445 protein-coding genes, 11 tRNA genes and 10 pseudogenes (2 of these 466 only partly in view) are annotated in these 454622 nt (G+C 62.5%); 203 read left to right on the forward strand and 263 right to left on the reverse strand.

Translation table 11 applies throughout. From position 1 onward, the window contains the following. The 9 genes from K5H97_RS20560 to flgB form a co-directional block, all read right to left on the reverse strand. A protein-coding gene (locus K5H97_RS20560; protein WP_028691033.1) for a flagellar basal body P-ring protein FlgI crosses the window boundary here: on the reverse strand, positions 1-32 show its 5' portion. Its footprint begins 1078 nt before the window's first position; 32 of the gene's 1110 nt are visible here — the first part of the coding sequence; the start codon lies at positions 30-32; its stop codon lies beyond the left edge, outside the window. Between the two features lie 12 nt (positions 33-44). Beyond that, positions 45-740 carry a flagellar basal body L-ring protein FlgH gene (flgH, locus tag K5H97_RS20565; RefSeq protein ID WP_028691034.1) on the reverse strand — a complete coding sequence of 232 codons (696 nt, stop codon included), beginning with the start codon at positions 738-740 and terminating at the stop codon, positions 45-47. 79 nt (positions 741-819) lie between these two features. Beyond that, positions 820-1605 (reverse strand): flagellar basal-body rod protein FlgG, encoded by a 786-nt coding sequence (gene flgG / locus K5H97_RS20570; RefSeq protein WP_028691035.1) that lies wholly within the window; start codon positions 1603-1605, stop codon positions 820-822. A gap of 48 nt (positions 1606-1653) precedes the next feature. Beyond that, the gene (locus tag K5H97_RS20575) at positions 1654-2394 is read right to left on the reverse strand and encodes a flagellar basal body rod protein FlgF (RefSeq protein WP_028691036.1); all 741 of its coding nucleotides are present in this window, start codon (positions 2392-2394) and stop codon (positions 1654-1656) included. Positions 2395-2556: 162 nt separating this feature from the next. Next, complete coding sequence (locus K5H97_RS20580) at positions 2557-2751, reverse strand: hypothetical protein (RefSeq protein WP_028691037.1); 195 nt, start codon at positions 2749-2751, stop codon at positions 2557-2559. A 69-nt stretch (positions 2752-2820) separates the two neighbouring features. Then, positions 2821-4143: a flagellar hook protein FlgE gene (gene flgE, locus K5H97_RS20585; protein WP_028691038.1), complete on the reverse strand. Its 1323-nt coding sequence runs from the start codon at positions 4141-4143 to the stop codon at positions 2821-2823. Between the two features lie 30 nt (positions 4144-4173). Next, positions 4174-4866: a flagellar hook assembly protein FlgD gene (flgD, locus tag K5H97_RS20590; RefSeq protein ID WP_028691039.1), complete on the reverse strand. Its 693-nt coding sequence runs from the start codon at positions 4864-4866 to the stop codon at positions 4174-4176. A 13-nt stretch (positions 4867-4879) separates the two neighbouring features. Beyond that, the gene (gene flgC / locus K5H97_RS20595; RefSeq protein ID WP_028691040.1) at positions 4880-5323 is read right to left on the reverse strand and encodes a flagellar basal body rod protein FlgC; all 444 of its coding nucleotides are present in this window, start codon (positions 5321-5323) and stop codon (positions 4880-4882) included. A gap of 2 nt (positions 5324-5325) precedes the next feature. Next, positions 5326-5733 (reverse strand): flagellar basal body rod protein FlgB, encoded by a 408-nt coding sequence (gene flgB / locus K5H97_RS20600; protein WP_028691041.1) that lies wholly within the window; start codon positions 5731-5733, stop codon positions 5326-5328. A gap of 111 nt (positions 5734-5844) precedes the next feature. Between flgB and K5H97_RS20605 the strand changes: the two genes are divergently transcribed. Continuing rightward, the gene (locus tag K5H97_RS20605) at positions 5845-5991 is read left to right on the forward strand and encodes a hypothetical protein (RefSeq protein WP_155952689.1); all 147 of its coding nucleotides are present in this window, start codon (positions 5845-5847) and stop codon (positions 5989-5991) included. A 54-nt stretch (positions 5992-6045) separates the two neighbouring features. On the opposite strand, the gene cheR is transcribed toward K5H97_RS20605, so the two are convergent. After that, entirely contained in the window at positions 6046-6873 is an 828-nt protein-coding gene (cheR, locus tag K5H97_RS20610; protein ID WP_028691042.1) for a protein-glutamate O-methyltransferase CheR, read from the reverse strand. A gap of 51 nt (positions 6874-6924) precedes the next feature. Continuing rightward, positions 6925-7854 carry a chemotaxis protein CheV gene (locus tag K5H97_RS20615; RefSeq protein WP_028691043.1) on the reverse strand — a complete coding sequence of 310 codons (930 nt, stop codon included), beginning with the start codon at positions 7852-7854 and terminating at the stop codon, positions 6925-6927. A 63-nt stretch (positions 7855-7917) separates the two neighbouring features. Here K5H97_RS20615 and flgA point away from each other — a divergent pair, with 63 nt between their 5' ends. From flgA to K5H97_RS20635, 4 genes are all read left to right on the forward strand, one after another. Further along, positions 7918-8667 (forward strand): flagellar basal body P-ring formation chaperone FlgA, encoded by a 750-nt coding sequence (gene flgA / locus K5H97_RS20620; RefSeq protein ID WP_028691044.1) that lies wholly within the window; start codon positions 7918-7920, stop codon positions 8665-8667. Positions 8668-8841: 174 nt separating this feature from the next. Beyond that, positions 8842-9156, forward strand: a complete 315-nt coding sequence (gene flgM / locus K5H97_RS20625) for a flagellar biosynthesis anti-sigma factor FlgM (RefSeq protein WP_028691045.1) — start codon at positions 8842-8844, stop codon at positions 9154-9156. A 47-nt stretch (positions 9157-9203) separates the two neighbouring features. After that, positions 9204-9671, forward strand: a complete 468-nt coding sequence (locus tag K5H97_RS20630) for a flagella synthesis protein FlgN (protein WP_028691046.1) — start codon at positions 9204-9206, stop codon at positions 9669-9671. A 90-nt stretch (positions 9672-9761) separates the two neighbouring features. Next, entirely contained in the window at positions 9762-10505 is a 744-nt protein-coding gene (locus tag K5H97_RS20635; RefSeq protein WP_028691047.1) for a flagellar brake protein, read from the forward strand. A 48-nt stretch (positions 10506-10553) separates the two neighbouring features. Here the strand turns inward: K5H97_RS20635 and K5H97_RS20640 are convergent, their stop codons facing one another. The 3 genes from K5H97_RS20640 to bkdR all read right to left on the reverse strand — a co-directional run bounded on the left by K5H97_RS20640 (position 10554) and on the right by bkdR (position 13950). Continuing rightward, a complete protein-coding gene (locus K5H97_RS20640; RefSeq protein WP_028691048.1) occupies positions 10554-11885 on the reverse strand; it encodes an MFS transporter in 1332 nt (443 codons plus the stop codon). Positions 11886-12015: 130 nt separating this feature from the next. Next, the gene (locus K5H97_RS20645; protein ID WP_169740502.1) at positions 12016-13257 is read right to left on the reverse strand and encodes a glutamine synthetase family protein; all 1242 of its coding nucleotides are present in this window, start codon (positions 13255-13257) and stop codon (positions 12016-12018) included. A 204-nt stretch (positions 13258-13461) separates the two neighbouring features. Further along, positions 13462-13950, reverse strand: a complete 489-nt coding sequence (bkdR, locus tag K5H97_RS20650) for a Bkd operon transcriptional regulator BkdR (RefSeq protein ID WP_028691050.1) — start codon at positions 13948-13950, stop codon at positions 13462-13464. A 198-nt stretch (positions 13951-14148) separates the two neighbouring features. Between bkdR and K5H97_RS20655 the strand changes: the two genes are divergently transcribed. From K5H97_RS20655 to lpdA, 4 genes are read left to right on the forward strand one after another with little or no spacing between them, the layout of a single operon-like run. Then, positions 14149-15381, forward strand: coding sequence for a 3-methyl-2-oxobutanoate dehydrogenase (2-methylpropanoyl-transferring) subunit alpha (locus K5H97_RS20655; protein ID WP_028691051.1), 1233 nt, complete (start codon positions 14149-14151; stop codon positions 15379-15381). 1 nt (position 15382) lies between these two features. Next, a complete protein-coding gene (locus K5H97_RS20660) occupies positions 15383-16441 on the forward strand; it encodes an alpha-ketoacid dehydrogenase subunit beta (RefSeq protein WP_028691052.1) in 1059 nt (352 codons plus the stop codon). After that, entirely contained in the window at positions 16442-17710 is a 1269-nt protein-coding gene (locus tag K5H97_RS20665; RefSeq protein ID WP_028691053.1) for a dihydrolipoamide acetyltransferase family protein, read from the forward strand. It begins immediately after the preceding gene. A gap of 2 nt (positions 17711-17712) precedes the next feature. Further along, the gene (lpdA, locus tag K5H97_RS20670; protein ID WP_028691054.1) at positions 17713-19092 is read left to right on the forward strand and encodes a dihydrolipoyl dehydrogenase; all 1380 of its coding nucleotides are present in this window, start codon (positions 17713-17715) and stop codon (positions 19090-19092) included. A gap of 63 nt (positions 19093-19155) precedes the next feature. Here the strand turns inward: lpdA and K5H97_RS20675 are convergent, their stop codons facing one another. Further along, entirely contained in the window at positions 19156-20154 is a 999-nt protein-coding gene (locus tag K5H97_RS20675; protein ID WP_028691055.1) for a diguanylate cyclase domain-containing protein, read from the reverse strand. Between the two features lie 220 nt (positions 20155-20374). Between K5H97_RS20675 and K5H97_RS20680 the strand changes: the two genes are divergently transcribed. Continuing rightward, on the forward strand, positions 20375-20923 hold the full coding sequence (locus K5H97_RS20680) for a hypothetical protein (RefSeq protein WP_036986135.1): 549 nt from the start codon (positions 20375-20377) through the stop codon (positions 20921-20923). 1 nt (position 20924) lies between these two features. Here the strand turns inward: K5H97_RS20680 and K5H97_RS20685 are convergent, their stop codons facing one another. Continuing rightward, entirely contained in the window at positions 20925-22316 is a 1392-nt protein-coding gene (locus tag K5H97_RS20685) for an aminotransferase-like domain-containing protein (protein WP_028691056.1), read from the reverse strand. A gap of 187 nt (positions 22317-22503) precedes the next feature. Here K5H97_RS20685 and K5H97_RS20690 point away from each other — a divergent pair, with 187 nt between their 5' ends. Further along, a complete protein-coding gene (locus K5H97_RS20690; protein WP_028691057.1) occupies positions 22504-23706 on the forward strand; it encodes a benzoate/H(+) symporter BenE family transporter in 1203 nt (400 codons plus the stop codon). Positions 23707-23733: 27 nt separating this feature from the next. On the opposite strand, the gene K5H97_RS20695 is transcribed toward K5H97_RS20690, so the two are convergent. Together K5H97_RS20695 and phnN are read right to left on the reverse strand one after the other, a co-directional pair. Next, positions 23734-23810: transfer RNA gene (locus tag K5H97_RS20695), tRNA-Arg, on the reverse strand. A 74-nt stretch (positions 23811-23884) separates the two neighbouring features. Beyond that, entirely contained in the window at positions 23885-24508 is a 624-nt protein-coding gene (phnN, locus tag K5H97_RS20700) for a phosphonate metabolism protein/1,5-bisphosphokinase (PRPP-forming) PhnN (protein ID WP_028691058.1), read from the reverse strand. Positions 24509-24617: 109 nt separating this feature from the next. Here phnN and K5H97_RS20705 point away from each other — a divergent pair, with 109 nt between their 5' ends. Further along, on the forward strand, positions 24618-24767 hold the full coding sequence (locus tag K5H97_RS20705; RefSeq protein ID WP_155952690.1) for a hypothetical protein: 150 nt from the start codon (positions 24618-24620) through the stop codon (positions 24765-24767). Between the two features lie 87 nt (positions 24768-24854). Then, positions 24855-25181, forward strand: coding sequence for an Arc family DNA-binding protein (locus K5H97_RS20710; protein WP_003254499.1), 327 nt, complete (start codon positions 24855-24857; stop codon positions 25179-25181). Positions 25182-25343: 162 nt separating this feature from the next. Here the strand turns inward: K5H97_RS20710 and mgtE are convergent, their stop codons facing one another. The 22 genes from mgtE to acs form a co-directional block, all read right to left on the reverse strand. After that, positions 25344-26786 carry a magnesium transporter gene (mgtE, locus tag K5H97_RS20715; RefSeq protein WP_028691059.1) on the reverse strand — a complete coding sequence of 481 codons (1443 nt, stop codon included), beginning with the start codon at positions 26784-26786 and terminating at the stop codon, positions 25344-25346. Positions 26787-27184: 398 nt separating this feature from the next. After that, positions 27185-27261, reverse strand: a tRNA-Arg gene (locus tag K5H97_RS20720). A gap of 71 nt (positions 27262-27332) precedes the next feature. After that, a tRNA-Arg gene (locus K5H97_RS20725) sits at positions 27333-27409 on the reverse strand. Between the two features lie 72 nt (positions 27410-27481). Then, a tRNA-Arg gene (locus K5H97_RS20730) sits at positions 27482-27558 on the reverse strand. A gap of 70 nt (positions 27559-27628) precedes the next feature. Next, positions 27629-27705: transfer RNA gene (locus tag K5H97_RS20735), tRNA-Arg, on the reverse strand. Between the two features lie 48 nt (positions 27706-27753). Continuing rightward, positions 27754-27844 (reverse strand) — tRNA-Ser (locus K5H97_RS20740). Positions 27845-27916: 72 nt separating this feature from the next. Then, positions 27917-28105, reverse strand: a complete 189-nt coding sequence (gene csrA, locus K5H97_RS20745) for a carbon storage regulator CsrA (RefSeq protein WP_003254503.1) — start codon at positions 28103-28105, stop codon at positions 27917-27919. Between the two features lie 168 nt (positions 28106-28273). Continuing rightward, positions 28274-29509 carry an aspartate kinase gene (locus tag K5H97_RS20750; RefSeq protein ID WP_028691060.1) on the reverse strand — a complete coding sequence of 412 codons (1236 nt, stop codon included), beginning with the start codon at positions 29507-29509 and terminating at the stop codon, positions 28274-28276. 83 nt (positions 29510-29592) lie between these two features. Next, entirely contained in the window at positions 29593-32217 is a 2625-nt protein-coding gene (gene alaS / locus K5H97_RS20755) for an alanine--tRNA ligase (RefSeq protein ID WP_028691061.1), read from the reverse strand. Between the two features lie 380 nt (positions 32218-32597). Then, positions 32598-33605: a succinylglutamate desuccinylase gene (astE, locus tag K5H97_RS20760; protein ID WP_028691062.1), complete on the reverse strand. Its 1008-nt coding sequence runs from the start codon at positions 33603-33605 to the stop codon at positions 32598-32600. Between the two features lie 10 nt (positions 33606-33615). Beyond that, on the reverse strand, positions 33616-33906 hold the full coding sequence (locus tag K5H97_RS20765; protein WP_011534960.1) for a hypothetical protein: 291 nt from the start codon (positions 33904-33906) through the stop codon (positions 33616-33618). A gap of 15 nt (positions 33907-33921) precedes the next feature. Next, on the reverse strand, positions 33922-35271 hold the full coding sequence (astB, locus tag K5H97_RS20770) for an N-succinylarginine dihydrolase (protein WP_028691063.1): 1350 nt from the start codon (positions 35269-35271) through the stop codon (positions 33922-33924). A 23-nt stretch (positions 35272-35294) separates the two neighbouring features. Continuing rightward, positions 35295-36758 carry a succinylglutamate-semialdehyde dehydrogenase gene (gene astD, locus K5H97_RS20775; RefSeq protein WP_028691064.1) on the reverse strand — a complete coding sequence of 488 codons (1464 nt, stop codon included), beginning with the start codon at positions 36756-36758 and terminating at the stop codon, positions 35295-35297. Beyond that, positions 36759-37787: an arginine N-succinyltransferase gene (astA, locus tag K5H97_RS20780; RefSeq protein ID WP_028691065.1), complete on the reverse strand. Its 1029-nt coding sequence runs from the start codon at positions 37785-37787 to the stop codon at positions 36759-36761. It abuts the gene before it with no gap. 55 nt (positions 37788-37842) lie between these two features. After that, complete coding sequence (aruF, locus tag K5H97_RS20785) at positions 37843-38862, reverse strand: arginine/ornithine succinyltransferase subunit alpha (RefSeq protein ID WP_028691066.1); 1020 nt, start codon at positions 38860-38862, stop codon at positions 37843-37845. A gap of 136 nt (positions 38863-38998) precedes the next feature. After that, the gene (locus K5H97_RS20790; RefSeq protein ID WP_028691067.1) at positions 38999-40219 is read right to left on the reverse strand and encodes an aspartate aminotransferase family protein; all 1221 of its coding nucleotides are present in this window, start codon (positions 40217-40219) and stop codon (positions 38999-39001) included. Between the two features lie 328 nt (positions 40220-40547). After that, the gene (gene argR / locus K5H97_RS20795) at positions 40548-41528 is read right to left on the reverse strand and encodes a transcriptional regulator ArgR (RefSeq protein WP_028691068.1); all 981 of its coding nucleotides are present in this window, start codon (positions 41526-41528) and stop codon (positions 40548-40550) included. 103 nt (positions 41529-41631) lie between these two features. Then, on the reverse strand, positions 41632-42396 hold the full coding sequence (locus tag K5H97_RS20800) for an ABC transporter ATP-binding protein (protein WP_023630946.1): 765 nt from the start codon (positions 42394-42396) through the stop codon (positions 41632-41634). A gap of 22 nt (positions 42397-42418) precedes the next feature. After that, entirely contained in the window at positions 42419-43117 is a 699-nt protein-coding gene (locus K5H97_RS20805; protein ID WP_028691069.1) for an ABC transporter permease, read from the reverse strand. Continuing rightward, on the reverse strand, positions 43114-43803 hold the full coding sequence (locus tag K5H97_RS20810; protein WP_028691070.1) for an ABC transporter permease: 690 nt from the start codon (positions 43801-43803) through the stop codon (positions 43114-43116). The genes K5H97_RS20805 and K5H97_RS20810 overlap by 4 nt, the downstream gene beginning before the upstream one ends. A gap of 91 nt (positions 43804-43894) precedes the next feature. Then, entirely contained in the window at positions 43895-44680 is a 786-nt protein-coding gene (locus tag K5H97_RS20815) for an ABC transporter substrate-binding protein (protein WP_028691071.1), read from the reverse strand. Between the two features lie 531 nt (positions 44681-45211). Next, positions 45212-47173, reverse strand: a complete 1962-nt coding sequence (acs, locus tag K5H97_RS20820) for an acetate--CoA ligase (protein ID WP_028691072.1) — start codon at positions 47171-47173, stop codon at positions 45212-45214. 407 nt (positions 47174-47580) lie between these two features. Here acs and K5H97_RS20825 point away from each other — a divergent pair, with 407 nt between their 5' ends. Next, the gene (locus K5H97_RS20825; protein WP_023630669.1) at positions 47581-47835 is read left to right on the forward strand and encodes a DUF2790 domain-containing protein; all 255 of its coding nucleotides are present in this window, start codon (positions 47581-47583) and stop codon (positions 47833-47835) included. Positions 47836-48021: 186 nt separating this feature from the next. Here K5H97_RS20825 and K5H97_RS20830 read toward each other — a convergent pair whose 3' ends face one another. Beyond that, entirely contained in the window at positions 48022-49581 is a 1560-nt protein-coding gene (locus tag K5H97_RS20830; RefSeq protein WP_028691073.1) for a sigma-54-dependent phenylalanine hydroxylase transcriptional regulator PhhR, read from the reverse strand. A 256-nt stretch (positions 49582-49837) separates the two neighbouring features. Between K5H97_RS20830 and phhA the strand changes: the two genes are divergently transcribed. The 6 genes from phhA to K5H97_RS20855 all read left to right on the forward strand — a co-directional run bounded on the left by phhA (position 49838) and on the right by K5H97_RS20855 (position 58342). Next, positions 49838-50626 carry a phenylalanine 4-monooxygenase gene (gene phhA / locus K5H97_RS20835; protein ID WP_028691074.1) on the forward strand — a complete coding sequence of 263 codons (789 nt, stop codon included), beginning with the start codon at positions 49838-49840 and terminating at the stop codon, positions 50624-50626. 38 nt (positions 50627-50664) lie between these two features. Continuing rightward, positions 50665-51021, forward strand: a complete 357-nt coding sequence (locus K5H97_RS20840) for a 4a-hydroxytetrahydrobiopterin dehydratase (protein WP_028691075.1) — start codon at positions 50665-50667, stop codon at positions 51019-51021. Then, on the forward strand, positions 51018-52214 hold the full coding sequence (locus K5H97_RS20845; protein WP_162175262.1) for an amino acid aminotransferase: 1197 nt from the start codon (positions 51018-51020) through the stop codon (positions 52212-52214). Before K5H97_RS20840 ends, K5H97_RS20845 begins: the two co-directional genes overlap by 4 nt. A gap of 238 nt (positions 52215-52452) precedes the next feature. Continuing rightward, positions 52453-52581 (forward strand): hypothetical protein, encoded by a 129-nt coding sequence (locus tag K5H97_RS29770; protein WP_256582346.1) that lies wholly within the window; start codon positions 52453-52455, stop codon positions 52579-52581. Between the two features lie 163 nt (positions 52582-52744). Continuing rightward, entirely contained in the window at positions 52745-57025 is a 4281-nt protein-coding gene (locus tag K5H97_RS20850; protein ID WP_028691077.1) for a deaminase domain-containing protein, read from the forward strand. Between the two features lie 126 nt (positions 57026-57151). Further along, complete coding sequence (locus K5H97_RS20855; protein WP_028691078.1) at positions 57152-58342, forward strand: MFS transporter; 1191 nt, start codon at positions 57152-57154, stop codon at positions 58340-58342. Between the two features lie 31 nt (positions 58343-58373). On the opposite strand, the gene ydiJ is transcribed toward K5H97_RS20855, so the two are convergent. Further along, the gene (gene ydiJ / locus K5H97_RS20860) at positions 58374-61391 is read right to left on the reverse strand and encodes a D-2-hydroxyglutarate dehydrogenase YdiJ (protein WP_028691079.1); all 3018 of its coding nucleotides are present in this window, start codon (positions 61389-61391) and stop codon (positions 58374-58376) included. A gap of 152 nt (positions 61392-61543) precedes the next feature. Here ydiJ and K5H97_RS20865 point away from each other — a divergent pair, with 152 nt between their 5' ends. Then, entirely contained in the window at positions 61544-62425 is an 882-nt protein-coding gene (locus K5H97_RS20865; RefSeq protein ID WP_028691080.1) for a LysR substrate-binding domain-containing protein, read from the forward strand. A 72-nt stretch (positions 62426-62497) separates the two neighbouring features. Here K5H97_RS20865 and K5H97_RS20870 read toward each other — a convergent pair whose 3' ends face one another. The 6 genes from K5H97_RS20870 to K5H97_RS20895 all read right to left on the reverse strand — a co-directional run bounded on the left by K5H97_RS20870 (position 62498) and on the right by K5H97_RS20895 (position 68913). Next, entirely contained in the window at positions 62498-63916 is a 1419-nt protein-coding gene (locus K5H97_RS20870; protein WP_028691081.1) for an amino acid permease, read from the reverse strand. A 654-nt stretch (positions 63917-64570) separates the two neighbouring features. Then, entirely contained in the window at positions 64571-65635 is a 1065-nt protein-coding gene (gene rluB, locus K5H97_RS20875) for a 23S rRNA pseudouridine(2605) synthase RluB (protein WP_028691082.1), read from the reverse strand. A gap of 174 nt (positions 65636-65809) precedes the next feature. Then, positions 65810-66571 carry an SMC-Scp complex subunit ScpB gene (gene scpB, locus K5H97_RS20880; RefSeq protein ID WP_028691083.1) on the reverse strand — a complete coding sequence of 254 codons (762 nt, stop codon included), beginning with the start codon at positions 66569-66571 and terminating at the stop codon, positions 65810-65812. A gap of 14 nt (positions 66572-66585) precedes the next feature. Beyond that, complete coding sequence (locus K5H97_RS20885) at positions 66586-67284, reverse strand: segregation and condensation protein A (RefSeq protein ID WP_162175263.1); 699 nt, start codon at positions 67282-67284, stop codon at positions 66586-66588. A gap of 125 nt (positions 67285-67409) precedes the next feature. Next, positions 67410-68039, reverse strand: a complete 630-nt coding sequence (locus K5H97_RS20890; protein ID WP_036986145.1) for an L-threonylcarbamoyladenylate synthase — start codon at positions 68037-68039, stop codon at positions 67410-67412. Between the two features lie 13 nt (positions 68040-68052). Continuing rightward, on the reverse strand, positions 68053-68913 hold the full coding sequence (locus K5H97_RS20895) for a PHP domain-containing protein (RefSeq protein ID WP_028691086.1): 861 nt from the start codon (positions 68911-68913) through the stop codon (positions 68053-68055). Positions 68914-68980: 67 nt separating this feature from the next. Between K5H97_RS20895 and K5H97_RS20900 the strand changes: the two genes are divergently transcribed. From K5H97_RS20900 to K5H97_RS20925, 6 genes are all read left to right on the forward strand, one after another. Next, a complete protein-coding gene (locus tag K5H97_RS20900) occupies positions 68981-69577 on the forward strand; it encodes a septation protein A (RefSeq protein WP_028691087.1) in 597 nt (198 codons plus the stop codon). A gap of 1 nt (position 69578) precedes the next feature. Further along, positions 69579-69878, forward strand: coding sequence for a YciI family protein (locus K5H97_RS20905; RefSeq protein ID WP_028691088.1), 300 nt, complete (start codon positions 69579-69581; stop codon positions 69876-69878). A 159-nt stretch (positions 69879-70037) separates the two neighbouring features. Beyond that, a complete protein-coding gene (locus tag K5H97_RS20910; RefSeq protein ID WP_371349942.1) occupies positions 70038-70415 on the forward strand; it encodes a translation initiation factor 2 in 378 nt (125 codons plus the stop codon). A 7-nt stretch (positions 70416-70422) separates the two neighbouring features. Further along, complete coding sequence (locus tag K5H97_RS20915; protein ID WP_028691090.1) at positions 70423-71100, forward strand: response regulator transcription factor; 678 nt, start codon at positions 70423-70425, stop codon at positions 71098-71100. Positions 71101-71229: 129 nt separating this feature from the next. After that, a complete protein-coding gene (locus K5H97_RS20920; protein ID WP_028691091.1) occupies positions 71230-71646 on the forward strand; it encodes a Spy/CpxP family protein refolding chaperone in 417 nt (138 codons plus the stop codon). A 68-nt stretch (positions 71647-71714) separates the two neighbouring features. Next, a complete protein-coding gene (locus K5H97_RS20925) occupies positions 71715-73046 on the forward strand; it encodes a sensor histidine kinase (RefSeq protein ID WP_028691092.1) in 1332 nt (443 codons plus the stop codon). 32 nt (positions 73047-73078) lie between these two features. Here K5H97_RS20925 and K5H97_RS20930 read toward each other — a convergent pair whose 3' ends face one another. Beyond that, entirely contained in the window at positions 73079-73636 is a 558-nt protein-coding gene (locus tag K5H97_RS20930) for a nitroreductase family protein (protein ID WP_028691093.1), read from the reverse strand. A gap of 181 nt (positions 73637-73817) precedes the next feature. Between K5H97_RS20930 and K5H97_RS20935 the strand changes: the two genes are divergently transcribed. Then, entirely contained in the window at positions 73818-75272 is a 1455-nt protein-coding gene (locus tag K5H97_RS20935; protein ID WP_028691094.1) for a TrkH family potassium uptake protein, read from the forward strand. On the opposite strand, the gene K5H97_RS20940 is transcribed toward K5H97_RS20935, so the two are convergent. Further along, positions 75229-76275: an AraC family transcriptional regulator gene (locus K5H97_RS20940; protein WP_028691095.1), complete on the reverse strand. Its 1047-nt coding sequence runs from the start codon at positions 76273-76275 to the stop codon at positions 75229-75231. The two genes, K5H97_RS20935 and K5H97_RS20940, sit on opposite strands and share 44 nt — an antisense overlap. 154 nt (positions 76276-76429) lie before the next feature. Between K5H97_RS20940 and K5H97_RS20945 the strand changes: the two genes are divergently transcribed. Together K5H97_RS20945 and K5H97_RS20950 are read left to right on the forward strand one after the other, a co-directional pair. Next, positions 76430-76741 (forward strand): DUF962 domain-containing protein, encoded by a 312-nt coding sequence (locus K5H97_RS20945; protein ID WP_028691096.1) that lies wholly within the window; start codon positions 76430-76432, stop codon positions 76739-76741. Positions 76742-76843: 102 nt separating this feature from the next. Next, positions 76844-77428 carry an HD domain-containing protein gene (locus K5H97_RS20950; protein ID WP_028691097.1) on the forward strand — a complete coding sequence of 195 codons (585 nt, stop codon included), beginning with the start codon at positions 76844-76846 and terminating at the stop codon, positions 77426-77428. Positions 77429-77444: 16 nt separating this feature from the next. On the opposite strand, the gene K5H97_RS20955 is transcribed toward K5H97_RS20950, so the two are convergent. Next, on the reverse strand, positions 77445-78260 hold the full coding sequence (locus K5H97_RS20955) for a UDP-2,3-diacylglucosamine diphosphatase (RefSeq protein WP_028691098.1): 816 nt from the start codon (positions 78258-78260) through the stop codon (positions 77445-77447). A gap of 124 nt (positions 78261-78384) precedes the next feature. Between K5H97_RS20955 and K5H97_RS20960 the strand changes: the two genes are divergently transcribed. Together K5H97_RS20960 and K5H97_RS20965 are read left to right on the forward strand one after the other, a co-directional pair. After that, positions 78385-79179, forward strand: a complete 795-nt coding sequence (locus K5H97_RS20960; protein WP_028691099.1) for a helix-turn-helix transcriptional regulator — start codon at positions 78385-78387, stop codon at positions 79177-79179. Positions 79180-79237: 58 nt separating this feature from the next. Next, positions 79238-80125 carry a DMT family transporter gene (locus tag K5H97_RS20965; RefSeq protein WP_028691100.1) on the forward strand — a complete coding sequence of 296 codons (888 nt, stop codon included), beginning with the start codon at positions 79238-79240 and terminating at the stop codon, positions 80123-80125. Here K5H97_RS20965 and K5H97_RS20970 read toward each other — a convergent pair whose 3' ends face one another. After that, positions 80126-80407, reverse strand: a complete 282-nt coding sequence (locus tag K5H97_RS20970; RefSeq protein WP_028691101.1) for a SelT/SelW/SelH family protein — start codon at positions 80405-80407, stop codon at positions 80126-80128. A gap of 66 nt (positions 80408-80473) precedes the next feature. On the opposite strand from K5H97_RS20970, the gene K5H97_RS20975 reads away from it, so the two are divergent. After that, positions 80474-82660: a patatin-like phospholipase family protein gene (locus tag K5H97_RS20975; RefSeq protein WP_028691102.1), complete on the forward strand. Its 2187-nt coding sequence runs from the start codon at positions 80474-80476 to the stop codon at positions 82658-82660. Positions 82661-82754: 94 nt separating this feature from the next. Here the strand turns inward: K5H97_RS20975 and K5H97_RS20980 are convergent, their stop codons facing one another. Both K5H97_RS20980 and recQ read right to left on the reverse strand, forming a co-directional pair. Then, positions 82755-83192, reverse strand: coding sequence for a MarR family transcriptional regulator (locus K5H97_RS20980; RefSeq protein ID WP_028691103.1), 438 nt, complete (start codon positions 83190-83192; stop codon positions 82755-82757). Between the two features lie 138 nt (positions 83193-83330). After that, on the reverse strand, positions 83331-85478 hold the full coding sequence (gene recQ, locus K5H97_RS20985; RefSeq protein ID WP_028691104.1) for a DNA helicase RecQ: 2148 nt from the start codon (positions 85476-85478) through the stop codon (positions 83331-83333). Between the two features lie 244 nt (positions 85479-85722). Between recQ and K5H97_RS20990 the strand changes: the two genes are divergently transcribed. Next, entirely contained in the window at positions 85723-86310 is a 588-nt protein-coding gene (locus tag K5H97_RS20990) for a YecA/YgfB family protein (protein WP_028691105.1), read from the forward strand. An 8-nt stretch (positions 86311-86318) separates the two neighbouring features. Then, positions 86319-86681 (forward strand): YbaN family protein, encoded by a 363-nt coding sequence (locus K5H97_RS20995; protein WP_028691106.1) that lies wholly within the window; start codon positions 86319-86321, stop codon positions 86679-86681. Between the two features lie 174 nt (positions 86682-86855). Here the strand turns inward: K5H97_RS20995 and K5H97_RS21000 are convergent, their stop codons facing one another. Continuing rightward, positions 86856-93227 (reverse strand): retention module-containing protein, encoded by a 6372-nt coding sequence (locus K5H97_RS21000; protein ID WP_028691107.1) that lies wholly within the window; start codon positions 93225-93227, stop codon positions 86856-86858. Positions 93228-93715: 488 nt separating this feature from the next. Here K5H97_RS21000 and K5H97_RS21005 point away from each other — a divergent pair, with 488 nt between their 5' ends. The 3 genes from K5H97_RS21005 (at position 93716) to K5H97_RS21015 (ending at position 98709) form a co-directional block, all read left to right on the forward strand. After that, on the forward strand, positions 93716-95089 hold the full coding sequence (locus K5H97_RS21005) for a TolC family outer membrane protein (protein ID WP_028691108.1): 1374 nt from the start codon (positions 93716-93718) through the stop codon (positions 95087-95089). Positions 95090-95166: 77 nt separating this feature from the next. After that, a complete protein-coding gene (locus K5H97_RS21010) occupies positions 95167-97302 on the forward strand; it encodes a type I secretion system permease/ATPase (protein WP_088852701.1) in 2136 nt (711 codons plus the stop codon). 51 nt (positions 97303-97353) lie between these two features. Then, complete coding sequence (locus tag K5H97_RS21015) at positions 97354-98709, forward strand: HlyD family type I secretion periplasmic adaptor subunit (protein ID WP_028691110.1); 1356 nt, start codon at positions 97354-97356, stop codon at positions 98707-98709. Between the two features lie 94 nt (positions 98710-98803). Here K5H97_RS21015 and K5H97_RS21020 read toward each other — a convergent pair whose 3' ends face one another. The 8 genes and pseudogenes from K5H97_RS21020 to K5H97_RS21050 form a co-directional block, all read right to left on the reverse strand. After that, on the reverse strand, positions 98804-99535 hold the full coding sequence (locus K5H97_RS21020; RefSeq protein WP_028691111.1) for a peptidase: 732 nt from the start codon (positions 99533-99535) through the stop codon (positions 98804-98806). Positions 99536-99567: 32 nt separating this feature from the next. After that, entirely contained in the window at positions 99568-100365 is a 798-nt protein-coding gene (locus K5H97_RS21025) for a transglutaminase family protein (RefSeq protein ID WP_028691112.1), read from the reverse strand. Continuing rightward, positions 100362-101312, reverse strand: a complete 951-nt coding sequence (locus K5H97_RS21030; RefSeq protein WP_028691113.1) for an alpha-E domain-containing protein — start codon at positions 101310-101312, stop codon at positions 100362-100364. The genes K5H97_RS21025 and K5H97_RS21030 overlap by 4 nt, the downstream gene beginning before the upstream one ends. Before the next feature lie 3 nt (positions 101313-101315). Continuing rightward, on the reverse strand, positions 101316-102725 hold the full coding sequence (locus K5H97_RS21035; RefSeq protein WP_028691114.1) for a circularly permuted type 2 ATP-grasp protein: 1410 nt from the start codon (positions 102723-102725) through the stop codon (positions 101316-101318). Between the two features lie 203 nt (positions 102726-102928). Further along, positions 102929-103528: a tRNA-uridine aminocarboxypropyltransferase gene (locus K5H97_RS21040; protein WP_028691115.1), complete on the reverse strand. Its 600-nt coding sequence runs from the start codon at positions 103526-103528 to the stop codon at positions 102929-102931. Positions 103529-103678: 150 nt separating this feature from the next. After that, a complete protein-coding gene (locus K5H97_RS21045) occupies positions 103679-104707 on the reverse strand; it encodes a methyl-accepting chemotaxis protein (RefSeq protein WP_371263157.1) in 1029 nt (342 codons plus the stop codon). A 234-nt stretch (positions 104708-104941) separates the two neighbouring features. Continuing rightward, positions 104942-105286 (reverse strand): annotated as a pseudogene (locus tag K5H97_RS30090) (PAS domain-containing protein); the annotation flags it as partial. Positions 105287-105384: 98 nt separating this feature from the next. After that, positions 105385-106278, reverse strand: a complete 894-nt coding sequence (locus tag K5H97_RS21050) for a LysR family transcriptional regulator (RefSeq protein ID WP_028691117.1) — start codon at positions 106276-106278, stop codon at positions 105385-105387. A gap of 226 nt (positions 106279-106504) precedes the next feature. Here K5H97_RS21050 and speB point away from each other — a divergent pair, with 226 nt between their 5' ends. Together speB and K5H97_RS21060 are read left to right on the forward strand one after the other, a co-directional pair. Further along, complete coding sequence (gene speB, locus K5H97_RS21055) at positions 106505-107455, forward strand: agmatinase (protein WP_028691118.1); 951 nt, start codon at positions 106505-106507, stop codon at positions 107453-107455. 157 nt (positions 107456-107612) lie between these two features. Next, positions 107613-108992 carry a sodium:solute symporter gene (locus K5H97_RS21060; protein ID WP_028691119.1) on the forward strand — a complete coding sequence of 460 codons (1380 nt, stop codon included), beginning with the start codon at positions 107613-107615 and terminating at the stop codon, positions 108990-108992. A gap of 70 nt (positions 108993-109062) precedes the next feature. Here the strand turns inward: K5H97_RS21060 and K5H97_RS29775 are convergent, their stop codons facing one another. Together K5H97_RS29775 and ptrR are read right to left on the reverse strand one after the other, a co-directional pair. Beyond that, positions 109063-109191, reverse strand: a complete 129-nt coding sequence (locus K5H97_RS29775) for a PA1414 family protein (RefSeq protein ID WP_256206021.1) — start codon at positions 109189-109191, stop codon at positions 109063-109065. 124 nt (positions 109192-109315) lie between these two features. Further along, positions 109316-110209 carry a putrescine utilization regulator PtrR gene (ptrR, locus tag K5H97_RS21065; protein WP_028691120.1) on the reverse strand — a complete coding sequence of 298 codons (894 nt, stop codon included), beginning with the start codon at positions 110207-110209 and terminating at the stop codon, positions 109316-109318. 106 nt (positions 110210-110315) lie between these two features. Between ptrR and K5H97_RS21070 the strand changes: the two genes are divergently transcribed. Next, the gene (locus K5H97_RS21070; protein ID WP_028691121.1) at positions 110316-111479 is read left to right on the forward strand and encodes an MFS transporter; all 1164 of its coding nucleotides are present in this window, start codon (positions 110316-110318) and stop codon (positions 111477-111479) included. Between the two features lie 87 nt (positions 111480-111566). Here the strand turns inward: K5H97_RS21070 and K5H97_RS21075 are convergent, their stop codons facing one another. From K5H97_RS21075 to K5H97_RS21125, 11 genes and pseudogenes are all read right to left on the reverse strand, one after another. Further along, on the reverse strand, positions 111567-112493 hold the full coding sequence (locus tag K5H97_RS21075) for a DMT family transporter (protein WP_028691122.1): 927 nt from the start codon (positions 112491-112493) through the stop codon (positions 111567-111569). 91 nt (positions 112494-112584) lie between these two features. Beyond that, a complete protein-coding gene (locus K5H97_RS21080) occupies positions 112585-112989 on the reverse strand; it encodes a hypothetical protein (protein ID WP_028691123.1) in 405 nt (134 codons plus the stop codon). A 104-nt stretch (positions 112990-113093) separates the two neighbouring features. Next, entirely contained in the window at positions 113094-113492 is a 399-nt protein-coding gene (locus K5H97_RS21085; RefSeq protein ID WP_051555688.1) for an SMI1/KNR4 family protein, read from the reverse strand. 331 nt (positions 113493-113823) lie between these two features. Next, the gene (locus K5H97_RS21090; protein ID WP_081791576.1) at positions 113824-114777 is read right to left on the reverse strand and encodes an IS5 family transposase; all 954 of its coding nucleotides are present in this window, start codon (positions 114775-114777) and stop codon (positions 113824-113826) included. 104 nt (positions 114778-114881) lie between these two features. Beyond that, positions 114882-115181 (reverse strand): hypothetical protein, encoded by a 300-nt coding sequence (locus tag K5H97_RS21095; RefSeq protein ID WP_230962685.1) that lies wholly within the window; start codon positions 115179-115181, stop codon positions 114882-114884. A gap of 1 nt (position 115182) precedes the next feature. After that, positions 115183-115755 carry a hypothetical protein gene (locus K5H97_RS29780; RefSeq protein WP_232108963.1) on the reverse strand — a complete coding sequence of 191 codons (573 nt, stop codon included), beginning with the start codon at positions 115753-115755 and terminating at the stop codon, positions 115183-115185. A 138-nt stretch (positions 115756-115893) separates the two neighbouring features. After that, a pseudogene (locus tag K5H97_RS21105) lies at positions 115894-116619 on the reverse strand (hemagglutinin repeat-containing protein); the annotation flags it as partial. 128 nt (positions 116620-116747) lie between these two features. Continuing rightward, on the reverse strand, positions 116748-117260 hold the full coding sequence (locus K5H97_RS21110) for a hypothetical protein (protein ID WP_081791578.1): 513 nt from the start codon (positions 117258-117260) through the stop codon (positions 116748-116750). Positions 117261-117528: 268 nt separating this feature from the next. Continuing rightward, positions 117529-117987: a hypothetical protein gene (locus tag K5H97_RS21115; protein ID WP_051555689.1), complete on the reverse strand. Its 459-nt coding sequence runs from the start codon at positions 117985-117987 to the stop codon at positions 117529-117531. A 236-nt stretch (positions 117988-118223) separates the two neighbouring features. After that, on the reverse strand, positions 118224-118541 hold the full coding sequence (locus K5H97_RS21120; protein ID WP_155952691.1) for a hypothetical protein: 318 nt from the start codon (positions 118539-118541) through the stop codon (positions 118224-118226). Between the two features lie 144 nt (positions 118542-118685). Further along, positions 118686-119540 (reverse strand): annotated as a pseudogene (locus tag K5H97_RS21125) (IS256 family transposase); the annotation flags it as partial. A 350-nt stretch (positions 119541-119890) separates the two neighbouring features. Here K5H97_RS21125 and K5H97_RS21130 point away from each other — a divergent pair. Beyond that, positions 119891-120160, forward strand: coding sequence for a hypothetical protein (locus tag K5H97_RS21130; protein WP_028693087.1), 270 nt, complete (start codon positions 119891-119893; stop codon positions 120158-120160). An 11-nt stretch (positions 120161-120171) separates the two neighbouring features. On the opposite strand, the gene K5H97_RS21135 is transcribed toward K5H97_RS21130, so the two are convergent. From K5H97_RS21135 to K5H97_RS21145, 3 genes are all read right to left on the reverse strand, one after another. Beyond that, positions 120172-120408, reverse strand: a complete 237-nt coding sequence (locus K5H97_RS21135) for a BrnA antitoxin family protein (RefSeq protein WP_028693086.1) — start codon at positions 120406-120408, stop codon at positions 120172-120174. Further along, complete coding sequence (locus K5H97_RS21140; RefSeq protein ID WP_028693085.1) at positions 120383-120691, reverse strand: BrnT family toxin; 309 nt, start codon at positions 120689-120691, stop codon at positions 120383-120385. Before K5H97_RS21140 ends, K5H97_RS21135 begins: the two co-directional genes overlap by 26 nt. Positions 120692-120849: 158 nt before the next feature. Further along, entirely contained in the window at positions 120850-122175 is a 1326-nt protein-coding gene (locus K5H97_RS21145; protein ID WP_028693084.1) for a DEAD/DEAH box helicase, read from the reverse strand. Between the two features lie 142 nt (positions 122176-122317). Between K5H97_RS21145 and K5H97_RS21150 the strand changes: the two genes are divergently transcribed. The 5 genes from K5H97_RS21150 (at position 122318) to aepX (ending at position 128151) form a co-directional block, all read left to right on the forward strand. Beyond that, complete coding sequence (locus tag K5H97_RS21150) at positions 122318-123610, forward strand: mechanosensitive ion channel family protein (protein ID WP_028693083.1); 1293 nt, start codon at positions 122318-122320, stop codon at positions 123608-123610. Between the two features lie 294 nt (positions 123611-123904). Beyond that, the gene (locus K5H97_RS21155; RefSeq protein ID WP_050706791.1) at positions 123905-125125 is read left to right on the forward strand and encodes an MFS transporter; all 1221 of its coding nucleotides are present in this window, start codon (positions 123905-123907) and stop codon (positions 125123-125125) included. A 43-nt stretch (positions 125126-125168) separates the two neighbouring features. Continuing rightward, complete coding sequence (locus tag K5H97_RS21160) at positions 125169-126371, forward strand: pyridoxal phosphate-dependent aminotransferase (protein ID WP_028693081.1); 1203 nt, start codon at positions 125169-125171, stop codon at positions 126369-126371. 33 nt (positions 126372-126404) lie between these two features. Further along, entirely contained in the window at positions 126405-127232 is an 828-nt protein-coding gene (locus K5H97_RS21165) for a hypothetical protein (RefSeq protein ID WP_028693080.1), read from the forward strand. 28 nt (positions 127233-127260) lie between these two features. Further along, positions 127261-128151: a phosphoenolpyruvate mutase gene (aepX, locus tag K5H97_RS21170; protein WP_155952737.1), complete on the forward strand. Its 891-nt coding sequence runs from the start codon at positions 127261-127263 to the stop codon at positions 128149-128151. Positions 128152-128194: 43 nt separating this feature from the next. On the opposite strand, the gene K5H97_RS21175 is transcribed toward aepX, so the two are convergent. From K5H97_RS21175 to K5H97_RS21190, 4 genes are all read right to left on the reverse strand, one after another. Next, positions 128195-129079 (reverse strand): LysR family transcriptional regulator, encoded by an 885-nt coding sequence (locus K5H97_RS21175; protein WP_028693078.1) that lies wholly within the window; start codon positions 129077-129079, stop codon positions 128195-128197. Between the two features lie 160 nt (positions 129080-129239). Continuing rightward, positions 129240-130121, reverse strand: a complete 882-nt coding sequence (locus K5H97_RS21180) for a carboxylate/amino acid/amine transporter (RefSeq protein ID WP_028693077.1) — start codon at positions 130119-130121, stop codon at positions 129240-129242. Positions 130122-130412: 291 nt separating this feature from the next. Continuing rightward, on the reverse strand, positions 130413-131012 hold the full coding sequence (locus tag K5H97_RS21185; RefSeq protein ID WP_028693076.1) for an FMN-dependent NADH-azoreductase: 600 nt from the start codon (positions 131010-131012) through the stop codon (positions 130413-130415). A 110-nt stretch (positions 131013-131122) separates the two neighbouring features. Next, positions 131123-131437, reverse strand: a complete 315-nt coding sequence (locus K5H97_RS21190) for a hypothetical protein (RefSeq protein WP_028693075.1) — start codon at positions 131435-131437, stop codon at positions 131123-131125. Positions 131438-131487: 50 nt separating this feature from the next. Here K5H97_RS21190 and K5H97_RS21195 point away from each other — a divergent pair, with 50 nt between their 5' ends. The 4 genes from K5H97_RS21195 to K5H97_RS21210 are packed head-to-tail and all read left to right on the forward strand — an operon-like array spanning position 131488 to position 135672. After that, positions 131488-132411 carry a LysR family transcriptional regulator gene (locus K5H97_RS21195; RefSeq protein ID WP_028693074.1) on the forward strand — a complete coding sequence of 308 codons (924 nt, stop codon included), beginning with the start codon at positions 131488-131490 and terminating at the stop codon, positions 132409-132411. A 13-nt stretch (positions 132412-132424) separates the two neighbouring features. Then, positions 132425-133237, forward strand: coding sequence for an alpha/beta fold hydrolase (locus K5H97_RS21200; protein WP_028693073.1), 813 nt, complete (start codon positions 132425-132427; stop codon positions 133235-133237). Then, entirely contained in the window at positions 133231-133788 is a 558-nt protein-coding gene (locus K5H97_RS21205) for a peptidylprolyl isomerase (RefSeq protein ID WP_028693072.1), read from the forward strand. Before K5H97_RS21200 ends, K5H97_RS21205 begins: the two co-directional genes overlap by 7 nt. Before the next feature lie 51 nt (positions 133789-133839). Beyond that, the gene (locus K5H97_RS21210; protein WP_028693071.1) at positions 133840-135672 is read left to right on the forward strand and encodes an ABC transporter ATP-binding protein; all 1833 of its coding nucleotides are present in this window, start codon (positions 133840-133842) and stop codon (positions 135670-135672) included. Between the two features lie 155 nt (positions 135673-135827). On the opposite strand, the gene K5H97_RS21215 is transcribed toward K5H97_RS21210, so the two are convergent. Next, entirely contained in the window at positions 135828-136955 is a 1128-nt protein-coding gene (locus K5H97_RS21215) for a GNAT family N-acetyltransferase (RefSeq protein ID WP_028693070.1), read from the reverse strand. Positions 136956-137194: 239 nt separating this feature from the next. Here K5H97_RS21215 and K5H97_RS21220 point away from each other — a divergent pair, with 239 nt between their 5' ends. Continuing rightward, the gene (locus K5H97_RS21220) at positions 137195-138439 is read left to right on the forward strand and encodes a putative porin (RefSeq protein WP_028693069.1); all 1245 of its coding nucleotides are present in this window, start codon (positions 137195-137197) and stop codon (positions 138437-138439) included. A gap of 125 nt (positions 138440-138564) precedes the next feature. Here K5H97_RS21220 and K5H97_RS21225 read toward each other — a convergent pair whose 3' ends face one another. Next, positions 138565-139686, reverse strand: coding sequence for a beta-ketoacyl-ACP synthase III (locus K5H97_RS21225; RefSeq protein ID WP_028693068.1), 1122 nt, complete (start codon positions 139684-139686; stop codon positions 138565-138567). 219 nt (positions 139687-139905) lie between these two features. Beyond that, positions 139906-143811, reverse strand: a complete 3906-nt coding sequence (gene hrpA / locus K5H97_RS21230; RefSeq protein WP_028693067.1) for an ATP-dependent RNA helicase HrpA — start codon at positions 143809-143811, stop codon at positions 139906-139908. Between the two features lie 581 nt (positions 143812-144392). Between hrpA and K5H97_RS21235 the strand changes: the two genes are divergently transcribed. Continuing rightward, complete coding sequence (locus K5H97_RS21235) at positions 144393-145757, forward strand: glutamine synthetase family protein (protein ID WP_028693066.1); 1365 nt, start codon at positions 144393-144395, stop codon at positions 145755-145757. 29 nt (positions 145758-145786) lie between these two features. Then, positions 145787-147094, forward strand: a complete 1308-nt coding sequence (locus tag K5H97_RS21240) for an NAD(P)/FAD-dependent oxidoreductase (protein ID WP_028693065.1) — start codon at positions 145787-145789, stop codon at positions 147092-147094. A 131-nt stretch (positions 147095-147225) separates the two neighbouring features. On the opposite strand, the gene fadD1 is transcribed toward K5H97_RS21240, so the two are convergent. Together fadD1 and fadD2 are read right to left on the reverse strand one after the other, a co-directional pair. Then, a complete protein-coding gene (gene fadD1, locus K5H97_RS21245) occupies positions 147226-148923 on the reverse strand; it encodes a long-chain-fatty-acid--CoA ligase FadD1 (RefSeq protein ID WP_028693064.1) in 1698 nt (565 codons plus the stop codon). 311 nt (positions 148924-149234) lie between these two features. Beyond that, positions 149235-150923 (reverse strand): long-chain-fatty-acid--CoA ligase FadD2, encoded by a 1689-nt coding sequence (gene fadD2 / locus K5H97_RS21250; protein ID WP_028693063.1) that lies wholly within the window; start codon positions 150921-150923, stop codon positions 149235-149237. 201 nt (positions 150924-151124) lie between these two features. Between fadD2 and K5H97_RS21255 the strand changes: the two genes are divergently transcribed. Together K5H97_RS21255 and K5H97_RS21260 are read left to right on the forward strand one after the other, a co-directional pair. Continuing rightward, complete coding sequence (locus K5H97_RS21255; protein WP_028693062.1) at positions 151125-152069, forward strand: alpha/beta hydrolase; 945 nt, start codon at positions 151125-151127, stop codon at positions 152067-152069. 33 nt (positions 152070-152102) lie between these two features. Beyond that, positions 152103-152573, forward strand: coding sequence for a MaoC family dehydratase (locus tag K5H97_RS21260; RefSeq protein ID WP_028693061.1), 471 nt, complete (start codon positions 152103-152105; stop codon positions 152571-152573). Positions 152574-152615: 42 nt separating this feature from the next. Here K5H97_RS21260 and K5H97_RS21265 read toward each other — a convergent pair whose 3' ends face one another. The 6 genes from K5H97_RS21265 to K5H97_RS21290 all read right to left on the reverse strand — a co-directional run bounded on the left by K5H97_RS21265 (position 152616) and on the right by K5H97_RS21290 (position 156958). Further along, entirely contained in the window at positions 152616-153854 is a 1239-nt protein-coding gene (locus K5H97_RS21265) for an RNA polymerase sigma factor (protein WP_028693060.1), read from the reverse strand. A 41-nt stretch (positions 153855-153895) separates the two neighbouring features. After that, the gene (locus K5H97_RS21270; RefSeq protein ID WP_028693059.1) at positions 153896-154240 is read right to left on the reverse strand and encodes a YciI family protein; all 345 of its coding nucleotides are present in this window, start codon (positions 154238-154240) and stop codon (positions 153896-153898) included. 42 nt (positions 154241-154282) lie between these two features. Beyond that, positions 154283-154708, reverse strand: a complete 426-nt coding sequence (locus K5H97_RS21275) for a YybH family protein (protein ID WP_028693058.1) — start codon at positions 154706-154708, stop codon at positions 154283-154285. Between the two features lie 94 nt (positions 154709-154802). Continuing rightward, positions 154803-155255, reverse strand: coding sequence for an aminoglycoside 6'-N-acetyltransferase (gene aac(6') / locus K5H97_RS21280; protein WP_051555778.1), 453 nt, complete (start codon positions 155253-155255; stop codon positions 154803-154805). Positions 155256-155279: 24 nt separating this feature from the next. Then, positions 155280-155921 (reverse strand): LysE family translocator, encoded by a 642-nt coding sequence (locus K5H97_RS21285; RefSeq protein WP_028693056.1) that lies wholly within the window; start codon positions 155919-155921, stop codon positions 155280-155282. Positions 155922-155998: 77 nt separating this feature from the next. Then, entirely contained in the window at positions 155999-156958 is a 960-nt protein-coding gene (locus K5H97_RS21290; RefSeq protein WP_028693055.1) for a threonine dehydratase, read from the reverse strand. Between the two features lie 75 nt (positions 156959-157033). On the opposite strand from K5H97_RS21290, the gene K5H97_RS21295 reads away from it, so the two are divergent. Next, the gene (locus K5H97_RS21295; protein ID WP_155952736.1) at positions 157034-158401 is read left to right on the forward strand and encodes an aminotransferase-like domain-containing protein; all 1368 of its coding nucleotides are present in this window, start codon (positions 157034-157036) and stop codon (positions 158399-158401) included. A gap of 52 nt (positions 158402-158453) precedes the next feature. Here K5H97_RS21295 and K5H97_RS21300 read toward each other — a convergent pair whose 3' ends face one another. Continuing rightward, entirely contained in the window at positions 158454-158711 is a 258-nt protein-coding gene (locus K5H97_RS21300; RefSeq protein WP_028693053.1) for a DUF2790 domain-containing protein, read from the reverse strand. A gap of 261 nt (positions 158712-158972) precedes the next feature. Between K5H97_RS21300 and K5H97_RS21305 the strand changes: the two genes are divergently transcribed. Continuing rightward, positions 158973-159422: a GNAT family N-acetyltransferase gene (locus tag K5H97_RS21305; RefSeq protein ID WP_028693052.1), complete on the forward strand. Its 450-nt coding sequence runs from the start codon at positions 158973-158975 to the stop codon at positions 159420-159422. On the opposite strand, the gene def is transcribed toward K5H97_RS21305, so the two are convergent. The 3 genes from def to K5H97_RS21320 form a co-directional block, all read right to left on the reverse strand. After that, a complete protein-coding gene (def, locus tag K5H97_RS21310) occupies positions 159377-159913 on the reverse strand; it encodes a peptide deformylase (RefSeq protein ID WP_028693051.1) in 537 nt (178 codons plus the stop codon). The two genes, K5H97_RS21305 and def, sit on opposite strands and share 46 nt — an antisense overlap. Further along, a complete protein-coding gene (locus K5H97_RS21315; RefSeq protein ID WP_028693050.1) occupies positions 159913-160869 on the reverse strand; it encodes a YihY/virulence factor BrkB family protein in 957 nt (318 codons plus the stop codon). Before K5H97_RS21315 ends, def begins: the two co-directional genes overlap by 1 nt. Positions 160870-161034: 165 nt before the next feature. Then, complete coding sequence (locus K5H97_RS21320; protein WP_023629533.1) at positions 161035-161214, reverse strand: CsbD family protein; 180 nt, start codon at positions 161212-161214, stop codon at positions 161035-161037. Between the two features lie 212 nt (positions 161215-161426). Here K5H97_RS21320 and K5H97_RS21325 point away from each other — a divergent pair, with 212 nt between their 5' ends. Next, on the forward strand, positions 161427-161807 hold the full coding sequence (locus tag K5H97_RS21325; protein WP_028693049.1) for a hypothetical protein: 381 nt from the start codon (positions 161427-161429) through the stop codon (positions 161805-161807). Here K5H97_RS21325 and K5H97_RS21330 read toward each other — a convergent pair whose 3' ends face one another. Next, positions 161808-162644: a CvfB family protein gene (locus K5H97_RS21330; protein ID WP_028693048.1), complete on the reverse strand. Its 837-nt coding sequence runs from the start codon at positions 162642-162644 to the stop codon at positions 161808-161810. It abuts the gene before it with no gap. 130 nt (positions 162645-162774) lie between these two features. On the opposite strand from K5H97_RS21330, the gene K5H97_RS21335 reads away from it, so the two are divergent. Next, positions 162775-163635 carry a DUF6279 family lipoprotein gene (locus K5H97_RS21335; RefSeq protein ID WP_028693047.1) on the forward strand — a complete coding sequence of 287 codons (861 nt, stop codon included), beginning with the start codon at positions 162775-162777 and terminating at the stop codon, positions 163633-163635. Positions 163636-163685: 50 nt separating this feature from the next. Here the strand turns inward: K5H97_RS21335 and aceK are convergent, their stop codons facing one another. Next, positions 163686-165401, reverse strand: a complete 1716-nt coding sequence (gene aceK / locus K5H97_RS21340; protein WP_028693046.1) for a bifunctional isocitrate dehydrogenase kinase/phosphatase — start codon at positions 165399-165401, stop codon at positions 163686-163688. A 133-nt stretch (positions 165402-165534) separates the two neighbouring features. Here aceK and K5H97_RS21345 point away from each other — a divergent pair, with 133 nt between their 5' ends. Further along, the gene (locus K5H97_RS21345; RefSeq protein WP_028693045.1) at positions 165535-166434 is read left to right on the forward strand and encodes a DMT family transporter; all 900 of its coding nucleotides are present in this window, start codon (positions 165535-165537) and stop codon (positions 166432-166434) included. A 15-nt stretch (positions 166435-166449) separates the two neighbouring features. On the opposite strand, the gene K5H97_RS21350 is transcribed toward K5H97_RS21345, so the two are convergent. The 3 genes from K5H97_RS21350 to cysK all read right to left on the reverse strand — a co-directional run bounded on the left by K5H97_RS21350 (position 166450) and on the right by cysK (position 169886). Further along, complete coding sequence (locus K5H97_RS21350) at positions 166450-167331, reverse strand: DMT family transporter (protein ID WP_028693044.1); 882 nt, start codon at positions 167329-167331, stop codon at positions 166450-166452. A 376-nt stretch (positions 167332-167707) separates the two neighbouring features. Then, the gene (locus K5H97_RS21355) at positions 167708-168643 is read right to left on the reverse strand and encodes an aspartyl/asparaginyl beta-hydroxylase domain-containing protein (RefSeq protein ID WP_028693043.1); all 936 of its coding nucleotides are present in this window, start codon (positions 168641-168643) and stop codon (positions 167708-167710) included. A 268-nt stretch (positions 168644-168911) separates the two neighbouring features. Further along, positions 168912-169886 carry a cysteine synthase A gene (gene cysK, locus K5H97_RS21360; protein WP_028693042.1) on the reverse strand — a complete coding sequence of 325 codons (975 nt, stop codon included), beginning with the start codon at positions 169884-169886 and terminating at the stop codon, positions 168912-168914. Positions 169887-170017: 131 nt separating this feature from the next. Between cysK and K5H97_RS21365 the strand changes: the two genes are divergently transcribed. From K5H97_RS21365 to K5H97_RS21375, 3 genes are all read left to right on the forward strand, one after another. Further along, positions 170018-171091 (forward strand): AsmA family protein, encoded by a 1074-nt coding sequence (locus K5H97_RS21365; protein ID WP_028693041.1) that lies wholly within the window; start codon positions 170018-170020, stop codon positions 171089-171091. Between the two features lie 145 nt (positions 171092-171236). After that, positions 171237-172082 carry an AAA family ATPase gene (locus K5H97_RS21370; protein WP_011535085.1) on the forward strand — a complete coding sequence of 282 codons (846 nt, stop codon included), beginning with the start codon at positions 171237-171239 and terminating at the stop codon, positions 172080-172082. A 13-nt stretch (positions 172083-172095) separates the two neighbouring features. Continuing rightward, positions 172096-173274, forward strand: a complete 1179-nt coding sequence (locus K5H97_RS21375; protein ID WP_028693040.1) for a vWA domain-containing protein — start codon at positions 172096-172098, stop codon at positions 173272-173274. A gap of 37 nt (positions 173275-173311) precedes the next feature. Here K5H97_RS21375 and K5H97_RS21380 read toward each other — a convergent pair whose 3' ends face one another. The 4 genes from K5H97_RS21380 to K5H97_RS21395 are packed head-to-tail and all read right to left on the reverse strand — an operon-like array spanning position 173312 to position 177015. Further along, complete coding sequence (locus K5H97_RS21380; RefSeq protein WP_028693039.1) at positions 173312-174250, reverse strand: 5-oxoprolinase subunit C family protein; 939 nt, start codon at positions 174248-174250, stop codon at positions 173312-173314. Next, positions 174247-174942 (reverse strand): 5-oxoprolinase subunit PxpB, encoded by a 696-nt coding sequence (pxpB, locus tag K5H97_RS21385; protein WP_028693038.1) that lies wholly within the window; start codon positions 174940-174942, stop codon positions 174247-174249. Before pxpB ends, K5H97_RS21380 begins: the two co-directional genes overlap by 4 nt. Beyond that, positions 174939-175718 (reverse strand): 5-oxoprolinase subunit PxpA, encoded by a 780-nt coding sequence (locus K5H97_RS21390; protein WP_028693037.1) that lies wholly within the window; start codon positions 175716-175718, stop codon positions 174939-174941. The genes pxpB and K5H97_RS21390 overlap by 4 nt, the downstream gene beginning before the upstream one ends. A gap of 10 nt (positions 175719-175728) precedes the next feature. After that, entirely contained in the window at positions 175729-177015 is a 1287-nt protein-coding gene (locus K5H97_RS21395; RefSeq protein WP_028693036.1) for an MFS transporter, read from the reverse strand. Positions 177016-177144: 129 nt separating this feature from the next. Between K5H97_RS21395 and K5H97_RS21400 the strand changes: the two genes are divergently transcribed. Further along, positions 177145-178056 carry a LysR family transcriptional regulator gene (locus K5H97_RS21400; protein WP_028693035.1) on the forward strand — a complete coding sequence of 304 codons (912 nt, stop codon included), beginning with the start codon at positions 177145-177147 and terminating at the stop codon, positions 178054-178056. Between the two features lie 21 nt (positions 178057-178077). Here K5H97_RS21400 and K5H97_RS21405 read toward each other — a convergent pair whose 3' ends face one another. From K5H97_RS21405 to K5H97_RS21415, 3 genes are read right to left on the reverse strand one after another with little or no spacing between them, the layout of a single operon-like run. Further along, positions 178078-178599, reverse strand: coding sequence for a DUF2937 family protein (locus tag K5H97_RS21405; RefSeq protein ID WP_028693034.1), 522 nt, complete (start codon positions 178597-178599; stop codon positions 178078-178080). A gap of 9 nt (positions 178600-178608) precedes the next feature. Continuing rightward, a complete protein-coding gene (locus K5H97_RS21410) occupies positions 178609-179382 on the reverse strand; it encodes a class II glutamine amidotransferase (RefSeq protein ID WP_028693033.1) in 774 nt (257 codons plus the stop codon). A gap of 15 nt (positions 179383-179397) precedes the next feature. Next, positions 179398-179907 carry a hypothetical protein gene (locus K5H97_RS21415; protein ID WP_028693032.1) on the reverse strand — a complete coding sequence of 170 codons (510 nt, stop codon included), beginning with the start codon at positions 179905-179907 and terminating at the stop codon, positions 179398-179400. Between the two features lie 185 nt (positions 179908-180092). Here K5H97_RS21415 and K5H97_RS21420 point away from each other — a divergent pair, with 185 nt between their 5' ends. After that, a complete protein-coding gene (locus K5H97_RS21420; protein WP_028693031.1) occupies positions 180093-182135 on the forward strand; it encodes a S9 family peptidase in 2043 nt (680 codons plus the stop codon). A 183-nt stretch (positions 182136-182318) separates the two neighbouring features. Continuing rightward, positions 182319-182792 carry a cyclic nucleotide-binding domain-containing protein gene (locus K5H97_RS21425; protein WP_028693030.1) on the forward strand — a complete coding sequence of 158 codons (474 nt, stop codon included), beginning with the start codon at positions 182319-182321 and terminating at the stop codon, positions 182790-182792. On the opposite strand, the gene K5H97_RS21430 is transcribed toward K5H97_RS21425, so the two are convergent. Then, positions 182789-183064, reverse strand: coding sequence for a hypothetical protein (locus K5H97_RS21430; protein ID WP_028693029.1), 276 nt, complete (start codon positions 183062-183064; stop codon positions 182789-182791). The genes K5H97_RS21425 and K5H97_RS21430 overlap by 4 nt on opposite strands. Before the next feature lie 132 nt (positions 183065-183196). Between K5H97_RS21430 and K5H97_RS21435 the strand changes: the two genes are divergently transcribed. The 3 genes from K5H97_RS21435 (at position 183197) to K5H97_RS21445 (ending at position 184766) form a co-directional block, all read left to right on the forward strand. Continuing rightward, positions 183197-183562, forward strand: coding sequence for a YajD family HNH nuclease (locus tag K5H97_RS21435; protein WP_023632486.1), 366 nt, complete (start codon positions 183197-183199; stop codon positions 183560-183562). 73 nt (positions 183563-183635) lie between these two features. Next, positions 183636-184106, forward strand: a complete 471-nt coding sequence (locus tag K5H97_RS21440; RefSeq protein WP_028693028.1) for an RNA methyltransferase — start codon at positions 183636-183638, stop codon at positions 184104-184106. 336 nt (positions 184107-184442) lie between these two features. After that, positions 184443-184766 (forward strand): YgaP-like transmembrane domain, encoded by a 324-nt coding sequence (locus tag K5H97_RS21445; RefSeq protein WP_028693027.1) that lies wholly within the window; start codon positions 184443-184445, stop codon positions 184764-184766. 90 nt (positions 184767-184856) lie between these two features. On the opposite strand, the gene K5H97_RS21450 is transcribed toward K5H97_RS21445, so the two are convergent. Then, positions 184857-186065 (reverse strand): M61 metallopeptidase family protein, encoded by a 1209-nt coding sequence (locus K5H97_RS21450; RefSeq protein ID WP_028693026.1) that lies wholly within the window; start codon positions 186063-186065, stop codon positions 184857-184859. Between the two features lie 24 nt (positions 186066-186089). Next, positions 186090-186539: a YcgN family cysteine cluster protein gene (locus K5H97_RS21455; RefSeq protein ID WP_028693025.1), complete on the reverse strand. Its 450-nt coding sequence runs from the start codon at positions 186537-186539 to the stop codon at positions 186090-186092. 145 nt (positions 186540-186684) lie between these two features. On the opposite strand from K5H97_RS21455, the gene K5H97_RS21460 reads away from it, so the two are divergent. Beyond that, complete coding sequence (locus K5H97_RS21460; RefSeq protein WP_028693024.1) at positions 186685-187278, forward strand: nitroreductase family protein; 594 nt, start codon at positions 186685-186687, stop codon at positions 187276-187278. 81 nt (positions 187279-187359) lie between these two features. Here the strand turns inward: K5H97_RS21460 and K5H97_RS21465 are convergent, their stop codons facing one another. The 5 genes from K5H97_RS21465 to K5H97_RS21485 form a co-directional block, all read right to left on the reverse strand. After that, positions 187360-188292 carry a D-2-hydroxyacid dehydrogenase gene (locus tag K5H97_RS21465; protein WP_028693023.1) on the reverse strand — a complete coding sequence of 311 codons (933 nt, stop codon included), beginning with the start codon at positions 188290-188292 and terminating at the stop codon, positions 187360-187362. A 75-nt stretch (positions 188293-188367) separates the two neighbouring features. Beyond that, a complete protein-coding gene (locus tag K5H97_RS21470) occupies positions 188368-188661 on the reverse strand; it encodes a YcgL domain-containing protein (protein WP_028693022.1) in 294 nt (97 codons plus the stop codon). After that, entirely contained in the window at positions 188658-189791 is a 1134-nt protein-coding gene (gene rnd / locus K5H97_RS21475) for a ribonuclease D (RefSeq protein ID WP_028693021.1), read from the reverse strand. The genes K5H97_RS21470 and rnd overlap by 4 nt, the downstream gene beginning before the upstream one ends. Positions 189792-189884: 93 nt before the next feature. Next, positions 189885-191522, reverse strand: coding sequence for a phosphoethanolamine transferase (locus K5H97_RS21480; RefSeq protein WP_028693020.1), 1638 nt, complete (start codon positions 191520-191522; stop codon positions 189885-189887). 164 nt (positions 191523-191686) lie between these two features. Next, positions 191687-192052: a 5-carboxymethyl-2-hydroxymuconate Delta-isomerase gene (locus tag K5H97_RS21485; protein WP_028693019.1), complete on the reverse strand. Its 366-nt coding sequence runs from the start codon at positions 192050-192052 to the stop codon at positions 191687-191689. 116 nt (positions 192053-192168) lie between these two features. On the opposite strand from K5H97_RS21485, the gene K5H97_RS21490 reads away from it, so the two are divergent. After that, a complete protein-coding gene (locus tag K5H97_RS21490; RefSeq protein WP_028693018.1) occupies positions 192169-192405 on the forward strand; it encodes a DUF465 domain-containing protein in 237 nt (78 codons plus the stop codon). Between the two features lie 52 nt (positions 192406-192457). Here K5H97_RS21490 and K5H97_RS21495 read toward each other — a convergent pair whose 3' ends face one another. Then, on the reverse strand, positions 192458-193633 hold the full coding sequence (locus K5H97_RS21495) for a trans-sulfuration enzyme family protein (protein ID WP_028693017.1): 1176 nt from the start codon (positions 193631-193633) through the stop codon (positions 192458-192460). A gap of 151 nt (positions 193634-193784) precedes the next feature. Between K5H97_RS21495 and K5H97_RS21500 the strand changes: the two genes are divergently transcribed. Next, on the forward strand, positions 193785-194243 hold the full coding sequence (locus tag K5H97_RS21500; protein WP_028693016.1) for an Lrp/AsnC family transcriptional regulator: 459 nt from the start codon (positions 193785-193787) through the stop codon (positions 194241-194243). Between the two features lie 43 nt (positions 194244-194286). Here the strand turns inward: K5H97_RS21500 and K5H97_RS21505 are convergent, their stop codons facing one another. Continuing rightward, entirely contained in the window at positions 194287-196617 is a 2331-nt protein-coding gene (locus K5H97_RS21505) for an FdhF/YdeP family oxidoreductase (RefSeq protein WP_028693015.1), read from the reverse strand. A gap of 255 nt (positions 196618-196872) precedes the next feature. On the opposite strand from K5H97_RS21505, the gene moaA reads away from it, so the two are divergent. Next, positions 196873-197877, forward strand: a complete 1005-nt coding sequence (gene moaA / locus K5H97_RS21510) for a GTP 3',8-cyclase MoaA (RefSeq protein ID WP_028693014.1) — start codon at positions 196873-196875, stop codon at positions 197875-197877. Positions 197878-197898: 21 nt separating this feature from the next. Further along, positions 197899-198798, forward strand: coding sequence for a bestrophin family protein (locus K5H97_RS21515; RefSeq protein ID WP_028693013.1), 900 nt, complete (start codon positions 197899-197901; stop codon positions 198796-198798). A 20-nt stretch (positions 198799-198818) separates the two neighbouring features. Here the strand turns inward: K5H97_RS21515 and moaB are convergent, their stop codons facing one another. Continuing rightward, a complete protein-coding gene (gene moaB, locus K5H97_RS21520; RefSeq protein ID WP_028693012.1) occupies positions 198819-199358 on the reverse strand; it encodes a molybdenum cofactor biosynthesis protein B in 540 nt (179 codons plus the stop codon). 189 nt (positions 199359-199547) lie between these two features. Here moaB and K5H97_RS21525 point away from each other — a divergent pair, with 189 nt between their 5' ends. Then, positions 199548-200435: a LysR family transcriptional regulator gene (locus K5H97_RS21525; RefSeq protein ID WP_028693011.1), complete on the forward strand. Its 888-nt coding sequence runs from the start codon at positions 199548-199550 to the stop codon at positions 200433-200435. Here K5H97_RS21525 and K5H97_RS21530 read toward each other — a convergent pair. Next, complete coding sequence (locus K5H97_RS21530; RefSeq protein ID WP_028693010.1) at positions 200423-201202, reverse strand: AraC family transcriptional regulator; 780 nt, start codon at positions 201200-201202, stop codon at positions 200423-200425. The genes K5H97_RS21525 and K5H97_RS21530 overlap by 13 nt on opposite strands. Before the next feature lie 245 nt (positions 201203-201447). Between K5H97_RS21530 and K5H97_RS21535 the strand changes: the two genes are divergently transcribed. The 5 genes from K5H97_RS21535 (at position 201448) to K5H97_RS21555 (ending at position 207919) form a co-directional block, all read left to right on the forward strand. Beyond that, the gene (locus tag K5H97_RS21535; protein ID WP_028693009.1) at positions 201448-203064 is read left to right on the forward strand and encodes an APC family permease; all 1617 of its coding nucleotides are present in this window, start codon (positions 201448-201450) and stop codon (positions 203062-203064) included. A 23-nt stretch (positions 203065-203087) separates the two neighbouring features. Further along, on the forward strand, positions 203088-204014 hold the full coding sequence (locus tag K5H97_RS21540) for a 4-hydroxyproline epimerase (protein ID WP_028693008.1): 927 nt from the start codon (positions 203088-203090) through the stop codon (positions 204012-204014). A 41-nt stretch (positions 204015-204055) separates the two neighbouring features. Continuing rightward, a complete protein-coding gene (locus tag K5H97_RS21545; RefSeq protein WP_028693007.1) occupies positions 204056-205003 on the forward strand; it encodes a dihydrodipicolinate synthase family protein in 948 nt (315 codons plus the stop codon). A 96-nt stretch (positions 205004-205099) separates the two neighbouring features. After that, entirely contained in the window at positions 205100-206677 is a 1578-nt protein-coding gene (locus K5H97_RS21550) for an aldehyde dehydrogenase (NADP(+)) (RefSeq protein WP_028693006.1), read from the forward strand. 3 nt (positions 206678-206680) lie between these two features. Beyond that, positions 206681-207919: an NAD(P)/FAD-dependent oxidoreductase gene (locus K5H97_RS21555; RefSeq protein ID WP_028693005.1), complete on the forward strand. Its 1239-nt coding sequence runs from the start codon at positions 206681-206683 to the stop codon at positions 207917-207919. Positions 207920-208021: 102 nt separating this feature from the next. Here the strand turns inward: K5H97_RS21555 and K5H97_RS21560 are convergent, their stop codons facing one another. Further along, positions 208022-209113, reverse strand: a complete 1092-nt coding sequence (locus K5H97_RS21560) for an NADH:flavin oxidoreductase/NADH oxidase (protein WP_028693004.1) — start codon at positions 209111-209113, stop codon at positions 208022-208024. A gap of 53 nt (positions 209114-209166) precedes the next feature. Here K5H97_RS21560 and K5H97_RS21565 point away from each other — a divergent pair, with 53 nt between their 5' ends. Then, positions 209167-209502 carry an ArsR/SmtB family transcription factor gene (locus K5H97_RS21565; RefSeq protein ID WP_028693003.1) on the forward strand — a complete coding sequence of 112 codons (336 nt, stop codon included), beginning with the start codon at positions 209167-209169 and terminating at the stop codon, positions 209500-209502. 303 nt (positions 209503-209805) lie between these two features. Here K5H97_RS21565 and mqo read toward each other — a convergent pair whose 3' ends face one another. The 7 genes from mqo to K5H97_RS21600 all read right to left on the reverse strand — a co-directional run bounded on the left by mqo (position 209806) and on the right by K5H97_RS21600 (position 220138). Further along, complete coding sequence (gene mqo, locus K5H97_RS21570) at positions 209806-211443, reverse strand: malate dehydrogenase (quinone) (RefSeq protein WP_028693002.1); 1638 nt, start codon at positions 211441-211443, stop codon at positions 209806-209808. A gap of 253 nt (positions 211444-211696) precedes the next feature. Next, positions 211697-213385: a hypothetical protein gene (locus K5H97_RS21575; RefSeq protein ID WP_028693001.1), complete on the reverse strand. Its 1689-nt coding sequence runs from the start codon at positions 213383-213385 to the stop codon at positions 211697-211699. A gap of 34 nt (positions 213386-213419) precedes the next feature. Then, complete coding sequence (locus tag K5H97_RS21580; protein WP_036986870.1) at positions 213420-214586, reverse strand: hypothetical protein; 1167 nt, start codon at positions 214584-214586, stop codon at positions 213420-213422. Further along, positions 214583-215326 (reverse strand): phytanoyl-CoA dioxygenase family protein, encoded by a 744-nt coding sequence (locus K5H97_RS21585; RefSeq protein ID WP_051555777.1) that lies wholly within the window; start codon positions 215324-215326, stop codon positions 214583-214585. The genes K5H97_RS21580 and K5H97_RS21585 overlap by 4 nt, the downstream gene beginning before the upstream one ends. After that, the gene (locus tag K5H97_RS21590) at positions 215323-217743 is read right to left on the reverse strand and encodes an SAM-dependent methyltransferase (protein ID WP_051555776.1); all 2421 of its coding nucleotides are present in this window, start codon (positions 217741-217743) and stop codon (positions 215323-215325) included. Before K5H97_RS21590 ends, K5H97_RS21585 begins: the two co-directional genes overlap by 4 nt. Positions 217744-217755: 12 nt before the next feature. Next, positions 217756-219573, reverse strand: a complete 1818-nt coding sequence (locus tag K5H97_RS21595; RefSeq protein WP_028693000.1) for a hypothetical protein — start codon at positions 219571-219573, stop codon at positions 217756-217758. 373 nt (positions 219574-219946) lie between these two features. After that, entirely contained in the window at positions 219947-220138 is a 192-nt protein-coding gene (locus tag K5H97_RS21600) for a DUF4223 family protein (RefSeq protein WP_023630554.1), read from the reverse strand. A gap of 444 nt (positions 220139-220582) precedes the next feature. Between K5H97_RS21600 and K5H97_RS21605 the strand changes: the two genes are divergently transcribed. Continuing rightward, entirely contained in the window at positions 220583-220816 is a 234-nt protein-coding gene (locus tag K5H97_RS21605; protein ID WP_232108779.1) for a hypothetical protein, read from the forward strand. Between the two features lie 209 nt (positions 220817-221025). On the opposite strand, the gene K5H97_RS21610 is transcribed toward K5H97_RS21605, so the two are convergent. The 7 genes from K5H97_RS21610 to dapA all read right to left on the reverse strand — a co-directional run bounded on the left by K5H97_RS21610 (position 221026) and on the right by dapA (position 225688). Further along, positions 221026-221268 carry a hypothetical protein gene (locus tag K5H97_RS21610; RefSeq protein ID WP_028692999.1) on the reverse strand — a complete coding sequence of 81 codons (243 nt, stop codon included), beginning with the start codon at positions 221266-221268 and terminating at the stop codon, positions 221026-221028. A gap of 11 nt (positions 221269-221279) precedes the next feature. Further along, a complete protein-coding gene (locus K5H97_RS21615; protein ID WP_028692998.1) occupies positions 221280-221759 on the reverse strand; it encodes a hypothetical protein in 480 nt (159 codons plus the stop codon). 228 nt (positions 221760-221987) lie between these two features. Then, positions 221988-222077, reverse strand: a tRNA-Ser gene (locus K5H97_RS21620). Between the two features lie 91 nt (positions 222078-222168). After that, entirely contained in the window at positions 222169-222879 is a 711-nt protein-coding gene (gene purC / locus K5H97_RS21625; RefSeq protein WP_004375217.1) for a phosphoribosylaminoimidazolesuccinocarboxamide synthase, read from the reverse strand. Positions 222880-222908: 29 nt separating this feature from the next. Beyond that, the gene (locus K5H97_RS21630) at positions 222909-223667 is read right to left on the reverse strand and encodes an MBL fold metallo-hydrolase (protein ID WP_028692997.1); all 759 of its coding nucleotides are present in this window, start codon (positions 223665-223667) and stop codon (positions 222909-222911) included. Then, complete coding sequence (gene bamC / locus K5H97_RS21635) at positions 223668-224783, reverse strand: outer membrane protein assembly factor BamC (RefSeq protein ID WP_028692996.1); 1116 nt, start codon at positions 224781-224783, stop codon at positions 223668-223670. Between the two features lie 17 nt (positions 224784-224800). Continuing rightward, positions 224801-225688, reverse strand: a complete 888-nt coding sequence (gene dapA / locus K5H97_RS21640; protein ID WP_028692995.1) for a 4-hydroxy-tetrahydrodipicolinate synthase — start codon at positions 225686-225688, stop codon at positions 224801-224803. 260 nt (positions 225689-225948) lie between these two features. Here dapA and K5H97_RS21645 point away from each other — a divergent pair, with 260 nt between their 5' ends. Then, positions 225949-226509: a glycine cleavage system protein R gene (locus K5H97_RS21645; protein ID WP_028692994.1), complete on the forward strand. Its 561-nt coding sequence runs from the start codon at positions 225949-225951 to the stop codon at positions 226507-226509. A gap of 10 nt (positions 226510-226519) precedes the next feature. After that, positions 226520-226993, forward strand: coding sequence for a peroxiredoxin (locus K5H97_RS21650; protein WP_028692993.1), 474 nt, complete (start codon positions 226520-226522; stop codon positions 226991-226993). Between the two features lie 30 nt (positions 226994-227023). Here K5H97_RS21650 and K5H97_RS21655 read toward each other — a convergent pair whose 3' ends face one another. Then, complete coding sequence (locus K5H97_RS21655) at positions 227024-228094, reverse strand: AI-2E family transporter (RefSeq protein ID WP_028692992.1); 1071 nt, start codon at positions 228092-228094, stop codon at positions 227024-227026. A gap of 20 nt (positions 228095-228114) precedes the next feature. Continuing rightward, positions 228115-228354, reverse strand: coding sequence for a sulfurtransferase TusA family protein (locus tag K5H97_RS21660; RefSeq protein ID WP_028692991.1), 240 nt, complete (start codon positions 228352-228354; stop codon positions 228115-228117). Between the two features lie 107 nt (positions 228355-228461). Here K5H97_RS21660 and K5H97_RS21665 point away from each other — a divergent pair, with 107 nt between their 5' ends. Beyond that, the gene (locus K5H97_RS21665; RefSeq protein ID WP_028692990.1) at positions 228462-229898 is read left to right on the forward strand and encodes a M48 family metalloprotease; all 1437 of its coding nucleotides are present in this window, start codon (positions 228462-228464) and stop codon (positions 229896-229898) included. Between the two features lie 152 nt (positions 229899-230050). On the opposite strand, the gene nadA is transcribed toward K5H97_RS21665, so the two are convergent. Continuing rightward, positions 230051-231109: a quinolinate synthase NadA gene (nadA, locus tag K5H97_RS21670; RefSeq protein WP_028692989.1), complete on the reverse strand. Its 1059-nt coding sequence runs from the start codon at positions 231107-231109 to the stop codon at positions 230051-230053. Between the two features lie 235 nt (positions 231110-231344). Then, entirely contained in the window at positions 231345-232856 is a 1512-nt protein-coding gene (locus K5H97_RS21675; protein ID WP_028692988.1) for a YdgA family protein, read from the reverse strand. Between the two features lie 429 nt (positions 232857-233285). Here K5H97_RS21675 and K5H97_RS21680 point away from each other — a divergent pair, with 429 nt between their 5' ends. From K5H97_RS21680 to K5H97_RS21705, 7 genes and pseudogenes are all read left to right on the forward strand, one after another. After that, positions 233286-234638, forward strand: coding sequence for an APC family permease (locus K5H97_RS21680; RefSeq protein ID WP_028692987.1), 1353 nt, complete (start codon positions 233286-233288; stop codon positions 234636-234638). Between the two features lie 275 nt (positions 234639-234913). Then, positions 234914-235963, forward strand: a pseudogene (locus K5H97_RS30095) (PDC sensor domain-containing protein); the annotation flags it as partial. A gap of 348 nt (positions 235964-236311) precedes the next feature. After that, positions 236312-236821: pseudogene (locus K5H97_RS30100) on the forward strand (methyl-accepting chemotaxis protein); the annotation flags it as partial. 1238 nt (positions 236822-238059) lie between these two features. Continuing rightward, a complete protein-coding gene (locus tag K5H97_RS21690) occupies positions 238060-239829 on the forward strand; it encodes a phosphoethanolamine transferase CptA (RefSeq protein WP_081791657.1) in 1770 nt (589 codons plus the stop codon). Between the two features lie 215 nt (positions 239830-240044). Continuing rightward, positions 240045-240317, forward strand: coding sequence for a hypothetical protein (locus K5H97_RS21695; protein WP_139121060.1), 273 nt, complete (start codon positions 240045-240047; stop codon positions 240315-240317). Then, the gene (locus K5H97_RS21700) at positions 240314-241867 is read left to right on the forward strand and encodes an amino acid permease (RefSeq protein ID WP_051555775.1); all 1554 of its coding nucleotides are present in this window, start codon (positions 240314-240316) and stop codon (positions 241865-241867) included. Before K5H97_RS21695 ends, K5H97_RS21700 begins: the two co-directional genes overlap by 4 nt. 53 nt (positions 241868-241920) lie before the next feature. Then, positions 241921-243207: an NAD(P)/FAD-dependent oxidoreductase gene (locus tag K5H97_RS21705; protein ID WP_028692984.1), complete on the forward strand. Its 1287-nt coding sequence runs from the start codon at positions 241921-241923 to the stop codon at positions 243205-243207. 84 nt (positions 243208-243291) lie between these two features. Here K5H97_RS21705 and K5H97_RS21710 read toward each other — a convergent pair whose 3' ends face one another. Genes K5H97_RS21710 through K5H97_RS21735 form a run of 6 tightly spaced genes read right to left on the reverse strand, consistent with a single transcriptional unit; the run spans position 243292 to position 248710 of the window. Next, complete coding sequence (locus K5H97_RS21710; protein ID WP_028692983.1) at positions 243292-245238, reverse strand: response regulator; 1947 nt, start codon at positions 245236-245238, stop codon at positions 243292-243294. Continuing rightward, positions 245228-246091, reverse strand: a complete 864-nt coding sequence (locus K5H97_RS21715) for a sensor histidine kinase (protein ID WP_028692982.1) — start codon at positions 246089-246091, stop codon at positions 245228-245230. Before K5H97_RS21715 ends, K5H97_RS21710 begins: the two co-directional genes overlap by 11 nt. Then, complete coding sequence (locus K5H97_RS21720; RefSeq protein WP_028692981.1) at positions 246084-247094, reverse strand: ATP-binding protein; 1011 nt, start codon at positions 247092-247094, stop codon at positions 246084-246086. The genes K5H97_RS21715 and K5H97_RS21720 overlap by 8 nt, the downstream gene beginning before the upstream one ends. Then, a complete protein-coding gene (locus tag K5H97_RS21725; RefSeq protein WP_028692980.1) occupies positions 247091-247495 on the reverse strand; it encodes an anti-sigma regulatory factor in 405 nt (134 codons plus the stop codon). Before K5H97_RS21725 ends, K5H97_RS21720 begins: the two co-directional genes overlap by 4 nt. Then, the gene (locus K5H97_RS21730; protein ID WP_028692979.1) at positions 247492-247854 is read right to left on the reverse strand and encodes an STAS domain-containing protein; all 363 of its coding nucleotides are present in this window, start codon (positions 247852-247854) and stop codon (positions 247492-247494) included. The genes K5H97_RS21725 and K5H97_RS21730 overlap by 4 nt, the downstream gene beginning before the upstream one ends. A 4-nt stretch (positions 247855-247858) precedes the next feature. After that, positions 247859-248710, reverse strand: coding sequence for an STAS domain-containing protein (locus K5H97_RS21735; protein ID WP_028692978.1), 852 nt, complete (start codon positions 248708-248710; stop codon positions 247859-247861). A 450-nt stretch (positions 248711-249160) separates the two neighbouring features. On the opposite strand from K5H97_RS21735, the gene K5H97_RS21740 reads away from it, so the two are divergent. The 13 genes from K5H97_RS21740 to K5H97_RS30105 all read left to right on the forward strand — a co-directional run bounded on the left by K5H97_RS21740 (position 249161) and on the right by K5H97_RS30105 (position 260346). Beyond that, positions 249161-250039, forward strand: a complete 879-nt coding sequence (locus tag K5H97_RS21740; RefSeq protein WP_023628762.1) for a ParA family protein — start codon at positions 249161-249163, stop codon at positions 250037-250039. A 1-nt stretch (position 250040) separates the two neighbouring features. Beyond that, positions 250041-250799, forward strand: a complete 759-nt coding sequence (locus tag K5H97_RS21745) for a hypothetical protein (protein ID WP_023628763.1) — start codon at positions 250041-250043, stop codon at positions 250797-250799. Next, positions 250796-251323: a hypothetical protein gene (locus K5H97_RS21750; RefSeq protein WP_023628764.1), complete on the forward strand. Its 528-nt coding sequence runs from the start codon at positions 250796-250798 to the stop codon at positions 251321-251323. Before K5H97_RS21745 ends, K5H97_RS21750 begins: the two co-directional genes overlap by 4 nt. Then, complete coding sequence (locus tag K5H97_RS21755) at positions 251320-251565, forward strand: hypothetical protein (RefSeq protein ID WP_023628765.1); 246 nt, start codon at positions 251320-251322, stop codon at positions 251563-251565. The genes K5H97_RS21750 and K5H97_RS21755 overlap by 4 nt, the downstream gene beginning before the upstream one ends. Further along, positions 251565-252263, forward strand: a complete 699-nt coding sequence (locus tag K5H97_RS21760; protein WP_023628766.1) for a DUF2786 domain-containing protein — start codon at positions 251565-251567, stop codon at positions 252261-252263. The genes K5H97_RS21755 and K5H97_RS21760 overlap by 1 nt, the downstream gene beginning before the upstream one ends. Then, on the forward strand, positions 252260-253606 hold the full coding sequence (gene dnaB, locus K5H97_RS21765) for a replicative DNA helicase (protein WP_028692976.1): 1347 nt from the start codon (positions 252260-252262) through the stop codon (positions 253604-253606). Before K5H97_RS21760 ends, dnaB begins: the two co-directional genes overlap by 4 nt. A 174-nt stretch (positions 253607-253780) precedes the next feature. Further along, on the forward strand, positions 253781-254308 hold the full coding sequence (locus K5H97_RS21770; protein ID WP_028692975.1) for a hypothetical protein: 528 nt from the start codon (positions 253781-253783) through the stop codon (positions 254306-254308). Between the two features lie 225 nt (positions 254309-254533). Beyond that, positions 254534-255538: a nucleoid-associated protein YejK gene (gene yejK / locus K5H97_RS21775; RefSeq protein WP_023628769.1), complete on the forward strand. Its 1005-nt coding sequence runs from the start codon at positions 254534-254536 to the stop codon at positions 255536-255538. 11 nt (positions 255539-255549) lie between these two features. Further along, complete coding sequence (locus tag K5H97_RS21780) at positions 255550-255897, forward strand: Arc family DNA-binding protein (protein WP_023628770.1); 348 nt, start codon at positions 255550-255552, stop codon at positions 255895-255897. A 1-nt stretch (position 255898) separates the two neighbouring features. Then, positions 255899-257611 (forward strand): ParB family protein, encoded by a 1713-nt coding sequence (locus K5H97_RS21785; RefSeq protein WP_023628771.1) that lies wholly within the window; start codon positions 255899-255901, stop codon positions 257609-257611. Between the two features lie 32 nt (positions 257612-257643). Beyond that, positions 257644-258339, forward strand: a complete 696-nt coding sequence (locus tag K5H97_RS21790; RefSeq protein ID WP_023628772.1) for a DUF2857 domain-containing protein — start codon at positions 257644-257646, stop codon at positions 258337-258339. Next, a complete protein-coding gene (locus tag K5H97_RS21795) occupies positions 258336-259634 on the forward strand; it encodes an STY4528 family pathogenicity island replication protein (protein ID WP_023628773.1) in 1299 nt (432 codons plus the stop codon). The genes K5H97_RS21790 and K5H97_RS21795 overlap by 4 nt, the downstream gene beginning before the upstream one ends. Positions 259635-259929: 295 nt before the next feature. Beyond that, the gene (locus K5H97_RS30105; protein WP_372340171.1) at positions 259930-260346 is read left to right on the forward strand and encodes a prepilin peptidase; all 417 of its coding nucleotides are present in this window, start codon (positions 259930-259932) and stop codon (positions 260344-260346) included. On the opposite strand, the gene K5H97_RS21805 is transcribed toward K5H97_RS30105, so the two are convergent. Further along, positions 260300-260668, reverse strand: coding sequence for a hypothetical protein (locus tag K5H97_RS21805; RefSeq protein WP_143524245.1), 369 nt, complete (start codon positions 260666-260668; stop codon positions 260300-260302). The two genes, K5H97_RS30105 and K5H97_RS21805, sit on opposite strands and share 47 nt — an antisense overlap. A gap of 314 nt (positions 260669-260982) precedes the next feature. Between K5H97_RS21805 and K5H97_RS21810 the strand changes: the two genes are divergently transcribed. From K5H97_RS21810 to K5H97_RS21845, 8 genes are all read left to right on the forward strand, one after another. Further along, complete coding sequence (locus tag K5H97_RS21810; protein ID WP_023628776.1) at positions 260983-261708, forward strand: PFL_4669 family integrating conjugative element protein; 726 nt, start codon at positions 260983-260985, stop codon at positions 261706-261708. A 26-nt stretch (positions 261709-261734) separates the two neighbouring features. After that, positions 261735-262250 (forward strand): DUF3158 family protein, encoded by a 516-nt coding sequence (locus K5H97_RS21815; protein ID WP_230852995.1) that lies wholly within the window; start codon positions 261735-261737, stop codon positions 262248-262250. A gap of 13 nt (positions 262251-262263) precedes the next feature. Further along, the gene (locus K5H97_RS21820) at positions 262264-262776 is read left to right on the forward strand and encodes a single-stranded DNA-binding protein (protein ID WP_028692973.1); all 513 of its coding nucleotides are present in this window, start codon (positions 262264-262266) and stop codon (positions 262774-262776) included. Between the two features lie 197 nt (positions 262777-262973). Further along, entirely contained in the window at positions 262974-263360 is a 387-nt protein-coding gene (locus K5H97_RS21825; protein WP_028692972.1) for a hypothetical protein, read from the forward strand. A 421-nt stretch (positions 263361-263781) separates the two neighbouring features. Next, entirely contained in the window at positions 263782-263979 is a 198-nt protein-coding gene (locus K5H97_RS21830) for a CrpP family ICE-associated protein (RefSeq protein ID WP_023628780.1), read from the forward strand. Between the two features lie 169 nt (positions 263980-264148). After that, positions 264149-265144 carry an Abi family protein gene (locus K5H97_RS21835; protein WP_023628781.1) on the forward strand — a complete coding sequence of 332 codons (996 nt, stop codon included), beginning with the start codon at positions 264149-264151 and terminating at the stop codon, positions 265142-265144. A 149-nt stretch (positions 265145-265293) separates the two neighbouring features. Then, positions 265294-267204 carry a type I DNA topoisomerase gene (gene topA, locus K5H97_RS21840; protein WP_023628782.1) on the forward strand — a complete coding sequence of 637 codons (1911 nt, stop codon included), beginning with the start codon at positions 265294-265296 and terminating at the stop codon, positions 267202-267204. Positions 267205-267640: 436 nt separating this feature from the next. Next, on the forward strand, positions 267641-269605 hold the full coding sequence (locus K5H97_RS21845) for a DEAD/DEAH box helicase (RefSeq protein ID WP_023628784.1): 1965 nt from the start codon (positions 267641-267643) through the stop codon (positions 269603-269605). Positions 269606-269745: 140 nt separating this feature from the next. Here the strand turns inward: K5H97_RS21845 and K5H97_RS21850 are convergent, their stop codons facing one another. Further along, the gene (locus tag K5H97_RS21850; protein WP_023628785.1) at positions 269746-270396 is read right to left on the reverse strand and encodes a hypothetical protein; all 651 of its coding nucleotides are present in this window, start codon (positions 270394-270396) and stop codon (positions 269746-269748) included. Positions 270397-270672: 276 nt separating this feature from the next. On the opposite strand from K5H97_RS21850, the gene pilL2 reads away from it, so the two are divergent. From pilL2 to pilV, 9 genes are read left to right on the forward strand one after another with little or no spacing between them, the layout of a single operon-like run. After that, complete coding sequence (gene pilL2, locus K5H97_RS21855) at positions 270673-271812, forward strand: PFGI-1 class ICE element type IV pilus protein PilL2 (RefSeq protein WP_028692970.1); 1140 nt, start codon at positions 270673-270675, stop codon at positions 271810-271812. Continuing rightward, positions 271809-273524: a PilN family type IVB pilus formation outer membrane protein gene (gene pilN, locus K5H97_RS21860; RefSeq protein WP_023628786.1), complete on the forward strand. Its 1716-nt coding sequence runs from the start codon at positions 271809-271811 to the stop codon at positions 273522-273524. The genes pilL2 and pilN overlap by 4 nt, the downstream gene beginning before the upstream one ends. Positions 273525-273536: 12 nt before the next feature. Continuing rightward, the gene (pilO2, locus tag K5H97_RS21865; RefSeq protein ID WP_028692969.1) at positions 273537-274862 is read left to right on the forward strand and encodes a type 4b pilus protein PilO2; all 1326 of its coding nucleotides are present in this window, start codon (positions 273537-273539) and stop codon (positions 274860-274862) included. Beyond that, positions 274852-275367, forward strand: a complete 516-nt coding sequence (gene pilP / locus K5H97_RS21870; protein ID WP_023628942.1) for a type IV pilus biogenesis protein PilP — start codon at positions 274852-274854, stop codon at positions 275365-275367. Before pilO2 ends, pilP begins: the two co-directional genes overlap by 11 nt. Positions 275368-275379: 12 nt before the next feature. Beyond that, a complete protein-coding gene (locus tag K5H97_RS21875) occupies positions 275380-276918 on the forward strand; it encodes a GspE/PulE family protein (RefSeq protein WP_023628941.1) in 1539 nt (512 codons plus the stop codon). Then, entirely contained in the window at positions 276911-278077 is a 1167-nt protein-coding gene (locus K5H97_RS21880; protein ID WP_023628940.1) for a type II secretion system F family protein, read from the forward strand. Before K5H97_RS21875 ends, K5H97_RS21880 begins: the two co-directional genes overlap by 8 nt. A gap of 22 nt (positions 278078-278099) precedes the next feature. Next, on the forward strand, positions 278100-278615 hold the full coding sequence (locus tag K5H97_RS21885; RefSeq protein ID WP_023628939.1) for a type 4 pilus major pilin: 516 nt from the start codon (positions 278100-278102) through the stop codon (positions 278613-278615). Between the two features lie 11 nt (positions 278616-278626). Beyond that, the gene (locus tag K5H97_RS21890) at positions 278627-279571 is read left to right on the forward strand and encodes an ATPase, T2SS/T4P/T4SS family (protein ID WP_023628938.1); all 945 of its coding nucleotides are present in this window, start codon (positions 278627-278629) and stop codon (positions 279569-279571) included. Next, positions 279561-280757, forward strand: coding sequence for a shufflon system plasmid conjugative transfer pilus tip adhesin PilV (gene pilV, locus K5H97_RS21895; RefSeq protein WP_222577997.1), 1197 nt, complete (start codon positions 279561-279563; stop codon positions 280755-280757). The genes K5H97_RS21890 and pilV overlap by 11 nt, the downstream gene beginning before the upstream one ends. Before the next feature lie 570 nt (positions 280758-281327). On the opposite strand, the gene K5H97_RS21900 is transcribed toward pilV, so the two are convergent. From K5H97_RS21900 to K5H97_RS21910, 3 genes are all read right to left on the reverse strand, one after another. Next, positions 281328-281570 carry a hypothetical protein gene (locus tag K5H97_RS21900; protein WP_038705588.1) on the reverse strand — a complete coding sequence of 81 codons (243 nt, stop codon included), beginning with the start codon at positions 281568-281570 and terminating at the stop codon, positions 281328-281330. 1054 nt (positions 281571-282624) lie between these two features. Beyond that, complete coding sequence (locus K5H97_RS21905; protein WP_028692968.1) at positions 282625-283785, reverse strand: tyrosine-type recombinase/integrase; 1161 nt, start codon at positions 283783-283785, stop codon at positions 282625-282627. Next, positions 283760-284038, reverse strand: coding sequence for a helix-turn-helix domain-containing protein (locus K5H97_RS21910; RefSeq protein ID WP_230852927.1), 279 nt, complete (start codon positions 284036-284038; stop codon positions 283760-283762). The genes K5H97_RS21905 and K5H97_RS21910 overlap by 26 nt, the downstream gene beginning before the upstream one ends. A gap of 104 nt (positions 284039-284142) precedes the next feature. Here K5H97_RS21910 and pilM point away from each other — a divergent pair, with 104 nt between their 5' ends. From pilM to K5H97_RS21980, 15 genes are all read left to right on the forward strand, one after another. After that, positions 284143-284583 (forward strand): type IV pilus biogenesis protein PilM, encoded by a 441-nt coding sequence (gene pilM / locus K5H97_RS21915; RefSeq protein ID WP_023629574.1) that lies wholly within the window; start codon positions 284143-284145, stop codon positions 284581-284583. Between the two features lie 457 nt (positions 284584-285040). After that, a complete protein-coding gene (locus tag K5H97_RS21920) occupies positions 285041-285229 on the forward strand; it encodes a hypothetical protein (protein ID WP_023629573.1) in 189 nt (62 codons plus the stop codon). A 252-nt stretch (positions 285230-285481) separates the two neighbouring features. Then, positions 285482-285832 (forward strand): hypothetical protein, encoded by a 351-nt coding sequence (locus K5H97_RS21925; RefSeq protein ID WP_023629572.1) that lies wholly within the window; start codon positions 285482-285484, stop codon positions 285830-285832. A 249-nt stretch (positions 285833-286081) separates the two neighbouring features. Next, a complete protein-coding gene (locus tag K5H97_RS29790; protein ID WP_023629570.1) occupies positions 286082-286207 on the forward strand; it encodes a hypothetical protein in 126 nt (41 codons plus the stop codon). A 324-nt stretch (positions 286208-286531) separates the two neighbouring features. Beyond that, on the forward strand, positions 286532-287104 hold the full coding sequence (locus K5H97_RS21930) for an STY4534 family ICE replication protein (protein ID WP_028692967.1): 573 nt from the start codon (positions 286532-286534) through the stop codon (positions 287102-287104). A gap of 53 nt (positions 287105-287157) precedes the next feature. After that, entirely contained in the window at positions 287158-287316 is a 159-nt protein-coding gene (locus tag K5H97_RS21935; protein ID WP_023629568.1) for a hypothetical protein, read from the forward strand. A gap of 76 nt (positions 287317-287392) precedes the next feature. Then, complete coding sequence (locus tag K5H97_RS21940; protein ID WP_023629567.1) at positions 287393-287818, forward strand: hypothetical protein; 426 nt, start codon at positions 287393-287395, stop codon at positions 287816-287818. Positions 287819-288049: 231 nt separating this feature from the next. Further along, positions 288050-288400: a hypothetical protein gene (locus tag K5H97_RS21945; RefSeq protein ID WP_023629565.1), complete on the forward strand. Its 351-nt coding sequence runs from the start codon at positions 288050-288052 to the stop codon at positions 288398-288400. Positions 288401-288707: 307 nt separating this feature from the next. Next, positions 288708-289028 (forward strand): hypothetical protein, encoded by a 321-nt coding sequence (locus tag K5H97_RS21950; protein WP_028692966.1) that lies wholly within the window; start codon positions 288708-288710, stop codon positions 289026-289028. A gap of 69 nt (positions 289029-289097) precedes the next feature. After that, a complete protein-coding gene (locus tag K5H97_RS21955; protein ID WP_023629564.1) occupies positions 289098-289508 on the forward strand; it encodes a DUF5983 family protein in 411 nt (136 codons plus the stop codon). A 60-nt stretch (positions 289509-289568) separates the two neighbouring features. Further along, positions 289569-290174, forward strand: a complete 606-nt coding sequence (locus K5H97_RS21960) for a DUF3275 family protein (RefSeq protein WP_023629563.1) — start codon at positions 289569-289571, stop codon at positions 290172-290174. Positions 290175-290266: 92 nt separating this feature from the next. Next, positions 290267-290521 (forward strand): hypothetical protein, encoded by a 255-nt coding sequence (locus K5H97_RS21965; RefSeq protein WP_023629562.1) that lies wholly within the window; start codon positions 290267-290269, stop codon positions 290519-290521. Between the two features lie 63 nt (positions 290522-290584). Next, entirely contained in the window at positions 290585-291181 is a 597-nt protein-coding gene (locus tag K5H97_RS21970; RefSeq protein WP_023629561.1) for a hypothetical protein, read from the forward strand. Positions 291182-291213: 32 nt separating this feature from the next. Then, a complete protein-coding gene (locus tag K5H97_RS21975) occupies positions 291214-292653 on the forward strand; it encodes a DUF6094 domain-containing protein (RefSeq protein WP_023629560.1) in 1440 nt (479 codons plus the stop codon). 98 nt (positions 292654-292751) lie between these two features. Continuing rightward, entirely contained in the window at positions 292752-295001 is a 2250-nt protein-coding gene (locus K5H97_RS21980; RefSeq protein ID WP_028692964.1) for an SNF2-related protein, read from the forward strand. 41 nt (positions 295002-295042) lie between these two features. Here the strand turns inward: K5H97_RS21980 and K5H97_RS21985 are convergent, their stop codons facing one another. Genes K5H97_RS21985 through K5H97_RS21995 form a run of 3 tightly spaced genes read right to left on the reverse strand, consistent with a single transcriptional unit; the run spans position 295043 to position 297860 of the window. Next, the gene (locus K5H97_RS21985; protein WP_028692963.1) at positions 295043-296383 is read right to left on the reverse strand and encodes a hypothetical protein; all 1341 of its coding nucleotides are present in this window, start codon (positions 296381-296383) and stop codon (positions 295043-295045) included. Further along, complete coding sequence (locus K5H97_RS21990) at positions 296328-297116, reverse strand: hypothetical protein (RefSeq protein WP_081011201.1); 789 nt, start codon at positions 297114-297116, stop codon at positions 296328-296330. The genes K5H97_RS21985 and K5H97_RS21990 overlap by 56 nt, the downstream gene beginning before the upstream one ends. Before the next feature lie 57 nt (positions 297117-297173). Further along, entirely contained in the window at positions 297174-297860 is a 687-nt protein-coding gene (locus K5H97_RS21995) for an SOS response-associated peptidase family protein (RefSeq protein ID WP_028692962.1), read from the reverse strand. Positions 297861-297966: 106 nt separating this feature from the next. Here K5H97_RS21995 and K5H97_RS22000 point away from each other — a divergent pair, with 106 nt between their 5' ends. From K5H97_RS22000 to K5H97_RS22020, 5 genes and pseudogenes are all read left to right on the forward strand, one after another. After that, positions 297967-298395 (forward strand): LexA family protein, encoded by a 429-nt coding sequence (locus K5H97_RS22000; protein WP_028692961.1) that lies wholly within the window; start codon positions 297967-297969, stop codon positions 298393-298395. Continuing rightward, positions 298385-298504: pseudogene (locus tag K5H97_RS22005) on the forward strand (Y-family DNA polymerase); the annotation flags it as partial. The gene K5H97_RS22000 and the pseudogene K5H97_RS22005, both read left to right, overlap by 11 nt. Before the next feature lie 119 nt (positions 298505-298623). Beyond that, positions 298624-299781 carry a tyrosine-type recombinase/integrase gene (locus K5H97_RS22010; RefSeq protein WP_028692960.1) on the forward strand — a complete coding sequence of 386 codons (1158 nt, stop codon included), beginning with the start codon at positions 298624-298626 and terminating at the stop codon, positions 299779-299781. Between the two features lie 10 nt (positions 299782-299791). Beyond that, positions 299792-301399: a hypothetical protein gene (locus tag K5H97_RS22015; RefSeq protein ID WP_032904191.1), complete on the forward strand. Its 1608-nt coding sequence runs from the start codon at positions 299792-299794 to the stop codon at positions 301397-301399. Between the two features lie 98 nt (positions 301400-301497). Further along, positions 301498-303264 (forward strand): tyrosine-type recombinase/integrase, encoded by a 1767-nt coding sequence (locus K5H97_RS22020; RefSeq protein ID WP_248691168.1) that lies wholly within the window; start codon positions 301498-301500, stop codon positions 303262-303264. Between the two features lie 8 nt (positions 303265-303272). Here K5H97_RS22020 and cadR read toward each other — a convergent pair whose 3' ends face one another. Further along, positions 303273-303680: a Cd(II)/Pb(II)-responsive transcriptional regulator gene (gene cadR, locus K5H97_RS22025; RefSeq protein ID WP_004364961.1), complete on the reverse strand. Its 408-nt coding sequence runs from the start codon at positions 303678-303680 to the stop codon at positions 303273-303275. 95 nt (positions 303681-303775) lie between these two features. Here cadR and K5H97_RS22030 point away from each other — a divergent pair. Beyond that, positions 303776-304126, forward strand: a pseudogene (locus K5H97_RS22030) (cation transporter); the annotation flags it as partial. A 124-nt stretch (positions 304127-304250) separates the two neighbouring features. Here K5H97_RS22030 and K5H97_RS22035 read toward each other — a convergent pair. After that, the gene (locus K5H97_RS22035) at positions 304251-305231 is read right to left on the reverse strand and encodes an IS5-like element ISPa41 family transposase (protein ID WP_028692956.1); all 981 of its coding nucleotides are present in this window, start codon (positions 305229-305231) and stop codon (positions 304251-304253) included. 64 nt (positions 305232-305295) lie between these two features. On the opposite strand from K5H97_RS22035, the pseudogene K5H97_RS22040 reads away from it, so the two are divergent. From K5H97_RS22040 to K5H97_RS22055, 4 genes and pseudogenes are all read left to right on the forward strand, one after another. Further along, positions 305296-305844, forward strand: a pseudogene (locus K5H97_RS22040) (cation transporter); the annotation flags it as partial. A 3-nt stretch (positions 305845-305847) separates the two neighbouring features. Beyond that, on the forward strand, positions 305848-306360 hold the full coding sequence (gene lspA / locus K5H97_RS22045) for a signal peptidase II (RefSeq protein WP_004574638.1): 513 nt from the start codon (positions 305848-305850) through the stop codon (positions 306358-306360). Between the two features lie 21 nt (positions 306361-306381). After that, complete coding sequence (locus K5H97_RS22050; RefSeq protein WP_004574636.1) at positions 306382-307671, forward strand: ISL3-like element ISPpu12 family transposase; 1290 nt, start codon at positions 306382-306384, stop codon at positions 307669-307671. A 110-nt stretch (positions 307672-307781) separates the two neighbouring features. Continuing rightward, on the forward strand, positions 307782-308204 hold the full coding sequence (locus K5H97_RS22055) for a hypothetical protein (RefSeq protein WP_028692955.1): 423 nt from the start codon (positions 307782-307784) through the stop codon (positions 308202-308204). A gap of 82 nt (positions 308205-308286) precedes the next feature. On the opposite strand, the gene K5H97_RS22060 is transcribed toward K5H97_RS22055, so the two are convergent. Genes K5H97_RS22060 through K5H97_RS22075 form a run of 4 tightly spaced genes read right to left on the reverse strand, consistent with a single transcriptional unit; the run spans position 308287 to position 312007 of the window. After that, the gene (locus tag K5H97_RS22060) at positions 308287-309249 is read right to left on the reverse strand and encodes an SdiA-regulated domain-containing protein (RefSeq protein WP_028692954.1); all 963 of its coding nucleotides are present in this window, start codon (positions 309247-309249) and stop codon (positions 308287-308289) included. Between the two features lie 45 nt (positions 309250-309294). Continuing rightward, positions 309295-309648, reverse strand: a complete 354-nt coding sequence (locus K5H97_RS22065) for a TraR/DksA family transcriptional regulator (protein WP_028692953.1) — start codon at positions 309646-309648, stop codon at positions 309295-309297. Positions 309649-309653: 5 nt separating this feature from the next. Continuing rightward, positions 309654-310505, reverse strand: a complete 852-nt coding sequence (locus K5H97_RS22070; protein WP_028692952.1) for a universal stress protein — start codon at positions 310503-310505, stop codon at positions 309654-309656. A 14-nt stretch (positions 310506-310519) separates the two neighbouring features. Continuing rightward, on the reverse strand, positions 310520-312007 hold the full coding sequence (locus K5H97_RS22075) for a SulP family inorganic anion transporter (protein ID WP_028692951.1): 1488 nt from the start codon (positions 312005-312007) through the stop codon (positions 310520-310522). Positions 312008-312455: 448 nt separating this feature from the next. On the opposite strand from K5H97_RS22075, the pseudogene umuC reads away from it, so the two are divergent. Continuing rightward, positions 312456-313622, forward strand: a pseudogene (gene umuC, locus K5H97_RS22080) (translesion error-prone DNA polymerase V subunit UmuC); the annotation flags it as partial. Between the two features lie 133 nt (positions 313623-313755). Then, positions 313756-314862, forward strand: a complete 1107-nt coding sequence (locus K5H97_RS30200; RefSeq protein WP_162175276.1) for an SEC-C domain-containing protein — start codon at positions 313756-313758, stop codon at positions 314860-314862. 145 nt (positions 314863-315007) lie between these two features. On the opposite strand, the gene K5H97_RS22090 is transcribed toward K5H97_RS30200, so the two are convergent. Beyond that, entirely contained in the window at positions 315008-315988 is a 981-nt protein-coding gene (locus K5H97_RS22090; protein ID WP_024086516.1) for an IS5-like element ISPa26 family transposase, read from the reverse strand. 334 nt (positions 315989-316322) lie between these two features. Between K5H97_RS22090 and K5H97_RS22095 the strand changes: the two genes are divergently transcribed. The 21 genes from K5H97_RS22095 (at position 316323) to K5H97_RS22195 (ending at position 333442) form a co-directional block, all read left to right on the forward strand. Beyond that, complete coding sequence (locus tag K5H97_RS22095) at positions 316323-317018, forward strand: hypothetical protein (protein WP_028690565.1); 696 nt, start codon at positions 316323-316325, stop codon at positions 317016-317018. Between the two features lie 10 nt (positions 317019-317028). Next, positions 317029-317787 (forward strand): TIGR03759 family integrating conjugative element protein, encoded by a 759-nt coding sequence (locus tag K5H97_RS22100; protein ID WP_028690566.1) that lies wholly within the window; start codon positions 317029-317031, stop codon positions 317785-317787. Beyond that, on the forward strand, positions 317772-318332 hold the full coding sequence (locus tag K5H97_RS22105; RefSeq protein WP_023628658.1) for a lysozyme family protein: 561 nt from the start codon (positions 317772-317774) through the stop codon (positions 318330-318332). The genes K5H97_RS22100 and K5H97_RS22105 overlap by 16 nt, the downstream gene beginning before the upstream one ends. Then, positions 318329-318859 carry an integrating conjugative element protein gene (locus K5H97_RS22110; RefSeq protein ID WP_051555665.1) on the forward strand — a complete coding sequence of 177 codons (531 nt, stop codon included), beginning with the start codon at positions 318329-318331 and terminating at the stop codon, positions 318857-318859. Before K5H97_RS22105 ends, K5H97_RS22110 begins: the two co-directional genes overlap by 4 nt. A gap of 32 nt (positions 318860-318891) precedes the next feature. Next, a complete protein-coding gene (locus tag K5H97_RS22115; protein WP_023628660.1) occupies positions 318892-319113 on the forward strand; it encodes a hypothetical protein in 222 nt (73 codons plus the stop codon). A gap of 1 nt (position 319114) precedes the next feature. After that, on the forward strand, positions 319115-321331 hold the full coding sequence (gene traD, locus K5H97_RS22120) for a type IV conjugative transfer system coupling protein TraD (protein ID WP_028690567.1): 2217 nt from the start codon (positions 319115-319117) through the stop codon (positions 321329-321331). A gap of 10 nt (positions 321332-321341) precedes the next feature. Next, positions 321342-322091, forward strand: a complete 750-nt coding sequence (locus K5H97_RS22125) for a TIGR03747 family integrating conjugative element membrane protein (protein ID WP_023628661.1) — start codon at positions 321342-321344, stop codon at positions 322089-322091. 11 nt (positions 322092-322102) lie between these two features. Beyond that, entirely contained in the window at positions 322103-323572 is a 1470-nt protein-coding gene (locus tag K5H97_RS22130) for a UvrD-helicase domain-containing protein (protein ID WP_028690568.1), read from the forward strand. Positions 323573-323590: 18 nt separating this feature from the next. Continuing rightward, complete coding sequence (locus K5H97_RS22135; RefSeq protein WP_023628663.1) at positions 323591-323899, forward strand: hypothetical protein; 309 nt, start codon at positions 323591-323593, stop codon at positions 323897-323899. A 503-nt stretch (positions 323900-324402) separates the two neighbouring features. Continuing rightward, positions 324403-324720: an integrative conjugative element protein, RAQPRD family gene (locus tag K5H97_RS22140; RefSeq protein ID WP_028690570.1), complete on the forward strand. Its 318-nt coding sequence runs from the start codon at positions 324403-324405 to the stop codon at positions 324718-324720. Between the two features lie 2 nt (positions 324721-324722). After that, positions 324723-324956, forward strand: a complete 234-nt coding sequence (locus K5H97_RS22145; protein ID WP_371040110.1) for a TIGR03758 family integrating conjugative element protein — start codon at positions 324723-324725, stop codon at positions 324954-324956. 66 nt (positions 324957-325022) lie between these two features. Continuing rightward, the gene (locus tag K5H97_RS22150) at positions 325023-325322 is read left to right on the forward strand and encodes a TIGR03745 family integrating conjugative element membrane protein (protein WP_230852930.1); all 300 of its coding nucleotides are present in this window, start codon (positions 325023-325025) and stop codon (positions 325320-325322) included. Positions 325323-325335: 13 nt separating this feature from the next. After that, positions 325336-325719 carry a TIGR03750 family conjugal transfer protein gene (locus tag K5H97_RS22155; RefSeq protein ID WP_023628668.1) on the forward strand — a complete coding sequence of 128 codons (384 nt, stop codon included), beginning with the start codon at positions 325336-325338 and terminating at the stop codon, positions 325717-325719. A gap of 8 nt (positions 325720-325727) precedes the next feature. Next, on the forward strand, positions 325728-326378 hold the full coding sequence (locus K5H97_RS22160) for a PFL_4703 family integrating conjugative element protein (protein ID WP_023628669.1): 651 nt from the start codon (positions 325728-325730) through the stop codon (positions 326376-326378). Continuing rightward, positions 326375-327271 carry a TIGR03749 family integrating conjugative element protein gene (locus tag K5H97_RS22165; protein WP_023628670.1) on the forward strand — a complete coding sequence of 299 codons (897 nt, stop codon included), beginning with the start codon at positions 326375-326377 and terminating at the stop codon, positions 327269-327271. The genes K5H97_RS22160 and K5H97_RS22165 overlap by 4 nt, the downstream gene beginning before the upstream one ends. Beyond that, a complete protein-coding gene (locus K5H97_RS22170) occupies positions 327252-328751 on the forward strand; it encodes a TIGR03752 family integrating conjugative element protein (protein ID WP_023628671.1) in 1500 nt (499 codons plus the stop codon). Before K5H97_RS22165 ends, K5H97_RS22170 begins: the two co-directional genes overlap by 20 nt. Further along, entirely contained in the window at positions 328729-329178 is a 450-nt protein-coding gene (locus K5H97_RS22175) for a TIGR03751 family conjugal transfer lipoprotein (protein ID WP_023628672.1), read from the forward strand. The genes K5H97_RS22170 and K5H97_RS22175 overlap by 23 nt, the downstream gene beginning before the upstream one ends. After that, positions 329178-332171: a conjugative transfer ATPase gene (locus tag K5H97_RS22180; protein WP_371858383.1), complete on the forward strand. Its 2994-nt coding sequence runs from the start codon at positions 329178-329180 to the stop codon at positions 332169-332171. The genes K5H97_RS22175 and K5H97_RS22180 overlap by 1 nt, the downstream gene beginning before the upstream one ends. Beyond that, the gene (locus K5H97_RS22185; protein ID WP_023628673.1) at positions 332168-332473 is read left to right on the forward strand and encodes a hypothetical protein; all 306 of its coding nucleotides are present in this window, start codon (positions 332168-332170) and stop codon (positions 332471-332473) included. Before K5H97_RS22180 ends, K5H97_RS22185 begins: the two co-directional genes overlap by 4 nt. Next, positions 332466-333110: a DsbA family protein gene (locus tag K5H97_RS22190; protein ID WP_051555672.1), complete on the forward strand. Its 645-nt coding sequence runs from the start codon at positions 332466-332468 to the stop codon at positions 333108-333110. The genes K5H97_RS22185 and K5H97_RS22190 overlap by 8 nt, the downstream gene beginning before the upstream one ends. Before the next feature lie 8 nt (positions 333111-333118). Next, on the forward strand, positions 333119-333442 hold the full coding sequence (locus K5H97_RS22195) for a hypothetical protein (protein WP_051555666.1): 324 nt from the start codon (positions 333119-333121) through the stop codon (positions 333440-333442). Between the two features lie 316 nt (positions 333443-333758). On the opposite strand, the gene K5H97_RS22200 is transcribed toward K5H97_RS22195, so the two are convergent. Together K5H97_RS22200 and K5H97_RS22205 are read right to left on the reverse strand one after the other, a co-directional pair. Next, entirely contained in the window at positions 333759-333983 is a 225-nt protein-coding gene (locus tag K5H97_RS22200) for a hypothetical protein (protein WP_038705586.1), read from the reverse strand. Between the two features lie 67 nt (positions 333984-334050). Then, positions 334051-334332: a hypothetical protein gene (locus K5H97_RS22205; protein WP_023628677.1), complete on the reverse strand. Its 282-nt coding sequence runs from the start codon at positions 334330-334332 to the stop codon at positions 334051-334053. A gap of 192 nt (positions 334333-334524) precedes the next feature. On the opposite strand from K5H97_RS22205, the gene K5H97_RS22210 reads away from it, so the two are divergent. The 5 genes from K5H97_RS22210 to K5H97_RS22230 are packed head-to-tail and all read left to right on the forward strand — an operon-like array spanning position 334525 to position 339146. After that, a complete protein-coding gene (locus K5H97_RS22210; RefSeq protein WP_023628678.1) occupies positions 334525-334944 on the forward strand; it encodes a TIGR03757 family integrating conjugative element protein in 420 nt (139 codons plus the stop codon). After that, a complete protein-coding gene (locus tag K5H97_RS22215) occupies positions 334944-335879 on the forward strand; it encodes a TIGR03756 family integrating conjugative element protein (protein ID WP_036986096.1) in 936 nt (311 codons plus the stop codon). Before K5H97_RS22210 ends, K5H97_RS22215 begins: the two co-directional genes overlap by 1 nt. 20 nt (positions 335880-335899) lie before the next feature. Then, positions 335900-337261 carry an integrating conjugative element protein gene (locus K5H97_RS22220; RefSeq protein ID WP_023628680.1) on the forward strand — a complete coding sequence of 454 codons (1362 nt, stop codon included), beginning with the start codon at positions 335900-335902 and terminating at the stop codon, positions 337259-337261. A 2-nt stretch (positions 337262-337263) separates the two neighbouring features. Then, complete coding sequence (locus K5H97_RS22225; protein ID WP_023628681.1) at positions 337264-337620, forward strand: hypothetical protein; 357 nt, start codon at positions 337264-337266, stop codon at positions 337618-337620. Beyond that, the gene (locus tag K5H97_RS22230; protein ID WP_023628682.1) at positions 337617-339146 is read left to right on the forward strand and encodes a conjugal transfer protein TraG N-terminal domain-containing protein; all 1530 of its coding nucleotides are present in this window, start codon (positions 337617-337619) and stop codon (positions 339144-339146) included. The genes K5H97_RS22225 and K5H97_RS22230 overlap by 4 nt, the downstream gene beginning before the upstream one ends. A gap of 39 nt (positions 339147-339185) precedes the next feature. Here the strand turns inward: K5H97_RS22230 and K5H97_RS22235 are convergent, their stop codons facing one another. Next, the gene (locus K5H97_RS22235; protein WP_023628683.1) at positions 339186-339536 is read right to left on the reverse strand and encodes a hypothetical protein; all 351 of its coding nucleotides are present in this window, start codon (positions 339534-339536) and stop codon (positions 339186-339188) included. 113 nt (positions 339537-339649) lie between these two features. Between K5H97_RS22235 and K5H97_RS22240 the strand changes: the two genes are divergently transcribed. The 5 genes from K5H97_RS22240 (at position 339650) to K5H97_RS22260 (ending at position 344590) form a co-directional block, all read left to right on the forward strand. Further along, on the forward strand, positions 339650-339931 hold the full coding sequence (locus tag K5H97_RS22240) for a type II toxin-antitoxin system ParD family antitoxin (RefSeq protein ID WP_023628684.1): 282 nt from the start codon (positions 339650-339652) through the stop codon (positions 339929-339931). A gap of 13 nt (positions 339932-339944) precedes the next feature. Continuing rightward, positions 339945-340289: a type II toxin-antitoxin system RelE/ParE family toxin gene (locus tag K5H97_RS22245; RefSeq protein ID WP_232244444.1), complete on the forward strand. Its 345-nt coding sequence runs from the start codon at positions 339945-339947 to the stop codon at positions 340287-340289. Between the two features lie 113 nt (positions 340290-340402). After that, on the forward strand, positions 340403-341350 hold the full coding sequence (locus K5H97_RS22250; RefSeq protein ID WP_023628686.1) for a hypothetical protein: 948 nt from the start codon (positions 340403-340405) through the stop codon (positions 341348-341350). Between the two features lie 94 nt (positions 341351-341444). Then, on the forward strand, positions 341445-343340 hold the full coding sequence (mobH, locus tag K5H97_RS22255; protein ID WP_028690576.1) for a MobH family relaxase: 1896 nt from the start codon (positions 341445-341447) through the stop codon (positions 343338-343340). Next, complete coding sequence (locus tag K5H97_RS22260; protein ID WP_028690577.1) at positions 343337-344590, forward strand: site-specific integrase; 1254 nt, start codon at positions 343337-343339, stop codon at positions 344588-344590. The genes mobH and K5H97_RS22260 overlap by 4 nt, the downstream gene beginning before the upstream one ends. 338 nt (positions 344591-344928) lie before the next feature. Here the strand turns inward: K5H97_RS22260 and K5H97_RS22265 are convergent. The 18 genes from K5H97_RS22265 to K5H97_RS22350 form a co-directional block, all read right to left on the reverse strand. Then, positions 344929-345004, reverse strand: a tRNA-Lys gene (locus tag K5H97_RS22265). A gap of 61 nt (positions 345005-345065) precedes the next feature. Next, positions 345066-345740 carry a 7-cyano-7-deazaguanine synthase QueC gene (gene queC / locus K5H97_RS22270; protein ID WP_028690578.1) on the reverse strand — a complete coding sequence of 225 codons (675 nt, stop codon included), beginning with the start codon at positions 345738-345740 and terminating at the stop codon, positions 345066-345068. A gap of 10 nt (positions 345741-345750) precedes the next feature. Beyond that, positions 345751-346398 carry a 7-carboxy-7-deazaguanine synthase QueE gene (gene queE, locus K5H97_RS22275; protein ID WP_028690579.1) on the reverse strand — a complete coding sequence of 216 codons (648 nt, stop codon included), beginning with the start codon at positions 346396-346398 and terminating at the stop codon, positions 345751-345753. Between the two features lie 160 nt (positions 346399-346558). Next, entirely contained in the window at positions 346559-347368 is an 810-nt protein-coding gene (gene ybgF / locus K5H97_RS22280) for a tol-pal system protein YbgF (RefSeq protein ID WP_028690580.1), read from the reverse strand. A gap of 6 nt (positions 347369-347374) precedes the next feature. Next, positions 347375-347872 carry a peptidoglycan-associated lipoprotein Pal gene (pal, locus tag K5H97_RS22285; RefSeq protein ID WP_028690581.1) on the reverse strand — a complete coding sequence of 166 codons (498 nt, stop codon included), beginning with the start codon at positions 347870-347872 and terminating at the stop codon, positions 347375-347377. Between the two features lie 54 nt (positions 347873-347926). Continuing rightward, positions 347927-349177 (reverse strand): Tol-Pal system beta propeller repeat protein TolB, encoded by a 1251-nt coding sequence (gene tolB, locus K5H97_RS22290; protein WP_051555667.1) that lies wholly within the window; start codon positions 349175-349177, stop codon positions 347927-347929. Between the two features lie 47 nt (positions 349178-349224). Further along, a complete protein-coding gene (tolA, locus tag K5H97_RS22295; RefSeq protein ID WP_036986087.1) occupies positions 349225-350301 on the reverse strand; it encodes a cell envelope integrity protein TolA in 1077 nt (358 codons plus the stop codon). Further along, the gene (gene tolR / locus K5H97_RS22300; RefSeq protein ID WP_011535155.1) at positions 350301-350753 is read right to left on the reverse strand and encodes a protein TolR; all 453 of its coding nucleotides are present in this window, start codon (positions 350751-350753) and stop codon (positions 350301-350303) included. The genes tolA and tolR overlap by 1 nt, the downstream gene beginning before the upstream one ends. A gap of 14 nt (positions 350754-350767) precedes the next feature. Then, a complete protein-coding gene (tolQ, locus tag K5H97_RS22305; RefSeq protein ID WP_028690584.1) occupies positions 350768-351463 on the reverse strand; it encodes a protein TolQ in 696 nt (231 codons plus the stop codon). A 2-nt stretch (positions 351464-351465) separates the two neighbouring features. Next, positions 351466-351918 carry a tol-pal system-associated acyl-CoA thioesterase gene (ybgC, locus tag K5H97_RS22310; RefSeq protein ID WP_028690585.1) on the reverse strand — a complete coding sequence of 151 codons (453 nt, stop codon included), beginning with the start codon at positions 351916-351918 and terminating at the stop codon, positions 351466-351468. Between the two features lie 125 nt (positions 351919-352043). Further along, a complete protein-coding gene (gene ruvB / locus K5H97_RS22315) occupies positions 352044-353090 on the reverse strand; it encodes a Holliday junction branch migration DNA helicase RuvB (protein ID WP_028690586.1) in 1047 nt (348 codons plus the stop codon). Continuing rightward, the gene (gene ruvA / locus K5H97_RS22320; RefSeq protein ID WP_011535159.1) at positions 353087-353704 is read right to left on the reverse strand and encodes a Holliday junction branch migration protein RuvA; all 618 of its coding nucleotides are present in this window, start codon (positions 353702-353704) and stop codon (positions 353087-353089) included. Before ruvA ends, ruvB begins: the two co-directional genes overlap by 4 nt. A 108-nt stretch (positions 353705-353812) precedes the next feature. Beyond that, positions 353813-354337: a crossover junction endodeoxyribonuclease RuvC gene (ruvC, locus tag K5H97_RS22325; RefSeq protein ID WP_028690587.1), complete on the reverse strand. Its 525-nt coding sequence runs from the start codon at positions 354335-354337 to the stop codon at positions 353813-353815. A 133-nt stretch (positions 354338-354470) separates the two neighbouring features. Then, positions 354471-355223: a YebC/PmpR family DNA-binding transcriptional regulator gene (locus K5H97_RS22330; protein ID WP_028690588.1), complete on the reverse strand. Its 753-nt coding sequence runs from the start codon at positions 355221-355223 to the stop codon at positions 354471-354473. 110 nt (positions 355224-355333) lie between these two features. Further along, positions 355334-357109, reverse strand: coding sequence for an aspartate--tRNA ligase (gene aspS, locus K5H97_RS22335; RefSeq protein WP_028690589.1), 1776 nt, complete (start codon positions 357107-357109; stop codon positions 355334-355336). Positions 357110-357203: 94 nt separating this feature from the next. Further along, positions 357204-357425 carry an FmdB family zinc ribbon protein gene (locus tag K5H97_RS22340; RefSeq protein WP_003254776.1) on the reverse strand — a complete coding sequence of 74 codons (222 nt, stop codon included), beginning with the start codon at positions 357423-357425 and terminating at the stop codon, positions 357204-357206. A gap of 89 nt (positions 357426-357514) precedes the next feature. Further along, on the reverse strand, positions 357515-357835 hold the full coding sequence (locus K5H97_RS22345) for a ribbon-helix-helix domain-containing protein (protein ID WP_051555674.1): 321 nt from the start codon (positions 357833-357835) through the stop codon (positions 357515-357517). Positions 357836-358028: 193 nt separating this feature from the next. Continuing rightward, positions 358029-358502: a Dps family protein gene (locus K5H97_RS22350; RefSeq protein WP_028690591.1), complete on the reverse strand. Its 474-nt coding sequence runs from the start codon at positions 358500-358502 to the stop codon at positions 358029-358031. Positions 358503-358769: 267 nt separating this feature from the next. Here K5H97_RS22350 and K5H97_RS29875 point away from each other — a divergent pair, with 267 nt between their 5' ends. Next, on the forward strand, positions 358770-359363 hold the full coding sequence (locus K5H97_RS29875; RefSeq protein WP_028690592.1) for a cold-shock protein: 594 nt from the start codon (positions 358770-358772) through the stop codon (positions 359361-359363). A gap of 19 nt (positions 359364-359382) precedes the next feature. On the opposite strand, the gene K5H97_RS22360 is transcribed toward K5H97_RS29875, so the two are convergent. Together K5H97_RS22360 and K5H97_RS22365 are read right to left on the reverse strand one after the other, a co-directional pair. After that, complete coding sequence (locus K5H97_RS22360) at positions 359383-359595, reverse strand: SlyX family protein (protein ID WP_036986089.1); 213 nt, start codon at positions 359593-359595, stop codon at positions 359383-359385. Positions 359596-359597: 2 nt separating this feature from the next. Further along, entirely contained in the window at positions 359598-360017 is a 420-nt protein-coding gene (locus tag K5H97_RS22365) for an HIT family protein (protein WP_028690594.1), read from the reverse strand. A gap of 761 nt (positions 360018-360778) precedes the next feature. Between K5H97_RS22365 and K5H97_RS22370 the strand changes: the two genes are divergently transcribed. The 3 genes from K5H97_RS22370 (at position 360779) to K5H97_RS22380 (ending at position 364943) form a co-directional block, all read left to right on the forward strand. Next, positions 360779-362095, forward strand: a complete 1317-nt coding sequence (locus tag K5H97_RS22370) for an OprD family porin (RefSeq protein ID WP_028690595.1) — start codon at positions 360779-360781, stop codon at positions 362093-362095. Between the two features lie 157 nt (positions 362096-362252). After that, positions 362253-363968 (forward strand): proline--tRNA ligase, encoded by a 1716-nt coding sequence (locus tag K5H97_RS22375; protein WP_028690596.1) that lies wholly within the window; start codon positions 362253-362255, stop codon positions 363966-363968. Between the two features lie 21 nt (positions 363969-363989). Then, positions 363990-364943, forward strand: a complete 954-nt coding sequence (locus K5H97_RS22380) for a hypothetical protein (RefSeq protein WP_028690597.1) — start codon at positions 363990-363992, stop codon at positions 364941-364943. Between the two features lie 31 nt (positions 364944-364974). Here K5H97_RS22380 and dinB read toward each other — a convergent pair whose 3' ends face one another. Next, positions 364975-366033: a DNA polymerase IV gene (dinB, locus tag K5H97_RS22385; protein WP_162175258.1), complete on the reverse strand. Its 1059-nt coding sequence runs from the start codon at positions 366031-366033 to the stop codon at positions 364975-364977. Between the two features lie 210 nt (positions 366034-366243). Here dinB and K5H97_RS22390 point away from each other — a divergent pair. The 5 genes from K5H97_RS22390 (at position 366244) to K5H97_RS22410 (ending at position 370914) form a co-directional block, all read left to right on the forward strand. Next, positions 366244-366320 (forward strand) — tRNA-Met (locus K5H97_RS22390). A 134-nt stretch (positions 366321-366454) separates the two neighbouring features. After that, positions 366455-366531: transfer RNA gene (locus tag K5H97_RS22395), tRNA-Met, on the forward strand. A 124-nt stretch (positions 366532-366655) separates the two neighbouring features. Further along, a tRNA-Met gene (locus tag K5H97_RS22400) sits at positions 366656-366732 on the forward strand. A 247-nt stretch (positions 366733-366979) separates the two neighbouring features. Then, entirely contained in the window at positions 366980-369622 is a 2643-nt protein-coding gene (gene mprF / locus K5H97_RS22405; RefSeq protein WP_028690599.1) for a bifunctional lysylphosphatidylglycerol flippase/synthetase MprF, read from the forward strand. Further along, positions 369622-370914, forward strand: a complete 1293-nt coding sequence (locus K5H97_RS22410) for a virulence factor family protein (RefSeq protein WP_028690600.1) — start codon at positions 369622-369624, stop codon at positions 370912-370914. Before mprF ends, K5H97_RS22410 begins: the two co-directional genes overlap by 1 nt. Positions 370915-370949: 35 nt before the next feature. Here K5H97_RS22410 and K5H97_RS22415 read toward each other — a convergent pair whose 3' ends face one another. Beyond that, entirely contained in the window at positions 370950-372848 is a 1899-nt protein-coding gene (locus K5H97_RS22415; protein WP_028690601.1) for a potassium transporter Kup, read from the reverse strand. Positions 372849-373083: 235 nt separating this feature from the next. Here K5H97_RS22415 and rimO point away from each other — a divergent pair, with 235 nt between their 5' ends. The 5 genes from rimO (at position 373084) to tsaA (ending at position 377141) form a co-directional block, all read left to right on the forward strand. Next, positions 373084-374415, forward strand: coding sequence for a 30S ribosomal protein S12 methylthiotransferase RimO (gene rimO, locus K5H97_RS22420; protein ID WP_028690602.1), 1332 nt, complete (start codon positions 373084-373086; stop codon positions 374413-374415). An 85-nt stretch (positions 374416-374500) separates the two neighbouring features. Next, positions 374501-374959 carry a GNAT family N-acetyltransferase gene (locus K5H97_RS22425; protein ID WP_028690603.1) on the forward strand — a complete coding sequence of 153 codons (459 nt, stop codon included), beginning with the start codon at positions 374501-374503 and terminating at the stop codon, positions 374957-374959. A 121-nt stretch (positions 374960-375080) separates the two neighbouring features. Continuing rightward, on the forward strand, positions 375081-375791 hold the full coding sequence (locus K5H97_RS22430) for an rRNA pseudouridine synthase (protein WP_028690604.1): 711 nt from the start codon (positions 375081-375083) through the stop codon (positions 375789-375791). 189 nt (positions 375792-375980) lie between these two features. Further along, on the forward strand, positions 375981-376442 hold the full coding sequence (locus K5H97_RS22435; protein ID WP_028690605.1) for a YehS family protein: 462 nt from the start codon (positions 375981-375983) through the stop codon (positions 376440-376442). A gap of 6 nt (positions 376443-376448) precedes the next feature. Then, positions 376449-377141, forward strand: a complete 693-nt coding sequence (tsaA, locus tag K5H97_RS22440; RefSeq protein ID WP_028690606.1) for a tRNA (N6-threonylcarbamoyladenosine(37)-N6)-methyltransferase TrmO — start codon at positions 376449-376451, stop codon at positions 377139-377141. 78 nt (positions 377142-377219) lie between these two features. Here the strand turns inward: tsaA and fpr are convergent, their stop codons facing one another. After that, the gene (fpr, locus tag K5H97_RS22445; RefSeq protein WP_028690607.1) at positions 377220-377999 is read right to left on the reverse strand and encodes a ferredoxin-NADP reductase; all 780 of its coding nucleotides are present in this window, start codon (positions 377997-377999) and stop codon (positions 377220-377222) included. A 120-nt stretch (positions 378000-378119) separates the two neighbouring features. Here fpr and finR point away from each other — a divergent pair, with 120 nt between their 5' ends. After that, the gene (gene finR, locus K5H97_RS22450) at positions 378120-379046 is read left to right on the forward strand and encodes a LysR family transcriptional regulator FinR (protein WP_028690608.1); all 927 of its coding nucleotides are present in this window, start codon (positions 378120-378122) and stop codon (positions 379044-379046) included. 4 nt (positions 379047-379050) lie between these two features. Here the strand turns inward: finR and K5H97_RS22455 are convergent, their stop codons facing one another. From K5H97_RS22455 to K5H97_RS22465, 3 genes are all read right to left on the reverse strand, one after another. Then, positions 379051-379416, reverse strand: coding sequence for a diacylglycerol kinase (locus K5H97_RS22455; protein WP_028690609.1), 366 nt, complete (start codon positions 379414-379416; stop codon positions 379051-379053). A gap of 77 nt (positions 379417-379493) precedes the next feature. After that, positions 379494-380144, reverse strand: coding sequence for a response regulator transcription factor ErdR (gene erdR, locus K5H97_RS22460; protein ID WP_028690610.1), 651 nt, complete (start codon positions 380142-380144; stop codon positions 379494-379496). Between the two features lie 257 nt (positions 380145-380401). Continuing rightward, positions 380402-381112: a tRNA-uridine aminocarboxypropyltransferase gene (locus tag K5H97_RS22465; protein WP_028690611.1), complete on the reverse strand. Its 711-nt coding sequence runs from the start codon at positions 381110-381112 to the stop codon at positions 380402-380404. A gap of 214 nt (positions 381113-381326) precedes the next feature. Between K5H97_RS22465 and K5H97_RS22470 the strand changes: the two genes are divergently transcribed. Further along, on the forward strand, positions 381327-381746 hold the full coding sequence (locus K5H97_RS22470) for a quorum-sensing-regulated virulence factor family protein (protein ID WP_028690612.1): 420 nt from the start codon (positions 381327-381329) through the stop codon (positions 381744-381746). A gap of 1 nt (position 381747) precedes the next feature. Here K5H97_RS22470 and K5H97_RS22475 read toward each other — a convergent pair whose 3' ends face one another. Further along, positions 381748-381954 carry a hypothetical protein gene (locus tag K5H97_RS22475; protein WP_028690613.1) on the reverse strand — a complete coding sequence of 69 codons (207 nt, stop codon included), beginning with the start codon at positions 381952-381954 and terminating at the stop codon, positions 381748-381750. 302 nt (positions 381955-382256) lie between these two features. Here K5H97_RS22475 and K5H97_RS22480 point away from each other — a divergent pair, with 302 nt between their 5' ends. Continuing rightward, the gene (locus K5H97_RS22480; protein ID WP_028690614.1) at positions 382257-383375 is read left to right on the forward strand and encodes an LOG family protein; all 1119 of its coding nucleotides are present in this window, start codon (positions 382257-382259) and stop codon (positions 383373-383375) included. Between the two features lie 52 nt (positions 383376-383427). Here the strand turns inward: K5H97_RS22480 and recX are convergent, their stop codons facing one another. The 40 genes and pseudogenes from recX to K5H97_RS22675 form a co-directional block, all read right to left on the reverse strand. Next, complete coding sequence (gene recX, locus K5H97_RS22485) at positions 383428-383898, reverse strand: recombination regulator RecX (RefSeq protein ID WP_028690615.1); 471 nt, start codon at positions 383896-383898, stop codon at positions 383428-383430. 8 nt (positions 383899-383906) lie between these two features. Beyond that, positions 383907-384983, reverse strand: a complete 1077-nt coding sequence (recA, locus tag K5H97_RS22490) for a recombinase RecA (protein ID WP_028690616.1) — start codon at positions 384981-384983, stop codon at positions 383907-383909. Between the two features lie 104 nt (positions 384984-385087). Beyond that, the gene (locus K5H97_RS22495) at positions 385088-385570 is read right to left on the reverse strand and encodes a CinA family protein (protein ID WP_028690617.1); all 483 of its coding nucleotides are present in this window, start codon (positions 385568-385570) and stop codon (positions 385088-385090) included. A gap of 59 nt (positions 385571-385629) precedes the next feature. Beyond that, positions 385630-386091, reverse strand: coding sequence for a lysis system i-spanin subunit Rz (locus K5H97_RS22500; RefSeq protein ID WP_051555675.1), 462 nt, complete (start codon positions 386089-386091; stop codon positions 385630-385632). 32 nt (positions 386092-386123) lie between these two features. Then, a complete protein-coding gene (locus K5H97_RS22505) occupies positions 386124-386675 on the reverse strand; it encodes a glycoside hydrolase family 19 protein (RefSeq protein ID WP_028690619.1) in 552 nt (183 codons plus the stop codon). Then, the gene (locus K5H97_RS22510; RefSeq protein WP_036986090.1) at positions 386662-386871 is read right to left on the reverse strand and encodes a Com family DNA-binding transcriptional regulator; all 210 of its coding nucleotides are present in this window, start codon (positions 386869-386871) and stop codon (positions 386662-386664) included. The genes K5H97_RS22505 and K5H97_RS22510 overlap by 14 nt, the downstream gene beginning before the upstream one ends. A 207-nt stretch (positions 386872-387078) precedes the next feature. Beyond that, positions 387079-387462: a phage tail assembly chaperone gene (locus K5H97_RS22515; RefSeq protein WP_028690620.1), complete on the reverse strand. Its 384-nt coding sequence runs from the start codon at positions 387460-387462 to the stop codon at positions 387079-387081. Positions 387463-387471: 9 nt separating this feature from the next. Further along, entirely contained in the window at positions 387472-388689 is a 1218-nt protein-coding gene (locus K5H97_RS22520; RefSeq protein ID WP_028690621.1) for a hypothetical protein, read from the reverse strand. Positions 388690-388700: 11 nt separating this feature from the next. Further along, positions 388701-389300, reverse strand: a complete 600-nt coding sequence (locus tag K5H97_RS22525) for a YmfQ family protein (RefSeq protein WP_028690622.1) — start codon at positions 389298-389300, stop codon at positions 388701-388703. Further along, positions 389288-390328 carry a baseplate J/gp47 family protein gene (locus K5H97_RS22530; protein ID WP_028690623.1) on the reverse strand — a complete coding sequence of 347 codons (1041 nt, stop codon included), beginning with the start codon at positions 390326-390328 and terminating at the stop codon, positions 389288-389290. The genes K5H97_RS22525 and K5H97_RS22530 overlap by 13 nt, the downstream gene beginning before the upstream one ends. Next, the gene (locus K5H97_RS22535) at positions 390318-390716 is read right to left on the reverse strand and encodes a phage GP46 family protein (protein ID WP_028690624.1); all 399 of its coding nucleotides are present in this window, start codon (positions 390714-390716) and stop codon (positions 390318-390320) included. The genes K5H97_RS22530 and K5H97_RS22535 overlap by 11 nt, the downstream gene beginning before the upstream one ends. After that, a complete protein-coding gene (locus tag K5H97_RS22540) occupies positions 390713-391213 on the reverse strand; it encodes a phage baseplate assembly protein V (RefSeq protein ID WP_028690625.1) in 501 nt (166 codons plus the stop codon). Before K5H97_RS22540 ends, K5H97_RS22535 begins: the two co-directional genes overlap by 4 nt. Positions 391214-391237: 24 nt before the next feature. Further along, complete coding sequence (locus tag K5H97_RS22545) at positions 391238-392293, reverse strand: phage baseplate assembly protein (RefSeq protein WP_028690626.1); 1056 nt, start codon at positions 392291-392293, stop codon at positions 391238-391240. A 3-nt stretch (positions 392294-392296) separates the two neighbouring features. Continuing rightward, on the reverse strand, positions 392297-393598 hold the full coding sequence (locus tag K5H97_RS22550) for a DNA circularization protein (RefSeq protein ID WP_028690627.1): 1302 nt from the start codon (positions 393596-393598) through the stop codon (positions 392297-392299). After that, positions 393588-395222: a phage tail tape measure protein gene (locus tag K5H97_RS22555; RefSeq protein WP_028690628.1), complete on the reverse strand. Its 1635-nt coding sequence runs from the start codon at positions 395220-395222 to the stop codon at positions 393588-393590. The genes K5H97_RS22550 and K5H97_RS22555 overlap by 11 nt, the downstream gene beginning before the upstream one ends. Positions 395223-395352: 130 nt before the next feature. After that, positions 395353-395649, reverse strand: a complete 297-nt coding sequence (locus K5H97_RS22560; RefSeq protein ID WP_028690629.1) for a phage tail assembly protein — start codon at positions 395647-395649, stop codon at positions 395353-395355. Next, the gene (locus tag K5H97_RS22565; RefSeq protein ID WP_011535205.1) at positions 395646-395993 is read right to left on the reverse strand and encodes a phage tail tube protein; all 348 of its coding nucleotides are present in this window, start codon (positions 395991-395993) and stop codon (positions 395646-395648) included. The genes K5H97_RS22560 and K5H97_RS22565 overlap by 4 nt, the downstream gene beginning before the upstream one ends. Positions 395994-396056: 63 nt before the next feature. Continuing rightward, positions 396057-397553 (reverse strand): phage tail sheath subtilisin-like domain-containing protein, encoded by a 1497-nt coding sequence (locus tag K5H97_RS22570; RefSeq protein WP_028690630.1) that lies wholly within the window; start codon positions 397551-397553, stop codon positions 396057-396059. Next, on the reverse strand, positions 397553-397735 hold the full coding sequence (locus K5H97_RS22575) for a DUF2635 domain-containing protein (RefSeq protein WP_028690631.1): 183 nt from the start codon (positions 397733-397735) through the stop codon (positions 397553-397555). The genes K5H97_RS22570 and K5H97_RS22575 overlap by 1 nt, the downstream gene beginning before the upstream one ends. After that, complete coding sequence (locus tag K5H97_RS22580) at positions 397732-398319, reverse strand: phage tail terminator protein (protein ID WP_028690632.1); 588 nt, start codon at positions 398317-398319, stop codon at positions 397732-397734. Before K5H97_RS22580 ends, K5H97_RS22575 begins: the two co-directional genes overlap by 4 nt. A 173-nt stretch (positions 398320-398492) precedes the next feature. Then, complete coding sequence (locus tag K5H97_RS22585) at positions 398493-399527, reverse strand: phage late control D family protein (protein ID WP_028690633.1); 1035 nt, start codon at positions 399525-399527, stop codon at positions 398493-398495. A 15-nt stretch (positions 399528-399542) separates the two neighbouring features. Then, a complete protein-coding gene (locus K5H97_RS22590; protein WP_028690634.1) occupies positions 399543-399749 on the reverse strand; it encodes a tail protein X in 207 nt (68 codons plus the stop codon). After that, positions 399724-400569 carry a phage tail protein gene (locus K5H97_RS22595; RefSeq protein WP_028690635.1) on the reverse strand — a complete coding sequence of 282 codons (846 nt, stop codon included), beginning with the start codon at positions 400567-400569 and terminating at the stop codon, positions 399724-399726. Before K5H97_RS22595 ends, K5H97_RS22590 begins: the two co-directional genes overlap by 26 nt. 9 nt (positions 400570-400578) lie before the next feature. Next, a complete protein-coding gene (locus tag K5H97_RS22600; protein WP_028690636.1) occupies positions 400579-402867 on the reverse strand; it encodes a hypothetical protein in 2289 nt (762 codons plus the stop codon). A 125-nt stretch (positions 402868-402992) separates the two neighbouring features. Beyond that, the gene (locus K5H97_RS22605) at positions 402993-403295 is read right to left on the reverse strand and encodes a phage tail assembly protein (protein ID WP_028690637.1); all 303 of its coding nucleotides are present in this window, start codon (positions 403293-403295) and stop codon (positions 402993-402995) included. A gap of 12 nt (positions 403296-403307) precedes the next feature. Then, positions 403308-403817 carry a phage major tail tube protein gene (locus tag K5H97_RS22610; protein ID WP_023628885.1) on the reverse strand — a complete coding sequence of 170 codons (510 nt, stop codon included), beginning with the start codon at positions 403815-403817 and terminating at the stop codon, positions 403308-403310. A 13-nt stretch (positions 403818-403830) separates the two neighbouring features. Then, positions 403831-404997 carry a phage tail sheath subtilisin-like domain-containing protein gene (locus tag K5H97_RS22615; RefSeq protein WP_028690638.1) on the reverse strand — a complete coding sequence of 389 codons (1167 nt, stop codon included), beginning with the start codon at positions 404995-404997 and terminating at the stop codon, positions 403831-403833. Positions 404998-405106: 109 nt separating this feature from the next. Continuing rightward, positions 405107-405658 (reverse strand): hypothetical protein, encoded by a 552-nt coding sequence (locus tag K5H97_RS22620; protein ID WP_051555668.1) that lies wholly within the window; start codon positions 405656-405658, stop codon positions 405107-405109. Between the two features lie 10 nt (positions 405659-405668). Beyond that, complete coding sequence (locus K5H97_RS30205; protein WP_428829790.1) at positions 405669-407090, reverse strand: pyocin knob domain-containing protein; 1422 nt, start codon at positions 407088-407090, stop codon at positions 405669-405671. Next, positions 407085-408152: pseudogene (locus K5H97_RS22625) on the reverse strand (phage tail protein); the annotation flags it as partial. The gene K5H97_RS30205 and the pseudogene K5H97_RS22625, both read right to left, overlap by 6 nt. Beyond that, positions 408145-408753, reverse strand: coding sequence for a phage tail protein I (locus K5H97_RS22630; protein ID WP_028690639.1), 609 nt, complete (start codon positions 408751-408753; stop codon positions 408145-408147). The pseudogene K5H97_RS22625 and the gene K5H97_RS22630, both read right to left, overlap by 8 nt. 1 nt (position 408754) lies before the next feature. Next, positions 408755-409636: a baseplate assembly protein gene (locus tag K5H97_RS22635; protein ID WP_028690640.1), complete on the reverse strand. Its 882-nt coding sequence runs from the start codon at positions 409634-409636 to the stop codon at positions 408755-408757. Further along, positions 409633-409959 carry a GPW/gp25 family protein gene (locus K5H97_RS22640; RefSeq protein ID WP_028690641.1) on the reverse strand — a complete coding sequence of 109 codons (327 nt, stop codon included), beginning with the start codon at positions 409957-409959 and terminating at the stop codon, positions 409633-409635. Before K5H97_RS22640 ends, K5H97_RS22635 begins: the two co-directional genes overlap by 4 nt. Before the next feature lie 103 nt (positions 409960-410062). Continuing rightward, positions 410063-410395 carry a hypothetical protein gene (locus tag K5H97_RS22645; RefSeq protein ID WP_028690642.1) on the reverse strand — a complete coding sequence of 111 codons (333 nt, stop codon included), beginning with the start codon at positions 410393-410395 and terminating at the stop codon, positions 410063-410065. A gap of 248 nt (positions 410396-410643) precedes the next feature. After that, complete coding sequence (locus K5H97_RS22650) at positions 410644-411204, reverse strand: phage baseplate assembly protein V (RefSeq protein ID WP_028690643.1); 561 nt, start codon at positions 411202-411204, stop codon at positions 410644-410646. Further along, entirely contained in the window at positions 411201-411698 is a 498-nt protein-coding gene (locus K5H97_RS22655; protein WP_028690644.1) for a hypothetical protein, read from the reverse strand. The genes K5H97_RS22650 and K5H97_RS22655 overlap by 4 nt, the downstream gene beginning before the upstream one ends. Positions 411699-411760: 62 nt before the next feature. Then, positions 411761-412591 (reverse strand): putidacin L1 family lectin-like bacteriocin, encoded by an 831-nt coding sequence (locus K5H97_RS22660; RefSeq protein WP_051555670.1) that lies wholly within the window; start codon positions 412589-412591, stop codon positions 411761-411763. A gap of 10 nt (positions 412592-412601) precedes the next feature. Next, positions 412602-412790 carry a zinc finger domain-containing protein gene (locus K5H97_RS22665; RefSeq protein WP_028690646.1) on the reverse strand — a complete coding sequence of 63 codons (189 nt, stop codon included), beginning with the start codon at positions 412788-412790 and terminating at the stop codon, positions 412602-412604. Between the two features lie 25 nt (positions 412791-412815). After that, positions 412816-413163 (reverse strand): phage holin family protein, encoded by a 348-nt coding sequence (locus tag K5H97_RS22670; RefSeq protein ID WP_028690647.1) that lies wholly within the window; start codon positions 413161-413163, stop codon positions 412816-412818. Between the two features lie 463 nt (positions 413164-413626). After that, complete coding sequence (locus K5H97_RS22675) at positions 413627-414373, reverse strand: LexA family transcriptional regulator (protein ID WP_081791564.1); 747 nt, start codon at positions 414371-414373, stop codon at positions 413627-413629. A gap of 152 nt (positions 414374-414525) precedes the next feature. On the opposite strand from K5H97_RS22675, the gene mutS reads away from it, so the two are divergent. Further along, a complete protein-coding gene (mutS, locus tag K5H97_RS22680) occupies positions 414526-417099 on the forward strand; it encodes a DNA mismatch repair protein MutS (protein WP_028690649.1) in 2574 nt (857 codons plus the stop codon). A 140-nt stretch (positions 417100-417239) separates the two neighbouring features. Beyond that, positions 417240-417563, forward strand: coding sequence for a ferredoxin FdxA (fdxA, locus tag K5H97_RS22685; protein WP_028690650.1), 324 nt, complete (start codon positions 417240-417242; stop codon positions 417561-417563). 546 nt (positions 417564-418109) lie between these two features. Here the strand turns inward: fdxA and rpoS are convergent. The 8 genes from rpoS to K5H97_RS22725 form a co-directional block, all read right to left on the reverse strand. Then, positions 418110-419117: an RNA polymerase sigma factor RpoS gene (gene rpoS, locus K5H97_RS22690; protein ID WP_011535249.1), complete on the reverse strand. Its 1008-nt coding sequence runs from the start codon at positions 419115-419117 to the stop codon at positions 418110-418112. 105 nt (positions 419118-419222) lie between these two features. After that, entirely contained in the window at positions 419223-420077 is an 855-nt protein-coding gene (locus K5H97_RS22695; RefSeq protein WP_028690651.1) for a peptidoglycan DD-metalloendopeptidase family protein, read from the reverse strand. 184 nt (positions 420078-420261) lie between these two features. Beyond that, positions 420262-420900, reverse strand: a complete 639-nt coding sequence (locus K5H97_RS22700) for a protein-L-isoaspartate(D-aspartate) O-methyltransferase (protein ID WP_162175259.1) — start codon at positions 420898-420900, stop codon at positions 420262-420264. Positions 420901-420938: 38 nt separating this feature from the next. Next, entirely contained in the window at positions 420939-421688 is a 750-nt protein-coding gene (surE, locus tag K5H97_RS22705) for a 5'/3'-nucleotidase SurE (RefSeq protein ID WP_028690653.1), read from the reverse strand. Next, positions 421676-422734, reverse strand: a complete 1059-nt coding sequence (gene truD / locus K5H97_RS22710) for a tRNA pseudouridine(13) synthase TruD (RefSeq protein WP_028690654.1) — start codon at positions 422732-422734, stop codon at positions 421676-421678. The genes surE and truD overlap by 13 nt, the downstream gene beginning before the upstream one ends. Further along, positions 422731-423204 (reverse strand): 2-C-methyl-D-erythritol 2,4-cyclodiphosphate synthase, encoded by a 474-nt coding sequence (gene ispF, locus K5H97_RS22715; protein WP_028690655.1) that lies wholly within the window; start codon positions 423202-423204, stop codon positions 422731-422733. Before ispF ends, truD begins: the two co-directional genes overlap by 4 nt. A 111-nt stretch (positions 423205-423315) precedes the next feature. Then, the gene (gene fghA, locus K5H97_RS22720) at positions 423316-424164 is read right to left on the reverse strand and encodes an S-formylglutathione hydrolase (protein ID WP_028690656.1); all 849 of its coding nucleotides are present in this window, start codon (positions 424162-424164) and stop codon (positions 423316-423318) included. A 10-nt stretch (positions 424165-424174) separates the two neighbouring features. Next, the gene (locus K5H97_RS22725; protein ID WP_016712915.1) at positions 424175-425287 is read right to left on the reverse strand and encodes an S-(hydroxymethyl)glutathione dehydrogenase/class III alcohol dehydrogenase; all 1113 of its coding nucleotides are present in this window, start codon (positions 425285-425287) and stop codon (positions 424175-424177) included. Between the two features lie 108 nt (positions 425288-425395). On the opposite strand from K5H97_RS22725, the gene K5H97_RS22730 reads away from it, so the two are divergent. Further along, complete coding sequence (locus K5H97_RS22730) at positions 425396-426364, forward strand: LysR substrate-binding domain-containing protein (protein WP_028690657.1); 969 nt, start codon at positions 425396-425398, stop codon at positions 426362-426364. Here K5H97_RS22730 and ispD read toward each other — a convergent pair. From ispD to rpsB, 23 genes are all read right to left on the reverse strand, one after another. After that, positions 426303-427010, reverse strand: a complete 708-nt coding sequence (ispD, locus tag K5H97_RS22735; RefSeq protein ID WP_028690658.1) for a 2-C-methyl-D-erythritol 4-phosphate cytidylyltransferase — start codon at positions 427008-427010, stop codon at positions 426303-426305. The genes K5H97_RS22730 and ispD overlap by 62 nt on opposite strands. Further along, a complete protein-coding gene (gene ftsB, locus K5H97_RS22740; protein ID WP_011535259.1) occupies positions 427007-427288 on the reverse strand; it encodes a cell division protein FtsB in 282 nt (93 codons plus the stop codon). Before ftsB ends, ispD begins: the two co-directional genes overlap by 4 nt. A gap of 157 nt (positions 427289-427445) precedes the next feature. Next, positions 427446-428735, reverse strand: a complete 1290-nt coding sequence (eno, locus tag K5H97_RS22745; RefSeq protein WP_028690659.1) for a phosphopyruvate hydratase — start codon at positions 428733-428735, stop codon at positions 427446-427448. Positions 428736-428887: 152 nt separating this feature from the next. Continuing rightward, positions 428888-429733 (reverse strand): 3-deoxy-8-phosphooctulonate synthase, encoded by an 846-nt coding sequence (gene kdsA / locus K5H97_RS22750; RefSeq protein WP_028690660.1) that lies wholly within the window; start codon positions 429731-429733, stop codon positions 428888-428890. 3 nt (positions 429734-429736) lie between these two features. After that, positions 429737-431365, reverse strand: a complete 1629-nt coding sequence (locus K5H97_RS22755; RefSeq protein WP_028690661.1) for a CTP synthase — start codon at positions 431363-431365, stop codon at positions 429737-429739. Positions 431366-431635: 270 nt separating this feature from the next. Next, entirely contained in the window at positions 431636-432919 is a 1284-nt protein-coding gene (tilS, locus tag K5H97_RS22760) for a tRNA lysidine(34) synthetase TilS (protein ID WP_028690662.1), read from the reverse strand. A gap of 157 nt (positions 432920-433076) precedes the next feature. Continuing rightward, on the reverse strand, positions 433077-434024 hold the full coding sequence (locus tag K5H97_RS22765; RefSeq protein ID WP_028690663.1) for an acetyl-CoA carboxylase carboxyltransferase subunit alpha: 948 nt from the start codon (positions 434022-434024) through the stop codon (positions 433077-433079). 105 nt (positions 434025-434129) lie between these two features. Continuing rightward, positions 434130-437654, reverse strand: coding sequence for a DNA polymerase III subunit alpha (gene dnaE / locus K5H97_RS22770; protein ID WP_028690664.1), 3525 nt, complete (start codon positions 437652-437654; stop codon positions 434130-434132). Between the two features lie 183 nt (positions 437655-437837). After that, complete coding sequence (gene rnhB / locus K5H97_RS22775; protein WP_028690665.1) at positions 437838-438461, reverse strand: ribonuclease HII; 624 nt, start codon at positions 438459-438461, stop codon at positions 437838-437840. Between the two features lies 1 nt (position 438462). Beyond that, positions 438463-439590, reverse strand: coding sequence for a lipid-A-disaccharide synthase (lpxB, locus tag K5H97_RS22780; RefSeq protein ID WP_028690666.1), 1128 nt, complete (start codon positions 439588-439590; stop codon positions 438463-438465). Position 439591: 1 nt separating this feature from the next. After that, the gene (gene lpxA, locus K5H97_RS22785; RefSeq protein WP_028690667.1) at positions 439592-440368 is read right to left on the reverse strand and encodes an acyl-ACP--UDP-N-acetylglucosamine O-acyltransferase; all 777 of its coding nucleotides are present in this window, start codon (positions 440366-440368) and stop codon (positions 439592-439594) included. Continuing rightward, positions 440365-440805, reverse strand: coding sequence for a 3-hydroxyacyl-ACP dehydratase FabZ (fabZ, locus tag K5H97_RS22790; RefSeq protein ID WP_003252314.1), 441 nt, complete (start codon positions 440803-440805; stop codon positions 440365-440367). Before fabZ ends, lpxA begins: the two co-directional genes overlap by 4 nt. A gap of 112 nt (positions 440806-440917) precedes the next feature. After that, positions 440918-441973: a UDP-3-O-(3-hydroxymyristoyl)glucosamine N-acyltransferase gene (gene lpxD / locus K5H97_RS22795; protein WP_028690668.1), complete on the reverse strand. Its 1056-nt coding sequence runs from the start codon at positions 441971-441973 to the stop codon at positions 440918-440920. A gap of 1 nt (position 441974) precedes the next feature. Beyond that, positions 441975-442478 carry an OmpH family outer membrane protein gene (locus tag K5H97_RS22800; RefSeq protein WP_028690669.1) on the reverse strand — a complete coding sequence of 168 codons (504 nt, stop codon included), beginning with the start codon at positions 442476-442478 and terminating at the stop codon, positions 441975-441977. A 44-nt stretch (positions 442479-442522) separates the two neighbouring features. After that, a complete protein-coding gene (bamA, locus tag K5H97_RS22805; protein WP_028690670.1) occupies positions 442523-444883 on the reverse strand; it encodes an outer membrane protein assembly factor BamA in 2361 nt (786 codons plus the stop codon). 76 nt (positions 444884-444959) lie between these two features. Then, positions 444960-446312: an RIP metalloprotease RseP gene (gene rseP, locus K5H97_RS22810; protein WP_028690671.1), complete on the reverse strand. Its 1353-nt coding sequence runs from the start codon at positions 446310-446312 to the stop codon at positions 444960-444962. Between the two features lie 42 nt (positions 446313-446354). Further along, the gene (gene ispC / locus K5H97_RS22815; protein ID WP_028690672.1) at positions 446355-447545 is read right to left on the reverse strand and encodes a 1-deoxy-D-xylulose-5-phosphate reductoisomerase; all 1191 of its coding nucleotides are present in this window, start codon (positions 447543-447545) and stop codon (positions 446355-446357) included. Further along, positions 447542-448357, reverse strand: coding sequence for a phosphatidate cytidylyltransferase (locus K5H97_RS22820; RefSeq protein ID WP_028690673.1), 816 nt, complete (start codon positions 448355-448357; stop codon positions 447542-447544). Before K5H97_RS22820 ends, ispC begins: the two co-directional genes overlap by 4 nt. Continuing rightward, positions 448357-449112 (reverse strand): polyprenyl diphosphate synthase, encoded by a 756-nt coding sequence (uppS, locus tag K5H97_RS22825; RefSeq protein WP_028690674.1) that lies wholly within the window; start codon positions 449110-449112, stop codon positions 448357-448359. Before uppS ends, K5H97_RS22820 begins: the two co-directional genes overlap by 1 nt. Before the next feature lie 19 nt (positions 449113-449131). After that, positions 449132-449689 (reverse strand): ribosome recycling factor, encoded by a 558-nt coding sequence (gene frr, locus K5H97_RS22830; protein WP_028690675.1) that lies wholly within the window; start codon positions 449687-449689, stop codon positions 449132-449134. After that, positions 449686-450429, reverse strand: coding sequence for a UMP kinase (gene pyrH / locus K5H97_RS22835; protein ID WP_028690676.1), 744 nt, complete (start codon positions 450427-450429; stop codon positions 449686-449688). The genes frr and pyrH overlap by 4 nt, the downstream gene beginning before the upstream one ends. 177 nt (positions 450430-450606) lie before the next feature. Next, a complete protein-coding gene (gene tsf, locus K5H97_RS22840) occupies positions 450607-451470 on the reverse strand; it encodes a translation elongation factor Ts (RefSeq protein ID WP_028690677.1) in 864 nt (287 codons plus the stop codon). Positions 451471-451655: 185 nt separating this feature from the next. Further along, entirely contained in the window at positions 451656-452393 is a 738-nt protein-coding gene (gene rpsB / locus K5H97_RS22845) for a 30S ribosomal protein S2 (protein ID WP_028690678.1), read from the reverse strand. A 348-nt stretch (positions 452394-452741) separates the two neighbouring features. Here rpsB and map point away from each other — a divergent pair, with 348 nt between their 5' ends. Both map and K5H97_RS22855 read left to right on the forward strand, forming a co-directional pair. Next, entirely contained in the window at positions 452742-453524 is a 783-nt protein-coding gene (map, locus tag K5H97_RS22850; protein WP_028690679.1) for a type I methionyl aminopeptidase, read from the forward strand. 25 nt (positions 453525-453549) lie between these two features. Beyond that, on the forward strand, positions 453550-454622 hold the 5' portion of the coding sequence (locus K5H97_RS22855) for a [protein-PII] uridylyltransferase (RefSeq protein WP_028690680.1). Its footprint extends 1630 nt past the window's final position; only the first 1073 of its 2703 coding nucleotides appear in the window; it begins with the start codon at positions 453550-453552; its stop codon lies off the right edge, out of view.

Below are 454622 nucleotides of genomic sequence, written 5' to 3' on the forward strand. Positions count from 1 at the left end.
GTCGCGGCAATCAACCGCCTAGCGTTGAACATGGTCATCCGTACTCAGAAAGGCCAGAGCGGGCTGATGAAGAAGCGGTCCAGCCAACCGGGCTGGCTGGCATCGGCAAACGAGCCGGTGCCCGAATAGGTGATGCGCGCGTCGGCCACGCGGGTGGACGGCACGGTGTTGTCGGTGGCGATGTCGTCGGCACGCACCAGGCCAGCAATGCGCACCAGCTCTTCGCCGGTGTTCAGGGTCATCCACTTCTCGCCACGCACGGCGATAATGCCGTTGGGCAGCACCTCGGCCACGGTGACGGTGATCGAGCCGGTCAGGGTGTTGCCCTGGGTGGCCTTGCTGTCACCTTTGGTGGAACGGTCACCGCTGTAGCCGGCCTCCAGGGTGAGGTCGCCACTGCCCAACGGGTTGTTGGTGTTCGGCACGGTACCGAACAGCGAGGTCAGACCGAGGTTGGCCTTGCTGTTCTTCTGGATCTGGGAACCTGCGTTCTTGCTCGCCGAGGTGCGCTCGTTGAGGGTGATGGTGATGATGTCACCGACCCGAAACGCCTTGCGATCGGTATACAGGCCCTGCTCGAAACCGGCCTGGTAGATCGAGCCGTTGTTGGCCGCTGCCGGCAACGGGGTGCGCGGCAGGACCGGCGCGTAGTACGGATCGTTGGGCTTGGGCGTCGGCGCGACGCAACCGGCCAACGATACCGCCCCCCCCAGGGCGAACACGGACAACAGACGTTTCATGACGCTTACCTCTAGGCAAAACAGGCGCTGCAACAGCGAGCGAATGGTCAGCGGCCCGCACCCGGCGGGCCGCCAGGGGTTACAGCTGCTGGGTGACGAACGACAGCATCTTGTCGGCGGCGGAGATGACCTTGGAGTTCATCTCGTAGGCGCGCTGGGTGGTGATCATGTTCACCAGCTCTTCGACGGTGCTGACGTTGGACGCTTCCAGGGTCTGCTGCTCGGTGGTGCCGAAGCCGTTCAGGCCTGGGGTGCCGACCTGCGGCGCGCCGCTGGCAGCGGTCTCCAGGAACAGGTTGCCACCGATCGCCTGCAGACCGGCCGGGTTGATGAAGTCGGCGGTCTGGATGTTGCCGATGACCTGCGCGGCCGGGTTGCCGACGGTGGTGATCGACACGGTGCCGTCCTTGCCGACGGTGAACGTCTGCGCGTCTGGCGGCACGACGATGGCCGGTTCCAGGGCAAAGCCGTTGGCGGTGACGATCTGGCCGTCGGAGTTCAGGTGGAAGGTACCGTCGCGCGTGTACGACACGGTGCCGTCGGGCTGCAGGATCTGGAAGAAACCGCGACCGTTGACCGCCATGTCCAGCGGGTTTTCAGTGGTCTGCAGGCTGCCGGCATTGAAGCTCTTCTGGGTGCCGACGATGCGCACACCGGTACCGACCTGCAGGCCCGAAGGCAGCTCGCTGTCCTGGGTGGACTGCGCGCCAGGCTGGCGCTTGATCTGGTAGAGCAGGTCCTGGAACTCGGCACGATCACGCTTGAAGCCGGTGGTCGAGACGTTGGCCAAGTTGTTGGAGATGACCGCGAGGTTGGTGTCCTGGGCGGACAGGCCGGTTTTAGCGACCCAAAGAGCCGGAAGCATTTAATGTTCTCCTCGTGCGCCTGTTTTACGGCACCCGTTCAAATGTAATTAGCCGATTTGCAAAACCCGAGCCATGGCTTCATCGCCTTCCTTGGCCGCGTTCATCATCTTGACGTGCAGTTCGAACTGACGGGACAGCGCCAGCACCGAGGTCATTTCCTCGACGGCATTGACGTTGCTCGACTCCAGGAAACCCGAGACCACCCGCACGTTGACATCGGCGTCAGCCGGCTGGCCACTGGTGGTGTGGATCATGCCGTCCAGGCCCTTGGTAAGCCCCTTGATATCCGGATTGACCAGCTTGATCCGGTCGACCTCGGCCATCACCCGCGGATCCTCGCCCATGGCGCGGATGCTGATGGTGCCGTCGTCGCCGACCTCGACCTTCTGCTCCGGCGGAATGGCGATGGGACCGCCATTGCCGATCACCGGCATGCCGTTGCCAGCACGCAGCACGCCCAGGGCGTCGATGTTCAGGCTGCCGGTGCGCACGTAGGCTTCGCTACCGTCTGGTGCCTGCACGGCGATGAAACCCTTGCCGGCAACCGCCACATCCAGCTCCCGACCGGTCTCGACCAGCGCACCCTCGCTGAAATCGGTGGCCGGGCGCTCGGTCATGGCGAAGGCGCGTGCCGGAAAGCTGTCGCCGAACACCGGCATCGAACGCGCCTGCTCCAGGTCACGCTGGAAGCCGTTGGTGGAAACGTTCGCCAGGTTGTTGGCATGGGCCTTCTGCGCCAGCGCGTTCTGGCTGGCGCCGGTCATGGCCACGTAAAGCATCTTGTCCACAGCATCTCCTCTACGCGAACCTCGCCGCGCTATCGTTGGCAAGGGTAAAGCAAATATCGAACCAAGCTGACGCAACCCTTTGAGTACGGGGCATTCAGGGCCACGCCAAGACAAAAAGCGTCAGTTTGTCGGCGAATGTTTGCCGCAGGCGGCAACACCCCGTCAGTTGTTCCGACACGCGCCATTGTTGTAGGGCCCGGAATGACGCTTCCAGCCCTCGCCAGGATCGGTGGCCGAGCACATGTAGCGCCCGGTCGCCAGGCTTTGCCACTGATACCAGGGCGCCGGCGCGGCGCGCAGCGAGAGCGCGATCAACAGTGCGCCCGTCACCGCCACGAGCATCGACAGTTTCTTCATGGCTATGCCCTCCGCTGTGCCAGACGTGAAAAAGCCCCCGCAAGCAGGGGCTTTTTCACGCCACGATCATCAGGTCATCTGGATGATGGTCTGCATGATGGTGCTTTCGGTGGAAATGGTCTTGGCGTTGGCCTGGTAGTTGCTCTGCGCCTTGATCAGGCTGACCAACTCGCCGGTCAGGTCGACGTTGGAGTCTTCCAGGGAACTGCCCGCGATACGACCCAGGGTACCGGTGTCCGGCTCGCCGATGATCGGCACGCCCGAAGCGTAGGACTCTTTCCAGGCGGTGGCGCCGACCGGGGTCAGCCCCTGCAGGTTGGCGAAGTTGGCGATCACCACCTGACCGATGACCTTGTTCTGGCCGTTGGTGAAGTTGGCGAACAGGTTGCCGCTCTGATCCACGGTCAGGCCGGCGAGCTCACCGGTGGCATAGCCATCCTGGTCCTTGGCAGTGGTGGCCGAGGCCGCGTTGTACTGAGTGGTGGCCAGCATGTCCAGGGTCACACCACCGGTGCGTGCGGTGGCACCATTGCCTACCCAGGCGCCTGCGGCGTTCTTCTCGGCCGGCACCCAGTTGGCCAGCTGGAAGGTCTTGTCGGCAGCGACGGTCAAGCCACCTGCGACCGGCCCGGCAGCCATTGCGGCGGTATCCAGCTTGCCTGCCGAGGTGAACGGCAGCTTGTTGACCAGCGGAGTGGACAAGGTGGGGTCGGCCGGATTGCGACCATCGATGGTGGTGTACATGGTCCAGGAGTTGGTACCGGCATCCTTGACGAAATACTGGTTCATCTGGTGTTCGTTGCCCTGGCTGTCGTAGACCGGGGTATTGAAGGTGTAGTTGTAGCTTTTGACATTGGTCGGATCGAACGGCGCAACTGTCGGCGCTGCGTCGCTGGAGTTCAGGTTGACCGTTTCGGAAATGCGACCCGTCGGCTTCGGCGACAGGTTCGAGGTATCGATCTTCAGGTTGGTCAGCGACCCCTGGATGACCTTGCCGTTTTCATCCACCGGATAACCCTGCAGGTTGGCGCCGTTGGCGTTGACCACGTAGCCTTCCTTGTCGCTGTAGAAGGCGCCGGAGCGGGTGTAAATCCGCGAGCCGTTGTCATTCAGGGCAAAGAAGCCGTTGCCGTCGATGGCCATGTCCAGCGCCTGGCCGGTGCCATTGATGTTGCCCGGGTTGAACATCTGCGAGACCGCCATGGTCTTCACGCCGCTGCCCACCTGGGTCTTGCCGCCGGCGGTGCCACGGATGGACTGCGAATACTGGTCGCCGAACTCGGCGCGCGACGATTTGAAACCGGTGGTGGCGACGTTGGCAATGTTGTTGCCGGTAACGTTCAGAGCCTTGTTCGCCGCGTAGAGACCGCTAAGGCCGATATTGAAAGACATTTACTCGCTCCTTGTGCCGATGCTGCGGCGTTAGATTCCGATGGTGGTTACTTTGGAGATGCCGACTTTGCCGATACCGGCCAGGTCGAGCATCATCTCGCTGCCGTTCTGGAAGCTGACACTGTTGACCTTGGCCGGCAGCAGCGTGGCCAGCGTCTTGGCCTTGCCGTCGACCTTGGTCTCGGCACTGAAGGTATAGGTGCCCGGCTCGACCGCCTCGCCCTTCTCGTTCTTGCCGTCCCAGATGAAGTCTGCGGTACCGGCCTTGCGCGCCCCCAGGTCGATGGTCTTGACCACGTTGCCATCCTTGTCCTTGATGCTGACCTTGCCCTCGGTGATGTTCGACGGCACCACGACCTGGCCATTGAAGCTCTTGGTGGTGTCGACCACCGCCTTGTCGCTCGCCACGATCACCGAGCGACCGACCAGCGAAGTGGCCTGCAGCGCCTGGGACGAACCAATGCCGGTGAGGATGCCGTCGACCGACTCCTTCAGCGACTGGATGCCCTCGAGGCTGCTGAACTGGGCCAACTGCGCGACGAATTCGCCGTTGTCCTGGGGATCCAGCGGGTTCTGGTTCTTCATCTGCGTCACCAGCAACTGCAGGAACGCATCCTTGCCCAGCGCGCTGCCGGCCTGCCCGGTGTTGCTCTTGCTGGCAGGCTTCTGCAGCGAATCCAGATAGCCGCTGCCGACCTTGGTATCGGTATTGGTGGTAGTCATTACGGCTCCCTGCTTACTGACCCAGGGTCAGCACTTTCTGCATCATGTTCTTGGCGGTGTTCATCAGTTCGGCGTTGGTCTGGAACGCGCGACTGGCGGAGATCATGTCGGCCATCTCCTCGACCACGTTGACGTTCGGGTAGTAGACGTAGCCGTCCTTGTTCGCCGCCGGGTGGTTCGGCTCGTAGCGGGCCTCGAGGTTGCTCTGGTCCTCGATGATGCCCTTGACCTGAACGCCCTGCCCCGCCTCGCCCTGATCCTCGAACAGCGACTGGCCCGCGCCGCTCTGGGCCTGCTGGAAGGTGGTGGCGAATACCGGGTGGCGAGCGCGGTAGGTCTGGTCGATGCTCGAGGACACCGTCTCGGCGTTGGCGATGTTCGAAGCGACGGTGTTCAGGCGCGTATTCTGCGCGCTCATGCCGCTACCGGCGATGTTGAAGACACTGGCAAGGGACATGGTCACTCTCCGCGCAGGGCCGATACCAGCCCTTTGAATTTACTGTTGAGCAGGGTGAAGCTGGCCTGGAAGCCAACGGCGTTTTCGGTGTAGTTCGATTGCTCGATCTGCGCGTCCACGGTGTTCTGGTCGATCGACGGCTGCATCGGGGTGCGGTACTGCAACGTGTCGTCCATCATCGCCAGGCCTTCGGCCTCGATGTGACGGCTGTTGGTGCGGTCCAGGGCGATACGTCCGTTCTGCTGTTTGTCGGCCTCGGCGGCGAGCACCGAAGAGAAGTCCATGTCACGCGCCTTGTAGTTGGGCGTGTCGGCGTTGGCGATGTTGTTGGCCAGCACCTCGGCACGCTGGGCGCGAAAGCCCAGCGCCTTTTCGTGGATGCCGAGCGCTTTGTCGAAGCTGATGCTCATATCGGGGAAACCTTCGGAGGTTGACCAGAGTTTCGTTGGCTTAGGCTTTAGCAAGGGCTGTGCCAACCATCAAAACCCTCGTAAATAGGGGGCCAGCCGATCAAATAGGCGATGGCGCTGCCAGAAAAGCGGCAAGGCGCTTCCGCTTTGCGCGCATCAAGCGGCAATTGCCAGGCGGCAAAAGCGGCAAAACAAAAAATTGACGTCAAGGGCTATCCCCCGCCGACCGGCAACCTCAAACTCAAGACCACGCCCTGACAACAGGAACAAAAAAGGCCGCTGTCGCAAGACACCGGCCTTTTTTGCCCGACCTTACTTGGCCTGGTAAATGATCCCTGGACTGCACTGGACCATCTGATAGTGGTCCGGCAACCCGTTGAGCGCCTCGGACGCGCCAAGGAACAGGTAGCCACCAGGCTTGAGCGTGCTGTGAATGCGCATGAGGATGTCCTTCTTGACCTGAGCCGAGAAGTAGATCAGCACGTTGCGACAGAACACGATGTCGAATTTGCCCAGCGGCGCATAGCTGTCGAGCAGGTTGTACGAACGGAACTCAACGCGACTGCGGATCGGCGGCTTGACCGCCCAGCGCCCCGGCCCCTTGGGGTCGAAGTAGCGCTGCAGGCGCTCCTGGGACAGGCCACGGGCAATGGCCAGACTGTCGTACTCGCCAGTCTTGCAGTTGTTGAGCATGGCGCCGGACAGGTCGGTGGCAACAATCTGCGCGCCCATCTTCAACTGGCCGAGGTTGGTGCGCTCGAACTCGTCGATCGACATCGAGATCGAATACGGCTCCTGCCCCGACGAACAGGCCGCCGACCAGATGCGCAGCCGCTGGCCCGGATTGTTCTTGATGAACTCCGGGATCACCTTGCTCTTGAGCACTTCGAACGGGTAGGTGTCGCGAAACCACAGCGTCTCGTTGGTGGTCATGGCATCGACCACCTGCTCGCGCAAACCACTGCGTGGCTGGGTCTGGATGCGCTGCACCAATTCGCCCAGCGACTTGATGCCCTGTTGCTCCATCAGCTTGTTGAGACGGCTGGAGACCAGGTACTGCTTATTCTCGCCCAGCAGGATGCCACAGGCTTTCTCCAGGAAGACCCGGAACTGTTCGAAATCCAAATTACCCGTAGACAATGCTGCCGCCTCTTCTTAAATCGCTAGCGCCGGGGACGAGCCCCGGCCGTTTCAATGACTCGCCTTGATCCGATCGACCACGCGCTGGGCAAGATCGTCCGGCCTGAACTTGGCCAGGAAGTCATCAGCACCGACCTTCTTGACCATCGCCTGGTTGAATACCCCGGACAGCGAAGTATGCAGGCAGATGTGCAGCTTTTGCATACGCGGATCGCTGCGGATCTCCGCCGTGAGGGTATAGCCGTCCATTTCCGGCATTTCAATATCCGAGATCATCATGAGGAACTCTTCCTCCGGACGCTTGCCCTCGTCCACCAGCTTACGCAGGTAGTCCAGGGCCTGGCGACCGTCGTTGAGCGCCACCACCTCGACCCCCACGGTCTGCAGGCAACGGCTCACCTGCTTGCGCGCCACCGACGAATCATCGACCGTCAGCACCCGCAACATCACCGCCTTGTCCTGCACCTCGGCATCGATCACCCCCTCGGACACCGACTCGGACGACGGCGCCACTTCGGCCAGCACCTTCTCGACATCGATGATCTCGACCATGCGATTGTCGACCCGGGTCACGGCGGTCAGGTAGTGATCGCGCCCGGTGCCCTTGGGTGGCGGATGGATCTCTTCCCAGTTCATGTTGACGATGCGCTCGACCGAGTGCACCAGGAAGCCCTGGGTCTTGGTGTTGTACTCGGTGATGATCACGAAACTGTTGCGCGTTTCTTCCTTCAACTGCGGAAGGCCAGTGGCCATCGACAGGTCAAGGATCGGGATGGTCGCCCCCCGAATGTTGGCCACACCGCGCACCACCGGATGGGATCTGGGCAGAAGCGTCAGGTCCGGGCACTGCAGCACCTCCCGCACCTTGAACACATTGATGCCGTAGAGCTGATCGCCATTGAGGCGAAACAAAAGCAGCTCCAGGCGGTTCTGCCCCACCAGTTGCGTGCGCTGGTTGACCGAATCCATCACTCCAGCCATGCCAGACTCCTTCAACGATTGCCTAAGTACCGAATCGGCACGGGCTTTGCTTTTTTGAACGCCATGTACACGAAAACGACAAATTTCCGACGACTGACGCGCCTGCTGACCGGCTCACTGGCCGCCCTGTGCCTGCTGGCACCCGGCATTCGTACGCTGGCGGACTCTTTTACCTTGCCTGAACAGCTTATCGGTGTCACTCAGGGGTTTCTTGAGTTCACCGTAGAGGATTATCTGGCGACGACCCAAACCCCGGGCCGCTACGAAATCCAGGTCAATACCCTGGACCCGCGCCTGCGCATGCCCCAATGCAGCCAGCAATTGGATGCCTCGCTGGAAAGTTCGACGCCGCTCGGGCGGGTCACGGTACGGGTACGCTGCGACAGTGCCGCGCCCTGGACGGTGTTCGTCCCGGCACAGGTCCGCCTGCTGCGCGATGTGGTGGTCATGACGCGCCCCCTGAAGCGCGAAAGCGTGGTGACCGAAGGCGATGTGGCCATGCGCGAGCGCGATGTCGGCAGCCTCGGCCCAGGCTACCTGACCCAGCTCGACCAGGCCGTGGGCATGAAGCTGCTGCGCCCCACTGTGCTCGACCAGGTACTGACGCAACAGCACCTGGAACAGGCCGAGGTGGTTCGCAAGGGCGACCATGTGGTGATCATCGCCCGCAGCGGCAGCCTGAGCGTGCGCATGCCGGGCGAGGCACTGGACAAGGGCGGCCTGCAGACGCAGATCCGCGTGCGCAACCTGAATTCCAGGCGCGTGGTCAAGGCGCGGGTCACAGGCCCCGGCCAGGTCGAGGTGGCCATGTAACACACCGTGTCGGGATAATGACAGAACGCTGGCGATGTGGAACCGCGCGCCCTAAACTGTGTCACAAATCGGGTTGCGCACCTGTACCTGGAGGCACTGATGCATTCACACCTAAAGTTTTGCTCAGGCTGGCCGAAAACCAGGCATGCGTCCTAATTCCCAGGGGTTCTGAACATGGTCATCGACTTCAGTCGTCTCAACAACTCTCCGTCCGTCACGGGCGGCGTTCGCGGCAATGCCGCGCCAGGCAACGCCGAAAAAGCCGGCGAAGCCAGTGAAGCGCCAAAGCGCGCCAATGCCAGCGGAGAAGCGGTACACCTGAGCCCAGAGGCCCAGCAATTGCAGAAGATCAGCGACAAGCTGCGCGATCAGCCGACCGTCAACAGCGCCCGCGTGGCCGAGTTGAAGCAGGCCATCGCAGACGGCAGCTACAAGGTCGATGCCGACCGGGTCGCCAGCAAACTGCTTGATTTCGAAGCCCAGCGCTGACCTTCAGGCGCGCTGACTTCAAGGACGCAACACGCCAAGAGTTAGCCATGCACGACACTACCCTGCTGCAACTGATTGAAAACGACATAGCGCCGACGCAGGAACTGCTCGAGCTTCTGCAGAACGAAGCGATAGCCCTGCACGGTCGGGACATGATGGCCCTGGAGCAAATCCTGGCCCGCAAGCAGTCGTTGATCATCTTGCTCGAGCAGCAGGGCAAGCGGCGCAGTCAGCTGCTCCTCGAACTCGGCCTGAGTGCCGACCGCGAGGGGGCCCAGGCACTGGCCGCACAGTCGAGCAATGGCGAGGCCATCATGAGCCGGCTCGATGCACTGGGCGAGCTGATGGATGCCTGCCGGCAGGTCAACGAGACCAATGGCCGGATCATCCAGGTGCAACAACAGACCACGGCGAACCAGATCAGAATCCTTCAGGGTGGCGATTCCCCGTCGCTCTACGACAGCCGTGGCGGCACCTCGCCAATGGCCAAGCCCCGCGCACTCAGCCAAGTGTGATTAGTTCTATCTTATTTGTACCAAGACACGGAACATACTGGCAAAATGCCGTAACTTGCGTGTGCCGTTTTGCCTGGAGATTGATAACCCGTGTTCAATGAATCCGATGCGCCCCAGCCACCAAAGGTGCTCACCACCCCTTTGGAGATCACGGCCAACTTGCGCCAGTTGCTGGATAGCCACGACCCGCTGATCATCAGCTTCCACGAGCGCAGCCAGCGATTCCAGAGCTATGTGGTGCACGTCGACCGGGACAACGGCGTCCTGGCACTGGATGAAATGATCCCCCGCGATGGCGAAAAGTACATCGAGAACGGCGAGTCGTTCCGCGTCGAAGGCTTCCATGACGGCGTGCGCATCGCCTGGGAGTCCAGCACACCACTGACCATCACCGAGATCGACGGCCATCGCTGCTACCGCGGCCCACTGCCTGAGGAAGTGACCTATCACCAGCGTCGCAACGCCTTCCGCGCCGCGCTGAAGCTATCGCAACTGGTCGACATCACCCTCGACGGCGCCCACCTCAAGGGCAACGGCGCCCTGCGCGGCAAACTGCTGGACATCTCCGCCACCGGCTGCAAGCTGCGCTTCGACGGCAACGTCGAGGACCGCCTGCAACTGGGCCAGGTCTACGAGCGCTTCAAGGCCGGCAACCCGCTGGGCCTGACCGACACCCTGGTAGAACTGCGTCACCTGCACTTCGAGGAACGCATCAACACCACCTTCGCCGGGGTGCGCTTCCATAACCTCAACGGTCAGGCTCAGCGCAAGATCGAGAGTTTCGTCTATCAACTGCAGCGCGAGGCACGGCGGTTCGACAAAGACGACTATTGAGCGTCGCCAGGACATGATAAACGCCACCCCATGGGTGGCGTTTTGCATTCAGCGAGTAGCTGATTTGCTCGTCTCGCTTTCCCGCTCCATGCCGGCCTCCTCTTCGGTATCTTCCGCCGCCACCGGCGCCTGCATAACCTCCTGCACGGTCTGCTCATCGACCCGAGGGTCAAGGGCTGCCGACAAGGGCGAGCCGGCCGCCGGCATGGCCACGTGCCCAAGCGGCGCATCCTGGACCTGGTGCAGCCCGGTGACTGCCTTGGGCCGGATACGCCAGACCAGTACCAGGGCGAAGAATACGAAGAAGGCATACAGCATCTGCGCGCCCAGCAGCTTCATCAGCACCCCGGCCGCCAGCGGCCCGATGCAGGCGCCCACGCCATAAGTGACCAGCAGCATGGCGGTCAACGAGACCCGCCGCTCGCTTTCCACATGGTCGTTGGAGAACGCCACCGCCAGCGGATACAGGCAGAACTGCAGCAGCGATATGACGAAACCGATGCCGAACAACAGCGCCAACGGCACGCCTGGCAGGATCGCCAGCGGCGCCGAGGCCAGGGCCAGGCCGATCGCCACGCCACGTATCAGCACGGCGCGATCATAGCGGTCGGACAACCAGCCCAACGGCCACTGCACGAGCAGGCCGGCGAAAATACAACTGCCCATGAACAGGCCGATCTGCTCGGTGGTAAGCCCCTGGCTGGACGCATACAACGGCGCCAAGCCATAGAACGAACCGACGATCAGACCCGAGCCAAGTACCGTGGACAGCGACTGGGGCACACGCTTGATGAAAAACTTCGGCTCCATCGGCGCCGGCCGCAATGGCGCGGGGTGGATACGTCGGGTCATGGCCACGGGCACCAGGCACAGGGCAAAGCACATCGCCACGAGCATCAGCAACTCAGGCCCAAGCTGCGGATGCACCACCAGGATCAACTGGCCAAGCACCAGCCCCAAATAGGAAGCGATCATGTAGCCGCTGAACACCGCGCCGCGATGCTTGGCATCGGCCTGCTCGTTGAGCCAGCTCTCGATGACCATGTACTGGCACATCATCCCCAGGCCGACGATCATGCGCAGCCCGACCCAGGCCGGCAGCCAGCTGGTCAGCCCGTGCCCGAGCACCGCCGCGCCGACAATGCCGGCACAGGTGGCGTAGGCGCGGATATGCCCGACCCGGCCAATCAGCCGGTGCCCGACCTTGCCGCCTACCGCCAGGCCGAAGTAGTTGGCCGCCATCAGCGCACCGATCCACAGGCTGTCGACATGGTCGGCGGCCAGACGCAGGGCCAGGTAGGTACTGAGCAGACCCGAACCGATCAGCATCATCAGGGCGGCGAAGTACAACGACTGAAACGGCTTCCAGATATTTCGCATACGTCCCGTCAAGCTCCTTGATCTGGTGGCGCGAGGTTGCCGCCAAGCATAAAAGCAAATTCACTGCAGCGCAGGCCCCCGGCGGCTAAATCGGCCGCCGGGGGCGCATCCAGTAGCGGTCGTGTCGCGCTCAGGCTTGCGCGGCCAGCACGCGGCGCTCCCAGGGCGTGATCTCATCGAAGAAATCGCTCAGCTCCAGGGTCTTGGTGGCGATGTAGCCTTCGATGAACTCCCTGCCGAACAGTTCCCGCGCCAGGTTGCTGCGCTTGAGGCGTTCCAGCGCGGCGTGCAGCGTACAGGGCAGGCTCAGGTGCTCGGGCACCTCGAACTCGCCCTGGATCGCCGGCGTTGGCGCGATCTGGCGCTCGATGCCATGCAGGCCGGCGGCAAGGCTCGCGGCGATGGCCAGGTAGGGGTTGGCGTCGGCGCCCGGCAGGCGGTTCTCCACCCGCCGGGCCGCAGGTGAGCTGGCCGGGATGCGCAGGCCCGCGGCGCGATTGTCCTCGGACCAGCAGGCGTTGTTCGGCGACGCATAGGGGTGGCACAGCCGCTGGTAGGAATTGACGTTAGGCGCGAACAGCAGGGTGAAGTCAGCCAGGCAAGCCTGCAGGCCACCGATGAAATGGTGGAAGGTGTCGGTCGCCCTGCCCTGCTCGTCGCTAAATACATTGCGCCCGCTGGCGCTGTCGACCAGGCTCTGGTGGATATGCATCGAGCTACCGGGCGTGTGCGCCAGTGGTTTGGCCATGCACACCACGGTCAGGCCGTGCTTGAGCGCGACCTCCTTGAGCAGGTGCTTGAACAGGAAGGTCTGGTCGGCCAGCAGCAACGGGTCACCGTGCAGCAGGTTGATCTCGAACTGGCTTACGCCCATCTCGTGCATGAAGGTGTCACGCGGCAGGCCCAACGCCGCCATGCAGCGGTACACCTCGTTGAAGAACGGACGCAGACCGTTGTTGGAGCTGACGCTGAAGGCCGAGTGCCCCATTTCCCGACGCCCGTCCTTGCCCAGCGGCGGCTGGAACGGCAGGGTCGGGTCGCTGTTGGCGGCAAACACGAAAAACTCAAGCTCTGTCGCCACCACCGGCGCCAGCCCGCGCTCGGCATAGCGGGCAATCACCGCCTTGAGCTGGCCACGACTGGACAGCCCCGAGGGCGTGCCATCGAGTTCCACCGCGTCGCAGATCGCCAGGGCCCGAGGCTCGTCGCTCCAGGGCAGACGGTGGATCTGCGAAGGCGCCGCCACCAGCGCCAGATCGCCGTCGTCGCTGCCATAGTATTTGGCCGCCGGGTAACCGCCCATGATGCACTGCAGCAGGACCCCACGGGCCATCTGCAGGCGGCGGCCTTCGAGGAAACCCTCTGCGGTCATCACCTTGCCGCGAGGCACGCCGTTAAGGTCGGGGGTGACGCATTCGATTTCATCGATGCCCTTGAAGTGCGCTGCCTGGGCGCGCGGGCCTTCGGTCGTCATGACGCTGTCCTTCTTGTTGTGTTCGCATGCCGGGAATGGCGACACACACAACATAGGCCGGGGGTGTTTAAAATATCAAGCACCCCAGGCAACTTGCCCGGATCATTGCTCGCGCAGGGTCATGCCATTGGCCGGCAACGGCAGCGCGGTCTTGTAGCGCACCTGCTTCAGCGCAAAGCTGGAGCGAATGTTCGCCACTCCGGGCAAGCGCGTGAGGTAATCGAGGAAGCGCTCCAGCGCCTGGATGCTCGGCAGCAGCACCCGCAGCAGGTAATCCGGATCCCCGGTCATCAGGTAGCACTCCATGACCTCAGGCCGTTCGGCAATCTCCTCCTCGAAACGGTGCAGCGACTGCTCCACCTGCTTCTCCAGGCTGACGTGGATGAACACATTCACATCCAGCCCCAGCGCCTCGGGCGATAGCAACGTGACCTGCTGGCGGATCACCCCCAACTCCTCCATGGCCTTGACCCGGTTGAAGCACGGCGTGGGCGACAGGTTGACCGAGCGCGCAAGCTCGGCGTTGGTGATGCGGGCATTTTCCTGCAGGCTGTTGAGGATGCCGATATCCGTTCGATCCAGTTTACGCATGAGAGAAATTGACCTGGTTTTTGTGTTTGTACGGAATGTTTATCTGCGCCGCCGGACAAAGGCAATGAACTTGAGAGAAAAATTCTTTTGCCGTCCCCCTATGATGTAAAAAGACGCTGACCTGCCAGTCACAAGCAGGCAGTCAGCAGCGGCCGCTTCAAAGCTCACAAAAACAACATTCGAGCGAGCGTAAAAAGCATGAACGAGTACGCCCCCCTGCGTCTGCATGTGCCCGAGCCTACAGGCCGGCCAGGCTGCCAGACCGATTTCTCCTACCTGCGCCTGAATGACGCCGGTCAAGTCCGTAAACCCCCTATCGATGTGGAGCCTGCCGACACGGCAGACCTCTCCTACAGCCTCGTGCGCGTGCTCAACGAGCATGGCGACGCCGTCGGCCCCTGGGCCGAGGGTATCGACCCGAAGGTGCTGCGCCAGGGCATGCGCGCCATGCTCAAGACCCGCATCTTCGACAGCCGCATGGTGGTCGCCCAGCGCCAGAAGAAGATGTCGTTCTACATGCAGAGCCTGGGCGAGGAAGCCATCGGCAGCGGCCAGGCCCTGGCCCTCAACCGCACCGACATGTGCTTCCCCACCTACCGCCAGCAGAGCATCCTGATGGCCCGCGAGGTGTCGCTGGTGGACATGATCTGCCAGCTGCTGTCCAACACCCGCGACCCGCTCAAGGGTCGCCAGCTGCCGATCATGTACTCGGTGCGCGAAGCCGGCTTCTTCACCATCAGCGGCAACCTGGCCACCCAGTTCGTCCAGGCAGTCGGCTGGGCCATGGCCTCGGCGATCAAGGGCGATACCAAGATCGCCTCGGCATGGATCGGCGACGGCGCCACCGCCGAATCGGACTTCCACACCGCCCTGACCTTCGCCCACGTCTACCGCGCCCCGGTGATCCTCAACGTGGTCAACAACCAATGGGCGATCTCGACCTTCCAGGCCATCGCCGGCGGCGAGTCGACCACCTTCGCCGGTCGTGGCGTAGGTTGCGGCATCGCCTCGCTGCGGGTCGACGGCAACGACTTCATCGCCGTCTACGCCGCCTCGCGCTGGGCCGCCGAACGCGCGCGCCGCGGCATGGGCCCAACGCTGATCGAATGGGTCACCTACCGCGCCGGCCCGCACTCGACCTCGGACGACCCGTCCAAGTATCGCCCGGCTGACGACTGGAGCCATTTCCCGCTGGGCGACCCGATCGCTCGCCTCAAGCAGCACCTGATCAAGCTCGGCCAGTGGTCCGAGCAAGAGCACCAAGCGGTCACCGCGGAGCTTGAGGCCGAGGTGATCAAGGCGCAGAAGGATGCCGAGCAGTTCGGCACCCTGAGCAATGGCCATATCCCCAGCGCCGCCTCGATGTTCGAGGACGTGTACAAGGAAATGCCCGACCACCTGCGCCGTCAGCGCCAGGAACTGGGGGTCTGAGATGAACGATCACAACAACAGCATCCATCTGGAAAACGCCATGTCCACCACCACCATGACCATGATCCAGGCCCTGCGCTCGGCCATGGATGTCATGCTCGAGCGCGATGACAACGTGGTGGTCTACGGCCAGGACGTTGGCTACTTCGGCGGCGTGTTCCGCTGCACCGAAGGACTGCAGACCAAGTACGGCAAGTCCCGCGTGTTCGACGCGCCGATCTCCGAGAGCGGCATCGTCGGCACCGCCGTGGGCATGGGCGCCTATGGTCTGCGTCCGGTGGTCGAAATCCAGTTCGCAGACTACTTCTACCCCGCCTCCGACCAGATCGTCTCGGAGATGGCCCGCCTGCGCTATCGTTCGGCCGGCGAGTTCATCTCGCCGCTGACCCTGCGCATGCCCTGCGGCGGTGGCATCTACGGCGGCCAGACCCACAGCCAGAGCCCCGAGGCGATGTTCACCCAAGTCTGCGGTCTGCGCACCGTGATGCCATCCAATCCCTACGACGCCAAGGGCCTGCTGATCGCCTCGATCGAATGCGACGACCCGGTGATCTTCCTCGAGCCCAAGCGCCTGTACAACGGCCCGTTCGACGGCCACCACGACCGCCCTGTAACCCCGTGGTCCAAGCACCCGCACAGCGCGGTGCCGGATGGCTACTACACGGTGCCGTTGGACAAGGCGGTGATCACCCGCCCGGGCAACGACGTCACCGTGCTGACCTACGGCACCACCGTGTATGTCTCGCAGGTGGCCGCCGAGGAGAGCGGCGTCGACGCTGAGGTCATTGATCTGCGCAGCCTGTGGCCGCTGGACCTGGAAACCATCGTCGCGTCGGTGAAGAAGACCGGTCGCTGCGTGGTCGTGCACGAGGCCACCCGTACCTGCGGCTTCGGCGCCGAACTGGTGTCGCTGGTCCAGGAGCATTGCTTCCATCACCTCGAGGCGCCGATCGAGCGCGTCACCGGCTGGGACACCCCCTACCCCCACGCACAGGAATGGGCCTACTTCCCCGGCCCTTCGCGGGTAGGCGCGGCACTGAAACGGGTCATGGAGGTCTGAATGGGCACGCACGTCATCAAGATGCCGGACATTGGCGAAGGCATCGCGCAGGTCGAGTTGGTGGAATGGTTCGTCAAGGTCGGCGACATGATCGCCGAGGACCAGGTGGTGGCCGATGTCATGACCGACAAGGCCACCGTGGAAATCCCCTCGCCGGTCAGCGGCAAGGTATTGGCCCTGGGTGGCCAGCCGGGTGAAGTGATGGCGGTCGGCAGCGAGCTGATCCGCATCGAGGTCGAAGGCAGCGGCAACCATGTCGACGCGCCCCAGGCCAAGCCGGCGGAACCGGAACCGGCGCAGGTCAAGGCCGCGGCCCAACCCGAGCCACGCATCGAAGCACAACCCCAGGTTGCCGCGACCCACGCCGCCGCGCCTATCGTGCCGCGCGAAGCCCACGACAAGCCACTGGCCTCCCCGGCCGTGCGCAAACGCGCCCTGGACGCCGGGATCGAGCTGCGCTACGTGCATGGCAGCGGCCCGGCCGGGCGCATCTTGCATGAAGACCTCGACGCCTTCATCAGTAAACCGCAGAGCAGCGCCGGCCAGGCGCCGAGCGGCTACGGCAAGCGCACTGACAGCGAGCAGGTGCCGGTTATCGGCCTGCGCCGCAAGATCGCCCAACGCATGCAGGACGCCAAGCGCCGTGTCGCCCACTTCAGCTACGTCGAGGAAATCGACGTCACCAACCTGGAAGCCTTGCGCCAGCAGCTCAACGCCAAGTACGGCGACAGCCGCGGCAAGCTGACCCTGCTGCCGTTCCTGGTGCGCGCCATGGTCGTCGCCCTGCGCGACTTCCCGCAGATCAACGCCACCTACGACGACGAGGCCCAGGTCATCACCCGCCACGGCGCGGTGCATGTCGGCATCGCCACCCAGGGCGACAACGGCCTGATGGTGCCGGTACTGCGCCACGCCGAGGCCGGCAACCTGTGGAGCAACGCCGGCGAAATCGCCCGCGTGGCCCACGCCGCGCGCAACAACAAGGCCAGCCGCGAGGAGCTGTCCGGCTCGACCATCACCCTGACCAGCCTCGGCGCCTTGGGCGGCATCGTCAGCACCCCGGTGGTCAACACCCCGGAAGTGGCGATCGTCGGCGTCAACCGCATGGTCGAACGGCCGGTGGTGATCGATGGCCAGATCGTTGTGCGCAAGATGATGAACCTGTCCAGCTCGTTCGACCACCGCGTGGTCGACGGCATGGATGCCGCCCTGTTCATCCAGGCCGTGCGCGGCCTGCTGGAACAGCCCGCCTGCCTGTTTGTGGAGTGATCATGCAAGCGCTCATCAATACCACCCTGCTGATCATCGGCGGCGGCCCCGGCGGCTATGTGGCCGCCATCCGCGCCGGGCAACTGGGCATCCCCACCGTGCTGGTCGAAGGCCAGGCCCTGGGCGGTACCTGCTTGAACATCGGCTGCATTCCCTCGAAGGCGCTGATTCACGTGGCCGAGCAGTTCCACCAGGCCAGCCGTTACACCGAGCCTTCGCCGCTGGGCATCAGCGTGGCCTCGCCGCGGCTGGACATCACGCGCAGCGTCGAGTGGAAGGACGGCATCGTTGATCGCCTCACCAGCGGCGTCGCCGCCCTGCTGAAAAAGCACGGCGTGAAGGTGATCCATGGCTGGGCGAAGATCCTCGACGGCAAGAATGTCGAGGTCGATGGCCAGCGCATCCAGTGCGAGCACCTGCTGCTGGCCACCGGCTCGAACAGCGTCGAACTGCCGATGCTGCCGGTCGGCGGGCCAATCATCTCGTCCACCGAGGCCCTGGCGCCCAAGGCGCTGCCCCAGCACCTGGTGGTGGTCGGCGGCGGCTACATTGGCCTGGAACTGGGCATCGCCTACCGCAAGCTTGGCGCCAAGGTCAGCGTGGTGGAGGCCCGCGAACGCATCCTGCCGACCTACGACGCCGAACTCACCGCGCCGGTGGCCGACTCGATCAGGAAACTCGGCATCGCCCTGTACCTGGGCCACAGTGTCGAAGGCTATGCCGACGGCTGCCTGCTGGCCAGCGACGGCCAGGGTGGCCAGCTGCGCCTTGAGGCTGACCAGGTGCTGGTGGCCGTGGGCCGTCGCCCTCGTATCAAGGGCTTCGGCCTGGAAAGCCTGGACCTGAAGATGAACGGCGCGGCCATCGCCATCGACGAACGCTGCCAGACCAGCATGCGCAACGTCTGGGCCATCGGCGACGTGGCCGGCGAGCCGATGCTGGCGCACCGGGCCATGGCCCAGGGCGAGATGGTCGCCGAGATCATCGCCGGCAACAGCCGACGCTTCGAGCCGAGCGCGATCGCCGCGGTGTGCTTCACCGATCCGGAAGTGGTGGTGGTCGGCCAGACCCCGGAACACGCCAGCCAGCAGGGCGTAGACTGCATCGTCGCGCAGTTCCCCTTCGCCGCCAACGGCCGGGCCATGAGCCTGGAATCGAAGACCGGCTTCGTGCGCGTGGTGGCCCGTCGCGACAACCACCTGATCCTCGGCTGGCAGGCCGTGGGCGCGGCGGTGTCGGAACTGTCGACCGCCTTCGCCCAGTCGCTGGAGATGGGCGCTCGCCTGGAAGACATCGCCGGCACCATCCACGCCCACCCAACCCTGGGCGAGGCGGTGCAGGAAGCGGCGCTGCGCGCCCTGGGGCACGCCCTGCACATCTGACCTGACACTGAAGCGGCAATCGCCGATTTGGCCCGCTGCGCCCCTGGCGCCGCGGGTCTTTTTTCATTCGGCGACAACGTTCTTGCCGGCCGCCTTGGCCCGGTACAGCGCCTTGTCGGCACGGGCCAGCAGATCATGCCAGTCCTCCCCTTCCCGCCACTGCACCACGCCATAGCTCATGGTCAGCTGGCACTGACCAATTGGCGCCACCTTGGCCAGTGCCTCGCGGATTCGCTGGGCCGCTTCGCGCGCCTGCGCCAGTGAAGTCCGCGGCAAGACCACGACGAACTCATCACCGCCCCAGCGCGCCAGCAGGTCCTGCTCTTCCAGACACTGGCGGATCCGCTCGGTGACCTCGACCAGCGCCGCATCGCCACGGGCATGGCCGTGCAGGTCGTTGATCGGCTTGAAGTCGTCCAGATCCATGGCGATCAACGCCAGCGGTTCGCGGAAGCGCCGGGCACGCTCGCACGCCTGCTCCAAGGTCTTTTCCAGGCGATAACGATTGGCGGTGCGGGTCAGGGCGTCACGCTCGGCCAACTCACGATTTTCGTCGAGCTGGCGCTGCAACTGCTGGTTGACCCAGGACAGTTCGCGGGTGCGCTCGGCCACCTGGCTTTCCAGGGACAGGTTACGCTGCTCAAGTTCCGCCACCAACCGCTTGCCCGGGTCGATATTGCGGTGAGCACCCAGCATGCGCGCCACCGAACCATCGGCGTTGCGGGCGATGATATGGCCACTGTCCTCGATCCACAGGTAGCTGCCGTCCTGGCAGCGGCAACGGTACTCGATGCGATAGCGCTCATTGCGTTGGTTGATATATGCCTCGAAATGCGCCATCACCCGCGGGTAATCCTCGGGGTGGATCACGCTTTCCCAGGTCAACACGGAATTGTCCAGCGAATGGCTGGCGTAGCCGAGCATCGCGTACCAGCCAGGATTGCGGTAAACGTAGCCGTTGTTGGCATCCCAATCCCAGATGCCGTCGCTGATCAAATCGAACAAGGTGTGCAATTGCTGCTCGGTGAAGCCAGCCGGTAGTGGCTTTGCTGCCTGACTCATGGACGCGCTCCCTGTTGTCCAGCAACTGCGCCCCGTACCCGGTGCTGCCGACACATGATTGTGTTTGCCGCAAGCGGCAATCCTGTTCCTCTGCCGGGCAAGCATATTCCGAGGAACAGGCTGTCGGAATAGTCCTAACAGCCTATTTCGCCCCGGTCTCACTGCTGGCACAGCTTTTGCCACTTTCGTCGCGTTCTCACGATCCATTCATGGAGGAAACATGCTTATTACAGCGAACGGCCTGGGTTGGCAGGCCGTGCAACAGCAGCGCAGCGGTAACGAACAGTCCGCGGTTCAACCGTTCCCGTTCCAACTGGTCTCAGCCAGCGGCAAAGCTTCGGCGCAGCAGAACAGCCAGGGCAGCACCTCGCAACAGCATGCCGAGGACAACCGCAAGGAAGCTTTCTCCAAGCTCATGGTCATGCTGCACAACCCCGACGCGGCGAAGCAGGAGCAGACCAGCGTGGGCAAACAGGAAGCATCCGGCGCCCTGCAGGAGTTTCGCGACTACATGAGCAAGTCACCGGCGCAGAAGATCAAGGAAAAGCTGCTCGCGGAGCTTGGCCTGACCAAGGAAGAATACGACGCGCTGCCGCCCGAAAGGAAAATGATGATCGACCAACAGATCGCCCAACGCATGCAGGAAGAGGCCGAGATGAAGGTCCAGGCCAAACTTGAGCAGCAGGCACAGGCCGCCAGCCAGCCGCATGGCAGCCTGAGTTCGACAGATGCCCGCGACATCGAAAAACGTTACAGCACCCAGCTCTGACTCAGTAGAAGCGCTTCGGATCCCCTGACTCGAGCAGGCTGGCCAGCTGGGTCAGGGCGAAGCGCAGCTCCTCCCGGCTGGTCGGCGACATCAGCACGACCCGCACGCCACGCGGATCGCCCGTGCGCTCCACCTGGAACTGGCTGGCGCTCATCACCACCACGCCATTGGCCCGCGCCAGCAGGGCAAACTCGTCACTGCGCCATGGCTCGGGCAGGTTGAGCCAGAGGTGATAGCTGTGCGGTTGGCTTTGCAGCGATGCCTCGGTGAAGACTTCGCGGGCGATGGCCTGGCGCGCCGCCGCCTCGGCCCGATGCATTCGAATCAGTTGGCTGTCCAACCCTTCGCCGATCACATGGCTGGCCAGTTGCGCGGTCAACGGCGAAGGCATCCACACCGTGCTGCGCACCATGGCGGTCAGGCGCGACAGCAATTTCGGCGGGCTGTACAGGTAGCCGATGCGCAGCGCCGGCATGACTGACTTGGACAGGCTGGTGAGGTAGATCGAACGCTCCGGGGCAAAAGTCGCCAGCGGCCGGGTCTGTGGGTCGGTGGCGAGGAAGCCGTAGATGTCATCGTCCAGCAGCAGGAAGTCGAACTCCTCCGCCAGCGCCGCGATCTGGGCACGGCGCTGGTTGGACATGATTGCCGTGGTTGGGTTCTGGCAGGTCGCCACGCACACCAGCATCGTGGGCCGCTCGCGCTGGCAGATCTCGCGCAAGGCCTCGGGAATGATGCCCTGCTCGTCCATCGGCACGCCCCGCAGGCGGCGGCCCAGGCCGTGGGCCACGGAAATGATGCCCGGATAGCACAGCGACTCGCATAGCACCAGGTCGCCCGCCCCGGTCAGGGCGCTGATCGCCACCATCAGCCCGTGCTGTGCACCACTGGTGATGACCACCTGCTGCCACTGCGCGCCTGGCAGCCACTGGCGCAACCATTGCGCGCCCGCCTCGCGATGCGCCGGGTGGCCCCCGTCGGGGGCGTAGTCCAGCACCTGCTCCAGTCGCGTGGTATTGGCCAGTTCGGTCAACGCGTTGCGCAACCAGTACTGCAGGGTTTCGCCGTAGGGCTTGATGATCGACAGGTCGAGTGCTTCGCCGCGGGCAGCGGGCGCCGCGCGGGTAACGACAGGGGCCTCGCCGGTGTCGGCGATCCGGTCGAGGACGTAGGTGCCACGCCCCACCTCGCCCTGGGTCAGGCCACGCCGTGACGCCTCGGTGTAGGCGCGGCTGATGGTGCCCGGGGTGACATCCAGCGCCTGTGCCAGTTCGCGCAGCGTCGGCAAGCGCTCGCCACGGCGCAGCGCGCCGCTGGCGATGTCATGCGCCAAGGCATCGGCAATGGACAGGTAGACAGGCTGATTGCTTTCGCTGATCCGTGGAACCCACATGAGACGGCTACCGGGCTGAAAATGATTGAAATTTGAACATACAGGTCGACTTGAGTCGATCCTTCGAGCGATTCAAGTTGTTAGCAGCATCCGCGTGAGAGTCGCCCCACTTGAATTCAGGTCTCGTTACCGTATAGATTCAATTTGAATCGAATCAATCGAATCAATTAACTCAAATGGACTCGCCATGGATAACCTCAGAAAGGATTTTTCCGTCTCCGCCCTGGTCGCCGGCCTGATCGCCGTGATCATTTCCTACGCCGGCCCCTTGATTATCGTGTTCCAGGCCGCTGACCAGGCGGGCCTCGGCAACGAAGCGACTGCTTCGTGGATCTGGGCCATCTCCATCGGCAGCGGCCTGACCGGCCTGCTGCTGAGCTGGAAACTGCGGGTGCCGGTGATCACTGCCTGGTCCACGCCTGGCGCGGCGTTATTGGTGTCGATGCTGCCGGGCGTGTCACTGGCCCAGGCGGTGGGCGCCTACATCGTCGCCTCGCTGCTGATTGGCGTGATCGCCCTGAGCGGAGCCTTCGACAAGCTGATGAATCGCCTGCCCAAGGCCATTGCCGCAGCGATGCTGGCCGGCATCCTGTTCCGCTTCGGCGCCGAGCTGTTCAGCTCGATCCGCCTGCAGCCCGTGCTGGTGCTGTCGATGCTGGCGAGCTATCTGCTGTTCAAGCGCCTGTCGCCGCGCTACGCGATTCTTTCGGTGCTGATCGTCGGTTGCGGCCTCGCCGCCGGCCTGGGCCAATTGGACACCCAGGCCCTGGTGCTGGAAATGACCATGCCGACCTGGACCAGCCCACAGTGGAGTTGGCAGGCCATCGTCAATATCGGCCTGCCTCTGGCCCTGGTGTCGCTCACCGGCCAGTCGGTGCCCGGCATTGCCGTGCTGCGCACCTCCGGCTACCAGGTACCGGCACGCCCGATCGTCTCGGTCACCGCCCTGGGTTCGCTGCTGCTGGCGCCATTCGGCTGCCACGGCGTCAACCTGGCGGCGATCACCGCTGCCATCTGCACCGGCCGCGAGGCCCACGAGAATCCGGACAAACGCTACATCGCCGGCATGGCCTGCGGCGCCTTCTACCTGCTGATGGGCAGCTTCGGCGCGACCTTGGCCTCGGTGTTCGCCGCCTTGCCGAGGGAACTGATCGCCGCCCTCGCCGGCCTCGCGCTGTTCGGCGCCATCGCCAACGGCCTGGCCGGCGCCATGAATGACGAGAAACAGCGGGAGCCGGCGCTGATCACCTTCCTGGTCACCGCATCCGGCATGAGCCTGCTCGGCCTTGGCGCCGCGTTCTGGGGGCTGATCTTCGGGCTGGCGGCACACTTCGCCCTGAGCTACAGCCGTACGACGCGACAGCCGCAGACAAGCGTTCAGGTTCGTTGAACGAAGACAAGGGGAATGGGGGATAAATGGCGTCCCAGGGCAGGTTCGAACTGCCAACCTTCCCCTTAGGAGGGGGATGCTCTATCCAATTGAGCTACTGAGACACTGGAGCCGACAACAGACGCTGTGCGGCGGGGACGGCGAGCATGTTAACCAGCGTGTGGGCATTTGTCATGTATCAATCGGGCATTTTGCACGTCGGCTTTTTCCCCGCCGCGTCGGCGATCACGCCTTCGCAGCGCAACAGCGCAAGCAACGCCTCGACCGCGCTGACCAGAGAAGCAGAGTTGTCCACGACATGCACGCTGGGATCATAGGCCTGCAACCTGAAGTTGCGGGCCAGGCGCTGCTCGATCTCTTCGTTGCTCTCCCGCCCCCTGGCCAGCAATCGCTGCCGTAGCGCCTGCTGGGAAACCGTCAGCCCCACGGCCACCAGGTCGGGATAACGCTGCCGGGCGTTGGTCAGGTAGGCACGAGAGCCATTGACCAGCACCGACCGCCCTGCGGCGAGCCACGCGTCCAGCTGTACGGGAATGCCATAGCTCAGGCCGTTCGCCTGCCAATTCAGGGCAAACGCCCCCGCCTCGCGCATCGTCTCGAAGCGCTCGACACTCACCCCCAGCGCGTCTTCACCCTTGGCCTCGGCCGAGCGCGTGATGACCCGGCGGGCGATTTCGATGCCGTGGGCAATCAATCGCTGACGCGCCGCTTCGATCAGGGAATCTTTTCCCGAACCAGACGGTCCCATGAGGAATATCAAGCGCCCTCTTGAGGCCGCACCACCGCTTGCGTCATATTGCATAGCCACTATGCTCAATGTGTGGGAAACCAGCGAATTCCTGGATTTTCCCTAGGCCTTTGCCGTCTTTTACCAGATTTTGACGGCATTTGTCTGACGCCGGTGCAATTCGATGAATGTGAAACTTTTCAAACCAGTGCTCATTTCTGATAATTGGTACTGGCAAAAAGCCTTTATCGAGATCACTATTTGTCACAGAATTGACGCCAAGGAAACGGCGACCATGAGGCAAGATGAAGAACCAAAATCACATCACGGTTGAACATTTTGTCGTCGCCGCGGTCGTACTTCCACCGTGCGGCCAATTTGCGAACCGCTCCCCCTGAACCAGAACAACCGGTCAATTTATATGCGCCCAATGAAACAGGCTATCTATTCGAGCCGCACCGCCGACAAGTTTGTCGTCCGCCTGCCAGACGGGATGCGCGAGCGCATTGCCGAGGTAGCGCGCAACCATCACCGCAGCATGAACTCCGAAATCATCGCACGTCTGGAGCAGAGCCTTATCCAGGAAGGTGCCTTGGGTGACGAACTGAGCATGCGCCTGGACAGCCCAGAGCTCAGCCTCCATGAACGTGAACTGCTGCAGCGCTTCCGCCAGTTGTCCCATCGCCAGCAGAATGCGCTGGTCGCCCTCATCGCTCACGATGTGGAAATGGCCGCCGACGCGTCCTGATCCAGGCAAGCGACAACCGCACACAAAAAAGCCAGCGCAAGCTGGCTTTTTTGCATCTGATGATTGCAGAGTTGCGACGGGGTCACGCACGCCCCTGTAGGAGCGGCCCTATCGCGACACAAGGCCGCTCCTACAGGGGTTGGCATGGCCTGAGCACCACGCTTACAGCAGGAACAGCGTGGCCAGGCCGAGGAAGATGAAGAAACCGCCGCTGTCGGTGACCGCCGTGATCATCACGCTCGACCCCATCGCCGGATCTCGCCCCAGGCGCGTCAACGTCATCGGGATCAGCACGCCCATCAAGGCGGCCAGCAACAGGTTCAGGGTCATCGCAGCGGTCATTACCAGGCCCAGCGACCAACTGCCATAGAGCCAGAACGCCACGGCACCGATCACGCCCCCCCAGATCAGGCCATTGAGCAGCGACACCGCCAGCTCCTTGCGCATCAGACGGCTGGTATTGCCCGGCGACACTTGGTCGAGGGCCATGGCGCGCACGATCATGGTGATGGTCTGGTTACCCGAGTTGCCGCCGATACCCGCCACGATCGGCATCAGCGCCGCCAGCGCCACCAGCTTCTCGATGGAGCCTTCGAACAGGCCGATCACCCGCGAGGCGACAAATGCGGTGATCAGGTTGATGGCCAACCACGCCCAACGGTTGCGCAACGAGCGCCAGACCGAAGCGAAGATGTCTTCTTCCTCGCGCAGACCGGCCATGTTGAGCACTTCGCTCTCGCTCTCTTCACGAATCAGGTCGACCATTTCATCGATGGTCAGACGACCAATCAGACGCTCGTTCTTGTCCACCACAGGGGCGGACACCAGGTCGTAGCGTTCGAAGGCCAGGGCGGCGTCGTAGGCATCTTCCTCGGGATGGAAGCTCACCGGGTCATTGGCCATGACCTCCGCGACTTTCTTGTCCGGGTCGTTGACCAGCAACCGCTTGATCGGCAGCACACCCTTGAGAATGCCATCGTAATCGACGACGAAGAGCTTGTCGGTGTGCCCCGGCAGCTCCTTGAGCCGGCGCAGGTAGCGCAACACCACCTCGAGGCTGACGTCTTCGCGAATGGTGACCATCTCGAAGTCCATCAGCGCGCCGACCTGCTCTTCGTCGTAGCTCAGGGCCGAGCGCACACGCTCGCGCTGCTGGGCATCAAGGCTTTCCATGAGCTCGTGAACGACGTCGCGGGGCAGTTCCGGCGCCAGGTCGGCGAGTTCGTCGGCGTCCATTTCCTTGGCGGCAGCCAGCAGCTCGTGATCGTCCATGTCGGCGATCAGGGTCTGGCGTACGGCGTCGGAGACTTCGAGCAGAATGTCGCCGTCGCGATCCGAGCGCACCAGTTGCCAGACCGTCAGGCGGTCGTCCAGCGGCAAGGCTTCAAGGATGTAGGCGATGTCGGCGGGGTGCAGGTCGTCGAGCTTGCGCTGCAACTCGACAAGGTTCTGACGGTGGACGAGGTTTTCCACCAGGTCATGGTGATGACCTTCCTGACGGTGCGTCAGGTCCTCGACCACCCGCTGGCGCTGCAGCAGTTCGATCACCTGGGCCAGGCGATCCTGCAGGCTGTCTTGGGCTTTCTTTACTTCGATTTCGGTCATAGGCGAACTCCACTCCCAGCAGCGGAGCACGCCGGGAGAATCAATCGGTCAGATCTGGCTGCATGAAGCGTGTTAGCGAGTAACTACTGGGTAAGTCCATGGTGGGATTCCACAAGCCCCGGCGGGGCTGACGGGCGCAATCATACACTGTGTAAGCTGTCGGATCGCTTAAATTTTTGGCCAGAACAATCGTTTGCGCGCTAAAGCTGTGACAACGCTCGAAGCCATCAGTGCGACGGTCACTCTGGCGTGAAAAGCACATTCGTCGTGTGCCAACTCGATGTGCATCGCCGATCCCTGCAGGGACCTCCTACAGAACAGCGTAGATGGACATCCATGACAATTCAGCGCGCCAGAAAAACAAAAAGCCCGCTCTAATGAGCGGGCTTCTTGATGTATGGCGGACTCAGGAGGATTCGAACCTCCGACCGCTCGGTTCGTAGCCGAGTACTCTATCCAGCTGAGCTATGAGTCCGTGGTGGTAGTTTTAGGCCAGATTACCACTGGCTTGTTGAAGCGTCTTTGCAAGCAGAGCCACTTCAAAAGTGGCGGACTCAGCAGGATTCGAACCTGCGACCGCTCGGTTCGTAGCCGAGTACTCTATCCAGCTGAGCTATGAGTCCGTCGTTGGTAGTTTTAGGCCAGATTACCACTGGCTTGTTGAAGCGTCTTTGCAAGCGAAGCCACTTCAAAAATGGCGGACTCAGCAGGATTCGAACCTGCGACCGCTCGGTTCGTAGCCGAGTACTCTATCCAGCTGAGCTATGAGTCCGTGGGGTAGTTTTAGACCAGATTACCACTGGTGGATTGAAGCAGCCTTGCAGGCAAAGCCACTTCAAAAGTGGCGGACTCAGGAGGATTCGAACCTCCGACCGCTCGGTTCGTAGCCGAGTACTCTATCCAGCTGAGCTATGAGTCCGTGTCTTGCTGCGCCATTCGGATCGCTTTAAGCGCTCCAGGCAAATAATGGCGGTGAAGGGGGGATTCGAACCCCCGATACCCTTATGAGGTATACTCCCTTAGCAGGGGAGCGCCTTCGGCCACTCGGCCACCTCACCGCAACACGAGGCGAATATTAAACACACCCTTCCTCGTTTGCAACCCTTTTTTTGAAAAAAACTTCAAAAAAATTAAAGGCTTGGCTCCTCGTCCTTCTCTTTCTTGATCCGCAGGTAGATTTCCTCGCGGTGAACAGCCACTTCCTTGGGCGCGCTAACGCCAATACGCACCTGGTTGCCTTTGACACCCAGGACCGTCACGGTGATCTCACCGTCACCAATGATCAGGCTCTCGGCGCACCGACGAGTCAGAATCAGCATAGTTTTCTCCTCACATGAATCTTCAGGGACAACAGTCTTTGAAAAGCAGGGCCTGGCCGGGGACAACGGCACTGGCCCGGATCGACCGCCACGACTGCCTGGACAGGGACAGCCGCAGCGACCAGAAACGCGAAGGGCGCGGCAAGCCGCGCCCCTCCAAGCAGCGTGTCACTCACCCTGTCGGGCAGGCGCGTCAAGCTCGAACGCGGTGTGCAGCGCGCGCACGGCCAGCTCCAGGTACTTCTCTTCGATCACTACCGAGACCTTGATCTCGGAGGTGGAGATCATCTGGATGTTGATGCTCTCCTTGGCCAGGGCCTCGAACATGCGACTGGCAACGCCCGCGTGGGAGCGCATGCCGACGCCGACGATCGACACCTTGGCGATCTTGGTATCGCCGATCACTTCACGCGCGCCAATTTCGCGGGCGGTATTCTCCAGCACGCTCAACGCCTTCTCGTACTCGTTGCGGTGCACAGTGAAGGTGAAGTCGGTGGTGTTATCGTGCGAGACGTTCTGCACGATCATGTCGACTTCGATGTTGGCAGCGCTGATCGGACCGAGGATCTTGAAGGCAACGCCCGGGGTATCCGGGACGCCACGAATGGTCAGCTTGGCCTCATCACGGTTGAAGGCGATACCGGAAATGATCGGCTGTTCCATGGATTCCTCTTCATCGATGGTAATGAGGGTACCCGGACCCTCCTTGAAGCTGTGCAGCACGCGCAGCGGGACGTTGTACTTGCCGGCGAACTCCACCGAGCGGATCTGCAGCACCTTGGAGCCGAGGCTGGCCATTTCCAGCATCTCCTCGAAGGTGATCTTCTCCAGGCGCTGGGCCTGGGGCACGACACGCGGGTCGGTGGTATAGACGCCATCGACATCGGTGTAGATCTGGCACTCGTCGGCCTTCAGCGCCGCCGCCAGGGCCACGCCGGTGGTATCGGAGCCGCCACGACCGAGGGTGGTGATGTTGCCGTGCTCGTCGACACCTTGGAAACCGGCGACCACCACGACACGGCCGGCCTTGAGGTCGGCGCGGATCTTCTGGTCGTCGATCTGCAGGATGCGCGCCTTGTTGTGCGCACTGTCGGTGAGGATGCGCACCTGGTTGCCGGTGTAGGACACCGCCGGCACGCCGCGCTTCATCAGGGCCATGGACAACAGGGCGATGGTGACCTGCTCGCCGGTCGAGACGATCACATCCAGCTCCCGGGGTTCGGGCTTGTCGGTGATCTGCTTCGCCAAGTCGATCAGGCGATTGGTTTCCCCGCTCATCGCCGACAGCACAACCACCAGGTCGGTGCCTTGCTCGCGGAATTTCTTGACCTTGTCGGCAACCTGCTCGATCCGCTCGATGGAACCGACAGAGGTACCGCCAAATTTCTGTACGATCAACGCCATTTCAAAGGTGCCTCAGCCCTCAAGGGCCCCAAAAAACAATCCAACATGGCGGAGACGCCGACCAGACCGACGCCCCCGCCATCTCAAAGTCCCTGCTCGGCGAACGGCACGGCCAGGGCCAGCGCCTGGTCCAGCGCGGCGACGTCGACGCCACCGCCCTGGGCCATGTCAGGACGACCGCCGCCCTTGCCACCGACCGCTGCAGCAGCTTGTTTCATCAGGTCGCCAGCCTTGAGTTGGCTGGAGAGGTCCTTGGTCACGCCAGCCACCAGCACGACCTTGCCCTCATGCTCGCTGCCCAGCAGGATCACTGCGTGGCCGAGCTTGTTTTTCAGTTGATCGACGAGCGCCAGCAGCGCCTTGCCATCCTGCCCATCCAGGCGGGCGGCGAGGACCTTGGCACCCTTGACCTCAACGGCCGCGTTGGAGAGATCATCCCCGGCGGCGCTGGCGGCCTTGGCCTGCAGCTGCTCAAGCTGCTTTTCCAGCTGGCGGTTGCGCTCGAGCACAGCCGACAGCTTGTCGATCAGGTTGTCGCGATTGCCCTTGACCAGTTGCGCGGCTTCCTTGACCTGCTCTTCGGCAGTGTTCAGGTAGGCCAGCGCAGCAGCGCCGGTGATCGCTTCGATACGGCGCACGCCAGAGGCCACGCCGCCTTCGCTGATGATCTTGAACAGGCTGATGTCGCCAGTGCGTTTGGCGTGGATGCCGCCGCACAGCTCGACGGAGAAGTCACCGCCCATGCTCAGCACGCGCACGGTGTCGCCGTACTTCTCACCGAACAGCGCCATGGCGCCCTTGGCCTTGGCGGTCTCGATGTCGGTCAGCTCGGTCTGCACCTCGGTGTTGCGACGCACCTCGCGGTTGACAATGTCTTCCAGGGCCTTGATCTGCTCCGGTTTGACCGCCTCGAAGTGGCTGAAGTCGAAACGCAGGCGCTGGCTGTCTACCAGCGAGCCTTTCTGCTGCACGTGTTCACCCAGCACCTGGCGCAGGGCTTCGTGCAGCAGGTGAGTGGCGGAGTGGTTCAACGAGGTGGCGTGCTGCACTTCGGCATCGACGCGAGCATCAACCACGGCGCCGACAGTCAGCGCACCACTGGCGACCACGCCGTGGTGCAGGAAGGCACCGCCGGTCTTGGTGGTGTCGCGCACGTCGAAGCGCACGGCGCCGGCCTGCAGATAGCCGCTGTCACCGACCTGACCACCGGACTCTGCGTAGAACGGGGTGCGATCAAGGACAACAACGCCCTCCTCGCCTTCTGCCAGTTGCTCAACGGCCTGGCCGTCCTTGTACAGAGCGATGACCTTGCCCTGACCTTCGGTAGCGTCGTAGCCGAGGAAGTCGGTGGCAGTGTCGACCTTGACCAGGCTGTTGTAGTCCATGCCGAAGGCGCTGGCGGAGCGGGCACGCTCACGCTGGGCCTCCATCTCGCGCTCGAAGCCGGCTTCGTCGATGGTCAGCTCGCGCTCGCGGGCGATGTCGGCGGTCAGGTCCATGGGGAAGCCGTAGGTGTCGTACAGCTTGAACACCACGTCGCCCGGCACGACCTTGCCCTGCAGTTGTGCCAGGTCCTGCTCGAGGATGCGCAGGCCCTGCTCGAGGGTCTTGGCGAACTGCTCTTCCTCGGTCTTGAGCACGCGCTCGATGTGTGCCTGCTGGCTCTTGAGCTCAGGGAATGCTTCGCCCATCTCGGCCACCAGCGCGGCGACGATCTTGTGGAAGAAGCTACCCTTGGCGCCCAGCTTGTTGCCGTGGCGGCAGGCACGACGAATGATGCGGCGCAGCACGTAGCCGCGGCCTTCGTTGGACGGCAACACGCCGTCGGCGATCAGGAAGCCGCAGGAACGGATGTGGTCGGCGACCACTTTCAGCGACGGCTGATCGTCATTGGCGCAACCGATGGCTTTGGCGGCAGCAGCCAGCAGGCTCTGGAACAGGTCGATCTCGTAATTCGAGTGCACGTGCTGCATGACCGCACTGATGCGCTCCAGGCCCATGCCGGTGTCCACCGACGGGGCGGGCAACGGGTGCAGGACACCGTCGGCGGTGCGGTTGAACTGCATGAAGACGTTGTTCCAGATCTCGATGTAGCGGTCGCCGTCTTCTTCCGGCGAGCCGGGTGGGCCGCCCCAGATGTCGGCGCCGTGGTCGTAGAAGATCTCGGTGCATGGGCCGCACGGGCCGGTGTCGCCCATGGTCCAGAAGTTGTCGGAAGCGTACGGGGCGCCCTTGTTGTCACCGATGCGCACCATGCGCTCGGCCGGCACGCCGACTTCCTTGGTCCAGATATCGTAGGCTTCGTCGTCACTGGCGTAGACGGTGACCCACAGTTTTTCCTTCGGCAGGTTCAGCCACTTGTCCGAAGTCAGGAAGGTCCAGGCGAAGGTGATGGCATCGCGCTTGAAATAGTCGCCGAAGCTGAAGTTGCCCAGCATCTCGAAGAAGGTGTGATGACGGGCGGTGTAGCCGACGTTTTCCAGGTCGTTGTGCTTGCCGCCGGCGCGTACGCACTTCTGGCTGCTCACGGCGCGGGTATAGGCGCGCTTTTCCTGGCCGAGGAAGCAGTCCTTGAACTGGTTCATGCCGGCGTTGGTGAACAGCAGGGTCGGGTCATTGCCCGGGATCAGGGAGCTGGAGGCAACGCGAGTATGTCCCTGCTCTTCGAAGAAGCGGAGGAAGGCTTCACGGATTTCTGCGCTTTTCATAGGTTCTTCCACGGAAACGGCGGCCACGCGTCGAATCGACGAAACGACGGCAAAGGGCCGCATTATATCGGTCCTGCAGTCTCGGTGCAGTGTGTTTATGCGATAGAAACCGTCGAATGGACGGTTTGTCGGACTACAGCAATTGAAAACGGCATGACCGCGATGCTAAAGCCAGCGTTTCGCTACTGGCAAGCCAATTACGGTCCCGGGGCGGGGAAAATTAACAGCTTGGTGAATTAAAAGAATTTCATCACCGAAAGGATCCAAAACCAGCCAGGCGCGCAGCACTCCTGCAGGAGCGGCCTTGTGTCGCGAAAGGGCTGCGTAGCAGCCCCGGGGATCTCAGTAGCGAAGCTGATATTGCCGGGGTCGCGCAAGGCTTAAGCCAGCCGCTGCCCCGAATCCGGCACGATGAGGATGCCGGCGCGCAGCCCGTTTTTCACCTTGGGGTTGGGGAAGATGATCCGCGCGCCCTCCTCCTCCACCACCCAGCGCGTCTCTGCCAGGTCCTCGGCCAGCAGGTAACCCTTGCTCAGCTCGGAGAAGTTCTCGATGTCCGCCGGCAGGTGCAGGTGGAAGCTGTCGCTGTGCTTGATGATCTCGCGGGCGACGCTGAACAGCTTGAGGCCATCCAGGGACTGCTCGGTTTGCGGCTCGGTATCCTCGATGAGCTGGATCAGGCGCGCCTCGAGCCGGTCGAGGTTGACCTCTTCGTTCTGCCCGAACGGGCGGGCCTTGCCGAGTTCCAGGGTGAAGGCCTCGGCGTCGAGCTGCTCGTAGGTGAATGCGCTGAAGGTGATCGACGACTTGCTCTGCAGCAGCACCGCCTCCATGCCGGCCGCAGCCAGACGGGCCAGCTCGCGTCGGGAATGCCGGCGACCTTCCTTGTAGGGATACAGGGCAAACTGCTCGATCTTCGACCCGCGAATGGCAGTATGCAGGTCGTAATGCAGGCGGGTGCGCTCGGGCTTGCTGAAGAACACCCGGGCGAACTGTTCGAGCTCGGCGGCACGCAGCGCCTCGAAGCCACTGGAGAGTTCATGACGGCCATTGAACAGGCGGTTGATGTCCTGTTCGATGAAGCGCTCGCCCTTGCGGATCGCCGCTGGGTTGCCGAACAGGAACAGCACCCGCGCGCGCGGCTTGATCTTGCCGTTTGCAACACCGTGCAGCAGCCTTTCGAGCAGCTCGATCGGCGCCGTCTCGTTGCCATGGATACCGGCCGACAACAGCAGGTCGAGACCGCAATCCTCACCTTCGGGCGGACGCACTTCCAGCGCACCCTCCCCCAGCCAGCGCAAACGCACGCCCCGGGTGGTCACTTGGGTCTTCTCGGCCGGTTCGTGATCGGTCAGGGTCAGCTCAAGCAGTTTGCCAAGGGCGAGCATAGGCGCTTCCTTAGTGGTGGTGGCCGCAGTCCGGGCCGTGGACGTGGTCGTCGTCACCGGCGACATCGGCCGGTTCCATTTCCAGTTGCAGGCTGACCAGGTTGGTGGCCATCGGGCGCAGCAGCAGATTGGCGTACTCGGTGTCGTCTTCCTCGACATCGACGCCGATCAGCAGCTGGCCGCGGCCGTCCTGCTGGATCCACACTTCCTTGCCTTGCCAGACCACGGCAAAACGGGTGCAGGAGGTTTCCAGCTGGGTGCCGTCTTCATCTTCCAGGATCAGGCGCAGGGCGTCGGACATTGCAATTTCTCTCTATCAAGGTTGGCGTTGGAACGGATACACCGAACCCAGCTTGAGGATCTGGGTCAGTTCATCCAGGGCCGTGCGGCATTCCACCAGCAACTGCGGGTCGGCCAGGTCCGCTTCGCCGAGGCGATCGCGGTAATGCTTGTCGATCCACTGCACCAGGGTGTCGTACAGCGAGGCGGTCATGATAACGCCTGGATTGACCGCCGCCAGTTCGTTTTCCTTCAGTGCCACACGCAGACGCAGGCAAGCCGGGCCGCCACCGTTCTGCATGCTCTGCTTGAGGTCGAACACCTTGACCTCCTTCACCGGACCGCCCCGGCTGGTCAATTGACTCAGGTAAGCCCAGACGCGCTCGTTGTTGCGGCACTCTTCCGGCACCACCAGCAGCATCGAACCGTCCTCGCGGCTGAGCAACTGGCTGTTGAACAGGTAGGAACGCACCGCGTCCTCCACCGTCACTGCCGCGCGCGGCACGCAGATACCCTGGAAGTTGCCACCCTTGCTGGCCAGTTTAGCCTGCAACTGGCCGAGCACCGCGTGGGTCTCGAGGAAGGCGTCTTCGTGGTAGAACAGCACCTCGCCGTTGCCCACCGAGATCACGTCGTTGTGGAACACGCCCTGGTCGATCACCGCCGGATTCTGTTGAGCGTAGACCACGCCATCATCGCTCAGCCCGTGCAGGCGAGCGACAGCCTGGGAGGCTTCCAGGGTCTGGCGCGCCGGATACTTCTGCGGCGCGGGATAGCGGCTGTCGAAGGCGCTGCGGCCATAGACGAAGAACTCGACGCCGGCCTCGCCATAGGCGCGGCAGAAGCGGGTGTGGTTGGCCGCGCCCTCGTCACCGAACTGGGCCACCGCTGGCAGCGCCTCATGGTGGGCGAAGACCTTGTCATCGCTGAACATGGCGCCCAGCACACGGCTGGTGGTCGGGTGCTCGATGCTGCGGTGGTACTTGCAGTTGAGGTTGGCGGCGGTGAAGTGCACGCGGCCATCGGCAGTGTCGGCGCTGGGGCTGACGGTGGCGGCGTTGGCCACCCACATGCTCGAGGCCGAGCAACTGGCGACCAGCAGCGGCATGGCTTCCTTCGCGGCGCGCTGGATCACTTCGCCGTCGCTGCCGGTGAAGCCCAGGCGGCGCAAGGCGGCCACGTCCGGGCGCTCCTGCGGGGCCAGCACGCCCTGCTTGAAGCCCATTTCCATCAGCGCCTTCATCTTCGCCAGGCCCTGGCGCGCCGCCTCGCGCGGGTTGGAACCCTGCTGGCTGTTGCTCTGCGAGGCCACGTTGCCGTAGGACAGGCCGCCGTAGTTGTGGGTCGGCCCCACCAGGCCATCAAAATTCACTTCAAAGGATTTCATCGGCAAGGCTCCGAGACCGGTTGTTATAGGGTGACGCCCGGCGTCAGGGTCGCCGGCAGTGCAAGGCTCGCGGTCTCCAGCGAAGCCACGGGGTAGGCGCAGTAGTCCGCCGCGTAGTAGGCGCTGGCGCGGTGGTTGCCACTGGCGCCGACGCCACCGAACGGCGCGCTGCTGGCGGCGCCGGTCAGCTGCTTGTTCCAGTTGACGATGCCGGCGCGGCTGCGCAGCCAGAAGTGCTGGTAGCGGGCATTGGAGTCCGACAGCAGGCCGGCGGCCAGGCCGTACTGGGTGTTGTTGGCCTCCTCGATCGCCGCATCGAAGTCGGCGTAGCGGATCACCTGCAGCAGCGGGCCGAAGAACTCTTCGTCCGGGCGCTCGGCCACGGCGCTGACATCGATGATGCCCGGCGTGAGCAAGGCCGCGTCGGCCTGCGGCTGGGTCATCTCCAGCAGCGTCACCGCGCCCTTGGCGAGCAGGTCGGCCTGGGCCGCCAGCAGCGCGCGGGCCGCCTGCAGCGATATCACCGAGCCCATGAATGGCGCGGGTTGCTGATCGAAGGCACCCACACTGATGTTGCGGCTCACTTCGACCAGGCGCTGGATCAGCGCGTCACCCCAGGCGCCCTGCGGCACCAGCAGGCGGCGGGCGCAGGTGCAGCGCTGGCCGGCGGAGATGAACGCCGACTGGATGATGGTGTACACCGCAGCGTCCAGGTCCTTGACCTCATCGACAACCAGCGGGTTGTTGCCGCCCATTTCCAGGGCGAGGATCTTGTCCGGGCGGCCGGCGAACTGCTGGTGCAGCAGGTTGCCGGTGCGACTGGAACCGGTGAAGAACAAGCCATCGATACCCGGGTTAGCGGCCAGCGCGACGCCGGTATCGCGAGCGCCCTGGACCAGGTTGAGCACGCCGGCCGGCAAGCCAGCCTCGATCCAGCACTGCACCGTCAGCTCGGCGACCTTCGGGGTCAGCTCGCTGGGCTTGAACACCACGCAGTTGCCGGCCAGCAGCGCCGGAACAATGTGCCCGTTGGGCAAATGGCCGGGGAAGTTGTACGGGCCGAACACCGCCACCACGCCATGGGGCTTGTGCCGCAGCACGGCGGTGGCGTCGGCCAGCGGGCCGCTCTTCTCGCCGGTGCGCTCGCGATAGCTTTGCACCGAGATGGCGACCTTGTTGACCATGCTGGTCACTTCGGTAGCCGACTCCCACAGAGGCTTGCCGGTTTCCTCACCAATGCAGCGCGACAACGCCTCGGCATTGGCCTTGAGCTTGTCGGCGAAGGCCTCCAGCACGCTGATACGCGCTTCCAGGCTCAGCGAAGCCCAGGCCGGGAACGCCTGGCGGGCGGCCTGCACGGCAGCTTCGACCTGGGTGGCGTCGGCGCCCTGCCCTTGCCATATCACCGCCTGGGTGACGGGATTGAGCGACTGCAGGGTTTCACCCTGGCCGGCCAGCCAGTGGCCGGCGATGTAATGCGTGTTCATTTACTGGGCCTCCCGACCGGCGGACAGCGGCACGGCGCGGACATTGTCGCCGGCGCCCAGGCGCAGGCGCTTGGCAGTCTGCGGATCGACCACCAGGGTGCCTGCCGCCAGGCGCGCCGGTGCGGCGGTGATGCGGCAATCTTCGCGCTTGCGGTTGTGAATGATGTAAGGGGTGGCGTCGTCACCCGGGGTGCCGACGGCCAGTACCAGGGTCTCGCTGTCACGCACAGCGCGGATCTTCGAGGTCTCGCACTCGATGGCGGGACCTGCGTCGAAGATGTCGACGTAACCCTGGTAGTTGAAGCCTTCGCGCTTGAGCATGGCCAGCGCCGGCTCCGTGTCGGTGTGCACGCGACCGATGACGTTGCGCGCCGCTTCCGAGAGGAAGCAGGTGTACAGTGGGAACTTGGGCATCAGCTCGGCGATGAACGACTTGTTGCCCACGCCGGTCAGGTAGTCGGCCTGGCTGAACTCCATCCTGAAGAAGTGCCGGCCCAGGCTCTCCCAGAAGGGCGAACGGCCTGCCTCGTCGGACATGCCGCGCATCTCGGCGATGATCTTGTTGCCGAACAGCTGCGGGAACTCGGCGATGAACAGCATCCGCGCCTTGGACAGCAGACGACCATTGAGACCGCTGCGGTAGTCGCTGCGCAGGAACAGCGAGCACAGCTCGGAGTTGCCGGTCAGGTCGTTGGCCAGGAACAGCGTGGGAATCTCGCGGTAGATGTTCAGTTCCTGCGAGGCGCTGACGGTCAGCCCGACCCGATAGTTGTACCAGGGCTCACGCAGGCCGACGGCACCGGCGATGGCGCTGATGCCGACCACCAGGCCTTCATCGTTCTCCAGCACGAACAGGTAGTCGGTGTCGCCGCGCTCGGCTTCGCCGCGAAAGCTCTTCTCGGCCCAGCCGACGCGCTGGCCGAGGCGCTCCTCGTTGGCGGGCAGCGTGGTCAGCCCGGTGGTGCCGGTGCTGCGGGCCAATTCGATCAGCGCGGGTAAATCGCTGCTGCGTACAGGACGAACGATCATGCTATCTCCTTGTGCGGCGGTCTGTGCCTGCCGCGAAACTCTCTGTTGCGGCGGTTCAGACCGCGACCAGGCGCACGCTGGCGCCTTCGCCGACCCCCAGGGCCTCGGCGGCTTCGCCGCTCAGGCTGACCGGCTTGCCCGGCACCCAGTCCAACTCGAGCAGCACGGCGCGGTAATCCTGCAACTGGCCATTGCACACCAGGTACGGACGGCCACCCTTGACCGGCGTCTGGTCGAGCTTGACCGGCACCACCCGGCTCTGGGCGATGGAGCGGATACCCGAGGCGCGGGCGTGCAGGGTCGGGCCGCCGTCGAAGATGTCGATGTAGTGCTCGGTCTCGAAGCCTTCGCGCATGAGGATGTCGAAGGTGATCTGCGCCCGCGGGTGCACCTGGCCCATGGCTTCCTGTGCCTGGTCGGCCAACAGCGGCACATAGATCGGGTAGTGCGGCATCAGTTCGGCGAGGAAAGTGCGGCTCTTGAGGCCGCAGAGGCGCTCGGCGTCGGCGTAGTTGAGGTCGAAGAAGTTGCGGCCGATGGCGTCCCAGAACGGCGACTCGCCCTGCTCGTCGCTGTAGCCGACAATCTCGGTCACCACCGAGTCGGCGAAGCGCTCAGGGTGCGCGGCCATGAACAGCAGGCGGCCGCGGGAGTTGAGCTCGGCGAAGGCGCTGCTCACCAGCTCCGGCACCACGTAGAAACTGGTCAGCAAGCTGTTGCCGGTGAGGTCGTGGCACAGCGACAGGACGTGGATCTTGTTGTGGATCTTCAGCTCGCGGGAGGCGTGCACGAAGGTCTCGTTGCGAAAGCTGTAGAACGGCTCGGAGTAGCCGGCCGAGGCGACAATGGCCGAGCAGCCGACCAGTTTGCCGGTGGCGCTGTCCTCGAGCACGAAGAAGTAGCTCTCCTCGCCATTGAAGCTGACCTCGGCGGCGAAGGAGGTTTCCGAGGCGGCGATCTTGTCGCCCAGGCGGCCGGCGTCATCCGGCAGCGAGGTGACACCAATGGGGCTGTCGGCAGCCATGCGCTGCACTTCGTTCAGATCAGCCATTTGCGCGGGGCGCATCACCAGCATGGTGTCACTCCTTTCGGGAAAGCGCGCCGATCACATCGACACGGAAAAACGGCGGGCACGCGCCACCACCTGCAAGCAGGTGCCCGCACTGGAATTCAGGTATCGCCGGCCCCGTCTGGAGGCCGGCGAAGGGCGATCAGCCCTTGGTCAGTTTTGCCACGGCACGTTCGAAACGATCCAGGCCTTCGTCGATGTCGGCATCCTCGACCACAAGGCTCGGGGCGAAGCGCACCACGTCGGGACCGGCCTGCAGAACCATCACGCCCTCCTTCTCGGCGGCGTTTAGAATGTCCTTGGCCTTGCCTTTCCAGGCCTCGCTCAACACGCAGCCGATCAGCAGGCCGACGCCACGCACCAGGGTGAACAAGCCGGTTTCCTGGCCGATCTTCTCCAGACGGGCCTTGAAGCGCTCATGCTTGGCCTTGATGCCTGCCAGGGTTTGCGGGGTGTTGACCACATCCAGCACGGCGCAGGCGACGGCACAGGCCAGCGGGTTGCCGCCGTAGGTAGTGCCGTGGGTGCCGACGGCCAGGTGCTTGGCCAGGTCACTGGTGGTCAGCATAGCGCCGATCGGGAAGCCGCCACCCAGGCTCTTGGCGCTGGTCAGGATGTCCGGGGTCACGCCGTAGTGCTGGTAGGCATACAGCGAGCCGGTACGGCCAACGCCGGTCTGCACTTCGTCGAAGATCAGCAATGCGTTGTGCTCATCGCACAGCTTGCGCGCGCCTTCCAGGTAGGCCTTGTCGGCCGGGACCACGCCGCTCTCGCCCTGGATCGGCTCGATGACCACAGCGCAGGTCTTGTCGGAAATCTGTGCCTTCAGCGCTTCCAGGTCGTTGTATGGCACATGGCTGATGCCGGTGATCTTCGGACCGAAGCCGTCGGAGTACTTGGGCTGGCCACCGACGCTGACGGTGAACAGGGTACGACCGTGGAAGCTGTTCACGGTCGCGATGATCTCGTGCTTCTCCGGGCCAAAGCGGTCGTGGGCGACGCGACGGGCCAGCTTGAAGGCGGCCTCGTTGGACTCGGCGCCGGAGTTGCAGAAGAACGCGCGCTCGGCAAAGGTCGCGTCCACCAGCTTGTGCGCCAGGCGCAGGGCCGGCTCGTTGGTGAACACGTTGGAGACGTGCCAGAGGGTGTTGGCCTGCTCGGTGAGCGCCTTGACCAGCGCCGGGTGGCAGTGGCCCAGGGCATTCACGGCGATGCCGCCGGCGAAGTCGATCAGCTCGCGACCGGTCTGGTCCCAGACTCGGGAACCCTCGCCTCGTACAGGAATGAACGCCGCCGGGGAGTAGTTGGGAACCATGACCTGGTCGAAATCGGCACGTTGCACCGGGGCTTGCTCAACGGACATCTGAGTCTCCTGAAGAGGAACGCTGGCCTGGAAGTGGCGAGCGATGAGGGGATTGTAAGGACTGATTGGCGCCTGTCCTTGCTGCCAGGCGACAACTTGTTACAGCGCCAAACCGTGTTTTCACGCGGTTTTCGGCAATGCGACAAACAGTGTCGCAATCGCGCAGTGTAACGGGAGGACGGGGTGTCGGGGAGATGCCCGGCGAGAATTGGGTGAACGGGTGTTCACATATATAAACCCCATCGCGGGGCAAACCCTCTCCCACACACAGCGCAAGCCGTGGGAGCGGGCCTGCCCCGCGATAGCGCCTTCGCAGGAAGGAAGGTCTTCAGCCCCGCTCGGCCGGCGCCGAACTCAGCTCGAATGGGCTGCTGCTGCGCCGCTGGTTACGGTCTTCACGCGGCGTGGCGCCAAAGAAGTTGCGGTACGCACTGGAGAAATGCGGCCCCGAGGAGAACCCGCAGGACAGCCCGATCTGGATGATCGACTTGCTGGTCTGCATCAGCATCTGCCGTGCCTTGTTCAGGCGCAGCTCCAGGTAATACTGACTGGGCACTCGATTGAGGTACTGCTTGAAAATCCGCTCCAGCTGGCGACGGGACACGCACACATGCTGGGCGATCTCGTCGGTGGTCAGCGGCTCCTCGATATTGGCCTCCATCAGCAGCACCGCCTGGGTGAGCTTGGGATGACTGGAGCCCAGGCGATTCTGCAGCGGAATGCGCTGGCGCTCGCCGCCTTCACGGATACGCTCGACCACCAGCTCTTCGGACACCGCGCCCGCCAGCTCCGCGCCATGATCGCGCGCCAGCACCGCCAGCAACAGGTCGGTCACTGCCATGCCACCGCAGGCCGTCAGGCGGTCACGGTCCCAGTCGAACAGATGACTGGTGGCGATCACCTTGGGGTAGCGCTCGGCGAAATCATCCTGCCAACGCCAGTGCACCGCGGCGCGGTAGCCATCGAGCAGGCCCAGCGCCGCCAGTGGGTACACGCCGGCGGACAGGCCACCGATCATGCAGCCGCTGCGCGCCAGTTGCTTGAGCGCGGCGGACAGCGACGATCCGATTGTCACCGGCGGCTCATCGGCCAGCAGGAACAGTTTGTGGCAACCCTCGAGACGACCGTTCCATGCCTCGCCCGGCAAGCGCCAGGGGCCCTCCTGCCCGGCTTCGGCCTGCAGATAGCTCAACTCGTAGACCACGTCCGGATGCACCCGCTGGGCCACCTGCAGCACCTCTTCAGCCAACGCCAGGGTCAGCGGCTTGGTACTTGGCCAGATGAGAAATCCGATTCGCTGGGTGGTCATAGGGCGTGGTCCGAAACCTGGAAGGAAGGGTTCGCGCTTGTGGCGCCAGGGCATGCCGCGCGGATGGCGCAGCATGCCCCATTAGGGTGCAAATGTGCAGCGATTACTTCAAGCTGCCGGAAAGGAACTGCTTGAGGCGCTCGGACTGCGGATTGACCAGCACCTCGCGCGGGCAGCCGCGCTCCTCCACCAACCCCTTGTGCAGGAACACCAGCTGGTTGGACACCTCGCGGGCAAAGCCCATCTCGTGAGTGACCACGACCATGGTGCGGCCTTCCTGGGCCAGCGACTGCATGACCTTGAGCACATCGCCCACCAGCTCCGGGTCGAGCGCCGAGGTCGGTTCGTCAAACAGCATCACCTCAGGCTCCATGGCCAGGGCGCGGGCGATGGCCACGCGCTGCTGCTCGCCGCCGGACATGTGGCCAGGGAAGGCATCCTTGCGATGGGACACGCCGACCTTCGCCAGGTAGTGCTCGGCCTTCTCCAGCGCTTCCTTCTTGTTCACCCCCAGCACGTGCACCGGCGCTTCGATGACGTTCTCAAGCGCGGTCATGTGCGACCAGAGGTTGAAATGCTGAAACACCATCGACAGCCGGGAGCGCATGCGCTGCAGTTGTTTCGGGTCGGCGGCCTTGAGCGCGCCGTCCTTGCCGGCCACCAGCTTGAGCTCTTCGTTGTTGAGCAGGATCTTGCCCGCGTGCGGCTGCTCCAGCAGGTTGATGCAGCGCAGGAAGGTCGATTTGCCCGAACCGCTGGAGCCGATGATGCTGATGACGTCGCCTGCCTTGGCTTCGAGGGAGACGCCCTTGAGCACCTCATGGCTGCCGTAGCGCTTGTGCAGGTCTTGGATTTGGAGTTTGTACATGCTGTCGGATCTCACAGAGCGGTCAGTGCTTGCGCGGCGCCAGGTAGCCGAGCCAGCGGCGTTCGGCCATCTTGAACAGGCGCACGAGGATGAAGGTCAGGCACAGGTAGAACACGCCCGCCGTGATGTAGGCCTCGAAAGGCAGGTAGTACTGGGCGTTGACCGTGCGCGCGGCACCGGTGATGTCGATCAGGGTGACGATCGACGCCAGGCTGGTGGTCTGCAGCATCATGATCACTTCGTTGCTGTACTGCGGCAGCGCCCGGCGCAGCGCCGAAGGCAGGAGGATGCGGCGGTACATCTTCATGCGCGACATGCCGATGGCCTTGGCCGCCTCGATCTCGCCGTGAGGCGTGGCCTTGAGGCTGCCAGCGATGATCTCGGCGGTGTAGGCGCTGGTGTTGATGGCAAAAGCCAGGCAGGCGCAGAAGGTCGCGCTGGACAGCCACGGCCACAGGAAGCTTTCGCGCACCGCCTCGAACTGGGCCAGGCCGTAGTAGATCAAAAACAGCTGCACCAGCATCGGCGTGCCGCGGATCACGTAGGTGTACAGCCAGGCGCTCATGTTCACCAGCGGCTGCCTGGAGACGCGCATCAGGCCCAGCGGAACAGCCGCCAGCAGACCGAACAGCAGCGACAGCGCCAGCAGCTTGAGGGTGGTCAGCAGGCCGCCCAGATAAAGCGGCATGGCCTCCCAGATGACGTTGTAGTCGAAGATCATAGTTCAGCCGCCTTGACGCCCACCGAGTAGCGCTTCTCGAGATACTTCAGCGCCAGCAGCGAGACACTGGTCAGCACCAGGTACAACGCCGCCACCGCGAGGAAGAAGGTGAAGGGTTCGCGGGTGGCGTCCGCCGCCTGCTTGGCCTTGAACATCATGTCCTGCAGGCCGACCACCGAAATCAGCGCGGTCGCCTTGGTCAGCACCAGCCAGTTGTTGGTGAAGCCAGGGATCGCCAGACGGATCATCTGCGGCACCATGATGCGGAAGAACACCTGGACACCGCTCATGCCATAGGCCGCGCCCGCCTCGGCCTGCCCCTTGGGAATACCCAGGAAAGCGCCGCGGAAGGTTTCCGAGAGGTAGGCACCAAAGATGAAGCCCAGGGTGCCGATGCCGGCGACCAGCGGGTTCAGGTCGATGTAGTCGTCATAGCCGAGCAGCGGCGCCACCCGGTTGATGATGTCCTGGCCGCCATAGAAGATCAGCAGGATCAGGACCAGGTCAGGGATGCCACGGATCACCGTGGAATACAGATCCCCCAGCCAGGCCAGCCAGCGCACCGGCGACAAGCGCAGCGCCACGCCGATCAGGCCGAGGACGATGGCCAGGGCCATCGACGACAGGGCGAGCTGCAGCGTCAGCCACGCCCCATCGAGGATGACTGCCCCATAGCCTTTCAACATGATTCGAATTCCTCAGGGCTTGGGAATGAAAAATGGTGCAAACCTCAGAGATTCTGCTGTTTGCACCATTGCACAGGTGAAACTCGAGGGCTTACTTCGAGTCTGGACCGTAGATATCGAAGTTGAAGTACTTCTTCTCGATTTCTTTGTATTTGCCGTTGGCGCGGATAGCGTCGATGGCCGCGTTAATGCGCTCGGCGTTGGCGGTGTCGCCCTTGCGCACGGCAATGCCGACACCGTCACCGAAGTACTTGGTATCGGTGAAGGCCGGGCCTACGAAGGCGAAGCCCTTGCCGGCGTCGGTTTTCAGGAAACCGTCTTCGAGCAGGGTGGCGTCGGCCACGGTACCGTCCAGGCGACCGGCGGCGACGTCCAGGTAGATTTCGTTCTGGGTGCCGTAAGGCACGACGGTAGCGCCTTGCGCGCCCAGGACTTCCTTGGCGAAGCGATCATGGATGGAGCCGCGCTGCACGCCGATCTTCTTCCCCTTGAGCTCAACCAGGCTGTCGCTGACGGCAGTGCCTTCCTTCATGACCAGACGCGCCGGGGTGAGGTAGTAGCGCTTGGTGAAGTCGACCGACTTCTTGCGATCATCAGTGATCGACATGGACGAGAGGATGGCGTCGATCTTGCGCACTTTCAGCGCAGGAATCAGGCCGTCGAACTCCTGCTCGACCCAGGTGCACTTGGCTTTCATCTGTTCGCACAGGGCGTTGCCGATGTCGTAGTCGAAGCCGGCGAGGCTGCCATCGGGTTGCTTGAAGGCGAAGGGTGGGTAGGCGGCCTCGATACCGATCTTCAACGGCTTCTCATCGGCCTGCGATACCAGGGAAAACACGGAAAGCGCCAGGGCGCCAAGCAGTGCGAGCTTCTTCATCAGGTAACTCCATCGGTACGGGGCAATACAAGGCAGTTGTAACGGCTGCCCGATATGCGAATGGGTACAGCGCGAGCCGCGCAGGTTTCGACCAAGGTCGCAGACCACGAGCGAGTGAGTGGCATTCTAGCGACAGCCCGGTGGTCGATATTTCTTCAAAGCGACAACTAATTACAGAAGCGCCAGGAACCGCGGCGGGCGATATTGACAGCTCCTGCGAGATATGCAAGAGCAAAAGAGAAATAACCTATACCCAAAGCAATAAGCGGGCCCATTATTGGCAAAGCCTTGTATTCCGGCAAGTGCAGCGTGCGACCCCGCACAAAATGCTCGCAGCAATGCACTCAAATGGCACGCGAATGTTTCCACAAGCCCCGCATTTGGGCGAAATCGGTGACAGCCAGGGTTACCGATGGATGTCGGAGTAACAGTCGGTATCAGTAAAGCAAAAACCCCGCCGGGCATGGGCGGGGTTTTTGCTGATGACCGTATCGCGGGAAAGGTCCACCCCCACGATTGCGATGCTTCAACTCAAGCGGTGGCCAGGCTCATCGCCTTGTGGGTGTCGATCAGGTGCTGCACCACCCCTGGGTCGGCCAGGGTGGAGATATCACCCAGCGCATCGTACTCGCCGGTGGCGATCTTGCGCAGGATGCGGCGCATGATCTTGCCCGAGCGGGTCTTCGGCAGCCCCGGCGCCCACTGAATCACATCCGGCGAGGCGATCGGGCCGATCTCCTTGCGCACCCAGTTCTTCAGCTCCTGGCGCAGTTGCTCGCTCGACTCCTCGCCGGCGTTGAGGGTGACATAGACGTAGATACCCTGCCCCTTGATGTCGTGCGGCACGCCCACCACGGCCGCCTCGGCGACCTTCGGATGCGCCACCATCGCGCTCTCGATCTCGGCAGTGCCCATGCGGTGCCCGGAGACGTTGAGCACGTCGTCGACGCGACCGGTGATCCAGTAATAGCCGTCCTCATCGCGACGGGCACCGTCACCGGTGAAGTACATGCCGCGGAAGGTCTTGAAGTAGGTGTCGACGAAACGGTCGTGGTCGCCGTACAGCGAACGCGACTGACCCGGCCAGGAGTCGAGGATCACCAGGTTGCCCTCGGCGGCGCCTTCGATCAGGTTGCCCAGGTTATCCACCAGCGCTGGCACCACGCCGAAGAACGGACGCGTCGCCGAGCCCGGCTTCAGCGCGGTGGCGCCCGGCAGCGGGCTGATCAGTACACCGCCGGTCTCGGTCTGCCACCAGGTATCGACAATCGGGCAACGTTCCTTGCCGACGGTCTTGTAGTACCAGTTCCAGGCCTCGGGGTTGATCGGCTCACCCACCGAGCCCAGCAGGCGCAGACTGGAGCCATCAGCACCGGCCACCGCCGCCTCGCCCTCGGCCATCATGGCGCGAATGGCGGTCGGCGCGGTGTAGAGGATATTGACCTTGTGCTTGTCGACGATCTTCGACACCCGGGTGATGTCCGGGTAGTTCGGCACGCCCTCGAACAGCAGTGTGGTGGCGCCATTGGCCAGCGGGCCGTAGACGATGTAGCTGTGGCCGGTGACCCAGCCCACATCGGCGGTGCACCAGTAGACCTCGCCCGGACGGTAGTCGAACACGCGCTCGTGGGTCAGCGCGGCATACACCAGGTAACCGCCGGTGGTGTGCAGCACGCCCTTGGGCTTGCCGGTGGAGCCGGAGGTATAGAGGATGAACAGCGCCTCCTCGGCGCCCATCTCTTTCGGCGCGCAGTGGCTGGAAGCAACCTTCATCAGGTCTTCGTACCAGATGTCGCGGTGCTGGTGCCAAGCGATGTCGCCACCGGTGCGCTTGCACACGATGATCTTCTGTACGCTGTTGGTTTCAGGGTTGGTCAGGGCCAGGTCGACATTGGCCTTGAGCGGGGTGCGACGGCCACCGCGCAGGCCTTCGTCGGCGGTGATCACCACTTTCGACTTGCAGTCGATGATGCGCCCGGCCAGCGCCTCCGGCGAGAAGCCGCCGAACACCACCGAGTGGATCGCGCCAATGCGGGCACAGGCCAGCATGGCGACCACGGCCTCGGGGATCATCGGCATGTAGATGGTCACCACGTCACCACGGTGCACGTCCTGGCCACGCAGGGCGTTGGCGAACTTGCAGACCTGCTCGTGGAGCTCGCGATAGGTAATGTTGCGGTGTTCGGAAGGGTCGTCGCCTTCCCAGATGATCGCCAGCTGGTCGCCGCGCTCGGCGAGATGGCGGTCCAGGCAATTGTAGGAAACGTTCAGAGTGCCGTCGGCGAACCACTTGATGTCGACATGGTGGTCGTCGAACGAGGTCTGCTTGACCTTGGTGAAAGGCTTGATCCAGTCCAGACGCTGGGCCTGCTCGCGCCAGAAGCCGTCCGGGTTGATCACCGATTGCTGGTACATGGCCTTGTAGGTGGCCTCGTCGGTCAGGGTACTGGCCGCAACCTCGGGACGAACGGGATACAGTGGAGCCGCACTCATCTGTGTTACCTCGGTGTAATAGTTGTTTTTGTATGGAACCGTTTGTAACTGTACCAGAGCGGCCAAGACCATTCGACGTTGGTAGTAACACGACGGGTCGTCGACCTACCGATCGGGCGCGACCGCTCTAGTACATGGCATGCAGCCATCGTCGAGAGGAAAAGACAGGGTTTCGACGGGGATTGTTACAGATTCTGTCAAAAGACTTTATCAAAACCCCCTCTGTTTCAGCCGTGGGCGCCCCCCCTAAAATTCATCTCGCCAGCAACGGCAACGCGATTAACTTGGTAACAGCCCCCACGCAGGCAGCGTTAATCCGTATCTCATCCCGATAGTTGAAACTTGCTGTACTCGCGGCGCCATAAGCGCCGCGTGCCCCCTCACGACCTTAGACAGGTAACTTGAAAATGAAAGCTTTACTGGTATTGGTACTTGGCGGTTTTTGCGGCGCGGCATTGGCCGGCGAAGCAAAAGATGTCGAGCAGATTCCGGTTGAACAGTACAGTTATTCGCAGCACCTGGACATCGCCCGCGTCATCTCCATGAGCGAAGTGCCAAATGTCTGCGAAGTGGTGCCGGCCCGTATGACCTACGAGGACTCCCAGGGCCAGAAGCATATTCTCGAATACCGCGTGATGGGGAACGGTTGTTCCAACGGCTGAGGCGACCGCGCCAATCTCAAGCCTTGCGCGATCCCTGTAGGAGCGGCCTTTTGTCGCGAAAGGGCCGCAAAGCGGCCCCGGCGATCTTTGCATGCTGCTAAAACCCCGGGGCTGCTACGCAGCCCTTTCGCGACACAAGTCCGCGCCCACAAGACCAAGTGTAACTTTCAAGGCAATTAGCCACGCTCACTCCCCTGACTTGCTCAACGAATAATCCCGCAACTTGTTGGCAATGGTCGTATGGGAAACCCCCAATCTTTTCCCCAGCGCCCGGCTACTTGGAAATTCACTCATCAAACTTTCCAATACCGCCTTTTCAAACCGCCCGACAATTTGCGAAAGATCGCCATCCAGGGAAAACTCGCCCAATGGCTGGCGTGCGCCATAATCCGGCAAACGGATATGTTCGCTCTTCACCACCCCGCCCTCGCACAACGACACCGCCTGGAACAGCACGTTCTCCAACTGGCGCACGTTGCCCGGCCAATGATATTGAGCAAGCTTGTCCATCGCCGCCGGTGCCAAGCGCGGCATCGGGCAACCGATCTGCCGGCTGGCCTGGTCAAGGAAGTGCTGCACCAGCCCCTCCAGGCCATCCATGCATTCGCGCAGCGGCGGAATATGCAGCGACAGCACGTTGAGGCGATGGTAGAGGTCCTGGCGGAACTCGCCCCGGGCACATAGCTCGGACAGGTCGACCTGGGTCGCGCAGATCACCCGCACATCCAGGTACACCTCTTCGTCACTGCCGACCCGGCGGAAACAGCCATCCTGCAGAAAGCGCAGCAGCTTGACCTGCAAGCGCGGGCTCATCTCCCCGACGCCATCGAGGAACAGCGTGCCACCGGCGGTAAGCTCCAGCAGCCCCAGCTTGCCTTCGGCACGCGCGCCTTCGAACGCCCCCGGGCCGTAGCCGAACAGCTCGGTTTCGGCCATCGACTCCGGCAGGCCGGCGCAGTTGAGCGCCATCAGCGGCGCCTGGCCACGGGGGCTGGCCAAGTGGCAGGCGCGCGCCAGCAATTCCTTGCCGGTACCGGTCTCGCCCTCGATCAGCAGCGGCGCATCCAGCGGCGCCATGCGCCGCGCCTCGCGCACCACCGCAGCCATCACCCGCGAGCTCTGGAAGATGCTGTCGAAGCCTCGCAGCTCCTGCTTGCGCACGTTGTAGATACGCTCGCCGATGCGATCGGCGCGATGCAGGGTGATCACCGCACCCGCCAGGGCCTCGCTGTCATCGTGCTCCGACTGCAATGGCGCGATATCAGCGAGGAACACATCGCCCTTGACCTTGATGCGCAGGCCGTTGATGCGCGACTTGTTGGCGCGGATCAGCTCCGGCAGGTCGAAGTCCTCGACATAGCGCGACAACGGAATGCCCGGCACCTCGTCCACCCGCACCCCGAGCAACTGTGCCGCGCCACGGTTGGCGGCAACGATGCTGCCACCCATGTCGATCGACAGCACCGGGAAATCCAGCGCGCCCAGCAAAGCGTTCAGTTCCATGTGTCGGCGCTCGCTGGGCATCAGGCCGACGCGCTTGACCCCGAACACCCCGGCGATCGACTCGAACTTCGGCCGCAGCGCCTGGAACTGCAAGTTGATCAGGTTTGGGCAGTGCAGGTAGATGGCGTTGCCATGATCGCCGCCCACCTCGCCGCGCAACACGTTGATGCCGTACTCCACCAGCAGGTTGAGGATATCCCGCAGGATGCCGATGCGGTTCTGGCAGTGCACTTTGATACGCATGAAAGGTCTCGAAGCGGCCAAGGTTTTTACTCGGCACGCGGAAAATTCGTAAAGATAAACTGACAGAATTACCCTTCTGCCCAGCTCGATACCCGTGATTTTCCGGCACAAGGGCATTTTTGTAAAATTATCGTTACGATTTCAGGACCAGCGGATAGCCATAACTGGCCTCAACCCCGGTGCAAAGCCGCGTTTGTAGGGATATTCCTAAGGTATGTCCTGTACATAACAAGAACGCCCTCACCAGGAGAGCCACATGAAACAGACGCAATACGTGGCACGCGAGCCCGATGCGCATGGTTTTATCGACTACCCGCAGCAAGAGCATGCGGTGTGGAACACCCTGATCACTCGCCAACTGAAAGTGATCGAAGGCCGGGCATGCCAGGAATACCTGGACGGCATCGAGCAGCTCAAGCTGCCCCATGACCGCATCCCCCAACTCGGCGAAATCAACAAGGTGCTGGGCGCCACCACCGGCTGGCAGGTTGCCCGCGTGCCGGCGCTGATCCCTTTCCAGACCTTCTTCGAGCTGCTGGCCAGCAAGCGCTTCCCGGTCGCCACCTTCATCCGCACACCCGAAGAGCTGGACTACCTGCAGGAGCCCGACATCTTCCACGAGATCTTCGGTCACTGCCCGCTGCTGACCAACCCCTTCTTCGCCGAATTCACCCACACCTACGGCAAACTCGGCCTGGCGGCGACCAAGGAACAGCGTGTGTACCTGGCGCGCCTTTACTGGATGACCATCGAGTTCGGCCTGATGGAAACCGCGCAGGGTCGCAAGATCTACGGCGGCGGTATCCTCTCCTCGCCGAAGGAGACCGTCTACAGCCTGTCAGGCGAGCCGGAGCACCAGACCTTCGACCCGATCGAGGCCATGCGCACGCCGTATCGCATCGATATCCTGCAGCCCCTGTACTTCGTCCTGCCGAACATGAAGCGCCTGTTCGACCTGGCCCACGAAGACATCATGGCCATGGTCCACCAAGCCATGCAGCTGGGCCTGCACGCACCGAAGTTTCCACCCAAGGTCGCCGCCTGAGCGCCCCTGTCGATAACAACTCAAACCGGAAAACACCCATGAATGCCTTGAACCAAGCCCACTGCGAAGCCTGCCGCGCCGATGCGCCGAAAGTCACCGACGAGGAACTGGCGGAACTGATCCGCGAGATCCCGGACTGGAACATCGAAGTCCGCGACGGCCACATGGAGCTCGAGCGCGTGTTCCTGTTCAAGAACTTCAAGCACGCCCTGGCTTTCACCAATGCCATTGGCGAAATCGCTGAAGCCGAAGGCCATCACCCGGGCCTGCTGACCGAATGGGGCAAGGTCACCGTGACCTGGTGGAGCCACTCGATCAAGGGCCTGCACCGCAACGACTTCATCATGTGCGCGCGCACCGACGAAGTCGCCAAGACCGCCGAAGGGCGCAAGTGATGCACTTCGCAGCCATCGGCCGGGTCCCTGGCGACCCGATCCTCGGGCTGATGGAGGCCTACGCCCGCGACGCCAACCCGGCCAAGTTTGACCTGGGAGTCGGCGTGTTCAAGGACGCCCAGGGTCTGACGCCGATTCCCGCGGCGGTCAAACAGGCCGAGCAGCGCCTGGTCGAACGCCAGGCCACCAAAAGCTACATCGGCGGCCATGGCGACGCGGCGTTTGGCCGCCTGGTCAGCGAACTGGTGCTGGGCAGCGACTCGCCGCTGCTGGCCAGCCAGCGCGTCGGCGCGACCCAAACCCCGGGCGGCACCGGTGCCCTGCGCCTGGCCGCGGAGTTCATCGCCCATTGCCTGCCGGGGCGTGGTATCTGGCTAAGCGACCCGACCTGGCCGATCCACGAGACGATCTTCGCCGGCGCCGGGCTCACGGTGTCACACTACCCCTACGTGGGCAAGGACAACCGCCTGAACGTCGACGGCATGCTCGCCGCGCTGGAACAGGCAGCGCAAGGCGATGTGGTGCTGCTGCACGCCTGCTGCCACAACCCGACCGGCTTCGACCTGGGCCAGGACGACTGGCGCGCGGTGCTCGACATCGTCAAGCGCCGCAACCTGCTGCCGTTGATCGACTTCGCCTACCAAGGCTTCGGTGACGGCCTGGAAGAAGACGCATGGGCGGTGCGCCTATTCGCCGCCGAACTGCCAGAACTGCTGGTCACCAGCTCCTGCTCGAAGAACTTCGGCCTGTACCGCGATCGCACCGGCGCCCTGCTGGTGTGCAGCCACGATGCCGAGAAACTGCTGGATGTGCGCAGCCAATTGGCGTTCATTGCGCGCAACCTGTGGTCGACGCCACCGGACCATGGCGCCGCGGTGGTCGCCGAGATCCTCGGTGATCCAGCGCTCAAGGCGCTGTGGGTCGAGGAAGTGAACGCCATGCGCCAGCGCATCGCCGAGCTTCGTCTAGGCCTGGTGCAGGCGCTGGCCCCACATGGCCTGGCCGAGCGTTTCGCGCACATCGCCGCGCAACGCGGGATGTTCTCTTACACCGGGCTGAACCCCGAGCAAGTGCGCCTGCTGCGTGAGCGGCACAGTGTGTACATGGTCGGTACCGGCCGGGCGAACATCGCCGGGGCGGATGCACGACGCCTGGAGCAATTGGCGGCGGCCATCGCCGACGTCTGTCGCTGATATCTGGCCGATGTGGCGTGGGAGCGGGCTTGCCCCGCGATAGTGCTATCGCGGGGCAAGCCCGCTCCCACGCGCCCTCCTGAAGCTCCCCTTGACCGATAGCCGACCGCTTGAACCGACCAGCGCCCGGCAAAAATCTCAAACTGTCACCCAGACTGCTGTATCCTGCCCCAGCTTTTCGAAGCCACACATGCGCCCTGGCGCCGCCTTTTCACTCACACTTGCGAGGAACGACGAGATGCATGAAATCCCGAATCTTCCCTTCCCAAGCCTGAACCCCGAAGAGCAATCCGTTGCCGCCCACGCCGAACCGACGCCCGCCGTCGACCAGGACGGCGATGATCAATCCAGCGCCGACCAGGAATAACCCGCGCACCGTTCGACAGTGTGAAAACGGCTGACCTGCGGGAGCTTCCCCATCATCACGTTTTCACACCGTCAAGACACCTTTCACGCCACGCCATATCCTCTTACCGCACCGACCTGCCCCACTCCGACAAACTGCGGCCTTCCAAAACGGAGGCTCCCGCATGTTTCGCCGCTCTCATCTCAACGCCGCCGAAAAGGCAAAAATCCTCGCCCTGACTCCCGCCGATGTCATCGTCGTAAGCGAGCTCTCCGGACCTCAGGACATCGCCACCTCGCTTAACGACCATTTCGACCAAGCCTTCGGCGTGGACGCTCTCTATCCGAGAATGCTCATGGATCTGGAGCTCGAGACAGCCCTGGAGACAGCGCTGGGTAGCGAGCACGCCAGGCTGTACCTTAATCGCTTTCTGGGACGCGAGCGCTCTCAGCCAGCGAACCACAACGACTGTGCACTCTTCTACGGCACCTTGGCCGGGCAACTGATCAAGGTTGCCGACACCGGCAGATTTCCTGAGCTGCTACCTGACTCACACCTTGACACACCTTACGCAGTCGCCAGCTTCGCCCAGGCGCTCTGGCACACCTATCCACGCCTGACACGCGCCGTCACCTACCTTGCGGCAACGCTGTTACTCCGCGGCAAACTGAGCGTGAAGCCCCTGCGCCCGCAGCAGCCCAGACTGGAACTCGACGAGCACCTTGACCTTCCCATCCTGGCCACTCACCTGTTCAAAGCGACACCCGGTCAGCATCTCTTCGAGAAACTGCTCAATGAACTGCAGGCCGCATTCTTTTACCAAGGCTTGCACTATCGTTTCGCCACTGCGCGGGAGCGCAAGACAGACAAGCCGGTCAACCAGTATGGGCGCATCACGCTGGATGGCTCCGCCCTGAACGCCCCGGCAGGCCAGGTACTGGATGCCTTGCTGGGCGCTATCACCTTCGACCGCCTGGGCCAACGCCTGGCGGCAGCAGTGCAGTGGGACAGCACGCCGGCAAACGCCCCCGCGTACCGCGCCCTGGTCGAACAGACCTTGATCGATGCACTCTATCCTGCGACCAAGTACCGTCCAGGCCATATCCTCGATTTCGCGCTGTTCAACGCACACAACAAATACCAGCATTTGAGCGAAATTCGCCTCGACCTGATCAACAGCCTGCACAGTCATCTTGGCGGCGTGCCCGCCATGGCAGAACTGGCTGCCGAACTGCTGTTACGCCGCTTCGCACCTGAGCTGCTTATCGACGACGCTCCCGACGACTATCTCTACGATCACGATGTGCGCTGGGCCAACCTGCGCCAAGGTGCCTATCTGCTGCTGGCCCAGCGCAAGCCCGTGACCTTCGCCGCTGCAGAACAAGCTACCGACCTGCCCGACAAGCAGGCTACCCCGGCGTTCGAGGGGGCCTTGGCAGCGACCGTCGCCGAGTGGGTTCAGTTGCAGGGCCTGCTCAAGCAACCTCCACCCTGGTCTAAAGCACAATGGCAACTGGCCTATGACCATTACCTCACCGCCTGGGACCGGGAGAGCCTTCGCGATGTCCCTGATCGCTTCGAGCTGGCTCGGCATGAGCTGCGCCAGGCAGGCATCGATCCGCAGGGCAGCAACGTGGACAACCAACTGCACGTCAATGCCTACCTGGATCACGGAGCAGGCTATCGGCACAGCCAACTGCCGGACGCCACGGCACGTTACGACCACGAGTTCCAGGCATGGCGCCAACGTGCCCGGATGATCTACGCCGATGCAATGCAGCGCTTATTGCGCCATCTGCCCCAAACAGACCAGGACCGACTGAAGAACAGTGATTGGCATTGCCATGCCGTCACATGGCCGACGTACATAGGCCCTATCAAAGGCAGCGTTCCCAGCTACGGAGACTCACCCATCGCGGACTGGAGAATGGAAATCGGCACCCAAGGCATCATCGTCCATCTCTACGGCGACACTGTCGACACCTTCTATGAGCTGTTTCCAGAGAAGCTGACCTGGCGTCGCCATGTCGTTACCAGGACACAACGCGAACGATGGATCGAGACCCTGCCTCTGGACTACACCGACTACAACGAAACCACTATTCCCTGGCAGGTCGCGCCATGGCCAACAATTGTGGAATTGGGCAAAGCGCCGATTGAACATCGCCTGGAAGTATTGATCCGCTATTACGCAGAATCCATCGCTTTGGGCAACTGCGACGCACTGTATGGCATCTGCAAAGGTACGACATCACACGAACAGTTCCTCGCCGAACAGCGCAAGGACAGTATCGGACGCTACCTGTTCAAGCTGCTGTCCAACCTGGTGCCCGGGCTAAGCTGCTTCGGCGTGCGCAATGGTACAGAAGCATTGGGCTGCGGCCTGGACGTACTTGGCACCGCGGGCAGTGCCTTCGTCTTGGGCGGACGCCTCATCAAACCCCTGGCGCGGCTCCATGGCGCAGCTGGCAAAAACGCCAAGGCCCTGCGCCTTGGCATGTTGCGAGCCGCCAGGCACTGGAAGGGCCAGCCACTGCCCACCAGGCTGCATCGCCGCGGCGCAGGCCCCAGCGACTGGCCGGGCGGCACCGACGCACGCACACGGGCCAGCCTCGCCGCAGCGATTCCCCAGCAAAAGCTGCTGCCCGGCCACAAGCCCAATGCCATCAGACTGCTGCTGGGCGAGGGCGACGATATCACCAGAGCGTGGGAAAAAGCCTCCAACCCGGTCGTCTACCCGGTGTTCATCATCCGCGACCCAGACCATGTCGACGCGATCATCAACGGAGTCCCCTATCGCCACCGCATCGGTCAGCCTGCCGGCGTGGCCGAGCGTGTGCGCAATACGCCCCTGCTGTGGGCACAAGACCCTGTACGCCAAGCACCGCCCTATCCGGATGCTCCCGCACAGGGTATCGCGCTTCAGCTGGCGCCACCCGCCAACCAGGCCGGCACGCCCGCCTACGGCCAACAAGTGAGCCACGCCTTCGAGACCATCCGTATCGAACCGCAGCCGATCACCTACCGCGCCAACGGCGCACACGGCGACAGCGTGGCGCAGGTCATGGTGCGCGAGAATCGCCTGGTGCAATACACGCAGGAAATCATTCCCGGCAGAGGACGCCAACCTGCCAGCAGTCGAAGGGCCCTCACCCCCCTGAGCGACGACGAGGCCGATGCCATGGGCCTGCTTAATCCGCCGCACTACTACGAGGACGGCGTACTGGGTTACCCGGTAAGCGAACACTGGTTCGGCCTGCCGGCCGACATGACAGTCGATCAGGTCGCGCTGTTCAGCGGCCACTGCCCACCGGTCCGGCTAGGCCGGTTGATCCGAGGCCTTGCCGACCGTCGCACCTTGCGCGGTGCGCGCGTGCAGTACCTGGACAGCGACTGGTTGTTGGTCGAAGCCGATACCGGCGTATTCTACGGCGCCCCGTTCGACTTCGAAGCCTGGCAGCGCAGCCAGACCGCCGCCTTGCGCCAGGGCACGCTGACCCCCAGCCAGTACCCCATCCCGGCACAGGACACCCGCCTGACCTTTACCCGAGTCACCGACTTGAACGCCATCGCCCAATACCTCGATGTCAGCGAAACCTATCGCATCGTGGCCACCAGGCCGAACCTGCAACAGGACATCGACAACCTCGCCGGCCTGCTGCGCGACTGGGTACGCCACAATCGACGCAGCAATCCACCCAGCGCACCGACCGCCCTGCAGAGCGCACTCGACCAGCTGGAAGAGGCGCAATACCCGGAATTTGCCCGCAACATCCTGACCTCGTCCCGGGCGCAGGATCAACTGGCCGGTTTTTCGCTGAACGATGTAACGGGACTGAACAAAATGATCATCCCCGAATTTCATAACCTGGCCAGCTTCGATGCCGTGGAGCAATTGCATGTCAACGGCGTGCTCAACCTGCTGCTACCCGCCTCGGGCGCACGCAGCGCCTACACCCCACTGAGCGTTGCCCAGATGCTGACCGACGGTGGCATGAGGCAATTGCGCCAACACCTGTCGGGGGCCAATTTCGCTTTTGCCACCGTCACCTTGAGGGACGGCAGCCGCCGCGTGTACTTCGCGTTGTCCGGTGGCCGGGCGAAACGGGGGATCGGTCTCCATCCTCCCGCGCCGGGCCAACAGCCGCCCATCGACTACATTGACGCCCGCGCCCGCATGCAGGGACTGGACCCGGATCCACGCTTCACCCACCTCCCCGTCCTGCGCCGCGCCAACTGGCTGATCATCAAGAACCACTGGCGCCATCTGGATTCCGAGCGCCTGGTCGCCTCGACGATCAACCAGGACTTGCTCGCCCGCAGTGACGAGATCGCCAGCATCAAGGTCTTCACCCTGATGGATACCTGCCGCTCGTGCGGCGGCTTCGTACTGCCGCGCCTGCGTCTTGACTATCCGAACGCTGATTTCAGCGTCAGTTGGCTGTTGCCATACAGCAACTACTGACGCTCCCCACCACCGCGACAGTGGCCCCGCTGGCCACCGTCACCTGCCCCTGCAACCTTAATCCACAGCCCTGCGCCACCAGGCTATGATGACCGCGCCTTGGTCTTATCGTTTCCGGAATCCTTCATGCTTGAGCAGCGCCCCTCCTCCCTCAGGACCACCGCCCAGGTCGTCGCCATTGTCATCTTCACCTTCATCGGCTACCTGAACATCGGCATCCCGCTGGCTGTACTGCCCAGCTACGTGCACAACGACCTTGGCTTCAGCGCCGTGGTTGCCGGCCTGGTCATCAGCGTGCAGTACCTGGCCACCCTGCTCAGCCGCCCCACTGCGAGCCGCATCATCGACAACCTGGGTAGCAAGCGGGCCGTGATGTGGGGCCTGGCCGGCTGTGGCCTGAGCGGAGTGTTCATGCTGGCCTGCCACTTCCTCACACCCTGGCCCTGGCTGAGCCTTGCCTGCTTGCTGGTCGGACGCCTGGTGCTGGGTAGCGCCGAAAGCCTGGTGGGCTCGGGCTCGATCGGCTGGGGCATCGGCCGGGTCGGCTCGCAGAATACCGCCAAGGTGATTTCCTGGAACGGCATCGCCAGCTATGGCGCCCTGGCGATCGGTGCACCCCTGGGAGTCCTGATGGCCAAGAGCCTTGGCCTGTGGAGTATCGGCGCCAGCATCATCCTGCTCGGCGTGCTCGGCCTGCTGCTGGCCTGGCCCAAGCGCGCCGCGCCGGTGGTCGCCGGCGTGCGCCTGCCGTTCATGCGAGTGCTGGGCAAGGTGTTCCCCCATGGTTCGGGGCTGGCCCTGGGTTCGATCGGCTTCGGCACCATCGCCACCTTCATCACGCTGTTCTATGCCAGCCGTGACTGGCCCAATGCCGCGCTGACCCTGAGCCTGTTCGGTGCCAGCTTCATCTGCGCGCGCCTGCTTTTCGGCAACCTGATCAATCGCATCGGCGGCTTCCGCGTGGCGATCGCCTGCCTGTCGATTGAGACCCTGGGGTTGCTGATGCTGTGGCTCGCCTCCAGCGCCGAGATGGCCCTGGCCGGTGCGGCGCTGAGCGGTTTCGGATTCTCACTGGTATTTCCCGCGTTAGGGGTGGAAGCCGTGAACCAGGTGTCGCCAGCCAACCGCGGCGCGGCGGTGGGGGCCTATTCCCTGTTCATCGACCTGTCGCTGGGGATCACCGGGCCGCTGGTGGGCGCAGTGGCGGCGGGGTTCGGATTTGCCTCGATGTTCCTGTTCGCGGCGGCAGCAGCGGGATGCGGGTTGTTGTTGAGTTGTTATCTGTACCGACAAGCTCGACTGCAACGGGAGCGATAAACCGGGGGCGCTATGCGCCCCCAGCAATTGACTAGCGCTGCGCGTACTGCAACACCACCTCCAATGGATGACGCAACTGCTTCTCGGTCATGCGCTTGACCTGGCTGCGGCACGAGTAGCCGGTCGCCAATGCCTCACCCTGCTTGTCCAGCTTGGTCGCCCAGGACTGCTCGAAGATGGTCTTCGAGGTTTCCTGGTTGCGCGCTTCATGCCCATAGGTACCGGACATGCCGCAGCAACCGGTGACCTCGGTGACCAGCTTCAGCCCCAGGCGGGCGAACACCTGCTCCCACTGCTTGGTACTGGCTGGCACATTGGTTTTCTCGGTGCAGTGGGCCATCAGGCGGAAGCTGTCGCCCTTGGCCGGCGCCTGCTCGGGCAGCACGTTCATCAGCCACTCCTGGGGCAGCAGCACCGACGGGCACTCCACGCCATCGACCTTCTGGTACTCCTGGCGGTAGACCAGGGTCATCGCCGGATCCAGCCCCACCAACGGCACGCCGCAGTCGGCCAGGGCCTTGAGCTGGGTGGCGTTGCGCAACGCCGCCTTGGCGAAGGCACCGAGGAAACCCTGCACGTGCAACGGCTTGCCGTTGGCGCTATAGGGCGCGAGGAACACCTTGTGCCCCAGGCGGTGGGCCAGCTCGATGAACGAGGCCAACAGTGGCGTCTCGAAATAGCGGGTGAAGGCATCCTGCACCAGCACGATGCTGCGCTCGCGCTGGGCCGGGGTCAGCTCACGCAGGGCCGGCACGCTCGCCACCTGGACCCGGCAACGGGTCAGGGTGGCCTGGAAGTTGAAACGGCTGATCAGCGGGCTGTCGACCATGCCGACCTTGTCCGCCAGCAGCCTGCTCACCCACTTCGAGCCCATCACCGCGTTGTACAGGCCCGGCGCATGGGCCAGGTACGGGATGGTGAACTCCAGCGAGCCGATCAGGTAATCGCGCAACGGGCGCTGGTAGCGGCCGTGGTACAGCTCGAGGAAGCGCGAGCGGAAGTCCGGCACGTTGACCTTGATCGGGCACTGCCCGGCGCAGGACTTGCACGCCAGGCAGCCGGCCATGGCGTCGTATACCTCGTGGGAGAAGTCTTCCTGTCCCTGCTGGCGCGCACGGCTGTTGCGCAGGCGCGCCGGCAGCCCCATGAACCAGGCCCCCTTGCGTTGGGCGGCGGCGAGCACATCGATGTTCGCCTCGCCCTGCAGACGCAGCCATTCGCGAATCAGCGAAGCACGCCCCTTGGGTGAGTGCTGGCGTTCACGGGTGGCCTTCCACGACGGGCACATGGCGTCGTTGGGGTCGTAGTTGTAGCAGGCGCCGTTGCCGTTGCAGTGCACGGCGCTGCCGAAGCTTTGCCAGACGCGCTCGTCGATACTGCGGTCCAGGTCACCGCGCAGGGTCACGCCATCCACGGGGGTCAGGCCTTCGGCGCTGTCAGGCGGGGTGCAGATCTTGCCTGGGTTGAGCTGGTTGTGCGGGTCGAAGGCGCCCTTGAGACGCTGCAGCGCCGGGTACAGTTCGCCGAAGTATTCCGGTACGTACTCCGAGCGCAGGCCTTTGCCATGCTCGCCCCAGAGCAGGCCGCCATAGCGCTGGGTCAGCGCCGCCACGGCATCGGAGATCGGCTTGACCAGCGCGGCCTGGGCCGGGTCCTTCATGTCCAGCGCCGGACGCACGTGCAGCACGCCGGCATCGACATGGCCAAACATGCCGTAGGCAAGGCCGTAACCGTCAAGCAGCGCGCGGAAGTCGGCGATGTAGTCAGCCAGCTGCTCCGGCGGCACGGCGGTGTCCTCGACGAACGGCTGTGGCCGCACTTCGCCCTCGACGTTGCCCAGCAGCCCCACCGAACGCTTGCGCATGGTGTAGACCCGGGTGACCGCCTCGGCGCCCTCCGCCAGGGTATGCCCCAGGCGCTCGACGCTGGTGTCGCGCTGCAGGTGGGCAACGAACGCCTCGACCCGGGCATTGACCTCGGCCGGCTCGTCGCCACAGAACTCCACCAGGTTGATACCCAGCGTCGGGCGCTCGGCGTCGGCCGGGAAATACTCGGCGACGCTGTGCCAGACGATGTCCTTCATCGCCAGCATCAGCACCTTGGAGTCAACGGTCTCGATCGACAGCGGCTTGTGCGCCATCAGCGCATTGGCGTCGCGCAGGGCGTCCATGAAGCTGGTGTAGCGCACGTTGACCAGCACCGCGTACTTCGGGATCGGCAGCACATTGAGCTTGGCCTCGACCACATAGCCCAGCGAGCCTTCGGCGCCGCACAGTACGCTGTTGAGGTTGAAGCGACCCTGCTCGTCGCGCAGGTGCGCCAGGTCGTAGCCGGTCAGGCAGCGGTTGAGCTTGGGGAAGGTGCTTTCGATCAGCCCGGCCTGGGTTTGCTGGATCTCGCGGGCCATGCGGTACACCTCGCCGACCCGGCCGGGCGCGGCGCAGGCCTGCTCCAGCGTCGCGTCGTCGATCGGCAGGCTGTGCAGACGCTCGCCACCGAGCAGCACACTGTGCAGCTCGAGCACGTGGTCGCGGGTCTTGCCATAGGTGCAACTGCCCTGGCCGCTGGCGTCGGTGTTGATCATGCCGCCGACGGTGGCGCGGTTGGAGGTCGACAACTCTGGCGCGAAGAACAGCCCATGGGGCTTGAGCGCGGCGTTGAGCTGGTCCTTGACGACGCCCGCCTGGACCCGCACCCAGCGCTGCTCGACGTTGATCTCGAGAATGCTGTTCATGTGCCGCGACAGGTCGACGACGATGCCGTCGGTCAGCGACTGGCCGTTGGTGCCGGTGCCACCGCCACGCGGGGTCAGCTTGATATCGCGAAAGCGCGGCTCGGCCATGAGCGTGGCGACCCGCGCCACATCGTCGGCATCCAATGGGAACACCGCCGCCTGGGGCAGGCGCTGGTAGATGGAGTTGTCGGTGGCCAGCACGGTGCGGGTGCCGTAGTCGGCACTGATCTGGCCACGGAAGCCACTGCTCTTGAGGGCTTCGAGAAACTCGGGATAGTGGGCGGCGGGCGCACGGGGCGGCAGCTGGGCGATCATCGAAGGATGCCTCTTTGATATCGGGCTAATTCACGGAAATCTTGTCACTCCTGCATGAATGACTCATGGGAGGATATCGAACAGGCCAATGTTCCTGTAGTTTCGCGCCAGGGGCAAATGGATATTCCTGCCGCTATCAATGAGCTTTATGAATGAATTACCGCCACCTCACGCCGTCCATGTCGCTGCTGCTGGCCTTTGAGGCGGCCGCGCGGCATGAAAGCTATACCCGCGCCGCCGCCGAGCTTTCGCTGACCCAGAGCGCGGTGAGCCGCCAGGTGCAGGCGCTGGAGCAACAGTTGGGGCTCACCCTGTTCCGTCGCGAGGGGCGCCAGGTGCAGCTGACCGATGTCGGCCGCCTGTACCAGCGCGAGCTCAGCGAGGCCCTCGGCCGAATCCGCAGCGCCACCTTGCAGGCCCTGGCCTACCAGTCCGGGGTCGGCACCCTGCGCCTGGCGACCCTGCCGACCTTCGGCTCGAAATGGCTGCTGCCGCGCCTGCATGCGTTCTACAGCGCCCACCCCGGCATGCTGGTACACATTCATTCCCGTATCGAAGCCATCAACTTCGACACCAGCGAGATCGACGCGGCCATCGGCGTGGCCACCCACGACCTGCCCGGACTGGTCTGCCATCGCCTGCACGCCGAGGAACTGGTGGTGATCCTGCCACCCGAAGCCAAGGTGGACGGGCATTGGAACCCGCAAAGGATGAGCGAGGAGGTACTGCTCAACGTCGCCAACAACCCCCATGCCTGGGGAGAGTGGTTTTCCCACCATGCCCTGCCCCACCGGACGATGCGCCTTGGGCCAAGTTTCGAGCTGACCTCGCATTTGATTCAAGCGGTTCGGGCAGGCATAGGCATTGGCCTGGTGCCCAGAATCCTGGTGCAGGAGGAACTGGCCAGCGGCGAACTTTTCAGCCCGGGCACACCGTTTGCCAGCCAACGCAGCTACTACCTGATCTATCCGCCCAGGAATGAGGCATTGCCTTCGCTGCGGGCGTTTCGCGGCTGGTTGCTCGAACAAATCTGAGGCCGGCACAGGCAACAAAAAACCCGATGCCCGTTACCCGGCATCGGGTTCTTTGTTGGTGCGCCTCAGTGCTTACTTGGCGATGCTGCCAGCAGCGCCATTGGCCTGGGAGCCACGCTTGCTCTTCAGTTGGTAGGCCACATACATCACCACCAGCCATACCGGCATGGCGTACACCGATACCTGGATGCCCGGGATCTGCAGCATGATGCCGAGGATCAGCACCACGAAGGCCAGCACCAGGTAGTTGCCGTACGGGTACCACAGCGCCTTGAACAGCGGCTTCTGGCCGGTGCGGTTGAGGTGCTGGCGGAACTTCAGGTGCGAGTAGCTGATCATCGCCCAGTTGATCACCAGGGTCGCCACCACCAGCGACATCAGCAGCTCCAGGGCATTCTGCGGCATCAGGTAGTTGAGCAGCACCGCGATCAGGGTCACGGCCGCCGACACCAGGATCGAGCGTACCGGCACGCCGCGACGGTCGACCTTGGCCAGCGCCGCCGGGGCATCGCCCTGCTCGGCCATGCCCAGCAGCATGCGGGCATTGCAGTAGGTGCCGCTGTTGTACACCGACAGCGCCGCGGTCAGGACCACGAAGTTCAGCAGGTGCGCGGCCACGTCGCTACCCAGCAGCGAGAAGACCTGGACGAACGGGCTGCTGCCGTAGCTGCCGCCGGAAGCGTCGATGCTCGCCACCAGGCTGTCCCACGGGGTCAGCGACAGCAGCACCACCAGGGCGCCCACGTAGAAAATCAGGATGCGGTAGATGACCTGGTTGATCGCCTTGGGGATCACGGTCTTCGGCTTGTCGGCCTCGGCTGCGGTGAAGCCGAGCATTTCCAGGCCACCGAAGGAGAACATGATGAAGGCCAGGGCCATCACCAGGCCGCTGACGCCATGCGGGAAGAAGCCGCCATGGGCCCACAGGTTGGTCACCGACGCTTCCGGGCCGCCACTGCCACTGGTCAGCAGGTAGGCGCCGAGGCCGATCATGCCGACGATAGCGGCGACCTTGATGATCGCGAACCAGAACTCGGCCTCGCCGAAGAACTTCACGTTCATCAGGTTGATGGCGTTGATCAGCAGGAAGAACGCCGCCGCGGTCACCCAGGTCGGGATCTCCGGCCACCAGTAATGGACGTACTTGCCCACTGCCGACAGCTCCGACATGCCCACCAGGATGTACAGCACCCAGCAGTTCCAGCCCGACAAGAAGCCGGCGAAACCACCCCAGTACTTGTGTGCAAAGTGGCTGAACGAGCCGGCCACCGGCTCTTCGACGATCATCTCGCCGAGCTGGCGCATGATCATGAAGGCGATGAAGCCGCAGATCGCATAGCCGAGGATCATCGACGGACCGGCGGACTTCATCACGCCGGCCGAGCCCAGGAACAATCCGGTGCCGATCGCGCCACCCAGGGCGATCAGTTGGATATGGCGGTTCTTCAAGCCACGCTTGAGCTCGCCAGACTGTGAATTATGTCCACTCATGAACGAAGTCACCTGCTTGTTTTTATCTGTGACGGAATCGGACCCACCGCACTCGTGGCGCAGCGGAATGGGCAAGGTGGTTACCTTGGGTTCTTGGACGGGACTGTCCTGACGGGCGAGGTGCCCGGACGGATCAACCGGGTGTCAGCAAGAGTGCGCGGTACGCAAGGGGGTCACAGGTAAAACGCGGCGCATTGTATACCCCTGCAAACGCGCAGGCGTCAACGCGTTGCATCGTTTCCTGTGGAAAAAACGCACCGGTCCTGGGGTGAAGGCCTGAAAAGGCGGAGTGATCGGCGTACATGGCGCCTCCATTTTGTTGTTTTCGATGCCTGGCTATCCTGCCTGGCTCTGCACACGGCAATGGCGCTATCTCAGCGTTTGGGCAGGGGTTTGGGAAGGGGGGAAAGGGTGTCGGGGAGGCTCTGGCGCGCAAGTCTTGGAAAGATTTTGTGACGAAGAGCGGTAAATCACTGGCAAGCCGAGGAAAAGGCCTCGAATCGTATAATTTTCTTTACATAGTGGTTTGAAAATTTGCCACTGGCCGGGAAAATTTCTGTCTGTTCAGGTACTTGGGGCCGATTTGCCCCGTGCCATAAACCGCAGCCACAAAAAAGCCAGCCCGAAGGCTGGCTCTTTCGCTACCGAGGCGAATCAGCCACGCGGCTTGCCGCGGCCACGGCCGGCAGGCTTGTCGCCCTCGGGACGGGCCGGACGCTTGCGCATCTCGCTCGGGCGCTCGGCCACCGTGCTGCCACGACCACTCTTGCGCGGCGCAGACTCTTCACGCGGCGCGCGCGCCGGGCGCTCGGCCTTACCTTCGGCAGCCGGACGCAAAGTGCGCACACGCTCGCCACGCCCCAGCGGACGGGTCGACTTGCGCTGCAGACGCTCGAGCTTGTCCTTGGCCTTGAGCTTCATCTCCGGCAGCGCCACTGGCTGCAGGCCGACTTCGGCGGCCAGGATGTCGATCTCGCCCTGGCTCATTTCGCGCCAGCGGCCCATCGGCAGGTCGGAGTTGAGGAACACCGGGCCGAAACGCACACGCTTCAGGCGGCTGACCACCACGCCCTGGGATTCCCACAGGCGGCGCACTTCACGGTTGCGGCCTTCCATCACCACGCAGTGGTACCAGTGGTTGAAGCCTTCGCCGCCCGGTGCCTTCTGGATGTCAGTGAACTTGGCCGGGCCGTCCTCGAGCACCACGCCGGCCTTGAGGCGATCGATCATGTCGTCGTCGACCTCACCGCGCACACGCACGGCGTACTCGCGGTCCATTTCATAGGACGGGTGCATCAGGCGGTTGGCCAGCTCGCCGTCGGTGGTGAACAGCAGCAGGCCGGTGGTGTTGATGTCCAAACGGCCGATATTGATCCAGCGGCCCTCTTTCGGGCGCGGCAGGCGGTCGAACACGGTCGGGCGGCCTTCCGGGTCGTCACGGGTGCAGATTTCGCCGTCGGGCTTGTTGTACATGATCACGCGGCGGGTCGCCTCGGCGGCCTCGACACGCTTGATCAGCTTGCCGTCTACGGTGATGGCGTCGTGCAGGTCGACGCGCAGGCCCAGGGTGGCCTCGACGCCGTTGACCTTGATACGGCCCTGGCCGATCCAGGCCTCGACGTCACGACGCGAGCCGACGCCGATGCGCGCCAGCACTTTCTGCAGCTTTTCGCCGGACGGCGGGGTAGGTTGTTGGTCTTGCAGGTCTTTGTCACTCATCTGGGCACCTCCCGGTGTAGTAGTGAAAGCGGGCGCGCATCATACGCGGTTCGGCGGGGGAACGCACTGGAGGGTAGAAGGTTTTTGATGATAGCTCTGTAGGTTCCGCCCAAAGGTATGCGTTGGCGATGCCAGCCTCATCGCGGGGCAAGCCCGCTCCCACAAAGCCGGCAGTCAGGCCTTTGGTTCATCCTCGGGCTCGATGGACGCCTCATCGCGCAAATCATCGAAATCGGTCTTGAGCCCCTCTTCCATCGCATCCAGCTCAACCAGCAGCGAGCGAAAACTGGTCTCCTCCTTGGACTCCACCTCTTCGCCCTCCTCGTCCAGGCTGGCATCGGCCATGGCTTGCAGATGCGCTGGCACCGGCGCCTCGTCCGGATCGAGCATCGGTTCAGGCTCCAACTCGCGCAACTCGGCCAATGCCGGCAGCTCGTCGAGGCTCTTGAGGTTGAAGTGATCGAGAAACGCCTTGGTGGTGGCGAACATCGCCGGCCGGCCAGGCACCTCGCGGTAGCCGACGATACGGATCCACTCGCGCTCCATCAGGGTCTTGATGATGTTGCTGTTGACCGCCACGCCGCGCACGTCCTCGATCTCGCCACGGGTGATGGGCTGGCGATAGGCGATCAGCGCCATGGTTTCCAGCAGCGCGCGGGAATAGCGCTGCGGGCGCTCCTCCCACAGGCGACCGACCCAGGGCGCATAGTCTTCGCGAATCTGCAGGCGATAGCCGCTGGCCACCTCCTTGAGCTCGAAGGCACGGCCGCTGCAGGACTTGCCCAGCACCTCCAGGGCCTTCTTGAAAACAGCGGGGGCCGGGCGCTCGGCCTCCTCGAACAACTCGTGAAGGCGTTCGAGGGATTGCGGCTTGCCCGAGGCAAGCAGGAAGGCCTCGATCAGCGACGCCAGTTCGCGGGGTTCGTTCAGGTTCATCGGTAGTCGTCAGGTCACTCTGCCCGGGCACGGACGTGGATCGGGGCGAAAGGCTCATTTTGCACGAGTTCGATCAGCGATTCCTTCACCAGTTCGAGAATCGCCATGAAGGTCACCACCACGCCGAGCTTGCCCTCCTCGCGGGTGAACAGTTCGACGAAAGGCACGAAGCCACCGCCCTTGAGGCGTTCGAGCACCTCGCTCATGCGCTCGCGGGTCGACAAGGTCTCGCGGGTGATCTGGTGGCTCTCGAACAGGTCGTTGCGGCGCATGACCTCGGCCATGGACAGCAGGATCTCCTCCAGCGCCACCTCCGGCAGCAGCTTGCGCACCTTGGCCTGGGGCGCCTCGAGGCGCGGCACGACGACGTCGCGGCCAACCCGCGGCAGTTCATCGATGCCTTCGGCGGCAGCCTTGAAGCGCTCGTACTCCTGCAGGCGGCGGATCAGTTCGGCGCGCGGGTCGCCCTCCTCTTCCTCGATCTCGCTGGAGCGCGGCAGCAACATGCGCGACTTGATCTCGGCGAGCATGGCGGCCATCACCAGGTACTCGGCGGCCAGTTCCAGGCGCACGCTCTTCATCAGTTCGACATAGCCCATGTACTGGCGAGTGATCTCGGCCACCGGAATGTCGAGGATGTCGATGTTCTGCTTGCGGATCAGGTACAGCAGCAGATCCAGCGGGCCTTCGAAGGCCTCAAGGATCACTTCCAGCGCGTCCGGCGGGATGTACAGGTCAACCGGCAGCTCGGTCAGGGCTTCGCCGTAGACCAGGGCCAATTGCAACTGCTGCGGCGCTTCAGCCTCCAGGGCCGGCGCCTCGGGCGCTTCCAGCTGGCTCACACGTTGACCAGGAACGGCGTGGGGTCGCCGCAGCCTTCACGGATCAGCTCCGGCTCGTCACCGGACAGGTCGATGACGGTCGAAGCCTTCAGGTCGCCGAAGCCACCGTCGATGATCAGGTCGACATGGTGCTCCAGGCGCTGGCGGATCTCGTAGGGATCGGTCATCGGCTCATCGTCACCCGGCAGGATGAGGCTGACGCTCATCAGCGGCTCGCCAAGCTCTTCGAGCAGGGCCAGGACGATGGGGTTGGACGGCACGCGCAAGCCGATGGTACGGCGCTTGTCGTGCAACAACAGGCGCGGCACTTCACGGGTGGCGTTGAGGATGAAGGTATAGGGCCCCGGAATGTGCGCCTTGAGCAGGCGGAACGTCGCCGTGTCGATCTTGGCGAAAGTGCCCATCTCGGACAGGTCGCAGCACAGCAGGGTGAAGTTGTGGTTCTTGTCCAACTGGCGCAGGCGGCGCACCCGCTCGATGGCACCTTTGTCGCCGATCTGGCAGCCCATCGCATAGGCCGAGTCGGTCGGGTAGACCACGACCCCACCCTTGCGGATAATCTCGACCGCCTGCTTGATCAGGCGCGCCTGCGGATTTTCCGCGTGGATCTGGAAAAATTGGCTCACGTAGTCGTCCTGTTCATACCGCCATAGGCTGTTCATGTCGGAATCGGCGCCACAGGGGTGGCAGGTCCTCGGGCAATGGCCGGTAGGCACCGATCTCGCCCCAGGTGCCAGGGCCGTGGAAGTCACTGCCGGCGCTTGCCAGCAAGCCGAACTCACGGGTAAGGATCGACATGGTCCCCACCTGCTCGGGCGGCATCATCCCATTGACCACCTCCAGCGCCTGCCCTCCTGCCTGAATATAGTCGGCAATCAGCCGTCTGCGCTTGCTGCGGGTCAGTTCGTAGTGCATGGGATGGGCCAGGCTCACCCAGGCATTGGACTGGCGCAACGTGGCGACAGTTTCCTCCAGCGTCGGCCAGTGCAGCTTGACGTCCCCCAACTTGCCGGCGCCCAGCCACTTGCGAAAGGCCTCGCCACGGTCCTTGACGAAACCTGCGCGCACCAGGAATTCGGCGAAGTGCGGGCGCGCCGGAGCGTTGCCGCTGTCACCCAGCTCCTGCTGCACGGCGCGCGCGCCGTCCAGCGCGCCGGGCATGCCCTTGGCCGCCAGCTTGCGGTCGATTTCCTCGGCGCGCAGCCAGCGGCCACGGTGCAGGTTGTCGATGGCCTCGAGCAAGGGCGGGGCACCGAGCGGAAAATCGTAACCCAGCACATGGATGGTGGCGCCGCCCCAGGTGCACGACAACTCCACCCCGCTGATCCACTGCATGCCGTTGTCCAGGCAGGCCTGGCGGGCCTCGGGCAGGCCTTCGAGGGTGTCGTGGTCGGTGAGAGACAGCATCCGCACCCCGTGCTCATGGGCCCGGGCGACCAGTGCCGTGGGCGACATGGCGCCGTCGGAGGCCGTGCTGTGACAGTGCAGATCAACATTCATGGAGGAGCGCTTTCGCAGGAATCGATGTTTGTTATTATGCCGTCACATCCCGCTTCTGGCTGCCACTGTGAAACAATTCATCGATTTCATCCCGCTGCTGCTGTTCTTCATTGTCTACAAACTGGACCCGCGCCCGGTCGAATTCGCCGGCCACGGCTTCGAGTTTGGCGGGATCTACAGCGCCACCGCCATGCTGATCGCCAGCTCCGTGGTGGTCTACGGCGCGCTGTTCCTGCGCCACGGCAAGCTGGAAAAGGGCCAGTTGCTGACCCTGGTTGCCTGCCTGGTGTTCGGCGGCCTGACCCTGGCCTTCCACAGCGAGACCTTCCTCAAATGGAAGGCGCCGGTGGTCAACTGGCTGTTCGCCCTGGCCTTCGCCGGCAGCCACTTCATCGGTGACCGGGTGCTGATCAAGCGCATCATGGGCCACGCCCTGACACTCCCTGAAACAGTCTGGACCCGCCTGAACCTGGCGTGGATCGGCTTCTTCCTGGTGTGCGGCGCCGCCAACCTGTTCGTCGCCTTCACCTTCCAGGACATCTGGGTCGACTTCAAGGTGTTCGGCAGCCTGGGCATGACCGTGCTGTTCCTGGTGGCCCAGGGTGTCTACCTGTCGCGTCACCTGCACGATACCGACCCTTCCACCTCCAAACCCAAGGACTGACATGCTCTACGCCATCATCGCCAGCGACGTCGAAAACTCCCTGGAAAAACGCCTGGCCGCACGCCCCGCCCATATTGAGCGCCTGCAACAGCTCAAGGCCGAGGGCCGTGTAGTGCTTGCCGGCCCGCACCCTGCCATCGACAGCAACGACCCGGGAGCCGCCGGTTTCAGCGGCAGCCTGATCGTCGCCGAGTTCGATTCGCTGGCGTCGGCCCAGGCCTGGGCCGACGCCGACCCGTACATCGCCGCGGGCGTCTACGACAAGGTCGTGGTCAAGCCATTCAAGCAAGTCCTGCCATAAACGGGCTGTTGAGCACAGGCCTTGTGGTAGCAGGCCAAGGCCGCGCCGACAAAGCCTGCTTCTTGCCACACCCCGCGCTGCGCTATTCATAAATTCCGACAACCGGCCGACAACCTCCTGAATCGATACGAATCAGGAGTTCCAATGCGTCAAGGTCCGATGTCCCTGCTGCTTTGCCTGTTGCTGTCGTCCCCTTTCGCCGCGGCCGAACAGCCGCTGTCGCTGGAAGCCGGGGCGCGGATCACCGAGCTGCAGCAGCGCCTGGAAGAAAGCGAGAAACAGCGCGACGCGCTGACCCTGCAACTGCAGAACCAGGACAACGCGCGCGAAAGCGCCCAACTCTCGCGCCTGCGCCAGGACAACCAGCGTCTGAAGCTGGCGGTCAAGGAGCTGCAGGCCGCCAGCAGCGCGCCCCAGCGCCTGCTCACCGACCAGCAGCAGTGGTTCCTGATCGGTTCGGTCGTTGCACTGTTGTCGGCAGTCTGCGGTATCTTAGCCAGCGGCGGACACAGAAGACGCCGGCAATGGTTGAATTGAGTGAGACATGAGCGAGCTGTTACTGATTGATGATGACCAGGAACTGTGCGAGCTGCTCGGCAGCTGGCTGACCCAGGAAGGGTTTGCGGTGCGCGCCTGCCACGATGGCCAGAGTGCGCGCCAGGCCTTGGCCACCCACGCCCCGGCGGCGGTGGTGCTGGATGTCATGCTGCCCGATGGCAGCGGCCTGGAACTGCTCAAACAGTTGCGCAGCGAGCACACCGACCTGCCGGTGCTGATGCTCTCGGCCCGGGGCGAGCCGCTGGACCGCATCCTCGGCCTGGAGCTGGGCGCCGACGACTACCTGGCCAAGCCCTGCGACCCCCGCGAGCTCACCGCCCGCCTGCGCGCCGTGCTGCGCCGCAGCCACCCCAGCGCGCCCAGCAGCCAGGTCGAGATCGGCGACCTGACCTTCAGCCCGGTGCGTGGCGTGGTCAGCATCGACGAGCGCGAGATGACCCTTACGCTGTCCGAGAGCCGCATCCTCGAGGCGCTGCTGCGCCAGCCCGGCGAGCCGCTGGACAAGCAGGAACTGGCGCAGATCGGCCTGGGTCGCAAGCTCACGCTTTATGACCGCAGCCTGGACATGCACGTCAGCAACCTGCGCAAGAAGATCGGCCCGCACCCGGATGGCCGCCCGCGCATCGTTGCCCTGCGCAGCCGCGGCTACTACTACAGCTTGTAGGCGTTGGGGGGCCGCTTCGCGCCCCCGCTCATCTTTACCCAGCCTTTACCCTCGCCTGACCGCCCTTGACCTTGATCTCCCTAGACTGGGCTCATCCGGTAACCGCCGGCCCCTGAAAGGAGAGACACCATGCGCAAGACCCTGATCGCCCTGATGTTCGCCGCCGCCCTGCCGACCGTGGCCATGGCCATGCCTGACGGCGGCCCGCGCCACGACGGCCCCCATCATCGCGGTGACGCGCCTTTCGCCCAGCTGGACCTGAGCCGCGACCAGCGCCAGCAGATCGGCAAGCTGATGGGCGAGCAGATGCAGCAGCGCCGCGACATCACCGAGCGCTACATGGCCAAGCTGCCGGCCGCCGAGCAGAAAGCGATGAAGGACGAACTCAAGGCCAGCCACGACAAGACCGACGGCCAGATTCGCGCCCTGCTCAAGCCCGAGCAGCAGAAGAAGTTCGACGAATTGCAGAAGGAACGCGCCGCGCGCAAGGCCGAATGGAAGGAGTTCCAGGCCTGGAAGGCTGAAAAAGCCGGCAAGGCCCAGTAAGCTGTCAGCCCGATGCCCGGCCCGCGCCCCGCGGGCCGGGCTTTCGCCCTTTCTCGGAGGTGCTCGTCTTGCGTTCACTGTTCTGGCGCATCCTGGCCAGCTTCTGGCTGGCCATCGCCCTGGTCGCCGGGCTGTCGATCCTGCTCGGGCACATGCTCAACCAGGACACCTGGATCCTCAGCCGCCATCCGGGCCTGAACAACTTGGCCAGTCACTGGGCCCAACACTATGAACAGGACGGCCTGGAGTCGTCACAGCGCTTCCTGGAGCGACGCAAGCAGCGCTACAAGATCGACGTGCAGGTGCTCGACGACAGCGGCGATGCCGTGGTGCCCGGTACCTTCCCGCGCCGCGCCGCCGCCTTCGAGGCGCGCCAGCACAACGACGAGCGCCGCCTGCCCTGGCGCCGCCTGACCGAGGAATACACCAGCCCCACCAGCGGCGAGACCTATCTGCTGATCTACCGCATTCCCCACCCCGAACTGGCCGCCTGGCACCGCGAGAGCCTGATCTGGCCGCTCAGCGCCCTGGGGATCGCCCTGGTGGTACTGACCCTGTTCAGCCTGCTGGTCACCCTGTCGATCACCCGACCGCTCAGCCGCCTGCGCGGCGCGGTGCACGACCTTGGACAAACCAGTTACCAGCAGAACAGCCTGGCGCGGCTGGCAGTGCGCCGCGACGAGTTCGGCGTGCTGGCCAACGATTTCAACAAGATGGGCGCGCGCCTGCAGAGCCTGATCGGCAGCCAGCGCCAGCTGCTGCGCGATGTATCCCACGAATTGCGCTCGCCGCTGGCGCGGCTGCGCATCGCCCTGGCCCTGGCCGAACGCGCCGAACCGCAGCAGCGCCAGGCCCTGTGGCCGCGGCTGACCCGCGAGTGCGATCGTCTGGAAGACCTGATCAGCGAGATCCTGGTGCTGGCCCGGGTCGATGCCGACCAGGCCCATGCCGAGCCCGTTGACCTCAATGCCTTGCTGGGCGGCGTGCGCAAGGACGCCCAACTGTCAGCGCCGGAACAGGACGTGCGACTGGAGGCGCAGGCAGGCCTGACCTTGCACGGCTGGCCGACCTTGATCGAACGGGCGGTGGACAATTTATTGCGCAATGCCCTGCGCTTCAATCCGGCCGGGCAGCCAATCGAGGTGCATGCCCGCCGCGAACAGGATCGCATCGTGCTGAGCGTGCGCGATCATGGGCCGGGGGTGGCGGCAGAGCACCTGGCGCAGTTGGGCGAGCCGTTCTTCCGGGCGCCGGGGCAGGAGGCGCCGGGGCATGGCCTGGGGCTGGCGATTGCGCGCAAGGCGGCTGAGCGCCATGGCGGAAGCCTGGTGCTGGGCAATCATCCGCAGGGTGGGTTCATTGCGACGCTGGCGCTTCCCTGCAACCTCAGTGCTGGCTGACAAATCGCGGGGCCGCAGAGCGGCCCCAATGCTCACTCGCCCCAGGCGCTGACGTACCGCGCCGTCTCCAGGACCGGCGCCGTGCGCGGCTCGCCCATCGGCGTGCCGACATACAGGTAGCCGACCACCTCTTCACTCGCCTCAAGGCCCAAGCCCTCGTGCACATGGGCGTCGTACGCCATGTCGCCGGTGCGCCACACGGCGCCGATACCCTGGGCGTGGGCGGAAACGAGGATGCCGTGGGCGGCGCAGCCGGCGGCCAGGCGCTGCTCGATCTTCGGCACCTTGAAATGATCCTGCAAGCGGGCGATCACCACGATCAGCAACGGCGCCCGCAGCGGCATCGCCCGGGCCTTGTCCAGCGCGGCCGGAGTGGCATCGCCCTTGGCCTGCACCGCCTCGGCGAACAGCTCGCCGAGCTTCTCGCGGCCCTGCCCCTCGATAGTCAGGAAGCGCCAGGGACGCAACTGGCCATGGTCCGGCGCACGTAGCGCGGCCTGGAACAGGGCCTCGCGCTGGGCGGCATTGGGCGCCGGTTCAGTCAGGCGTGGCACGGAAACACGGTTGAGCAATGCGTCGAGAGCCTCCACGGGCTACCCTCCTGGCAGATTGGAAGTGCGGCCATTCTGCACCATAGCGCCGCCCTTGTGGGAGCGGGATTGCCCTGTCGCAGGAGCAGCAGCGCTTCCACGACACGCTCAATCGTACGTTTACATCACCTCCCCCACAGGTAGAATGACGCCCTTTCCGTAGCGAGTCAGAGCAGATCACATGGCGTTGCCGACCTTAAGGATCATTGGTTTCATCATCGGCATCTTCCTGATCACCCTGGCAGTGAGCATGGTGGTGCCCATGGCGACCCTGGTGGTCTTCGAGCGCACCGGCGACATGCCGTCGTTCCTCTGGTCGAGCCTGATCACCTTCCTCGCCGGGCTCGGCCTGGTCATCCCCGGCCGCCCCGAGCACGTGCACCTGCGTCCCCGCGACATGTACCTGCTGACCGTCAGCAGCTGGCTGGTGGTCTGCGTGTTCGCCGCCCTGCCGTTCCTGCTGACGCAACACATCAGCTACACCGACGCCTTCTTCGAAAGCATGTCTGGCATCACCGCCACCGGCGCCACCGTGCTCAGCGGCCTGGACACCATGTCGCCGGGTATCCTGATGTGGCGCTCGATGCTGCACTGGCTGGGCGGCATCGGCTTCATCGGCATGGCGGTGGCGATCCTGCCGCTGCTGCGCATCGGTGGCATGCGCCTGTTCCAGACCGAGTCCTCGGACCGTTCGGAAAAGGTCATGCCGCGCTCGCACATGGTCGCCAAGTCGATCGTCGCGGTGTATGTCGGCATCACCGTGCTCGGCAGCCTGGCGTTCTGGTGGGCGGGGATGAGCCCATTCGACGCGATCAACCACGCCATGTCGGCGATCTCCACCGGCGGGTTCTCCACCTCCGACCAGTCCCTGGCCAAATGGGACATCCCTGCGGTGCACTGGGTCGCGGTGGTGGTGATGATTCTCGGCAGCGTGCCGTTCACCCTGTACGTGGCCACCCTGCGCGGCCACCGCAAGGCACTGATCAAGGACCAGCAGGTGCAGGGCCTGCTGGCCATGCTGGTGGCCACCTGGCTGGTGCTCGGCACCTGGTACTGGGCCACCACCGACCTGCACTGGCTCGACGCCCTGCGTCACGTGGCGCTGAACGTCACCTCGGTGGTCACCACCACCGGCTTCGCCCTGGGCGACTACAGCATGTGGGGCAACTTCTCGCTGATGCTGTTCTTCTACCTGGGCTTCGTCGGCGGTTGCTCGGGCTCCACCGCCGGCGGCATCAAGATCTTCCGCTTCCAGGTCGCCTACATCCTGCTCAAGGCCAACCTCAACCAGCTGATCCACCCGCGGGCGGTGATCAAGCAGAAGTACAATGGCCATCGCCTCGACGAAGAGATCGTGCGTTCGATCCTGACCTTCTCGTTCTTCTTCGCCATCACCATCTGCATCATCGCCCTGCTGCTGTCACTGCTGGGCGTGGACTGGATGACCGCGCTGACCGGCGCCGCCGGCACGGTGTCGGGTGTAGGCCCCGGGTTGGGCGAGGTGATCGGCCCGGCCGGCAACTACGCCAGCCTGCCGGACGCGGCCAAGTGGATCCTCTCCGGCGGCATGCTGCTGGGCCGCCTGGAGATCATCACGGTGCTGGTGTTGTGCATGCCGGCGTTCTGGCGTCACTGACCGACAACCGCGTGCGGTACTCGCTCGGGGTGGTGTCGAACCAGCGGCGGAACGCCCGGTAGAAGTTGCTCGGATCGGCGAAACCCAGCAGGTAGGCGGTCTCCAGCAAGGTGGTGCCGGGCTGGGCCAGGTACTGCTCGGCCAGTTCGCGGCGGGTGTCGTCGAGCAGGGTCTGGAAGCTGGTGCCCTCGTCCTGCAGACGTCTTTGCAAGGTGCGCTGCGACAGGTGCAGGGCCTGGGCCACGGTCTCGCGCTTGGGCTCGCCCTGGGGCAGGATGCGGCACAGCACCTGGCGCACGCGGTGGGTCACGCGGCTTTCCGAGAAGCGCGCCAGGTATTCCCCGGCAAAGCGATCATGCAGCACCGCCATCGCCTCGTTGGCGGTCGGCAGCGGCGCCTCCATGTCGGCACGCTCGAGCACCAGCGCGTCATGGGGCGCGCCAAACACCAGCGGTGCATGGAACGCCACCTTGTACGGCTCGACATTCTTCGGCTGGCCGCCCTGGATCAGCACCCGCCGCGGCTGGATCGGCCGCCCGCTGAGCCAGGTGCACAGGGCCAGGGCACAGGCCAGGGAGGCCTCGGCGCTGTGCCGGGTCGGTGGCAGGTGATCGCCATGCACGGTCAGCACCAGGGCGTAGCCGTCCGGCTCGAGGCGAAAGCTCAGGTCCGAGCTCTCGGCGATGATCCGCTGGTAGCGCACCAGGCGCTCGAAACCCTCGGCCAGGGTGCGGCTGGACATCAGCGCATAACCCACCACATGGAACGAGGCCGGTCGCACCACCCGGGCCATGTTCAGGCCGATGGCCTCATTGCCCGACAACTCGACCGCCAGCTGCCACAGCCGGGTCATCGAATCCTGGGTGAATCGCGCATCGGGGTCGTCGAGGGCGGAAAAGTCGAGCCCTAGTTGCTTGAACATGGCCGGACAATCGAGCCCTTCCAGCTCGAGTGCCTTGACGATCCCTGATGCCCAGCTGGCTGACGTGGTTCTCTCACTCATGACAGGCTCTTGTGCTGACCGCTCCTGCGGTGAACCGAAAGGATACTCAATTGGCGCCTATTGTCACTGGCCACTGCCCCCAATGACTCTAGACTCGATTCAGGCTCCACGCCGTGTATCCTGTAAGCACGACCCGCAGATCCGGAAACCCGCCATGACCCGCACAGCGCAGTTCCGCAGTTTTGCCGAGTTCTATCCCTACTACCTGGGCGAGCACAGCAACGCCACCTGCCGTCGCCTGCACTTCGTCGGCACCAGCCTGGTGATCGCCCTGCTCGCCTACAGCATCGGCAGCGGCCAGTGGCTGTTGCTGCTGACCGTGCCGCTGGCCGGCTACGGCTTCGCCTGGGCCGGGCATTTCTTCTTCGAGAAGAACCGGCCGGCCACCTTCACCCATCCCTGGTATAGCCTGGTCGGCGACTTCGCCATGTTCCGCGACATCCTGCTGGGCCGGCTCAGCCTCTGAATCGGCCCGCAAGGCCAGGTTCGCGTCCCGGCCGGCCACTGCCAAAGCCCGCGCCCTGGCCAACACTGCCAGGCATGCCCCCGACACGAGTGGCCCGCGGCGATGAACAAGCAAGCGAATTTCAGCCACATGCGCGACGGCACCGCCCAGGACTGGGCAATCATTGCCGACGACTTTCGCGCCTATGCCCAGCAGTTGCCCCAGCGCATCCTCGCCCACCTGCGCCTGCTCGATGGCGACTTCGGCGGTTTTCCCATCGATCGCCTGAGCCACTCGCTGCAGACCGCCACCCGCGCCTACCGTGACGGCCGCGACGAGGAGTACGTGGTCTGCGCCCTGCTGCATGACATTGGCGACACCCTCGGCAGCTACAATCACCCGGATATCGCCGCAGCGATTCTCAAGCCCTTTGTCAGCGCCGAGAACCTGTGGATGGTCGAGAAGCACGGGATCTTCCAGGGCTACTATTTCTTTCACCACCTAGGCATGGATCGCCACCTGCGCGAGCAGTTCAGCGATCACCCGCAATACCAACGGACCATCGAGTTCTGCGCGCGCTACGACGCGGCGGCATTCGACCCCGAGTACCCGAGCCTGCCGCTGTCGTTCTTCGAGCCGATGATGGAGCGGCTGTTCGCCCGGCCCAGGCAGTCGATCTACAAGACAGCCCTGAAAGCGTCGGCCTGACCGGCAGGGACGGCGATCAAGCCGGTTCACCAAGCTCCGCCAGGCGCGACGCGGCTTCCCGCGCCTGCGCCTCGGCGAACCGGTACAGCTCGATCCGCCCGTCCCAGTGCTCGATCAGCGCCGTGCACGACTCCACCCAATCACCGCAGTTGAGGTACTCCACCTCGCCCACCCGACGAATCTCGGCATGGTGGATATGCCCGCACACCACGCCCTGGAAGCCACGCCGGGTGCACTCGTGGGCGATGGCGTCTTCAAAATCGCTGATGAAGTTCACCGCCCCCTTGACCTTGTGCTTGAGGTACGCCGACAACGACCAATAACCGTAGCCATAACGGGCGCGCCAGTGGTTGAGCCAGCGGTTGAGCACCAGGGTGAATTCGTAGGCCCGGTCGCCGAGAAACGCCAGCCAGCGGTGGTAGCGGGTGATCACGTCGAACTGGTCGCCGTGGATCACCAACAGCCGCCGGCCATCGACGGTGAGGTGCTCGGCCTCGTCCACCAGCTGGATATTGCCCAGGATCAGTTTCGAGTAGCGGCGCAGGAACTCGTCATGGTTACCGGTGACGTAGATCACTTCGGTACCGCGCTTGCTCAGGGTCAGCAGGCGGCGGATGACGTTGGTGTGAGCCTGGGGCCAGTAGATGCCGCCGCGCAGTTTCCAGCCGTCGATGATATCGCCGACCAGGTAGATGCGCTCGGCCTGGTAGCCCTTGAGAAAATGCGCGAGGTGTTCGGCCTGGCAATCCCGGGTGCCCAGGTGCACATCGGAAATCCACAGGGTGCGGACACGCAGCTTGCGTGACGGGCGAAGGGGTTCGGCGTGGGTCATGGGCAGGCTCCGGCGCTGTTTGCTGGAGACTGGCAGGCACCGGTGACAGATTGGTGGCAGGTGCATGACCATCCTGCGTCCGCCTTGAGGTGTACACTCTTCACCTGCTTCGTGAGGACTCACCATGACCGCCGCCCCCCTGCTTTCGCTGCGCCATTATCGCCACGACCTGATCGCCCACAGCCACGACCACTCGCAACTGGTGTTCGGCCTGGGCGGACGCCTGGATTTCGAGGTGGATGGCCGCGGCGGCAGGGTCGGTCGCCAGGACCTGATGGTGGTGCCTGCCGGTGCCCACCACACCTGCGGCAGCCCCGAGGGTAGCCACTGCCTGGTGCTGGACGTGCCAGGCGGGCACTGGCTTGGCGAGCACCTGGGCGAGCACGCCGACAACAGCCGCCGCCTGCTCGACCGCCCCGGCCCCCTGGGCCTGGACAGCCGCCAGCAGCAGTTGGTGGACTGGCTGGCGGCAAGCCCGGTGGACGACCCGCTGATTGCCCGCCAAGGCGCGGTGCTGTTGCTGGCCAGCCTCAACCCGCAGGTCGGTGCCCCGGTACTGGCCAGCAGGCGCCTGCCCTATGCCGCCTTCGACCGGCATATCGAGCAGCACGCCGCCTATCCATTGCAGGTCGCCGATCTGGCGCGGCTGGCCGGGCTTTCCAGCGCGCGACTGCATGCGCGTTTTGCCAGCGAGCGCGGTATGACGCCGATGGACTATATCCGTGAGCGGCGGTTGGCGATGGCCCGGCGACTGTTGCGTGAAACGCTGTTGCCGGTGGGCGAGGTCGCGGCGCGGGTGGGGTATGGCTCGCAGAGTGCCTTCAGCGCGGCGGTGATGCGGGCGTTCGGCTGCACGCCGCTGGCGTTGCGGCGCGAGTCTGGCGACAACGGGCGCGAGGTGGGCGACAGACACAGCTAGACCGGGCTCTTACACTGAGCGCCAGGATCTTCTCTCCCTGCGAATGCAAAGGACCACCATGAACCACCGCACCGCCCTCGGCGCCCTGCATATCGGCGCGCTGTTCTTCGGCCTGACCGGCGTCTTCGGCAAGCTGGCCGCCAGCGCCAGCCCCTCGATCATCGTCTTCGGCCGCGCCCTGTTCGCGGTGCTGGCCCTGACCCTGTTCGCCGGCCTGGCGCGCCAGGCCTGGCAGCCGCTGCGCGGCCAGGACCTGCGCCGCCTGCTACTGGGCGGCGCGCTGCTGGCCGGGCACTGGGTGAGCTTCTTCATCGCGGTCAAGGTCGGCGGCGTGGCCATCGCCACTCTCGGTTTCGCCAGCTTCCCGGCCTTCACCGTGATCCTTGAGGGCCTGCTGTTCCGTGAACGCATCCGCCGCAACGAAGCGCTGCTGGTGCTGCTGGTGAGCATTGGCCTGGTGCTGGTCACCCCGGCCTTCGACCTGGCCAGCGAAGCCACCGGCGGGCTGCTCTGGGCGCTGCTCTCGGGCCTGCTGTTCTCGCTGCTGTCGCTGACCAACCGCGCCGGTTCCGGGCGCCTGCCCGCCGTGCAGGCAGCGCTGTGGCAGAACCTGGTGGTGAGCCTGTGCCTGCTGCCGTTCGCCGCGCCCGGCCTGGACGCGGTGACGCCGCTGGACTGGCTGTGGATCGCCCTGCTCGGCGTTTTCTGCACCGGCGTCGCCCACAGCCTGTTCGTCGCCAGCTTGGCGGTGATCAAGGCGCGCACAGCCGCGGTAGTGTTCGGCATGGAGCCGGTGTACGGCATCGCCGTGGCCTGGGTGGTGTTCGCCGAACAGCCGACCCTGCGCATGCTCGCCGGCGGCGCCTTGATCATCTTCGCCATCGTGCTGTCCAGCCGCCTGGCCGCCGAGCAACCCGCCCGCCAGCCACAGCCCGAAAGCGCCTGATCAGCGATCGTTGTGGCCCAGGTCGCGCTGCGGATCGATCTGGTCGCGCACCCGCTGCTTGAGCACCTTGGCCTCGGGGAAGCCGCCGTCGGCCTTGCGTTCCCAGATCTGCACGCCGTCGCAGGTGATGCGGAACACCCCGCCGGTTCCAGGCTCCAGCGCCACCCGGCCGAGGTCGTCGGCAAAGGTGCTGAGCAGTTCCTGGGCCAGCCAGGCGGCGCGCAGCAGCCACTGGCACTGGGTGCAATAGGTAATGACGATTTGTGGCTTGCTGTCTGCCATGTAGGGAAACTCAGTAGGAAGGGCCGCTTATACTAGCGGTCTTTATCCTCTGGTTTGAGACTCACGATGCGCCGCCTGCTGTACTGCCTCCTGCTGATGCTCACCTCCTTCGCTGTGCTTGCCGCCGAGACGGCACGGCCGAAGATCGGCCTGGTACTGTCGGGCGGCGCCGCCCGCGGCCTGGCCCATATCGGCGTGCTCAAGGCCCTGGAGGAACAGGGCGTGCGCATCGACGCCATCGCCGGCACCAGCATGGGCGCGGTGGTCGGCGGGTTGTACGCCTCGGGCTACAGCATCGCCGAGCTGGAAAACCTGGCCACCACGCTGGACTGGCAGCAGGCACTGTCCGATGCGCCGCCGCGCAAGGATGTGCCGTTCCGACGCAAGCAGGACGACCGCGACTTCCTGGTCAAGCAGAAGCTGAGCTTTCGCGACGATGGCAGCCTGGGCCTGCCGCTGGGGGTGATCCAGGGCCAGAACCTGGCCCTGCTGCTGGAAAGCAAGCTGGCCCACACCGCCGACATTCGCGACTTCGACAAGCTGCCAATCCCCTTCCGCGCCGTGGCCACCGACATCACCAGCGGCGAGAAGGTGATCTTCCGCCGCGGCCACCTGCCCCAGGTGATCCGTGCCAGCATGTCGATCCCGGCGGTGTTCGCCCCGGTGGAGTTGGACGGCCGGCTGCTGGTGGATGGCGGCATGACCGACAACATCCCGGTGGATGTGGTGCGCGAAATGGGCGTGGACCTGGCCATCGTCGTCGACATCGGCACCCCGCTGCGCAACCGCAAGCAACTGGCCACGGTGGTGGACGTGCTCAACCAGTCGATCACCCTGATGACCCGGCGCAACTCCGAGGAACAACTGGCCAGCCTGCGCCGCGAAGACATCCTGGTACAGCCACCGCTGTCGGCCTTCGGCGTTACCGATTTCGGCCGCGCCCGGGACATGATCGACGCCGGCTACCGCGCCACCCGTGCCCTCGACCCGCGCCTGGCGGCGCTGCGCCAGCCCGAGGGCGACAGCAACCTGGCGGTGGCGCGCTCGCCGAAACAGCGCACGCCGATCATCACCGCCATCCGCGTGGAGAACGACTCCAAGGTCAGCGACGACGTGATCCGCTACTACATTCGCCAGCCCGTCGGCGAGCCGCTGGATCTCGGCCGCCTGCAGACCGACATGGGCACCCTCTACGGCCTGGACTACTTCGACCAGGTGCAATACCGCGTGGCGCACAAGGGCGACGAGCATACCCTGGTGATCAACGCCCGTGGCCGGCGTGGCGGCACCGACTACCTGCGCCTGGGCCTGAACCTGTCGGACGACTTGCGTGGCGACAGTGCCTTCAACCTCGGCGCCAGCTACCGGGTCAATGGCATCAACCGGCTCGGCGGCGAATGGCTGACCCGCGCGCAGATCGGCGACGAGCAGGAACTGTACAGCGAGTTCTACCAGCCCCTGGACGTGGGCTCGCGCTACTTCGTCGCCCCTTACCTGGCCTTGGGCTCGCAGAACGTCGAGGCGACCCTGGACAACGACCCGGTGGCCGAGTACCGCCTGGAACGCTATGGCTTCGGGCTCAATCTCGGCCGGCAGATCGGCACTTACGGCGAGGTGCGCCTGGGCGTGGGCAAGGCCTGGGGCAACGCCGAGGTGCGCATCGGCGACCAGGACCTGCCCAAGGTCAGCTTCAACGAGGGGTTCTACGAGCTCAAGTACTCGTTCGACACCTTCGACAACGTCTACTTCCCCCACAGTGGCGAGGACATCGGCCTGACCGTGCGCAAGTACGACAAGTCACTGGACTCGGACCAGAACTACCGGCAGTGGCTGTTCAACCTGGACAAGGCCTTCAGCAGCGGGCCGAACACCCTGGTGCTGGGCGGCAGGTATGGACGTACGCTGGATGACGCCGAGGTGGTCACTTCAAGCTTCGTGTTCGGCGGCGCCCGACAGCTGTCGGGCTTTCGCCAGGACTCGATCTCGGGGCAGAACATGAGCCTGCTGCGCATGGTCTATTACCGCCGCCTGACGCCACGGGCCTACCTGCCCCTGGACTTCCCGTTGTACCTGGGTGGCTCGCTGGAGCGTGGGCGGGCGTGGAACAACGACAATGAGTTCGACAGTGGCTATATCAATGCGGCGAGCATCTTCCTGGGGCTGGAAACGCCGCTGGGGCCGTTGAACCTGAGTTATGGGGCCAACGATGCCCATGAGAAGGCGGTGTACCTGAACCTGGGGCACACCTTCTAGAACGATCGCGGGGCAAGCCCGCTCCCACAAGTCATGCAGACAATTGCGCAAGCAGACTCGTGGGAGCGGGCTTGCCCCGCGATTGATGAAGGGTTCAGGACTTCTCGAGATTATCGAGAATCTTCGCATGCACGCGCATGCACACTTCCATGTCGGCCTCGTCTATGCCGGTGAACAGCTCGAGGCGCAAGGCGTTGGCGATGGTCTCGATCTGATCGATCAGCGGCTTGGCCGGCGGGCACAGCAGGATCTTCTTGGCCCGGCGGTCTTCCATCACCGCCTGGCGGCGTACCAGCCCCTGGCTCTCGAGGCTGTCGAGCAAGCGCGCCAGGGTCGGGCCTTCGACGCCCACGCTCTGGGCCAGCTCACGCTGGGTCGGCGCCTCGTCGAACCTGGCCAGGTGCAACAGCACCAGCCAACGGGCTTGCGACAGGTTGAGCCCGGCCAGGCGTCGGTCCAGTTCGGCACGCCAGCCCCGAGACATCTGGGCCAGCTGCATGCCGAAGCGGTGTTGGTTGTCGGTCAGGGGCATAAGCAACTCAATGAATAGAACTAATTATTAGCCAGCTAATCATGGCCCGGCCAATCAGGCAAGGTTCGATGCCTCGGAAATTGCTGATAATCATGTAAGGGTATGACAAAGGTCAGCAATTGGCGCAAATGCCGGCAATCACAAGCCGAACTCCACCGCCAGCGCCGCCCGTACGCAATGCAGGACGCCTTCCGGCACCCGCTGGCCAAACAGCGGCGCCACGCCGGACACCGGCGGCAACTCGCCCTCGCCGTCGAGGAAGGCGTCCTGCACCTCCATCATCAGCTCCTCCGGCAGGTCCAGGGCCTGCTCCAGGCTCAGTTCCTGGCGGCCGATGGCCTCGGCCAGCAAGCTGTAGACGTTCTTCTCGGTGCAGTTCAGTTGCCCGGCGATCTGCGCCGGGGTCATGCCGGCGCGGGCCAGGCTGACCAGTTCGTGGCGCAGGTCGAGCACCACCTTCGGCGCCTCCTCGGTGCCGCCGGCGCCGTTGAGCACCTCGAGGAAGGCCTGGCCGTAGCGCTCCAGCTTGCGCGCGCCGACACCGCTGACCTGGGCCATGTCGCTGAGGCTGGTGGGCATGCTGCGCAGCATCTCCAGCAGCGTCGAGTCGGGGAAGATGACGTAGGGCGGCACGCTGTGCTCTTCGGCCAACTTGCGCCGCAAGGTACGCAGCGCTTCCCATAGTTCGCGCTCCTCGGCGCGCACCAGTTGGCTGGCCGGGCTGCCGCCACTGCCGCCGGAGGCCTTGGCCGCGATCTGCGGCTTGAGGTCGCGGCGCAGTTGCAGGTTCACCTCGCCGCGCAGCAACGGCCGGCAGCTGTCGGACAGGCGCAGGCCGCCATAGCCTTCCAGGTCGATATCCACCAGGCCACGGGCCACCAGCTGGCGGAACAGCGAGCGCCATTCGGCCTCGGCCAAGGCCTTGCCGACGCCGAACACCGAGAGTTTCTCGTGGCCGAAATTACGTACTTTTTCGGTGTCCTTGCCCAGCAGCACATCGACCAGGTGGCCGACGCCGTAGCGCTGGCCGGTGCGGAACACCGCCGACAGCGCCTGACGGGCAGGTTCGGTGGCGTCCCAGGTCTGCACATTGTCGACACAGTTGTCGCAATGCCCGCACGGCTGATCGAGCACTTCGTCGAAGTAGGCCAGCAACGACTGGCGACGGCAGCGGGTCTCCTCGCACAGCGCCAGCATGGCGTCGAGCTTGTGCTGCTCGATACGCTTGTGGCGCTCGTCGCCCTCGGAGTTCTGCAGCATCTGCTTGAGCATCACCATGTCCTGCAGGCCGTAGGCCATCCAGGCATCCGAGGGCAGACCGTCACGGCCAGCGCGGCCGGTCTCCTGGTAATAGGCCTCGAGTGACTTGGGCAGGTCAAGGTGGGCGACGAAGCGCACGTTGGGCTTGTCGATGCCCATGCCGAAGGCGATGGTCGCGACCATGATCAGCCCTTCCTCGTTGAGGAAGCGGTGCTGGTTGGCGGCGCGGGTCTCGGCGGCCAGGCCTGCGTGGTACGGCAGCGCCGGGAAGCCCTGGTCGCACAGGAAGGCGGCGGTCTCGTCGACCTTCTTGCGCGACAGGCAATAGACAATGCCGGCGTTGCCGCGGCGCTCGCCGAGGAACGCCATCAACTGCTTGCGCGGCGATTCCTTGGGCACGATGCGGTAGAAGATGTTCGGCCGGTCGAAGCTCGACAGGAAGCGCTCGGCGCCCTGCAGGTGCAGGCGCTGGACGATCTCCTCGCGGGTGCGCATGTCGGCGGTGGCGGTCAAGGCGATGCGCGGTACATGCGGGAATAGCTCGGCGAGCTGGCCCAGTTGCAGGTACTCGGGACGGAAGTCATGACCCCACTGCGACACGCAGTGAGCCTCGTCGATGGCGAACAGGGCAATATCCAGGCCGCGCAGGAAATCCAGCATGCGCGGCTGGACCAGACGCTCAGGGGCCAGGTAGAGCATCTTCACCTCGCCACGGCGCAGGCGCCCGGCCAGGTCGCGCTGCTGCTCGGCGCTGAGGGTGGAGTTCAGCGCCGCGGCGGCCACGCCCAGCTCGTCGAGGGTGGCGACCTGATCGTCCATCAGCGCGATCAGCGGCGACACCACCACGGTCAGGCCCGGGCGCAGCAGGCCAGGTACCTGGAAGCACAACGACTTGCCACCACCGGTGGGCATCAGCACCAGGGCGTCGCCGCCGCCTGCCACACATTCGATGATCGCTGCCTGGCGCCCGCGGAAACTGTCGTAACCGAAGACATCCTTGAGGACGCGCTGAGCCTGTTCGAGCATTTGCCACTCCAAAATCGCCGTACCATCCTGGACTCAGGCTGGACGATAAATCCGCCGCGCACACATCGAATGCGTAAGCGGTTTTTGCCAGATGGCAGGAAAACGCCACCAGAGCACGAAAAACTGCGGAGTATACCCGACTGCCCCCCCCCAGGCATGCCCCGCGGACAGACGTTCCCTTTGCCCCGCAGCCGCCGCAAGGTGCTAGAATTCACTATCGTTTATTCCCCAAGGTAGCCCTGTAATGTCCTTCGCCGAGCAACTGACCCGCCTGCAAGCCTTCCTCGACGCCGATGAGCTGCACGAAGAAGCGCTGGACTACGTCGCCGCCCACGGCTACCTGACCGCGCTGTCGATCTGCTCCGAGGAAGTTCCAGAACGCGAATGGATCGACGCGCTGTTCGCCGAAGAACCGCACTATGCCAGCGATGCCCAGCGCACCGAGATCGAGGCCACCCTGGTCGCGCTCAAGGCGCACATCGCCCGCCAACTGGCCAGCGACGAAGAATTCGACCTGCCCTGCGAGCTGGACCTGACCGACGAGCCGGACGATTCCGACCTGCGCGGCTGGTGCATCGGTTTCATGGAGGGCGTGTTCCTGCGTGAAGAGGCCTGGTTCGAGAACGCCGAGGAAGAAGTCAGCGAAATGCTGCTGCCGATCATGGTCGGCTCGGGCCTGTTCGACGAGCAGCCGGAGTTCGCCGACATCGCCGGTAACGCCAACCTGCAGGACGACATGATCGTGCAGATCCCCGAGGCGCTGAGCGCCCTGTTCCTGCTGCTGCACGCCCCCGAAGAGAAACCTGCCCTGCTCAAGCCGCGCCACCACTGATCGACGTGGTGCGCTACCTGCTGCTGGCCGCCGGCTGGCTCAGTGTCGCGCTCGGGGTGGCGGGGATCTTCCTGCCGGTACTGCCCACCACCCCGTTCCTGCTGCTGGCGGCGGCCTGTTTCGCCCGCAGCTCGCCGCGCTTTCACCACTGGCTGGTGAATCATCCGAAACTCGGGCCATGGATCCGCGACTACCTCAGCGGCGAGGGAATTCCGCTGCGGGGCAAGGTTTATGCGATCGGCCTGATGTGGGCCAGCATCGGACTGTCCTGCTACCTGGTGCCGTTGTTCTGGGCACGGGTGTTCATGCTGACCAGCGCGGTGCTGGTCAGTACCTGGATCCTCAGGCAGAAGACCCTGCAGCGACCGTAGCGAGCACAATACTCACCCTGTGGGAGCGGCCTTGCGTCGCGATAGGGCCGCGAAACGGCCCCACCGAACTTTGCATCAACGCTGAAATCCTGGGGCCGCTCTGCGGCCCTTTCGCTACGCAAGGCCGCTCCCACAGGGAAACGCGCAACGCCCTATCGTCAGCAAGACAGCCGCTTACACCGTATCCACCTTCAACGAATGGTCATTAAGCATGCCGGTGATGATGGTCGCCGTGTCATGCCCCGCCGCGATCACCCCGCCTGCTCCGGCCGCGACCCCGTAGTGCTGCGCCAGGTCCACCCCGGCCAGGTCGATGGTCTGGGTCGGCGCCGCGCCGGCAACGCTGCTGACTTCGATGGTCGACACCACGTTGACGCCGCTGCCACTGACCTTGAAGTGCAGGTAGTCATCCAGCGACGCGCTGGTGGCGTTCTCGCCCTGCAGCAGTTGCGACAGGTCCAGCCGATCGCTGCCCGGGGTGAAGTCGGTCACGGTGTCGTGCCCGGTATCGCCCTTCTGCCAGACGAAGGTATCGTTGCCGCTGCCACCGGTGAGGGTGTCATCGCCGCGCCCGCCGATCAGGATGTCATTGCCGGCACCGCCCCTGAGCACATCGTTGCCCGCACCACCGTTGAGCAGGTTGTCGCCGTCGTTGCCGGTCAGGGTGTCGTTGTAGTCCGAACCGATCAGGTTCTCGATGCCGTTAAGGGTATCCAGCCCCGCGCCGACGGTGTTCTGCTGGCCGACATGGCTCAGGTCGACGGTCACGCCACTGGTTGCCCTGGCATAGCTGGCGGTGTCGTTGCCGGCGCCGCCGTCGAGCAGATCATTGCCCGGACCGCCGATCAGCAGGTCGTCGCCATCGCCGCCATACAGGCTGTTGTTGCCTGCGCCGGCCACCAGCACATCGTTGCCGGCGCCGCCGTGCAGGATGGTGTCACCCGCCCCGGCCAGCAGCACATCGTCCCCTGAGGTACCGGTGAGGGTATTGCCGGCCTGGTAGGTGATATCCACCGCTCCAGTGGCCGTGCCGCCATGGTTGTCACTGACGGTGTAACTGCCGTGGTAGTCGTCGTTGCTGGCGTTGCTGTAGTCCACCACCAGGCTCAGCTTGTAGTTCTCGGCGGCCTTGCTGTTGCCCGAGGTGTTCTCGGTGTTGATCACATGGATGCTGTACACCCCGTCATGGCTAGCCGTGAAGCTGCCGCCATCGGCAATGGTCTGGTAACTGCCGCCGGCGTCCTTCCACTCCATCAGCAGGTTGCCGGCGGGCCGGTCATGGTCGAGGGTCAGGGTCTCGCCCTTGCGCAGGGTGACCGTCAGGGTGTCCTCGTCGTTGGCGTTGGCGCTGCTGATCGAGCCCAGGTAACCGGCCACCACCAGGGCGGCGGTCATGCTGCCATTGAGGCTGGTGAACTCGCTGCGGGCCAGGTCGCGCAACTGGTTCTCGGCCTTGTTGGCGGTGGCGTTGAAGGTGATGGTCTGGGCCTGCGTGCCCGCCGTGAAGCCCGCGCCCTTGTCGGCGAAGTTGGTGTTGAACGTAGTTGGCGCGGCACTCAGGGTATCGTGGTCCGGATCGCTGTCATTGGCCAGCAAGGCCTCGGCCGGCACGCTCAGGGTGGCGCCCTTGATGTTGGTGATGATGTGGTCGGCGCCGGCGACCGGCGCGCCATTGCCATTGATGTTCACCGTCAGGCTAGCGCTGCGGGTATCGCCGTCGTTGTCGCTGGCGGTAAAGCCGAACTTCTCTACCTGGCCGCTGCCGTTGTCCTTCGGCGGTGTGTAGGTGAACTCGCCGCTGTCCATGTTCACCACCAGGGTACCGCCCAGGCCGGTCTTGATATTCAGGCTGTTGCTCACGGTGTCGAACGAGGCCTTGTCCACCCCGCCACTGACCGCATAGCCGCCCTGCCCGCCATTGGCCTTCGGATCATAGGTGTAGGTAGTGCCGTCCACCAGCAGCGCCTTGATGAAGCCGCCGTCGGCCCCGAAGTCGCCGCCGCTCATCAGGCTGCCGGTGATCGGCGCGCCCTGCACCGTGCCGGAGAGCACCGCACTCAGCTGGCTGAGGTCGGTGACCACCACCGAGTTGGTGTCGGTATGGCTGCTGCCGTCGTAGGCCAGCGGATTGAGGTTGCCTTCGTTGACGCCGCTGCCCATGCCGATGGCGTAGGACTTGATGCCGTTGTTGTCGAGGAAGGTTTCCCAGGCAGCCTCGCGCGGCGCTGTCATGGCGTGGCCGTTGGTGGGCTCGCCGTCGGAGAAGAAGTAGCTGATGTTCTGCGCACCCACCAGCTTGCCGGTGGTGGCGAAGGCTTCCTGGGCCTTGGTGGCCGCCGAGTCGTAGTAGGTCGAGCCGCCGGGATTGAGCCCGGCGATCAGGCTCTTGGCCCCGCTGATGGAGACCCACACGGGTGTCTTGATCTCGGCGCCGGTGCCGAAAGTGACGATCTGCACCTTGATGTCGCCCATCTCGTCGTACTTGTCGAGCAAGGCGTTGATGGCCTGCTTGGCCAGCTCCAGGCGGGTCAGCCCCGGCACGCCGGAGCTTGCGGCCATGCTGCTGGAAACGTCCACCACCAGCAGGATGTTGGAGTCCACCTGGCCGGGCGTGATACTGCGCACCGCGAACTGCACCGTCGGCACATCGTCGACGATGTTGATGGCGATGGTGCTGGTGACAGTATTGCCCAGTGCGTCGGTGGCCTTGTAGGTGAAGTACTCGTTGACGGTGTTGGCCCCGTCGTTGGCGCCACCCGGGGTCTTCGGCGCCGAGGTCAGGGTGTAGGTATAGGAGCCGTCGCCGTTGAGCTGGATCTGGCCGTACTGGCCCACGGCATTGCCGACCAGGCTGTAGGTCAGGGCGCCGACGCCACCATGCACCGAGCCGACCAGGCTGCCGGAGGCCGTCTCGCCGGTGGAGTTCGGATCGCTGCCGGTCACGCTGCCGGCGGCCAGGTCGTTGCCATCCTTGTGCAGGTCCAGGGCTTTTTCGTAGACGGTGACGTCGTTGTCCTCGCACGCCACCAGCTTGCTGTCCTGGACATTGATGCGGATGGTCGTGGTGCTCTCGTCGCCATCGGCGTCGCGGATGGTGTAGACGAAGCTGTCGGTTGCCCCGGTGGGCGGCACGCTATTGGGATTGGCGTGGTAGGTGGCGTTGCCCTGGCTGTCCAGGGTCAGGTAGCCATACTGGCCGACGATCGTATCGCCGACATGGCCGATGGCTGACGTCGAGGTGTCGGAGCCTGCTCGCACGCCGACCACGTATTGTCCGTCGGCACGTACATCGGCGCCGACCACATCGTTATCCAGCACGTTGCCGCTGACACTGGCGCCTTCCGTGACCGAAGCCACATCGCAATGGGCCTTGGGCACATCGTCGACGATGCTGACCACGATGGTGCTGGTGGTGGTGTTGCCGAGCGAGTCCTTGACTTGGTAGGTGAAGCTCTCGGTGACCACATTCGGGCCGTCGTTGGCATGGTTGGGCGAGTTCGGCGCCGAGGTCAGGGTGTACGTGTAAGTGCCATCGCCGTTCAGCTGGATCTGGCCGTACTGCCCGGTGGCGTTGCCCACCAGGGTGAAGGTCAGGGCGCCGATGCCGCCACTGACCGAGCCGGCCAGCGAGCCGCTGGTGGTTTCCGTGGTGGCATGCGGATCGCTGCCGGTGACCGTGCCGGCGGCCAAGTCGTTGCCATCCTTGGTCAGGTCCAGGGCTTTCTCGTAGACCTTGGCCGTGTCGTCCGGGCAGGCGACCAGCGAGATATCGTGCACGTCGATGGTGATGGTCGTCGTGCTCTCGTCGCCATCGGCATCGCGGATGGTATAGACAAATACATCGGTGGCACCGGGCGGCGCCACGCTGTCGGGGTTGGCGTGGTAGGTGGCGTTGCCCTGGGCGTCGAGGGTCAGGTAGCCGTACTGCCCAACCACATTGCTGCCCAGCTGGCCGATGGCCGAGGTCGAGGTGTCGGCGCCTGCGCGCACGCCGACCACGTACTTGCCATCGGCCGGCACATCCGCGCCGATCACATCGTTGACCAGCACGTTGCCGCTGACCGTGCCGCCTTCATAGACGTTGGCGAAGTCGCTGTGGGCCTTGGGTACGTCGTCGACGATGCTGATCACGATGGTACTGGTGGTGGTGTTGCCCAGCGAATCCTTCACCTGGTAGGTGAAGGTTTCCGTCAGCACGTTCGGCCCATCGTTGACATGATTCGGCGAATTTGGCGCCGAGGTCAGGGTGTAGGTGTAGGAGCCATCGGCGTTCAGAAGGATCTGGCCGTACTGGCCGGTGGCGTTGCCGACCAGGGAAAAGGTCAAGGCGCCCACTCCGCCACTGATGGAGCCGGCCAGCGATCCGCTGGCCGTCTCGCCTGTGGCGCCAGGATCGCTGCCGGTGACATTGCCACCGGCCAGGTCATGGCCGTCCTTGATGAGATCGAGCGCCTTCTCATAGACGGTCACGCCGCTGTTGGGACCCGCAATGAGCGAACAGTCGTGCACGCTGATGGTGATGGTGGTGGTGCTCTCATCGCCATCGGCATCGCGGATGGTGTAGACAAACACATCCGTGGCACCGGCCGGCGCCACGCTGTCGGGGTTGGCGTGGTAGGTGGCATTGCCTTGGGCGTCGAGGGTCAGGTAGCCATACTGCCCAACCACATTGCTGCCCAACTGGCCGATGGCCGATGAGGACGTGTCGCTGCCCGCGCGCACGCCCACCACATACTTGCCGTCGGCCACCGTATCGGCACCACTCACATCGTTGACCAGCACGTTGCCACTGACCGTACCGCCTTCATAGACGTTGGCGAAGTCGCTGTCGGCCTTGGGCAGGTCATCGACGATATTGACGTCCAGCGAGCCACTGGCCGTGCTGCCGTCGGTATCCGTGGCCGTGACGGTGAAGTGCTCCGTGAGGCTGTTGGCGCCGTCGCCGTTGGCGTGGCTCTCGTTGTCCAGCAAGGTGTAGCTGTAGCTGATCACGCCCGTGGTGGGGTTGTAGCCGGTGATGGTCAGGGTATTGCCCAGGGCCGTGGTGATCGACTGCGGGAAGCTCGCCGCCACGCCACCGCTGACCACGCTGATGCCGCCGACGCTCAAGGATTGCAGGCCATCCGGCGCGCTGACCGTGAAAGTGCCGCTCTGGGTCAGGGCGCCCGGGTTCGGCGCGCTGCCATCGGCCAGGTTCTTCTCGTAGACGGTCAGTTCGCCACCGTTCACGTCCAGCCCGCCCAGGGTCACCGGGTCGTTGAGGTTGCTGACATTGAGGGTCAGGGTCGCGGTGCTGGTGTCGCCGTCGGCATCCTTCAGGGTGTAGGTGAAGGTCTCCACCCCATTGCCACCGCCGTGCAGGTTCTTGAAGTCCGGGTCGTTGGTGTTGAGGGTGTAGGTGTAGGAACCGTCCGCCGCCAGCACCAGGGTGCCGTAGGTGCCAACGAAGGTACCGGCCACCACCGGACCGCTTGGGATACGGTCCGCTCCCTGGATGTCATTGCTCAGCACATTGCCGCTGAGTTCCACCTGCTGCTCGGTGGCGGCGGTGGGATTGCTGTCGTTTACGGCCCGTGGCACATCGTCGCGGATGATCACGTCCAGGGACCCGCTGGCCACGTCGCCATCCGTATCGCTGACCAGCACCGGGAAATGCTCGCCCAGCGTGTTGGTACCCGTGCCGTCAGGGTGATGCTCGGCGCCGGTCAGGGTGTAGCTGTAGCTCACCACGCCGGTGGCCGGGTTGTAGCCGGTAATGGTCAGCACATTGCCGAGCCCGGTGACGATGGACTGCCCGACGCCCGTGACCACGCCCGCCGTGACCACATTGATGCCACCGACACTGAGGTTGAACACGCCGTCGGCAGCCACCACCGTGAAACTGCCGGCCTGTGTCAGCGCCGCAGGGTTGCTGGCCGAGCCCTGTGGCAGGTTGGCCTCGTCCAGGGTCAATTCGGCCGGGCTGACCTCCAGGCCAGTGAGGCTGACCGGATTGTCGACCACCGGCGTATTGGCTGGGAGCGGCCCGTCATCGTTGCCATCGAGGCCGCCAAGCTCGAGGTTGGCCAGCAGGGGGAAGCCATTGAATCCCGCGGTGGGGAAACCGATGGTGGGATCCACACGGGCGCCCACTTCAGTCAGTATCACGAAACTGTGGCCTCCGCCGAGCGCCCCCGAAACGCCTGAGGGGTTGCCACCCGCCGCCGTCGCTTCAGCGTCCTGCGTGGGGTCGGCACCTGCGGCAATGGCTTTTTGCAACTGCTCGACATCGCTGAGTTGGGCCTCGCTGGGCTGAGCATCAGGCGCCTGCACATGGGGAGCGCGATTGGCCAGCAGGTCGGTGGTCATCTCCAGGCTGCTGCCGCGCCCCAGGGTCAGCTCCGCGCCATTGTGCAAACGGACCGCCACGGCGCCCTCGCTGCCGGTCTCGAGTTGTTCGCCGGCGAACAAGCGGTCGCCTTCCACCAACAGGCGGCGATGACCATCGTCGCCCACCGCGAATACCTGGCCGATCACCTTGCCGACTACACCGACTAATTTAGCCATGAGCGTACGCCTCCCCTGCCGATGGGCTTTTCGCAGATCAAGGCGTGCCGGGTAATGTGCGCAACGTTCCGAGTGCCATGGCTGGTGGATCGCTGCTGTCACGTTCGTGAGAAACCACGCTCCTTGTGACGACTGCCGCGATAGCGAAGAGGGCGAATGGCCATTATTAAGTGCCATTTTTTTGTCGCCAAATTCCGCTTTCGCCTTCCTCCCCTGTCTCCTTAGCTGCAAAAAATCTGGAACTTTCACAAAGGCCCGAAAATCGCCTGTCCCAGCCAATTCCCGTAACCACCTGAATGAAACAATGTCCCGGATTCCTTAGACCGCATAAGTTTTTTTTCGCATATATCTTATGAAAAAATCTTCTTAGCTCGCCCGATAAATGTTCTTAGCTCTGTTGTTACAAACCTGAAACGGTTTGATTCTAATTTTTCGTCATTTTTTTGGCGAACAGCAGGACATTATTCAAGACCAGGGAGATGTACCCCATGCGCGCTTTAACCCCCATCACCAGTGCGATTTTGTTGGCCATGGCGTGTGCCAACAGTCAGGCGATGTCGATCACCGAGGCTGTCCAGAACGCCGTGGACCAGCATCCCGAGATCAGCGCCAGCCGCAACAGCAGGCTGTCGGCCGACGAGGATGTGAAGTTCGCCCGCGGGGGGTACTACCCAACCGTCGATCTGGTCGCAGGCTACGGCCGGCAACGCTCGGACAACACCAACACCCGCGGCTTCAACCCCGACGGCACGCGTAACCACAACAAGGAAACCCTCAACTACACCCAGTCCGAACTGCGCCTGAGGCAGATGCTGTTCGACGGCTTCAACACCTCCAACGAGGTCGCCCGCACCGAAGCGGTGGCCACCTCGCGCGCCTACTACACCCAGGCCACCGCCGAGACCGTCGCCCTGCGCGCCATCGAGGTCTACCTCGAAGTGCTCAAGCGCCGCGAGCTGGTGACACTGGCCAAGAACAACCTGCAGGCGCACCTGCGGGTCAACGACCAGATCGGCCTGCGCAGCGAGCGTGGCGTGGGCAGCACCGCCGACCTCGACCAGTCCCGCGCCCGTCGCGCCCTGGCCGAGAACAACCTGGACACCGCCGAGGTCGACCTGGCCGACGCCGAGGCCAACTTCTACAGCGTAGTCGGGCGCATGCCGGACGAGCTGGAAACACCGGTCACGATCAAGGGCGAAGTACCGGCCGACCTGCTCAACGCCCGCCAGGGCATGCTGGAGAACAACCCCTACCTGAAGTCGGCCCAGGCTGACGTACGCTCCGCCGAGCAGCAATACGAAGTGGCCAAGTCGCCCTTCTACCCGCGCCTGGACGCGGTGCTGGCCACCGGCGCCAACAACAACATCGGCGGCCAGAAGGGCCACGACAACAACGACTGGCAGGCCGGCGTCGAGCTCAGCTACAACCTGTTCCGCGGCGGCAGCGACAAGGCCCGCCTGCAGTCCGACGCGCACAAGATCAACCAGGCGATGGACATCCGCAACAACGCCCTGCGCGAGCTGAATGAAAACCTCAGCCTGGCCTGGAACGCGATGAACAACGCCCGCAAGCAGACCCCGAGCGCCCGCGAGTACGCCGAAACCACCCAGCGCGTACGCGCCGCCTACCAGGACCAGTTCGGCCTGGGCCAGCGTACCCTGCTCGACGTGCTCGATAGCGAGAACGAGCTGTACAACGCCAACCGACGCTATACCGAAGTGCGCTACACCGAAGAGTTCTCCATGTACCGAGTCCTGGCGACCATGGGTGAGTTGCTGAGCAAGCAGCACATCTCGCTGCCGCCCGAGGCCATCGCCAAGACCGAAGTACGCAACGAGGCGAAACTGCCAGACATGCGCTAGGTTCTGACGAGACAAGAGATTTTTCGCCAGCGCCCGTTTCCCGTCCACCGCGGCAGGAGTAGGCCATCGTGACCAGTATGCAAAGCGCGCAACCGCGCCTGGATGTTGATGATCCGTTGCTCGATGGCCTGTTGATCCTGTGCAAGTTGCACGGCTGCCCTGCCAGCCGCGCCAGCCTGTGCAGCGGCCTGCCGCTGGCCGCGCAGCGCCTGCCCCTGGCCCTGCTGCCCCGCGCCGCCGCGCGGGCGGGGTTGCAGGCGCGGGTGCTGCAGCGTGAGCTGGACGCCATCTCGGCACTCAACCTGCCGGTCTTGCTGATCCTCAACGACGGCCGCAGCGCCGTGCTGCAGCGCTGGGGGGACAACGGCCGGGGCCTGCTGCTGCCGTGCGAAGCCGAAGGCGGCGAGCAGTGGGTCGAACGCGATGCCTTGGCCGAAGCCTACAGCGGCCAGGCCCTGTTCGCCCGTCCCCGTCATACCTTGGAAGAGGTGCGCGCCCCACTGATCCCGCGGGTCAACGCCTGGTTCCGCGACACCCTGCGCCACTCCCGATGGCTGTATGGCGATGCCCTGCTGGCCAGCCTGCTGATCAACCTGCTGGGGTTGATGGTGCCGCTGTTCGTCATGCAGACCTACGACCGCGTGGTGCCCAACCAGGCGCTGTCCACCCTCTGGGTGCTGGTGGCCGGCCTGTTCATCGGCACAGCCTTCGAGCTGGTGCTGCGCATGGTTCGTGCGCACCTGCTGGACCAGGCTGGCAAGAAGACCGACCTGATTCTCTCGGCCACTTTGTTCGAACGCATTACCGGCATGAGCATGAAGGCGCGGCCGGCCACCATCGGCGGCTTCGCCCAGAGCATCCATGACTTCCAGGGACTGCGTGAATTCCTCACCGCGGTCACCCTGACCAGCATCATCGACCTGCCATTCGTGGCGCTGATGCTGCTGGTGATCGGCCTGCTCGGTGGCTGGCTGGTGGTGATCCCGCTGATCGCCTTCCCGCTGGCCGTGGGCCTGGCGCTGTTCATCCAGGTGCGCCTGCGTGACACGGTACAGAAGAGTCTGAGCCTCGGCGCGGTGCGCCAGGCGCTGCTGATCGAGACCCTCGGCGGACTGGAAACCCTCAAGGCCTGCGGCGCCGAAAGCGAACGCCAGTACCAGTGGGAGCACACCAACGGCGCCATCGCCCGCCTCGACGCCCATGCCCGCAACCTGTCCTCGTTGGCCAGCAACGGCACGCTCTTCATCCAACAGTTCTGCGGCATGGCCACCATCGTCGCCGGGGTCTACAGCATCATCGCCGGCAACCTCAGCGTCGGCGCGCTGGTGGCCAGCTACATGCTCGGCAGCCGGGTCCTCGCGCCGCTGGGCCAGATCGCCGGGCTGATCACCCGCTACCAGCAGGCGCAGTTGACCATGCGCAGCACCGACGCGCTGATGAGCCTGCCCCAGGAACGCGAAGCCGAGCACCAGGCCCTGGAACACACCGCGCTGCAGGGTGGCATCAGCATCAACCACGCCACGTTTCGCTATGCCGGGCAAACGGCCCCGGCGCTCAATGATGTCAGCGTCACACTCAAGCCGGGCGAGCGCATCGGTATCATCGGCCGCAGCGGCTCGGGCAAGAGTACCCTCACCCGCCTGCTGATGGGCTTCCATCACCCCGAAGATGGCCAGGTGTTGCTGGACAACCTCGACCTGCGCCAGCTGGACATCGCCGACCTGCGCAGCCAGGTCGGCTACGTGGCCCACGACCTGCCCCTGCTGGCCGGCAGCCTGCGCGACAACCTCACCCTCGGCGCCCGCCACGTCAGCGATGCGCGCATGCTCGAGGTGGCCGAGCTGACCGGGGTCAGCGAACTGGCCCGCCAGCACCCGCAAGGCTTCGACCGCCCGGTGGGCGAGCGCGGCCAGCTGCTGTCCGGCGGCCAACGCCAGGCCGTGCTGCTGGCCCGGGCCCTGCTGCTGGAGCCGCCGATCCTGATCCTCGACGAACCCACCAGCCACATGGACAACAGCAGCGAGGAGCAACTGCGCCAGCGCCTGCTGAACTGGGTGCAGGGCAAAACCCTGCTGCTGGTCACACACCGCACCTCGATGCTCAGCCTGGTGGACCGGCTGCTGGTGCTGGACAACGGCAAGATCGTCGCCGACGGGCCGAAGGACGCGGTCATCGACGCGCTGCGCAAGGGCCGTATCGGCGCGGCGCTGTGAACCAACAACCTGGGATTCCACAACGGCCTCGGTCTGCACCGGAGGTAGAACATGCCCCTCAGCCACAGCGTGCGCAGCTACCTCCAGGGCGCCGACAAACGCGCCGAGCGCGACTACATGCCGGAGCTGGCCGGTGCCACCTTGCAGGAATCGCCCAGCCTGTCGCGCCTGACCGTGTGGCTGGCCGCGATCCTGCTGTTGGTAGCCTTGGTCTGGGCCAATTTCGCGGTGCTCGACGAGGTCACCGTCGGCGAGGGCAAGGCCATTCCGTCTAGCAAGGTGCAGGTGGTGCAGAACCTTGAGGGCGGCATCGTCACCGAGATCTTCGTGCGTGAAGGGCAGATGGTCGACAAGGGCGCGACCCTGCTGCGCCTGGACGACACGCGCTTCAAGTCGAACAAGGGCGAGAGTGAAGCCGACCGCTACGCGCTCACCGCCCAGGTCGAGCGCCTGTCGGCCGAGTCCGAAGGCCGTCCCTTCGTGTTGTCGAGCGAAGTCCGCGCCAAGGCACCGCAGGTGGCCGAGGACGAAGCCGCTCTGTATGACTCGCGCCAGCGCCGCTTGGCCAGCGAAAAGCAGACCCTCAACGAACAATTGCGGCAAAAGACCCAGGAGCTTGCCGAGTTCCGCTCCAAGGTCGATCAATACCGCTCGGCGGTCGGCCTGCTGCAACAGGAACTGGACATGTCCTCGCCACTGGTGAGCAAGGGTGCCATATCCCCCGTGGAAATCCTGCGCTTGAAGCAGCGCAGCGTCGAGGCGCGCGGCCAGCTCAATGCCACCAACCTGGCCATTCCCCGCGCCGAAGCGGCGATCGCGGAGATCCGCAGCAAGATCCAGGAATCCGACGCCAGCTTCCGCTCCGACGCCGCCAAGGAACTCAACGACAAGCGCACGGAGCTGTCGAAGATCACCGCCACCAGCATCGCCATCGACGACCGGGTCAACCGCACCACCGTGGTGTCGCCGGTGCGCGGCATCGTCAAGCTGCTGAAGGTCAACACCATCGGCGGCGTGGTCCAGCCCGGCAGCGACCTGGTGGAGATCGTGCCGATCGAGGACAACCTGCTGATCGAGGCCAAGGTAAGGCCCCAGGACGTGGCGTTCCTGCACCCGGGGCAGACCGCGATGGTCAAGTTCAGCGCCTACGACTACACCATCTACGGCGGGCTCAAGGCCAAGCTGGAGCTGATCGGCGCGGACACCGTCACCGACGACAAGGGCAATGCGTTCTACCTGATCCAGGTGCGCACGGACAAGAACCACCTGGGCGGGGACAACAAGCCGCTGCTGATCATTCCGGGGATGGTGGCCACGGTGGATATCATCACCGGGCAGAAGAGCGTGCTGGACTATTTGCTCAAACCCGTCCTCAAGGCCAGGACCGAAGCGTTACGAGAGCGGTGAATGCCGATCGAGGCGCCTTCACGGACAAGCCCGCTCAGACAGGGATATCAGCACAGCAGGATCGGTGGTGCGCCCCTATCCCCGACAAACGCCCTCAGCGGATATAAGCCTCCGGCGGCTCCGGCAACGCGGCGAGCAGATCCCGCAGACCATCGGCCCATTGCGCCTGGATCCGCAGAAAATAGGGATCGTGGGTGCCGATCCGGTGACAGTTGCTGGCAGCCAGGCTGTCCTTGCGATACACCAGCACATCCAGTGGCATGCCCACCGACAGGTTGCTGCGCATGGTCGAATCGAACGAGATCAGGCCACAGCGCAATCCCTCGCCCAGGGGTGTGTGATACAGCAGGTTGCGATCAAGGATCGGCCTGCCGTACTTGCTCTCGCCCAGTTGCATGAACGGCGTGTCTTCCGTGGCCTGGATGAAATTACCCTGAGGATAGATGTTGTACACCCCCATGGGCTGCTCGGCGATCTGCCCGCCCACCAGGAACGAGCAGCTCAGGTCGACCTTGCCTGCCAGTTTGGTGCAGTCGCGGGCGATCACCTCGCGGATGGTCTCGGCCACCAGCGCCGTGGCGTCATACAGCGTCGGCACGTTCAACAGGTGCGCGCCGTCCTGGTTGCAGCGCTGACGGAGCAGGCTCACCACTGATTGCGACGTGGCCAGGTTGCCGGCGGTCTGCAGCACAATCACACGCTCGCCCGAGCGGTTGAAAACGAACAGCTTGCGAAACGTCGATATCTGGTCGATCCCCGCATTGGTCCGTGAGTCCGAAATGAACACCAGCCCATCGGCCAGGTGCATCGCAACGCAGTACGTCATGGTGCTAACTCATGCAGAGGTAGGAAGTGTCGCTATTGCTGCTGAAGCTGTGGCTTGGAGCTGACCAGAACCTGTGCCTGCATCGACTCGGTCCCTCCGCCACGGCGCATGCCGCGTACCGGGCAAGCGTCCAGGTAATCATGCCCCACCGCCAGTTTCAGGTGGCGCTCGGGCCGAGCCAGGCGGTTGGTCACATCGAAGCTGTACCAGCCATCGTCAAGCCAGGCCTCGGCCCAGGCGTGACTGGCCAGATGGTTCTCGTCCTCGGTGCACAGGTAACCTGACACATAGCGCGCCGGCACGCCCAGGCTGCGGGCACAGGCGAGAAAAGCGTGGGTATGGTCCTGGCAGACTCCGGCGCGGTTGGCGAACGCCTCGGCGGCCACGGTATCGACCGCCGTCGAACCAGGCCTGTAGGCCATGTGATCGGCCAATCCGTTCATCAACTCGATCAGCGCCGTCCGATCACGACGATCGCCACAGTGGCGCACGGCGAAATCGCGCAACGCCTCGTCGGGGCTGCTGAGCTTGCTCGAGCGCAGGAAGGGCAAGGCCGATCGAGAGTCGTGCTCCACCTCCAGGGTCTGGTCGATCTCCACCTCGCCGTGGGCGCTCAGCATCAACGCACCATGGGGTTCGTCGAGCGTCAGCACGTGCAGGACGTTGCCATAAGGGTCAAGTTGGCTGCCTACCGGGCGCGGCAATTCCAGCTGCCATTGCAGGACGCGCTGGCGCTCGCTGCTCTGGGGCGTCAGTCGCAGCAGCTGAATGCTCATGCAGACATCGTCGGAATAGTGATAGGTGGTGTCGTGACGAATGGACAGTCTCATACTACCTCCAGATAGGAATCGTGAACGCTCTGCCCCAGATGATTGATCTGGCCGATGTGATGGTTCAGCCACTGATGCAATCCGGACGCGAGAATTTCCTCGATACCGGTAAAGCGCAACCGCGCACTCAGCTCTGCCGCCAGGCGTTGCGCCGGGCGCCCGTTGTCGCCCGGCAGGCCGGCCAGCAACTGGGCCAGCTCCTCGACACAGGCATGCAGCGAACGCGGTACGTCCGCGCGTAGCAACAACATCTCCGACACCTGCTCGGCACCGGGAGCCGTGCGGTAGATTTCATTGAACGCCTCGAAGGAGGACAGTGCCCGCAGCAAGGCACTCCACTGGTAATAGCCACGGGCCGAATTGTCACTGACCTCCTCGGACTCCTCACCAAACATTTCGTAGCGCGCATCCAACAGGCGCAGCGTGTTGTCGGCCCGTTCGAGGAAGGTGCCCAGCCGGATGAAGCCATAGGCGTCATTGCGCATGATGGTGCCGGCGGTGGCTCCGCGGAACAGATGCGAACGCTCCTTGACCCATTCGCAGAAAGAGTTGATGCCGTAGCGTGCCAGGCCCTTGTCGGCGATGTTGCGCATCTCGAGCCATGTAGCGTTGATGTTCTCCCACATGTCAGCAGTGATCCGCCCGCGCACGGCATGCGCATTGCTGCGAGCCGCGCGCAGGCAACAATAGATGCTGCCGGGATTGCGTTCGTCCAGGGCGAAAAAATGCAGCATGTACTCGACGTTGAGTTCACCATGGCGACGGTGATAATCGTCCAGCGTCCCCGCCGCCAGCAGCGACATCGCCAGCTCGGCTCGGCCATCGCTACGCCCCGCCTGCGGCATCAGCGAAAGCGAATAGCTGACTTCGAGCATGCGTGCGAGGTTCTCCGCGCGCTCAAGGTAACGGGACATCCAATACAGGTCGGCAGCCGTTCTTGAAAGCATGATTCAGTCCTCCACCACCCAGGTGTCCTTGGTGCCGCCGCCCTGGGAAGAATTGACCACCAGCGAGCCTTCACGCAGCGCCACGCGGGTCAGGCCACCTGGCACCAGGCGGGTTTCCTTGCCTGACAGCACAAAGGGGCGCAGGTCGATATGCCTGGGCGATATGCCACTTTCGACAAAGGTCGGGCAAGTGGATAGGCACAGCGTGGGCTGTGCGATGTACGCATGGGGTCGCGCCTTGATACGGGCACGGAACGCTTCGATTTCCGCCGTGCTGGCGGCCGGCCCGACCAACATGCCGTAGCCACCAGACCCTTGGGTTTCCTTGACCACCAGGTCCGCCAGATTGGCCAGCACATGGGACAACTCCGCAGGCTTGCGACATTGCCAGGTGGGCACGTTCTTGAGAATCGGCTCTTCGCTCAGGTAGAAGCGGATCATGTCGTCGACATACGGGTAGATCGACTTGTCGTCAGCCACTCCGGTGCCCACGGCGTTGGCCAGCACAACGTTGCCGGCCCGGTAGGCCGTGATCAGTCCTGGCACGCCCAGCAACGAGTCCGGATTGAACGTCAGCGGATCGAGGAAGGCATCGTCCAGCCGGCGGTAGATCACATCGACCGCCTGCGGGCCTGACGTGGTACGCATGAACACCCGGTTGTCACGCACGAACAGGTCAGCGCCCTCCACCAGTTCCACACCCATTTCCCGCGCCAGGAAGGCATGCTCGAAATAGGCACTGTTGAAGCGGCCCGGAGTCAGCACCACGGTGGTGGGGTTGTCCAGCGGGCTTGAGCGCTTGAGGGTGTCCAGCAACAGATTGGGATAGTGGTCGATGGGCGCCACCCGCTGGGCGGCGAACAGCTCCGGGAACAGCCGCATCATCATCTTGCGATCTTCGAGCATGTAGCTCACGCCGCTCGGTGTGCGCAGGTTGTCTTCCAGGACGTAGTAGCTGCCGTCGCCATCGCGCACCAGATCGACACCGGCGATGTGCGCATAGATGCCTCGGTGCAGGTCCAGCCCCTGCATGGCCACCTGGTAACCGTCGTTGGCCAGTACCTGCTCCGGTGGGATGATGCCTTGCTTGAGGATCCGCTGGTCGTGGTAGATGTCCTCGAGGAACAGGTTCAGCGCCTGCACCCGCTGGATGCAGCCACGCTCCACGACCTGCCACTCGCTGGCCTTGATGCTGCGCGGAATGATATCGAAGGGGATCAGCCGCTCGGTACCCTGCTCATCGCCGTACAAGGTGAACGTGATGCCTGCCCGGTGAAACAGCAGGTCCGCCTCGCGACGCCGCTGTTCGAGCAGCTCCAACGGCGTATCGGCCAGCCAGCGTGCGAACGCCTGATAATGAGGCCGGCAATCACCCGCCGCATCGTACATCTCATTGAAAAAGGCCCGAGGCATAATCAGTTCCTCACCACGCAATGCTTGTCCGTTATCGATGCATGGTTGACCTAGCAATAGCAGTGCCGGAAACACGGCACCTCAGGCGGGACGAGGTGTGCACGAGTCGCAGCAGGCGGCGGCCATGCCCCAGATCAGGGCCTCACCGGCGAACGCGCCCCTGTCGGTGAACCAAAACAGGGTGCTGGTGATCGGCGTAGTCCTCACTTTTCGCCATGATTACGTTCGAACGTCTCCTGCCCCATCGCGCTGATCTGCCCCTCGATCAGCGCTTCGAAAGGCCTCAACAAAGCAGCGAAGCCGCTCGGCGCCTCCAACACATTCAACGCCTGCACCACCGCCTCCAGGGTCGACAAGGCCCCTGGTTCCGGTGCCTTGCGCAGCCGATAGCGCGAGGGTGGGACGTTGCCCAGGGCCACTCGCGGCAGCGCCTCGAGCTGCGGGTTCAGGTACAGCATCTTGCGCGCCTTGCGCCAGGTGCCATCCGGCACGATCAGCATCAGCGGCAGGTCGACGTCTTGACCATAGCCTTGCAGAACCTCGGCTTCATCACCGGGGAACAGCAACGCGGGTCGATAGCCCGGCGTGGCCAGCAGCGTGTGCAGGTCGTCGAACACCTCGCCGATCCGCAGCTCGGCGTTGACCAGCCCAAGGACCGCCAGGCGTGCGGTGTTCAGGGCGTGGGCGGTTTCACTGGGGTGCTGCAGCACGACCACGCGGGTGCGGCTGTCCAGGTGCGGGATCAGTGGGCAAAGGCAATGGGCGAGCGGGCGCTGACAACGCTCGCAGCGGGGTCTGGGCATGGGGGGCTCCTTGGGGCGGGTAGTTTGCCACAGGGCTGCCATCCTCGGGTTGCTGCGAGGCGTTCGTGGGAGCGGGCTTGCCCCGCGATAAAGCCAGCACCGCAATCGCGGGGCAAGCCCGCTCCCACGCACCGCTCACACAGTCCAACTTCAGCGGTTGAACCGCTCCGCCAGGCTGTGCAGGTACTCCGCCATGCGCTCCAGGTCCTGGCTGATCTCGGCCCCCTGCCTGGCCTGCCCCGCGCTTTCGTCGCACAAATGGGCGATGCGCACGATCTGCTGGTTGATGTCCTCGGCGACATGGCTCTGCTGCTCGGACGCCGTGGCCATCTGTTGGCTCATGCCAGTGATGCGACTGACCGCCTGGGCGATCCCCGACAACGCCGCCTGCACCGCCTCGACACTGTGCACGCTGTCGCTGGAGATCTGCTGGCCGCGGCTGGCGCTGGCCACCGCGCGGTCGGCACCGGAGCGCAGGGTGGAGATGATGTGGTGGATCTCCTCGGTCGAGGCGCGGGTCCGCTGCGCCAGCGAGCGCACTTCATCCGCCACCACGGCGAAACCCCGGCCCTGCTCGCCGGCCCGCGCCGCCTCGATGGCGGCATTGAGCGCCAGCAGGTTGGTCTGCTCGGCAATCGAGGTGATCACATCCACCACGCTACCGATCGACTGCGTCTGCTCGGCCAGGGCGTTGACCGCCTGGCCGATGTCGCTCACCGCCTCGCTCATGCTGCCCATGGCGCGCAGGCTCTGCTGCGCCAGGTCGCTGCCCTGCTGGGCCAGCTGGTCGGCGTCGCTGGCGGCATGGGCGGTGCTCTGCACGTTATGGGTGACCTGCTGGATGGTCGCCGCCATCTGCGCGATGGCGGTGGCCGACTGGTCGGTCTCGCTGCGCTGGCGGTCGAGCATCTGCGCCTGGGCATCGGACAGGTCGGCGGACTGCGCGGCTCGCGACTTGACCCCGACACCGGCATCCACCAAGCGGGTCAGCGCGGTCTGCAGGCGCGCCTCCTCGCTGATGATCGCCAGGTCGAGCTGGCCCTGCAGCCCGGGGTTGTCGCTGTAGGTCAGCGCCACCAGCGGGCTGGTGAAGGCCTTGGGGTGCTCCTGCAGGGTGCGCCGGATCGACTGGTTCTGCCGGTGCTCGACCACGTACCAGGCCGCCAGCAGGCTGGCCATCAGCACACCCAGTGCCGCGTAGGGGGGCAGCCACAGGTAGGCGGCGGCCGACAGCAAGCCTGCACCGATCAGCGGCCAGCCATGGCCGATCCCATGCCCCAGGCGCGCCGCCAGCGGTACCGGCGAGCGCCCCGCCCGCAGGCGGGCATACAAATTCTCGGCCCGGCGGATCTGCTCCCGGGTCGGCACCGAGCGCACCGACTCGTAGCCGCTGATGCGACCGTTCTCGTAGACCGCCGTGACGTAGGCGCTGACCCAGTAGAAGTCGCCGTTCTTGGCGCGGTTCTTGACCACGCCCATCCAGGGTTTGCCTTGCTTGATGGTGTCCCACATATGCCCGAAGACCGCCGGCGGCATGTCAGGATGACGCACCAGATTGTGCGGCTGGCCGACCAGTTCGTCGTAGGTGAAACCGCTGATGGCCACGAAGGCGTCGTTGCAATAGGTAATGCGACTGTTCAGGTCGGTGGTGGAGATCAGCCGCTGGTCTTGGGGAAAGGTTCTTTCGTGCTCGGTGACGGGCAAATTCATGCGCATCGTTGGCGATCCCTTGCTTATCCAGATGAGTGGGAAAATCATCAAAGCAAGTAGATATTTAGCAGAAGGCCATCAGGTGAGCGGTCAAGTTTTGTAGGAAATTTTCCCGGCCTGACGGAATGTGCTGAAAACGACCTGGATCAACCCACGTTGAGCTGACTCTTGAGCAGATCACGGAACGTCTGGATCAAGGGTTCCCGGCTCCGGCCACGGCGGATGATCAGGGAAAACGGCGCCTGGTAGCCGAAGGTCGCCGGCGACAGCACGCGCAGGTCGCCCTTGTCGACCCAGGCCTGGGCGTAGTGCTCGGGCAGGTAGCCAATGTAGGCGCCGGAGAGAATCAGAATCAGCTGCGCTTCCATGCTCTCCACGGTGGCGGCGCTGTGCTTGAAACCGTGCCGGGCCAACTCCGCCTGGCTCCAGTAGCCACGCCCGACCATGCGCTGCTGGGTAATCACCGGTTCCGGGATCCGCCGCTCGCCGAACAGCGCATGGCGGCTGCTGCAATACAGCCAGTGCTGCTCGCGGTACAACGGCTGGTAGACCAGGCCACTCATGCGCGATGAAAACGCGCCGATGGCCAGGTCCAGGCGGTTGTCCTGCACGCCCAATTGCAGTTCGTAAGGGCTGGACACCGACAGGTGCAGGTGTACCGCCGGGTGTTCCTGGCTATAGGCGCCGATGGCCTCCGCCAGCGGCAGGGCGCGGTCGCCCACGGTGGAGTCGATCACCCCGAGGTTGAGGGTGCCGCGCAATTCGCCCTTGAGCGCCGCCGCATACTGCTCGAAGCCATCCAGTTCCCCCAGCAGGCGCAGGGTCTCCTGATGAAACAGCTCGCCCTTGCTGGTCAGGCTGAAACCGCCACGGCCTCGGTGGCAGAGCACGATGCCCAGGGCGCTTTCCAGCTGGCTCATGTAGGTGCTGATGGCCGAGGTCGACAGGTTGAGGTCGCGCTGGGCGTTGGCGAAGCCCTGGTGACGCACCACGCTGGCAAAGATGCGCAGCAGTTTCAGGTCGGGCAGCGATGAGGCCATGGGGCAACGGGTCCGTGGGCTGGAAATGGCCTGAGTCTAACCCGGCCGCGCACCGATAGTTCAGAAATTCCTGAAGTAAGTTTTTGTCGGTAGCGATTCTTCCCGGGCACTACCTTGCGCAGACTGCGGCGAAATGTCCCTGCCCGCCAGCACAACCAGAGCAACGAGGCGCGCGGCGGCACAGGTTCGAACAAACAGAACAATCGACCGACTGATGAGGCCCACCGTGGACAAGATTCTCCACCAACCACTGGGCGGCAACGAAATGCCGCGTTTCGGCGGCATCGCCACCATGCTCCGACTCCCCCACCTGCAGAGCGCCGAAGGGCTCGACGCCGCGTTCATCGGCGTGCCCCTGGACATCGGCACCTCGCTGCGCTCGGGTACCCGCTTCGGCCCACGGCAGATCCGTGCCGAGTCGGTGATGATCCGCCCGTACAACATGGCCACCGGCGCCGCCCCGTTCGACTCGCTGTCGGTGGCCGACATCGGTGACGTGGCGATCAACACCTTCAACCTGCTGGACGCCGTGCGCATCATCGAAGAGGCCTACGACGAGATCGTCGAGCACAATGTCATCCCGCTGACCCTCGGTGGCGACCACACCATCACCCTGCCGATCCTGCGCGCCCTGCACAAGAAGCACGGCAAGATCGGCCTGGTGCACATCGATGCCCACGCCGACGTCAACGACCACATGTTCGGCGAGAAGATCGCCCACGGCACCACCTTCCGCCGCGCCGTGGAAGAAGGCCTGCTCGATTGCGAGCGCGTGGTGCAGATCGGCCTGCGCGCCCAGGGCTACACCGCCGACGACTTCAACTGGAGCCGTCGCCAGGGCTTCCGTGTGGTCCAGGCCGAAGAATGCTGGCACAAGTCGCTGGAGCCGCTGATGGCCGAAGTACGCGAGAAAGTCGGTGGCGGCCCGGTGTACCTGTCGTTCGACATCGACGGCATCGACCCGGCCTGGGCGCCAGGCACCGGTACCCCGGAGATCGGCGGCTTGACCACCATCCAGGCGATGGAGATCATCCGCGGCTGCCACGGCCTGGACCTGATCGGCTGCGACCTGGTCGAAGTCTCCCCACCGTACGACACCACCGGCAACACCTCGCTGCTGGGCGCCAACCTGCTGTTCGAAATGCTCTGCGTGCTGCCGGGCGTGGTACGCCGCTAACCGCCGAGTACCGCCCGTTTACAGGGGCTTGCTTGACCCCGGCAGGAGCCATTCGGGAGGGCCATTGAGGCCCGCCAACACATGACAGGACCGCCGGGCGCCTTGCAGCGTCCGGACGGCCGATCTCGCCATAATAAAGATAATCGGGAGACCCCCAATGGCCTTGGACATCATCGTTGTACTGATCTATGCCGCCGGCATGCTCGGCCTCGGCTGGTACGGCATGCGGCGCGCGAAGACCCACGAAGACTACCTGGTGGCCGGGCGCAACCTCGGCCCGACCCTGTACATGGGCACCATGGCCACCACCGTGCTCGGTGGCGCCTCCACCGTCGGCACCGTGCGCCTGGGCTACGTCCATGGCATTTCCGGCTTCTGGCTGTGCGCCGCCCTGGGCCTGGGGATCATCGCCCTCAACCTGTTCCTGGCCAAGCCGCTGCTGCGCCTGAAGATCTTCACCGTCACCCAGGTACTGGAGCGCCGCTACAACCCGATGGCCCGCCAGGCCAGCGCGGCGATCATGCTCGCCTACGCGCTGATGATCGCGGTGACCTCGACCCTGGCCATGGGCACCGTGCTGCAGGTGCTGCTTGACGTGCCGTTCTGGATGGCGCTGCTGTTCGGCGGCGGCGTGGTGGTGGTGTACTCGACCATCGGCGGCATGTGGTCGCTGACCCTGACCGACATCGTCCAGTTCATCATCAAGACCGTTGGCCTGATGTTCATCCTGCTGCCGGTGTGCCTGTACAAGGCCGGCGGCTGGGACGCCCTGGTGGCCAAGCTGCCGGCGGCCAGCTTCAGCTGGACCACCATCGGCTGGGACACCATCATCACCTACTTCCTGATCTACTTCTTCGGCATCCTGATCGGCCAGGATATCTGGCAGCGCGTGTTCACCGCCCGTGACGAGAAGGTCTGCCAGCGCGCCGGCACCACCGCCGGTATCTACTGCGTGCTGTACGGCCTGGCCTGCGCCCTGATCGGCATGGCCGCCCACGTGCTGATGCCGGACCTGGCCAACCCGAACAACGCCTTCGCCGAGATGATCAAGGGCCAGTTGCCCGAGGGCATCCGTGGCCTGCTGATGGCCGCCGCCCTGGCCGCGATGATGTCCACCGCCAGCGCGGGCCTGCTGGCCGCCTCGACCACCCTGACCGAAGACCTGCTGCCCAAGTTGCGCGGTGGCAAGCAGTCGAGCCTGGGCATCAACCGCCTGTTCACCCTGCTCACCGGCCTGGTGGTGCTGGGTATCGCCCTGGCAGTGAACGATGTGATCAGCGCCCTGACCCTGGCCTACAACCTGCTGGTGGGCGGCATGCTGATCCCGCTGATCGGCGCGATCTTCTGGAAACGCGCGACCACCGCCGGGGCCATCGCCAGCATGTCGCTGGGCTTCGGCACCGCGCTGTTGTTCATGTTCAAGGACGGCCTGGAAGCCAACTCGCCGATCTACTACAGCCTGGCCATCGGCCTGGTGAGCTTCGTGGTGGTCAGCCTGGCTTCGCGCAAGCCGGTGGCGACGGTGAACCTGGCCTGAGGCCAGATCCCGGGGCAACAACGCAAAAGGCCGCCGCATCGATAAGATGCGGCGGCCTTTTTGTCAGGGGTCAGCGCCGACGCGGCTGGCGCTTGCGCTGTTCTTCGTCGGTCGGGATCGGCACCGGCTGCAGCGGTGGCGGGAGCAGCCCCAGGGCGACGGCGAGGTCATGGAGCCAGTTGTACATGCGTTCGTTCATAGTGCCCCCTTGACGGGTCAGCCTCACGGTCAATCAAACTTGCGATGCGTCATACAGATCATAGACCTATGTCCTGTATTGCGCATGCCTCTGTTCCTACACATAGGGGCGATTTTGACCCGGATCAAGCGCTGATGGCAGCTTCCGACGGTCGGTCAATCGTTTCGCTTTGTTGCAGGTCGATCCAGGCCTGCAGATTCGCCCCGCGTTTGCCCTGGCGCCACATCAGCCAGGTCATCGCTTGGTCGAACGGCGCCTGCAGCCGATGCGCCCGCACCTGCTCGCGGCCCGGCAGGCTGTCGAGCATGGACTGCGCCATCAACGCCACGCCGGCCCCGGCGATCACACAGGCCAGCATGCTCTGGTACGACTCGATCTCCATGACCCGCCCCATGGGCGTGTGGGCATGGGCGTACCAGGCTTCCAGGCGCATGCGGTACGAGCAGCCCTGGCGGAAGGTGAACACCGCCTTGCCGGCGACATCCCTGGCACTGTGTACCACCGGGTGCTCGGGGCTGGTGATCAGCACCAGGGTTTCCTCGCACAACGGCACGCCATCGAGCCCTGCCAGGTTGAGCGGGCCGTCCACCAGCGCCGCGTCCAGCCGATGGCTGAGCACCCCCTCCAGCAGCTCGGCACTGGGCGCCGCCTGCACTTGCAGGTTCACCGCCGGGTAGGCCTGGTGGTAGCGCGCCAGCAGCGCCGGCAAATGAATGGCTGCCGTGCTGTACATGGTGCCCAGCACGAAATCCCCCGCCGGCTGGCCGCCCTGCACCGCGGCCAGCGCTTCGTCGCGCAGGCTGGTCAGCCTATGTGCATAGTCCAGCAACACCTTGCCGGCCGGCGACAGCTGCAAGCGCTGGCGCTCGCGCAGGAACAGCTCCACCCCCAGTTGCTCCTCGAGCTGGCGCAGGCGCGTCGACAGGTTCGACGGCACCCGGTGCAATCGCTCGGCGGCGCGGGTCACCGAGCCCTCCTCGGCCACGGCCTGGAAGATGCGCAGTTGGCTGAACTCCATGAGATTCTCCAAAACAGAACAACTTGATCATCATTATTCAATTTTATTGAAAGCCAATGAACCCTACCCTGCCATCCATCGCATCCCTCCGTGCAGGAGACTTTCCATGTCACCCATCGTGCAATTGCTGGCCAGCGCCGTGGCGCTGATGATGGCCATGGGCATCGGCCGCTTCGCCCTCACGCCGCAACTGCCCCGACTGATCGCCGAGGGCCAGTTCGACCTGACCGCTGGCGGCCTGGTCGCCGCCGCCAACTACCTGGGCTACTTCCTCGGCGCCGTGGACGCCATGTTCGCCCGCCAGCCCGCCCAGGTGCGTTTGCGCCTGCATGGAGGCCTGTGGCTATGCGTGCTGCTGACCCTGATCTCGTGGGCCGCCGACGGTTTCTGGAGCCACCTGTTGCTGCGTTTCGGCACTGGCGTGGCCAGCGCCTGGGTGCTGGTGATGATCGCCAGCCTCAGCCAGCAACTGGCCAGCGCCCATGGCCGCCAGCGCCTCGGTGCGCTGGTGTTCGCCGGGCCCGGCGTCGGCATCGCGGTGACGGGCGTGCTGGCCCTGGGTGCGCACCTGCTGGGGCTGGATTCTGCCGCCCTGTGGCTGGTCTATGGCGTCGCCGCGCTGGTCATGCTGCTAGCGGTGCTACCGTGGCTGCCACGGGCGCTGGAGCCCGCCGCCACGCCTGCGGCCGTCAACGAACAAGGCCATGGCACCGGCATCGGACGGCTGGGACTGGTCTATGCGCTCTACGGGATCGGCTACATCCTGCCGGCCACCTTCCTGTCGCAGATGGCCAGCCAGCAGTTCCATGGGCAGTGGCAAGCCGACCTGTTCTGGCCCGCGTTCGGATTGGCATCGGCGCTCGGCGTGGCCATCGTCAGCCTGCGCCGCCCTGGGCGGACCTCTGCCTGGCTGACCACCACCCTGTGGCTGCAAGGGCTCGGCGTACTGGCCTGCCTGCTCGGTGGCGGTATCGGCCTGGCATTGGGCGTGCTGCTGTGCGGCGGGCCGTTCCTGGCCTGCATGCAACTGGTGATGCAGCGCTCACGGGAGCTGGCGCCCCATGCCACACAGCGCAATGCCGGGTTGCTGACCGCATGCTTTGCCCTGGGGCAGTTGAGCGGGCCGTTGCTGGCGGCGTTGAGCAGTCATTTCAGTGGTGGATTACAGCCAGCGTTGGTGTTGGCGGCGGCAGGGATGGGATTGGCCGGGATCTTGGCCAAGGGCTCCTCACGCTCACAAGCCTGTGCCAGCCTGCGTCCGGCAGGCTGAAGGAATACAGGCCCTATGGCGGGGCAAGCACCTACAGTCCTCGTGGGAGCGGGCTTGCCCCGCGATAGGGCCGGCCCCGTCTAACGCCTACCCCACCAGCTTGCGCAACTGCTGCCGCACCCACGCCTCGGCGCTGACCATGACCACCCCGAGCAGTACCATCACCGCACCGATAACGAAGTTCAGGCTCAGCGGCTCATCCAGCAGCAGCACGCCGAAGGTCACCCCGAACAGCGGCGTGATGAAGGAAAACACCGCCAGGTTCGAGGCCAGGTATTTGCGCAGCAACCAGAACCAGGTCAGGTAACTGACGAACGACACCACGATCCCCTGGAACAGCACACTGCCCACCGCCAGCGGGGTCAGCGAGAAATCGGCGATCTGCCCACTCACCAGGGCAATCAGCACCAGCCCGACAAACCCCACCGCCAGCTGGTAGAACAGCGTCAGGGTCGCCGGCGCCTCGGACAGGCGCGAGCCGCGCACCACCACCGTGGTCGCGCCCCAGGCCAGGCCTGCCAGGATCGCCAGGGCATCGCCCAGCAATATGCGTCCATCGAGGTGCTCTAGGGAAACGCCACCAGCAAAGGCCAGGGCAATCCCCCCGAAGGCCAGCAGGATGCCCAGCCACTGCAACAGCCGCAGCCGTTCACTGGGCATCATGAAATGCAGCCCCAGGGCGGTGAAGATAGGCGCGGTGTAGAGAAACACCGACATATGCGCCGCCGAGGTCAGCTTCAGCCCCTCGGCGATGAACAGGAACTCCAGGCCGAACAGCGCGCCGGCCAGCAACCCGGCACGCCAGGTGCTGCCCACCTGGCTCCAGCCTCCCCGCCAGCAGACCAGCAGCCCCACCAGCAGCGCGGCGATACCATTGCGAAACGCCGCCTGCATGACCGGTGCGATATCCACGGCAGCGGATTTGATCAGCACCTGCTGGCAGCCCCAGATCAGGCACAGCCCCAGCATGACCTGGAAGGCGAAGGCGTCGGGGTTCTTGCGGACCGCAGTCATGGGCGGCCCCTCAGCGGGTTGAACGGCATGGCAAGGCTCGGCAGTGAGAATGGATCCCGATTATCGGGGGACCGGCCTCGGCGATGCCAGTCTAAATTGATCCGCCAGCGATCTGTGCCTTGGCCGAGACGTGCTCGAAGGTGGCTTCGTCCAGCGCATCAGCCTGTTCATCGAGCACCTGGCGTGGGTGTTCGAAGCCCGGAATGCTGCTGTCGATCAGGCTGAGCAGGCGCGAGCCACGCGGACTGAGGACGAAATTCTCGCCGTTGCCGCCTTCCGCTTCAGGCCGGCTCTCGATGAAACCCCGTTCCAAGAGGATCTTTTCGTACTCGCAGGCCTGGGCCTTGAGCTGGTTCAGATCGCCCGGCGCCTCGCCATCGGCGGCCAGCGCGGCGGCATGCTGCTCGGCATAGGGGCGTGGCGTGAAACTGTGACCGGCGCCGTTCTGCACTTCGTGCAGCAAGCGTTCGATCAAGTCCCAGTCGTATGTGCTCATGGGGTAAGCCTCCTGCTGTGGACAAGTAGGTACACAGCGTGGGACTGACAGAGGTTGCCAGGTGTTCAATCAGAAACCGAGGCCACCCCATTGCTCCTCGACGGCTAAAAGTCGTTCAGCATTTCACGTATGTACTCGGAAAAACTGTCCGCCACTTGATGCGCTTCACGGCTTACCGGGTCGATATCGACAACCACCCAGCCATTGTTCGTATCGAACCCCGAGCAGTACCCCTGCATGTCATCCCCGAACAGGAGGATGCCGTCCAGGGGGAGTTCATCATCTTCATCGTAGATCTGGTCTGGCGTCAGCAGGCCCTCATACAACATGTAGGCAGCCTTACCCACTTCACCCCAGCCAAGCTCCTTCATGAAGGCAACATAATCGGCCGGCACTTGCGAATGATCGGCAGTCAGTGCCGCGAGCACCTGCGCATTGACTGTCTTCAGTTTTGCAAGCAGGCCGGATGCCTTGTCCGGCTGCAGATCTTCATACCTGTCCACGACCGCTCCTTCCATATCACGAATCAGCCGAAACTCGATCACGACAACGCCGGGGTGGCGAACATGCTTTCTGCCCCGGGCTTAGCACCTATACAAATCGTAAAAATACTCGTTGATACATTTCCCACTCAACACTTGTTTCGAATTGAAATCCAAGGTTTGAGAGACGACAATTCCTGCTCTCAGGAAACTCCGAGCAAGTTTCTCATCAGCCGGAAGTGGGCGGTTGAGGGATGCCGAAAAGCCCGATTTTCAGCCGCTGATTATTGGATAACCAAGGCAAAGCCTTGGTTTTCTGCCCTCACGGGCGCACCTCTCCCGCAGCAGGCAATCATTGCCGGCGCACCATCCACAGATTCGACAGGGCAAACAGCGTGGTCAGTTGCGCCGTGTTCTTGGCCAAGCCACGGAAGCGGGTTTTCACATAGCCGAACTGACGCTTGATCACACGAAATGGATGTTCGACTTTCGCTCGCGTCTGCGCTTTGACCTTCTCGATCTTGCGTCTGGCTTTGTAGAGCACGCTGCGTTTGCTCAAGTGCTTGTAGGTACTGCGGCGGGCTGCGACCTGCCAGACCACCGGCCGCCCTTCATGCTCCGGTCGCTTCTCTACGCCGGTATAGCCCGCATCGGCACAGATAACATTTTCGTCGCCATGCAGCAGGTGAGCGACCTCCGTTACATCAGCCACATTCGCAGCTGTGCCGTGGACGTGGTGCACCAGGCCCGATTCAGCATCGGCACCGATATGCGCCTTCATGCCAAAGAAGTACTGGTTGCCTTTCTTCGTCTGATGCATCTCGGGATCGCGCTTGCCGTCCCTGTTCTTGGTCGAACTGGGCGCGTGAATGATGGTGGCATCGACAATGGTGCCCTGGCGCAACGACAGGCCCTTGTCTCGCAGGTAATGGTTGATGGTTTCCAGAATGCCCGCCGCCAGTTCGTGCTTCTCCAGCAGGTGCCGGAAATTCATGATGGTCGTGTCTTCGGGGATCGGAGCGCTGAGCGTCAGCCGAGCAAACTGGCGCATCGAAGTGATCTCGTACAGCGCCTCTTCCATGGCTGGGTCGCTCAGCGAGAACCAGTTCTGCAGCAGGTGAACACGCAGCATGGTTTCCAGTGGATACGGCTTGCGGCCACCGCCAGCCTTTGGATAGTGCGGCTCGATCAACGCCACTAACCCACTCCACGGAACCACCTGCTCCATCTCGGCCAGGAAACGCTCGCGACGGGTTTGCTTGCGCTTACCGGCGTACTCGAAATCGGAAAAGCTCATCTGACTCATGGAATGGCGGGCTTGTAGAGGGCAGTTGGACGGAGGGCTATTTCAGCACAGGTCAGATGGCCTGTGCTGACTTGATCGGAGAATCCCTAGCTCCTTTGGCATCATCAGGTTTCTATGCGCCTCAAAAACTCGGCCATCGCTTGCGGATCGCGCTCCGCAAGTTCTTCAATCAGATCTTCGGCTGCCCAGTGCAGAATCATGTCTCCCCCATCCCCTGCTTTGCAGATGATGAGATCACCTGATAAGGTAGAGTCAACAACATTGACCTCTCTATCACTAAGTGCCATAAGACCACCGTAACCTTCATAGGGAATAACCCAGTAAAAGCGCTCATTCCCTACCCAGTAAATCCCAAATACCTGCACAGGCTCAGCCCGCCCAATTTCTCGAACAATCATATCCACATCACTCAATAGTTCTTCCAGGTTGCAGCACAGGTGGAAGCTGCTGCGGCGTTGTGATTTTCATATCATATGCCTTGTCGGTCACAGAGTTATATTGGTAGTGAATAGTAACATTCTCCCCATTAGGTAGACGATGACTAACTTCCATTTTTCTCCACCCTTCACTTCGCGGAAAATCTTTATCACCTGCCAATTTAGTATCACGACCCGCTGAAGGATTATCTATCACTCTATTCCACAAAATCTGCTCATTCAGGTCTCTAGGCCCCTTGGACTGATAGCTCTTAGCTGTTGAATGAGTTGCATAGTTTGGAAGACCAGCAGAAAACTCATCCGCCGCATTATCCCGACCATAGTGTTCTCTATTAAGCTTAGACCTTTCAGCAACAGAATGTGGACTGTATGGATCATCCAATACACTGGGCTTACCACCACTGAATCCAGCTGTACCTCCATCTTTCGCACCATTAATGACACCCCTCCCGCCCCCTGGCAACTCCACAGGAGTAGTCGTTGGCTTTTTGGCCTCATGCCCACCACTCCCTTTGCGCCCCGAGGCAACACCCAGAATCATGCTGCTGATGGGCGAAAAAGGGGACAGATTTATTTTCTATACTCTAGATTCGACCTGCCCTGCATGACTGTTCGACCCCTTCTCCACTACAGGATCGAAACTAGAGCAGGAAAAATAAATCTGTCCCCTTTTTCGCCACACGGTGGCACGGACAATCTGCTCACGGTCCTTTTCATACTCCCAGCCACTGAGGTTGCCATGGGTTTCGGACTTGCCGCCGCTTGTCTGCGACCAACTGCCGCCGACGTTGAGGTAATAACCGTGCTCCTTGTCCTTGCCGGCGATATCGCTGTAACCCAGCGTGCCGGTGTCGAGCTTGAGGTTGCCGTTTTCGGCGGCGATCAACGCGCCATCGAGCTGGGTGTGGTGCTCGGTGCGAATGTCGACCTTGTTCCCAGCGGTGATGCGTGTCTGGTCCTGGACCCAGTTGGTCTTGCCGGTCGTCTGTCCATAGCCCACCGAACCGCTGACACTGGCGCCGACACCCACGGATACCGTTGCACTCAGGTCGAACTCCTTGCCCTCGACCTTGCCGGTATCCGCTACGGAGGCAACCTTGAGATCGCCTCCCACACGGCCGATCACCTCGTCGCCACGCATCTGCGCGCCGGCGATGGTGGTGTCCTTGCCGCTGCTGAACTTCAGCTGGTCCCCGGCATACAGGAACGCCTGTTGCTGCTGCTCGGCCTCGCGCTTCAGGTCGCCCTTGCCGATATCGACACTGGCGTAGAAACCAACCTTGCCCTCGCCAAACGCCAACCCCGCCTCTCCGCCACCGTTATGACGGGTGTTCTGGCTGTTGCTGTCGTTCTGTGCCGAACGGATGTTGATGTCATTGACCGCGGCAATATCGATATCGCGCCCCAGTAAAGGGGACAGATTTATTTTCCCCACTCTAATTTTTACTGCCCCTGCATGACTACCAGGACCGAAATTAGAGCAGGGAAAATAAATCCGTCCCCTTTTTCCTTGCCGTTTTCCTTTTTACACCATTAAATCATGCCAATATTTCGCAACACTCCCTCACTTACAAATTCTAACCCACCAGCGTCCACCTTGGATCCGTCTATGTAATGGGAATGACCACAGACGTCACATTGGTAAGCCAGTAACCCGTTATGCCTACCTATAAAGACGCGCAGCCCAGTAGACTCACACCTAGGGCATTGTTTATCAACTTCAACAGTTATCAAGGCCTCGATTGTATCGCGTAGAAACCGCGCTATAGACTCAACGTCCTTAGCCTGATGTCCCAGAATGACCTTTTTGAAACGTGTTATATCACTAGGTAAAAATGACGAATAATCAACAGGCATCAAACTTTCATTTACATCTGAAAGCTCATCGACCCCATAACTCAAAAACGGCTCAACAGTAAAATACTTATAATTACCTCTGACCCACAAAAGAATAACCCCAAGAACATCTCTTAACGATGACTCTTTACTAAGCAGCATCACAGCCAACTGAAGCTCACGCCACACATGCACAGGGAGAGACCTCATTAGTTCATCACCTTAACCGGGAAGGTACTTATCAAGTTACCGGCTTTATCAGAGAACACCTTTATCACTAAAGTAGCGCAAAGGGGACAGGTTTATTTTCTATACTCTAGACTCCACCTTCCCTGCATGACTGCTCGCCCCCTTCTCTACTACAGAATCGAAACAAGAGCAGGAAAAATAAATCTGTCCCCTTTTTCGTTCGTTAGCACACCTAAAAGCATTCGTATCGGGAAATCCCCAACACGCAGCAGCGGCAATCTAAATTTGCTCACACCTGTGCCGGGACAGGTATATAAACAGCCTCCACCATTGCACTTTTGCCATTCTCCAAATCTGGAACATAGAGCCCTATTTCGAGACCATCTGTCAGTAATTTCAAACCGGAGCCATCGTCCTCGAACTCATAATTGGCATGGATCCGTTGGAGAAATTGCTCCAGCAAATCGACCGAAACCCCGAGAAGTGCCTGCCCCTTAAAGTTCAACGATGCTTCAGGATAGTAAAGTTGCACTCCGCTCAAGCTATCGTGCTGGTCATACCATGACTTCATCAGGACGTCACCAAAGACATCCGTCGAGTTTTCGGAGAAAGCAGTCTTGGCAAACACCTTGTAGGGGAGCTGTAACTTGGCCCTGACTTTATCACGCCCTCGCACCCCAGCAAATATATCAAGCCCATCTTTTGAACTATACGTAAAATTCAAGCCATCACCTTTCGATGAAACCATTTGAGTCTAGTGCGCCCGCACACTTTAACATCCGCTCGATCACCGCATCTTATTTGCTGCCAAAACGAGAGCGAATGTCACCCACCTCCATCTGCAACAAAAGGGAATAGGTTTATTCTCTCGACTCTAACTTTTACCGACCCTGCATGACTACCAGCCCCTTCATCCAAAGACACCGAAATTAGAGCAGGAAAAAAAATCAGTCCCCTTTTCCCCGCCCCTCCCCCTTTGCGCCATCAAGTTTTTACTAGAACGAATTCCAAAAAAACATCAGAACCTGAAATCGTGTCAAGAAAATATCTGGCTGACTTTCTCGACGCAGCAGGAAATCTCTTTCCGGCGGATACCGCCAAGGAAGAAAAGTCTGCAATACAATCTAAGTCAGGAATTCTTTTATATCCCACAACTTTAAACCCATCAATTCCGAGTACAGCCGCATCGTGCACCTCACAAAAATCCAGCAACTTACGTCCATCTTCTAAATTGAATAGAGGTGTATCACCCCACATCCTAGTAGGCTCTGGCCCCACCCACACAAACACGAACTCCTGCATCTCTAATCCCACACAAAAGCGCAAAAGATGACAGATTTATTTTCTATACTCTAGTTTCGACCTGCCCTGCATGACTGTTCGACCCCTCCGCCACTACAGAATCGAAACTAGAGCAGGGAAAATAAATCTGTCCCCTTTTTCCTTGGCCAGTGCCCGCCGCTTGTCCCAGGCTGCAAAGTCCAGGCTGTTGCGGATCAGGTGCACGATGCACGTCTGCAGCGTCGTCTCTGGAAACACGGCGCTGAGAGCCTCTGGCATGCCTTTGAGGCCATCGGTCACGGCAATCAGCACATCCTCGACACCACGTGTCTTGAGATCGTTAAAGACCTTCATCCAGAACTTCGCACCCTCGGTGTTCTCGATCCAGATGCCCAAGATATCGCGCGTCCCGTCGGGTAGAACGCCCAGCGCCAAGTAAATGGCCTTGTTGCGCACCAAGCCTTCTTCGCGGATCTTCACCCGCAGTGCATCGAAGAAAATGACCGGGTACATGGGCTCCAGTGGCCGCTGCTGCCACGCGCCAATTTCTTCCATGACCTCGTCTGTCACAGAGCTGATGAAGTCGGGTGAGACCTCTGTTCCATACTGCTCGGACAGAAAGGCTCGGATCTCTCTGACCGTCATGCCACGGGCGTACATGGCGATGATCTTGTCATCGAAACCGGTGTACCGCCGCTCATGCTTGGGGATGAGAATGGGCGCAAAACTGCCGTCTCGGTCACGAGGAATTTCCAGCCGCAGCGGGCCATCGCCGGTCAAAACCGTCTTGCCACTCTTGCCGTTACGCTGGTTGGTTTCATCCTCTGGGCGCTGCGCGCCCGGCGGATAACCCAGGTGGTGGCCAAGTTCAGCGTGCAGAGCGCGTTCGATCAAGGCCTTCTTGAACGCCGCAGAGGCATCCTCGATAGCCTCTGCGGTCATCAGGCCCTCACCGAACTGCTCCAGCAGCTCTTTGGGGATTTTGGGCAGGTCACGCAAGGGTTTCTTTTTGGTTGGCATACATGCACCTCTTACTCATGTTATGCCCGAACACAAAATTTCTGACACCCTCCGCGGATCAGGTCCTGGTCGCCAGGCGAGGCAGCACGGGCCGTACTCATGGCCGTGCAGGCCAACAAGGCGGCAAGCACGCAAGCTCGCCCCCGGTTAAAACGCATAGACATCATCCAGTCCCTGGACCACGGAAAAAGAGCGCGAGATATTATTTAGCCACTATCATGACGTCAAATTAATATCGCCAAAAAACCGTGAAATCTTCAAGGAACCCTTCCAGCAATCACCTCGACTGAACTTCCAGGCAGACCGGCGCCTCCACCGGACTGAATCCACTGGTAACAAGGAGTCGAGGGATGAAACCGTTGCCATGCCTTATCTGCGCGGCCACCCTGCTCTGTGCACAGCCCATCTTGGCCTGCACACCGGAAGAGGCCACGCAAAAAAGAGAAGAACTGGCAGGGCTGGTCAGTCAGTTGACCGAACAGAACCCGCGCAAGGCCAAGGAGATAAACGACGAGCTCCAGCACATGGAGCTCGGAACGGCCAGCAAGGACTTGCCGGACAAATGCCAGTTGATCGACAAGCGCATCCAGGAACTTAAAGAAGCGGAAAGGAAAACCTGACCGCGCCAGTGTCAGCGTCGCTGCTGGGCCTGCATGTACTGGCGAAGCAACTGGTTGATGCGGGTCTGGTAGCCGGCGCCCTGTTCCTTGAACCAGGCCAGCACGTCGGCGTCCAGGCGGATGGTCACCGTTTGCTTGGCCGGCACTCGCAGCTCGGCGCGGCGGAAGAAGTCATCGTCGAGTTCGGGGATGTCCGAGGTATCGACCGGGGCTTGGTCTTGCTCACAGTTTATGGACGGTTTCGACATAGCGCGTTACCTCACGTCGGGTGGCTCTTCTGGCGGAAATGATGCGGATCACATCACCCTGCCGTTCGGTGTAGGCGACCAGGCTGACCCAGGCATTGATCCAGCCCATGCCGATCCAGCGTGCCTCCGGGTACTCGAATCGCTCATCGCGCAACGCCAGCATCGGCTGGCGGAACATCTCGGGCACGTCGTTGAAGTCGATACCGTGCTTGCGGATGTTGAGCAGGTTCTTTTCCTCGTCCCATTCAAATCGTACGGGACAATCGTATTTACAGCTGTACATACGCTACTCCTCCTTGACTGCACATGCCAGAGGAGTGTGGCGGGTAGGCGACAAAATGCCCGGGCTTGAACAGGGTTTGGGAAATGGGCTACGCGCCCTGGGGAAGGAGGTGAAGCAACCCGCCACCGTTGCAGTGGCGGGCTCATTGCCGGTGATATTTACTCAGCGGCTGGCTTGCGCTTTTTCAGTGGTGCCAGGCCGTCGGAGCTGGCCAGAGGCGCATTGGCCTTGGGCTTGGCGGTAGGCCTCTTCTTGGCGGCACCCTTCTTGTCGCCACCGGCCTTCTTCTCGACCTTTTTCTTCTTGCTGCCGGCTGCCTTGCCCGAGGCCTTGACCTTCTTCGGCCCGCTGTAGGTACCCTTGACCTCCTTGATGACGCGGCGCTCGAACTGCTGCTTGAGGTAGCGTTCGATGCTGGACATCAGGTTCCAGTCGTTGTGGGTGATCAGCGAGATCGCCAGGCCTTCGCCACCGGCACGGCCGGTGCGACCGATACGGTGCACGTACTCGTCACCGCTGCGAGGCATGTCGAAGTTGATCACCAGGTCCAGGCCGTCGATGTCCAGGCCGCGAGCCGCGACGTCAGTGGCCACCAAGACCTTGGAGCCGCCATCCTTGAAGCGGTCGATGGCCAGCTTGCGGTCCTTCTGGTCCTTCTCGCCGTGCAGGACGAAAGCCTTGACCTCCTTGGCCACCAGGTGTCCGTAGATACGGTCGGCCAGGGCACGGGTGTTGGTGAAGATGATTGCCTTCTGGTAGGTCTCATTGGCCAGCAGCCACTGCACGATCTGCTCTTTGTGCTGGTCGTGGTCGGCGGTGATGATCTGCTGGCGGGTGCCTTCGGCCAGTTGCGAGACACTGTTGAGCATCAGGTGCTCGGGGTCCTTGAGCACTTTACCGATGATATCGCGAAGGGCCGCCCCGCCGGTGGTGGCCGAGAACAGCAGGGTCTGTTTGCGATTCTCGCACTCCTTGCACAGGCGCTCCATGTCTTCGGCGAAGCCCATGTCGAGCATGCGGTCGGCTTCGTCGAGGATCAGCACCTCCACGTGCGACAGGTCCAGGTTGCCAGCATTGAGCTGCTCGAGCAGACGGCCAGGGGTGCCGATCAGCACATCCGGCACCTTGCGCAGCATGGCGGCCTGTTCCTTGAAGTCTTCACCGCCGGTGACCAGGCCCGACTTGATGTAGGTGAACTGCGAGAACAGTTTCACTTGCTTGAGGGTTTGCTGGGCCAGCTCGCGGGTCGGCAGCAGGATCAGCGCACGGATCTCCACGCTCGGGCCGCTGCGGTCGACCAGGCGGTTGAGCAGCGGCAGCACGAAGGCGGCGGTCTTGCCGCTGCCGGTTTGCGCCGTCACCCGCAGGTCACGCCCTTGCAGGGCCAGGGGAATGGCCGCTGCCTGCACCGGCGTCGGCTCGACAAATTTCAGCTCGGCCACGGCTTTGAGCAGGCGTTCGTGCAGGGCGAATTGGGAAAACACGGGGTAACCTCGGGCAAGTGCGAAAAATTCAGTTGCATAGGGTAACGTTTTCCGTGGCCAGAACCGAATTTCTTTTGGCAACTTTGCGCCGATCCACGCTCTAATACCCCTTCATACCGCAACACAGACCGCTTTCACGCCCATGGACATCCAACGCTTCTGGCGCGACGCCCTCGACCTCTGGGGCACGCTCGACCAACATCCGCTGCTGCATGCCGCCCTCGGCCTGATCGTGCTGCTGCTGGTCTCGCTGCTGATCGGCCGCCTCGCCCGCTTCCTGATCCTGCACTCCACCCGCCTGCTCGGCCGCCAACAGGCGCTCAGGTGGCTGGACGACCTGCGCCACAACAAAGTGTTCCACCGCCTGGCGCAGACCACCCCGTCGCTGGTGGTGCAGTTCGGCCTGAAGCTGGTGCCGGAGCTGTCGGCCACCACCCAGCACTTCCTCGGCAACGTCGCCCTGGCGGTGACCCTGCTGTTCATGACCCGCGCCCTGTCCTGCCTGCTCGACGCGCTGCTGGACATCTACGCACGCACCGAGCACGCCCGCACCCGCTCGATCAAGGGATACATGCAGCTGGCCAAGATGATGCTGTGGATCTTCGCCGCCATCGTCATCGTCGCCACCCTGATCGACCGCTCGCCGCTGTTGCTGCTGTCGGGCCTGGGCGCCATGTCGGCGGTGCTGCTGTTGGTATACAAGGACACCCTGTTGTCGTTCGTCGCCAGCGTGCAACTGACCAGCAACGACATGCTGCACGTCGGCGACTGGATCGAGATGCCCCAGGCCGGCGCCGATGGCGACGTGGTGGACATCACCCTGCACACGGTCAAGGTACAGAACTTCGACAAGACCATCGTCTCGATCCCCACCTGGCGCCTGATGAGCGAGTCGTTCCGCAACTACCGCGGCATGCAGCAGTCCGGCGGGCGTCGGATCAAGCGCAGCCTGTTCATCGACGCCGCCGGCGTGCGCTTCCTCAGCCCGGACGAAGAACAGCGCCTGGGCCAGGTACGCCTGCTGGGCGACTACCTGGCGCAGAAGCGCCAGGAACTGCATCACTGGAACGAGGCCCTGGGCCCGGTGGCGGAGCTTTCGGCCAACCGCCGCAAGCTGACCAACATCGGTACCTTCCGCGCCTTCGCCCTGGCCTACCTGAAGAACCACCCCAACGTGCACCCGAACATGACCTGCATGGTCCGCCAGATGCAGACCACCGCCGAAGGCGTGCCGCTGGAGATCTACTGCTTCACCACCACAACGGTATGGGCCGAATACGAGCGCATCCAGGGCGATATCTTCGACTACCTGCTGGCGGTGCTGCCGGAGTTCGGGCTGAGCCTGTATCAACAGCCGAGTGGCAATGACATGCGCGCGGGGCTGGCGGCCAGGCCGCCTTTGGTGACCTCGATGCGGGAGTTCGACGAAGCCTGATCTTGGGTGTGCATGGGAGCGGGCTTGTCCCGCGAAAAGGCTGGCACGGCCATCGCGGGGCAAGCCCGCTCCCATGGATCGCTGACGAACGGAAAGTTTTTTCAGCTGCGCACAATGGCCTTGTGTTCTCACAAAGCGCAAAGAAACAATTAGTTACAAGTATTTCAGAATTATTAAACGCCGGCCTTCGAGAAATACGAATACCCGCCTCTCCCCGCTTCTCCTAACCTGCAGCGAACAGGTCGCCTCCAATGACAGGCGGCACGGTATCGGACAAAGGACTGCGAGCAAGCGATGCGTCAGGACATCTCCCTGGAAAAACCACTCGACGAACCGGACCGCAGCGATCCGGCCAACCGCCGCAAGGCACTGGCCGCCGGCAGCCTGGCCCATGGCGTGCACGATGGCCTCACCGACGTTATCTATGTGCTGCTGCCTATCTGGCAGGCCGCCTTCGGCCTGAGCTATGCCCAGGTCGGCCTGCTGCGCGGCGCCTACGCCGGGATGATGGCCGGTTTCCAGTTGCTGGCCAGCCGCGGCGCGCGCAAATGGGGGCGCGAAACCCTGCTTGTCAGGGGCACCGCCCTGGCGGGCTTCGCCTACCTGCTGGCAGCCCAGGCCACGGACATCAATCTGCTGTTGCTGGCGCTGATGATCGGTGGCCTCGGCGCCAGCACCCAACACCCGCTGGCTTCGGCGCTGGTGTCCGACGCCTACGAGGGCAGCGGGCGGGTCAAGCAGGCGCTGGCCCAGTACAACTTCGCCGGGGATATCGGCAAAGCGATCATCCCTGGCCTGACCGGGCTGGTGCTGGTCTACATCTCCTGGCAGACCAACGCCACCCTGCTCGGCGTGCTCGGCATCGCCGCCGCCTTCGCCTTGTGGTGGCTGATGCCGAAGAACCAGGCCCACGAAACCGCCAGCAAGAAGACCAAGGTCGCCGACGCGACCGGCACGCCAGCCGGCCTGATGGCGCTGATCGCCACCGGCAGCATCGACAGCGGCGTGCGCATGGGCTTTTTGACCTTCCTGCCGTTCCTGCTGCAGAGCAAGGGCGCCAACACCGAGCACATCGGCCTGGCCCTGGCCCTGCTGTTCATCGGCGGCGCCTTCGGCAAGCTGTTCTGCGGCTACCTGGGCGCACGCCTGGGGCCGGTGCGCACGGTGATCTGCACGGAAGTGCTGACCGCGCTGCTGATCCTGCTGGCACTGGTATTACCCTTTGGCGCCCTGATGCTGGTGATGCCGCTGATCGGCGTGGCGCTGAACGGCACCTCGTCGGTACTTGGCGGCCTGGTTCCGGATTTCGCCCCACGGGACCGGCGCGACCGGGTATTCGCCTGGTTCTACACCGGCACAGTGGGTGGCGGCGCCCTCGCCCCGGTGCTGATCGGCGCGATATCCGACCAGGCCGGCGTCACCGAGGGCCTGGTGGTGCTGGCCTGCGTGCTGCTGCTGACCTTGCCGCTGTGCCTGGTGATCTACAACGGCATGAAGGGCCTGCCACGCCGCTGATCCGCAATATCGGTCCAGATCAAGAACAACAAGGACGTCAACCATGAGCAACGGACTGTCGCAACGATCCGCGCGTATCAGCGCGCCCGGCACCTCGAGCATGCGCAGCAAGGCCAACGCCCTGCGTGACGCCGGCATCAAGGTCATCAACTTCGCCGCCGGCGAGCTGTCCAGCGACGCCGCTCCGGACATGCGCCACGGCGCCATCGCGGCGGTCCACGAACAGTGGAACCGCTACACCCCGCCCCTGGGCAATCCGCGGCTGCGCCAAGCCCTGGCCAGCAGCGTCAGCCAGCGCCTGGGCGTCGACTACGGCGCCGATGAGATCGCCGTGTCCAGCGGTGCCAAGCAAGCCCTGTTCAACAGCGCCATGGTGCTGTTCGACCCGGGTGATGAAGTGATCATACCGCGTCCTTACTGGGAAACCTTCCCCACCCAGGTCGAACTGGCCGGCGCCCGTCCGGTATTCGTCGACACCAAGGGCGACAACCACAGCCTGCGCGCCGTGGCGGTCAAGGCCGCCCTGTCGCCGCGCAGCAAGGCGATCATCATCAACACCCCCAACAACCCCACTGGGGTGGTCTATGACCCGCGGGAACTGCTCGCCATCGGTGAACTGGCCCTGGAACACAAGCTCTGGGTGATCTTCGACGAGTGCTATCGCAGCCTGCTGCGCAATGGCCAGCAGCACCACAACCTGGTCGCGCTGCTGCCCGAGCTCAAGGCCTCGACCATCATCATCGACTCGTTCTCCAAGAGCCAGGCAGTGACGGGCTGGCGCCTGGGCTATGCCTGTGCGCCGAAGGCAGTGGTCACGGCCATGCACAACCTGCAGGCCCACACCACCTCCAATCCCAGCAGCCTGGCCCAGTACGCGGCGCTCAACGCCCTGGATGGCGACGGCGCGCGGCAGTTCGGTGCCGAAGTCAATGCCCAGCTCGATCGGCAGCTGGCTGTCGCCACGGCGCTGCTCGGCAAGCTTGAGTCCATCCGTTTTTCGCCACCCCAGGGCGCGTTCTACCTCTACCTGGATATCGCCCGCCTGCTCGGCATGCGCTACCGGGGCGAGGCGATCCGCGACGCCAGCCACCTCTGCGAGCTGTTGCTGACCGAGGCGCGCATCGCCCTGGTGCCCGGCTGCAGCAATGGCGACCCGTGCGCCGTGCGGCTGTCCTATTCGGTAAGCCCGCAGGACCTCGAGGAGGGCCTGGGCCGCTTCACCGACTTTATCGCAACGCTTGCCTGACCCCGGACTTTCCACCACCCGCGAGAACATGACATGAAGAAAACGGATTTCATGCTGTCATTCGTCGACCAGGCCCTGACCGATGTGCAGGACAAACGGCTGGCCAGCGCCCTGAAAAAAGGCTTCGAGGTACACGCCGACCTGCTGGAGGACTACCTCGATACCTACCAGCGCATCACCGCCAAACCCTGGTCACGGGAAAGCCTGTGCACCTTCTTCTGTGGCTGGCGCAGCCCGGACGGTGCCGCCCATGCGGTATCAAGCATCATCGTGCGCTTGCTGCAGGAGTCCGAGGCCATCGACGATCCCCAGGCCCGGCTGCTATTGCTGGACGCCGCCCGTCACTGCGGCGAGATCATCGTCGAGGACATCGGCCTGGGCGAAATGCACGGCCACCCGCACCATTCCAAGCTGTATGCGCGCATGGCCACCGCCATCTGCGGCTCGGAGGACTGGCGCCTGCAGGACCGCTACCTGAACCCGGTGACCAAGGAATTCTCCACCTGGGTGGGCAGCAAGCGTCCGCTCGCCCCGCAACTGGTCGAGGCCATCGAGATGATGGCGATGACCGAGTTGTTCAATACCGGGGAGTACAACGTGATGACGCCCCTGTGGAAGGACTGGCTCAAGGAGGCGCAAGGCAAGACGCCGGGCGAGGCGCATCGCATCGCTTCGTTCCTCAGCGTGCATTGCGGCGCGGTCGAGGCGCAGCATTTCTTCCATGCCACCAGCGCCCTCGAACTCTACTGCCGCGCCACCCGCCAGGCACTGGACCACGCACGCATCGAGGCACTGTCCTACGAATACGTGAAAAGAGCCTGCGAGCACCTGAACAAGATGGAGTCGGTGCTCGCCGCCTGACGAACACCTCACAACAGGGATGAGGCATATGAACGTGATCAAGCGTGACGCACGCATCGACCTGCGCCAGTTGTTCAGTGAAAAAGCCTGCCTGCGGGTACTCGAGGCACACAGCCCGATCTCGGCCATGCTGGCCAAGAGCGTGCGCCTCGGCGCCGGCGACACCAGCCTGGGCTACGATGCCATCTGGTCCAGCTCGCTGACCGACTCGACCCAGCGCTGCCTGCCGGACATCGAGATCCTCTCGCCCAGCGACCGCCTGGAACGGCTGAACGAAATTCTCGCGGTCTGCGACCTGCCGCTGATCTACGACGCCGACACCGGCGGCAAGATCGAGCATTTCGCCATCCATGTGCAGTGGCTGGCCCGCGCCGGGGTGTCGGCGATTGTCATCGAAGACAAATGCGGGCTGAAGAAAAACTCGCTGCTGGGCCTGAGCGTGCATCAGGAGCAGGAAACCGTCGAACTCTTCTGCGACAAGATCAGGGTCGGCACCCAGCATCGCCTGGAGGGTTCGATGATGATCTTCGCCCGCTGCGAGAGCCTGATCCTGGAAAAAGGCCTGGATGACGCCCTCGCACGCTGTCGCGCCTACACCGAGGCCGGCGCCGACGGCATCATGATCCACAGCCGCAAGAGCACGGGCGAGGAAATCCTCGAATTCGCCCGCCGCTTCAAGCAGACCCACCCGCACACACCCCTGGTCTGCGTGCCGACCAGCTACCCGCAACTGACCTTCTCGTGCCTGGCTGATGCCGGTTTCAATGCGGTGATCTACGCCAACCACATGCTGCGCGGCGCCTACTCGGCCATGCGCCAGGTCGCCACCAGCATCCTCGAGCACGACCGGGCCTATGAGATCGAGCCGGCCTGCATGCCCATCGATGAAATCCTCAGCCTGGTGCCCGGCACACGATGACCACCCCATCGGGGCCGCAGCGCGGCCCCTTTGCCAAGCTTGCTCAGGCGGCACTCAGGTAGGAAACCAGCTCGGTGACATGCCGTGGCATGCGCTCGAAATGCCTGACCAGCATCATGTGCTGCTGGCGCGCCCAGGTTTCGTCGAGGCGTCGGGCCACCAGGCCACAGCCATCGAGATAAGGCTGCACCGCCGCATCCGATGCGATACCGATACCGACTCCTTCGGCAATCATCCGGCATAGCGACTCGGCGCCGGACACCTTGATCCTGAACTGGGCCGCGAGGCCATCGATATCGGCCTGCTGCTCGATCAGTCGGCACAGTGCACTGTCACTCGCCAACCCGACCTGGGGGTGGCGCAGCACGTCGCCCAGGCGCAATGAGGCGCTGACGGCCAATGCGTGATGCCTGGGCAGCACCGCCACATAGTTGAGCACCGGCAGGGCGATCGAGGCACAACCCTCCACAGGGTCGCTGCCGAGCACCACGCCCATGTCGACGGCGCCCTCGCGAATGCCGCGAACGATATCCCCGGTCGTGCGTTGCTGCAGGTCGATGGCGACATTGGCGTGATCGGCGAGATAGCGCACCAGCCGGCGCTGGGTCGACTCGAATGCGCTGAAGCCTGCGACATACATGCGCATGCTTGCTCCGTCAGGCTCTTCGCGGTGGTCGAATTCGGCCTTGAGCACTTCCAGCTGGCGCAGGATCTTGCGGGCATGGATCAACAACCGCTGACCTGCCAGGGTCAGCACCAGCCCTTTGTGCTGGCGATGAAAAAGCCCCTCGCCAAGCTCGGTTTCCATCGACTTGATGCGCATGCTGGCGGCCCCAGGCGAGAGGCATGCACGCTTGGCGCCCTGGGTCAGGCTGGGGGACTCGGCGATCTTGATGAACAGTTTCAGGTCGGTCAGGTCAAGGTTCACGGTCTCTTCCTTGTAGTGTCAGGCAAATCCATTGTCGGAACGGGCGATCTTGAGCCGCCTGCGTCCATCTTGCCTGCCACCGTCGGCCGGGCAAAGCCTGCCTTGGTATTGCCCCCGTGAATGACAAAGGCGCCGGGCGCCTTCGTCTCGTGCAGATACCTCAGCGCGACGAGGCGGCCCCTGGCAGCCCTGCACGCGGACCACCCAAGCGGCTCAGCCATACCGATGCCAGGATCACCGAACCGCCAATGGCCAGGCGCCCAAGCGGTTCGTCCTGGTTCCAGATCAGCAGGTTGAGCAGCAGGCCCACCGGCACATGCAGGTTGTTCATGACCGCCAGGGTGCCGCCAGAGACCAGGCAAGCGCCCTTGTTCCACCAGTACAGCCCTAGCGCCGTCGGACACAGGCCCAGGAACAGCAGCACCAGCCACTGGGTGTCGGTGCTCGGCAGGTGCTGGGCATTGCCGAACAGTAGGAAGGCCGGCAACACCACCAGCAACGCGCCCAGGTAGAAATAGCCGAACCGGCGATAGTGCGGCAGGTCGCTGGGGTGGCGGGCCACCAAGTGGCGGTACAGCACCTGGCCGGCGGCGTAGGTGAAGTTGGCCAGTTGCAGCAACAGGAAACCGATGAAGAACTCACCGGTGACCGTGTCGAAGCGGATCACCGCCGCGCCGGCCACCGCCACCAGGGCAGCAAGCAGCGCCCAGGGGTTGAAGCGCCGGTTCAGGGCATCCTCGATCAAGGTGACATGCAGCGGGGTAAGGATGGTGAACAACAGTACTTCCGGCACCGTCAGCACGCGGAAGCTGAGGTACAGGCAGACATAGGTGATGCCGTACTGCAGCGCGCCGATCAGCAGCATCGCGCGCATGAAACGCGGCTCGACCTGGCGCCAGCGGGTCAGTGGCAGGAACACCAGCCCGGCCAGCAGCACCCGGACCAGCACGGCGAAGTAACTGTCGACGTGGCCGGCCAGGTATTCGCCGATCAGGTTGAAGGAGTACGCCTGGATCAGCGCGACGATTATCAGGTAGCCCATGGTTGGCCCTCGTGGATCAAGGCGGGGACCTTAGCGGGTTGGGCCTGGGCAGTTCAACCATGGGGGTTGTGGGGGCAGTAAAAGCCTCTTCGCTGGCAAGCCCACTATCACAGGCCTTGAAAGCAGTGTTTTCTCTGTGAGAGCAACTGCCTTGCAGAACATTCATGGTTTGCATTTGCCCTTGTGGGAGCGCAAGGCATGAGGTCGGCATAAAAAAGCCCGGCCATGAACTGGCCGGGCAGGCACACCCAAAGGAGCAACAAGGTGTCAGGGTTGGGAATTCGTCGCGGCTCAGGCCACCGCGGCCAGTCTTGCCTTGGCCTGGTTCAGGCCCTTCTCGTGGAACTCGCCGCTCATGTTCAGGCCTTCGGCGTGGATGAAGTCCACATCGTGGATACCGATGAAGGCCATCACCTGGCGCAGGTAGGGTTCCTGGTGGTCGCTGCTGGCACCGGCATGGATGCCGCCGCGGGCGGTCAGGACGATGGCGCGCTTGCCGTTGAGCAGGCCCTGCGGCCCGGTCGGGGTGTACTTGAAGGTGATGCCGGCGCGCAGCACGTGGTCCAGCCAGGCTTTCAAGGTACTGGGGATGGTGAAGTTGTACATCGGCGCGGCCATCACCAGCACGTCGGCGGCCAGCAGTTCGTCGGTCAGCACGTTGGAACGCGCCAGCGCCTCACGCTCGGCGGCGCTGCGCTGTTCCTCAGGCTTCATCCAGCCGCCAAGCAGGTTGGCGTCCAGGTGCGGCACGGGGTTCACCGCCAGGTCGCGCACCTTGATCTCGTCGGCCGGATGCGCCGCTTGCCATTGCTGGATGAAGTCCAGGGTCAGTTGACGGGAAACGGAATCCTGCTGGCGGGCGCTGCTTTCGATGATCAGTACGCGGGACATGGGCTGCCTCCATCGGCGGTAAAGGGTGGCGATTCGATGGAGGTGAGATTAGTGGTTGACCTATCGATAAAAAAGCGTAAAAAGTGGGATCAACCTATCGATTAATCTGTTTATTCGGCTTTGCAGTCGAGCACGATGCGCAGCTTGATGATCTGCCGGTTGAACTTGGCGGTGACATCCACGCTCCTGCCGGCGGGCACATTGACCCGACGCACCCGTGGCGCCTCAGGGCCGTTGCGGAAGGTGACCTTGCACGCCGCCGGCACCTGCCCATAGTTGTTGAGGCTGATCGAGCCGATGTCATAGGCCGTGTCGTAGACGGTGTAATCGACCTTGACCCCGGTCAGGTCCTTTTCCACGTCGATCGGGTATGCCATGGCCCCGAGGGGTAGGCACAACAGCAAAGCCGCACAACATTTCTTCATACGGGCGCTCTCCTTGGGAAGAGCGCAGCTTAGGACAACAGGAGCCCTGGATGAAAGCACCGCGCGTTACCCTGGATCAGTGGCGGACCCTGCAGGCAGTGGTCGACCACGGCGGGTTCGCCCAGGCCGCCGAGGCCCTGCACCGTTCGCAGTCGTCGGTGAGCTATACCGTGGCGCGGATGCAGGAGCAGTTGGGCGTGCCGCTGCTGCGCATCGATGGGCGCAAGGCGGTGCTGACCGAGGCTGGCAGCGTGCTGCTGCGCCGTTCGCGGCAACTGGTCAAGCAGGCCAGCCAGCTGGAAGACCTGGCCCACCACATGGAACAGGGCTGGGAGGCCGAAGTGCGCCTGGTGGTCGACGCCGCCTACCCCAGCGCCCGCCTGGTACGCGCCCTGGCCGCCTTCATGCCGCAGAGCCGCGGCTGCCGGGTACGCCTGCGCGAAGAAGTGTTGTCCGGGGTCGAGGAAGTGCTGCACGAAGGCATCGCCGACCTTGCCATCAGCAGCTTCAACATCGGCGGCTACCTGGGCACCGAACTGAGCCCGGTGGAGTTCATCGCCGTCGCCCACCCCGAGCACGCCCTGCACCGCATGGGCCGCGAAATTACCTTCCAGGATCTGGAAAGCCAGTTGCAGGTGGTGATCCGCGACTCCGGCCGGGCCCAGCCGCGCGATGTCGGCTGGCTCGGCGCCGAGCAGCGCTGGACGGTCGGCAGCCTGGGCACCGCGGCGACCTTCGTCGGCAGCGGCCTGGGTTTTGCCTGGCTGCCCCGGCACATGATCGAGCGCGAGCTGCGCGAAGGCGTGCTCAAGCCCCTGCCGCTGGATCAGGGTGGCAGCCGCCATCCGCTGTTCTACCTTTACTCCAGCAAGGAAAAGACCCTGGGCCCGGCCACGCAGATCCTCATCGAACTGCTGCGCAACTTCGACACCGCGCCGCTGGACGTGCCCTTCGCAGCCCCCCCGCAAGCCTGAGAGGACCGCGCCCATGGCCTGTTTCGAACATGACGGATGCCTGCTGCATTACGAGGAACATGGCCAGGGCGAGCCCCTGGTGCTGCTGCACGGGCTGGGTTCGAGCAGCCAGGACTGGGAACTGCAGGTGCCCGAGCTCGGCCGCCAGTATCGGGTGATCCTCATGGACATCCGCGGCCACGGGCAATCCTCCAAGCCGCGCAAGGGCTACCAGATAAAGACTTTCAGCGCTGATCTGCTGGCCCTGCTGCGCCATCTGGACACCGGCCCGGTGCACTTCGTCGGCCTGTCCATGGGCGGCATGGTCGGTTTCCAGTTTGCCGTCGACCACCCCGACTGGCTGCGCAGCCTGTGCATCGTCAACAGCGCCCCCGAGGTCAAGCGACGCACCCGCAGCGACTGGATCTGGTGGCTCAAGCGCTGGGGCCTGGCACGCCTGCTCAGCGTCGAGACCGTCGGCAAGGGCCTGGCTGCGCGGCTGTTTCCCAAGCCGGAGCAGACCGAACTGCGGCGCAAGATGGCCGAGCGCTGGGCGCGCAACGACAAGCGTGCCTATTTGAAAAGCTTCGACGCCATCGTCGACTGGGGCGTGCAGGAACGCATCGGCCAGATCCGCTGTCCCACCCTGGTGATCGCCGCCGACCACGATTACACACCGATACAACTGAAGGAGCGTTACGTCGCCCTGATGCCCAACGCCAGGCTGGCGGTCATCGACGATTCGCGGCACGCTACGCCCCTGGATCAACCCGAAGTCTTCAACCGTACCGTGCTGCAGTTCCTCGCAGCCGCTTCCACCTCTCAAGGATCTTTGAGCCCATGCTGAAAAAACTTCTGCTCACCGCCTGCTCGGTCGCCTTCGCCACCAGCGTCATGGCCTCCGACAAGACCCCGCACGTTGAGCTGGTCACCAGCTTCGGCAAGATCGAGATCGAGCTGAACGCAGAAAAAGCACCGATCAGTACCAAGAACTTCCTCCAGTACGTGGACAGCGGCTTCTACAACAACACCATCTTCCACCGCGTGATCCCGGGCTTCATGGTCCAGGGCGGTGGCTTTACCGACCAGATGGTGCAGAAGAGCACCAAGGACCCGATCCGCAACGAAGCGAGCAACGGCCTGCAGAACACCCGCGGCACCCTGTCCATGGCCCGCACCTCCGACCCGAACTCGGCCACCAGCCAGTTCTTCATCAACGTCGCCGACAACGACTTCCTCAACCCGGGCCGCGACCGTGGCTACGCGGTGTTCGGCAAGGTCACCAAGGGCATGGAGGTGGTCGACCAGATCGTCAACTCGCCGACCACCATCAAGAAAGGCATGCGCGATGTGCCGGCCGATCCGGTCTACATCAAGTCGGCCAAACGCATCGACTGATCCCGCGCCGCACAGGGACGTGAGTCGGGTCGAACAGGAGTGTCGTCACCCATGCTGTACCGTCGTTTCGAGCAGTTGATCGACATTTTCCGCGAGGCGCCCAGCGAGGCGCCTCCCGGCAAGGTCTGGCCCTTCTATCTCTACTACCTGCGCCAGGTGTGGCCGAGCTTCCTCGCCCTGCTGATCGTCGGCCTGATCGCCTCGCTGATCGAAGTGGCGCTGTTCAGCTACCTGAGCCGGATTATCGACCTGGCCCAGGGCACGCCCAACGCCAATTTCTTCAGCGAGCACAGCGGCGAGCTGATCTGGATGCTGGTGGTGGTGCTGTTGCTGCGGCCGGTGTTTTTCGGCCTGCATGACCTGCTGGTGCACCAGACCATCAGCCCGGGCATGACCAGCCTGATCCGCTGGCAAAACCACACCTACGTGCTCAAGCAGAGCCTGAACTTCTTCCAGAGCGACTTCGCCGGGCGCATCGCCCAGCGCATCATGCAGACCGGCAACTCCCTGCGCGATTCGGCGGTGCAGGCGGTGGACGCGCTGTGGCACGTGCTGATCTACGCCATCAGTTCGCTGGTGCTGTTCGCTGAGGCCGACTGGCGGCTGATGCTGCCGCTGCTGGTGTGGATCGCCTGCTATATCGGTGCGCTGTACTACTTCGTGCCACGGGTGAAGGAGCGCTCGGTGATTTCCTCCGACGCCCGCTCCAAGCTGATGGGGCGCATCGTCGACGGCTACACCAACATCGCCACGCTCAAGCTGTTCGCCCATACCGACTACGAGCAGCAGTACGCCCGCGAGGCGATCAGCGAGCAGACCGAGAAGACCCAGCTGGCCTCGCGGGTGATCACCAGCATGGACGTGGTCATTACCTCGCTGAACGGCCTGCTGGTGGTCACCACCACCGGCCTTGCCCTGTGGCTGTGGAGCCAGTCGCTGATCAGCGTCGGCGCCATCGCCCTGGCCACAGGCCTGGTGATCCGCATCGTCAACATGTCCGGCTGGATCATGTGGGTGGTCAACGGCATCTTCGAGAACATCGGCATGGTCCAGGACGGCCTGCAGACCATTGCCCAGCCGGTCACCGTCAGCGACAGGCCCAACGCCGCGGCACTCAAGGTCAGCCGCGGGGCGGTGCGCTTCGACCATGTCGACTTCCACTACGGCAAGGGCGGCAAGGTGATCGACGCGCTGAACCTGGACATCCGCCCCGGCGAGAAGATCGGCCTGATCGGTCCGTCCGGCGCCGGCAAGTCGACCCTGGTCAACCTGCTGCTGCGCCTGTACGACATCGACAGCGGGCGCATCCTCATCGACGGCCAGGACATCGCCGAGGTCAACCAGGCCAGCTTGCGCGCGCAGATCGGCATGATCACCCAGGACACCTCGCTGCTGCACCGCTCGATCCGCGACAACCTGCTGTACGGCCGGCCGGATGCCAGTGACGAGGAAGTCTGGGAAGCAGTGCGCCGGGCCCGGGCCGACGAGTTCATCCCGCAGCTGTCCGATGCCCAGGGCCGCACCGGCTTCGACGCCCATGTCGGCGAGCGCGGCGTCAAGCTCTCCGGCGGCCAGCGCCAGCGCATCGCCATTGCCCGGGTATTGCTGAAGAACGCGCCGATCCTGATCATGGACGAGGCCACCTCGGCACTGGACTCAGAGGTCGAGGCGGCGATCCAGGAGAGCCTGGAGACGCTGATGCAGGGCAAGACGGTGATCGCCATCGCCCACCGCCTGTCGACCATCGCCCGCATGGACCGGCTGATCGTGCTGGACAAGGGGCATATCGTCGAAAGCGGCAGCCATGCCGAGCTGCTGGCACAGCGCGGGTTGTATGCGCGGTTGTGGCATCACCAGACCGGGGGATTTGTCGGCGTCGACTGAGTTAGACGCGGCCCCTGTAGGAGCGGCCTTGTGTCGCGAAAGGGCCGCAACGCGGCCCCGGCGATCTTTGCATCAACGCTGAAATCCTGGGGCCGCTTTGCGGCCCTTTCGCGACACAAGGCCGCTCCTACAGGGATAGCGTGTGGCCAGGCACTTCAAACCTGGCGATACGGCAACATCCCCCGCGCCTCCTCGGCGTAGGCCAGTACTCCTTCGCGCTCCTGACGCAAAAAGTCTGAGACCGCCCGGCGCAACCCCGGGTGCAGCAGGTAATGCCACGACCGTGTGATCACCGGCTCAAACCCGCGAATCAGCTTGTGCTCGCCCTGGGCCCCGGCATCGAAGCGCTGCAGGCCTTCGCCGATCGCGAAGTCCATGCCCTGGTAGAAACAAGTCTCGAAATGCAGGCGGTCGAATTCGTCCAGGCAACCCCAGTAGCGGCCGTACAGGCTGTCGCCCCCCACCAGGCTGAAGGCCATCGCCACCTCGCGCCCTTGCTGCCGGGCAATCACCACGCGAATCGCCTCGGGCATGCGCTCGGCCACCAGGCTGAAGAACTCGCGAGTCAGGTACGGTGCTCGTCGCCGTACGGCATAGGTGTTGGCATAGCAGCGGTAGACGAAGTCCCACTGTGCCTCGCTCAGTTCATCGCCGCGGTACCAGGCGAAATCGATCCCGTGCCCCGCCACCTGTTCACGCTCCTTGCGCATCTGCTTGCGCTTGCGTGAGCTGAGGGTGTCGAGAAAGTCCTGGAAGTCCCGGTAACCCCGGTTACGCCAGTGGAACTGGCAGCCCAGGCGCTCCAACCAGCCCGGCTGGCCGGCAATGGCCGCGTCCAGCACACTGTCGGTGAAGTTGATGTGCGCCCCCGACAGCCCACCCTTGCCCAGGTACTCGGGAATCGCCTGCAACAGCAGCAGGCCATCGGCTGGATCGGCGGCCAGCAGACGCGGCCCCGCGACCGGACTGAACGGCACCGCGCCGAGCAGCTTGGGGTAGTAGGCAATGCCCGCGCGCTCACAGGCATCGGCCCAGCCATGATCGAACACGTACTCGCCGAACGAATGCCACTTGCGGTAGGCCGGCAGCAGCGCCCGTACCTCGCCATCGCGCTCCAGCACCAGGTGTTCGGCGGCCCAGCCGGTGTCGGGCACCACGCTACCACTGTCTTCCATGGCACTGAGAAAGGCGTGGCGCAGGAACGGCTGACCGTCGGGCACCAGCGCGTCCCAAGTGGTCGCCGGCAGGTCGCGCAGGTGGGCAAGGCTGTGAAGGCTGATCACGGTTGCAACTCGCTATGGACAGGGCGCCAGTATTGCCAAAGCCGCCGTGACACACAAATGACGGCCTGTTTACTTAACAACAGTGCCACTATTCAGACATTATTCTGTCATTCCCCCCCGCAATACTTGCGCCTGTTTTCCGGAACCCCAGAACCTGTCTATTCAGGCCCTTTCCGAAGACATGCCAACTCGGGGGCGGGCGCTTGAGCCTCCCCACTTTTTCCAACAGGGAGAACCTTATGCGTCTTGTTTCTACACTTACTGGAGTGAGCCTCACCGGCATGATGCTGGCTCTGAGTACTCCGGCCAGTGCTGCTGTCGACGCCAAGCTGCTCGAAATACTCCGCGCCAACGGCTCGATCAACCAGGCGCAGTACACCGAACTGCAGGGCGACCTGGCAAAGGAAACCAAGGAAAAGGCCGACCAGAAAGCCCAGTCCGAGCGCCTGAGCTCCTTCGAGCAGAAAGTGGCATGGGCCGCCAAGACCCAGATCAAGGGTGATGTGCGCCTGCGCTACGAAGACGTCAACGTCGACAACCCCAACAGCCGCAGTGGCAACCAGGACCGCGAGCGTGTGCGTGCCCGCGTCGGTTTCTACAGCGAGATCAACCCGCAGGTCGACGCTGGCATTCGCGTGGCCACCGGCAGCAGCTCGGACGCCCGCTCGACCAACCAGAGCCTGGACAACTACTTCGACAAGAAATCGCTGTGGGTGGACCTGGCCTACCTCGACTGGCACCCGACCGCCGTGCCGAACCTGCACCTGATCGGCGGCAAGATGCTGCAGCCGTGGGTGAGCATGGGCGACATCATCTGGGACAGCGACATCAACCCGGAAGGCGTGGCCGTCACCTACAAGACCAACCTGGGCGGCGCCGAAGTGTTCGGCAGCGCCGGTCACTACACCCTCAAGGACAACGTCGACGGCGACGGCGTGCAGTTCAAGCACGACGCACAGCTGTACCACGGCCAATTGGGCACCAAGTTCAACCTGGCTGACAGCGTCAAGGTCACCGTCGGCGGCAGCCTCTACGGTTTCGACAACGACAAGAAGTCGGCCGTGCTGCGCAGCTTCGGCAACACCACCACCGAGTTCAACCTGGCCGAAGGCTTCGGCCAGGTGGACTTCACCGGCTTCGCCATCCCGCTGTCGGCCTATGGCCAGTTCGTCAAGAACACCGACAGCACCGACGGCGAGGACAAGGCCTGGCTGGCCGGTTTGAAGACCAAGGTGGGCGCCTGGAGCCTGGACTACAACTACCGCGACGTGCAGCGCAACGCCGTGGTCAGCCTGTTCACCGACTCCGACTTCGGCGCAGGCTTCACGGGTTCGCGTGGTCACAAGTTCAAGGTCGGCTACGAGATCGACAAGAACTTCTCCCTGGGCGCGGCCTACCTGATGGCCAAGACCGACCTGTCGCAGTTGCCGAACAACAACGCCGACGTCGACACCCTGCAGGTCGACCTGGAAGCCAAGTTCTAAGCGCTACGCACCCTTGCTCCACCCTGAAGCGGGAAATGCTGACCCCATCCAGCGTTTCCCGCTTTTTTTGCCTGTCAGAAAGCCGGGGCTGCTTTGCAGCCCCGATAGAGAAGTAAAAGTAGGTATCAGCGTTTACGCAGAACCACACTACCAATCGAATAGCCAGCACCGAATGAACTCAGTACCCCCAGCGAACCCTTGGCCAGGTCATCCTGATACAGGTGGAAGGCAATCACCGAACCCGCCGAACTGGTGTTGGCATAGCGATCCAGGATCACCGGCGCATCTTCCTCGGCCACTTCACGCCCCAGCAGCTTCTTGACGATCAGGTGGTTCATGCTCAGGTTGGCCTGGTGCAGCCAGAAGCGCTTGACGTCCGACGGCTGCAGGTCGTTCTCGGCCAGGTGCTGGCCGATCAGCTCGGCAACCATCGGGCAGACTTCCTTGAACACCTTGCGGCCTTCCTGCACGAACAGTTTGTCGCGGGCACCGATGCCCTCTTCCGCGGCGCGGTTGAGGAAACCGAAGTTGTTGCGGATGTTGTTGGAGAACGCCGTCAGCAGCTTGGTGCTGACGATGTCGAACTGATGTTCGGAGGTCGCCAGGTCGGCACGCTCGACCAGCACGGCGGTGGCGGCGTCGCCGAAGATGAAGTGGCTGTCGCGGTCACGGAAGTTCAGGTGGCCGGTGCAGATCTCCGGGTTGACCACCAGCACCGCGCGCGACTGGCCCAGTTGCACGCTGTTGGCGGCGGTCTGGATACCGAAGGTGGCCGACGAGCAGGCCACGTTCATGTCAAAAGCGAAGCCCTGGATGCCCAGTGCCTGCTGCACTTCGATGGCGATGGCCGGGTACGGGCGCTGCAGGTTGGAACAGGCGACGATCACCCCGTCGACATCGGCGGCGGTGCGCCCGGCACGCTCCAGGGCCTGGCGGGCGGCGGCCACGCCCATCTCGCAGAGGATCGATTGCTCGTCGTTGCCGCGCTCGGGCAGACGCGGCTTCATGCGCTGCGGATCGAGAATACCGGCCTTGTCCATGACGAAGCGGCTCTTGATACCCGAGGCCTTCTCGATGAAGGCGGCGTCGGACAGCGGCGCCGCCTCGACCTCGCCACGCTCGATGGCGGCGGCGTTGTCACGGTTGAAACGCTGTGCCCAGGCGTTGAAAGATTCCACCAGTTCTTCGTTGGAAATGCTTTGGGCCGGGGTGTACAGGCCGGTGCCGCTGATGACGACGTTGTGCACGGTCGTTCCTCTGGTCTGGGGCCATCGCCACAAGGCGCTGGCCGGAATAAGGGCAACTTAATGGCACCTTGGTACCAATTTTGAGGCGAGGGCTGCGCCCTCGTTTGCGGCACAAGTCCGCTCCTACAGAAGAACGCCGATGCTGTAGGAGCGGACTTGTGCCGCGATCGGCCGCACAGCGGCCGTAAATTCCACCAAGTTTGCCACAACTTGGGGAGTTTAGGCTTCCACCTGACTCCACTGTTTGCTCAGTCGCTTGTCGGAAACCGGCACCTTCGTCCCCAGTTGCTGGGCAAACAACGACACCCGGTATTCCTCCAGCAGCCAGCGGTACAGGGTCAGCTGCTCATCGCGCTTGCCTTCCTGGGCATGCTTGTCGGCGCGGGCCCGGTACTGCGCCCAGCAATTGGCCAGCTCGGCGCTCCACACCCGGTCCTTCTGCACCTGAGACCCCAGTTTCTCCAGACGCAACTCCACCGCCTTGAGATAACGTGGCAGCTCCTTGAACCAGGCACCCGGTATCTCCCGCACGAAGCCCGGGTACACCAGGTTGGCCAACTGCTGCTTGATGTCGTTGAGCGCCACCGCCTGGCTCAGGTCGATCTTGCCCTTGAAGCGCTTCTGCAGGCCATGCCACAGCTTCAGTACCTCCAGGGTAAGGCGGGCCAGGCGTTCGGCGTGCTCGGTCCAGTTGCCGCGCTTGCGTTCGGCCAGCGAGGCCAGGCCCGCGCCATCACGCGGCAGCGGGTCTTCGCCTTCCAGCACACAGCTGTCGAGGCTGGCCAGGAGGATATCCTCGACCAGCGCCTCGACCCGGCCCAGTTCACGGTACAGCAGCCCCAGCTCAGTCAGCCCCGGCAGCTTGCCGCGCAGGAACTTGGCCGGCTCCGCCAGCTGTTGCAGCAACAGGCGCTGCAAGGCGCGACGGTGCTGGAACTCGGCTTCGGCCTGGGTCGAGAAGCGCCCCTCGCGCACCGTGCCGTTGTCCTCGACCAGCGCCGGATAGACCGTCATCGACAGCCCGGCGATCTTCTGCTGGGCGGTCTGCGCCACCTGCGCGAAGGCCTTGGCCTGTACCGGCTGCTCGGCCTTCTCGCTGCGCGGCAGGGCCAGCGCCGCCTGGCTGGCGGCGGCGAAGCGGGCGGTCAGCTCGGCGAGGTCGCGACCTTCGCCGAGGAACTTGCCCTGGGCGTCGACCACTTCGATGTTCATGCGCAGATGGCCTTCCACCAGCCCGGCCGCCTCCGCCCAGGCCTCGTCCGACACCCGCGCTCCGGTCATGCGCAGCAACTCCTGGCCCAGCGCCTGCGGCAATGCCCCTTGGCCGAACGCCATACGCGACAGGGCCGCCTTGACGAAGTCGGGCACCGGCACGAAGTTCTTGCGCAGGGCCTTGGGCAGGTTGCGCACCAGTGCGATGCACTTGGCCTCAAGCAGACCGGGCACCAGCCATTCCAGGCGTTCGCCCGGCAGGTTCGGCAACAGCGGCGCCGGCACCCGCACGGTCACGCCGTCACGCGGGTGGTTCGGTTCGAAGTGATAGCTCAGCGACAGGCGCAGATCGCCCACCTGCAGGTGGTCCGGATACTGCGCGGCGGTGACCTCGCTGGCCTCGCGGGCGAGCACGTCCTCTTCGCGCATGATCAGCAGGTTCGGATCCTTCTGGCTGTTCATCCGGTACCAGCTGTCGAAGGTCGCCGTCTGGTGGATCTCTTCGGGCAGGCGCGCCTCGTAGAAGGCGTACAGTGTCTCCTCGTCGGCCAGAATATCGCGCCGGCGGGCCTTGGCCTCCAACTCGTCGAGCTGCTCGAGCAGGCGCTTGTTGGCCGCCAGGCACTTGGCCCGGGACTGGATCTCGCCACCGACCAGGCCGTCGCGGATGAACAGCTCGCGGGAAGTGACCGGATCGATCGGGCCGAAATGCACCGGTCGACGGCCGACCAGGATCAGCCCATAGAGAGTAATCTGCTCGTAGGCCACCACCTGGCCGCGCTTCTTCTCCCAGTGCGGTTCGAAGTGGTTCTTCTTGATCAGGTGGGTGGCCAGCGGCTCGATCCAGTCCGGCTCGATCTTGGCCACCATGCGCGCATACAGCTTGGTGGTCTCCACCAGTTCCGCGGCCATCACCCACTGCGGTCGCTTGCGGCCGATGCCCGACGACGGGTGAACCCAGAAACGCCGCTGACGCGCGCCCTGATAGTCGCCCTCCTCGGTCTTCTGGCCGATCTGGCTGAGCAGGCCGCTGAGAATCGCCTTGTGCAGGGGCTGGTAGTCGCAGGCGTCCTTGTTCACCGCCAATTGCAGGTCGCGGCAGATCAGCGCCAGCTGGCGATGGGCGTCACGCCACTCGCGCAGGCGCAGGTAGTTGAGGAAGTTCTTGCGGCACCAGTTGCGCAGCGGGCTGGCGGTCAGCGCCTGGCGCTGCTCCTCGAAAGCACGCCACAGGTTGACCAGCGCGGCGAAGTCGGAATCGACATCCTTCCACTGCGCATGGGCCTGGTCAGCGGCCTGCTGGCGCTCCGGCGGGCGCTCGCGCGGGTCCTGCACCGACAGCGCGCTGGCGACGATCAGCACTTCCTGCAGGCTGCCCTGGCGGGCGCCTTCGAGCAGCATGCGGCCCAAACGCGGATCGATCGGCAGGCGCGCCAGCTGGCGGCCCAGCGGCGTCAGCTGGTTCTCGCGGTTGACCGCCGACAGTTCCTGCAACAGGTTGAAGCCGTCGCTGATGGCTTTGCCATCCGGCGGCTCGATGAACGGGAAGGCGTCGATCGCGCCCAGGCGCAGGTGCAGCATCTGCAGGATCACCGCGGCCAGGTTGGTGCGCAGGATCTCCGGGTCGGTGAACGCCGGCCGGCCGTTGAAATCGTCCTCGCTGTACAGGCGGATGCAGATGCCCGGCTCGACCCGGCCGCAGCGGCCTTTACGCTGGTTGGCGCTGGCCTGGGACACCGCCTCGATGGGCAGGCGCTGGACCTTGGCGCGGTAGCTGTAGCGGCTGATGCGCGCGGTGCCGCTGTCGATCACGTAGCGGATGCCCGGCACCGTCAGCGAGGTTTCGGCGACGTTGGTCGCCAGCACCACGCGCCGGCCGCTGTGGGACTGGAAGATCCGCTGCTGCTCGGCCGGCGACAGCCGCGCATACAGCGGCAGGATCTCGGTGTGGCGCAGCTGCGCCTTGCGCAGGATCTCGGCGGCGTCGCGAATCTCGCGCTCGCCGGGCAGGAACACCAGCACATCGCCCGGGCCCTTGCCCTGGCTGCGCTCGTGCTGGGCGATCTCGTCGAGGCTGGCGAGGATCGCCTGGTCGACGGAAAGGTCCTCCTCGACCTGGTTGCCCTCCTCGTCGTGCTCGCTGGTCAGCGGTCGGTACCAGGTTTCCACCGGGTAGGTACGCCCGGACACCTCGATGATCGGCGCGCCGTCGAAGTGCTTGGAGAAGCGCTCCAGGTCGATGGTCGCCGAGGTGATGATCAGCTTCAGGTCCGGGCGGCGGTGCAGCAGGGTCTTGAGATAGCCGAGCAGGAAGTCGATATTCAGGCTGCGCTCATGGGCCTCATCGACGATGATCGTGTCGTAGCGCTCGAGGAAGCGGTCGTGCTGGGTCTCGGCCAGCAGGATACCGTCAGTCATCAGCTTGACCAGGGTGTTCGAATCGCTCTGGTCCTCGAAGCGCACCTGGTAGCCGACCAGCGCCCCCAACGGCGTGCCCAGCTCCTCCGCGACCCGCGCCGCCACGCTGCGCGCGGCGATCCGCCGGGGCTGGGTGTGGGCAATCAGGCCATGGCTGCCGCGGCCCAGCTCCAGGCAGATCTTCGGCAGCTGGGTGGTCTTGCCGGAACCGGTCTCGCCGGCGATCACCAGCACCTGGTGCTCGGCCAGGGCCTTCTTGATCTCGTCGCGCTTGGCGGCGATGGGCAGGTTGTCGTCGTAACGAATGCTCGGCACGCTCTGCTGGCGCGCGGTGACCTGGGCGCAGGAGGCCTGGACCTTTTCCACCCACTGCGCGAGCTTGCCCTCGTCGGGGCGCTTGCGCAGCTCGTGCAATTGCCGGCGCAACCGATGGCGGTCGGCGATCATGGCGTGGTCGAGGTTCTTCAGCAGTTGGTCGATGGCGTGATCTGTCATGGGGCTTTTTAATGATGCAGGCGAGTGCTGCTTTTTCATGATCGGCAGGCGTAAGAGGCGCGATTGTCGCAGATTTGCGAAATCGATGCTGCCTGTGCCCGCCGTTCAGTCGCGATCACGCTCGAAATAACGGGAGCGCTTGAACAACAACGGGGTAGCAATTGCGACGAAAAAAGCTGACCAGCCACCTGCCAACTAGCCTAAAACTGTGGGAAGCGTCCTAAGCTGCTGCAGCGCGGGGGGCAGACTTGCCAATGTTTAGCTCTCACCGGAATGAACGTCGCCATTCACTGCTTTAATCAACCTTACAGGCCATGTGAGTATCCAGGGATGCTTCCCGACCCGATGAACGCCCGCCCGCTGCCCTACCCTTCGCTGCCGAAGGCCAGGGCCCGTGCCGGTGAAAATCCGCTGGTCCATATCATTCTGGCGTTCTGGGCCCTGTGGCATTGCCGCCACGCGCGCCCACCGGACACGTCGCTCACGCACTCCTGACCCGACCCGGCCGCCCTACTGGCCGATTGACTCAGCCTGACCGCCCACCTGCGCGGCGGTCCTGCGTGCCCCAGAGCGAATCCACCATGCACTTTGCCCCCGCAGAGCAAGCCAGGCGTTTCCTGGCCGACAACCCCGATATCGACCTGATCGAACTGTTCATCCTCGATGCCAACGGCGTGCCACGCGGCAAGCTGCTGCACCGCGAGGAGCTGCTGGCAGTGTTCGAAAGCGGCCGCCCGCTGCCCAGCACCATCCTCGGCCTGACCCTAAACGGCGACGATGTCGAAGATTCGGGCCTGGTCTGGGACGTCGGCGACATCGACTGCCGTGCCTATCCGCTGGACGGCAGCCTGGTACGCCTACCCTGGCGCCGGGTGCCGACCGCCGCCGTGCAGGTCAGCATGCACCCCAGCGAAGGCCTGCCGGCCAGCGTGGCCGATCCGCGCCATGTGCTGCTGCGGGTGATCGACGCGCTCAAGGCCGATGGTTTCCACCCGGTGATGGCCTGCGAGCTGGAGTTCTACCTGCTCGACCAGCAGCGCGACGCCCAAGGCCGGCCGCAGCCAGCGCTGGACAGCGACGGAGGACGTCCGCGCGGGACCCAGGTGTATGGCCTGCGCGAGCTGGAGCAGATCGAACCCTTCCTCGCCGACCTCTATGCCGCCTGCAAGGCCCAGGGCATCCCGGCCCGCACGGCGATCTCCGAATACGCGCCCGGCCAGGTGGAGATCACCCTGGAACACGGCGACGCACTCGAGGCGATGGACCAGGCCGTGCGCTACAAGCGCCTGGTCAAGGGCGTCGCCAACGCCCACGGCATGCAGGCCTGCTTCATGGCCAAGCCGTTTGCCCAGCTGGCCGGCACCGGCATGCACATGCACCTGAGCCTGGCTGACGCCGCCGGCAACAACCTGTTCGCCAGCGAGGACAAGGCGGGCACCCCGCTGCTGCGCCAGGCGGTGGCCGGCATGCTGCGTCACCTGCGCGAATCGTTGCTGATGTTCTGCCCCAACGCCAACTCGTTCCGCCGCTTCCAGGCCAACAGCTATGCACCGCTGGCACCGACCTGGGGCGTGGACAACCGCACCGTCAGCCTGCGCGTACCCGGTGGCCCGGCCAACAGCCGGCATATCGAGCACCGTATCTGCGGCGCCGACGCCAACCCCTACCTGGCCGCCGCCGCGATTCTCGCCGCCACCCACCAGGGCATCCGTGAACAACTCGATCCCGGCGCACCGGTCGAGGGCAACGGCTATGCCCAGGCCGGCGAACACCTGCCCACCGACTGGCTCACCGTCCTCGAGGCCCTGGAAAATTCGAGCTGGGCCCGAGAGGCGCTGGGCGAGGCCTTCCTCGGCGTCTACCTCAAGGTCAAGCTCGCCGAGTACCGCCAGTTCATGGCCGAGGTCGGCGAGCAGGACTGGCGCTGGTACCTGCACCAGGCCTGATGCCCACGAGATTACAAGAAGGAACAAGCATGAACGCAGCAGTGAACAACGGCCCGGCCCAGCGCGCGCCGTCCTATTACAGCGCCACCCTCAACGACACGACCGAATACCCCACGCTCAAGGGCACGGTGCAGGTGGACGTGGCGATCATCGGCGGCGGCTTCACCGGCGTGGCCACCGCGGTGGAACTGGCCGAGCGTGGCCTGAAGGTGGCCATCGTCGAGACCAACCGCATCGGCTGGGGCGCCAGCGGGCGCAACGGCGGCCAGGTCACCGGCAGCCTGTCGGGCGACGAGGCCATGCGCACGCAGATGCGCGACCGGCTGGGCGCCGAGGTGGACGATTTCATCTGGCACCTGCGCTGGCGCGGCCACCAGATCATCGAGCAGCGCGTCGAGCGCTACGGCATCCAGTGCGACCTCAAGCACGGCCACCTGCACGCGGCGATGAAACCGTCGCACATGAACGAGCTGCGCGCCTTCGAGGCCGAGGCCCAACGCCGCGGCATGGGCGACCAGGTGCAACTGCTCGACCGCAGCGCCATGCAGCGCCACCTGCAAAGCCCGCTGTACCTCGGCGCGCTGAAGAACCGCCGCAACCTGCACCTGCACCCGCTCAACCTGTGCCTGGGCGAGGCCCGCGCCGCCCACGGGCTGGGTGCGCTGGTGTTCGAAAACTCCGAGGTGCTGGAGATCGTCCACGGCCCGCGCCCGGCGGTGGTCACCGCCCAGGGACGGATCGAGGCACGCCAGGTGATGCTGGCAGGCGACGTGTATCACAAGCTGGAAAAGCGCCAACTCAAGGGCAAGATCTTCCCGGCCATGGGCGGCATCGTCACCACCGCGCCGCTGGGCGATCTGGCCGAGCAGATCAACCCGCAGGACCTGGCGGTGTACGACTGCCGTTTCGTCCTCGACTACTACCGCCTGACCGCCGACAAGCGCCTGCTGTTCGGCGGCGGCGCCAACTACTCCGGGCGTGATTCACGGGACATCGAAGGCGAACTGCGCCCGTGCATCGAGCGCACCTTCCCGGCGCTAAAGGGCGTGCCGATCGAGTTCCAGTGGAGCTGCGCCATGGGCATCGTGGTCAACCGCATCCCGCAGCTGGGCAAGCTGTCGGACAACGTCTGGTACTGCCAGGGGTATTCCGGGCACGGCATCGCCACCAGCCATATCATGGGCGAGATCATGGCCGAGGCATTGACCGGGACACTGGAGAAGTTCGATACGTTCGCGGGCTGCCGGCACATCAAGGTGCCGATGGGCGACTTGCTGGGCAATCCGCTGCTGGCGGCGGGGATGTGGTACTACCAGATGCTGGAAAAGCTGCGCTGAGTTTCCTGTATCGCAAACGTGGGAGCGGGCTTGACCCGCGATGGCTTCGACTCGGGCAACAACGTTACCTGAGCTGACGCTATCGCGGGGCAAGCCCGCTCCCACGTTTCAATCCCAAAGCGCGCTGCGGCTCAGGCGATCTTCTTCAGGCCCTGCTTCTTCAGCTCTTCGTCGCGCAGCTCGCGGCGCAGGATCTTGCCGACGTTGGTGGTCGGCAGCGCATCGCGGAACTCGATGGCCTTGGGCACCTTGTAGCCAGTGACGTTGGCGCGCATGTGCTCCATCACCTGCTCCTTGGTCAGGGTCATGCCCGGCTTGACCACGATGAACACCTTGATCACCTCGCCGGACTTCTCGTCCGGGATGCCGATGGCCGCGCACTGCAGCACGCCCGGCAGCGCGGCGAGCACGTCTTCGAGCTCGTTGGGGTACACGTTGAAGCCGGACACCAGGATCATGTCCTTCTTGCGATCGACGATGCGCATGTAGCCGTCCGGCTGGATCAGGGCGATGTCGCCGGTCTTCAGCCAGCCGTTGCTGTCGATGATCTCGGCGGTGGCGTCTTCACGCTGCCAGTAGCCCTTCATCACCTGCGGCCCCTTGATGCACAGCTCGCCCACCTCGCCCAGGGGCAACTCCTGGCCGTTGTCGTCGATGATCTTGCACAGGGTGGACGGCACCGGGATGCCGATGGTCCCCAGCTGGTTGGCCGAAGTCGGGTTGACCGCCGCCACCGGGCTGGTCTCGGTCATGCCGTAGCCTTCGCAGATAGCGCAGCCGGTCACCGTCTTCCAGCGCTCGGCCACACTCTGTTGCAGGGCCATGCCGCCGGACAGGGTGATCTTCAGCGCCGAGAAGTCGAGGTTGCGGAACGTCTCGTTGTTGCACAGGGCGACGAACAGCGTGTTGAGGCCAACGAAACCGCTGAACTTCCACTTGCCCAGTTCCTTGACCATGGCCGGCAGGTCGCGTGGGTTGCTGATCAGCACGTTGTGGTTGCCGATGAGCATCATGGCCATGCAATGGAAGGTGAAGGCGTAGATGTGGTACAGCGGCAGCGGGGTGATGAGGATCTCGCAGCCTTCGTGCAGGTTCGAACCCATCAGCGCGCGACACTGCAGCATGTTGGCGACCAGGTTGCGGTGGGTGAGCATCGCGCCCTTGGCCACGCCGGTGGTACCGCCGGTGTACTGCAGCACGGCGACATCGCCGGACTGCGGGTTGGCCTCGGTCACCGCACCGCCTTTGCCCAGCGCCAGGGCGTCGTTGAAGCGCACGGCGCCCGGCAGGTGGTAGGCCGGCACCATTTTCTTCACGTACTTGATGACGCTGTTGATCAGCAAACGCTTGAGAGGTGGCAACAGGTCGGCCACTTCGGTGACAATGACATGTTTGACCTGGGTCTTGGGCACCACCTTTTCCGCCAGGTGCGCCATGTTGGCCAGGCATACCAGGGCCTTGGCCCCGGAATCGTTGAACTGGTGCTCCAGCTCCCGCGCGGTGTACAGCGGGTTGGTGTTGACCACGATCAGGCCGGCACGCATGGCGCCGAACACGGCAACGGGATACTGCAGGACGTTGGGCAGCTGGACAGCGATGCGATCACCAGGCTTGAGGTCGGTGTGCTGCTGCAACCAGGCGGCGAAGGCGCCGGACAGGGTGTACAGCTCGCCGTAGGTGATGGTCTTGCCCAGGTTGCTAAAGGCAGGTTTGTCGGCAAAGCGTTGGCAGGATTGCTTGAGTACCGCCTGGATATTGGGGAATTCGTCAGGATTGATGTCCGCCGTGACCCCGGCTGGGTACTTATCCTTCCAAAAATGTTCGATCATGGAAGCCCGCTCCTTCAGCAACAGCGAATTCGGTACGCGTCGATGCGCTTATTATTGATATGAGAGGCCGGCTCATTGCAAACCGGATCCTCTGAAAGCGCGCCGAGAGTAACAGCTTTGCAAGGGGTCGACTAGAGGCCGAAATGGGCCGGCGGGTCACGAAAATGACTCAATGAACTATACAGGTCATTTTTAGAGTAATTATACAAAATGTCGCAAATCCGCCTGAAAGCCCTGCCCTAGATAGGCCTTGCGATTGCGTCAGCCTGGGCGACGACGCTGTCAGAGATGAGACAATCGCGGGCCTACCATCAGGCGATGTCGCGCAACTCCCTACGAAGGATCTTGCCCACCGGCGTCATCGGCAGCGATTCGCGCAGCACGATGTGCTTGGGCACCTTGTAGCCGGTGAAGTTGGTCTTGCAGAACGCCTTGAGTTCATCGACGCTCACCCCGCCCGCACGCGGCACCACGAACAGCTTCACCGCCTCGCCGGTGCGCTCGTCCGGCACGCCGATCACCGCGCAGCTGGCCACCTGCGGATGGCCCATCACTACGTCCTCGATCTCGTTGGGATACACGTTGAAGCCCGAGACGATGATCATGTCCTTCTTGCGGTCGACGATGCGGGTGAAACCGTCCGGGTCGATGACGGCGATGTCGCCGGTCTTCAGCCAGCCTTCGGCATCCAGGACCTGGTTGGTGGCCTCAACCTGCTGCCAGTAGCCTTTCATGACCTGCGGTCCCTTGATGCACAACTCACCACGCTCACCCAGCGGCTGCTCGTGACCTTCGTCGTCGATCACCTTGAACGCCGTGCCAGGCACCGGGAGCCCCACGGTCCCCAGGCGCGCCAACTGGCCATAGGGATTGGTGCTGGCCGCCGGCGAGGTTTCGGTCAGGCCGTAGCCTTCGACAATGCGGCAACCGGTGAGGGCCTCCCAGCGCTCCGCGGTGGCCTTGACCAGCGCGGTGCCGCCGGAGTTGGTGATCTTCAGCGCGGAGAAATCCAGCGACTTGAAACCGGGGTTGTCCATCAGCGCGACGAACAGCGTGTTCAAGCCCACCAGCGCCGAGAATCGCCACTTGCCCAGCTCCTTGATGAAGCCGGGGATATCCCGGGGGTTGGTGATCAGCACGTTATGGTTACCGGTTACCATCATGCACATGCAGTTCGCGGTGAAGGCATAGATGTGGTAAAGCGGCAGCGGCGCGATCATCACTTCCTGCCCTTCCTTGATCAGCGGCTGGCCATCGGGGCCGTGCTGACCGAAGCAGGCCAGTACCTGGAGCATGTTGGCCACCAGGTTGCCATGGGTGAGCATGGCGCCCTTGGCCAGCCCGGTGGTGCCGCCGGTGTACTGCAGCACCGCGATGTTCTCCAGGGTTTGCGCCACCGGCCTGTGAGGGAGCTCGCGCCCCTGGCGCAGCACCTGCTTGAACGACACGGCCTGGGGCAACTGGTAGGCCGGCACCATCTTTTTCAGCTTGTCGACCACGGTGTTGACCAGCCAGCCCTTGGCCGTCGGCAGCAAGTCGCCCATCTTCGCCTCGATCAGGTACTCGATGCCGGTGTCGGGCAGCACCTCCTGCACACGCTTGCCGAACATGTTCAGGTACACCAGGGCGCGGGCGCCGGAGTCCTTGAACTGATGGCGCATCTCGCGCTCGGTGTACAACGGGTTGGTGTTGACCACGATCAGGCCCGCGCGCATGGCGCCGAACACCGCGATGGGGTATTGCAGGACATTGGGCATCTGCACCGCGATGCGGTCGCCCGGCACCAGTTCGGTGTGCTGCTGCAGCCAGGCGGCGAAGGCCGCCGAATGACGCTCGAGATCGGCATAGCTCAGGGTGACGCCGAGGTTGCTGTACGCCGGACGGTCGGCGAAGCGCTTGCAGCAGCGCTCGAAGACGTCGACGACGGATGTGTAGGCCTTCATGTCAATGGTGGAAGGTACGCCCGCCGGGCGCTTGTCGTTCCAGAAGTCGGCTTGCATTTATTGTTGTTCCTCTAACGGGACATCCCTGACCTGATCGCCTGCTGGCAAAAAGGTGTTCAGCCGACGTTAGCAGCTCTGTTGAGGGTGGCAAATACGCCAAGTGCCGCCATTAACATTGTGAATCTCTTTTCTGCCCTTCCTGCAATTGACGGCTTTGCGCATACACTGTTGGGCAACCTCCGCGCGCAAGGACCCGCCATGCCCCACGACGCCTTCTGGCTCCCCGCCAGCGAGCATTGCAGCCTTTATGTCCACCAATGGCTGCCGGCCACACCGGTCAAGGCCGTGGTGTTGCTGGCCCATGGCATGGCCGAGCACGCCGGGCGCTACCAGCGCCTGGGCCATGCGCTCAACGCCGCCGGCTACGGGCTGCTCGCCCCCGACCTGCGCGGCCACGGCCGCACCGCCGAGCTGGGCAGCCTGGGCCTGTTCGCCCGGCAAAATGGCTGGAATGCCGTACTCAACGACCTGGGCCTGCTGGCCCAGCACATCGGCCAGCAGTTTCCAGGAACCCCGCTGTTCCTGTTCGGCCACAGCATGGGCAGCTACATCGCCCAGGCCTACCTGCTGCACCACAGTGCCAGCCTGCAGGGCGCGATCCTCAGCGGCTCGAACTTCCAGCCGGTGGCGCTGTACCGCGCGGCGCGCCTGATCGCCCGTCTCGAGGCCTGGCGCCAGGGCCCTCTGGGCAAGAGCGCGCTGATCGACTGGCTGTCGTTCGGCTCGTTCAACAAGGCATTCAAGCCCAACCGCACCGCCTTCGACTGGTTAAGCCGCGATGACGCGGAGGTGGACAAGTACATCGCCGACCCGCTGTGCGGCTTTCGCTGCAGCAACCAGCTATGGCTCGACCTGCTGCAGGGCCTGGCGCAGATCAGTCAGAAAAAGAACCTGGCGCAGATCGATCCGAACCTGCCGATCTTCGTGGTGGGCGGCGAATGTGATCCGGTGAGTGCCGGCAAGCGTCTCACCCACCTGGCCGACGCCCTGCGCGCGACCGGCAACCGTCATGTACAGTTGCGCATCTACCCCGGCGCACGCCACGAAGTGCTCAACGAAACCCATCGCGACGAGGTCACCGCCGAGATCATCGGCTGGCTGGAGCAGGCGCTGGCCCTTGGCCGCCCCGCCCGCAGTGAATGATCGGCAGCCTCGCCCCCCACAAGGAAGCCCCTGATGACCCAGGTCACCAACACGCCTTACGAAGCCCTCGAAGTCGGCCAGAAAGCTGAATACAAGAAGTCCGTGGCAGAACGCGATATCCAGCTGTTCGCCGCCATGTCCGGTGACCACAACCCGGTGCATCTGGATGCCGAGTTCGCCGCCAAGAGCATGTTCAAGGAGCGCATTGCCCACGGCATGTTCAGCGGCGCGCTGATCAGCGCCGCGGTGGCCTGCACCTTGCCTGGCCCTGGCACCATCTATCTGGGTCAGCAAATGAGCTTCCAGAAGCCGGTGAAGATCGGTGACGAACTGACCGTGCGCCTGGAAATCCTCGAGAAGCTGCCCAAGTTCAAGGTGCGTATCGCCACCAACGTATACAACCAGAACGACGAGCTGGTGGTCGCCGGCGAAGCCGAGATCCTCGCGCCGCGCAAACAGCAGACCGTCGAGCTGGTGAGCCCGCCGGAATTCGTTGCCAGCTGAAAGTACAGCGGCTCCTACAGGTCTTGCACTCGGCCTGAGCGCTTACCCCAGCTCGCGTAAGCGTCGCTCGATATGACGACGCTCCGGCCCCTGCCGGGTCAGCGTCAGCGCCTGCTGCCAGGCCTTGCGGGCCTGTTCGGTATTGCCCAGTTGACGATGCAGTTCGGCGCGCGCGGCGTGGGCCAGGTGGTAGTCGCCCAATTCGCCCCGCTCGAGAATTGCTTCAACCGCGCGCAACCCGACCTGTGCGCCATCACGCCGGGCCAGGGCTGCGGCCCGGTTCAGCTCCACCACTGGTGACGGCCAGTGGCGCTGCAGCACATCATACAGGCCGACGATCTCGTCCCAGTCGGTGGCCTCGGCGCTGGGCGCTTCGGCATGCAGCGCGGCAATCGCCGCCTGCACGCTGTAGGGGCCGAACTCCCGACTGCCCAGTGCCTGGCGCACCAACTGGCTGCCCTCCTCTATCTGTGCCCGGTCCCACAGACCGCGGTCCTGCTCATCAAGCAGCACCAGCTCGCCGTGGGCGTCGCTGCGCGCGTTCTGCCGCGAGGCCTGCAACAGCATCAACGCCAGCAGCCCCAGCACTTCGGCATCCGGCAGCAATTGCGCCAGCAACCGGCCCAGGCGGATGGCTTCGTCAGTCAGCGCACGCGTGGTCACATCCTCGCCCGAAGATGCCGAATAGCCCTCGTTGAACACCAGGTAGATCACCCGCAGCACGCTCTCCAGCCGCTCCGGCAATTCGCCCAGCTCCGGTACCTGGTAGGGGATCTTCGCATCGCGGATCTTGGCCTTGGCCCGCACGATGCGCTGGGCGATGGTCGCCGGGCTCTGCAGGAAGGCGCGGGCGATCTGCTCGGTGGTCAGGTCGCAGACCTCACGCAATGTCAGCGGCACCTGGGCATCGAAGGCCAGGGCCGGGTGGCAGCAGGTAAAGATCAGGCGCAGCCGATCATCGACCAGCAGTTCCTGCTCGCCCGGATCCTGGGCCTCGCCTTCCAGCAGCATGATCAGGTCCGCCTGGGAGCGGTCGAAGCGGGCACGCCGGCGCAAGGCGTCGATGGCCTTGAAACGGCCGGCGGAGACCAGCCAGGCCCGCGGATTGTCCGGGATGCCATCGCGCTGCCAACGTTCGACGGCAATGAAGAACGCGTCATGCAAGGCCTCCTCGGCCAGGTCGAAGTCTCCCAGCAGGCGGATCAGGGTGGCCAGGATGCGCCGGGAGTCGCGGCGGTAGACCGCCGCCACTTCATCACGGATTTGCCCTTCGCTGTTCATCAGCCCGGCGATACCTGGTTCATTGTGGTTCTCCATTCACGTCAGGGTTGCAGCTCTCGCACCGGGCGCACTTCGACGCTGCCGACCCGCGCCGCGGGAATACCCTTGGCGATGTTCAACGCTTCATTGAGGTCGCGGGCATCGACCAGGTAGAAACCGGCCAACTGCTCCTTGGTCTCGGCGAACGGGCCATCGGTCAGGCTCATCCGACCGGCGCGCACGCGTACCGTTGTGGCCGTCTGCACGGGCTTGAGTGCCTCGGCGGCGATCATCCGCCCGGAGCCCTGGATGGACTCGGCGTAAGCCATGCATTCGGCGTCCTCGGGGCTGTCGGGCAGGCTGTGCAACAGCGCTTCATCACAATAGACCAGGCACAGGTATTTCATGATCGTCTCCGGGGCAAGGTGGCGATAGGCGGTCGAGGGCATTCAGGGTTTGAGATCGAACAGCGCTTTTTGCGTTTCCATGTCGAACGGCGCCGACCAGTGTTCGTGGATGACCTGCCATTGGCCGGCGCTGCGTCGGTAGCCGACGGTGGCGCGCATGAAACCGCACTGGCTCTCATCGTCGCCCGGGCCACAGCGGTTGAGCCAGTGGGCCAGGCCCAGGTCGCCGTCGGCGTGCACGGTCAGTTGCGCCAGTTCGAACACCATTGGCCCGGTGCACATGCCCATGCACATTTCCCAATGGGCGCGGTAGGCGGCCTTGCCTTTGAATTGCAGGGCCTGGATGGCGTCGAAGGCAAGAATGTCGTCGGCGTAGGGGGCGACGATACGGTCCACGTCACGCTCGCGCACGGCTTGCATCCACTGCTCGATCAGTTGCTCCAGTTCACGCTCGGCTTCAGTGTTCATCGGTGTTTGCTCCGAAGATTCATCAGGGTTGGTGGTGACGCTTTCAACACTGGTCGAACGGGAAAACGGCAAATCGACAACTGCCCGGAAATTTTCAGTCGAGGGGCGCGACTGGCTTGAGGAAGTACACGACACGCTCGGTCTCGGCAAAGCCCAGGGCCGCGTGCATGCGCTGGCTGCCAAGGTTGTCCAGCGCGGCGTCCGAGGCCAGCTCGCGGCAACCTTTGCCATCGGCCCACCGTTCGACAGCCGCGATCAGCTGGCGGGCGACACCCTGGCCGCGTGAAGCCTGTTCGACAAAGACGCCTTCAAGGTACGCCACCGGCGAAGTGTTGCTGCCATTGACATAGTCATGACGCACCGACGCCTCGGCCAGCCCTTGCGCCCTGCCCTGCTCGTCATACGCCAGCAGGGCCACGAAGGTTGCGGGGCGGCCGGCGATATCAACCATTTCCGCCAGGTGGTCAGTCGCCGCACTGTCGGGCCACAAGGCGCTGCGCAAGTGCAGCCAGGCCGGACTGCCCGGGTCAGTGCAGGGTTGGATCATTGCCACTTCTGGGAACTCCATGACTCAAACAGGTGTAGACAAGATGAACTCACGATAACCGGAGAGAATCACATACACAGCGAAATAACAGAAAATGGCCGCCGACAGCAGGTAGGACCACGTCAGCAGCCGATCCCCAAGCAGACGCCCACCATGGCTGGCGATGCCGCAGAGCGACACGCACCAGACCAACCCGGCGGCGAAGAAGCCCCCGAGGAACAGTCCCGCATCGAGCAGACTGCCGCCACCGGACCTTGAGATCAGCACCCCACCCACCGCCGCGAACCAGAGGATCGCACTGGGCGATGACATGGCCAGGAAGATCCCACGCAGGAACTCGCGCCAGCCCGACTCCACCACCACCTCGCCCCGCGACTCCAGATGCCCGCCGCGCCAGGCCGCCAGCAACATCTTCACGGCAAACCACACCAGCAGCGCCGAGCCGCCCAGCCACAAGGTCCAGCGCACGCTTTCGAACTGCAACAGCACGGTCATCCCGGCCAAAGCAGCAATTGCATAGACCAGGTCGCCGACGCAGGTACCCAGGCCCAGCCAGAACCCCTGGAGAAACCCGCGCTGCATGGCCAGGGTGATCATGGCGATATTGGCCACCCCGATATCCAGGCAAAGGGAAAGACTGAGCAGAAAACCGTTGGAGAAAGGCATGGCGCACTCTGGGCATATTCAGGGGTGCACATTGAACCCGAGGGGACGCTTGCCGTACAGAAAGAAAGCTCACTCGCTCAGACAGGCCCCGCCAACACCTGCGCATAGCGCCCGCGATCCACATTAGCGCCACTGAGCACCACAGCGACACGCTTGCCGGCCTGGCGCCCACGCTCCTGCATCAATGCGGCCAGGGCAGCGGCACCGGCACCTTCGGCGGTATTGTGGGTGGTCTCGTGATAGAGGCGCATGGCCTCGGCGATCTCGTCATCGCTCACCCGCACGATACGTGCGGCATGCTCGCGCACCAGGGCGAAGGCGTCGGGGTGCGGCACGCGGCAGGCCATCCCGTCGGCGAAAGTGTCGGCGCTGGCGGTGGTGACGATGCGCCCCCGCTCGAAGCTCTGGGCATAGGCATCCGCAGCACTGGAGACCACGCCGACGATCTCGGTGGCCAGCCCCAGCAGGTTGCGCGCCTGGATCAGCCCGCAGATGCCCGAACCCATGCCGATCGGCACGTACACGCAATCCAGGCCAGCCACCGCCTCGAACAGCTCCAGCGCATAAGTGGCCACGCCACGCACCAGTTCCGGGTGGAACGACGGGACCATCGCGTAGCCGCGCGCCTCGGCCACGCGCGCCGCCTCTTCACGGGCGACGTCGAAGTCCACGCCGTGCTCCACCAGTTCCGCGCCCAGGGCACGCATGGCGGCGTTCTTCTCTCGCGAGTTGCCTTCAGGCACCACGATCACCAGCGGCAAGCCCGCCTGGCGCGCGGCCAGGGCCATGCTCTGGCCATGGTTGCCGCGGGTGGCGGTGACCAGCCCGCGCGGGACGTCGCCGCCGGCCAGCAGGGAACGCACGTAGACCAGCCCGCCACGCACCTTGAAGGCACCGGTGGGGGCATGGTTCTCGTGCTTGACCCAGAGTTGGCAACCCAACCGCTCGGCCAGCAGCGGCCAGGCATGCTGCGGGGTCGGTGGCACGTGCTGGTGAACAAAATCGGCGGCTTCACGCAGGGCGGGCAAGTCGAACATGGCGATCTTCCTTCATCGGTAGGGCTTGATCCGATCCTAAGCGCCGGTCATTGTATGGGTCCAAATATATATTGCATGGGTAGCAATTTCGTGTGGATTCCCGCCCTGCCAGACAACGACCAGCCGCGCTACCTGGCGCTGGTCGAGGCCATTGCCAGCGCCATCGAACAGGGTGAGCTGAAAGCTGGTGAACGCCTGCCGCCCCAGCGTCGCCTGGCGTGGGCATTGGGCCTGAACCCGAGCACCACGCAACAGGCTTACCGCGAAGCCGCGGCGCGGCACCTGGTGTCCGGGGAGGTGGGGCGCGGCACCTATGTGCTGGCCAGCAGCAAGGAGGCGACGCTGTTTCGCCTCAAGCAGCCCGACCGCCAGCATCAGGTGATCGACCTGTCGACCAACGTGCCGGTGGCCGACCCGCACAATCTTGACCTCGAGTACAGCCTGCGCAGGTTGCTCGAACAGGGTGAAACCGCCCTGCTCGACCATTACCTGGGGCCGGAGCAACTGCTGCTGGGGCGGATCCAGGGCACTCGCTGGTTGGCCAGTCGTGGCCTGGCCCTGAGGCCAGAAGAGGTGCTGCTCTGCGGTGGCGCCCAACAGGCCTTGCTCCTGGTACTGCAGTCGCTGTGCCAGGCAGGCGAGCCGGTAATGGTTGAAGCGCTGACCGCTCCGGGCATCAAGGCGGCCTGTCGCCAGCTGCGCCTGCCGGTGCAGGGGGTGGCTCTGGATGAACAGGGTTTGCGCCCTGACGAACTGGACCGCGTCGTGCGGGCCAGTGGCGCGCGAGTACTGGTGACCACCCCGACCCTGCATAACCCGACCGGGGCCTGCATGGGCGAGGCCCGGCGTCAGGCGCTGGCGGAAGTCGCCAAGCGCCACGACTTGCTGGTGATCGAGGATGACGTGTACGGCGCCTTGACTGATCGGCCACCGCTCTACCCTTTGCTCGAAGGCCGCGGCGTGCTGATCAGTAGCATGTCCAAGACCGTGGCCGCCGGCCTGCGCCTGGGCTGGATCGTGGCGCGGCCAGCGTTGCTGGAGCAGATCGATCCTTATGCCCAGGCCACCCACTGGTCGGTTTCGCCGTTGAATCTGGACATCGCTTGCCAGTGGATTTCGGACGGGACCGCCGCACGGCGACTGGCCTGGCAGCGGGAGGAACTGGCCGAGCGTTGGCGCCTGGCGCGGGCGTTGCTGGGTAATGCATTGCCGGTGGATGGCGTGCCTTCGCCCCATGTCTGGCTGGCCACGCCTGGAGAGGCCGAGGCGCTGGTTGCCCGGTGTCGGGCGCAAGGGGTGGAGATCGTGCCGGCCAGCGTGTTCGCGGTGGGCACGGAGCGTGTGCGGGCAGTGCGGGTCAGCCTGTCGGCGGCGCACAGCCGGGCGCAGTTGAAGCAGGGGCTGGAGCTTGTGGGGGCGGGCTTGACCCGCGATTGCAACTGATCGCCATCGCGGGGCAAGCCCGCTCCCACAGGCCCTGACGGGGCCAACAGGCTCAATTCAGCCGGCAACCCTCGCCCAAGGCACGGTACTGAAGGGTGTGCACCTGTCCTTGATGGTCCTCGTAGGTCATGGTGGCGGGCACCACTTCACAGACGTTGGGGATCGTCGACAGGCTGATCACGCGCTTGATGTCGAGGTTGGTGGAATAGTCATACTGCTCGACCACGGGTTGGGTGTCTGCGGTCTTGACCTGGTCCGCGAAGGCGAGCGAGGACATACCGACCAATGCAAGAATCAGTAAGGCTTTCATGGATAACGACCTTGATGGCTATCAAGCTGATCGCGTGACTTCTGATGCCGTCAATGGCGCGGAGAAGTTGTCATCGACTGCGAAGATGACACGAAGTACCGATCCCGCTTTATCGTACTGCCGGGGGGATGAGTGAAAGTCTACTCCGCAGTCGGAATAGTTGAACCCCGGAGTCGGATATTCACCCTTGCCGGATTTGCAACAATCTGCGACAAAGCACCGTCATTTTTCCTGCTTCTTGCAGCGCCCTACGAGCCACGCATGCCGCCCCTGACCTGTACCCGCCTGCCTCCGATCCAACGCCGCCTGCTGGAGCAATTCTATCGCCAGCATGGTTCACGCATGCGCGCCGCCGGTGATGGCGAACAATGGGTGGCACGCAGCGGTGAAATCATTGGCGGGATGAATCTGTCCCCTGTCGAGGACGGCTACTGGCTGACCGGACTGTTCGTCGCCCCGCAATGGCGTGGACAGCAGGTCGCTTCACAGCTGCTGCAAACCGCGCTGGGCGCTGCCACCACCCCGACTTGGCTGTTCTGCCATCCGGACCTGACGCCCTTCTACCAACGCCTGGCCTTCACCTCGGCCACCACGCTGCCCGAAGCCCTGGCCTCGCGCCTGGCCCGCTACCAGCGCAGCAAGCCCCTGGTGGCGCTGGTGCGGGATCAGTCGTCGGCCACGTCGAGCCCAGGGAACAGCACATCGGTATAACCGAACTTGCTGAAGTCCTGAATGCGCGAAGGGTATAGCCGGCCGATCAGGTGATCGCACTCATGCTGCACCACCCGCGCATGAAAACCATCGGCAAAGCGGTTGATCGGGTTGCCCTGCGGGTCGATGCCCGAATAGCTGATGTGCTTGTAGCGCGGCACCACGCCACGCAGGCCCGGCACCGACAAACAGCCCTCCCAGCCATCCTCGAGCTCCGTGGCCAGCGGCGTGATCACCGGGTTGAGCAAGATGGTCCGCGGCACTGGCTCGGCGTCCGGATAGCGCTCGCTGCGCTCGAAGCCGAAGATCACCAGTTGCAGGTCGATGCCGATCTGCGGCGCGGCCAGGCCGACGCCTCCGACATGGGCCATGGTCTCGAACATGTCGTCGATCAGTTGCTCGAGCTCGGGGCTACCGAGCATGTGCTCCGGCACGGGCGGGGCGATGCGCAGCAGGCGTTCATCACCCATTTTGAGAATGTCGCGGATCATCAGGTATTCGGCTCGCGGGTCTGGGGTTCGGGGGGCACCGGGTGCTCATGCCCAAGCACGGTAATACTCTGTTGCGGATTGTCTTCGGCGAACGCTTTCTCACCGGGGTTCTTGCCCTCGGCGGACATGTGCTCGATCACCGCGTTCATCTCGGCCCCGAGCAGCAGTACGGCGGCTGAGATGTAGAAGTACAGCAGCAACACGATGATCGCCCCGATACTGCCATACATGGCGTTGTAGTCGGCAAAGGTCTTCACGTAGTAGGCAAAGCCCAGCGACGCAACGATCCACACCACCACCGCCAGCACCGAGCCTGGGGTGATGAAGCGGAATTTCTGCTTCACATCGGGCATCACGTAGTAGATCAGCGCCACCGCCACCATCATCAGGATGATGATCGCCGGCCAACGCAGGATGGTCCAGACGACCACCACCGCCTCCTCCAGCCCCACCTGGGAGGCGATCCACTCCATGACCTGCGGCCCCAGCACCATCAACGCGGCGGCCGCCAGGAGCATGCCGGCGATGCCGACGGTGTAGATGATCGACAGTGGGATGCGCTTCCACACCGGCCGCCCTTCAGGCACGTCGTAGGCGGCGTTCATCGCGCTCATCATCAGGCGCACCCCCGCCGAGGCGGTCCACAGGGCGATTACGATACCCACCGACAGCAATCCGCCCTTGGACTGCTGCAACTGGTCGATCACCGGGTTGACCTGCTCCAGGGCCTGGGGCGGCAGCACCAGCTCGGACTGCAGGCGCAGCCAGGAGAAGAAGTCAGGCAGGTGCAGGAAACCGATCAGGGCGATCAGGAACAGCAGGAACGGGAACAGCGAAAACAGCATCTGGTAGGCCAGCGCGGAAGCATAGGTGGACATCTCGTCGTCAATGAATTCCTTGACGGTGCGCACCAGCACGCGGTGCAGGGGCAGACCGCGCAGGTCGGGGAAAATCATAGCGTCTCCTTTCGCCGCTTGATCGGGGTGGCATAGCACCAAGTCTAATAGACCAGGCGGCGGGCGTGCTGTTCGCTGGCGCGTTGCCGAACGCACAAAGCAATCGCGGGGCAAGTGCGCTCCCACCGGATGAGCGCGCACTGCCCCGCGACATTACCACTGCGATCAAGGCTTCTTCACGGCATCCTTGACCTTGCCCACGGCCTGCTGCGCCTCGCCCTTCAGCTCCTGGGCCTTGCCCTCGGCGCGCAGCTTGTCGTTGTCGGTCACCTTGCCGACGCCCTGCTTGATGTTGCCCACGGCCTCATTGGCCAGGCCTTTCGCTTTATCCTTGGTGCCACTCATGGGATGTCTCCTTGCCGAAAAGACACGGAAAATCGTGTCGACACCTGATCGACCCTAGGTCATCGGCAAGAGTTTCAATTAGTTCGCCTGGACCCGGCCCAACGGTTCAAAGCGTTCCCCGCGGGCGCGGCGGCATGCCGATGCGACTTGCCCCGCGATGAGCCCACCCGCACAATACCAGGCCAATCTAGCGTCAACCCGCAGGAACCTGCATGAAACTCGACAAACCCACCGCCATCGCTCGGCGCAACGAAGCGCTGAACCGGCCGGTGCTCAACCGCGACAACACCCTGTTTGCCATCCTCGACAAAAAGCGCAACCTGTGGTGGTTCGAGGTGCCTGTGGCGCTGCTGCGCAAAGGTCAGCCCGACTGGGTCAACCTGCTGCTGCATACCCCGGAGACCGATGAACTGCAGCACCTGAAAGTGCCGACCAACTTCCTGCGCGCTCACCAGGAGCAGATGGAAGTGCGCAACGCCGGCAAGCGCCGCTCGACCATCAGCCTGGCCCTGAGCGCCGACCGCGACTCGCTGCTGCGCGACAGCCGCCCGGGTGGCGAGCAGCTGGACTTCAGCACCTTCGTGCAGGCCTGATCAGGCCCGCTCGATGCGATCGTCATGGATGACGATCCGGCCCTGCTTGAACAGTGCGCCGATGGCTTTCTTGAAGTTGCCCTTGCTGACATTGAACATCTGGCTGATCAGCGCCGGATCGCTCTTGTCGCACACCGCCAGCACACCGCCATTGGCCTCCAGACGCTGCATGATCTGCTCGGGCAAGCCGTCGGCCAGGGCCTGGCCCACCGGCTGCAGGCTCAGGGCGATCTTGCCGTCGGCGCGCACTTCCTTGATGAAGCCCTTCTCGTGCATGCCTGAACGCAGGAACTTGAACACTTCGTTCTTGTGGATCAGGCCCCAGTGGCGATTGTTGATGATCGCCTTGAAGCCCATCGGCGTCTCGCCGGCCACCAGCAGCTCCACCGGCTGGCCGACCTGGTAGTCCACCGGGGTGCGGTCGAGGTAGCGGTCCAGCTTGGCGGTGGCGGTGATGCGCCGGGTGCGCTTGTCCAGATAGGCGTGGACCACGCAGTAGTCACCGATCTTCAGTGGCCGGGACTCCTCCGAGTAGGGCATCAGCAGGTCCTTGGACAGGCCCCAGTCGAGGAAGATGCCCGCGCCGTTGATGTCCTTGACCTTGAGGCTGGCGAACTCGCCCACCTGCATCTTCGGCTTTTCGGTGGTGGCGATCAGCTGGTCCTCGCTGTCGAGGTAGATGAACACGTTGAGCCAGTCGTCCAGTTCGAGCTCGGCATCCTTGGGGAAGTAGCGCCTTGGCAGGAGGATTTCGCCGTCGGCGCCGCCGTCCAGGTACAGGCCAAATTCCACGTGTTTCACGATTTGCAAACTGTTGTAACGCCCAAGCAGAGCCATTTCCGAAGATCCTCAAGACAAGGCGGCTATTCTAACACTTGACCCGCCCGTCCGCCCGAGCGCGCATGCGCCGGAACCCTCGGGCCCACCTTGCGTCCACCGCCTGTCCAGCCTGTGCAAGGATTCGCTCATGCCCCGACGCCTGATCCACGCCCTACTGCTCGTCATTGGCTTCGCCCTGGCCCTTGTGGCTTGCAGCCGCATCGACCTGGCCTACCGCAACCTCGACCGCCTGGTGCCCTGGTCGCTTGGCGATTACCTGGACATGAACCGCGAGCAGAAACAGTTGCTCGACGAACGGCTTAAGCAACAACTGGCCTGGCACTGCAAAACACAGCTGCCCGGCTACCTCGACTGGCTCGACCGGGTGCGGCTGATGGTGGCCGACGACGCGGTCACCGACCAGGCCCTGGAACAACGCACCCTCGAAGCCCGCCAGGCCATCGGCCGGGTGGCCACGGCGATCACCCCCTCAGCCAGCGAACTGCTGCGCGGGATGAGCGACGACCAGGTCGCCGAAATGCGCCAGGCGTTTCGTGCCGACATCAGCAAGCGTCGCAAGACCTATGACGAAACCCCGCTGCCCAAACAGATCGAACAGCGCGCCGCGCGCATGCAGAAACGCCTGGAACCCTGGCTGGGTGAGCTCAGCGCCCAGCAACGCTTGCGGGTGATGAGCTGGTCCCAGGCCCTGGGCGACCAGAACCGCCAGTCGATCGCCAATCGCGCGCACTGGCAGCAGCAACTGGTGCTGACAATGGACCAGCGCGCCACACCGGGCTTCGAAGCGCGCCTGGCGCAACTGCTGCAACGCAAGGAGAGCCTGTGGACGGCGGAGTACCGCCAGGCCTATGAGAACAGCGAACAGCAGGCGCGCAGCCTGCTGATCGACCTGATGAGGCAGAGCAGCCCTGCGCAGAAACAGTTCCTGCAGCAGCGCCTGAGCAAGGTGCGGGCGGATTTCAGTGAGCTCAAGTGCCTGAAAGGTTAAAGCTGGCCGGACTGCTCGAGCCATACGCATTTCCCGCGTAGGCGCGCCAGTCAGCGCCCCTTGCGTCGATACGGGAACACATCGATCACCTTCCCCGCCCGGATCGTCTCCTGCAGGTCCTTCCAGTAGTCGGCGTCATACAGCTCGCCGTGCAGACGACTGAACAAACGGCGCTGACCCATATCGGCGAACAGGAACGGCGGAAACTCCTCGGGGAACACGTCATGCGGCCCGATCGAGTACCACGGCTCGCCCGACATCTCGTCTTCGGGGTAGCGCGGCGGTGGAATATGGCGGAAGTTGACCTCGGTAAGGAAGCTGATCTCGTCGTAGTCATAGAACACTACCCGGCCATGGCGGGTGACGCCGAAGTTCTTCAGCAGCATGTCGCCGGGGAAGATGTTCGCCGCCGCCAGCTGCTTGATCGCCAGCCCATAGTCTTCCAGCGCCTCCAGCACCTGGGCTTCGCTGGCCTGTTCGAGGTAGAGGTTGAGCGGGGTCATGCGCCGTTCGGTCCAGCAGTGGCGGATCAGTACCGTGTCCCCTTCCAGCGCCACGGTGGAGGGCGCCACTTCCAGCAGCTCGGCGAGGCAGTCGGGATCGAACTTGACGCGGGGGAAGCGAAAATCGGCGAACTCCTGGGTGTCAGCCATTCGCCCGACACGGTCCACGCTCTTCACCAGGCGGTACTTCTCGATCACCGTGGCACGGTCGACGGTCTTGGACGGCGAAAAGCGGTCCTTGATGATCTTGAACACCGTGTTGAAGCCCGGCAGGGTAAACACACTCATCACCATCCCGCGCACCCCCGGCGCCATGATGAAGCGGTCGTCGCTGTTGGCCAGGTGGTTGATCAGTGCGCGGTAGAACTCTGACTTGCCGTGCTTGTAGAAGCCGATCGAGGTGTACAGCTCGGCGATATGCTTGCCCGGCAGGATGCGCTTGAGAAAGTTGACGAACTCCGCCGGCACCGGCACATCGACCATGAAGTACGAGCGGGTGAAGGAAAAGATGATCGACACCTCCGCCTCGTCGGTGATCAGCGTATCGGCCTCGATGCCGTGGTCTTCACGGTGCAGCAGCGGGATCACCAGCGGCCACTGTTCGTCGGGGGTGTACAGGCGCCCGACCAGGTAGGCCCCCTTGTTGCGGTAGAGCACCGGCGTGAACAGCTCCGCCGCCAGCGCCGGGTCCTTGCACACCCAGTCGGGCAGGCATTCACGCAGTTGGTCCTGCAACCGCGACAGGTCGCCCTCCAGGTTTGCGTAGGGCACGTCAAAACCGTAATCGGCGAAGATGGCCCGCAGCAATCCCTTCAATCCACCGTCCAGCGCATAGGTGCGGGTCTGCGCCGCGCGTTCGTGGCCACGCATGGACGGGCGGGTGGTGTGGATGAACATGCAGCCGTCGCTGATCTGCTCATGGCTGAACAGGCTGCAGAACAGCGAGTTGTACCAGGTCTCGGACAGTTCATCGTCCAGCCGTGGGTCGATCAGGCGGATGTAGGCGCTCTTCACCAACGGCCACTGCTCCACGTCCAGCAGCTGGGAGGCTTCGAAGCCCTGGCGCAGCCAGCCGTTGACCTCGGCGACCTTCTCTTCGTAGAGGTTGATCCGCGCCGCCGCTGCACGCTGGATGTCCTGCCAGCGTGCCTGCTCGAAGCGTTCGCGGGCACCGAGGGTTATCCGGCGAAAATGCTCTCGGTAGTCGTCGAAGCCATCGAGGATCATCCGGGCGATGTCAGCGGCGGGCCAGGGTTGGGTCATGCGCGGGATCTCAAGGTGGGTGGCGTTAGACAGCTTAGTCGTCCGCAAGCGGCTCACACAGCAAGAAAGCACAAGAATCCCGGTTGCCCACTGACGTAGACTCGCGCACTGCCCCCAACGCCGGAGACCCCCCGTGAGCCCCATCGCCCTTGCCCGCCTGCTGACCCTTGCCGCCGTCTGGGGCGCCAGTTTTCTGTTCATGCGCATCATCGCCCCGGAGCTTGGCACCGTGCCGACCGCCTTCTTTCGCGTGTCGATCGCCTGCCTGGGGTTGATGGCCATACTCGCCGCCGCCCGCGTGCGCTGGAACTTCGAAGGCAAGCTGGGCGCCTGCCTGGTGCTGGGCATGATCAATTCCGGTATTCCAGCGACGTTCTACTCGGTGGCGGCGCAGGTGCTGCCGGCCGGCTACTCGGCGATCTTCAACGCCACCACGCCGCTGATGGGCGTGCTGATCGGCACCTTGTTCTTCCGCGAGGCGATGACCCTGCCCAAGCTCTGCGGGATCTTCCTCGGCCTGTTCGGCGTCGGCATTCTCAGCGGCGCCGGACCGGTGGCGCTGGACATGGCCCTGGTGCAAGGCGCCCTGGCGTGCCTGGCGGCGACCACCTGCTACGGTTTCGCGGGATTCCTGGCACGACGCTGGGTGGGAACGCTGGACAGTCGCCTGTCAGCCCTGGGCAGCATGCTCGGCGCCACCCTGCTGTTGAGCCCGCTGTTCGCCTGGAGCGCGCTGACCCAACCGCCGGCCAGTTGGGGCGGCTGGCAGGTGTGGCTGTCGCTGCTGGGCCTGGGGCTGCTGTGTACGGCGTTCGCCTACATCCTGTACTTCCGCTTGCTGAACGAAATCGGGCCGGTCAAGGCCAGTACCGTGACCTTCCTGATCCCGGTGTTCGGCGTGCTGTGGGGGGCGTGGCTGCTGGATGAGCCGCTGTCGATGGCGCACCTGTACGGCGGCCTGCTGATCGGCGCGGCACTCTGGCTGGTGCTGCGTCCTGTGGGAGCAGCCTTGCGTCGCGAAGGGGCCGCATAGCAGCCCCCCTTTGGCTCAGGCTTCAGCCGCACGCAACGCCGGCTTGCGGAACACGAACAGCAGCCCGATCACGATCAACCCCATTCCCAGCAGGCTGAGCGGCGCCAGGCGGTTACCGAAGATGGCGAAATCCATCACCGCCGTCACCGCCGGCACCAGGTAGAACAGGCTGGTGACATTGACCAGGTTGCCACGGGCGATCAGCCGGTACAGCAGCAGCGTGGCCAGCAGCGAAACCACCAGCCCCATCCACAGCAGCGCGCCGACGAAGTTGGCGTTCCACTCGACATGCAACGGCTGGAACGGGGCAAACAGCGCGCACAGGGCAAATCCGGCCAGATACTGCAGCGGCAATGTGCCCATCGGGTTGTCGGTGATGCGCTTCTGCAGGATAGAGCCGAAGGTCATGCTGGCCAGCGCCAGCAAGGCGAACAGCATGCCCGCCAGGGACACCCCGCCAAGGTTGATGCCTTGGTAGACCACCATCACCAGGCCGCCAAGCCCCAGGCCCAGGCCGAACAGCCGGCTCCAGGAACGCTGGTGCTCCATCAGCACCACGGTAAGGATCGGCTGCACGCCCATGACCGTGGCCATGACGCCGGGGGTGACATGGGTATCAAGCGCCAGCAGGTAGAAGATCTGGTAGGCGCCCAGCAGCACGCAGCCAGTCCCCAGGGCGCGGACAATGCCGCCCCGAGTACCTGGCCAGCGCAAGCCGAGTAAAGGACCGATCAGCAACAGACCAAAAAGCGCCAAGGCCGAACGCAGCAGCAGGAAGGCGAAAGGACTGGCCTGGGCCAGGCCGAGCTTGGAAACGATCGCCCCGCTGCTCCACAGCAGGACGAACAGGCTGGTAGTGGCCGCCGAGGCCACGGATGCTTTGTTGAAAACAGACATGTATTGCCACCTGTATACGGGCAAATGAACCGTACGGAGGACCTATCGCGTCTTGCGGGGATAGCCGACCGTGTTCAGTAGGTTGCGAGTGCGGTGGGGAGCGGCCAGCGGCCGATCAGCCCAGCACCACGACTGCGCAAGGAGGCGGAGCTACGCCGCCTACGACGCCACTGACAGGTGGTGGGGAGTGACTGATCATGGCCGGCTGCTGGCTGCCACGCACGACCACGCCCGCGACAGGCGCGAGAACGTAAGCGATGGTGGCAGCAATGGCGGGCATGAACAGGTCTTCTGGGAAGAGAGTTTTTCGGAATATAGCGGGGGAATCATCACGGGGCAAGCCCGCTCCGTTGAGGAGCGAGCCTGCCCAGGCGAATCAGAACAGCCAGCGGTAAAGCGCGTAGGCGACGACAACCGCCAGCACCGGCCGCAGCACGCGGTAGGCCTTGGGGTTGGCGCGCTTGAACTGCTTGACCCGGGTGCTGATGACATTGCTGAAGCGCTTGCTCCAGGCGTAGGCCTGGTTGATCCCGCCGACGCGCTCGTCATCGGTGTTCTGCGGCGCGGTGGCGCGGCCGAGGAAGGCGCTGACCTTGCGGTTGATGCGGGTCATCAGCGGGCTGTTGAGCGGGCGCTCGACGTCGCAGAACAGGATCACCCGGGTGACGTCGGTCTCGTTCTTGACCCAGTGCACGAATGTTTCGTCGAACATAACGTCCTCGCCATCACGCCAGGCGTAGGGCTGGCCGTCGACGTAGATGCGGCAGTTGTCCGAGTTCGGCGTGGACAGGCCCAGGTGATAGCGCAGGGAGCCGGCGAACGGGTCGCGGTGCGGGTTCAGGTGGCTGCCGCCGGGCAACAGGGCGAACATCGCGCCCTTGACGTTGGGGATGCCGCTGACCAGCTCGACGGTCTTCGGGCACAGCGCCTCGGCCGAAGGCAGCGGCTTGTCGTACCACTTCAGGTAGAAACGCTTCCAGCCCTTCTTGAAGAACGAACCGAAGCCGGCGTCGTTGTCCTTCTCGGCAGCACGGATGTAGCCCTCGTCGAACAGGCGCATGGCTTCTTCGCGGATCACCTCCCAATTGTCCTTGAGCACATCCAGTTCGGGGAAGCGCTGGCGGTCCAGGTAGGGCTTGGAAGGCACGCCGGAGAACAGGTACATCAGGCTGTTGTAGGGGGCGAACAGCGCCGAATGGTTGACGAACTGGCGCAGCACCGGCAGGCGCGCCTTGCCGCGCAGGTGCACGAACAGCACGCTGCCGAAAAACACCAGCAGGACACCTGCCTTGGCGACGAAGGAAAAGGTCATGCAACACTCCTTGGAGGGGAAATCAGGCCATCCCCAGATAGCCGGACATCATAAACCCATCCGGGCCGGGTAAAAACAACCGGTGCCGGATCGCAGTGTTAAGGATTGTGCAATAAACGAAAGCGGCCGACATTGCGCCGGATCAGCGGTGGTGCGGATATCCCGGGGCCGCTGCTCGCCCCATCGCCGGCAAGCCGGCTCCCACAAGGCAACACAAGCGATGTGGGAGCCGGCTCGCCGGCGAAAGGCTTGCACAGCAGGCCCGGGTTTACTGCTGGTTCTCCTGCTCGCTGAACATGTCGCTGAACAACATGCTCGACAGGTAGCGCTCACCGGAGTCCGGCAGGATCACCACGATGGTCTTGCCCTGCATCTCGGGCTTCTCGGCCAGGCGCACCGCCGCCGCCATCGCCGCGCCACAGGAGATACCACAGAGGATGCCCTCCTCCTGCATCAGACGGATGGCCATGGCCTTGGACTCGTCATCGGTCACCGTCTCGACCTGGTCGACAATCGACAGGTCGAGGTTCTTCGGCACGAAACCAGCGCCGATGCCCTGGATCTTGTGCGGACTGGGTTTGAGCTCCTCGCCCGCCAGGGTCTGGCTGATCAACGGCGAGCTCACCGGCTCCACCGCCACCGACAGGATCGACTTGCCCTGGGTGTGCTTGATGTAGCGTGACACGCCGGTGATGGTGCCACCGGTGCCGACGCCCGCCACCAGTACATCCACCGCGCCGTCGGTGTCGTTCCAGATCTCGGGGCCGGTGGTCTTCTCGTGGATGGCCGGGTTGGCCGGATTGTCGAACTGACCAGGCAGGAAGTAGTGGGCCGGATCGGAGGCGACAATTTCATTGGCCTTCTCGATGGCGCCCTTCATGCCCTTGGCCGGCTCGGTGAGCACCAGCTCGGCCCCCAGGGCCTTGAGCACCTTGCGCCGCTCAAGACTCATGGACGCCGGCATGGTCAGGAGCAGCTTGTAGCCGCGGGCGGCGGCGACGAACGCCAGGCCGATACCGGTGTTGCCCGAGGTCGGCTCGACGATGGTCATGCCCGGTTTGAGCTTGCCGCTGCTCTCGGCGTCCCAGACCATGTTCGCGCCAATCCGGCACTTCACCGAGTAACCCGGGTTGCGCCCTTCGATCTTGGCCAGGATGGTCACCCCACGCGGGGCGATGCGGTTGATCTGCACCAGCGGCGTGTTGCCGATGGAATGGGCGTTGTCGGCGTAGATACGGCTCATGGCAGGTGTCCTTGAACATGAAAAAGCAGGGAAAACCATGAGGGTAAGCCCGCAATGCAGGAGCGTAAAGCCCGTTCGAACTCGGCGAAGCGGCCTGCGGTCAACCGCAAAAGCCGGTGCGGAGAACCACGATGAAAGCACGTTATCGCTGGCCATTGGTCGGCCTTGCCAGCCTGGTTGGGTTGCTTGTGGCCCTGCACCTGGCCCTGCCCTACCTGGTTCGCGATTACCTGAACGACAAGCTGGCCGACATGGGCGACTACCGTGGCCAGGTCACCGACGTCGATCTGGCCTGGTGGCGCGGCGCTTATCAGATCAATGGCCTGAAGATCGCCAAGGTCAGCGGCAAGGTGCCGGTACCGCTGCTCGACGCACCGCTGATCGACCTGTCGGTGAGCTGGCATGCGCTCTGGTACGACCATGCAGTGGTTGGCGAAGTGACCTTCCTGCACCCCGAACTGAACTTCGTCGATGGCGGCACCAGGCAGAGCTCACAGACCGGCCAGGGTACTGACTGGCGCCAGCAACTGGAGAAACTGCTGCCCATCACGCTCAACGATGTGCGCATCGAACAGGGCACCCTGAGCTTTCGCAACTTCAACTCCCAACCGCCGGTCGACCTCAAGGCCACACAGCTCGACGCCAGCATTCGCAACCTGACCAACGTGCGCGATGAAAAGGGCCGGCGGGACGCCAGTTTCGAAGGGACGGCGTTGCTGACGGGCGACGCCAGGGTCGAGAGCAAGGCCACCTTCGACCCGTTCAGCGACTTTGACGACTTTCAGTTCCGCCTGCGCGCCAAGGGCATCGAACTGCGCCGACTCAACGACTTTGCCAGCGCCTATGGAAAGTTCGACTTCAATGCCGGACACGGCGACGTGGTGATCGAGGCCGAGGCCGCGAATGGCCGACTGCATGGCTACATCAAGCCACTGCTGCGCGATGTCGACGTGTTCAACTGGCGGCAGGATGTGCAAGACAAGGACAAAGGTTTCCTGCGCTCAATCTGGGAGGCGCTGGTAGGCGCCACCGAGACCGTGCTGAAGAACCAGCCGAAGAACCAGTTCGCCACCCGCGTGGAACTGAGCGGCAGTGTGCACCAGCAGGATATCAGCGCATTCGAGGCGTTCCTGCAGATACTGCGCAACGGGTTCATCCAGGCATTCAACGCACGTTACGAACAACCCCCGCCCCAATCCGACTAAGCCGACAGTGACGGACCATTCAGGGACTGAATACCCGGTCTGCGTTTGCAGGCGGCGGGTGCGGGGTTATAGTCGCTGGCACATCAATAAACATGCGTCGGCTGCCCCGCAATGAGGCGAGCCCAGCCACCCAGAGGATCGGTTCATGAAGTTCGAAGGCACCCGCGACTACGTCGCCACAGACGACCTGAAGCTGGCGGTCAACGCGGCCATCACCCTGGAGCGCCCGCTGCTGGTCAAGGGCGAGCCGGGCACCGGCAAGACCATGCTCGCCGAACAGCTCGCCGCCTCCTTCGGCGCCCGCCTGATCACCTGGCACATCAAGTCCACCACCAAGGCCCACCAGGGCCTGTACGAGTACGACGCGGTCAGCCGCCTGCGCGACTCGCAGCTGGGCGTGGACAAGGTCCACGACGTGCGCAACTACCTGAAGAAAGGCAAGCTGTGGGAGGCCTTCGAGGCCGACGAGCGGGTGATCCTGCTGATCGACGAGATCGACAAGGCCGACATCGAGTTCCCCAACGACCTGCTGCAAGAGCTCGACAAGATGGAGTTCTACGTCTACGAGATCGACGAGACCATCAAGGCCAAGCAGCGCCCGATCATCATCATCACCTCCAACAACGAGAAGGAACTGCCCGACGCCTTCCTGCGCCGCTGCTTCTTCCACTACATCGCCTTCCCAGATCGCGCCACCCTGCAGCAGATCGTCGACGTGCACTACCCCAACATCAGCCAGTCGCTGGTCAGCGAGGCGCTGGATGTGTTCTTCGACGTGCGCAAGGTCCCGGGCCTGAAGAAGAAGCCCTCCACCTCCGAGCTGGTCGACTGGCTCAAGCTGCTGATGGCCGACAACATCGGCGAAGCCGTGCTGCGTGAACGCGACCCGACCAAAGCCATTCCGCCGCTGGCCGGGGCCCTGGTCAAGAACGAGCAGGATGTGCAACTGCTCGAGCGCCTGGCCTTCATGAGCCGGCGCGGCAACCGCTGACAGGAGCCGGGCCATGCTGCTCAACCTGTTCAATGAAATGCGCGCGGCCAAGGTACCGGTGTCGGTGCGCGAGCTGCTCGACCTGCATCACGCCCTGCAAAAGGGCGTGGTGTTCGCCGACATGGACGCGTTCTACTACCTGGCCCGGGCCATCCTGGTGAAGGACGAGCGCCATTTCGACAAGTTCGACCGTGCGTTCGCCGCCTACTTCAAGGGCCTGGAAAACCTCGACCGGCATATCGAGGCGTTGATCCCCGACGACTGGCTGCGCAAGGAGTTCGAGCGTTCGCTGACCGACGAGGAACGGGCGCAGATCCAATCCCTGGGCGGCCTGGACAAACTGATCGAAGAGTTCAAGAAGCGCCTGGAAGAACAGAAGGAGCGCCACGCCGGCGGCAACAAGTGGATCGGCACCGGCGGCACCAGCCCGTTCGGCTCCGGCGGCTTCAACCCCGAAGGCATCCGCGTCGGCGAGGCCGGCAAGCGCCAGGGCAAGGCGGTGAAGGTGTGGGACCAGCGCGAGTACAAGAACCTCGACGACCAGGTCGAGTTGGGCACGCGCAACATCAAGCTGGCCCTGCGCCGCTTGCGCAAGTTCGCCCGCGAAGGCGCCGCCGAGGAGCTGGACATCGACGGCACCATCGACCACACCGCCCGTGACGCAGGCCTCTTGAACATCCAGATGCGCCCCGAGCGGCGCAACACGGTCAAGCTGCTGTTGCTGTTCGACATCGGCGGCTCGATGGACGCCCACGTGAAGGTCTGCGAGGAATTGTTCTCGGCCTGCAAGACCGAGTTCAAGCACCTGGAGTACTACTACTTCCACAACTTCATCTACGAGTCGGTGTGGAAGAACAACCTGCGCCGCACCTCGGAGCGCTTTTCCACCTTCGACCTGTTGCACAAGTACGGCGACGACTACAAGGTGGTGTTCGTCGGCGACGCGGCCATGGCGCCCTACGAGATCACCCAGCCCGGCGGCAGCGTCGAGCACTGGAACGAAGAGGCCGGGTATGTGTGGATGCAACGCTTCATGGAGAAGTTCAGGAAGATCATCTGGATCAACCCTTATCCGAAGCACGCCTGGGAGTACACCGCTTCGACCCATCTGGTGCGGGACCTGATCGAGGACAGGATGTTTCCGCTGACCTTGCAGGGGTTGGAAGACGGGATGCGTTACCTGTCCAAGTAATGTTTTCAGGGCCGGCCCTGTCGCGGGGCCGGCACCTTCATCCCCAACGGCTCATATAAGCCTGCTGCTCCCGCCACGCTTCGTCCTGCACCACCGCCCGAAACCGCACCGCGGTCCCCGGCATGCACTGCGCCAGCTGCGCCAGCGCCAACGGCGTCAACGCCCCCAGCCGCGGATATCCACCTATGGTCTGCCGGTCATTGAGCAACACGATCGGCTGCCCATCCGGCGGCACCTGCACGGCGCCGAGGGGAATCCCCTCGGAGATCATCGGCGCACCCTGGTAGACCAGTTGCGGCCCGAGCAGGCGAATGCCCATGCGGTCGGCACGGCTGTCCAGCGTCCAGTCACGGTTGAACGCCTCGAACAAGCTGGTGCCGCCAAAGTCACCGATCTGCGCGCCCATCACCAGATCCAATACCGGTTTCTCGGCATACTCCGGCCGCAGCGCTTCGGGCACGTCGGAGCGGCGGTTCGGCGCCCCGATTTGCCCCGCGATGGCCCCGGCAGCATGCAGTACCTCCCCTTTCAGCAGCGCCCGGCCTTGGCCGTCTACTCCACCCAGTTCTTCCCGTACCACGGTGGAACAACTCCCCAGCACCGACTCGCCCACGAACCCGCCCGGCACCGCCAGATAAGCACGTACCCCTTGGCGAGGCTGACGCAGCGTCAGGCGCTGGCCCTTGCCCAGGTTGAAACTGGTCCAGGGCGCCACGGCCTGTCCGTCGGCCTGCGCATCCAGGTCGGCCCCGGCTAGCGCCATCACGCAGTCCTGCTCGGCAACCACGCTGAAGCCGCCAAGCGCAATCTCCACCACGGCGCTGTCCAGGGCATTGCCCAGCAGCCAGTTGGCCCAGCGCATCGCCACCCAGTCCAGCGCGCCGCCCTGGGTCACGCCCAGGTGCCGCACACCGAAACGTCCGGCATCCTGCAACAGGCACAGCGCGGTGCTGGCCTCGATTCTCAATTGGCTCATGCCTGGGCCTCCAGCGGGCTGTCGTCACCGCCCAGGTTGATGAATTCGGCCCGTTCGACGGCCACGAAACGCACCCGATCACCAGGCTGCAGCAGGCTGTAGCCCTCGCGCTCGCGGTCGAACAAGCGCACCGGCGTGCGACCGATCAGGTTCCAGCCGCCCGGCGACACGGCCGGATAGGCGGCAGTCTGGCGGTCGGCGATGCCGACGCTGCCCGCCGCCACGCGCTTGCGCGGGGTGCTCAGACGCGGCGTGGCCAGGCGTTCATCGACCAGGCCCATGAAGCCGAAGCCCGGCGCGAACCCCAGGGCGAACACCGGGTAGTCGCGGCCACAATGCAGACGGATCACCTCGGCCTCGCTCATCCCGCCGCGCGCGGCCAGCACCGGCAGCTCGGGGCCGACGCTGGCGTGGTACCACACCGCGATTTCGTGCCGGCGCCCGGCCTGGCCGGCATCCGGCCGCAGGCCCTCCAGCGCCTGCAGGATGCGCTGGCGCGCCTCGCCCGGCGCCAAGTCGAACTGCACCATCAGCGTGGTATAGGACGGCACCAGGTCGATCAGCTGCTGGCCAAAAGCATCCCGCAAGCGCTGGCTGGCGGCGAGGATCCACGGCATGTTGCCTTCATCGATGGCATCGAACAGCCGCACCATCAGGCTGTCGATGGCCACCACCTCGATACGTGGCGTCATGCTTGCTCCAGTGCATCCAGGGCCTGGCGGATCTGGCGCACGGCGGCCACTGAGCCGTCGTTGTCGCCGTGCACGCACAGGGTGCTGGCGTTCAAGCGCACATCGCTGCCGTCGTCAGCCACCAGGGCCTCGCCCTTGGCCAGGCGCAAGGCCTGTTCGACCACCAGCGCCGGGTCGTGGTGCACAGCGTTCGGCAGGCGCCGCGACATCAGGTGCCCGCTGGCGGTGTAGCCACGGTCGGCGAAGGCCTCGAACCACAGTGGCACGCCGACTTCATCGCCCAGGGCCTGGGCGGCGCTGTCGTCGGCGGTGGCCATGAGCATCAGCGGCAGGCCGCTGTCGAACGCCGCCACCGCTTCGAGCACGGTGCGCAGGATGTCCGGGTTGGCCATCATGTCGTTGTACAGCGCGCCGTGGGGCTTGACGTAGGCCACCCGACCGCCGAGCACCTTGCAGATGCCGTCCAGGGCGCCGATCTGGTAGTGCAGCAGGTCACGGATCTCGTCGCTGCTGCAGGCCATGGAACGGCGGCCGAAGCCCATCAGATCCGGATAGGCCGGGTGCGCGCCGATGGCCACCCGGTGTTCCAGGGCCAGGGCCACGGTGCGGCGCATGGTGCCCGGGTCGCCAGCGTGGTAGCCGCAGGCGATATTGGCGCAGTCGATGAATGGCATCACCTTGGCGTCCTGGCCCATGCGCCAGTTGCCGAAGCTCTCGCCCATGTCGCAATTGAGTAGCAGGCGTTTCACCTGGCGGACCTCCGTATCAATGTTCATGGTGCCTACCTTAGCGCGCCTGGAGCGCTTTGCCGCGGGTTTCCGGCAGGCTCAGGGCCGCCAGAATCACCACACCGTAGGACACCGCGGCGAAGGCGCCAATCCCCAGGCCCAACGGCACTTTCTCGCCAAGCAGGCCGATCAGCAACGGGAACATCGCCGCGACCACCTTGCCGATGTTGTAGCAGAAGCCCTGCCCCGATCCGCGTATCCGGGTCGGGAACAGTTCGGTGAGGAACGAACCCATGCCACTGAAGATGCCCGAGGCGAAGAAGCCCAGGGGGAAGCCCAGCCACAGCATCACGCCGTCGCTGACCGGCATCTGCGTGTAGAGCAGGACGATGACGAACGAGCCCACGGCGAACAGGATGAAGTTCTTCCTGCGCCCCAGCAGGTCGCACAGGTAGGCGCTGACCACGTAGCCGATGTAGGAGCCGACGATGACCATCGCCAGGTAGCCGCCGGTGCCCAGCACGCTCAGGCCGCGCTCGTTCTTGAGGAAGGTCGGCAGCCACGAGGTGATGGCGTAGTAGCCGCCCAGGGCGCCGGTGGTCAGCAGCGAAGCGCGGATCGTGGTCCAGAGCATGCCGGGGGCGAAGATCTCGTAGAACTGCGCAGGCGCCTCGGCCTGTTCCACGGCCTTGGCCTGACGGTAGATCTCCGGGTCCTTGACCAGGCGCCGGACGAAAATCACGAAGATCGCCGGCAGCAGGCCCAGCAGGAACAGCGCGCGCCAGGCCTGCTCGGCCGGCAGCCAGGAGAACAACAGGGCATAGAGGATCGCCGTCAGGCCCCAGCCGATGGCCCAGCCCGATTGCACCATGCCCACCGCCTTGCCGCGGTCCTGGGCACGGATCACCTCGCCGATCAACACCGCGCCGGCGGTCCATTCGCCGCCGAAGCCGAAGCCCATCAGGGTGCGGGCGATCAGCAGTTGTTCGTAGCTCTGGGCGAAGCCGCAGAGGAAGGTGAAAAAGGCGAACCACAATACCGTCAGTTGCAAGGTGCGCACCCGCCCGATGCGGTCGGACAGAATGCCGGCGATCCAGCCGCCCAGGGCCGAGGCGATCAAGGTGCTGGTGTGGATCAACCCGGCCTCGGCGGTGCTGATGCCCCACACCAAGATCAGGGTGGGGATGACGAAACTCAGCATCTGGGTGTCCATGCCGTCCAGGCCGTAGCCGATCTTGCAGCTCCAGAAGGTGCGTCGTTGCTGGGAGTCGATGTCGCGGTACCAGGCGAAGGGGCCGCTCGAGGTTCGGGCGGGGGCCTGCTGCTGCACGCCGGTCGGGTTCATGGTTGCCTCGGCTTGTTGGTATTGTTCTATGGGCGACGTCGGGCGTCGCGGCCTGGGCTTCATGTTCAGAGGCCGCGCCGCCTGCGTCCAACGAGAAAAACCTCCGGTCTGGAACAAGAAAAACTGATCATGAACCTCCGTTTCCTCGAAACCTTCGTCTGGGTCGCCCGGCTCAGGAGCTTCCGCCTCACCGCCGAGAAGCTGTTCACCACCCAGGCCTCGGTGTCCAGCCGCATCGCCGCGCTGGAGGCCGACCTGGGCGTGAAACTGCTGCTGCGCGACTCCCGCGGGGTCAGCCTGACGCCGGAAGGCGCCAAGGTGCTGGAGTACGCCGAGCGCATGCTCGACACCGCCAAGGCCATGAAGCAGTCACTGGACAGCGACCGGGCCAAGACCGGACGCATCCGCCTGGGGGTGATGGACACGGTCATCCACACCTGGATGAGCGCCCTGGTGGCGGAGCTGGGCGAGCGCTACCCGCAGGTGGAGATCGAGCTGGTGGCCGATACCGCGCTGAACCTGCGCGAGCAGCTGCAGAAGGGTTTTCTCGACGTGATCCTGCAGACCGACCTGCTGCGCGAGCAGTCGATCCGCAGCCACGACCTGGCGCGCTACCCGATGGGCTGGATCGTCGCCGCAGGCTCCCCGCACCACCGCACCTACGCCTCGCTGGCGGAACTGGCCCGCGAGCGCATCGTCACCTTCTCGAAGAACTCGCGACCGCACCAGGAGGTGCTCGGCCTGTTGCAGGCCGCCGGGGCCGAGACGCCGCGCCTGAACTGCGTGAACTCGGTGGCGGCCATCACCCGCCTGCTGCGCGACGGCTTCGGCATCGGCGCACTGCCGCCGGCGCTGGTGGATGGCGAACTGAGCCGCGGCGAGCTGGTGTTGCTGGAGGGCTTGCAGCCACCGCCGAGCCTGGAGCTGGTGGTGGCCTGGCAGACCGGCGTGGCGCTGGTGGACGAGGTGGTCGGCGTGTGCCGGCAGGTGCTGGAGCGCTATGCGCGGGATGTGGGCGGGCAGCGGATCGTGCTGGTCTGAGCTGCCGCAGGGCCGGAAAAGCTAGCGCCAGCTTTCCTTCACCGCCTTGCGCCGTCCACCAAGAATCACCCAGCCAATCACCAACAACAGGCTCTCGACCACAAACGCCAGCACGAACCCGCTGCCGATCCCCCAGCCGATCGCCTCGGGCACCAGCAGGATCTGATAGCTGTAGCCCTTGAGCGTCTCCTCGCGCAGTGCCGGCTCCGGCTGCACCAGCACATGCCAGGTGCGGCTCACCCACGAGCCCTGCAGGGCTTGCCATTCATGCTCGAGCAACTGGTTGCGGATCAGCAGGCTCTCGATGCTGTTGGCATCGCTGTTGAACACCGGATCGTCGCTGCCCCGGTAATGCCGCACCAGCGCCTGCAGGTCACCGTTGAAGAAGCGCTGCGCGGTCTGGCGGAAGCCGTCGAGCGCCTGGCGCGATTCGAGCAGGTGCGCCTCGACGCGCTGGCTGTAGTCCTTGACCAACCCCGGCACCTGGAGACCGGCCAGCAGGCCGAAGGTGAACAACAGCAAACGCAGGTAACTTCTGAACATGCAGCTTCCTTAACTCTGGCCGTGGGCAATGCACTCGCCATGCCGCCACAAGCCCCACTCACCCGGCCCGTAGCGGTTCCAGGTCTCATTCTCGGTCAGCGGCTCGGTGGCGATCACCGTGACCACGTCGTTGGGGGTGGTTTGCGTGTGGAAATCGACGATCAGGTCGACATCCTTCAGCCGCGCCGCGCCGAACGGTGCGCGGCGGGTGATGTGCACCAGTTTGGTCGAGCAGAAGCAGAACAGCCAGTCGCCGTCGCTGAGCAGGCAGTTGAACACGCCTTGGCCACGGTACCCGGCGCAGGCTTCGACCAGCACTGGCAGCAGTTGCTCGACCTCGACCGGCTCGGGGAAGGCTTCGCGCACGCGGTTGAGCAGGTCGCAGAAGGCCGCTTCGCTGTCGGTGTCGCCGATCGGCCGGTAGAACGTGCGCTGGCCGGTGAAATCGCCCAGCTGGCCGTTGTGCGCGAAGCACCAGTTGCGCCCCCACAGCTCACGCACGAATGGGTGGGTGTTGGACAGGCAGACCTTGCCGACGTTGGCCTGGCGGATATGGCCGATGACCACTTCGCTCTTGATCGGGTAACGCTGCACCAGGTTGGCCACTTCCGACTCGCTGCTCGCCGCCGGATCCTGGAACAGGCGCAGGCCGCGCCCTTCATAGAAACCGATGCCCCAGCCATCGCGGTGCGGGCCGGTGCGCCCGCCGCGCTGCATCAGGCCGGTGAAGCTGAAGACGATGTCGGTGGGGACGTTGGCGCTCATGCCCAGCAGTTCGCACATGTTGCGGCTCCTGGCTTAAAGTCGGGGTTCGACGCGGCCCTGCCCGGGCCCGGAGCGGCGCACGGGGGCGGGGGGCGGATCGTCGCGGTAGCGGTCTTGACGGTTGGCGGCCAGGGACGCTTCGGCCACGACCTCGTCTTCTTCCTTGGCCTGGCGCTGGGCGGCGGCCTCACACTGGGCGCGGCGCTCGCGGGCACGCTTTTCCAGCGGCCAGCGGATCAGCACGAAGACGATGTACAGGGCAAAGGCGAGCATGCCGTACATGGCCAGGTCGGAGGCGGCGCGCCAGGCGTTGTTGCCGACCTTGAAGGCGACGTCCAGCGCGGTGATGGCAATGGCCGGGGCGAAGCTTTCCTTGACCGGGTCGACGATGGTCGGCGAGAACAGCAATACGGCGATGATCACCCGCAGCGGCTCGCGCAACCAGCGCCACATCCAGCCGGTCAGCTTGAAGCCCACCAGCAGGCAGCCCAGGGCGGCAACGGCGTACAGGCCCCAGGCGAGGGTATAGTCGTGTTCGGTCATGGTGTGGGTGCAAGCCAGGCAAAGAGATGCCTATGATAAACACTTTTCCCGGCGCAGGCTGCCCCCGCCCCGCAAGGGACCTGCAGCGGCCCTTCGCGGGGCAAGCCCGCTCCCACGTCCAGACCTCGATCAGGCGTGGGAGCGGGCTTGCCCCGCGATGGGGTCCACAATCGATGAGATCACCCATGCCCCTACCCCTTCCCGCCCCGATCGCCCATCAAGCCGAAGGCCAAGACCCCTACGCCTGGCTGCAGCAGCGCGACACCCCCGAGGTCCTGGCCTACCTGGAAGCGGAAAACGCCTACCAGCAAGCCGTCCTCGCCGACCAGGCGCCGCTGCGTGAACAGCTGTTCGAAGAGATCAAGGGCCGCATCCTCGAGACCGACCTGTCGCTGCCCTCGCCCTGGGGCCCGTACCTCTACTACACCCGTACCACCGCGGGCGACGAATACCCGCGCCATTACCGCTGCCCGCGCCCGGCCGACGACAGCAACACCGTCGATGAAAACCGCGAGGAGCTGCTGCTCGATCCCAACGCCCTGGCCAATGGCGGCTTTCTTTCCCTCGGCGCCTTCAGCGTCAGCCCCGACCACCGCCTGCTGGCCTACAGCCTGGACACCAGCGGCGACGAGATCTACACCCTGTACGTCAAGGACCTGGCCAACGGCGCGCTGACCGCCCTGCCCTTCGACGACTGCGACGGCAGCATGACCTGGGCCAACGACAGCCAGACGTTGTTCTTCGCCGAACTGGACGACACCCACCGCCCCTGGCGCCTGCGCCGCCACACCCTGGGCGAGACCGACGCCGCCACGGTCTTCGAGGAGCCCGACGGGCGCTTCTTCCTGCACTGCTACCGCGCCAGCTCCGAGCGCCAACTGGTGCTGCTGCTCAACAGCAAGACCACCAGCGAGGCCTGGGTGCTCGATGCCGCCACGCCACAGGCTGATTACACCTGCCTGACGCCGCGGGTCGAAGGCCATGAGTACTTCCCCGACCACGGCCAGCTCGACGGTCAGTGGCGCTGGTTCGTGCGCAGCAACCAGGACGGCATCAACTTCGCCCTGTTCCACGCGCCGGCCGACAGCGTGCCGACCCGCGCGCAGTGGCAGGTGCTGGTGCCGCACCGTGACGACGTCATGCTCGAAGGGCTCAGCCTCAATGCCACGGCGTTGTCCCTGAGCCTGCGCGAAGGCGGCCTGCCGATCATCGAAGTGCACCCGCAAGGCCTGCCGGCTTACCGCGTCGAGCTGCCGGACGCCGCCTACAGCCTCTACGTGCAGGACAGCCTGGAATTCGCCAGCACACGCATCCGCCTGCGCTATGAAGCCCTCAACCGCCCGGCCCAGGTGCGCCAGCTGGACCTGGCCACGGGCGCCCAGCAGGTGCTCAAGCAGACTCCGGTGCTCGGCGCCTTCGACGCCGACGACTACATCAGCCAGCGTCTGTGGACGGTGGCCAAGGACGGCACTCGGGTACCGATCAGCCTGGTGCGCCGTCGCGCTGACGAAGGCAAGACGGTGCCGCTCTATCTCTACGGCTACGGCGCCTACGGCGAGAGCCTCGACCCGTGGTTCTCCCATGCCCGCCTGAGCCTGCTGGAGCGCGGCGTGGCCTTCGCCATCGCCCATGTACGCGGCGGCGGCGAGCTGGGCGAGGCCTGGTACCGGGCCGGCAAGCAGGAGCACAAGCACAACAGCTTCGACGACTTCATCGCTTGCGCCGAGCACCTGATCGCCGAAGGCGTGACCACCCGCGAACGCCTGGCGATCAGCGGTGGCAGTGCCGGTGGTCTGCTCATGGGCGCGGTGCTCAACCTGCGCCCCGAGCTATTCCGTTGCGCCATCGCCGAAGTGCCGTTCGTCGATGTGCTCAACACCATGCTAGACCCCGAGCTGCCGCTGACCGTCACCGAGTACGACGAATGGGGCAACCCCGAGGAGCCCGAGGTGTACGAGCGGATCAAGGCCTACGCGCCCTACGAGAACGTCAAGGCGCAGGCCTACCCGGCGCTGCTGGTGGTCGCCGGCTACAACGACAGCCGCGTGCAGTACTGGGAGGCGGCCAAGTGGGTGGCGCGCCTGCGCACGCGCAAGACCGACGACAACCTGCTGCTGCTCAAGACCGAGATGGGCGCGGGCCACGGCGGCATGAGCGGGCGCTACCAGGGGCTGCGCGATGTGGCGCTGGAGTATGCGTTCGTCTTCAATGAACTGGGCGTGGCGTAAAACGCGATTTTCGTTGTCATAGCGTCAAGCTGACGTGGGAGCGGGCTTGCCCCGCGATGAGGACAGACCAGGCAGCGTCATCGCCTGGTCGAACCTGATCGCGGGTCAAGCCCGCTCCCACGATGCCTCACTACTTACCCAGCAGTTTGTGGCGCTTTCCAGACATTCGAAGAAGAACAACACATGCCCGACACCCAGCACCTGAACGCCGAAATCCGCGACATGCTCATGGACTGCGGCCTGTTCGACACCCTGCAGCCCGGTGACTTCCTCGCCGCCGCCGGCTACTTCAGCCTCGCCGCCGTGGCCCAGGGCCAGACCCTGTTCAGCGAAGGCGACGCCGGCACCTTCATGTGCATCCTCCATCGCGGCGTGGTCTCGGTGCGCAAGACCGACGGCAACGGCGCCCAGGTGGAGATCGCCACCCTGCGCAAGGGCCGGGCCTTCGGCGAGATGGCCGTGCTCGACGGCGAACGCCGCTCGGCCACCTGCGTGGCCGCCAGCGACTGCCAGCTGCTGACCCTGGGCAAGGACGCGCTGGAAAAGATGCTCAACGAAGCGCCGCGCATCGCCGCACGGATCATCCGCGCCCTCGCCGTGGCCTTGTCAAAACGCCTGCGCATGCAGGATGGCCAGCGCCTGGCGCAGCAAGTCTAGCGGCCCTTGTCAGGCGGTTTCGGCGGGTCCTGGCTCAGCCCGGGCAACGGCTGGTCCTTGGGTGGCCCCGGCAGCGGCATTGGCGGCAACAGCGGCGCGCCCGGCCGGTTGGCACCGGCCTTGGGCGGCGTGCTCGGGGTGATCTGCGGGTAAGGGGTCGGCGTCGCGGTCCCGGGCGCCCCGGGAACCGTCGTGAGCGGCCGTTGCTGGCCCGCGGCGTCGGCCGTGGATACAGCGCCAAGCAACAACGCGGCGAGGATCGCATGCAACATCGGCAGCCTCCTGTCAGAAACCTCCCTACAGGCTACGCCCAATGGCGCGATTTTGCCTGTCCGCCCGGCCCACAGGCGCGCTAGACTCAACGGCATAACCGTCATTGCCCTGATCAGAAAAAAGGTAACACCATGAGCTCCACCTCCGACGCCACCGCCCGTCTCGACCGCATCCTCGCCGACGCCAAGCGCGACAAGGAAATGGGCTACCGCGACAAGGCGCTGAAGATGTATCCCCACGTCTGCGGCCGTTGCACCCGCGAGTTCTCCGGCAAACGCCTGTCGGAACTGACCGTGCACCACCGCGACCATAACCACGACAACAACCCCCAGGACGGCTCCAACTGGGAGTTGCTGTGCCTGTACTGCCACGACAACGAGCACGCCCGCTACACCGACCAGCAGTATTTCAGCGAAGGTTCGCTGAGCACGCCGAAAGTCGCCGTGGCCACCCACAACCCGTTCGCCGGCCTGGCCGCGCTGATGAAGAAGGACTGAACGTCGATTCGCGCCCCCGGCGTGCCGGCAAGCCCGTATAATCGCGCTCTTTTTTTACGAAGGGCCCCGACACGTGGCGAACAAACGGTACAGCTGCATCGGCCTGTTCAACCCCAAATCCGCGGAAAACGTAGGCTCGGTGATGCGCGCCGCGGGCTGCTATGGCGTCAACTCGGTGTTCTACACCGGCAAGCGTTATGAGCGCGCCCGCGACTTCGTCACCGATACCAAGCGCGTGCACTACGACATCCCGCTGATCGGCATCGACGACCTGCAGCGCATCATTCCCCTGGGCTGCACCCCGGTGGCCGTGGAGCTGGTGGAAGGCGCACGGCCATTGCCTGAGTACACCCACCCGGACCGGGCGATCTACATCTTCGGGCCAGAGGATGGCTCGTTGAGCGAAGACGTGCGCGGCTGGTGCGAAGAGACGATCTACATCCCGACAGAAGGCTGCATGAACCTGGCGGCGACGGTGAATGTGGTGCTGTACGACCGCATGGCCAAAGGCTTGAACACCCGCTCGGGGCCGAAGTTCAAGTAGCCCTCACGCCTTGCGCCCCCCCAATCCGGCTCCCGTGCAAGCCTGGCGTCTACGCGGCGAAATAAACGCTACCGTAGGCCGTTGCTGTTGTGCTTTTGCTTCTGAGCGCGCGGTAGATCAGCCACGGCAGCCAAACCATGTCACGACTGAATACGCTGATCAAAAGTTTCATTACAACCAACATGCTCGCCAACGGCACCCACACCCAAGTGTTATAAACCCACCTTGCTCAGGATAGCCTCGAAGTTGGGCGGGGCAGCCACGCGGCAAATTACACTGAACGCTTGCACGCTGGTCAAAGTCTGCTGGATATCACCAACCTGAGGAGACCAGGCGATGCACGATATCCATTGGACAACGGACGCACCGAAACATAATGTCCACGGCCTGGAGCGCGTCAGCTCCCTGGCTGGGGGCGCGTTGATGATCAGCAAGGGGCTGCGCCACGGTGGCCTGCTGGGGATGTTGCAGGTTGCCGTAGGCGGCTTGGCGCTGGCCCGTGGCGTGAGCGGGCATTGCTCGACCAAGGCATGGTGGTTGCGGCATCGCGCCGAGTACCTGCGCCTGCATCGCGACATAGAACGAGGCGCTGCCGAGCTCAAGGCGCTGAAGGCCAGCGCCGAGGCGGCAACCCGTACCGCGACGGTGACTGGCGGTTGAAAGCATCGCGGGCAAGCCCGCTTCCACGAGCCCGCGTTCAAAATGATGTCCGGGGCCGTGGGAACGGGCTTGCCGCGATAGATCCTGCGCTTAGCGCAATACCTTGCTTTGCAATACTTCGGACTGCCGCCCCAGCACGTTCTCGCTGATCTGCACGAACTCCTCGGTGCTGACGCTCGACAGGCGCATCAGCGCACGGGCGACGTCGTCCAGCGAGCGCTTGTCGTGGTGGTGCAGGCGGATCTCGCGATCCAGCGCCTGCAGCAGCAGCACGCCACGGGCCACCTGCGCGGCATCGGCCTTGGCGCCCTTGAGGTGGTTCACCTTGGCAGCCAGCTTGTGCTGACGGGCCTGCAGCGCCTCGTAGCGATCATCGCTCATGCCACCAGCGCGGCGCAGCAGCTCGGTGGCGTAATAGTCGGCCAGGCTCTCGCCCAGCCAGTCGCTGCCGTCGCGGTCGTTGATCTGGGCGAACAGCTGCACCAATTCACGCAGCACCGGGCTGGTGCCGTTCTCGCTGACCAGCGGGCGCGTGCTGTGCAGATAGAGCGAGTTGTTGCCGGCCAGCACGCCGCGCCACATCTCGTCACGGGCACCGACCAGCAGCAGCTTCGGAGGGTTGCGCGGGAACACCGCCTGCAACTGCGGCCAGATAAAGGTCAGCAGGGTCAGCGTGTCCATGCGCCGCATGCCCTGGCCTTGCGGCGCGGCCACGGTCACCTCTGTGACGCCCAGGCGCGCCCGACGACTGCCCAGGTTGCCGGCGAGCATCCAGCCGGTGGGCCGGTCGAACAGCCGCGACACATCGTCGATGCGAAATTTCTGCCGGCCGATACGTGGCCAGGCGGTTTCGACGCTTTTCCAGCCCGTCGGCAGGTCGAAGGTCAGGCGCGAGACCAGCTCGGTGCCATCCTGCTGGTCGAGGCGCGCCGGCGGCACCAGCTGGTCACCACGGAACAGCGCCCAGTGCGGCGTGATGCGCGCCTCATGGGCGCCGCCACGGGGTTGCTGGTCGAGCAGCACGCGGTAGCTGAGGCTGGTCTTGCCCGCCGCCGGGTGCCAGACGCCACGTCCGTTCTGCACCTGCCACTGGCCATCGGCGAGAAAGTCGCTGTAGGCACCAGGCTTGCCCAAGTCGAAGTCCAGGCTGCGCACCGCACTGCCGTCGGCCAGGGTCAGGCGCACCTCGGCCTGGCCGCTCTGCGGCAGCAGGCGCACCTGGTAATCGAGGTCGACCTTCTTCGCCAGGACCTGCGAACTGGCCAGCAGGCCGACAACCAGCAACAACAGGCGACGCATAAAAACTCCTTGTTTCCCGGACACTCAACCTGCGCGGAAGATCAGATGGTCTTCCCAGTCGTCTTCATCCACGTCGTTCTCGCTGAGCATGCGCCCCGACCGGGAAATGCGCTGCTCGTGCACCTGCTGGCGATCACCGCTGACCAGGTGGTGCCAGGCCGGCAGGTCCTGTCCCTCGCTGACCAGGCGGTAACCGCAGGTGGGCGGCAGCCACTTGAACTGGTCGGCCTTGCCGGGGGTCAGCTGGATGCAGTCGGGGACGTGCTCGAAGCGATTGGGGTAGTCGCTGCACTGGCACGTCTGCAGGTCCAGCAGCTTGCAGGCGATACTCGTGTAATAGACGCTGTTGTCTTCCTCGTCCTCGAGTTTCTGCAGACAGCACAGGCCGCAGCCGTCGCAGAGCGACTCCCATTCCTGGTCATCGAGCTGGTCGAGGGTCTTGCGCCGCCAGAAGGGCGCGGTATCGGCGATCATCACACGGTTTCCTGCAGTCAACGTCAAGCCGCGGCGCGCGGCGGCGCCAGTCTAGAGGCAGTCCGGCGGCAACGCCAGACCGCTTGTCAGTGCTCACCGGACGCAGTAGCGTGCGGTATTTTCCCCCGCCCTTGCAGGAGCACCCATGAGCGCCACCCCACGCATCGCCGACTATGCCATCAACGAGCAGTTCATCAATCGCTGGTCGCCCCGCGCCTTCACCGCCGAGCCGATCAGCCAGGAAACCTTGCTGAGCTTCCTCGAGGCCGCGCGCTGGGCTCCGTCGGCCTACAACTCGCAGCCGTGGCGCTTCCTCTACGCCCGCCGCGACACGCCGAGCTGGGAACGCTACCTGGGCATCCTCAACGAGTTCAACCGCAGCTGGGCGCAGCACGCTTCGGCGCTGGTGCTGATCATCTCCAAGACCACCTTCGCAGCGCCCGGCTCCGATGAAGAAAAGCCTGCGCTGTGGCACACCTTCGACACCGGCTCAGCCTGGGGCCATCTGGCGCTGCAGGCGAGCATCAGCGGCTGGCACAGCCATGGCATGGCCGGCTTCGACCAGGACCTGGCGCGCAGCGAGCTGAAGATCCCCGAGGGCTACGCGCTGCATGCGATGGTGGCGATCGGCAAGCTGGGCGACAAGGCGACCCTGGCCGAAGGCCTGCAGGCCCGCGAAGTGCCGAGCCCGCGCCGACCGCTGAGCGAGCTGGCGGCCGAAGGTGAGTTCAGCCTCTAAGGTTGTGATCGCCTTATCGCGAGGCAGGTGCCCGTGGAAACGGGCTTGCCCCGCGATGAGGTCGCATCAGGCAAACCTCTTTCAGTAACCCCTCGCGAAATCCACCTCGCCCCGCAGGGCCTGCTCCACCGCATAGGCCCGCGCATTCTCCACGAACAACCGCACCATCGCCGCCGGCGAGGTCGGCGCCGAGCTGTGCCCGGTCAGCAGCAGTCCCCAGGCGGTCCAGAACGGATGGCGCTGGGGCAATGGTTCCTGGCGGCAGACATCGATCACCGCGCCAGCCAGATGGCCCTGCTTGAGCGCTTCGACCAGATCGGCATCGACTACCGCCACGCCACGCCCGGCATTGATGAACAAGGCACTGGGCCGGAAGCACTTGAACAGCGCCGCATCGTACAGGTCATGGGTGGCCGGGGTATCGGGCAGCAGGTTGAGCACGTAGTCGGCCTGGCCGACCAGGCGCGGCAGCTGGTCGAGGCCCGCCACTTCGACGAAGGGCGCCTGCTTGCGGGCGCTGCTGGCCACACCGTGCAGGATGACACCGAACGGCACGAGGAACTCGGCCACCCGCTGGCCGATATCGCCGGTACCGACGATCAGCACCCGCCGCCCTTCCAGGGTCCGCCCCGGGCGGTCATCCCAGCGCCGCTCGACCTGGCTGACCAGTCGCGACAGCACATCGCGCTCATGGCCGAGCATGTAGGTGAGCATGTACTCGGCCATCACCTGGCCGAAGATGCCCACCGCCCGGGTCAGGCGGTAGTCGCGTGGCAGGCCGTCGGCCAGCAACGGGGTGATCCCGGCCCAGGTCGACTGCATCCAGCGAGGCTTGTGGCCCTGGCGCAACAGACTGGCCAGCAGGTCCGGCTGGCCCAGCCACACCGGGCAATCGGGGGCCAGGCGTGCCAGTTCGGCGGAGTCGCCGCTGGTCAGGACTTCCAGGTCCGGTGCCGCTTCGCCCAGCAGGCGAGCATAGTTGGCATGATCCTGTTCAGCGATCAGAACGCGCATGTGACACACAACCTTGGCAAACAACGGAAGCGGCCCGCCAGGCGGGCCGCAGGTAAAAAGGGAACCGCGCCTGGGTCAGGCCGGGTCGTTGCGACGCAGCAGCTCTTCGGGCAAGTGCTCGATGTAGTCGTCTTCCGGCGGTGGCATCTGCAGGTGGTAGCCCTGCTTGTCGAGGTTCTCCAGCACCTTGGCGATGTCCTCGCGGGCCAGTGTGCGCTCAGGCGTCAGCACCAGGTCGAAAGCATGCACCGGCTTGCCGAAGAATGGCAGCAGCGCCTCCGGCACACGCTCCAGGCCCTCGGCCTTGAGCACGTAGAGGTACATTTCATTCTTGCGTGGGCTCTTGTAGATCGAGCAGATACGTTTCATCGGGAATCTCCGGCGCCCGCCAGGTCGTCCAGCAGGGCCTGGCCCATGCGTTCGCGACGCCAGCCGCGCAGCGAATCGGGCAGTTGATAGGGACCGTCGGGGTAGCCGCTCTTGAGCAGGGCTTCGAGGGCTTTCTTGCGCAGCATCAGTTCCGGGGCGATGCCCAGCCGCTCACCCTCGGCCTGGCCGATGGCGCGCAGGCGCTTGAGGATGCCGGCGGCTTCGATCGGCAGCGGCTCGGGCAGCGGCTCTGGCCATTGCTCCTGCGGCTGGCTGGCGGCACGCTTGATCAGCTGGATCAGCTGCTCACCGTCCTGGCGGATGGTGCGCGGGTGCATCTCTTCGATTTTCGCCAGTGCCGACGGGCTGTCAGGCTGGCTCCTGGCCATGGGCCACAGCGAGTGTTCCTTGAGGATGCGGTTACGCGGCACATCGCGGCTGCGGGCCTCACGTTCGCGCCAGGCGCACAGTTCACGGAGCACCGCCAGTTGCTGGCGACCGAGCTTCCAGGCCAGCTTGACGTCGCGGTACAGGGTTTCGGGCTCGACTTCACGGCGCAGCGCGGCGACCAGTTCGGCGCCGTCTTCCAGCACCCAGGCGTACTTGTCATCCGACAGGCGCGGGCGCAGGGCATCGAACAGCTCGGCCAGGTGCACGGCGTCCTCGGCGGCGTAGCTCACCTGAGTGTCGGACAGCGGGCGCTGCAGCCAGTCGGAGCGGGTCTCGCCCTTGGGCAGCTCGAGCCCCAGCACCTCTTGCACCAGGCGCGAATAGCCCATGGAGAAACCGATGTTCAGGTAGCCGGCGGCCAGCTGGGTGTCGAACAACGGCTGGGGTAGCTTGCCGGTCAGGCGTAGCAGCACTTCCAGGTCTTCGCTGCAGGCATGCAGCACCTTGACCACGCCGCTGTCCTCGAGCAGCCCGGCCAGCGGCTGCCAGTCGCGGATCAGCAGGGGGTCGATGAGGTAGGCGCACTGGCCGACACCGATCTGGATCAGGCCGGCCTTTGGGTAGAAGGTGTCGACCCGCATGAATTCGGTGTCGAGGGCCACGAAGGGCTGTTCGCGCCAGCTTCGGCAGTGTTCGGCCAGGTTCTGGTCGTCACGGATCCAGTGTATTTCGATGGCCACGAGGCTCTCCCACTAACATTGGCGCGCAGTATATACGGCGCGGCCCCTGGGGGTGAAACCTCGCGCCATCCATGGTGCCGGGCGGTCGACCGCTCAGCGTTTGGCCGCCAGCCACGGCCGGCAGCTGGCGAACATGTCCAGCGATCGCTGGTAGACCTCGGTGCGCACCTGCAACAGCCCGAGCATCGAGTGGAACAGGTTGTCCTGGGACAGCGGCGCATCACGCAGCTTGCCCAGGCATTCGGTGTCCAGGCCGAAATCCTGGCGGTAGCTGTCGGAGAACCAGGCCAGCAGCGGCACGTGCTTTTGCTGGTCCGGCGCGATCATGTAGGGCGTGCCGTGCAGGAACAGGTTGTACTCGCCCAGCGATTCGCCATGGTCTGAAAGATAGATCATCGCGGTGTCGACCTTGTCCTGTCGACTGCGCAAGGTGTCGATCAGGGTGGCCAGCACCTTGTCGGTGTAGGCCACGGTGTTGTCGTAGCCGTTGACGATCGCCTGCTGGCTGCACTGGTTCAGGGCGTTGCTGCGGCACACCGGGGTGAAGGCTTCGTTGCCCGCGGGGTAGCGCTTGAAGTACTCGGGGCCATGGCTGCCCATCTGGTGCAGCACCAGCACGGTGTCCTGGTCGAGGTTGTCCAGCAGCTCGGCCAAGCCCTGCAGCAGGATCTCGTCATGGCACTCGCCACTGGCGCACAGCGCCGGGTCCTTGAGGTTGCTCACATCGATAAATTGCACCCGGTCGCAGGTGCCCTTGCAGCCGGACTGGTTATCACGCCACTGCACCGCCAACCCTGCGCGCTGGAGGATGTCGAGCAACCCTTCACGGTTCTTGGCCACGCGTGCGTCGTAGTCCTTGCGCGGCATGCCGGAGAACATGCAGGGCACCGACACGGCGGTCTCGGTGCCGCAGGAATGGACATCGGTGAAGCTCAGCAGGCCCTGCTCCTTGGCCAGCCGTGGCGTGGTGTCGCGGGCATAGCCGAGCAGGCCGAAGTTATCCGCCCGGGCACTTTCACCGACCACCAGCACGGTCAGTGACTTGCGTGCGTGCTGCTGCCAGGCGCTGTCGCGACGGGCATCTTCGCCATATGGCTGGAACGGCCGGGTGGCGCTGCCCACTTGCTCGCTGACATAGCCGATGGAAGCCCCGACGATATTGCTCGGCGTGAGCATCAGGCGCAGTTCATGGTGATTGCGAAACAGCGACGCCAACCCCTGATAGTTGACCAGCGCTACCGAACCCAAGGCTGCGACGCAGGCACCGCTGACCACCAGCTTGCCCAGCAGCTCGCGGTGCCAGGGGCGATAGTCGATCCTGGCCTTCCATACCAGCAGCGACGGCAGCACACCCAGCAGCAGGATATAAACGGCAAACTTCAGCGAGAGCAGGTCGCGCACTTCCGCGACATTGGTTTCAGCGACATTGCGGAACATGCCGGCATCAATAAGCACACCATATTGATTCATGAAGTAAGCGACACTTGCGCCACTGATGAACAACACGATCAATACCGGCTTCAGTACATAACGAAACGCCAGCAAGGTGAGTATGAGATTGAAGGCGAACAGCATCAGCACGGCGAATGCCAGGCTCAGCCACAACCCCACCATGCCCGGCGGCACGATGGACTCCAGGTGTTGCCAAAGCAAGGTGTTGAAGCCGATCAACAGGTACAGGCTGGCCAGCAGCGTGACCCATTCGGTCCGCAGGGATTTGAGTTTCAGCATGGCGTTCGCAATAAGAGTTCATCAGCGGCCAACGCGCCCGGACGGGCAGGTTGGAAAGTTGGCCGAACTCTAGAAAGCCTAGCATCAATTTTTTGTGAAAAAGACGCCAACAATTAGTCTGTCGACATCTTTCATCGGTTAAACAACTTTCATTCAGCTGCCATTCAGCCAGGCAGGCGAAGCTTGGCGTACGGCTCGCGATCGATGTCCAGGACCTCCACGCACAGCTGGATGTCCAGACCGGGCTGGCCGGGGATCGCTTCGCGCAGTACCTCGAGCAGGCTGTTGGACAACTGCTGTTTCACTTGCGGCGTGCGTCCGCTGAGGATCGCCAGGCGCACATGGGCGAAGGCCCGCTCGCTCGGCGCGGTACCGATCCGATACTGGGCGAAGGCCTGGGCACGGCTCTTGATGTCCAGCTCTTCGGCGAACTGGCCGCTGCCGACCAGGGCGTGATTCAGTCGCAGCAGCAGCACGTCGACGTTGAGTTCGCGCAGGTTGTCGCTGTATTCCAGGTTCAGGTGAGGCATGGCGCAGGTTCCGGTTACGCAGGGATGGGCGACAGCCTAACCCAGTCCCGCAATGCGGCAAAGGCGACTATCCTCTTGGTTCAGGCTCGTTTACCAACCCTGAGAGAGGTGAAGAAATGCCAGTTCCGCATGATTTGCTCGCAGACCTGCACGTGACCGCCGACCAGTTCCAGGCCCTCATCGACAAGAACCAGGACCTGCACAAGCTGCACAAGGAATACAACGCCAAGGACAAGGAAGTGGTGGCCGCCGAAGGCAACGCCACCAACGACGACACCGTCAACCTGCTGCGCAGGGAACGCCTGCTGCTCAAGGACAAGATCGAACGGATCGTCCATCCGCCCAAATCCTGATTCCCCTCACTGACGCCATCGCGGGGCAAACCCGCGATAGCGTCGGCGGTCGTTACGCGGACGCCTTCAACGCCGCATCCAGGTCCTCGATCAGATCCCGGTAGTCCTCGATCCCGATCGACAACCGCACCAGGTTCTCGCTGATCCCCATCACGCCCTTCTGCTCCGGGCTCAGGGAGTTGTGCGACATGCTCCAGGAGTGGTTGATCATGCTCTCCACCCCGCCCAGCGAATCGGCCAGGACAAAGATCGACAGCGCCTCGACCAGGCGGTTGACCGCGGCCCGATCTCCCTTGATGCGCAACGCCACCACCGCACCGCCGGTGCGCATCTGACGCTTGCTCAGTTCATGCTGCGGATGGCTTTCCAGCCCCGGGTAGTAGACCTGCTCGACCTGCGGATGCTGTTCGAGGAACTGCGCCACGCGCAGGGCATTGGCGCTCTGGCGCTCCATGCGTACATCGAGGGTCTTCAGCCCGCGCAGCGCCAGGTAGCAGTCGAACGGCCCCTGGATCGCGCCGACCGCCATGCTGATCTTGCGCAAACGGCCCAGCAGCTCGTGATTGGCCGCCACCACCACGCCGCCGGTCAGGTCGGAGTGGCCGCCGATGTACTTGCTCGCCGAATGCATCACCAGGTCCACGCCCTGGGTGATCGGCTGCTGGTTCCAGGGCGAGCAGAAGGTGTTGTCGATGCAGGTCATCACCCCACGGGCGCGGGCCAGGTCGCAGACCGCCTTGATGTCCACCAGGTGCAGCAGCGGGTTGGTCGGCGACTCGATCCAGATCAGTTGCGTGTCCGGGCGGATCGCCGCGGCCACGGCCTCGACGTCGTTGAGGTCGACATAGGTGGTGGTCAGGCCCGAGGTGCGTCCACGGTAGTCTTCCAGCAGGCGGAAGGTGCCGCCATAGACACCGTTCATCACCACCACATGGGCGTCCTTGGACAGCAGTTCGAGCACCGTGGCGGTGGCGCTGACGCCCGAGGCGCAGGCGACCGCGCCGACGCCCTCCTCCAGTGCGGCCACGCAGGTCTCGTAGGCATGCCGGGTCGGGTTGCTGACCCGGCTGTAGGCGTATTCGGGGTTGTCGTCCAGGCCGCGCTTGATGAACGAGCTGGAAGTGACGATGGCCGGGAAGATGGCGTTGTCGGCGACGCTGGACTGCTCGCCGGCGTGGATGGTGCGGGTGGCAAAATTGCGCGGTTTGTCGGACATGGTCGGGTCCATTGACTGAGGATGGAAAACCGCCACTATCTCATATCCGCCGGGCCCCGGCGCCAACGGAACGTTGCTGTCGACGAAGCGCCTGAAAGGGTTTCAACGTTCTCAGCATGCGGCTAACCTTGGAAAACTTTCCTCCACCCCACCTGACGACATCATGGACAGTTTCGACCAGCATATCCTCACCCTGCTCCAGCGCGACGCGTCGCTGTCACTCAAGGACCTGGCCGAGTCGGTCAACCTGTCCACCACGCCGTGCTGGAAGCGGGTCAAGCGATTGGAAGAGGAAGGCTACATCCGCGGCCGCGTCGCCCTGCTCGACCCCGAGCGCCTGGGCCTGGGCCTGACGGTGTTCGTCCAGCTCAAGACGCAGCGCCACGACAGCGCCTGGCTGGCGCAGTTCGCCGCCACGGTGACGGCGTTCGAGGAGGTGATGGAGGTCTACCGCATGTCTGGCGACTGGGACTACATGCTGCGGGTGGTGGTGGGCGACATTGCCGCCTACGACCGCTTCTACAAGAAGTTGATCACCAGCACCGACGGGCTGTCGAACATCACCTCGAGCTTTGCCATGGAGCAGATGAAGTACACCACGGCGTATCCGGTGGGGCGCTAGGAGCGGGCGGAGGCGCCGCTCCCACGCCATCGCCCACGCCCTGTCAGTCGGGGGTGATCGTCGCCTCGATCCGGTTACCAGGCTTGGCCTTCTCCAGCTTGATCGCCACGAACTTCGAGGTCGGCGTGTAGGTCCCCTCGCCATAGCTCTCCAGCGGCACCAGCGGGTTGGTCTCTGGATAGTAGGCCGCCGCCTGGCCTTGCGGCACGTCATAGGCCACCAGGCGGAACCCCGAGACCCGCCGCTCGCGACCATCCTCCCAGAGCGACACCAGGTCCACCTCCTCGCCCGGTTCGAAGCCCAGTCGACGGATATCCGCCTCATTGACGAACACCACCTCGCGCAGGCCGAACACGCCACGGTAGCGGTCATCCAGCCCGTACAGCGTGGTGTTGTATTGGTCGTGGGAACGCAGGGTCTGCAGGATCAGGTCGGGCTTGTCACCACGGGCCAGCACCTGGGCGTTGACCAGCTGCTCCGGCAGCGGGCTGGGGGTGAAGCGCGCCTTGCCGGTGGCCGTGCGGAAGTTGCGCTCGGCGGCGTTGTTGCCCAGGTGGAAGCCACCGGGATGCTGCAGGCGCGCGTTGAATTCGCTGAAGCCCGGGATGACATCGGCGATCATGCCGCGGATGCGGCCGTAGTCGGCAATCGCGTAGTCCCAGTCGATCGGTTTGTTGCCCAGGGTGGCCTTGGCCATCCCGGCGACGATGGCCGGTTCCGAGCGCAGCAGCGGCGAGCGCGGCTTCAGCTGGCCATGGGAGATGTGCACCATGCTGAAGGTGTCTTCCACGGTGACGCCCTGCGGCCCTTCGGCCTGGATGTCGATCTCGGTGCGGCCCAGGCACGGCAGGATCAACGCATCGCGCCCGGTGACCAGGTGCGAGCGGTTGAGCTTGGTGGAAATCTGCACGGTCAGTTCGCAGTTGCGCAGCGCCGCGTGGGTACGCGGGGTGTCCGGAGTCGCCTGGGCGAAGTTGCCGCCCAGGGCGACGAACACCTTGGCCCGCCCCTCTTCCATGGCCTGGATCGCCAGCACGGCGTTATGGCCGTGCTCGCGGGGCACCTTGAACTGGAAGCGTTTCTCGATGGCGTCGAGCAGCGCCGCCTTGGGCTTCTCGTCGATGCCCATGGTGCGGTCGCCCTGCACGTTGCTGTGTCCGCGCACCGGCGACAGGCCGGCGCCGGGCTTGCCGACGTTGCCGCGCAGCAACTGCAGGTTGACGATCTCCTGCACGGTCGGCACCGAGTGGCGGTGCTGGGTCACGCCCATGGCCCAGCACATGATCACCCGCTCGGCCTTGCGGTACATGCGCGCGGCCAGCTCGATCTCGGCCTTGCTCAAGCCCGACTGCTCGACGATATGCTCCCAGGGCGTGGCGTCCACCACGGCCAGGTAGGCCTCGACGCCACTGGTGTGCTCGGCGATGAAGGCATGGTCGAACACCGGCGGCTCATCATTGAGCTGCGCCTCGCGCTCCCACTGCAGGAGGAACTTGGCGATCCCGCGCATGGCCGCCATGTCGCCGCCCAGCGCCGGGCGGAAATAGGCAGTGTTGGTCGGTTCGGAGCCGTTGCTGAGCATCTCGAACGGGTGCTGCGGATGCTGGAATCGCTCCAGGCCCCGCTCCTTGAGCGGATTGAAGCAAACCACCTGGGCGCCGCGCTTGACCGCCTCGCGCAGCGGTTCGAGCATGCGCGGGTGGTTGGTGCCGGGGTTCTGGCCGATGACAAAGATCGCATCGGCCAGCTCCAGGTCATGGAACACCACGGTGCCCTTGCCCACGCCGAGGGTTTCGGCCATGCCCACGCCACTGGCCTCGTGGCACATGTTCGAGCAGTCGGGGAAGTTGTTGGTGCCATAGGCGCGCACGAACAGCTGGTAGAGGAACGCCGCCTCGTTGCTGGCCCGGCCCGAGGTGTAGAACTCGGCCTGGTCCGGCGATTCGAGGCCGTTGAGGTGCCGGGCGATCAGGGCGAACGCCTCGTCCCAGCTGGTTTCGACGTAATGGTCGGTGGCCGCGTCATAGCGCATCGGGTGAGTGATGCGGCCTTGGTATTCGAGCCAGTAGTCGGTCTGCTCGAGCAGGGCGCTGACGCTGTAGCGGGCGAAGAACGCCGGATCCACCGAGCGGCCGGTGGCCTCCCAGTTGACCGCCTTGGCGCCGTTCTCGCAGAACTTGACCATGTCGCTTTCCGGCGACTCGCCCCAGGCACAACCCGGGCAGTCGAAACCGCCGTTCTGGTTGGTCTTGAGCATGGCCCGCAGGTTCTTGAAGGCGTTCTCGCTGCCCAGCCAGCTCTTGGTCACGCTCTTGAGCGCGCCCCAGCCGGCGGCCGGCCCCTTGTAGTCCCTGATGTGTTCGTCCTGGCTCATGCTGCGCTTCTCCGCACGGTGTTTTTTCCAGCCTAAGAAGCCGCTCCCAGTGCGTCCAATCGAAATAAACGACAGCGTGATAAACCGTCTCGATCACCCGGCAGAGCCCTTGTGCTGCGTGGCCTGCGGTGGTGATAGAGGAGACTTATCGAGCGGTCGGGGAAAGCAATTTGACGTCACTGGGCGCAGGTTATAGCTTGAACCTTGTCTGCGGCCTTTCGCCGCCCCCAGCCACTGCACAGGTCGAGCGTGAACGTGGAAAAGAACCCCCAGGCCCTGATCGACGGTTTCAACCGCAAAGTCGATTACCTGCGGATGTCGGTCACCGACCGCTGCGATTTTCGCTGCGTCTATTGCATGGCCGAAGACATGCAGTTCCTGCCGCGCCAGCAGATTCTCAGCCTCGAGGAGCTGTACCTGGTCGCCGAGCGCTTTGTCGCCCTGGGCACCCGCAAGATCCGCCTGACCGGTGGCGAGCCCCTGGTGCGCCAGGGCATCGTCGGGCTGTGCGCGCGCATCGCCGCCCTGCCCGGCCTGCGCGAACTGTGCCTGACCAGCAATGGCTCGCAGCTCGGCCGCCTGGCCCAGCCGCTGTTCGATGCCGGCGTCTCGCGCCTGAACATCAGCCTCGACAGCCTTGACCCCGAGCGCTTCCGCGCCCTGACCCGTACCGGCGACCTCACGCAGGTGATCGCGGGCATCGACGCCGCGCGCGCCGCGGGCTTTCGCCGCACCAAGCTCAACGCGGTGGTGCTCAAGGGCCGCAACGACCACGAAATCGTCGACCTGGTGCGCTTCGCCATCGACCGCGAGCTGGACATCTCGTTCATCGAAGAAATGCCCCTGGGCGTCATCAGCGAGCACGAGCGCGGCGAGTCCTTCTGCTCCAGCGACGACGTGCGCGCCCGCCTGGCCGAGCACTTCACCCTGGTCGAGTCGGCCGAGTCCTCCCAGGGCCCGGCGCGCTACTGGCGCCTGGCCGAAGCGCCCGACACCCGGGTCGGCTTCATCTCGCCGCACAGCCACAACTTCTGCGCCACCTGCAACCGCGTGCGCCTGACCGTCGAAGGCCGCCTGCTGCTGTGCCTGGGTAACGAGCACTCGGTGGACCTCAAGCAGGTCCTGCGCCAGCACCCCGGCGACAGCGCCCGCCTGGAAAAGACCCTGCGCGACGCCATGCAGCTCAAGCCCTACCGCCACCACTTCGAAGTGGGCGGCGAGGTGCAGATCCTGCGCTTCATGAACATGACCGGCGGCTGATCGCCCGCCTCTGGAACCGTCTTGATCGTCCACTCACGCCCCGACATGCTGCGCGTGCTGTTCACCCTCAAGGGCTCGATCGTCCAGCGCATCGCCTTGCGCTGCCTGGCGGTGACCTTGCTGGCGGCACTGATCGTGCTGATCGAGCGGCACTACCCGGCGCTGTTCTACCCGGTCAGCGCCACGCCCTTCACCCTGCTGGGGCTGTCGCTGTCGATCTTCATGAGTTTTCGCAACAACGCCTGCTACGACCGCTGGTGGGAGGGCCGCAAGGCCTGGGGACGGATGATCATCGAGGTGCGCTCGTTCGTGCGTGAAAGCGTGGCGATCGAGGATCAGCAGCTGCGCGCGCAGATGCTGCGTGGCCTGTGCGGCTTCGCCCATGCCCTCAATGCCCGGCTGCGCAATGAAGACGAGCTGCCCCTGGCGCGCACCTGGCTGGCCGAGGGCGCGCCGATCACCGCGCACAACGTGTGCGACGGCATCCTGCGCGATATCGGTGCCCAGTGCTCACGCTTGGCGAAGGACGGCGCGATCAGCGAGTTCCGCTACACGCTCCTGGAGCAGCGCCTGGCCGGCCTGTCAGACGTGCAGGCCACCTGCGAACGGATCAAGGGCACGCCGCTGCCGTTCCCCTACACCCTGCTGCTGCACCGCACCATCTACATCTTCTGCCTGCTGCTGCCGTTTGCCCTGGCAGAACCGCTGGGCTGGCTGGCACCGCTGTTCACCACCATCGTCAGCTACACCTTCTTCGGCCTGGATGCGATCGGCAACGAGCTGGAGGACCCGTTCGGCCGGGACGAGAACGATCTGCCGACCGATGCGCTGGTGCGCACCATAGAACGCGATGTGCTGTCGGCGCTGGGGCATGAGCCGCTGCCACCGGCGTTGGTGCCGGTGGATCATGTGCTGAGCTGAACAGTCGGTACAGGAAAGCACTAGCCTCGGCTTTCGCAGGCCCCGTTTGGTTTGAGGTGCGCGACGAAATTGCACGGCCGGTGCCGCGCATCCAGTTGCTCGGCCAGGATGCCTTCCCAGGCCGTGCGGCAGGCGCCGGTCGAACCCGGCAGGCAACACACCAGGGTGCCGTTGGCCAGGCCGGCCAGGGCCCGGCTCTGCACGGTCGAGGTGCCGATATCAAGGATCGACAGGGCGCGGAACAGCTCGCCAAACCCGTCGATGCGCTTGTCCAGCAGGCAGTCCACCGCCTCCGGCGTGCTGTCGCGCCCGGTGAAGCCGGTGCCACCAGTGATCAGCACCACCTGCACCTGGTCGTCGGCGATCCAGGTGGCGACCTGGGCGCGGATCTTGTACAGGTCGTCCTTGAGCAGCTCCCGCGCCACCAGGCGGTGGCCCACGCCGACGGCGCGGCTGGCCAGCAGCTCGCCGGAGGTGTCGGTGTCGTAGGTGCGGGTGTCGCTGACGGTCAGCACCGCGATGTTCAGCGGTACGAACACCGCGTCCGGTTTCACGCTCATGGCCTTTGCTCCAGGATTGGCTTAGCGGCCACGTTAGAGACAAGCCCCGGCAGCGTCCAATCTATAGGGCGTACCGGATGATCGACGCTTTCTATCGTTGCTGCAGGACCGGCTGACTGTTCATCAAGGATTAGCCAGGTGCTTCACTCTTGGTTAAGGTCTACCCACCCCGCAACCCCAGGCCGCACCATGGACATCAAACAACTCAAGTTTCTCATCGCCCTCGACCAGACCCGCCACTTCGGCCAGGCCGCGGCGCTGTGCCACATCACCCAGCCGACCCTGTCCATGCGCCTGCGCAACCTCGAGGACGAACTGGACCTGGTGCTGGTCAAGCGCGGCCAGCGCTTCGAAGGGTTCACCGAAGCCGGCGAACGCATCCTGGCCTGGGCCCGCACCCTGCTCGCCGCCCATGACGGCCTGCAGGCCGAGGCCGCCAGCTGCCGCGGCCAGGTGGTCGGCAGCCTGCGCCTGGGCACCGTGCCGCTGGCCAGCTTCAACCCCATGCAACTGCTGATGCCACTGCGTGAGAAGTACCCCGAGCTGCACTTCCAGCTGTCGTCATTGAGCTCCGAGCAGGTGATCGATGGCCTGAGCCGCAACCAGCTCGACCTGGGCATCTGCTACCTCGACCAGGTCAACACCAGCTTCTTCGAAGTGATCGAGCTGAGCACCACCACCATGGGCCTGCTGCATGACACCCGGCACTTCCAGTTCGAGGCCGACAGCCTGCGCTGGGAAGACCTCGGCGAGCTGCCGCTGGGCCTGCTTAGCAAGGGCATGCACTACCGCCAGTCCCTCGACCTGAGCTTGCGCAGCCGGGGCCTTGCGCCCAATGCCGTGCTCGAGAGCGACTCGACCTTCCAGCTGATCCAGGCGATCAGCACCGGCGTGTGCTGCGCGATCATGCCACTGGACTGCGGCCTGGAAGACCTCAGCCAGCACATGCGTATCATCCCGGTGCAGGAAGCCAGCATCCACAGCCCGGTCGGCCTGCTGCTGCGCCGCAGCGAGCCGCGCTCGGCCATCGCCGAGCAGTGTTTCGACGAGGCCCGCGCCCTGTTTCAACCCTCCTGAGCCGTCGCCTGGCGGTACTGTCGCGGGGTGAAACCGGTCAGCTGCCTGAACTGCCGGCTGAAGGCGCTGTGGTCGGTGTAGCCACAGCGCAGGGCCACCTCGATGATCGGCAGGTCGCTGTGCAGCAGTTGATGTGCATGCTCCAGGCGGGCCTTGTGAATCATCTGCCGGGGCGTGAGGTGGAACACCCGTTTGCAGTAACGCTCCAGCTGCGCCACCGAAATCCCGGCGATGCGGGTCAGCTCGCCCATGCTGATCGGCTGGTGGAAATGCGCGCGGATATGCGCATCCACCGCCGCCAGACGCTGGTAGGCGGGGTGGGTGTCGGCGGCTGACTGCAGGTCGACCGAAATGCCCACCAGGCCGATGATTCTCCCCGCCGGCTCGTACAACGGACGCTTGTGGGTCAGGCACCAGCCCGGTTCGCGGCTGCCGTACAGGTGCAGCTCCAGCTGGTCTTCCAGCACCAGGCCCTGCTCCAGCACCCGGCGGTCCTGCTCGGTATAGCCGGGGCCCAGGCGCGCCGGGAACACCTCGGCGCTGGTCTTGCCCAGCAAGGGTGCCAGGTGCTTCAGGCCACAGCGCTGGACCAGTGTGCGGTTGGCCAGGACATAGCGAGCCTGGTCGTCCTTGATGAAGATCGCCGCGTTGGCAAGGACGTCGAGCATCGGCAGCAGCCAGACCACGCCGGCCAGCAAGGCTTCGAGGGATTCAGGGCGATGCTGGTCAAGGTGCTGGTACAGCGCAGTCAATGGTTGCTCGGGCATGCGGTTATCCCTCGTGGCTCTCGCGGCCCTGCAAGCCTAGTCAGCAGCCCCCGCCGGGCGCCAGCACTCGCGCCCGACTATGCCGATTTCGTCACCCACCTTGCAGAAAACCATCAAGAACGCCGGCCTCGATCGGTCCACTCTATGCCCCACGCAAGCCGCCCCACGACCTACAAGAGCGCGGCCGACCAAGCCGCATCGTGACATCAGACCTGCCTATCCAAAACCTACAAAAAGGCGCAACCATGTCAGGCAAATTCAAGAAACAGCTGTCCCTGCTGGACCTCACCTTCATCGGCCTGGGCGCCATCTTCGGCTCCGGCTGGCTATTCGCCGCCAGCCACGTCTCGGCCATCGCCGGCCCGGCCGGCATCCTCTCCTGGTTCCTCGGCGGCTTCGCCGTGCTGCTGCTGGGCATCGTCTACTGCGAGCTCGGCGCCGCCCTGCCGCGGGCCGGTGGCGTGGTGCGCTACCCGGTGTACTCCCATGGCCCGCTGCTGGGCTACCTGATGGGCTTCATCACCCTGATCGCCTTCTCCAGCCTGATCGCCATCGAGGTGGTTGCCTCGCGCCAGTATGCCGCGGCCTGGTTTCCGGCCTTGACCAAGACCGGCTCCAGCGACCCGACGGTGCTCGGCTGGCTGGTGCAGTTCGCCCTGCTCGGGCTGTTCTTCCTGCTCAACTACCGCAGCGTGAAGACCTTCGCCAAGGCCAACAACCTGGTCAGCGTGTTCAAGTTCATCGTGCCGCTGCTGGTGATCGGCGTGCTGTTCACCTTCTTCAAGCCGGAGAACTTCGAGGTCCAGGGCTTCGCGCCGTTCGGCCTGTCCGGCGTGGAAATGGCGGTGTCGGCCGGCGGCATCATCTTCGCCTACCTGGGGCTCACGCCGATCATCTCGGTGGCCAGCGAGGTGAAGAACCCGCAGCGCACCATCCCCATCGCGCTGATTCTCTCGGTGCTGCTGTCCACCGCGATCTACGCCCTGCTGCAACTGGCGTTCCTCGGCAGCGTGCCGACCGAGATGATTGCCAACGGCTGGGCCGGAGTGACCAAGGAGCTGGCCCTGCCCTACCGTGACATCGCCCTGGCCCTGGGCGTCGGCTGGCTGGCCTACCTGGTGGTGGCCGACGCGGTGATCTCGCCCAGCGGCTGCGGCAACATCTACATGAATGCCACCCCACGAGTGATTTATGGCTGGGCGCAGACCGGCACCTTCTTCAAGTACTTCACCCGCATCGACGAGCAATCCGGCATCCCGCGCCCGGCGCTGTGGCTGACCTTCGGCCTGGCGGTGTTCTGGACCCTGCCGTTCCCGTCCTGGGAAGCGCTCATCAACGTGGTCTCTGCCGCCCTGGTGCTCAGCTACGCGGTGGCCCCGGTTTCGGTCGCCGCCCTGCGCCGCAGCGCCCCCGACATGGCCCGGCCGTTCCGGGTCAAAGGCATGGGCGTGCTCGGCCCGCTGTCGTTCATCATCGCCGCGCTGATCGTCTACTGGTCGGGCTGGAACACCGTGTCCTGGCTGCTGGCGCTGCAGATCGTGATGTTCGTGCTGTACCTGCTGTGCCGCCGCTTCGTGCCCACCGAACACCTGTCGCTGGGCCAGCAGGTGCGCTCGTCGGCCTGGCTGATCGGCTTCTACGCCGTGACCATTTTCCTTTCCTGGCTGGGCAGCTTCGGCGGTCTGGGCGTGATCGGCCATCCGCTGGACACCCTGATCGTCGCCGCCACTGCCCTGGGCATCTACTACTGGGGCGCGGCCACTGGCGTGCCGGCCCGGCTGGTGCGGCTCGATGGCGACGATGAAAGCGAAGCCGGCAGCGAACCCCATGCCGGCCAGCACCCCGCCGCCGTCGCCTCCTGACCCACTACCGAATGGACACGCTGATGAAACAGGTTCATGTAATCGACTCCCATACCGGCGGCGAACCGACCCGCTTGGTGATGAAGGGCTTCCCGCCCCTGCACGGCCGCAGCATGGCCGAGCAGCGCGACGAACTGCGCGAGCTGCACGACCACTGGCGCCGCGCCTGCCTGCTGGAGCCACGTGGCAACGATGTGCTGGTGGGCGCGCTGTACTGCCCGCCGGTCTCTGCCGATGCCACCTGCGGGGTGATCTTCTTCAACAACGCCGGCTACCTGAACATGTGCGGCCACGGCACCATCGGCCTGATTGCCTCGCTACGCCACCTGGGCCTGATCGAGCCGGGCGTGCACAAGATCGATACACCGGTCGGCCAGGTCAGCGCCACCCTGCATGACGATGGATCCGTCACCGTCGGCAACGTGCCGTCCTACCGCTACCGCCGGCAGGTTGCCGTGGACGTGCCGGGGCACGGCCTGGTGCGCGGCGACATCGCCTGGGGCGGCAACTGGTTCTTCCTGGTTTCCGACCACGGCCAGCGCATCGCGCTGGACAACCGCGAAACCCTCACCGACTACGCCTGGACCCTGCTCAAGACCCTCGAGGCCCAAGGCATAACCGGCGAACACGGCGCCCCGATCGACCATGTCGAACTGTTCGCCGACGACGCCAACGCCGACAGCCGCAACTTCGTCATGTGCCCCGGCAAGGCCTACGACCGCTCGCCCTGCGGCACCGGCACCAGCGCCAAGCTGGCGTGCCTGGCCGCCGACGGCAAGCTCGCCGAAGGCCAGACCTGGGTCCAGGCCAGCATCACCGGCAGCCAGTTCCATGGCCGCTACGAGCGCGACGGCGAACGCATTCGCCCGTTCATCACCGGCCGTGCCCACATGACCGCCGACAGCACCCTGCTGATCGACGAGCAGGACCCGTTCGCCTGGGGCATCTGACCCCGTTCATTTCCCACTGAATACCGCCAGGAGTGACAACCATGACCGACAACATCTTCACCGGCACCATGCCCGCCCTGATGACCCCCTGCACCGCCGAGCGCAAACCGGACTTCGACGCCCTGGTGCGCAAGGGCCGCGAACTGATCGACGCCGGCATGAGCGCCGTGGTGTACTGCGGCTCGATGGGCGACTGGCCGCTGCTGAACGAGGCCGAACGCCAGGAGGGCGTGGCGCGCCTGGTCGCCGCCGGCATCCCGACCATCGTCGGCACCGGTGCGGTGAACACCCGCGAGGCTGTGTCCCACGCATCCCACGCCGCCAAGGTCGGCGCCGCCGGCCTGATGGTCATCCCCCGGGTGCTGTCCCGTGGCGCATCGCTGACCGCCCAGCAACACCACTTCTCGGCGATCCTCGCCGCCGCGCCGAAGCTGCCAGCGGTGATCTACAACAGCCCCTACTACGGTTTCGCCACCCGCGCCGACCTGTTCTTCGCCCTGCGTCGCGAGTACCCCAACCTGATCGGCTTCAAGGAGTTCGGCGGCGCCGCCGACCTGCGCTACGCCGCCGAGCACATCACCTCCCAGGACGATGATGTGACCCTGATGGTCGGCGTCGACACCCAAGTGGTGCACGGTTTCGTCAACTGCAACGCCACCGGCGCCATCACCGGCATCGGCAACGCGCTGCCCCGTGAAGTGCTGCAACTGGTCAGCTTGAGCAAGCGCGCCGCCAAGGGCGATGCCAAGGCCCGGCGCCAGGCTCGGGAGCTGGAGTCGGCGCTGGCGGTGTTGTCGTCGCTCGATGAAGGCTGCGACCTGGTGCTGTACTACAAGCACCTGATGGTGCTCAACGGCGACAGCGAGTACCGCCTGCATTTCAACGAAACCGACGCCCTCACCGACGCCCAGCGGCACTACGCCGAACAGCAGTACGCGCTGTTCCGCACCTGGTACGCCAGCTGGTCGGCCGAGCAGAACATCGCCTGATCACCGCAACTCCTGTGGGAGCGGCCTTGTGTCGCGAAAGGGGCGCATGGCGCCCCCAACAGGTCCAGACCTTATCCAGATTCTCCAGGACGCCCCATGACCCTCACCGGCAATCTACTGATCGGCCAGCGCGCCGTCACAGGCACCCAGGCCGCGATCCATGCCATCGACCCGGCCACCGACACCCCGCTCGCCCCACCCTACGCCGGCGCCAGCGCCGAACAGCTAACCCAGGCCTGCGACCTGGCCTGGGCGGCATTCGATGCCTACCGCGAAACCACCTCCGAACAACGCGCCCACTTTCTCGAAACCATCGCCGAGCAGATCGAAGCCCTGGGCGATGCCCTGATCGACCGCGCCAACGCCGAGACCGGCCTGCCCAAGGCGCGTCTGCTGGGCGAGCGCGGCCGCACCTGCGCGCAACTGCGCACCTTCGCTCGCGTGGTGCGGGCCGGTGAATGGCTGGATGTACGGGTGGACAACGCCCTGCCCGAGCGCCAGCCACTGCCACGTCCCGACCTGCGCCAACGACAGGTTGCCCTGGGCCCGGTGGCGGTGTTCGGCGCCAGCAATTTCCCGCTGGCCTTCTCGGTGGCCGGCGGCGACACCGCCTCGGCACTGGCCGCCGGTTGCCCGGTGGTGGTCAAGGCCCATGGCGCCCACCCCGGCACCAGCGAGCTGGTCGGCCAGGCCGTGGCCCGGGCAGTCGCGAAGTGCGAGCTGCCCGAAGGCGTGTTCTCGCTGCTGTACGGCGCCGGCCGCGAGGTCGGTATCGGTCTGGTCAGCGACCCGCGCATCAAGGCCGTCGGCTTCACCGGCTCGCGCAGTGGCGGCCTCGCGCTGTGCCAGGCCGCCCAGGCACGTCCCGAGCCAATCCCCGTCTATGCCGAAATGAGCTCGATCAACCCGGTGTTCCTCTTCGACGCCGCCCTGCAGGACCGAGCGGAATCTCTGGCCCAAACCTTCGTCGCTTCGCTGACCCAGGGTGCCGGCCAGTTCTGTACCAACCCCGGGCTGTTGATCGCCCGCCAGGGTCCAGCACTCGAACGTTTCATCAGCACCGCCGCCGAGCATGTCCGGCAAGCCGCGGCACAGACCATGCTCACCCCGGGCATTGCCAGCGCCTATGCCAATGGCGTCGCCGCGCTGGGTGAGAACGGCAATGCCCGCCAGATCGCCAGCGGCCAGCCCCATCACGGCCCGAACCAGTGCCAAGCGCACCTGTTCGTCACCTCGGCCCAGGCGTTTCTCGCCGATCCGGCGCTGAAGGCCGAAGTGTTCGGCGCCACCTCGCTGGTGGTCGCCTGCGACAGCGACGAGCAAGTCCGTCAGGTTGCCGAGCATCTGGAAGGGCAACTGACCGCCACCCTGCACCTGGACGCCGCCGACCTCGACTGCGCCCGCCAACTGCTGCCCACCCTCGAACGCAAGGCCGGGCGGATCCTGATCAACGGTTGGCCGACCGGCGTCGAGGTGTGCGACGCGATGGTCCACGGCGGCCCGTTCCCGGCCACCTCCGACACCCGCGGCACCTCGGTGGGCACCGCGGCGATCCTGCGTTTCCTGCGCCCGGTGTGCTACCAGGACTTCCCCGATGCTCTGCTGCCCACTGCGCTGCAACAGGGCAACCCGCTGCACCTGCGCCGCTTGCTCGATGGCCGGCGGGAAGGCTGAACCATGACCGCCACTGACACGGACATCGCCGTGGTCGGCGCCGGCATTGTCGGCGTCGCCTGCGCCCTGCAGCTGGCCCGCCAGGGCCACCGGGTGCTGCTGATCGATCGCCAGGCACCGGGCCACGGTGCGTCTTTTGGCAATGCCGGGCACCTGGCCACCGAGCAGGTGTTTCCCATCGCCGACCTGTCGATTCTCAAGCGCCTGCCGGCCATGCTGCTGGACCCGATGGGCCCGCTGCGCCTGGACTGGAAGTACCTGCCACGGGCCCTTCCCTGGTTCACCCGCCTGCTGCTCAACCTGCGACCGGCGCCGTTCCAGCGCAGCGTCGCGGGCCTTCGTGCGCTGAACGAAAGCAGCCTCGGCGCTTGGCAACGGCTGCTCGCCTCCATCGAGCGCAGCCACCTGCTCAAGGAGGACGGTTCACTGCTGGTGTTCGAACGCCACGCATCGCGCCAGGCGCTCGCGGCGTTGCGCGCCCGCCTGCAGGCACAGGCCGTGCCCGTGGACCTGTGGTCGGCTGAGGCGGTAAGCGAAGCGGCACCGCAGTTGAGTCCGTCGATCCTGGGTGGCCTGTTCTTCCCGCGCACCGGTCACTTCCTCGACCCCTACCAGGTGGTCTGCGAACTGTTCAGCGCCGCCAGGGCCAGTGGCGTACGCTTCCTGCGCGCCGAGGTCGATGGCGGCCAGGTGCATGGCCAGGGCATCAGCCTCGCCAGCGACCAGGGCACCCTCGAGGCCCGCCAGGTGTTGATCAGTGCCGGGGCACATTCGGCGAGACTCACGGCCGCCCTGACCGGTCGGCGGGTACCGCTGGATACCGAGCGCGGCTACCACCTGATGCTGCCGGCGGAGCACCAGCGCCTGCCGTTCGCCGTCACCTCGCTGGAGCGCAAGTTCATCATGACGCCCATGGCCGACGGCCTGCGCCTGGCCGGCACGGTGGAATTCGCCGGACTCGAGGCGCCGCCGAGCATGCAGCGGGCGTGGCAACTGCATCGGTTGAGCAAGGGCTTGTTCCGGCGCGAGCTGGATGCCGAGGGGGCTACGCCGTGGATGGGGTTCCGGCCTTCGTTGCCGGATTCGCTGCCGGTGATCGACCGAGTGGCCGATGGCAAGGTGCTGCTAGCGTTCGGGCATCAGCACCTGGGGTTGACCCAGGCGGCGGTGACGGCGGAGTGGGTGGGGCGGTTGGCTGCGGGGGCCGAAGTGGAACAAGCATACCAGTTGGATCGGTTCTGAGATTGCCGGGGCCTTGCGCCTCTTTCGCGGTGCAAGGCCTGCGCGTTCCCTGTGGGAGCGGCCTTGGGTCGCGAAAGGGCCGCAAAGCGGCCCCAGCCTCACTCAGCGATACCGCTCAAGCCAATGCGCATAAGGCGCCGGCAGCGTCCACGCCGCCTTGTCCACGCCCAGGGCCTTGGCGGCGGCATACGGCCAGTGCGGATCAGCCAGGTGCGCACGCCCCACCGACACCAGGTCGAGCTGATTGGCCTGCAACGCGCCCTCGGCCAGCTCCGGCGTGCCAAAGCCCCAGGCCGAGGTCACCGGCAGCTTCGCCTCGCGGCGCACCCGCTCGGCGATCGGCCCCAGGAATGCCGGGCCCCACGGGATGTTGGTCTGGGGAATGGTGAAGCCGACGCTGACGCTCAGCAGATCGAGGCCGCCAGCCTTGAAGCGACGGGCCAGTTCAATGGACTCCAGCAGGGTCTGCTCGTCACGCCCATCGTACTCCACCACGCCAAAGCGAGCGGTCAGCGGCAGGTGCTCCGGCCACACCTCACGTACCGCGGCCAGGGTTTCCAGGAGGAAGCGCGTGCGGTTGTCGAAGCTGCCGCCATAGGCGTCGGTACGCTGGTTGGAGTGCTCGGAGAAGAAGCTCTGGCCCAGGTAGCCGTGGGCGAAGTGCAGCTCGATCCACTCGAAGCCGGCATCGCGGGCACGGCGCGCGGCATCGACGAAGTCCTGCTTGACCCGGGCGATATCGTCCAGGGTCATGGCCTTGGGCACTTTCGGCAGGTGGCCGCCAAAGGCGATGGCAGACGGGGCAATGGTGTCCCAACCACGGGCATCGTCGGCGGCGATATGGTCATCACCTTCCCAGGGGCGGTTGGCACTGGCCTTGCGACCGGCGTGGGCGATCTGGATGCCCGGCACGGAACCGGCGGCCTTGATCGCCTTGACCACAGGCACGAAGGCCTGGGCCTGGGCGTCGTTCCAGATGCCGGCGCAGCCGGGGGTGATGCGCCCTTCCGGCGACACCGCAGTGGCCTCGACCACCACCAGGCCGGCGCCGCCACGGGCCAGGCCCGCGTAATGCACCTGGTGCCAGTCATTGATCAGGCCATCCTCGGCCATGTACTGGCACATCGGCGGAATGGCAATGCGGTTGCGCAGGGTGACGTCTTTGAGGGTGTAGGGTTCGAACAAGGCGGCCATGAGGTCACTCCAGGGACGGGGGTTGGATACGATTGTTCGATCATATTCGAACTATGGCAATTTGTGAAACCCCCGTTATCATGTCGTCCATGCGAGCCTATACCCACCCCAATCCCGAAGACCTGACACTGGAGCGCCTGCTCTACGCCCTGAGCGACCCTGTGCGCATGGAAATCGTCCGCCATCTGGCCGGTGTTGCCGAAGCCAGCTGCGGTGAGCTGGACGGCGGCCGGCCCAAGTCGAGCATGTCCCATCACTTTCGCGTCTTGCGCGATTCAGGGCTGGTGCACACTCGCAACGTTGGTACCACGCACATGAATTCGCTGCGCAGCGAAGAACTCGAAAGCCGCTTTCCGGGGTTGCTGGGCAGTATCCTCGAGCAGCGTTGAGCTTCTAGGCAACGCGGCGGCTTAGCTTGGCCCTGTGGGAGCGGCCTTGCGTCGCGAAAGGGCTGCGCAGCAGCCCCAGCAATTTCGATTGTCGCTCGGAACCTGGGGCCGCTGCGCGCCCCTTTCGCGACGCAAGGCCGCTCCCACAGGGGCATGCTTCCCTGCATGAATGCGCAGCCCGAAGGGCTGGGCGGCCTCCTACCGGCCCCTGGCTCGGGCAAAACTCAGGCACAAAAAACCACGAGGCCGCCAGGGGCGATCCTCGTGGTGGGTGTTGCCGGGCAAGCCCGGCAAGCAGGGGCCTTACAGCGCCATGTCGTTCGCAGGCTTGCTCTCGACCGGTGCGGCTGGCGCCACGCTGGTCTTGACGCTCTGGTCGATCACCGGCGGCTTATCCAGCTGCAGGACTTCGGCGGTGTAGTCCCACTCTTTCTGGGTGGCGGCGGCCGAATCGTTCAGCTTGGTACCGTAGCTCGGGACGATCTCCTTGATCTTGGCCTGCCACTCAGGGGTAGCGACCTTCTCCTTGAACACGGTTTCCAGCACGTTGAGCATGATCGGCGCGGCGGTCGAGGCACCTGGCGAGGCGCCCAGCAGGCCGGCGATGGTGCGGTCTTCGGAAGCCACGACCTCGGTGCCCAGCTTCAGCACGCCGCCCTTGTCGGCATCACGCTTGATGATCTGCACGCGCTGACCGGCCTGCCACAGTTTCCAGTCTTCCTTCTTGGCGTTCGGGAAGTAGGTCTGCAGGGCGGCGAAACGGTCGTCGTCGGACTGCATCAGCTGGCCGGCGAGGTACTCGACCAGCGGGTACTGATCGATGCCGACGCGGGCCATCGGCCAGACGTTGTGGGTGGTGGTGCTGCTCAGCAGGTCCAGGTACGAGCCGTTCTTCAGGAACTTGGTCGAGAAGGTGGCGAATGGCCCGAACAGGATCACGCGCTTGCCGTCCAGCACGCGGGTGTCCAGGTGCGGAACCGACATGGGTGGCGCGCCGGTCGAGGCGATGCCGTAGGCCTTGGCCATGTGCTGCATGGCAACGGTCGGGTTCTCGGTCACCAGGAACGAGCCGCCCACCGGGAAGCCTGCGTACTCCTTGGCTTCCGGGATGCCCGACTTCTGCAGCAGCTTCAGCGCGCCGCCGCCAGCACCGATGAACAGGAACTTGGCGTCGGTGGCGTGCTCGGTGCCATCCTTCAGGTTCTTGTACTCGACGTGCCAGGAGCCGTCTTCGTTGCGGGTGATGTCCTGCACTTCGCTGGACAGCTTCAGGTCGAAGTTTTCCTTGGTCTTCAGGTGACCGACGAACTGACGGGTGATCTCACCGAAGTTGACGTCGGTGCCGATCGGCGTCCAGGTCACGGCCAGCTTCTGGTTCGGGTCACGGCCTTCCATCATCAGCGGGACCCACTTGGCGATCTGCGCGTGGTCTTCCGAGTACTGCATCGGACGGAACAGCGGGCTGGCCTGCAGGGCGTCGTAGCGCTTCTTCAGGAACTTGATGTTGTCATCGCCCCAGACGAAGCTCATGTGCGGGGTGGTGTTGATGAACGAGTGCGGGTTCTTCAGCACTCCCTGGCGTACCTGCCAGGCCCAGAACTGACGGGAGATCTGGAACGACTCGTTGATCTCGATGGCCTTGGTGATGTTGACCTTGCCGTCTTTGTCTTCCGGGGTGTAATTCAGCTCGGCCAGCGCGGAGTGGCCAGTACCGGCGTTGTTCCAGCCGTTGGAGCTTTCTTCGGCGACGCCGTCCAGGCGCTCGACCATTTCCATCGACCAGCTCGGCTCCAGCTCGTTGAGCCAGACCGCCAGGGTGGAACTCATGATGCCGCCGCCAACCAGCAGCACGTCGACTTTCTTGGTGTCTTCGGCGTGCGCTTGCATGAAGCTCGCCGCGACTGCCAGACCCAGCAAGGTCTTGCCAGCTTTCTTGAACATTGATCGATTCCAGTCAGTAGAACGGAGGGTGGGCCTGTGGCTGGCCCAGGTATTCCATGTTCTTCAGCGCAGGCTTGTTGTGATCATTGTTCAGCAGCCAGAGAGACATTGGACGCGCCAGCCTTTGGTCGGATTGACCGACAAGGCTGAAACGATTTACGGATTGTAACCGAATTGCCAGCACAAACAAACGCGGCCCACCCTGTCAATGCGGCACTTCGCATCAGGGTGGGCCGCGCCGCTTTGTACTACCTCAGGCCTCCGGGAACACACCGTCCTCGAACGGCTCCTCGGTGCCGCCCTCGGTTTCCTCGGCAGTGTCGTTGACCTCTTCGGACAGCTCGGTCGCCTCGGCCTGCACCTCCACGGCCTCCTTCACCTGCTCCGCGAGTTCTTCACTCACCGCGTTGCCCATGTCTTCGACGATTTGCGGCAGTTGCTCATTGACCGTGGTGACGTTGGTGTTGGCCCCCGAGATATCACCGGCCTCGAGCTGGCCCTTGGCCTCGAGCAGGTTGTCGTTAGCCTCTTCCAACTGATCAGTCACCTCGATCTGGGCCAGGTCACTCACCTGTTCGGCGGCACTGTCGATCGCCCCGCCGGTATTGTCGCTGGCCACCGACTTGTACGCCGAACTGCCGCTGGCGCGCACTTCGGACACCGAGGAAGAGAAGTCCGCCTCGCTCGGCACCTCGGCCTGCACGTCGCCCGAAGCGTTGTCGAGCTGCGCCTGGTTGTCGGCACGGGCCTGGTCGCCAACCTGCTGGCCGTCGTTCTGCGCCTCCTGCACCTGCTCGGAAGTCGGGTCCTTGCCATCGTTCTCGTTGGCCTTGTCCTCGGCCAGCTTGTCATTCTTGGCAGTCAGTTTCTGCTTGAGGAAGTCCAGCGCCATCCACAATCCCATGGCTTCCATGAAGTACTTGAACACGGTGCCGAAGGTCAGGTTCGACCAGAACTTGTCCCAGCCAGACTCCGGCGCCAGCGGGATGGCGATCACCGACTTGCCCAGCATCGTGCCGGCCAGCAGGGTCAGGGCCGTGGTGTCCGAATCCTTGCCAGTGAAAGTGCCCTTGTAGCCAAAGGTGCAGTTCAGGGTAATGGCACCGCCGCTGCTGTCGATCAGCTGACCATTGGAGAACTGCAGCGTCTTGCTGCTGCCCTGGGACGTAAGGGTGATGGTATAGGCGCTCTGGCGGTCGCTGGGGTCGGCCGGCGACGGCGCGTTGGGTTTGCGGGTAAAGGTGATGGTGCCCTCGGAAGTCGCACCCTTGGCATTCTGCCCGGTGGCTGCCGAGTACACATAGAAGGTCGCGCCCGGCTTGCCCTGGTCGTTCATTCCCCACAGATAGGCGAAGCCGCGCATCCAGGTGCTGACCGCGACATAGCTGGGGAAGTCCAGGCCGGCAAATGTCGGATACTGGTTGAAGAACGCCGCCATCTTGGCATTGCCATCGGCGACCGAACCGCTGCTGAAGGCATCTTTCATGGCCGACTGGAAGTTGGCCGACATCTGCGACGAAGGCGAGGTCATGATGTTCTGGCAGAACGTCAGGGCGGTCTGCATATTCTTCGCCGCCGCTGCGGTGATATTGATGTCGGGGTAGGTCTCGGTGTTGAAGTCGAGTTGCTCGCCCACGGTCATCACCGGAAACAACGAGTCGGTCCTGGACACCAGCAGGTTGTAGAGATGCGAAACGGCGGTCTGATGCTGGCTGTTGACGTAGGTGTCATGCAGCGTGGCGGTGGTGCTGGCACCGTTTTTCAGCACGTTGCCGCTGGCCATCGACAGGAACTTGAGGTCCTGCAGATAGCCCTGTTCGCTGGTGCCGCTGGCGGCATGGGCATCGAGCACCACGACATCGACACCGGACTGGTTGCTCAGCTTCACGGTCTCGTTGATTTGCGTGGCGGTGCTCAGTTTGGCGGTATTGGCAGTGTTCACGTTGCTCTCCTTGCTGGTTGCGGTGAATGACACATCAATACGCAATGCACGCCGTGGTGCTGCGCACCCCGGCCTGGTAGTGGGTGGACAGGATGCTGCCGCCGACCGGCAGGCCACGGCTGTCGAACTGCGCCCCGGCATAGTCCACATCGGTCACACGGATCACCCGCTGGCCGTCGCGGGCATACAGGGTCACCAGGGTGCGGCGAGGCGTGCCGCTGCTGCCCGGCTGGGTGAACCAGTCTTCGCGCCGCTGCAACAGGCTGCCGTCCTGGCGCCGCTGCACACTGCAGCGATCAGCGGCACGGTTGGGTGTCCAGGGGGCGCAGGAGCAGAGCAACGGCGCAGGCCTGACCCGCGTCATGACGCCTTCCAAATCCAACCGCTGCCGGCCCACCAGTTGCCCCTGGCGATAGCGCAGGGCCGTGGCGCTACGGGGTTTGCCGCAGGCGGCATAGGTGCGTACCACCAGTTCGCCGCCATGGACCTGGCGGCGGGCGTCGAACAGCACGCCGCCGTAGTCGGAGTTGATGTGCTCCAGCACGGCATTGCCGCCTTCGATGTAGCGTGTGCCGATCACCTGGTAAGGCACCCCAGTGGAACCCAAGTAGGACTTGGCGCTGTAGGTCCGTGTGCCTCGGCCATCGGAATGACTTACGGCAAGCATGCCCCCGGTCAGTCGGGTCCCGGCCATCTGCGCCTGTCCATAGGACACGCAGGTGCGCCCCAACAGACGGCCATCGGCATCGAACTGTCGGGTGCTGTAGCTGGCATAGCACTCCTCGTCATAGGCCATCTGCGCCTGGTGGACGAGACGCCCCTGGCCATCGTTTACCGACAGCGTGGCCAGGCCGTGGGATGGCGTGCCGGCGGCAGTGAGGTGCAGGGCATCGTACTGGCCGAACACCGAGCGCCGCACCTGGCCCTGGTCATCGAGCAGACGGGTGATCGAGGAACGCGCCCGCCCCTGGGCATCAATCAGCAGATGGCTGTCAGCATGGGGGACGCCCCCGCCGTCCACCGAGCGGTAGCGCACCTCCAGGCCGCCATCGGCCTGGCCGTGGTATTCGGCCCGGCCCCGGGTGGCGACGTTCACCCCGTCCGGGCCGTAGTGCACCAGCGACACCGCCTTGGGCGGCCGGGTGGCGTAGCCGGGATCGACCAGACCATCGAGCAGGCCCTGCAAGGCTTGGTTGTTCATGTCGGTACTCCTTCACTGACACTGTCAGGCGCGAGGATCCCGGCCAGGTGGTCGAGCAAGGCGACCCCTTCGGCGCGGGTGGTGGCTTTCTTGTAGGAGAAGCGCATGTCCAGGCTCACCCGGGTACGCTCGCTGTCGTTGCGCATCGAGCCATGCCCCAGGTAGCCGCCATCGAAGATCAACACCTGGCCGTAGCGCAGGCTGACCGGGCTGTAGTCGGCACTGCCATAGTCGCTTTCCAGCCACAGGGCGGCGCCTGCCTCGACATCGGTGAACGGCATCCAGAAGTTGACCTGGTCGATGCGCTCGGTAACACAGATATCGTGGTGGAACGAACTCACGCTTGGCGTGCCGGCCAGGTGCACGCGCAGCTTCGGATGGCTGGTATAGGAAATGCCACGCCCCACCAATGGCGCCAGCACCTGGAGCATGAAGGCATGGTAGAGGGTCCAGAAATCGGCCGTGGCAGGCTGACGCTCCATCATGTCGCTGAGCAGCAGGTTGTCCCTTGGGCGCAGCCGCGCCGGGCGGCCACGCTCGAGGTAGTGCTGGCGCAGATACAGGTGCAGCCGGTCCAGGCGCTGCACCTTGTACACGTCCCGTGTCAGCGCCGCGGCGAAGGGAAAGCGCCGGGTGTCGTAATCCAGGACCAGACGGTTGCGCCGTGGCCGGGCACCGGCCTCGGCCATCAGCCAGGCACGATCCACCCCGGCCAGCAACGGCTGCACGCGCATGTTCATCCGGCATCCTCCATTTCATCCTGGCGCAACCGCGCCAGCGCCTCGCGCAACAGGCGCAGGTTGCCGCGCGCGCGGTCATAGCCATGCCAGAGGAAGATCCCGCCCTTGTCGCTGGCCGCCACCATCACCGCCACCAGGTGCCGCCAGGCCCATTCGGGCAAGCCCAGCCGTGGCTGCTCGAGCAGTTGGTCTATCCACAGTGGCTCGATCAGGGCCATGCCGCGCAGTTGCACCTTGTTGCCCGCGGCGCTGCGACCCTGGCCATGCAACAGCGGCTTGAGCGTGATCGGGTCGAGGGTCACGTCCAACTGGCCGGACTCCACGGCCGGCGGGCCCCCCTGCCACTGGATGCGTCCCTCGCGAAATTCGGCGGTTACCGGCTTGCCGGCGATCTCCAGCCCGTAGGGTCCCAGGCGCAACGCCAGCAACTCAGCCAGGCGACCATGCACCAGGCGCAGGCGGTAAGCGCCCTGGGCCCACTGCGCCAGGTCCTCGAAACGACGCGTCGACAATGCCAGGCGTCGATCACCGATGCGTGTGTCACGTCCGTTGAACAGTACTTCGCCGGGCAATGCCACGCCCTCGCGCAACACATCCACCCCTTGGCTCGCCGAGGCCGATGGCACGATGCGCAGCGCCTCCCCGGCGACTCGATAATCCCCTACCGCCAGGCAGGCCGGACGCGCCAGCGATTGCCCGCGCAAGGCCACCTTGTAACCGCTCCCGGCCTGCTCCCCGGCGGGCCACACCAGCCCGATCCAGCTACGCCCGCCCTGCACCGAGAGATCCGATTGCAGGTAACCGGAACTGCCATTGCCGGCCTCGGCGCTCCAGGTCAGCACGCCCGACTGGTAGCGCACGCCCACCAGCGGTTGGCCATCGAGGTCGACACGCAGACCGGCGTTCTTCATGCGGCTGAACAACGAGAGGCTCATGCGCCGACTGCTGTCGAGATAGAAGCCGCTCCAGGGCGCCAGGCTCGACTGCAGCAGCGCATTGAGCTCGGCATTCATGCCCGGCCAGTCGATGCTCAGGCCAGCCTTGCGCGACCAGGCCGCGGCGGCAGCGCGCAGTTCGCCCGGCGCGGCGGCGCTGAGCGCCCGGTGCAAGGCGCTGCTGGCCGAGGTATAGGTCAACAGGTGCTCGACCCCTTCCCGATTGCCCGGATGACGCTGGGCATCGGCGCCCTTGGCCGCCAGTTGCACCGCGCCCGGGTCGCGTTGCCCCAGCAGATGCCGTTCGCGGGCATCCAGCCCGCCCCAGGCCTGCACCGCGGCCTGGGGGTCGTCGCGGTACTGCCGGCGCAACTCGGCATCGTCGGATAAAGCAAGAATGAAGCGCCCGGCACCGGTGTCGGCCTGCCACTGGTAGCTGGCCGGCACATCGAAGCGGGCGAAATCGCTGAAGGCACGACGTTCACGCTTGTCGTAGCGGTCGATCACCCGCAACGGATCACTGGCGGCGCGCACCGGTTGGCCGGGGCGGATCAATCCCAGCCGCTCGAGCATCTGCGGATCAGACTGCCCGGCGGTGCGCGGCGGCAGGTAGAAGGTGGAGATACCAGTCACCCATGATTGCGCCAGCGGATCGCGCAGGCTGGCCAGGGTCTGCCGGTCGATCAGCGGATCGATCCCCGGGTAGCGCGAACCGACATAGTTGATCACCGGATGCTCCGGGCCGTAGAGATCCTCCAGGTAGTCGAGCAGCACGGCAAAGTTGCTGTTCAGGTATCCCTGGCGTCGGTAGCCCAGTTCACCGATCAGGCCGACCTGCCAGAGCACCAGGTGCAGCCCCGGGTCCGGCTGGCGGCGACGGATCAGCATGTCGGTGGCTTCGTACATCTGCATGCCGGGTTGGCTGGGGTCCACGCCCAGGTCGGCACACAGGGTGTCGAGGGCGCTGACTGCCGCGCGCATGCTGGCGTGGTGCCCTTCACGGCGGGCGATGGTCACGGCGCGATGGGTCGACAGCACGAAGACGCCGGGGTGGCCATAAAAGATCGCCACTACATGCTCGCCGTTGCGTACGTGATGCAGCATGGCCTCGGTCATCTGCATGTAGGTCAGGTAACGCGGCTTGCTGTCGTCGTAGAGCACATACAGGTCATAGGCGTCCGGACGCTGCGAGAGGATCCAGATCTTGGTGGCCGGGTCGGCGACGCAATAGAACACATGGTCGGCGACGAGGATCCGTGCCTCGTCGCTGCGGCTGAAGTCCGAAGCCTCGATGCCCGAGCCGAGGATCTCGAGGGTGCCGGGGCGCTGCGGCGCAACCAGCAGCGCCGGGTCGTCGCTGATACTCGCGGCCCTGGCCGCGATGGCCTGGGCCAGCCGCCGCCAGCGACGACGGTGCTCCTCGGCACTCGGGTAATGGGTAGCTTGCGCGTGTTCGCGGTTGTTGCGGGTCGTCATGCTCATGCGGTTCGCTCCTCAGGCGCCTTGCGCGGCCAGGTACTTCATCGCAACACTCGCCCCCACCTTCACCGGCAGTGGCTTGCCCTGGTAGGTAGCGTTGCCGAGTATCACGAAGGCCTTGCAGGCCTGGTCACCGGTGTAGGGCGCCATGCTGGCCACCACCTGGTTCTCGTCGTCACTGGACCAGCGCCAGTTGGCCGCATCGTTGTCGGCCTTGGTGTTGCCGGTCTGCAACAGCGTGGAAATCGTCACCCCGACGGTCTTCGGATCACCCTGCACTTCGGCCACGTACTGGCTGAAGGTCTGCCAGCGAGCCGCCACCGGCTTGTCGTCCTGCAGCATGTAGTTGACCAGCACGCCCACCCCGGTGCTCTGGCGTGGTTGCAGGTTCTCGATGTCCTTCTCGTCCTGGTTCTTCCAGGCCTGGAAGATCGCGCCCACGCTCTGGAAGGCGACGTAGATCACCGCCCCTTCGATCAGGGTCGGCAAGGCCTTGGTCATGATCCAGTTGCCGACGCCGTTGACCACCTTCATCAGCGCGCCGGGCTCGACGTTCACATCGGTGTCGATGTCCACGTCGACGTCGATGTCGATATCCGTCTCGGTGTCGGTCACCACATCGATGTCCACGTCGATGTCCACATCCACGTCCACATCGACCACGGCGATGAAATCGACGTCCACATCGATGTCGATATCCACGTCGACGTCCACATCGATGTCGATGTCGATATCCACGTCCACATCGACGTCGATATCCACGTCGATGTCCACGTCGACGTTGACAGGATCCGCCGCGTCGCCCACGCCACTCCCGGCGCCGGCGGTGTCACCGGTGCTGTTGAGGCTGTCCTGGATGCGGCTGATCAGCTTGCCGGTGTTCTGCGCCAGCCACTGCATGCCGTTGGCCACGGTGCCCAGCAGGTTGATCGCGGCGTCGAGGGTCATCGCCAGCTGCACGGTGAACAGCGCGCCATAGGCCATGTCGTAGGCCACCGCGTACCAGGGTAGTTGCGGACTCTGGTAGGACTGGGCGATGAACTGCTGGCCGTCATAGGTACCGACGAAGGCCCAGGTGATCACGTCGGGTTTGCCCTCCCACGTGAGGTCGCGGATGAACCCGGTGGTGTTGAAGCCGTGCTTGTCGTCGGCGCCAGGGCTGGTCAACTGGCCGTACTGGAACTGCAGCGCAGTGCTGCCGCCCGTGCTGGGGCTGTAGTTGGCCTTGCCGCCGGCGATGGTCAGCGTGCCCACAGAGGTGGTGGGCAGGATGAAACCCATGGAGTTGCCGCTGGGCGGCTCGTAGCAGTAGTAGGTACCCGGATAGGCGTACAGCTGGTTGTTGGCCCAGTAGCCCAAGGCCGAGAACAGCGCGAAACTCACCCCGGGGTAGCCATTGGCGGCGAAGAAAGAGGCAGCCTTGTCGTTGAGGGCGTTGGCCGGGGTTTCACTGACCAGCTCGGAGAATTCCAGGGCGGTGGGGGTGAAGGGCTGGCTGATGAACGACTGGTAGAACGCCCAACCGGAGTTGGCCGTGGTCACATCCTGATTGCCGACCTGAACCTGCTCCGAATCCGGCAGCAAGGCATTGGCCACCTGCACCAGCAAGGGAAACTGGTCGCTCTGGCGCACGATCACCAGTCGCGCCAGGCTCTCGGTAAGTGGCAGCGTGGTGCTCTGGTTGGCGCCCACCGAGCCTTGCAGGGTATACACGGCGGTATAGTCCGCCGGATTGGTGGAAGGCGGATCGGTCGCTGGGTTCTTGTTGAGGGTGGTGTAGATGTCCAGCGCCAGGTTGGTGTTGTTGGTGATCTGGACGGGGTAGGTGGCCATCTCGATGCATCTCCCTTGCCTTCGAACAGCGCCAGGGCGCCGGGTTGAGACTCGACGGGCCAAGGAAGAGGAAAGGAGCGCGAGCGCGCAGGCGTGCAGACGGCATACGCAGTGGGATGCGAGCCGTATGCCGTCCATGGTCGGGGATCCAGACTCGTCCTGAGGCTGTCAGTCAGGGTGTCATGCACTATAGCGAGCGGCCGAGTACGGCAATGGAACAGTTGGCGATATGCCAGCAGCGTTCAATTGCCAATGCGTACCCAGGGCGGAATTGTCAGGAAAGGCGGCCCAGACAAACAAAAACCCCCGGCCACATCCATGGTCGGGGGTTTTGGATCAGGCTGTGAACAACCCGATCAGGGTATTTCCAAGATTACTGCTGCTGAGGCAGTTTATCGATCGGGCCGCAGCCGCCGATGATCTTGGAGATGGAAACCGATGGGTGGAACAGGTAGTCGTACGAGCAGTTCTTAGGCTGGTTGTAGACTTGGCCAGTGCAACCGGACAGCAGGGCAACGCCCGAAACGACAGCAACAGCGACAGTAGCTTTGATCAGCTTTTTCATAAAAATCCTTTAAGTCCATGATCCACCATCAAACGGATGGCGCGCGGATCATACGGGAAAGGGCGGTGAGAATGAAAGGCGTTAGAACAGGTGCACTAGTTGACGGGGGTCAACTAACAAGTTGTTGGTACGGAAGCTAGCGGGTTGAACTACTTGCTAAAACGTTACAGGCTGGTAGTTCCTTTCAGCTTCCTACAGATTTTCATCTGACATTCCTGATTCCATGTAGTCCATTTTCCAAGCACACTTTTTCCCCATTCAAGCCATTTCAGCTGCTCGATGCGAGGCCTAGTCTCGACCGGTCGTTGCCAACTCAATGGCCGGCTTTGGCAGGCCGAATCTTACTCCGAGCACGTGCGCCCCTTATGGCGGCAGTACGTGGGGCACCTTGTGTGCGCCGGGTCTCGGAGTCCTCGGTCTGTCAACCCACGTACCGCTGCCCCCTTGTTTGACAGCAAGCTTGTTGCAGCACCACCGACTCCGCAGATGCATATGTGCAAGATGGTTCCAGATCCGCCAAACAGCTTTGACGACGCTCCACATCAGATTGAAGATTTACTCGTTCATATCGCCGAGTACCTCGTCTGTGCCCTCACCGCCGCCCAGCACGCCGCCATGATCCACACCAAGCCGCCGGGCCAGGTCATGGGCCTGAGCCGTGTACAGGCAAGGCATTGATCGCGCCCTGAGCGATATCGCGCTGACTCAGGACCTGAAGAACGCACCTACTTTCTTAGCCGCCGCCCACTATCTCACCGGCATGGCCAAAGCACTGTCGCAAGATGTCTCTCACGCAGTGACGAACTGCCCCGCTGGTTGATGCAAAAAGCCCCGTAGCGCGAACTACGGGGCTTTCAGCAAAGATATCGGTAGAGACCTTTATCGCATCAACCAAGCTGTTCGAATCGCCGCCGCCTGACGAACAGGCCCACGCCCAACCCCGTGGCAAGGACCGACAGCAATCCCAGGTCCAACCCGAACAAACGGGCTTGGCTAACAATGATGCAACCGACGACACCAATCACCACCAGCGCCACCCCCAGCCACTTGCGCAACGGGTAAGGCCTGAGGAACCGATCCAGCAGGCCATAAAGCAACAGGCCGATGACCGCATAGGTAATTTCGGACACAGGCGCCTCCCTCAGGTCTTGATGATCAGGGTCGAAGTGGAGTGCTGCGGACCGATGCCGCCATTGACCTGCGCCTCGATGCTGACCAGCACATCGCCAGCATGGTAGGTAGGCAAGACGTCATTGGCATAGGCACGCACCCCCGCGCCCACCGGCACGCCAACGTAAGGAGAGGCTACAGAGCTGGCAGCGGCGGCGAACGCCGAGGCGGCAAGGTTGGCAACCTTGGTGCGCTGGGCATTGAGGGTATCGCCCTGCTGGCGGGTCAACGGCTTGGAGATACCGATCTTCATCACGCACGGCAGCCCTTTGGCCAGCATCCTGTCGTACGTCTCGACGACCTTGCTGTTGACCTCGTAGTGGGCACTCTTCGCTTCGCCAAAATGCAGCTCGCGCAAACGCCCGCGCTCGCTGTCGGTCAGGGTGATCTGCGAGACGTTGAAGACGATCCCGTGATTACCCATGTATTGAAAAGTACCCTCGAACTTCATTGCACGCGTCCTTACGAAACAAAGGTCGCGATTCTCTACGAGAGCAGCGCCGCTGCAAATCGTGGCAGGTTGCCAGCAAGCGCCGAAGGCCCGCGGTTTTCCTGCTGCCGGTATTCCTTTTTTCAGGACCGCGGACCCGATGCTGACGCACGCTATCAGCAAGTTGCCATAAAAAACACGGGCAATGAAAAAAGCCCCGAGACATTAATCTCGGGGCTTTTCCATGTATGGCGGAGAGATAGGGATTTGAACCCTAGGTACTGTTGCCAGTACAACGGATTTCGAATCCGTCCCGTTCGACCACTCCGGCATCTCTCCAATGGCGCGCATCATACCAGCGATTTCGTTTCTGGCAAACCTTTTTTGAAAAAAATTCGCGTGGTATCAGGCGCTTGCGTGAACGCGCCGCTTACAGCGGCACGCCCAGGCGTTTGGCAACTTCTTCGTAGGCTTCGATCACGTCGCCCAGGCCCTGACGGAAGCGGTCCTTGTCCATCTTCTTGCGGGTCTCTTTGTCCCACAGGCGGCAGCCGTCCGGGCTGAATTCGTCGCCCAGGACGATCTGGCCGTGGAACACGCCAAACTCCAGCTTGAAGTCGACCAGCAGCAGGCCTGCGTCGTCGAACAGCTTGCTCAGCACTTCGTTGACCTTCAGCGACAGCTTCTTCATCTCGGCCAGCTGCTCGGCGGTGCCCCAGCCGAAAGCGACAACGTGGGATTCGTTGATGAAGGGGTCGCCCTTTTCGTCGTTCTTCAGGAACAGCTCGAAGGTGGACGGCTCCAGCTTGATGCCCTCCTCCACGCCCAGGCGCTTGACCAGGCTGCCGGCGGCGTAGTTGCGCACCACGCACTCGACCGGGATCATGTCGAGCTTCTTCACCAGGCACTCGTTGTCGCCCAGCAGCTTGTCGAACTGGGTCGGCACGCCGGCTTCTTCGAGCTTCTGCATGATGAAGGCATTGAACTTGTTGTTCACCATGCCCTTACGATCCAGTTGTTCGATGCGCTTGCCGTCGAACGCCGAGGTGTCGTTACGGAACAGCAGGATCAAGCGGTCGGCGTCGTCGGTCTTGTAAACCGATTTGGCCTTGCCGCGGTAGAGTTCGTCGCGTTTTTCCATGATGGGCTCCGCTTGCTTGAGTGGGTGGGCTAGGCGATTTGACGCCAGTCGAGCCCATGATCCTGATTCGCCACCTGGAGCCAGTCCGGGTCGCACCCGAGGGCGTCGACGAAGCACTGACGGGCCAGATGTGGCAGGTTGTTCTTGCTGCTGAGGTGGGCCAGCACCAGGTGCTGCAGGTTCTGCCAGCCCAACTCGGCCACCAGGCTCGCGGCCTGGTGGTTGTTCAAATGTCCCTGGCTGCCGCCGACCCGCAGCTTGAGAAAGTGCGGGTAGTGCCCACGGGCCAGCAGGTCGCGGCAGTGGTTGGCCTCGATCAGCAGGGCATCGAGCCCCTGATAGCGCTCCAACAGCCGCGCGTCGTAACTACCCAGGTCGGTGAGCATGCCAAAGCGCCGACGACCATCGCTGATCACGTACTGCAGCGGCTCGTAGGCATCATGCTCGACCCGTGCCGCGCTGACCTGCAGATCGCCGATCTGCAGCACATCGCCACAACCGAGAAAACCGGAGACCTCGACCGGCTTGCGCATGCCGCGCAATGTGCCCTGGCTGAGGTAGACCGGTACATTGTAGCGGCGCGAGAGCAACCCCACCCCATGCACGTGGTCGGCATGTTCGTGGGTCACCAGCACCGCGCTCAACTGCGTGGCCGCCACCCCGAGCAGCGCCAGGCGCCGCTCGGTCTCGCGAAGGGAAAAGCCGCAATCGACCAGGATGAAGGTATCACCACTGGCGACGAGCGTGCCGTTTCCCTGGCTACCGCTTCCTAGAACCGCGAAGCGCACTTAGCCCAGGTGGTCCTGGATCGCGCTCAGCACGCGGCGGGCGACATCGGCCGGGGCCACGGTGTTGATGTTCTTCTCGACGGTCACCTGGACGTTTTCGCCGACCTTGCTCAGGCGCACCTGGTAGCGCTCGGCACGGGCTTCACGCTCTTCCTTGCTCGGCTCGCTGCCGAACAGGCGGCTGAAGAAGCCAGGCTCCTTCTGCTTGTCGTCGGGCTTCTCGGACAGGTTGATGTAGTACAGGCCCAGGCTGCGGTTGATGTCCTCGACACGCCACTCGCCCTGCTCCAGGGCGCGGCCGACGCCAGACCAGGCGCGGTCCAGGTCGGAACCCAGGAACAGCACCGGGTTGCCGCTGCCGTCCTCGCTCAGGCTGACCTGGCTCGGGGCATCGAAGTCGCGCGCGGCCAGCAGCGAGACCGAACCGCCCTTCTCGGCGCTGCGGTTCATGCTGGCGAGCATTTCGTCGACCAGCAGCGCGTCGGTGCCGGTGTTACTGGAGGCGGACGGAAAATCAGGCTCGGCAGTGCTGCCGGCCGGACGCTCGACGCTGACCACATACACCTCGGAGGTGTTGCGCTGCACGCCGGGCTCCATGCGCACCCGCACGCGGACTTCGCTGTCCGGGCTGCTGGAGGTACTGGCCAAGCGCTGGCCGAGGGAGGCCGACAGCTCGTCGAAGCGCTGCCAGGTGGTGTTGAATTCACCGGTCTGCGGGCGCTCTTCAGCGATGCGGAAACCGTTGTCCTCGAAGAACTGGCGGGTCACCGGCCAGACTTCGGCGGGCGAGCGCTGGGCCAGCACCCAACGGCTGTTGCCGCTGCGCTGCAGGCTGAAATCGCTGATGTCGGCGGTGGCCGACAGCGGCTGTGGACGGGGTACCTCGAACTCGCCGGTGGCGCGATCGTCGGCCACGTTGCGCGGGATCGGCAGCAGCGGATCCAGGCGCTTGACGTTGCTGGCGTCCGGCGGCAGCTGCATCGGCGCGGTCGGTTGCGCCTGCAGGTAGTCGCTGCCACGGTCGCGGAAATAGCCATCCTCGCCCCACAGCCAGCCGCACCCGCTGGTGCTGGAGATGATCAGGGCGAGAGCGGAAAGACCAGCCAGTCGCTTCATGCGGTGTACTTCCTCGATTAAACCAGTACGCCGGACTGGCGCAAGGCAGTACGGACTTTTTCGTGACAGCCTTCGCTCAGCCAGGTCAGTGGCAGGCGGATGCCCTGCTGCATCAGGCCCATTTCCACCAGCGCCCATTTCACCGGAATCGGGTTGGCTTCGCAGAACAGGTCTTTGTGCAACGGCATGAGTTTTTCGTTGATCGCGCGGGCCTTCTCGGCATTGCCCTCAAGGGCGGCCTCGCACAGATCGGCCATTTCGCGCGGGGCGACGTTGGCGGTGACGGAGATGTTGCCCTTGCCGCCCATCAGGATCAGCTCGACGGCGGTCGGATCGTCGCCGGACAGGACGATGAAGTCCTTGTCGACGCCGTCCAGGATGGCCTTGGCACGGACCAGGTCGCCGGTGGCTTCCTTGATGCCGATGATGTTCTTGACCTTCGACAGGCGGATCACGGTGTCGGCCTGCATGTCGCAGGAGGTGCGACCGGGGACGTTGTAGAGGATCTGCGGGATGTCGACGGCTTCGGCGATGTGCTTGAAGTGCTGGTACAGGCCTTCCTGGGTCGGCTTGTTGTAGTACGGGACCACCAGCAGGCAGGCGTCGGCGCCGGCATTCTTGGCGTTCTTGGTCAGGTGCACGGCTTCGGCAGTGGAGTTGGCACCGGTACCGGCGATTACCGGGATCCGCTTGTTGCTGTGCTTGACCCGCTCGACCACGTGCTTGATGACCAGGATGTGCTCTTCGACATCCAGCGTGGCGGACTCGCCGGTGGTGCCGACAGCTACGATCGCGTGGGTGCCGTTTTCCAGGTGGAAGTCTACAAGCTTGTCGAGGCTGTCCCAGTCCAGACGCCCTTGTGCATCCATGGGAGTGACCAATGCCACCATACTGCCCGCAATCATGTAACTGCTCCTGCCGGAAAAAGAGAGCGGTAATGGTACTGGCGCCATCGGCCTTGCACAAGCGAAGCAGGCGGGCGGAGCATTCCCCTTCGCGCCGCTTTTCGCTACCCTTGATCCTTTGATCGGTGCAGCACGGCCCGCCGGGCCGTCGACAGTGCTACCGGCCTGCGTCCACAGCCGCCAAAACCGGCCCGGGCCCTGCTGATGCAGGAGGCTTGCCCCCGTCCTGCACCGACCGCTCATCGCTTTAGGAATGCTGCATGTCCACCCCCACCGTTCGCGAACAATTTCTCGTCATCAGCGCCTTGGGCCCCAACCCCATGGAGCTGGCCAACGTTCTCAGCCGCGCGGCCTTCGACAACCGCTGCGCGGTAGTCACCTCGCGTCTGTCGCGCCACGGCGAGACCAGCGCCCTGGTGCTGCAGGTCGGCGGCAGCTGGGATGCCCTGGCCCGCCTCGAAGCCACCCTGCCGGGCCTGGGCAAGAAGCACGGCCTGACCCTGGACGTGGTGCGCAGCGCCGACCAGGAAGTACGCCCGCAGGCCCTGCCTTATGTGGCCTACGTCAGCGCCGCCTATCGCCCGGACATCATCAACGAGCTGTGCCAGTTCTTCCTCGACCACCGCGTCGAGCTCGAAGCGATGACCTGCGACACCTACCTCGCGCCGCAGACCGGCAGCAGCATGCTCAACGCCCAGTTCACCGTAATCCTGCCGGCCGGCACCCAGATCAGCTGGCTGCGCGATCAGTTCCTCGACTTCGCCGACGCCCTGAACCTGGACGCGCTGATCGAACCGTGGCGCCCACAGAACCCCATGTAAGGAAGCTCCCATGGCCGTAGCACTCGACCAACCCGTCGCCGATTTCCAGGTCCAGGCCACCAGCGGCCAGACCGTCAGCCTTGCCGACCTGAAGGGCCAGCAGGTGGTGTTGTACTTCTATCCCAAGGACAGCACCCCGGGCTGCACCACCGAAGGCCAGGGCTTCCGCGACCAATACGCGGCGTTCCAGGCGGCCAACACCGTGGTGTTCGGCGTGTCGCGCGATGGCATCAAGTCGCACGAGAACTTCAAGGCCAAGCAGGCGTTTCCCTTCGAGCTGATCAGCGACAAGGACGAAGCACTGTGCCAGCTGTTCGACGTGATCAAGCTGAAGAAGCTGTACGGCAAGGAGTATCTGGGCGTGGACCGCAGCACCTTCCTGATCGACAAGGACGGTGTGCTGCGCCAGGAATGGCGCGCAGTGAAGGTGCCGGGGCATGTGGATGCCGTATTGGTGGCGGCGCAGAACCTCAACAAGGCTTGAGATCGTTGGGGCTGCAAAGCAGCCCCAGACCTACAGCATCGGCGCCACAGACCTGTCCTGCCGCGGCCAGGCATCCAGCACCGCCTTGAACAGCGTCGCCAGCGGGATCGCGAAGAAGATCCCCCAGAACCCCCACAGCCCGCCGAACAGCAGCACCGCGCAGATGATCGCCACCGGGTGCAGGCTCACTGCCTCGGAGAACAGCAGCGGCACCAGCACGTTGCCATCGAGTGCCTGGATGATCGCGTACACCGCCATCAGGTAGATGAACTGATCGCCCCAACCCCACTGGAACAGCGCGATCAGCGTCACCGGCACCGTTACCACCACCGCGCCGACATACGGCACCACCACCGACAGGCCCACCAGCAGCGCCAGCAAGGCGGCATAGTTGAGGCCAAGGCTGATGAAGGCGATATAGGTGGCAATCCCGCAGATCAGGATCTCGATGCCCTTGCCGCGAATGTAGTTGGCGATCTGCCGGTTCATCTCGTCGCCCACCCGGTTTAGCAGCGTACGCTCGCGCGGCAGGTAGCCGCTGACCCAGCGCCCGATCAGCTCGCGGTCCTTGAGGAAGAAGAACACCAGGATCGGCACCAGCACCAGGTAGATCATCGCATTGACTAGCAACGGCAGGCTCGACAGCGAGAAGGTCAGCGCCCACTGGCCGAACTTGCCGATCTCGCCGCGCACCGATTCGATGGCACGCAGCACCTGCTCATCCGACACCAGGTGCGGATAGCGCTCGGGCAACAGCAGCAACAACGACTGCCACTTGCCGAGCATCCCCGGCAACTCGTTGAACAAGGTGATCAGCTGATGCCAGAGCAGCGGCACCAGCACCAGCATGAACACTGCCAGCGCACCCATGAACAGGGCGAACACCAGCCAGACCGCCAGCCTGGACGGCACCTTCAAGCGCTCCAGGGCATTGACCAGGCCCTGCATGAGAAACGCCAGGACCATGCCCGCCAGCACCGGCGCGAGCATGCCGCCCAGGGTCAGCACCACGGTGAAGGCCAGGAACAGCAGGACCGCCAGCACCACAGCCTCCTCGTCGGAGAAGTAGCGCTGCATCCAGTCGCGAAGCACTTTGAACATTGACGATCCTTGGAAAAGACTCAGGCCTTGCGCAGCCAGTAGGTGTAAACGCCGGCCTCGGCCGTTTCATGCAGCAGCGTATGGCCGGCCAGTTGGGCGAAAGTGCGGAAGTCGCGCTGGGAGCCGCCGTCGGTGGCGATCACCTTGAGCACCGCGCCACTGGCCAGGCGATTGAGTTCCATCTTGGCCTTGAGCAGCGGCAACGGGCAGTTCAGCCCGCTGGCGTCAAGCTCGGCGTCGCTGGTCGGGGTATCACTCATCGGGCGCGTCTCCGGGGTATGGACAGAAAGGTCCGGTAGGATACCGCCACTGGTCGGCATCGCGCGACCCGGCTACAGTAAGGCTTTTGACCGACGCGAGCTTCTGCATGAATCTACTGCGCCCCACCCTGTTGACGCTGGCCTGCCTGATGGCCCTTCCCGGCCACGCCGACGACCTGCCGTCACTGGGCGACGCCAGCTCCGCGATCGTCTCGCCGCAACAGGAACACCAGCTCGGCCGCGCCTGGCTGAGCCTGTTGCGCGGCCAGGTCAACCAGCTGAACGACCCGCAGCTCAAGGACTACGTCGAGACCACCGTGTACAAGCTGGCCGAGACCAGCCAGCTGCAGGACAGGCGCCTGGAGTTCATCCTCATCGACAGCAAGGAGCTCAACGCCTTCGCTGCCCCGGGCGGTATCGTCGGCGTCAACGGCGGATTGTTCCTCAATGCGCAATCGGAGGGTGAGTACGCCTCGGTACTGGCTCACGAACTGGCGCACTTGTCGCAACGCCACTTCGCCCGCGGCGTCGAGGCCCAGCAGCGCATGCAGTTGCCGATGATGGCGGCCCTGCTGGCCGGTATCGTCCTGGCCGCGGGTGGTGGTGGCGATGCCGGCATCGGCGTGATCGCTGGCACCCAGGCCGCCGCGATCCAGGAGCAGCGGCGCTTCTCACGGCAAAACGAGCAGGAGGCCGACCGCATCGGCATCCTCAACCTGGAGAAGGCCGGCTACGATCCGCGCAACATGCCCAGCATGTTCGAACGCCTGGCCCGCCAGTACCGCTACGATGCCAAGCCGCCGGAGTTCCTGCTGACTCACCCGGTCACCGAATCACGTATTGCCGACACCCGCAACCGCGCCGAGCAGGCGCCCAAAGGTGGCGTCGAGGATAGCCTGCGCTACCAGCTGATCCGTGCGCGGGTACAGCTCACCTACGAAGGCACCCCGGGCCTGGCCGCCAAGCGCTTCCGCGCCCAGCTCGACGAGAATCCACAGATGGACGCCGCGCGCTATGGCCTGGCGCTGGCGCAGATCAAGGGTGGCCAGCTCAACGAAGCGCGGGAGAACCTCAAGCCGCTGCTGGCCAAGGCGCCCAACGACATTACCTACAACCTCGCGCAGATCGACCTGGACATCACCAACAACCGCCTGGCCGATGCCCAGCAACGCGCCCAGCGCATGCAGGCGCTGTACCCAGCCAACTATCCGTTGAAACAGGTGCGCGCCGACCTGCTGATCAAGCAGAACAAGCCGGCCGAAGCGGAAAAGGTGCTGGACGACCTGGTCAAGAATCGACCCGACGACCCGGACGTGTGGTACGACGTTGCCGAAGTGCGCGGGTTGTCGGGCAACACCATCGGCCTGCACCGTGCCCGCGCCGAGTACTTCACCCTGGTCGGCGATTTCGACCAGGCGATCCAGCAGCTCGACTACGCCAAGCGCCGCTCGGGCAGCAACTTCCCGCTGGCCTCGCAGATCGACCAGCGCCAGCGCGAGATCATGGAGCAGCAGCGAATGGTCAAGGAGATGATGGGGCGCTAGGCCTGGCACTGATCACGCTGTAGGAGCGGTCTTGTGTCGCGAAAGGGCCGCGAAGCGGCCCGTGTTTCCTGCGTGAACCTGAACATCTTGTGGCCGCTGTGCGGCCCTTTCGCGACACAAGGCCGCTCCCACAGGATGATGCTCACCTTGCTTCAGGCGTTGCCCGACAACTTCAACCGCGCCGCCTGGGTGAAATCGAGCATGCGGTTCAGCGGCTTGATCGCCTTGGGAATCAGCGCAGGCTCGACGAAGATCTCGTTGCTGCCCTTGCGCAGGCAGTCCAACGTGCGCTCCAGGGTGTTCATCGCCATCCACGGGCAATGCGCGCAGCTGCGACAGGCCGCGCCATTGCCGGCGGTCGGCGCCTCGACGAACTCCTTGTCCGGGCACAGCTGTTGCATCTTGTAGAAGATGCCGCGGTCGGTGGCGACGATGAAGGTCTTGTTCGGCAGGGTCTGCGCCGCCTTGATCAGCTGGCTGGTGGAGCCCACCGCGTCGGCCAGCTCGATCACCGCTTCCGGGGACTCCGGATGGACCAGGATCGCCGCGTCCGGGTACAGCGCCTTCATGTCGGCCAGCTGGCGCGACTTGAACTCTTCGTGAACGATGCAGGCACCGTCCCACAGCAGCATGTCGGCACCGGTCTGCTTCTGGATGTAGCGGCCCAGGTGCTGGTCAGGGCCCCAGATGATGGTCTCGCCGTTGTCCATCAGGCTTTCGACGATCTCCAACGCGCAACTGGAGGTCACCACCCAGTCGGCACGGGCCTTCACCGCAGCGGAGGTGTTGGCATAGACCACCACGGTACGCTCGGGATGCTGGTCGCAAAACGCCGAAAACGCCTCGACCGGGCAACCGAGGTCGAGGGAGCAGGTCGCCTCGAGGGTAGGCATCAGCACGCGTTTTTCCGGGGTGAGGATCTTCGCGGTTTCGCCCATGAAACGCACACCCGCCACCACCACGGTCTCGGCCGGGTGGTTCTTGCCGAAGCGCGCCATCTCCAGCGAGTCGGACACACAGCCGCCGGTTTCCTCGGCCAGGGCCTGGATCACCGGGTCGCAATAGTAGTGGGCCACCAGCACGGCATTCTGCTTTTTCAGCTCGGAGGCGATGGCCGCACGGTATTCGGCCTCCTGCGCGGGCGTCAGCGGGTTGGGCTGCTTGGCATCGAGGTGGGCCTGGACCAACAGGCGTTCGGAAATCTGGGTCATGATCGCTGGACCTGCGGGGCGCTTGAGCGCGTCAGTCGAGTGTATCACCCGGCCCTGGCAGATCGGCTAATGGTGCCGGACGGCCAGCGTCTCGGCCCCTCTGCGGGCGCGGATTCTTATCGGACGCGAAGGCTACAGGCAATCGGAGGGATGCAAAAGGGGTTTTTGCGGGGAGGGCCCATCGCGGGGCAAGCCCGCTCCCACGAAGACGACGGGAGCGGGTCTGCCTGAGGGATCAGCCCTGCGGCTGGAGCGCGGCCAGGTGGCCGCTGATCAGCATGGCGAACTCTTCGACAGTCATCTTCTTGCCGTTGAAGTCGACCATGCCGTCGGCGTATTGCAGGCTCGACACCACGTCGCTGCCCTGCACCGTGGCCATGCCGCTCTGCAGCGCCATCATGCCGACCATTTCACCGGCCTGGCTGGACTGCTGGGCGATGGCCTGGGCATCGGTCTCACCCTCAAGCAGCGCCTGCAAGGTGGCCAGGTCGGCGACCATCGGCTTGGAAACGCTGAGCTTGGCCTTCAGTTGCGTCAGCAACTGCTTGCCCAACTGATCAGGCGGCAGGTCGAACGAGCTCGGGCTGGCAAAGTCCATCGCCAGGTTGAAGCGGCTCTCGCCATTGGCGGTCTTGAACGCCAGCTTCTCCACCGCCACCTGCGGCTTGGCCACCAGCAGCTTCTGCAGGTCACCCTGAACCTTGGCCTGCTCCTCGGGGGTCATTTCCAGCGACGGCGCCTCGCCATCGGCGGCGGCCTGCTGCATCTGCGGCAGCTGGGTCTGGTACCACTCCATCAACGCCTGCATGGCCGGGATGTCGATGGATTTCATGGTCAGGACCATTTCCGCGCTGCCCACCTTGCGACCGGCGTAGCTGATCTCATCGACCTTGTATTCCAGGCGCCCGGCCAGCTTGTCCTTGGCCTCGCCCTCGGCGTTGTACAGGTTGTTCTGCTGCAGGCCCTTGAGTACCAGCACTTCCTGCTTCGGCCCGAAGGTCACCTGGGTGTCGGCCAGGGCCAGATCGAAGTTGCCGACATAGACCATGTCATGGGCGGTCTCGCTGAGCTTGCCACCGGCCTTGAAACCGTTGAGCAGGATCTTCACTGGCGCCTGCTGCTCGTCGACGAAGTTCAGCTCGAGGTGCTCGGCGCTGCTGTGGATCTCCACCGCCTTGCCTTCACGGTCGCCGCGCAGCTTGAGCTGCAGGCCGGAGAAGTCCAGGACATTGCCGCCGTCTTCCTTGAGCGTGACCGGCGCCAGGCGAATGTCGCTGTCGACGCTGCCGCCGTAACCGAGGCTGACCTGGGCGGTGACCGGCGACTTGTCGCCGGCGGCGGTGAACCAGCCGCTGGTGAAGTCATCCTTGTCCAGCGCGCTGTTGCTGGTGGCCATGACCGGCATCAGCTTGAAGGCCTTGACCCGCGACCAGGGGAACGGGCCGTGCTCGATCTGGTCGGTCACGCCCACCTGGAAGTTCAATGCCTCGGCTTCGCCGAGCTGGACGTTCTCGGCCTTCAGGCGGTAGTGCGCGGTACTGGTAAAGAAGTGCTGGTCCAGCGAGACCAGTTCGATGGTCATGCTGCCGCCGTTGCCGGCCAGGGCTTTCTTCAGCTCTTCGTTGCCGCGGGCGACGGAGCGTTCCAGCTCCGCGGGCAGCTGCTTGCCGGTGTACCAGGCGCCAGCGGTGGTTGCGACGGCGATGGCCACGGCCAGACCGGAAAGGATGCCTACTGATTTCTTCATGAATAGAACCGATTGCTGTCCATAGGGAGATCGTTGGAGCGGTCCACGGAAACGAGGCCGCGCTGGAGATGGCAAGAATACCACTGGCACCCGGCTCACGCGGTAATGCGTGAGGCATTTTGTCTGTCGCCACACAGCCGGGCACGGAGTTCACCGGAACAAGGCTTGTAAATTTTTACGAACATCAAAATCGACTTACGATCTGCTCAATCGGCCAAAAGCACTGCATAACGGCCAAATAAACCGATTAACTTCCCATCCGCTTGGCACTCTGTCATGTTTAACTTGACACTCAAACGACCATCGTTGTTTATTTCGCGCACCCCGCAGCTCCAACATAAAAGGTGAACAACATGGAGCCCATCCGCTCGACCTTGTCGTGCCCGTCATCTGCCGTGCCCGTTGTTTCGATCAAGGAGCAGCGCCCGCATGCAGCCTGACCACAGCGCCCCCGGCAACACCCAGTTCCGCAAGTCCCTGCGCCTCTGGCATGTGGTGATCATCGGCCTGGCCTACCTCACCCCGATGACCGTGTTCGACACCTTCGGCATCGTCTCCGGCATCACCGCCGGACATGTACCCAGCGCCTACCTCCTGGCCCTGGCCGGTATCCTGTTCACCGCCGTGAGCTACGGCACCCTGGTGCGGCGCTTCCCACAGTCGGGCTCGGCCTATACCTACACCCAACGCGCCATCAACCCGCACGTGGGCTTCCTGGTGGGCTGGTCGTCGCTGCTGGACTACCTGCTGCTGCCCATGGTCAACGCGCTGCTGGCCAAGCTCTACCTATCGGCAATGTTCCCCGAGGTACCGGCCTGGGTATGGGTGGCCGGGTTCGTCACCCTGATCAGCCTGATCAACATGCGCAGCGTCAACCTGGTGGCGCACTTCAACCTGCTGTTCGTCGCCGTGCAGGTGGCGATCATCGGCGTGTTCATCTACCTGTGCTGGCGTGGACTGGGCCACGGCGAGGGGCTGGGCACCGCCTGGAGCCTGGTGCCGTTCGCCGACGACCAGACCCAGTTCGCCGCCCTCGCCGCCGGTGCGACCATCCTGTGCTTCTCGTTCCTGGGCTTCGACGCGGTGACCTGCCTGTCGGAAGAGACTCGCGACCCGGGCAAGACCATCCCACGGGCGATCTTCCTCACCGCGCTGATCGGCGGCGTGGTGTTCATCGGCGTGTCCTACTTCATCCAGGCCTACTTCCCGACCATGGCACGCTTCCACGACCAGGAGGCGGCCCTGCCGGAAATCGCCCTGTACGTCGGCGGCAAGTTGTTCCAGTCGATCTTCATCGCCTGCACGGTGATCAACACCATCGCCTCGGGCCTGGCCTCGCAGACCAGCGTGTCGCGCCTGCTGTACGTGATGGGTCGTGACAACGTGATCCCGGCCGGTGTGTTCGCCCGCCTGCACCCGCGCTACAAGACCCCAGTGCTGAACATCGCCGTGGTCGGCCTGATCTCGCTGTCGGCAATCTTCTTCGACCTGGTCACCGCCACCTCGGTGATCAACTTCGGCGCGCTGGTGGCGTTCAGCTTCGTCAACCTGTCGGTGATCAACCACTGCTACATCCGCGAGGGCCAGAACAAGGGCCTGACGAACAACCTCAAGTATCTGGTGGCGCCGACGATAGGCTTCTGCATCATTGTCTCGCTGTGGCTGGACCTGAACGAACACTCGCTGTTGTTCGGCGGTGTCTGGGCCCTGCTTGGCGTGCTCTACCTGGCCTGGCTGACCAAGGCCTTCAGGGTAGCGCCACCGAACTGCATCGCCGACTGACCCCGCCGACGCCCGCCTGACCGCGGGCGTCCTGTTTGCCCGAGAAGGAAAAGCCCATGTTGCTGCGCCGTCTCTCCATCCAGTGGAAGATCACCCTGCTCGCCGGTCTGTGCCTGCTGGCCATCGTCGCCCTGCTGGTGGCCACTTCGCTCACCCAGGCCCGGCGCAGCGCCGAGCAGGTGTTCCTGGCCAACACCGAGCTGCTCGACCACAGCGCCCGCCTGCGCCTGCAGGCCCACGGCGAGACCCAGGCCCTGCGTATACAGCGCTACTTCATGGACGCCTACCAGTACGGCAACGGCTTCGCCCGCCTGGTGCAGGCGCTCAAGGCCCGTGGCGGCAGTGACCTGCGCGCCGACCTCAGCCGCGAGGCGCGCGCCGCCCTGGCTGGCAACGCCGACCTGATCGGCCTTTATCTCGTGTTCCAGCCCAACGCCCTGGATCATCAGGATGCTCGCTTCGTCGGCCAGGCCGACAACGGCAGCAACGACAGCGGCCGCTTCTCCCTGTACTGGTCGCAGCCCGGCACCGGTACCCTCGAGGTGGAGGCAATGCCCGAGTCGATGCTCGCCGACACCAGCATCGGCGCCAACGGCTCGCCCTACAACCGCTGGCTGACCTGCCCGCTGGAGACCGCCAAGGCCTGCGTGCTCGACCCGTACTTCGACGAGGTCAACGGCCACCAGGTGCTGATGACCAGCATCGCCCTGCCGCTGTTGGAAAACGGCAAGGTGGTGGGCGTGGTCGGCCTGGACATCGGCCTGGACAACCTGCAGCAACTGAGCCTGGCCGGCCGCCAGGAGCTGTTCGATGGACAGGGCCAGGTCAGTATTGTCAGCCCTTCGGGCCTGCTCGCCGGCCACAGCCAGGACGCCCGCCAACTGAGCAAGACCTTGCAGCAGGCCTTCGGCGCCAGCGCCACCGCGCTGCTCGGCCCGCTGCGCGCCGGCCAGGCGGTCGAGCGCCTGGACGGCGACACCATGCGCATTTCCCGGCCTTTCACCCCGATCCCCGGCGCGGCGCCATGGCAGGTCCTGCTCGAGCTGCCTGAACAAGTGCTGCAGGCCCCCGCCGTCGCCCTCAATCTGCGCCTGGACAGCCAGAACCAGAGCGCCAACCTGGTCAGCCTGCTGATCGGCCTGGGCGCCGCCGTGCTGGGGCTGCTGCTGGTGTGGCTGACCGCCCGCGGCGTGACCCGGCCGATCCTGGCCGTGGCCGCGCGCCTGAAGGACATCGCCAGCGGCGAAGGCGACCTGACCCGTCGCCTGGACTACGCCCGCGACGACGAACTGGGCCAGCTGACCGGCTGGTTCAACCGTTTCCTCGACAAGCTCCAGCCGGTGATCGCCCAGCTCAAGGGTTCCCTGCAGGAGGCCCGTGGTACGGCCGACCAGTCGGCGCTGATCGCCAGCCAGACCAGTGACGGCATGCAGCAACAGCACCGCGAGATCGAGCAGGTGGCCACCGCCGCCAATGAGATGAGCGCCACTGCCCACGACGTCGCCCACAATGCCGCCCAGGCAGCGCAAGCGGCGCGCGGCGCCGATCAGGCGACCCGCGACGGCCTGGCGCGGGTGTCCGCCACCCGTGAAGCGATTGGCGCACTGGCCGGCGGCATGGACGCGGCCATGGAAGAGGCGCGTGCCCTGGAAAGCCGCGGCGAGCAGATCGGCTCGGTACTGGAGGTGATTCGCGCCATCGCCGAGCAGACCAACCTGCTGGCGCTCAACGCCGCCATCGAGGCCGCCCGCGCCGGAGAGGCAGGGCGTGGTTTCGCGGTGGTCGCCGACGAAGTGCGCAACCTGGCTCAGCGTACGCAGGTCTCGGTGGAGGAGATCCGCCAGGTGATCGAGGGGCTGCAGCAAGGCACCCAGGACGTGGTGGGCGCGATGCACGCCGGCCAGCGTCAGGCCCAGGACAGCGCCGCGCAGATGGAACAGACGCTGCCGGCGCTGCAGCGGATCGGCGAGGCGGTGGCGGTGATCACCGACATGAACCTGCAGATCGCCTCGGCGGCCGAGGAACAGAGCGCCGTGGCCGAGGAGGTCAACCGCAACGTGGCGGTGATACGTGATGTGACCGAGTCGCTGGCCGGACAGGCCGACGAGTCGGCGCGGATCAGCCAGGCGCTGAACCGTCTGGCCAACCAGCAGCAGGTGTTGATGGAGCAGTTCCGGGTATAGCCGTTGTTTGATCTTGATCTTGATCGCAAGGTTAACCCCTTCCCCACTAGCGACAGCTGCGTCAGCCCAGGCGCCGCCCGTACCTTCGCGACTTCAGGAGGCCGAACGCAGGTCTTGCGCAGGGAGGTGACGGGCATGGATGCCCGTCAAGCGCTGGGGCCCAGGATGGGCCCTGCAGCGCGGTCCTCCCGGGAGCAAGGCCGGAGTGAGGGAACCCCGGAGCGAAGCGTAGGGGCCGGATGAACGGAGCGCAGCGTTTTTTGGTTACTTTTTGTCGCGTTTGACAAAAAGTGACTCGCCGTAAGGGCGAAAAGGTGACTCTGCGTCACCATCGCAAATGAATGCGCTTACAACAATAAATACCGACACCGACCGTCTTTGACTTTGACTTTGACTTTGACTTTGACTTTGACTTTGACTTTGACTTTGACTTTGACTTTGACTTTGACTTTGACTTTGACTTTTAAATAGTTTGTTTTAAAAGTTATACGCGCATTCATTTACGATGGTGACGCAAAGTCACCTTTCCGCCCTTACGGCGGGTCCCTTTTTGAAGGATCAAAAAGGAACCAAAAAATCCTCGCTCCATTCATCCGGCCCCTACGCTTCGCTCCGGGGTCCCCTCGCTCCGTTCTTGCTCCCGGGAGGACCGCGCTGAACGCCCCATCCTGGGGCGCAGCGCTTGACGGGCATCCATGCCCGTCACCTCCCTACGCAAGAACTCCACTCGGCCTCCTGAAGTCGCAATTGGTGTTGCCTGATCTACCGCGCGCTTAAAAGCAAACAGCAAACAGCAAACAGCAAACAGCAAACAGCAAACAGCAAACAGCAAACAGCAAACAGCAAACAGCAAACAGCAAACAGCAAACAGCAAACAGCAAACAGCAAACAGCAAACAGCAAACAGCAAACAGCAAACAGCAAACAGCAAACAGCAAACAGCAAACAGCAAACAGCAAACAGCAAACAGCAAACAGCAAACAGCAAACAGCAAACAGCAAACAGCAAACAGCAAACAGCAAACAGCAAACAGCAAACAGCAAACAGCAAACAGCAAACAGCAACAACAAGAGCGAACAACAAGAGCGAACAACAAGAGCGAACAACAAGAGCAAGTTACTCGTATCTCACTCGTCGGTCTCTCCAGGACTTTCATGAATTGTTGACGATCTTTTCACACGGTCCCCTTTAGCGTCGCCTGCCAACCGATCCGGCAGGCAACCGCGCTCTGAGGCACACGTGTCCCGTACAACTCCCCCCGCTAGAAAATCCATCGACTGGCCCGGCCTCGGCTGGCTCCTGCTGTTCTTTTGGTACTTCTCCGGCATCACCCAGGCTCTGCTGTTGTTCAGCGGCACCACCGGCTTCGCCGGCTTCCGTGACGCCCTGTTCCTCAGCAGCCTGTGGCTGGCACCGGTTCTGCTGCTACCTCGCCTGACCCGCCCCCTTGCCGCCCTGATCGGGCTGGTATTGTGGGCCAGCTCGCTGGTCGGCCTGAGCTATTTCGCCATCTACCGCCAGGAGTTCTCGCAAAGCGTCATCTTCGTGATGTTCGAGTCCAACACCGCCGAGGCCGGGGAATACTTCAGCCAATACTTCAGCGTCTGGCTATGCCTGGGGCTGCTGCTCTACAGCGCGATCGCCGTGCTGCTGTGGCGGCGCATCCGCCCGGTCACCCTGCCGCTTTACAGCCGCCTGCCGGTGGTCGCCGTGTTACTGACAGCAACCCTGGGTTACCCGTTCTACAAGCAGATGGTCTCCCAACAACGCAGCTTCGCCGACGCCCGGGAAAAGGTCGAACAGCGCATGGCGGCCGCGGTACCTTGGCAACTGGTGGTCGGCTACCGGCAATACCGCCAGCAACTGGACAACATGCAGGCCCTGCTGGAGCAGAACGCCGCCCTGCCGCCACTGCAGAACCTCAAGGATGCCAGCGGCGACGCGCCACGCACCCTGGTGCTGGTACTGGGTGAGTCCACCACTCGCGAGCACATGCACCTGTACGGCTACAACCGCGACACCACACCGAACCTCGACGCCCTGGCCGCCAGCGACAAGGGCCTCACCGTGTTCCGCAACGTCGTTTCGCCACGCCCGTACACCATCGAAGTGATGCAGCAAATCCTGACGTTCGGCGACGAACAGCATCCTGATCGCTTCCTCACCGACCCGTCGCTGATCAATTTGATGAAACAGGCCGGCTACAAGACCTTCTGGATCACCAACCAGCAGACGATGACCAAGCGCAACACCATGCTCACCACCTTCTCCCAGCAGACGGACATGCCGGTCTACCTGAACAACCAGCGCAACCAGAACGCCAGCCAATACGACAGCGTGGTCCTGGCGCCTTTCGAAAAGGCCCTGCAGGACCCGGCCGGCAAGAAGCTGATCATCGTCCACCTGCTCGGCACGCACATGGATTACCGCTACCGCTATCCGGCCGGCTTCGACCACTTCAAGGACCACACCGGCGCGCCGGCGGCGCTGTCCCCCGACCAGCTACAGACCTACAACTTCTATGACAACGCCGTACGCTACAACGACTTCGTCGTGTCCGACCTGATCAAGCGCTATTCGGCCAGCACACCGAACGGCTTCCTGCTGTACCTCTCCGACCATGGCGAGGATGTCTACAGCTCAGGCAATCATGATCGCCTTGGCCGCAACGAAGCCGACCCAACCCGGCCGATGTACACCATCCCCTTCCTGCTCTGGACCTCGCCCAGCTGGCAGGCGGCGCACCCGCGCGACCTGCAGTCGATGGCCAACCGCCCTTACAGCAGCGCACACTTGATCCACACCCTGTCCGACCTGGCTGGCCTGAGCTACGACCGCTACGAGCCGGCCAAGAGCCTGGTCAACGAAGCGTTCACCGCCAGCCCACGCTGGATCGGCGACCCGTATGCGAAAAACGGGCTGCACGAATTCGACAAACTGCCCGGCGCCCGAACGAAACAGGAGCAGCGGACCGCCAGCAGCGACACGGTTCGCCCTGACGAAGGCTGACGACTCGGGCACGGCCTCCCATTCATCCCCACCCCTTCACTTGAAGGGATACCTTTCGAAAACCGATATCTGGTCCCCCAGGTATCGGTTTTTTGTTGCATCGATGATGAATAATTTTCCGCCATATTGTTTCGTACATTTCCTGATAATTACAAAATGACAATATCGCGCTCCAGAATGACGGACTCTCGCCTCAGTAATCATGGGAAACTCAGATGAATACGGACAAACATCACCTTTCGCATAGGATCAAAACGACGAAATTAAACATTCCAAAAGGGAATGATGTAGCAACTAATTGTCGTTTGTTGAGAACGCCTTTCAACGCCAATACTGATTTCAATCAAAGCAATCGCAACTGCCACGGCATTGGAGAAGCCGTCAGCCGACCGGCGCCCAGCCCGCGCCCGTCACCTGCAACTGGAAGTGGTCAGATCACAACAAAAACAACAACTCACCCGAATGCAGATCCAATAGGTTGCCCATGACCCATTCGAACAACAATGCAAACTTGACTGCCGCAACCCCGCCTTCCGGACACCTCAAACGCACCCTCACCAGCCGCCACCTGAACATGATCGCCATCGGCGGCTCCATCGGCACCGGCCTGTTCGTCTCCTCCGGTGCCACCATCGCCCAGTCAGGCCCCGGCGGCGCGCTGCTGGCCTTCGCGGTAATCGGCCTGATGGTCTACTTCCTGATGACCAGCCTCGGTGAAATGGCCGCGTGCATGCCGGTCAGCGGCTCGTTCTCCACCTATGCCTCGCGCTACGTGGAAGAAAGCTTCGGTTTCGCCCTGGGCTGGAACTACTGGTACTCCTGGGCCGTGACCATCGCCGTGGACCTGGTGGCCGTGCAGATCATCATGCTCTACTGGTTCCCGGACACCCCCGGGGTGATCTGGAGCGCGGCCTTCCTGGTGCTGCTGTTTGCCCTCAACGTCGCCTCGGTGCGCTTTTTCGGCGAGGCGGAGTTCTGGTTCGCCCTGATCAAGGTCATCACCATCCTCATCTTCATCGCCGTGGGCGTGCTGATGCTGCTGGGCATCCTCGAAGGCGGCCAGGACGGCGGCGCCCACCTCTGGCAGATCGGCGACGCGCCCGTTGCCGGCGGCCTGCCGGCGCTGATCGGCGTGGCGATGATCGTCGGCTTCTCGTTCCAGGGCACCGAATTCGTAGGCATCGCCGCCGGCGAAACGGAAAATCCGGGGCGCAATATTCCCAAGGCCGTGCGTCAGATCTTCTGGCGCATCCTGCTGTTCTACGTGCTCACCATCGTCGTGATCGGCCTGCTGATCCCCTACACCGACCCACGGCTGCTCAAGGACGGCCTGTCGGACGTCACCATCAGCCCGTTCACCCTGATCTTCGCCAAGGCCGACATGCTCGCCGCCGCCGCCGTGATGAACGCAGTGATCCTGACCTCGGTGCTGTCCGCCGGCAACTCGGGCATGTATGCCTCCTCACGCATGCTCTACAGCCTGGCGCTGGAGCGCAAGGCGCCGGCCATCTTCGCCCGGGTGACCCGCAGCGGCACGCCGGTCTGGGCGCTGCTGGCCACCGCCGCAGTCGCCGGCCTGTGCCTGCTGAGCTTCCTGTTCAGCCCTGGCAAGCTCTACCTGTGGCTGCTCAACACCTCCGGCATGCTCGGCTTCATCGCCTGGCTGGGCATCGCGATCAGCCACTATCGTTTCCGCCGCGGCTACCTGTTCCATGGCCACGACCTGGCGAAACTGCCGTATGTCTCGAAGTACTTCCCGTTCGGTCCGCTGTTCGCCTTCGGCCTGTGCATGGTGGTGATGCTCGGGCAGAACTACCAGGCGTTCATCGGCGGGCAGATCGACTGGATCGGTGCCTTCGCCACCTATGTCGGCTTGGTGCTGTTCGTGGTGGTCTGGTTCGGCCACAAGCTGGTCACAGGCTCCAGGGTGGTGCGCTACAGGGAAATGGACTTCTCCAGCATCGAGATGCGCAAGGCCGAACGTAGCAAAGCAGACCCTTCCGGCAACGCGGTCGCGGCCAGTCAGCAGCCCGCCTGAAAACTCCATTGGCGGACCCGCCCCGGTCCGCCCATCACTGCTCCGGGACCCTGATGAACAGCACCTTCGACTCTTACTACGAAGCCACCGCCAGCAGAACCCTCTACCCTGCCCAGAGTGGGCGCACCGATACCCGCGTGTGCATACTCGGTGGCGGCCTGGCCGGCCTGTCGACCGCGATAGGGCTTGCCGAGCGCGGGGTGAGCGATGTGACGATCCTCGAGTCGCAACGCATCGGCCATGGTGCATCGGGACGCAACGGCGGCTTCGTCTTCGGCGGCTACAGCCTTGGCAACGCCGACCTGCTATCGGCGCTGGGCGCCAACGAGGCACGCAAGCTGTATCGACTGACACTCGACGCCGTCGACCTGATCCGCGAACGCACCCGCCGCTACACCATCGACTGCGACCTGGTCGACCAGGGCGTGATCCTCGCCAACTGGTTCAACGACCCGTTGCGCCTTGAGAAACCACGCCAGCTGATGAAGCAGGCCTATGGCGTCGACTGGCAATACATCGCCCCCGGCGAACTGAAGGAACAGCTCAGGACCGAGCGCTATTACGGCGGATTGCTGGAGCGCAACGCATTCCACTTCCACCCGCTCAAGTACGTCTGCGGCATCGCCCAGGCTACCGCCCAGGCCGGGGTGACGATCTACGAGCAGTCGCCGGTGACCGGCATCGAGAAAAAGGCAGGCGGCTACATCGTGCGCACCGGCCAGGGCGAAGTCCATGCCGAGGAAGTGGTGTTCAGCGCAGGGGGCTATGCCCGTGGCATCTACGCCCCGATCGAACGCGCCGTGCTGCCGATCGCCACCTACGTGGTAACCACCCCGCCATTGGGCGCGCGCTTGCCGGACGCCATCGACTGCCAGTCGGCCATCTACGACACACGCTTCGCCTTCGATTACTACCGCCCACTGAAAGACACCCGAATCCTCTGGGGCGGACGCATATCCATCCTCGATCGCGCGCCACAGGCCATCGCCAAGCTGCTCAAGGCCGACCTGGTGAGCGTCTATCCGCAACTCGAGGACGTGGCGCTGGAATACGCCTGGGGCGGCCTGATGAGCTACGGACGCCACCAGATGGCGCAGATCGGCCAGGACGCTAACGGCATCTGGCACGCCGTCGGCTTCGGCGGCCACGGCATGGCACCGACCACGGTCGCCGGCGAAGTCCTGGCGGACGCCATCGCCCGTCGCCTGCCGATCCCGAGTGGTTTCAGCCGGTTCGGCCTCGAACGCACCTTTGGCCTGGCCGGCCTGGTGGCAGCTCAGGCCACCTACACCGCCTACCAGGCACGCGATGCCTTCGATGCTCGGCGGCTGAACCGTTGACGCCGGTATTCCATTGATGGCATGCCGATCATGCGCATCGGGGTAACCCAAGCGCGTACAGCGGCGAGAAGGTCACGGCGCCCCTCAGCCCAAGCGCACTACCGCGTGCTTGACCTTGTCGAGCAACTCCGACATTTTGAATGGCTTCACCAGCATTTCCATCCCTGTCCCCAGGAACGCCTGGCGGTCCAGCGCCGCATCGGCGTACCCGGTCATGAACAGCACCGGCAACCCTGGTCGATGCAACCGTGCGATGTCAGCCAGCTCTCGCCCACTCATGGTCGGTAGTCCGACATCGGTCAACAGCAGGTCGATGCTCTCCTCCTGCTGCAGGTATTGCAACGCCTCATCGATGGTCGACGCCAAGGTGCATCGGTACCCGGCCTCGCCCAGCGCCTCGGCCACCGACAGTCGGACCGAGGCCATGTCCTCGACGATCAACACGTGCTCGCCATTGCCCTGCTGGTCATTCCCGACCTCGCGGTCCAGGCTGACCGCCGCCTCGTCGCTGGCCGGCAGCAACAGCGTCACCTCGGTGCCCTTGCCAACCACACTGCGCAGCTCCACATGGCCACCCGACTGTCGGGCGAAACCGTAGATGGTCGACAAGCCCAGGCCAGTGCCCTGGCCGAGAGGCTTGGTGGTGAAGAACGGATCGAAGACCTTGTCGAGCAACTCGGCCTCGATTCCACTGCCGTTGTCGCGCACGGTCACGGCCACGTAGGCGCCATCGGCGAGGTTGGCGTCGCCGTGGCACCAGGCCGCCGAAGTGTTGACCCAGATTTGCCCGCCCTTGGGCAGCGCATCGCGGGCGTTGATGACCAGGTTTAGCACCGCGCTTTCCAGTTGCACCGGATCGACCATGGCGATGGCCGGCAGGGTGGACAGCTCCAGGGTGAGGGTGACTCGCTCACCGATCGTGCGGGTCACCAGTTCCTCCAGCGAGCGTATGTGCTGGTTGACGTCCACCGGACGGGTGTCGAGCGGTTGCTGGCGGGCAAAGGCCAGCAGCCGCTGGGTGAGCACGGCGGCGCTGTTGGCCGAGCTCAGCGCCACCTCGGCATACTTCGGCACCTTTTCCACACGGTTTTCCGCCACTCGTTTGCGGATCAGCTCAAGGCTGGTGATGATGCCGGTCAGCAGGTTGTTGAAATCGTGGGCGATGCCACCGGTGAGGCTGCCCAAGGCATCCATTTTCTGCAACTGCAACAGTTGCGCCTCGGTGCGCACGCGCTCGGCCACTTCCCTGGCCAACTGGCTGTTGGCATCTTCCAGGCGTGCCAGGTGCGAGCGCTCGCGGTGACGGTGTTCGGTGATGTCCTCGACGAACACCAGACACAGGCCAGGCGCCTGGTACGGCGACAGTTGCCACTCGGTGTCGCGCGGTTGCCCCTGCAGGCGCATGCCCAGCGTGCCTTTCCAGCGCTCCCCCGCCGCGAGGTGCTGGCGCAACTCCTCGAGCGCCTTGACCTGGCCTTCGGCGAAGCACTCGTGCAGACACAGCGGGTCGCGGTTGTCCTGCACCAGGTGGGCGAAGGCGTGGTTGCATTCGTGCACCTTCAAGTCGCCATCGAGCACGGCGATGGGGGCGGACACACCCCGGAAGATTTCCTGGAACCGCGCTTCGCTCTGGCGCAAGGCCCGCTCGGTGTCGCGCACTCGCAGCAGGGTGCGCAGGGTGGCGAGCAGCACGTCCGGGTCCACCGGGTGGATCAGATAAGCATCGGCACCGGCGTTCAGGCCAGTAATGATATCGCCGCTCTGGATCGATGCCGCCGACACGTGGATCACCGGCAACAGCGCCGTGCGACTGTCCTCGCGCAGCAACCGGACAATGTCGAAACCGCTCATGTCCGGGAGGTTGACGTCGAGAATCAGCGCATCCACTTGCTCGTCACGAATCAGCGCCAGCCCCTCCCCGCCGGTGCCCGCTTCGAGCACTTCGTAGCCGTGCGCGCCGAGGCGGCGGCGCAGGGCGTAACGGGTGGCGACGTTGTCATCGACGATGAGCAGGCGCAGGTCAGGTTTCATCCACACTCTCCTGGGCCAACGCCAGCGGAATGATCACGAAGAAAGTGGAACCGATCCCTGGCTCGCTGTGCACGCCTACCTCCCCGCCCAGCAGCGTGACGAAACGCTTGCATAACGACAGCCCCAGGCCGGTGCCACGCAGGCGTTTCTGCAAGGGTGAATCGAGCTGTGCGAAATCCTCGAACAACGTGTCCAGCAGCTCCGAGGCAATGCCAATGCCTGTATCGCTGACGGCGAAGCGGATGTGCTGCGCATCGACGAGTTGCGCCGACACTCGCACTTCACCGCGGGTAGTGAACTTCAAGGCATTGGAGATGAAGTTGCGCAGGATCTGCGCAAGCTTCTTGTCGTCGGTATAAAGGCGCGGCAGGCCCACCGGCTCTTCGAAAATCAGGTCGACCGCCGTGGCGTCGACGATCGGCCGAAACATCCCGCGCAGCGCCGCGAACAGGTCGAACATATCGAACCAGGCCGGCGAGATGGTGATGCGCCCGGCTTCGATCTTGGCGAGGTCGAGGAGGTCGTCGACCATGTCCGACAACTCGCGGGTCGCATTGCTGACAAATGCAACCTGGCGGTGCTGCTCTTCCGACAGCGGCCCGTCCAGCTCGTCGGCCAGCAGGCTGGTGATGCTCAGTATCGAGCCCAGCGGGGTGCGGAACTCATGACTCATGTACGACAGAAAGCGACTTTTAAGGTCGGACGCCTGGCGCAAGTGCTCAGCCTGGATGTCCAGCTCGGCATACAAGGCCAGCACGCCTTGATTGGTTTCTTCGAGCTCGGCGCGCAGGGCCTCGTTTTCGGCCTGCAGCCGCGCGAACTGCTCGGCGTCTCGCATGGTAGGCTCAGCCATGGTCTGGCTCCAGGTCGATCACCAGCACCGTCACATCGTCCCGCCCCCGGCAGAAATCCCGATGCAGCACGGCAGCAATCACCGCCGGGTGGCGATGCACCAACCCAGGGTAGTCTTGTAGATTCCAGCGCGACTGCAGGCCGTCGCTGTAGAGGATCAGCAGGTTGCCCGTCACGTCAGCGTAGTCGAAGACCTGGGCTTTGCGGTATTGCCCGCCGACGATACCTGGAAGCGAGGGCATGCCGCGCATGCGGGTCGGCGCCACCAGACTGGCGCCGATGTTGCCGATGCCAGAGAAGGCAATATGGCCGCTGTGCTGATCGTGCTGTGCGATGGCAACCGCGCCGCCCCGGGTGCTGCACATCGCCAGGTGCAGCCGCTCGATCAGCAAAAGTGGGTCGAGAAAGGCATCCTCGGCGAATGCCGCTGCCGCGCTCTGGGCCGCCTCCTCGGCATCCGGGCCATGCCCCAGGCCGTCGACCAGCAAGGCGCTGAGACGCCCGTGGGTGAGCGCGACGTGCCAGGTGTCGCCGCAAGCCGGGTCGTCATGCAGCGCGTGATGGCTGACGCCGATGCGCAGGTCACGACTTTCGGCAGCGCGTTGGTACACGCGGGCCATGATTACCGAGCCGCGGGCGTCGGTGTGCATGTCGAACACCTTGGCCATACGTGCCACCGCGCCCAGGCCGATGCCCTGTGTACCACCGGTGGAGTAGCCATCGACGAGGCATGTCTGGGCATCGAACCCTTGGGCCCGGTCCACTGCCAGCAACTCGATGCCCAGGCCGTTGGCACCGGGCACGCTGCGCAAGTGCAATGCACCCGCTCCGGCGTGCTTGAGCACGTTGCTGGCCAGCTCGGTAGCCAGCAACGCCACACGGCCGGCGTCCTCGCTGTCGAAGCCTTGTTGCTCGGCCAGGCGCTGTGCGGTGCGCCGGGCGTGGCCGATCTGGGTGCCCTCTTCCAAGGGCAAGACCAGCGTCCTGCTGGCAGAAATATTCATATCCATCGCGTGATCGTCACCCGCGTGCCCTCGCCTGGCACGCTGTCGAGCTCGAACTCGTCCACCAGACGGCGAGCGCCAGTCAGGCCCAGGCCCAGGCCATTGCCGGAGGTCCAGCCATCGGTCAGGGCCAGCTTCAGGTCGGCGATACCCGGCCCTTCGTCACGGAACAACAAGCGCACTCCGGTGCGACCCGCTTCCTCGAGCACCTGCCAATCCATGTCGCCCCCGCCGCCATAGATCACGGTGTTGCGCGCCAGCTCGCTGACAGCGGTGACCAGCTTGGTCAGGTCCACGAGGCGCATGCCGCAATCGCTGGCCAGTTTGCGCGCCAACTGCCGGGCCAGTACCACGTCCTGCTCGATGCGTACCGGCAGGCTGCCACTGTGCTCGCCGCTCATGGGTGCCTCACGTGCTGGCTGAGCCGCTGCATGCCTCGCTCCACATCCAGTGCCGTGCTCACCCCAGGCAGGGTCAAGCCCAGTTCCACCAGGGTAATGGCCACGGCCGGCTGCATGCCCACCACCATCACCTGGGCATCCATCAGCCGCGACAGGCTGGCGATGTCAGCGATCATCCGGCCAATGAACGAGTCGACCATGTCCAGCGCCGAGATGTCGAGCAACACGCCCCTGGCGGAGGTGGCGCTGATGCGGTCGGTAAGGTCGTCTTGCAAGCACATGGCCAGCTTGTCATGCATGTCGACCTGGATGGTCACGAGCAGAAACTCGCCCATCCGCAGAATCGGGATACGGTCCATGGGCTCAGGCCTGCTCGCCCAGGTTCACACCCAGGCGCTTGAGCGCGAGCTTCAGCGCATCAGCGAGGTTAGCCTTGGTAGTCAGGGTGCCCAGGTCCAACCCCAGGTGCACGATGGTCTGCGCGATCTGCGGGCGCACCCCGCTGATGATGCAGTCGGCGCCCATCAGCCGGATGGCGGTGACGGTCTTGAGCAGATGCTGGGCGACCAGGGTATCGACAGTCGGCACACCGGTGATGTCGATGATGGCGATTTCCGAGCCGGTGTCGACGATACGTTGCAACAACGACTCCATCACCGTCTGGCTACGCTGCGAATCGAGCGTGCCGATCAGCGGCAGGGCCAGCACGCCATCCCACAGCTTGACCACCGGAGTGGACAACTCCAGCAGCTCTTCCTGCTGGCGCTTGATAACCGCTTCGCGGGTCTTTTGATAGGTGCGGATGGTGTGCATCCCTAAAGTGTCGACCAGCTCGGAGATCAACCACAATTGCTCGGCCAAGCGAGCCGGGTCGTCGCCGAAATGCGTTTGCAGCAGGCTGAACAGCGGCCCCTTGAGGGCGAAGATGAAATACACCGCCTGGTGCGAGTCGTGCCCCAGTTGGGCGCGGCTGGCCGAGAGTTTTTCCAGGAACCGGCGGGTTTCATCCCAGTCGCTGATGGCGATGTCATTGCCACTGCCTGTCTGCAAGACATCGACCAGCAGTTGCAGGAAATCGCGGGTTTCCTGCAACAGGGTCTGTTCCTTGATATTGCGGGTAGCGCCATTGGCCTCAAGCGCTGCCGTCCATTGCTCCAACAACTGCGCCTGGTTGTGCTTGATGGCTTCCAATGTGCTGCCGTGCAGTGCTGCCATGTGTGTTCGCTCCTATGCGGTTAGGCCGGCATCCCCATGAACAGCCGACCTGCAAAGAATGACATTTAGCGCTGCAAATAGTTGTAGAGTTTGAAAAGATAATTGCAATGAGCCACTGCGCCATGGCTCCTGGCTGGGGGCAGAGGGAAAGTGAGTGAGGAACGGGTTCCGCGGCAACGCGCAATAGAGCGTGTAAGCTCAAAAAGCGCCAAGTCCTTGCTTATTTGGCCTGGAAACGAAAAAACCCGCCTATAGGCGGGTTTTTCGTATCAACCATTCCAGACTGGAACGGTTGAGAATATGGTGGGTCGTGTAGGATTCGAACCTACGACCAATTGGTTAAAAGACAATTGGGATCTAGGCCGATAATTCCACCTAGGGAGGGGTTTTCAGCACCATTCCGCGCCTAGGCACGCAGCCTCTAATGAAATCCACATTAGAGGCATGGCAATGACACATCCGAAGAAAGCAAAACGAGCAGGTAAGGTTTCCACCAAAGGCGGCACCGGTAAATCCACCGGCTCCACCAATCTGGGGGCATTCACAGCAGACGCTGGGTTGCGCACCCTCCTCATCGATCTGGACCCCGTCCAGCCTTCCGCATCCTCCTATTTCCCCCTGGAGTACACTGCCCCGGGCGGCATTTTCGAGCTGCTGTCGTACAACGAGACCGACCCGGCCAAGATCATCTCCCGCACGTCGATCAAGAATCTCGACGTCATCATTTCGAACGATGCCAACAACCAGCTCAACAACCTCATACTGCAGGCGCCTGATGGCAGACTGCGACTAGCCAACCTGATGTCGGCTTTCGATGCCGATTACGATCTCATCCTCTTTGACACCCAGGGCGCCCGCTCTGCGATGCTGGAGATGGTCGTTCTTGCATCTGATATCATCCTCTCCCCCCTCCCCCCGAACATGTTGGCCGCGCGCGAATTCAGCCGTGGAACCATCCATATGATGGATGGCCTGCGCAGTTACGCTCGTCTCGGCCTCACCATTCCCCACATCAACATCATCATCAACGGCCTGGATGAAACTGCTGACGCGCGCGAGATCCACCGCACCGTCCGTGAAATCTTCGACGGGAACCCAGACTACACCGTCCTGCAATCGATCATTCCAGATGCCGTCATCTTCAAGAAAGCCGCGAGCCAAGGCGTGCCGGCGCATCGGCTTGAATATCGTCAACCTTCGAACCGTAAGTCGCCGGCGGCGCTGAACATCATCCGCAGCTTGGCGATCGAGGCCTTCCCTGAGTGGACGGACCGCTTCGAGGCAATGACCGAAGAGCGTGTAGCCCAAATCGTCAAAGAAGGGCGCTGAGATGGCCAAGAGACCCATCGTCATCACCGATGCCAGCGACATCACTACCGAACTGGTTCTGCAACTCGGGAGAACGCACTCCGCCAAGGACCTTCGCAGCGTCCAAACCCGGCTCACCTCCATCGCAGGTGATCTGCGCAAGTTCGGGTATCACTGGAATAAAGAGTCTGGGCTACTCGGAAAACTCGGAGAGCACCTGACCGATGCTCAACGGCAGCTTCTGCTCGACGCATCGCGCCTGGTTGAATCCATCGGCAACAACGTTACTCATGCCAAGGAAAAACTTGTTCGGACCGAGAAGGACACGAAACGCCGGCAAGATGCCCGTGATGCACTGGCGAAGCAGCTCGTTGCGCGTACATTCCCCTTGCCCACCGAAACCCATGAAGAACGGCTCGAGACGATCAAGGCTGCACTCATCCTGAATCGTGCACGACAGTTCCATACCTCCTACAACCCATCTGAATTCAACCTCTACGTCAGGAGCGATCTGAAGACGCCTGATCGACTCTACGGGGCCTCACCTGAGCAACACCGGGTCGGGAATATCCAAACACTCCGTTACTTCATGATCAGCGACCTGACCAGCCACCTTGCTTATGACGATGGTTCGTCGGTTGAGGAACGTCTGCGACTCCTGCAGGAGAAAGTGGCCGAAGCTGTTGGCCTGGCTGCCTTGACAGCAGACGAACGCGAGACCCTGCGCCTGTGGAAAGAGGCTCTCTCCCCCGATGGGGCGAAGCAGGAGGGCCAAGCATGAACAACGTCAGCCAACAGCAGCTCGACCTTCTCTGGCACACCTTGGGTCTGTCCGCCGAAAACAGACACCGGCGCACAGTTAGCCGCAATTACTTTCTCACAAGCCCAGGTTGCAGCGATGCACGACAGCTCGACGTGCTCGTCGCAGCAGGGCTCATGTCGTGCGGAAAGCCTCCAGCTTTTTGTCCCCAGGATGAAGTTGTTTATCGCGCTACGAGTCAGGGCCAGCACTTCGCAGAGACCAGCCTCCCTCCGCTACCAAAACTCACTCGGTATGACGAGTTTCTGGATGCAGACAGCGGGCTTGAGTTTCACGAATGGCTCGGGATCGAAAAACCCACGATTGAGCATCGTTGTAAGTCATTCGGCTACAGCGAAGTGGGCAGCCTGATCTCTATAGAGTCCGGCTGTCGCATGAGCTCAAGCCGTGCTACGGGCGAGTGGTGCAAGACCAAGAAAGACGCCAAGGCCAGTTACAAAGCGGCCTTAGCGGCTTCGAAGGCTCATCGCGCGGAGGCTGCATGATGAATCCTGCCTCTATTTCCCAGTTCGCTGGCACGCTTTGCCTGTACCTCATGAACTGCTCTGTGGCACTGGCGACCGCCTATGGCTTGGGTTCGATCTTCAAAGCCCCGCTCGCCGAAATCGCTCTGCAGGGTTCGGTCTACTCGGCCTATGCGCTCGGCACGGTCGGGACGCTGAATCTCCTGGTGCTGATCGCATCAGCTATGCGTGGACAACCTCGCCAACTTGGGGAGGGCTCCTGATGGACAAGCAGAAGATCCTCGACAAAGTCACCAAGCTGATGGCCTTGGCCAACAGCCCAGGGGCAAACACGAACGAGGCAGCAATCGCATTGCGCCAGGCCCGCTCGCTCATGGCCCAGTACAACATCGACGCAGACGAACTGCGGGCCAGCCAAGTTCTTGAAGCAAGCATCCCCACGGGCACACGTCGATCCCCAGCGGATTGGTTGCATGCCCTCGCCGGAACATGTGCAGCCGCATTCGACTGCAGCCACCTCTCTTACTACCACCCATTGAAGGGTTACTGCTTCAAGTTCCTGGGCAAGGGTATCGGTCCGGATCTGGCTGCCTATGCCTACAGCAGCCTCGTCCTGCAGTTACAGAAAGCACGTCGCGAGCATGTCTCGCAGCAGAAACGGTGCCAGCTGAAGACCAAACGACGCCGCGGCCAACTGTTTGCGGAGGGTTGGATTGGAGCAGTGGCCTACAAAGTTCGAGAGTTCGCGGGTGACCTGGCTCCGGAGATCAAGGCTGAGATCACGGCCTACTTGACCGTGCATCACCCTGACTTGAAGCAAAGCGACATCACGCCAAGCGAAGCCAAAGGCCACGATCGTAGCTCTCTGTACGCAGGTATTCGGCAAGGCCGGCATGCTCAGCTCCACCACGGAGTTGGCCGCACCGAACAGCCTGGCATTTCCCACGGGGGTGCCAGATGACCGACCTGAGCTATTCACCTCCTCACTCCATGGAGGCCGAACAGGGCGTCCTGGGCGGGCTGATGCTGGACAACGAAGCCTGGGATCTCGTCGGTGACCTACTGCAGGCAGATGACTTCTTTCGGGGCGAACACAGGCTGATTTTCACCGCTATCCAAGAACTGTCAGAGAAAAACAGCCCTTTCGACGTGGTCACGATTTTCGAGCAGATGGCCGTCCCCGAGGAGGTTGGAGGACTTTCCTACCTGGCAGAGCTGGCCAAGAACACCCCGTCTGTAGCGAATATCCAATCGTATGCGGAGATCGTGCGTAATCGCGCACACCTTCGTCGCATCATGTCCCTGTGTTTCCAGGGGACACGGGATGCAGCTGAACTTGCTGCTGACGCGGCGGAGGTTCAGGACACGCTCGAGCAGAAGCTGTTCGCGCTGGGCGAAGGTCGCGTTGTACGTGAATTCGCCAACATGAACGAGGCACTGCTCTCTGTCGTCGACAAGATCGACGCGAATTTCAACGGTCATGTGACCGTAACGGGGGTGCCAACAGGCATCACCGATCTCGATGAAATGACGCGCGGCCTGCAGCCAGCAGACCTGATCATCGTCGGCGCGCGCCCATCCATGGGCAAGACCTCGTTCTGCTTGAGCATCGTAGATGCCGCGCTGAACAGTAAGCCTGACGAGATCGTGCTGGTTTTCAGCATGGAGATGCCTACCGAGGCCCTCATCTACCGAATGCTGGCAATTTTGGGCCACATCGACCTGAGCAGGCTCCTGTCCGGTCAGTTGCAGGACGAGGACTGGCCCAAACTCTCCGCCGCCGTGCATCGCATGAGCGCATACGGCAACCGTCTGGTCATCGATGACAGTGCAAACCTCACTCCTGCTGCGATGCGCGCCAAGGTTCGACGCGCTAGCCGGCGCTTTGGGAGGCCCTGCTTGATCATGGCGGATTACCTGCAACTCATGCGCTGCCCTGGGCAAGAGAACCGGGCCAATGAGATCAGCGAGATATCTCGTTCCCTCAAGGGAATCGCGAAGGAATTCAACTGCCCCTTCGTAGCTCTTTCTCAGCTCAACCGGGCTCTGGAGCAACGTCAGAACAAACGACCAGTCAACGCCGATCTGCGCGACAGCGGAGCGATCGAGCAAGACGCCGACATCATCCTCTTCGTGTACCGAGACGAGGTGTACAACGAAAACACCGAGTTCAAGGGGATTGCCGAGCTGATTATCGGCAAACAACGCCAAGGGCCTACGGGCTATGTACGCGCAGCCTTTATCGCCAACCAAACTCGCTTCGCAAACCTCACTGCTGACCATTGGCAAGGAGCTGCCGCATGACGCTCACAGAATCCCATCTGATTACGCATGGCTGCCTTAACTGTGGCCGGCACTTCGCGCTTCATCAGGTACGGCAGGTGCATCCTGCTGAGCATACCCCTGAAGGTGAGGCAGAGGTTCTGGTATGCCCGGTCTGCGGCAGCTATGACCCCGTTCCTCTCTCGGAGGTGCCCAATGCAGGCTGAGCAGATCTACCCTTCGATCCCTGCAATCGCAAACACCGACCAATCGGCCTTGGCATTCGCGCACCAGTCTGGCGTAAACGCGGTTTGGCTGGATGCTCTCAGCCAGGTTGTCTCACGGCTCACCCAGTTCGGTGAAACCACGGTGCCTGTTGAGCTGAATGAGGCTCTGCAAGAGCTTGCACAGCTGCAGTACGTCGAGCTGGAAAGCCATGATGCTGGAACGCTGGCAGCGACCCTCCTTGGCCAACCAGCCCTGCTGACCAATTACTTCTGGTCAGTATGGGTACCAAGGCACCTCCTGAGCTGCGGTCTGAAGGTTGCAGTAACCCCCCATCTGACCAGCTCCGTGGACGAGGCTCATCACTGCACCGTGGTCTTCCGGATTCCTGGATCGCGCGAGACTGCACGTGAGTTCCTCACCGACCTGGCCACCCAATATCCGGGCTGCACCCCGGAAATCGTGGCCATCCAAGCGGGTGATGCACTTTGCCCGAAGGAGGCCGGATCCAATGCGTAACCTTCTTCGCGGCGCCCACGACAGTGTCCGCCGGCTTGCTGAGTTTGCCCTCTCCGAGGGCTGGACTCTCTCCAGGTCCAATAGCGGCCACCTGAAGTTCAGCAAGTCCGGCTTCGCACCGATTTTCACTTCCTGCACACCTAGCGACCACCGTTCCGAGCGCAACACCCGGGCGTTGCTTCGACGTGCGGAAGTCCAAAACAGCTCCTCGCGGGGGATTCAATAATGCCGATCCGACACGTAATTATTCACCAGCTCGACAAGCAGCCCGACGGCAGCCCCGCCGTCCTTCATGCCCGTGACACTGAGCTCCCACCGTCCGATGCTATCGTGAGTCTCCAGGGCGACCTGAACGACAGCTACAACGCCAAGCAAGGCAAAGCGTGGGGCTTCTTCCATGGGGAGTCGGGTGCGTACCCATTCAGCGGTTGGCTGAAACAGTACCTGGAGGAGCAGCAAGACTTCACCAGCTTCAGCCGTGTGTCTGTCGAACACCTGCAGAAACTGCTTGAAGAGGTCAACCTGTCCACCGGTGGCCACGTGTTCTTCAGCCATTACCAACAAGGCTTGACTGAGTACTTGATGATCGCTGTCCTCCAGCAGGTCGAAACCGTCAGCCTGGACGGTGATCTTAATGTTGTAGCCTCTCGCTACCTGGACACCAGCAACTTCTCCTGCGCGGCCCGGATCAACCTGAGCGAGTGGCGCAACAACCCTAACTCGAAGCAGTACATTTCCTTCGTTAAAGGCAAAAACGGCAGGAAGAGTTCGGACTACTTCCGCGACTTCATCGGGTGCCAAGAAGGCGTCGACGGGCCAGGTGAAACCCGCACGCTTCTCAAGGCATTCACCGACTACGTCGAGAAAGAGGATCTCCCAGAAGAAAGCGCCCGGGAGAAAACCCACGCGCTGCTCGACTATGCCACCACCCAAACGAAGCTGGGGCAGCCCCTCTCTCTTCAAGAGCTGTCCCAGACTCTCGATGAAGACCGCCCTCAGGCGTTTTACGACCACATCCGCAATAGCGACTACGGCCTATCCCCTGAGATCCCGGCCGATAAGCGCACACTCAACCAGTTCCGCCGTTTCACCGGCCGCGCCGAAGGTCTGTCGATCAGCTTTGAGGCGCACCTGCTCGGTTCCAACGTCACCTACGACGCCGACACCGGCTCGCTGACGATCAAGAACCTGCCCACTCAGCTCACCGACCAACTCAAACGCCGCCAGTAAGGAGAACCACCATGAACGCAACCAATTCCCGTACCGCTGACAAGTTCGTGGTTCGCCTGCCGAATGGCATGCGTGAACAAGTGGCAGAAGTCGCCCGCAAGAACCATCGTTCCATGAACAGCGAAATCATCGATCGCCTCGAGCAATCGCTACTCAACGGTCAATTTGAGCCGGCGCAGAAAGCCCAGGGCGACGGCGCCAACGCAGAGGAGTTGAGATCCGAGCTGACCCGCGCATACCGGATCATCGATCGCCTGTTGCAAAATGCTGTTCCAACTCAAGACGACATTCAGGAAGTGCTGCACCTGGTTCGCCACTCTCCTCTGGCTCACCCGCACGTTGCTGCGGTAGGAGCTTGAGATGGCCGCTACAGACCTCAAAGCCAAGCTTCTCGCTCCAGGCTTCACCCCTACAGGCACCACCGCGGCCATGAGTGACCCTATCGCGGACACCCCATTGGTGCTGACTGTCGAGCAGGTCCTCCCTTGGGAGGATAACCCTCGTACCACTCGCAACCCACGATACGATGAACTCAAGGAGTCGATCCGCCACCGTGGCCTCGACACCCCTCCGCCTGTAACACGCAGACCTGGAGAGGAAAAATACCGGATCCGCAACGGTGGGAACACGCGAATCACAATTCTGAAGGAGCTGTTCCAGGAAACTGGCGACGAAAGGTTTCAGAGGATTAATGTTCTGTTCCGCCCATGGGATCAGATCCGAGGCGAGATCGTGATGCTCACCGGTCACCTGGCCGAGGATCTCAAAGGTGAGCTCAAATTCATCGAGAGAGCTGTCGCGGTGGGTCGAGCGAAGGCGCTTTATGAGGAGGAAAGCGGCGAGACCATTTCCCAGCGCGAGCTCGCTCGACGCCTATCTAAAGATGGGTACCCTATTTCTCAGTCCCATATCAGCAGGATGCTGGATACCCTGCAATTTTTGCTGCCTGCAGTGCCTGGTTTGCTCTACTCCGGTCTCGGTATCGACCGGATCACGAAAATAATCGCGCTGAGAAAATCTGCATTGGCTTGCTGGGACAAGCATTACAGCAATGAAGGCGTTGACTTCGAAATGCTGTTCCAGGACGTCCTTGCCCAGTTCGAGGGAGAAGCGGAAGAATTCCTGTTCCAGCGCTTCCAGGACGAGCTCATCGGCACGATGAAAAAATCGCTGCAGCTCGGCTACGAGGACATTCTGCTGGAGATTACCCAGCAGCAGGATAAGCTCCGTCGCTCAACGCCAGTGGTAGAAGTGCCGAGTACCGGCAAGTCCAGTAATCATCCCGCCAGTCTTTTGGGTACTGGTACAGCTTCACCGGTACCGGTACCGGCATCGCAACAGCTACCTGAAGCTACTGGGAGTTCGCCGAAGCCTTCTCAGCCTCCCCACCAGCCAGCTGCTCCAATGCCGGGAGCTTCGCTCACACCAGAGCAAGAGCAGGAACGGATTGCAGGGCATATCGCGTCCCCAACGAACCTCAGCCAGCGGGTGATCGAGACAAAAGCGAAGGTTGCCGCCCTCAGCGGGGAAACGCTGCCCGATTTCAACTCGAACTGCCTGGTCGCCATCCCCGTGCAAGCCGGCGGACTGCACCCCATTACCGACCTCTGGTACATCGAGCGTCAGATTGACCAACCTGGCGAGTTGCGCAACCAGGTAGCCCAACTGGCCGTGGAGATCCTCGAATCTGTCAACGGCCCTGGCGATATCCAGGTAATCGATGGAGGGATCGGGTTCAAGTACAAACAGCCGGAGACCGAAGTTGAAGTCACTGCAACAGCTCAACATACGCTGACACTGCTTCAGTCATTGAGCGGTGCGATGGCTATCGCACTCAAGATGCTGAACGAGCAACCAAACCCTGCCAGTGCATTGGGCGAATTTGAGTTTGCTGCCGGCCTGGGCCAACTGCTGCTGGGCCAACCTCTGGGTGCTGAGCAGGCACCAGGTGACGAAGGTCGTTTGAGTGACGGTGCGCTGGTCAAGTTATTCCGCATCATTCGGCTGGCTCGACGCCTGATCGACTTGGAAATCGAAGAGTTCAAACGGTCCTCGCCAGTCCAGGACAACTGAACACTCGATGAGATGAATGGGAGGGAGTCTCAATGTCCAAGTCAACACTTAACGAAGCGGTTCTCTCACAGCTGCTTGACCTCATGCGTAACGGTCAACTTCAGCGCTGTGTAGAGATGGGAGTTGAACCAGAGGTGCTGGGCCAGATCCAGCACCCAACAGTCCTCAGTTTGCTCCGCAATACCCCTGTTTCATGGGTCAACGTGTCAATCAACAGCTCAATGATCCTCAAGCTGCTGACCGGCGCCGCGCGTACAGAAGAGGAAACTCGGCTTATCGAGCGCGCGATCCGGCTGGGGGCCACGACCAGCTTGCTCGGCAAGTTCTTCGGGCTCACACCTCAAGAGATAGCCTTGCAGCGTACCGTCATTGGGGTGCGTGCCCCACGCGGTCGATGGCCAGAGCTCTCTGAAGATCAGGATCACCATATTTGGCATCGCTGGACCAAGTTGATGGATGAGCACCGCGTCGAGCTCGAGGACAGCTTGGCCATGCTCGACGTGGCCATGCTGGTTGCCGAGGAGCTGAGCACGGACGGTCTCACGCTTGCGCAGATCTGGTCACGGATCACTCAGTGGGTCGAACAAGGCTTGTATCCAGGCAGCACTGAACGCTCCCGAGTCACTGAGCGACGACAGCTCACCCTTTTGGATGAGGGCGGCCTACGTCATGTCGATGAAAGCGGCACCGCCTCTATCCATCCTGGAGAAGGCGATCAGAGAAGATGAAGCTCACACGGTTCCCGATTTCCACGCTCCTAGATTCGGCCTCGGGGCAACTCGAGGCCCATGTGCAGAAGAAGAGAGCTGAGGACACCGCCCCTACTGCAGCGCCTGCTACACCCTACTCCGGGATAATTTTCAGCGGAAATCCGCATGAAACGGTCCCGCGTAAACTCCTACTCGACAATCGGTTGACCCCCTTGGAACGCAATTGCTGGCAAGTCTTTCGACTGCTGGTCAATGAAGATGGAATCACGGCTTTCCCCACCTATGACCAACTGCGGCCCTACCTCGGCATGAATCCAGGTAAACACGCCTCTAGAGAAACCGTGGCAAAAGCCTTGACGGTGCTCCGTCTGACCCGCTGGTTAAGCCTGGGCCGGACGGTGCGGAATGAGATCAACGGCCAGGTTCAGGGGAACGTCTACCTCCTACACGACGAGCCTGTCACGCCGGCGGAGGCCCTGGAGTTCGACAAGGACTACATGACCTTGCTGATGCAATCCATGGAGCATCAGAACAAAGCGATCAAGGACATCGCGGCAATTACCTGGAGAGAATTCACCAGCGATCCAGACGTTGGGCGACGACTTCCCTCGCGCATTGACACGATTAGCGATCGACTGAACGCCCAGACCTGGGCAGTTGAAACCAAACAAAATGCACTGCCTGCGCCTGAGTTCGGAATCCGAACTCAGCAAGACTTAGCCGTGGATGGACTGAGTTCGGAATCCGAACTCAGTACGAACTCAGCGAAACAGGGGGCCCTCCCCCTCAGTTCGGATTCCGAACTCAGCCTGAAACCACTGAGTTCACCCTCAGTTCGGATTCCGAACTCAGCTAGTACGTATACAAATACAGACAAGTCTGTATCTAAAAGCTCTGTACAACCGCGCGAGAGTGCAGGTGTGAACTGGTTACTTGCCCTAGATCTCCTCAAGCCAGAGGACCGTGTGAAGGCACGTGAGATCATGGGGCCGGTACCGGAGAATCTCCGAGAGGCGGTGATCAACCAGTGGAAGCATCGCTGTACTAGCGGGAGTGTCGCCAAGCCCCTCGCGTACCTGACGAGCCTTGCAGGCAAGGCCATACGGGGTGACTTCAACGCAGAGTGGAGCCCTACAGCGCCTGCTGCAACTCCGACGTCATCGCCAGCGGCCAGCGTGGTAGCACGGCCCACTCAGCCCGCCGTTCCCAAGCCGGCACCGACAGCGACTGCGATGCAGACAGCAAATTCCGCGCTGACCTCGCTGCAGGCCCTGCTTGACCCTCGACGCCGCGTGGAGCCCACCGATGAGTGATTGGATGGGTTCTACGATCACCCTGGGATTTGCCTCTGTTGTGATTGGTATGCTGGCGGGCCGCGTTTGTACCTGGGGCGCTTGCTGCCTACCTGCACTCCTCAAGCGCCAATGGCAGCGGGATGCACGGGAACTGCTGGGGCTGGATTCAGAGAAACATTCCGACCTTCAACCGGCCAGAACCCCTTCGCGAGTAATCTGGACCGCGCAGATTAGCTGCGCTGCGTTGTCACTCGTGGTGACAATGCATTTTGGGCCAACTATGCAGGCCTTCTGTGCCCTGCTGTTTACCTGGATGCTTCTGGCTTTGAGCTTGATCGACAGTGAGCACCACCTACTGCCGGATTCGCTGGTAATACCAGGACTCTGGGCCGGCTTAGTCCTCAACTCCTTCGGACTGTTCACGGTACTGCAGGACGCTCTTTGGGGGTGTGTCGTTGGCTTTGGCTTCTTCTGGTCTGTGAGTCAACTAACCGGACTAATCACTGGCCGAGAAAGCATCGGTAGAGGCGACATTAAGCTGTTGGCATTGATGGGTGCGTGGGGTGGCCTACAGGTACTTGGCTGGACTGTAGTTTGCTCTCTGCTAGGTGCAGGTCTAGCCGCAATGCTTCTCATACTCCTGGGAAAGCGATCTACCGACGCAAGAATTCCATTTGGTCCGTTCATCTCCGCCGCAGGCTGGAGCGCATTTGTGATTCTAACTCATTGATTAATAACCCATGGACCATTAGTCGAGTGATGCGGCCCGCATCATTCACCGGCATCGACACCGGCGCGAGCCAGGTCGAGTGGTTCCACCGGAATCCCCTGATAGTGAGGCCCGCATCATTCACTGGCACCGACACCGGCGCGAGCCAGGTCGAGTGGTTCCACTGGAACCACCTGACAGTGATGCGGCCCGCATCATTCACCGGCACCGGCACCGCCGTGAGCCAGGTCGAGTGATTCCACTGGAATCGCCTGATAGTGATGCGGCCCGCATCACTCACCTGATTCGACACCGGCGCCGAGGCCGGGTCGAGTGGTTCCACCAGAATCCCCTGATAGTGATGCGGCCCGCATCATTCACTGGCACCGGCACCGGCGCGAGCCAGGTCGAGTGGTTCCACTGGAACCACCTGACAGTGATGCGGCCCGCATCATTCACCGGCACCGGCACCGCCGTGAGCCCGATCGAGTGTTGTCACCGGCACCACCTGGGAGTGTTGCGGCCCGCAACACCAGGATGGTGTGCGCCGACTATGACAAATCCAGCACCCCGGGTTCTTCATTTATTACTGCGCGCCCAACAGCCTAAAAGCAGCATGGACATCGTTCACCCACCTTATATAAGGAAACCATGTCCATGGCTGACAACTATCAGCTCAACATCGGCTCCCTCAGGAGCCAGGTCCAGCTGACTCTCCACACCCACCATGCTGCCCGAATCTGGCTGGGCCGCCAGAAGACCGATGACAAACACAGCATCCTCGGGCTGGCGGGCTTCTGCCTCAAGATCAACCAGATCGACCGTGGAGCGGCCCAGGACGACCCATACTCGGACTGGTGGATGATCAGGATCGAAGAGAAGATTCAGGAAGTGGACGATGCCCTGAAGGCCATCGACAGCCGCCTGGATGAAGTGATGGCCCAGTTGCCCAAGGCGCTCGAAATCGGTGAGAACCTCTCCATTCAACCGCTGAAGCTGCCACTCTTCATTTCCAACCCGCTGGGCTTCAAGGGCGTCCATCTACTGACTCAATACGACGAAGTCGTCCGCCGCATCCTGCTGGCTCAGCACGTCGCCATGATCGGCCGCCGCGATGGCGAGATCTGGATCGACGAGGGTGCTCACCTGCTGCGCAGTCTTTTTGGACTGGCCCAGCTCCATCGATTCTCCGGTGCATCGCGTGACGACTTCGCCGCCAACAATGCACGGGCTGAAAACGCGCGCGAGATGTACAAGCGCTACGGCGACATCCCCCAGGACATCCTGGAAGGCACCCGCAGGTCGAACTTTGCCCCGCCCATCCGCCGTGGTTCCGCAGACCCGGTCGAGGATCTGGATGACGATCTCGAAGGCGAGGCCTGATCCTGATGCGTTTGGACCCCCAACCCATGGAGGCCCTGCAACAGGGTGCCTTCAAACCGCTGCAACAGGGTGCCTATCAGGCGCTGCAACAGAGTGCCTCACTAAAAGGCCTTTTAAAGCCCTTTAAAGGTAAGGGGGAGCTGATCCAGTTGGCGGAGCATTGCGCATCGCTGGAGGCAGGGTTGCGCGCCATTACCCAGGAAGTGCTGGCCCAGGTCCGTCAACATCCATTCGCCCTGCTGCCCGTCAGGCTCATCGAGCAAAACACAGCGGCTGGCACAACCTTTCTTCGCTGGCAAAGCGTGCAAGGTCGGCGCATGGGTGTCGGCGTATGGGCCCAGATGATCCACGCCCCCAAAACACCAACCCACTTGCTGCAGGACCTGTTTGCCCTGGAGCAACACCGAATCACCCTGAACATGCAGATCAGCCTCATCCACTCAATCGGCAAACAGGCCGCCGAGTGCGCAGAAAAAATGGGGCAGGCCGAGGCCGAATATCAGGCTCGACTGCAGCAGGTCATGAACCCACCTCAACACTGAACGGAGATACACCATGGGTACACCAGTAGTTTGGGAAGGCAACGTCGGCAACGCTGCCGAGCACCGGTCGTTCGCCAACGGCAACAAAGATCCGCGGCACATGCTGCGACTCAATGTGATGTTCGACAACTCGATCCCTGATGGCCAGGGTGGCTACAAGGATCGTGGTGGCTTCTGGGCCAACGTCGAATGGTGGCACCAGGATGCCGAGCGGTTCGCAGCGCTGTTCCAGAAGGGCATGCGCGTTGTGGTGATTGGCCGCGCGATCATGGACAGCTGGACGGATAAACAAAGTGGCCAGGAGGTGTCTGCGCTCAAGGTCGAAGCCAGCCGGATCGCGATTCTTCCACATCGCATCGAGCACGTATCTCTGTCTGGCGGCGGCGGCGGTCAGCGTCCGACCAACCAACCGCTGGGTCAGGCGCGCAGTCAGACCAGCGGTGGCCAGGCTCAAAACGTGCCTCAGCCGAGCCCCGAGGACATGCGCCACTACGGCGAAGGCTTTGACGACGACATCCCTCTGTAGCCCCCCCTTAATTTGGCGCGCCACATCGCGAAGCTCCTGGTGACAAGGATGTCACTACGAGCTACCCCTCCCTTCGATGAAGCTTCGCCGTAGAAACCCAACTACATCTTGGCAGGCATTTTTCAGGCGCCGTTCGTGAAGTTGCCGATGACAAGGACAGCGCCTCGCCACCTATTTCCGCTTCGAGGTAACGTCCCGTGCACCACGACTACCCGGAATATCCATCCGTCAAAGCGACGGTAGACTCCTCGCGCTACATGGAAGCCGTACAAGCTCTCGAAGGCGTTCCCCAGGTCTTTTGCGACGGCGAAACCATCCTCCTGCCCGAGGCTGAGGTGAAGGCCATCGAAATGCTTCGCTCCCAGTTCAAGGCCACCTTTGAGTATGGGCAGGCCGAGGAGTATCAGTTTGCGACCAAGGCCCGGGATGCAGGAGTGACGGCTGAGCTCCTGCGACTTGGGCAGGCAGTTTGCGACATCACAGGCCAACACGCTGAGGTGATGGTTCGTGCCGCATTGGAAGACCCCAGCGCGACGCTGCTGGCTTGGTCGGCACTCTACCGCTCAAGCATGATTCCCCACTAGGTCTGGCACACGGGCATTGGTGTGGGGCCTAATTTTTCCGCCGCCATTCGTGAAGTTTCTGGGAGCCAGAACAGATCGACGCGACCGCCCACTCGACACTTGGCGTCAGATGCCACACAACTCCTGGCGGCCAGAACCTACTGCCCAGGGTCGCGCGCCTCGGGAAGCTCCCGCAACCAGGACGGCAAGTCGTGGCCGAAGGGGCGCTGCAAGCAGCGCTTGCCCAGGTCAGGAGGCGGTTGAAATCGTCGCATTGGCAAATTACCATTTCCTGAAGGCATCTCCACCCTACAGCTGCTAACGTGTTTAAAAATTAGCTACTGGAGTCGAAAAAAGCGCCTTGTCGCGAGGCTTCCGGTATCAAGAATGTTTGAGGCGTGATCTGCCCGGCAGGTGCAGGGGCACTGATGAGGAGCATTCGATGCAGCATGTAGTGGCCCAGGAGCGAAAAGCGGATAGGCGCCAGTTCAACAACCCCCATCCTGCGGTGGAGGCTGCCGGAGTGGAAGCCGCCGAGAAAGGGCTGCCCGTGTATGCTTGTCCCTACAAGCACCCCGCCATGTTGGCCTCTTGGCTTAAAGGGTACAATCGAGCCCAGCAGCTCATCCTCAGCCTCTGACCTCTTGCTCTTACAGCCTCCAGCTTGCGGTGGCCTTCACAGCCAACCTGCTGATTTTGTCTTGACACCCCTCCGCCTTCTCCCTAGAATCACCGCCCAATCGCGCCTGAACCTCTGGTGCTGGCTTTGTCCAGTATTATGTTTGGGCCTTCTTTTATCTGGAACATGGATGTTGCAGCAGCTAGCCCCTCCTAAGCCATTCAAAAATTATTCCGAACTGGTTGAGCTACTGATTACCAGAGGCATGCTCGTACCTGACCCCAACCGAGCAGAACGGAAGATTTCACAGATCGGCTATTATCGGCTCAGTGGTTACTGGCAGCCCGCGCGCGACTTTGATAGGGACGAGCAACAGAATGTCCTTATCTGCCAAGTAACACGCAAACCGCGTAGAAAAAGCAATTTTCTACCTGACACAACCTTCAATGACGCCGTCGATCTTTATCTTTTTGATAAGAAACTTAGACAACTCATGCTTGACGCGATTGAACGGATTGAGATCCAGGTCAGGACTGTAATTGCTCACGAGGTTGGCTACCACTCACCAATGGCGTATACGGACTCGCAGTTCATTCGCCCTAAACAGACCGAAGACTGGAATGACCGCAAAACTAACCAAAAACGAAATACTTGGTTAGAGTGGCAAAAACGCCAAAAAAATCTGTTGGATCGTAGCCAAGAAGACTCCATTGAATGGCATAGACGCGCGCACAAAGCTATTCCGTTCTGGGTAGCTGTGGAGGCATGGGATTTTGGTACACTATCGAAATACTTCGAAATCCTCAAAGGCAACCATCAAAATCGCATTGCGGCTCGACTAGGTATTAGTGATACCCACGTGCTAACTCAGTGGCTACGAGAGATAAATACCTTGCGCAACAGGTGCGCACATCATACTCGTATTTGGAACCAAGTAGCGGCCAACCCGCTCTCCGTTCTTGACAACCCTTATTTTCAAAACCTGGCGCTTGACCAAAATGCCCGATCTCGAATATTCGGGCTAATCAGCGTCATCTGGCTGCTTGTTCAACGCTTGGGGCCAAGTTCAAGCTGGATAAAACAGGTCGCAGATCTACTCGACTCTAAGCCCTCCTTGCCTGGTTGCCAATTCTCCTCACTTGGGCTTCCAGAAGCTGGATTCCCCAGGAAGCTCTTTGGAATCTGATCAAGGAGACTAAATTGCACCACTCCTCATCACGCAATTCATAAAAGCAATCCCAACGAATTCCCGCCCTTTCAGTTGACCATTTCGCGTTGTGCCGCCTCCGGCCGGCGGCAAGAGTGCGCTCTGTTCGAACTGTTCAGGGTCACCTTATGAAACTCATGATCATCGAGGCACCGGGCAAGCTGAAGAAGCTAGGGCCCATGATGAAGAAGATCCGGCCTGGCGAGCAATGGACGGTTGTAGCCACTGGTGGCCACATCCGAGACCTCCCTGAAAAGGGGATGGACGAGACGATGATCACCACTGGGGTGCTCAAGAACCTCCGGCCGGTGTACGAGATGCTGCCCAAGAGTGCCCGCAACGTCAGCACGATCCGCAAGGCGCTAAAGGACGCCACCGAGGTTTATATTGCCACTGACCCGGATCGCGAAGGTGAAAGCATCGCCTGGCACATTCAGCAGGCGCTGCGCATCAGCGAGTACAAGCGCGTCACCTTCAATGAAATCACACAGAATCGTGTGCGGGAGGGTTTGGCTAACCCCCGCAAGATCGACGGCCAGCTCGTTGCTTCACAACAGTGCCGTAGGGTGCTCGACCGCTTGGTGGGCTACCCCGTCACTCAGGAGCTGCGCCGAGTCATGGGGCAACCCACGTCAGCGGGCCGTGTACAGTCACCTGCGCTCTACCTGGTTGTACTGCGCGAACGGGAGATCCGCAACTTCAAGGTCATCCACCACTTCGGCGCAGAACTGACCTTCAGGGACGAAGCTTCCAGCTTGGCCTGGACTGCCGCATGGCAGCCGGTGCCGGATTTTGCCAGCAAAGAACACCCTTACGTCCAGGACGGCACGCTCGCCGCCCGGGTCGCCGCCACCCGTGCAGTTATCGTGGAATCGTGCGAAGACGGCAAGAAGCGGCGTCCGCCGCCCGCACCGTTCATTTCGTCCACTTTGCAGCAAGCCGCCAGCGTGGCGTTGAAGTGGGACCCCGACAAGACGATGCAGATTGCGCAACGCCTGTACGAGCAGGGTGTCATCACATACCACCGGACGGACAACCCCAACCTGGCCGATGAGGCCATGCCTGACATCCAGGCTGTCGCACGACGCCAGGGGCTCGACGTTGTAGACGAACGCCGGACGTTCAAGGCAGCAGACAGCGCACAGGAAGGTCACCCTGCGATCGCGCCAACCGCTTGGGATGATGAGGTTGCGGGAGAGTCTTCCGATGAACAGGCGCTGTACAAGCTCATTCGGATCCGCGCACTGGCCAGCCAGCTCGCCGATGCCATCTACGACGTGCGTACCGCAAAGTTGCTGGCCAAGGGGCCGGATCAAAGGCCGCTGCGCTTCGCTGCGACGGGTAGCTCGGTAGCCTATCTCGGCTGGATGAAGCTCCTGCAGCAAGACGACACGGATGAGGAGTCGACCGACCTGCCCAAAAATCCAGTGCCGGCGCTGCAACCTAAGCAGATCCTCAACGTACTCCAGGGCGAGGTGTTGAACCAGAAGACCAAACCGCCAGGGCGCTTTACTAAGGCCAGCTTGATCAAGGAACTGGAGCGTCGTGGGATTGGCAGGCCCAGCACCTTCTCCGCGATCGTTAAAAACATCACCAGCAAGGGCCTGGTCGTCGAGGAAAAGCGCAAGCTGGTACCAGGACCGCTGGGAGAGGCTACCGTCGCCCAGCTGGAAGGCCGATTCAGCTTCCTCGAGCTGGCTTTCACGAGCACGCTGGAGAAGGACTTGGATCGAATCGCCCGCGGTGAGGATAGGTACGGCCCTGTGGTCGCCAAGTTCTACGAGCACCTCCAGAGTGAGCTGGAAAGCCTCCGACAGGCGCCCACAGTGGCGATGAAGGCGCGGTCGCCTGAATCCTCATCGGGCGCCCAGGACGGCTACTCCTGCGGCAAGTGCGGGATGCCTCTCGCGCGCCGACAGAAGCGCGGCGATGGCGGTTACGACTTCTGGGGATGCACCGGGTTCAAAGCGAACAACTGCCGCGTGAGCTACCCCACAGTGGGCGACAAACCTGATATGACCAAGCCCAGGGGCATGTAGGCGAAATGTTTCGAAGGCGGTAATCCATTTCTCCTGTAGCAGGTTTCCCCCAACTGCCAATCTGCTCGCTCTTACGGGTGCGGGTAGGCGCACCTTGAATGATGACGAGTTGACTACTCATCCTCCCGGAGGTGCTTGTGGCCCGTTCCAAGAAAGTCATTGACCGGTTGAAGGCCGAGCAGGCGGACAATCCGAAGGTCCCTCATTATGAATCCCGGCCAGGCGAGTCGTGCTGGCCGTTACAACCTGACGACATCAAAACCGCTGGGTACTGGAAGCAGGAACGCAGACGTGTGCCGAAGGGCTCAGAGCCTGCGGCGTACGTAATCAGTGGCCAGGGAGGGTCGCTTCATGGCTCAGTACTCTTAACCCGATGGGTGCCTGCCTACCACCTGGACCAGACTGTGCCGATGAAGTCCAAGAGCGCGGACGCCAATTGAAACGGCCACGCCTCCTCAATAGCCAACCAGTGTTGCTCGAAGCCGCCGTATTCGACGGCTACGACATGGGCATCCTCATGCCTTACATTGAAGGCGCAAACAAGGTCATGTTCGCACGGAGCGGGTTCTTCATTCGCCGCAGTGATCACCCGCTCTGCCGCTACTGGCGCGTGCCCAAGGCCAAGCTCATCGACGAGCTGGACCTGGTGTACCACCAGCTGATCGAGCTGGCCGGTGGCAAGGTCACTGAGTCATGGCAGGCCTTCCGCCAGAAGATCGAGAGCGCGCTGGCCAACCCACGCCGGGACGCGTTCATCTCGGGAATGCTACTGCGAATTGCCCCGCTCGCCGACGGCGGTGTGCTGCTGTCCGGAGATTATCATCCTGGAGTAGTTGCAGTGGCCCGCCGGATGCGGGGAGTGTTCCTGGGCAAATCCAGCTCGTGGCGAGTCAACGCCACCGCCGAAATCCTGCGCAGCAACCTGGTCCTGGAGCTCGGTCTTGTGGAGGAGCAGTTCGAGATCCTGGACGTGGTACAGGAGCTCCTGGGCGATGGCTCTGTGGTTCCAGCAGCAGACATTCCACGCATCAGCCTGGGCGGTGCTCCTCAGGAACCCTCGACAGCCGCCAGCGGTGAGGAGAGCTCCAACGACATCTACCTCGCTGCCGTCTCGCCGATTGAACGCACCGAGTTCTCAGATGCCACGATCGCCCAGGCCCTGGTCGGCTATTCCCTGCTCGATCACCAGCCTGCTGGCATCGCTCACCTGCTCCAGCGCACCAGCGCACTGCTGGCTGATGATATGGGCCTCGGCAAGACGCGCCAGGCCATTATCGCGGCGCATATCAGTGCAGCCGGTCGCCCGATCCTGGTGGTGACCCTTTCCTCGTTGCTGATCAACTGGCAGCGCGAAATCCTGGCGGTCTACCCCGACGCGACAGTCGCTGTGCAGAAGCACGACCCGCTGGTCCAATGGATGCTGATCAATTACGAGCGTCTCGGCGACTACGTGCTGCTGGCTGAGCATTACCACGTTCTAGTGGTCGACGAGGCGCACCAGTTGAAGGAGCCGACTGCCGAGCGTACACGCCATGGCTTCGATATCGCAGCCAAGGTGCCGAATCGCTATCTGCTGACAGGCACGCCTGTCCTCAATCGCGAGACAGAGCTGCACACCCTGCTACGTCTATCGGGGCACCCGGTCGGCCAGTTGCCCCTCAGCGATTTCTGCGAACGCTTCGCCGGCAGCCCAGAGTTCCGGCAAAACCTCCGGGCAGAACTGGGCGACTGGATGCTTCGCCGGCGCAAAGACGTTCTGCCCGGGCTCAAGGGTAAGCACCGGCAGTTGCTGCCCGTGGCGATGGGGGTGGAGGAGCGGAAGAAGTACGACAGCATTCGCCTCGAGGACAGGCCCATCTTTGCCAGGCTCGGCGCGCTTCGCCATTACCTGGAACAGGTGAAGGTCAGAGTCGCTATGGACCTGCTGGGCGAGCTGGACCCCGAAGACAAGGTCATCCTGTTCTGCGAGTTCAAACCCACCGTCGCGCGCCTCAAGGAGCTGTGCGATGCAGCCGGTATCGGGAACGTCACCCTGGTCGGCAGTGACACACTCACCAAACGCCAGAAGGCGATCGACAAGTTCCAGGGCGACCCCGACTGCAGGGCTTTCATCTGCACCACCCAAGCCGCCGGTACCGGCAACAACCTCACGGCCGCCAACTACGTCTTCTTCCTGGGCCTGCCCTGGACACCCGGACAACAGGATCAGGCCGAGGACCGGGCGTACCGGAATGGTCAGCTCAGGACGGTGATCGTGAAGATCCCCCTCGTGGAGAACAGCATCGATCAGCAGCTCTGGCAGATGCTCTTAGCGAAGCGCCAAGTCAGCTTGGAGCTCATTGAGCCGGAAGAGCAGCAGGACGCGCTGGCCAAGGCAATGCTTGCAGCGACTATCCAGTAAGTAGGATCGCTTGGGAATCACAGTTTGAGCTCATGAATGATATAGCTCCGAAACTTAACCCTTTCAACGTGAACCCAATGACTACTACCAACCTAAATCCTTGGAAAACAGGCCGATGCATTGCTGCCAAACATGGGCCATCAGATTATACCGGCGTCTCTCTGTAACTTGGCGATATAGGAGTTCAACGCCTTAGCAAATACTGGCAGGGTCTCATTCACAAAAACCCAATCAAAAGTCAGTAAGGCGCTGGTCCATCCTACGCTGTAGATAACCCCATCCTCACCGATTTCTTTGTCCCCATGAGTCATGTTGAAGCTTTCGTGATCAAAGTGGGCACCATGCTTGTCTCTGTATCCCTTCGCGGCCTCTAGAAACTCATAAAACTTGACTTTAACGTCACCTGAGAAGGCCTCAGAAATCACCTCAGCGACAATCGGCTCCCAAAACGATTTCTTATTTCCCGCAATAACCCCGGGTTTACCCCAACCAGAATTAAAAATAGTGCACAACTTTATAATGATTTCTTCTGTGATTAATTCATCAATAAGGTGAACATCGTGAACATCAGGAAATAAGGAGCCATGCTCTGATTCAAAACTATCTAATGCCTCGCCCTCAAGTCGCAGACCAGTTTTTAATCTGCGACGTTCCTGATCATACAGCTCAGTAATATTTTTTGGCCTTCCAGTTCTGCAGAAGCGGTCTACTCGTTGCATAAGCGCCAGGAGATCCAAAACCCTAGCCAGTGCTATTTGCCACAAATACAACCTACCTAGTGTTTCTTTCATGGTTATCTTTTTTAATTTGGTATTGAAGCGGACATGATCGCCGACCTGGGCGGTGATGAAATGCACTTTAGGCCAAGAGATACTCTCAGCGATAGGCCGATCAGCCTTACGCCAAGAAAATCATGCCCCCCTGGCCGCTGCCGAGGGCACCCAAGACAACCCGTTGCACGAACTCATCAGCCCACCGGAAAAATCTGGTCCTGCGAGATATTGATTTCCAGCTGCGCGGAAAGCTATCGGCTGTCACCGTTGCCTTCAATGACTACAGGGGGCCTCATGATCAGGCAGTTGACCACTCTCTCGCTCGCCGCACTCGTTGCGGGTTGTGCGATTCAGAAGGCTGAGCAGCCGCCGAAGCCGGCGTTCGATAGCAGCCGCAATCCCGAATGGCTGTCTCCGGACATCTACCCGAACGGAGCAAGTCCGGAGAAGGAACCCGTCGTTCGGTATGGCCGCTACACCTTGGTGAGCACCCAACCCGACGCGAGCCAGCGCGACCTGATGGCACAGATCATCGACGTGACCATCCCATCGAGCATGAACCCCAGCGTTCGGGACGCCATGCTCTACGTGGTCGACCGGTCAGGTTACGCCCTCTGCCCGCCCAGCTCGCAACACGTCAACATCCTGTACACCCGACCTCTGCCAGCAGCCCAGTACAAGCTCGGCCCAATGACTCTGCGAAACACCCTGCAGGTCCTCGCGGGCCCGGCCTGGCAGGTGAAAGTCGATGAGGTGAACCGTCAGGTGTGCTTCGTGCTTCGCCCCGGTTACCAATTGCCAACCCCGTCGACGCCGGCAGGCCAACTCTACGCCGACAAAGCGCGGGCTCCTGGAACCAGCCCCGCCACACCAGCCTCGACGCCAGGCGTAGTCGTCGCCGCAGTGCCTACTCCCGCCCCCATCTCCACGACTACACCCGCTGTCGCAGCCCCAGCGGCAGTGGCTCCCGCGCTCCCCCCAATGGCACTCGCCAAGGATGGCTCTATCCCGGCTGCGATGGTAACCACCGCGGCTAAACCTTCGACACCTGCGTCCCCAGCACCGAATGCGCCCAACCAACTTGCAGCATCCAAGCCAGCGGCTGCCGTGACCACTACAGCAGTGGTGGCCCCGGCCATCGAGGTCAAGCCCGCCACACCACCCCGGCCGCTGCCCCAAGTATGGACGGCCGAAGTTGGATCAACCCTGCGCGATACCGTTGAAGAATGGGCCAAAAAAGCCCGGTGGCGGGTGATCTGGGCCCAGGAAGACCTCAACTATCCGATCGAGGCACCGCTGCACTTCGAAGGCCCGTTCCAGGAAGCCATTAAGCAGCTGTTCCCGCTCTACGACAATGCCCCGCGATCCTTCGTCGTCGACGGTAGCGAAGGCTCCCAGAGCGTCTTGTACGTCGCTGAGAGGAAGAAGAAATGAACAAGTTTTCTTGGGTCCGCTGGGCATTGACCCCGATCGCCTTGGCCCTGCTGAGCAGCTGTGCCGTGCAACGGGTTAATGAGTCGTTCGACCGAGCAGAGTTCCAGGGCCGCACGGCTGGCCAGTACACCAAGTTCCTGCAGAACCAGCAGCCACAACAAAACCGCGACACGGTCGTTTTCAGCAACAAGCCCTGGGTTTCCACTGAGCCGCTGGTGACCAGGCGCGGGCTCCCGTTCAGCCTGGACCGTGACATTGCCTATCGGCCTGCAGGCCCAGTGTCGATCACCGACGTGGCTCAGCTGATCACCAAGGAAACCGGGCTGCAGGTCATTGTAGCGCCTGACGCATTGAACCCCGGGATCCTCTCCTCGAAGTCTGCCGGCACTACCGCTCGCGGCGCCGCTCAGGCTGTACCTGATCCAGACAGCCTAGCGGGTCTTCTGCCAAATGGCATGGCGGGGGCAATGCCTGGCAGCGCAAGCTCATTCGACTTGGGCCTCGGCAGCGGAGGACTGATCTCCGGCCTGAACTACAACGGCAAAACCTCCGGGCTGCTTAACCAGGCCACCTCACGCCTGGGGCTGTCGTGGCACTTCGACCCTGAGCTGCAGGGCGTGCGCATTACCTACTTCGACACCCGCACCTTCGACGTCTGGACATTCGGCGACGAGTTGGAGATCGAGAGTACCGTCAAGTCGGGCCTGCTGACCTCCACCGGCAACGGCGACTCGGGCTCTTCGACATCTTCGGGGGGAGCCACGGGTGAATCCGGCAGCAACCAGAGCACCAAGTCGACGTACAAAACCTCACTGATGAGCGACATCGAGAGCAACGTCAAGGCCATGCTCAGCATGCAGCCTCCAGGGCGGCTGTATCTCTCTCGCTCTACCGGCACGCTCACCGTCAGCGACCGGCCGGAGGTGCTGAATCGAATTTCGGCCTACCTGAAAGATACCAACCGCAGCATCACTCGACAGGTGCTGTTCAACGTCAAGGTCTACGAGGTTAACTTCAGCGACAGCGACCAGACGGCTGTCAACTGGAGCGCTGTCTACAAGTCCATCTCCGGGAAATGGGGTTTCGGCCTGAGCAACACCGTCGCCGGCATCAGTTCCGAGGCGATCTCTGCCAGCGGCAGCATTCTGGATACGTCCAGCTCTCCGTGGGCAGGCTCCAAGGCCGTCGTGCAAGCCCTGTCAGAACAGGGGCGCGTCTCCGAAGTGCGCTCGCCATCGGTGACCACGCTGAACCTGCAGCCGGCACCGATCCAGATCGGCAACGTCCAAAGCTATGTCGCCTCCAGCTCGACCACCACCACCGCTTCCGTCGGTTCCAGCACCGCACTGACACCGGCGACGATCACCAGTGGCTTCAACATGATGCTGCTGCCCAAGCTCCTGGACAAAGAAAACATGCTGCTGATGATCACCCTCAGCATCAGCAGCAAGCCAATCTTCAAGGACTTCGAGAGCAACGACTCCAAGGTCCAGACCACGGACTACGACACCAAGAACGTGGCGCCCAAGGTCCGTCTGCGCAGCGGTGAGACACTGATTCTGACTGGGTTCGACGAGAACGGGGATGACGCCCGTAAATCCGGCGTTGGCAGTCCTAGCTTCTTTGGCTTGGGCGGTGGGCGAACCCGCTCGACGTCCCACAGCGCCCTGGTGGTACTGGTGACACCAATCGTCCTCCCGGACAACCTGTAAGTGGCGGCGCTCATGAACACCGATACACACAAACCTTCGAGCCGGGTGCAGACCATCCAGCACCGGGGGCGTGTCTTCGTCACTGGCATGCTCTGGACGCCCCTGGGCAACATGACCAGCTACATGAAGGAAGCCCGTCAGTATGGCCATGAGCACGGCCTGGACATCGTGGCTATCCGAAGAACGTCGCTCATGATCCAGGCGGGCTTTGTTTCCCGCTCCGCTGACGTTCACAAAGGCATGTACTCGCTGGCTGCGACCTTGGCTGGCCAGCTCGGTGATTCATGGATTGCTGCCTGGGCCGTCGACGCCGATCAAGATCGCTATGCCATCGTCGCTGTCCATGAGGGCAGGATCATCCCGGGTTGCGACCTGATTGCCACGGCATCGGAAGTCCGTAAACGGGTGTTGCAGCAACGCAGTCGCGGCATCCAGTTTGAGCGAGAGTTCTTACCAACCGAGTTTGGCATGGGCGGCGACCTCATCGACATCGATGAGCTGCTCCAGCCGTCCCGGCTCAAGCGTGAATACCGGCTGCGTCCACTCGTGTTCGGTATGTCCAAGCCTGAGCTGGCTCAGTTGCTCCTGGTGGCCCTCTTGATCGGTGGAGGGCTACTGGCCTGGTCACAATGGAAATCCCATCAGGCAGAGATCGCGCGTCAAGCTGCCATCGAGGCGGAGAAGAAACGCCTCGAGGAGCTGGCCGAGCTGCAGAGGCAAACAGGCACGGAACAACCCATCCAGGCGCTGGAGCACCCCTGGGCGAAACAGCCCTCGGTCACCGATTTCGTTGAGGCCTGCAGCAGGTTCATGAACCGATTGCCGCTGAGTATCCGCGGCTGGCCCTTCATGGAGGCAAAGTGCAACAGTTCACAGGTTATTGCGACCTACGAACGCGCAGGTAACAGCACCGCTCACGAGTTCACGATGGCTGTCGCAGAACTCTTCTCTATCCGCCCGGAGTTCATCAATCAGGGTAAGACCGGGCTGCTGAAATTCGACATTTCCCTTGATGCTGCCGGTGACGACGCCCTCATTGAGGCCAGAGATGCTCTGGAGAATTTGACCAGTTGGTTCCACGGTTTCTCTCAGGAACCGCAGTTGCAACCGATCCCCGTTGTTACGCCTCAGGAACCTGCTCTGCCAGGTCAACCCACGCCACCTCCGCCGCCGCCTCCCCAGTGGCAGCAGTACCAGCTGTCGTACACCTCTGGCGTGCTGCCCTACGACTCCTTCAATGGCGCTCCAACCCAAGGGCTGCGCCTGCAGGAGATCAAGACCGAATACAAGGCCGACCACCTGATCTGGTCAGTCACAGGAGTCCTGTATGCGAAATAACTTCAGCCTGATCCTGCTCACGCTCTGGATGCCAATTGCCGGAGCACAGACAGCGACAGATCTCTCAGCCATCAGCGTCGGCGAGCTCGGCAAGGTGCAGAGCGAAACCATCTTGTTCAAGGCAAAAGCCGAACGCGCGAAGGCAGAGCTCGAGGCAAACGGCACACTACCTAGCCCCCCCCAGCCAGTGACGCAGTTTCCTACTGTCGGGCTCACTCCCGCCATGACGGCTACATCCTCAGGGCCGCGCCAATCGGCATTGCCGGTGGTGAAAGAAATCAGCGGCTCCGGACAGAAATTACGGGCAAGCCTGATCTACAGCGACGGCAGCGAGCTTGACGCCAAGCCTGGCAGCGAGCTGCCGAACGGTTTCCGGGTCCAACAGATCACGCTCGATGGGGTCGTGCTGACCAAGGAGGGAAAGCGATACCCACTTGGATTCGGTAACCGGGTGGTATCTCAGCCACAACAGAGCCTCCCCGGCCTCCTGCCCGGCCAACCCTGAGGAGTATTGACCATGACCGAGCTATCCGCAGAGCCCGTCGATCTTGAGCCTGCCGAACTGACTTTGGCGCCGTTGCCAGTGGCGGTACTGACCGCCCCAGGCGGCCCTCATGCGATTAAGGAAGACTTGCGCCAGGTCCTGGCCATGACCGCCGATGGGAAGCTGTACATCTCTCCCCAACACGTCAGTGACCCCTACGTGATGGCATTCATGGACCAGCTTGAGCACAAAGGCATTGACTACGAAGTGGTCTTAGCCTCGATGACTGAGATCAAGACGCTGTATCAAGCCTCGGCGTCGAGGGGCATGAAGGCACTTGTCGAAACCCAGCGCCAAGCCCAGGTGGTGGAGTTCATGGGGGACGCCCACCGGCGCGGCGCCAGTGATGTTCACATCGTCGTTTCGCACGATGTCACCCGGATCAAGTATCGGCTGTATGGGGTCCTTCAGGAGGTACGCCAGGAAAAGAGCGACGTAGGGCGTGAATTCTGCGCTGCTCTGTACAACAGCATGTGCGATGTTTCTGGCGATTACTACCAGCCCCACATCGCTCAGGATGCCCGCGTCAGCCGTAAGTTTGTCGACCAACTGGGCTTGTACGGCGCTCGGGTTGCAACCCGGCCGCTGGTGGATGGCCCGCTGATGGTGATGCGTCTGCTGTACGACGATACCTCCAAGCAGAGCTTCGAAGAGCTCGGCTTCCTGCCTCAGCAGATCGAGCACTTCAGAAGACTGCGGAGCCTGCCTTACGGACTTAACCTGATTACTGGCCCAACAGGATCCGGAAAATCCAAGACCCTGCAGGTCAATCTCAACGCGCTGTATGACGAGACTGGTGGCTCCAGGCACATCCTCACGCTCGAGCATCCCCCTGAGTATCCGCTCAAGGCTAACCAGTCACCGATTTACGCCGGCGAGACTTGGGGTGACGGTATTACCAATGCCGTACGGCTTGACCCAGATGTCCTCATGTACGGTGAGTTGCGCGACCTGGCGTCAGCCCAGGCGGCGTACACCGGCGCCATGACTGGTCACCAGAGCTGGTCAACCCTGCACACGAACAACGTGATCGCCACCATCCAGCGCCTGATTGACATGGGCGTGGCTGATTACCTGGTCACCGATCCACTGCTGACCACTGGGATCGCTAACCAGTCATTAGTGCCGGTGCTCTGCCCTGCTTGCCGCATCCCGCTGCGTGAGCATAACCACGGCATCAGCAAGGATCTCTTCGCCCGGCTGAAGCAGCTGCAGATCGTCGACCAAGTCAATCTGGTCGGTGAAGGTTGTAGCAAGTGCAGGAACCTTGGGGTCGTCGATCGCACCGTTATCGCCGAAACCTTGCTGACCAACGTCAAGCTCATGGATACGTTCACCAAGCGCGGTGCAAGCGCTGCGCGCAGGTACTGGGTCAACGAGATGGGTGGCATCACCAAGATCGCCCACGGGATCATGAAAGTCACCAGCGGGATAGTAGACCCACGCGATGCCGAGCTCTTCGCTGGGCCGCTCGACTTCGACAGGCAGCTGATGGAGCAATCCGATGTTTGAATTGCTTCAGGACTTCTGGACAGGTGTACGGGAGGCCGCCCAGGGCTGGGCGGTCACCTTCTATGCAAAGCAGTTTGGGAAGAACGAGCGAATCCAGTTCTACGAGAGCCTGATGGGCGTCCTGGAGGACGGTATCCCGATCGAAGAAGCACTGGAGACCGTTGCCAAGGCGTTCAGCAATGACGGTAAAACGATGCATCCCGTGTCAGTCATTTGTGGTCAGGTGGCGATGCTAGTGCGGGGAGGAAAATCTCTCGCCGACGCCTGCAGGAGCCATTTGCCATATGACGAGGCTTCCCTGGTCGATACCGGGGAGAAAACCGGCAACCTTGTGGAGGCTTTCCGGGACTGCGTTCGGCTCATCGAGGCCCGCCAACGCATTTCTCGCCTGGTTGTCTCCGTCGTAGCGCTTCCATCGATTACCTGGAGCCTCATGGGGGCGCTGCTGTATGTCATCGCCACCTGGATGGTGCCGTCGATGGCTCAGCGGCAAGATCCAGAGCTGTGGACCGGCATCCCAAGTCTGCTCTATGTAATTTCCAAGGTAGTCACGAACTACGGACTTCTGATCGTTGCAGTCGTGCTGACCCTGGTCGTCGTCTCGTTCGTGACCCTCCCATACTTCTGCGGCCTGCAGGTTCGACCGAACAGCCCGGTTTGGAAAACGCAGCTCAGCTTGCTACTGCAGACCACCAGGCTGCGGCTCGAAGGCATTCCCCCCTGGTCAATCTACAAAGTCCTGCACGGCTCAATCTTCCTGCTGAACATGTCAGTGATGCTCCGCGCCGGGGTGGGCCAACTGAGTGCGCTCAGCATTCTCAGCCGGAGCGCCTCTCCCTGGCTGCGAGAAAGGATCGACGCCATCAACTACGGCGTCAGTTCGGGTAAAGACTTCGGTACAGCACTCAAATTAGCCGGGCACCAGTTCCCGGATCCGATGGCCATCCATTTCCTGCAGGTCTTGGCCACACGCCAAAGTTTCGCCGCATCGATGGAGAGGTTCGCCAATCGCTGGCTCGAGCAAATGCTCAAGCGGGTGGAAACGGTCTCGAAGTCCCTTACAGCCCTATCCGCAGTCATCATGGGCCTGCTCATGATCTTCGTGATGGTCGGCATCTTCCAGCTGGCCATAGGCCTGATGGACTCAATCCAACACTAAGCACACAGCCCAGAGGCAACCAATGACACTCTCTACCCCAAAAAACCAACGTGGCTTCCTGTCCATCGACGGCGTGATGTGGATCATGCTCATTACCATCGCCTTAGGTTTCATCGCCTGGATCGGCTACAAGATGCTGGGGAGTTCCGATGCCGCTGTAGAGCAAAGCAACATCACCACCATCATCACCAACGCCAAAAAGCTGAAGGGATCTTCTGGATATGGCACATCGGGGACTAATCTCGTGCCTTCGCTGATCGCTATCGACGGAACCGGCTCAATGGGCGTTTCGGGCACCACCCTGACCAACCAGTGGAACGGCGCCGTCACGCTTGTGAGCAATGGCATGACCTTCACCCTCTCCGAGAGCAACGTCCCCAAAGCGGCTTGCATCACGCTGACCACCAAGATCGCCAAGGACAAGCAGACCACCACCGCCATCAATGGTGGCTCGGCAACCAGTGGCGAGGTCCTTCCCGCCGCCGCTACAACAAGCTGCTCCAACGAAATGAACTCGATCTCCTGGACTACTTACTGAAGGCTGCCAGCGTGAGCTTGATTGCAGATGCTGAGTTCGTGGACCTCTATCTTGGCCATGATTTTGCCGATGTGAAGGGGCTGGCAGGTCAGCCCCGCAAGGCCGCCGCTCCTCCGGAGTGGTTGACCGAGATCCAGGAACTGAGGGCGCGGTGTCTGCATCAGTACGAGACAACACGTGAGCCTGAATTCGCCCTCGTGTTAGAGGATCGCGTGCTCTTGCGAGTGACGTACAACCTGGACGTCTTCACTAAGCCGTTTTTTGTGCTGAATCGGTCAAGAGCAACCATCATCCCTCTCGAGGATCTTGGGTTACCGGACCATATTTACGAGTGCCTGCTCGCCGAAGAAACCCGGGGCCTGGTGTACTTCGCTGGTGAGATGGGCACCGGCAAGACCAGCAGTGCTGCCTCGGCGGTGAAGGCCCGCCTGACATCACGCGGCGGCCTGGGCCTGACTGTAGAAGACCCGCCGGAAACGCTCCTCCAAGGCGAACATGGCTCTGGCCGCTGCATCCAGTTGCCGGTTTCCCGTATGCAAGGCGGCTATTCAGAAACGCTGATACGCGCTCTTCGAACTCGCGCTGACCTCATCCTGGTCGGTGAAGTTCGAGACACGGCCACTGCCGCTGAAGTCATCAAAGCATCCATCAATGGCCATCTCATTTTCTCCACTGGGCACGGCGGCAGCATCGGGAGCTCCATCCAGCGCCTGGCTGTACTTGCCGAGCCCATCATGCCGAATGCCCTGGAGGTGCTCTCACAGGGGCTGACTGTGGTCATTCACCAAACCCTCCTCCGTCCAGACCACGGACAGCCGCGACTCACACTCCAAACGCTGTCACTGACCCTGGATGACGCGCCGTCCATCCGCGAGAAGATCCGCAGCGGACATCTTCAGATGATCGAGCAAGACATCGTCACCCAATCGAACAGGAGTCTCTGGCATGGCCAGTAAACGCGGGCAGGCTGGATTTTTTACCATTGATGGCCTGTTCGGCCTGATAGTGATGAGCATCATGCTGTCTCTCGCGGGTTGGTGGATGCTCAATTACGGCAACCAGCAGGACTACCGGATCGCCGCGGAACACCAGCGGACTGTCGCTGACGCTTTTGCCAAGTACCTCAAGGACAACTACTCCGTGGTGCTCAGCAATGCTGGCCCGACTACGCCTGTCCAGGTCACCGTAGACATGATGCAAAACACCAAATATCTGCCGGCGGGCTTCAGCTCGACCAATAGCTTCGGCCAGACCATCGTCGGCCTGGCCAGGCGCCTCAACGCTAACCAGCTCGAGGCCATTGTGGTGACCACCGGTGGCCAGGTCATCCCGGAACTCGGCATTCGGACCATCGCTGAGCATCTTGGCGGGCCGGGCGGATTCATATCGTCACTCAAGCCCGGAGTCATCCAGGGTGTGCGAGGTGGATGGGAAGTGGCGCTCAGCAACTACGGCATCAACCCTGGGCAGGGACATACCGCGAGCGCGCTCTTCTTGATGGACGGCGAGCTGGCCAACGACTACCTCTACCGCAACGCTGTCCCAGGCCACCCTGAATACAACCGGATGAACACCGCGATCGATATGGGTGGCAACGACATCAACAATGCCCGCGCGGTCACCGCGACGAGCGACATCACCAGTAAGGACGGCTGGTTCAGAAGCCAGAACGACACTGGGTGGGTGAACGAGAAGTGGGGGGGCGGCATCTACCAAGCTGATGCAGACTGGGTCAGGGTTCTTAACGACAAGGGCCTGTTGACAGGCGGAAAAATCCGCGGCGGGACACTGCAGGCGGACGGACGTGTGACAGTTGGGGAGTATCTGGATATCGAGAGCACCGCTGTTGAAGGACAGGCGTGCCCGAAGATCGGCATCCAGTCGAAAAACAACCTGGGCGCGCCCCTTACCTGCCAGTGCCTCACACCTTCTTGCCAATCCGGGGTGTGGAAGGAAGCCGGGGGAGCTGATCGATGGGGAGGCTCGTTTTGGACAGCAACTCATACAAGCGGTGGATGTCCAAATGCCAATCCATACACTGGTTCCTGCAGCTGTCCTGTTGGATATTCGCCAGTACAATCATTTGCGATACAAGTTGGTGGTTGCAATCCTTGCAGAGCCTTTAACTGCTATCGGCCGTGATTGCCAATCCGGTGCGTGGCGGCAGGCTGCAGCAAAATTTGAGCTGACCGCCGAATACATTGCCGGCTACCAACAAACAGTCCGCATGATTGCGAGCACTGAAGGATTCTGCTTTCCCACCCTGATCGGCATGGCTTCTTTGAATAACTACGATAGTTATTGGGGGAAGATTTACATAGGGGCTGATGGTTTCTGGTATCTATCAACTGCTGATAGCTCATACCCAAGAGGGCAAAGTATGTACGCGCGATGCGTGCGATCCTAGTAGCAGCTTCAGGCGTCTAGTTACATGCGATCACATAGCTACATGCACCGCCTGGGTTGAATGCACCTTTGTCATAGAAGCCACAGGTTACGATCCGATTGCTATCAGCGTAAGCGTAGTTACCGCCAGCATAATCGGGTCTCGGGGCAGGGTGAGGGTTTGACGCATCGGAAGCCGACCAAGTACAGCTATCTTGGGTACTGCCGCTTGGAAGAGGGATTTGCTGGCCGTGGGTGATAAATCCAGTAAGAACCTTTCCACCGCCAGCTGAACGCCACACCCCGGATTGGCAAGATGGTTATGCGTTACGTCGAACTGCTTGCCTGGCCTTGTAGTTTTAATAAGTTGTTCAAGTGTTGGTCTAGTGACGAAATTTGGTCGGAATCGGCCAAGCCTCGAGAAATCTGTCGCAAAGTCTCTAATGCTTTAGCAGACTCTGCAACAGCCTCAGAGTGTTCTTTGGTCGCCAACTGCTCAAGAAGAGCATGCTGTGAGCTCAAGCTGGAAATAGTGGCCTTGATGAAAACGAGAAAATCCAAACTATTCATCTCACCACTCCCTTATCGATGAGGTTATTGGTAGGTCTTTAACCCCAACCGTGTACCCATAGAAATTGTAATGGGTAAGGACCCCTGCATTCGCCACAGCACAGCTGACGCTACTGCCACAGAACACGTATCCGAAACCACCGCATACATTGGACCGACACTTGATGGTTCCAGAAAACAGACTACCCGTTACGCTACCGGTGCCGCTGTACCCAGTATTGCCGTTAATGCCGATTTGCCATCCGCCAAGCTCGCCCGAGCCGGCGGCTGTCCACACACCGGATTGGCAAACCTATTGGACACAAAAGAATGGAACTGCTGCTCCACCTGAAGCTATATCTAAGGCTGCGTCACTGAGGCGGAAAGTGAAGGCCGCTGCCGAGCCCCATTCACTAGTCCAGTAATAGACTCCATTATTGAGCCCCATTGATCTCAAAATGTGCATTTCCGACAGGCTTGCCAAATGCCATTTCTCACCCTTGGAACCGCAAACTTGGTTGGCGGCATACCAGGTGTTTGCTGGACTAACTTCGTGTTTAAGTTTTCTATCACCACTGCCAGCCCACACCCCGGATTGGCAAACCTGTTAAGGCTTGCTGCAAGAGTAAGTTAGGCATGGATTACAGCCACCTATCTGGACACCTCGGATCAGGTTTGGAGCCAGTCCCGTCGGGCAGCTATATCCACCGGTAAATCTATTCACGTACTGCCCGGTTATCCCAGTCATAAAGCCAGAACCTACACCATCTGCAGAACCGCCCGATTTCCACACCCCGGATTGGCAAGATGGTTACTTTTGGCAAACGTGATACCAATAGTATGGAGTTGCACCTGCGTAACTGAAACCTGTGAGGTTTGAGGAAAATCCCAACGGACAACTACATGCACCTGTTTGGGGGTTGGCAATACCACATCCTGATTCGGTCATTGACCCAACTCCTGTATATGCTCCCCCAAACCTTGCCGACACTGCTTTCCAAGCACCGGATTGGCAATAGGATTTCCCCAAGATGCCCAATCCACAAGGCCTGGGCAATCTCAAGACATCACCTAATCACCGCAAAAAAGTGTGAGCCCCATCTGAGGGGCAATTCTGGCTCAACGGGTCGAGCATGATTATTTCGCCCTCGTTAACCTGCTCCAGATACTGATCAGGAGCTGGAATAGGCTCCTTGTCCCTTAACGACACCATCAGATGACGTAGCAGCGCATCTTCCGCCACTCGCTTTGCCAACTCTGCAGTACCCCCAGCGCCTTGTACACCATCGAAGTCGAGCACCCGCACGGTGACGCCGCTGGGTGTTTCCGAAACGACAGCAGGATACGGCACCAGGTGATTGATGATCACCTGCTGGCCACGGTGCTTGTTCCCCTCAAGCTTTTTCACCAATCGGGACGCTTTCAAGTGGGTGTACCTCTTCAACATCGCCAGGCTCTTGTGACCACTGATCGCAGCAATTTCCATAATGTCGAGTGTGCCGAGCTCGAAGAGGCGCGAGCAGGCTTCATGCCGGAGGTCGTGGAAATGAAGGTCCTTGATGTCCAGCCGTTGCAGCATGATGCGCCAGGCCGACTTCAACCCATTAGCGGTATAGCCAAACACCTTGCCCTTCGTCCGTGCCCCGAGCTGGATCAACGCATCACGAGCTTTGAGGCTCAGGGGCACATCCCTCTTCGATCCGTTCTTGGTATCGGGGAGGTGCGCAATTCGCCGCTGTAGGCTGATGTGCTCCCACTCAAGCTTCAACAGTTCCCCCTGGCGCATAGCTGTCTCGATCGCCAGCACAACCAGGACATAGAGGTCTGGTGTGGGATGCGCATGGCAATAACGCATGATCTGGCGCTCCTCGCGGGCAGTTAGTCGCCGATCTCGGCCAGGTGCTGCTTTCGGTTTGCGTACGTTCGAGACCGGGTTCGACTCGCACACCCCCCACTCGATCCGGCCAATGTCGAACACGTTCGACAGCAGCGACATTTCCAGGCGCACCGTAGATGGTGATATGGGTAAACCCGTTTTAGGGTTGGTCTGCAAGAGACGCTCGTCGCGGAGACTAGCGATATCAGGGCTTCGAAAATCACGCATGTTCTTGTCGGCATACTTCGACTTAAGCAGACTTGAGATACGGTAACTCTCTTGTACAAAGCCTTTCTTTAGTACGGAGACTTTCTGTCGATAAAGGGTCAGGCCTTCAGCGAGCGTCATGTCCTGGGTCATTCAACTCTTCCAGTTTGGCCTGCAGCAGCCTGGCCAGCTGGTCGAATTGGATTTCCAATGCGCAGCAAAGGTTGAAAACGGTATCCAGGGTTGGAGATTTGTGGCCACGCTCAAGCAGACTGATGTACGACCTATCTACACCAGCTTCGAAGCTCAGCTTTTCTTGCGAGATGCCCCGAGCAGTGCGCAGCTCGGCCAGCACCATGCCGAATGCATGATTGTGCTTTTTCGAAGAGTCTGGTTGTAATTCCAAAAGTCCAACCCGAGATCACGAGATCAAAGGTCAGAATTTTCGGGTTGTTGACTATAATCGTCAGCGGACTATAGTCCACAACGCTCATCCCCCAGGATTTCCTCATGTACATCTACTGGATCGCTATGACCCTGCTGATCGTGGCAGGAGGCATCTTCACTCAGGTGCAGCACACCGATGAGGCCGTGACTGAGCAGGCCACGATCGATGCCCTCAGCCGGAGTATGTTGATCTACCGCTCGGCCGCAGCAGAGTATGCCCGGACCAACCCTGGGTTCACTGGAGCACCGACGGACTCATCCCTGAACCTTCCAAGCTGGTACACCAAGCAAAGCGGGATCGCCACATACATCGTGAGTGGTGTGTCCTACACCTACATCGCGGGAACGGTTCCTGCCGGCCTGCCGGCTGCACTGACCGAGCGCACTGAGTCCGCCACCGTTGGTGTGAAGAGGTCTGGCCAGTTGTTCTCACCGAAGGTGGGTAACATGGCCATAGCCGTTCCAGCGCCCGTCCCAGAGGGGGCAGTCGTTGCGGTCTATTGACAGTTGACGCCTCGCGAAAAAGCCTACGAGCCTTGCATCCCGGCCATGGTACAACCCATAATGACATCAGTTTTGGTTCAACCCCGCTGGCTACTGACGGTCATCAGTAGCGCCCAGGTGTTGTGGTTCGCCTCAACACCAAACCGTAAGCACGCTATAGCTCCGGGAAGGGCGTGCGGATCTGGTTGAAAGCTCTCCCTGTGTCTCCCTGCTCTCTCTAGTCGCGCAGCCGTCTAACTCGTGATGATCGAGTTCACAGGCACATAGAGTTTCAAGAGGTTCGGTGCTTCTTTGATCCAAGGGCCACATTGGTAATGTGGCCCCTCCTCTTTCCTTCCCCTTGGGTAGCCTGATGGACTTGTCGAAGGTCCATGAGGCTACCCAATGGGTACTCTCTCCTTTGCCGGTGGCCCGCCGGCGATAAGCCGGGCTCCTTTTGTGCGCGGATGCGTGCCTCATGTTTGCTGGCCAAAGCCACGAGAATGGCCAGGTGATGAGAGTCGAAACGATCAATGCCCAGGGATCGACGATTCCGACACAGGTGGCTCCTTCAACTTTTTTTTTCAACCACGGCTGGGTCACCTTTCAAGGGCTGATCCAGCCGGACTTCTCCCTCCATCTCTCCCCCCTTTCCCCCTCCGCTTGACACAACCCTTCCCCGCTCCGATTATTAAGCCGTGATCTGCTGACGTCGTCAGCAACATGCCCCATGCAGCTCGGATCCGTAATGCTGCAGCACGAAGTCTGTGTGATCCACCAGCCCAAGGTCGTTTAGCTTCTGGTAGCACGACCGGTCGACCTCCGTCGATAGAAGCTCCTTCCGCAAACCCAGCGGGGAATACATTTCCCCGTTAGGGACAGTGTTTTCTCCGCATTTTTTAACCGCAGGAGAAACACCATGACCGCAATGTCCGCACCCTCCATCGGCTTCCGTTTTGGCTACGCGCTCGGCACCCTCACCCGTGAGTTCCTGCGCGCCATGAAACGTCCAGCCCCAGTAGTCCCAGCACATGTTCGGCCTGTTGTACAACTCGCGAACATAGCACCCACCCGCAGCGACTGGGATGAGCTTTGCCGCATTCCAACCCTCGCACGCCGCGGTGTTGATCTGAACCAGTGGTTCGAAAACAACACCAAAGCGGTACCACCGACCAAGCGCCGTACCCGTCAGCGCAAGCCGAGCAAACCCAAAGCATCAGAGCTGCGTATGGGCCCGCTGAACGACCTCATAGCTCCAGTTGCGATCTAACTCCCTCCAACCTCACCCAGTGCCAGGCACCCCACCTGGCAAGGTGAGGGCCTGGCGATCAAAGGAACGCCATGGTTTCAAAAAAACGTGCCGCTGTGGCAGACGACCTTCGCAAGATCGGAACGACGGCCGTTGCCGCCGCCCTCGTAGGTATCTTCCTCAGCACTAGCCGTCTCCTGACCGCTTTCGCCCTCGTGGTAGGTGTTGTAATCTGGATCACAGGCATTTACCTCACCCCGGAGGAATGACATGAGCCAAACCACATTCGGCATCCTCATGTTCACCGCCCTGCTCGTCATCTGCGTCGGCATGGCAGTTTGGGCCGATTGGCCTAATATCAAACGCCGGTGCCAGAAGATTCTTCGAGCACATTGATCATCGATTTTCCCTACTTAACCCTCCACCTGGAGGGTTTTTTTCTTTCAGGGCTTGACAATGTGTTTCTCCGTTTCCATCCTTGTGACCGTGAGCTGCTGACGTCGTCAGTAACCCAAGCCCGAGCAGTCATGATCTGAAAGACTGCTACACCCACTGCGGTGTTGATCTCCCCAAAATCGCCAAGCTTCCGGAAGCGCGATTGATCAATCGAGAGATTGATGGAAGCCCACCCAACTTGCTACATCCCAACCCACGCGGGGAATACTTTCCCCCATGGGCGAAGTGTTTCTCCGCTTTCGCTATTGAAACTGGAGAATCACCATGAGCAACCAATCCAACGAAGCCAAATTCTTCGACCTGCACACCACTGGCATCGGCTACCTCAACCGTATCCGTGAAGTAAGCCCCCGCAAGGGCAAGCCCTTCACCTGTGTCACCGTTGCAGCTTTGCACGGCGCGACTGATAAAGCCGAGTATTCCTACATCGACTGCAACGTTGTCGGTGCTGAGGCAGAATCGCTGGTTAAACGCTGCCAGCAGGCCGTTGAAGCCAAAAAGAAGGTGCTCGTCTCCTTCCGAATCGGCGACATCTGGGCTGACGCTTTCACCTATGATAAAGGCGACAAGAAGGGCCAGGCCGGCGCAAGCCTCAAAGGCCGTCTGCTCTTCATCGGCTGGATCAAAGTTGACGGCAAGCTGGTTTACGAAGCGAAGCCGAAAAATGCCACCCCGCCCACTGACAATCAGGGACAACCTGGTGTTGATCAAACGTTGAATCAGGAACAACCTGAGCAACCCGTGAATCAGGGACAGCCAGTCGCCGACCAATTCGGTGAGCAACTCGACCCTGTCCTCGGTAATGATCTTCCCAAGGAAGCCAACCAGGCTGCATAACCCCTATCAAGGCGCTGATTTCAGCGCCTTCATATTCTGCCAAGGAGGCAGTCATGAAAATCCTGTTCGCGTTGAACCTTCTAATCCTGGTCGCCGCTGTAATCCTCGGCGACATTGTTTTCGGTGCCTGCGCTTTCATTGGGCTGAGCGGTTTCGCGATTAACGTGCTCAACCGCAAAGCCAGCACAGTCCCGACTGCGCTCCCCCACTGATCACTAACCTGATTCCTACCCAATAGGGGACGACGATCCCCTTCGGGAGGCGTTTTTCCTCACAAAGGACTTCGCCATGCCCTACTGCATCACTGTCGCTGGAGATATTCAGCAGTGCTTCCCTGACTTCGCTACCGCGCGCTCAGATATTCAGGAGCTGCGTAACCAGGGTCAGAAACCTAGGCTGTACTACTCGACCTCATTCGCGCATCTGGGCTGTGAGATCGATGATAACGGGGTGCGAATCCCAGACTACACGAACATGCAGTGGTGCGATTACGCCAAGCTGCTTCCTCACTTCGCCTCATCCTGGTCAATCACGGATGATGAACTGTCAAATGACAGATATCGTCTTGTTGATGTCTATGCGCAACTCAGCGGCCGTGAATACCATCTAGCTGACATGGCCTATGCCCGAGGCGAGATAACTCCCAAGGATCTTCGGGTTAATACATGCCTTATCAGGGTCATACAGGGTCTTATGGATCCGAATGATCTGTAGCATTTCACTTAACCGTATCGGGAACATCACCCGATCTGGCTGATGATCCTCAATGGAGAGACATCATGCCTCTGCTGAACTTCGAGCGAAATTTCGAACTCCTCTACGTACCAATCGATGCGACGTATGCCATCGTGCTGTAACAACCAGACATCCTTCGGCTGCGCTCTTATAAACCTTATCGGGTACATCACCCGAGCGGGTTGGTGACCCCCTCATCGGAGAATCACCATGTCTGAAGCCACCCAAGTCTTCAATGGCGTCATGTTCATCACCAATCCCTTCGAGAAACGAGTTGCCGGGGCCTTCATCCGCGTAGACGTGCTTGAGCGGCGGTTCGCGGACTCAATCAAAGCTAGCTCGAACCTCGCCCTGGATCGCTGTGGCCAACACTTCGAACTGTACGAGATGAGCCTGCTCACTACGCTGCGCGATCAGTATGCAGCTCTCACCTTTCCTCACGACCAGTTGTTCAAACGTGAGGCAGAACGGCAAGGCTTCCAGCTCGATGATGAGCACTACCGCGCTGTACAGGAAGCTAGTTCCAACCTCTGGGAAGAGATCTACGAAGACATGATCTGACCCACCCTGTATCACCAGTCCTCCACCCCGAAGGGTATCCCTTCGGGGGGACTTTCAAAGCAGACACCTGGCAACTGTGAGGCCTCAGCCTACAGTCCGGGAAACGAATTCCGTATTGGTTCACTGTCGTTGACAGTGCCTCCCGGAGCCAGGGTTTAAGGCTCCAGCGCGTTGCGCCAACCCACCCAAGATCGCCGAGCACTCGGCAGCGCGATCGCATCACCCAGTGATGGAGTGCCTTCTACATTACCTACCTGCGGGGATCTCATCCTCGCGGACGAGGCCTCGCTTTATTTGGAGACCTCATATGTCGTTTTCCCCCGCCTCATCCGAGGCATACCTCACCCTTCCTGTAGTCTTGGACAACCCGGCTTGGATGCGGGCGGTCTATCTCGAAAACCCCATGCGGGTGGCCGAGATGAGCCAACGCCTCGCCACTGTCGTCCAGGCGGCGTGGCAAGAGCTCAAGCAGCAGCCTCAGGCCAGTGCTCTGTCCTTCGGTGTGTACACGAAGCGCCACACCGGCCGCGACCGTGACTGGGTCGCCCTCATGTTGCAAATCGTGACCCCCGAGGACGAGCCATCCTACATCCAGATCCAGCTGCAGCACGCTGCAGACCCCGCCTGACACAGCCATTTTTACTCACCCAGAGGGGTCACCCTCTGGGGTGGCTTCTCTCAACCAGGAGCACGCCACATGGCACAATCACCCAACCCATTCCACATCGCTACCGGCGATCACCCTGTACCTCATCCTTGCTACAGCCAAGCGTTCGAGATCGCCTCGGCACACTTGCCCGAGGAGGACTGGGAGGAGCTGCAGGCACTCGTAGAAACTGCTGATACAGCTCTGCTTCATTTCGAGTGCTTCACCCTGCCCGACAGTGACGCCATCGGCTTCAAACTTCTCAGTACGCCCTGGACCGACCAACATCTGGGACAGCACTGGGGGTACGACCTGTCGACACTTCAAGCTCTGCAAGCCGCCGAGGGTTTCAGCGAGGAGACCATCCAAGTGCTCACCCTTGCCGCTCAGGCTGAAGTGAGGTTCCTGGTCATCGACCCCAACAGCAACGTTCTCTACGGTCTGCCTCTGTTCGACTACTGATCACCTTCCACCTCGCGGGGAGCACCCGCTGGTGTTCCCCATGCCTTACGGGGAGCGCACATGATCTCCATCACCGGCCAGTTGGCCATCCGCACCATCTCCGGTCGACTCGGGCTCTTCAACGTCGGCCGCCTCAGTACCTCGATCGGTGAGTTCACCATCAAGGATGCTCTCCTGGATCAGTACCAGGAGGGTAAATACCGAGGTGACTTCGCAATCAAGCAGATTCGACCTTCGTACTACTCGCACGGCGGTCGACTCGTTGTTGAGATCAGGGCTGAACTTGAGGGCATGACCCTGGAGGATGTCACAGGTCTCAGTCGCGAGGACGAAGAACACCTGCCAACAAACGTCCCTGACCCTCTTGAAGAGGACGGGCCACCATCCACACCGATACCGCCACGTCGGACTCCAAATACACCGGCGCGACGGCCCCAAACTGATGCCTTCGCCTCGGATGAGCCCTTCGGGATGAGTCCAACGGCACCGCCAAGCACGAACGACATCGATGCCGAGCTGTTTGGCACGGTGTGGCCACTGGGCGAAACCGTGAGGCTCGACACTACCGTTGACCGACAACGGCTTCGCGCCCAATGCACCCGACTGGACCAGCTCGGTTTCACCATGGACTTCAAAACTCAAACCTGGACCAGGGCCTCGCTTTAAAGCGCCCTGCCACACCACTGCCGTGGTCAACCTGAACCACGCACCCTGAGGGGCCTCCTCGGGGGGCTCCATTCTCTACCTGGAGCACCACCATGAACGCCATCTTCAGCAACTTGAGCAAACAAACCCTCGCGAACATCGAGGACCAGCTGTCCAACAACGAGGTGTCGACTGACGAGGAGCTCGTCGACCTGTTCATCGAGGAGTTGGAGCTCACACTGGACCAGGCGGAGGCCGCTATCCGCCTGCGTGACCAGTATCGCATCCAGATTTTCCTTGCTGGTCACGGGCCACTGCACAATGAGAAACCCGTGGTGTTCGATCCAGACACCAGGACCTTCAACTAACCACCAGACCACCCCGGGGGGCTTCCGCCCTCTGGGACGGACGCCTCCACTACGGAGGCCATCATGCACCCATCCCCCTTGTTCCAGATCGAAGAATGCCCGGACCTGTACGTCGACGCCTGTGTGTGCGACGAGCAACGCAACCTGGTGTTCATGTCGGCCTGGGGTCGTGACACCGCACTGCAGGAGTTTCTGGCCAGGCTCACACTTGGCCGAGAAGAGAATGGCATCGAGCAGTTCCACATTCTCGTCGACGGGCGGAGCATTCCCGTTTTCCCTAACCATGACCTACTGGAAAAGCGCACCACACGGCAATTCCGCGGCACCCTATTCGGCAGCATGTTGCACCTCTGGCTGTTCGATCGGCGCGCTTCGGTGCCCGACCAAGCCAATCACTTCGCTTTTGCCCTCCTGGAGCGCAATGAAGCCCCTCACCAACGGCTTTGGCCACTGGTGATCGAGACCTGCCCGCTTCCCCTTCTCCCCCACTGGCACGAGCCCGTGATGGAAGTCCTCACCCAGCACCGCATGCTGACTGCCCTACCCGGGGCGATCGGCAACGTCTGCGCCTGGCGGCTCGCTCTTCAGCTCGACGTGCTCGAGCCCTCCCTCGGAGAGCTGATCCGTCGCGGCGAACTCACTATCGAAGCTCAGGCGTAGGCCTGGGCTCACCTATGACTCAAGGAACGCTTATGGCCCTTATGTTTCCGCGCCTGGCGCGCAACTTTGCCCGCAACGGCTACTACCCCACCGATGAGATCACGCTCGAACGCACGCTGCAGGCGCTCACTCCCGCCACCTCGGGCAGGATGAGGATCTGCGACCCCTGCGCCGGCGAGGGTGTTGCCCTTGCTGAAGCAGCTCACCTCCTGGGCCGCGACCAGGTCCAAGCATTCGCCGTCGAGTACGATCGCGAACGCGCGGATCACGCGCGTGGCCTGCTCGATCGGGTGCTGCACAGCGACCTCTTCGACACCTTGATCAGCCGCCAGTCGTTCGGCTTGCTCTGGCTCAACCCACCCTACGGTGACCTGGTCGCGGATCACTCCGGTGCATCCCAGTACCAAGGCAGCGGCCGCCGGCGCTTGGAGAAAGCTTTTTATCAACGCTGCCTCCCGCTTCTGCAGTACGGCGGCGTCATGGTGCTCATCGTTCCTCACTACGTGCTGGACGACGAGTTCACTGGATGGCTGAGCAACCACTTCACCGAAATGCGTGTATACGGTGCTGCAGACCCCACCTTCAAACAGGTGGTGATCTTCGGCATCCGTGTACGTCGGCAGGACCTGGCCCGGGTTTCCACCAACCAGGTGAGGTCTCGCCTGCAGGCGATCGGCGCCGGCCAGGAGCAAGCTGAGGAGATCCCAGCCAACTGGACATGGGAGCCGTACCTCGTCCCGTCAGCTGCTAGCGAGCTGGAGCACTTCTACCGCATTACCCTGGAGCCGGAGCAATTCGCCTCCGAGATCCTGCGGTTGCGGGGCCTCTGGCCAGACTTCAACTTGCACTTCGGGAAAACCGGGCTTCAACCCCGAGCCCCTGTCCGCGAGCTTTCACGCTGGCACCTCGCACTGGCCCTGGCCGCCGGCGCAATCTCCGGTGTTGTACGTTCGAAGTCGGGGCGGACCTTGGTCGTGAAGGGTGATACCTACAAGGACAAGGTGCGCAAGACCGAATTCACTGAGGACGAGAAGGGTAACGTCTCAGAAGTCAGGATCCTCACCGACCGGTTCATTCCGATCATCCGCGCCTGGGAAATGACACCTTCCTCGGTGAACCACGGCCAGGTGCTGATCATCAGTTCCTCACCGGCGAGCAACGACGAAACGCCTGCAACCGACCAGTCAGTTGCAACGCCGCTGTTCAACCCGGGGCAGATCATGATGACCGCTGCTGTCAGCCATCTGGTCGAAACCGGGCAGCTCAACCCTACTCCCGCGCTGAAACGCCATCTTGCTGGCGACTGGGGTGAGCTATGCGATGACGATCGATCCTCCAATCAGCTCGCGCTTACCCATGGAGACCGTTTGTTCTCAAGCTACGACATCGACGCCGGCGACGAGTCCAGGCTCTGGATCATCACCGAAGCCGACCGCAGCTCCACTACCCTGCTACTTCCCAGCGACTACTGACCAGCGCCACAACAGCTCCCCACCCCACACCAACCCACAGGGTATGTCCATACCCGTCTGGGTTTGTGCATGCCCTGTTTTCCCTGCAGGAGATGCACATGAACGCACTGACCCAGGCGGCCGCCTCGGCCAACTCCCCCCTGAATATCAACCTGACCGATTTCATCGACGAGTTCGGCGACGAGCTCTTGGAATCACTCAACCGCTCCAACCCTCCGGTCTACACCGGCAGCATTAACGAACAGCGGCAGGCCGTGATGGCGAACCTCAAGCGAACGCCATTCGTGGCGCAAGCTGAGGTTGTCCAAGCTATTGCGGCGCTACTGCTCGATCGCAACGAGCAAGCCGCGATCATCAACGCCGAGATGGGTACCGGGAAGACGATGATGGCCATCGCTGTCGCTGCAGTGATGCATGCATCAGGCTACCGTCGGACACTCGTCATCTCACCGCCCCACCTGGTCTACAAGTGGCGACGTGAGATCCTGGAAACCACGCCAGACGCCCGCGTCTGGGTACTCAACGGCCCGGACACGCTGGTCAAGCTGCTCAAGCTGCGTGACCAGTCGGGGCAAACCTACGACGGCCGGCCGGAGTTCTTCATTCTCGGCCGAGTCAGGATGCGGATGGGTTTCCACTGGCGACTCGCCTGCTGGAAACGGCGTACTGCAGGTGGCCAGCTGCTGGCAGCATGTCCAGATTGTGGCCAGGTCCTCGAGGACCTGGAGGGCAACCTGGTCACCGTGGACGAATTCGAGCGCGGTGATCGCCGTCGCAACTGCACGGCCTGCAACGCTGCCCTCTGGACGCTTATGCGCCCAGGCAAAGCCGATGGTGGGGACCGACGCTCGACGATCCTGAAGTCGATGTGCCGGATACCGACGATCGGCCCGGTCCGGGCGGACCGGCTGCTGAACGACTTCGGCGAGGACTTTCTGGCCTCGATGCTGGTGGACAACGTCTCAGAGTTCATCAACTTGATGGACGCGAAAGGCAACTTCGTCTTCAGCGACCGCCAGGCCAAACGCATGGAGCGGGCGATGGCCAACATCGAGTTCGGATTCGGCGAAGGCGGCTACCAGCCGACAGAGTTCATCAAGCGCTACTTACCCGATGGCTTCTTCGACCTGCTGGTTGTCGACGAGGGGCATGAGTACAAGAACAGCGGCTCGGCCCAAGGCCAGGCCATGGGAGTGTTGGCCGCGAAGGCGCGTAAAACCTTGCTCCTCACCGGGACCTTGATGGGGGGCTACGCCGACGACCTGTTCTACCTCCTGTTCCGCATCCTCACCCAGCGCATGATCGAGGACGGCTACCGACCCAACGCACGCGGCAGCATGGCGCCTGCAGCCATGTCGTTCATGCGCGATCACGGCGTGCTCAAGGACATCTACACCGAGCGCGATGGCGATTCGCACAAGACCGCCAAGGGCAAGAAGCTGTCGGTACGCACCGTGAAGGCCCCAGGCTTCGGCCCTAAAGGCATCCACCGGTTCGTGCTGCCATTCACCGTGTTCCTGAAACTCAAGGATATCGGCGGCAATGTGCTGCCCAGCTACCAGGAGGAATTCATCGACGTGCCCATGGCGCCGGAGCAGGCCTCGGCCTACCTGCGCTTGGCGGCCACGTTGACAGCTGAACTCCGCCAGGCTCTGGCCCGGAGAGACACCACCCTTCTGGGAGTGGTGCTCAATGTGCTGTTGGCCTGGCCGGATTGCTGCTTCCGATCGGAGATGGTCAAACATCCTCGCACCCGAGACACGCTAGCCTTTGTGCCGGCGCTCTTCGGCGACGATGAACTGATGCCCAAGGAGCAGGCGCTGCTGAACCTATGCCTCGAGGAGAAAGCGAAAGGCCGCAAGGTCCTTGCATACACCGTCTACAGCGGGACGCGCGACACCACGTCCAGGCTGAAGAAGGTCCTCGAGCAGGCCGGTCTGCGCGTTGCGGTACTGCGGGCCACGGTTGAAACGGCTCGGCGCGAGGACTGGATCCTCGACCAGGTCGACCGCGGTATCGACGTGCTGCTCACCAACCCGGAGCTGGTCAAGACCGGGCTGGACCTGCTGGACTTCCCAACCATCGCGTTCCTGCAGACGGGGTACAACGTGTACACCCTACAGCAAGCCGCGCGGCGGTCGTGGAGGATTGGGCAGAAACATCCGGTCCGCGTGATTTTCTTCGGCTACGCCGGCAGCTCGCAGATTACCTGCCTGCAACTGATGGCCAAGAAGATCGCGGTGGCGCAGAGCACTTCGGGCGATGTACCGGAATCCGGGCTCGACTCACTGAACCAGGATGGGGACTCTGTTGAAATGGCTCTTGCTAGACAGCTTATAGCTACATGAAAAAAGGGCCACCAATCGGTGGCCTTTTTCCCTGAATGCTATTACTCCGATTCGTAACCGAAGCCACGACAAATCTCCCACACTGCGAGAAACGGAGTTAACATCTGATAACCAAACATCACTTCTTGTTGGCCAGTTTCATATAGATAACAAACATATTCAGTATACACTTCCCTCAAGAGCCCAGTAGTATGCGCCTCCAAATTGTGTGTAAATACCGCATCCACCATACTCGTCTTGAACCCATACCAATCCGGCAGTCCAGTTTCGACATGTATTGATCGCGAATCATTCAGAAGGCAGAACTCCAGCTGATCGCGGACGGCTCGAATCAAACGACCGGTAAAGTCACTTTCCATCGTCTCAAGCCAGTTAAAGCGCTGACCGTCTTTGGTTAGCTGGTTATAAATTAACTGAACTTCAGTCAGCCTCCCGGGTGCAGATCTTCCCCCTATCTCATCATCCTCAGCATACGTTCTCACCGAAGAAAATGGATTCATTGCCGCCACAACAATCATATTAGGATAGGGGAATAGACCCGCGATCTCGCTCCACTTCTGAGAGGCATAAACTATAGAATGGAACCCTTTGGACTCTAAAACCTGCGCAATAGAGTTGCTTATTTGATTCAGCGCATCTTTTGCGTACTGCGGAGGCTCGCTATATTCAGAGTCTATCCAGCCTTTAATCAGCGGAAACGACATGGTCACACAGGTCATGGAGTGATCATTGAATACGTTATTCTCGAACCATTTGTAGTAATTCTCATCAGGGTAAAATACATTAAGACAATAGCGCCCATCCTGACAAGAAGGAATAAGAGATACAATGTTCTTCTTATTCAGCAATAGCTCTTGAACGTATGCATCCTTTACCGTTCTGGTCTCCATCGGCGCAACCAACACAGTGGTGATTGCCGTCTCGTTAACTCCAGGAAATATCGAGCAGAAGTGATTTGCATAGGCTAAGAGTTCAGTAAAAGCTTGGCGTTCGGTTTGCTGCGACTTTTTCAACTCGATGATAGTGATGCCCGTAGACTCTGAGCACCCAAAAAGATCCACGCGAGTCGGATGAGGACCATTTTTTTCAAGCCGTAGCTCCTTAGCCGTTAAGACCAATTCTTCCAGCTGATCCAGAATTTCATTTATGGCACGTTCAACCTTTCGGCGTAGCAAGAAATGAAGCGGTGGAAATTCTTCGCCGTACCACTCCACCGGCTCCCTCCGCCCTGCAATCAAAGAGGAAAAATCTTCTCTATGGTTATTGAATATATAATCCCTGAATGCATTCTCACTTATATTCAGCATAGCAACCTCTTCGATGTAGTCAAAGCGGCGGGCTAACGGAAGAATAGACTGGCGTACTGCGATCGCAAGCTTCACCAGTTAGCTCCTCAACCATCCGATTTTTGGCATCTACCCAGCCTTGGAATACTGTACTACGCTCGTGAATCAAAGGGTGATTTGCGATTGAGGCCGCTATTAAATACGCGATGGCCTGCCCTGCCTCAACGCAGACAAACAAGGCGTGGTTGACTTGCCAGCTATTTTCTCCGTACACGCTAGTAAGCTCAAACCCATGCAAACCTTCTCCAACCGACCCGGAGTCAGACAGATGACCAATCACAGACTTGGTGTTAGGGTGCGCACCAAAATCTATTGAGGCCTCGTAATACCCCCAGACATAATCGGCCATCACCGGATCACTGCACTTTAAAATATCCACAGCTTTTTTAGCAGTAAATACATTCCGACACCTCTTTACAGCATTATCCGACGAATGTCTTTCAAGCCAAACATCAGCCTTGGTAGCGTCATTTGCTATGAGATAAGCGTAACAGGCAGACTCTAACGCAGCTCTAACTATTGGAAAAACGCAAACAACATGCCCAGACAAGGCCTCTCTAATCCCAGCCAGAAGCATGGTATATGCATTTATCATAAGCAAGTTTGCTGTCGGCTCTTGTGAGAGCGGAATAGAGAAAATCTCATCGTGAAAAATATCATCCATCTCAGCAATCAAATGCATGAGCTCAGGGGCTTCATTTGCGTGAGCCTGGGTATTTTCCAGTGTGGCAACCAAGTAATCGCGGACCCTACCAACCTTTATTTTCAATCGATCACCTTGCATATTTACAGATATGTGTATTTTGTCCGACTTTACCCAAAACGGTTAAACCGGTTTTATCAGCTCCGGCCCCTGATTGCGAACATTCCCGACCTGTTTGCTCACTGGGAACCATTGAAAGTCGGTACTATGCCGGCAGCCTGTTTGGACTATTTCTGCCAGCCGTTCAGTTGTTATGCCTGGATCAATCCATTCTCGGGCAAGCTCAGGAGTAAGCACTAACGGCTTACGATCATGGATATCCACCAAACCTTCATCAGCCGCAGCAGTCACGATGACGAAGCCACTGCGTTCATCTGGTTCCAGCCCTGGATGAACCTCGGCCAACGCCGCGAAAAACAATGACCTACCGTCCGCCGCTTGGATGTAGTAAGGCTGCTTGCGCTTCGGATCTGCAACATCGGGTATCCACTCGAACCACCCATTGGCCGGCGCCAAGGCTCGGCCATTCGGCCAAAGCGACTTGAAGAACTTCCCTGTCATCACCGTCTCGGCCCGCGCATTGATCGGGTCGACCCTCTTCCCCTTCGCCCAGAAAGGCGACCATCCCCACTTCACCCGATCGACGTTCAGTCCTCCCGGGGCGGGCCTTATCACCTCCACGCGAGTAGAAGGCGCCACGTTGTAACGGTTGATCCGCTCATGGTCATATCCGTTGATGACCACCAGATCGAGGGCCAACTGCCGCAGGTAGTCGTCCATGCTCTCGTAGATCGAGTACCTCCCACACATACCCACCTCGCTCGTTTGTCGGCTGCCAGGCATCCGCGCATTGACGTAGGAACGCTCTGACAGTTTACTGTATAAATATACAGATATCCTTTTGAGTTGATCTGCCATGACCATCACCTTCCTGGGCGCGCCGACGGGCGGCCTTATGCTGCTGCCGGTGTACTCCTTCCGTGTGCCGGCCGGGTTCCCTTCGCCAGCGGCGGATCACCTGGAGCGTCACATCTCCCTCGACGAGCTGTTCGACCTGCGTGCACCTCACGTGTATCTGGTGCAGGTGGAGGGCGACAGCATGCAGGGCGCCGGGATCTTCTCGGGCGATCTTCTCATCGTAGACCGCAGTAGGGAGGCCGAGCACGGCGATATCGTGATCGCCGCGATCAACACCGAGCCCGTCTGCAAACGCCTTTATCGTCGCGACGGCGTGCTGGTGCTGCAATCGGAGAATCCAGCCTACCCCCCGCGCCACGTTATGGAAGGCGACGACCTGGTCATCTGGGGTGTGGTTCGCTACAGCGTGCGCGATCATGCCCAGTGACCACCAGGTGTTCGCGCTGATCGACTGCAACTCGTTCTATGCGAGCTGCGAGCGCGTGTTCCGGCCGGATCTGGCCAAGACGCCCATCGTGGTGCTGAGCAACAACGATCTGAGGGGTGGGAATCGTTAGTAAATCCTGTAGAGTCCGCGCCACCTTCTGAACCCCTCTGGAACAGCAGTTTCCAGGCTTCATAAGGCAATCCATTGGAAGTGTTTTAGGGCAGCGGCATGAGGCTGGTATTCGCAACAAAAGACCTAGCATTAGCAGGTCGATCCTTTGAAGGCTTTCCGTTGCTGATTGGGTCAGAGGGATGGCCAGTCGAGCCAGCTCAATCCTTCCTTTGGCACACGCTTATCGAGTCAGGTGAGGCCCTAAGCGATTTGACTTGGGAAGCCTATGGACGGCGTCTGTACGATTACTTTGCCTTCCTGGAAGCCAATGGATTGGGCTGGGACGAGGAAAGCCCGGCTCACGGTCTGAGTGCTCTGTCGAGGTACAGGGATTGGTCGAGCGGAGAATTAGCACTTGATCCCGGCACGGTGAACAATCGTCTGGCCTTGATCGTGAGGTTCTACCGATGGGCTAAGCAGCGCAACCTGATAACTGTGCTGCCCTTCGGTGAGAAAAGGGTAAGAGTTGCCCAACATTCCGGTCTTCTCAGTCATATCGCTCTGCCCGGAGCCGAGAGCACGAAAGTTTCGGTGATGGTTCGCGACCGAAAGCGCTTGACCAAATTCCTGACCAAGGATCAAGTCAAGGTATGCCTTGCCCTGGATACCGATCCAAGCCACCAGATATTGTTCCACCTCATGGTGCGTACCGGCCTTCGCTCCTGTGAAGCGAGGTCTTTTCCTCTCAAATATGTGTTCAACCCCAGGTTGAAGAAGGGACTGCGCCCAAGGCAAATGATCAGTGTTGCTCTTGATCCTTCAGACATGCATATCAAGTACGACCGGCCTAGAACTATCGACGTGCCATGGTCGTTGATGGAGAGCATGTGGTCTTACTCCCTTCACCAACGAGAGGTTCGTAAGTCCAATGGTGATGGACGTGTTACCGCGCTGCTGCTGACTAATGAAGGCAGGCATTATTCAAAAGATTCCGTAGTGGACGTTATGAAGTCCTATGAAAGAAAGTGCGGTTTCTATGTTCGGGCCCACATGCTACGCCACACCTATGGGACTTATACCTTGCTTGCTCTTCGAAAAAGCAAAGAGTTTGAAGGTGAGCCATTGTTGTATGTCCGAGATAGGCTGGGGCATTCAGATGTGCAAACAACTATGATCTATTTGCATCTCATAAACCAGCTTGAAGCCCAATCCGTCCTTGCTCACGAGGACGAAATTGACATGATGTTTATGACTGATTCGGTTTCGCGTATTTGAGGTAGCACCATTGGCTCGGCAAAAAAGCTACAAGGCGGTTATGCGGTCGGTTACAAAAGGATTCGAGGCTGTCGAAGATGATATCAAGATTGACCTGCCGAGAAACCCGAGAAACCACAGGCAACTCGATCATACGAAATATTTAGGCTTGGGCTTCGACGCTTGGGCAATTCAAAGTCTTCACGTTATCAAAGCTTTGCTACAAGGAGGAAACTTCTCAGTGACGACCTTGATTGGTTACTCTACGAACGGGCTGAGATTTTTTATAAATTTCTTGAGTGGAGGTTCGGTCAAGTCGCCACCTGCAACGCCAAACAGTCTTACCAAAAGCCACTTGGATCGATACGTCTCTTGGCTGAGGCTAAAATACCCTAACGGCTCGACAGCCAAGAATTACTATACTAGCTTCAAGTCGTTAGTTGTTGTTTTGGCTGAATATGGATTTATTGAAGTTAATCTTGACGATCTTTTGCCCCTCAATCCATTTCCTAATAATTCGCAGAGCACTAAAGATGCAGATCCGCTCACCTTGGGTGAAATGCAAAGGCTGATTGGCGCTTTGAAGTCAGATCTTATTGCCATCCATAAGGGTACATTCCTTGGAAATGGCGCGGAGGCGATGGCTGTATTGCTACTAATTACTGCGGCAAGGTCTGGAATCAATACTACGCCGCTCTTGGAGATGAAAAGGGATGCCCTACAGCCTCACCCATTTATTCCTAATCTCAGGTTGATTACTACCGTCAAACGTCGAGGTAAAGGCGCACAGAGCAAAACAATCCGTCAGACTAATCTGCTAGATGAGTACAGTGCTATTCCCCTGGATGGGGTGGCAGTCCTCAATAAGGCGCTGGAGATTTCTAAGCCACTCGTAGCACTGGCACCTGATGAAATATCTTCATGTGTGTGGTTATATCGCTCGGGCCAGCCTGGCCGCTCGAACGACATCGTTACCCTTACACCCGGTGCTTTATATGTCACGGCAAAAAGCATTTGTGAGCGTCATGCGCTTCAGGATGATCAAGGCAATCGGCTAAATGTCACGCTTAGTCGGCTGCGAAAGACTATGGAAAGCCGTTTGTGGAAACTGAGCGGTGGCGACATTATAGAAGTTTCCTCCGTTATGGGTCATACCCCTGGTGTCGCCGATAATCACTATTTGAAAATCAACGATGAGATCAAGGTCGACGGGGCGACATTTGTTGGGGAGGCTTTTCCGGACAAACTACGTGGCATAAACGTTATACCAACCCCACCAGGCGGCTGCAAAGATAGCCTTTACGGTAGTCTGGCACCAAAGGATGGCGTCAATCATTGTTCTGAATTCATCCACTGCCTCGGTTGCCCTAGCTATGCAATTGTAGGCACCTTGGAGGACTTATACCGGCTGTTCAGCTACCAACAATTCTTGTATGCAGAAGTCGAATACTTTCTCACGGACGAGTGGGGCGCATGGCGCAAGCGTCAGTTTGACTATATTCGATTGATAGATGATTTCACCCAGAAGTTTGATCTTGCATTGGTTTCGCAAGCAAGGGCTCAGGCTGAGTCATCTCCGCACTTGTTCTGGGCTAAAAAAATCGAGTTCATGAAGAAAAAATTGGGCGGCGAAATTTGAGCATAAGAACCACGAATGCGGTGTTAAAGGCATATGATGTCCTCATCGCACAGCCAGTTTCAGCGAATGGTCTAAGTCCCGCAGAGCGGGATGCAATCGTGATCAGCGCTATCGTTAATGAAGATGGAGAAACCTTCGTTCTTAGCAGGTTTGGCGATGCACAGTGGGATCTTCGCCCGTTTTTTGATCAGGCCAATATTGCTCATTCTTATAAATTCATCAACTGGGATATGGGCATGCCTCGGGCGCTTATTGATGACTGCAAAGCTGTTGCTTATGCTTGGTTTAAAAGAGGAATGCCTAGATCCAAACCTCCTATCGCACGGGGCATTACTACTTTCGCCGTCGTCAGCGTGATGCCTTTTGTTCGCTGGTTAAACAATCTAGGAGTTTCAAGCTTTGCAGATGTCCGTCCGATCCATGTCAGCAATTACGTTCATCATTGCAAATATGAATTGAAGTTAAGGCCTCTCCCGCTGTATGGGCGATTACGGGTTATTGATTTTCTTTGGGTGTTTTCTGTCGACACGATGTTTCCCATTCAGAGTTATCCTTGGGGTAATTCGACATTGTGGCGGATTTGTGGGGTCGCGAATGTAAAAGGGTTGGGTGCTGCCACTAAAAACGTCGGGCGAACAGATATCATTCCTCATGATGAACAATCTAGGATTTTCAACTATTGCGAAAGCATTGTCCGGGAGATGAAGGCCGAATTGGCAGTCAATGGTATTGGATATCATCCTAGTGATGAACGGATGGCAATTCGTTGCAGAGATGCTGTTCTGTATATAGTTTCAATCACTAGCGGCATGCGCAATGACGAGGCAATTGGAATTGAGGTTGGCGCTTGGCGCAAAGAGTTAAGAAATGGAATTAATTTTTGCTGGGTGACCACAGTCGAGCACAAGACAGGTAAAGGCCAAGTCGAATATCTTGTGCCAGAACTAACGATTGAAGCTTTAAGTCTTTTGGCAAAATATTCAGCACCCATCAGAAAAGAGCTGGATGAAGAGATTAGACAGCTTGCAAGCAATCGGGATTTTTCGTATTCAACTGAACATCTCCTTAGGCTCGAAAAAGCCCGAAAAGACGCGAATAAACTATTTTTGGGACGAAACACACAAGGAGGGAAAGTTCAGGAAAGCCATCATGTTGAGGCTCTCAGCGGGCAAGCATCCAATGCTGCGTTTGACCGTATAGCTAAAGCCGCTGGAAGCGATTGGCCGTTGAGGACGCATCAATGCAGGCGAACATATGCAAGATGCTTTGTAGAATCCCGTATGGGCCGCACTTCATTGATCTACCTCAAATGGCAGTTCAAACACAGCAGCATGAGTATGACCCAACTCTATGCATCCAATCCGCAGCAAGACCTGACTCTCTTTGATGAGATCTTCCAGCAGATGACAGAGTTTAAAATTGACCTGATCGAATCATGGCTCGATGATCAGCCACTGGCAGGGGGCGCTGGCGAAAAGATTGTGGAATTGCGGGCAATTCCAATCAAGGATAGAGCTGCTTTGCTTGCCCAGACCGCCCCACATGCCAACATTCGTGCGACTGGACACGGCTGGTGCATCGCCACAGAGCGGGGCTGCGGAGGTGCTGGTCTATACGAAGCCACACGGTGTCCAGGGTGCAAAAATTCGGTGATCGATGAAGTCTTCGCCAGCACTTGGCAGGACATCTACATTCAACAGCGAGAGCTGATAAAAATTGAGGATGCAGGCCCGGCTGTTAGGCAGCGCGCAGAACGCGACTTGCAGGTTGCACTAGATGTAATTACGGGTAAGCGGATTAAATGGTTGATCTTACCTTTGCATGAGAGTGAGACAGACCGGCATCTCATCGGATTATCTGGTTGATGCTTCACCTACTGCTGGTGCATGTTTCCTTCGCTAATTCCAGCAAGAACCCCACACGCCTCAACTTCCCGGTCATCGTTGCAACTCGCTCTCAGTGAAACGAGTTGTTTCTCAAGCGCTTGCAGAGCGGTTATCTGCGACCGCACATGAGAGATGTGATCATCGAGCAAGGCGTTGACGGCGGTACAAGGCTGATGAGGGTCGTCCTGATAGCTCTGTAGTTCGTGAATCTCAGCCAGTGACAGGCCCAGGATTCTGCAGCGACGGATGAAAGCCAGCCCCTCACCATGCTTCTCGGTATAGACACGGTAACCGTTGTCCTGCCGATCAGGCGGCGGCAACAAGCCCTGCTGTTCATAGAAGCGGATCGTCTGTGTTTCGACCCCTACCAACTGCGCCAACTGACCAATGCGCATCAGCCTCCTCCCCAACGGATTCTTTACTCTATTGACCTTATAGTAGCTTTATAGTTTTAAATGGTACCACAACATTGTTCAAGTGGAGTCGTATCATGAGCAAATCCTGTGGTGGCGCCTGTGGCGGTGATGCAACGTCCGCAGCGGATACCGATATACAGGCCTCCTCCGAGGCGCCAGGGAGATGGGTCAGTGTTTATGCCGTGCCGAAGATGGACTGTCCATCAGAAGAACGAATGATTCGCCTAGCCCTGAACGGCTTTGAGGAGATTCGGGCGCTGTCCTTCGACTTGTCGAACCGCCGGCTGAAGGTCGTGCATGACGGCGAGGTCGAGCCCGTCACCTCGAAACTGAAGACCTTGGGGCTAGGCGCCTCGCTTCAGGAAACCGTCGCTGCAAATCCGGAGACCATCAAGGCCGCCGAGTTTTCGGCAGCTTCTGCTAAGGATGCTCCGATCAACTTGTCGTGCAGCCGCGGCAAGTTGCAATTTTCCAGGCACCTACAGCGTCATTGGACGAAAAGTGACCGAAAAATCATGTACGGAGAGCTTTTTCGACCGGTTCTCCGTGTTAAACGCGAACCTCACCCATACCCATGAGCTGTTTTCGAACCCTCCACAGGTTTGCCAGGGCGAACAGCGTGGTCAACTGAGCCGTGTTTTTCATCAGCCCACGAAAACGTACTTTCACGTAACCAAACTGCCGCTTGATCACGCGAAACGGATGCTCGACCTTGGCCCGTGTCTGAGCCTTGCAGAACTCGATCTTGCGCTTGGCTTTGTACAGTACGCTGCGCTGGTTCAGCTTGGAATAGGTGCTGCGACGCGCTGCAATCTGCCAGATCACCCCCCGATTTTCATGCTCTTCGCGCCTTTCGACACCGGTGTAACCGGCATCTGCATACACGGCGTTTTCTTCGCCATGCAGCAGTTCAGCCACCTGCGTGACATCGGCCACATTGGCAGCGGTGCCATGGACGTGATGCACCAGGCCGGACTCGACATCGGCACCGATGTGCGCCTTCATCCCGAAGAAATACTGACCGCCTTTCTTGGTCTGGTGCATCTCGGGATCACGCTTGCCTTCTTTATTTTTGGTCGAGCGGGGGGCATGAATAATGGTGGCATCGACGATGGTGCCTTGGCGCAGCGACAGGCCTTTTTCCTGCAGATAACCATTGATGACCGCAAGGATTGCCGGTGCGAGCTGATGCTTCTCCAGCAAGTGCCGGAAGTTCATGATCGTGGTGTCTTCGGGGATTGGCGCGCTCAGCGTCAGGCGTGCGAACTGGCGCATGGGCGTGATTTCGTAGAGCGCTTCTTCCATGGCCGGGTCGCTCAGGGAGAACCAGTTCTGCAACAGATGGATGCGCAGCATGGTTTCCAGAGGATAGGGTTTTCTACCGCCGCCGGCCTTGGGGTAGAACGGTTCGATCAGCTCCAGCAGGCCTGCCCAGGGCACCACCTGATCCATTTCGGCGAGGAAGCGCTCTCGGCGGGTTTGCTTGCGCTTGCCGGCGTACTCAAAGTCGGAAAAGCTCATCTGGCTCATGGGCGGCTCGGATCAGGTGTTGCGGGGATTCTCGCATAACTGAAGGCTTGTTCGGAGATTCCCTAAGCAAGAATCCGGGACCCTGCGCTGGTTGCTCGGCATCAATGCACTTCTGTTCGTGGTGGAAATGACTGCCGGTCTGATCGCCCAGTCCACCGGCCTGATTGGAGAATCCCTGGACAATTTTGCCGATGCGGCGGTGTACGGGCTTGCCCTTTATGCGGTTGGACATAGCGTGAAAATGCAGGTACGTGCCGCGCATCTTGCTGGTGTACTGCAACTGATCTTGGCTGTGGGCGTGCTCGTAGAGGTGGTGAGACGCTTTGTATTCGGTAGTGAGCCTGAATCGCTGGTGATGATGGCTATCGCATTCGTCGCATTGATTGCCAATACCAGTTGTCTGCTGCTCATATCCAAACATCGGGAAGGCGGGGCGCACATGAAGGCAAGCTGGATATTCTCGGCCAACGACGTGGTGATCAACCTGGGGGTCATCACCGCCGGCGCCCTGGTCGCGTGGACCGGTTCCAATTATCCGGATCTGATTATCGGCACCATCGCGGGGGGCATTGTACTTAACGGTGCCAGACGCATTTTGGCGTTGAAGGGTTAAATAATGCTCATTATTGGCAAAAAGCTCTCGCCGTATGCCCTATTGTCCATATCGGGCCTGCTGGCAGCGTCTGATCAGGCTGTAAAGTGGCTGGTGCAGCAATCAATGGCCTATGGCGAGTATGTTTCGGTGACCCCGTTCTTTAACTGGGTGCACCTATGGAACACCGGTGCCGCATTCAGTCTTTTTGCGAATGGTGGATGCTGGCAGCGCTACTTTTTTATCGGAATCGCGGTAGTGGTCTCGATTTTTCTGATCAAGCTGATCCTTGAAAATCGTCATAAAGGAGAAGCCATCGCTTACAGTCTTATCCTCGGTGGCGCCATGGGCAACCTGATTGACCGGGTCTTTCGCGGCTATGTTGTGGATTCCTTTGATTTCTATTGGCGAGACTGGCATTGGCCGGCCTTCAACCTGGCTGATATTGCAATTGTCCTCGGTGCCTTACTTTTCGTTTCCAGCAGCTTGTTGGGTAAAAAAGCAAACACCAATGCCGAGCCGGATGGATCTGACTGACACCTACGCCTATACAACACCATGACCGAACTTCCCGACAACATCCTTCACCTGCCGCAATACCAAGTACTGGGCTGCAAATCAACCGACGACGAAATGCACTTCCAGGTGGACGTGCCCGATCCCATCGCCTGCGAGGAATGCGGCGTGCAGGGTGAGTTCGTACGGTTCGGCAAGCGTGACGTTCCCTATCGTGATCTGCCCATCCACGGCAAGCGGGTCACTCTCTGGGTGGTCCGCCGCCGATACACCTGCCGGGCCTGCAAGACAACATTCAGGCCCCAGCTACCGGAGATGGTGGACGGATTCCGTATGACACTGCGGCTGCATGAGTACGTGGAGAAGGAATCCTTCAACCACCCCTACACCTTTGTGGCGGCACAGACCGGCCTGGACGAGAAGACGGTGCGCGACATCTTCAACGCCCGCGCCGAGTTCCTGGGGCGCTGGCACCGCTTCGAGACGCCCCGCATCCTGGGCATTGACGAGCTATACCTGAACAAGCGCTACCGCTGCATTCTGACCAACATTGAGGAGCGAACCCTGCTCGACCTGCTGGCCACCCGCCGCCAGGACGTGGTGACCAACTACCTGATGAAGCTGAAAGACCGGCAGAAGGTCGAGATCGTCAGCATGGACATGTGGAACCCCTACCGGGCAGCGGTCAAGGCTGTGCTGCCCCAGGCCCGTATCGTGGTCGATAAGTTCCATGTGGTGCGCATGGCCAACGATGCCCTAGAGAGAGTGCGCAAGGGCCTCAGAAAGGAGCTGAAACCGTCCCAGAGCCGGACTCTCAAGGGAGACCGGAAAATCCTGCTGAAACGCGCTCACGAAGTCTCAGACCGGGAGCGCCTCATCATGGAGACCTGGACAGGCGCGTTCCCGCAACTGCTGGCCGCCTACGAGCACAAGGAGCGCTTCTACGGCATCTGGGACGCCACCACACGGCTCCAGGCAGAAGCCGCCCTGGACGAGTGGATAGCCACCATCCCGAAGGGCCAAAAGGAAGTCTGGAGCGATCTGGTCAGGGCAGTGGGAAACTGGCGCGAAGAGACCATGACCTACTTCGAGACGGACATGCCCGTCACCAACGCTTACACGGAGTCCATCAACCGACTGGCCAAGGACAAGAACCGTGAAGGGCGCGGTTACTCCTTCGAGGTGATGCGGGCACGAATGCTCTACACCACGAAGCACAAGAAGAAGGCACCGACTGCGAAGGTCTCTCCTTTCTACAAGAAAACCATCGGTTACGGACTGCCGGACTTCGCAGAGGAACTCAACTACGGAGTCGATCTATCAACCATCTGAGGGTGGTATCAGATTGATGGGGTGAAGGTGCCCCATCAACCATTAAATCCGTATACCCGTAATTACCAGCCTTGGCCTTTCTCCAGTTGAGGAAATGGAGGAGGCGGCAAATGACTAGACAGGCGGTGGGCCCTGACTCTCCTATTCGCTCCAGGTCGAAGACACTCGCCGCGCTCAACAAGGTCGTCGACGATCTCATTGCTGGTGACGGAAAGCTTTCCATCACATCCGTTGCCCGTGCCGCAGGTGTGACTCCGGGACTCATCCATAACACTTACCCAAGCATAGCGGAAAGGATTCGCAACATCGTTGGCAAGTCGGTGCGAGCCCAGCGAGACTCTAAGCATCAAGCGTTGATGAGCGAGAAAGAAAAGAACAGGGTGCTCCGTGCAGAGAATGATCAGCTTTTAGCGGAGGTAGCTCGGCTGGCTTCGGTTAACCAGCGACTAATATTCGAGATGATTCAGCTGAAGGCGGTTGCCAACGGTAAGGTCACCGCACTCCCTCTGAAACCAGGGCCAACTAGGCCCTGATGGGGAACCCGCAGAATTCGTAAAAATCGCACGCTAACAGTTCAAGCGTCCCGGCCACGCCTGACTGTAGCTTGTTGACTGGTCAGTCTGTCTCGCGGGTAAAGCGATAGAACAAGTTCGGCTCGCTGACCACGTACAAATACCCTTCATCGTCGATGGTTACGCCTTCGGCTTGGGGTATGCCTTTCAGCAAACCAGCAAACCCCCTCGCCAAGGAGCGGAAACTCACCACCTTGCCCTCATCGGTGATTTCAATCAGCAGTTTCGACTCGTCGCTGAGCAATATCAGGTGGCCACTCTGTTGATCGAAGACGACCGAAGACAAGTCAGTGGCAAATACCTTGTCCTTTACCAAGTTGGACAGGTCGCGCACGTGCAGGGAAAAACCTCCTGCCAGGCTGGCACGAAGGCCGCCCACTTCCAGCAATTGGCGAGGGTCACGCTCCTTGGTCACAAACAAGCGATCACCTTTCAGGTCGTAGGCGAGCCCTTCAAGGCCTTTGTTGTCCGCCTTGCCAAGTGCCAAGGTCAGAGCTGGATACTGGTCTCGGCTCAATGAGCGACCGGGAGAAAGCTTACTGCCTTCGGCGAGGGGGACATCCACGATAACAAGGCTCTGCCGGCGCTCCTCGGCGATTACCAGTTGGCCGTTGCCGGCATAGGACACCGCCTCCACATCGTGGAAACCGTCCAGGCTATAGCGCCTTTCCACGTCACCGTCACGACTGAGGGCCAATAGTTCGTTTGGGCCGTTGGTAACCGCCCATAGCAGGTTCAGGTCAGGGTCGAAGGTCAGGCCCGAAAGGTTGTTGTCCACACCGGGAACCGGCTTAGCATCGAGCTCAACCCGATAGTCAGGCAGCCACACAGAGCGCTCCTGCCAATCGTCGGTGTGCCAGTGGGTCTTGATCCAGAAGTACAACCGATCATCAAGGTGATGGGTGCGGACTTGGAATACGGTAAGCAATACAAAGCACAGCAGTGCCCACATCCAGGCACTTGTTTTCTGTGTTCGGCCCAACCAGTTTTTAGCCATCAAATACATTAGAAGCCTCGTTAATTGGGACTGACGTCACGAGCTGTCATGGTTTCAATCCGACTCGGCGCGGCTCGCACAGGTGATGCACAACGGCGTGGCCGGATCGAATTCCAGGCGGCCCGAGGCGATCAACTCGCCGCATTGGTTACACCAGCCATACTCGCCCTCGTGCCAACGCTTGAGGGCCAGCTGGAGGCGGACGCGTTCATGCTGCGCCCGACTGCGGATGGCATCGTTCATCGCTTGCTGCTGGAGTGCGTCCATCCTCGACAGACGCCCTACCTTGCTTTGATCCAACTCCACCGATTGCGAGCGAGACTCAGCGTCTTCCAGCAACCGATCCAGCTCGGCAGCCCGCTGTTCCAGTAGGGTCTTGAAATGGGCAAGATCGAGGGCGTCGTCCATGGCCGTTAGCGCAGCAGCAACAGTGGGCCAGTGGTGGTGCGCAGCATGCTGGTCGTGGTGCTGCCGACCAGAAACTGACGGATGCGCGAATGACCGTAGGCCCCCATCACCAGCAGGTCGATGCCGTGCTCTTTCTGATAGGCGTGCAAGGTAGGCTCTATCTCGCCGTTCAGGGTCTCGGCGCGAACAGTGAATCCGACGTTGAGCAGCACTTTCTGCGCCCAGTCCAGCTGCGCGGACGATTCGTCGTTCACTGGCCCAACCATCACCAGGTGGATCGGCAGCCCCTTCAGCAGGGGGCTGGCCGCCAGCATCTCCACACCCTTGCGGGTAGTAGCGCTGCCATCGAAGGCCAGCATCGCGCTCTCGGGCTTTTGGAAGTTGGCCGGGGTGACCAGGATTGGCCGGTGCATGATACGAATCACGCTCTCCAGCTGGCTTCCGACATGCTGACTCAGACCGCCGCTAGACTCGCCTTGGCGACCGATGACCAATAGGCGCGTTTCGCTTTCCAGCTCTTGCAGGTTTTCCAGCAGATCGCCATGACGTTGCTTGGACTCCGGCGCGGTCACACCATCCGTCATGGCCCGCTCTTTCGCGGCCGTTAACATGATCCGCCCCTGCTCCAGGGCCAACTTACCGCGCTGTTCATCCAGGGAAGCAAGCTCATCGAGCAGATGCTCGCGGCTGCCAAGGCCGATATTGCCACTCAAGTCGGCCGCAACTGGGTACTGGCGCTGATCCAGCACATGCAAGAAGGTCAGCGGGGCTTCCAGGCTCAGACTGGCCCAGGCTGCGTAGTCGCACACAGCTGGAGCCGAGGTGGAACCGTCGATACAGGCAATTACTTGGGTCATCGTTGTTCTCCTTCTCAGTGGCCCATGAGTTGATCAATGGCGTCGGGTTTATCGTGAACTCCGAATCGATCCACGATAGTGGCGCTCGCTTCGTTGAGACCTAACACTTCAACTTCGGTGCCTTCGCGGCGGAACTTGATAACCACCTTGTCCAGGGCAGCAACTGCGGTGATATCCCAGAAGTGGGCGCGATTCAGGTCGATGGTTACCTTGTTCAGGGCTTCTTTGAAGTCGAAGGCCGCGACGAACTTGTCTGCCGAGCTGAAGAACACCTGGCCAGTGACGTTATAGCTACGATGCTCGCCGGATTCGTCCAGCGAAGAACTGATCGCCATGTAATGGCCAACCTTGTTGGCGAAGAACATCGCGGCCAGCAGCACGCCGGCCAACACGCCGAAGGCAAGGTTGTGGGTGGCCACCACGACCACAACGGTGACGACCATGACAATGTTGGTCGACAACGGGTGCTTCTTCAGGTTGCGCAGCGAATCCCAACTGAAGGTGCCGATGGACACCATGATCATCACTGCCACCAGCGCAGCCATCGGGATCTGCTTCAGCCAGTCGCCGAGGAACACCACCATCAGCAGCAGGAATACACCTGCGGCCAGGGAGGACAGACGAGAACGACCGCCGGATTTCACGTTGATGATCGACTGACCAATCATCGCGCAGCCGGCCATACCGCCGATCAGACCCGAAGCAATGTTGGCCACGCCCTGGCCCTTGCACTCGCGGTTCTTGTCGCTGGGGGTGTCGGTCAGGTCGTCGACAATAGTCGCGGTCATCATCGACTCCAGCAGACCGACCACGGCCAGCGCTGCCGAGTAAGGGAAGATGATGGCCAACGTCTCGAACGTCAGCGGCACGTCAGGCCAGAGAAAGATTGGCAGCGTATCCGGCAGTTCCCCCATATCACCGACCGTGCGGATATCCAGCCCAACCGACATGGCGACTGCGGTCAGCACGATGATGCACACCAGTGGCGATGGGATGAGCTTGCCGATCCTGGGGATATAGGGAAATAGGTAGATGATGCCGAGGCCTGCGGCTGTCATGGCGTAGACGTGCCAGGTGACATTGGTCAGCTCGGGCAGCTGAGCCATGAAAATCAGGATCGCCAGTGCATTGACGAAGCCGGTCACCACCGAGCGCGAAACGAAGCGCATCAGCGAGCCGAGCTTCAGGTAGCCAGCACCAATTTGCAACACGCCACACAGCAGCGTGGCGGCCAGCAGATATTCAAGACCATGGTTCTTGACCAGGGTCACCATCAGCAGTGCCATGGCCCCTGTCGCGGCTGAAATCATGCCTGGGCGGCCACCGACAAAGGCGATCACCACGGCGATACAGAATGAGGCGTAGAGACCAACTTTGGGGTCGACGCCCGCAATGATAGAGAAAGCGATGGCTTCAGGGATCAGCGCAAGTGCGACGACGATCCCCGCGAGCACGTCGCCACGGACGTTGGAAAACCACGTTTGTTTGAGTGTTTGTAGCATCAGAATATCCAAAGCAATGCACCGCACGCATGCCAGGAAAATGGCGAGCGCGTCGATACGAATTCAAATTGTGAGGATTATTTTGCTGTGCGCTTTGGGTGTAAGAACCGGGCATACAGCAGTACGCAGCCGCCAGCGAAACTGGCGGAGGCGAGGTTGTTGCGAGGGGGCGTAGCGCTAAGGCGGCGTAGGCTGCCAGTAGAGCGTTTGGAGTACAGTCATGCTGGTGTTCCTGTAGCTCAAGGGGTATGCGGAGCCAAAAGTATACAGTGAAGCTATCGTCGATTGCGATCCGCCGCCCTACTTTGCGAAGCCACGTCTGAAATAGGCTTAGTCGAGGAGTATCGCCATCAGGAACGAAGGAAAATAATCAAAAAAATGTTAGGGAGTTAATTTGCTTATAAATCAATATCTTACACTCAACTAACTGTTAGGGTCATTCAGATACAACGACGGCTGTGTAATCGCCAGGTCATACGACGCCAAGCCGTACGTGAAGATGGGCGAGCCCTATTTCCAGGCCAAGGAGAAGTTGCGGCGGCATGGCATCGTGGCATTTTCGTCCAACTATGCGCTGTATGGCGACATGAGCGAGCGGGTTATGTCGCTGATCGAATCGATGGTGCCTGCGGCCGAGGTCTACTCGATCGATGAATGCTTCGCTGATCTCACTGGCGTGCAGGGGAGTCTGACCCAATTCGGCCGGGAGGTACGCGCCAAGGTGCTGCGCTGCACTGGCATCCCTGTCGGTGTGGGGATCGCCCGAACCAAGACTCTGGCGAAGCTCGCCAACCACACCGCGAAGCGGCTGCAGGCGCATACGGGTGGGGTGGTCGACATCACTGATGATTTCAAGCGCGACTGGGTACTGCGCAACACTGAGGTGAAAGAGGTCTGGGGCATTGGCCGGCGGATGACGGCACACCTCGAGGCGATGGGCATCTGCAGGGCCATGGACCTAGCGAAGGCAGATCCGCGGATGCTGCGTGACAAGTTCAGCGTGGTGGTGGAAAAGACAGCGCGCGAGCTCGCCGGCACGCCGTGCCTCGAACTGGATGAGGCTGATCCGCCGAAGAAGGAGATCTGCTGCAGCCGGATGTTCGGTAAGAAAATGACCGAACTGACACCAATCAAGCAGGCGGTAGCGACCTATGCAGCGCGAGCAGCCGAAAAGCTGCGCGCCCAGGGATCGGTGTGCAAGCGCATGCGAGTGTCGATCCGCACAGGCATGTTCAATCCCAACGAACTGCATTTGGCGAAAGGGGCGCTGGTTGAACTGCCTTACCCCACGAGCGACACTCTATTGCTCACGCGGGCAGCGACTGAGGCTGTGGAGAAGGTCTACCAGGACGGGTACCGCTACAGCAAAGCCGAGGTGCTGCTGCTCGATCTACGGCAACCAGGTGAATTCACTGACGATCTGTTCGCGTCAACGCAGCCAGTTGCCTGCGATCGCCTGATGTCGGTTATGGATGGCATAAACCTTCGGTACGGCAAAGGCACACTGAGGTCTGCCAACGTCCCCCGAAGCCCAGAGTGGGGTATGCGTCGAGAGCTCTTGAGCCAGTCGTTCACAACAAGGTTGGATGAGCTGTGGCGGGTTTACTGTAAGTGAATAACTAGTTAAGGTCTGGGAGAGCACACGCGCATACTTAATTGGCATTGCCAACTGGATAAATTAGCATCCAGTGTATATGCTCTCAAAAAATTCATCACCAACACGGCATACTAGATCAATAAGGAATTCCATGAAACTTCCAGGGCGAAATGAACGTTGCTGGTGCAAATCTGGGAAGAAGTTTAAACACTGCCACCTAGACATTGATCGCCAACCACCTGTAGCAGCACACACTGTCTTGCAAACCCTTGGCTCTTTCAAGAAAAATAAAAAATGTAGCGTACCGCAATCATTGCAGCACGAGTGCTCAGGCGGGATAATAAATGCCCACACCGTCTCAAAAAGCTCATCTCTGAAGGCGATAGCTAGAAACGGGCACGTATTAAAAATATCGATAGAACTAAAAGTTAATATCCCGCCAAAAATAAAATTGAGCGAGGTGGGTATAAATAGCGCCTCGACTTTTACAGGCTTCTGTGCCAGCCATGATAAAAAATTATTCTCAACAATCGAAGACCAACCGTTCAAGCCTGTACCATCACACTGCTTCCTGATTATGTACAGAGGCATTTCCAGAGAGATCTTCAGCAAAGAGTACGCCTCAAAAACCTTTGATTTCATGAGGATCCTAGACAGGGGAAAGAGCCTGGCTGAACAGGTCGTAATCCAGAATGCATCAGCCTTACTCGGGAATAATAACTCCTTAACAACAAGCGACCTAAAACACATAAAATCAAAGCTAGACACTATGTTAGTCACGGGCGACTACAGCGACTTAAACTACGCCGTATTCACACTTGAATCCCCACCACCGATAATGGGAAGTGCTATAGTTGGCCCGACATTCGACTTTGATGGATATGAAGCCCAGAAGATAACAAGCATTCCTGGCGACATGCCGGACTACATGGCCATTAATTCATTCGCTAGTGACGGCAAAGGCTTCATTGTTTTATCCTGGCTTTCAGAACACTCTTTGACCTGCAACAAACTGATAAGACAATTCTTGGACAAGAAACTAACAGCCGACAGCCTGGCGGCCTTTATGGTGTTACTAATAGAGAACTTCTACATTTCACCAAGCTGGTGGGAATCACTGGATAACGGCACACAAGCCCTGATAAAAAATTTGTACTCGCAAGGTGTAGAAACCCACACCGATGGCAACTCGATAAACATCGACCGCCCACTGCACTTCCCTGCAATAATAAATGTATCAATGAACCCCACGCTTTAGGGATGGTCTGAAGTAGCCCCTGTTTTCCGGCTACTTCGCCATCGACACTTTCAAAAAACGGTAGCCGCTCAAATCCCGGTCAAACCTGCCGTCTATTTCAGCCTTTTTTGCCGCTGCAAGCACCTCGCAGCAGTCACTTCACTCTTCACGGACGCACCTCTCCTGCATTGGAGAGCAAATGTCGACGCGCCATCCAAATGTTCGACAGGGCGAACAGCGTCACCATCTGAGCAGTGTTTTTCACCAAGCCTCGGAAGCGCACTTTCGTATAACCAAACTGGCGCTTGATCACCCGAAATGGATGCTCAACCTTGGAGCGAACCTGGGCCTTGGCTCTTTCGATCTTACGTATCGCTTTGTATAACGCGCTGCGGTTACCGTGCTTTTTGTAAGTGCTGCGCCGGGCTGCAATCTGCCAGATGACTTGGCGCCCCTCATGCTCTTCACGCTTCTCTACACCGGTATAGCCCGCATCAGCGCAGACCACGTTCTCACCACCGTGCAGCAGTTTGTCGACTTGGGTTACGTCCGCGACGTTGGCCGCAGTGACCACCACGCTGTGCACAAGCCCGGACTCATCGTCGACACCAATGTGAGCTTTGGCACCGAAGTAATACTGGTTGCCCTTCTTGGTCTGATGCATTTCCGGGTCGCGTTTGCCGTCCTTGTTCTTGGTCGAACTGGGCGCATGAATCAGAGTGGCATCGACGATGGTGCCTTGTCGCAGTGACAAGCCACGGTCGCCCAAATAGCCATTGATCACGCCGAGAATACCGGTGGCCAACTCATGCTTTTCCAGCAGGCGACGGAAGTTGAGGATGGTGGTTTCATCCGGGATTCGCTCCAGGCTCAGACCGGAAAACTGGCGCAGGATCGTCGTCTCGTACAGCGCCTCTTCCATCGCCGGATCGCTGTAACCGAACCAGTTCTGCATTAGATGAATCCGCAGCATCGCCATCAGCGGATAGGCTGGACGGCCCCCTTCGCCCTTTGGGTAATGAGGTTTGATCAGAGCAATCAAACCCTCCCAGGGTACGACCCGATCCATCTCTATCAGGAACAGCTCCTTGCGGGTCTGCTTGCGCTTACCGGCGTACTCGGCATCGGCGAAGGTCATTTGTTTCATCATCGAAAAGCTCGGCGATTGGTGTCCGGGGATTTTGCCAAATCAGGAAGTCTTTTTCAGGATTTCCTTAGATCCAGCCATCATAAACTGAGCAGATGGAACCCGCGGCTGCCAGGACTTTGAAGGATCGGCGTATTCCATGATGCTCATTGTGAGCGCACGAGGGCGGCAGAGGGCGCTGGACTGTACGAGGGGCTTTTCAGTCCCGGCGCTCGCCAACAGAGGGTTTGCCCTTCGACATCGATCGAGAAATTCCACGCCGGCGGGCTAAGTATTTTCTGCTGAATCAGGATCATGGTTGCGCGAGGGTGTACTCGGCTTCGAGAGGACACCCATGAAACTGCCGATCCGAAAACACCTGCCCCTTGCTATGGGCCTGCTCATCCTGGGCGCCATCATCGCGTTCCAGCAGTACCAGCTGTCGACTCTGTCTCGCGCCGTGAATGGAGCAGCAGAAAAAGTCTCGATCGATGCACTCCAGAACAGGGTGAGCGCGATCGACGATCGGCTCGACAATGTGTCAGGCAAACCCCTGGTCACGATGGAAGACTTCCGTATAAGCCAGCAAGCGCTCTCGAGCCGGATCGATGCTGTGCAGGCCACAGCATCGCAGGCCCACGAGGCTGCAGCTGAAGCCACTCGCTCATCCGCGACTGCGGGCGATCTCCTAGTACTGAAAGCCGACCTTGAGTCGCTCGACGGCAAACTGCAGAAAATGAGCAAGCCTCAGGCTCAGGCGACTGCACCAGCCCCCAAAACCTCCTCCAAACCGAAGGCGAAGCCCGCACCGGTTAAAGCCCCACCAATCCCGCAAGATCCTCCGCCCTTTCAGATGGTCGGCCTCGAATACCGAGGCGGAGAGCGTTTCCTGTCTGTTGCCCCCACTGGTAGCACGCGGCTGAGCCAGATCTACCTGATTCGGCCTGGCGAAGTGGTCAGCGGCAGCAACTGGCGCCTCAGGGCTGTAGATGAACGGACCGCAACCTTCGACGCCGGCGGAACAACCCGAACCCTGAGCATCCAGCCATGAGTAAAGCACCATGAATCTACCGATCGTTCGAGCCATCGCCTGCGCCTGCGCGTTTACCGCAATTGGCATTGAGGCCGCGCCGCTTCCTTCCGCCGCTGGAGGGGCCGCCTCCAGTGTTCAACAGCTCACCAGCGAAAGCACCCTGTCCCAGAACAAGCTCGATGATAGAGCCGCGCAGGAGTGGGGACTGACCCCCAAGGAGTACGAACGATATCAAGAGGTAATGCAGGGACCCCGGGGGGTGTATTCGCCAGGGCTTGACCCTCTCACCGCGCTGGGAATCGAGGCCCGATCAGAGAGCGAACGACGCCGGTTCGCCGAGCTGCAGGTCCAAGCAGAGCGCCAACGAGTCGATCGGGAGCTCGCCTACCAGCGAGCCTACGACGAGGCGTACCAGCGCATGTTCCCAGGCATCAAAGCCATTGAGATTTCGACCACCCCTTCGGGCCAGGCCGGATCCGGGAGCGGCCCAGCTCTGGAGGGCAACGGGCGCATGGCACTCTTCGTCAAAGACGACTGCCTACCCTGTATCGACCAGGTCAAACGGCTGCAGGCGTCACAGACGCCGTTTGATCTGTATTTCGTCGGCAGCCAGCAAGACGATGAAAGGATCCGCCGCTGGGCAATTCTCGCGGGTATTGACCCGTCCAGCGTTAAAAGCCGTCTGATCACACTGAATCATGACCAGGGCCGCTGGGTTCGCCTCGGGCTCGGTGGCTCGCTGCCAGCCGCCGTAACACAGGTGAATGGATCATGGCGTCGTCAGTGAGCGGGTGGCGGCTCTACGTTCTGTCGGTGGTTCTGCTCGCCGGCAACGCATGGGGTGTAGAAGATCCGCCAGCAGCTTACAAGGCGATCGGCATCAGACACGGGGTCCCGCCCGTTGTGCTCTATTCGGTGGCACTGCAGGAAAGCGGGACGCGATTGCGCGGGCAGCTTGTGCCGTGGCCCTGGACGTTGAATGTTGCCGGAACCGGCTACCGCTTCGCCACACGAGCAGACGCTTGCCAAGCTCTGATGATAGCGATTGTTAAGGCTGGACCCGCTCGAGTCGACGTGGGGCTGGGACAAACAAATATTCGCTTCAACGGGCATCGCTACCGCTATCCCTGCGAAGGCCTGGATCCATACAAGAACCTGGCGGTGACCGCTCAGATCCTGGCTGAACAAAAGGCTAAGGGTGGAACCTGGATCGATGCTGCGGGGCGGTATCACCGCCCTGCCGGGGGGGCGCCGGCCGCGAAGTACCGTAGCTATTTCACGAAACATCTTAGCCGGGTCACCGGCATCAAATTCGAGGTAGTGACCCCATGACATATCCCCACGCCCGGCGATCACACGCCGTGCAGGCCCTGGCCCTCGCGATCGTGAGCAGCCTGGCTCTGCCCTGCAATGCTGATCAGCAAGCGGTGCTCACCGTGGTGGAGGACCGTGGCGGCTCATCCGCACTGTCCTACTACCAAGACATTGATCCCGAGCCTACGCACACCACCCCAGTTGTGACTGGCGTCCGGGCGGGCGGGGCATTTCCGGTGTCGACTCCAGAACTGAGCCCCGGCCCAGTACATGGACGAGTGATCAACGCAGCAGGTCTGCAGCCGATGTTCATCGTTGGGGATGATCCAACGTCGCAGGCCTGGCTCAAGCAGAAGCTGTCGGCACTTCAAGGCCTGCAGGCAGTAGGCCTTGCTGTGAATGTCAGCAACGCTGCACGACTGCAAGAGATCCGCCGCTGGGCACCTGGGTTGCAGGTGATGCCTGTACCTGCCAGCGATATTGCTGGTCGCCTGGGGCTGCAGCACTACCCGGTGCTGATCACAGCTACAACCCTTCAGCAGTGAGAACCGGGATGCGCCCAACACGACTATCGCCAGTGTTCACACTGATCATCAGCCATCCCCTACACCGGCCCGGCCGGGAGCAAATGATTGAGCAGGTTCGCCATGTGAGCGAGCTGTACGGTGCTCGCTTGACAGGAATCTCCGAGCTCAACGAACACGCATTCGCCCAGCGCCTGGCCGAACGGCTGACACCGGACCAGGTTGAGCAAGCGCGTGCGGAAGTCGACGCCATGACATACACCGCGAGGACCTGAGATGGCGACATACACCCTTGAATCTCTGCTCCGGCCGCCGGTAGAGCTTTTCACTACTGCGGTCTGCTATGTGGCAGCTTCGCTTTGCATTTGCGCGCCCTGGGCTTTTGCGCTGACCCCACTATTTGGAATTGTCGCCGCGCTGGGTTTTATCTACCTGGGCACCATTCGGCTGCTGCAGGCGCGGAGGGTCCTAAGGTATCAGGCGAACCTCAGGCGACTTCCCCACTACACCATGACCAGCGCTGAAATGCCGATCAGCAACGAGCGCCTGTTCATCGGACGCGGGTTCCGGTGGACTCAGAAGCACACACAGCGCCTGGCCGACACCTACCTCCCTCAGTTCGCGGCATACGTCGAACCGACGAACCTTTATGAACGGGCGCGCTGGCTGGAGGAACGCCTAGAGTTCGCCCCCTTCCCACTGAAACTGATCACAAAACTCACTGGTTGGGATTCCAACTGGAACCCCGCTCGGCCTCTCCCACCAGTGGGTGGCCTGCCCAGATTGCACGGGATCGAACCAGATGAGCAGAATGTCAGTCTCCCTCTGGGTGAGCGCGTGGGCCACACACTGGTCCTGGGCACCACACGGGTAGGCAAGACTCGCCTGGCGGAAGTGTTCATCACCCAGGACATTCGCCGAACGCATCGCCGCGGGCCGCGAGTCCGCATGGGGCGACGGAGCCAAACCTCCCATCGATGGAGCCGGCGCCGGCGAGTAGAGGAACAGGCCGACCACGAGGTCGTGATCGTTTTCGATCCGAAGGGCGATGCCGACCTGCTCAAGCGCATGTACGTCGAGTGCAAGCGCGCCGGGCGCCTCGACGAGTTCTACGTGTTTCATCTGGGATGGCCGGATATCTCCGCTCGCTACAACGCCATCGGCCGCTTCGGCCGAATCAGCGAGGTGGCCACTCGCATCGCTGGTCAGCTCTCCGGCGAGGGTAACTCTGCAGCATTTCGGGAGTTCGCTTGGCGGTTCGTCAATATCATCGCCCAGTCGCTTGTCGCGCTCGGCCGTCGCCCTGACTACGAGCAGATCCGCCGGCACGTCATCAATATCGACGAGCTGTTCATTGAGTACGCACAGAAGTACTTCGCTGAACATGATCCGAAGGCCTGGCAAACCATTGTCGAGCTTGAAGGCAAGATCGATCGCAAGAACCTGTCTTTCGCCATGAAAGACCGCCCGCTGCGCGTGGTGGCCATCGACATGTACCTGACCCAGAAGCGCATCAACGATTCGGTTATGGATGGCCTGCGCAGCGCTGTCCGCTACGACAAGACCTATTTCGACAAGATCGTCGCATCGTTGCTGCCACTCCTGGAAAAGCTCACCACTGGGCGTATCGCTGAACTGCTTGCCCCCGACTACCTGGACCTCGCCGATGAGCGTCCCATCTTCGACTGGATGCAAGTGATCCGAAAACGCGCCGTGGTATATGTTGGCCTCGATGCACTATCCGACACCGAAGTCAGTGCGGCCGTGGGCAACTCGATGTTCAGTGACTTGGTCTCTGTTGCAGGCCACATTTACAAGCACGGCATCGACGACGGCCTGCCGGGGCATATGGCTGGGGGCAAGGTACGCATCAACCTCCACGCTGACGAGTTCAACGAGCTCATCGGGGACGAATTCATCCCGATGGTGAATAAGGCCGGTGGTGCCGGCATCCAGGTCACCGCCTACACCCAGACGATGAGTGACATCGAAGCGAAGATCGGCTCGAAGGCGAAAGCCGGCCAGGTGATCGGTAACTTCAACAACCTATTCATGTTGCGTGTTCGAGAAACCGCGACCGCTGAGCTGCTGACCAACCAGCTACCAAAAGTGCAGATCTACAACAGCACGCCGGCGAGCAGCGCGAACGACTCGGTCAACGGCAAAACCGCGTTCACCTCAAGCTCGCACGACCAGGTGCAGCTGGCGAGTGTGCCGATGATTGAGCCGGCCCACGTGGTGGGACTGCCGAAGGGACAGGCCTTCGCGCTCATCGAAGGTGGGAATCTGTGGAAAATCCGCATGCCGCTCCCCGCGAACGACCCAGATGAGGTCATGCCCGGCAACCTGCAGGAGCTGGCCGCCGGCATGCGGCGATCGGCAGCGTCCTCGAACGATTGGTGGGAAGCCCCTGGCTATCAAGAGCTGAAATCAGCTTTGCCCGAAGACCTGGTTGAAGATTTCCGCCAGGTGGCCACCGATGATGCAGCTTGAGGTGTAGCCAATGGCAGATGACGTATCAAAGAAGGCCGAACAGCAGCAAGAGCGACAGGAATCGCTGTTCAGCAAGATCTTCTGGTTCCCGATTACCTTCATCGGCGTAATGTTCAGCTCGCTGTTCCTCGCCATCGTGGTCGACTGGGTATGCCTGTACTTCTTCTGGCCAGAGGCCGGGTGGCGGCACGGTCAGCAAATGCTGGTCAGCGAGGTCGGCTGGTTGTCCAAGGGGCTGGTCCATAGCGCTGTCGTCCAAGAACCCGGGCGCACCGCGACCTGGCTGGTCACTGAAGCTTACGACTGGCTGGTCGTGAAGACCGGGATGCTTAGCTGGGTCCAGAGCATGGAGTCGATCGCTCAAGCCGGTCCCCGTAACGAGCTGGACATGCGCTATTGGGCCGCGCAGAGCGTCACAACGGTACAGAACTATGCCCTGGCTGCCCTCTTTACCGTCCTGGTGTTTTGCGTCCGCCTGGTCGTGCTGCTGATGACGGTACCGCTTTTTGCCATGGCTGCACTCACAGGCCTGGTCGACGGGCTGGTGCGGCGAGACCTCCGTAAATTTGGTGCCGGCCGAGAGTCCAGCTACCTGTACCACAAGGCCCGGGCAACGATGTTGCCGTTGGCCATTTTCCCCTGGACTTTCTACTTGGCGCTCCCGATCAGCATCAGCCCACTGCTGGTACTACTCCCCTGCGCTGCCTTACTCGGGGTGTCCGTGAGCATTACGGCCGCGAGCTTCAAGAAGTATTTGTGAGGAAGAGAACGATGCAATGGACACACGAGCAGTCGCCAATCATCCAGTCGGAAGCCCCGAAACTCCTTATCCAGGCCGGCGCTGGCAGTGGCAAGACCACAACGCTGGTGGGCTACGCGCAACACCACACCCGTCTGCGGATTCTCTATCTCTGTTACAACAAGTCGGTCGAGATCGCCGCGCGTGGCCGATTTCCGCGCAACGTGGTGAACAAAACTGCGCACGGCCTGGCCTACGCCGTCTATGGCACACAGTTCAGCCATAAGCAGACCAACAACTTGCGACTGACCGATATCGCCCGAGCGCTTGATACGCAGGACTGGGAGCTGGTCAGGGACGTGCTAACCACCCTCAACAACTATATGGCCAGCGCCGACGACCTGATCGAGCGCTGCCACTTTCCACGGTTCCGTGACCGCCCGATGCTTACCTCCGCCCAGGAGCGCTACCTGAACCAGGCGCTGGTAGCAGCGATGAGCATCTGGAAGCGCATGACTGACCTGCAGGACACAGCGGTGCAGATCACGCATGACGGATACCTGAAGCTGTACCAGTTGAGCAAACCCGACCTGAGCCAGCGCTTCGACTGTGTCCTGCTCGATGAGGGACAGGACGTAAACCCCGTCATCGCTGACATTGTGCGCATTCAGCGTATTCGCAAGGTGGCCGTGGGTGATCGTCATCAGCAGATCTATCGCTTTCGAGGGGCGGAAGACGCTCTAAATGCCAGCTGGATGGCCGGGGCGGAGAAGCACTACCTGACCCAGAGCTTCAGATTTGGGCCTGCAGTCGCCCATGTCGCCAACATCATCCTGTCCTACAAGGGAGAAACCAGGAAGCTGCAGGGACTGGGCGAGAAGACATTGGTGAAGAAGGCGTTGCCGGCCGGGCTGCCGCACAGGACATACATTCATCGGACCGTTATCGGGGTGATTGAAAACTCACTGTGCCTGGTCACCGAGAAGCCCAAAATCTACTGGGTTGGCGGCATTGACAGCTATTCAGTACGCGACCTCGAAGATCTGTTCTATTTCAGTCGCCAACAGCGCGATCTGGTCCAGAACAAAAAGCTGCTCCGTGACTACCGAGACTATGGCCAGTACGTGGAAATCGCCGAGGTTAGCCAGGACAGCGAGATGATCCGGTCCATCAAGATCATCAACATGTATCCGGATCTGCCTCAGCGAATCTTGGCCCTGCGCTCATGCACCGTGGACCAAGAGCTGGATGCAACTATCACCCTCACCTCTGCCCACAAGTCGAAAGGCCTGGAGTGGGACTTCGTCGGGCTCTTCGACGACTTCACGTCGGACCCGCTCTCACCTGACATCGATCCAGGTCGACGAGATGATGAGTTGAACCTCCTGTACGTTGCCGTCACCCGGGCGATGAAGATCCTCGCCATCAACAGTCTGGTGCTGTCCATCATGGAACGCTACGTGGACGCTCTCGCCCCAGGAGCGCGTCAAGCGCGCGGCTGATTAAATAAAGGAGTCACTATGAGCAAGAAATTCGAACACCGCGCTGACTATGTCGCTATTCCATTCAAAAACGCGACTAGCGGCGCTTGGATATTTAAGAGCACAGAACAGACGCTTGAGCCCGATGTTGCGTCTCTTTTGGCAGAAGAGGAGCAACTGCAGAAGAAGATGCTCGAGCTCGGAGCCCAAGGCTGGGAACTCGTCAGCACCCAGCCAGTGTGCCGGGGCGAGATCAAAGTGGGCAATCAAAATGCCCAGGCCTGGTCCTACGGGTTCCCAATGCCGGTCGGATATCTGCTCTTTTTCAAGCGCGAGTCAGTAGCCTGACCAATCAGGCGCTTTAGGCTTCATGATCATGCCCTGGAAGGAGGGCCAACATGGCGTTGGCCCTCCTGACCATCTCGACCAGCTCCACTGAGCTCACCTCTCGTCGGTGCTGAAGCATCTCGGCGGCCAAAACCGCTTTGTCGTAGCAACCTTCATCTCGGAAACGGGCACCCAGAAAGTCCGATACCCAAGCTTCAAACGCCGGCGAGTTGGTGGTTTTCCGCGGCATAAGACTCCCCCACAGATCAGTTTTTCCCGTATGCCTACTCCTTGGCTTAACTTCGGCTCATTGTAATCGGTCTGGGCCGTTCAATCGCCCTACCAAAGTGGATCAATCCACTTCACCAAAGCGTGACCGGCTTAGAGAAAAAATTCTACGGACCTCAGATAAGTATTTCTTGAGGCGCCCCTCCACCTGGTCTCGGCATTCTGACGCCCACAGTCAGTTGCCCCAGAGCCCAGCCGTGAACAAGCCATCCCTCCTCCTTGTATCTCCTCGCCGAATCCTGCTTGGCGCGCTGATCAGCGTCAGCGGCGGCTTTTCACTAATACCGAGCGCTCAGGCGGCCGGTGCATCAGAACAGGCCAACATCGAGGTGATGATCCGGCAGCTGAACGCGCTGGAGGACTCGGCGCGGCGCAGCGCCACGATCGCCAGCGAACCTGGCCAGCGCTACTACTTCGACTATGAACGTCTGGCTGGCGACATCCAGCGCGTTCGCCAGGGCCTGCAAGAGTACCTGACCCCAAGTCGCGCACAGCCGCGAGATCCGGCAGAGCTGGCTGGGAAATACACCCTCACCGGCGGGCGGATGCCATGAGCATGAGCGGCACTCAAGTCGCAGCTTTCAACGCTGCAAGCGGGGTCACCCCCCAGGCCAGCACCGTGCTGTTCGTAGGCACCGTCATCGCACTGTCGACCCTGTGGGGTGCCTGGGCGCTGTACAGCATCTACCGGGGCTGGGCGACTCAGAACATCGACAGAAACATTGCAGCCGCGTCGACCGTCAAGGTCATCGTCCTGCTGCTGATCCTCGCCACACTCGTTCTCAGCTAGCCAAGGAGCTAACCGATGTCTATCCGCACCATCACCAAGTCACTCACCGGCGCCGCCGCATTGATTATGGGCCTGCACCCAATCATTGCCGCTGCCGCATTACCAGGAGCACAAGCCCCAACACGCGGCGAGGGAACCAGCTGGCTGCAAACCATCCAGAACTACGGTTACGACGGTTTCATGCTGATCGGTCTCTTCCTGCTCGGAGCCATGATGGTGGGGGTCGCCTCCCATGCCTACGGCGTTTACCACGATATCCATGAGGGCAAGAAAAAGTGGCGAGACCTGGGGCTCACCGCTGTGGTCGGGATCTGCCTGATCGGCGTCGGCATCTTCATGGTCACCAAAGCTACTGGCGTCCTCTAACTGGTGATGCGATATGGCTGAGACCACTTACCTGAAGGATGGAACGCTCGATTTCCTTCCCCACAACCTTAATAGGCAGCCCATCGTCATGGGAGGTCTCACTGCGGATGAAATGTGGGGAACGGTCGGTGCTTGTGGGGGGGCCGGCGTGATTCTGGGCATCCCCGTGTCGTTCTTGTTCGGCAACCCAGCTCTCTTCATCGCTTGCGCTCTTGTAGGTGGAGCTCTGGGCTTGACCGTGGCAAGCCGGATCCTCCGGAAGATGAAACGCGGCCGCCCGGATACATGGTTTTACCGCCAGCTCCAGTTCTACAAGGCTCAACACCTCCCCTTCCTCGGTGGCCCCCAGTTGGTCATCCGGAAGGGAGCGTGGACATGCCGTCGTACAGGAAAGTAGGAATCTTCATGAGTTTTCGAAAACGAGTGGATGCTCAGCAAGCACACATTCTCAGCTTGCGAATCGCGGTAATTGTGCTGGGCGCAGTCAGCCTGTTCGCGTTTTACGGCTGGCACAAAGCCCCCGAAGACCTGACCGTGCATGTGCCGCCGGACCTCCGCTCCGGCAGTACTCGCAAATGGTGGGAGGTGCCACCAGAAAACGTGTATGCCTTCGGGTTCTATATCTTCCAGCAGATGCAGCGCTGGGAGAAGAACGGGGACGACGACTACCAAGACAACATCGAGCGTCTGGCGTCCTACGTGACCCCTGGCTGCAAGGAGTACCTGCAGAAAGACTACGAGATGCGCCGTAACGCCGGTGAGCTGCGCCGCCGTGAACGGAATGTCTCAGAAATCCCGGGCCACGGGTTGACCGACCCTGGCGTGCTACGCGTGGAAGAAATCGGAATCAACGATTGGACAGTCAATCTGGATCTACTCGCTGACGAGTCGGTGAACGGCGAGCGGGTCAAGCGTGCAATGACGCGTTATCCACTGTCCATCGTCCGGGCCGACGTCAATCCAGAGAAAAATCCGTTCGGGTTGATGTGGAACTGCTATGCGTCCAACCCGCAGCGCATCGAGGTTGATCTGCAAGCAGCCGGGGTGAAACCATGAATCTGCGCGCGTGCCTCCTTGTTCTGGGCCTCTCTGCAGTTGCCAATGTGAAAGCGGTAGAGCTGCTGCTGTGGGACCGTATCCCCATGGCAATCCCGCTGATTGTCGGTCAAGAGCGCATTGTGTTCGTCGACCAGAACGTGCGGGTAGGCATGCCTCCGCAGCTTGTTGGCCAACTGCGGGTCCAGAGCACTGGCGGCGCCGTCTACCTGCTGGCCAGCCAAGAAATTCCACCGACCAGGCTGCAACTGCAGAATGTGGCCACTGGCGAGATCATGCTGGTGGATATTGCGGCGACACCAGCGGCAGAGGGCCAAGCCAAGCTCGAACCCGCGAAGATCGTCGCCGGCGCGGCCCCTTCTACCTACTACGGCGATACCACCTCGACGCGAGCTCCGACGAAGCGATCCGCGACGTCGGAGGAGGAGGAGGAGGATGTTCCGCCGGCACCGCGACATGAGACACCTGCGCCGGTGGCCCTGACCCGCTATGCGGCGCAAATGCTGTACGCCCCACTCCGGACCGTTGAGCCTGTCGCCGGCATCAGCCAGGTGCGTGTTGATCGAGCCCTGGACCTCAGCACCTTGTTGCCGGTATTACCGGTGGAAGCATCGGTGCTGGGGGCTTGGCGCCTCGACAACAGCTATGTCACGGCAGTCAAACTCAGAAACCTGAGTGCCCAGCAGTTGACGATGAATGCAACAGAGCTGATGGGCAACTTCTCCACGGCGACATTCCAGCACCCGTACCTCGGAGCTCGTGGAAATGCCAGCGATACCACCACGCTTTACCTGGTCACACAAGGAAAGGGGCTGAAAGAGGCCCTGCTGCCGTCTTCGGTCAGCCAAATTGATCCGAAAGCAGGAGGGCGCCGTGGGCAGTCTGAAAAGTAATCCACTCCTCAAGTACCTGCTCATCCCCGTGCTGATCGGCGCGCTCATCATCGTGTTCAAGGGGGGGAGTAAAAAAGAGGAGCCGAAGGCTCCTGAAGATAAACCGATCATCATCGGAGGCGACACCGCACGCAAGCTAGGGGTGGACGGTGATACTCCGGCCGACACCCTCCGCACGGTGGTCGCTGAAAGTCGGGAGGTGAAAGACCAGATCGCGAAGGTGCTGACCGACAACAAGGAACTGAAGGACCAGAATGCAGAGCTCCAGCTCCGGCTTTCGCGCATAGATCAGAATGTCGACAACAAGCTGAATGATGCGAAGGGCGAGCTGCAGGAGCAGGTGAAGAACCAGAGCGTGGGCCTGTTGGACCAGTTCCAGCGTCAGTTGGATAACCTATCGCAGAACCCAAATGCCGCTGGGCAGGACCTCCCCATTGGGCTCGGAGTGATGCCAGGTGACGGCGCGGGTTTCGACAAAGGGACGAAGTCCAATGGACTCGTATGGGTTGAACCCACCGATGCCACTGCCTTGGACGCTAGCGGTAAACCCCTTCAGCCCGGCTCCGCCCAGACGGCCAGTAGCTTCAATTTTCCCACCAGCTTTGGGAGCACCCTGGACAAAGGCCAAACAGTTCTCAGCGCGACGGCCCAGAACGTCGGCGCTGATTTGTCTCCCCAGGATGCCCGCAAGCAAGTACGCAAAGCCTATACCTTGCCCCAGAACTCGACCTTGATGGGGTCGGTGGCCATGTCGGCGCTCATTGGCCGCGTACCGATCGATGGAACAGTCAATGATCCCTTCCCTTTCAAGGTCCTGATCGGTCCGGACAACCTCACCGCAAACGGCATCGAGATACCTGACGTCGTCGGTGCTGTTGCCAGCGGTACCGCATCAGGCGACTGGACATTGTCCTGCGTGCGCGGGCAAGTCCGGAGCCTGACGTTCGTCTTCGCAGATGGCACGGTCCGATCGTTCCCTGCCCCGGCAGAAGAGGCCAACGGCAGCCAGAACAACAACCAGAACAGCAGCAACGGTAACGGGCAGCCAGCGATCCAGGGCGGACTCGGCTGGATCAGCGACTCCTACGGCATTCCTTGCATCTCCGGCGAGCGCCGATCCAACGCCAAGGAGTACTTGACCAACCAGTCCCTGGTGACGGCCGCGGGCGCCGGCATCGCCAAACTGTTGAAGGCTGATGAGCAAAATAGCTCCACTACCTTCAGCAGCGGAGGAACTTCATTCGGGACCACGGGCTCCTCGGGGAACTCCGCCATGGGCGCGATTCTGACCGGTGGGGTCAGCGACATCCGCTCCTGGATGAACAAGCTCTACGGCGAAGCTTTCGCCGCCGTGTACGTACAGCCCGGGGCGAAGGTCGCCGTCCACTTGGACCAGCAGCTCGCCATCGACTACGAGATCAAAGGCCGCAAGGTCGATTACAACGCCGGAGCCAACCATGTATCCGCAAACCTTGACTAAGCCCCGCCTGCAGGCCGGCGCCTGGCTCGTGCTCGCCCTCATTCTAGGCGGATGCACGACTGACAAAGACGAGCTGCTCCCCCACGGGGAAGCCAACATGATGGACGTGTGGCAACACGGCACGTCTGGCGGGAGCTCTGGCAGTTCCAACAGCAGAATGTTGCTGGATGCGCGCCAAGAGCTGCGCCGACCGCTCGATGAGGCTCAGGTGGCCCGCCAACAGGCAAGTGCTGACGCCTTCAACCGCACGCCCCAGAACGAAATTTACAGCCAGTTCAAGCGCCTCCCGAACCCTGATCTGGTGATGTACGTGTTCCCACACCTGGCTGGTACGGATCCAGTCCCAGTCCCGGGGTACACCACGGTGTTCCCGATGTATCAACGCGTGCAGTACGCCATGCCAGGCGAGCGGACGGAGGAGTACTGATGCAGTTCATAAGCAAATTGCTGGGCAAAGGCCCTGCAACGCCTATCGAGCCCGTGCTCGGCCAGCCGACAACCGATACCGACCTTGTCGACGACTATCCCGCAACAGCCAGTACTGTCATCAACGAAGAAGACCGCCAGGCTGCGAATGACCGGTACATAGCTCGCCTGGAGTCCATGGGCATCCCTTCACCCATCGACTGGCAAAACCCTAAACGTCGGCCGGCGACAAAAACTGACGTGGCGAGGATATACGAGGTCAACCCGTCGTTCGTGGACATGCTGCCATGGGCAGAATACCTGCCCGAGGAAGAGGCCATGCTCCTCGAGGATGGCATTTCCAGGGCGGCGTTTTTCGAGTTGATCCCGATCGGGACCGAGGGACGCTCCGACGACTGGCTTCAACAAGCTCGCGATGCGTTGCAAGGTGTCCTGCAGGACAGTTTCGACGAACTCGAGAGCTCTCACTGGGTAGTGCAGCTTTATGCCCAGGACGAAACGGACTGGACCGACTACCTGCAAAAACTCCAGGCCTACGTCCAGCCCCGGGCTGAGAACACGGATTTCACCAAGCTCTACCTCGCGCTGTTCCGCCACCACCTCGAGTCCATCTCCAAGCCAGGTGGATTGTTCGTCGACACGGCAGTCAGCAACCTCCCGTGGCGTGGTCAGACACGGAAAGTCCGCCTGGTGGTGTATCGCCGAGTAAAGAAACAGGACGTCGTGGTGCGCGGCCAGGAGCCTGCCGCCTACCTCAAAGCGATCTGCGACCGTCTTAAAGGATCCCTGGCCAACGCCGGCGTGACAACCAAACGCATGGATGGCCATGCGATCAAGCGTTGGCTCGTAGGCTGGTTCAATCCACACCCAGATCACCTGGGGTCGACTGAGCGCGATATCCGACGTTTCTACGAAGAGGTGTGCCAGCCAGCCCGCGAGTTGCAAGAGGGTGAGCTGCCGGTGGCGAGCGGCACCGACTTCTCGGAGAACTTGTTCTACAGAGAACCGCGCTCGGATATCGACAGCGGTCTCTGGTCGTTCGACGGCATGCCGCACCGGGTTGTGATGCTGGATCGCCTGAAAAATGCCCCCCTCACTGGGCATCTGACCGGTGAGACCAAGCAGGCCGACTCATTGAACTCGCTGTTCGACCGGCTGCCGGAGGATACCGTGTTGTGCATCACCATGGTGCCGACCCCGCAGGATCTGCTGGAAGGGCATCTCGAACAGCTATCCAGGAAGGCTATCGGGGATACCCAGGCGTCCAGTCACACCCGGGATGACGTTGAAACGGCGCGGTCCCTTCTCGGACGAAAGCACAAGCTCTACCGGGGAAGTGTCGCGTTTTTCCTCCGTGGTCAGAATAAAGCCGTGCTCGAGGAGCGCACGACTAGCTTGTGCAACGTGCTCCTCGGCGCCGGCATGCAACCAGTCCAGTCACAGGACGAGGTAGCTCCTCTAAACAGCTACCTGCGCTGGTTGCCATGCAACTTCGACCCGAATGAAAACCGCGCCTTGGATTGGTACACCCAGCTTATGTTCACCCAGCACATCGCCAATCTGGCTCCAGTCTGGGGGCGCTCCACTGGCACAGGTAACCCGGGCTTCACCCTTTCCAATCGAGGGGGGGCAGCGCTGACCTTCGATCCGCTGAACAAGCTCGACCGACAAATGAACGCGCACTTGTTCTTGTTCGGCCCCACCGGCGCGGGTAAATCTGCCACAGCCAACTACCTGATCATGCAGGCCATTGCGCTCTACCGCCCTCGACTCTTCATCATCGAGGCCGGCAACAGCTTCGGCCTGCTGGGCGATTTCGCCAAGCGGCTTGGCCTGACCGTCAACCGGGTACGGCTCGCTCCGGGTAGCGGCGTGAGCCTCGCCCCGTTCGTCGACGCCGTGCAGCTCGTAAAAAACAAGGACCAGGTCAAGGTCTTGGATGCCTCGGACGTGGATGCATCGGACCAGCACCTGACCGACGCACTGGCGGGGATGGAGGACGAACAGAGGGACATCCTGGGCGAGCTGGAGATCACAGCCCGCCTGATGATCACTGGCGGCGAATCGAAGGAGGATGCGCGACTCACTCGGGCCGACCGCAGTGCCATCCGGCAGTGCATCATCAACGCCGCCGAGCTGTGCGTAAGTAAAAACCGTCCGGTGTTGACTGAAGACATCAGCGCAGCGCTGCAGGCGATGGCCAGCGACGACAAGCTCCCTGAAAGCCGGCGCAACCGGTTCATGGAGATGGCCGAGGCCATGGGGATGTTCACCATGGGCACCGAGGCTGAGATGTTCAACCGTCCTGGTACCGCCTGGCCGGAAGCTGACATCACAATCGTCGACTTGGCCACCTACGCTCGTGAGGGCTATCAAGCCCAGATGGCCATCGCCTACATCTCCCTGCTGAACACCATCAACAACATCGCAGAGCGGGACCAGTTCAAAGGCCGACCACTCATTGCCTTCACCGACGAAGGCCACATCCCATTGAAGGTGCCACTGCTCTCCCCGTATTCGGTGAAGATCACCAAGATGTGGCGAAAACTAGGTGCCTGGTACTGGATGGCAACCCAGAACGTTGACGACATCCCTCCAGAAGCATCCGCCCTGCTGAACATGATCGAGTGGTGGATCTGCTTGAACATGCCGCCTGACGAGGTGGAGAAAATCGCGCGTTTTCGTGAGCTCACGCCGGCGCAGAAGACGATGATGCTCTCGGCACGAAAGGAAAACGGCAAGTTCACCGAGGGCATCGTCCTGGCCAAGCGGATCGAGATGCTGTTCCGTGTGGTGCCACCCAGCCTGTGCCTTGCTCTGGCCATGACCGAGCCAGAAGAAAAGCGGCAGCGTTACGAAACCATGCAGGCGCTCGGCTGCGATGAGCTACACGCAGCACTGCAGGTGGCCGCGGACCTGGACCACAAACGCGGTATCACTCCCTATCCCATCACCTTACCCGAATCAAAGAAGGCCGTGGAGCGCGTGGCATGAGAGTCATGAATACCCTGACCCAGAACATCATTGATAGCCTGACCCAGCTGCTCAAAGAGCCCGGGCACGACACACTCCAGTCATTGTCGGTTTGCGCACCAGTGCTCATTGACGAGCTGCAACAGATCAAAAATAACGCCCTCGATCGTCGCGACATCATTCCGCTGGTTCAGTCAGTGTTGGATGAGTGGCTGAAGGAGCACCCTCAGCCTGACGGAGCCATTCACGATCTACAGGCCGCCCTGCAGAAGCTCGGCCAGCCTGAGGTCCCCCCTCATGCTCGGGGGGATGAGCATGCGTAAGAACAGGCTCAAACTCATCGTGGTCGGCATCATCGCGATCACTGGCCTCGGCGCTGGCTGGCTGCTGGCAAAGAACAACAGCGCACGCCCCGCCGATGAGACCTGGTATTTCGGTCCGTCCAGTGCCCGCTGGGTGATCACGGAGTACGCCGATCTAGAATGCCCATACTGCAGGGCATACACGCCACAACTGAAGCGATGGGTGAGCGAGCAAGAGAACGTGAAGCTCGCTTGGCATCACTTCCCTCTCGATAGTCATGGCCCTGCAGCAGTATCAGAGGCAAGGCTCGTTCAATGCGCGGGTTCATTGGGCGGGGCTTCGGCGTTCTGGGAAGCGATCGACCAGGTCCTGCTGCGCACACGTGGCAATGGCCAGGGGCTCGCTGATGAGTTGGAGGTACCTGGCATCTCTGCAGAAGGTCTTTCCACTTGCGCGAGGACAAGACTGGATATCCGAGCAGCCGTTGAACAGCAATTGGCTGTGGCCAAGGGCCGGGGCATTGCCGCTACCCCTACGATCGAGGTCACCGACAGTTTGACGGGGCACAGCATGCGCCTGGAAGGTCCCGTGGATAGCGCCACACTGCTGTCGGTCGTGGATGACCTCGCAGCCCAGGCCACTGCGAGCAAGGAGTAGCCAGGGTAATGATCAAGCTCACGGTCTCCCGCATCGACAATAATGACGAAGAAAGCAATCTACCAAGCAGGTTCTTCCCAAGCGCAGGCTCTGGCCATGGATGGTTTCAGCTTGAGTCGACCGGGGAAGAATTCCCCTCACACGATGAGCTGAGCTGGGCTCTCCAGGAGTGGAACGACGACTGCGTGCTCATGGACTATGACGCGACCACAGGCAAAGGTCGGTTCGTAATAGTCGACTGGTATGCCCCAGCGCCCGGGACCGTGATCGAGCTGCAGCTCGATATGAACCTGGAAGAACTTGATCCAGGTGACGAGGAATGGTTCGACTAGTTCACATTCTTGTAACGACCTGAGATCCGAGGGGAACGGACTTCCCTTCGCCCAGTCTCTGTCGGTGTGATTGTGGAGGTGAACGGGATGATGGAACTACAAGGTTTCGCCAGTAGACACAGCTTTTTGAGTGTTCAACTTGAAAAGCTCTATCAGCAGCTATCCGACTCACACGATGCCGTCGGCTTGTCGGCCTCCGTGACGCAACTCAACAACGATATTTGTGAACTGCAGCGGGATGTCATGGAGGCAGTAATACTTCGAAACCGATCATCCGCCGCAGTGACTTGGGCATCAGCGACCGGATACCCACAACTCACTCACGCTCTCGACGATCATGAGGATCTGGAGGAAGTGTGATGGTCAGCGTGAAACTACCGGTGAGACCCTGACGCAGTTCCTGAGGCATCCAATAGGCAAACTGCACCAGCCACGCGCCATCCTGCAGGCGATGGGTCTCCTGCCGAAACTTCTCAACCGATGCCTCATCAATCCCAAGAATGGCCGCCACTTCTTGGTTGGTGGGTATGGCGTCCTTCACCAGCCTGCCTCCTTGCGTCAAACCGGTATAGAAAATACTCCAGTGCCACCTGAGCGCCATCAACCGCTTATCGGTTGGCGAGTTTATCGCTCTCAATCCAAGAATGAGCGCGTTTAAGGGCCCAGGTCATCGCAGCCGTCATAGTCTGCCCTTTGCAGTCCATATGGCCCTCTTCGAGCAAAAGCTTTCCATCCAGAGCATAGATACCGAGAAATAGCTGAGTCAGGTGCTCGCGAGAGACCCGCACCTGAATGTTAATGAGGGAGCCGTCGGCCATCCGCTCATCGAAGTTCCTGAAGTGCAGATCGGGATCCGCCCACTCCCAGAATACTTGTCCTCTTTTGCGCATGTCCGTTCCAGTGTAAGTGCTGATCCGGGCAGTATGGAGTCACCTCAACGAGTCTGCCAGACCGAAAACGCCTCGCTTACGCCCGTGTGGGGATTCACCGAGAAATCCAAGTACCGTCAGATATCTATTTCCTACTGCGCCTGGCGGGCCGATCCGTTTTCCTGTACCCGTCCCCACTTCAGGTGCAGCCTCATGTTCAATATCCCCCCGCCTTCATCGCGAGTGATCCCGTTGTTCGTCGCCGCGCTGGCCACCGGTACCGCGCATGCCGAGACCTGGGCCATCACAGACGCGGCGCACCCACTCACCTCCGTACCGGCAGATGTGCGTGTCATCAAGCTCGATGATCAACAGCGCATCGAGGAGCAGTTGTCCAGGAAGCTACCACCCAACCCGCACCAAGCCGCGCTCGCCGCTAGGCAACTAATGGGCACGCCGGCCGGAGCTGCCCTTATGCAACAGCTAGCTGCCGCTCAGCAGGGCAATGCCGATGCCTGGAGTGTTGGGGTCTCGAAGGTGCCGGCAGTCGTTGTCGATCGCCGGTTTGTGATCTACGGCCAACCCGACGTGGCTGCTGCCATTCAGGCAATCAACCAGGCAAGGGGACGATGATGAGACGAATCTCGCGACTCACCTTGGCTGGGCTTCTAACCTCGGCGCTACCTTTCTCAGCCTCCGCGGCCATCAGCTCAGCGGCGATTCTCGCCTCCACCACCTCGCCTACCTGCTTGGAATACAAAGTAGTCGGCATCTGCTACTGGCTGCTCTGCACACCCGTTGGCTGCACGGTCAAAACCTCAACCAAAGTCCGGCACTACATTCCGGACGCAGTGGTATCCGCCTATGCCAACACAGGGGGGAATCCGTGGACAGAGGTAAGCCCCATGGGGGCGCCGAATGCGACGGCGCAAGCCGGTAATGATGGGACTACCAACCACAACGCCGAGAACAACATCACCAAGTTCAAGGAGGCTGACGTCATCGGCCACCCTGGAGCTGCGGTATTCAGCCGATTTGTAAGCTCTTTTGGCTATTCCTGCCACGGCGCGACGACCCCCTACGTGCCCTACATGCTCAGCACCCTGGACACCCTCGCATGGCGGTACGGGGTTCCCGAATCCGTCTATCCAGAGGCCCTGATCCCCGGCATGCGGGAGGTCGGTGGACTTCTCTCGGCCGACATGTGGGGGAGCGTCTACCCACGGAGCGGGTTCATCCACCAGGTCGACGACTTCAAGGCCGGTGCAGTCATCGCCCAGCGTGCCGGTGACATCACGACGCGGGTAGGACAACCCCACGTATACCTGCCTATGCGCTCCCTGCCGGAGCCTGGCTACTGGCCTGCCGGGGAACTGAAAGAAGGTGATGCCAGCACAGGCAAGTGGCAGGAGCTGACGCCAACCATCAGCCCTACCTGCGCCGTGTTCCCCTCCCCTGGCCCGAATGCCGATGCAGTCGACGAAGCCTATGCCTGGGCCCTGTGGCGGCCCTATTCATGCTGCCAGCGCAAAGGCCAGACCTTCCTGGGAAGCACTGACTTCCAATGAGATAAGACCTGGAGAGCTATATGAACAAATTTACCATCGCCATCATTCTCGCTACTGGCATGGGCAGTACCTGGTGTATGGCTGAGGCCGCCGACCCAATCAAGGTGGAGTCCCAGGGCAGCGTGATCGGGGACGACGTGCTCTACAGTATCGGCGGCGGCAGCGCTGTCCAGATGGGCAGCGCTGGCCAGATGGAAAGCATCACCGTCGGCGCCGGCTGGCAGAACAACCTGGTCTGCGGAAACATGGACCTCAGCAACACCCTGCAGAACCAGCTGAACGGCGCAACACAGGGCTTCCAACAGATCATGGGCAGCGTCATCCAGAACGCGACCGGCGCTGTCACGTCGTTGCCGGCACTGATCCTGCAGCGGGCAAATCCCGCCCTCTACAACCTGCTGACCAACGGGATCCTGCAGGCGCGCCTCGACTACGACCGATCGAAGGGAACCTGCAGGGCGATGGCCGAACGGATGGCCGACATTGCCGGCGGCCAGATGGGGTGGGGCAAGGTTGCCGAAGGTCAGAAGATGGGGCAAGCCCTGGCATCGAGCAACGATGCCGTGGCAGTGGTCGACAAGGTCGAGCAAGCACCAGGATCGAACGGCGTGACTTGGGTCGGCGGTAAACAGGCCGGTGGCAATGGGCAGCAGCCCATCAAAGTGGTTGGGGATGTTGCCAAAGCAGGCTACAACCTCCTCAACAATCGCGCAGCTCAGGACACCTCGAGCATCCCGCAGTCCAGCTGCTCCAATGGACTGGTATGCGGCAGTTGGGAGTCTCCGGCCGAAGCCGCCCAGTTCGCAAACCGGGTCCTGGGTGAACAGCAGCTACAGACCTGTGAAGGATGCACGACTACATCGACTCCGGGTGTGGGCTTGACCCCGCTGATCCAGGAAACATACGACAAGAAGCTCGCGGCCCTGCAGGAGCTCTTGAAGCCCGGGACCCAGATCACCTCCGAGAAGCTGCGTGAAGCAAGCAGTGACTCCCTCCCCATTACCCGCGGCGTAGTTACTGCCCTTCGTGACGAGCGGGATCAGGCGGTGTTGGCCTCCCGCCTGGCATCCGAGGTCGCCTTGGCTGATGTCCTGGAGAAAGGTCTGCTGCTGCAGCGCATGCTGATTACAGGCAGCAAGGAACCCAACGTGAATGCGAACAAGCTCGCCGTTGAGGCCACACTCGGCCAGGTCGACACGCTTCAGCAACTCATCACCAACCTCAAGACCGAGCTCGACATGCGGCAGCAGCTCGCCAACAACTCTCCGATGAAGATCATCGAGCGCAGCAAGTCGCGCGCCGAAAGTTCCCGCTCGATCTACGAAGCGGCGCCTGAACAGGATCGCCTGATTCAGCTGCAGAAGCCTGCCGGCAAGGAGTGACCATGGCGGAAGATGTCGAGAAAAAAGCCCACCCCCTCAAAGTCCTCCTGGGAGGCGTGTTATTGAGCGTGGTGATGCTGTTGCTGAGCGTGTTGCTCGGCGTCATCGCGGTCAATCATCTGGGCGTGTTCGACACCTGGTTGAAGTGGCGTGAGGGCAATTACCTGCCACTGTTGCTATGGCGACTCGCCCTCTATGGCAGCATCGTCTTCGCGTGGGTGAAGCTCAAGGCGCGTCTGCCTGGGAGCGACGAAGATCAGTCGTCCAAGGGGGTTCAGCGGATCGAGTTCCTGGTACTCCTGTTGTTCGTGATCATCGAGATCTCGAAGGCGCCAATCACCTGGTCGGAGGTCCTATGACGCTCTATACGAACGACTACCTCGAGTATTACCTCACCCTGGTAGGGTGGATCATCAACAACGGGATCTGGGACATGATTTCGGACACGGGCCTTTTCGCCCTGCCCTTTATCATCATCGTGGCCCGTGAGTGGATCAAAGTCCGAGGAGAAGGCGCTGACGAGGGCAACAAGGGGGTGCTGTCCCTGGCTCGCATTGAAACCCAGCTGTACGTTGGGTATGTGGTTGTTTCACTGTGTGCTGTGCCAGCCATCTCCGTGGGATTTGACACTCTGCAGTTCGACCAGGCGCGAGGGAAGCAGTGCCAGGTACTGACGCCGGCGCCCTCGGAGACAGGCTGGAACACCACCTTCAGCTCGTTGGCCGGCAAGAGCGCGAAGGTGCCGGTGTGGTGGGCGCTCGTACACGCGCTGTCCAAGGGGTTGAATAGCGGCGCTGTTGCAGCAATCCCCTGCGGTACAGATCTCAGGCAAATGCGCATGGAGGTCGACGCGATGAGGATCGGCAATCCTCTGCTCGCGCAGGAGGTGGCAGACTTCACCCATGATTGCTTCGGCCCTTCCCGCGCGCGCCTGTTCATGCGTCAGCCCGACATTGGGTCGATCGCCAAAGACCAGAAGGCCCTACAGGACCTGAACTGGATCGGGTCCCACTACCTGCTGAACACGGCTGGTTACTACGACACGGATTACTCCAGAACACCCCGTACATCCTGGCCGTATGACACGAAACGAGATGATGGCATGCCCCAGGTTACCGGTGGTGGTGGGTATCCCACTTGCAAACAGTGGTGGTCTGACGGGAACATCGGCCTGCGGGACCGACTGAAAGCCCAAGTCGATCCTAGTTTGCTGAACCAGTTCCTCGGGTGGGCAAAGTGGCTGTCCCAGGAGGAAGTCACCGACTCGATGATTCGCCAGCTCGTGTCGCCTTCTAGCCAGGTCAACGGCGACGTCTACACCGATTATGGTGGACAGGTCGATGGAACCGTCTGGAACGGCCTTGCACGTGCAGGCGGAACATTGGGGGTCGCCGTCGGGTCGCTGGCCTTCTTCCCGGCGATGGACATGGTGCGCCAAGCCTTACCGATGGTAGTGGCCTTCCTCAAGATGGCCATGGTCATCAGCATTCCACTGGTGCTGATAATCGGTGCGTATCAACTGAAAGTTGCCATGACCATGTCAGTAACAATGTTCGCGTTAATATTTGTAGACTTTTGGTTCCAACTGGCAAGATGGGTCGACAGCACAATCATCGACGTTTTGTATGGTTCGGGCTCACCACACCTATCCTTTGATCCAGTGATGGGCTTGAACACCACCACTCAAGACGCGATTCTGAACTTCGTCATGGGTTCGATGTTCATCATCCTCCCGACCTTCTGGATAGTTGCTCTCGGCTGGGCTGGAGTGCAAACAGGGACGATCCTTAACGGTCTAACCAAAGGAACCGACGCTGTAGGAAAAGCTGGCAGCGAAGGGGGACAAATGGCTCAGAAGGCAGTGAAGTCAATCGGTGGGCAGTAGCGTTGATAAAAGCTTGGTCCTTTACTGAGACCAAGCTTTTCAAGGAAGATCCCGATCAAGACCGTCAGTACGCTCGCCCCACATATTGAGAGGGCAGCCCATAACTCCGTCCCGACCATAGGGGGCTTCTTTATCCTCGGAGAACATATCAACCTTATCCAGGTCAGCTTTGGAAAGTGCGTACAGGCCGAGAGCAAGTGAAATGACCGTCAGCAGCACCGACATAAGCCAGCTTATCGAGTTGGCTAAAATGAGCGCAATTACCATGGCGAGGACTACCCGCTTAACCCAACGGACTGTCGGATTCAAGTCATGCATGCAGAAGCGCGCCACACCTCCCAGGGCCCGGCCTAAGCGGAAGGCAATCGAGTGTTTGGCGGCTGCAGTCATGATTCAATCTCCTTGCCCTATGAGAGCATCTTGCCATCAGATATACGACAGCTTTGGCATTTTCGCAAGGGGTATGGCATAAAACGCCATCACCACTCATCAGGTTCACATCCATGGCCACCCACAATGTCGTCGTTCCACAGCCAATGGAGCAGTCCATTGATGAACTAGTCAGCACGGGTCGTTACCAGAACTTCAGCGAGGTCGTGCGTGCAGGCATCCGGATGCTGCTTGAGCATGAAGCAGCTGAGGCAGCCAGACTCGAAGCGCTGCGCAACGCAACATCAGTGGGCATCATGCAGGTCGAAGCAGGCCAATACGATGAAATCGATCCGGCCAATCTGGCAGCCTACCTCAATAATCTTGGAAGACTGGCGGGCGAAAAGCATGAGTAGGGCCATGGTTCGCATGTCCCCCCAGGCATGCATCGACATCGCCGATACGCTTCGCTTCACTGAGGTGAGGCTCGGTCAGTCCGTCAGGAGTCGGTATCAAGACCTGCTACAGCAGACGTTCCTCGCCCTAGCTGAACAGCCGACGCCGGTAGACAGCAAAATGCGTGATGAGCTTTCCCCGGGCCTTCGTAGCCTGCATCTGTCATTCAACGTGCTGCAGATGACTGACGGCCGCGTGATTAGACCTCGACATATCGTGTTCTACCGAGCTGGGACAGATCAAATCGTTGAGATACTACGAGTCCTCCACGATGCTATGGAGGTCGCACAGAATTTGAAACACCTGCATCAGCAGTAAAGGGTAAATGGCTCAACAGAAAATGGGCTTGAATGGATAATGGAATGGATCACAAGGGTAAAAGCCTTACCTGAAAGGGCCCAAAAACTGAAAGGGCGTCAAGGAGTTAGTCGATGAGTTTCTTAGGGAAAATGGTCCGCCTTGCGACGGTACACCCCCCGTTCATAAACAGCATGAGCAAGGACTTTAGAGACGAAGCAAATGCAGCTTTCGCCGCAAAGCTTAAACGTAGCAAGTTATACATGATCGGGGCTAGGCCACGGACAGAGTTTGGCGATGTACGAATCGTCGACACAGTAAATGACATTGCCCGGATAGAAATTAAGTTAGCAGGAGAGACAGTTGACTGGGGCTATATTAATCTGCAAGCAAATGTACCCCTTGGGGGAGCGGTACATGCGGCCTGGGACGACCAAATAATTCAGATCGGACACAACCGTCCAGGTCCTGGTGAGAAGATGCACTCACACACCTGGTATACCCCCGATTCAGTATACTGGGAAAAATCTAGGGGGAACCCAAACTTACAAGGATTCAACAATCACGCCATTGTTTGCAACTACGACCTACTTTATGTTGGGATAGCAAACAAGCAGGATAGTTTCGAGCGACTGCTAAATAAAGCTCATCAAGGTCGTGTTGAGATCCTTACAGAAGAACAGATTCGCTACCCAACCCCATCGAATCGAGTTTCAGACGAAATCGTATTATTCTTCTTCGACATTGATCCACTTATTATTCAGACATGGGCGCCTGAGGATGAAATGGATGACATGGTTTTGGATATTAATAGCTCGCGCACTATAGCAGATGCCGAAAAAGCATTTGTTAGCCTACTGAAACCCGAGTACAACAATGTTCAATTCAAAGAGTATCCAAGAGGAAAGGATGGCCTTTACGGTTCGGGCTTCAACGTCTATCAATACGTAATATTTGAAAATTTCACTTTTAACACACCATCTGGAACGTTTAATGGCTCAAGAAACGAATTTGGGCTGGGTAGCTCCGGGCACACCATCGTCGTAGAGGGGGACAACGTGACCCTCTACCCTCCCGAATGATGGCCATCTGCCAAGAAATCCGTTCCCCTCGGAATTCGCTTTACCGTTGATGCCATCTTGGCATTAAGAGAAAAGCCCGCTCCATGCACACCCCATGGAGCACCCTATGCAACTCCTCTCCTGGTTGAGCCGCAAACCGGCTAAACCAACACCAGAAGCCTCACCACAGGGCTTCCATCTGCCGGCGAAGGCTACTGCTCTCCTGCAGAGCCCACTCCGTCAGCAGCTCCTGGAGAACATCTGGCGCCGGGCTTCGCTCTCACGAGCTCAGTTCAATACCCTCTACCTTAAACCGCTCGAGCGCTACGCTGAGCTGGTGCAGCTGCTCCCTGCCTCTGAAAACCATCACCATGCCCACCTTGGCGGACTCCTGGACCACGGCCTGGAGATCGTGGCCTATGCCCTAAAGATCCGGCAGACGCACCTTCTGCCAATAGGCGCTCCACCGGAGTCCCAATCCGCTCAAGCAGAAGCCTGGACTGCAGCGGCCGCCTACGGCGCGTTGCTACACGACTTGGGGAAGATCGCTGTTGACCTCCGCGTCGAGCTCGAAGATGGCCGCGCATGGCACCCATGGCACGGCCCGATCAACCGCCCCTACCGGTTCAAGTATGTGAAAGGTAGGGAGTACCAACTGCACGGGGCTGCTTCAGCTCTTGTGTACATGCAAGTCCTGGACACCGGAATCCTGGACTGGCTCAGCGGTTTCCCTGAATTATGGAAGCAACTGATCTACCTTCTCGCCGGCCAGTACGAGCACGCCGGCATCCTCGGCGAAATGGTGATCCAGGCGGATAAAGCTTCCGTTGCCCAGCAACTGGGAGGCAATCCTGAACGCGCGCTTGCGGCCCCAAAGCAATCGCTGCAGCGACAACTGGCCGACGGTCTGCGATTCCTGGTGCGAGAAAAACTCAAGCTCAATCAGCCAGATGGACCGGCAGATGGTTGGCTGACGCAAGATGCGCTTTGGCTGGTGAGTAAGCCAGCAGCAGACCAGCTCCGGGCATACTTGCTGACCCAGGGTATTGAGGGAGTGCCAACCTCCAATGCTCCGTTCTTCAACATGCTGCAGGACCAGGCAATCATCCAGACCAATGCCCAGGATAAGGCGATCTGGAAAGCCACCATCGATAACGGCCGCGGTTGGAAGAACAGCTTCACCTTCTTAAAGGTCTCGCCGGTACTCGTCTGGCCGAATCCGGACGAACGCCCCCCTCTATACGGTGGCAGCCTCACCCTGGACCAGGAACCGGAGACAGTCGCGCAGGCGGGCACCAGTGCGGAAACCGTCTGTGCGGTACCGGATGAGCCAGTCGCCCCCTCGGGCGATGCAACTCAACCGCCGGCACGACCTCGAGCCCTAGTCCAGCCAACTCCAACCGAAGGGATCCGATCGTCTGAGCGCGAAGAATTACTGTCACTGTATAGTAATATCACTGCGCCATCAGAAGAGCTAAGTGCTAGCCCAGGCTCAGCAGCCGCCTCCCCTCCTCAGCAAGGACTCGAAGAGGTAGAGCCGGCTGACGATTCTCTAGCAGCCACAGCAAGGAATGCTGCAATAAAAGATGTCACCACCATGCCTACGAGTAGTTCGCTGGGAGGAGCTTTCATCGCCTGGCTCAAAGCCGGGGTCGCCTCCCACAAATTGATCATCAACGATACCAAGGCCCTGATTCACACCGTCGACGACACAGCAATGCTCGTTACCCCTGGGATCTTCAAGCGATATGTGCTTGAGCACCCGGAGCTTGAGAGGATCGTCGGTAAACCGGGGACAGCGGCCTGGCAGCATGTACAACGCGCATTTGAGAAAGAGAAGAGCCACCAGAAAACCAGCAAGCAGCTGAACATCTGGACCTACGATGTAGTAGGCCCACGGAAGACCACGCAGCTGAGGGGCTACTTGCTTCTTGATCCGAAGCTGATCTTTGCTGAGCAGCCCCTGAACAACCCAAGCTTGCGACGAGTGACGGAAGGGGCCGCTGAATGACGCCCCAGAAATTGCTCCGGGAATACCTCGTCGATCACGACCTCCGGCCTGCCAGCGCGAAAATCTACGGCGCGGCAATGAAGAAGCTGGAAAAGAACTTCGGTAACGCTGTTGATGTGGAGACCATCGATCGACGGGACGTCCTTGCCTTAAGGAACAAGCTGATTGAAGGAGGTCTGTCGAAGCGCAGCTGGAACACTTACTCCAATCACCTCCGAACAATATGGGGGTACGGCATCGAGTACGGGATTCTTCCCAACACCGATGTGAACCCATTCAAGAAGACGACGGTAATTGCACCGAAGCGACAGAGCAAAATCATTGCCGGCGAAGCGATCGTCCGTGCAAGGCGGTGGCTCAGAAGTCTTGCTGACCAGGAGGAGTCGACTGGGGACCGGGCCAGAATCACACCAGCGTGGTTCTGGCTGGCAACTTTCGAGATGTTCTACTACACCGGCATACGGCTGAATGCACTGCTATGCATCCGGCTCAAGGATGTGGACTGGGATCGACGGCTGGTTCTCGTCCGCGGCGAAACCGAAAAAACACACCGCGAGTTTCGCATTCCCATCATGGATGGGCTAGCGCCGCACATTCAGCGCCTCGTCGATGAAGCTCGTCGAGCGGGCTTTGCCGCCGATGACCAGCTGTTCAACGTCAATCGTTTCTCCCGCCATTACAAGCGGCATGAAATGAACTCGGACCAGGTCGAGGCGATGTACAAGAAGCTGATCATCAGGCTCGGGGTGCGGATGACTCCGCACCGGTTCAGGCACACGCTTGCAACCGATCTGATGAAGCAGCCGGAAAGAAACATCCACCTGACCAAGAACCTGCTGAACCATTCGAACATCGCAACCACTATGAGCTACATCGAAGCCGACTATGACCACATGCGAGACGTACTGCACGAGCGCAGCATGCAGCAGGGGGCATTGAGGCTTGTACGTCGGGTGGATGAATGTAGTGCACCAAATTCGCGTCCAGGTGAAAGCGGTACCCGCACAGAGCCTGGTCGACGAATAACGATCGAACAAGATGATCAAGGAGGTGGCTGCTCGGCACCAGAACGTCTGCTGATTGAGTTCAGGCAGAGCTGTGCCAGTGCTTTGCTACCGCCCGAAGATCTCTTTCAACCAAGCCTTCTGTTCAGCCTGATGGCATCGACAACAGGGTCTACACCTTTTGCTCGATCTCATTCTGCTGTCGCAGGCACTGTGTACAACGCCCGTGCCTCCCCGAAGTTCTGAACCGACGAATGGCAATGAGCCACTACATGGTTAGCTGAAGCAGGGCAGATAGCACATAACTGTTCCAGGTCACTGGCGCTAGGAAACTGGCGCCATGCCTTTGGCTGCGCGTGTTTTGGAGACGTCGCGAAGCGAGGTTTCGCGGAGGTGAGCAGCCCGCAAATCCCCTAAGTCATTGAGTTTTTTGGCCCAGGAACGAAAAAGCCCGCCATAAGTGGCGGGCTATTCCATATTGACATCACGCCGAAGCGAGCCTAAGGTTCGCTCCAGACGGCTGCAAGACTAGACATGGCTGTGGCAAGCCCCCCTCTCTAGCACTCACGAACCGCTGTGAATAATGGTGGGTCGTGTAGGATTCGAACCTACGACCAATTGGTTAAAAGCCAACTGCTCTACCAACTGAGCTAACGACCCGTTGGATGGCGCGTATATTACTGATTTCTCAGAGGAAATCAACACCCCATCGCAACTTTTTTCAAAAATACCGGGTGGGATCCTCTACACCGGCCGCCTTGAAGCCGTCGGCCCGCAGGCGGCAGCTGTCGCACTTGCCACAGGCACGCCCGTCGTCGTCGGCCTGGTAGCAGGAAACGGTGAGGCTGTAGTCAACGCCACGGGCAATGCCCGCCTGGACGATCTGCGCCTTGCTCAGGTTCTGCAACGGTGCCTGGATGCAAAAGCCCTGCCCTTGCACGCCGGCCTTGGTGGCCAGGTTGGCCATGCGCTCGAAGGCTTCGACAAATTCCGGGCGGCAGTCCGGATAACCGGAATAGTCCACGGCGTTGACACCAATGAAGATGTCACGGGCTTCGAGCACCTCCGCCCAGCCCAGGGCCAGGGAAAGGAACACGGTGTTGCGAGCCGGCACGTAGGTGACCGGAATTCCCTCGCTTGGGGCCTCGGGCACATCGATGCTGCTGTCGGTCAGGGCCGAGCCACCGATGCCGTCGAGGTTCAGGCCGATCACCTTGTGTTCGACCACGCCCAGGTCACGGGCCACCCGTGCCGCGGCGTTGAGCTCGGCGCGATGGCGCTGGCCGTAGTCGAAGCTCATGGTGTAGCACTGGTAGCCGTCGGCCTTGGCCATGGCCACCACGGTGGCCGAGTCCAGGCCACCGGACAGCAGGATTACCGCGCGTTTGTCAGTCATGTTTTTCTCCTCAACGTCCGGGTTCGTCGTTCCACAGCAACTTATGCAACTGCAGCTGGAAACGCACGGGCAGGTTGTCGGCGACGATCCAGTCGGCCAGGTCGGTAGCGCTCACCTGATGGTGGCTGGGCGAGAACAGCACCTCCCCGGCACGCTCGGCCAGGTTGTACTGAATCAGCTTGGAAACCGCCCAATCGTAGTCCTCGCGGGAACAGATGACGAACTTGACCTGGTCGTTGCCGGTCAGCAGCTCGATGTTCTCGTAGCGGTTGCGATGGGACTCTTCCGAGCCTGGGGTCTTGAGGTCAACCACACGGCTGACCCGGGTGTCGACGCCACTGATGTCGAGGGCGCCGCTGGTTTCCAACGACACGTCATAACCGGCATCGCACAGGCGCTGCAGCAACGGCAACGCGTTGGGCTGGGCCAGCGGCTCGCCGCCGGTCACGCAGACGTAGCGCGGCCTGAAGCCGGCGACCTGCTCGAGGATCGAATCGAGGGTGCGAATAGTGCCGCCACTGAAGGCGTAGGCACTGTCACAGTACTGGCAGCGCAGGGGGCAACCGGTCAGGCGCACGAAAACCGTGGGCAGCCCGGCCGTTCGCGTTTCACCCTGCAACGAGTAAAACACTTCGGTGATGCGTAATGTGTCTTGCATGTTCGCCACGGGCGTGACAGCTGAACAGGCTGTCCGCCTCCGTCAGGCACTGTCGCGGACTCGACATGGCGTTATCCGCGGCAGCGTGTTTACGAAAAAAGGGCCGTGATTCTAACGAAAAAACCCGCGGCAGGCGCGGGTTTCTTCATCAACGGATCGCTCAGAGCTTCTGCAGGTCGCGCTGGGCCAGTTGTGCGGCGGAAGTGCCGGGGTACTGGGTGATGACCTGCTGCAGGATGCCCTTGACCTTGTCGGTGTGGCCCATGCGGCGCTCGACATCGGCCAACTTGTACAGCGAGTCCGGCACCTTGCTGTGTTTCGGGTACTTCTGGCCGACTTCGGCGAAGGCCTGGCTGGCGCCTTGCAGGTCGCCCTTGGCCAGGTTGACCTCGCCAAGCCAGTACTGGGCATTGCCGGCGTACTGGCTGTTGGGGTACTTGCGCAAGAAGGCGTTGAAGGCCTGGCTGGCCTTGTCGAAGTCCTTCTGCTTGATCAGGTCGAAAGCGGCGTCGTAATACAGCTTCTCTTTCGCCGGATCACCCGGCTCGCTGCTGGCGGCCGGTGGCTGCGCGGCGCTGGCGCCGGCGGCGGCACCCGTGGCTGCGTTGTTCGCGCCACCGGTGGAGGAATTGTCTGGAGTCGCGGCAGGCGCGGCACCGCTGCTGATGCGGCGGTCGAGATCCTGGTAGCGCTCGAGGTTTTCCTGCTTCATGCGCGACACATCGTTCTGCAACTCTTCGATGATGCCTTGCTGGCGGGAAATCTGGTCCTGCATCTGCTGCAGCTGCATGAACAGCTGGCCATTTGCAGAAGCAGGGGCCGAAGCCCCTGCTCCGGCATAGGCGCCGCTCGTGCCATAACCCGCAGGTGGATAGCCACCCGCGTTGTCATCTACTACGGGAACCGCAGCCCACGCCGAAAGGGGCAGGCTGAGTGCGAGGACGGTTACAGCACGACGGCACATACGCATAAGAACTTACTTACGCAGTTCTACGCGACGGTTCTGAGCCCAGGACTGCTCGTCGTTGCCGGTGGCAACTGGACGCTCTTCGCCGTAGGAAACCAGTTCCAGTTGAGCAGGGGAAACGCCCTGCAGAACCAGGTAGCGCTGAACGGCCTTGGCACGACGCTCACCCAGAGCCATGTTGTACTCGCGGGTGCCGCGCTCGTCGGTGTTGCCTTCCAGAACAACGCGGTTGCCGTTGGCTTTCAGGTCCTTGGCGTGAACGTCCAGGGAGCGCATGGCTTCTGGCTTCAGATCCGAGCTGTCGTATTCGAAGTAGAAGGTGGTGATTGCGCGCAGGGCGGCTTCTTCGCTCAGGGAGCCGTCGACAGCGCCAGTGTTGGCACCGTAGCCAGCGTTCGGGTCAACAGCGCCTTCACCAGCGTTGTCACCGCCCTTCGAGGAGCAACCTACAGCTACGGCCATGGCCAGAGCCAGCGCAGCGAATTTACCAAACTTCAGCATTTCCATCGTGAAACTCCTAATGAAACCCCAGTGTGTTAAGCAAAAAATGTTACGCCGCAATCAGTTCAGGTAAGGGGACCAGGACGGTTCTCTGACTTCGCCTTGAGCGGTAGGAAGTGGGAGCCTCACACGGCCGTTAAGCGACACGAGCATCAAGACTCCCCGGCCCTGCTGGCGGGTGGCGTAGATTAGCATGGTGCCGTTTGGCGCAACAGTGGGAGACTCATCAAGACTGGTCTCGGAGAGAATCTTTACACTTCCGCGTTGCAGGTCCTGAGCGGCCACCTTGAAGTTGGTGAAGCCCTGCTGGCGATGGATCATCACCAGGGTCTTCTCGTCCGCCGACAGTTTCGGGTTGGCGTTGTAGTTGCCAACGAAGGTCACGCGCTCGGCACCACCGCCACCAATCGACTGTTTATAGATCTGCGGCTTGCCGCCACGGTCGGAGGTGAAGTACAGGGTGTTGCCATCCTTGCCCCAGAACGGCTCGGTATTGATGCCCGGGCCTGCGGTCACGCGAGTGATCTGGCGCGAGGCCACGTTCATCACGTAGATGTCCGGGTTGCCATCCTTCGACAGCACGAACGCCAGGCGGGTACCGTCAGGCGACCAGGCTGGAGCGCCGTTCAGGCCTTCGAAGTTGGTAATCTGCTCGCGGCGGCCGGTGTCGATGTGCTGGATGAAGATGCGCGGGCGCTTCTGCTCGAACGAGACATAGGCGATACGCTTGCCATCCGGCGCGAAACGCGGCGACAGGATCGGCTCACGCGACTGCAACAGGGTCACTGCACGGGCACCGTCGTAGTCCGAACGCTGCAGGGTGTAACGGGTGTTGTTGGTCGAGAAACGCTCGGCGGTCACGTACAGCATGCGGGTGGAGAACGCCCCCTTGATCCCGGTGAGCTTTTCGAACGACTGATCGGCGATGTAGTGAGCCATGTCGCGCAGCTGGTCGACGCCGCCAGCAACGCTGCCGGTCAGCACTTGCTGCTCGGTGGCGACGTTGAACAGCGCGTAGCTCACCTGCAGGCGACCACCTGCCGGCACGATGTTGCCGACCATGACGTACTGGGCGCCCAGGGCTTTCCAGTCACGGAAGATCACTTCGCTGGCCTGGGTAGGCAGGCTGATCATGTTCTGCCGCGGAATCGGCCCGTAGTAACCGGAGTTGCGCAGGTCGTTGCTGATGATGTCAGCCATGTCCTCGGGCAGCACGCTGCCGCCCTGCACGCCGAACGGCACTACCGCAATGGGAGTTGCCCGGTCGCTACCACTGGTGACCAGGATGTTCTTTTCTTCTGCCATGGCCATGCCTGCCACGCAGCAGAGCAAGACCAGGAGTCCTCTCAGACGTTTAATCACAACGCTAGATCCTCAGGTGTAAATGTCATCTTGAATGAACGATACGGATTGAAATCGCTCGGCTTCAAGCCCTGCATCTCGGTCAACCGACCAATGTTCTTCACCGCGGCCACGGCCGAGCTGTCGAACGGGCCGTCGCCGCTGGACTTGGCCACACTCACGTTGGTGATGGTGCCGTCCGGCAGCATGTTGATCTGCAGAACTACCGTCATGCCCTTGCGCGCAGATGGCGGACGCGCCCAACCTTCGGCCGCGCGCATGCGAATCAGGTCGTCGAAGTCGCCGGCCACCTGGTCACCCTGCTCGTCGGCCAGCGCCTGCTGCCGCTCGGTGGTGTCGGACAACAGCTCGGCGAGCGCCTGGGCCTTCTTGTCTTCCGCCGCCTTGCGAGCCGCTTCCTGTGCCTTTTTCTTCTGGGCGTCTGCCGCGGCCTTTTTCTTGGCCTCTTCAGCTGCCTTCTTCTTCGCCTCCTCGGCCGCCGCTTTCTTCTTGGCGTCCTCGGCTGCTTTTTTCTTCGCGTCTTCGGCGGCTTTCTTCTTCGCCTCTTCCGCGGCTTGTTTCTTGGCTTCTTCCTCGGCCTGCTTCTTGGCCTCTTCCTCAGCCTTCTTCTTGGCGATGTCGGCCTGTTGCTTTTCAGCGGCCTTCTTCGCTTCCTCGGCTTTCTTGGCCTCGGCGGCTTTCTTCTGCTCGGCGGCCTTGGCGGCCTCCTCAGCCTTCTTCGCCTCGGCGGCTTCGCGAGCCTCCTCGGCCTTTTGAGCGGCGTCGGCTTTCTTTTGTTCCGCGGCCTTCACGGCCTCCTGCTCGACCTTCTTCTGCTCCATCTGCTCGACCTCGGTCTGGCGCGAAGCGGTCTTCTTCGCCTCCCCGGCAATCTTCTGATTGGTCTGGGTAGTCGCCTGACTCTTGGACTTGAGCTGGTAGAGCGTGGCCTGGACGATAGGTTTGGCAGGCGGCAGCTCTGGAGTCATGGCGAAGCTGACGAACAGCATGCCGAACACCAGCACATGCAGCGCAATGGCCCAGACACTGGGCCAGAAGTAGCTTTCCGAGGCGGATGGCTCTCGCTGTTGCATCAGGGCGCCTCGGTAATCAGGCCAACGTTACCGACACCGGCCTTCTGCAACCCGCCCATGGCGCCCATGACCGCGCCGTAGTCGACGGCCTTGTCGCCACGGATGAAGACCTGGGTCTGCTTGCCCTGATCACGGCCGGCGGCGATGATCTTGGTCACCGCCCCAGTCATTTCCGGCAAGGTCATGGCCTTGTCCATCTGCTTGTCGGTGTCGACTTCGCTGCCAAGGTTCCAGTAGTAGGTCTTGTCGGCCTTGATCGAAATGGTCAGGACCTGGACGTTGTTGTCCTGCGGCAGGGCTTCGCTGGAAACCTTGGGCAGGTCCACCTTCACGCCCTGATTGAGCATGGGGGCGGTCACCATGAAGATGACCAGCAGCACCAGCATCACGTCGATGTAGGGCACCACGTTCATCTCGGCGACCGGCTTGCGTTTGTGGCGAACTCGGGCCATGGGTTTCTACCTGATCACTCTTCGCTGGTGTGTACTTTGCGGTGCAGGATCGCCTGGAACTCATCGGCGAAGGTGTAGTAGCGGCCAATCAGCACTTCACTGCGCGCGGCAAAACGGTTGTAGGCGATAACGGCGGGGATCGCGGCGAACAGGCCGATCGCGGTGGCAACCAGCGCCTCGGCGATGCCGGGTGCCACGGTGGCCAAAGTAGCCTGCTGGGCGCTGGCCAGGCCGCGGAACGAGTTCATGATGCCCCATACGGTACCGAACAGACCGATGTACGGGCTGGTGGAACCGACGGTGGCCAGGAACGGCAGGCTCTGCTCAAGCTTCTCTTCCTCGCGGGAGATGGCTACGCGCATGGCACGACCGACACCTTCCATGACCGCGTCCGGGTCGACACCCGGCTGCTGGCGCAGGCGCGAGAACTCCTTGAAGCCGGCGCGGAACACCTGCTCGACACCCGAGTCCGGATCAGGGTTGCTGCCCGCCTGACGGTAGAGCTTGGACAGGTCGATGCCTGACCAGAAACGCTCTTCGAAAGCGTCCAGTGCACGACGACCGGCGCGCAGCATGGTGCTGCGCTGGAAGATCATGATCCAAGAGGTCACCGAGGCTGCCACGAGGGTCAGCATCACCAGCTGAACCACGATACTGGCATTGGCGACCAGGCTCCACATGGAGGTATGGTCGACGACGTTTGCTTCCACGCTTATTCTCCTGCGTTCGATTGAGTACCCGTGCCGTCCGCCAGGAAGGCGTCGCGCAGTTCTGGCGGAATGGCCCGGGGTTTGAAAGTGTCGGCGCGCACGGCGGCCACCAGGAACTGCCCCTCGCAGAGCAGCACTTCATCCTGTGTTCGCCACACCTGCTGCACGAAGCGCAGGCTGGCACGATTCAATTCAAGCACTTGCGCGGTCACCCGCAGCTCATCGTCCAGGCGGGCCGGCGCGTGATAGCGCGCCTCGCTGGAATGGACCACGAACAACAGGTTGTCCTGCGCCAGCTGGGCCTGGGAGAACCCAAGGTGCCGCAGCCACTCGGTGCGGGCGCGCTCCATGAACTTGAGGTAGTTGACGTAATACACCACGCCACCGGCGTCGGTATCCTCGTAATAGACGCGACAACGGTGTGCGAACGGTTCCAGCCCATTTTGCGCGCGCATACTCTAGTGGTTACTCCTGAACTTGCCAATCCGCCCCGGCAACTGTTTTTGCATCGATAATGTCGTATTGCCAGCGAGCCTGCGCCGTGCCAGCGGTAGGACCACGAAAAACCCGATTTGATCTGTCATATGTCGTCCTGGGCGGCATATTCACCACCTTCGCAGAAGCGCCCGGGGATGTTCAGGCCGAAATGCAGGTAGGCGTGCCGGGTCACCACGCGGCCTCGCGGAGTACGCATGATGTAGCCCTGCTGGATGAGATAGGGCTCGAGCACGTCCTCGATGGTGTGACGCTCCTCGCCGATCGCCGCGGCAATGTTGTCGAGCCCCACCGGGCCGCCGTCGAACTTCTCGATCATGGTCAGCAGCAGACGGCGGTCGGAATGATCAAAGCCACGTTCGTCGACATCCAGCAGGTTCAGCGCCATGTCCGCGACCGCCTTGGTGATTTCGCCCTTGCCACGCACTTCGGCAAAGTCGCGCACCCGCCGCAGCAGGCGATTGGCGATGCGTGGCGTCCCCCGCGCCCGGCGGGCGATCTCGAAGGCGCCCTTGTCGTCCATCGGCAGCCCGAGAATGCCGGCCGATCGGCTGACGATGGTGGCCAGGTCCTTGTTGCTGTAGAACTCCAGGCGCTGGACGATGCCGAAACGGTCGCGCAGCGGGTTGGTCAGCATGCCGGCACGGGTGGTGGCGCCGACCAGGGTGAACGGCGGCAGGTCGAGCTTGATCGAGCGCGCGGCGGGGCCTTCGCCGATCATGATGTCCAGCTGGAAGTCTTCCATTGCCGGGTAGAGCACTTCCTCGACCACCGGCGACAACCGGTGGATCTCGTCGATGAACAGCACGTCATGGGGTTCGAGGTTGGTCAGCATCGCCGCCAGGTCACCCGGGCGTTCGAGAATCGGCCCCGAGGTGCTCTTGACCGACACGCCCATCTCCTGGGCGATGATGTTGGCCAGGGTGGTCTTGCCCAGGCCTGGCGGGCCGAAGATCAGGGTATGGTCGAGGGATTCGTTGCGCCCGCGCGCGGCCTGGATGAACAGCGCCATCTGCTCGCGCACCACCGGCTGGCCGATGTATTCGTCCAGGCGCAGCGGGCGGATCGCGCGGTCCTGGACTTCTTCACGGTCGCGGCCACTGGCGGCGATCAGGCGGTCGGTCTCGATCACTTGGCAATCATCCCTTTAAGGCTGCGACGGATCAGTTCCTCGCTGCTAAGGCCAGCCTTGTCCTTGATCGCGGCAATCGCCTTGCTCGCTTCCTGTGGCTTGTAGCCCAGGGAGACCAGAGCGCTGACCGCGTCGGCCTCGGCCGAGGACTCGCTGGCCACCGGCAGCGGGCCGTCGGAGACCAAGGTGAACATCGCCGGGGAGGTTTCCCACGCCTTGAAGCGATCCTTGAGCTCGACCAGCAGGCGCTCGGCGGTTTTCTTGCCGACGCCGGGCACGCGCACCAGGACCGAGGCGTCCTGGGCCTGCACACAGCGCACCAGCTCGTCCACTTCCAGGCCGGACATCAGCGCCAGCGCCAGCTTCGGCCCCACGCCGTTGAGACGGATCAGCTCACGGAACAGCTCGCGCTCGCGCTTTTCGGCAAAACCATAGAGCAGGTGGGCATCTTCGCGCACCACCAGGTGGGTGTGCACGGTCACTGGCTCGCCGACCTTGGGCAGGCGGTACAGGGTAGTCATCGGCACTTCCAGCTCATAGCCTACGCCGTTGACGTCGATAATCAGGTGCGGCGGCTGTTTTTCCGCCAGGGTGCCACGCAAACGTCCAATCACGTTCCGTTCCTTCCTCTCGGGCGCCGGTCGAAAACCGGTCCACCCTATCAGCAAATGCGCCGGGAGCGCGCGCCACCCGGACAAAATGTGTATCAGCGCATGAAGCGGTTACAGACGCAAGCGCCCGCCACGCCGCCGCGCTGTCGCCAACCCATGGGGAATCAGGCTGGAACGGGTATGGGCGTGGCACAGGGCGATGGCCAGGGCGTCGGAGGCGTCGATCTGCGGTTTCTGGGTCAGCTTGAGCAGGTGCATGACCATCATCATCACCTGCTCTTTATTGGCCCCGCCGGTGCCGGCAACGGCCTGCTTGACCTGGCTTGCGGTGTACTCGGCGATCTCCAGGCCGGCCTCGGCCGCAGCGACGATGGCCGCGCCCCGGGCCTGGCCCAGTTTGAGCGCCGAGTCGGCGTTGCGCGCCATGAACACCCGCTCGATGCCCATGGTCACCGGGCCATGCTCGCGGATGATCTCGCTCACCCCGCGAAAGACGATCTGCAGGCGCTCGTGCAGCTCGCCGCCGCCGGTGCGGATACAACCCGACGCCACGTACTCGCAGCCACGGGCGGTCTGGCGGACCACGCCGAAGCCGGTGATGCGCGAGCCAGGGTCGATACCAAGAATGAGAGTCATAACGCCTACAAAGATGTGCGAATTTGCCGGCCATATCGCAGGACAAGCCCGCCCCCACAAAACCTACACCGCCATCTGGCGCACGTCTTGTGGGAGCGGGCTTGCTCCGCGATCAAGCCGATAGCCGAAACGATCAGCCCAGCGTTTCCATGATCTCATCGGAGATCTGTGCATTGGAGTAGACGTTCTGCACGTCGTCCAGGTCCTCGAGCATGTCGATCAGCTTGAGCACCTTCTCCGCGCCGTCCTTGTCCAGCTCGGCACTGGTGGTCGGCTGCATCACGATCTCAGCGTCCGAGGCCTTGAAGCCAGCCTCTTCGAGCGCATTGCGCACGGCATAGAAACTGTTGAACGAAGTGAACACCTCGAAGGAGCCATCGTCGTTGGCCACCACGTCATCGGCGTCGGCCTCCATCGCGGCTTCCATCAGCGCCTCCTCGTCGACCGCAAGCTCGGCGGCGAAGCTGATCTGCCCCTTGCGCTCGAACAGGTAGGCCACCGAACCGTCGGTGCCCAGGTTGCCACCACACTTGGTGAAGGCATGACGCACGGCGGCGGCGGTACGGTTGCGGTTGTCGGTCATGGCCTCGACCATGATCGCCACGCCGCCCGGGCCGTAGCCCTCGTAGCTCAGCTCTTCGACGTTGTCGCTTTCGTTGGTGCCGGCACCACGGGCCACGGCGCGATCGATGATATCGCGGCTCATGTTGGCACCCAGGGCCTTGTCCAGCGCCAGGCGCAGCCGCGGGTTGGAGGCCGGGTCAGGACCGCCCTGCTTGGCCGCGACGGTCAGTTCGCGGATCCACTTGGTGAAGACCTTGCCTCTCTTGGCATCCTGGCGCTCTTTGCGGTGCTTGATGTTCGCCCACTTGGAATGACCAGCCATAACGACTCCGAATCCTTGAAACAGAAACAGGTTCCGCCCCGAAGGGCGGAACGTGAAGAATCCTGCGCCTCAAGCGCGGGGGCACCCCGTTGCCGGGGCGCCCCGGTCGATCACTCGACCTTGGTCTGCTCGCGCAGACGGATGTGCAGTTCACGCAGGGCCTTGGCGTCGACCATGCCCGGGGCCTGGGTCATGACGCAGGCGGCGCTCTGGGTTTTCGGGAAGGCGATCACTTCACGGATCGACTGGGCGCCGGTCATCAGCATGACCAGGCGGTCCAAGCCGAAGGCCAGGCCACCGTGAGGCGGCGCGCCGAACTTCAGGGCGTCGAGCAGGAAGCCGAACTTCTCTTCCTGTTCTGCCGCTTCGATACCCAGCAGGCGGAAGACCGCTTGCTGCATCTCTTTACGGTGGATACGAATCGAACCGCCACCCAGCTCGGTGCCGTTCAGGACCATGTCGTAGGCACGCGACAGCGCGGTGGCCGGGTTGGCCTCCAGCTCTTCAGGGGTGCACTTCGGCGCGGTGAACGGGTGGTGCAGCGCGGTGAAGCTGCCGTCTTCGTTCTCTTCGAACATCGGGAAGTCGACGACCCACATCGGCGCCCACTCGCAGGTCAGCAGCTCGAAGTCGTGGCCCAGACGGATACGCAGCGCGCCCAGGGCCTCGCTGACGATCTTGAACTTGTCGGCACCGAAGAACACGATGTCGCCATCCACGGCACCCACGCGGTCGAGGATGTTGTTGAGGTTGGCCTCGGGGATGTTCTTGACGATCGGCGACTGCAGACCCTCGACACCCTTGGCGCGCTCGTTGACCTTGATGTAGGCCAGGCCCTTGGCACCGTAGATGCCGACGAACTTGGTGTACTCATCGATCTTGCTGCGCGGCATGCTGGCGCCGCCTGGCAGGCGCAGGGCGGTGACGCGGCACTTCGGATCGTTGGCAGGGCCGGCGAAGACCTTGAAGTCGACGTCTTTCAGCTGGTCAGCGACGTCGACCAGCTCCAGCGGAATACGCAAGTCCGGCTTGTCGGAACCGTAGCGGCGCATGGCTTCTTCGAAGGTCATGTGCGGGAATTCACCGAACTCCAGGTCCAGCACTTCCTTGAACAGCTTGCGGATCATGCTTTCGGTCAGGCCCATGATCTCGGACTCGTCGAGGAAGCTGGTCTCGATGTCGATCTGGGTGAATTCCGGCTGGCGGTCGGCGCGCAGGTCTTCGTCGCGGAAGCACTTGGCGATCTGGTAGTAGCGGTCGAAGCCGGCGACCATCAGCAGCTGCTTGAACAGTTGCGGCGACTGCGGCAGGGCGAAGAAGCTGCCAGCGTGGGTGCGGCTCGGCACCAGGTAGTCGCGCGCGCCCTCAGGGGTGGCGCGGGTCAGGATCGGTGTTTCGACATCAAGGAAGCCGTTCTCGTCGAGGAAGCGACGGATGCTGCTGGTGATGCGCGAACGCAGGCGCAGCTTGTCGGCCATTTCCGGACGGCGCAGGTCGATGAAGCGGTAGCGCAGGCGGGTTTCCTCGCCGACGTCGGAGTATTCGTTCAGCGGGAACGGCGGGGTTTCCGCTTCGTTGAGCACGTTCAGCTGGTAGCCGAGGATCTCGATGGCGCCCGAGGCCATGTTGGCGTTCACCGCGCCTTCTGGGCGCTTGCGCACCTTGCCGGTGATCTGCACGACATATTCGCTGCGCACGCGGTCGGCGGCGGCGAAGGTTTCGGCGCGATCCGGGTCGAACACGACCTGGGCCATGCCTTCGCGGTCACGGATGTCGAGGAAAATCACCCCGCCGTGGTCGCGGCGACGATGGACCCAGCCGCAAAGGGTGACTTCCTGGCCGTCCAGGGACTCGTTCAGTTGGCCGCAATAATGGCTGCGCATCATGATCGTGGTTTCGCTTCTCGTGATTCGTGTGTTCGGTGGAGGTCTTGGCCGCCCAAGGGGCTAATACTGCAAGACCCGGCGGGTGCAATTCAACTCAGTCGGCCTTGTCGCCGCCTGCCAGATTCTTTTTTGCCCCGGTCTTGAAGTCGGTCTCGTACCAGCCATTGCCACTCAGGCGAAAGCCGGGGACCGACAGCAGCTTCTTCAATGCCGGCGCCTGACACGCCGGGCAATCGGTCAGCGGCGCGGCACTGATCTTCTGCAACACCTCCATTCGGTGTTCGCAGGATGCACATTGATAGTCATACAGGGGCATGGGTGTCTCTCGTCAACCACATCGCACGCTGCCCAGGGCAGCAAAGAGCGGGATTATATATGGTAAAGAAGAGCAGCGCAGCCCGGCGATCAGTGCGCGTCCCGCGCTTCCTGCAGCCAGGCGACACAGATCACCCTGACCAAGCCGCTGAAATTGCGCACCCCACCATGACGCAGGTGCACCTCACGATCCACATAGGACAGCACGGCGCTCACCGAACAGCGGTTGGCCTGGGCGATGCGCTCCAGGATGCGCCAGTACACCACCTCCAGGCGCAGGCAGGTGGCAAAGCCGTTGAGCCGCACCGAGCGTGACACGGGGCCGGCCTGGGCCATGTCGAAATCCCGCCTGAACGGATCAATCCGGGGACTGCCTCCCCCCTGCCTTGCATTGCCATCGATACCACGCATCGGATCGCCCATCGCACCGCCCCATCGTCACGAAACACACCCCGTTCGTCAGCAAACGGGTCCATGACTGTCATGAAGCGCCACCCACCAGGCCGATAGCAGCGGCAAAGCCTTCCCCACAAACACCCGGGCCCGATACCGCCGAACGGTATCGGGCCCGGGTGCATTCGGCAGAACGACAAGCAACCGGCAATCAGTTCCCGTCGAGCAGGACCCGCAACATCCACGCCGTTTTCTCGTGGACCTGCATGCGCTGGGTCAGCAGGTCGGCGGTCGGCTCATCACTGACCTTGTCCACCACCGGGAAGATGCTGCGCGCGGTGCGCACCACCGCCTCCTGCCCCTGCACCAGTTGGCGGATCATTTCCTCGGCAGGCGGCACCCCCTCCTCTTCCTTGATGGAGGAGTGGCGGGCATAGAAGGCATAGGAACCCGGCGCCGGGAAGCCCAGTGCGCGAATGCGCTCGGCGATCGAATCAACCGCCAGGGCCAGCTCGTTGTATTGCTCCTCGAACATCAGGTGCAGGGTGCGGAACGACGGACCGGTGACGTTCCAATGGAAGTTATGGGTTTTCAGATACAGCACATAGGTATCCGACAACAGGCGGGACAACCCATCGACGATGGACTTGCGATCTTCTTCACTGATACCGATATCGATTGCCATGAAGCTCCCCTTTCCATAAGGCTTGATCATCAAGCGGGCAGCAAACACTCTAACAAGAGTTGCCGCCCGGCGCATGCGGCACAGGGCCGCCCGTGCCAACCGGTTTGAGAAGCCTGCGCCTTTGCTGTTAAATAGGCAGTGTGCCACCCGTGCGGATTGTCAGTGCCGGGTGCATAGGCTGGCCCGCCACGTTTTCGCGCCTACCGTTCACGCGCACCGTGCGACCAGCTCATCCTGTGATCGGCCTTATCAATGTGAGCCAAACCAATGTTCAAGATCGTCCATCTGGTGACGGGCCTGGCGGCGTTGCTGCTATCGCTCATACCCAGCCTGAAAGCTGACGCAACACCCTTCCTGCAACAACCCGAAGCCGTCTACCTGGCGCTGCTCGGACTGCTCAACCTGGTCATTGCCCCGGTACTGCCGCAGTACTACAAAGGCATGCGTCAGCAATTGCAACACGCCGCCAGCCTGCTGCTGGTGCTGGCTGTGGTGCTGCAGACCGTCACCCTGCTGGCCCGTCCGGAGCTGGGCAACCTGCCAGCCCTGGCCTGTGCTGTCCTGGCCTGCGCCCTGCACCTGATTGCCGGCTTCGTTCGCGGCACGCGAAAGGCCCGCTCCACCCAAGGCACTTCGCATGACGCCGGCAATCGCGATACCGGCACCGTGAAGTGGTTCAACACCTCCAAGGGCTTCGGCTTCATCTCCCGCGACTCCGGTGACGATATCTTCGTGCACTTTCGCGCCATCCGTGGCGAAGGCCACCGGGTGCTGGTCGAAGGCCAGCGCGTGGAGTTCTCGGTGATGCACCGCGACAAGGGCCTGCAGGCCGAAGACGTGGTCGCCGTCGCCCGCCGCTGACCCTTTGCCGCCGCCGCGCTCAATAATGAGGCGGCGGCGCTTCTTCTTCCCCGCCGCCCTGCTGGCCGGCCATTTCCTCGTAGCGCTTGATCAGCTCCGCCATCTGCAATTGCAAGCGTTCGATTACTCGACTTTGCTCGACAATCACATCATTGAGCGCCTGCAAGCTGTCGTCCTGGAACGCCTGACGGGTCTCCAGTTCGACCATGCGCATTTCCAGCTCCTGCGACATCCTCAAGCCCCCTTGAAGCTTTCGCCCAGCAGCGCACGCACTTGCTGGCGAATGCCGTCGATCTGTTCCTGGGTGTAGCCGATGGCCGGCACCTTGCCCCAAACCGGGGCAGGCCAGGCAGCATCACCCTGGCGGCGCACGATCACATGCATGTGCAACTGGCTGACCACGTTACCCAACGCCGCGACATTCATCTTGTCGGCGGCAAAGGCATCCTTCAGCGCTTCGGCCAGGGCGGTGGTCTCGACCCACAGTTGCTGCTGGTCGGCCTCCTCGAGCTCGAACACTTCGGTGATATCGGCGCGACGCGGCACCAGAATGAACCAAGGGTAGTTGGCATCCTTGCTCAGCAGCAGGCGGCACAGCGGCAGGTCGCCCAGCACCAGGGAATCCTCCTGCAGACGCGAATCGAGGGTGAACACGGCAAACCTCCTTAAAGCGATTCTGCCCTTCCGAGCGGTCGGGCACAGGCGCGCAAGGATACTCCGCTTCGACCGCTGCCACACCCGTCGACGTCGATCCTGGGCATTTGTGGCACGCGAATGACAACATCAACGCCCTGCTTCGGTAACACTGCGCTACTTTTCGCACCAAAATGATGCCGCTCGCCAGACCTTCGCCACACATCCTTCACATAAAACAGCCAGGATAAACAATCGGCGGTAACACCTTGACTTGGAAGGCAGCTTCACAAGCAAACACAAGGAGGGATCGCGACCCACCGACGAACCGGTCGCGCCCCGTGTTTGCGGAGGTTTCCCAGCCCCGCTCAAGGCAAATGTGAAAATTTCATCAAGCGTTCGTGATTTTGAGCACGCTTGTTGCATTCGTTTCACGCCAAGTCGGCACGACCCCTGCATTGCAGGGTGGACGCGACAAATAACAACAGCGGCATCGGATAAACCAGGGAGTTTCACAAGCCGTACTTTGTATTTATACAAAAATGACGGTTTCGAGACAGCGCTGGAGTTGTACGCCCTTATATGACAGGCGTGATTTGCGACATGGAGACAACCAACAGCGACATGGCCATAAAGTTACCGAAAGGTTGTTTCTGCCCATATCGCCAAGAATAGTCCGCGTGATATACATTTTCGCCGACATAACAAGAAAGAGCCGGCCCCATAACTAAAATACCCGGGTGCGGCGGTACTCTTCCTAAAAACCAAAGGAGCAAATCACGATGCGCGTGATGAAGTGGAGCATGATCGCCCTGGCCGTAGCGGCAGGGACTTCGCAACTGGCTGTCGCCTCTTCGCAGGACGAGTCCAAGGGTTTCGTCGATGACAGCACGCTGAACGTGAAAATGCGCAACCTGTATTTCAGCCGCGACCGTCGCAACGATGACCGTGACCCGGAGACAGGTGACCGCCAGAGCCGTCAAGCCGAATGGGGCCAAGGCTTCATTGGCACCTTCGAATCCGGCTTCACCCAAGGCACCGTTGGCGTCGGCGTCGACGCCATCGGCCTGCTGGGCATCAAATTGGATGGCGGCCGCGGAACCACCAACACCGGCTTGTTCCCGGTCGACTCCGAAGGCCGCCCGGAAGATAGCTACTCCAAGGGCTACGGCGCGGTAAAAGCTCGCATCTCCAACACCGTGCTGAAATTCGGCGGTCAGTTTACTGCACTGCCAGTCTTCGCCACTGACGATAGCCGTCTGCTGCCTGAAGCCGCCGAGGGTTTCCTGCTGACCAGCAAGGAGATCGAAGGCCTTGAGCTCAACGCGGGTCACTTCACTCGCCTCGACGCACAAGCCCAGAGCTACAAGGACAGTATCCGCGGACGCAACGATGCCGGCATCAAGAACGGCGGCCTGACCGAAGCGAACATCTTCGGCGGCACCTATGCCATCACCGACGGCCTGAGCACCAGCCTCTACTACTCCAAAGTCGAAGACTACTGGCGCAAATACTACGCCAACGTGAACTGGGCAGTACCGCTGTCCGATAAACAAGGCCTGGTATTCGACTTCAACATCTACGACACCAAGAGCAGCGGCGCCGCCAACGTCAAGGCGTTCGATGGCGACAAGCTCGACAACCGAGCCTTCAGCCTCTCGGCCGCCTATAACGTAGGCGCGCACACCTTCACCCTCGCCTACCAGAAGGTCACCGGTGATGGCGACTACGCTTACGGCATCGACGGCGGCGGCACCGTGTTCCTGGCCAACTCCATCGCCCGCTCCGACTTCAACGCCGAAGACGAGAAGTCCTGGCAGGCACGTTACGACCTGAACTTTGCCGAGTACGGCATTCCAGGCCTGACCTTCATGACCCGTTACGCCCGCGGCAGCGACGCCAACGTCGCCGGCACCACCAACGGCAAGGAATGGGAACGCGACATCGACATCAAGTACGTACTCCAGGAAGGCCCGGCCAAAGACCTGAGCTTCCGCGTGCGCCAAGCCACCTACCGCTCCGCCGACGGTGTCTACTATGGTTCCCCGTCGCTGGACGAACTGCGCCTGATCGTCGAGTACCCGCTGAGCATCCTGTAAGCCCGCGCTTGCATCGCTCTGTAAATGAAGAAGCCCGGCAATCGCCGGGCTTTTTCCTGGCTGACAGAAAAGCCTGACTGCTGCATTCTGTACGCTTTCGTTTCGCCCCCGTACAATGCGGGGTCATTTCACATTCAGGCAATCGACACGGCCCACCATGCGCACCAGTCAATATTTGCTCGCCACCCAGAAAGAAACCCCTGCCGATGCAGTGGTCATCAGCCACCAGCTCATGCTGCGTGCCGGCATGATCCGCAAACTGGCCTCCGGCCTGTACACCTGGCTGCCGATGGGCCTGCGGGTGATGCGCAAGGTCGAAGCCGTGGTCCGCGAGGAAATGAACGCCGCCGGTGCCCTCGAAGTGCTGATGCCGAGCATCCAGCCGGCTGAACTGTGGCAGGAATCCGGCCGCTGGGAGCAATACGGCCCCGAGCTGCTGCGCCTGAAGGACCGCCACCAGCGCGACTTCTGCGTCGGCCCGACCCATGAAGAGGTCATCACCGACCTGGCGCGCAACGAGCTGTCCAGCTACAAGCAGCTGCCGCTGAACATGTACCAGATCCAGACCAAGTTCCGTGACGAGATCCGTCCGCGCTTCGGCCTGATGCGCGGCCGCGAGTTCATCATGAAGGACGCCTACTCCTTCCATGCCGACCAGGCTTCCCTGCAGGAAACCTACGACCGCATGCACCTGGCGTACTCCAACATCTTCACCCGCCTGGGCCTGGACTTCCGTCCGGTGCAGGCCGACACCGGCTCCATCGGTGGCAGCTACTCCCACGAGTTCCACGTGCTCGCCTCCTCCGGCGAGGACGACGTGATCTTCAGCGACACCTCCGACTACGCCGCCAACATCGAGAAGGCCGAGGCCATCCCGCGTGAAACCGTGCGTCCGGCGCCGACCGAAGAGCTGCGCCTGGTCGACACCCCGAACGCCAAGACCATCGCCGAACTGGTGGAAAACTTTGGCCTGGCGATCGAGAAGACCGTCAAGACCCTGATCGTGCACGGCGCCGAGGAAGGCAAGCTGGTCGCCCTGATCGTCCGTGGCGACCACGAACTCAACGAGATCAAGGCCGCCAAGCTGGAACAGGTCGCCGATCCGCTGGTGATGGCGTCCGACGCCGAGTTGCGCGCCGCCATCGGTGCCGGCGCAGGCTCCCTCGGCCCGCTGAACCTGCCGCTGGAGTGCATCATCGACCGCTCGGTCGCCCTGATGAGCGACTTCGGCATCGGCGCCAACATCGACGACAAGCACTACTTCGGCGTCAACTGGGAGCGCGACCTGCCGGTTCCACAGGTCGCCGACCTGCGCAACGTGGTCGAGGGCGACCCGAGCCCGGACGGCCAGGGCACCCTGGTGATCAAGCGCGGCATCGAAGTCGGCCACATCTTCCAGCTCGGCACCAAGTACAGCGAGGCGCTCAAGTGCCAGGTACTGGGTGAGAACGGCAAGCCTGTGGTGCTGTCCATGGGCTGCTACGGCATCGGCGTGTCCCGCGTGGTTGCCGCCGCCATCGAGCAGAGCTATGACGAAAAAGGCATCATCTGGAACGACGCCCTGGCCCCGTTCCAGATCGCCCTGGTACCGCTGCGCTACGAAACCGACGTAGTCCGCGAAGCCACCGACAAGCTGTATGCCGAACTGACCGCCGCCGGCTACGAGGTACTGCTGGACGACCGCGACAAGAAGACCAGCCCCGGCATCAAGTTCGCCGACATGGAGCTGATCGGCATTCCGCACCGCATCGTCGTCAGCGACCGGGGCCTTGCCGAAGGCAACCTGGAGTACAAGCACCGCACCGAATCGGAGGCCCAGGCACTGCCGCTCGATGACGTGCTGACCTTCCTGCAGGCCCGCATCCGCCGCTGATAACCCGTTACGCGAGTGATCATGTCCAAGCGAAGTACCTACACCCTGGGGGGCGCCGCACTGTGCGGCGCCCTGCTCCTCGGCGGCTGCGCCAACCAGATGTCCCAGCGCAGCGATCATGAGGAGCGCGTCGAGCGCAAACTGCTCGAGCACAGTCTGCAGATCGATGTCGGCGAGCCGAAGGTGATGGAGCTTCCGCAACGACGTGTACGCATCCATGAGCTCAAGCGCTTCGAGGTCACCGAGTTCGAGGTGACCCGCCGCTACGACCGCTACACACCCTACCAACCCTGGCGGGAGATCTACGAGATCCCGCTGGGCGCGGTGGCGGTGGTGGCCGGCGTTGGTGCCAACGTGGTCAACGTGTTCGCTCTGGGCAACCTGCCGGACAGCGTCACCCACGACTGGCTCAGCTATGGCCTGGCGGGGGTCAACCCGTTCATGAACGTGCAGTCCAACGGTCGCGCCCAGCAGAACCTGGCCGGCATCGACGAGATCGAGAAGGGCAAGCGCGAGGAGTCCATCAGCCTGCCGTGGAACGAACGTCTGGTCGAGGTCAAAGCCGGCAAGATGACTCACGAGCTGACCACCGACAAGAACGGTGTGCTACGCCTGAACCTGCTCGATAGCCCGTTCTCCGAGCAGAACCTCAACCATATCGGCACCCTGCACCTGCAGGTGGTCGACGAGGACAACCAGGTGCGCGGCGATGCCAGCCTGCTGGTCAGCGGCAACCTGCGCGGCAAGCTGCTCGAGGCCCATGAGCTGATCTTCGACGATCTCGAGGACGATGATGTCGGCCAGTGGGTCCACCGGGTGAAGCGCCTGTCGGAACTGGGTCTGGAAGAAGAAGCCAGTGAACTGGAGCAGAGCCTGATCGAGCTGACCCGCAACGATCCGGAGCTGCAACAGGAGTTCCTGCAGACACTGACCAAGGCCACCGGACGCCTGGTGGCCGATCCGGGCGCGCAGTAATACGAAAAAGGGCTGCTTTGCAGCCCTTCTTCTATATATCTGCGAACAACTCCAACTGCTCATGCGCCCCGCGCAGATCGCGCAGCCTCACGCCAACGCCCAGCAAACGTACCGGCTTGCCACCCCGGGCAAACGCCTGGCTCAGCAACTGCCGGTAACTTTCCAGGTCCCTCCCCGCTCCCGCCTGCTCCAGGGTGGTCTGGCTGAAGTCATGGAACTTGACCTTGACGAAGGGCTTGTCGGGCCGATAGCTGCTGTCCATCCGCGCAATCCGCTCGTTCAGGCTGGCCAGCAACTCCGGCAGTCTATCCAGGCAACTGTTCAAGTCGGGCAGGTCATGGTCATAGGTGTTCTCGACGCTGACTGACTGCCGCCGGCTGTCGTTCTGCACCGCACGCTCGTCGATCCCCCGCGCCAGCCCCCACAAGCGCTCGCCGAAACTGCCGAACTCGCGAACCAACGCCAGCCGCGACCAGTCGCGCAGCGACAGGCAGGTATCGATCCCCAGCCGCGAAAGCTTGTCCGCTGTCACCTTGCCAACCCCATGCAAGCGCGCCACCGGCAGATGGGCAACGAACGCCTCCACCTGGTCCGGGGTAATGACAAACAGGCCGTTGGGCTTGCGCCAGTCACTGGCAATCTTGGCCAGGAACTTGTTCGGCGCCACACCGGCAGAAACCGTGATGTGCAACTGCCGGGCCACCCGACGGCGAATGTCCTCGGCAATCCGTGTGGCGCTGCCGGCGAACCATTGGCTGTCACTGACATCCAGGTAGGCCTCGTCCAGGGACAACGGCTCGATCAACTCGGTGTAGTCGCGAAAGATCGCGTGAATCTCCCGCGACGCCTCGCGGTAGGCCTCGAAGCGCGGCTTGACGATCTCCAGGTCCGGACACAGCTTCAGCGCATGCCCGGATGCCATCGCCGAGCGAACGCCATAGGCGCGCGCCTCATAGTTGCAGGTGGCGATCACTCCACGCTGCCCAGGCTGCCCGCCCACCGCCATGGGTCGACCGACCAGGCGCGGGTCGTCACGCATCTCGATGGCGGCGTAGAAACAGTCACAATCAATGTGGATGATCTTGCGCAGGGACATGGACGACAGCCACTACTGTAAATTCATACAGATAGTATCCCATGCCCCTGCCACGAAACAGCCTGCGCGGGACGATCGGCCTGCAAGCCCCGTCGCGACTGAGCCGCGTGCCGATTTGAGACGCTAAGGGTTTGAACAAAAAAGGATTTTTTTGAATTAATGCTTGACACCGGAAAGGAAATCCGTAGAATTCGATCTCACAGGCGCGGGATGGAGCAGCCTGGTAGCTCGTCGGGCTCATAACCCGAAGGTCGTCGGTTCAAATCCGGCTCCCGCAACCAGATTCAAAAAAGGCCACTGTTTCGACAGTGGCCTTTTTTATTTTCTCTTGATTATCGATCAGTAAAAACATTCGAAAAATCAAACAGTAACGCTTGACTCCCAGTACAAAATCCGTACAATTCGATTCCACAGGCGCGGGATGGAGCAGCCTGGTAGCTCGTCGGGCTCATAACCCGAAGGTCGTCGGTTCAAATCCGGCTCCCGCAACCAGATTCAAAAAAAGGCCACTGTTTCGACAGTGGCCTTTTTATTGTCTGTTGATCAGCCAAGCGACGTGGTACTTAACGTACGCACTTGACAACTCACGGCCAATCCGTATAATGCGCCCCTCTGACGCGGGATGGAGCAGCCTGGTAGCTCGTCGGGCTCATAACCCGAAGGTCGTCGGTTCAAATCCGGCTCCCGCAACCATATTCGTCAGAACGAACCCCGCCTATCGCAAGATAGCGCGGGGTTTGTTGCATTCAGCGCCCTGTAAAAGACAATCCTCCCCGCTCTCCTCGCTCCCATGCCGACCCTGCGGCTGAATGAACTATCTTTAACTATCCTGAAACAGATTAAGACGCCGGCCCGGAGTAATATTCGGATACGTTTTCCAAAGGGACTTTCACTTGGCCGTACCTCGCCTCCACCTCGCGCAGACTGCACGAGGCACCCCATGACCGCCCCCACTCCCGAAACCCAGGCGCCATTGACAGCGGCCCTGCCCACGGCGGCTCAGCGCCTGCCCTGGCTGGAGCGGCTGAGCAAGTACCGCCAGCCCATTGGGCTGGCAGTGACCTTGGTGTTGTTCGCCATGGGCCTGATTGCCTGCCGTCACCTGCTGAGCGAGCTGGATATCTACGCGCTGCATGACGCCATGCTCGAAGTACCGGCACGCTCGCTGATCGGCGCAATACTGGCCACCGTGATCGGTTTCGTGATCCTGCTGGGCTACGAATGGTCCGCCAGCCGTTATGCGGCCGTGCAACTGCCACCCCGCATCCTGGTGCTCGGCGGCTTCAGTGCCTTCGCCATCGGCAACGCCATTGGCCTGTCGATGCTGTCCGGCGGATCGGTCCGATATCGCCTCTATGCGCGCCAAGGCCTGGGCGCCGCGGAAGTCGCGCGCATGACGGTGTTTGCCAGCCTCTCGCTGGGATGCGCCCTCCCCCCCCTGGCTGCCCTGGCCACCCTGAGCGACTTGCCGGCGGCGGCAACCGCGCTACGTCTGCCCGCGCCACTGCTGGGCGGGATTGCAATTGCCGTGCTGGTGGCCGCCGCAGCCGTGGTGATGGGCCTGTATCGCCGGCGCCTACCCGAACAACCATTGGCCGACAGCCTGATGGTGCAGTTCGGCCGTCGTACTCTGCGCCTTCCGGGTGCGCGCCTGACCGCGCTGCAACTGCTGATCACTGCCCTGGATGTCGCCGCCGCCGCCACCGTGCTTTATCTGCTGCTACCGGAAGCGCCGCCGTTCGGCGCCTTCGTGCTGGTCTACCTGCTGGCCCTCGCCGCCGGCGTGCTCAGCCATGTGCCGGGCGGCGTCGGCGTGTTCGAGGCGATCCTGCTGGCGGCCTTCGCCAACCAGCTGGGGGCCGCGCCACTGGCTGCCGCGCTGCTGCTGTACCGGCTGATCTACGTGGTCCTGCCACTGTTGCTGGCCTGTGTGCTGTTGCTGGCCAACGAGGCCCGGCGCCTGATGGTCGCCCAGCAGGCGATCCGCGCCGCCTCCGGCCTGGCCGCGCCGGTGCTGGCAATCCTGGTGTTTCTCTCCGGTGTGGTGCTGCTGTTCTCCGGCGCCACCCCGGAGATCGACAGCCGTCTGGAACACATGGGTTTTCTGATTCCGCACCGCCTGATCGATGCCTCGCACTTCGGTGCCAGCCTGATCGGCGTGCTCTGCCTGCTGCTCGCCCAGGGCCTGCGCCGGCGCCTTTCGGCCGCCTGGCTGCTGACCACGGTGCTGCTGCTGGTGGGCGCGGTGCTGTCGCTGCTCAAGGGCTTCGACTGGGAAGAAGCCAGCCTGATGTGCTTCACCGCCGCCCTGCTCGCCCTGTTCCGCCGCTCGTTCTACCGCCCCAGCCGTCTGCTGGAGCTCCCGTTCTCGCCGGTGTACCTGGTAGCCAGCGCCTGCGTGGTCGGTGCCTCGGTGTGGTTGCTGCTGTTTGCCTATCAGGACGTGCCCTACACCCACAAGCTGTGGTGGCAGTTCACCCTCGACGCCGACGCGCCGCGCGGCCTGCGCGCCGCCCTCGGCAGCGCCGTGCTGCTGGTGATCGTCGCCCTGACCTGGCTGCTGCGCACCGCCCGCCCGGTCATCCATCTGCCAACCGACGACGAGTTGCAACGCGCCAACCGCATCCTGCTGGCTTCCGACCAGCCCGACGGCGGCCTGGCCCTGACCGGCGACAAGGCGCTGCTGTTCCACCCCAACGACAACGCCTTCCTCATGTATGCCCGCCGTGGCCGCAGCCTGGTGGCCCTGTACGATCCGATCGGCCCGGCCCAGGAGCGCGCCGAGATGATCTGGCAGTTCCGCGACCTGTGCGACCTGCATCATGCACGCCCGGTGTTCTACCAGGTACGCGCGGAGAACCTGCCGTTCTACATGGACATCGGCCTGACCGCGATCAAGCTCGGCGAAGAGGCCCGGGTCGACCTGCGGCGCTTCGACATCGAAGCCAAGGGCAAGGAGATGAAGGACCTGCGCTACACCTGGAACCGAGGCGGGCGGGACGGGCTGAGCCTGGAGATCCACGAGCCTGGTCAAGCGCCGCTGGCCGAGCTCAAGGAAATCTCCGACGCCTGGCTTGACGGCAAGAATGTGCGCGAGAAAGGCTTCTCCCTCGGTCGCTTCAGTCCCGAGTACCTGCAGCATTTCCGCATCGCGCTGATCCGCTTCCAGGGCCGTCCGGTGGCCTTCGCCAACCTGCTGGAAACCCGCAGCAACGAACTGGCCAGCCTCGACCTGATGCGTGCGCACCCTGAAGCACCGAAACTGACCATGGAATTCATGATGGTCGGCCTGATCCTGCACTACAAGAGCCATGACTATGGCCGATTCAGCCTGGGGATGGTCCCTCTCTCCGGCTTGCAGCCACGCCGTGGCGCCCCCTTGACCCAGCGTCTGGGCTCGATGGTGTTCCAGCGCGGCGAGCAGCTCTACAACTTCCAGGGCCTGCGGCGCTTCAAGGACAAGTTCCAGCCGGACTGGGAACCCCGCTACATGGCCGTGCCGGCCGGGCTCGACCCGCTCGTGGCACTGGCTGATACTGCCGCCCTGATCGCTGGCGGCCTGACTGGATTGGTGAAACGTTGATGATCCGACGCTATTGGCTGTACGTACTGATTCCCCTGCTGCTGGCCGTGCTGGCCGGCGGCGCGGCCTTCTGGCTGTGGACCCGGCCGGCGCCCGAGGCGCGCCTGGAGCACCTCACCCTCGACGACGGCAGTGCCCTGACCCGCGCCACCCCCGGCGTGCACGCCAAGGCCCGGGTGGCCATCGGCGTGCCCCAGGCCCAAGCCCTGACCGACAAGCAACTGCTCGATCTCAGCCAGGCCGGCGAGGCTCAGCTGGTGCAGGTGGTCCTGCCGCCCGCCGACTGCGCCAAGCAGCAGGCGGCGATGGACCAGGCCCTCACCCGCCTGGCCGACAAACCGACCCTGGTCGCCGGCATCGGCCCGGGCGCGGCCCAGGCTTGGCGCTGGCTGGCCGCACAAGGCGACGACGAGGCCCGGGCCATCTCGGTGGACTTTACCGTCGAGCAGCCCGGCTGCCAGGTCGCCCTGCCCAAGTCCGCCGCCCACGGCCACTGGAACGTGGCCTGGAACGACAACCCGGATGACGCCAGCGCCGCCTTCGTGCGCGACCAGGCCAACGCCGAGACCAGCATCGCCGACTACGACATCCACCTGCCCCAGGTGCTCAAGGCCCAACTGACCCAGGCCTTGGTCGGCCATGACGGCAACGCCCTGGCGATCCCGGTGGTGGAAGTTCCGGCCGGGCAGACCACCGACACCGTGACCCTGTTCCTTTCCGGCGACGGCGGCTGGCGCGACCTGGACCGCGACGTGGCCGGCGAGATGGCCAAGCTCGGCTACCCGGTGGTCGGCATCGACACCCTGCGTTATTACTGGCAGCACAAGACCCCGGAACAGAGCGCCGCCGACCTGTCCGAACTGATGCAACACTACCGCCAGAAATGGGGCACCAAGCGCTTCGTGCTGACCGGCTACTCGTTCGGCGCCGATGTGCTGCCGGCCATCTACAACCGCCTCTCCGAGGAAGACCAGAAGCGTATCGACGCGGTGATCCTGCTGGCCTTCGCCCGCAGCGGCAGCTTCGAGATCGAGGTGGAGGGCTGGCTGGGCAAGGAAGGCCAGGAGGCGCCGACCGGACCTGAGATGGCCAGGTTGCCAGCAGCGAAGGTGGTGTGCATCTATGGCGTCGAAGAGACCGACGAGAGCGGCTGCACTGACAAGACAGCCGTGGGCGAGCGCATGAAGCTGCCGGGCGGCCACCACTTCGACGAGAACTACCCGGCGCTGGCCAAGCGTCTGATCGGCGAGATCGAGACCCGCCAGGGAAAGGCCAACGTCGCTGAAAAATGACAGGGAAAAGGGCCGCTTCGCGGCCCTGACCCAGCTTAGATCTCGACCTGTGTCCCCAACTCGATCACCCGATTGAGCGGCAGGTTGAAGAACCGCAAGTTGCCGTTGGCGTTCTTCAGCAGGAACGCGAACAGGTTCCCGCGCCAGCGCGACATGCCTTCAAGGCGCGAGGCGATCACCGTTTCCCGGCTGAGGAAGTAGGTGGTGCGCATCGGGCTGAAGTCCAGCGCGTCCAGGTGGCACAGCTTCAGCGCCGCCGGCACGTCTGGCTCGTCCATGAAGCCGAAGTGCAGCAGCACCCGGAAGAACCCGTCGCCATAGGCTTCCACCTCGAACCGTTCGTGCTCCGGCACCCTGGGCCGGTCTTCGCTGACCACCGTCAGCAGCACCACCTGGCTGTGCAACACCTGGTTGTGCAGCATGTTGTGCAGCAGCGCATGGGGCACGGCATCGGGCCGGGCAGTGAGAAACACCGCGGTGCCCTCCACCCGGTGCGGCGGCTGCACGCGAATGCTGCTGATGAACACCGGCAACGGCAGCGCGCCTTCGTCGATGCGATCGACCAGGATCTGCTTGCCGCGCTTCCAGGTACTCATCAGCACGAACAGCACGATCCCGGCCAAGACCGGGAAGGCACCACCCTGGACAATCTTCGGCACGTTGGCGGCGAAGAACAGCCCGTCGACCAGCAGGAAGCCCACCAGCAGCGGCACCGCCAGCACCGGTGGCCACTTCCACAGCAGCAGCATGACCGCCGACACCAGGATCGTGGTCATCAACATGGTGCCGGTCACTGCCACGCCGTAGGCGGCGGCCAGGGCGCCGGAGGACTCGAAACCGATCACCAGCAGCACCACGCCAACCATCAGCGTCCAATTCACCGCGCCGATGTAGATCTGCCCCTGCTCGTCGCTGGAAGTGTGCTGGATCTGCATGCGCGGCACGTAGCCCAGCTGGATGGCCTGTCGGGTCAGGGAGAAGGCACCGGAAATCACGGCTTGCGAAGCGATCACCGTGGCCATGGTGGCCAACCCGACCAGCGGCAGCAACGCCCAACTCGGCGCCAGCAGGTAGAACGGGTTGCGCGCCGCCTCCGGGTTCTGCAGCAGCATCGCACCCTGGCCGAAGTAGTTGAGCACCAGCGCCGGCAGCACCAGGGCGAACCAGGCGCGGGCGATGGGCTTGCGGCCAAAGTGGCCCATGTCGGCGTACAGGGCCTCGGCGCCGGTCAGCGCCAGCACCACAGCACCGAGAATCGCCACCCCCATGCCCGGATGAACGATGAAGAAGTTCAGCGCCCAGCCCGGGTTGAAGGCCTTGAGCACTTCCGGGCTCTGCGAGATGCCGTGCACCCCGAGCGCCGCCAGGGCCAGGAACCAGGCGACCATGATCGGGCCGAAGGCCTTGCCGATCTTCTCCGTACCGTGTTTCTGCACCAGGAACAGCGCCACCAGTACCACCAGCGAAATCGGCACCACCCAGTGATCGATACCCTCGAACGCCAGGCCCATGCCCTCCACCGCCGAGAGCACCGACACCGCCGGGGTGATCATGCTGTCGCCGTAGAACAGCGAGGCGCCGACCAGGCCGCAACCGACCATCAGCATGCGCAACCGCGGGTACTGCGCCGTGGCCCGCCGCGCCAACGCGGTCAGGGCCATGGTGCCGCCCTCGCCCTGGTTGTCGGCGCGCAGGATGAACATCACGTACTTGAACGACACCACCCACAGCAGCGACCAGAGGATCAACGACAGGATGCCCAGCACCCCGTCATGGTTGACCTGTACGCCATAACCACCGGTAAAGACCTCTTTGAGGGTGTAAAGCGGACTGGTGCCGATATCGCCATAGACCACCCCAACAGCTGCCACCAGCAGGCCCAGCGGCCGTGCCGCGCCCTGTCCGCCTTCGGCGTGACTGCTTGCCTGAACCATCGACCACTCCCGCAGACGGCCATCTAGACCGGTTGAATTCCTACCCGCGCCGGGCCATCCCGGATGCCCCGGCGCAACGGCGCGAAGCATAGCGCAGCGTTCGTCGTATTTCTGCTGGTAAAGCGACCTTGCGCTCGCTAGAATTGCGCACTTTTTGATCAGAGGCGCCAAAAGCGTCCGCCAGGATCGCCCCCGTTACCGGTCGGGCGACCTGTATTCAATACCGAGGTTAGCCATGTCCACCACTCCCGCCACCCCAAAGGTCGGCTTCGTTTCCCTGGGTTGCCCCAAGGCCCTGGTCGATTCCGAGCGCATCCTGACCCAGCTGCGCATGGAAGGCTATGAAGTCGTGCCTACCTACGATGGCGCCGACGTGGTGGTGGTCAACACCTGCGGCTTCATCGACAGTGCCAAGGCCGAGTCGCTGGAAGTGATCGGCGAGGCGATCAAGGAGAACGGCAAGGTCATCGTCACCGGCTGCATGGGTGTCGAGGAAGGCAATATCCGCAACGTGCACCCCAGCGTGCTGTCGGTCAGTGGCCCCCAGCAGTACGAGCAGGTGGTCAACGCCGTGCACGAGGTGGTGCCGCCACGCCAGGACCATAACCCGCTGATCGACCTGGTGCCGCCGCAAGGCATCAAGCTGACCCCGCGCCATTATGCCTACCTGAAGATTTCCGAAGGCTGCAACCACAGCTGCAGCTTCTGCATCATCCCGTCGATGCGCGGCAAGCTGGTCAGCCGTCCGGTCGGTGAAGTGCTGAGCGAGGCCGAGCGCCTGGTCAAGGCCGGCGTCAAGGAGATCCTGGTGATTTCCCAGGACACCAGCGCCTACGGCGTCGACGTCAAGTACAAGACCGACTTCTGGAACGGCCGCCCGGTCAAGACCCGCATGCTCGAGCTGTGCGAGGCCTTGAGCAGCCTGGGCGCCTGGGTGCGCCTGCACTATGTCTACCCGTACCCGAACGTCGACGACGTGATCCCGCTGATGGCAGCCGGCAAGATCCTGCCGTACCTGGACATTCCGTTCCAGCACGCCAGCCCCAAGGTGCTCAAGTCGATGAAGCGCCCGGCCTTCGAAGACCGCACCCTGGCGCGCATCAAGAGCTGGCGCGAGCAGTGCCCGGAGCTGGTGATCCGTTCGACCTTCATCGTCGGCTTCCCCGGCGAGACCGAGGAAGACTTCCAGTACCTGCTCGACTGGCTGACCGAAGCCCAGCTCGACCGCGTCGGCTGCTTCCAGTACTCGCCGGTCGAAGGCGCCCCGGCCAATGACCTGGGCCTGGATGAAGTACCGGACGACGTCAAGCAGGAACGTTGGGACCGCTTCATGGCCCACCAGCAGGCGATCAGCGCCGCGCGCCTGCAACAGCGCATCGGCAAGGAGATCGAAGTGCTGATCGACGAGGTCGAGGAGCAGGGCTCGGTCGGTCGCAGCTTCTTCGACGCACCGGAAATCGACGGCAACGTGTTCATCGACGGCGACCACGGCTTCAAGCCGGGCGACAAGGTCCGTTGCCGCATCGTCGATGCCGACGAGTACGACATGTGGGCCGAGCCCGTCTGAGCGATGCTCGCCTGAAGATACCCCGCCCACTGGCGGGGTATTTTTTTGCATCTATGTTTTCCTCAATGGCCCCGAGGATCACAGGATGTCGCCCACCGTCACGCTGCAAACGCCCCACTTGAGCGACTACCCCGAACTGGTGCGGGTGTGGGAGGCGTCGGTGCGCGCCACCCACGACTTCCTGCCCGACGGCTACATCGTGCTGCTGCGCGAGCATGTGCTGCGCAAATACCTCGACGCGGTGATGCTGGTCTGCTGCAAGGACGCCAGGCGACGCATCCTCGGCTTCGCCGGCGTGGCCAATGGCCGTGTCGACATGCTCTTCGTCGCGCCGCAGTACCGTGGCCAGGGTATTGGCCAACGCCTGCTGCGGCATGCTGTAAGAGAGCTCAATGCCGAACGCCTGGACGTCAACGAGCAGAACCCGCAGGCCCTGGGCTTTTATCTGCACGAAGGCTTCGAGGTGTACGGGCGCTCGGAAACCGACGGCCTGGGGCAGCCCTATCCCCTGCTGCACATGAGGCTAGTTCGTACAACGTCCTAGGACAAAAGCCAAGGAAACCACCACCCCGCTCCGAAATGGCGCAAATGACATCGATTTGCAGCCGCTACCCTGCGCAGGCAGGTACAATGAAAGCTTTCCCTACCGCGTGATGCCCGTGTCCATGTCCGAACCCATTCGTCTCTCCAAACGCCTCATCGAACAGCTTGGCTGCTCCCGCCGAGAGGCCGAACTGTACATCGAGGGAGGCTGGGTAACGGTCGACGGCGAGGTGGTCGAACAGCCGCAGTTCAAGGTCGCCGGGCAACGCATCGAACTGCTCCCGGGCGCCCGTGCCGAAACGCTTGAACCGGTGACACTGCTGCTCAACCAGCAGGCCGGACAGGACGTCGCCAGCGCCCAGGCGGGCGTGAGCATGGCCAGCCTCAGCGAAGCGCACCGCGAAGGCGTGCGCCCGCTGCACGGGCATTTCGCCCGCCAGGCCTGTGTCGCCCCGCTGCTGCCAGGCGCCAGCGGCCTGCAACTGTTCACCCAGGACTGGCGGGTGACCCGCAAGCTCGACGCCGACCTGCGCCGAATGGAGCAGGAATACATCGTCCAGGTCAGCGGTGAAGCCAAGCCAGGCGCTCTCGAGCGTCTGGCCCGCGGTGTCGAGCGCAAGGGCGTCGAACTGCCGAAGGCCAAGGCCAGCTGGCAGAACGAACAGCACCTGCGCATGGTCCTGAAGAACCCGCAGCCCGGGTTGATCGAACAACTGTGCGAAACCGCCGGCCTCAAGGTCCTGGCGATGCGCCGCATTCGCCTGGGCGGCGTGTCGATGGGCAAGCTGCCAGTGGGCCAGTGGCGCTATGTGGCCGCTACAGAACGCTTCTAGGGTCTGTACGAAATGTGTCTGCGCGAAGGCCAGACAAGGCGAAACGGGGGGAAGCGGAGTGTACTGGAGTACATGAGCATTCCGAGCCCCGTTTCAACGCAGTATGGGCGAGTGCAGATACATTTCGTACAGAGCCCAGCATTACCGCCGCGCAAAGACTGACACGGCAACAGAACAGGATTCGCTGCAATGAACCACAACGATGTACTGCGCAGCCTGCGCTACATGCTCAAGGCCAACGACCAGAAGCTGGCCGAGATTATCAAGCTCTCGGGCCTGGAAGTTTCCGCCGAGGCCATCGCCGGCTACGTCAAGAAAGAAGAGGAACCTGGCTTCGTGCGCTGCCCGGAGAAGGTCATGGCGCACTTCCTCGACGGCCTGGTGATCCACCGTCGCGGTCGTGACGACAGCCGCCCACCGCAGCCGATCGAAGTACCGGTGACCAACAACACCGTACTCAAGAAGCTGCGGGTGGCCTTCGAGCTGAAGGAAGACGACCTGCACGCAGTGCTCAAGTCAGTCAATTTCCCGGTGTCCAAGCCCGAGCTGAGCGCATTGTTCCGCAAGGTCGGCCACGACAACTACCGGCCCTGCGGCGACCAGTTGCTGCGCAATTTCCTCAAGGGCCTGACCCTGCGCGTGCGCGGCTGAGCCGTGATGCAGCATAGCGTCTCGCCGGTCGGCATCGTCCGTTCCTGCTTCAAGGAAAAGTTCGCCATCCCGCGCCAGCCCCAGCTGGCGCCGGCCGCCCGTGGCGTGCTGGAGCTGCTGCCGCCCTTTGACCAGGGCGATGCCGTCGAAGGGCTGGAACAGGTCAGCCATGTGTGGCTGCTGTTCCTGTTCCACCAGGCACTGGAAGACAAGCCACGCCTGAAGGTGCGGCCACCGCGCCTGGGCGGCAACAAGAGCATGGGGGTGTTCGCCACCCGGGCCACCCACAGGCCCAATGGCATCGGCCAGTCGGTGGTGCGCCTGGAAGGCGTCGAACCGGGGCGTCTGCTGCTGTCGGGGATCGACCTGCTGGACGGTACGCCGGTGCTGGATATCAAGCCTTACGTGCCGTATGCGGACAGCGTCGCCGAGGCATCGAACCTGATGGCCAGTGATGCGCCGGAGCTGATCAGGGTGCAATGGAGCGAGAGCGCACTGCCACAGGCACACACCCACGCACTGCGCCTGGGCGAACCCTTGGTCGAGCTGATCGAGCAGTGCCTGGCCCAGGATCCACGCCCGGCCTACCAGGTGCCACCGCCCGAACGAGTGTATGGGGTGAAGTTCTGGGATGTGCAGGTGCGCTGGCATTATCCGCAGCCGGATGTGATTCGGGTGCTGGAGGTGACGCCGGAGTAATGGGGTGTCGATAAGACCCACATTCCAGGCATAAAAAAACGCAGGCCAAGCCTGCGTTTTTAATGCCTGCCGCTCGCCTTACTTCTCGACGAACGCACGCTCGATCAGGTAGTCACCTGGCTCACGCATGCGCGGGGAGATCTTCAGGCCGAAGCTGTCGAGCACTTCGCTGGTCTCGTCGAGCATGCTCGGGCTGCCGCAGATCATCGCGCGGTCGTCCTGCGGGTTGATCGGTGGCAGACCGATGTCGCTGAACAGCTTGCCACTGCGCATCAGGTCGGTCAGGCGCCCCTGGTTTTCGAAAGGCTCGCGAGTCACGGTCGGGTAGTAGATCAACTTGTCACGCACCGCGTCACCGAAGAACTCGTTCTGCGGCAGGTGCTCGGTAATGAACTCGCGGTAGGCCACTTCGTTGACGTAACGCACGCCGTGAACCAGGATCACTTTCTCGAAGCGCTCGTAGGTCTCCGGGTCCTGGATGACACTCATGAACGGCGCCAGGCCGGTGCCGGTGCTCAGCAGATACAGGTGCTTGCCCGGGTTCAGGTCATCCAGCACCAAGGTACCGGTAGGCTTCTTGCTGATGATGATCTCGTCGCCTTCCTTCAGGTGCTGCAACTGCGAGGTCAGCGGGCCGTCCGGCACCTTGATGCTGAAGAACTCCAGATGCTCTTCCCAGTTCGGCGAGGCGATGGAGTAGGCGCGCATGAGCGGACGGCCGCTGTCCTGCTGCAGGCCGATCATCACGAACTGACCGTTCTCGAAGCGCAGGCCCGGATCACGGGTGCACTTGAAGCTGAACAGGGTGTCGTTCCAGTGGTGCACACTGAGGACACGTTCGTGGTTCATGTTGCTCATCGATGGGGCTCCTGAAGGAAAACGCGGCGCGCGCAAGACGCGCAGTTGCGCGATAGTTTAGGGGCAGCGACAATATCTGTTAACTGAATTATCAAGATATGTGTTATCGGTTATATAGATATGCGATTCACACTCCGTCAGCTCCAGGTATTCGTCGCCGTCGCCCAGCACCAGAGCGTGTCCCGGGCCGCCGGCGTGCTGGCCTTGTCGCAATCGGCCGCCAGCACCTCGATCACCGAACTGGAGCGCCAGTCCAGCTGCCAGCTGTTCGACCGCGCCGGCAAGCGCCTGAGTCTCAATGCTCTGGGCCATCAACTGCTGCCCCAGGCCGTGGCCCTGCTCGACCAGGCCAAGGAGATCGAGGACCTGCTCAACGGCAAGTCGGGGTTCGGCTCGCTGGCCGTCGGCGCCACGCTGACGATCGGCAACTACCTGGCCACCCTGCTGATCGGCAGCTTCATGCAGGTACACCCGGAAAGCCAGGTCAAGCTGCACGTGCAGAACACCGCGCATATCGTGCAACAGGTCGCCCACTATGAAATTGACCTGGGTCTAATCGAAGGTGACTGCAACCATCCCGATCTTGAGGTTCAGCCCTGGGTGGAGGACGAGCTGGTGGTGTTCTGTGCGCCCCAGCATCCCCTGGCCAAGGTCGGCCATGCCGGTATCGAGCAGTTATCCCATGAAGCCTGGATCCTGCGCGAGCAGGGCTCGGGCACGCGCCTGACCTTCGACCAGGCCATGCGCCATCACCGCGCCAACCTGAACATCCGCCTGGAACTGGAACATACCGAGGCGATCAAGCGTGCCGTGGAGTCGGGCCTGGGCATCGGCTGCATCTCACGCCTGGCCCTGCGGGATGCTTTCCGCCGCGGCAGCCTGGTACCGGTGGAGACCCCGACCCTGGACCTGGCGCGGCAGTTCTACTTCATCTGGCACAAACAGAAGTACCAGACCTCGGCCATGCGCGAGTTCCTCGAACTGTGCCGCAGCTTTACTGCAGGCGTGCGGCGCAGCGACGAAATCGTGCTGCCGCCGATCGCTTGAAGGCTCAACCAAGCAGGATCACACCCCAGACCACCGCAACCATGCTCATGGCCACCAGCTGCGCGGCGCTGCCCATGTCCTTGGCGTTCTTCGACAGCGGGTGGCGGTCGAGGGAAATGCGGTCGATGGCCGCCTCCACCGCCGAATTGAGCAATTCGACGATCAGCCCCAGCAGGCACACGGCAATGAGGATCGCCCGCTCACCGCGACTGACCGGCAGCCAGAAGGCCAGCGGCACCAGCACCACGTTGAGCAGCACCAGCTGCCGGAAGGCGGCCTCGCCCTTGAAGGCGGTGCGCAGACCGTCCAGCGAATAGCTGGCGGCGTTGACGATACGTTTGAGGCCGGTCTGGCCTTTGAATGGCGACATGTGTGTCCGTCACTTCACCGGAGAAAGGCCCGAAGGCTAGTCCAGCCTGAGTCAAAAAAGCGTGAATGCACGGGTACTTAGCTGGCCGAAACCGATTCAAGTTGTTGCAGCAGCAGCGCCGCCTGGGTCCGCGTGCGCACCCCCAGCTTGCGGAAGATCGCCGTCACGTGGGCCTTGATGGTCGCCTCGGAAACGTTCAGCTCATAGGCGATCTGCTTGTTCAGCAGCCCTTCGCAGACCATGGTCAGCACGCGGAACTGCTGCGGGGTGAGACTGGCCAGGCCTTCGCTGGCGGCCTTGGCCTCGGCCGACACATCGACCTTGTCGAATGCCTGCGGCGGCCACCAGACATCGCCATCGAGCACGTTGCGCACAGCTTCCTGGATCTTGCTGAGCTCGCTGGACTTGGGGATGAAGCCGCTGGCGCCGAATTCGCGGGACTTGACCACGACGGCCGCCTCTTCCTGGGCCGAGACCATCACCACCGGGATCTGCGGGTACTGGCCGCGCAGCAGGACCAGGCCGGAGAAGCCATAGGCGCCGGGCATGTTCAGGTCCAGCAGGACCAGGTCCCAGTCGGCTTTCTCGGTGAGGCTGGTTTCCAGTTCGGCGATGCTCGCCACCTCGACCAGGCGCACGTCCGGGCCCAGGCCGAGGGTAACGGCCTGGCGCAGTGCGCTGCGAAACAGCGGGTGGTCATCGGCAATCAGGATTTCGTATGTGGCCATCGATCTATGGATCCTGTTCTGTGCCAGGCGCAGGGGATACGGGAGACGCCTGGCGGGCAACTCATGGCGCGAACGGCAGGGCCGCGGGCCGGGATGGCACGGCGAAGTCCGGGATAACAGCAGTTTCGTCGTGCCCGAAGCGGCGCCAAGGATGCCGAGCACGCCCCGGGTGGTCAAGCCACTTGCCCGGTCGAACCCGCCTACCCTGGCTGCCAGCCCCGACAGTATGAACCAATCCGTCGCGCCTGCCCCTTGGACTATAGGAAGGTATGCAAACGCTGGTGGACCTCGTCCTGCTCGTCCAGCGGCAGGCGCCGCTTGCCACTGAGGTAGTGCAGGCTGAAGACGTCCAGGTAGGCGTCCAGGGCCTGCGAAGCCTGGCCGTCGCCGGCCAGTTCCAGGCACATGGCGGCCACTTCGGCGGTGCAGAAGTGGTCATCACGCTTGGAACGGCGCAGGCGGTAGCGCGACATCTGCTCGGGCTGCAGGCTCAGCACCGGGAAGCGATCGAGGTAAGGGCTCTTGCGGAACATCTTGCGCGCCTCGGTCCAGGTGGCGTCGAGCAAGATGAACAACGGGCGCTTGCCCGGCTCGCGCACGACTTCGCTGACCACCCGATCTTCCTTGACGAACTCGCCCGGAAAGACGATGTAGGGCTGCCAGCGGGGATCGTCCAGCAGCGCCAGCAGCCCCTCGTCCACCGAGGTGCGCAGCCAGCCGAAGGCCGAGGTGTCCTCGATCACATCGGCGATCAACCAACCGGTGTTGGTCGGCTTCAGCGGCTCGGTATCGTGCATCAGCAGGCACATGCCGGACTCGGCCGGCACCCGGGGTTTCCAGGCGCACAGGCAGTGCGTGGCGATCACCCGGCAATCCGGGCAACGCTCGGCGCGGGAGCCTCGGGCGACAAAGGGTTTGATGCTGCGCGCCAGGCGTTCGGCGCGTAGGCGCGCTACCGCGTGGCTCATGGCAGCAGGCCTTGGCAGGGAAGTGGGAGGGGCACGGCGACGACTCGATGAAAACAAGGCGCCCAGTCTACCAGAGCCCACGTCATTTGCCGTGCAGCCAGCGGCGCCGCTCCTTTATAATCGCAGGTCCTGGCGGCCTGGAAACCCTGCGGTTTCATGGAACGCCGCCCGTCGGCGCTGGTCAAAGCGCCAGTCATCGAACCAGGAGAGATCCATGCTGCGTCTTATCGTCCCGACCCTGAGCCTGCTGCTCGCCCTGCCCCTGGCCGCCCAGGCTGCGTCCAAGCAGGAATACGAGCTGAACCAGATGCTGCAGAAGGTCGCCAAGGAAAGCAGCGTCGGCACCCCGCGTGCCATCAACGAGGACATCCTCGACCAGGGCTACACCGTCGAAGGCAAGGCACTGGTCAATCACCTGAGCGTACGCCAGGAGCACGCCCAGCGCATGCAGGCCAATCCCGCGCAGGTTCGCAGCCAGCTGGGTGACAGCGTGTGCCGTAACAACGGCTACCGCCAGCTGATGTCCAAGGGTGCCGTAATGGTCTACCGCTTCACTGTCTACAAGACCAACCAGCCGGTCATGGACCAGGCCTTCGACGCCGCCAGCTGCGCGGCCGGCAACAAGAAGAAGTGATTCAAGCCAGCTGATCGCTGTTACTGGCGCGCCGCTGCTCATCATCGGCGCGCAACTCGGCCAGCAGGGCCTGCAAGTAGCGCGAATGCGCCTCGGCCCCTTGCAGCCGGCGCAGGCACTCCCCCTCAAGACTCAGGTGATGAGCCTTGGCCTCGTACTCGAGCAACTGCAACAGTTGCCTATCCACCTCGATCACCAGCCGGTGCATACCGTCACCTCGCTGTATCGCTTCACTGCCCCCAGTTAATCAAAGCCCTGTCGTCACTGGCTTTCGCCTGACCGGCGGTAGTGCGCGCCTGTGGCGGCACAAAGCCGCGCCAGCGTCTAGATTGATATCGAGTACCCATAACAACGACAACGCGATGGAATTGCCACTGCAACATGGCCTTGAAGGCCTACTGCAACGCTCGGGGGGACACTCGAGCCACAGCAGCCAGCGACACACGCAGTGTCGCGGCCGGGACACGCCATCGACCCGGTCAGAGGTTTTGCTGCAGAAGGAGACGTTGAATGCCTTACCAATCGAACGAGCTGCTGTTCAACCATTTCAGGGACAACGGCATCGACCTGAGCAAGATCGACGAACAACTGCAACTGGTCGCGCCGAACAGTCCCAACCTGCCGCTGTACCGCGACATGCTGCTGACCGTGCTGCGCATGGCCCACGACGACCGCAACCGCTGGAACGCCAAGATCACCCTGCAGGCCCTGCGCGAGCTCGACCACTCCTTCCGCACCCTCGAGCACTACAAGGGGCGGCGCAAAGTCACCGTATTCGGTTCGGCGCGCACACCAATGGAACACCCCATGTACGCCCTGGCCCGGGAGCTGGGCGCGACGCTGGCGCGTTCGGACCTGATGGTCATCACCGGCGCCGGTGGCGGCATCATGGCCGCCGCCCATGAAGGCGCCGGCACCGACCACAGCCTGGGCTTCAACATCACCCTGCCGTTCGAACAGCACGCCAATGCCACGGTCAATGGCACCGACAAGCTGCTGCCGTTCCATTTCTTCTTCATCCGCAAGCTGTTCTTCGTCAAGGAAGCCGACGCGCTGGTGCTCTGCCCCGGCGGCTTCGGCACCCTCGACGAGGCGCTGGAGGTGCTGACGCTGATCCAGACCGGCAAGAGCCCGTTGGTGCCGGTGGTGCTGCTCGACTCGCCCGGCGGCAGTTTCTGGCAGGACGCCCTGGCCTTCATCAGCCGCCAGCTCGAAGAGAACCGCTATATCCTGCCCAGCGACCTCAAGCTGGTGCGCCTGGTGCACAGCGCCGACGAGGCGGTCGAGGAGATCAACCAGTTCTACAGCAACTACCACTCCAGCCGCTGGCTGAAGAGCCAGTTCGTGATCCGCATGCACCACCCCTTGAGCGAGGCGGCCCTGCATGATGTGGAAGAAGGCTTCGCCGACCTGCGCCTGAGCGGCAGGTACCACCAGCAACCGGACAGCGGCGCCGAACACGAGGAAGGCAACTTCAGCCACCTGACGCGCCTGACCTTTGCCTTCAACGGCCGCGACCAGGGCCGCCTGCGCGAACTGGTCGACTTCATCAATCTGCCGGAGAACTGGGCCAAACCCCAGCCGATGCACACCACCCAGCGCGCCCGGGAAGCCTTGCGGGTCAGCTGAACGCAAAATGCCCTGTACGGCTGACACGCATGGGTGTCAGCCGTACAGGGCATCAATAATCGTCGAGATCACGACCGCTGAGCAGCCGGCCAATCATGTCCATGGGGAAACCACGGTAGGCGAGAAAACGTGTCTGCTGCGCCCGGCTGCGTGGATCTTGCGGGCGTTGCCCGGCGAACTTGCGCTGCCAGACATCACGCAGTTGCGTCGCCCAGTCCACTTCGCTGTCGCGCAGGGCCTGGTCGATATCGCCACGGTTCAAGCCGCGTTGGCCAAGCTCCTCGCGAATTCGCGCGGGGCCGTAGCCGGCACTGGACCGGTAGCGGATGAAGCTTTCCAGATAGCGGGCCTCACTGAGCAGCCCTTCTTCGGCCAGCCGATCGAGCGCAGGCTCGATCAGCTCGTCCGGTGCGCCACGCTGACGCAGCTTGCGCGTCAGCTCGACGCGACCATGCTCGCGGCGAGCGAGCAGGTCCATGGCTGTCCGCCGAACGGCGACGGGGGTGTCGAGTACGACGGACATGGGGCCAATCAATAACCGGCGTCGGCGTCAGCCAGGTCGTCGGCATCGGCTTCGGCTGCACCGGCCTTGGCGGCAGCTGCTGCAGCGGCGGCGGCACCCGCGGTCAGCAGCTTGTCGCGAATCTGCTTCTCGATCTCGCTGCCAATGGCCGGGTTCTCTTGCAGGTACTTGGCGGCGTTGGCCTTGCCTTGACCGATTTTGTTGCCCTGGTAGCTGTACCAGGCACCGGATTTTTCCACCAGGCCTTGGGACACACCCAGGTCGATGATCTCGCCGTTGCGGTAGATGCCCTTGCCGTAGAGGATCTGGAACTCGGCCTGACGGAACGGTGGCGAAACCTTGTTCTTGACGATCTTGACGCGGGTTTCGCTACCGACCACTTCGTCGCCTTCCTTGACCGCGCCGGTACGGCGGATGTCCAGGCGCACCGAGGCGTAGAACTTCAGGGCGTTACCACCGGTGGTGGTTTCCGGGCTGCCAAACATCACGCCGATCTTCATACGGATCTGGTTGATGAAGATGACCAGGCAGTTGGCGTTCTTGATGTTACCGGTGATCTTGCGCAGGGCCTGGGACATCAGGCGTGCCTGCAGGCCGACGTGCATGTCGCCCATCTCGCCTTCGATCTCGGCCTTCGGCACCAGGGCGGCCACGGAGTCGACGATGATCACGTCGACGGCGTTGGAGCGCACCAGCATGTCGGTGATTTCCAGGGCCTGTTCGCCGGTGTCCGGCTGCGAGACCAGCAGGTCGTCGACGTTGACGCCCAGCTTGCCGGCGTACTCAGGGTCGAGGGCGTGCTCGGCGTCGACGAAGGCGCAGGTGGCGCCGTTCTTCTGGGCTTCGGCGATGACCGACAGGGTCAGCGTGGTTTTACCCGAGGATTCCGGGCCGTAGATCTCGACGATACGGCCTTTCGGCAGGCCGCCGATGCCCAGGGCGATGTCCAGGCCGAGGGAACCGGTGGAGATGGCAGGGATGGCCTGGCGCTCGTGGTCGCCCATGCGCATGACCGCGCCCTTGCCGAATTGGCGTTCGATTTGACCCAGGGCCGCAGCCAAGGCGCGCTTCTTGTTGTCGTCCATTGAAATCCTCACGTGTTCGACGTGGCCCTGACGGCCGGAATAACTGTATAAGTAGCCAGTATTATTCCACAGCGATTCGTTTCCGCAAACCCCCGTCGGGCGATTTACTCCGCACCAAGCTGTAACAAGCCGTCTAACGCGGCGATCACCGTCTGTCGGCGCACCGCTTCGCGGTCGCCGTCGAAGTGCCGGCGCTCGCTGCTCACGTGGGTTCCGTCAGCCCAGGCCAGCCACACCGTGCCCACCGGCTTGGCCGGCGAACCGCCGTCTGGCCCGGCCACGCCACTGACCGCCACCGCAAAGCGCGCTCCGCTGGCGGCCTGGGCGCCCCGCACCATGGCCTCGACCACTTCCTGGCTGACCGCCCCCACCTGGGCGAACAACGCCTCGGGGACGCCCAACTGGCGGGTTTTCTGGGCATTGGAATAGGTGACATAGCCGGCCTCGAACCAGGCCGAGCTGCCGGGGATGCGGGTGATCGCCTCGGCGATGCCGCCGCCGGTGCAGGATTCAGCAGTGCTCACCTGGGCGTTGAAGCGCCGCAGGTGTTCGCCCAGGCGGGTGGAGAGTACGGTGATCGGGTCCATGGCTAGCTCCTGGCAAGACTGCGCCCTACCCTACCACTCCCGCCCCTGCTGGCAAGCACTCAGGGCGACAGCGCACGGATATAGGCCTGACACGCCCGCAGGGCGATCAGTCCACGGTCGCCGTCGTCGGTGATGGCGACAATTCGTCGAGCATGCGCCGGGTCAAGTCTGGCGCGTACGGGGCCATGATCCACGCCGCTGGCGCCGGCGGCGGCAGGCACTGGGGCACAGGCGGTGTCGCGCTCGACCAGGACCGACAGGCGCAGATCGGCAGTAGCAAGGCGGTCACGCAGGCGAGCCTGAGTCTGTTGGGCATTGGTCAGCTCCTGGAAATGCTTCGTTTCACTGTCATGCAGGCGTTGTTCGAGGTCCTGGCGCTGATCGCGTTCGGCGAGCAGCAGGCCGTGCAGCGCCTCGGCCTGGTCAAGGCGCTGCTGCACCAGCGCCTGTTCCTGCTCGGCCAGTTGACGGCCAAGGCGCCAGCCCTGCAGTTGCCAAGCCAGCGCCGCAGACAACGCCATCAACCCAAGGCACAGCGCCAGTTGCAGGCGGCTCAGCACAGCACCTCCCGCGCCCGCGTCCACAGTTCGAGGCGCTCCGACAAGCCGTTCAGGCCGCCGTTGATATGCCGGGTGATGCGGTTGAACTCGCCCTGGTCGGCCAGGGCGTTGAGCCCGCGCGAGTGCCAGAACCAGGCCGCCGATTCGCAGGCCCAGCGCGGCTGCTCGAGCATCTGCGGTTGCGCCAGCAGGCGTTCGTCGCCGAACAGCGCACGGCTGCAGGCTTGGTAGTTGTTGCGCCCGGTCACCTGGATCAGGCCACGGCCACAATAGCGTTGGCCGTCGCCGTCGGCTTCGGGAGTGTTACCCAGGCGCAGGGCCAGGGTGCCGGTGTCGTAGCGGGCCAGGTAGCGTTCGTTGCCCAGTTCCTTGACGTAGCGCAGCTGGCCGGATTCATGGCCGACCTGGGCCAGGAACGCGGCAATGCGTTTGGGGTGGTCGATTTCCCAGTTGGCCATGGCCGTGTTCAGCGCCGGCAGGAAGGCGGCGACGCGTTGGCCGGCGAGCGGGTAGATCTGCTTGAGTTGCTGTTCAGTGAGCGGCATCGGTGCATTCTCCATTGCGGTCTGATCGAAAGGCGGCCGGTGCCGCCTGTGGCTCGCTCAGGGGCGATGGCTCGAAGCGCGCGGCTTTCACGTGATTGAGGGTGCGGCAAAGACCGCACTTGATCTGGAGCTCGGAGGCGGGGGTGACGCGGGCCAGCAGCTTGTGGCACTGGCCGCAGCGCAAGTCGTGGAACATATGCGAGGTCCTGGTGGTGTCAGCGCCAGGACGACCCGGCGAAAGTAATGCCTTGCCTGCTCCCGACTATAGAGAGCGCACACGCTCAAGTGCACCGGGAAAAGCTCATCAGGCATCCGTCAGTTCCGGGCGACAGCAGGAAGTCTTCGGTGTGGACAGTAGAACATCCACGATAGGGCAACCTTGATTGCCCATACTCGATAGACGTCATTGCTCAAGCAGCTGCACTGCCAACCACTGCGGTTCTACAGGACGCTGTGAGCGGTCCGGGTAAGCCATCGATTGCGGCCAGTCACGCAGTGCTTGCAGGTAGTCCAGCAACGCCTTGTGCATATCCTCCGTCAAGGTCGTGCCCTCCTCGCGCGCCTGCTCATCGATATGGCGCTCCCGTAACCATCGCACCCGAGCGATCTGGGCATCACGCCAATGCCTTTCGTTCGACGCGCCGTCAGGCTTTTCGACAGGTGATGGCGTGTTGCCTGCCGCCAGCCACGCTTCGTATTCGTCCCAGAATCGGTGACCACACGGAACGGTCGCACCATCTTCAAGTCGCAGCACCAGATTGGGATTTTCGGTCAGTTGGTAAGCCATGATTGATCCTCAGAGTTCGGCATCGGCCGTCGCATGGATGTAGTAGGCCTGCGAAGGGACCGCGACATCCGAGTTGTAGACATGGGTTCCACGGGTACCGGCATAGAGCACCGCGGCATTACCCGAGGAAATGGCATCGCTGCCTGAGCGCCACTGGCCTGCCGTGCCTCCAAACGGGGAATACAGGGCGACACTGGGCACTGCGCGCTTCTCGACCTTGAAGGACCATTGCGCATAGGGCTGCGACGCCGAATTGGCCTGCCCGGCATAGACCCACGACACCAGCATGCCGCCAGTCCATCCCTGGTTGTGACCTGGCCTAGCGCTCAGTTCGAAGGTCTTCTCGTAGTAGCGCTGGCACAGCGCGAGTTCTTGCATCGCACTGCGTTGCTCGAACGGTGTCTCGACCGGCCCCTCCTCCAGCTGTACCTGGGCAAGATCGAACATCTGCAGGGCATTCAACGGCAGGTTCCACTCGACCCGCAGGTAGTCGTTGCCATTGCTGCCCATTAACTTGCCGGCGATGGAAGGCAGCTGCACAGCAACGATGTATTTCTGCCAGACGGTGGTGATGTTTAACTGACCGGCCCCCACGCTGACACCTGCCGAAGGCGACCCTCCCGATCCGAACGTCTGCCTGAAGCTGACAGAAATGTTTCGAGGCGCATCACTTCTGGCCCAGAAACTCAGCGTTGCCTTCTTGCCGGCGAGCGTACCCACCGACTCCACGGCTTGGCTGATCAGGTGCTGGGTACTGCCGGTGCCGGCGATCGTCTGGTGCCAGCGCAAGAAAAACCTTGGTTCGTTGGGCACTTCGGTCTGGCCCGGCGTGAAGCCCTGACGAGAGATGACCACTCCTGCGTTGCCGTCCCAGTCACAGCGGAAACGGTCGGCCACGTATCCGCCAATATTGGTTGCAGGATTCAAGGTCCCGCGCTGCCAGAAATCGAAGTTGCCGTTGATGATCAGGTTCCTGCGATACACCTGGACTGGAAACTTCTGCATCGGGTCCAGTTTGGCCAACTGCCTGATCGCCAGGACCAGCTGATCATTGCGGTTCTCCGTCGGAACGATACCGGCGGCATAGATCGCGTTGACCAGTTCCTCGGTCACCGCATTACCCCAACTCGCCGGAATCAGCGACCCCGGCATCCCCGTCGCGGGGTTTTCATCAACGAACTTGCCGTTCACCAGCCCGACGCTGGGAACACTTTTCGGATAATCCACGTTGCTCTCCTCTAGTCGTAGTTGATCCGCACCTGCGTGTGCGCCGGTGCGCTGCGCCGTATCAGGCACTCCAGGGCATTACCCGGGTTGAGGCCGAAGCGCTCGCCGAAATAGCTGGCGCCGAAGCGCCGCCCCAGGCGCTGCCGCCCGCCAGTGTTCAAGGTCCACATGAACTGCGCCTGCCAAGTGCCGAAGTAGTCCCGGCCAAAGCGCACACGGCCGAAGCGCGGTGCCCTGTGCTCGGTGACGGTGGGCGACGGATAGCCCTGGCCCTGGGCCAGCTCCAGGTAATAGGCGATATGCTGACCGCCCACTGCCAGCAAGCGCTGGCGCACGGCCAGGCGGCGATCCTCGAACGCCGCCGAAGACCCAAGGCAGGCATCGGGCAACTGCATGACCCGCTCCCAGTCAGACACCAGCTCGCTAAAGGTTGCCGGGTCCATCTCGAACTGCAGGTCGCGGATGCGCCTGTCCAGACCCGCCAGCTCCTCGGCAGTGCCGGCCAACACCTGATCCAGCTCCGGCACCCGCTCCGGGTCCCAGGCCGGGCCGTCAGGCAACAGCGCACGCAGTTGCTGGTGATAGTCAGCGGCGTTTCTCAGTCCAGCCATTGGCAACCTCCATACACCAGCAACTGGTTGAGCTGCGCCGACACATCGCTGCTCGGCCAGTCGAGGCGATGGTCGCGCTCCCCGCTGGCACCGCTTATGGCCTCGCGGATGTGGCTGAGCAGCAGCGGTTCGCCCAGTTCGGCCTCGCGCTTGTGCAGGTCGGCCAACTGCGCCTCGACCGCGGCGCGCACGGCGCTGCTGTCGGGGGTCAGGCGCAGGCGGTAGGTCACCGCGATGGGCGTCGGCGCCAGCACATGCACTTCGGCGGTGACCGGTCGCAGCGGCTCGATGTAGGCCTTAACCGCAGCCAGTTGACTGGCGTCCGGCAAGGGCTCGGCATCCTCGTCGCACATCACGAACACGCCCACGGTACCCGGCCCCAGGTAATTGCGCCGACACCAGGCGCGGGTCACGCCAGGGAACTCCAGCGCCCAGGTCACGTAGTCGTCGGCAGAACCACCATGGGGGATCACCCGATACGAGCGGATCACCCGAGCCCGCAAGGCCTCGAGGCTCTCGACCGCCACCCCGCCGCGCACGCCCGGCGCCAGCACGGTGAAGGGCCCGCCGACACCGGCTACGGGCTGTACCGAGAACAGCGCCAACCCCGCCTCGGCATTGCCGACGGTGCCGGGATCGAGGGCCTCGACCGCAACTTGATTGACACCCGACACCAGCACCGGCGTTTCGCTGACGCGATAGCTGCGTCCATCATCGCTCTGCAGCAATGTGTCGGGCTCCAGGCGCGCGCCAGCGATGGCATTGAAGGCCACCCTGCCAGTGGCGCGCTGGGCGGCCTTGCGCGGTTGCTTCAGGCGCAGCGTCGCCATGCGCTCGAGAGTGTCCTCGTCGGCGCTGTCCGGGAGGATCTGCTCGGCGATCCAGTCCATGTAGCCGTATAGGCCATAGGCGGCACCGCTGATGGCCCGGGCCAGCACCTGGGCATCGGCCCGGCGTAGCGGCACGCGGCCCAGGTCGTTCTGGGTGCGGTCGATCAGTTGCGCCAGGTTTGGCGTTTCAAAGGGCATAGTTCACCTGCCAGCTGTCTCCCAGGTTGATCTCCAGGCGCTCGCCGTCAGCGAGCACCAATGTGGTGTGCAAGGCCAGGCGCTGCAGGCCGCGACGTTCGCCGCGCACCTCGATCGCGCGGCAGTGGCCGTCGTCGACCAGCCAGTGCAAGGCCTCGCGGGCATAAAACTCGGCGTCGCGGCGGGTCTGCTCGGTCAGCTTGACCCGTTGCAGCAGCCACAGCCGCGAACCGATACGGTCATCGGCCACGTTCGGGTAGCTGTCGCCCCACCAGCCGTGACGCTGCTCGTCGTCGAGCGGGTCGTCCGGCGCCGCCCGGCGCCAACTGAACAGGCTGATCAGTACGGCGCGCTCCAGGCCCGTCCGGGTCATGGCAGTCAGGCTCATGCCGGCCTCCCGGTCTGGCCGTTGCCGCCCTGCACGCCGCCATGCACGTGCTGGACCTGACTGATGCCGGCGGCCACCTGATCGCCCTTGGAGACGATGCGGCCACTGTGGCTGAGCAGCGGCGAATCGATGTTCACCGCCGTGCTGGCGCGGATGTTCAGGGTCGCGGTGTCGATATCGATGATCCGCCCGCGCTTGAAATGCAGGCGGTCGCCTTCGTCGGTGTACAGCGCCACCTCACCTGGGGCCAAGGCCTGCAGTCGGTAACGACGGTCGCTCAGGGTCAGGACCACGCCGTGGGAGCGGTCGCCACCAATGAAGGCAACCACCCCCTCGGCGCCAGGATGGGGATGGCTGGTGAGGCCGTAAGGCTCGAGGTGCTCCAGGTCGTCCTGCAGCTCCCCCGCCAGCAGGCGCATCTGCAGGCGTTGCAACTTGCCGGCGGAATGGGCGAGCACTAGGCTGCCGCGCGCCAGCATGCGCGTTAATAGATTCATGGGGATGTGCTCTGTCGGGACCGATCAGCCGGCTGCGGCCTCGGGCCGCTGCGGATCGGTCGGGTTGAGTTCGAACTTGGCCGGCGGTGCTACCTCGAGGGTGGTCAGCGAGCCATTGGCATCGAGGTCGTAGGTGACCTTGGCGATCAGCATCCAGCGCTGGAGTCCAATAATCGGGTCGACGACCCACACCAGGGTGTTCTGCCGCCACAGCTCGCCGTTGGACTGCCGCCAGCCCTGCACCTTGTAGGTCGCCTGCCAGGTCTGTGCCTCGCGGCTGCGGGCTTCCCAGTCGACGCGGTGCTGGGCGTCGGTCTCGCTCATCGCACGGCTTTCGTTGATCAGCAGCACCCGTCGGCGCACCGCTGGGTCGAAGGCCGTGGCCTGAACCTCGCAGGCCTTGCGCGCTTCCTCGCCATCCTTGCCCTTGCGCTGGGCGCATACGCGGTATTCGGCGAAACGCTTCTGCTGGCTGAGCGCGGCGCCGCCTGATAGCACGTTGCGGCCCACCTCAAGGGCATCGCAGGCTTGCCCACCGCTGCCCGGACGAATCAGTACCAGCCGTCCTTCGGCGTCGTCGGTGGAATAGGCTGTCTGCACGGTCAGCAGGCGATCCAGTGATTGGAACACCGTCTCGCCCGGTTGGATGGCGTGATGAGCGATCGGCTTGAGTGATCCCAGTTCACTGCGCACACGCACGCCGTAGGGAGCGGCTAGCGCCTGGGCGATCTGCTCCAGGCGCTGTTGGCGCCATTGGCCCGGCTGGTTGATCGCCGAGCACTCGACCAGATCAACGGTCAGCGACTCACCCTGCACCGTCAAGCCTGTCTGCTGGTGGGCATGGTTGATCGGTGTGGCCGAGACCCAGCCGGTCAACACCAGGTCGGACCCGATGCGCAACTCGCAGCGGTCGCCCGCCATGATGCGCACCGCCGCGCCCTGCCCCGGCCATTGCCAGGTGATGCCGAGCTTGAAGCTACGCGCCTGCTGCTCGAAGCCGGCGCTGATGCTGACGCTGGTCCAGCCGCCGTAGTCCAGGCCGTTGACGCTGAGGGTCACGGCATTGCGAGGATCGCCCATGGTTCAGTCCCTCGCCATCTGCAACGGCTGCGACGGCACGAAGCCTGGGTGACGCACCCGATTGCGCTGGACGATCTCGCCGGCCCGGGTGGCGTCAGCGAAACGCCGATAGGCCAGTACCAGCGCCGGCAGCGGCTGCTCGGGCCGCACCGTGACCAGACTTACGCCCGAGGCCGCCACGGCGTCCAGGTGCGCATCCAGTTGCCGACGCAGGTCGCTCAAGGCCTGGTAGTCGACCGCGTCGGCCTTGAGCGCGGCCTGCCAGATCACCTCGTCGAGCAGCTCGCGCAAGGCCCGCACATCGTCGGCCACCGGCACCTGAGCGCGCTCGACCGGTCGCACGCGCTGCACGGCCAGCGGCGGCGTCTCGCGCAGGGATTCGCTGCGCGGGCTCACCGGCATGCGCGCCAACAGCAACGCCAGTTGCACAAGTATCGCCGCCTGTAGCAAATCGCCCAAAGCCTGGGCGGTGAGCTGGGTATCCTTGCCGCCACCCGGCGGCGGAGTGTCTAGCGCGGCCGCCGCTTCGGCCTGTTGCGTGGCGCTGGCCAGCACGCCGCGATAACCACGACCCAGCGCCTGGTTCAAGGCGGCAGCTGGGCTGCCCGGCGCATCGGAGGAGGCACCGCCGAAGCTGCCCAGGCTGCCTTGCAGGTCGCTGAAATAGTTACCTAGCAACGCGCCCAGTGCCCCTGGCGCATTGACCAGCGAATCCACCAACGCGCCGAGGCTGCCGAGCGTCACCAGCAGCGGCTTGAGCTGCTGGTTGACCAGGATGTAGAAACCGGACAGGCGATTGCGCAGGGCCTGCAGGTTGACCCGCGCCCGATCGACCTGGGTCATGGCCGCCTGGAACCGCGCCAAGGCGACTTCAAGCAACGACTGCGAGGCCTGCTCCAGCTGGCGCCGGGTGTTGACCTGGGCACTCGGGTAGGTGAGCGGCGTATTCGGGTGGAACTTCATGACCAGGCTGGCCATCCCGCCCGCCTTGCGCTCATGGCTCAGGGTGCATTCGCCCACTTTGACCTGCAACCGCCCCAACCAGGGGTGCAGCAATTCGCCGCTACCCTTGGCCAGCGCGGCGAGCAGGCGGTCACGTTGGGCGAAGCAGTCCGCGCCGACGATGAAGCCGGTCAGCTCGTGCACCTGGGCCTGGCGGCCAAGACTCTCGAAGTACGCCTGATCGCGCTGCGGGTATTCGTGCAATGCGCCCTTGCGCCCCACCGGCACGCTGGCCTTTTCGACCCAGAACTTGACCCCAGCGAAGCTCGCCGGCAGCAGGCTCTCGGTCCAGTCACGATTCATAGGTACCTCCTTGCGACAGGGAACGCACGCCCACGTTGGAGCGGATGTTCAGCCCGGGTTGATTGCTCTGGCTGGTGACCAGCGCTAGGCCGGGGGGCGGGTTCTCGAAACGCAGCAGCAGGCTGCCGTCGAGGTATGTCCGCCGGGCTTCGGCGGTCTGCTGCACCAGTCCGCTGCCACCTTCGCCAGCCAGCGGACTGCTGAGTGGTGTAGCGCCGACGGGCGCTGCTACGGGCTGCTGGTCGCCTCCCGGCTTGCCGAAAGTATCGAAGACGGCGGAAAACGCGCCGCTGAAGAACGCCCGGATCGGCTCGACAATCGGTGCAAGCTTCGCCCACCAGTCGCCCAGCCAGGCCGCCACCGGAGTCCATTGCTGCAGCCATTCCAGTGGAGAGCCGGTGAACAGATTGGCCAGCGCATCCTGAATCGGCGCCATGCCCTCCAGCAACTGGCCCCACAGTTCGCCGAAGAAACCGCTGACCGTCCCCCAGGCCGTGCTCAGCACCGCTAGAGGCGACCATTCGAATAGCCCGGCGATTGTCGACCAACCTTGCGCCAGCACACCGAGGGCCTGGCCCGCCAGATCACCCAGCCAGCCAACGATGGCGCCCCAGTTGTCGTACAGCAGCACCAGTGGATTCCAGGCCAGCACGGCCTGCAGCCCCTGCCAAGCCAGCGCGAACGCCCACTGTACCCGGCCTGCGAGATCGGCGAACCAGCCCGCGACACTCCCCCAGTTGTTGTACAGCAGTGCCACCGGGCTCCAGGCCAGCACCGCCTTGAGCATGCCCCAGGCGCTTTGCAGGCCCGTCAGGGTCGACGCCCAGAGTTCGCTGAAGAAACCGCTCAGCGCGCTCCAGCCACTCTGCAGCGTCGCCATTGGGTCCCATTGCAAAAGCGCCTCGAACGCCGCCCCCATAGCCTGGAAAACCGCGCCGACACGCTCGCCGACTGCCGCGAAGAAGCCCGAGATCGGCTCCCAGTACGCCACGATCAGCCCCACCGCCAGGGCCACGGCGGAGACCACCAGGCCGATGGGCGTGGCATTGAATGCCAGCAGCGCCAAAGTTGCCGCTACTCGCAGGCCGGTGAAGGCTGCCGCTGCAGCGGCAACGCCCTCGACCAGTTGCGGGTGGGCCACGATCAGGCTGGCCACGCCCTGGATCAGCGGTTTCAAAGCCTGGGCCACCGCCGTGAAGGCCGGCAGCAACGCCAGGCCGAAGGCCAGGGTCACGCCCTTGATCGCCCCTTGCAGCTGCTCGAGGCTTTCCTGGCCTTGCCGCATGCCAGCCTCGGGCAGCATCTGCGCCAGCGCGTCCCGTTGCAGACCGGTGTTCTCCAACGGGTCATCCTTGACCGGCCCGAGTTGCAGGTCGTGCATGTGCTGCTCGAACGCCAGGGCAGCCTTGATGCCACTGACGAACGGTGCCGCAAGGCCCTCCCCCTTGAGCAAGGCGCCAATGTCCAGCTCGCCGAGCTTGCTCTTCTCCAGGGCATCGGAAAGCCCCTCGACCTTGGGTGTCTGGGCCACCACCTGGCTGACCTGCTGGTTGACCTGCACCAGGTTGACCGCCAGGCGCCGGGCGTCGAGCACCAGCGAATTGAGCTGTAGTTGATCTGCCATCATGGTACCTGCTGCATCGCATTGATCCGTTGCGCGTGCTCCAGGGATTCCCGCAGCACGTCCAGGGGCCTGGCCAGAATCCGTTCGGGGTCCACCCGCCAGAACCAGGCCAGGTCGTAGGCGATGGCGATCAGAGCGCCGATGCTGGTGACGCCGCACTCATGAAAAAACCGGCGACGACCCAGCTGGCGGTGTTGAGGTCGGCCAGGTCCATCTGGTTGACCGACGACGGCGGAATGCCGGCACAGACGGCGATGTACTTGGCCGCCACATCCATGTCCAGGCTGACCTCCTCGCTCTTGTCGATGCGGTACGGCAGCGCCTTGATGGCGCGCACTTCCTGCACCGTCGGCCGGCGCAGGGCCAGCTCCTGGAGCACTTCGCCGTGAGCCTCCAGCGGCACGCTGAGCTTGAGTACCTGGGTCATTGCCAGCTCCCCTTGATGCCATCGAACTCCAGAGCCACTTCGGCGTCGTCGCCCTTGCTCACCGGCTCGCCCACCAGGTAGGCACCGGCCAGCACATAGACGCGGCCGTTGCTGAACTCGCAGGTGATGGTCATATCGGTACCGTTGACCAGCTTCTTCAGCGGGAAGTCAGGTGTATGCAGCGCGGTGACCTTCAGCGACGGGCGTCGCTCCTCTTCCTTGTAGTACCCAGGCACCAGAGTGGTGCGGTTCACTTCCATCAGTGGTGCCTCGCAGCCGCCCTTGATGGTCAGTTGGGCACCGTCGACCTTGACGTAGCAGGTGCCCGCAATTTTCTGCCCCATGGCATCTCTCCATAAAAACGGGCCCGCTCAGGGCGGGCCGGGTTGGGTGGTGGTGGACGCGGCTCAGGCGGCGTCTTCGTACTGCAGGCGGAACTGGTTGAGCAGCGCGAACACGCGCAGGCCATTGACGTAATCCGGCGGGAACAGCACGTTGACCCGGCTCGGGTCGGTGCTCGAACGCTCCACCACCAGGTGCTCGGCGAACAGCTCGGCGTTTTCCACCTGCCCTTCCTGTTCGAGCCTGGCGTACTGGGCGATCAACTCGCCACGCAGGGTGCTCGGGGTGACGATCGGCTGGCCGGCGCCGAAGCGGGTGCCGTCGCTGGCCAGCTTGTGACGGCCGTACTTGCTGGTGATCACGCCCTGCAGGCGGCGGATGATGAAGGCCGACTGATGCAGGGTCTCGCTGTCCAGATAGGAGTTGTCCGGCTGACCGTAGGCATTCTTCTGGTAGGTGGTGATCGCCCGCTGGATGCGCAGCGAGCCACCTTCGTAGTACGCCGTGGCGATGCCGTAGCTGAGCAGCGACTGGCGCTCGCTCAAGCTGAAGCGCTCGCTGGCCTGCGCCGGCTCCAGGCCTGGCAGGGTGCCGCTCTGGGTCGGGCGGCTGGCGTCGGCACTGATGAACGCCGCCGAGCGTGCGGCAAAACTGGCCGCGTGCAACCAAACCGGTTGCGGCGCGCCGCGCTCGACCGCCAGTAGGCTGGCGTGCTGGTCGTTGCGCAGTTGGCCGGCGGCCACCAGGGTACCGACGGTGCCCCGCTTGGCGCCATAGACATGGCCATACAACTGACGGCTCCAGGACCAACGACCGGCGCTGTCGTCCATTGCCAGTTTCCAGGCATCCAGGCTGGCGCTGTCGGACCACGGCAGGCAGATAAACTCGAAGGGCTCGTCACCCACTGCTGCCAGGGCCTGGACCTGATCTGGCACGCCGGCGCCGCCGGCGAATACGGTGACGGTCAACACCAGGCCGGCCGGGGTCTGCTCGCCGTTGCTCAGGCCAAGACGGTTGAGCTGCAGGGCGATGTCGTTACCGCTGTCTCCGGTCCACTTGCAGCTCAGGCTCAGCACGCCGGCGCTGGCCACGGCGGTCACCGGTAGATCGGGGCTGGCGTTGATCTTCAGCGCCAGGGCGCTGGCCACCTGGGCGGCGGTGCTGCCCAGGAGCACACCGGCCTGGATCCGAACGCCGCCCACGTAGAGGTTGACCAGTCCCGCCTCGGTGGCACTGCCTTCGACCTTGACCTCGGCCTTGGCCACTGCACCTTCGCTGTTGCGCAGCGGCAGGCACCAGATCTCGCCCAGCGGGTCGGCCTTGCGCCAGGTCTCGTACATGGCCGCCAGCATCGAACCCTGGCCGCCGATCTGCTTGGCCACCGCCAGGCTTGGTACAAGTACTAGCTTGCCGGCCTGCTCGGCGCCGACGTTATCGTTGACCTGGGCGACGATGAGCCGACGCAGGTTGGAAGAGGCACTGTTGGCCACCGAGTTGTCCATCTCGGCGTAGAACAGCGGAACACGGATGTCCGCGGGGATGTTGCTGAATCCGACCGACATTATTTCGCTCCCTGAGATTTGACCGCCTCGGCGGCCTTGAGGATCACATCGCCATCCGCCAGGCGGCGGCGCCACCAGACGGTGTCCGGCACATCGCGGCCCTCGGCGGGCAGCAGGTCGCCGGATTGCGGATCCGGCACCGCCCGGCCAGTGGCCGGGATCACGGTGATGCGTGCTGTCATGGGTTGAAGGTTCCTTGGAAAGTCATTTCGATGCGCCCGTCGGGGCCTGGCTGACGCAGGTTCGGGTCCGCCGGATCGATGGCGTCGACCCGTACGGTGACGCCGGACAACGGCGGCAGCTGGTCGAGCTGGCGTTCATGCCAGGTCTCGGCGGGCTCGCTGGCCCGACTGCGGCCGAGCTGCAGCGGGGCGATGAAACGATGGCGATACAGCACACGGCGCGTGTCGCAGCGCAGCAATTCGCCACCGGCGTATTCCACCGGCTCGCGGCCGGGGGCGGGTCTCCAACCGACCAGCGCCAACCACAGCTCGGCGCGCAGGTTGTCGAGCCGTTCGAGGGCCGAGGCGGTTCCCTGCGCGCTGCTGTCGAGCAGCAACAGCACCTCGAAGCGCTCGCGCAGGTTCTGCCGCGTGGCGTTCTGCAGGTCGTTGCGGTCGGCCTCTTCGCCAGTCAGCAGCAGGCAGGCGGTCGGCTGGGGTTTTGGCGCGAGGTTGTCGATCGCCGCCAGGTCGAGGCCGACCACGGCGGTGTCGCCCAAGCTTGGGCAAAGCGCCAGTTGGGCGCTGAGTAGACTGGGTTTCATGGAGGCTCCGGATTCGGATGGGCTGCGCAACAAGACTCAGGCGCAGCATCGGAGCGGGCTTGGCCCGCGACGCCGTCGTCGCGGTGCATGGCACCAGACTTGCCGGTGTTCGGGGGGCAAGCCCGCTGCTACGCTCAACGCGTCATGCCTTGCCCGCACCAGTGAAAGGCGCGCTAGGCTTTCACCGCGCCTGCTCGGCGCGGTGCCGGCCCCTTGACCTTGGCCTTGCCTTGCTTGCCACCATTGCACTGCACCGTGGTGCGCCAACCGCTGCTGGTGAACACCTGCTCGACCGACTCCACCAGGTAGGGTCCGTCGAGCCCGGCGAGAAAGCCGCTGATCTCGATGCCGCGCTCGGCGAACAGGTCGGTGCGCCCGGGCATGTCCAGGCGCACGCTGGCGGTGTCGCGGTTGAAGCTGGCCAGCCGGGCGCGGGCTGCCTGCTCCGCCGCCGCGCGGTTGGGGTACAGGTGGCGGTCGGTGTAGACCGGCTGCAGGCCGTCCGGCGCATCGTCATTGACCAGTTCCACCGCCTGCAGGCGCCCGCTGGCGCTGTCCTGGTGGCGGGTCCTGACGGCCTTGTGGGTACTCTTGTCAGCCAGGCGAAACTGCCACTGGCTGACCTCGTTGCGGGCAATGCCGATCACCCCTAGGGGCTTGCCGCTGGCACTCTGACCGCCCTGGCGCGGCAGCACCAGCAGCTGACCGTTGGCGAGCTTGGCGGTGCAGTCGTGCAGGCGCGCCAGGCGGGTGATGAAGTTGAAGTCCGACTCGCTGTACTGGTCGACCCGCGGCACCTGCACGGCCACCGGGCACACCGCCTGCCAGCCATTGCGGGCACCGATCTCGGCGACGATGCGCTGCAGCGTCGCGTTCTCCCAGCTGCCGCTGCGGATGGTCTTGCCGCTGCCACGCAGGTCGCTGGCCTTGCCGCGGATCACCAGGGTGTCCGGCGGTCCGGACAGCTCGACCTCGTCCACGGTGTAGCGGCCCAGGCGGTTCAATGGCTGCCCGGCGTAACCCAGGTGCACTTCGAGCATTGCGCCCCTGGCTGGCAAGGCCAGGACGCCGTCCCGCGCATCGAGGCGCAGTTCGAACTCATCGGACTCCAGGCCCGGCTTGTCGGTGGTGCGCAGCAGCAGCAAACGGTCGTTGATCAGGGTGGTAATATCGTTGCCATCGGCGGTGATACGAAATTGGGGTTGCACGATTGAGGCTCCAGATCAGTCCCACAGTTGCACGGTATCGCTCGTCGTCATCGGCAGTTCGGGCAACAGGATCCTCACCCCGGCGCGAAACGGCTGCGCCTCGTCCGCCAGCCCCTGGTTGGCATCCAGCACGGCCTCGACCGTACCGGCCAAGTGGCCGTAGTAGTGCTGGCAGAGCGTATCGAGCAGGTCGCCCTCAGACGTTGTGCAGGTCTTGGCCATAGCTCACGAACTCCAGTGAAAACCCTTGTTTGCGCGGAATGCCGCCGGCCAGCAGGACGCTCTGCTCCTCCTCGATGCTGGTCAGGCACCAGGTGCCGAGCACCTCGCCGTAACCGGTGGTCAATGACAGCGGCAGCAGCTGGCGGCCGATGCTGCGCAGCGTCTGCAACTGGCCCAGGCCGCCCTTGAACCCGGGGAAGATTGCGCCACGGATGTTGATGCTCTCCTCACCCAGGCTGACCGCCTGCTGGGCGTTCGCGCGGCTCAGGCGCTCCTGCCCGGCCCAGCGAAAGCGCGTCTGTCGGCGCAGCTGGTCGAAGGCGGCGGTGTCCAGGTTGAAGTAGTACGGCGCCGCGCCCGCCTTGAGCGGTTGCAGCACCAGCAAGTGCGGGAACGGCTTGACCGCTTCGGCGGCCGGCGTCGCCTCGGGCGCGAAACCCAGCGTCGACAGCACGCCATTGACGGTCGAGCGCACCTCCCCCACCACACGGCGAATCGCCGCACCGGCCTTGGCGGCATGGGCGGCGAAGCCGTCGATGCGATCACGCACCTGGCGCACCACCGCCACCGCCTGGTCGTACTTGGCCACCACCTTGGCAACCCGGGCCTGGGCGTTGGTGATTGCGCGCATGGTGCGCTGCAGCTTGGCCCCGATGATCGGGCCGACCACCGGCAAGCCTTCCAGCTCACCCACCGCGCCCTGTATATGGACGATCGCGTCGTTCATCGGATCGAGCATGGCGTCGGCACGCCGACGCCCTGCCTCTCCCGCCTTGACCAGGGCGTGCAGCGTGGCTTGCAGCTGCTCCAGATAGGTCATGGATCCTCCTTAAAGTGCGATATGTGGGGTGTCGGCCAACTGCGCGGAACGGGCCTGGCGCATGAGTTCCTCGAGCTGGCGACGGGCGATGGCCTCCAGCTGTTGCAACACCGAAGGGTCATCGAGGCTGTTGCTGAACGTGACCGGCATGTTGGCGGTGAAGGTGAATTGCTGGTTGATCGGCGCGGGCGGGACCGCTGGCGTGGCCGTCGCTACCGGTGGCGCGGGTAGCGGCGGCTGTGGCGCAGGGCTATCCATTACCCGTGCTGCCTCACCCAGGCCCGGCTTGGCGGCGAGCTCTTCCTTGCCCGAACCTAGCGCCTTGCCCAGCCAGCCACCGATGCTTTCACCACCCATGCTGCCCAGCACGCCACCGATCAGGCCGCCGATCGCGGTGCCGATCACCGGCACCACCGAACCGATGGCGGCACCTGCCGCAGCACCGGCCAAACCGCCTCCGAGGCCACCGACGGCGGTGCCATATCCCTCGAGTTTCTGCTCGGGGGGGGCGTCGCTGTTGTAGGTCTCGGCAAGTTGCAGGCCGGTGTCGAGCAAGTTGGCACCAGGAATGCGCCTGAACACTCGCCTTGCCACCGAGGCGCCGGCATTGCCGGCCACCGCCCTGCCCACCTGGCCCGTGAATGCAGTACTGGCGAGTCCGGCTGCGCTGGCTGCCGATGCGGCGGCTGGCGGTCTGTCCTGGACAGCTTCCTGGGCCTCGAAGAAGGCCGCCTCGTCCTCGGCTTCGTCGACCTCTTCTTCCTCCTCCTCTTCCTCCGGCTCCTCGGCATCGTCACCCGCTTTCGGCATGCGAGCGGCAGGAGTCTTTGCCTTGTCGGCAGGAGCGTCGTTGGCGGTGGGCTTGTCGGAGAACAATCCATGGAGCGTCTTGCCAGCCAGGCCGCCGAGACCTTCACCGATCATTTCGCCAATCTCACCGCCGTACTTCTGGATCCGCTTGTTCTTGGTCACACCTCCGAGCAGTTCCGCCCCAAAGCTTCCCAGTACACTGCCAAAAGCGGCGCCTACCGCCTCGGCCTGGTCCTCGCTCTTGTCCTTGAGCACGGCCAGGCCAAGCTTTGTGACGCCCTTGGCGGCGGCCTTGCCACCGTTCTCCCTGAGACCGCTGGTGATCTCGCTGCGTCGGTCGGGAGATTGCCCTTGGTAGGTCCGCGCGCCCCAGGCGGCAAACGCGGTACCGCCCAGTGCGCCTGCCGCGATCAATCCGCCCTTCACGATCTCCCGAGCGCCATTGGCGGGCCCTTCGGGGGGGCGTTCTTGCGTTGCAGCAGCGCTCTCGGGTGCGGCGCTTTGGGTCTGCTCTGACGGCGTGGCGGTCCCCTCGGGTGCATCGACAGAACGTTGAGCTGAAGCGTCAGCCGCGGCCTTGTCCTTGCCTGGTGCATCGTTGGCGGCGGGCGTATCGGAGAACCAGCCGAAGACTTTTTTGCCAAAAAATCCGCCGACACCTTCGCCGATCATTTCGCCGATCTCACCACCGTACTTCTGGATCTGCTTGTTCTTGGTCAGGCCGCCCAGGAGCTCCGCTCCCAGGTTGCCGAGTACGCCTCCAAGCGCTGCGCCTGCGGCCTCGGCCTTGTCCTCGCCCTTGTCCTTGAGCATGACCAAGCCAAGCTTGGTGAGGCCCTTGGCGGCAGCCTTGCCACCGTTCTCCTTCAAGCCCTTGGTGATCTCGCTTTGTCTTTCGGACGTTCGGCTTTGATAATACGAACGTGCTCCCCAGGCAGTGCCAGCGGCTACAGCGACAGTACCGGCACCGACCGCTCCAGCCTTGAGCACCGCCAAACCCGCATTCGCCGACTCCAGAGGCACACGCCCCTGCTCCGCGCTGCGCGCCTCGGGCGGATCACCCCGGGCCGGCCGTGGCGCGGGACTCGTCCCCTCCAGCAAGGCCGCCTTGCGCAGCTCCAACGTCGGGGCTGGTGACTCCTTGGCGGTGGGCGCGCTCGAGGCCACCGCCATCGCACGCAGTTCCAGCGGCTTGCGCCCAAGTGACAGGTAAAGCCTGCGCAAGCGCTCGACCTCGTTCCCCTCACGGCGTAATCGGTCGATCTGCGCCTTATGTGTCCATGCCTGGTCGTTATCCAGCTGCCTTTCGGCCTGGCCCACCTTGTCCAGCTCGAGCCCCAGGCGGATGACCTCGCCGATCAACCGCCCGAGCCGGGTACCGTCCGCTTGCCTGCGCAGGCGCTCGACCTGGCCACGCAAGCTGTCGACGGACCTGCCCAATGCCTGGTCGCTGGTGACGCCGAGGGTGAACACCTGTGTGTTCGCCATGGCTTGCTCCTTGTCACTCCGCCAGCCACCAGACCATGTCGCTGTACGACATGGTCATGATTTCGCTGGCGGAAAAGTTCAGCTCCTTGGCCAGCCGCCTGGCGGCGGCCTTCTGCCGGGCAGGGTCAAACCTCGTCGTCCTGCACCAGGCGAAAATAGCCAGTCTGCAGGCGGCTGTAGTCCTTCAGGGCCAGGCCCTCGAGGTCCTTGACGCCAACCTCGGCGAGCGAGGCGAACAGGTTCAGTTCGCGCTGCTCGTCATCGCCCACGCCACCGGCCTGGGCATTGCGGATGTCACGCACGGTCGGTGCGCGCAGCGACAGGCTGTCGACCTGCACACCGTTGGCCTCGCTGGGGCGCGACAGGCGCACGGTCACGCGCTCGGCGTCGACGGTCAGCCATTGCGGCAATTTTTTTGCTTGAGCCATCGAGCGTTCTCCTTAAAGACCCAGGGCGGCGCGCTGGGCGGCCAGTTGGTCGACGCCGTCGATCACCCGCTTCATGCCCAGGGCGTCGATTTCGTAGACCAGGCGGCCATCGACTTCGAGCTTGTAGTAGGTGACGGCGACGCTGTGCTTGATCTCGGCCTTGTCGCCGGACTTCCAGTCCCCCATGTCGATCTCTTTCAGCGAGCCGCGTAGGGTGACGATGACCGGGTTGATCTTGCCCTTCAGGCCCTTGAAGGCGCCGCGGAAGGTGCCGTTGAAGGCGGTGCCGTCGGCCAGGCCGAAGAACTTCAGCGACTCGCGGCGCACGCCGGTGGTGGTGAAGGCGGCTTCCTGCTTCTCCATGCCCTGGTCCATCTCGACCGGCATGTCCATGCCGCCGGGGCGGTGCTCTTCCATCTTCAGGGTGAGCTTGGGCAGGGTCAGGCTGGGCACGTCGCCCTGGAAGCTGACGCCATCGACGAACAGGTTCAGGTTGGCCAGTGTTTCGGGAATCATTGCCATGCGGATGCGCTCCTTAAGCGGCGGAATCGAGGACTTCGGTCAGCCACTGGTTGGTGACTTCGACGCGGAAATTGGGGTTTTCGGCAGGCGGCACATCGGTGAAGCGGATGTTCCAGTACACCTTGCCCTGCTCCAGTTGGCTGGCGGTGTTCAGTTCCGGATCGGCGAAGACCTCGAAGTTGATGATCGCGCCCTGGTTCTTCAGGTCGCGCATGAAGGCCTGCAGGCCTTCGGTGACGTCCTTGACGTAGGTGGCGGTGATGGAGCGGTCGACGGCCCACTTGTGGCCGTAGAGGATCGCGTCCATGACAATGTCCATGGTCCGTACGCGGGTGACGAAAGCCCATTTCGGGTCGCTCGACAGGGTGCGGTTGCCCCACAGGCGGAAGCCGTCGTCGCGGATGATGGTGGCGATGTTGGCGTTGTTCAGCTGGTTGGCGCGGCAGGTGTCGTCGCCATCGAGGAACTCCACGGCGCGGGTGGTGCCGGTGATGCCGACGAACTCCTTGTTCGAAGGCGAAGCCCAGAAGCCGTACTCGCGGTCGGTGAAGGCGAACAGGCCGGCGACCCAGGCCGACCCCGGCGCGTCGACGGTGGCCTCTTCGGCGTTGTCCCAGTAGCGCACGCCCGGATCGACCAGGAAGGCGCGCTTGGCACCGAAGTTCTTGGCGTAGGCGATGGCCGCTTCATCGGTGGTGTTGGGGCCGTCGATGATGGCGATGGCGCGCAGCTTGTCGGCCAGGGCCACCAGGGCGGTGCCGACGGCTTGGGTGGCACTGTGCTTGGGGGTGACCAGCAGACGTGGCTGGGCATTGAAACGGCTCTTGCCGTCGAGCAGCGCCTGCAGGCCGGTGCGCTTGCCGTCGGCCAGCACGTTGCCGATGATCGCCGAGGTCTGCTCGGCGGCATCTTCGAGCTTGGCCACGCCGCAGGCGACGATGACCGCCTTGGCGCGGCTGTAGATGGCGCGGCAGGCCTTGGTGATCGCCGCGTCCTGGCCGAACGCCGCGACCGCTTCGCGCTCGCTGGTGATCAGGATAAGGTCATTGGCCTTGGCGGTGACGCCCGGGCCTTCGGTGAAGGTGTCGACCAGGCCGATGATCGAGGACGACGGCAGCGCGATGCTGCGGGCGCCGGTGTCGACGTTGGTCACGGTGACGCCGTGGAAGAATCCACTCATGTAGGTTTACTCCAGGTTCAGATATGAAAAAGCCCCGCGGGTGCGGGGCCTGGAAGGGGGGCAGGATGAACAACGCCCCGAATATGTGGGGCCTCCTGAAAGGCAGAAGTTACTTGGCTTTAGAACTGGTGATTAGTTCGATCTCTCGCACCAAAGACTGATAGCGTTCGAATCGGGCTTCGCCATCGGCAATATCCAGTTCATGCTTGCGCATGCGCAGTACCGCTAGAGCCTCCTGGTCCATCCGTTGTTGCTCAGCCTGCTGAATGATGAGGTCAGCAGCCTCGGTGCAGCTCAGGCCTGCGGAGTCCGCGTAACTCTTGATCCAGATGCCGGCATCGCCTTGATAGCCGGCATCCTTGTATTGCCGGGCAGCATTTTCACGGGAAAGATACTCTTTTTCGAAGCGGCTCCAGTTGGCATAGATGGCTGCCACTTGCTCATCGATCAATACTTGCAATTCTAAGGAGGAGGGCCAAGTCTTCGGCCGCTCCCGGATCGAAGGTGGAAAAACATCGAAGTCAAGAATTTTATAATCTGACTGGGCCTTAAGAAGCTCCTCGTAAACTTCCCTGGACACCGCCTTAGCCGCTCCTGGAATACTATGGTGAACTTCATCGTTATAGAACGTGCGTTCTCCTTGCACTACAAAAATTGTCATCAACCTTTCCTCAAAATCCAATCGCTCGCCACTGTACAATGCGTGAGTTGGCAAGATTGGTGTCGCAAAACGCCTGCCCCTCAAATCCCACAATACTAGGGATACCGATACTTACCGACTGTCTATCCTGACGGTAAGAGGACACCTTGTCGTAATCGTCAATGGATACGCCAATGCTAGCGACTACCGATAAACAGGTATTTGGAAACCTTAGTGGGAACACCGTGTCAATTGCGGTCGTTGAGATGTTTACGGGTAGCACGATTCGCCCCCATTGTTCGATGAAACCGTTGGGATTCTTCGCCCAGCCGACTACCGCTTTGAGAGAGGCATAATCTGGCAAGTTGGAAAGCCCACCAGAGATAACCGTGTAGATATTGTCTGCTACACACATCAGCATGACCGGTAGCTCGTTGGAGCGGATGGTGATTGTGTCGTACTGCCTGGATCCGATGCTGATGTACCCACCAGCAGCTACTGGTTTCTTTATGGTCACCGTCCCGTCACCATCGCCCACGGAAATCGTGAAGACCGAACCGGTTGCAATTCCCGAGGACGGTAACTGGAGACTGCCACTCCAAACCCCGACACCTCCCATGTAGGTCAAGCGCCCAACATGTTCGGCCGTCAGCGTCGCTCCCACCAACGCAGATACGATTTTTGAAGAAAATGCCAGCCCGATCTCCCTAGCGAACTCTGTGGTGGCCAGTCGGCTCGAACTGTCACCTCGCCCGACTGTTGGCGCACTTGGACTGCCAGTCAGTAAGGGACTATCCGTGGTTGCTAGTACACGCCATGAAGACCATTTCTGCTCATCAGACATGACCCGGATTGCGCGCTGGACCGGATCAGGTCCCAATCCGGACTGTCCAGATGTCAATGTCTGGGTCAGGTAGTTCTTTTCATTAAGGCCATCCACGACCAGTGAAAAACGCCGTGCTCCAGTCGTCCAACCTGTCGGGAGATTCAAAACTCCAGACATGGGAGTAATATAGTTCCCAGGGACTGTGTAATTATTCAGGTCTGCTTCAGTACTGAAAACACCTATTCCGATACCGTAATCACCAGAGCGAACCAGACGCCCTGCTGTGCGATCCGTCACCGATTGCAGCTTGGGCGTATTCCCACTGTGCCAGACCTCCTGCCATGGCAACCATGTGCCGAGTGTATTTCGAGTTCGGATGAACGTTGCCGGTGCGTCCGTACTTACCAGAGAATCCCAGATCTGAGTTGCGGCGTTCGCCGTTCCACGTTCCATATGCAACAAGGAGGCATTGGGGATCGGCTGACCAGCCCCACCTGCGAGATACCCTACAGGCCATACCGGGTGCGTCCCCTCGTTGCCGCTGATCATGTAGAAGCCATTAATGTTCAGCGTGTCTATATTGCCCGCATAGGGAGTGCAGGTCCCGCCCACGCCGAACTGTGCCATGGCACCACGTACGAATGCCGTCGTGGCAATTGAAGTGTCGTTATCGGTGACAGCTGGAGTGGGTGCCTTCGGATCCCCTGTGAATACAGGGCTGGCCAACGGCGCTTTGAGCGCCAGCGCAGTATCCACCTGGCCCTTGGTATAGACATCGGTCAATCCATATCCAGCTACCGTGGTCGGGTTGGTCGCGGCAATCACTCGTCCGTACTTGTCTACCGTGACACTACGGTAGGTTCCTGCCGACACTCCGCTACGGCCAAAAGCCATTTCATAACCCTGGGCACTGACACCCAGGTTGATCGGTCCATCGCTGACCAACTGCCAAGCACTGTCACCGTTGACCGTGCCCTTCTCGACCAGCACCAGCAGGCCAGGCGTGACCTTGGCATCGCTGTCGGCATCGCTGCTGCGCGTCCATGCGCCTGCGGCCGCCAGGTAGAGACCATTGTCCTTGGCCGCCGTCTGGTCCTTGACCAGCACCCGGGTCCCCGCCTGCAATGCAACTCCATCGACGGTCTGCAATCCGCTCAGGGTAATGGCGGCTGTGGTCGCGACCTGCACCGAATGCTTGAAATCCTGCCGCGCCAGTTCCTCGGTGACCCACTCACGAGTGGCCAGGACCACCGCCGGATCGATCTTCAGTTGCACGTTACTGGCACTGCTGACGATCAGGTTCATGCGCACCACCTGGGTGCGCCCCGAGCCCTGGCTGAGCAACGGTTTGTAGGTCGGCGCGCAGTTGGCCACGGCGACCATGTCGCCATCGGCGTCGTACAGCGCGATCTCGCGGATCCACTTGCCGCCGACATCCGCCGGGATGACCTGCTCGGCGACGATGATCGCGCTGTTCTTGTCGTCCACCTTCAGCTGGTTCAGCGGCGCCCGGCGCCATTCGTTGATCAGGCTGGTCTGGGTGGCGTTGGGGGTGGGGTCGGTGCCGTTGGCGTCGCCCACGCCCATCTGGGTGATTTTCCACGGGATGCCCAAGGCATCCGCGTTGGCCTGTTTCGCCGCGCCCACGTTGGTGAGGATGGCGTAGAACTGGGAATTCTGGTCAACCATGTGCAATGTCCAAGGTATCGATTGTGTGTTCCCGGCCGCCGCGACCAATGGCGCCACTGACGATCAGGTCAGGAGGTGCCGGCGGGTAGACGTCGAGTTCGTCGCCGTCCTGCAGCGCGCAGCCGAAATAGAGACCGCCACGGCTTTCGAGACTGATCGCCAGACCGGTCATGTGGCGGCTGACCGGCCGGGCGTCGTCGATCAGCGACGACAGTTCGTTGTAGGTTTCCTCGCTGATGCCGGTGTCGGTCACCCCGACCTTCAGGGCAAACGTGCCCGGTACGCCGGCAGGCTGGGTCTGCCACCATTCCTGCACCTCGATGAGGTAGCCGAATGGCTCGACCACCCGCCGGAGAGCGCCGAGGGTGCCCTTGTGGGCATGGACGAAGAACGCCGAGCGGATCACCGAGCGCTTGATCGCCTCGCTCCAGCTGTCGTCCCAGCGGTCCACCGACCAGGCCCAGGCCAGCTGGTAGAGCAGGTGCGCCGGGCAGGTGTCGGGGTTGTAGAGGGTGCGCAACGTGACCTTGAGGTCCTCGTCGGCCGCCACCTCGATGGCCCGCTCCAGCGGCGTGCGGTTGAGCGGCAGAAGGCTCTGCATATCAACCTCCCCGCCGCAGTACGATGCCGGTGCACCAGGCGGCCTGGGCCTTGCTCGGGCGAATGTCGCTCCAACCGACCAGCTCGACACGGCTTACGCCATCAATGTGCAACTGCGCATCGATCCCGGAGCGGGCGACCTCGACGCCCAGGCGTCGGCGTGGATTGACCCAGGCCTGGAGACGGCGCCGGCATTCGCTGAGGATCGCCTCGAACTCCGGGCCGTTGTCGGCCATGTGCAGCACTGCCTCGACGCGGTACGGCAGCACCTCGGCGCTGCGCACATTGACCCGGTCGGCGACCGGGCGAATATCGTCGTCGTTGAGGTAGGCGTTTACCTGCGCCAGCAGCTCGGGGCTGGCCACGCCGTCGTTGTCCAGGCTAAGCACAGTAACGTCCACCACCGCCGGCGACGGGCTTTCGGCGGTCGCGTCGGCGACCCGCCCCGAAGCGTTGCGGGCATGGAGGATGTAGCTGTTACGCGGACCGGCGGTGGTCAGCCCTTCGTAGACCAGTTGCACCCGTTCGCGCAGGGCGTCGTCGGATTCGAGCACGGCCTCGGTCGGTGGAATCGTGCCCGGGTCCGCCGCCTGGATCACCAGGCGTTGCAGGCTGACGTTGGCCGCCAGCTGATCCAGATCGCTGCCCTGGGCATAGGCCAGTAGCAGCGCCTTGGCCGCGTCATTGATCCGTGCCCGGTTGAGCAGTTTGCGGTACGCGCCGACCTCGAGCAGCTTGGTCACCGGGTCGCTTTCCAGGTTGGCGGTCCAGCCGTCGCCCAGCTGGGCACGGAAGCTGGCCAAGTCCTCCTGGTACAGCACCTCGAAATCGAGGTCTTCAAGCAGTTGCGGAGCGGGCAGTTTCGACAGGTCGACCTGGCTCATACCGTCACCTCCACCAGGGCGTCATCCCCCAGGTAACGACCGCTCAAGGCCAGGCTGACCTGGCCATCGAGCACCGCGACGACCTTGACCCGCTCCAGCTTCAGCCGCGGCTCCCAGCGCCCCAGGGCCCTGGCCACCTCGGCCTGCACCGCACTCTTCCAGCCTTCGTTGACCGGCAGGTCGACGTAACGGCGCAGCTGGCTGCCGTACTCCGGACGCATGCGCCGGCTGCCCAACGGCGTGGTGAGAATGTCCTCGATGGATTGACGCAGGTGGGCCACGCCCGACAGGGGCTGGCCGGTGCGGCGGTCCATGCCGATCATGGGGCACCTCCTGGAATTGAGGCTCCAGGTAGCCTGTTCGGATAGCGCATGGTTATCACCTGGCAGGCAGGAAAGGGTTGCCCGGACAAGCCGGACAGCCGTTTCAGGAGACGAAGTCGTAGGTCAGGGCGATGGCCGCCGTGGCGTTGTTGGCGACGGTCCACAGGCCGTAACCCGCCGGGATGAACAGCTGATAAGGCAGGGTGTACTGCGAATCAATGCCGCCGTTGATCCCGCCCATGATGGCGTGGACGCTCATGTCACCGAGGTAGGCCGGCGCCTTCGGGCCGGTGTACAGGTTGAGGATGCCGCCGCCGGTGCACAGGGTGGCAGTGCGCAGGTACACGCCATCCTTGTTATCCGCGGCGCTGAAGACCTGGCTGACGGCGGTTGGGTGGGCGTTGAAGAAATGCTTGCCGACTTTTACTGCTTCCATGTTGCTTTACCTTTTGAGTCGAAATGATGGGTCGCGGCACATGCCGCGCTCATGTCGCTCAATGGCGATCTTGCTGGGCTCAAGGCCTTAGGCTCTGTACGAAATGTATCTGCACTCGCCCATACTGCGTTGAAACGGGGCTCGGAATGCTCATGTACTCCAGTACAGTCGGGCGCGACCCCGGCCGTTCCGCCCCCCGTTTCGCCTTGTCTGGCCTTCGCGCAGACACATTTCGTACAGGCCTTGGTTCAGTGCTTGTGGTTGGCGGTGTTGCCGGCCGTGTCGATGATCCGGCCACCGCCGTTGATGTCGCCGCTGACCGTCAGCGGGCCGTTGATGGCAACCTTGCCGGTCAGGGTGATCGACGCGGCGTCGAGAGTGATGGCGTTGTCGCTGACCACCAGGGTGCTGGCGCCGACCTTGACCGTGGCCTGGCCGCTGGGCAGCTGGATGTCATAGCGTTTGGCCTGCCAGTCGTAGGCCAGTGAGCCGCCATCGTCGAAGCGCCAGACCTCGACATGGTCGCGGTTGTCCGGCGCCGTCCCGGCATTGCCGTACAACCCCGCGACGAAGGTGCCCAAGGCCGGTTCGCCGCTGGGGCTGATCAACACGCCCTGCTCGTCCAGGCTCGGTGCCCGCCAATGGCGGGCCTTGCCGGCAGCCTGGGCATGCCAGCGCACCCAGGCGCTGGTCCAGCCGCCGCCGTCGGACACCCGTACCCGGGCCGCGGCCAGGTCCACCGCCACTACCCGGCAGGGAATCACCAGGCTGGCCAGCATGCGATCGTGCATGGCGCTGGCGTAGCTCATGCCAGGTCCTCCGGTGACAGGTACTTGTCCTGGTTGCCGGGCCCGGTGTCCGGCGCGAAGCCCAGCATCAGGCTGCCCGCCGGCTGGTCGGGCCAGGGCCACTGGACACTGCCCAGCAGGACCGGTTGCTCCCATTGCACCCGCCAGGAAGTGCCCTCGGCTTCGGCGAGGATGTCCCGTGCGCCCTCGACGTAATCAAGCCCCCAGGACTGCTGGCGCAGCACATCGATCAGCTGCGCCGCCAGCACGCCGGCCTGCGTCCGTGCCTGCGCGGGGGTGCCCTGGGCGGTGACGCGGGCCTCGAAGGTCGCCATCAGCAATGAGCGACCGTCACGCAGCGCCTCGTCGCCACGCATGCGCAACACGCCATGGACCAAGGCCGGCAAGGCTGGTTCGAGCGTGACGTCGCCCTCCGTGGCGACCGTGGCGAAGGCCGGCAACGTCGCCCGCAGGGTGGAGGTGACGGCCGCGTACAACTGGGCCAGTTCGCTCATGCTTGTGCTCCTTGAACGCTCGGTTCGACGAAGGCCGGGCCCGTTAAGGCCCGGCGCCCGACTCAGAAGTGCCAGGTCCAGATGTCGATCGGCTTCTGGTCAGGGTTGATCTTGCGGATATGGCGATAGGTCGGCTGGAAGCCGAAGCGCGCCCATACCGGTTTCTCGTCGAGGATGGCGATGCTGCCGTTGGCCTGCAGGCGCAGCACAGCGCTGGCATGGCCGCCGGTATGCGAGTGCCACAGCACCGCATTGCCGGCACCGTAGACCACCAGGTTGCCGTCACCCTGGAACACCGCGCGCACGGCGCCCTTGCCTTGAGTGCCGGCGTTCCAGGTGGCCGCGCCGTTCGGGCCATAGGCCACGAGATTACCGTCACCCTGGAACACCAGCTTGCTGGCGCCCGCGCCGTACACCACGCCCTGTACCAGCTCGGAGCCAGGTGCCAGCAGCAGCGAGTCGATCGCGCCAGGCACCAACGGGATGGCCGGCGTGCCGTTCCACAGCGCCAGCGAGTCGACCAGCACGATATTGCCGTCGTCTTGCAGTACCAGGTGGGTACGGTTCCACTGGTCGTTGCTGGTGAAGGTGCTGTTGTCAGTCAGCCACACCCGGCGTCGCGAGTAGTCGTCGAGGAACGCGCCGTACTGAACGTAGAAGGCCAGCGGGGCCTTCTTGTTGCGCAAGGGGATAGTCGAGCTGAAAGGTTGCTGTTCATTGGCGCCCCAGACGGTGGCGCCGTTGTCCTGGATCACCAAATTGCCATCGCCCTGCAGCAGCAGCTTGAAGCGCTGATTGGGCGACAACAGGTACTGGCCCGCCGACAGGGTCTGGTAAGCGGGCAGCACCGAAGTGCCGACGCCGTTGAAAGGAATGCGGGTACGACCTGCCATGGTGTTTCTCCTACTGGATCGATTGAAGGGGAGCTGGACTCTGCGGCCCGTCCTGATCGCTCGTCGGCACGTTGTCGAGGCCCGTGGCCTTCATGTGGTTCAAGGTCGCGCAACGCGAGCACTTGATCTGGACCACCGCCGCCCCGCCGATGCGGGCCAGCAAGCGGTTGCATTTACCGCAGCGAAACTCGTTGAACATTCGCTTTTCTTCCTTGTTGCCACGTTCATTCTTCGTCCTGGCGTACAGCCGCGGGCTGTTCGTCCAACCCCAGCCGCCGAGCGGCCCAGCGCTCGTAAAGGCCGATGGCCACGTCGGCGCCGGCCATGGCGGTAAGGCAGCCAAAAGCGCTGGCACTCCAGATCGACATGCCGCTGGCGTACAGCAGCATGACCGTCGACACCCCGCAGACCATGCAGGCCCCCGAGCGCAGCGCCAGCCGCCTGAGCAGCCCCCAGCCGCGGGCGCCGGCCTTGTCGGCGCGCCACATCTCGCCGGAAAGTCCGCCCAGCAATGCCAGGAGGATCACCAGCCAGAGCGGCATCTCCAGCAACGTCTGTTGCTCGTTCGTCACGTTCCTGTCTCCTGTGTGTTTGCCCGCCGGCGACAGGCCGGCGGATCGTGATTGGCTTGACTCGGCATTCCAAAAAGCCCGCTATGCAGGCTTTTCAGTAATGCGCGGTGTAACCGTCGGCCACGACTGGTGACGCCGTACGGTTGCGCTTCAAATTGGTGACTCCGACCGCGGCCGCCTGCCCGCCGGATAACTGATCGTGGTGCTTTACGCTGCACACCCGGGCCAGTTGCCAACCCTCTGAACAGTCGAGGCCTGTTCATCGCTGCCTGTATCTCAACCGGTTTGCGTCCGGCTTGGGATACATATTATGCACTCATGCATATGCAGTCAATGCACAAACTCAAATTTTTATGCATCAGCTTTTGCTCCTATGCATGGAGGCCTGATCCGACGTGGATGTAGGGGGGTTCTGAGGACGAAAAAAAACCCGCCGAGGCGGGTTTCTATCGAGGCGCGGGGATCAACGGGCGTACATGCCCCACCAGAAAACGTGACCGAGGAGGCTGATCTGTTCTTCCTGCATCTGCTGGAAGCTGTAGTCCTCGTCGGGGTGCTCATCGCGGTTGAAGCTGCGCAGGCGGATGCCGGTGGGCAGACGGTACACTTGTTTCACCCGCAGCTGGCCATTGTGGTTGATGGCATAAAGGTCACCGTCGATGATGTCGCCGATGGTGCTTTTACCGGTATTGACCCCGACCGTGGCGCCATCGCGCAGCACCGGCAGCATGCTGTTGCCACGTACCGTCACGCACTTGGCGTTGTCGAACTGCACGCCATTGTGGCGCAGGCTGCGTTTGCCGAAGCGCAAGCGAGCGTTCTCGCTTTCCTCGATGACGAATCTTCCTGATCCTGCTGCCAACTCGACCTCACGAAGAAAAGGAACGGAGACCTCGTCATCCTCGACGGGGGTTTCATCGTCCCACAGGCTGATATCGCTCAGGGCCGCGTGGCCCTGGGCGAGCGGGACCGCGTCACGGGATTCGCCGAGTTCGACACGGCCGCGCAACTGGTCGGTGCTCACGCCGAAGTACTCGGCGATCTTCGAGACGTGCTTGTCCGAAGGATCGACGATCTTCTCGCTGAGGATCCGCGACAGGGTGGATTGAGGCACGCCCGTGCGCCGATGCAGCTCTGTAGGGGACAGGCCGTGGCGGGCGAGCAGTTCTCTGAGTACGGAGGCTACGTTGCGTTTTTGCATAATGCGCATAATGCAACCGTGGAAGCGAAAATGCAATGGGCCCTGCAACAGGCAACCTGCGCAGATTTACCCCACCCCATCCGACCTGCGTCGACCGGAAAAAGCCTGTACCATTAGCGGTTTCGAAATTTGCCACCAGACCACCCGCTGTAAGGCCCTGAATGTCTGATCTCTCCGCACACACCCCGATGATGCAGCAGTACTGGAAGCTGAAAAACCAGCACCCGGACCAGCTGATGTTCTACCGCATGGGCGATTTCTACGAGATCTTCTACGAAGATGCGAAGAAAGCCGCGAAACTGCTGGATATCACCCTGACCGCCCGCGGGCAGTCGGCGGGCCAGTCGATTCCCATGTGCGGGATTCCGTTCCACTCGCTGGAAGGCTACCTGGCCAAGCTGGTCAAGCTCGGCGAATCGGTGGTGATCTGCGAGCAGATCGGCGACCCGGCCACCAGCAAGGGCCCGGTGGAGCGCCAGGTGGTGCGCATCATCACCCCGGGCACGATCAGCGACGAGGCCTTGCTCGACGAGCGCCGCGACAACCTGATCGCCGCCCTGCTGGGTGACGAGCGCCTGTTCGGCCTGGCGGTGCTGGACATCACCAGCGGCAACTTCACCGTGCAGGAGATCAAGGGCTGGGAGAACCTGCTGGCCGAACTCGAGCGTATCAACCCGGTGGAACTGCTGATCCCCGACGACTGGCCGCAGGGCTTGCCGGCCGAGAAGCGCCCCGGCGCCCGCCGCCGCGCACCGTGGGACTTCGACCGCGACACGGCGCGTAAAAGCCTCTGCCAGCAGTTCGCCACCCAGGACCTCAAGGGCTTTGGCTGCGACAAGCTGACCCTGGCCATCGGCGCCGCCGGCTGCCTGCTGGCCTACGCCAAGGAAACCCAGCGCACCGCCCTGCCCCACTTGCGCAGCCTGCGCCACGAGCGCATGGACGACACGGTCATCCTCGATGCCGCCAGCCGCCGCAACCTGGAGCTGGACATCAACCTGGCCGGTGGCCGTGACAACACCCTGCAATCGGTCATCGACCGTTGCCAGACCGCCATGGCCAGCCGACTGCTGACCCGCTGGCTGAACCGTCCGCTGCGCGACCTGAAGGTGCTAAAGGCCCGTCAGGATTCGATCCGCTGCCTGCTCGACGGCTACCGTTTCGAGAAGCTGCAGCCGCAGCTCAAGGAAATCGGCGACATCGAGCGGATCCTCGCGCGGATCGGCCTGCGCAACGCCCGTCCCCGTGACCTGGCACGCCTGCGCGATGCCCTCGGCGCCCTGCCGGAGCTGCAGAACGCCATGGCCGAGCTGGAAGCGCCGCACCTGGCGCGCCTGGCCGCGATCACCGGCACCTACCCGGAGCTGGCCGGCCTGCTGGAGCGGGCGATCATCGACAACCCGCCGGCGGTGATCCGTGACGGTGGCGTGCTCAAGACCGGCTACGACAGCGAGCTGGACGAGCTGCTGGCGATCAGCGAGAACGCCGGCCAGTTCCTGATCGACCTGGAAGCCCGCGAGAAGGCCCGCACGGGCCTGGCCAACCTCAAGGTCGGCTACAACCGCGTGCACGGCTACTTCATCGAGCTGCCGACCAAGCAGGCCGAGCAGGCGCCGGTCGATTACATCCGCCGGCAGACGCTCAAGGGCGCCGAACGCTTCATCACCCCCGAGCTCAAGGCGTTCGAGGACAAGGCGTTGTCAGCCAAGAGCCGCGCCCTGGCCCGCGAGAAGATGCTCTACGACGCCCTGCTCGAAACCCTGATCGAGCACCTGGCGCCGTTGCAGGACAGCGCCGCCGCGCTGGCCGAACTGGATGTGCTGAGCAACCTGGCCGAGCGCGCCCTGAACCTGGACCTGAACTGCCCAAGCTTCGTCGACGAGCCGTGCCTGCGCATCGAGCAGGGTCGTCACCCGGTGGTCGAGCAGGTACTGACCACGCCGTTCGTGGCCAACGACCTCGGGCTGGACAACAGCACCCGTATGCTGATCATCACCGGCCCGAACATGGGCGGTAAGTCCACCTACATGCGCCAGACCGCCCTGATCGTGCTGATGGCCCATATCGGCAGCTTCGTCCCGGCCGCCGCCTGCGAACTGTCGCCGGTCGACCGCATTTTCACCCGTATCGGCTCCAGCGACGACCTTGCCGGCGGGCGTTCGACCTTCATGGTCGAGATGAGCGAGACTGCCAACATCCTGCACAATGCCACCGACCGCAGCCTGGTGCTGATGGACGAGGTCGGCCGCGGCACCAGCACCTTCGATGGCCTGTCGCTGGCCTGGGCCGCCGCCGAGCGCCTGGCCCAGCTGCGCGCCTACACGCTGTTTGCCACCCACTACTTCGAACTCACCGTGTTGCCGGACAGCGAACCACTGGTGGCCAACGTGCACCTGAACGCCACCGAACACAACGAACGCATCGTGTTCCTGCACCACGTCCTGCCGGGGCCGGCGAGCCAGAGCTACGGCCTGGCCGTGGCACAACTGGCGGGCGTGCCGGCGGCGGTGATCCAGCGCGCCCGCGAGCATCTGGGCCGGCTGGAGACTGCCAGCCTGCCCCACGAGGCGCCAGTCATGCCGGCCCGCGACAACATGCCTCACGTGCCGCACCAGAGCGACCTGTTCGCCAGCCTGCCACACCCGGCCATCGAGAAGCTGGGCAAGCTGGACCTGGACGACATGACGCCGCGCCAAGCTATCGAAATGCTATATCAACTGAAAAACCTGTTATAACGGCCCACCGCGCAAGCTGGTAGAATCCGGCGCGGTTTGCGAGCACTGCAGGTTATTAGCCTGGCCTGCAGCCAGCACCGTGAACCGCGCTGCCCTGGTAAGGAAGGGCAAGCTGCCGTCGCCTGAGGAGAGAATTAGAAATGACCTTCGTCGTCACCGACAACTGCATCAAATGCAAGTACACCGACTGCGTGGAAGTCTGTCCGGTGGACTGCTTCTACGAAGGCCCGAACTTCCTGGTGATTCACCCGGACGAGTGCATTGACTGTGCGCTGTGCGAGCCGGAGTGCCCGGCTCAGGCGATTTTCTCGGAAGACGAAGTGCCGTCCGGCATGGAGAACTTCATCGAGCTGAACGCCGAGCTGGCGGAGATCTGGCCGAACATCACCGAGAAGAAAGACGCCCTGCCGGACGCCGAAGCGTGGGACGGCAAGACTGGCAAGATTGCCGATCTGGAGCGCTGATCGCGTTCAGTTGCGAAAAAGGCCCGAAAGGGCCTTTTTTCATTTCCGACAGGCAAAAAAAAGGGGCGGTTTGACCCGCCCACATTTTTTTCCGTAGTCCCTGTATGTCCCAATCATCATCCACTGATGAATCGCGTCCCGCGATGTCCCTGGCCGTCATCCTTGAAGGCCTGTGTCTGTCCCTTGACACAGTTCGAATACTAGCGATTCCCCGGTACGGAACAAGCGACGAATATCTCAGGATGATTCAGACGACACATCTTTTGATATTTATAAAACCTATATATTTCATATAGTTAGAAAAAGTACGCCACTGGAAACGACATTGATTTACTGATCCCTACAGCGATCGCTTACATGACGAGTAAGCGAATGCTTACACGCGATGCTACGAGGGTGGAGAAATAAATACTTCGCAGGTGACAGGCTATGGGGTTGTGAGTAAGGCCCCTCAATGATGTCAGGTCAGTCAACCAGATTGGCGCCTGCGCAAAAAACGCAAACGCCCCGAACAAGTCGGGGCGTTTGCCTGGCGCACGTCAGTGACTACTGGAACAGCGACTCGCTGGACAGGCCATTCTTCTCGAGGATCTCGCGCAGGCGCTTGAGGCCTTCAACCTGAATCTGCCGGACGCGCTCGCGGGTCAGGCCGATCTCCAGGCCGACATCCTCGAGGGTGCTGCTTTCATGCCCACGCAGGCCGAAACGCCGCACCACCACCTCGCGCTGCTTGTCGGTCAGCTCGCCCAGCCATTGGTCGATGCTCTGCGACAGGTCGTCGTCCTGCAGCAGTTCGCACGGATCGGTGGGGCGATCATCGGTAAGCGTGTCGAGCAGCGTCTTGTCGGAGTCAGGCCCGAGCGAGACATCCACCGACGACACCCGCTCGTTCAGGCCAAGCATGCGCTTGACCTCGGCCACCGGCTTCTCCAGCAGACTGGCGATTTCTTCCGGCGACGGCTCGTGGTCGAGCTTTTGCGTCAGCTCACGGGCAGCGCGCAGGTAGACGTTGAGCTCCTTGACCACGTGGATGGGCAGGCGAATGGTGCGGGTCTGGTTCATGATCGCCCGCTCGATGGTCTGGCGGATCCACCAAGTCGCGTAGGTCGAGAAACGGAAGCCCCGCTCGGGGTCGAATTTCTCCACCGCACGGATCAGGCCCAGGTTGCCTTCCTCGATCAGGTCGAGCAACGACAGGCCGCGATTGACGTAACGGCGGGCGATCTTGACCACCAGGCGCAGGTTGCTTTCGATCATGCGCTTGCGACCGGCCGGGTCGCCTTTTTGCGACAGGCGCGCGAAATGCACTTCTTCCTCTGGCGAAAGCAGGGGCGAGAAGCCGATTTCATTGAGATACAGTTGAGTGGCATCAAGTGCGCGACTGTAGTCGATGTACTTGTGCTGCTTGAGCGACGCGCCCTGTTTCGACTTGGTCCGAACCGAAGGTACAGCAGGTTCGTCTGACACCACATCCGTTTCCAAAACGATGCCTGTCTCCATCAGAAGCAGGTCATCGTCGATGTCAAACTCCGGCACTTCTTTGCTGAGAGCCATTGTTATAGTCCTTTGCTGAGTTCGAACTCAGACTCGAGCGTCACCCTTCCATGGCAGCGCTGGAGCCTGTCCCCTCTACATCCAAGGAACAGGCTGGGACATTGATCAACGGCGTGGCAGGAACTGGAGAGGATCGACGGGTTTGCCCTGGCGGCGAATCTCGAAATGCAGCTTCACCCGATCAGTGCCCGTGGACCCCATTTCTGCGATCGTCTGCCCTGCCTTGACCTGCTGCCCCTCCCGAACCAAAAGCCTGCGGTTGTGACCGTAGGCACTGACGTAGGTATCGCTGTGTTTGATGATGATGAGCTCGCCATAGCCCCTCAAGCCACTGCCGGCGTAGACCACCGCTCCATCAGACGCAGCAAAAACAGGCTGTCCCAAATCACCGGCGATATCAATGCCTTTATTCAAACTACCGTTTGAAGCAAATTTACCAATCAGCACGCCGTTCGCCGGCCACGTCCAACCGCCCACGGCGCGCTCTGCGGCGGGCACCTGGGCAACCGTTTGCGAGGTGGTGGAAGAGGCAGTAGTGGCACTTTTGCCATTACCGGTCGCCGGTACGGTGGTCGCGACCGGTCGGCGGATGACGGTGGTCTTGCTCGACGAAGAAGGGCTGCTGACAACCGTGGTGCTCCCCCCCACGCCGCTACTGAAACGAATCGGCTGACCCGGGCGAATGGTGTAGGGGGCGGGAATGTTGTTGCGCGCCGCCAGCTCCTTGTAGTCCCAGCCATAGCGGAAGGCGATGGAGAACAGCGTATCCCCAGGCTTGACGATGTACTGCCCCGAGGTGACTGTCGGGCGCTTGGGCGCGGTGTTGTTGCGATCGACCACGCGGGCGCCGTTGGAGCTGGTGCTGGAACAGCCAGCCAACAGGGTACCCATGGCCAGCGCAATCACCAGAAGCTTCAATACCGACCGTTCCTTGCGCTGCCGCATGCCTGTGTGACCCACCCGCGCTCCCCTCATGCTGTCAAATAATGACGATACAAAATGCAATATTGTTTCAATTATAACCGAGCCACCCTGCCAGGGGTGACTCGCAATTGGCCTGATCGGTGTACGAATATCGCCACGCCAGATAGACAGGGGCCCGACGCAAGAATTCGTCGCCGACGCAAATATTCCGTTGCGCCACTCAGGCCAGCGGGCCGTTGAGCAGGGGCACGAAGCGCACGGCCCCGAGCACCCGGCGCGAGAAACCATGTTCTTCACGCACGATCAGCATCAGTTGCTGGGTTTCCCCCGCCGGACCGACCGGGATCACCATGCGCCCGCCCGGTGCCAGCTGGTCGAGCAGTGCCTGGGGCACCTCGGGCGCAACCGCGGTGACGATGATGCCGTTGTACGGCGCCAGCGCCGGCCAACCTTCGCAGCCGTCGCCCCAGCGGAACACCACGTTGCGCAGGTTGAGCTCGACCAGACGCTCCTTGGCCCGATCCTGCAGGACCTTGATCCGCTCAACCGAAAACACCCGTTCCACCAGTTGGGCCAGGATCGCCGTCTGGTAGCCCGAACCGGTGCCAATCTCCAGCACCTTGTCCAGGGGCCCGGCTTCCAGCAACAGCTCGCTCATGTGCGCGACCATGAACGGCTGGGAGATCGTCTGGTTATGGCCGATCGGCAGCGCCGTGTCCTCGTAGGCCCGATGGGCCAGGGCTTCATCGACGAACAGGTGGCGCGGAGTGCGGCGAATGGCCTCGAGCACCTTGGCGTTCGACACGCCTTCTTCGTAGAGGCGCTGGATCAGCCGCTCCCGGGTACGCTGGGAAGTCATGCCGATGCCGCGACGCTGCAGATCGTCCTGTTCGCGCATCAGAGCACGCCCTCCAGCCAGCCGTCGAGGCGCTCGAAGGCATCGTTGAAGGTGCGATCCAGCTGCAACGGCGTGATCGACACGTAGCCTTGCATCACTGCATGGAAATCGGTACCCGGCCCGCCGTCCTCGGCATCGCCGGCCACGGCGATCCAGTAGCCTTCCTTGCCCCGCGGGTTGACCACCTTGGTCGGCGCCGCGGCACGCGCCCGATGTCCCAGGCGGGTGAGCTGGATGCCACGGATGTGCTCCAGCGGCAGGTTGGGGATATTGACGTTGAGCACGGTGCGCGGTGGCAGCTCCAGGCGCGACTGCGCCTCGACCAGGCGCCGGGCGATATAGGCGGCAGTCGGCAGGTTGTCGGGCAGGCGCGACAGGAGCGAAAAGGCCAGCGAGGTACCGCCGAGGAAACGCCCTTCCAGGGCGGCGGCGACCGTGCCGGAATACAGCACGTCGTCACCCAGGTTGGCGCCCAGGTTGATGCCGGACACCACCATGTCGGGGGTTTCCGGCAGCAGGCCGTTGAGCCCCAGATGCACGCAGTCAGTGGGCGTGCCGTTGAGGCTGATGAAACCGTTGGCCAGGGTCTGCGGGTGCAGCGGCCGATCAAGCGTCAGCGAACTGCCGGCGCCGCTCTTGTCTTGATCCGGGGCAATCACCACGCACTCGGCGTAATCCGCCAGCGCTTCATGCAGCGCGGCGATGCCGGGTGCGGTAACACCGTCGTCATTCGAAATCAGAATACGCATGGGCTGTCCGTCTGCCCTGCCGGCACCAGATCGACGAGTTCGCGCACCACCACGGTGGCGAAGCATCCGGCCGGAAGGACGAATTCCAGTTGCAGGATATCAGGCTCGGGATAATGCCACGACAGACGCCCAATAGGGAGCCGCAGGATGCGCCGTTCGTGATCCATGCCCGCTCGCGCCAGCCATTGGCACAACGCAGGATGACGCGCGGCGACTTCGCTCTCGAGCACCTGGGTCGCGCCGGCACAAGGCGATTGCCCTTCGCCCCACAGCGGGCCGGTGGGATGCAAGTCAAGAATGGCCAGGCGCGGATCGCTGCACTCGCCCTCTCCTGCCGGGAAGAAACTGCGACTGTCGGTGAACGCGAGCAGGTCGCCGACCTGGGCACGCTGCCAGGTGCCATCGGCCACCCGGGCGGCCAGCACCTGGTTGAACAGGTAGCTGCGCCCGGCCGACAACAGCCGCGAGCGCACGTTGCGCTGCTCGGGCAATGCCTGGCGTGCAGCCCAGTCCTGGGCATCATGCACGTTGCCGCCGGCATGACCGAAACGCTGGCTGCCGAAGTAATTAGGCACACCCTGCTGCTTGAGTTGCTCCAGGCGGGCATCGAGGGCCGGGCGGTCGGCCTGCAGCGCGGTCAGGCGCAAGGTGAAACCATTGGCCGAATGCGCCCCACGCTGCAGCTTGCGCTGATGGCGCACCTGCTTGAGCACCCGCAGGGTGTCGTCCTCGGCGCGGGACAGGTCGGGGTCGGCCTTGCCCGGCAGGTGCAGGCTGAACCACTGGCGTGTCAAGGCTTGGCGGTCCTTCAGGCCGGCATAGCTGATGGCGCGCACCGGCACACCGGCGGCGCGGGCCAGGCGGCGGGCCGCTTCCTCGGTGTTGAGATCGCGCTTCTCGACCCACAGCCACAGATGCTCCCCCTGACCGGACAGCGGGATATCGAGGACTTCATCGACTTGGAAGTCTTCGGCCACCGCCTTGAGCACGGCGGTGCCCAAGGCTTCGCCCGAGGCCCGCGGCCCCAGCAGTTCCAGTTCGGTCATGCTGGCAGTAGCAGGGCGACCGCGTGAACGGCGATGCCCTCCTCGCGGCCGGTGAAGCCCAGCTTTTCTTCGGTGGTGGCCTTGACGTTGACCTGGTCGAGTTCGACCTGCAGGTCTGCGGCGATCTGCTGGCGCATGGTCTCGATATGCGGGGCCATCTTCGGCGCCTGGGCGACGATGGTGGCGTCGACGTTGCCGACCTTCCAGCCCTTGTCGCGCACGACGGCGACCACGTGGCGCAGCAGCACGCGACTGTCGGCACCCTTGAACTGCGGGTCGGTGTCAGGGAAATGCTTGCCGATGTCGCCCAACGCCGCAGCGCCGAGCAGGGCATCGCTCAGGGCGTGCAGCAGCACGTCACCGTCGGAGTGGGCCAGCAGGCCGAACTTGTGGGGGATACGCACCCCGCCCAAGGTAATGAAATCACCGTCGCAGAAACGGTGGACATCGTAGCCGTGGCCAATACGCATAGAAAAACGCCCTGATTGAGTCAGGGCGTGATTCTACCTGCTTTTGAGGTAATGGGGCTGCTTCGCAGCCCATCGCCGGCAAGCCAGCTCTCCCAGAAATTGCAGGCGGTGTCAGACCCTGCCCAACGCCACCGCATGATGACGCAGGTGCTCATCGATGAAGCTGGCGATGAAGTAGTAGCTGTGGTCATAGCCCGGCTGCAGGCGCAGGGTCAGCGCATGACCACCCTTGCGCGCCGCCTGCTCCAGCGCCTGCGGCTTGAGCTGCTTCTCGAGGAAGTCATCGCGATCGCCCTGGTCCACCAGCAACGGCGGGCACTCCCCTGCCTCGGCCAGCAACACGCTGGCGTCCCACTCCCGCCAACGCGCACGGTCCTCCCCCAGGTAGCGGGAAAACGCCTTCTCGCCCCACGGGCAATCCATCGGATTGCTGATGGGCGAAAACGCCGACACCGAACGGTAGCGCCCTGGGTTGCGCAGGGCGCAGACCAGCGCGCCATGCCCACCCATGGAATGGCCGCTGATGCTGCGCTGGTCCGACGCCGGGAAGTGCGCCTCGATCAGGGCCGGCAACTCCTCCACCACGTAGTCGTGCATCCGGTAATGCTGGGCCCAGGGCTGCTGGGTGGCATTGAGGTAGAACCCTGCGCCCAGGCCGAAGTCCCAGGCGCCGTCCGGGTCGCCCGGCACCTGCTCGCCACGCGGGCTGGTATCCGGGGCAACGATGATCAGCCCGAGTTCCGCGGCCAGGCGCTGGGCACCGGCCTTCTGCATGAAGTTCTCGTCGGTGCAGGTCAGGCCGCTGAGCCAGTACAATACCGGCAGCTTCTCGCCCTGCTCGGCCTGGGGCGGCAGGTACACGGCGAACACCATGTCGCAGCCGAGCACCTTGGAGCTGTGCCGGTAACGCTTGTGCCAGCCGCCGAAGCTTTTCTGGCAGGAGAGATTTTCCAGGGTCATGGCGAGGCCCTCAGAAGTGGATCACGCTGCGGATGCTCTTGCCTTCGTGCATCAGGTCGAAGGCCTTGTTGATGTCCTCCAGGCCCATGGTGTGGGTGATGAAGGTGTCCAGCGGAATCTCGCCCTTCTCGGACATCTCGACGTAGCTCGGCAGCTCGCTGCGACCCCGCACGCCGCCGAAGGCCGAACCACGCCAGACGCGGCCGGTGACCAGCTGGAACGGACGGGTGGCGATTTCCTGGCCGGCACCGGCGACGCCGATGATCACCGACTCGCCCCAGCCCTTGTGGCAGCACTCCAGCGCCGCGCGCATCAGTTGCACGTTGCCGATGCACTCGAAGGAGAAATCGACGCCGCCGTCGGTGAGGTCGACGATCACTTCCTGGATCGGGCGATCGTAGTCTTTCGGGTTGATGCAGTCGGTGGCGCCCAGTTGGCGGGCGATCTCGAACTTGGCCGGGTTGATGTCGATGGCGATGATGCGCGAAGCCTTGGCCTTGACCGCGCCGATCACCGCCGACAGGCCGATGCCGCCGAGGCCGAAGATGGCCACGGTGTCACCCGGCTTGACCTTGGCGGTGTTGAGTACCGCGCCGATGCCGGTGGTCACGCCGCAACCGAGCAGGCAGACCTTTTCCAGCGGAGCTTCCTTCTGGATCTTGGCCACGGAGATTTCCGGCAGCACGGTGTACTCGGAGAAGGTCGAGGTGCCCATGTAGTGGAACAGCTGCTGACCCTTGTAGCTGAAGCGGGTGGTGCCGTCGGGCATCAGGCCTTTGCCTTGGGTGGCGCGGATGGCCTGGCACAGGTTGGTCTTGCCCGACAGGCAGAACTTGCACTTGCCGCATTCCGGGGTGTACAGCGGGATCACATGGTCACCAACCGCCACCGAGGTGACGCCTTCGCCTACGGCTTCGACAATCGCACCACCCTCATGGCCAAGGATCGACGGGAAGATGCCCTCCGGGTCGGCGCCGGACAGGGTATAGGCGTCGGTGTGGCAGACACCGGAGGCGACAACGCGCAGCAGCACTTCGCCGGCCTTGGGCATGGCCACGTCCACTTCGACGATTTCCAGGGGTTTCTTGGCCTCGAAGGCGACGGCGGCGCGGGACTTGATCATCAAAGGTCTCCAGAACAGGTATGGGTTGCTGGCTTGCAGTGTAATTCACCGCCTTTTGATGAATAATCCAGCCACTCACAAAACATTATTGCTACACAGGGATAATCCATGAGCAGCCGCTGGGAAGGCATCGACGAGTTCGTCGCGGTGGCCGAATCAGGTCAGTTCACCGCCGCCGCCGAACGACTTGGGGTGTCGTCCTCGCACATCAGCCGGCAGATCGCCCGCCTGGAGGAACGCCTGCAGACACGTTTGCTGTACCGCAGCACCCGGCGGGTGACCCTGAGCGAAGCCGGGCAGACCTTTCTCCAGCACTGCCAGCGCCTGCAGGACGGCCGCGAGGAGGCGCTGCGGGCCATGGGCGACCTGGCCAGCGAGCCCAAGGGCCTGCTGCGCATGACCTGCGCGGTGGCCTATGGCGAACGCTTCATCGTGCCCTTGGTGACACGCTTCATGGCGCAGTACCCACAGTTGCGGGTCGAGGTGGAACTGAGCAACCGTACCCTCGACCTGCTGCACGAAGGCATGGACCTGGCGATCCGCCTGGGACGGCTGCAGGATTCGCGGCTGGTGGCCACGCGCCTGGCGCCTCGGCGCATGTACCTGTGCGCGTCGCCGGCCTACCTGGAGCGCTATGGTCGACCGCACAGTCTGTCGGAGCTGGCGCGGCACAACTGCCTGGTGGGCAGTTCGGACCTGTGGGCGCTGCAGCAGGAGGGACGCGAGATCAGCCAGCGGGTGCAGGGCAACTGGCGCTGCAACAGCGGCCAGGCGGTGCTGGACGCGGCGCTGCAAGGCATGGGGCTGTGCCAGTTGCCGGACTACTACGTGCTCGAGCATTTGCACAGCGGCGCGCTGGTGTCGTTGCTGGAGGGCCATCAGCCGCCGAATACGGCGGTGTGGGCGTTGTATCCACAGCAACGGCATCTGTCGCCGAAGGTGCGCAGGTTGGTCGACTACCTGAAGGAAGGGTTGGCACAGTTGCCGGAGTATCGCACCACTCCCCCGCAGGCGCTCAGCGGCGCCCGGCCCAGCGCTGGCGCAGCCACTCCAGGTCTTCCGGACGGGTCACCTTGATGTTGTCGCTGCGCCCTTCGACCAGGCGCGGCGCATTACCGGCCCATTCGATGGCCGACGACTCGTCGGTGACCGCCACATCGGATACCAGGCACTCGGCCAGCGCCCGATGCAGCATGCCAAGGCGGAACATCTGCGGGGTGTACGCCTGCCAGACGGTGCTGCGATCGACCGTGGCCGCCACCCTGCCCTCGCCGTCGGCACGCTTGAGCGTGTCCCGGGCGGGAACGGCGAGCAATCCGCCGACGGGATCTTCAGCCAGGGCTGACAGCAATTTGTCCAGATCGCTGCGCGCCAGGTTCGGCCGCGCGGCGTCGTGCACCAGCACCCAGTCGTCATCCGATGCACCCTGTGCGTGCAGCAGCAACAGCGCATTGAGCACCGAATCGGCGCGCTCGCGACCGCCCGGGGCGCGCTGGATGCGTGGATCGCTGGCGCAGCGCAGGCCGGGCCAGTAAGGGTCTTGTTCGGCAATGCTGACCACCACGCCCTTGAGCATGGGATGGTCGAGGAAACAGTCGAGGCTGTGCTCGAGAATCGTCTGCCCGCCCAGTTGCAGGTACTGCTTGGGACGGTCGGCAGCCATGCGGGCACCAACGCCCGCGGCGGGAATCACGGCCCAGAAGGCCGGCAGTTCATGTGTCATTTCTGCGGCAGCTGGTAGAGGGTTTCGCCCTCCTTGACCATCCCCAGTTCATGACGAGCCCGTTCTTCCACGGTCTCCATACCTTTCTTCAATTCCAGGACTTCAGCGTCGAGCACGCGATTGCGCTCCAGCAGGCGCTCGTTTTCCGCATGCTGGTCGGCGATCTGCTGCTTGAGTTCGGTCACTTGCGCCAGGCTGCCATTGCCTACCCAAAGGCGATATTGCAGGCCGCCGAGCAGCAGGAGCAGGACGAGGAACAACCAATAGGGACTGCGCATGAAGATATCCAGGGTAAAAAAGGCCGCCGCAGCGAGCTTCCGATAGCACGAAGCCTGGCCGAGGCCAGGCTTCGTCGACAGAAACCCGTGGAAACGACCGAACGATCAGTACGAACGTTCAGCCGGCCCCGGCTGCTGCCTTTTTACCATCTCTTGCTCAGCCGCGAAACTCGGCACGACCGCGATATACAGCCTTGGCGCCCAGTTGCTCTTCGATGCGCAGCAGTTGGTTGTACTTGCTGACGCGGTCGGAACGGCACAGCGAACCGGTCTTGATCTGACCGGCTGCGGTACCCACGGCCAGGTCGGCGATGGTCGAATCCTCGGTTTCACCGGAACGGTGCGAGATCACCGCGGTGTAGCCGGCGGCCTTGGCCATCTGGATGGCTTCCAGGGTCTCGGTCAGCGAGCCGATCTGGTTGAACTTGATCAGGATCGAGTTGCCGATGCCCTTCTCGATGCCTTCCTTGAGGATCTTGGTGTTGGTCACGAACAGGTCGTCGCCAACCAGTTGCACCTTGGCACCGATCTTGTCGGTCAGGATCTTCCAACCGGCCCAGTCGGACTCGTCCAGGCCGTCTTCGATCGAGATGATCGGGAAACGCTCGGTCAGGCCCTTCAGGTACTCGGCGAAGCCTTCGGCGTCGAACGACTTGCCTTCACCGGACAGGTTGTACTTGCCGTCTTCATAGAATTCGGAAGCCGCGCAGTCCAGGGCCAGGGTCACGTCGGTGCCCAGCTTGTAGCCGGCCTTTTCGACGGCTTCGGCAATGGCTGCCAGGGCGTCTTCGTTGGAAGCCAGGTTCGGCGCGAAGCCACCTTCGTCACCGACGGCGGTGTTCAGGCCACGGGCCTTCAGTACAGCCTTGAGGTGGTGGAAGATCTCGGTGCCCATGCGCAGGCCATCGGAGAAGGTCTTGGCGCCAACCGGCTGCACCATGAACTCCTGGATGTCGACGTTGTTGTCGGCGTGCTCGCCGCCGTTGATGATGTTCATCATCGGCACCGGCATGGAGTACTGGCCCGGGGTGCCATTGAGGTTGGCGATGTGGGCGTACAGCGGCAGGTCCAGGTCCTGAGCGGCGGCCTTGGCGGCGGCCAGGGATACTGCCAGGATGGCGTTGGCGCCCAGCTTGGCCTTGTTCTCGGTACCGTCCAGCTCGATCATGGCACGGTCCAGGGCTTTCTGGTCGGCCGGGTCCTTGCCCAGCAGCAGGTCACGGATCGGGCCGTTGATGTTGCCGACGGCCTTCAGCACGCCCTTGCCCAGGTAACGGCTCTTGTCGCCATCACGCAGCTCCAGCGCTTCGCGCGAGCCAGTGGAAGCACCCGACGGCGCGCAGGCGCTGCCGATGATGCCGTTGTCGAGCAGTACATCGGCTTCCACAGTGGGGTTGCCACGCGAATCGAGAACTTCACGACCTTTGATGTCGACGATCTTTGCCATTGTTGTAAGCACTCCAGAATTGACGAAAACAACGCAGCTTTGGGAATTCTTGCCGTTCACCAGGCGACATGGCACGGGCAGGCCTGGCGAAGGGAGCCCCTGACCGAAAGGTCAGGGGTGGAACGGGCGGTACTTTACCCGAGAAACGAGCTTTACGCGGTTTCTACCGTCGGAAAACTTTTCACCAGGTCGTCCAGTTGCTTGAGCTGGGCCAGGAACGGCTCCAACTTATCCAGGCGCAGGGCACACGGACCGTCGCACTTGGCGTTGTCCGGATCCGGGTGGGCCTCGAGGAACAGGCCCGCCAAGCCCTGGCTCATGCCAGCCTTGGCCAGGTCGGTGACCTGGGCGCGGCGGCCGCCGGCGGAGTCGGCGCGACCACCTGGGGTTTGCAACGAATGGGTCACATCGAAGAACACCGGGTACTCGAACTGCTTCATGATGCCGAAGCCGAGCATGTCCACGACCAGGTTGTTGTAGCCGAAGCTCGAACCGCGCTCACAGAGGATGAGCTGGTCGTTGCCTGCCTCGACGCACTTGGCGAGGATGTGCTTCATCTCGTGGGGCGCGAGGAACTGCGCCTTCTTGATGTTGATCACGGCACCGGTCTTGGCCATCGCCACGACCAGGTCGGTCTGGCGCGACAGGAAGGCCGGCAGCTGGATGATGTCGCACACCTTGGCCACCGGCTCGCACTGGTAGGGCTCGTGCACGTCGGTGATCACCGGCACATTGAAGGTCTGCTTGATCTCCTCGAAGATCTTCAGGCCTTCTTCCATGCCGGGGCCGCGGTACGAGTTGACCGACGAACGGTTGGCCTTGTCGAAGCTGGCCTTGAACACGTACGGGATGCCGAGCTTCTCGGTCACCCGCACGTACTCCTCGCAGACCTTCAGGGCCAGGTCACGGGACTCCAGGACGTTCATGCCGCCGAACAGGACGAACGGCTTGTCGTTGGCGATCTCGATGTTACCGACGCGAATGATCTTCTGAGTCATGGATCAGGCCTTGTTCTTCTGTGCCAGGGCCGCCTTGACGAAGCCGCTGAACAGCGGGTGGCCGTCACGCGGGGTCGAGGTGAACTCCGGGTGGAACTGGCAAGCAACGAACCAAGGGTGGTCCTTGGACTCGACCACTTCGACCAGCGCGCCGTCCTCGGAACGGCCGGAAACCACCAGGCCGGCGTCGACCAGTTGCGGCAGCAGGACGTTGTTGACTTCGTAACGGTGACGGTGGCGCTCGGTGATCACGTCCTTGCCGTAGCAGTCGTGAACCTTGGAGCCGGCCGCCAGCTGGCAGTCCTGGGCGCCCAGGCGCATGGTGCCGCCCAGGTCGGAGGCTTCGGTACGGGTCTCGACCGCGCCGGTGGCATCGGCCCATTCGGTGATCAGGCCGACAACCGGGTGGCCGCTGTTGCGGTCGAACTCGGTGGAGTTGGCGTCTTTCCAACCCATCACGTTGCGGGCGAACTCGATCACGGCCACCTGCATGCCCAGGCAGATGCCCAGGTACGGGACCTTGTTCTCACGGGCATATTGCACCGCGGTGATCTTGCCTTCGACGCCGCGCAGGCCGAAACCGCCCGGGACCAGGATGGCATCGGCGCCTTCGAGCAGGCTGGTGCCCTGGTTCTCGATGTCCTCGGAGTCGATGTAACGCAGGTTGACCTTGGTGCGGTTGGTGATGCCGGCGTGGCTCATCGCTTCGATCAGCGACTTGTACGCGTCCAGCAGCTCCATGTACTTGCCGACCATCGCGATGGTCACTTCCTGCTCAGGGTTGAGCTTGGCATCGACGACCTTGTCCCACTCGGACAGGTCGGCGCTGTTGCACTGCAAGCCGAAGCGCTCGACGACGAAGTCGTCCAGGCCCTGGGCGTGCAGTACGCCTGGGATCTTGTAGATGGTGTCGACGTCTTCCAGCGAGATCACCGCACGTTCTTCGACGTTGGTGAACAGCGCGATCTTGCGACGCGACGAGGCATCGACCGGGTGGTCGGAGCGGCAGATCAGCACATCGGGCTGCAGGCCGATGGAGCGCAACTCCTTGACCGAGTGCTGGGTCGGCTTGGTCTTGGTCTCGCCGGCAGTGGCGATGTACGGGACCAGGGTCAGGTGCATCAGCATGGCGCGCTTGGAGCCCACTTCGACGCGCAGCTGGCGGATCGCCTCGAGGAACGGTTGCGACTCGATGTCGCCCACGGTGCCGCCGATCTCGACCAGCGCGACGTCGGCATCGCCGGCGCCCTTGATGATGCGGCGCTTGATCTCGTCGGTGATGTGCGGAATGACCTGGATGGTCGCGCCCAGGTAATCACCACGGCGTTCCTTGCGCAGCACGTGCTCGTAGATGCGGCCGGTGGTGAAGTTGTTGTTCTGGGTCATCGTGGTGCGGATGAACCGCTCGTAGTGGCCCAGGTCAAGGTCGGTCTCGGCGCCGTCGTGGGTGACGAATACTTCACCGTGCTGGAACGGGCTCATGGTGCCCGGGTCGACGTTGATGTACGGGTCCAGCTTGAGCATGGTGACTTTGAGCCCCCGCGCTTCCAGGATGGCCGCCAGGGAAGCCGAGGCAATGCCTTTCCCCAATGAAGAAACAACACCGCCCGTGACGAATATGTAGCGCGTCATGAAAAACCCTAGAAGTCTGCGTTAAGGCGGCATGGGCCGCCGGAGAAAGCGAAGGAAGGCCGAAGCCCCCGATCACCTGCGTCAATCACAGTGCATCTCGAAAAACTGCCGCGTCTGTACAGACCAGGGGTGTCCCCGGCATGGAGCTCGCTCGTCATTTTAAGAAATCAGCCCAGCAAAAAACTGCTTGGTAATCGGCAACCTCTGTGATTTTGCGCAACCCACAGAAGCTGTATCAAGAAGGGAGGGTAGTCTACCCGAATGTACCCTTCAGCTCAAACCTTGCACGTTCGTCGGCGGCTGCCAGTGCAACTGACAATCCGCCTGCGCCAGCTCGGGCAGGTTGGCCACCGCGAGCAATTGCTCGCCGCGATACAGCAGCGGCAGTCGCGGGCGCACGAAGTGCGGGACCTGCAGCTCGTTGAGCAGGCGCTTGAGATCGCGCCGACCGCGACCAGGCAGTTGCATGATCTCGCCGCCCTGGCGGTAGCGGATGTGCAGGCCTTCACCCAACGGGGCCGACATCAGGCGGACACTGCCATTACCCGGCAGGCGCAACGGTTGCCCGCTGTCCAGCCAGGGGTAATTACCCGACACCGCAGCCAGCCAAACGCCATTTAGCCACCAGATACGTCCATGGCTGCGGTGTAGTTCGCCATCGGTCAGGCGCCAGACCGGGCAGGCATCGGCCGCCGCGTCGCGCAGATCGTTCCAACCGGCCCAGTGGCGGCTGTCGGGCAGGCGGGTGCGCTGGCTGAGCCAGAACTGCAGGGCATTGCGCTGGCGCGCTGGGGACATCGCGGCGAGCACCTCGAGGCTGAGCGAATACAGCTCCAGCCAGGGCAGCGGCGCATTGTCGCAGGCGATCGCCAGGTCGCTGGCGGCCAGTTCGTCCAGCAGGCCCATCGCCTCGCCCAGGTGTTCGGCACTGCGTGCCAGATTGGCTTCGGCCTGTGGCCAGCGCTGGCGCAGGATTGGGAAGACCTCGCCGCGCAGGAAGTTGCGGGCAAAGGCTGTATCGCTATTGGAAGGGTCGTCGACCCATACCAGCCCGTGCATGTCGGCGTAGGTCTGCAGTTGCTGGCGCGACAGCCCCAGCAATGGGCGCACCAGGCTGCCCTGCCCTAGCGGCCGCTGTTGCGGCATGGCGGACAAGCCACGCAGGCCGGCGCCGCGCAGCAAGCGAAACAGCAGGGTCTCGGCCTGATCGTCACGGTGCTGGCCGGTGAACAGCACTTCGCCTAGGCCCAGCCGTTTTTCGAAGGCGTCGTAGCGGGCGTTGCGGGCCGCCTGTTCGAGGCTGGCACCGGGGGCAACCTGGACAGGAAGCACATCGAGTTCGACACCCAGTGCAGCACACACCGCTCGGCAGTGATCGGGCCAGGCATCGGCGGCGGCTTGCAGGCCGTGATGGACATGGATGGCGCGCAGAGGGGGCGCGGGGTGGTTGCGGGTGTAGTCGGCGAGCTGGTGCAGGAGGACGGTGGAGTCCAGGCCACCGGAGAAGGCGACGTACCAGGCGGGGGCGTTGAGCCAGGGGGTGAGGTTGAGCATCAGGGCCTCACAGGACTTGAGATCGCCGGGGGCGCCTTGCGCCCCTTTCGCGACACAAGGCCGCTCCCACAAGATGGCGTCAGTTTCGAATACTGCGCAATCCTGTGGGAGCGGCCTTGTGTCGCGAAAGGGCCGCGAAGCGGCCCCCCGGAATCCATCAGAGGCCGTAGCTCATCAGGCGATCGTAACGGCGCTTGAGCAGCGCGTCGTTGTCGAGCTTGCCGAGCATGTCCAGCTGTTCGATCAGATCGGCGCGAACATTGGCCGCCATCTTCGCCGGATCGCGGTGGGCGCCGCCCAGCGGCTCGGGGATGACCTTGTCGACGATGTTCAGGCTCTTCAGGCGCTCGGCGGTCACGCCCATGGCCTCGGCGGCATCGGCCGCGCGGTCGGCGGTCTTCCACAGGATCGAGGCGCAACCTTCCGGCGAGATCACCGAGTAGGTGGAGTACTGCAGCATGTTCAGCTGGTCGCACACGCCGATGGCCAGTGCGCCGCCGGAACCACCCTCACCAATCACGGTGGCGATGATCGGCGTCTTCAGGCGCGCCATCACGCGCAGGTTCCAGGCAATGGCCTCGCTCTGGTTGCGCTCTTCGGCGTCGATGCCCGGGTAGGCACCCGGGGTGTCGATGAAGGTCAGGATCGGCATCTTGAAACGCTCAGCCATTTCCATCAGGCGACAGGCCTTGCGGTAGCCTTCAGGGCGCGGCATGCCGAAGTTGCGGCGTACCTTTTCGCGCACCTCACGGCCCTTCTGGTGACCGATGACCATGACCGGCTTGTCGTTCAGGCGCGCGGTGCCACCGACGATCGCGGCGTCGTCGGCAAAGTGACGGTCGCCGTGCAGCTCCTCGAACTCGGTGAAGATGTGGTCGATGTAATCAAGGGTGTACGGGCGGCGCGGGTGACGGGCCAGACGGGCGATCTGCCAGCTGGTCAGGTTGCCGAAGATGCTCTCGGTCAGGGTGCTGCTCTTGTCCTGCAGACGGGCAATTTCATCGCTGATGTTCAGCGAGTTGTCGTTGCCCACCAGGCGCAGCTCTTCGATCTTGGCTTGCAGGTCGGCAATCGGCTGTTCGAAATCGAGGAAATTCGGGTTCATAGGCTTCCGTCTTGGGTCTACGGCCAGGCGGCCGGCCGGTTGATCCGTTTGGCGCCCTACCTTAAGGGATCAGGCGCATAAAGGTCGAGATTAAAATGCGTCGTTTCAACGGTATTGCAGGAAGACGTTCTCACGCCCGAACTGGTCACGCAGTGCCTGAATCAGCCCATCGGCCGGGTCGATCGACCACTGGTCGCCAAACTGCAGCATGGCCTTGGCGTCGCTGCCGGTGTACTCCAGGGTGATCGGGCAACCACCACGGTGCCGGGTGATCAGCTCGCCCAGCCATTTCAGACGATCGCCCTTGAGCGCGTCGTGACCAACCTTCAGGCGCAGGCTCTCGGCCAGCTTGGTCCGGGCATCCTCCATGGTCATCACTGTCTTGACCCGCAGGCGCAGGCCGCCGGAGAAGTCGTCGTTGCTCACCTCCCCCTCCACCACCACCATGGCGTCGGTCTGCAGCAGGGCCTGGGCGCCCATGAAGGCATCGGCGAACAGCGAGGCCTCGATGCGCCCGGAACGGTCATCCAGGGTGACGAAGCCCATCTTGTCACCCTTTTTGTTCTTCATCACCCGCAGGGCAATGATCATGCCGGCGATGGTCTGGGTGTCGCGGGCCGGTTTGAGGTCGACGATGCGCTGGCGGGCGAAGCGGCGGATCTCGGTCTCGTATTCGTCGATCGGGTGGCCGGTCAGGTACAGGCCAAGGGTGTCCTTTTCACCCTTGAGGCGTTCCTTGAGCGTCAGCTCGCGCACCTTGCGGTGGTTGGCGTAGACGTCGACATCCGCCTCGTCGAACATGCCGCCGAACAGGTCGACGTGGCCACTGTCCGCAGTATGGGCGGCCTGCTCGGCAGCCTTGACTGCCTCGCCCAGCGCCGACAGCAAGGTTGCACGGTTGATGTCGATGTTGGCCTGATAGGCCTTGATCTCGTCATGGAAATGCGGCCCCAGGCGGTCCAGCGCACCACTGCGGATCAGCGCGTCGAGGGTCCGCTTGTTGACCCGCTTGAGGTCGATACGCTCGCAGAAGTCGAACAGGTCCTTGAACGGGCCGCCCTGGGCGCGGGCCTCGACGATTGCCTCCACCGGCCCCTCGCCGACGCCCTTGATCGCGCCCAGGCCATAGACGATGCGGCCATCGTTGTTGACGGTGAACTTGAAGTCCGAGAAGTTCACGTCCGGCGCGTCCAGGCGCAGCTTCATGCTGCGCACTTCCTCGACCAGCACCACCACCTTGTCGGTGTTGTGCATATCCGCCGACAGCACCGCGGCCATGAACGGCGCCGGGTAGTGGGTTTTCAGCCAGGCGGTCTGGTAGGACACCAGGCCGTAGGCGGCGGAGTGGGATTTGTTGAAGCCGTAGCCGGCGAATTTCTCTACCAGGTCGAAAATGTTACCGGCCAGGTCCGCATCGATGTTGTTGGCCACGCAGCCTTCGATAAAACCACCGCGCTGCTTGGCCATTTCCTCGGGCTTTTTCTTACCCATGGCCCGGCGCAGCATGTCGGCGCCACCGAGGGTGTAGCCGGCCATCACCTGGGCGATCTGCATCACCTGTTCCTGGTACAGGATGATGCCGTAGGTAGGCGCGAGTACCGGTTTCAGACCTTCGTACTGGTAGTCGGAGTGCGGGTAGGCCAGTTCCGCCCGGCCGTGCTTGCGGTTGATGAAGTCGTCCACCATGCCCGATTGCAACGGGCCCGGACGGAACAGCGCCACCAGTGCGATGAGGTCTTCCAGGCAGTCGGGCTTGAGCTTCTTGATCAGCTCCTTCATGCCCCGGGATTCGAGCTGGAACACCGCCGTGGTTTCGGCTTTCTGCAGCAGCTCGTAAGTCTTGCGGTCGTCCAGCGGGATGAAGTCGATGTTGACGTCGGGCAGGTTCTTCTTGGCCTGCTCGCGGTTGATGATCTCCATCGCCCACTTGATGATGGTCAGGGTCCGCAGGCCGAGGAAGTCGAACTTCACCAGGCCCGCAGCCTCGACGTCGTCCTTGTCGAACTGGGTCACCAGGCCGCCGCCCTCTTCGTCACAGGCAATCGGTGAGAAGTCAGTGAGCTTGGTCGGCGCGATCACCACGCCACCGGCGTGCTTGCCGGTACCGCGGGTGACACCTTCGAGCTTGAGCGCCATGTCCCAGATCTCGCGGGCATCCTCGTCACCCTTGAGGAAGTCGCGCAGGATCTCTTCCTGCTCGTAGGCCTTCTCCAGGGTCATGCCCACTTCGAACGGGATCATCTTCGACAGGCGGTCGGCCAGGCCGTAGGACTTGCCTTGCACCCGCGCCACGTCGCGCACCACCGCCTTGGCGGCCATGGTGCCGAAGGTGATGATCTGGCTCACCGCGTTGCGGCCGTAGGCTTCGGCCACGTAGTCGATCACCCGGTCACGGCCATCCATGCAGAAGTCGACGTCGAAGTCAGGCATGGAAATACGTTCAGGGTTCAGGAAGCGCTCGAACAGCAGGTCATAGGCCAGCGGGTCGAGGTCGGTGATCTTCAGTACATAGGCCACCAGGGAGCCGGCCCCCGAGCCCCGGCCCGGGCCAACCGGCACGTCGTTGTTCTTCGCCCACTTGATGAAGTCCATAACGATCAGGAAGTAACCGGGGAAGCCCATCTGAATGATGATGTCCAGCTCGAACTTCAGGCGGTCCAGGTAGACCTGGCGCTTCTCTTCGTAATTGGGCGTGGTCTCTTTCGGCCAAAGCACCGCCAGGCGCTCCTCCAGGCCTTCGTGGGAGACGTGACGCAGGTAGTCGTCGATGCCCATGCCGTTGGGCGTCGGGAAATCGGGGAGGAAGTATTTGCCCAGCTGCACGGTGATGTTGCAGCGCTTGGCGATCTCCACGGTGTTGGCGATGGCGTCCGGCAGGTCGCTGAACAGCTCGGCCATCTCTTCGGACGACTTGAGGTACTGCTGGTCACTGTAGCCGCGCGGGCGGCGCGGGTCGTCGAGGGTCCAGCCCTCGCCAATGCACACGCGGGTCTCGTGGGCGTCGAAATCCGACTGTTTGATGAAGCGCACGTCGTTGGTCGCCACCAGCGGGGCGCCGAGCTTGTCGGCCAGGGCCACGGCGGCGTGCACGTACTCTTCGTCACCGGCGCGATTGGTACGCTGCAACTCGACATAGAAGCGGTCCGGGAACATGCCCATCCAGTCGCCGAGCAGGGCTTCGGCTTCGTCCTGGCGACCGGCCATCAGGGCCACGCCAATATCGCCTTCCTTGCCTGCCGACAGGGCGATCAGCCCCTCGCTGGCTGGGGCGATCCAGTCGCGCTGGATGATCACCAGGCCGTTGCGCTGGCCGTCGGTCCAGCCTCGGGAGATCAGCTCGGTGAGGTTGCGATAGCCCTTGGGATCCATGGCCAGGAAGCAGATGCGCGACAGCGGCGCCTCGGAATCGGCCCCGGCCAGCCACAGGTCGGCGCCGCAGATCGGCTTGATGCCAGCGCCCATGGCGGTCTTGTAGAACTTCACCAGCGAGCACATGTTGCTCTGGTCGGTAATTGCCACCGCCGGCATGTTCATCCCGGCCAGGGCCTTGGCCAGCGGCTTGATCCGCACCAGGCCGTCGACCAGGGAGAATTCGGAGTGCACGCGAAGGTGAACGAAGGAGACCGACATGGAGGATCCTGTAGCAGTGCTGAACGACGAGGGCGGGATTGTAGCGTATTGCTCTTCGCTTGCCTCGCCTGGAGGTCAGCGGTTGGTTGCAGAATGCATCGCGGGGCAAGCCCGCTCCCACGCAGCCGATTCCAGTGCAGGCTTGGCGTGGGAGCGGGCTTGCCCCGCGATGAGTGGCGCCGATCAGATCAGCGAGGTGGAAATGCCTTCACGGGCTTCCCATGCGGCCCGAACCGGCGCGAACGAACGCCGATGAATGGGCGTCGGCCCAAGACGGGCCAGGGCCTCAAGGTGCACTGGAGTCGGATACCCCTTGTGCCCGCCGATCCCATAACCCGGGTAGATCAGCTCGAACGCGCTCATCTCCCGATCACGGGTGACCTTGGCCAGGATCGAGGCCGCCGCGATCGCCGGCACCTGGGAGTCGCCCTTGACCACCGGCGCCGCCGGCACTGCCAGCTTCGGGCAACGGTTGCCGTCGATCAGCGCCAGTTTCGGTGTGATGTGCAACCCTTCGACCGCGCGCTGCATGGCCAACATGGTGGCATGGAGAATATTCAGGCGGTCGATTTCCTCGACCTCGGCCCGGGCGATACAGAAGCTCAGGGCCTTCTCGCGGATCTCGTCGAACAGTGCGTCGCGCTTGGCCTCGGTGAGCTTTTTCGAGTCGTTCAGGCCGAGGATCGGTCGGCGCGGGTCGAGAATGACCGCCGCGGTGACCACCGCGCCGCACAGCGGGCCACGGCCTACTTCATCGACGCCGGCTACCAGCTCTTCAACCAGGTTGAAATCCAGTCCCATCTGCATCTCAGCGGTCCTTCAACAGGGCGAGCACCGCGTCGGCCGCCTGATTGGAGGCGTCGCGGCGCAAGGTGCGGTGGATCTGGTCGAAGCTGTCGGTCTGCTGCGAGCCGTCCTTGACCAGCGGCGCCAGGGTCTGTGCCAGGGCTTCGCTGGTAGCGGCGTCCTGCAACAGCTCCGGTACCAGCAGGCGCTGGGCCAGCAGGTTGGGCAGCGACACGTACGGGCTCTTGACCATGCGCTTGAGGATCCAGTAGGTCAGCGGCGCCAAGCGGTAGGCCACCACCATCGGTCGCTTGTACAGCATCGCTTCCAGGGTGGCGGTGCCGGAGGCGATCAGCACCGCGTCACAGGCGGCCAGCGCCTGGTGCGAGCGGCCATCCAGCAAGGTCAGTGGCAGTTCGCGCCCTTCGAGCATCTGCTCGACCTGAGCGCGCCGGGCGGCATTCGCGCACGGCAGCACGAAGCGCACGCCGGGCACCAGCTCGCGCAAGCGCTGGGCGGCATCGAGGAACAAAGCTCCCAGGCGCCCTACCTCACCGCCCCGGCTGCCAGGCATCAACGCGATCACCGGGCCTTCGGCCAGGCCCAGTTCGGCACGCGCCGCGCCACGGTCGGCCTCCAGGGGAATCGTGTCCGCCAGCGGATGGCCAACGAAACGCACCGGCACGCCCTGCTCTTCATAGAAGCGCGCCTCGAACGGCAGCAGGGTGAGCATCAGGTCGCAGCCCTCACGAATTTTCAGCACGCGCTTCTGCCGCCAGGCCCAGACCGACGGGCTGACGTAATGCACCGTCTTGATTCCGGCCTGACGCAGCTTGAGTTCGATATTGAGGGTGAAATCGGGGGCATCGATACCGATGAACACGTCGGGCTTTTCGCCGATCAGTGTGTGGATCAGTTCCTTGCGCCGCTTGAGCAGCTCGCGCAGGCGCCCGAGCACCTCGACCAGGCCCATGACGGCCAGGCGTTCCATCGGAAAGTAGGAGGTCATGCCCTCGGCTTCCATCAAGGGACCGCCAACACCGATGAACCGCACATCGGGATGACGTGCCTTGATAGCGCGCATCAGGCCGGAACCGAGAATGTCCCCGCTGGCCTCGCCGGCGACCAGCGCCACGCAGAGCTGGGCCATATCAGCGGGTGATGCCGCGTGCGGAATTGGCGATCGATTGACGGAACAGATCGACTTCAGGGAACTGCGTGACCAGCTCATCCAGCTCCTTGAGCGCCTCTTCGACGGTCAGGCCCTGGCGGTAGACGATCTTGTAGGCGCGACGCAGGGCGTGCAGCACTTCGTCGCTGAAACCGCGACGACGCAGGCCTTCGAAGTTCATGCTGCGCGCCTCGGCCGGGCTGCCGAACACGGTGACATAGGCCGGTACGTCCTTGCCGATCGCGGTGCCCATGCCGGAAAACGCATGGGCGCCGATATGGCAGTACTGGTGCACCAGCGTGTAACCGGACAGGATGGCCCAGTCGCCGACATGCACATGGCCCGCCAGCGCGGTGTTGTTGACCAGGATGCAGTGGTTGCCGATGACGCTGTCGTGGCCGATGTGGGCATAGGCCATGATCAGGTTGTGATCGCCCAGGGTGGTTTCCGAACGGTCCTGCACGGTGCCGCGGTGGATGGTGACACCCTCGCGGATCACGTTGTGGTCACCGATCACCAGGCGCGTCGGCTCACCCTTGTACTTCAGGTCAGGGGTGTCTTCGCCGATCGAGGAAAACTGATAGATGCGGTTGTGCTTGCCGATACGGGTCGGCCCCTTTAGCACCACATGCGGACCGATGACGGTACCCTCCCCGATTTCCACATCGGGGCCTACGATCGACCAGGGGCCGACCTCGACGCCCTCGGCCAACTTGGCCGAGGGGTCGATGATCGCCCGTGGGTCAATCGAACTCATAGGGAGCGTTCCGCGCAGGTGATCTCGGCCGAGCAGACCGGCTTGCCGTCCACCAGGGCGCGGCACTCGAACTTCCAGATCATGCTCTTGCGGCTGAGGAACTTGGCTTCCAGCACCAGCTGGTCGCCCGGCAGCACCGGCTGGCGGAAACGCAGCTTATCGGAGCCGACGAAGTAGTAGAGGGTGCCGTCCGCCGGCTTGGCGTCGAGCATCTTGAATCCGAGAATCCCGGCCGCCTGGGCCATCGCCTCGATGATCAGCACGCCCGGCATGATCGGATGCGCCGGGAAGTGGCCATTGAAGAACGGCTCGTTGATGCTGACATTCTTGTAGGCACGAATGCTTTGAGCCTCGAAGTCCAGATCCGTCACACGGTCCACGAGCAGGAACGGGTAACGGTGAGGCAGGTATTCGCGAATCTCGTTGATGTCCATCATTTCGGGGGGAAGCCTGTATAAGAATAGGGAGCGCAGGTGCTGACCACACGCTCCTTTTGCAGATCCAAAGAGGAGCCAGCTAGCGACTGTAACGCTCGCTCAGTAAATGGTATCAGCCTTCTGATGTCGGCTGGCCACCTGAGGTCACGGTGTCGACACGCTTTTCCAGCTGCTGGAGACGCTTGGACATCTCGTCCAGCTGGCGAATGCGAGCGGCGCTCTTGCGCCACTCGGCCAAGGGTTGCATGGCCGTACCGGAAGAATAGCCACCCGGCTCGGTAATCGAACGGGTCACCATGGTCATGCCGGAAACGAAGACATTGTCGCAGACGTCGATGTGGCCGACCATCCCGACACCACCGGCAATCATGCAATGCTTGCCGATGCGGGTACTGCCGGAAATCCCGACGCAGGCCGCCATCGCCGTGTGGTCGCCGACCTGCACGTTGTGGGCGATCTGGATCTGGTTGTCGAGCTTGACGCCATCGCCGATGCGGGTGTCCGACAGCGCACCACGGTCTACCGCGGTGTTCACGCCGATCTCCACATCATCACCCAGGGTGACGCCGCCGATCTGCGCGATCTTGCGCCAGATGCCCTTCTCGTTGGCAAAGCCGAAGCCCTCGCCACCGATCACCGCGCCAGACTGGATGACCACGCGCTTACCAATGGTCACGTCGTGATACAGCGTGACACGCGCAGCCAGCCAGCCACCCTCGCCGATGACACAGCGGGCACCGACGAAGCAGTGCGCGCCGACCGTCACATTGGCGCCGATGCACGCGCCGCTTTCGATCACCGCGAACGGGCCGATGCTGGCGCTGGCATCTACCTGGGCATCCTCGGCCACCACGGCGCTGGGATGGATTCCCGCCACAGCCTTGGGCTTCGGATCGAACAGGTGCGAAATGCGCGCATAGGCCAGGTAAGGGTCGGGAACGATCAAGGCGTTGCCGGCAAAACCCTCGGCGTCCTCGGCCTTGAGCAGTACCGCACTGGCCGAGGAATCGTCCAGAAACTTGCGATACTGCTTGTTGGCCAGGAAGCTCAACTGCCCGCAACCGGCCTCCTGCAAGGTGGCCAGCCCGGTGATCTGCAGCGCCTCGGGGCCTCTGAGTTCGGCCCCGAGGGCTTCGGCCAGCTGGCCGAGCGTCATGGTCACAGTCATATCAACGGGCTTGGTTCATGCGCTCGATGACCTGACGGGTGATGTCGTACTGAGGCTTGACATCGATGACCGCGCCACGCTCCAGAACCAGGTCGAAACCGCCCTTCTTGATCACTTCCTCGACAGCACCGTCGAGCTTCGGCTTGAGCTGCTTGAGCATGTCGCGGTCGGCCACGGCCTTGGCTTCGTTGAGTTCCTTGGACTGGAACTGGAAGTCGCGGGCTTTTTGCTTGAACTCGAGCTCCAGGCGTTCACGCTCAGGCTGAGGCATCTTGTCGCCGCCCTTGATCAGGCGGTCCTGGATACCCTTGGCGCTGCTTTCCAGGCCCTTGAGCTTGGTCAGTTGCGGGCCGAACTTCTTCTCGGCGTCCACCGCGTACTTCTTGGCCGCGTCGGATTCCAGCAGAGCCATCTGATAGTTCAGCACGGCAACTTTCATTTCGGCGAAAGCCGGGGTGGCGACCAGCGCCGCGGCTACGAAGGCCAGTTGGGTCAACTTACGCACGATGCACTCCTGGATAATCCGTTGTCGTTATGCAAGGGCCGACCTCAGAAGGTCTGGCCCAGAGAGAATTGGAACACTTGCGTGTCGGCGTCGTCCGGTTTCTTGATCGGCATCGCCAGGCTGAAGCTCAACGGGCCCAGCGCGGTGATCCAGGTCACGCCCAGACCGACCGAGCTGGCCATGTCCGAGAAGCCGACCTTGGTGCAATCGGGCTTCGAGCCGCAGTTGGTGTCGAACACGTTACCCACATCCCAGAACACGGACGTGCGCAGCGAACGCTGATCCTTGACGAACGGCAGCGGGAACAGCAGCTCCACGCCACCTTGGACGAGGACGTTACCACCGAACGGCAGCGGATCCTGGTCCGGGTCGGCGATGGTGCCCTGGTTGCCGGTTACCGCAGCGCCACGGCTCGGAGTACTGCGTGGGCCCAGGGTGCTGTCCTTGAAGCCGCGCACGGAGTTGAAGCCGCCCGCATAGTAGTTTTCATAGAACGGCAGGCCGGAGGTCGAGCCGAAACCATCACCATAGCCCAGTTCGGTGTGCAGGCGCAGGGTGTAGTCGTTATTGATCGGCTTGAACAGCTGGCCACGGTAGTCGAGCTTGTAGAACGACAGGTCGCTGCCCGGCACGGTGGTTTCCAGCGTCAGGCTCTGGGAGTGACCACGGGTAGCCAGCACGCCTTTGTTCAGGGTCGACTCGGACCAGCCGATCGAGGCCTTGAAGTTCAGGAAGTTGTCGCCTTCATCCTGAAGGAACTTGAAGATCTCATCGACGGTGTAACGGCCGGTCTTGATCTTGTCCTGCTGCACGGTCAGGCCGTAGGTCAGGCGCGAGGTCTCGCTGATCGGGTAGCCGAGGCTGACACCGGCACCGAGGCTGTCCACCGCATAGCTGGCCACGTCGACGTCGAGGTCGTCGTAGTCGGTGCTGCGGTAGAAGGCGTTGTAGCCCAGGCTCACGCCATCGGCGGTGAAGTAGGGATCGACATAGCCGAAGTTGTAGCGGGTCTGGTACTCGGAGCGGGTCAGGCCAATGGAGACCTTGTTACCAGTACCGAGGAAGTTGTTCTGGCTGATCGAGCCGCCCAGGATCAGGCCGGCGCTCTGGGCGAAACCGACGCTGGCAGTGATCGAGCCGGAGGCCTGCTCTTCGACGCTGTAGTTGACGTCGACCTGGTCGTCGGTACCCGGTACCGGCGGCGTCTCGACGTTGACTTCCTTGAAGAAGCCCAGGCGCTCGAGGCGGGTCTTGGACTGGTCGATCAGGTAGGTCGAAGCCCAGCCACCTTCCATCTGACGCATTTCGCGGCGCAGCACTTCGTCTTCGGTCTTGGTGTTGCCGCGATAGTTGATGCGGTTGACGTAGGCACGCTTGCCCGGATCGACGACGAACATGATGTCGACGGTGTGATCCTGGTCGTTCGGCTGCGGCACGCCGTTGACGTTGGCGAAGGTGTAGCCTTCGTTGCCCAGACGACGGGTGATGAGGTCGGAGGTGGTGGTCATCACCTTGCGCGAGAACACCTGGCCCGGCTGCACCAGCAGCAGCGACTTGACCTGGTCTTCCGGCACTTTCAGGTCACCGGACAGCTTCACGTCGCGGACGGTGTACTTCTCGCCCTCGTTGATGTTGACGGTGATGTAGACGTGCTTCTTGTCCGGGGTGATCGACACCTGGGTGGACGCGATGTCCATGTTGATGTAGCCGCGGTCCAGGTAGTAGGAACGCAGCCGCTCCAGGTCACCGGAGAGCTTTTCCCGGGCGTACTTGTCGTCGTTCTTGAAGAACGACAGCCAGTTGGTGGTCTTGAGCTCGAACAACTGGCCGAGGGTCTCGTCGTCGAAGACCGTGTTACCCACCACGTTGATGTGCTGGATCGCGGCCACGGTGCCTTCGTTGATCTTGATCTTCAGGCCGACGCGGTTGCGCGGTTGCGGAACGACCTCTGCGTCGACCTCGGCGGAGTAACGGCCCTGGGCAACGTACTGGCGCTGCAGTTCGTTACGCACGCCTTCCAGCGTCGCGCGCTGGAAGATTTCACCTTCGGCCAGGCCCGACTGCTTCAGGCCCTTCATCAGGTCCTCGGTGCTGATCGCCTTGTTGCCTTCGATCTCGATGCTCGACACCGAGGGGCGCTCGACCACGTTGATGATCAGGACATTGCCGTCGCGGTTCAGCTGAATGTCCTGGAAGAAGCCGGTCTTGAACAGCGAGCGGGTCGATTCGACCAGACGGCGGTCGTCGACCTGGTCACCGACGTTCAGCGGCAACGCGCCGAACACGCTGCCGGCGGACACCCGCTGCAGGCCGTTGACACGAATATCGGAGATGGTGAAGGACTCGGCGTGAACTTCAGCGATCATCAGTGCGGAGAGCACCGCAGTTAGCAGCAGACGTTTCATGAAGTCCTTTTATTCCAACTGGCAATAAACAACCTGCCGCGACAAGGCGGCAGGTTTTCGCGATTGAGCGAAGCTTTTATAGTCGACCCAGATCGTTGATCAGGGCGAGCAACATCACCCCGACGACCAAACTGATACCGATCTGGACCCCCCAACCTTGCACCCGATCCGAGAGCGGACGACCGCGCGCCCACTCGATCAGGTAGAACAGCAAATGCCCCCCATCCAGTACCGGGATGGGCAGCAGGTTCAGAACCCCCAGGCTTATGCTCAGGTAGGCCAGGAAATTCAGGAAATCCCCAACGCCCGACTGGGCTGAAGCGCCCGCCACTTTAGCAATGGTTATCGGTCCACTCAAGTTTTTTACCGAGAGCTCCCCGAACAGCATTTTCTTCAGCGATTCGAGGGTAAGGACGCTCATGTTCCAGGTGCGGGAAAGTCCCTCGCCCACCGCCTCCAGCGGCCCATAGCTGACTTCGCGGAGCATCTTCGCCGGCCACTCGGCGGCCTTGACCCCGGCGCCCAGATAGCCGCCAGAAGCCTGGCCCTCGCCTTTGCGCGCCAGGGTGACGGCAACCTCGAGTGGCGCGCCGTCACGCTCGATGCGCAGGCTGACCTTTTTCTCGGGACGGGCACGGACTGCGTCAACCACCTGCTGCCAATCGGCCAGCTCCACGCCGTCGAGCGCCAGCAGCTTGTCACCGGTCTTGAGCCCGGCCGCGGCCGCCGGCCCTTTCGGATCGATCTCTGCCAGTACCGGCACCACAGCCGGACGCCATGGGCGCAGGCCTAGGGACTGGATCGGCTCGGGTTCGTCAACGCCCTTGAGCCATTGATTCAGGGAAACACTCAATTGGCGCTCGGCCGTCGCGCCCTCATCGAGCACCCCGATCCGCAACGTGCCGGTCTCGCCTAAACGGCGTACCAGTTGCAGATTGACCGCCGACCAGCCATTGGTCGGTTCGCCATCGATGGAAACGATTTCCTGGCCAACGCTCAGACCGGCGCTGGCCGCCAGGCTGCCAGCCTCGACGCCGCCGATGACCGGACGTACCTGCTGCGAACCCAGCATGGCCACAACCCAGAAGAACAGGATGGCCAGCAGGAAGTTGGCGATGGGACCGGCGGCCACGATGGCAATACGCTGGCGAACCGACTTGCGATTGAACGACTGCTCGACCAGCGCCGGAGGAACCTCGCCCTCGCGCTCGTCGAGCATCTTGACGTAACCGCCCAGCGGAATAGCGGCGACGACGAACTCGGTACCGTGGCGATCATGCCAGCGCACCAGCGGCGTGCCGAAACCCACCGAGAAACGCAGGACCTTGACCCCGCAACGCCGCGCCACCCAGAAGTGGCCAAACTCGTGGAAGGTAACCAGCACACCCAGTGCAATCAGGGTGCCGACAATCATGTAGAGCGCAGTCATGTCCAATCTCCGGGTGACATTCGGCGGAGTCGGCCGCAGGCTTCAGCGGCCGTGGCGTCGCAGCCACTCCCGGGACAGCTCCCGGGCACGCTGGTCGGCGGCGAACACCGCCTCGAGGGTGGGCAATGCCACCACGGGCTCCTGGTCGAGCACCTGTTCGATCATACCCGCGATCTCCGGGAAGCGGATACGCCGCTGGAGAAACGCCTCGACGGCCACTTCGTTGGCGGCGTTGAGCACCGTCGGCGCACTGTTGCCCGCCTCGGCAGCCTGACGCGCCAGGCTCAGGCATGGGAAGCGCTGTTCGTCGGGCGCCTGGAAATCCAGACGGGCGATGGCGAACAAGTCCAGCGGCGCGACGCCCGAATCGATACGCTCTGGCCAGGCCAGGGCGTTGGAGATTGGCGTGCGCATGTCCGGGTTACCCAGCTGGGCAAGCACCGAGCCATCGACGTAATCCACCAGCGAATGGATGACGCTTTGCGGGTGTACCACCACTTCAATTTGGGACGGCTTGGCATCGAACAGCCAGCAGGCCTCGATCAGTTCCAGGCCTTTGTTCAGCATGCTGGCCGAATCGACCGAGATCTTGCGACCCATGGACCAGTTCGGGTGCGCGCAGGCCTGCTCCGGGGTTACATCCAGCAACACTTCGGCAGGGGTTTCGCGGAACGGCCCGCCTGAGGCGGTCAGCAGGATCCGGCGCACACCGACAGCACCGAGGCCACGGGCGTAGTCGCCGGGCATGCACTGGAAGATCGCGTTGTGCTCACTGTCGATCGGCAGCAACACCGAACCGCTGCGGCGCACCGCATCCATGAACAGGGCCCCGGACATCACCAGGGCCTCCTTGTTGGCGAGCAACACCTTCTTGCCCGCCTCGACCGCGGCCAGGGTCGGGCGCAGGCCGGCGGCGCCAACGATGGCCGCCATCACGGTGTCCACCTCTGACGCAGCGGCCACCTGGCACAATCCGGCCTCACCCTCGAGCACCTCGGTGGCGCAGCCCGCCGCGCCCAGCCCCTGACGCAGGCGCGTGGCCGCCTCGGCGCTCGGCACCACGGCAAACGCCGGACGATGACGCTTGCACAGGGTGAGCAGCTCATCGATGCGCGAATAGCCGCTCAGGGCGAACACCTGGTAACGATCAGGGTGCCGGGCAATGACGTCCAGCGTGCTAAGGCCGATGGAGCCAGTGGCTCCCAGCACGGTTATGCGTTGCACAGCACTCACATCACACCCCACTCAGCCGCCCACAACAGCACGGCAAACATCGGAATCGCCGCAGTCAGGCTGTCGATGCGATCGAGCACGCCGCCATGACCCGGCAGCAGATTGCTGCTGTCCTTGATGCCTTCACGGCGCTTGAACATGCTTTCGGTCAAGTCACCGACTACCGAAGACATCACCACCACCCCGGCGCCCAAGAGCCCCAGTAGCACCTGGCCGATACTCCAGTCACGGGCAAAGCCCACGGTCAGGGTGATCAGCAGACTGACCGCAAGACCGCCATAGACGCCCTCCCAGCTCTTGCCCGGGCTGACCTGCGGCGCCAGCTTGCGCTTGCCGAAGGCCCGACCGGAGAAGTAAGCGCCAATATCGGCAGCCCAGACCAGGACCATGACCGACAGGATCAGCCAGTTGCCCAATGGCCAGTGCTTGAGCAGCACCAACCCCTGCCAGGCAGGCAGCAGCACCAGCAGGCCGATCAGCAGGCGACAGGCGGCACTGCTCCACAGCTCGCCGCTGCGCGGGTAGGTCAGCACCAGCCAGGTGGCCAGGGCCCACCAGATCACCGATGCACCCAGCACCCAAGGCGCGAGGTCGGGCATCAGGTAGAGCAGCATCAAGCCACCGGCCACCACGGCGGCGTAGGCAATGCGCAGCGGCTGCGCCACCAGGCCGGCCAGACGCGCCCACTCCCAGGCGCCGAGCGTTACCACGCAGCCGATGAACAGGGCGAAATCCCCACCGTTGAGCAGGAAGAAACCACCCAACGCGATCGGCAGCAGGATCAGCGCGGTAATGATGCGTTGTTTAAGCATTAAGCACGGGCTCCGGCTTCGACCTGCTCGCTGGTCTTACCGAAGCGTCGCTGGCGTGAAGCGAAATCGGCCAGCGCGTTGCGCATGGCCTCGTGTTTGAAGTCCGGCCAATAAAGGTCGGAGAAGTACAGCTCGGCGTAGGCCAGCTGCCACAACAGGAAGTTGCTGATGCGGTGCTCGCCACCGGTTCGGATGCACAGGTCGGGCAACGGCAGGTCACCGGTAGCCAGGCAGGTCTGCAGCAGATCCGGGGTGATGTCCTCGGGGCGAAGATGACCGGCCTGGACTTCTCGCGCCAGGCGTTGCGCGGCCTGGGCGATGTCCCATTGGCCGCCATAGTTGGCGGCGATCTGCAGGATGAAACGGTTGCTACCCACCGTCGCCGCTTCGGCTTCGCGCATCGCCGCCTGGAGCTCAGGGTGGAAGCGCGAGCGATCACCGATGATGCGCAGGCTGATGTTATTGTCGTTCAGGCGCTTGGCCTCCCGACGCAATGCCGAGAAGAACAGCTCCATCAGCGCACCGACCTCCTCGGCCGGACGCTGCCAGTTTTCGCTGGAGAAGGCGAAGAGCGTGAGCACCTCGACCTTGGCCTCGGCGCAGACTTCGATCACCGCGCGAACGGCATCCACGCCGGCCTTGTGGCCGGCGACGCCGGGCAGAAGACGCTTCTTCGCCCAGCGGTTGTTGCCGTCCATGATGATCGCGACGTGACGCGGCACCGAGCCCGGTGCCGCTGACTTGGTCTTTTCCATTAAGAGAGCAACCCTGGCCTCAAACGGCCATCAGGTCCTTTTCCTTGGCCTTGAAGGCAGCATCGACCTCAGCAACGAACTTGTCGGTCAGCTTCTGGATCTCGTCAGCCGCGCGGCGCTCTTCGTCTTCGCTGATTTCCTTGTCCTTGGTCAGCTTCTTCAGATCGGCGAGGGCATCGCGACGCACGTTGCGCACTGCAACCTTGGCGTCCTCGGCAACGCCGCTGGCCTGCTTGGTGTAGCCCTTGCGGGTTTCTTCGGTCAGGGCCGGCATCGGCACACGAATGGTGGTGCCGGCGCTGGACGGGTTCAGGCCCAGGTCGGAGGTCAGGATGGCCTTTTCGATGGCGGCGCTGAGGTTCTTGTCGTGGGCGACGATCTTCAGGGTACGGGCGTCCTCGACGGTGATCGCGGCTACCTGGTTCAGCGGCATGTCGCTGCCCCAGGCCGGCACCTTGACGCTATCCAGGATGCTCGGGTGGGCGCGACCGGTGCGGATCGCCGCCAGGTTGCGGGCCAAGGCCTCGAGGGACTTGCCCATGCGCTCCTGGGCGTCTTTCTTGATGTCGTTGATCATTTTTGAACTTCCTCGATCAGAGTTCCTTCCGCACCACCATGCACAATATTGAGCAGGGCGCCGGGCTTGTTCATGTTGAAGACGCGCAGCGGCATCTTGTGATCGCGGCAAAGGCAGATTGCCGTCAGGTCCATTACGCCCAGCTTGCGATCCAGCACTTCATCGTAGGACAGATGATCGAACTTCTCGGCATGCGGGTCCTTGAATGGATCTGCAGTGTATACACCATCGACCTTGGTTGCCTTCAATACCACGTCGGCATCGATTTCGATGGCGCGCAGGCAAGCGGCGGAGTCGGTGGTGAAGAACGGGTTGCCGGTACCGGCAGCGAAGATTACGACTTCCTTGGAATTCAGGTGGCGCATGGCCTTGCGGCGATCGTAGTGATCGGTCACACCCACCATGGAGATAGCCGACATGACGATGGCGGTGATGTTCGCCCGCTCCAGCGCGTCGCGCATGGCCAGGCCGTTCATCACGGTGGCCAGCATGCCCATGTGGTCGCCGGTAACGCGGTCCATGCCGGCCGCACTGAGCGCCGCGCCACGGAACAGGTTGCCGCCACCGATCACCAGGCCGACCTGAACGCCGATGCCGACCAGCTGGCCGACTTCCAGCGCCATGCGATCCAGGACCTTGGGGTCGATCCCGAACTCTTCCGAGCCCATCAGGGCCTCGCCGCTAAGTTTGAGTAGAATGCGTTTATAGCGAGCCTGATGACCACTGCCCTGCTGAGCCATTGCGAATCTCTCCTGCGGCGTTTGTAAAAATCTGGCGGGCTGTTTCAGCCTGCGCGTAACTCTAGCGTGACGCACTTGATGCGTCAGCGAGCAACGGTCTCGTGAACCGCTCCCGCTTTGACAAAGAGGCTGCGCGCGTAAGCGGGCAGCCTCTTCGGGGCGACAGACGAATCCGTCTTACTGCTTGGCGGCAGCTACCTGGGCGGCAACTTCGGCAGCGAAGTCGTCAACCGGCTTCTCGATGCCTTCGCCGACCTTGAAGTAGGTGAAGGAAACGATTTCAGCACCGGCTTTCTTGGCCAGCGCGCCAACTTTGACTTCCGGATCCATGACGAAGGCTTGCTCTTTCAGCGAGGCTTCGGCTTTGAACTTGGAAATACGACCGTTGATCATGTTCTCAACGATGTTCTCCGGCTTGCCGGCGATCTTGTCGGCATTCAGCTGCAGGAAGACGTTCTTCTCGCGCTCGATGGCCTCGGCGGAGATTTCCGACGCGTCCAGGAACTCTGGGTTCGAGGCTGCAACGTGCATGGCGATGTTCTTGGCCAGGTCGACGTCGCCGCCTTTCAGGACAACAACGGCACCGATCTTGTTGCCGTGCAGGTAAGCGCCGACAACGTCGCCCTCAACGCGCACCAGGCGACGGATGTTGACGTTCTCGCCGCACTTGGCAACCAGGGCTTCACGAGCGGCTTCACGCGAGGCGATCAGCGGAGCTGCGTCGGTCAGCTTCTGAGCGAAGGCTTCTTCGAGGCTTTCGGCAACGAAGTTCTTGAAGTCGTCCTGCAGGGCCAGGAAGTCGGTCTGCGAGTTCACTTCCAGCAGAACGGCGGATTTACCGTCGGTCTTGACCGCGATAGCGCCTTCAGCAGCGACGTTGCCAGCCTTTTTGGCGGCCTTGATGGCGCCCGAGGCACGCATGTCGTCAATGGCTTTTTCGATGTCGCCGCCGGCCTTTTCCAGGGCCTTCTTGCAATCCATCATGCCTTCGCCGGTACGCTCGCGCAGTTCTTTGACCAGCGCCGCAGTAATTGCTGCCATTTCAAAATCCTCTTGGAAAGTTTTTCAACCATTCCACCCGCTCGTCACGGGCGTTAAATTCTGCAAATCGCTGCCTTTATATCAGCTCGCCCATGATGCAAGGCCGTTGCTGACAGCAGGATTTCAAGGTGGCAAAAAGGGGGCCAAGCCCCCTTTTTGCGTGCCAAGTCGACGCCAGGCGTCAATTACTCGGCAGCAGGTGCAGCCGCTTCTTCAGCGTAGACTTCAGTGCCGCCGGCAACGTTGTTGCGACCGCGGATGACGGCGTCAGCCATCGAAGTCATGTACAGCTCGATGGCGCGGATGGCGTCATCGTTACCTGGGATGATGTAGTCAACACCTTCCGGGCTGCTGTTGGTATCGACAACGCCGATGACCGGGATGCCCAGCTTGTTGGCTTCGGTGATGGCAATGCGCTCGTGGTCGACGTCGATCACGAACAGGGCATCAGGCAGGCCGCCCATGTCCTTGATACCACCCAGGCTGCGATCCAGCTTTTCCAGATCGCGCGAACGCATCAGGGCTTCTTTCTTGGTCAGCTTGGCAAAGGTGCCGTCTTCGGCCTGGGTTTCCAGGTCGCGCAGACGCTTGATCGAGGCGCGAATGGTCTTGTAGTTGGTCAGCATGCCGCCCAACCAACGGTGATCAACGTATGGCGAACCGCAACGAGCAGCTTGCTCGGCGACGATCTTGCCGGCGGAACGCTTGGTGCCGACGAACATGATCTTGTTCTTGCCCTGGGCCAGGCGCTCTACGAAGGACAGAGCTTCGTTGAACATTGGCAGGGTTTTTTCCAGGTTGATGATATGGATCTTGTTACGCGCGCCGAAAATGTACTTGCCCATTTTCGGGTTCCAGTAACGGGTCTGGTGGCCGAAGTGCACACCGGCCTTCAGCATATCGCGCATGTTGACTTGGGACATGATAGTTCCTTGATAAGTCGGGTTGGGCCTCCACGTATCCCAATGACCAACCCGTGTTTCCAGGGAAACCGGGCACCCAGGCCATCGTGTCGACACGTGTGTGGGTTTGAGCTGACGGAGGACATCCCCCGAAAGCGGCGCATTTTATACCACAGGCCGAGCGCGAACGGAACCCGGATCATGCTTCGTCCGTCAGCGGCTTTTGCAGGCCCCGCGCTTTGCGGCCAGAATGCCTTCAATAGACCTCCGGATCCACGGGACTCTCCCGACAGATCGCCGCCGCGCTCTGGTAGAATCCGGTCTTTCCCGTTTGTTCGCGCCACACAGGGCGCCGTAGAGAGCCTGTTCATGACCGTCACCATCAAGACCGCAGAAGACATCGAGAAGATGCGCATCGCTGGCCGCCTGGCCGCCGAAGTGCTGGAAATGATCGAGGAGCACGTCAAGCCCGGCGTCACCACCGAGGAACTCGACCGCCTGTGCCACGACTATATCGTCAACGTCCAGCAGGCGATCCCCGCGCCTCTCAACTACAAGGGTTTCCCCAAGTCGATCTGCACCTCGATCAACCATGTGGTCTGCCACGGCATTCCCAATGACAAGGCGCTAAAGGACGGCGACACCATCAACATCGACGTGACCGTGATCAAGGACGGCTATCACGGCGACACCAGCCGCATGTTCCATGTCGGCACCGTCGCGCCATGGGCCGAGCGCCTGTCCAAGGTCACTCAGGAGTGCCTGTACAAGGCCATCGAGCTGGTCAAGCCCGGCTGCCGTCTTGGCGACATTGGCGAGGTGATCCAGAAGCACGCCGAGAAGAACGGTTTTTCGGTGGTTCGCGAGTTCTGCGGTCACGGCATCGGCAAGGTGTTCCACGAAGAGCCGCAGATCCTCCATTACGGCCGCGCCGGCACTGGCATGGAGCTCAAGGAAGGCATGACCTTCACCATCGAGCCGATGATCAACCAGGGCAAGGCCGACACCAAGGTGCTTGGCGACGGCTGGACCGCCATCACCAAGGACCGCAAGCTCTCGGCCCAGTGGGAACACACCCTGGTAGTGACCGCCAACGGCTACGAGATCTTCACCCTGCGCAAGGACGACACCATTGCGCGCACCTCGGCCTGACACTGACTAACAGGAACGCGACTCGATGCCCCAGGTGGATCCCGAGCTGTTCGACCGCGGCCAGTTCCAGGCGGAACTGGCCCTCAAGGCAAGCCCTATCGCCGCTTTCAAGAAAGCCATCCGCATGGCCGGCGAGGTGCTCGACAAGCGTTTCCGTGAAGGCCGCGAGATCCGCCGGCTAATCGAGGATCGTGCCTGGTTCGTCGACAACATCCTGCAACAGGCCTGGCACCAGTTCAGCTGGGGCACGCCGGACGGCATCGCCCTGGTGGCGGTGGGCGGCTATGGCCGCGGCGAGTTGCACCCGTTCTCGGACATCGACCTGCTGATCCTGCTCGACGCCGCCGAGCACGAGCAGTACCGCGACGCCATCGAGCGCTTCCTCACGCTGCTGTGGGATATCGGCCTGGAAGTCGGCCAGAGCGTGCGAACCGTCGACGAATGCGCCGAGCAGGCCCGGGCCGACCTCACGGTCATCACCAACCTGATGGAAAGCCGCACCATCGCCGGCCCCGAGTCACTGCGCCAACGCATGCTCGATGCCACCAGCACCGCGCACATGTGGCCGAGCAAGGAGTTCTTCCTGGCCAAACGCGCCGAGCTCAAGGCCCGCCACCACAAATACAACGACACCGAGTACAACCTCGAGCCCAACGTCAAGGGCGGGCCGGGCGGCCTGCGCGACATTCAAACGGTGCTCTGGGTGGCCCGGCGCCAGTACGGCACCCTGAACCTGCATGCCCTGGCCGGCGAGGATTTCCTGCTGGAAAGCGAGAACGAACTGCTGGCTTCGTCGCAGGCCTTCCTCTGGCGCGTGCGCTATGCCCTGCACATGCTCGCCGGGCGAGCCGAGGACCGCCTGCTGTTCGACCACCAGCGCAGCATCGCCGCGCTGCTGGGCTACACCGACGACAACCCCAAGCGCGCCATCGAACAGTTCATGCAGCAGTACTACCGGGTGGTAATGAGCATCAGCCAGCTGTGCGACCTGATCATCCAGCATTTCGAGGAAGTGATCCTCGCCGATGACGACAGCGGCGCCACCCAGCCGCTGAACGCGCGCTTCCGCCTGCACGACGGCTATATAGAAGCGGTCAA

Origin of the sequence: Pseudomonas mosselii, assembly GCF_019823065.1 — a bacterium.
GTDB classification, from domain to species: Bacteria; Pseudomonadota; Gammaproteobacteria; order Pseudomonadales; family Pseudomonadaceae; genus Aquipseudomonas; species Aquipseudomonas mosselii.

What these genes read in the sequence shown, in the direction of transcription:
- flgH (WP_028691034.1), bottom strand. Translation starts at nt 740, where the DNA reads ATGAAACGTCTGTTGTCCGTGTTCGCCCTGGGGGGGGCGGTATCGTTG.
- flgG (WP_028691035.1), bottom strand. Translation starts at nt 1,605, where the DNA reads ATGCTTCCGGCTCTTTGGGTCGCTAAAACCGGCCTGTCCGCCCAGGAC.
- K5H97_RS20580 (WP_028691037.1), bottom strand. Translation starts at nt 2,751, where the DNA reads ATGAAGAAACTGTCGATGCTCGTGGCGGTGACGGGCGCACTGTTGATC.
- flgE (WP_028691038.1), bottom strand. Translation starts at nt 4,143, where the DNA reads ATGTCTTTCAATATCGGCCTTAGCGGTCTCTACGCGGCGAACAAGGCT.
- flgD (WP_028691039.1), bottom strand. Translation starts at nt 4,866, where the DNA reads ATGACTACCACCAATACCGATACCAAGGTCGGCAGCGGCTATCTGGAT.
- flgC (WP_028691040.1), bottom strand. Translation starts at nt 5,323, where the DNA reads ATGTCCCTTGCCAGTGTCTTCAACATCGCCGGTAGCGGCATGAGCGCG.
- flgB (WP_028691041.1), bottom strand. Translation starts at nt 5,733, where the DNA reads ATGAGCATCAGCTTCGACAAAGCGCTCGGCATCCACGAAAAGGCGCTG.
- K5H97_RS20605 (WP_155952689.1), top strand. Translation starts at nt 5,845, where the DNA reads ATGGCGCTGCCAGAAAAGCGGCAAGGCGCTTCCGCTTTGCGCGCATCA.
- K5H97_RS20615 (WP_028691043.1), bottom strand. Translation starts at nt 7,854, where the DNA reads ATGGCTGGAGTGATGGATTCGGTCAACCAGCGCACGCAACTGGTGGGG.
- flgA (WP_028691044.1), top strand. Translation starts at nt 7,918, where the DNA reads ATGTACACGAAAACGACAAATTTCCGACGACTGACGCGCCTGCTGACC.
- flgM (WP_028691045.1), top strand. Translation starts at nt 8,842, where the DNA reads ATGGTCATCGACTTCAGTCGTCTCAACAACTCTCCGTCCGTCACGGGC.
- K5H97_RS20630 (WP_028691046.1), top strand. Translation starts at nt 9,204, where the DNA reads ATGCACGACACTACCCTGCTGCAACTGATTGAAAACGACATAGCGCCG.
- K5H97_RS20640 (WP_028691048.1), bottom strand. Translation starts at nt 11,885, where the DNA reads ATGCGAAATATCTGGAAGCCGTTTCAGTCGTTGTACTTCGCCGCCCTG.
- K5H97_RS20645 (WP_169740502.1), bottom strand. Translation starts at nt 13,257, where the DNA reads ATGACCGCAGAGGGTTTCCTCGAAGGCCGCCGCCTGCAGATGGCCCGT.
- bkdR (WP_028691050.1), bottom strand. Translation starts at nt 13,950, where the DNA reads ATGCGTAAACTGGATCGAACGGATATCGGCATCCTCAACAGCCTGCAG.
- K5H97_RS20655 (WP_028691051.1), top strand. Translation starts at nt 14,149, where the DNA reads ATGAACGAGTACGCCCCCCTGCGTCTGCATGTGCCCGAGCCTACAGGC.
- K5H97_RS20660 (WP_028691052.1), top strand. Translation starts at nt 15,383, where the DNA reads ATGAACGATCACAACAACAGCATCCATCTGGAAAACGCCATGTCCACC.
- K5H97_RS20665 (WP_028691053.1), top strand. Translation starts at nt 16,442, where the DNA reads ATGGGCACGCACGTCATCAAGATGCCGGACATTGGCGAAGGCATCGCG.
- lpdA (WP_028691054.1), top strand. Translation starts at nt 17,713, where the DNA reads ATGCAAGCGCTCATCAATACCACCCTGCTGATCATCGGCGGCGGCCCC.
- K5H97_RS20675 (WP_028691055.1), bottom strand. Translation starts at nt 20,154, where the DNA reads ATGAGTCAGGCAGCAAAGCCACTACCGGCTGGCTTCACCGAGCAGCAA.
- K5H97_RS20680 (WP_036986135.1), top strand. Translation starts at nt 20,375, where the DNA reads ATGCTTATTACAGCGAACGGCCTGGGTTGGCAGGCCGTGCAACAGCAG.
- K5H97_RS20685 (WP_028691056.1), bottom strand. Translation starts at nt 22,316, where the DNA reads ATGTGGGTTCCACGGATCAGCGAAAGCAATCAGCCTGTCTACCTGTCC.
- K5H97_RS20690 (WP_028691057.1), top strand. Translation starts at nt 22,504, where the DNA reads ATGGATAACCTCAGAAAGGATTTTTCCGTCTCCGCCCTGGTCGCCGGC.
- phnN (WP_028691058.1), bottom strand. Translation starts at nt 24,508, where the DNA reads ATGCAATATGACGCAAGCGGTGGTGCGGCCTCAAGAGGGCGCTTGATA.
- K5H97_RS20705 (WP_155952690.1), top strand. Translation starts at nt 24,618, where the DNA reads ATGAATGTGAAACTTTTCAAACCAGTGCTCATTTCTGATAATTGGTAC.
- K5H97_RS20710 (WP_003254499.1), top strand. Translation starts at nt 24,855, where the DNA reads ATGCGCCCAATGAAACAGGCTATCTATTCGAGCCGCACCGCCGACAAG.
- mgtE (WP_028691059.1), bottom strand. Translation starts at nt 26,786, where the DNA reads ATGACCGAAATCGAAGTAAAGAAAGCCCAAGACAGCCTGCAGGATCGC.
- csrA (WP_003254503.1), bottom strand. Translation starts at nt 28,105, where the DNA reads ATGCTGATTCTGACTCGTCGGTGCGCCGAGAGCCTGATCATTGGTGAC.
- K5H97_RS20750 (WP_028691060.1), bottom strand. Translation starts at nt 29,509, where the DNA reads ATGGCGTTGATCGTACAGAAATTTGGCGGTACCTCTGTCGGTTCCATC.
- alaS (WP_028691061.1), bottom strand. Translation starts at nt 32,217, where the DNA reads ATGAAAAGCGCAGAAATCCGTGAAGCCTTCCTCCGCTTCTTCGAAGAG.
- astE (WP_028691062.1), bottom strand. Translation starts at nt 33,605, where the DNA reads ATGCTCGCCCTTGGCAAACTGCTTGAGCTGACCCTGACCGATCACGAA.
- K5H97_RS20765 (WP_011534960.1), bottom strand. Translation starts at nt 33,906, where the DNA reads ATGTCCGACGCCCTGCGCCTGATCCTGGAAGATGAAGACGGCACCCAG.
- astB (WP_028691063.1), bottom strand. Translation starts at nt 35,271, where the DNA reads ATGAAATCCTTTGAAGTGAATTTTGATGGCCTGGTGGGGCCGACCCAC.
- astD (WP_028691064.1), bottom strand. Translation starts at nt 36,758, where the DNA reads ATGAACACGCATTACATCGCCGGCCACTGGCTGGCCGGCCAGGGTGAA.
- astA (WP_028691065.1), bottom strand. Translation starts at nt 37,787, where the DNA reads ATGATCGTTCGTCCTGTACGCAGCAGCGATTTACCCGCGCTGATCGAA.
- aruF (WP_028691066.1), bottom strand. Translation starts at nt 38,862, where the DNA reads ATGCTGGTGATGCGCCCCGCGCAAATGGCTGATCTGAACGAAGTGCAG.
- K5H97_RS20790 (WP_028691067.1), bottom strand. Translation starts at nt 40,219, where the DNA reads ATGTCCGTTGAGCAAGCCCCGGTGCAACGTGCCGATTTCGACCAGGTC.
- argR (WP_028691068.1), bottom strand. Translation starts at nt 41,528, where the DNA reads ATGACCACCCAGCGAATCGGATTTCTCATCTGGCCAAGTACCAAGCCG.
- K5H97_RS20800 (WP_023630946.1), bottom strand. Translation starts at nt 42,396, where the DNA reads ATGTACAAACTCCAAATCCAAGACCTGCACAAGCGCTACGGCAGCCAT.
- K5H97_RS20805 (WP_028691069.1), bottom strand. Translation starts at nt 43,117, where the DNA reads ATGATCTTCGACTACAACGTCATCTGGGAGGCCATGCCGCTTTATCTG.
- K5H97_RS20810 (WP_028691070.1), bottom strand. Translation starts at nt 43,803, where the DNA reads ATGTTGAAAGGCTATGGGGCAGTCATCCTCGATGGGGCGTGGCTGACG.
- K5H97_RS20815 (WP_028691071.1), bottom strand. Translation starts at nt 44,680, where the DNA reads ATGAAGAAGCTCGCACTGCTTGGCGCCCTGGCGCTTTCCGTGTTTTCC.
- acs (WP_028691072.1), bottom strand. Translation starts at nt 47,173, where the DNA reads ATGAGTGCGGCTCCACTGTATCCCGTTCGTCCCGAGGTTGCGGCCAGT.
- K5H97_RS20825 (WP_023630669.1), top strand. Translation starts at nt 47,581, where the DNA reads ATGAAAGCTTTACTGGTATTGGTACTTGGCGGTTTTTGCGGCGCGGCA.
- K5H97_RS20830 (WP_028691073.1), bottom strand. Translation starts at nt 49,581, where the DNA reads ATGCGTATCAAAGTGCACTGCCAGAACCGCATCGGCATCCTGCGGGAT.
- phhA (WP_028691074.1), top strand. Translation starts at nt 49,838, where the DNA reads ATGAAACAGACGCAATACGTGGCACGCGAGCCCGATGCGCATGGTTTT.
- K5H97_RS20840 (WP_028691075.1), top strand. Translation starts at nt 50,665, where the DNA reads ATGAATGCCTTGAACCAAGCCCACTGCGAAGCCTGCCGCGCCGATGCG.
- K5H97_RS29770 (WP_256582346.1), top strand. Translation starts at nt 52,453, where the DNA reads ATGCATGAAATCCCGAATCTTCCCTTCCCAAGCCTGAACCCCGAAGAG.
- K5H97_RS20850 (WP_028691077.1), top strand. Translation starts at nt 52,745, where the DNA reads ATGTTTCGCCGCTCTCATCTCAACGCCGCCGAAAAGGCAAAAATCCTC.
- K5H97_RS20855 (WP_028691078.1), top strand. Translation starts at nt 57,152, where the DNA reads ATGCTTGAGCAGCGCCCCTCCTCCCTCAGGACCACCGCCCAGGTCGTC.
- ydiJ (WP_028691079.1), bottom strand. Translation starts at nt 61,391, where the DNA reads ATGATCGCCCAGCTGCCGCCCCGTGCGCCCGCCGCCCACTATCCCGAG.
- K5H97_RS20865 (WP_028691080.1), top strand. Translation starts at nt 61,544, where the DNA reads ATGAATTACCGCCACCTCACGCCGTCCATGTCGCTGCTGCTGGCCTTT.
- K5H97_RS20870 (WP_028691081.1), bottom strand. Translation starts at nt 63,916, where the DNA reads ATGAGTGGACATAATTCACAGTCTGGCGAGCTCAAGCGTGGCTTGAAG.
- rluB (WP_028691082.1), bottom strand. Translation starts at nt 65,635, where the DNA reads ATGAGTGACAAAGACCTGCAAGACCAACAACCTACCCCGCCGTCCGGC.
- scpB (WP_028691083.1), bottom strand. Translation starts at nt 66,571, where the DNA reads ATGAACCTGAACGAACCCCGCGAACTGGCGTCGCTGATCGAGGCCTTC.
- K5H97_RS20895 (WP_028691086.1), bottom strand. Translation starts at nt 68,913, where the DNA reads ATGAATGTTGATCTGCACTGTCACAGCACGGCCTCCGACGGCGCCATG.
- K5H97_RS20905 (WP_028691088.1), top strand. Translation starts at nt 69,579, where the DNA reads ATGCTCTACGCCATCATCGCCAGCGACGTCGAAAACTCCCTGGAAAAA.
- K5H97_RS20910 (WP_371349942.1), top strand. Translation starts at nt 70,038, where the DNA reads ATGTCCCTGCTGCTTTGCCTGTTGCTGTCGTCCCCTTTCGCCGCGGCC.
- K5H97_RS20915 (WP_028691090.1), top strand. Translation starts at nt 70,423, where the DNA reads ATGAGCGAGCTGTTACTGATTGATGATGACCAGGAACTGTGCGAGCTG.
- K5H97_RS20920 (WP_028691091.1), top strand. Translation starts at nt 71,230, where the DNA reads ATGCGCAAGACCCTGATCGCCCTGATGTTCGCCGCCGCCCTGCCGACC.
- K5H97_RS20935 (WP_028691094.1), top strand. Translation starts at nt 73,818, where the DNA reads ATGGCGTTGCCGACCTTAAGGATCATTGGTTTCATCATCGGCATCTTC.
- K5H97_RS20940 (WP_028691095.1), bottom strand. Translation starts at nt 76,275, where the DNA reads ATGAGTGAGAGAACCACGTCAGCCAGCTGGGCATCAGGGATCGTCAAG.
- K5H97_RS20945 (WP_028691096.1), top strand. Translation starts at nt 76,430, where the DNA reads ATGACCCGCACAGCGCAGTTCCGCAGTTTTGCCGAGTTCTATCCCTAC.
- K5H97_RS20950 (WP_028691097.1), top strand. Translation starts at nt 76,844, where the DNA reads ATGAACAAGCAAGCGAATTTCAGCCACATGCGCGACGGCACCGCCCAG.
- K5H97_RS20955 (WP_028691098.1), bottom strand. Translation starts at nt 78,260, where the DNA reads ATGACCCACGCCGAACCCCTTCGCCCGTCACGCAAGCTGCGTGTCCGC.
- K5H97_RS20960 (WP_028691099.1), top strand. Translation starts at nt 78,385, where the DNA reads ATGACCGCCGCCCCCCTGCTTTCGCTGCGCCATTATCGCCACGACCTG.
- K5H97_RS20965 (WP_028691100.1), top strand. Translation starts at nt 79,238, where the DNA reads ATGAACCACCGCACCGCCCTCGGCGCCCTGCATATCGGCGCGCTGTTC.
- K5H97_RS20970 (WP_028691101.1), bottom strand. Translation starts at nt 80,407, where the DNA reads ATGGCAGACAGCAAGCCACAAATCGTCATTACCTATTGCACCCAGTGC.
- K5H97_RS20975 (WP_028691102.1), top strand. Translation starts at nt 80,474, where the DNA reads ATGCGCCGCCTGCTGTACTGCCTCCTGCTGATGCTCACCTCCTTCGCT.
- K5H97_RS20980 (WP_028691103.1), bottom strand. Translation starts at nt 83,192, where the DNA reads ATGCCCCTGACCGACAACCAACACCGCTTCGGCATGCAGCTGGCCCAG.
- recQ (WP_028691104.1), bottom strand. Translation starts at nt 85,478, where the DNA reads ATGCTCGAACAGGCTCAGCGCGTCCTCAAGGATGTCTTCGGTTACGAC.
- K5H97_RS20990 (WP_028691105.1), top strand. Translation starts at nt 85,723, where the DNA reads ATGTCCTTCGCCGAGCAACTGACCCGCCTGCAAGCCTTCCTCGACGCC.
- K5H97_RS21000 (WP_028691107.1), bottom strand. Translation starts at nt 93,227, where the DNA reads ATGGCTAAATTAGTCGGTGTAGTCGGCAAGGTGATCGGCCAGGTATTC.
- K5H97_RS21005 (WP_028691108.1), top strand. Translation starts at nt 93,716, where the DNA reads ATGCGCGCTTTAACCCCCATCACCAGTGCGATTTTGTTGGCCATGGCG.
- K5H97_RS21010 (WP_088852701.1), top strand. Translation starts at nt 95,167, where the DNA reads ATGCAAAGCGCGCAACCGCGCCTGGATGTTGATGATCCGTTGCTCGAT.
- K5H97_RS21015 (WP_028691110.1), top strand. Translation starts at nt 97,354, where the DNA reads ATGCCCCTCAGCCACAGCGTGCGCAGCTACCTCCAGGGCGCCGACAAA.
- K5H97_RS21020 (WP_028691111.1), bottom strand. Translation starts at nt 99,535, where the DNA reads ATGACGTACTGCGTTGCGATGCACCTGGCCGATGGGCTGGTGTTCATT.
- K5H97_RS21025 (WP_028691112.1), bottom strand. Translation starts at nt 100,365, where the DNA reads ATGAGACTGTCCATTCGTCACGACACCACCTATCACTATTCCGACGAT.
- K5H97_RS21030 (WP_028691113.1), bottom strand. Translation starts at nt 101,312, where the DNA reads ATGCTTTCAAGAACGGCTGCCGACCTGTATTGGATGTCCCGTTACCTT.
- K5H97_RS21035 (WP_028691114.1), bottom strand. Translation starts at nt 102,725, where the DNA reads ATGCCTCGGGCCTTTTTCAATGAGATGTACGATGCGGCGGGTGATTGC.
- K5H97_RS21040 (WP_028691115.1), bottom strand. Translation starts at nt 103,528, where the DNA reads ATGCCCAGACCCCGCTGCGAGCGTTGTCAGCGCCCGCTCGCCCATTGC.
- K5H97_RS21045 (WP_371263157.1), bottom strand. Translation starts at nt 104,707, where the DNA reads ATGGCCAGCCTGCTGGCGGCCTGGTACGTGGTCGAGCACCGGCAGAAC.
- K5H97_RS21050 (WP_028691117.1), bottom strand. Translation starts at nt 106,278, where the DNA reads ATGGCCTCATCGCTGCCCGACCTGAAACTGCTGCGCATCTTTGCCAGC.
- K5H97_RS21060 (WP_028691119.1), top strand. Translation starts at nt 107,613, where the DNA reads ATGGCCTTGGACATCATCGTTGTACTGATCTATGCCGCCGGCATGCTC.
- K5H97_RS29775 (WP_256206021.1), bottom strand. Translation starts at nt 109,191, where the DNA reads ATGAACGAACGCATGTACAACTGGCTCCATGACCTCGCCGTCGCCCTG.
- ptrR (WP_028691120.1), bottom strand. Translation starts at nt 110,209, where the DNA reads ATGGAGTTCAGCCAACTGCGCATCTTCCAGGCCGTGGCCGAGGAGGGC.
- K5H97_RS21070 (WP_028691121.1), top strand. Translation starts at nt 110,316, where the DNA reads ATGTCACCCATCGTGCAATTGCTGGCCAGCGCCGTGGCGCTGATGATG.
- K5H97_RS21075 (WP_028691122.1), bottom strand. Translation starts at nt 112,493, where the DNA reads ATGACTGCGGTCCGCAAGAACCCCGACGCCTTCGCCTTCCAGGTCATG.
- K5H97_RS21080 (WP_028691123.1), bottom strand. Translation starts at nt 112,989, where the DNA reads ATGAGCACATACGACTGGGACTTGATCGAACGCTTGCTGCACGAAGTG.
- K5H97_RS21090 (WP_081791576.1), bottom strand. Translation starts at nt 114,777, where the DNA reads ATGAGTCAGATGAGCTTTTCCGATTTCGAGTACGCCGGTAAGCGCAAG.
- K5H97_RS29780 (WP_232108963.1), bottom strand. Translation starts at nt 115,755, where the DNA reads ATGATTCTGGGTGTTGCCTCGGGGCGCAAAGGGAGTGGTGGGCATGAG.
- K5H97_RS21110 (WP_081791578.1), bottom strand. Translation starts at nt 117,260, where the DNA reads ATGAGGTCTCTCCCTGTGCATGTGTGGCGTGAGCTTCAGTTGGCTGTG.
- K5H97_RS21115 (WP_051555689.1), bottom strand. Translation starts at nt 117,987, where the DNA reads ATGGTTTCATCGAAAGGTGATGGCTTGAATTTTACGTATAGTTCAAAA.
- K5H97_RS21120 (WP_155952691.1), bottom strand. Translation starts at nt 118,541, where the DNA reads ATGCAGGAGTTCGTGTTTGTGTGGGTGGGGCCAGAGCCTACTAGGATG.
- K5H97_RS21130 (WP_028693087.1), top strand. Translation starts at nt 119,891, where the DNA reads ATGAAACCGTTGCCATGCCTTATCTGCGCGGCCACCCTGCTCTGTGCA.
- K5H97_RS21135 (WP_028693086.1), bottom strand. Translation starts at nt 120,408, where the DNA reads ATGTCGAAACCGTCCATAAACTGTGAGCAAGACCAAGCCCCGGTCGAT.
- K5H97_RS21140 (WP_028693085.1), bottom strand. Translation starts at nt 120,691, where the DNA reads ATGTACAGCTGTAAATACGATTGTCCCGTACGATTTGAATGGGACGAG.
- K5H97_RS21150 (WP_028693083.1), top strand. Translation starts at nt 122,318, where the DNA reads ATGGACATCCAACGCTTCTGGCGCGACGCCCTCGACCTCTGGGGCACG.
- K5H97_RS21155 (WP_050706791.1), top strand. Translation starts at nt 123,905, where the DNA reads ATGCGTCAGGACATCTCCCTGGAAAAACCACTCGACGAACCGGACCGC.
- K5H97_RS21160 (WP_028693081.1), top strand. Translation starts at nt 125,169, where the DNA reads ATGAGCAACGGACTGTCGCAACGATCCGCGCGTATCAGCGCGCCCGGC.
- K5H97_RS21165 (WP_028693080.1), top strand. Translation starts at nt 126,405, where the DNA reads ATGAAGAAAACGGATTTCATGCTGTCATTCGTCGACCAGGCCCTGACC.
- aepX (WP_155952737.1), top strand. Translation starts at nt 127,261, where the DNA reads ATGAACGTGATCAAGCGTGACGCACGCATCGACCTGCGCCAGTTGTTC.
- K5H97_RS21180 (WP_028693077.1), bottom strand. Translation starts at nt 130,121, where the DNA reads ATGGGCTACCTGATAATCGTCGCGCTGATCCAGGCGTACTCCTTCAAC.
- K5H97_RS21185 (WP_028693076.1), bottom strand. Translation starts at nt 131,012, where the DNA reads ATGTCCCGCGTACTGATCATCGAAAGCAGCGCCCGCCAGCAGGATTCC.
- K5H97_RS21190 (WP_028693075.1), bottom strand. Translation starts at nt 131,437, where the DNA reads ATGAAGAAATGTTGTGCGGCTTTGCTGTTGTGCCTACCCCTCGGGGCC.
- K5H97_RS21195 (WP_028693074.1), top strand. Translation starts at nt 131,488, where the DNA reads ATGAAAGCACCGCGCGTTACCCTGGATCAGTGGCGGACCCTGCAGGCA.
- K5H97_RS21200 (WP_028693073.1), top strand. Translation starts at nt 132,425, where the DNA reads ATGGCCTGTTTCGAACATGACGGATGCCTGCTGCATTACGAGGAACAT.
- K5H97_RS21205 (WP_028693072.1), top strand. Translation starts at nt 133,231, where the DNA reads ATGCTGAAAAAACTTCTGCTCACCGCCTGCTCGGTCGCCTTCGCCACC.
- K5H97_RS21210 (WP_028693071.1), top strand. Translation starts at nt 133,840, where the DNA reads ATGCTGTACCGTCGTTTCGAGCAGTTGATCGACATTTTCCGCGAGGCG.
- K5H97_RS21220 (WP_028693069.1), top strand. Translation starts at nt 137,195, where the DNA reads ATGCGTCTTGTTTCTACACTTACTGGAGTGAGCCTCACCGGCATGATG.
- hrpA (WP_028693067.1), bottom strand. Translation starts at nt 143,811, where the DNA reads ATGACAGATCACGCCATCGACCAACTGCTGAAGAACCTCGACCACGCC.
- K5H97_RS21235 (WP_028693066.1), top strand. Translation starts at nt 144,393, where the DNA reads ATGCACTTTGCCCCCGCAGAGCAAGCCAGGCGTTTCCTGGCCGACAAC.
- K5H97_RS21240 (WP_028693065.1), top strand. Translation starts at nt 145,787, where the DNA reads ATGAACGCAGCAGTGAACAACGGCCCGGCCCAGCGCGCGCCGTCCTAT.
- fadD1 (WP_028693064.1), bottom strand. Translation starts at nt 148,923, where the DNA reads ATGATCGAACATTTTTGGAAGGATAAGTACCCAGCCGGGGTCACGGCG.
- fadD2 (WP_028693063.1), bottom strand. Translation starts at nt 150,923, where the DNA reads ATGCAAGCCGACTTCTGGAACGACAAGCGCCCGGCGGGCGTACCTTCC.
- K5H97_RS21255 (WP_028693062.1), top strand. Translation starts at nt 151,125, where the DNA reads ATGCCCCACGACGCCTTCTGGCTCCCCGCCAGCGAGCATTGCAGCCTT.
- K5H97_RS21260 (WP_028693061.1), top strand. Translation starts at nt 152,103, where the DNA reads ATGACCCAGGTCACCAACACGCCTTACGAAGCCCTCGAAGTCGGCCAG.
- K5H97_RS21265 (WP_028693060.1), bottom strand. Translation starts at nt 153,854, where the DNA reads ATGAACAGCGAAGGGCAAATCCGTGATGAAGTGGCGGCGGTCTACCGC.
- K5H97_RS21270 (WP_028693059.1), bottom strand. Translation starts at nt 154,240, where the DNA reads ATGAAATACCTGTGCCTGGTCTATTGTGATGAAGCGCTGTTGCACAGC.
- K5H97_RS21275 (WP_028693058.1), bottom strand. Translation starts at nt 154,708, where the DNA reads ATGAACACTGAAGCCGAGCGTGAACTGGAGCAACTGATCGAGCAGTGG.
- K5H97_RS21285 (WP_028693056.1), bottom strand. Translation starts at nt 155,921, where the DNA reads ATGCCTTTCTCCAACGGTTTTCTGCTCAGTCTTTCCCTTTGCCTGGAT.
- K5H97_RS21290 (WP_028693055.1), bottom strand. Translation starts at nt 156,958, where the DNA reads ATGTTCGACTTGCCCGCCCTGCGTGAAGCCGCCGATTTTGTTCACCAG.
- K5H97_RS21295 (WP_155952736.1), top strand. Translation starts at nt 157,034, where the DNA reads ATGGGTAGCAATTTCGTGTGGATTCCCGCCCTGCCAGACAACGACCAG.
- K5H97_RS21300 (WP_028693053.1), bottom strand. Translation starts at nt 158,711, where the DNA reads ATGAAAGCCTTACTGATTCTTGCATTGGTCGGTATGTCCTCGCTCGCC.
- K5H97_RS21305 (WP_028693052.1), top strand. Translation starts at nt 158,973, where the DNA reads ATGCCGCCCCTGACCTGTACCCGCCTGCCTCCGATCCAACGCCGCCTG.
- def (WP_028693051.1), bottom strand. Translation starts at nt 159,913, where the DNA reads ATGATCCGCGACATTCTCAAAATGGGTGATGAACGCCTGCTGCGCATC.
- K5H97_RS21315 (WP_028693050.1), bottom strand. Translation starts at nt 160,869, where the DNA reads ATGATTTTCCCCGACCTGCGCGGTCTGCCCCTGCACCGCGTGCTGGTG.
- K5H97_RS21320 (WP_023629533.1), bottom strand. Translation starts at nt 161,214, where the DNA reads ATGAGTGGCACCAAGGATAAAGCGAAAGGCCTGGCCAATGAGGCCGTG.
- K5H97_RS21325 (WP_028693049.1), top strand. Translation starts at nt 161,427, where the DNA reads ATGAAACTCGACAAACCCACCGCCATCGCTCGGCGCAACGAAGCGCTG.
- K5H97_RS21330 (WP_028693048.1), bottom strand. Translation starts at nt 162,644, where the DNA reads ATGGCTCTGCTTGGGCGTTACAACAGTTTGCAAATCGTGAAACACGTG.
- K5H97_RS21335 (WP_028693047.1), top strand. Translation starts at nt 162,775, where the DNA reads ATGCCCCGACGCCTGATCCACGCCCTACTGCTCGTCATTGGCTTCGCC.
- aceK (WP_028693046.1), bottom strand. Translation starts at nt 165,401, where the DNA reads ATGACCCAACCCTGGCCCGCCGCTGACATCGCCCGGATGATCCTCGAT.
- K5H97_RS21350 (WP_028693044.1), bottom strand. Translation starts at nt 167,331, where the DNA reads ATGTCTGTTTTCAACAAAGCATCCGTGGCCTCGGCGGCCACTACCAGC.
- K5H97_RS21355 (WP_028693043.1), bottom strand. Translation starts at nt 168,643, where the DNA reads ATGACCTTTTCCTTCGTCGCCAAGGCAGGTGTCCTGCTGGTGTTTTTC.
- cysK (WP_028693042.1), bottom strand. Translation starts at nt 169,886, where the DNA reads ATGAGCCGTATCTACGCCGACAACGCCCATTCCATCGGCAACACGCCG.
- K5H97_RS21365 (WP_028693041.1), top strand. Translation starts at nt 170,018, where the DNA reads ATGAAAGCACGTTATCGCTGGCCATTGGTCGGCCTTGCCAGCCTGGTT.
- K5H97_RS21370 (WP_011535085.1), top strand. Translation starts at nt 171,237, where the DNA reads ATGAAGTTCGAAGGCACCCGCGACTACGTCGCCACAGACGACCTGAAG.
- K5H97_RS21375 (WP_028693040.1), top strand. Translation starts at nt 172,096, where the DNA reads ATGCTGCTCAACCTGTTCAATGAAATGCGCGCGGCCAAGGTACCGGTG.
- K5H97_RS21380 (WP_028693039.1), bottom strand. Translation starts at nt 174,250, where the DNA reads ATGAGCCAATTGAGAATCGAGGCCAGCACCGCGCTGTGCCTGTTGCAG.
- pxpB (WP_028693038.1), bottom strand. Translation starts at nt 174,942, where the DNA reads ATGACGCCACGTATCGAGGTGGTGGCCATCGACAGCCTGATGGTGCGG.
- K5H97_RS21390 (WP_028693037.1), bottom strand. Translation starts at nt 175,718, where the DNA reads ATGAACATTGATACGGAGGTCCGCCAGGTGAAACGCCTGCTACTCAAT.
- K5H97_RS21395 (WP_028693036.1), bottom strand. Translation starts at nt 177,015, where the DNA reads ATGAACCCGACCGGCGTGCAGCAGCAGGCCCCCGCCCGAACCTCGAGC.
- K5H97_RS21400 (WP_028693035.1), top strand. Translation starts at nt 177,145, where the DNA reads ATGAACCTCCGTTTCCTCGAAACCTTCGTCTGGGTCGCCCGGCTCAGG.
- K5H97_RS21405 (WP_028693034.1), bottom strand. Translation starts at nt 178,599, where the DNA reads ATGTTCAGAAGTTACCTGCGTTTGCTGTTGTTCACCTTCGGCCTGCTG.
- K5H97_RS21410 (WP_028693033.1), bottom strand. Translation starts at nt 179,382, where the DNA reads ATGTGCGAACTGCTGGGCATGAGCGCCAACGTCCCCACCGACATCGTC.
- K5H97_RS21415 (WP_028693032.1), bottom strand. Translation starts at nt 179,907, where the DNA reads ATGACCGAACACGACTATACCCTCGCCTGGGGCCTGTACGCCGTTGCC.
- K5H97_RS21420 (WP_028693031.1), top strand. Translation starts at nt 180,093, where the DNA reads ATGCCCCTACCCCTTCCCGCCCCGATCGCCCATCAAGCCGAAGGCCAA.
- K5H97_RS21425 (WP_028693030.1), top strand. Translation starts at nt 182,319, where the DNA reads ATGCCCGACACCCAGCACCTGAACGCCGAAATCCGCGACATGCTCATG.
- K5H97_RS21430 (WP_028693029.1), bottom strand. Translation starts at nt 183,064, where the DNA reads ATGTTGCATGCGATCCTCGCCGCGTTGTTGCTTGGCGCTGTATCCACG.
- K5H97_RS21435 (WP_023632486.1), top strand. Translation starts at nt 183,197, where the DNA reads ATGAGCTCCACCTCCGACGCCACCGCCCGTCTCGACCGCATCCTCGCC.
- K5H97_RS21445 (WP_028693027.1), top strand. Translation starts at nt 184,443, where the DNA reads ATGCACGATATCCATTGGACAACGGACGCACCGAAACATAATGTCCAC.
- K5H97_RS21450 (WP_028693026.1), bottom strand. Translation starts at nt 186,065, where the DNA reads ATGCGTCGCCTGTTGTTGCTGGTTGTCGGCCTGCTGGCCAGTTCGCAG.
- K5H97_RS21455 (WP_028693025.1), bottom strand. Translation starts at nt 186,539, where the DNA reads ATGATCGCCGATACCGCGCCCTTCTGGCGGCGCAAGACCCTCGACCAG.
- K5H97_RS21460 (WP_028693024.1), top strand. Translation starts at nt 186,685, where the DNA reads ATGAGCGCCACCCCACGCATCGCCGACTATGCCATCAACGAGCAGTTC.
- K5H97_RS21465 (WP_028693023.1), bottom strand. Translation starts at nt 188,292, where the DNA reads ATGCGCGTTCTGATCGCTGAACAGGATCATGCCAACTATGCTCGCCTG.
- K5H97_RS21470 (WP_028693022.1), bottom strand. Translation starts at nt 188,661, where the DNA reads ATGAAACGTATCTGCTCGATCTACAAGAGCCCACGCAAGAATGAAATG.
- K5H97_RS21480 (WP_028693020.1), bottom strand. Translation starts at nt 191,522, where the DNA reads ATGCTGAAACTCAAATCCCTGCGGACCGAATGGGTCACGCTGCTGGCC.
- K5H97_RS21485 (WP_028693019.1), bottom strand. Translation starts at nt 192,052, where the DNA reads ATGCCTCACCTGAACCTGGAATACAGCGACAACCTGCGCGAACTCAAC.
- K5H97_RS21490 (WP_028693018.1), top strand. Translation starts at nt 192,169, where the DNA reads ATGCCAGTTCCGCATGATTTGCTCGCAGACCTGCACGTGACCGCCGAC.
- K5H97_RS21495 (WP_028693017.1), bottom strand. Translation starts at nt 193,633, where the DNA reads ATGGACCCGACCATGTCCGACAAACCGCGCAATTTTGCCACCCGCACC.
- K5H97_RS21500 (WP_028693016.1), top strand. Translation starts at nt 193,785, where the DNA reads ATGGACAGTTTCGACCAGCATATCCTCACCCTGCTCCAGCGCGACGCG.
- K5H97_RS21505 (WP_028693015.1), bottom strand. Translation starts at nt 196,617, where the DNA reads ATGAGCCAGGACGAACACATCAGGGACTACAAGGGGCCGGCCGCCGGC.
- moaB (WP_028693012.1), bottom strand. Translation starts at nt 199,358, where the DNA reads ATGAGCGTGAAACCGGACGCGGTGTTCGTACCGCTGAACATCGCGGTG.
- K5H97_RS21525 (WP_028693011.1), top strand. Translation starts at nt 199,548, where the DNA reads ATGGACATCAAACAACTCAAGTTTCTCATCGCCCTCGACCAGACCCGC.
- K5H97_RS21530 (WP_028693010.1), bottom strand. Translation starts at nt 201,202, where the DNA reads ATGCCCGAGCAACCATTGACTGCGCTGTACCAGCACCTTGACCAGCAT.
- K5H97_RS21535 (WP_028693009.1), top strand. Translation starts at nt 201,448, where the DNA reads ATGTCAGGCAAATTCAAGAAACAGCTGTCCCTGCTGGACCTCACCTTC.
- K5H97_RS21540 (WP_028693008.1), top strand. Translation starts at nt 203,088, where the DNA reads ATGAAACAGGTTCATGTAATCGACTCCCATACCGGCGGCGAACCGACC.
- K5H97_RS21545 (WP_028693007.1), top strand. Translation starts at nt 204,056, where the DNA reads ATGACCGACAACATCTTCACCGGCACCATGCCCGCCCTGATGACCCCC.
- K5H97_RS21550 (WP_028693006.1), top strand. Translation starts at nt 205,100, where the DNA reads ATGACCCTCACCGGCAATCTACTGATCGGCCAGCGCGCCGTCACAGGC.
- K5H97_RS21555 (WP_028693005.1), top strand. Translation starts at nt 206,681, where the DNA reads ATGACCGCCACTGACACGGACATCGCCGTGGTCGGCGCCGGCATTGTC.
- K5H97_RS21560 (WP_028693004.1), bottom strand. Translation starts at nt 209,113, where the DNA reads ATGGCCGCCTTGTTCGAACCCTACACCCTCAAAGACGTCACCCTGCGC.
- K5H97_RS21565 (WP_028693003.1), top strand. Translation starts at nt 209,167, where the DNA reads ATGGCAATTTGTGAAACCCCCGTTATCATGTCGTCCATGCGAGCCTAT.
- mqo (WP_028693002.1), bottom strand. Translation starts at nt 211,443, where the DNA reads ATGTTCAAGAAAGCTGGCAAGACCTTGCTGGGTCTGGCAGTCGCGGCG.
- K5H97_RS21580 (WP_036986870.1), bottom strand. Translation starts at nt 214,586, where the DNA reads ATGAACAACCAAGCCTTGCAGGGCCTGCTCGATGGTCTGGTCGATCCC.
- K5H97_RS21585 (WP_051555777.1), bottom strand. Translation starts at nt 215,326, where the DNA reads ATGAACATGCGCGTGCAGCCGTTGCTGGCCGGGGTGGATCGTGCCTGG.
- K5H97_RS21590 (WP_051555776.1), bottom strand. Translation starts at nt 217,743, where the DNA reads ATGAGCATGACGACCCGCAACAACCGCGAACACGCGCAAGCTACCCAT.
- K5H97_RS21595 (WP_028693000.1), bottom strand. Translation starts at nt 219,573, where the DNA reads ATGGCCACCTACCCCGTCCAGATCACCAACAACACCAACCTGGCGCTG.
- K5H97_RS21600 (WP_023630554.1), bottom strand. Translation starts at nt 220,138, where the DNA reads ATGAAAAAGCTGATCAAAGCTACTGTCGCTGTTGCTGTCGTTTCGGGC.
- K5H97_RS21615 (WP_028692998.1), bottom strand. Translation starts at nt 221,759, where the DNA reads ATGAAGTTCGAGGGTACTTTTCAATACATGGGTAATCACGGGATCGTC.
- purC (WP_004375217.1), bottom strand. Translation starts at nt 222,879, where the DNA reads ATGGAAAAACGCGACGAACTCTACCGCGGCAAGGCCAAATCGGTTTAC.
- bamC (WP_028692996.1), bottom strand. Translation starts at nt 224,783, where the DNA reads ATGAAGCGACTGGCTGGTCTTTCCGCTCTCGCCCTGATCATCTCCAGC.
- dapA (WP_028692995.1), bottom strand. Translation starts at nt 225,688, where the DNA reads ATGATTGCGGGCAGTATGGTGGCATTGGTCACTCCCATGGATGCACAA.
- K5H97_RS21645 (WP_028692994.1), top strand. Translation starts at nt 225,949, where the DNA reads ATGTCCACCCCCACCGTTCGCGAACAATTTCTCGTCATCAGCGCCTTG.
- K5H97_RS21650 (WP_028692993.1), top strand. Translation starts at nt 226,520, where the DNA reads ATGGCCGTAGCACTCGACCAACCCGTCGCCGATTTCCAGGTCCAGGCC.
- K5H97_RS21655 (WP_028692992.1), bottom strand. Translation starts at nt 228,094, where the DNA reads ATGTTCAAAGTGCTTCGCGACTGGATGCAGCGCTACTTCTCCGACGAG.
- K5H97_RS21660 (WP_028692991.1), bottom strand. Translation starts at nt 228,354, where the DNA reads ATGAGTGATACCCCGACCAGCGACGCCGAGCTTGACGCCAGCGGGCTG.
- K5H97_RS21665 (WP_028692990.1), top strand. Translation starts at nt 228,462, where the DNA reads ATGAATCTACTGCGCCCCACCCTGTTGACGCTGGCCTGCCTGATGGCC.
- nadA (WP_028692989.1), bottom strand. Translation starts at nt 231,109, where the DNA reads ATGACCCAGATTTCCGAACGCCTGTTGGTCCAGGCCCACCTCGATGCC.
- K5H97_RS21675 (WP_028692988.1), bottom strand. Translation starts at nt 232,856, where the DNA reads ATGAAGAAATCAGTAGGCATCCTTTCCGGTCTGGCCGTGGCCATCGCC.
- K5H97_RS21680 (WP_028692987.1), top strand. Translation starts at nt 233,286, where the DNA reads ATGCAGCCTGACCACAGCGCCCCCGGCAACACCCAGTTCCGCAAGTCC.
- K5H97_RS21695 (WP_139121060.1), top strand. Translation starts at nt 240,045, where the DNA reads ATGAATACGGACAAACATCACCTTTCGCATAGGATCAAAACGACGAAA.
- K5H97_RS21700 (WP_051555775.1), top strand. Translation starts at nt 240,314, where the DNA reads ATGACCCATTCGAACAACAATGCAAACTTGACTGCCGCAACCCCGCCT.
- K5H97_RS21705 (WP_028692984.1), top strand. Translation starts at nt 241,921, where the DNA reads ATGAACAGCACCTTCGACTCTTACTACGAAGCCACCGCCAGCAGAACC.
- K5H97_RS21710 (WP_028692983.1), bottom strand. Translation starts at nt 245,238, where the DNA reads ATGAAACCTGACCTGCGCCTGCTCATCGTCGATGACAACGTCGCCACC.
- K5H97_RS21715 (WP_028692982.1), bottom strand. Translation starts at nt 246,091, where the DNA reads ATGGCTGAGCCTACCATGCGAGACGCCGAGCAGTTCGCGCGGCTGCAG.
- K5H97_RS21720 (WP_028692981.1), bottom strand. Translation starts at nt 247,094, where the DNA reads ATGAATATTTCTGCCAGCAGGACGCTGGTCTTGCCCTTGGAAGAGGGC.
- K5H97_RS21725 (WP_028692980.1), bottom strand. Translation starts at nt 247,495, where the DNA reads ATGAGCGGCGAGCACAGTGGCAGCCTGCCGGTACGCATCGAGCAGGAC.
- K5H97_RS21730 (WP_028692979.1), bottom strand. Translation starts at nt 247,854, where the DNA reads ATGGACCGTATCCCGATTCTGCGGATGGGCGAGTTTCTGCTCGTGACC.
- K5H97_RS21735 (WP_028692978.1), bottom strand. Translation starts at nt 248,710, where the DNA reads ATGGCAGCACTGCACGGCAGCACATTGGAAGCCATCAAGCACAACCAG.
- K5H97_RS21740 (WP_023628762.1), top strand. Translation starts at nt 249,161, where the DNA reads ATGACACATCCGAAGAAAGCAAAACGAGCAGGTAAGGTTTCCACCAAA.
- K5H97_RS21745 (WP_023628763.1), top strand. Translation starts at nt 250,041, where the DNA reads ATGGCCAAGAGACCCATCGTCATCACCGATGCCAGCGACATCACTACC.
- K5H97_RS21750 (WP_023628764.1), top strand. Translation starts at nt 250,796, where the DNA reads ATGAACAACGTCAGCCAACAGCAGCTCGACCTTCTCTGGCACACCTTG.
- K5H97_RS21755 (WP_023628765.1), top strand. Translation starts at nt 251,320, where the DNA reads ATGATGAATCCTGCCTCTATTTCCCAGTTCGCTGGCACGCTTTGCCTG.
- K5H97_RS21760 (WP_023628766.1), top strand. Translation starts at nt 251,565, where the DNA reads ATGGACAAGCAGAAGATCCTCGACAAAGTCACCAAGCTGATGGCCTTG.
- dnaB (WP_028692976.1), top strand. Translation starts at nt 252,260, where the DNA reads ATGACCGACCTGAGCTATTCACCTCCTCACTCCATGGAGGCCGAACAG.
- K5H97_RS21770 (WP_028692975.1), top strand. Translation starts at nt 253,781, where the DNA reads ATGCAGGCTGAGCAGATCTACCCTTCGATCCCTGCAATCGCAAACACC.
- yejK (WP_023628769.1), top strand. Translation starts at nt 254,534, where the DNA reads ATGCCGATCCGACACGTAATTATTCACCAGCTCGACAAGCAGCCCGAC.
- K5H97_RS21780 (WP_023628770.1), top strand. Translation starts at nt 255,550, where the DNA reads ATGAACGCAACCAATTCCCGTACCGCTGACAAGTTCGTGGTTCGCCTG.
- K5H97_RS21785 (WP_023628771.1), top strand. Translation starts at nt 255,899, where the DNA reads ATGGCCGCTACAGACCTCAAAGCCAAGCTTCTCGCTCCAGGCTTCACC.
- K5H97_RS21790 (WP_023628772.1), top strand. Translation starts at nt 257,644, where the DNA reads ATGTCCAAGTCAACACTTAACGAAGCGGTTCTCTCACAGCTGCTTGAC.
- K5H97_RS21795 (WP_023628773.1), top strand. Translation starts at nt 258,336, where the DNA reads ATGAAGCTCACACGGTTCCCGATTTCCACGCTCCTAGATTCGGCCTCG.
- K5H97_RS30105 (WP_372340171.1), top strand. Translation starts at nt 259,930, where the DNA reads ATGCTTCTGGCTTTGAGCTTGATCGACAGTGAGCACCACCTACTGCCG.
- K5H97_RS21810 (WP_023628776.1), top strand. Translation starts at nt 260,983, where the DNA reads ATGGCTGACAACTATCAGCTCAACATCGGCTCCCTCAGGAGCCAGGTC.
- K5H97_RS21815 (WP_230852995.1), top strand. Translation starts at nt 261,735, where the DNA reads ATGGAGGCCCTGCAACAGGGTGCCTTCAAACCGCTGCAACAGGGTGCC.
- K5H97_RS21820 (WP_028692973.1), top strand. Translation starts at nt 262,264, where the DNA reads ATGGGTACACCAGTAGTTTGGGAAGGCAACGTCGGCAACGCTGCCGAG.
- K5H97_RS21830 (WP_023628780.1), top strand. Translation starts at nt 263,782, where the DNA reads ATGCAGCATGTAGTGGCCCAGGAGCGAAAAGCGGATAGGCGCCAGTTC.
- K5H97_RS21835 (WP_023628781.1), top strand. Translation starts at nt 264,149, where the DNA reads ATGTTGCAGCAGCTAGCCCCTCCTAAGCCATTCAAAAATTATTCCGAA.
- topA (WP_023628782.1), top strand. Translation starts at nt 265,294, where the DNA reads ATGAAACTCATGATCATCGAGGCACCGGGCAAGCTGAAGAAGCTAGGG.
- K5H97_RS21850 (WP_023628785.1), bottom strand. Translation starts at nt 270,396, where the DNA reads ATGAAAGAAACACTAGGTAGGTTGTATTTGTGGCAAATAGCACTGGCT.
- pilL2 (WP_028692970.1), top strand. Translation starts at nt 270,673, where the DNA reads ATGATCAGGCAGTTGACCACTCTCTCGCTCGCCGCACTCGTTGCGGGT.
- pilN (WP_023628786.1), top strand. Translation starts at nt 271,809, where the DNA reads ATGAACAAGTTTTCTTGGGTCCGCTGGGCATTGACCCCGATCGCCTTG.
- pilO2 (WP_028692969.1), top strand. Translation starts at nt 273,537, where the DNA reads ATGAACACCGATACACACAAACCTTCGAGCCGGGTGCAGACCATCCAG.
- pilP (WP_023628942.1), top strand. Translation starts at nt 274,852, where the DNA reads ATGCGAAATAACTTCAGCCTGATCCTGCTCACGCTCTGGATGCCAATT.
- K5H97_RS21875 (WP_023628941.1), top strand. Translation starts at nt 275,380, where the DNA reads ATGACCGAGCTATCCGCAGAGCCCGTCGATCTTGAGCCTGCCGAACTG.
- K5H97_RS21880 (WP_023628940.1), top strand. Translation starts at nt 276,911, where the DNA reads ATGTTTGAATTGCTTCAGGACTTCTGGACAGGTGTACGGGAGGCCGCC.
- K5H97_RS21885 (WP_023628939.1), top strand. Translation starts at nt 278,100, where the DNA reads ATGACACTCTCTACCCCAAAAAACCAACGTGGCTTCCTGTCCATCGAC.
- pilV (WP_222577997.1), top strand. Translation starts at nt 279,561, where the DNA reads ATGGCCAGTAAACGCGGGCAGGCTGGATTTTTTACCATTGATGGCCTG.
- K5H97_RS21900 (WP_038705588.1), bottom strand. Translation starts at nt 281,570, where the DNA reads ATGAATAGTTTGGATTTTCTCGTTTTCATCAAGGCCACTATTTCCAGC.
- K5H97_RS21905 (WP_028692968.1), bottom strand. Translation starts at nt 283,785, where the DNA reads ATGACCCAGGACATGACGCTCGCTGAAGGCCTGACCCTTTATCGACAG.
- pilM (WP_023629574.1), top strand. Translation starts at nt 284,143, where the DNA reads ATGTACATCTACTGGATCGCTATGACCCTGCTGATCGTGGCAGGAGGC.
- K5H97_RS21920 (WP_023629573.1), top strand. Translation starts at nt 285,041, where the DNA reads ATGTTTGCTGGCCAAAGCCACGAGAATGGCCAGGTGATGAGAGTCGAA.
- K5H97_RS21925 (WP_023629572.1), top strand. Translation starts at nt 285,482, where the DNA reads ATGACCGCAATGTCCGCACCCTCCATCGGCTTCCGTTTTGGCTACGCG.
- K5H97_RS29790 (WP_023629570.1), top strand. Translation starts at nt 286,082, where the DNA reads ATGAGCCAAACCACATTCGGCATCCTCATGTTCACCGCCCTGCTCGTC.
- K5H97_RS21930 (WP_028692967.1), top strand. Translation starts at nt 286,532, where the DNA reads ATGAGCAACCAATCCAACGAAGCCAAATTCTTCGACCTGCACACCACT.
- K5H97_RS21935 (WP_023629568.1), top strand. Translation starts at nt 287,158, where the DNA reads ATGAAAATCCTGTTCGCGTTGAACCTTCTAATCCTGGTCGCCGCTGTA.
- K5H97_RS21940 (WP_023629567.1), top strand. Translation starts at nt 287,393, where the DNA reads ATGCCCTACTGCATCACTGTCGCTGGAGATATTCAGCAGTGCTTCCCT.
- K5H97_RS21945 (WP_023629565.1), top strand. Translation starts at nt 288,050, where the DNA reads ATGTCTGAAGCCACCCAAGTCTTCAATGGCGTCATGTTCATCACCAAT.
- K5H97_RS21950 (WP_028692966.1), top strand. Translation starts at nt 288,708, where the DNA reads ATGTCGTTTTCCCCCGCCTCATCCGAGGCATACCTCACCCTTCCTGTA.
- K5H97_RS21955 (WP_023629564.1), top strand. Translation starts at nt 289,098, where the DNA reads ATGGCACAATCACCCAACCCATTCCACATCGCTACCGGCGATCACCCT.
- K5H97_RS21960 (WP_023629563.1), top strand. Translation starts at nt 289,569, where the DNA reads ATGATCTCCATCACCGGCCAGTTGGCCATCCGCACCATCTCCGGTCGA.
- K5H97_RS21965 (WP_023629562.1), top strand. Translation starts at nt 290,267, where the DNA reads ATGAACGCCATCTTCAGCAACTTGAGCAAACAAACCCTCGCGAACATC.
- K5H97_RS21970 (WP_023629561.1), top strand. Translation starts at nt 290,585, where the DNA reads ATGCACCCATCCCCCTTGTTCCAGATCGAAGAATGCCCGGACCTGTAC.
- K5H97_RS21975 (WP_023629560.1), top strand. Translation starts at nt 291,214, where the DNA reads ATGGCCCTTATGTTTCCGCGCCTGGCGCGCAACTTTGCCCGCAACGGC.
- K5H97_RS21980 (WP_028692964.1), top strand. Translation starts at nt 292,752, where the DNA reads ATGAACGCACTGACCCAGGCGGCCGCCTCGGCCAACTCCCCCCTGAAT.
- K5H97_RS21995 (WP_028692962.1), bottom strand. Translation starts at nt 297,860, where the DNA reads ATGTGTGGGAGGTACTCGATCTACGAGAGCATGGACGACTACCTGCGG.
- K5H97_RS22000 (WP_028692961.1), top strand. Translation starts at nt 297,967, where the DNA reads ATGACCATCACCTTCCTGGGCGCGCCGACGGGCGGCCTTATGCTGCTG.
- K5H97_RS22010 (WP_028692960.1), top strand. Translation starts at nt 298,624, where the DNA reads ATGAGGCTGGTATTCGCAACAAAAGACCTAGCATTAGCAGGTCGATCC.
- cadR (WP_004364961.1), bottom strand. Translation starts at nt 303,680, where the DNA reads ATGCGCATTGGTCAGTTGGCGCAGTTGGTAGGGGTCGAAACACAGACG.
- K5H97_RS22035 (WP_028692956.1), bottom strand. Translation starts at nt 305,231, where the DNA reads ATGAGCCAGATGAGCTTTTCCGACTTTGAGTACGCCGGCAAGCGCAAG.
- lspA (WP_004574638.1), top strand. Translation starts at nt 305,848, where the DNA reads ATGCTCATTATTGGCAAAAAGCTCTCGCCGTATGCCCTATTGTCCATA.
- K5H97_RS22050 (WP_004574636.1), top strand. Translation starts at nt 306,382, where the DNA reads ATGACCGAACTTCCCGACAACATCCTTCACCTGCCGCAATACCAAGTA.
- K5H97_RS22055 (WP_028692955.1), top strand. Translation starts at nt 307,782, where the DNA reads ATGACTAGACAGGCGGTGGGCCCTGACTCTCCTATTCGCTCCAGGTCG.
- K5H97_RS22060 (WP_028692954.1), bottom strand. Translation starts at nt 309,249, where the DNA reads ATGTATTTGATGGCTAAAAACTGGTTGGGCCGAACACAGAAAACAAGT.
- K5H97_RS22065 (WP_028692953.1), bottom strand. Translation starts at nt 309,648, where the DNA reads ATGGACGACGCCCTCGATCTTGCCCATTTCAAGACCCTACTGGAACAG.
- K5H97_RS22070 (WP_028692952.1), bottom strand. Translation starts at nt 310,505, where the DNA reads ATGACCCAAGTAATTGCCTGTATCGACGGTTCCACCTCGGCTCCAGCT.
- K5H97_RS22075 (WP_028692951.1), bottom strand. Translation starts at nt 312,007, where the DNA reads ATGCTACAAACACTCAAACAAACGTGGTTTTCCAACGTCCGTGGCGAC.
- K5H97_RS30200 (WP_162175276.1), top strand. Translation starts at nt 313,756, where the DNA reads ATGAAACTTCCAGGGCGAAATGAACGTTGCTGGTGCAAATCTGGGAAG.
- K5H97_RS22090 (WP_024086516.1), bottom strand. Translation starts at nt 315,988, where the DNA reads ATGAAACAAATGACCTTCGCCGATGCCGAGTACGCCGGTAAGCGCAAG.
- K5H97_RS22095 (WP_028690565.1), top strand. Translation starts at nt 316,323, where the DNA reads ATGAAACTGCCGATCCGAAAACACCTGCCCCTTGCTATGGGCCTGCTC.
- K5H97_RS22100 (WP_028690566.1), top strand. Translation starts at nt 317,029, where the DNA reads ATGAATCTACCGATCGTTCGAGCCATCGCCTGCGCCTGCGCGTTTACC.
- K5H97_RS22105 (WP_023628658.1), top strand. Translation starts at nt 317,772, where the DNA reads ATGGCGTCGTCAGTGAGCGGGTGGCGGCTCTACGTTCTGTCGGTGGTT.
- K5H97_RS22110 (WP_051555665.1), top strand. Translation starts at nt 318,329, where the DNA reads ATGACATATCCCCACGCCCGGCGATCACACGCCGTGCAGGCCCTGGCC.
- traD (WP_028690567.1), top strand. Translation starts at nt 319,115, where the DNA reads ATGGCGACATACACCCTTGAATCTCTGCTCCGGCCGCCGGTAGAGCTT.
- K5H97_RS22125 (WP_023628661.1), top strand. Translation starts at nt 321,342, where the DNA reads ATGGCAGATGACGTATCAAAGAAGGCCGAACAGCAGCAAGAGCGACAG.
- K5H97_RS22130 (WP_028690568.1), top strand. Translation starts at nt 322,103, where the DNA reads ATGCAATGGACACACGAGCAGTCGCCAATCATCCAGTCGGAAGCCCCG.
- K5H97_RS22135 (WP_023628663.1), top strand. Translation starts at nt 323,591, where the DNA reads ATGAGCAAGAAATTCGAACACCGCGCTGACTATGTCGCTATTCCATTC.
- K5H97_RS22145 (WP_371040110.1), top strand. Translation starts at nt 324,723, where the DNA reads ATGAGCGGCACTCAAGTCGCAGCTTTCAACGCTGCAAGCGGGGTCACC.
- K5H97_RS22150 (WP_230852930.1), top strand. Translation starts at nt 325,023, where the DNA reads ATGGGCCTGCACCCAATCATTGCCGCTGCCGCATTACCAGGAGCACAA.
- K5H97_RS22155 (WP_023628668.1), top strand. Translation starts at nt 325,336, where the DNA reads ATGGCTGAGACCACTTACCTGAAGGATGGAACGCTCGATTTCCTTCCC.
- K5H97_RS22160 (WP_023628669.1), top strand. Translation starts at nt 325,728, where the DNA reads ATGAGTTTTCGAAAACGAGTGGATGCTCAGCAAGCACACATTCTCAGC.
- K5H97_RS22165 (WP_023628670.1), top strand. Translation starts at nt 326,375, where the DNA reads ATGAATCTGCGCGCGTGCCTCCTTGTTCTGGGCCTCTCTGCAGTTGCC.
- K5H97_RS22175 (WP_023628672.1), top strand. Translation starts at nt 328,729, where the DNA reads ATGTATCCGCAAACCTTGACTAAGCCCCGCCTGCAGGCCGGCGCCTGG.
- K5H97_RS22180 (WP_371858383.1), top strand. Translation starts at nt 329,178, where the DNA reads ATGCAGTTCATAAGCAAATTGCTGGGCAAAGGCCCTGCAACGCCTATC.
- K5H97_RS22185 (WP_023628673.1), top strand. Translation starts at nt 332,168, where the DNA reads ATGAGAGTCATGAATACCCTGACCCAGAACATCATTGATAGCCTGACC.
- K5H97_RS22190 (WP_051555672.1), top strand. Translation starts at nt 332,466, where the DNA reads ATGCGTAAGAACAGGCTCAAACTCATCGTGGTCGGCATCATCGCGATC.
- K5H97_RS22195 (WP_051555666.1), top strand. Translation starts at nt 333,119, where the DNA reads ATGATCAAGCTCACGGTCTCCCGCATCGACAATAATGACGAAGAAAGC.
- K5H97_RS22205 (WP_023628677.1), bottom strand. Translation starts at nt 334,332, where the DNA reads ATGCGCAAAAGAGGACAAGTATTCTGGGAGTGGGCGGATCCCGATCTG.
- K5H97_RS22210 (WP_023628678.1), top strand. Translation starts at nt 334,525, where the DNA reads ATGTTCAATATCCCCCCGCCTTCATCGCGAGTGATCCCGTTGTTCGTC.
- K5H97_RS22215 (WP_036986096.1), top strand. Translation starts at nt 334,944, where the DNA reads ATGAGACGAATCTCGCGACTCACCTTGGCTGGGCTTCTAACCTCGGCG.
- K5H97_RS22220 (WP_023628680.1), top strand. Translation starts at nt 335,900, where the DNA reads ATGAACAAATTTACCATCGCCATCATTCTCGCTACTGGCATGGGCAGT.
- K5H97_RS22225 (WP_023628681.1), top strand. Translation starts at nt 337,264, where the DNA reads ATGGCGGAAGATGTCGAGAAAAAAGCCCACCCCCTCAAAGTCCTCCTG.
- K5H97_RS22230 (WP_023628682.1), top strand. Translation starts at nt 337,617, where the DNA reads ATGACGCTCTATACGAACGACTACCTCGAGTATTACCTCACCCTGGTA.
- K5H97_RS22235 (WP_023628683.1), bottom strand. Translation starts at nt 339,536, where the DNA reads ATGACTGCAGCCGCCAAACACTCGATTGCCTTCCGCTTAGGCCGGGCC.
- K5H97_RS22240 (WP_023628684.1), top strand. Translation starts at nt 339,650, where the DNA reads ATGGCCACCCACAATGTCGTCGTTCCACAGCCAATGGAGCAGTCCATT.
- K5H97_RS22245 (WP_232244444.1), top strand. Translation starts at nt 339,945, where the DNA reads ATGTCCCCCCAGGCATGCATCGACATCGCCGATACGCTTCGCTTCACT.
- K5H97_RS22250 (WP_023628686.1), top strand. Translation starts at nt 340,403, where the DNA reads ATGAGTTTCTTAGGGAAAATGGTCCGCCTTGCGACGGTACACCCCCCG.
- mobH (WP_028690576.1), top strand. Translation starts at nt 341,445, where the DNA reads ATGGAGCACCCTATGCAACTCCTCTCCTGGTTGAGCCGCAAACCGGCT.
- K5H97_RS22260 (WP_028690577.1), top strand. Translation starts at nt 343,337, where the DNA reads ATGACGCCCCAGAAATTGCTCCGGGAATACCTCGTCGATCACGACCTC.
- queC (WP_028690578.1), bottom strand. Translation starts at nt 345,740, where the DNA reads ATGACTGACAAACGCGCGGTAATCCTGCTGTCCGGTGGCCTGGACTCG.
- queE (WP_028690579.1), bottom strand. Translation starts at nt 346,398, where the DNA reads ATGCAAGACACATTACGCATCACCGAAGTGTTTTACTCGTTGCAGGGT.
- ybgF (WP_028690580.1), bottom strand. Translation starts at nt 347,368, where the DNA reads ATGCGTATGTGCCGTCGTGCTGTAACCGTCCTCGCACTCAGCCTGCCC.
- pal (WP_028690581.1), bottom strand. Translation starts at nt 347,872, where the DNA reads ATGGAAATGCTGAAGTTTGGTAAATTCGCTGCGCTGGCTCTGGCCATG.
- tolB (WP_051555667.1), bottom strand. Translation starts at nt 349,177, where the DNA reads ATGGCCATGGCAGAAGAAAAGAACATCCTGGTCACCAGTGGTAGCGAC.
- tolA (WP_036986087.1), bottom strand. Translation starts at nt 350,301, where the DNA reads ATGCAACAGCGAGAGCCATCCGCCTCGGAAAGCTACTTCTGGCCCAGT.
- tolR (WP_011535155.1), bottom strand. Translation starts at nt 350,753, where the DNA reads ATGGCCCGAGTTCGCCACAAACGCAAGCCGGTCGCCGAGATGAACGTG.
- ybgC (WP_028690585.1), bottom strand. Translation starts at nt 351,918, where the DNA reads ATGCGCGCGCAAAATGGGCTGGAACCGTTCGCACACCGTTGTCGCGTC.
- ruvC (WP_028690587.1), bottom strand. Translation starts at nt 354,337, where the DNA reads ATGACTCTCATTCTTGGTATCGACCCTGGCTCGCGCATCACCGGCTTC.
- K5H97_RS22330 (WP_028690588.1), bottom strand. Translation starts at nt 355,223, where the DNA reads ATGGCTGGTCATTCCAAGTGGGCGAACATCAAGCACCGCAAAGAGCGC.
- aspS (WP_028690589.1), bottom strand. Translation starts at nt 357,109, where the DNA reads ATGATGCGCAGCCATTATTGCGGCCAACTGAACGAGTCCCTGGACGGC.
- K5H97_RS22340 (WP_003254776.1), bottom strand. Translation starts at nt 357,425, where the DNA reads ATGCCCCTGTATGACTATCAATGTGCATCCTGCGAACACCGAATGGAG.
- K5H97_RS22345 (WP_051555674.1), bottom strand. Translation starts at nt 357,835, where the DNA reads ATGCGTGGTATCGATGGCAATGCAAGGCAGGGGGGAGGCAGTCCCCGG.
- K5H97_RS22350 (WP_028690591.1), bottom strand. Translation starts at nt 358,502, where the DNA reads ATGGCAATCGATATCGGTATCAGTGAAGAAGATCGCAAGTCCATCGTC.
- K5H97_RS29875 (WP_028690592.1), top strand. Translation starts at nt 358,770, where the DNA reads ATGTTCAAGATCGTCCATCTGGTGACGGGCCTGGCGGCGTTGCTGCTA.
- K5H97_RS22360 (WP_036986089.1), bottom strand. Translation starts at nt 359,595, where the DNA reads ATGTCGCAGGAGCTGGAAATGCGCATGGTCGAACTGGAGACCCGTCAG.
- K5H97_RS22370 (WP_028690595.1), top strand. Translation starts at nt 360,779, where the DNA reads ATGCGCGTGATGAAGTGGAGCATGATCGCCCTGGCCGTAGCGGCAGGG.
- K5H97_RS22375 (WP_028690596.1), top strand. Translation starts at nt 362,253, where the DNA reads ATGCGCACCAGTCAATATTTGCTCGCCACCCAGAAAGAAACCCCTGCC.
- K5H97_RS22380 (WP_028690597.1), top strand. Translation starts at nt 363,990, where the DNA reads ATGTCCAAGCGAAGTACCTACACCCTGGGGGGCGCCGCACTGTGCGGC.
- mprF (WP_028690599.1), top strand. Translation starts at nt 366,980, where the DNA reads ATGACCGCCCCCACTCCCGAAACCCAGGCGCCATTGACAGCGGCCCTG.
- K5H97_RS22410 (WP_028690600.1), top strand. Translation starts at nt 369,622, where the DNA reads ATGATCCGACGCTATTGGCTGTACGTACTGATTCCCCTGCTGCTGGCC.
- K5H97_RS22415 (WP_028690601.1), bottom strand. Translation starts at nt 372,848, where the DNA reads ATGGTTCAGGCAAGCAGTCACGCCGAAGGCGGACAGGGCGCGGCACGG.
- rimO (WP_028690602.1), top strand. Translation starts at nt 373,084, where the DNA reads ATGTCCACCACTCCCGCCACCCCAAAGGTCGGCTTCGTTTCCCTGGGT.
- K5H97_RS22425 (WP_028690603.1), top strand. Translation starts at nt 374,501, where the DNA reads ATGTCGCCCACCGTCACGCTGCAAACGCCCCACTTGAGCGACTACCCC.
- K5H97_RS22430 (WP_028690604.1), top strand. Translation starts at nt 375,081, where the DNA reads ATGTCCGAACCCATTCGTCTCTCCAAACGCCTCATCGAACAGCTTGGC.
- K5H97_RS22435 (WP_028690605.1), top strand. Translation starts at nt 375,981, where the DNA reads ATGAACCACAACGATGTACTGCGCAGCCTGCGCTACATGCTCAAGGCC.
- tsaA (WP_028690606.1), top strand. Translation starts at nt 376,449, where the DNA reads ATGCAGCATAGCGTCTCGCCGGTCGGCATCGTCCGTTCCTGCTTCAAG.
- fpr (WP_028690607.1), bottom strand. Translation starts at nt 377,999, where the DNA reads ATGAGCAACATGAACCACGAACGTGTCCTCAGTGTGCACCACTGGAAC.
- finR (WP_028690608.1), top strand. Translation starts at nt 378,120, where the DNA reads ATGCGATTCACACTCCGTCAGCTCCAGGTATTCGTCGCCGTCGCCCAG.
- K5H97_RS22455 (WP_028690609.1), bottom strand. Translation starts at nt 379,416, where the DNA reads ATGTCGCCATTCAAAGGCCAGACCGGCCTCAAACGTATCGTCAACGCC.
- erdR (WP_028690610.1), bottom strand. Translation starts at nt 380,144, where the DNA reads ATGGCCACATACGAAATCCTGATTGCCGATGACCACCCGCTGTTTCGC.
- K5H97_RS22465 (WP_028690611.1), bottom strand. Translation starts at nt 381,112, where the DNA reads ATGAGCCACGCGGTAGCGCGCCTACGCGCCGAACGCCTGGCGCGCAGC.
- K5H97_RS22470 (WP_028690612.1), top strand. Translation starts at nt 381,327, where the DNA reads ATGCTGCGTCTTATCGTCCCGACCCTGAGCCTGCTGCTCGCCCTGCCC.
- K5H97_RS22475 (WP_028690613.1), bottom strand. Translation starts at nt 381,954, where the DNA reads ATGCACCGGCTGGTGATCGAGGTGGATAGGCAACTGTTGCAGTTGCTC.
- K5H97_RS22480 (WP_028690614.1), top strand. Translation starts at nt 382,257, where the DNA reads ATGCCTTACCAATCGAACGAGCTGCTGTTCAACCATTTCAGGGACAAC.
- recX (WP_028690615.1), bottom strand. Translation starts at nt 383,898, where the DNA reads ATGTCCGTCGTACTCGACACCCCCGTCGCCGTTCGGCGGACAGCCATG.
- recA (WP_028690616.1), bottom strand. Translation starts at nt 384,983, where the DNA reads ATGGACGACAACAAGAAGCGCGCCTTGGCTGCGGCCCTGGGTCAAATC.
- K5H97_RS22495 (WP_028690617.1), bottom strand. Translation starts at nt 385,570, where the DNA reads ATGGACCCGATCACCGTACTCTCCACCCGCCTGGGCGAACACCTGCGG.
- K5H97_RS22500 (WP_051555675.1), bottom strand. Translation starts at nt 386,091, where the DNA reads ATGGCGTTGTCTGCGGCGCTGGCTTGGCAACTGCAGGGCTGGCGCCTT.
- K5H97_RS22505 (WP_028690619.1), bottom strand. Translation starts at nt 386,675, where the DNA reads ATGCCGCTCACTGAACAGCAACTCAAGCAGATCTACCCGCTCGCCGGC.
- K5H97_RS22510 (WP_036986090.1), bottom strand. Translation starts at nt 386,871, where the DNA reads ATGTTCCACGACTTGCGCTGCGGCCAGTGCCACAAGCTGCTGGCCCGC.
- K5H97_RS22515 (WP_028690620.1), bottom strand. Translation starts at nt 387,462, where the DNA reads ATGGCTTACCAACTGACCGAAAATCCCAATCTGGTGCTGCGACTTGAA.
- K5H97_RS22525 (WP_028690622.1), bottom strand. Translation starts at nt 389,300, where the DNA reads ATGGCTGGACTGAGAAACGCCGCTGACTATCACCAGCAACTGCGTGCG.
- K5H97_RS22530 (WP_028690623.1), bottom strand. Translation starts at nt 390,328, where the DNA reads ATGCCCTTTGAAACGCCAAACCTGGCGCAACTGATCGACCGCACCCAG.
- K5H97_RS22535 (WP_028690624.1), bottom strand. Translation starts at nt 390,716, where the DNA reads ATGAGCCTGACTGCCATGACCCGGACGGGCCTGGAGCGCGCCGTACTG.
- K5H97_RS22540 (WP_028690625.1), bottom strand. Translation starts at nt 391,213, where the DNA reads ATGAATCTATTAACGCGCATGCTGGCGCGCGGCAGCCTAGTGCTCGCC.
- K5H97_RS22545 (WP_028690626.1), bottom strand. Translation starts at nt 392,293, where the DNA reads ATGGGCGATCCTCGCAATGCCGTGACCCTCAGCGTCAACGGCCTGGAC.
- K5H97_RS22550 (WP_028690627.1), bottom strand. Translation starts at nt 393,598, where the DNA reads ATGAATCGTGACTGGACCGAGAGCCTGCTGCCGGCGAGCTTCGCTGGG.
- K5H97_RS22555 (WP_028690628.1), bottom strand. Translation starts at nt 395,222, where the DNA reads ATGGCAGATCAACTACAGCTCAATTCGCTGGTGCTCGACGCCCGGCGC.
- K5H97_RS22560 (WP_028690629.1), bottom strand. Translation starts at nt 395,649, where the DNA reads ATGACCCAGGTACTCAAGCTCAGCGTGCCGCTGGAGGCTCACGGCGAA.
- K5H97_RS22565 (WP_011535205.1), bottom strand. Translation starts at nt 395,993, where the DNA reads ATGGGGCAGAAAATTGCGGGCACCTGCTACGTCAAGGTCGACGGTGCC.
- K5H97_RS22570 (WP_028690630.1), bottom strand. Translation starts at nt 397,553, where the DNA reads ATGTCGGTCGGATTCAGCAACATCCCCGCGGACATCCGTGTTCCGCTG.
- K5H97_RS22575 (WP_028690631.1), bottom strand. Translation starts at nt 397,735, where the DNA reads ATGACAGCACGCATCACCGTGATCCCGGCCACTGGCCGGGCGGTGCCG.
- K5H97_RS22580 (WP_028690632.1), bottom strand. Translation starts at nt 398,319, where the DNA reads ATGAAACCCAGTCTACTCAGCGCCCAACTGGCGCTTTGCCCAAGCTTG.
- K5H97_RS22590 (WP_028690634.1), bottom strand. Translation starts at nt 399,749, where the DNA reads ATGGCCAAGACCTGCACAACGTCTGAGGGCGACCTGCTCGATACGCTC.
- K5H97_RS22595 (WP_028690635.1), bottom strand. Translation starts at nt 400,569, where the DNA reads ATGACCTATCTGGAGCAGCTGCAAGCCACGCTGCACGCCCTGGTCAAG.
- K5H97_RS22600 (WP_028690636.1), bottom strand. Translation starts at nt 402,867, where the DNA reads ATGGCGAACACACAGGTGTTCACCCTCGGCGTCACCAGCGACCAGGCA.
- K5H97_RS22605 (WP_028690637.1), bottom strand. Translation starts at nt 403,295, where the DNA reads ATGGCTCAAGCAAAAAAATTGCCGCAATGGCTGACCGTCGACGCCGAG.
- K5H97_RS22610 (WP_023628885.1), bottom strand. Translation starts at nt 403,817, where the DNA reads ATGGCAATGATTCCCGAAACACTGGCCAACCTGAACCTGTTCGTCGAT.
- K5H97_RS22615 (WP_028690638.1), bottom strand. Translation starts at nt 404,997, where the DNA reads ATGAGTGGATTCTTCCACGGCGTCACCGTGACCAACGTCGACACCGGC.
- K5H97_RS22620 (WP_051555668.1), bottom strand. Translation starts at nt 405,658, where the DNA reads ATGACAATTTTTGTAGTGCAAGGAGAACGCACGTTCTATAACGATGAA.
- K5H97_RS30205 (WP_428829790.1), bottom strand. Translation starts at nt 407,090, where the DNA reads ATGGCACAGTTCGGCGTGGGCGGGACCTGCACTCCCTATGCGGGCAAT.
- K5H97_RS22630 (WP_028690639.1), bottom strand. Translation starts at nt 408,753, where the DNA reads ATGCAGAGCCTTCTGCCGCTCAACCGCACGCCGCTGGAGCGGGCCATC.
- K5H97_RS22635 (WP_028690640.1), bottom strand. Translation starts at nt 409,636, where the DNA reads ATGAGCCAGGTCGACCTGTCGAAACTGCCCGCTCCGCAACTGCTTGAA.
- K5H97_RS22640 (WP_028690641.1), bottom strand. Translation starts at nt 409,959, where the DNA reads ATGATCGGCATGGACCGCCGCACCGGCCAGCCCCTGTCGGGCGTGGCC.
- K5H97_RS22645 (WP_028690642.1), bottom strand. Translation starts at nt 410,395, where the DNA reads ATGGAAGCAGTAAAAGTCGGCAAGCATTTCTTCAACGCCCACCCAACC.
- K5H97_RS22650 (WP_028690643.1), bottom strand. Translation starts at nt 411,204, where the DNA reads ATGAGCTACGCCAGCGCCATGCACGATCGCATGCTGGCCAGCCTGGTG.
- K5H97_RS22655 (WP_028690644.1), bottom strand. Translation starts at nt 411,698, where the DNA reads ATGAGCGAACTGGCCCAGTTGTACGCGGCCGTCACCTCCACCCTGCGG.
- K5H97_RS22660 (WP_051555670.1), bottom strand. Translation starts at nt 412,591, where the DNA reads ATGGCAGGTCGTACCCGCATTCCTTTCAACGGCGTCGGCACTTCGGTG.
- K5H97_RS22665 (WP_028690646.1), bottom strand. Translation starts at nt 412,790, where the DNA reads ATGTTCAACGAGTTTCGCTGCGGTAAATGCAACCGCTTGCTGGCCCGC.
- K5H97_RS22675 (WP_081791564.1), bottom strand. Translation starts at nt 414,373, where the DNA reads ATGCGCATTATGCAAAAACGCAACGTAGCCTCCGTACTCAGAGAACTG.
- mutS (WP_028690649.1), top strand. Translation starts at nt 414,526, where the DNA reads ATGTCTGATCTCTCCGCACACACCCCGATGATGCAGCAGTACTGGAAG.
- fdxA (WP_028690650.1), top strand. Translation starts at nt 417,240, where the DNA reads ATGACCTTCGTCGTCACCGACAACTGCATCAAATGCAAGTACACCGAC.
- rpoS (WP_011535249.1), bottom strand. Translation starts at nt 419,117, where the DNA reads ATGGCTCTCAGCAAAGAAGTGCCGGAGTTTGACATCGACGATGACCTG.
- K5H97_RS22700 (WP_162175259.1), bottom strand. Translation starts at nt 420,900, where the DNA reads ATGACTTCCCAGCGTACCCGGGAGCGGCTGATCCAGCGCCTCTACGAA.
- surE (WP_028690653.1), bottom strand. Translation starts at nt 421,688, where the DNA reads ATGCGTATTCTGATTTCGAATGACGACGGTGTTACCGCACCCGGCATC.
- truD (WP_028690654.1), bottom strand. Translation starts at nt 422,734, where the DNA reads ATGACCGAACTGGAACTGCTGGGGCCGCGGGCCTCGGGCGAAGCCTTG.
- ispF (WP_028690655.1), bottom strand. Translation starts at nt 423,204, where the DNA reads ATGCGTATTGGCCACGGCTACGATGTCCACCGTTTCTGCGACGGTGAT.
- fghA (WP_028690656.1), bottom strand. Translation starts at nt 424,164, where the DNA reads ATGACCCTGGAAAATCTCTCCTGCCAGAAAAGCTTCGGCGGCTGGCAC.
- K5H97_RS22725 (WP_016712915.1), bottom strand. Translation starts at nt 425,287, where the DNA reads ATGATCAAGTCCCGCGCCGCCGTCGCCTTCGAGGCCAAGAAACCCCTG.
- K5H97_RS22730 (WP_028690657.1), top strand. Translation starts at nt 425,396, where the DNA reads ATGAGCAGCCGCTGGGAAGGCATCGACGAGTTCGTCGCGGTGGCCGAA.
- ispD (WP_028690658.1), bottom strand. Translation starts at nt 427,010, where the DNA reads ATGACACATGAACTGCCGGCCTTCTGGGCCGTGATTCCCGCCGCGGGC.
- ftsB (WP_011535259.1), bottom strand. Translation starts at nt 427,288, where the DNA reads ATGCGCAGTCCCTATTGGTTGTTCCTCGTCCTGCTCCTGCTGCTCGGC.
- eno (WP_028690659.1), bottom strand. Translation starts at nt 428,735, where the DNA reads ATGGCAAAGATCGTCGACATCAAAGGTCGTGAAGTTCTCGATTCGCGT.
- kdsA (WP_028690660.1), bottom strand. Translation starts at nt 429,733, where the DNA reads ATGACTCAGAAGATCATTCGCGTCGGTAACATCGAGATCGCCAACGAC.
- K5H97_RS22755 (WP_028690661.1), bottom strand. Translation starts at nt 431,365, where the DNA reads ATGACGCGCTACATATTCGTCACGGGCGGTGTTGTTTCTTCATTGGGG.
- tilS (WP_028690662.1), bottom strand. Translation starts at nt 432,919, where the DNA reads ATGCTCAACCTCACCCCCTGGCTCAACGCCCCCGCCTGGTACGTCGCC.
- K5H97_RS22765 (WP_028690663.1), bottom strand. Translation starts at nt 434,024, where the DNA reads ATGAACCCGAATTTCCTCGATTTCGAACAGCCGATTGCCGACCTGCAA.
- dnaE (WP_028690664.1), bottom strand. Translation starts at nt 437,654, where the DNA reads ATGTCGGTCTCCTTCGTTCACCTTCGCGTGCACTCCGAATTCTCCCTG.
- rnhB (WP_028690665.1), bottom strand. Translation starts at nt 438,461, where the DNA reads ATGCAGATGGGACTGGATTTCAACCTGGTTGAAGAGCTGGTAGCCGGC.
- lpxB (WP_028690666.1), bottom strand. Translation starts at nt 439,590, where the DNA reads ATGGCCCAGCTCTGCGTGGCGCTGGTCGCCGGCGAGGCCAGCGGGGAC.
- lpxA (WP_028690667.1), bottom strand. Translation starts at nt 440,368, where the DNA reads ATGAGTTCGATTGACCCACGGGCGATCATCGACCCCTCGGCCAAGTTG.
- fabZ (WP_003252314.1), bottom strand. Translation starts at nt 440,805, where the DNA reads ATGATGGACATCAACGAGATTCGCGAATACCTGCCTCACCGTTACCCG.
- lpxD (WP_028690668.1), bottom strand. Translation starts at nt 441,973, where the DNA reads ATGACTGTGACCATGACGCTCGGCCAGCTGGCCGAAGCCCTCGGGGCC.
- bamA (WP_028690670.1), bottom strand. Translation starts at nt 444,883, where the DNA reads ATGAAACGTCTGCTGCTAACTGCGGTGCTCTCCGCACTGATGATCGCT.
- rseP (WP_028690671.1), bottom strand. Translation starts at nt 446,312, where the DNA reads ATGACTGCGCTCTACATGATTGTCGGCACCCTGATTGCACTGGGTGTG.
- K5H97_RS22820 (WP_028690673.1), bottom strand. Translation starts at nt 448,357, where the DNA reads ATGCTTAAACAACGCATCATTACCGCGCTGATCCTGCTGCCGATCGCG.
- uppS (WP_028690674.1), bottom strand. Translation starts at nt 449,112, where the DNA reads ATGGAAAAGACCAAGTCAGCGGCACCGGGCTCGGTGCCGCGTCACGTC.
- frr (WP_028690675.1), bottom strand. Translation starts at nt 449,689, where the DNA reads ATGATCAACGACATCAAGAAAGACGCCCAGGAGCGCATGGGCAAGTCC.
- pyrH (WP_028690676.1), bottom strand. Translation starts at nt 450,429, where the DNA reads ATGGCTCAGCAGGGCAGTGGTCATCAGGCTCGCTATAAACGCATTCTA.
- tsf (WP_028690677.1), bottom strand. Translation starts at nt 451,470, where the DNA reads ATGGCAGCAATTACTGCGGCGCTGGTCAAAGAACTGCGCGAGCGTACC.
- rpsB (WP_028690678.1), bottom strand. Translation starts at nt 452,393, where the DNA reads ATGTCCCAAGTCAACATGCGCGATATGCTGAAGGCCGGTGTGCACTTC.
- map (WP_028690679.1), top strand. Translation starts at nt 452,742, where the DNA reads ATGACCGTCACCATCAAGACCGCAGAAGACATCGAGAAGATGCGCATC.